Annotated in this window: 408 protein-coding genes, 27 tRNA genes, 1 other RNA gene, 8 pseudogenes, 1 riboswitch and 1 other annotated feature (2 of these 446 running past the window's edge); of the genes and pseudogenes, 186 read left to right on the top strand and 258 right to left on the bottom strand. The window is 44.5% G+C overall.

What is annotated here, in order from left to right:
• The 3 genes from AC3CIA_RS05800 to AC3CIA_RS05790 form a co-directional block, all read right to left on the bottom strand.
• Positions 1 to 196, bottom strand: partial view of a TIGR01621 family pseudouridine synthase gene (locus tag AC3CIA_RS05800; RefSeq protein ID WP_171307767.1) — the beginning only. 503 nt of this gene lie to the left of the window's left edge; 196 of the gene's 699 nt are visible here — the first part of the coding sequence; the start codon lies at positions 194 to 196; the stop codon falls past the left edge of the window.
• Positions 197 to 395: 199 nt separating this feature from the next.
• Entirely contained in the window at positions 396 to 2,012 is a 1,617-nt protein-coding gene (locus AC3CIA_RS05795) for a methyl-accepting chemotaxis protein (protein ID WP_054546635.1), read from the bottom strand.
• A gap of 212 nt (positions 2,013 to 2,224) precedes the next feature.
• Entirely contained in the window at positions 2,225 to 3,658 is a 1,434-nt protein-coding gene (locus AC3CIA_RS05790; protein WP_017093179.1) for a sodium-dependent transporter, read from the bottom strand.
• A gap of 367 nt (positions 3,659 to 4,025) precedes the next feature.
• On the opposite strand from AC3CIA_RS05790, the gene cls reads away from it, so the two are divergent.
• Positions 4,026 to 5,480: a cardiolipin synthase gene (gene cls, locus AC3CIA_RS05785; RefSeq protein ID WP_004734615.1), complete on the top strand. Its 1,455-nt coding sequence runs from the start codon at positions 4,026 to 4,028 to the stop codon at positions 5,478 to 5,480.
• Positions 5,481 to 5,663: 183 nt separating this feature from the next.
• Positions 5,664 to 6,848 (top strand): cystathionine beta-lyase, encoded by a 1,185-nt coding sequence (locus AC3CIA_RS05780; protein WP_017094405.1) that lies wholly within the window; start codon positions 5,664 to 5,666, stop codon positions 6,846 to 6,848.
• Positions 6,849 to 6,934: 86 nt separating this feature from the next.
• On the opposite strand, the gene AC3CIA_RS05775 is transcribed toward AC3CIA_RS05780, so the two are convergent.
• The 9 genes from AC3CIA_RS05775 to pspA all read right to left on the bottom strand — a co-directional run bounded on the left by AC3CIA_RS05775 (position 6,935) and on the right by pspA (position 15,823).
• Positions 6,935 to 7,405 (bottom strand): hypothetical protein, encoded by a 471-nt coding sequence (locus tag AC3CIA_RS05775; protein WP_054546637.1) that lies wholly within the window; start codon positions 7,403 to 7,405, stop codon positions 6,935 to 6,937.
• Complete coding sequence (locus tag AC3CIA_RS05770) at positions 7,396 to 8,388, bottom strand: winged helix-turn-helix domain-containing protein (protein WP_488518677.1); 993 nt, start codon at positions 8,386 to 8,388, stop codon at positions 7,396 to 7,398. The genes AC3CIA_RS05775 and AC3CIA_RS05770 overlap by 10 nt, the downstream gene beginning before the upstream one ends.
• A gap of 109 nt (positions 8,389 to 8,497) precedes the next feature.
• Complete coding sequence (locus AC3CIA_RS05765) at positions 8,498 to 9,064, bottom strand: DNA-3-methyladenine glycosylase I (protein ID WP_054546639.1); 567 nt, start codon at positions 9,062 to 9,064, stop codon at positions 8,498 to 8,500.
• Positions 9,065 to 9,142: 78 nt separating this feature from the next.
• On the bottom strand, positions 9,143 to 12,253 hold the full coding sequence (locus AC3CIA_RS05760; RefSeq protein ID WP_054546640.1) for an efflux RND transporter permease subunit: 3,111 nt from the start codon (positions 12,251 to 12,253) through the stop codon (positions 9,143 to 9,145).
• Positions 12,246 to 13,331: an efflux RND transporter periplasmic adaptor subunit gene (locus AC3CIA_RS05755; RefSeq protein ID WP_488518676.1), complete on the bottom strand. Its 1,086-nt coding sequence runs from the start codon at positions 13,329 to 13,331 to the stop codon at positions 12,246 to 12,248. The genes AC3CIA_RS05760 and AC3CIA_RS05755 overlap by 8 nt, the downstream gene beginning before the upstream one ends.
• A gap of 1 nt (position 13,332) precedes the next feature.
• On the bottom strand, positions 13,333 to 14,367 hold the full coding sequence (locus AC3CIA_RS05750; protein WP_017086192.1) for an efflux RND transporter periplasmic adaptor subunit: 1,035 nt from the start codon (positions 14,365 to 14,367) through the stop codon (positions 13,333 to 13,335).
• 157 nt (positions 14,368 to 14,524) lie between these two features.
• Positions 14,525 to 14,911, bottom strand: a complete 387-nt coding sequence (pspC, locus tag AC3CIA_RS05745; protein ID WP_029405178.1) for an envelope stress response membrane protein PspC — start codon at positions 14,909 to 14,911, stop codon at positions 14,525 to 14,527.
• Positions 14,904 to 15,137, bottom strand: coding sequence for an envelope stress response membrane protein PspB (gene pspB / locus AC3CIA_RS05740; RefSeq protein WP_004734605.1), 234 nt, complete (start codon positions 15,135 to 15,137; stop codon positions 14,904 to 14,906). Before pspB ends, pspC begins: the two co-directional genes overlap by 8 nt.
• A 14-nt stretch (positions 15,138 to 15,151) precedes the next feature.
• Positions 15,152 to 15,823, bottom strand: coding sequence for a phage shock protein PspA (gene pspA, locus AC3CIA_RS05735; RefSeq protein WP_076676587.1), 672 nt, complete (start codon positions 15,821 to 15,823; stop codon positions 15,152 to 15,154).
• A gap of 316 nt (positions 15,824 to 16,139) precedes the next feature.
• On the opposite strand from pspA, the gene pspF reads away from it, so the two are divergent.
• The 7 genes from pspF (at position 16,140) to AC3CIA_RS05700 (ending at position 23,319) form a co-directional block, all read left to right on the top strand.
• Positions 16,140 to 17,162 (top strand): phage shock protein operon transcriptional activator, encoded by a 1,023-nt coding sequence (gene pspF, locus AC3CIA_RS05730; RefSeq protein WP_488518675.1) that lies wholly within the window; start codon positions 16,140 to 16,142, stop codon positions 17,160 to 17,162.
• 102 nt (positions 17,163 to 17,264) lie between these two features.
• Positions 17,265 to 18,887 (top strand): ABC transporter substrate-binding protein SapA, encoded by a 1,623-nt coding sequence (sapA, locus tag AC3CIA_RS05725; RefSeq protein WP_054546643.1) that lies wholly within the window; start codon positions 17,265 to 17,267, stop codon positions 18,885 to 18,887.
• Positions 18,887 to 19,849, top strand: coding sequence for an ABC transporter permease (locus AC3CIA_RS05720; protein ID WP_171307773.1), 963 nt, complete (start codon positions 18,887 to 18,889; stop codon positions 19,847 to 19,849). The genes sapA and AC3CIA_RS05720 overlap by 1 nt, the downstream gene beginning before the upstream one ends.
• Positions 19,836 to 20,723, top strand: a complete 888-nt coding sequence (gene sapC, locus AC3CIA_RS05715; RefSeq protein ID WP_017078998.1) for a putrescine export ABC transporter permease SapC — start codon at positions 19,836 to 19,838, stop codon at positions 20,721 to 20,723. The genes AC3CIA_RS05720 and sapC overlap by 14 nt, the downstream gene beginning before the upstream one ends.
• On the top strand, positions 20,723 to 21,724 hold the full coding sequence (locus AC3CIA_RS05710) for a peptide ABC transporter ATP-binding protein (RefSeq protein ID WP_017078997.1): 1,002 nt from the start codon (positions 20,723 to 20,725) through the stop codon (positions 21,722 to 21,724). Before sapC ends, AC3CIA_RS05710 begins: the two co-directional genes overlap by 1 nt.
• Positions 21,721 to 22,503 carry a peptide ABC transporter ATP-binding protein gene (locus AC3CIA_RS05705; protein ID WP_004734598.1) on the top strand — a complete coding sequence of 261 codons (783 nt, stop codon included), beginning with the start codon at positions 21,721 to 21,723 and terminating at the stop codon, positions 22,501 to 22,503. The genes AC3CIA_RS05710 and AC3CIA_RS05705 overlap by 4 nt, the downstream gene beginning before the upstream one ends.
• A gap of 36 nt (positions 22,504 to 22,539) precedes the next feature.
• Complete coding sequence (locus AC3CIA_RS05700) at positions 22,540 to 23,319, top strand: DUF2927 domain-containing protein (RefSeq protein WP_488518674.1); 780 nt, start codon at positions 22,540 to 22,542, stop codon at positions 23,317 to 23,319.
• A 94-nt stretch (positions 23,320 to 23,413) separates the two neighbouring features.
• Here the strand turns inward: AC3CIA_RS05700 and AC3CIA_RS05695 are convergent, their stop codons facing one another.
• Together AC3CIA_RS05695 and AC3CIA_RS05690 are read right to left on the bottom strand one after the other, a co-directional pair.
• Complete coding sequence (locus AC3CIA_RS05695) at positions 23,414 to 23,803, bottom strand: DUF2750 domain-containing protein (protein WP_004734596.1); 390 nt, start codon at positions 23,801 to 23,803, stop codon at positions 23,414 to 23,416.
• 149 nt (positions 23,804 to 23,952) lie between these two features.
• Positions 23,953 to 24,858, bottom strand: coding sequence for a manganese-dependent inorganic pyrophosphatase (locus AC3CIA_RS05690; protein ID WP_114633238.1), 906 nt, complete (start codon positions 24,856 to 24,858; stop codon positions 23,953 to 23,955).
• 201 nt (positions 24,859 to 25,059) lie between these two features.
• Between AC3CIA_RS05690 and AC3CIA_RS05685 the strand changes: the two genes are divergently transcribed.
• Entirely contained in the window at positions 25,060 to 26,274 is a 1,215-nt protein-coding gene (locus tag AC3CIA_RS05685; RefSeq protein ID WP_114633237.1) for a putative manganese transporter, read from the top strand.
• A gap of 412 nt (positions 26,275 to 26,686) precedes the next feature.
• On the opposite strand, the gene torA is transcribed toward AC3CIA_RS05685, so the two are convergent.
• The 3 genes from torA to torE are packed head-to-tail and all read right to left on the bottom strand — an operon-like array spanning position 26,687 to position 30,590.
• Positions 26,687 to 29,149 (bottom strand): trimethylamine-N-oxide reductase TorA, encoded by a 2,463-nt coding sequence (torA, locus tag AC3CIA_RS05680; RefSeq protein WP_114633236.1) that lies wholly within the window; start codon positions 29,147 to 29,149, stop codon positions 26,687 to 26,689.
• A gap of 24 nt (positions 29,150 to 29,173) precedes the next feature.
• Positions 29,174 to 30,355: a pentaheme c-type cytochrome TorC gene (torC, locus tag AC3CIA_RS05675; protein WP_004734592.1), complete on the bottom strand. Its 1,182-nt coding sequence runs from the start codon at positions 30,353 to 30,355 to the stop codon at positions 29,174 to 29,176.
• Positions 30,356 to 30,407: 52 nt separating this feature from the next.
• Positions 30,408 to 30,590 (bottom strand): trimethylamine N-oxide reductase system protein TorE, encoded by a 183-nt coding sequence (gene torE / locus AC3CIA_RS05670; protein ID WP_004734591.1) that lies wholly within the window; start codon positions 30,588 to 30,590, stop codon positions 30,408 to 30,410.
• A gap of 437 nt (positions 30,591 to 31,027) precedes the next feature.
• Here torE and AC3CIA_RS05665 point away from each other — a divergent pair, with 437 nt between their 5' ends.
• Positions 31,028 to 31,822, top strand: coding sequence for an ABC transporter permease (locus tag AC3CIA_RS05665; RefSeq protein ID WP_488518673.1), 795 nt, complete (start codon positions 31,028 to 31,030; stop codon positions 31,820 to 31,822).
• Positions 31,823 to 32,174: 352 nt separating this feature from the next.
• Here the strand turns inward: AC3CIA_RS05665 and focA are convergent, their stop codons facing one another.
• Together focA and AC3CIA_RS05655 are read right to left on the bottom strand one after the other, a co-directional pair.
• The gene (gene focA / locus AC3CIA_RS05660) at positions 32,175 to 33,017 is read right to left on the bottom strand and encodes a formate transporter FocA (RefSeq protein ID WP_004734589.1); all 843 of its coding nucleotides are present in this window, start codon (positions 33,015 to 33,017) and stop codon (positions 32,175 to 32,177) included.
• A 363-nt stretch (positions 33,018 to 33,380) separates the two neighbouring features.
• Positions 33,381 to 34,688 (bottom strand): ATPase, encoded by a 1,308-nt coding sequence (locus AC3CIA_RS05655; protein ID WP_488518672.1) that lies wholly within the window; start codon positions 34,686 to 34,688, stop codon positions 33,381 to 33,383.
• Between the two features lie 257 nt (positions 34,689 to 34,945).
• Here AC3CIA_RS05655 and AC3CIA_RS05650 point away from each other — a divergent pair, with 257 nt between their 5' ends.
• The 3 genes from AC3CIA_RS05650 (at position 34,946) to AC3CIA_RS05640 (ending at position 36,830) form a co-directional block, all read left to right on the top strand.
• Positions 34,946 to 35,176: a TIGR02647 family protein gene (locus tag AC3CIA_RS05650; protein WP_004734587.1), complete on the top strand. Its 231-nt coding sequence runs from the start codon at positions 34,946 to 34,948 to the stop codon at positions 35,174 to 35,176.
• A 114-nt stretch (positions 35,177 to 35,290) separates the two neighbouring features.
• On the top strand, positions 35,291 to 36,145 hold the full coding sequence (locus AC3CIA_RS05645) for an NAD(P)H-binding protein (protein WP_114633232.1): 855 nt from the start codon (positions 35,291 to 35,293) through the stop codon (positions 36,143 to 36,145).
• Positions 36,138 to 36,830: a YdcF family protein gene (locus tag AC3CIA_RS05640; RefSeq protein WP_488518671.1), complete on the top strand. Its 693-nt coding sequence runs from the start codon at positions 36,138 to 36,140 to the stop codon at positions 36,828 to 36,830. Before AC3CIA_RS05645 ends, AC3CIA_RS05640 begins: the two co-directional genes overlap by 8 nt.
• Before the next feature lie 129 nt (positions 36,831 to 36,959).
• Here the strand turns inward: AC3CIA_RS05640 and AC3CIA_RS05635 are convergent, their stop codons facing one another.
• A complete protein-coding gene (locus AC3CIA_RS05635) occupies positions 36,960 to 37,538 on the bottom strand; it encodes a thymidine kinase (RefSeq protein WP_004734584.1) in 579 nt (192 codons plus the stop codon).
• Positions 37,539 to 37,635: 97 nt separating this feature from the next.
• Positions 37,636 to 39,021 carry a cysteine--tRNA ligase gene (cysS, locus tag AC3CIA_RS05630; protein ID WP_004734583.1) on the bottom strand — a complete coding sequence of 462 codons (1,386 nt, stop codon included), beginning with the start codon at positions 39,019 to 39,021 and terminating at the stop codon, positions 37,636 to 37,638.
• Positions 39,022 to 39,212: 191 nt separating this feature from the next.
• Here cysS and AC3CIA_RS05625 point away from each other — a divergent pair, with 191 nt between their 5' ends.
• The 4 genes from AC3CIA_RS05625 to AC3CIA_RS05610 all read left to right on the top strand — a co-directional run bounded on the left by AC3CIA_RS05625 (position 39,213) and on the right by AC3CIA_RS05610 (position 42,498).
• Complete coding sequence (locus AC3CIA_RS05625) at positions 39,213 to 39,707, top strand: peptidylprolyl isomerase (protein ID WP_004734582.1); 495 nt, start codon at positions 39,213 to 39,215, stop codon at positions 39,705 to 39,707.
• Positions 39,708 to 39,791: 84 nt separating this feature from the next.
• Complete coding sequence (gene lpxH / locus AC3CIA_RS05620; protein ID WP_146457307.1) at positions 39,792 to 40,526, top strand: UDP-2,3-diacylglucosamine diphosphatase; 735 nt, start codon at positions 39,792 to 39,794, stop codon at positions 40,524 to 40,526.
• A 123-nt stretch (positions 40,527 to 40,649) separates the two neighbouring features.
• Positions 40,650 to 41,867, top strand: coding sequence for an EAL and HDOD domain-containing protein (locus AC3CIA_RS05615; RefSeq protein WP_146457305.1), 1,218 nt, complete (start codon positions 40,650 to 40,652; stop codon positions 41,865 to 41,867).
• Between the two features lie 118 nt (positions 41,868 to 41,985).
• Positions 41,986 to 42,498 carry a YchJ family protein gene (locus tag AC3CIA_RS05610; protein WP_488518670.1) on the top strand — a complete coding sequence of 171 codons (513 nt, stop codon included), beginning with the start codon at positions 41,986 to 41,988 and terminating at the stop codon, positions 42,496 to 42,498.
• Between the two features lie 249 nt (positions 42,499 to 42,747).
• Here the strand turns inward: AC3CIA_RS05610 and hisIE are convergent, their stop codons facing one another.
• From hisIE to AC3CIA_RS05565, 9 genes are all read right to left on the bottom strand, one after another.
• Positions 42,748 to 43,398, bottom strand: coding sequence for a bifunctional phosphoribosyl-AMP cyclohydrolase/phosphoribosyl-ATP diphosphatase HisIE (hisIE, locus tag AC3CIA_RS05605; protein WP_488518669.1), 651 nt, complete (start codon positions 43,396 to 43,398; stop codon positions 42,748 to 42,750).
• A complete protein-coding gene (gene hisF / locus AC3CIA_RS05600) occupies positions 43,395 to 44,168 on the bottom strand; it encodes an imidazole glycerol phosphate synthase subunit HisF (protein WP_004734577.1) in 774 nt (257 codons plus the stop codon). Before hisF ends, hisIE begins: the two co-directional genes overlap by 4 nt.
• Positions 44,150 to 44,887, bottom strand: coding sequence for a 1-(5-phosphoribosyl)-5-[(5-phosphoribosylamino)methylideneamino]imidazole-4-carboxamide isomerase (gene hisA, locus AC3CIA_RS05595; RefSeq protein ID WP_488518668.1), 738 nt, complete (start codon positions 44,885 to 44,887; stop codon positions 44,150 to 44,152). The genes hisF and hisA overlap by 19 nt, the downstream gene beginning before the upstream one ends.
• Positions 44,888 to 44,930: 43 nt before the next feature.
• On the bottom strand, positions 44,931 to 45,545 hold the full coding sequence (gene hisH, locus AC3CIA_RS05590; RefSeq protein WP_004734575.1) for an imidazole glycerol phosphate synthase subunit HisH: 615 nt from the start codon (positions 45,543 to 45,545) through the stop codon (positions 44,931 to 44,933).
• A 24-nt stretch (positions 45,546 to 45,569) separates the two neighbouring features.
• A complete protein-coding gene (gene hisB, locus AC3CIA_RS05585) occupies positions 45,570 to 46,658 on the bottom strand; it encodes a bifunctional histidinol-phosphatase/imidazoleglycerol-phosphate dehydratase HisB (protein WP_004734574.1) in 1,089 nt (362 codons plus the stop codon).
• A gap of 131 nt (positions 46,659 to 46,789) precedes the next feature.
• Complete coding sequence (hisC, locus tag AC3CIA_RS05580) at positions 46,790 to 47,830, bottom strand: histidinol-phosphate transaminase (RefSeq protein ID WP_473577211.1); 1,041 nt, start codon at positions 47,828 to 47,830, stop codon at positions 46,790 to 46,792.
• Between the two features lie 9 nt (positions 47,831 to 47,839).
• A complete protein-coding gene (gene hisD / locus AC3CIA_RS05575) occupies positions 47,840 to 49,159 on the bottom strand; it encodes a histidinol dehydrogenase (protein WP_017094422.1) in 1,320 nt (439 codons plus the stop codon).
• Positions 49,159 to 50,055 (bottom strand): ATP phosphoribosyltransferase, encoded by an 897-nt coding sequence (gene hisG / locus AC3CIA_RS05570; RefSeq protein ID WP_029224816.1) that lies wholly within the window; start codon positions 50,053 to 50,055, stop codon positions 49,159 to 49,161. Before hisG ends, hisD begins: the two co-directional genes overlap by 1 nt.
• Positions 50,056 to 50,108: 53 nt before the next feature.
• Positions 50,109 to 50,244: a sequence feature (His leader region), on the bottom strand.
• A 189-nt stretch (positions 50,245 to 50,433) separates the two neighbouring features.
• Positions 50,434 to 52,026, bottom strand: a complete 1,593-nt coding sequence (locus AC3CIA_RS05565) for a Na+/H+ antiporter NhaC family protein (RefSeq protein WP_102557357.1) — start codon at positions 52,024 to 52,026, stop codon at positions 50,434 to 50,436.
• Positions 52,027 to 52,138: 112 nt separating this feature from the next.
• Positions 52,139 to 52,316, bottom strand: a riboswitch (Lysine riboswitch).
• 364 nt (positions 52,317 to 52,680) lie between these two features.
• On the opposite strand from AC3CIA_RS05565, the gene AC3CIA_RS05560 reads away from it, so the two are divergent.
• Positions 52,681 to 53,091 carry an H-NS family histone-like protein gene (locus tag AC3CIA_RS05560; RefSeq protein ID WP_004734569.1) on the top strand — a complete coding sequence of 137 codons (411 nt, stop codon included), beginning with the start codon at positions 52,681 to 52,683 and terminating at the stop codon, positions 53,089 to 53,091.
• Positions 53,092 to 53,263: 172 nt separating this feature from the next.
• On the opposite strand, the gene AC3CIA_RS05555 is transcribed toward AC3CIA_RS05560, so the two are convergent.
• Both AC3CIA_RS05555 and AC3CIA_RS05550 read right to left on the bottom strand, forming a co-directional pair.
• Positions 53,264 to 54,568, bottom strand: a complete 1,305-nt coding sequence (locus AC3CIA_RS05555) for an inosine/guanosine kinase (RefSeq protein ID WP_004734568.1) — start codon at positions 54,566 to 54,568, stop codon at positions 53,264 to 53,266.
• Between the two features lie 102 nt (positions 54,569 to 54,670).
• Complete coding sequence (locus AC3CIA_RS05550; RefSeq protein ID WP_488518667.1) at positions 54,671 to 54,940, bottom strand: hypothetical protein; 270 nt, start codon at positions 54,938 to 54,940, stop codon at positions 54,671 to 54,673.
• Between the two features lie 203 nt (positions 54,941 to 55,143).
• Here AC3CIA_RS05550 and mnmA point away from each other — a divergent pair, with 203 nt between their 5' ends.
• From mnmA to purB, 3 genes are all read left to right on the top strand, one after another.
• Complete coding sequence (gene mnmA / locus AC3CIA_RS05545; RefSeq protein ID WP_102517596.1) at positions 55,144 to 56,280, top strand: tRNA 2-thiouridine(34) synthase MnmA; 1,137 nt, start codon at positions 55,144 to 55,146, stop codon at positions 56,278 to 56,280.
• 48 nt (positions 56,281 to 56,328) lie between these two features.
• The gene (gene hflD, locus AC3CIA_RS05540) at positions 56,329 to 56,946 is read left to right on the top strand and encodes a high frequency lysogenization protein HflD (protein WP_004734565.1); all 618 of its coding nucleotides are present in this window, start codon (positions 56,329 to 56,331) and stop codon (positions 56,944 to 56,946) included.
• A gap of 143 nt (positions 56,947 to 57,089) precedes the next feature.
• Positions 57,090 to 58,460 carry an adenylosuccinate lyase gene (gene purB / locus AC3CIA_RS05535; protein WP_114633225.1) on the top strand — a complete coding sequence of 457 codons (1,371 nt, stop codon included), beginning with the start codon at positions 57,090 to 57,092 and terminating at the stop codon, positions 58,458 to 58,460.
• A 261-nt stretch (positions 58,461 to 58,721) separates the two neighbouring features.
• Here the strand turns inward: purB and htpX are convergent, their stop codons facing one another.
• Positions 58,722 to 59,585, bottom strand: a complete 864-nt coding sequence (htpX, locus tag AC3CIA_RS05530) for a protease HtpX (protein WP_010439977.1) — start codon at positions 59,583 to 59,585, stop codon at positions 58,722 to 58,724.
• 277 nt (positions 59,586 to 59,862) lie between these two features.
• Here htpX and AC3CIA_RS05525 point away from each other — a divergent pair, with 277 nt between their 5' ends.
• Positions 59,863 to 60,030 carry a hypothetical protein gene (locus AC3CIA_RS05525; protein ID WP_017078977.1) on the top strand — a complete coding sequence of 56 codons (168 nt, stop codon included), beginning with the start codon at positions 59,863 to 59,865 and terminating at the stop codon, positions 60,028 to 60,030.
• Positions 60,031 to 60,140: 110 nt separating this feature from the next.
• Here AC3CIA_RS05525 and bioD read toward each other — a convergent pair whose 3' ends face one another.
• The 4 genes from bioD to bioB are packed head-to-tail and all read right to left on the bottom strand — an operon-like array spanning position 60,141 to position 63,875.
• On the bottom strand, positions 60,141 to 60,824 hold the full coding sequence (gene bioD / locus AC3CIA_RS05520) for a dethiobiotin synthase (protein ID WP_029225749.1): 684 nt from the start codon (positions 60,822 to 60,824) through the stop codon (positions 60,141 to 60,143).
• Positions 60,821 to 61,624, bottom strand: coding sequence for a malonyl-ACP O-methyltransferase BioC (gene bioC, locus AC3CIA_RS05515; protein ID WP_237290699.1), 804 nt, complete (start codon positions 61,622 to 61,624; stop codon positions 60,821 to 60,823). The genes bioD and bioC overlap by 4 nt, the downstream gene beginning before the upstream one ends.
• Complete coding sequence (gene bioF / locus AC3CIA_RS05510; RefSeq protein WP_488518666.1) at positions 61,625 to 62,836, bottom strand: 8-amino-7-oxononanoate synthase; 1,212 nt, start codon at positions 62,834 to 62,836, stop codon at positions 61,625 to 61,627.
• A complete protein-coding gene (gene bioB / locus AC3CIA_RS05505) occupies positions 62,823 to 63,875 on the bottom strand; it encodes a biotin synthase BioB (RefSeq protein WP_488518665.1) in 1,053 nt (350 codons plus the stop codon). The genes bioF and bioB overlap by 14 nt, the downstream gene beginning before the upstream one ends.
• 159 nt (positions 63,876 to 64,034) lie before the next feature.
• Here bioB and bioA point away from each other — a divergent pair, with 159 nt between their 5' ends.
• Positions 64,035 to 65,312, top strand: a complete 1,278-nt coding sequence (gene bioA / locus AC3CIA_RS05500; protein ID WP_488518664.1) for an adenosylmethionine--8-amino-7-oxononanoate transaminase — start codon at positions 64,035 to 64,037, stop codon at positions 65,310 to 65,312.
• 104 nt (positions 65,313 to 65,416) lie between these two features.
• Here the strand turns inward: bioA and AC3CIA_RS05495 are convergent, their stop codons facing one another.
• From AC3CIA_RS05495 to lrp, 6 genes are all read right to left on the bottom strand, one after another.
• Positions 65,417 to 65,683, bottom strand: a complete 267-nt coding sequence (locus tag AC3CIA_RS05495; protein WP_004734553.1) for a DksA/TraR family C4-type zinc finger protein — start codon at positions 65,681 to 65,683, stop codon at positions 65,417 to 65,419.
• Positions 65,684 to 65,894: 211 nt separating this feature from the next.
• The gene (gene serS, locus AC3CIA_RS05490; RefSeq protein ID WP_004734554.1) at positions 65,895 to 67,202 is read right to left on the bottom strand and encodes a serine--tRNA ligase; all 1,308 of its coding nucleotides are present in this window, start codon (positions 67,200 to 67,202) and stop codon (positions 65,895 to 65,897) included.
• Positions 67,203 to 67,344: 142 nt separating this feature from the next.
• Positions 67,345 to 68,700: a replication-associated recombination protein A gene (locus AC3CIA_RS05485; protein WP_241907509.1), complete on the bottom strand. Its 1,356-nt coding sequence runs from the start codon at positions 68,698 to 68,700 to the stop codon at positions 67,345 to 67,347.
• Between the two features lie 64 nt (positions 68,701 to 68,764).
• Positions 68,765 to 69,361, bottom strand: coding sequence for an outer membrane lipoprotein periplasmic chaperone LolA (gene lolA, locus AC3CIA_RS05480; RefSeq protein WP_004734556.1), 597 nt, complete (start codon positions 69,359 to 69,361; stop codon positions 68,765 to 68,767).
• Positions 69,362 to 69,436: 75 nt separating this feature from the next.
• Positions 69,437 to 72,619 (bottom strand): DNA translocase FtsK 4TM domain-containing protein, encoded by a 3,183-nt coding sequence (locus AC3CIA_RS05475; protein ID WP_488518663.1) that lies wholly within the window; start codon positions 72,617 to 72,619, stop codon positions 69,437 to 69,439.
• Between the two features lie 162 nt (positions 72,620 to 72,781).
• Positions 72,782 to 73,276, bottom strand: a complete 495-nt coding sequence (gene lrp / locus AC3CIA_RS05470) for a leucine-responsive transcriptional regulator Lrp (RefSeq protein WP_004734558.1) — start codon at positions 73,274 to 73,276, stop codon at positions 72,782 to 72,784.
• A gap of 156 nt (positions 73,277 to 73,432) precedes the next feature.
• On the opposite strand from lrp, the gene ald reads away from it, so the two are divergent.
• Positions 73,433 to 74,557: an alanine dehydrogenase gene (ald, locus tag AC3CIA_RS05465; protein ID WP_017107652.1), complete on the top strand. Its 1,125-nt coding sequence runs from the start codon at positions 73,433 to 73,435 to the stop codon at positions 74,555 to 74,557.
• Positions 74,558 to 74,731: 174 nt separating this feature from the next.
• On the opposite strand, the gene AC3CIA_RS05460 is transcribed toward ald, so the two are convergent.
• The gene (locus tag AC3CIA_RS05460; RefSeq protein ID WP_488518662.1) at positions 74,732 to 75,940 is read right to left on the bottom strand and encodes a methyltransferase; all 1,209 of its coding nucleotides are present in this window, start codon (positions 75,938 to 75,940) and stop codon (positions 74,732 to 74,734) included.
• A gap of 342 nt (positions 75,941 to 76,282) precedes the next feature.
• Entirely contained in the window at positions 76,283 to 77,257 is a 975-nt protein-coding gene (gene cysB, locus AC3CIA_RS05455) for an HTH-type transcriptional regulator CysB (RefSeq protein WP_009848858.1), read from the bottom strand.
• Positions 77,258 to 77,579: 322 nt separating this feature from the next.
• Here cysB and AC3CIA_RS05450 point away from each other — a divergent pair, with 322 nt between their 5' ends.
• Entirely contained in the window at positions 77,580 to 78,344 is a 765-nt protein-coding gene (locus tag AC3CIA_RS05450) for a hypothetical protein (protein WP_004734562.1), read from the top strand.
• A gap of 102 nt (positions 78,345 to 78,446) precedes the next feature.
• Entirely contained in the window at positions 78,447 to 79,241 is a 795-nt protein-coding gene (miaE, locus tag AC3CIA_RS05445; RefSeq protein WP_017080436.1) for a tRNA isopentenyl-2-thiomethyl-A-37 hydroxylase MiaE, read from the top strand.
• A 126-nt stretch (positions 79,242 to 79,367) separates the two neighbouring features.
• Here the strand turns inward: miaE and pyrF are convergent, their stop codons facing one another.
• The 11 genes from pyrF to AC3CIA_RS05390 all read right to left on the bottom strand — a co-directional run bounded on the left by pyrF (position 79,368) and on the right by AC3CIA_RS05390 (position 90,967).
• Positions 79,368 to 80,063 (bottom strand): orotidine-5'-phosphate decarboxylase, encoded by a 696-nt coding sequence (pyrF, locus tag AC3CIA_RS05440; RefSeq protein WP_017078954.1) that lies wholly within the window; start codon positions 80,061 to 80,063, stop codon positions 79,368 to 79,370.
• A gap of 122 nt (positions 80,064 to 80,185) precedes the next feature.
• Positions 80,186 to 81,361: a lipopolysaccharide assembly protein LapB gene (gene lapB, locus AC3CIA_RS05435; RefSeq protein ID WP_114633217.1), complete on the bottom strand. Its 1,176-nt coding sequence runs from the start codon at positions 81,359 to 81,361 to the stop codon at positions 80,186 to 80,188.
• Positions 81,362 to 81,373: 12 nt separating this feature from the next.
• The gene (locus AC3CIA_RS05430; protein WP_488518661.1) at positions 81,374 to 81,646 is read right to left on the bottom strand and encodes a LapA family protein; all 273 of its coding nucleotides are present in this window, start codon (positions 81,644 to 81,646) and stop codon (positions 81,374 to 81,376) included.
• A 129-nt stretch (positions 81,647 to 81,775) separates the two neighbouring features.
• Positions 81,776 to 82,060, bottom strand: coding sequence for an integration host factor subunit beta (ihfB, locus tag AC3CIA_RS05425; protein WP_017073307.1), 285 nt, complete (start codon positions 82,058 to 82,060; stop codon positions 81,776 to 81,778).
• Positions 82,061 to 82,181: 121 nt separating this feature from the next.
• Positions 82,182 to 83,852, bottom strand: a complete 1,671-nt coding sequence (rpsA, locus tag AC3CIA_RS05420) for a 30S ribosomal protein S1 (RefSeq protein ID WP_017057038.1) — start codon at positions 83,850 to 83,852, stop codon at positions 82,182 to 82,184.
• 106 nt (positions 83,853 to 83,958) lie between these two features.
• Positions 83,959 to 84,639, bottom strand: a complete 681-nt coding sequence (gene cmk, locus AC3CIA_RS05415; RefSeq protein WP_017060237.1) for a (d)CMP kinase — start codon at positions 84,637 to 84,639, stop codon at positions 83,959 to 83,961.
• A gap of 292 nt (positions 84,640 to 84,931) precedes the next feature.
• Positions 84,932 to 85,678: a 3-deoxy-manno-octulosonate cytidylyltransferase gene (gene kdsB / locus AC3CIA_RS05410; protein WP_488518660.1), complete on the bottom strand. Its 747-nt coding sequence runs from the start codon at positions 85,676 to 85,678 to the stop codon at positions 84,932 to 84,934.
• Positions 85,678 to 85,857 carry a Trm112 family protein gene (locus AC3CIA_RS05405; protein ID WP_004736429.1) on the bottom strand — a complete coding sequence of 60 codons (180 nt, stop codon included), beginning with the start codon at positions 85,855 to 85,857 and terminating at the stop codon, positions 85,678 to 85,680. The genes kdsB and AC3CIA_RS05405 overlap by 1 nt, the downstream gene beginning before the upstream one ends.
• Positions 85,838 to 86,845 (bottom strand): tetraacyldisaccharide 4'-kinase, encoded by a 1,008-nt coding sequence (gene lpxK / locus AC3CIA_RS05400; protein WP_065205559.1) that lies wholly within the window; start codon positions 86,843 to 86,845, stop codon positions 85,838 to 85,840. The genes AC3CIA_RS05405 and lpxK overlap by 20 nt, the downstream gene beginning before the upstream one ends.
• 14 nt (positions 86,846 to 86,859) lie before the next feature.
• The gene (gene msbA / locus AC3CIA_RS05395) at positions 86,860 to 88,608 is read right to left on the bottom strand and encodes a lipid A ABC transporter ATP-binding protein/permease MsbA (RefSeq protein WP_488518659.1); all 1,749 of its coding nucleotides are present in this window, start codon (positions 88,606 to 88,608) and stop codon (positions 86,860 to 86,862) included.
• 31 nt (positions 88,609 to 88,639) lie between these two features.
• Positions 88,640 to 90,967, bottom strand: coding sequence for a DNA internalization-related competence protein ComEC/Rec2 (locus AC3CIA_RS05390; protein WP_488518658.1), 2,328 nt, complete (start codon positions 90,965 to 90,967; stop codon positions 88,640 to 88,642).
• Positions 90,968 to 90,984: 17 nt separating this feature from the next.
• On the opposite strand from AC3CIA_RS05390, the gene AC3CIA_RS05385 reads away from it, so the two are divergent.
• Positions 90,985 to 91,497 (top strand): DUF2062 domain-containing protein, encoded by a 513-nt coding sequence (locus AC3CIA_RS05385; RefSeq protein ID WP_017078948.1) that lies wholly within the window; start codon positions 90,985 to 90,987, stop codon positions 91,495 to 91,497.
• Between the two features lie 213 nt (positions 91,498 to 91,710).
• Here AC3CIA_RS05385 and lolE read toward each other — a convergent pair whose 3' ends face one another.
• The 3 genes from lolE to lolC are packed head-to-tail and all read right to left on the bottom strand — an operon-like array spanning position 91,711 to position 94,849.
• Complete coding sequence (gene lolE, locus AC3CIA_RS05380; protein ID WP_488518657.1) at positions 91,711 to 92,955, bottom strand: lipoprotein-releasing ABC transporter permease subunit LolE; 1,245 nt, start codon at positions 92,953 to 92,955, stop codon at positions 91,711 to 91,713.
• Positions 92,956 to 93,648 (bottom strand): lipoprotein-releasing ABC transporter ATP-binding protein LolD, encoded by a 693-nt coding sequence (gene lolD / locus AC3CIA_RS05375; protein WP_488518656.1) that lies wholly within the window; start codon positions 93,646 to 93,648, stop codon positions 92,956 to 92,958.
• Entirely contained in the window at positions 93,641 to 94,849 is a 1,209-nt protein-coding gene (gene lolC, locus AC3CIA_RS05370; RefSeq protein ID WP_474355668.1) for a lipoprotein-releasing ABC transporter permease subunit LolC, read from the bottom strand. The genes lolD and lolC overlap by 8 nt, the downstream gene beginning before the upstream one ends.
• Before the next feature lie 227 nt (positions 94,850 to 95,076).
• Between lolC and AC3CIA_RS05365 the strand changes: the two genes are divergently transcribed.
• The 4 genes from AC3CIA_RS05365 to AC3CIA_RS05350 all read left to right on the top strand — a co-directional run bounded on the left by AC3CIA_RS05365 (position 95,077) and on the right by AC3CIA_RS05350 (position 100,631).
• Entirely contained in the window at positions 95,077 to 95,646 is a 570-nt protein-coding gene (locus tag AC3CIA_RS05365) for a hypothetical protein (RefSeq protein ID WP_009847150.1), read from the top strand.
• 6 nt (positions 95,647 to 95,652) lie between these two features.
• Positions 95,653 to 99,114 carry a transcription-repair coupling factor gene (gene mfd, locus AC3CIA_RS05360; RefSeq protein WP_488518655.1) on the top strand — a complete coding sequence of 1,154 codons (3,462 nt, stop codon included), beginning with the start codon at positions 95,653 to 95,655 and terminating at the stop codon, positions 99,112 to 99,114.
• Positions 99,115 to 99,177: 63 nt separating this feature from the next.
• Positions 99,178 to 99,945 (top strand): peptidoglycan binding protein CsiV, encoded by a 768-nt coding sequence (locus tag AC3CIA_RS05355; RefSeq protein ID WP_017086100.1) that lies wholly within the window; start codon positions 99,178 to 99,180, stop codon positions 99,943 to 99,945.
• A 140-nt stretch (positions 99,946 to 100,085) separates the two neighbouring features.
• Positions 100,086 to 100,631, top strand: coding sequence for a GNAT family N-acetyltransferase (locus AC3CIA_RS05350; RefSeq protein WP_488518654.1), 546 nt, complete (start codon positions 100,086 to 100,088; stop codon positions 100,629 to 100,631).
• 110 nt (positions 100,632 to 100,741) lie between these two features.
• Here the strand turns inward: AC3CIA_RS05350 and AC3CIA_RS05345 are convergent, their stop codons facing one another.
• From AC3CIA_RS05345 to hinT, 7 genes are all read right to left on the bottom strand, one after another.
• Positions 100,742 to 102,031, bottom strand: coding sequence for an NAD(P)/FAD-dependent oxidoreductase (locus AC3CIA_RS05345; protein ID WP_004736261.1), 1,290 nt, complete (start codon positions 102,029 to 102,031; stop codon positions 100,742 to 100,744).
• Between the two features lie 510 nt (positions 102,032 to 102,541).
• Positions 102,542 to 103,081 carry an alpha/beta hydrolase YcfP gene (gene ycfP, locus AC3CIA_RS05340; RefSeq protein ID WP_065205567.1) on the bottom strand — a complete coding sequence of 180 codons (540 nt, stop codon included), beginning with the start codon at positions 103,079 to 103,081 and terminating at the stop codon, positions 102,542 to 102,544.
• 108 nt (positions 103,082 to 103,189) lie between these two features.
• Positions 103,190 to 104,044 carry a phosphotransferase gene (locus tag AC3CIA_RS05335; RefSeq protein ID WP_488518653.1) on the bottom strand — a complete coding sequence of 285 codons (855 nt, stop codon included), beginning with the start codon at positions 104,042 to 104,044 and terminating at the stop codon, positions 103,190 to 103,192.
• A 205-nt stretch (positions 104,045 to 104,249) separates the two neighbouring features.
• Positions 104,250 to 104,840: a penicillin-binding protein activator LpoB gene (gene lpoB, locus AC3CIA_RS05330; protein WP_256799357.1), complete on the bottom strand. Its 591-nt coding sequence runs from the start codon at positions 104,838 to 104,840 to the stop codon at positions 104,250 to 104,252.
• An 86-nt stretch (positions 104,841 to 104,926) separates the two neighbouring features.
• Positions 104,927 to 105,310 (bottom strand): YcfL family putative periplasmic lipoprotein, encoded by a 384-nt coding sequence (locus AC3CIA_RS05325; protein ID WP_017060222.1) that lies wholly within the window; start codon positions 105,308 to 105,310, stop codon positions 104,927 to 104,929.
• Complete coding sequence (locus tag AC3CIA_RS05320; RefSeq protein WP_054541057.1) at positions 105,310 to 106,701, bottom strand: COG3014 family protein; 1,392 nt, start codon at positions 106,699 to 106,701, stop codon at positions 105,310 to 105,312. The genes AC3CIA_RS05325 and AC3CIA_RS05320 overlap by 1 nt, the downstream gene beginning before the upstream one ends.
• A gap of 486 nt (positions 106,702 to 107,187) precedes the next feature.
• The gene (hinT, locus tag AC3CIA_RS05315) at positions 107,188 to 107,538 is read right to left on the bottom strand and encodes a purine nucleoside phosphoramidase (RefSeq protein WP_004736268.1); all 351 of its coding nucleotides are present in this window, start codon (positions 107,536 to 107,538) and stop codon (positions 107,188 to 107,190) included.
• A 277-nt stretch (positions 107,539 to 107,815) separates the two neighbouring features.
• Here hinT and AC3CIA_RS05310 point away from each other — a divergent pair, with 277 nt between their 5' ends.
• Both AC3CIA_RS05310 and AC3CIA_RS05305 read left to right on the top strand, forming a co-directional pair.
• On the top strand, positions 107,816 to 109,807 hold the full coding sequence (locus AC3CIA_RS05310) for a methyl-accepting chemotaxis protein (protein ID WP_488518652.1): 1,992 nt from the start codon (positions 107,816 to 107,818) through the stop codon (positions 109,805 to 109,807).
• Between the two features lie 197 nt (positions 109,808 to 110,004).
• Positions 110,005 to 111,171, top strand: coding sequence for a DUF1887 family protein (locus tag AC3CIA_RS05305; RefSeq protein ID WP_004736271.1), 1,167 nt, complete (start codon positions 110,005 to 110,007; stop codon positions 111,169 to 111,171).
• 241 nt (positions 111,172 to 111,412) lie between these two features.
• Here AC3CIA_RS05305 and udp read toward each other — a convergent pair whose 3' ends face one another.
• The 4 genes from udp to AC3CIA_RS05285 all read right to left on the bottom strand — a co-directional run bounded on the left by udp (position 111,413) and on the right by AC3CIA_RS05285 (position 117,046).
• Positions 111,413 to 112,171, bottom strand: a complete 759-nt coding sequence (udp, locus tag AC3CIA_RS05300; protein ID WP_004736272.1) for a uridine phosphorylase — start codon at positions 112,169 to 112,171, stop codon at positions 111,413 to 111,415.
• Between the two features lie 285 nt (positions 112,172 to 112,456).
• Positions 112,457 to 114,805 (bottom strand): zinc/cadmium/mercury/lead-transporting ATPase, encoded by a 2,349-nt coding sequence (locus tag AC3CIA_RS05295; protein WP_488518651.1) that lies wholly within the window; start codon positions 114,803 to 114,805, stop codon positions 112,457 to 112,459.
• A 174-nt stretch (positions 114,806 to 114,979) separates the two neighbouring features.
• Positions 114,980 to 116,443 (bottom strand): MATE family efflux transporter, encoded by a 1,464-nt coding sequence (locus AC3CIA_RS05290; RefSeq protein WP_017086104.1) that lies wholly within the window; start codon positions 116,441 to 116,443, stop codon positions 114,980 to 114,982.
• A 186-nt stretch (positions 116,444 to 116,629) separates the two neighbouring features.
• Positions 116,630 to 117,046 (bottom strand): CBS domain-containing protein, encoded by a 417-nt coding sequence (locus AC3CIA_RS05285; protein WP_054546682.1) that lies wholly within the window; start codon positions 117,044 to 117,046, stop codon positions 116,630 to 116,632.
• A gap of 283 nt (positions 117,047 to 117,329) precedes the next feature.
• Between AC3CIA_RS05285 and AC3CIA_RS05280 the strand changes: the two genes are divergently transcribed.
• The gene (locus AC3CIA_RS05280; RefSeq protein ID WP_004736278.1) at positions 117,330 to 117,563 is read left to right on the top strand and encodes a hypothetical protein; all 234 of its coding nucleotides are present in this window, start codon (positions 117,330 to 117,332) and stop codon (positions 117,561 to 117,563) included.
• A gap of 184 nt (positions 117,564 to 117,747) precedes the next feature.
• Positions 117,748 to 118,044 carry a hypothetical protein gene (locus AC3CIA_RS05275; protein WP_488518650.1) on the top strand — a complete coding sequence of 99 codons (297 nt, stop codon included), beginning with the start codon at positions 117,748 to 117,750 and terminating at the stop codon, positions 118,042 to 118,044.
• A 99-nt stretch (positions 118,045 to 118,143) separates the two neighbouring features.
• Here the strand turns inward: AC3CIA_RS05275 and AC3CIA_RS05270 are convergent, their stop codons facing one another.
• Complete coding sequence (locus AC3CIA_RS05270; protein ID WP_488518649.1) at positions 118,144 to 119,100, bottom strand: glycosyl transferase family protein; 957 nt, start codon at positions 119,098 to 119,100, stop codon at positions 118,144 to 118,146.
• A gap of 197 nt (positions 119,101 to 119,297) precedes the next feature.
• Between AC3CIA_RS05270 and AC3CIA_RS05265 the strand changes: the two genes are divergently transcribed.
• The 4 genes from AC3CIA_RS05265 (at position 119,298) to AC3CIA_RS05250 (ending at position 121,770) form a co-directional block, all read left to right on the top strand.
• On the top strand, positions 119,298 to 119,906 hold the full coding sequence (locus AC3CIA_RS05265; protein WP_237290714.1) for a TetR/AcrR family transcriptional regulator: 609 nt from the start codon (positions 119,298 to 119,300) through the stop codon (positions 119,904 to 119,906).
• Between the two features lie 102 nt (positions 119,907 to 120,008).
• On the top strand, positions 120,009 to 120,383 hold the full coding sequence (locus AC3CIA_RS05260) for a hypothetical protein (RefSeq protein ID WP_171307804.1): 375 nt from the start codon (positions 120,009 to 120,011) through the stop codon (positions 120,381 to 120,383).
• A gap of 89 nt (positions 120,384 to 120,472) precedes the next feature.
• Complete coding sequence (locus AC3CIA_RS05255; protein ID WP_488518648.1) at positions 120,473 to 121,072, top strand: thiol:disulfide interchange protein DsbA/DsbL; 600 nt, start codon at positions 120,473 to 120,475, stop codon at positions 121,070 to 121,072.
• A 203-nt stretch (positions 121,073 to 121,275) separates the two neighbouring features.
• A complete protein-coding gene (locus AC3CIA_RS05250; RefSeq protein WP_488518647.1) occupies positions 121,276 to 121,770 on the top strand; it encodes a peptidylprolyl isomerase in 495 nt (164 codons plus the stop codon).
• Between the two features lie 130 nt (positions 121,771 to 121,900).
• Here AC3CIA_RS05250 and AC3CIA_RS05245 read toward each other — a convergent pair whose 3' ends face one another.
• Entirely contained in the window at positions 121,901 to 122,338 is a 438-nt protein-coding gene (locus AC3CIA_RS05245; RefSeq protein WP_428785440.1) for a c-type cytochrome, read from the bottom strand.
• Positions 122,339 to 122,546: 208 nt separating this feature from the next.
• Between AC3CIA_RS05245 and AC3CIA_RS05240 the strand changes: the two genes are divergently transcribed.
• Together AC3CIA_RS05240 and AC3CIA_RS05235 are read left to right on the top strand one after the other, a co-directional pair.
• Positions 122,547 to 123,191, top strand: coding sequence for a cytochrome b/b6 domain-containing protein (locus AC3CIA_RS05240; protein ID WP_474355676.1), 645 nt, complete (start codon positions 122,547 to 122,549; stop codon positions 123,189 to 123,191).
• A gap of 16 nt (positions 123,192 to 123,207) precedes the next feature.
• Entirely contained in the window at positions 123,208 to 123,636 is a 429-nt protein-coding gene (locus AC3CIA_RS05235) for a MarR family winged helix-turn-helix transcriptional regulator (RefSeq protein WP_054546690.1), read from the top strand.
• A 90-nt stretch (positions 123,637 to 123,726) separates the two neighbouring features.
• Here the strand turns inward: AC3CIA_RS05235 and AC3CIA_RS05230 are convergent, their stop codons facing one another.
• From AC3CIA_RS05230 to AC3CIA_RS05215, 4 genes are all read right to left on the bottom strand, one after another.
• Positions 123,727 to 124,587, bottom strand: a complete 861-nt coding sequence (locus tag AC3CIA_RS05230; protein WP_171307809.1) for a DMT family transporter — start codon at positions 124,585 to 124,587, stop codon at positions 123,727 to 123,729.
• 110 nt (positions 124,588 to 124,697) lie between these two features.
• Positions 124,698 to 125,795, bottom strand: a complete 1,098-nt coding sequence (locus AC3CIA_RS05225; RefSeq protein WP_474355677.1) for an alkene reductase — start codon at positions 125,793 to 125,795, stop codon at positions 124,698 to 124,700.
• A gap of 14 nt (positions 125,796 to 125,809) precedes the next feature.
• Positions 125,810 to 126,187 (bottom strand): lactoylglutathione lyase, encoded by a 378-nt coding sequence (gene gloA / locus AC3CIA_RS05220; protein ID WP_054546693.1) that lies wholly within the window; start codon positions 126,185 to 126,187, stop codon positions 125,810 to 125,812.
• A 217-nt stretch (positions 126,188 to 126,404) separates the two neighbouring features.
• The gene (locus tag AC3CIA_RS05215) at positions 126,405 to 127,340 is read right to left on the bottom strand and encodes a LysR family transcriptional regulator (RefSeq protein ID WP_054546694.1); all 936 of its coding nucleotides are present in this window, start codon (positions 127,338 to 127,340) and stop codon (positions 126,405 to 126,407) included.
• Positions 127,341 to 128,255: 915 nt separating this feature from the next.
• Between AC3CIA_RS05215 and AC3CIA_RS05210 the strand changes: the two genes are divergently transcribed.
• The 4 genes from AC3CIA_RS05210 (at position 128,256) to AC3CIA_RS05195 (ending at position 132,779) form a co-directional block, all read left to right on the top strand.
• Positions 128,256 to 128,897, top strand: a complete 642-nt coding sequence (locus AC3CIA_RS05210) for a hypothetical protein (protein ID WP_054546695.1) — start codon at positions 128,256 to 128,258, stop codon at positions 128,895 to 128,897.
• Positions 128,897 to 129,886, top strand: coding sequence for an efflux RND transporter periplasmic adaptor subunit (locus AC3CIA_RS05205; RefSeq protein ID WP_171314722.1), 990 nt, complete (start codon positions 128,897 to 128,899; stop codon positions 129,884 to 129,886). The genes AC3CIA_RS05210 and AC3CIA_RS05205 overlap by 1 nt, the downstream gene beginning before the upstream one ends.
• Before the next feature lie 266 nt (positions 129,887 to 130,152).
• Positions 130,153 to 132,129: an alkyl sulfatase dimerization domain-containing protein gene (locus AC3CIA_RS05200; RefSeq protein ID WP_488518646.1), complete on the top strand. Its 1,977-nt coding sequence runs from the start codon at positions 130,153 to 130,155 to the stop codon at positions 132,127 to 132,129.
• A 161-nt stretch (positions 132,130 to 132,290) separates the two neighbouring features.
• Complete coding sequence (locus AC3CIA_RS05195; RefSeq protein ID WP_488518645.1) at positions 132,291 to 132,779, top strand: hypothetical protein; 489 nt, start codon at positions 132,291 to 132,293, stop codon at positions 132,777 to 132,779.
• A 77-nt stretch (positions 132,780 to 132,856) separates the two neighbouring features.
• On the opposite strand, the gene cyoE is transcribed toward AC3CIA_RS05195, so the two are convergent.
• From cyoE to AC3CIA_RS05160, 7 genes are all read right to left on the bottom strand, one after another.
• A complete protein-coding gene (gene cyoE / locus AC3CIA_RS05190) occupies positions 132,857 to 133,777 on the bottom strand; it encodes a heme o synthase (RefSeq protein ID WP_488518644.1) in 921 nt (306 codons plus the stop codon).
• Entirely contained in the window at positions 133,738 to 134,049 is a 312-nt protein-coding gene (cyoD, locus tag AC3CIA_RS05185; protein WP_010439794.1) for a cytochrome o ubiquinol oxidase subunit IV, read from the bottom strand. Before cyoD ends, cyoE begins: the two co-directional genes overlap by 40 nt.
• A complete protein-coding gene (gene cyoC / locus AC3CIA_RS05180; protein ID WP_010439790.1) occupies positions 134,049 to 134,666 on the bottom strand; it encodes a cytochrome o ubiquinol oxidase subunit III in 618 nt (205 codons plus the stop codon). The genes cyoD and cyoC overlap by 1 nt, the downstream gene beginning before the upstream one ends.
• Complete coding sequence (gene cyoB, locus AC3CIA_RS05175) at positions 134,656 to 136,743, bottom strand: cytochrome o ubiquinol oxidase subunit I (RefSeq protein ID WP_488518643.1); 2,088 nt, start codon at positions 136,741 to 136,743, stop codon at positions 134,656 to 134,658. Before cyoB ends, cyoC begins: the two co-directional genes overlap by 11 nt.
• Positions 136,744 to 136,748: 5 nt before the next feature.
• A complete protein-coding gene (cyoA, locus tag AC3CIA_RS05170; RefSeq protein WP_077680639.1) occupies positions 136,749 to 137,645 on the bottom strand; it encodes a ubiquinol oxidase subunit II in 897 nt (298 codons plus the stop codon).
• Between the two features lie 742 nt (positions 137,646 to 138,387).
• A complete protein-coding gene (locus tag AC3CIA_RS05165; protein ID WP_488518642.1) occupies positions 138,388 to 141,486 on the bottom strand; it encodes an efflux RND transporter permease subunit in 3,099 nt (1,032 codons plus the stop codon).
• An 8-nt stretch (positions 141,487 to 141,494) separates the two neighbouring features.
• Positions 141,495 to 142,610, bottom strand: a complete 1,116-nt coding sequence (locus AC3CIA_RS05160) for an efflux RND transporter periplasmic adaptor subunit (RefSeq protein ID WP_488518641.1) — start codon at positions 142,608 to 142,610, stop codon at positions 141,495 to 141,497.
• 236 nt (positions 142,611 to 142,846) lie between these two features.
• On the opposite strand from AC3CIA_RS05160, the gene AC3CIA_RS05155 reads away from it, so the two are divergent.
• Complete coding sequence (locus tag AC3CIA_RS05155) at positions 142,847 to 143,461, top strand: TetR/AcrR family transcriptional regulator (protein ID WP_016791089.1); 615 nt, start codon at positions 142,847 to 142,849, stop codon at positions 143,459 to 143,461.
• A gap of 28 nt (positions 143,462 to 143,489) precedes the next feature.
• Here the strand turns inward: AC3CIA_RS05155 and AC3CIA_RS05150 are convergent, their stop codons facing one another.
• A complete protein-coding gene (locus tag AC3CIA_RS05150; protein WP_371982988.1) occupies positions 143,490 to 144,401 on the bottom strand; it encodes a LysR substrate-binding domain-containing protein in 912 nt (303 codons plus the stop codon).
• Positions 144,402 to 144,557: 156 nt separating this feature from the next.
• On the opposite strand from AC3CIA_RS05150, the gene AC3CIA_RS05145 reads away from it, so the two are divergent.
• Both AC3CIA_RS05145 and AC3CIA_RS05140 read left to right on the top strand, forming a co-directional pair.
• Positions 144,558 to 144,863 (top strand): monooxygenase, encoded by a 306-nt coding sequence (locus tag AC3CIA_RS05145; RefSeq protein WP_060982885.1) that lies wholly within the window; start codon positions 144,558 to 144,560, stop codon positions 144,861 to 144,863.
• Positions 144,864 to 144,939: 76 nt separating this feature from the next.
• Complete coding sequence (locus tag AC3CIA_RS05140) at positions 144,940 to 145,314, top strand: hypothetical protein (protein WP_114633184.1); 375 nt, start codon at positions 144,940 to 144,942, stop codon at positions 145,312 to 145,314.
• A gap of 95 nt (positions 145,315 to 145,409) precedes the next feature.
• Here the strand turns inward: AC3CIA_RS05140 and AC3CIA_RS05135 are convergent, their stop codons facing one another.
• Together AC3CIA_RS05135 and AC3CIA_RS05130 are read right to left on the bottom strand one after the other, a co-directional pair.
• Entirely contained in the window at positions 145,410 to 145,928 is a 519-nt protein-coding gene (locus AC3CIA_RS05135) for a lipocalin family protein (RefSeq protein WP_017084640.1), read from the bottom strand.
• Positions 145,929 to 146,078: 150 nt separating this feature from the next.
• Positions 146,079 to 147,041, bottom strand: coding sequence for a helix-turn-helix transcriptional regulator (locus AC3CIA_RS05130; RefSeq protein ID WP_488518640.1), 963 nt, complete (start codon positions 147,039 to 147,041; stop codon positions 146,079 to 146,081).
• A 52-nt stretch (positions 147,042 to 147,093) separates the two neighbouring features.
• Here AC3CIA_RS05130 and AC3CIA_RS05125 point away from each other — a divergent pair, with 52 nt between their 5' ends.
• Both AC3CIA_RS05125 and AC3CIA_RS05120 read left to right on the top strand, forming a co-directional pair.
• A complete protein-coding gene (locus AC3CIA_RS05125; RefSeq protein WP_237299543.1) occupies positions 147,094 to 147,270 on the top strand; it encodes a hypothetical protein in 177 nt (58 codons plus the stop codon).
• 125 nt (positions 147,271 to 147,395) lie between these two features.
• Complete coding sequence (locus AC3CIA_RS05120; protein WP_488518639.1) at positions 147,396 to 149,090, top strand: amidohydrolase; 1,695 nt, start codon at positions 147,396 to 147,398, stop codon at positions 149,088 to 149,090.
• A gap of 99 nt (positions 149,091 to 149,189) precedes the next feature.
• Here AC3CIA_RS05120 and AC3CIA_RS05115 read toward each other — a convergent pair whose 3' ends face one another.
• Entirely contained in the window at positions 149,190 to 149,678 is a 489-nt protein-coding gene (locus AC3CIA_RS05115; protein WP_010439759.1) for a hypothetical protein, read from the bottom strand.
• A gap of 323 nt (positions 149,679 to 150,001) precedes the next feature.
• Positions 150,002 to 151,354: a CAP domain-containing protein gene (locus tag AC3CIA_RS05110; protein ID WP_488518638.1), complete on the bottom strand. Its 1,353-nt coding sequence runs from the start codon at positions 151,352 to 151,354 to the stop codon at positions 150,002 to 150,004.
• 405 nt (positions 151,355 to 151,759) lie between these two features.
• Between AC3CIA_RS05110 and AC3CIA_RS05105 the strand changes: the two genes are divergently transcribed.
• The 8 genes and pseudogenes from AC3CIA_RS05105 (at position 151,760) to AC3CIA_RS05070 (ending at position 159,271) form a co-directional block, all read left to right on the top strand.
• A complete protein-coding gene (locus tag AC3CIA_RS05105) occupies positions 151,760 to 153,022 on the top strand; it encodes a metal-dependent hydrolase family protein (RefSeq protein ID WP_372244280.1) in 1,263 nt (420 codons plus the stop codon).
• Positions 153,023 to 153,154: 132 nt separating this feature from the next.
• Positions 153,155 to 153,361: pseudogene (locus AC3CIA_RS05100) on the top strand (alpha/beta fold hydrolase); the annotation flags it as partial.
• 186 nt (positions 153,362 to 153,547) lie between these two features.
• Positions 153,548 to 155,119, top strand: a complete 1,572-nt coding sequence (locus tag AC3CIA_RS05095; RefSeq protein WP_054546717.1) for an amidase — start codon at positions 153,548 to 153,550, stop codon at positions 155,117 to 155,119.
• Positions 155,120 to 155,162: 43 nt separating this feature from the next.
• Entirely contained in the window at positions 155,163 to 156,161 is a 999-nt protein-coding gene (locus AC3CIA_RS05090; protein WP_065205603.1) for a DUF2860 family protein, read from the top strand.
• 104 nt (positions 156,162 to 156,265) lie between these two features.
• Positions 156,266 to 157,285, top strand: coding sequence for a helix-turn-helix domain-containing protein (locus AC3CIA_RS05085; RefSeq protein ID WP_474355696.1), 1,020 nt, complete (start codon positions 156,266 to 156,268; stop codon positions 157,283 to 157,285).
• Between the two features lie 294 nt (positions 157,286 to 157,579).
• On the top strand, positions 157,580 to 158,065 hold the full coding sequence (locus tag AC3CIA_RS05080; RefSeq protein ID WP_346730228.1) for a TetR family transcriptional regulator: 486 nt from the start codon (positions 157,580 to 157,582) through the stop codon (positions 158,063 to 158,065).
• 131 nt (positions 158,066 to 158,196) lie between these two features.
• Positions 158,197 to 158,328, top strand: a pseudogene (locus AC3CIA_RS05075) (GNAT family N-acetyltransferase); the annotation flags it as partial.
• 691 nt (positions 158,329 to 159,019) lie between these two features.
• Complete coding sequence (locus tag AC3CIA_RS05070; protein ID WP_488518637.1) at positions 159,020 to 159,271, top strand: hypothetical protein; 252 nt, start codon at positions 159,020 to 159,022, stop codon at positions 159,269 to 159,271.
• Between the two features lie 192 nt (positions 159,272 to 159,463).
• Here AC3CIA_RS05070 and AC3CIA_RS05065 read toward each other — a convergent pair.
• The 14 genes and pseudogenes from AC3CIA_RS05065 to AC3CIA_RS05000 all read right to left on the bottom strand — a co-directional run.
• Positions 159,464 to 159,613: pseudogene (locus tag AC3CIA_RS05065) on the bottom strand (regulator); the annotation flags it as partial.
• An 18-nt stretch (positions 159,614 to 159,631) separates the two neighbouring features.
• On the bottom strand, positions 159,632 to 160,180 hold the full coding sequence (locus AC3CIA_RS05060; RefSeq protein ID WP_488518636.1) for a 2OG-Fe(II) oxygenase: 549 nt from the start codon (positions 160,178 to 160,180) through the stop codon (positions 159,632 to 159,634).
• Complete coding sequence (locus AC3CIA_RS05055) at positions 160,177 to 160,905, bottom strand: hypothetical protein (RefSeq protein ID WP_488518635.1); 729 nt, start codon at positions 160,903 to 160,905, stop codon at positions 160,177 to 160,179. The genes AC3CIA_RS05060 and AC3CIA_RS05055 overlap by 4 nt, the downstream gene beginning before the upstream one ends.
• Complete coding sequence (locus tag AC3CIA_RS05050; protein WP_488518634.1) at positions 160,892 to 162,862, bottom strand: hypothetical protein; 1,971 nt, start codon at positions 162,860 to 162,862, stop codon at positions 160,892 to 160,894. The genes AC3CIA_RS05055 and AC3CIA_RS05050 overlap by 14 nt, the downstream gene beginning before the upstream one ends.
• The gene (locus tag AC3CIA_RS05045; RefSeq protein ID WP_488518633.1) at positions 162,862 to 163,770 is read right to left on the bottom strand and encodes a ThiF family adenylyltransferase; all 909 of its coding nucleotides are present in this window, start codon (positions 163,768 to 163,770) and stop codon (positions 162,862 to 162,864) included. The genes AC3CIA_RS05050 and AC3CIA_RS05045 overlap by 1 nt, the downstream gene beginning before the upstream one ends.
• A complete protein-coding gene (locus tag AC3CIA_RS05040) occupies positions 163,757 to 164,938 on the bottom strand; it encodes an MFS transporter (RefSeq protein WP_372221150.1) in 1,182 nt (393 codons plus the stop codon). Before AC3CIA_RS05040 ends, AC3CIA_RS05045 begins: the two co-directional genes overlap by 14 nt.
• A complete protein-coding gene (locus tag AC3CIA_RS05035; RefSeq protein WP_488518632.1) occupies positions 164,931 to 166,019 on the bottom strand; it encodes a hypothetical protein in 1,089 nt (362 codons plus the stop codon). Before AC3CIA_RS05035 ends, AC3CIA_RS05040 begins: the two co-directional genes overlap by 8 nt.
• 38 nt (positions 166,020 to 166,057) lie before the next feature.
• Entirely contained in the window at positions 166,058 to 166,243 is a 186-nt protein-coding gene (locus tag AC3CIA_RS05030; RefSeq protein WP_488518631.1) for a hypothetical protein, read from the bottom strand.
• Positions 166,244 to 166,670: 427 nt separating this feature from the next.
• Entirely contained in the window at positions 166,671 to 167,684 is a 1,014-nt protein-coding gene (locus tag AC3CIA_RS05025) for a manganese-dependent inorganic pyrophosphatase (protein ID WP_488518630.1), read from the bottom strand.
• Between the two features lie 204 nt (positions 167,685 to 167,888).
• On the bottom strand, positions 167,889 to 168,341 hold the full coding sequence (locus tag AC3CIA_RS05020) for a septal ring lytic transglycosylase RlpA family protein (RefSeq protein ID WP_171309382.1): 453 nt from the start codon (positions 168,339 to 168,341) through the stop codon (positions 167,889 to 167,891).
• A gap of 290 nt (positions 168,342 to 168,631) precedes the next feature.
• Positions 168,632 to 169,843, bottom strand: a complete 1,212-nt coding sequence (locus AC3CIA_RS05015) for a hypothetical protein (protein ID WP_488518629.1) — start codon at positions 169,841 to 169,843, stop codon at positions 168,632 to 168,634.
• 76 nt (positions 169,844 to 169,919) lie between these two features.
• The gene (locus AC3CIA_RS05010; RefSeq protein WP_372244273.1) at positions 169,920 to 170,672 is read right to left on the bottom strand and encodes a hypothetical protein; all 753 of its coding nucleotides are present in this window, start codon (positions 170,670 to 170,672) and stop codon (positions 169,920 to 169,922) included.
• Between the two features lie 348 nt (positions 170,673 to 171,020).
• Positions 171,021 to 172,397 (bottom strand): uracil-xanthine permease family protein, encoded by a 1,377-nt coding sequence (locus AC3CIA_RS05005; RefSeq protein ID WP_488518628.1) that lies wholly within the window; start codon positions 172,395 to 172,397, stop codon positions 171,021 to 171,023.
• 304 nt (positions 172,398 to 172,701) lie between these two features.
• Entirely contained in the window at positions 172,702 to 173,193 is a 492-nt protein-coding gene (locus tag AC3CIA_RS05000; RefSeq protein WP_054546732.1) for a VOC family protein, read from the bottom strand.
• 481 nt (positions 173,194 to 173,674) lie between these two features.
• Here AC3CIA_RS05000 and ahpC point away from each other — a divergent pair, with 481 nt between their 5' ends.
• Both ahpC and ahpF read left to right on the top strand, forming a co-directional pair.
• Positions 173,675 to 174,232 carry an alkyl hydroperoxide reductase subunit C gene (ahpC, locus tag AC3CIA_RS04995; RefSeq protein WP_017073520.1) on the top strand — a complete coding sequence of 186 codons (558 nt, stop codon included), beginning with the start codon at positions 173,675 to 173,677 and terminating at the stop codon, positions 174,230 to 174,232.
• A gap of 228 nt (positions 174,233 to 174,460) precedes the next feature.
• On the top strand, positions 174,461 to 176,053 hold the full coding sequence (gene ahpF, locus AC3CIA_RS04990; RefSeq protein ID WP_488518627.1) for an alkyl hydroperoxide reductase subunit F: 1,593 nt from the start codon (positions 174,461 to 174,463) through the stop codon (positions 176,051 to 176,053).
• A 152-nt stretch (positions 176,054 to 176,205) separates the two neighbouring features.
• Here the strand turns inward: ahpF and AC3CIA_RS04985 are convergent, their stop codons facing one another.
• The gene (locus AC3CIA_RS04985; protein ID WP_017056995.1) at positions 176,206 to 176,805 is read right to left on the bottom strand and encodes a LysE family translocator; all 600 of its coding nucleotides are present in this window, start codon (positions 176,803 to 176,805) and stop codon (positions 176,206 to 176,208) included.
• Between the two features lie 122 nt (positions 176,806 to 176,927).
• Here AC3CIA_RS04985 and AC3CIA_RS04980 point away from each other — a divergent pair, with 122 nt between their 5' ends.
• Positions 176,928 to 177,413 carry an Lrp/AsnC family transcriptional regulator gene (locus tag AC3CIA_RS04980; protein ID WP_017110015.1) on the top strand — a complete coding sequence of 162 codons (486 nt, stop codon included), beginning with the start codon at positions 176,928 to 176,930 and terminating at the stop codon, positions 177,411 to 177,413.
• 127 nt (positions 177,414 to 177,540) lie between these two features.
• On the opposite strand, the gene AC3CIA_RS04975 is transcribed toward AC3CIA_RS04980, so the two are convergent.
• Positions 177,541 to 178,911: an L-serine ammonia-lyase gene (locus tag AC3CIA_RS04975; protein ID WP_488518626.1), complete on the bottom strand. Its 1,371-nt coding sequence runs from the start codon at positions 178,909 to 178,911 to the stop codon at positions 177,541 to 177,543.
• A 43-nt stretch (positions 178,912 to 178,954) separates the two neighbouring features.
• A complete protein-coding gene (locus tag AC3CIA_RS04970) occupies positions 178,955 to 180,496 on the bottom strand; it encodes a sodium:solute symporter family transporter (RefSeq protein ID WP_488518625.1) in 1,542 nt (513 codons plus the stop codon).
• 348 nt (positions 180,497 to 180,844) lie between these two features.
• On the opposite strand from AC3CIA_RS04970, the gene AC3CIA_RS04965 reads away from it, so the two are divergent.
• The 4 genes from AC3CIA_RS04965 (at position 180,845) to AC3CIA_RS04950 (ending at position 185,934) form a co-directional block, all read left to right on the top strand.
• Complete coding sequence (locus AC3CIA_RS04965; RefSeq protein WP_017073526.1) at positions 180,845 to 182,140, top strand: MFS transporter; 1,296 nt, start codon at positions 180,845 to 180,847, stop codon at positions 182,138 to 182,140.
• Positions 182,141 to 182,285: 145 nt separating this feature from the next.
• A complete protein-coding gene (locus tag AC3CIA_RS04960) occupies positions 182,286 to 183,302 on the top strand; it encodes a nuclear transport factor 2 family protein (protein WP_004736372.1) in 1,017 nt (338 codons plus the stop codon).
• Between the two features lie 325 nt (positions 183,303 to 183,627).
• Complete coding sequence (locus tag AC3CIA_RS04955; RefSeq protein ID WP_488518624.1) at positions 183,628 to 184,704, top strand: porin; 1,077 nt, start codon at positions 183,628 to 183,630, stop codon at positions 184,702 to 184,704.
• Positions 184,705 to 184,902: 198 nt separating this feature from the next.
• On the top strand, positions 184,903 to 185,934 hold the full coding sequence (locus AC3CIA_RS04950; RefSeq protein ID WP_102553127.1) for a LacI family DNA-binding transcriptional regulator: 1,032 nt from the start codon (positions 184,903 to 184,905) through the stop codon (positions 185,932 to 185,934).
• Positions 185,935 to 186,070: 136 nt separating this feature from the next.
• Here AC3CIA_RS04950 and AC3CIA_RS04945 read toward each other — a convergent pair whose 3' ends face one another.
• Positions 186,071 to 187,573, bottom strand: coding sequence for an arylsulfatase (locus AC3CIA_RS04945; protein ID WP_016785700.1), 1,503 nt, complete (start codon positions 187,571 to 187,573; stop codon positions 186,071 to 186,073).
• A 9-nt stretch (positions 187,574 to 187,582) separates the two neighbouring features.
• Complete coding sequence (locus tag AC3CIA_RS04940; protein ID WP_488518623.1) at positions 187,583 to 187,972, bottom strand: DUF4345 domain-containing protein; 390 nt, start codon at positions 187,970 to 187,972, stop codon at positions 187,583 to 187,585.
• Positions 187,973 to 188,110: 138 nt separating this feature from the next.
• On the opposite strand from AC3CIA_RS04940, the gene AC3CIA_RS04935 reads away from it, so the two are divergent.
• Complete coding sequence (locus AC3CIA_RS04935) at positions 188,111 to 188,881, top strand: hypothetical protein (protein WP_488518622.1); 771 nt, start codon at positions 188,111 to 188,113, stop codon at positions 188,879 to 188,881.
• 366 nt (positions 188,882 to 189,247) lie between these two features.
• A complete protein-coding gene (locus AC3CIA_RS04930) occupies positions 189,248 to 189,829 on the top strand; it encodes a hypothetical protein (protein ID WP_488518621.1) in 582 nt (193 codons plus the stop codon).
• Between the two features lie 102 nt (positions 189,830 to 189,931).
• Here AC3CIA_RS04930 and AC3CIA_RS04925 read toward each other — a convergent pair whose 3' ends face one another.
• From AC3CIA_RS04925 to AC3CIA_RS04915, 3 genes are all read right to left on the bottom strand, one after another.
• Positions 189,932 to 190,336, bottom strand: coding sequence for a globin family protein (locus AC3CIA_RS04925; protein ID WP_010439685.1), 405 nt, complete (start codon positions 190,334 to 190,336; stop codon positions 189,932 to 189,934).
• Positions 190,337 to 190,490: 154 nt separating this feature from the next.
• Entirely contained in the window at positions 190,491 to 190,871 is a 381-nt protein-coding gene (locus AC3CIA_RS04920) for a VOC family protein (protein WP_016768512.1), read from the bottom strand.
• 78 nt (positions 190,872 to 190,949) lie between these two features.
• The gene (locus tag AC3CIA_RS04915) at positions 190,950 to 191,834 is read right to left on the bottom strand and encodes a LysR substrate-binding domain-containing protein (protein ID WP_065205619.1); all 885 of its coding nucleotides are present in this window, start codon (positions 191,832 to 191,834) and stop codon (positions 190,950 to 190,952) included.
• A gap of 102 nt (positions 191,835 to 191,936) precedes the next feature.
• Between AC3CIA_RS04915 and AC3CIA_RS04910 the strand changes: the two genes are divergently transcribed.
• On the top strand, positions 191,937 to 193,277 hold the full coding sequence (locus AC3CIA_RS04910) for a 6-phospho-beta-glucosidase (RefSeq protein WP_488518620.1): 1,341 nt from the start codon (positions 191,937 to 191,939) through the stop codon (positions 193,275 to 193,277).
• A gap of 76 nt (positions 193,278 to 193,353) precedes the next feature.
• The gene (locus AC3CIA_RS04905) at positions 193,354 to 194,118 is read left to right on the top strand and encodes a carbohydrate deacetylase (protein ID WP_488518619.1); all 765 of its coding nucleotides are present in this window, start codon (positions 193,354 to 193,356) and stop codon (positions 194,116 to 194,118) included.
• Between the two features lie 17 nt (positions 194,119 to 194,135).
• On the opposite strand, the gene soxR is transcribed toward AC3CIA_RS04905, so the two are convergent.
• The 4 genes from soxR to AC3CIA_RS04885 form a co-directional block, all read right to left on the bottom strand.
• Entirely contained in the window at positions 194,136 to 194,576 is a 441-nt protein-coding gene (gene soxR, locus AC3CIA_RS04900) for a redox-sensitive transcriptional activator SoxR (protein ID WP_004736387.1), read from the bottom strand.
• A gap of 164 nt (positions 194,577 to 194,740) precedes the next feature.
• Positions 194,741 to 195,262, bottom strand: a complete 522-nt coding sequence (locus AC3CIA_RS04895; protein WP_488518618.1) for an NADPH-dependent FMN reductase — start codon at positions 195,260 to 195,262, stop codon at positions 194,741 to 194,743.
• A 325-nt stretch (positions 195,263 to 195,587) separates the two neighbouring features.
• On the bottom strand, positions 195,588 to 197,150 hold the full coding sequence (locus AC3CIA_RS04890) for a glutamate synthase-related protein (protein ID WP_341634789.1): 1,563 nt from the start codon (positions 197,148 to 197,150) through the stop codon (positions 195,588 to 195,590).
• 226 nt (positions 197,151 to 197,376) lie between these two features.
• Positions 197,377 to 197,934, bottom strand: a complete 558-nt coding sequence (locus tag AC3CIA_RS04885) for a YceB family lipoprotein (RefSeq protein WP_029222249.1) — start codon at positions 197,932 to 197,934, stop codon at positions 197,377 to 197,379.
• Between the two features lie 288 nt (positions 197,935 to 198,222).
• On the opposite strand from AC3CIA_RS04885, the gene AC3CIA_RS04880 reads away from it, so the two are divergent.
• Positions 198,223 to 199,566, top strand: a complete 1,344-nt coding sequence (locus tag AC3CIA_RS04880) for a sigma-54 interaction domain-containing protein (protein ID WP_488518617.1) — start codon at positions 198,223 to 198,225, stop codon at positions 199,564 to 199,566.
• 126 nt (positions 199,567 to 199,692) lie between these two features.
• Here the strand turns inward: AC3CIA_RS04880 and AC3CIA_RS04875 are convergent, their stop codons facing one another.
• Positions 199,693 to 201,483, bottom strand: coding sequence for a hypothetical protein (locus AC3CIA_RS04875; protein ID WP_488518616.1), 1,791 nt, complete (start codon positions 201,481 to 201,483; stop codon positions 199,693 to 199,695).
• 401 nt (positions 201,484 to 201,884) lie between these two features.
• On the opposite strand from AC3CIA_RS04875, the gene AC3CIA_RS04870 reads away from it, so the two are divergent.
• From AC3CIA_RS04870 to AC3CIA_RS04855, 4 genes are all read left to right on the top strand, one after another.
• The gene (locus AC3CIA_RS04870; protein WP_428786238.1) at positions 201,885 to 202,271 is read left to right on the top strand and encodes a thiol-disulfide oxidoreductase DCC family protein; all 387 of its coding nucleotides are present in this window, start codon (positions 201,885 to 201,887) and stop codon (positions 202,269 to 202,271) included.
• 222 nt (positions 202,272 to 202,493) lie between these two features.
• Positions 202,494 to 203,816, top strand: a complete 1,323-nt coding sequence (locus AC3CIA_RS04865; protein ID WP_488518615.1) for an ABC1 kinase family protein — start codon at positions 202,494 to 202,496, stop codon at positions 203,814 to 203,816.
• A gap of 97 nt (positions 203,817 to 203,913) precedes the next feature.
• On the top strand, positions 203,914 to 204,459 hold the full coding sequence (locus tag AC3CIA_RS04860) for a glutathione peroxidase (protein WP_237290752.1): 546 nt from the start codon (positions 203,914 to 203,916) through the stop codon (positions 204,457 to 204,459).
• Positions 204,456 to 204,923, top strand: a complete 468-nt coding sequence (locus AC3CIA_RS04855) for a DUF3429 domain-containing protein (RefSeq protein ID WP_114633154.1) — start codon at positions 204,456 to 204,458, stop codon at positions 204,921 to 204,923. Before AC3CIA_RS04860 ends, AC3CIA_RS04855 begins: the two co-directional genes overlap by 4 nt.
• A gap of 56 nt (positions 204,924 to 204,979) precedes the next feature.
• On the opposite strand, the gene AC3CIA_RS04850 is transcribed toward AC3CIA_RS04855, so the two are convergent.
• The 6 genes from AC3CIA_RS04850 to AC3CIA_RS04825 form a co-directional block, all read right to left on the bottom strand.
• The gene (locus AC3CIA_RS04850; protein WP_488518614.1) at positions 204,980 to 205,414 is read right to left on the bottom strand and encodes a GNAT family N-acetyltransferase; all 435 of its coding nucleotides are present in this window, start codon (positions 205,412 to 205,414) and stop codon (positions 204,980 to 204,982) included.
• Positions 205,415 to 205,452: 38 nt separating this feature from the next.
• A complete protein-coding gene (locus tag AC3CIA_RS04845; RefSeq protein ID WP_488518613.1) occupies positions 205,453 to 206,229 on the bottom strand; it encodes a phosphotransferase in 777 nt (258 codons plus the stop codon).
• Positions 206,230 to 206,266: 37 nt separating this feature from the next.
• The gene (locus AC3CIA_RS04840; protein WP_488518612.1) at positions 206,267 to 206,881 is read right to left on the bottom strand and encodes a LysE family translocator; all 615 of its coding nucleotides are present in this window, start codon (positions 206,879 to 206,881) and stop codon (positions 206,267 to 206,269) included.
• Positions 206,882 to 207,012: 131 nt separating this feature from the next.
• Complete coding sequence (locus AC3CIA_RS04835; protein ID WP_171314677.1) at positions 207,013 to 207,330, bottom strand: hypothetical protein; 318 nt, start codon at positions 207,328 to 207,330, stop codon at positions 207,013 to 207,015.
• Between the two features lie 139 nt (positions 207,331 to 207,469).
• Entirely contained in the window at positions 207,470 to 208,906 is a 1,437-nt protein-coding gene (locus tag AC3CIA_RS04830; RefSeq protein ID WP_488518611.1) for a lipopolysaccharide biosynthesis protein, read from the bottom strand.
• Positions 208,907 to 208,922: 16 nt separating this feature from the next.
• Positions 208,923 to 209,849, bottom strand: coding sequence for a glycosyltransferase family 2 protein (locus tag AC3CIA_RS04825; RefSeq protein WP_372244256.1), 927 nt, complete (start codon positions 209,847 to 209,849; stop codon positions 208,923 to 208,925).
• A gap of 293 nt (positions 209,850 to 210,142) precedes the next feature.
• Between AC3CIA_RS04825 and AC3CIA_RS04820 the strand changes: the two genes are divergently transcribed.
• On the top strand, positions 210,143 to 211,288 hold the full coding sequence (locus AC3CIA_RS04820; protein WP_146457155.1) for a glycosyltransferase: 1,146 nt from the start codon (positions 210,143 to 210,145) through the stop codon (positions 211,286 to 211,288).
• Positions 211,289 to 211,468: 180 nt separating this feature from the next.
• Here AC3CIA_RS04820 and AC3CIA_RS04815 read toward each other — a convergent pair whose 3' ends face one another.
• From AC3CIA_RS04815 to AC3CIA_RS04795, 5 genes are all read right to left on the bottom strand, one after another.
• The gene (locus AC3CIA_RS04815; RefSeq protein ID WP_488518610.1) at positions 211,469 to 212,242 is read right to left on the bottom strand and encodes a ribonuclease H1 domain-containing protein; all 774 of its coding nucleotides are present in this window, start codon (positions 212,240 to 212,242) and stop codon (positions 211,469 to 211,471) included.
• 81 nt (positions 212,243 to 212,323) lie between these two features.
• Positions 212,324 to 212,629 carry an NIPSNAP family protein gene (locus tag AC3CIA_RS04810; protein ID WP_029189615.1) on the bottom strand — a complete coding sequence of 102 codons (306 nt, stop codon included), beginning with the start codon at positions 212,627 to 212,629 and terminating at the stop codon, positions 212,324 to 212,326.
• Positions 212,630 to 212,679: 50 nt separating this feature from the next.
• The gene (locus AC3CIA_RS04805) at positions 212,680 to 213,009 is read right to left on the bottom strand and encodes an AzlD domain-containing protein (RefSeq protein WP_016785726.1); all 330 of its coding nucleotides are present in this window, start codon (positions 213,007 to 213,009) and stop codon (positions 212,680 to 212,682) included.
• Positions 213,006 to 213,740, bottom strand: a complete 735-nt coding sequence (locus AC3CIA_RS04800; protein ID WP_488518609.1) for an AzlC family ABC transporter permease — start codon at positions 213,738 to 213,740, stop codon at positions 213,006 to 213,008. The genes AC3CIA_RS04805 and AC3CIA_RS04800 overlap by 4 nt, the downstream gene beginning before the upstream one ends.
• Positions 213,741 to 213,847: 107 nt before the next feature.
• Positions 213,848 to 214,681 (bottom strand): AraC family transcriptional regulator, encoded by an 834-nt coding sequence (locus AC3CIA_RS04795; RefSeq protein ID WP_010439648.1) that lies wholly within the window; start codon positions 214,679 to 214,681, stop codon positions 213,848 to 213,850.
• Between the two features lie 237 nt (positions 214,682 to 214,918).
• Between AC3CIA_RS04795 and AC3CIA_RS04790 the strand changes: the two genes are divergently transcribed.
• Positions 214,919 to 215,257 carry a hypothetical protein gene (locus tag AC3CIA_RS04790; protein ID WP_488518608.1) on the top strand — a complete coding sequence of 113 codons (339 nt, stop codon included), beginning with the start codon at positions 214,919 to 214,921 and terminating at the stop codon, positions 215,255 to 215,257.
• Positions 215,258 to 215,436: 179 nt separating this feature from the next.
• Positions 215,437 to 216,198, top strand: coding sequence for a transporter substrate-binding domain-containing protein (locus AC3CIA_RS04785; RefSeq protein WP_488518607.1), 762 nt, complete (start codon positions 215,437 to 215,439; stop codon positions 216,196 to 216,198).
• A 115-nt stretch (positions 216,199 to 216,313) separates the two neighbouring features.
• On the opposite strand, the gene AC3CIA_RS04780 is transcribed toward AC3CIA_RS04785, so the two are convergent.
• Positions 216,314 to 217,237, bottom strand: coding sequence for a DMT family transporter (locus AC3CIA_RS04780; protein WP_488518606.1), 924 nt, complete (start codon positions 217,235 to 217,237; stop codon positions 216,314 to 216,316).
• Positions 217,238 to 217,453: 216 nt separating this feature from the next.
• On the opposite strand from AC3CIA_RS04780, the gene AC3CIA_RS04775 reads away from it, so the two are divergent.
• A complete protein-coding gene (locus AC3CIA_RS04775; protein ID WP_488518605.1) occupies positions 217,454 to 218,518 on the top strand; it encodes a bifunctional transcriptional activator/DNA repair enzyme AdaA in 1,065 nt (354 codons plus the stop codon).
• Positions 218,519 to 218,626: 108 nt separating this feature from the next.
• Here the strand turns inward: AC3CIA_RS04775 and ffs are convergent.
• Together ffs and AC3CIA_RS04765 are read right to left on the bottom strand one after the other, a co-directional pair.
• An RNA gene (gene ffs, locus AC3CIA_RS04770) (signal recognition particle sRNA small type) lies at positions 218,627 to 218,723 on the bottom strand.
• Between the two features lie 197 nt (positions 218,724 to 218,920).
• Positions 218,921 to 219,664 carry a VP0952 family biofilm-associated protein gene (locus AC3CIA_RS04765; RefSeq protein WP_017073556.1) on the bottom strand — a complete coding sequence of 248 codons (744 nt, stop codon included), beginning with the start codon at positions 219,662 to 219,664 and terminating at the stop codon, positions 218,921 to 218,923.
• Between the two features lie 51 nt (positions 219,665 to 219,715).
• Between AC3CIA_RS04765 and AC3CIA_RS04760 the strand changes: the two genes are divergently transcribed.
• Positions 219,716 to 220,018: an MGMT family protein gene (locus AC3CIA_RS04760; RefSeq protein WP_102450202.1), complete on the top strand. Its 303-nt coding sequence runs from the start codon at positions 219,716 to 219,718 to the stop codon at positions 220,016 to 220,018.
• A gap of 84 nt (positions 220,019 to 220,102) precedes the next feature.
• On the opposite strand, the gene AC3CIA_RS04755 is transcribed toward AC3CIA_RS04760, so the two are convergent.
• Positions 220,103 to 220,543 (bottom strand): YbaY family lipoprotein, encoded by a 441-nt coding sequence (locus tag AC3CIA_RS04755; RefSeq protein ID WP_029224850.1) that lies wholly within the window; start codon positions 220,541 to 220,543, stop codon positions 220,103 to 220,105.
• Positions 220,544 to 220,711: 168 nt separating this feature from the next.
• Between AC3CIA_RS04755 and tesB the strand changes: the two genes are divergently transcribed.
• Complete coding sequence (tesB, locus tag AC3CIA_RS04750) at positions 220,712 to 221,572, top strand: acyl-CoA thioesterase II (protein WP_029224851.1); 861 nt, start codon at positions 220,712 to 220,714, stop codon at positions 221,570 to 221,572.
• A 157-nt stretch (positions 221,573 to 221,729) separates the two neighbouring features.
• On the opposite strand, the gene AC3CIA_RS04745 is transcribed toward tesB, so the two are convergent.
• Both AC3CIA_RS04745 and AC3CIA_RS04740 read right to left on the bottom strand, forming a co-directional pair.
• Positions 221,730 to 222,395, bottom strand: a complete 666-nt coding sequence (locus AC3CIA_RS04745; RefSeq protein ID WP_488518604.1) for a hypothetical protein — start codon at positions 222,393 to 222,395, stop codon at positions 221,730 to 221,732.
• Positions 222,396 to 222,468: 73 nt separating this feature from the next.
• The gene (locus AC3CIA_RS04740; protein ID WP_017073561.1) at positions 222,469 to 222,924 is read right to left on the bottom strand and encodes an Lrp/AsnC family transcriptional regulator; all 456 of its coding nucleotides are present in this window, start codon (positions 222,922 to 222,924) and stop codon (positions 222,469 to 222,471) included.
• A gap of 147 nt (positions 222,925 to 223,071) precedes the next feature.
• Between AC3CIA_RS04740 and AC3CIA_RS04735 the strand changes: the two genes are divergently transcribed.
• Entirely contained in the window at positions 223,072 to 224,139 is a 1,068-nt protein-coding gene (locus AC3CIA_RS04735) for a PLP-dependent cysteine synthase family protein (protein WP_017073562.1), read from the top strand.
• Between the two features lie 129 nt (positions 224,140 to 224,268).
• Here the strand turns inward: AC3CIA_RS04735 and AC3CIA_RS04730 are convergent, their stop codons facing one another.
• The 3 genes from AC3CIA_RS04730 to AC3CIA_RS04720 form a co-directional block, all read right to left on the bottom strand.
• A complete protein-coding gene (locus tag AC3CIA_RS04730; protein WP_010439576.1) occupies positions 224,269 to 224,589 on the bottom strand; it encodes a DUF1244 domain-containing protein in 321 nt (106 codons plus the stop codon).
• Between the two features lie 144 nt (positions 224,590 to 224,733).
• Positions 224,734 to 227,847, bottom strand: coding sequence for a vibriobactin export RND transporter permease subunit VexH (vexH, locus tag AC3CIA_RS04725; protein ID WP_488518603.1), 3,114 nt, complete (start codon positions 227,845 to 227,847; stop codon positions 224,734 to 224,736).
• Positions 227,847 to 228,923 (bottom strand): efflux RND transporter periplasmic adaptor subunit, encoded by a 1,077-nt coding sequence (locus AC3CIA_RS04720; RefSeq protein ID WP_488518602.1) that lies wholly within the window; start codon positions 228,921 to 228,923, stop codon positions 227,847 to 227,849. The genes vexH and AC3CIA_RS04720 overlap by 1 nt, the downstream gene beginning before the upstream one ends.
• A gap of 551 nt (positions 228,924 to 229,474) precedes the next feature.
• On the opposite strand from AC3CIA_RS04720, the gene AC3CIA_RS04715 reads away from it, so the two are divergent.
• From AC3CIA_RS04715 to AC3CIA_RS04680, 8 genes are all read left to right on the top strand, one after another.
• A tRNA-Tyr gene (locus AC3CIA_RS04715) sits at positions 229,475 to 229,559 on the top strand.
• A gap of 102 nt (positions 229,560 to 229,661) precedes the next feature.
• A tRNA-Tyr gene (locus AC3CIA_RS04710) sits at positions 229,662 to 229,746 on the top strand.
• Between the two features lie 102 nt (positions 229,747 to 229,848).
• Positions 229,849 to 229,933: transfer RNA gene (locus tag AC3CIA_RS04705), tRNA-Tyr, on the top strand.
• A gap of 102 nt (positions 229,934 to 230,035) precedes the next feature.
• Positions 230,036 to 230,120, top strand: a tRNA-Tyr gene (locus AC3CIA_RS04700).
• Positions 230,121 to 230,222: 102 nt separating this feature from the next.
• Positions 230,223 to 230,307, top strand: a tRNA-Tyr gene (locus tag AC3CIA_RS04695).
• Between the two features lie 103 nt (positions 230,308 to 230,410).
• Positions 230,411 to 230,495, top strand: a tRNA-Tyr gene (locus AC3CIA_RS04690).
• A 102-nt stretch (positions 230,496 to 230,597) separates the two neighbouring features.
• Positions 230,598 to 230,682: transfer RNA gene (locus tag AC3CIA_RS04685), tRNA-Tyr, on the top strand.
• Positions 230,683 to 230,845: 163 nt separating this feature from the next.
• Complete coding sequence (locus AC3CIA_RS04680; protein WP_146456818.1) at positions 230,846 to 231,520, top strand: Crp/Fnr family transcriptional regulator; 675 nt, start codon at positions 230,846 to 230,848, stop codon at positions 231,518 to 231,520.
• Positions 231,521 to 231,572: 52 nt separating this feature from the next.
• Here AC3CIA_RS04680 and tsgA read toward each other — a convergent pair whose 3' ends face one another.
• The 3 genes from tsgA to AC3CIA_RS04665 all read right to left on the bottom strand — a co-directional run bounded on the left by tsgA (position 231,573) and on the right by AC3CIA_RS04665 (position 234,702).
• Entirely contained in the window at positions 231,573 to 232,745 is a 1,173-nt protein-coding gene (gene tsgA / locus AC3CIA_RS04675; protein ID WP_488518601.1) for an MFS transporter TsgA, read from the bottom strand.
• 72 nt (positions 232,746 to 232,817) lie between these two features.
• On the bottom strand, positions 232,818 to 233,525 hold the full coding sequence (gene deoD / locus AC3CIA_RS04670) for a purine-nucleoside phosphorylase (RefSeq protein WP_114633140.1): 708 nt from the start codon (positions 233,523 to 233,525) through the stop codon (positions 232,818 to 232,820).
• 268 nt (positions 233,526 to 233,793) lie between these two features.
• A complete protein-coding gene (locus AC3CIA_RS04665) occupies positions 233,794 to 234,702 on the bottom strand; it encodes a Tim44 domain-containing protein (RefSeq protein WP_054548202.1) in 909 nt (302 codons plus the stop codon).
• Positions 234,703 to 234,898: 196 nt separating this feature from the next.
• Between AC3CIA_RS04665 and AC3CIA_RS04660 the strand changes: the two genes are divergently transcribed.
• From AC3CIA_RS04660 to AC3CIA_RS04650, 3 genes are all read left to right on the top strand, one after another.
• Positions 234,899 to 235,489 (top strand): TetR/AcrR family transcriptional regulator, encoded by a 591-nt coding sequence (locus tag AC3CIA_RS04660; RefSeq protein ID WP_004736110.1) that lies wholly within the window; start codon positions 234,899 to 234,901, stop codon positions 235,487 to 235,489.
• Between the two features lie 17 nt (positions 235,490 to 235,506).
• Positions 235,507 to 237,381 carry an MFS transporter gene (locus AC3CIA_RS04655; protein WP_054548201.1) on the top strand — a complete coding sequence of 625 codons (1,875 nt, stop codon included), beginning with the start codon at positions 235,507 to 235,509 and terminating at the stop codon, positions 237,379 to 237,381.
• A 146-nt stretch (positions 237,382 to 237,527) separates the two neighbouring features.
• Positions 237,528 to 238,448 (top strand): YeiH family protein, encoded by a 921-nt coding sequence (locus AC3CIA_RS04650; protein WP_004736106.1) that lies wholly within the window; start codon positions 237,528 to 237,530, stop codon positions 238,446 to 238,448.
• Between the two features lie 133 nt (positions 238,449 to 238,581).
• On the opposite strand, the gene AC3CIA_RS04645 is transcribed toward AC3CIA_RS04650, so the two are convergent.
• The 7 genes from AC3CIA_RS04645 to AC3CIA_RS04615 all read right to left on the bottom strand — a co-directional run bounded on the left by AC3CIA_RS04645 (position 238,582) and on the right by AC3CIA_RS04615 (position 246,321).
• Positions 238,582 to 238,749: a hypothetical protein gene (locus AC3CIA_RS04645; protein WP_004736103.1), complete on the bottom strand. Its 168-nt coding sequence runs from the start codon at positions 238,747 to 238,749 to the stop codon at positions 238,582 to 238,584.
• A gap of 197 nt (positions 238,750 to 238,946) precedes the next feature.
• On the bottom strand, positions 238,947 to 240,380 hold the full coding sequence (menE, locus tag AC3CIA_RS04640) for an o-succinylbenzoate--CoA ligase (RefSeq protein ID WP_488518600.1): 1,434 nt from the start codon (positions 240,378 to 240,380) through the stop codon (positions 238,947 to 238,949).
• 52 nt (positions 240,381 to 240,432) lie between these two features.
• Positions 240,433 to 241,440: an o-succinylbenzoate synthase gene (menC, locus tag AC3CIA_RS04635; RefSeq protein WP_488518599.1), complete on the bottom strand. Its 1,008-nt coding sequence runs from the start codon at positions 241,438 to 241,440 to the stop codon at positions 240,433 to 240,435.
• 73 nt (positions 241,441 to 241,513) lie between these two features.
• Entirely contained in the window at positions 241,514 to 242,380 is an 867-nt protein-coding gene (gene menB / locus AC3CIA_RS04630) for a 1,4-dihydroxy-2-naphthoyl-CoA synthase (protein ID WP_065206783.1), read from the bottom strand.
• 102 nt (positions 242,381 to 242,482) lie between these two features.
• Positions 242,483 to 243,283: a 2-succinyl-6-hydroxy-2,4-cyclohexadiene-1-carboxylate synthase gene (gene menH, locus AC3CIA_RS04625; protein WP_065206784.1), complete on the bottom strand. Its 801-nt coding sequence runs from the start codon at positions 243,281 to 243,283 to the stop codon at positions 242,483 to 242,485.
• 9 nt (positions 243,284 to 243,292) lie between these two features.
• A complete protein-coding gene (gene menD / locus AC3CIA_RS04620) occupies positions 243,293 to 245,017 on the bottom strand; it encodes a 2-succinyl-5-enolpyruvyl-6-hydroxy-3-cyclohexene-1-carboxylic-acid synthase (RefSeq protein WP_488518873.1) in 1,725 nt (574 codons plus the stop codon).
• Positions 245,014 to 246,321: an isochorismate synthase gene (locus AC3CIA_RS04615; protein WP_488518598.1), complete on the bottom strand. Its 1,308-nt coding sequence runs from the start codon at positions 246,319 to 246,321 to the stop codon at positions 245,014 to 245,016. The genes menD and AC3CIA_RS04615 overlap by 4 nt, the downstream gene beginning before the upstream one ends.
• Before the next feature lie 296 nt (positions 246,322 to 246,617).
• Here AC3CIA_RS04615 and AC3CIA_RS04610 point away from each other — a divergent pair, with 296 nt between their 5' ends.
• From AC3CIA_RS04610 to AC3CIA_RS04600, 3 genes are all read left to right on the top strand, one after another.
• A complete protein-coding gene (locus tag AC3CIA_RS04610; RefSeq protein WP_054548195.1) occupies positions 246,618 to 247,850 on the top strand; it encodes a pyridoxal phosphate-dependent aminotransferase in 1,233 nt (410 codons plus the stop codon).
• Positions 247,851 to 248,020: 170 nt separating this feature from the next.
• Positions 248,021 to 248,605: a 5'-deoxynucleotidase gene (gene yfbR / locus AC3CIA_RS04605; protein WP_065104861.1), complete on the top strand. Its 585-nt coding sequence runs from the start codon at positions 248,021 to 248,023 to the stop codon at positions 248,603 to 248,605.
• A gap of 54 nt (positions 248,606 to 248,659) precedes the next feature.
• Complete coding sequence (locus AC3CIA_RS04600; RefSeq protein ID WP_146456832.1) at positions 248,660 to 250,003, top strand: anti-phage deoxyguanosine triphosphatase; 1,344 nt, start codon at positions 248,660 to 248,662, stop codon at positions 250,001 to 250,003.
• A gap of 26 nt (positions 250,004 to 250,029) precedes the next feature.
• On the opposite strand, the gene AC3CIA_RS04595 is transcribed toward AC3CIA_RS04600, so the two are convergent.
• The gene (locus AC3CIA_RS04595) at positions 250,030 to 250,629 is read right to left on the bottom strand and encodes a tRNA-uridine aminocarboxypropyltransferase (RefSeq protein WP_488518597.1); all 600 of its coding nucleotides are present in this window, start codon (positions 250,627 to 250,629) and stop codon (positions 250,030 to 250,032) included.
• A 9-nt stretch (positions 250,630 to 250,638) separates the two neighbouring features.
• On the opposite strand from AC3CIA_RS04595, the gene rrtA reads away from it, so the two are divergent.
• Complete coding sequence (gene rrtA / locus AC3CIA_RS04590) at positions 250,639 to 251,187, top strand: rhombosortase (RefSeq protein WP_371725932.1); 549 nt, start codon at positions 250,639 to 250,641, stop codon at positions 251,185 to 251,187.
• Here the strand turns inward: rrtA and AC3CIA_RS04585 are convergent.
• From AC3CIA_RS04585 to AC3CIA_RS04550, 8 genes and pseudogenes are all read right to left on the bottom strand, one after another.
• Positions 251,178 to 251,477, bottom strand: a complete 300-nt coding sequence (locus tag AC3CIA_RS04585) for a ComEA family DNA-binding protein (protein ID WP_004736087.1) — start codon at positions 251,475 to 251,477, stop codon at positions 251,178 to 251,180. The genes rrtA and AC3CIA_RS04585 overlap by 10 nt on opposite strands.
• A gap of 261 nt (positions 251,478 to 251,738) precedes the next feature.
• The gene (gene ppiD / locus AC3CIA_RS04580) at positions 251,739 to 253,604 is read right to left on the bottom strand and encodes a peptidylprolyl isomerase (protein ID WP_488518596.1); all 1,866 of its coding nucleotides are present in this window, start codon (positions 253,602 to 253,604) and stop codon (positions 251,739 to 251,741) included.
• 220 nt (positions 253,605 to 253,824) lie between these two features.
• Positions 253,825 to 254,097 carry an HU family DNA-binding protein gene (locus AC3CIA_RS04575; protein ID WP_004736083.1) on the bottom strand — a complete coding sequence of 91 codons (273 nt, stop codon included), beginning with the start codon at positions 254,095 to 254,097 and terminating at the stop codon, positions 253,825 to 253,827.
• 191 nt (positions 254,098 to 254,288) lie between these two features.
• Positions 254,289 to 256,640 (bottom strand): endopeptidase La, encoded by a 2,352-nt coding sequence (gene lon, locus AC3CIA_RS04570; protein WP_488518595.1) that lies wholly within the window; start codon positions 256,638 to 256,640, stop codon positions 254,289 to 254,291.
• 132 nt (positions 256,641 to 256,772) lie between these two features.
• Positions 256,773 to 258,053: an ATP-dependent protease ATP-binding subunit ClpX gene (gene clpX / locus AC3CIA_RS04565; protein ID WP_004736081.1), complete on the bottom strand. Its 1,281-nt coding sequence runs from the start codon at positions 258,051 to 258,053 to the stop codon at positions 256,773 to 256,775.
• Positions 258,054 to 258,134: 81 nt separating this feature from the next.
• The gene (gene clpP / locus AC3CIA_RS04560) at positions 258,135 to 258,761 is read right to left on the bottom strand and encodes an ATP-dependent Clp endopeptidase proteolytic subunit ClpP (RefSeq protein WP_004736080.1); all 627 of its coding nucleotides are present in this window, start codon (positions 258,759 to 258,761) and stop codon (positions 258,135 to 258,137) included.
• 105 nt (positions 258,762 to 258,866) lie between these two features.
• Entirely contained in the window at positions 258,867 to 260,165 is a 1,299-nt protein-coding gene (gene tig, locus AC3CIA_RS04555; RefSeq protein ID WP_004736079.1) for a trigger factor, read from the bottom strand.
• Between the two features lie 356 nt (positions 260,166 to 260,521).
• Positions 260,522 to 260,704: pseudogene (locus tag AC3CIA_RS04550) on the bottom strand (hypothetical protein); the annotation flags it as partial.
• Positions 260,705 to 260,867: 163 nt separating this feature from the next.
• On the opposite strand from AC3CIA_RS04550, the gene AC3CIA_RS04545 reads away from it, so the two are divergent.
• The 3 genes from AC3CIA_RS04545 (at position 260,868) to AC3CIA_RS04535 (ending at position 264,417) form a co-directional block, all read left to right on the top strand.
• Entirely contained in the window at positions 260,868 to 262,718 is a 1,851-nt protein-coding gene (locus tag AC3CIA_RS04545) for a sensor histidine kinase (protein ID WP_488518594.1), read from the top strand.
• A gap of 97 nt (positions 262,719 to 262,815) precedes the next feature.
• Positions 262,816 to 264,165 (top strand): sigma-54-dependent transcriptional regulator, encoded by a 1,350-nt coding sequence (locus AC3CIA_RS04540; protein WP_237299624.1) that lies wholly within the window; start codon positions 262,816 to 262,818, stop codon positions 264,163 to 264,165.
• 78 nt (positions 264,166 to 264,243) lie between these two features.
• Positions 264,244 to 264,417 (top strand): hypothetical protein, encoded by a 174-nt coding sequence (locus tag AC3CIA_RS04535; RefSeq protein WP_162838728.1) that lies wholly within the window; start codon positions 264,244 to 264,246, stop codon positions 264,415 to 264,417.
• A 32-nt stretch (positions 264,418 to 264,449) separates the two neighbouring features.
• On the opposite strand, the gene AC3CIA_RS04530 is transcribed toward AC3CIA_RS04535, so the two are convergent.
• The 3 genes from AC3CIA_RS04530 to AC3CIA_RS04520 all read right to left on the bottom strand — a co-directional run bounded on the left by AC3CIA_RS04530 (position 264,450) and on the right by AC3CIA_RS04520 (position 267,630).
• Complete coding sequence (locus AC3CIA_RS04530; protein WP_004736074.1) at positions 264,450 to 265,811, bottom strand: TRAP transporter large permease; 1,362 nt, start codon at positions 265,809 to 265,811, stop codon at positions 264,450 to 264,452.
• A gap of 2 nt (positions 265,812 to 265,813) precedes the next feature.
• Positions 265,814 to 266,569 carry a TRAP transporter small permease gene (locus AC3CIA_RS04525; RefSeq protein WP_017076776.1) on the bottom strand — a complete coding sequence of 252 codons (756 nt, stop codon included), beginning with the start codon at positions 266,567 to 266,569 and terminating at the stop codon, positions 265,814 to 265,816.
• A gap of 65 nt (positions 266,570 to 266,634) precedes the next feature.
• Complete coding sequence (locus tag AC3CIA_RS04520; protein WP_004736072.1) at positions 266,635 to 267,630, bottom strand: TRAP transporter substrate-binding protein; 996 nt, start codon at positions 267,628 to 267,630, stop codon at positions 266,635 to 266,637.
• A 347-nt stretch (positions 267,631 to 267,977) separates the two neighbouring features.
• On the opposite strand from AC3CIA_RS04520, the gene AC3CIA_RS04515 reads away from it, so the two are divergent.
• Entirely contained in the window at positions 267,978 to 268,385 is a 408-nt protein-coding gene (locus tag AC3CIA_RS04515) for a hotdog domain-containing protein (RefSeq protein ID WP_488518593.1), read from the top strand.
• 20 nt (positions 268,386 to 268,405) lie between these two features.
• On the opposite strand, the gene AC3CIA_RS04510 is transcribed toward AC3CIA_RS04515, so the two are convergent.
• On the bottom strand, positions 268,406 to 269,239 hold the full coding sequence (locus tag AC3CIA_RS04510; protein ID WP_488518592.1) for a 4'-phosphopantetheinyl transferase family protein: 834 nt from the start codon (positions 269,237 to 269,239) through the stop codon (positions 268,406 to 268,408).
• A gap of 527 nt (positions 269,240 to 269,766) precedes the next feature.
• Here AC3CIA_RS04510 and AC3CIA_RS04505 point away from each other — a divergent pair.
• Genes AC3CIA_RS04505 through pfaD form a run of 5 tightly spaced genes read left to right on the top strand, consistent with a single transcriptional unit; the run spans position 269,767 to position 287,448 of the window.
• Positions 269,767 to 269,958, top strand: a complete 192-nt coding sequence (locus AC3CIA_RS04505; protein WP_017098773.1) for a hypothetical protein — start codon at positions 269,767 to 269,769, stop codon at positions 269,956 to 269,958.
• Positions 269,958 to 277,814: a phosphopantetheine-binding protein gene (locus AC3CIA_RS04500; protein WP_488518591.1), complete on the top strand. Its 7,857-nt coding sequence runs from the start codon at positions 269,958 to 269,960 to the stop codon at positions 277,812 to 277,814. Before AC3CIA_RS04505 ends, AC3CIA_RS04500 begins: the two co-directional genes overlap by 1 nt.
• On the top strand, positions 277,814 to 279,871 hold the full coding sequence (locus AC3CIA_RS04495) for a PfaB family protein (protein ID WP_488518590.1): 2,058 nt from the start codon (positions 277,814 to 277,816) through the stop codon (positions 279,869 to 279,871). Before AC3CIA_RS04500 ends, AC3CIA_RS04495 begins: the two co-directional genes overlap by 1 nt.
• A complete protein-coding gene (locus AC3CIA_RS04490) occupies positions 279,868 to 285,780 on the top strand; it encodes a hotdog fold thioesterase (RefSeq protein WP_488518589.1) in 5,913 nt (1,970 codons plus the stop codon). Before AC3CIA_RS04495 ends, AC3CIA_RS04490 begins: the two co-directional genes overlap by 4 nt.
• A gap of 30 nt (positions 285,781 to 285,810) precedes the next feature.
• A complete protein-coding gene (gene pfaD / locus AC3CIA_RS04485; protein ID WP_428783667.1) occupies positions 285,811 to 287,448 on the top strand; it encodes an eicosapentaenoate synthase subunit PfaD in 1,638 nt (545 codons plus the stop codon).
• A gap of 108 nt (positions 287,449 to 287,556) precedes the next feature.
• On the opposite strand, the gene hflX is transcribed toward pfaD, so the two are convergent.
• The 10 genes from hflX to prmB form a co-directional block, all read right to left on the bottom strand.
• Entirely contained in the window at positions 287,557 to 288,924 is a 1,368-nt protein-coding gene (gene hflX / locus AC3CIA_RS04480) for a GTPase HflX (RefSeq protein ID WP_017073597.1), read from the bottom strand.
• A 285-nt stretch (positions 288,925 to 289,209) separates the two neighbouring features.
• Complete coding sequence (locus tag AC3CIA_RS04475) at positions 289,210 to 290,322, bottom strand: ABC transporter ATP-binding protein (RefSeq protein WP_488518588.1); 1,113 nt, start codon at positions 290,320 to 290,322, stop codon at positions 289,210 to 289,212.
• Between the two features lie 6 nt (positions 290,323 to 290,328).
• A complete protein-coding gene (locus AC3CIA_RS04470; RefSeq protein WP_009848502.1) occupies positions 290,329 to 291,186 on the bottom strand; it encodes a carbohydrate ABC transporter permease in 858 nt (285 codons plus the stop codon).
• On the bottom strand, positions 291,183 to 292,121 hold the full coding sequence (locus tag AC3CIA_RS04465; protein WP_488518587.1) for a carbohydrate ABC transporter permease: 939 nt from the start codon (positions 292,119 to 292,121) through the stop codon (positions 291,183 to 291,185). The genes AC3CIA_RS04470 and AC3CIA_RS04465 overlap by 4 nt, the downstream gene beginning before the upstream one ends.
• A 181-nt stretch (positions 292,122 to 292,302) precedes the next feature.
• Positions 292,303 to 293,550, bottom strand: a complete 1,248-nt coding sequence (locus tag AC3CIA_RS04460; RefSeq protein ID WP_488518586.1) for an ABC transporter substrate-binding protein — start codon at positions 293,548 to 293,550, stop codon at positions 292,303 to 292,305.
• Between the two features lie 110 nt (positions 293,551 to 293,660).
• Positions 293,661 to 295,106, bottom strand: a complete 1,446-nt coding sequence (locus tag AC3CIA_RS04455) for an ATP-binding protein (RefSeq protein ID WP_488518585.1) — start codon at positions 295,104 to 295,106, stop codon at positions 293,661 to 293,663.
• 72 nt (positions 295,107 to 295,178) lie between these two features.
• Positions 295,179 to 295,907, bottom strand: a complete 729-nt coding sequence (locus tag AC3CIA_RS04450; RefSeq protein ID WP_017076788.1) for a response regulator — start codon at positions 295,905 to 295,907, stop codon at positions 295,179 to 295,181.
• Positions 295,908 to 296,064: 157 nt separating this feature from the next.
• Complete coding sequence (locus AC3CIA_RS04445; RefSeq protein WP_488518584.1) at positions 296,065 to 297,522, bottom strand: protein adenylyltransferase SelO; 1,458 nt, start codon at positions 297,520 to 297,522, stop codon at positions 296,065 to 296,067.
• 478 nt (positions 297,523 to 298,000) lie between these two features.
• On the bottom strand, positions 298,001 to 298,642 hold the full coding sequence (locus AC3CIA_RS04440) for a LysE family translocator (protein WP_488518583.1): 642 nt from the start codon (positions 298,640 to 298,642) through the stop codon (positions 298,001 to 298,003).
• 268 nt (positions 298,643 to 298,910) lie between these two features.
• Positions 298,911 to 299,843, bottom strand: coding sequence for a 50S ribosomal protein L3 N(5)-glutamine methyltransferase (gene prmB / locus AC3CIA_RS04435; RefSeq protein ID WP_054548177.1), 933 nt, complete (start codon positions 299,841 to 299,843; stop codon positions 298,911 to 298,913).
• Positions 299,844 to 299,905: 62 nt separating this feature from the next.
• Here prmB and smrB point away from each other — a divergent pair, with 62 nt between their 5' ends.
• Positions 299,906 to 300,436: an endonuclease SmrB gene (smrB, locus tag AC3CIA_RS04430; RefSeq protein WP_054548176.1), complete on the top strand. Its 531-nt coding sequence runs from the start codon at positions 299,906 to 299,908 to the stop codon at positions 300,434 to 300,436.
• Between the two features lie 171 nt (positions 300,437 to 300,607).
• Here smrB and sixA read toward each other — a convergent pair whose 3' ends face one another.
• Entirely contained in the window at positions 300,608 to 301,072 is a 465-nt protein-coding gene (gene sixA, locus AC3CIA_RS04425) for a phosphohistidine phosphatase SixA (protein WP_054548175.1), read from the bottom strand.
• A gap of 304 nt (positions 301,073 to 301,376) precedes the next feature.
• Here sixA and AC3CIA_RS04420 point away from each other — a divergent pair, with 304 nt between their 5' ends.
• The gene (locus AC3CIA_RS04420; RefSeq protein ID WP_488518582.1) at positions 301,377 to 304,154 is read left to right on the top strand and encodes an insulinase family protein; all 2,778 of its coding nucleotides are present in this window, start codon (positions 301,377 to 301,379) and stop codon (positions 304,152 to 304,154) included.
• Positions 304,155 to 304,557: 403 nt separating this feature from the next.
• Here AC3CIA_RS04420 and fadJ read toward each other — a convergent pair whose 3' ends face one another.
• Complete coding sequence (gene fadJ / locus AC3CIA_RS04415; protein WP_488518581.1) at positions 304,558 to 306,804, bottom strand: fatty acid oxidation complex subunit alpha FadJ; 2,247 nt, start codon at positions 306,802 to 306,804, stop codon at positions 304,558 to 304,560.
• Positions 306,804 to 308,111 (bottom strand): acetyl-CoA C-acyltransferase FadI, encoded by a 1,308-nt coding sequence (gene fadI, locus AC3CIA_RS04410; protein WP_488518580.1) that lies wholly within the window; start codon positions 308,109 to 308,111, stop codon positions 306,804 to 306,806. Before fadI ends, fadJ begins: the two co-directional genes overlap by 1 nt.
• Positions 308,112 to 308,673: 562 nt before the next feature.
• On the opposite strand from fadI, the gene AC3CIA_RS04405 reads away from it, so the two are divergent.
• From AC3CIA_RS04405 to AC3CIA_RS04390, 4 genes are all read left to right on the top strand, one after another.
• Positions 308,674 to 309,222, top strand: a complete 549-nt coding sequence (locus tag AC3CIA_RS04405; protein WP_065206809.1) for a sigma-70 family RNA polymerase sigma factor — start codon at positions 308,674 to 308,676, stop codon at positions 309,220 to 309,222.
• Positions 309,215 to 309,943, top strand: coding sequence for a DUF3379 domain-containing protein (locus AC3CIA_RS04400; protein ID WP_488518579.1), 729 nt, complete (start codon positions 309,215 to 309,217; stop codon positions 309,941 to 309,943). Before AC3CIA_RS04405 ends, AC3CIA_RS04400 begins: the two co-directional genes overlap by 8 nt.
• Positions 309,944 to 310,240: 297 nt before the next feature.
• Positions 310,241 to 311,503, top strand: coding sequence for an outer membrane protein transport protein (locus AC3CIA_RS04395; protein ID WP_050621067.1), 1,263 nt, complete (start codon positions 310,241 to 310,243; stop codon positions 311,501 to 311,503).
• A 296-nt stretch (positions 311,504 to 311,799) separates the two neighbouring features.
• On the top strand, positions 311,800 to 313,107 hold the full coding sequence (locus tag AC3CIA_RS04390; protein ID WP_488518578.1) for an outer membrane protein transport protein: 1,308 nt from the start codon (positions 311,800 to 311,802) through the stop codon (positions 313,105 to 313,107).
• Between the two features lie 95 nt (positions 313,108 to 313,202).
• On the opposite strand, the gene AC3CIA_RS04385 is transcribed toward AC3CIA_RS04390, so the two are convergent.
• The 61 genes and pseudogenes from AC3CIA_RS04385 to AC3CIA_RS04085 all read right to left on the bottom strand — a co-directional run bounded on the left by AC3CIA_RS04385 (position 313,203) and on the right by AC3CIA_RS04085 (position 374,359).
• Complete coding sequence (locus AC3CIA_RS04385; protein ID WP_017076800.1) at positions 313,203 to 313,988, bottom strand: MlaA family lipoprotein; 786 nt, start codon at positions 313,986 to 313,988, stop codon at positions 313,203 to 313,205.
• 125 nt (positions 313,989 to 314,113) lie between these two features.
• Positions 314,114 to 315,334 carry a c-type cytochrome biogenesis protein CcmI gene (ccmI, locus tag AC3CIA_RS04380; protein WP_488518577.1) on the bottom strand — a complete coding sequence of 407 codons (1,221 nt, stop codon included), beginning with the start codon at positions 315,332 to 315,334 and terminating at the stop codon, positions 314,114 to 314,116.
• Positions 315,334 to 315,822, bottom strand: coding sequence for a cytochrome c-type biogenesis protein (locus AC3CIA_RS04375; protein ID WP_488518576.1), 489 nt, complete (start codon positions 315,820 to 315,822; stop codon positions 315,334 to 315,336). Before AC3CIA_RS04375 ends, ccmI begins: the two co-directional genes overlap by 1 nt.
• Entirely contained in the window at positions 315,819 to 316,370 is a 552-nt protein-coding gene (locus AC3CIA_RS04370) for a DsbE family thiol:disulfide interchange protein (RefSeq protein ID WP_145565701.1), read from the bottom strand. Before AC3CIA_RS04370 ends, AC3CIA_RS04375 begins: the two co-directional genes overlap by 4 nt.
• Positions 316,371 to 316,375: 5 nt before the next feature.
• Positions 316,376 to 318,346 carry a heme lyase CcmF/NrfE family subunit gene (locus tag AC3CIA_RS04365; RefSeq protein ID WP_017073618.1) on the bottom strand — a complete coding sequence of 657 codons (1,971 nt, stop codon included), beginning with the start codon at positions 318,344 to 318,346 and terminating at the stop codon, positions 316,376 to 316,378.
• Positions 318,343 to 318,825: a cytochrome c maturation protein CcmE gene (gene ccmE / locus AC3CIA_RS04360; protein ID WP_017073619.1), complete on the bottom strand. Its 483-nt coding sequence runs from the start codon at positions 318,823 to 318,825 to the stop codon at positions 318,343 to 318,345. The genes AC3CIA_RS04365 and ccmE overlap by 4 nt, the downstream gene beginning before the upstream one ends.
• A complete protein-coding gene (gene ccmD / locus AC3CIA_RS04355; RefSeq protein WP_017073620.1) occupies positions 318,822 to 319,028 on the bottom strand; it encodes a heme exporter protein CcmD in 207 nt (68 codons plus the stop codon). The genes ccmE and ccmD overlap by 4 nt, the downstream gene beginning before the upstream one ends.
• A gap of 14 nt (positions 319,029 to 319,042) precedes the next feature.
• The gene (locus AC3CIA_RS04350) at positions 319,043 to 319,783 is read right to left on the bottom strand and encodes a heme ABC transporter permease (RefSeq protein ID WP_017073621.1); all 741 of its coding nucleotides are present in this window, start codon (positions 319,781 to 319,783) and stop codon (positions 319,043 to 319,045) included.
• A 148-nt stretch (positions 319,784 to 319,931) separates the two neighbouring features.
• A complete protein-coding gene (gene ccmB / locus AC3CIA_RS04345) occupies positions 319,932 to 320,600 on the bottom strand; it encodes a heme exporter protein CcmB (RefSeq protein ID WP_488518575.1) in 669 nt (222 codons plus the stop codon).
• A 1-nt stretch (position 320,601) separates the two neighbouring features.
• Positions 320,602 to 321,219 carry a cytochrome c biogenesis heme-transporting ATPase CcmA gene (gene ccmA, locus AC3CIA_RS04340; RefSeq protein WP_102553583.1) on the bottom strand — a complete coding sequence of 206 codons (618 nt, stop codon included), beginning with the start codon at positions 321,217 to 321,219 and terminating at the stop codon, positions 320,602 to 320,604.
• 280 nt (positions 321,220 to 321,499) lie between these two features.
• Positions 321,500 to 322,012, bottom strand: a complete 513-nt coding sequence (locus AC3CIA_RS04335; protein ID WP_017073623.1) for a DUF2802 domain-containing protein — start codon at positions 322,010 to 322,012, stop codon at positions 321,500 to 321,502.
• Entirely contained in the window at positions 322,012 to 322,506 is a 495-nt protein-coding gene (locus tag AC3CIA_RS04330; protein WP_017073624.1) for a chemotaxis protein CheW, read from the bottom strand. Before AC3CIA_RS04330 ends, AC3CIA_RS04335 begins: the two co-directional genes overlap by 1 nt.
• 54 nt (positions 322,507 to 322,560) lie before the next feature.
• Positions 322,561 to 323,727 carry a chemotaxis protein CheW gene (locus AC3CIA_RS04325; RefSeq protein WP_488518574.1) on the bottom strand — a complete coding sequence of 389 codons (1,167 nt, stop codon included), beginning with the start codon at positions 323,725 to 323,727 and terminating at the stop codon, positions 322,561 to 322,563.
• Positions 323,714 to 324,496 (bottom strand): ParA family protein, encoded by a 783-nt coding sequence (locus AC3CIA_RS04320; protein WP_017073186.1) that lies wholly within the window; start codon positions 324,494 to 324,496, stop codon positions 323,714 to 323,716. The genes AC3CIA_RS04325 and AC3CIA_RS04320 overlap by 14 nt, the downstream gene beginning before the upstream one ends.
• Positions 324,497 to 324,506: 10 nt before the next feature.
• Positions 324,507 to 325,631 carry a protein-glutamate methylesterase/protein-glutamine glutaminase gene (locus tag AC3CIA_RS04315; RefSeq protein ID WP_017073187.1) on the bottom strand — a complete coding sequence of 375 codons (1,125 nt, stop codon included), beginning with the start codon at positions 325,629 to 325,631 and terminating at the stop codon, positions 324,507 to 324,509.
• A gap of 13 nt (positions 325,632 to 325,644) precedes the next feature.
• Positions 325,645 to 327,831 carry a chemotaxis protein CheA gene (locus AC3CIA_RS04310; protein ID WP_488518573.1) on the bottom strand — a complete coding sequence of 729 codons (2,187 nt, stop codon included), beginning with the start codon at positions 327,829 to 327,831 and terminating at the stop codon, positions 325,645 to 325,647.
• A gap of 9 nt (positions 327,832 to 327,840) precedes the next feature.
• Positions 327,841 to 328,572: a protein phosphatase CheZ gene (locus AC3CIA_RS04305; RefSeq protein WP_488518572.1), complete on the bottom strand. Its 732-nt coding sequence runs from the start codon at positions 328,570 to 328,572 to the stop codon at positions 327,841 to 327,843.
• A 106-nt stretch (positions 328,573 to 328,678) separates the two neighbouring features.
• Complete coding sequence (gene cheY / locus AC3CIA_RS04300) at positions 328,679 to 329,047, bottom strand: chemotaxis response regulator CheY (protein ID WP_016767062.1); 369 nt, start codon at positions 329,045 to 329,047, stop codon at positions 328,679 to 328,681.
• Between the two features lie 42 nt (positions 329,048 to 329,089).
• Complete coding sequence (locus AC3CIA_RS04295) at positions 329,090 to 329,824, bottom strand: RNA polymerase sigma factor FliA (RefSeq protein WP_017076812.1); 735 nt, start codon at positions 329,822 to 329,824, stop codon at positions 329,090 to 329,092.
• The gene (locus AC3CIA_RS04290) at positions 329,817 to 330,704 is read right to left on the bottom strand and encodes a MinD/ParA family protein (protein ID WP_004736216.1); all 888 of its coding nucleotides are present in this window, start codon (positions 330,702 to 330,704) and stop codon (positions 329,817 to 329,819) included. Before AC3CIA_RS04290 ends, AC3CIA_RS04295 begins: the two co-directional genes overlap by 8 nt.
• 13 nt (positions 330,705 to 330,717) lie before the next feature.
• Positions 330,718 to 332,319: a flagellar biosynthesis GTPase FlhF gene (gene flhF / locus AC3CIA_RS04285; RefSeq protein WP_488518571.1), complete on the bottom strand. Its 1,602-nt coding sequence runs from the start codon at positions 332,317 to 332,319 to the stop codon at positions 330,718 to 330,720.
• A 27-nt stretch (positions 332,320 to 332,346) separates the two neighbouring features.
• On the bottom strand, positions 332,347 to 334,446 hold the full coding sequence (gene flhA, locus AC3CIA_RS04280; RefSeq protein ID WP_102540310.1) for a flagellar biosynthesis protein FlhA: 2,100 nt from the start codon (positions 334,444 to 334,446) through the stop codon (positions 332,347 to 332,349).
• Between the two features lie 212 nt (positions 334,447 to 334,658).
• Positions 334,659 to 335,789 carry a flagellar biosynthesis protein FlhB gene (flhB, locus tag AC3CIA_RS04275; protein WP_004736213.1) on the bottom strand — a complete coding sequence of 377 codons (1,131 nt, stop codon included), beginning with the start codon at positions 335,787 to 335,789 and terminating at the stop codon, positions 334,659 to 334,661.
• Between the two features lie 9 nt (positions 335,790 to 335,798).
• A complete protein-coding gene (fliR, locus tag AC3CIA_RS04270; protein WP_004736212.1) occupies positions 335,799 to 336,581 on the bottom strand; it encodes a flagellar biosynthetic protein FliR in 783 nt (260 codons plus the stop codon).
• Between the two features lie 6 nt (positions 336,582 to 336,587).
• The gene (gene fliQ / locus AC3CIA_RS04265) at positions 336,588 to 336,857 is read right to left on the bottom strand and encodes a flagellar biosynthesis protein FliQ (RefSeq protein ID WP_004736211.1); all 270 of its coding nucleotides are present in this window, start codon (positions 336,855 to 336,857) and stop codon (positions 336,588 to 336,590) included.
• A gap of 11 nt (positions 336,858 to 336,868) precedes the next feature.
• Positions 336,869 to 337,798: a flagellar type III secretion system pore protein FliP gene (fliP, locus tag AC3CIA_RS04260; protein ID WP_017084521.1), complete on the bottom strand. Its 930-nt coding sequence runs from the start codon at positions 337,796 to 337,798 to the stop codon at positions 336,869 to 336,871.
• Positions 337,785 to 338,264 carry a flagellar biosynthetic protein FliO gene (gene fliO, locus AC3CIA_RS04255; RefSeq protein ID WP_488518570.1) on the bottom strand — a complete coding sequence of 160 codons (480 nt, stop codon included), beginning with the start codon at positions 338,262 to 338,264 and terminating at the stop codon, positions 337,785 to 337,787. The genes fliP and fliO overlap by 14 nt, the downstream gene beginning before the upstream one ends.
• Entirely contained in the window at positions 338,264 to 338,674 is a 411-nt protein-coding gene (fliN, locus tag AC3CIA_RS04250; protein ID WP_004736208.1) for a flagellar motor switch protein FliN, read from the bottom strand. Before fliN ends, fliO begins: the two co-directional genes overlap by 1 nt.
• A 29-nt stretch (positions 338,675 to 338,703) precedes the next feature.
• Positions 338,704 to 339,747: a flagellar motor switch protein FliM gene (gene fliM, locus AC3CIA_RS04245; RefSeq protein WP_004736207.1), complete on the bottom strand. Its 1,044-nt coding sequence runs from the start codon at positions 339,745 to 339,747 to the stop codon at positions 338,704 to 338,706.
• Positions 339,748 to 339,754: 7 nt separating this feature from the next.
• Positions 339,755 to 340,243, bottom strand: a complete 489-nt coding sequence (fliL, locus tag AC3CIA_RS04240; protein WP_004736206.1) for a flagellar basal body-associated protein FliL — start codon at positions 340,241 to 340,243, stop codon at positions 339,755 to 339,757.
• Between the two features lie 73 nt (positions 340,244 to 340,316).
• A pseudogene (locus tag AC3CIA_RS04235) lies at positions 340,317 to 341,948 on the bottom strand (flagellar hook-length control protein FliK); the annotation flags it as partial.
• A 45-nt stretch (positions 341,949 to 341,993) separates the two neighbouring features.
• Positions 341,994 to 342,407: pseudogene (locus AC3CIA_RS04230) on the bottom strand (flagellar hook-length control protein FliK); the annotation flags it as partial.
• Between the two features lie 182 nt (positions 342,408 to 342,589).
• Positions 342,590 to 343,027: a flagellar export protein FliJ gene (gene fliJ, locus AC3CIA_RS04225; protein ID WP_017076818.1), complete on the bottom strand. Its 438-nt coding sequence runs from the start codon at positions 343,025 to 343,027 to the stop codon at positions 342,590 to 342,592.
• 19 nt (positions 343,028 to 343,046) lie between these two features.
• A complete protein-coding gene (gene fliI, locus AC3CIA_RS04220) occupies positions 343,047 to 344,366 on the bottom strand; it encodes a flagellar protein export ATPase FliI (protein WP_010439337.1) in 1,320 nt (439 codons plus the stop codon).
• Positions 344,366 to 345,166, bottom strand: a complete 801-nt coding sequence (fliH, locus tag AC3CIA_RS04215) for a flagellar assembly protein FliH (RefSeq protein ID WP_488518569.1) — start codon at positions 345,164 to 345,166, stop codon at positions 344,366 to 344,368. The genes fliI and fliH overlap by 1 nt, the downstream gene beginning before the upstream one ends.
• 124 nt (positions 345,167 to 345,290) lie before the next feature.
• Entirely contained in the window at positions 345,291 to 346,352 is a 1,062-nt protein-coding gene (gene fliG / locus AC3CIA_RS04210; protein WP_004736200.1) for a flagellar motor switch protein FliG, read from the bottom strand.
• Positions 346,345 to 348,087 carry a flagellar basal-body MS-ring/collar protein FliF gene (fliF, locus tag AC3CIA_RS04205; protein WP_237299662.1) on the bottom strand — a complete coding sequence of 581 codons (1,743 nt, stop codon included), beginning with the start codon at positions 348,085 to 348,087 and terminating at the stop codon, positions 346,345 to 346,347. The genes fliG and fliF overlap by 8 nt, the downstream gene beginning before the upstream one ends.
• A gap of 16 nt (positions 348,088 to 348,103) precedes the next feature.
• A complete protein-coding gene (fliE, locus tag AC3CIA_RS04200) occupies positions 348,104 to 348,415 on the bottom strand; it encodes a flagellar hook-basal body complex protein FliE (protein WP_004736198.1) in 312 nt (103 codons plus the stop codon).
• 132 nt (positions 348,416 to 348,547) lie between these two features.
• The gene (locus AC3CIA_RS04195) at positions 348,548 to 349,957 is read right to left on the bottom strand and encodes a sigma-54-dependent transcriptional regulator (RefSeq protein ID WP_488518568.1); all 1,410 of its coding nucleotides are present in this window, start codon (positions 349,955 to 349,957) and stop codon (positions 348,548 to 348,550) included.
• 33 nt (positions 349,958 to 349,990) lie between these two features.
• Complete coding sequence (locus AC3CIA_RS04190) at positions 349,991 to 351,031, bottom strand: sensor histidine kinase (protein ID WP_017076823.1); 1,041 nt, start codon at positions 351,029 to 351,031, stop codon at positions 349,991 to 349,993.
• A 185-nt stretch (positions 351,032 to 351,216) separates the two neighbouring features.
• Complete coding sequence (locus AC3CIA_RS04185) at positions 351,217 to 352,683, bottom strand: sigma-54 dependent transcriptional regulator (RefSeq protein ID WP_004736195.1); 1,467 nt, start codon at positions 352,681 to 352,683, stop codon at positions 351,217 to 351,219.
• A 228-nt stretch (positions 352,684 to 352,911) separates the two neighbouring features.
• A complete protein-coding gene (fliS, locus tag AC3CIA_RS04180; protein ID WP_004736194.1) occupies positions 352,912 to 353,322 on the bottom strand; it encodes a flagellar export chaperone FliS in 411 nt (136 codons plus the stop codon).
• Positions 353,323 to 353,334: 12 nt separating this feature from the next.
• Positions 353,335 to 353,640 carry a flagellar protein FliT gene (gene fliT, locus AC3CIA_RS04175; RefSeq protein ID WP_004736193.1) on the bottom strand — a complete coding sequence of 102 codons (306 nt, stop codon included), beginning with the start codon at positions 353,638 to 353,640 and terminating at the stop codon, positions 353,335 to 353,337.
• Between the two features lie 3 nt (positions 353,641 to 353,643).
• Positions 353,644 to 355,671 (bottom strand): flagellar filament capping protein FliD, encoded by a 2,028-nt coding sequence (gene fliD / locus AC3CIA_RS04170; RefSeq protein WP_237299666.1) that lies wholly within the window; start codon positions 355,669 to 355,671, stop codon positions 353,644 to 353,646.
• Between the two features lie 22 nt (positions 355,672 to 355,693).
• Positions 355,694 to 356,119, bottom strand: a complete 426-nt coding sequence (gene flaG / locus AC3CIA_RS04165; RefSeq protein WP_237299669.1) for a flagellar protein FlaG — start codon at positions 356,117 to 356,119, stop codon at positions 355,694 to 355,696.
• An 81-nt stretch (positions 356,120 to 356,200) separates the two neighbouring features.
• The gene (locus AC3CIA_RS04160) at positions 356,201 to 357,331 is read right to left on the bottom strand and encodes a flagellin (RefSeq protein WP_004736190.1); all 1,131 of its coding nucleotides are present in this window, start codon (positions 357,329 to 357,331) and stop codon (positions 356,201 to 356,203) included.
• 636 nt (positions 357,332 to 357,967) lie between these two features.
• Positions 357,968 to 359,101: a flagellin gene (locus AC3CIA_RS04155; protein WP_004736189.1), complete on the bottom strand. Its 1,134-nt coding sequence runs from the start codon at positions 359,099 to 359,101 to the stop codon at positions 357,968 to 357,970.
• Positions 359,102 to 359,770: 669 nt separating this feature from the next.
• Positions 359,771 to 360,907 carry a flagellin gene (locus tag AC3CIA_RS04150; RefSeq protein ID WP_004736187.1) on the bottom strand — a complete coding sequence of 379 codons (1,137 nt, stop codon included), beginning with the start codon at positions 360,905 to 360,907 and terminating at the stop codon, positions 359,771 to 359,773.
• Positions 360,908 to 361,330: 423 nt separating this feature from the next.
• On the bottom strand, positions 361,331 to 362,521 hold the full coding sequence (gene flgL / locus AC3CIA_RS04145; RefSeq protein WP_004736186.1) for a flagellar hook-associated protein FlgL: 1,191 nt from the start codon (positions 362,519 to 362,521) through the stop codon (positions 361,331 to 361,333).
• Between the two features lie 9 nt (positions 362,522 to 362,530).
• Positions 362,531 to 364,411, bottom strand: a complete 1,881-nt coding sequence (gene flgK / locus AC3CIA_RS04140) for a flagellar hook-associated protein FlgK (RefSeq protein ID WP_488518567.1) — start codon at positions 364,409 to 364,411, stop codon at positions 362,531 to 362,533.
• A 221-nt stretch (positions 364,412 to 364,632) separates the two neighbouring features.
• Entirely contained in the window at positions 364,633 to 365,550 is a 918-nt protein-coding gene (gene flgJ, locus AC3CIA_RS04135; RefSeq protein WP_265121784.1) for a flagellar assembly peptidoglycan hydrolase FlgJ, read from the bottom strand.
• A 10-nt stretch (positions 365,551 to 365,560) separates the two neighbouring features.
• Positions 365,561 to 366,652 carry a flagellar basal body P-ring protein FlgI gene (locus AC3CIA_RS04130; RefSeq protein ID WP_488518566.1) on the bottom strand — a complete coding sequence of 364 codons (1,092 nt, stop codon included), beginning with the start codon at positions 366,650 to 366,652 and terminating at the stop codon, positions 365,561 to 365,563.
• Between the two features lie 94 nt (positions 366,653 to 366,746).
• Complete coding sequence (gene flgH / locus AC3CIA_RS04125) at positions 366,747 to 367,523, bottom strand: flagellar basal body L-ring protein FlgH (RefSeq protein ID WP_065206830.1); 777 nt, start codon at positions 367,521 to 367,523, stop codon at positions 366,747 to 366,749.
• An 88-nt stretch (positions 367,524 to 367,611) separates the two neighbouring features.
• Positions 367,612 to 368,400, bottom strand: a complete 789-nt coding sequence (flgG, locus tag AC3CIA_RS04120; protein ID WP_004736180.1) for a flagellar basal-body rod protein FlgG — start codon at positions 368,398 to 368,400, stop codon at positions 367,612 to 367,614.
• 21 nt (positions 368,401 to 368,421) lie between these two features.
• Positions 368,422 to 369,171: a flagellar basal-body rod protein FlgF gene (gene flgF, locus AC3CIA_RS04115; protein ID WP_017095944.1), complete on the bottom strand. Its 750-nt coding sequence runs from the start codon at positions 369,169 to 369,171 to the stop codon at positions 368,422 to 368,424.
• A gap of 270 nt (positions 369,172 to 369,441) precedes the next feature.
• Positions 369,442 to 370,746 (bottom strand): flagellar hook protein FlgE, encoded by a 1,305-nt coding sequence (gene flgE, locus AC3CIA_RS04110; RefSeq protein WP_017076830.1) that lies wholly within the window; start codon positions 370,744 to 370,746, stop codon positions 369,442 to 369,444.
• A 50-nt stretch (positions 370,747 to 370,796) separates the two neighbouring features.
• Positions 370,797 to 371,507 (bottom strand): flagellar hook assembly protein FlgD, encoded by a 711-nt coding sequence (gene flgD / locus AC3CIA_RS04105; protein ID WP_488518565.1) that lies wholly within the window; start codon positions 371,505 to 371,507, stop codon positions 370,797 to 370,799.
• 17 nt (positions 371,508 to 371,524) lie between these two features.
• On the bottom strand, positions 371,525 to 371,938 hold the full coding sequence (gene flgC / locus AC3CIA_RS04100; RefSeq protein ID WP_114633099.1) for a flagellar basal body rod protein FlgC: 414 nt from the start codon (positions 371,936 to 371,938) through the stop codon (positions 371,525 to 371,527).
• 4 nt (positions 371,939 to 371,942) lie between these two features.
• Positions 371,943 to 372,338, bottom strand: coding sequence for a flagellar basal body rod protein FlgB (flgB, locus tag AC3CIA_RS04095; RefSeq protein WP_004736175.1), 396 nt, complete (start codon positions 372,336 to 372,338; stop codon positions 371,943 to 371,945).
• A 255-nt stretch (positions 372,339 to 372,593) separates the two neighbouring features.
• The gene (locus AC3CIA_RS04090; RefSeq protein ID WP_004736174.1) at positions 372,594 to 373,421 is read right to left on the bottom strand and encodes a protein-glutamate O-methyltransferase; all 828 of its coding nucleotides are present in this window, start codon (positions 373,419 to 373,421) and stop codon (positions 372,594 to 372,596) included.
• Between the two features lie 11 nt (positions 373,422 to 373,432).
• On the bottom strand, positions 373,433 to 374,359 hold the full coding sequence (locus tag AC3CIA_RS04085) for a chemotaxis protein CheV (RefSeq protein ID WP_004736173.1): 927 nt from the start codon (positions 374,357 to 374,359) through the stop codon (positions 373,433 to 373,435).
• A 77-nt stretch (positions 374,360 to 374,436) separates the two neighbouring features.
• Here AC3CIA_RS04085 and flgA point away from each other — a divergent pair, with 77 nt between their 5' ends.
• The 3 genes from flgA to AC3CIA_RS04070 all read left to right on the top strand — a co-directional run bounded on the left by flgA (position 374,437) and on the right by AC3CIA_RS04070 (position 376,172).
• Complete coding sequence (flgA, locus tag AC3CIA_RS04080; RefSeq protein ID WP_017076831.1) at positions 374,437 to 375,183, top strand: flagellar basal body P-ring formation chaperone FlgA; 747 nt, start codon at positions 374,437 to 374,439, stop codon at positions 375,181 to 375,183.
• A gap of 179 nt (positions 375,184 to 375,362) precedes the next feature.
• On the top strand, positions 375,363 to 375,680 hold the full coding sequence (gene flgM / locus AC3CIA_RS04075; protein ID WP_108093648.1) for a flagellar biosynthesis anti-sigma factor FlgM: 318 nt from the start codon (positions 375,363 to 375,365) through the stop codon (positions 375,678 to 375,680).
• Positions 375,681 to 375,746: 66 nt separating this feature from the next.
• On the top strand, positions 375,747 to 376,172 hold the full coding sequence (locus tag AC3CIA_RS04070; RefSeq protein WP_102457445.1) for a flagella synthesis protein FlgN: 426 nt from the start codon (positions 375,747 to 375,749) through the stop codon (positions 376,170 to 376,172).
• 257 nt (positions 376,173 to 376,429) lie between these two features.
• Here AC3CIA_RS04070 and flgP read toward each other — a convergent pair whose 3' ends face one another.
• Positions 376,430 to 376,861, bottom strand: a complete 432-nt coding sequence (gene flgP / locus AC3CIA_RS04065; protein WP_004736169.1) for a flagellar assembly lipoprotein FlgP — start codon at positions 376,859 to 376,861, stop codon at positions 376,430 to 376,432.
• Positions 376,862 to 376,870: 9 nt separating this feature from the next.
• On the bottom strand, positions 376,871 to 377,506 hold the full coding sequence (locus tag AC3CIA_RS04060; RefSeq protein WP_004736167.1) for a FlgO family outer membrane protein: 636 nt from the start codon (positions 377,504 to 377,506) through the stop codon (positions 376,871 to 376,873).
• A 192-nt stretch (positions 377,507 to 377,698) separates the two neighbouring features.
• Between AC3CIA_RS04060 and AC3CIA_RS04055 the strand changes: the two genes are divergently transcribed.
• Entirely contained in the window at positions 377,699 to 378,832 is a 1,134-nt protein-coding gene (locus AC3CIA_RS04055) for a flagellar assembly protein FlgT (RefSeq protein WP_017076832.1), read from the top strand.
• 139 nt (positions 378,833 to 378,971) lie between these two features.
• Positions 378,972 to 379,478, top strand: a complete 507-nt coding sequence (locus AC3CIA_RS04050; RefSeq protein ID WP_017084506.1) for a hypothetical protein — start codon at positions 378,972 to 378,974, stop codon at positions 379,476 to 379,478.
• A 141-nt stretch (positions 379,479 to 379,619) separates the two neighbouring features.
• On the opposite strand, the gene AC3CIA_RS04045 is transcribed toward AC3CIA_RS04050, so the two are convergent.
• The 3 genes from AC3CIA_RS04045 to AC3CIA_RS04035 are packed head-to-tail and all read right to left on the bottom strand — an operon-like array spanning position 379,620 to position 382,379.
• Entirely contained in the window at positions 379,620 to 380,861 is a 1,242-nt protein-coding gene (locus AC3CIA_RS04045; RefSeq protein ID WP_488518564.1) for an NAD(P)/FAD-dependent oxidoreductase, read from the bottom strand.
• Positions 380,862 to 380,889: 28 nt separating this feature from the next.
• Positions 380,890 to 381,960 carry a methyltransferase gene (locus AC3CIA_RS04040; RefSeq protein ID WP_488518563.1) on the bottom strand — a complete coding sequence of 357 codons (1,071 nt, stop codon included), beginning with the start codon at positions 381,958 to 381,960 and terminating at the stop codon, positions 380,890 to 380,892.
• A 29-nt stretch (positions 381,961 to 381,989) separates the two neighbouring features.
• Entirely contained in the window at positions 381,990 to 382,379 is a 390-nt protein-coding gene (locus AC3CIA_RS04035; protein WP_488518562.1) for a hypothetical protein, read from the bottom strand.
• 72 nt (positions 382,380 to 382,451) lie between these two features.
• Here AC3CIA_RS04035 and AC3CIA_RS04030 point away from each other — a divergent pair, with 72 nt between their 5' ends.
• From AC3CIA_RS04030 to AC3CIA_RS03945, 18 genes are all read left to right on the top strand, one after another.
• Positions 382,452 to 383,201, top strand: a complete 750-nt coding sequence (locus AC3CIA_RS04030) for a beta-ketoacyl synthase chain length factor (protein WP_198597110.1) — start codon at positions 382,452 to 382,454, stop codon at positions 383,199 to 383,201.
• Positions 383,198 to 383,968 (top strand): lysophospholipid acyltransferase family protein, encoded by a 771-nt coding sequence (locus tag AC3CIA_RS04025; RefSeq protein WP_488518561.1) that lies wholly within the window; start codon positions 383,198 to 383,200, stop codon positions 383,966 to 383,968. Before AC3CIA_RS04030 ends, AC3CIA_RS04025 begins: the two co-directional genes overlap by 4 nt.
• A 104-nt stretch (positions 383,969 to 384,072) precedes the next feature.
• Positions 384,073 to 384,333, top strand: a complete 261-nt coding sequence (locus AC3CIA_RS04020; protein ID WP_102445120.1) for a phosphopantetheine-binding protein — start codon at positions 384,073 to 384,075, stop codon at positions 384,331 to 384,333.
• A gap of 10 nt (positions 384,334 to 384,343) precedes the next feature.
• Positions 384,344 to 384,601: an acyl carrier protein gene (locus AC3CIA_RS04015; protein ID WP_004739745.1), complete on the top strand. Its 258-nt coding sequence runs from the start codon at positions 384,344 to 384,346 to the stop codon at positions 384,599 to 384,601.
• Positions 384,601 to 385,158 carry a COG4648 family protein gene (locus AC3CIA_RS04010; protein ID WP_488518560.1) on the top strand — a complete coding sequence of 186 codons (558 nt, stop codon included), beginning with the start codon at positions 384,601 to 384,603 and terminating at the stop codon, positions 385,156 to 385,158. The genes AC3CIA_RS04015 and AC3CIA_RS04010 overlap by 1 nt, the downstream gene beginning before the upstream one ends.
• A gap of 6 nt (positions 385,159 to 385,164) precedes the next feature.
• Positions 385,165 to 386,607, top strand: coding sequence for an AMP-binding protein (locus AC3CIA_RS04005; protein ID WP_488518559.1), 1,443 nt, complete (start codon positions 385,165 to 385,167; stop codon positions 386,605 to 386,607).
• Positions 386,608 to 386,696: 89 nt separating this feature from the next.
• Positions 386,697 to 387,059 (top strand): ApeI family dehydratase, encoded by a 363-nt coding sequence (locus tag AC3CIA_RS04000; protein ID WP_488518558.1) that lies wholly within the window; start codon positions 386,697 to 386,699, stop codon positions 387,057 to 387,059.
• Positions 387,052 to 388,851 carry a glycosyltransferase family 2 protein gene (locus tag AC3CIA_RS03995; protein ID WP_488518557.1) on the top strand — a complete coding sequence of 600 codons (1,800 nt, stop codon included), beginning with the start codon at positions 387,052 to 387,054 and terminating at the stop codon, positions 388,849 to 388,851. The genes AC3CIA_RS04000 and AC3CIA_RS03995 overlap by 8 nt, the downstream gene beginning before the upstream one ends.
• Positions 388,829 to 390,376 (top strand): HAL/PAL/TAL family ammonia-lyase, encoded by a 1,548-nt coding sequence (locus tag AC3CIA_RS03990; protein ID WP_488518556.1) that lies wholly within the window; start codon positions 388,829 to 388,831, stop codon positions 390,374 to 390,376. Before AC3CIA_RS03995 ends, AC3CIA_RS03990 begins: the two co-directional genes overlap by 23 nt.
• A gap of 39 nt (positions 390,377 to 390,415) precedes the next feature.
• Positions 390,416 to 390,946: an acyl-CoA thioesterase gene (locus tag AC3CIA_RS03985; protein WP_488518555.1), complete on the top strand. Its 531-nt coding sequence runs from the start codon at positions 390,416 to 390,418 to the stop codon at positions 390,944 to 390,946.
• A complete protein-coding gene (locus tag AC3CIA_RS03980; RefSeq protein WP_488518554.1) occupies positions 390,933 to 391,631 on the top strand; it encodes a LolA family protein in 699 nt (232 codons plus the stop codon). The genes AC3CIA_RS03985 and AC3CIA_RS03980 overlap by 14 nt, the downstream gene beginning before the upstream one ends.
• Positions 391,603 to 393,975, top strand: a complete 2,373-nt coding sequence (locus tag AC3CIA_RS03975; RefSeq protein ID WP_488518553.1) for an MMPL family transporter — start codon at positions 391,603 to 391,605, stop codon at positions 393,973 to 393,975. Before AC3CIA_RS03980 ends, AC3CIA_RS03975 begins: the two co-directional genes overlap by 29 nt.
• Positions 393,972 to 394,595: a DUF3261 domain-containing protein gene (locus tag AC3CIA_RS03970; RefSeq protein WP_488518552.1), complete on the top strand. Its 624-nt coding sequence runs from the start codon at positions 393,972 to 393,974 to the stop codon at positions 394,593 to 394,595. The genes AC3CIA_RS03975 and AC3CIA_RS03970 overlap by 4 nt, the downstream gene beginning before the upstream one ends.
• Positions 394,596 to 394,600: 5 nt before the next feature.
• A complete protein-coding gene (locus AC3CIA_RS03965; protein ID WP_171311900.1) occupies positions 394,601 to 395,800 on the top strand; it encodes a beta-ketoacyl-[acyl-carrier-protein] synthase family protein in 1,200 nt (399 codons plus the stop codon).
• Positions 395,793 to 396,257, top strand: a complete 465-nt coding sequence (locus AC3CIA_RS03960) for a hotdog family protein (RefSeq protein WP_488518551.1) — start codon at positions 395,793 to 395,795, stop codon at positions 396,255 to 396,257. The genes AC3CIA_RS03965 and AC3CIA_RS03960 overlap by 8 nt, the downstream gene beginning before the upstream one ends.
• Positions 396,254 to 396,979 carry a 3-ketoacyl-ACP reductase FabG2 gene (locus AC3CIA_RS03955; RefSeq protein ID WP_488518550.1) on the top strand — a complete coding sequence of 242 codons (726 nt, stop codon included), beginning with the start codon at positions 396,254 to 396,256 and terminating at the stop codon, positions 396,977 to 396,979. The genes AC3CIA_RS03960 and AC3CIA_RS03955 overlap by 4 nt, the downstream gene beginning before the upstream one ends.
• Positions 396,976 to 398,199, top strand: a complete 1,224-nt coding sequence (locus AC3CIA_RS03950) for a beta-ketoacyl-ACP synthase (protein ID WP_488518549.1) — start codon at positions 396,976 to 396,978, stop codon at positions 398,197 to 398,199. Before AC3CIA_RS03955 ends, AC3CIA_RS03950 begins: the two co-directional genes overlap by 4 nt.
• Positions 398,200 to 398,207: 8 nt before the next feature.
• Positions 398,208 to 398,672 (top strand): Sbal_3080 family lipoprotein, encoded by a 465-nt coding sequence (locus AC3CIA_RS03945; RefSeq protein WP_488518548.1) that lies wholly within the window; start codon positions 398,208 to 398,210, stop codon positions 398,670 to 398,672.
• Between the two features lie 124 nt (positions 398,673 to 398,796).
• Here AC3CIA_RS03945 and gltX read toward each other — a convergent pair whose 3' ends face one another.
• The gene (gltX, locus tag AC3CIA_RS03940; RefSeq protein WP_488518547.1) at positions 398,797 to 400,224 is read right to left on the bottom strand and encodes a glutamate--tRNA ligase; all 1,428 of its coding nucleotides are present in this window, start codon (positions 400,222 to 400,224) and stop codon (positions 398,797 to 398,799) included.
• A gap of 300 nt (positions 400,225 to 400,524) precedes the next feature.
• On the opposite strand from gltX, the gene AC3CIA_RS03935 reads away from it, so the two are divergent.
• Together AC3CIA_RS03935 and AC3CIA_RS03930 are read left to right on the top strand one after the other, a co-directional pair.
• Complete coding sequence (locus tag AC3CIA_RS03935) at positions 400,525 to 403,338, top strand: heavy metal translocating P-type ATPase (protein ID WP_488518546.1); 2,814 nt, start codon at positions 400,525 to 400,527, stop codon at positions 403,336 to 403,338.
• The gene (locus AC3CIA_RS03930) at positions 403,328 to 403,768 is read left to right on the top strand and encodes a DUF411 domain-containing protein (RefSeq protein WP_488518545.1); all 441 of its coding nucleotides are present in this window, start codon (positions 403,328 to 403,330) and stop codon (positions 403,766 to 403,768) included. The genes AC3CIA_RS03935 and AC3CIA_RS03930 overlap by 11 nt, the downstream gene beginning before the upstream one ends.
• A gap of 246 nt (positions 403,769 to 404,014) precedes the next feature.
• Here AC3CIA_RS03930 and AC3CIA_RS03925 read toward each other — a convergent pair whose 3' ends face one another.
• Positions 404,015 to 404,707 carry an oligogalacturonate-specific porin KdgM family protein gene (locus AC3CIA_RS03925; RefSeq protein WP_004736127.1) on the bottom strand — a complete coding sequence of 231 codons (693 nt, stop codon included), beginning with the start codon at positions 404,705 to 404,707 and terminating at the stop codon, positions 404,015 to 404,017.
• A 536-nt stretch (positions 404,708 to 405,243) separates the two neighbouring features.
• The gene (locus AC3CIA_RS03920; protein WP_488518544.1) at positions 405,244 to 407,895 is read right to left on the bottom strand and encodes a beta-N-acetylhexosaminidase; all 2,652 of its coding nucleotides are present in this window, start codon (positions 407,893 to 407,895) and stop codon (positions 405,244 to 405,246) included.
• Between the two features lie 405 nt (positions 407,896 to 408,300).
• Here AC3CIA_RS03920 and AC3CIA_RS03915 point away from each other — a divergent pair, with 405 nt between their 5' ends.
• Together AC3CIA_RS03915 and AC3CIA_RS03910 are read left to right on the top strand one after the other, a co-directional pair.
• Positions 408,301 to 409,188, top strand: coding sequence for a TraB/GumN family protein (locus AC3CIA_RS03915; protein WP_488518543.1), 888 nt, complete (start codon positions 408,301 to 408,303; stop codon positions 409,186 to 409,188).
• A 121-nt stretch (positions 409,189 to 409,309) separates the two neighbouring features.
• Complete coding sequence (locus AC3CIA_RS03910) at positions 409,310 to 409,732, top strand: hypothetical protein (protein WP_488518542.1); 423 nt, start codon at positions 409,310 to 409,312, stop codon at positions 409,730 to 409,732.
• Between the two features lie 226 nt (positions 409,733 to 409,958).
• Here the strand turns inward: AC3CIA_RS03910 and AC3CIA_RS03905 are convergent.
• Positions 409,959 to 410,035, bottom strand: a tRNA-Pro gene (locus AC3CIA_RS03905).
• Positions 410,036 to 410,290: 255 nt separating this feature from the next.
• Between AC3CIA_RS03905 and AC3CIA_RS03900 the strand changes: the two genes are divergently transcribed.
• From AC3CIA_RS03900 to rluF, 3 genes are all read left to right on the top strand, one after another.
• The gene (locus AC3CIA_RS03900; protein ID WP_004736246.1) at positions 410,291 to 410,431 is read left to right on the top strand and encodes a DUF3149 domain-containing protein; all 141 of its coding nucleotides are present in this window, start codon (positions 410,291 to 410,293) and stop codon (positions 410,429 to 410,431) included.
• Between the two features lie 167 nt (positions 410,432 to 410,598).
• Positions 410,599 to 411,180, top strand: coding sequence for a DNA endonuclease SmrA (gene smrA, locus AC3CIA_RS03895; RefSeq protein WP_017076135.1), 582 nt, complete (start codon positions 410,599 to 410,601; stop codon positions 411,178 to 411,180).
• A 176-nt stretch (positions 411,181 to 411,356) separates the two neighbouring features.
• Entirely contained in the window at positions 411,357 to 412,490 is a 1,134-nt protein-coding gene (gene rluF, locus AC3CIA_RS03890) for a 23S rRNA pseudouridine(2604) synthase RluF (RefSeq protein WP_488518541.1), read from the top strand.
• 106 nt (positions 412,491 to 412,596) lie between these two features.
• Here the strand turns inward: rluF and ybaK are convergent, their stop codons facing one another.
• The 8 genes from ybaK to hemA all read right to left on the bottom strand — a co-directional run bounded on the left by ybaK (position 412,597) and on the right by hemA (position 420,846).
• Positions 412,597 to 413,070: a Cys-tRNA(Pro) deacylase gene (gene ybaK, locus AC3CIA_RS03885; protein WP_065206855.1), complete on the bottom strand. Its 474-nt coding sequence runs from the start codon at positions 413,068 to 413,070 to the stop codon at positions 412,597 to 412,599.
• A 118-nt stretch (positions 413,071 to 413,188) separates the two neighbouring features.
• Complete coding sequence (ushA, locus tag AC3CIA_RS03880; RefSeq protein WP_004736242.1) at positions 413,189 to 414,850, bottom strand: bifunctional UDP-sugar hydrolase/5'-nucleotidase UshA; 1,662 nt, start codon at positions 414,848 to 414,850, stop codon at positions 413,189 to 413,191.
• Between the two features lie 455 nt (positions 414,851 to 415,305).
• Positions 415,306 to 416,160: a 3-deoxy-8-phosphooctulonate synthase gene (gene kdsA, locus AC3CIA_RS03875; protein WP_171309284.1), complete on the bottom strand. Its 855-nt coding sequence runs from the start codon at positions 416,158 to 416,160 to the stop codon at positions 415,306 to 415,308.
• Positions 416,161 to 416,182: 22 nt separating this feature from the next.
• A complete protein-coding gene (locus tag AC3CIA_RS03870; protein ID WP_488518540.1) occupies positions 416,183 to 416,992 on the bottom strand; it encodes a SirB1 family protein in 810 nt (269 codons plus the stop codon).
• Between the two features lie 27 nt (positions 416,993 to 417,019).
• Entirely contained in the window at positions 417,020 to 417,403 is a 384-nt protein-coding gene (locus AC3CIA_RS03865; RefSeq protein WP_004736238.1) for a SirB2 family protein, read from the bottom strand.
• Positions 417,404 to 417,594: 191 nt separating this feature from the next.
• Positions 417,595 to 418,464, bottom strand: a complete 870-nt coding sequence (gene prmC, locus AC3CIA_RS03860; RefSeq protein ID WP_474355779.1) for a peptide chain release factor N(5)-glutamine methyltransferase — start codon at positions 418,462 to 418,464, stop codon at positions 417,595 to 417,597.
• 5 nt (positions 418,465 to 418,469) lie between these two features.
• On the bottom strand, positions 418,470 to 419,558 hold the full coding sequence (gene prfA, locus AC3CIA_RS03855; protein ID WP_004736236.1) for a peptide chain release factor 1: 1,089 nt from the start codon (positions 419,556 to 419,558) through the stop codon (positions 418,470 to 418,472).
• Between the two features lie 28 nt (positions 419,559 to 419,586).
• Positions 419,587 to 420,846, bottom strand: a complete 1,260-nt coding sequence (hemA, locus tag AC3CIA_RS03850) for a glutamyl-tRNA reductase (protein ID WP_004736235.1) — start codon at positions 420,844 to 420,846, stop codon at positions 419,587 to 419,589.
• A 160-nt stretch (positions 420,847 to 421,006) separates the two neighbouring features.
• On the opposite strand from hemA, the gene lolB reads away from it, so the two are divergent.
• The 25 genes from lolB to AC3CIA_RS03725 all read left to right on the top strand — a co-directional run bounded on the left by lolB (position 421,007) and on the right by AC3CIA_RS03725 (position 429,456).
• Positions 421,007 to 421,654 (top strand): lipoprotein insertase outer membrane protein LolB, encoded by a 648-nt coding sequence (gene lolB, locus AC3CIA_RS03845; protein ID WP_488518539.1) that lies wholly within the window; start codon positions 421,007 to 421,009, stop codon positions 421,652 to 421,654.
• Positions 421,651 to 422,526: a 4-(cytidine 5'-diphospho)-2-C-methyl-D-erythritol kinase gene (gene ispE, locus AC3CIA_RS03840; protein ID WP_428783703.1), complete on the top strand. Its 876-nt coding sequence runs from the start codon at positions 421,651 to 421,653 to the stop codon at positions 422,524 to 422,526. The genes lolB and ispE overlap by 4 nt, the downstream gene beginning before the upstream one ends.
• 27 nt (positions 422,527 to 422,553) lie before the next feature.
• Positions 422,554 to 423,498 carry a ribose-phosphate pyrophosphokinase gene (locus AC3CIA_RS03835; protein ID WP_012603389.1) on the top strand — a complete coding sequence of 315 codons (945 nt, stop codon included), beginning with the start codon at positions 422,554 to 422,556 and terminating at the stop codon, positions 423,496 to 423,498.
• 208 nt (positions 423,499 to 423,706) lie between these two features.
• On the top strand, positions 423,707 to 424,297 hold the full coding sequence (gene pth, locus AC3CIA_RS03830; protein WP_010439162.1) for an aminoacyl-tRNA hydrolase: 591 nt from the start codon (positions 423,707 to 423,709) through the stop codon (positions 424,295 to 424,297).
• 10 nt (positions 424,298 to 424,307) lie between these two features.
• On the top strand, positions 424,308 to 425,399 hold the full coding sequence (gene ychF, locus AC3CIA_RS03825) for a redox-regulated ATPase YchF (protein ID WP_026012356.1): 1,092 nt from the start codon (positions 424,308 to 424,310) through the stop codon (positions 425,397 to 425,399).
• A gap of 280 nt (positions 425,400 to 425,679) precedes the next feature.
• A tRNA-Met gene (locus AC3CIA_RS03820) sits at positions 425,680 to 425,756 on the top strand.
• A gap of 68 nt (positions 425,757 to 425,824) precedes the next feature.
• Positions 425,825 to 425,909 (top strand) — tRNA-Leu (locus AC3CIA_RS03815).
• Positions 425,910 to 425,938: 29 nt separating this feature from the next.
• Positions 425,939 to 426,013 (top strand) — tRNA-Gln (locus tag AC3CIA_RS03810).
• Positions 426,014 to 426,090: 77 nt separating this feature from the next.
• Positions 426,091 to 426,167, top strand: a tRNA-Met gene (locus AC3CIA_RS03805).
• Between the two features lie 77 nt (positions 426,168 to 426,244).
• Positions 426,245 to 426,329: transfer RNA gene (locus tag AC3CIA_RS03800), tRNA-Leu, on the top strand.
• Positions 426,330 to 426,358: 29 nt separating this feature from the next.
• Positions 426,359 to 426,433: transfer RNA gene (locus tag AC3CIA_RS03795), tRNA-Gln, on the top strand.
• A gap of 68 nt (positions 426,434 to 426,501) precedes the next feature.
• Positions 426,502 to 426,586, top strand: a tRNA-Leu gene (locus tag AC3CIA_RS03790).
• 29 nt (positions 426,587 to 426,615) lie between these two features.
• A tRNA-Gln gene (locus AC3CIA_RS03785) sits at positions 426,616 to 426,690 on the top strand.
• 87 nt (positions 426,691 to 426,777) lie between these two features.
• Positions 426,778 to 426,862, top strand: a tRNA-Leu gene (locus tag AC3CIA_RS03780).
• 51 nt (positions 426,863 to 426,913) lie between these two features.
• Positions 426,914 to 426,990 (top strand) — tRNA-Met (locus tag AC3CIA_RS03775).
• Positions 426,991 to 427,067: 77 nt separating this feature from the next.
• Positions 427,068 to 427,152 (top strand) — tRNA-Leu (locus AC3CIA_RS03770).
• Positions 427,153 to 427,181: 29 nt separating this feature from the next.
• A tRNA-Gln gene (locus AC3CIA_RS03765) sits at positions 427,182 to 427,256 on the top strand.
• 68 nt (positions 427,257 to 427,324) lie between these two features.
• Positions 427,325 to 427,409, top strand: a tRNA-Leu gene (locus tag AC3CIA_RS03760).
• A 29-nt stretch (positions 427,410 to 427,438) separates the two neighbouring features.
• Positions 427,439 to 427,513: transfer RNA gene (locus AC3CIA_RS03755), tRNA-Gln, on the top strand.
• Between the two features lie 68 nt (positions 427,514 to 427,581).
• A tRNA-Leu gene (locus AC3CIA_RS03750) sits at positions 427,582 to 427,666 on the top strand.
• 51 nt (positions 427,667 to 427,717) lie between these two features.
• A tRNA-Met gene (locus AC3CIA_RS03745) sits at positions 427,718 to 427,794 on the top strand.
• Between the two features lie 77 nt (positions 427,795 to 427,871).
• Positions 427,872 to 427,956: transfer RNA gene (locus tag AC3CIA_RS03740), tRNA-Leu, on the top strand.
• A 29-nt stretch (positions 427,957 to 427,985) separates the two neighbouring features.
• Positions 427,986 to 428,060: transfer RNA gene (locus tag AC3CIA_RS03735), tRNA-Gln, on the top strand.
• Positions 428,061 to 428,167: 107 nt separating this feature from the next.
• A tRNA-Leu gene (locus AC3CIA_RS03730) sits at positions 428,168 to 428,252 on the top strand.
• Between the two features lie 157 nt (positions 428,253 to 428,409).
• Complete coding sequence (locus tag AC3CIA_RS03725) at positions 428,410 to 429,456, top strand: lactonase family protein (RefSeq protein ID WP_488518538.1); 1,047 nt, start codon at positions 428,410 to 428,412, stop codon at positions 429,454 to 429,456.
• 71 nt (positions 429,457 to 429,527) lie between these two features.
• On the opposite strand, the gene AC3CIA_RS03720 is transcribed toward AC3CIA_RS03725, so the two are convergent.
• Positions 429,528 to 430,703, bottom strand: coding sequence for a 2-octaprenyl-3-methyl-6-methoxy-1,4-benzoquinol hydroxylase (locus AC3CIA_RS03720; RefSeq protein ID WP_488518537.1), 1,176 nt, complete (start codon positions 430,701 to 430,703; stop codon positions 429,528 to 429,530).
• A gap of 308 nt (positions 430,704 to 431,011) precedes the next feature.
• On the opposite strand from AC3CIA_RS03720, the gene miaB reads away from it, so the two are divergent.
• The 5 genes from miaB to lnt all read left to right on the top strand — a co-directional run bounded on the left by miaB (position 431,012) and on the right by lnt (position 436,740).
• Positions 431,012 to 432,436 (top strand): tRNA (N6-isopentenyl adenosine(37)-C2)-methylthiotransferase MiaB, encoded by a 1,425-nt coding sequence (miaB, locus tag AC3CIA_RS03715; protein ID WP_004735256.1) that lies wholly within the window; start codon positions 431,012 to 431,014, stop codon positions 432,434 to 432,436.
• A gap of 162 nt (positions 432,437 to 432,598) precedes the next feature.
• Complete coding sequence (locus AC3CIA_RS03710; protein ID WP_488518536.1) at positions 432,599 to 433,720, top strand: PhoH family protein; 1,122 nt, start codon at positions 432,599 to 432,601, stop codon at positions 433,718 to 433,720.
• The gene (ybeY, locus tag AC3CIA_RS03705) at positions 433,721 to 434,182 is read left to right on the top strand and encodes an rRNA maturation RNase YbeY (RefSeq protein WP_488518535.1); all 462 of its coding nucleotides are present in this window, start codon (positions 433,721 to 433,723) and stop codon (positions 434,180 to 434,182) included.
• A gap of 120 nt (positions 434,183 to 434,302) precedes the next feature.
• Positions 434,303 to 435,193, top strand: a complete 891-nt coding sequence (gene corC / locus AC3CIA_RS03700; RefSeq protein WP_004735253.1) for a CNNM family magnesium/cobalt transport protein CorC — start codon at positions 434,303 to 434,305, stop codon at positions 435,191 to 435,193.
• Between the two features lie 32 nt (positions 435,194 to 435,225).
• The gene (gene lnt / locus AC3CIA_RS03695; protein WP_488518534.1) at positions 435,226 to 436,740 is read left to right on the top strand and encodes an apolipoprotein N-acyltransferase; all 1,515 of its coding nucleotides are present in this window, start codon (positions 435,226 to 435,228) and stop codon (positions 436,738 to 436,740) included.
• 95 nt (positions 436,741 to 436,835) lie between these two features.
• Here lnt and AC3CIA_RS03690 read toward each other — a convergent pair whose 3' ends face one another.
• Positions 436,836 to 437,306: a zinc ribbon-containing protein gene (locus AC3CIA_RS03690; RefSeq protein ID WP_099167163.1), complete on the bottom strand. Its 471-nt coding sequence runs from the start codon at positions 437,304 to 437,306 to the stop codon at positions 436,836 to 436,838.
• A 265-nt stretch (positions 437,307 to 437,571) separates the two neighbouring features.
• Here AC3CIA_RS03690 and leuS point away from each other — a divergent pair, with 265 nt between their 5' ends.
• The 12 genes from leuS (at position 437,572) to lipA (ending at position 450,378) form a co-directional block, all read left to right on the top strand.
• Positions 437,572 to 440,148, top strand: a complete 2,577-nt coding sequence (leuS, locus tag AC3CIA_RS03685; protein WP_488518533.1) for a leucine--tRNA ligase — start codon at positions 437,572 to 437,574, stop codon at positions 440,146 to 440,148.
• Between the two features lie 226 nt (positions 440,149 to 440,374).
• Positions 440,375 to 441,016, top strand: coding sequence for an LPS-assembly lipoprotein LptE (locus AC3CIA_RS03680; RefSeq protein ID WP_488518532.1), 642 nt, complete (start codon positions 440,375 to 440,377; stop codon positions 441,014 to 441,016).
• Between the two features lie 9 nt (positions 441,017 to 441,025).
• On the top strand, positions 441,026 to 442,051 hold the full coding sequence (gene holA / locus AC3CIA_RS03675; protein WP_488518531.1) for a DNA polymerase III subunit delta: 1,026 nt from the start codon (positions 441,026 to 441,028) through the stop codon (positions 442,049 to 442,051).
• A 64-nt stretch (positions 442,052 to 442,115) separates the two neighbouring features.
• On the top strand, positions 442,116 to 442,433 hold the full coding sequence (gene rsfS / locus AC3CIA_RS03670; RefSeq protein WP_004735247.1) for a ribosome silencing factor: 318 nt from the start codon (positions 442,116 to 442,118) through the stop codon (positions 442,431 to 442,433).
• A gap of 3 nt (positions 442,434 to 442,436) precedes the next feature.
• Entirely contained in the window at positions 442,437 to 442,907 is a 471-nt protein-coding gene (gene rlmH / locus AC3CIA_RS03665; protein ID WP_004735246.1) for a 23S rRNA (pseudouridine(1915)-N(3))-methyltransferase RlmH, read from the top strand.
• A 6-nt stretch (positions 442,908 to 442,913) separates the two neighbouring features.
• On the top strand, positions 442,914 to 444,806 hold the full coding sequence (gene mrdA / locus AC3CIA_RS03660; RefSeq protein WP_054548034.1) for a penicillin-binding protein 2: 1,893 nt from the start codon (positions 442,914 to 442,916) through the stop codon (positions 444,804 to 444,806).
• Positions 444,806 to 445,927 carry a rod shape-determining protein RodA gene (rodA, locus tag AC3CIA_RS03655; RefSeq protein ID WP_004735244.1) on the top strand — a complete coding sequence of 374 codons (1,122 nt, stop codon included), beginning with the start codon at positions 444,806 to 444,808 and terminating at the stop codon, positions 445,925 to 445,927. Before mrdA ends, rodA begins: the two co-directional genes overlap by 1 nt.
• 3 nt (positions 445,928 to 445,930) lie before the next feature.
• The gene (locus AC3CIA_RS03650; protein ID WP_488518530.1) at positions 445,931 to 446,767 is read left to right on the top strand and encodes a septal ring lytic transglycosylase RlpA family protein; all 837 of its coding nucleotides are present in this window, start codon (positions 445,931 to 445,933) and stop codon (positions 446,765 to 446,767) included.
• Positions 446,768 to 446,860: 93 nt separating this feature from the next.
• The gene (locus tag AC3CIA_RS03645) at positions 446,861 to 448,042 is read left to right on the top strand and encodes a serine hydrolase (RefSeq protein ID WP_017079939.1); all 1,182 of its coding nucleotides are present in this window, start codon (positions 446,861 to 446,863) and stop codon (positions 448,040 to 448,042) included.
• Between the two features lie 235 nt (positions 448,043 to 448,277).
• Positions 448,278 to 448,553, top strand: a complete 276-nt coding sequence (gene ybeD, locus AC3CIA_RS03640) for a DUF493 family protein YbeD (RefSeq protein WP_017079938.1) — start codon at positions 448,278 to 448,280, stop codon at positions 448,551 to 448,553.
• A 195-nt stretch (positions 448,554 to 448,748) separates the two neighbouring features.
• Complete coding sequence (lipB, locus tag AC3CIA_RS03635) at positions 448,749 to 449,408, top strand: lipoyl(octanoyl) transferase LipB (protein WP_017079937.1); 660 nt, start codon at positions 448,749 to 448,751, stop codon at positions 449,406 to 449,408.
• A gap of 4 nt (positions 449,409 to 449,412) precedes the next feature.
• Positions 449,413 to 450,378, top strand: coding sequence for a lipoyl synthase (lipA, locus tag AC3CIA_RS03630; RefSeq protein WP_004735240.1), 966 nt, complete (start codon positions 449,413 to 449,415; stop codon positions 450,376 to 450,378).
• A gap of 170 nt (positions 450,379 to 450,548) precedes the next feature.
• On the opposite strand, the gene AC3CIA_RS03625 is transcribed toward lipA, so the two are convergent.
• From AC3CIA_RS03625 to AC3CIA_RS03615, 3 genes are all read right to left on the bottom strand, one after another.
• Complete coding sequence (locus tag AC3CIA_RS03625; protein WP_474355790.1) at positions 450,549 to 451,910, bottom strand: sodium-dependent transporter; 1,362 nt, start codon at positions 451,908 to 451,910, stop codon at positions 450,549 to 450,551.
• A gap of 358 nt (positions 451,911 to 452,268) precedes the next feature.
• Positions 452,269 to 453,027 (bottom strand): YggN family protein, encoded by a 759-nt coding sequence (locus tag AC3CIA_RS03620; protein ID WP_488518529.1) that lies wholly within the window; start codon positions 453,025 to 453,027, stop codon positions 452,269 to 452,271.
• An 87-nt stretch (positions 453,028 to 453,114) separates the two neighbouring features.
• Positions 453,115 to 453,588 carry a GreA/GreB family elongation factor gene (locus tag AC3CIA_RS03615; RefSeq protein WP_054548038.1) on the bottom strand — a complete coding sequence of 158 codons (474 nt, stop codon included), beginning with the start codon at positions 453,586 to 453,588 and terminating at the stop codon, positions 453,115 to 453,117.
• Positions 453,589 to 453,733: 145 nt separating this feature from the next.
• Here AC3CIA_RS03615 and AC3CIA_RS03610 point away from each other — a divergent pair, with 145 nt between their 5' ends.
• A complete protein-coding gene (locus AC3CIA_RS03610) occupies positions 453,734 to 455,668 on the top strand; it encodes a RecQ family ATP-dependent DNA helicase (protein ID WP_488518528.1) in 1,935 nt (644 codons plus the stop codon).
• Positions 455,669 to 455,784: 116 nt separating this feature from the next.
• Here AC3CIA_RS03610 and dinB (AC3CIA_RS03605) read toward each other — a convergent pair.
• Both dinB (AC3CIA_RS03605) and dinB (AC3CIA_RS03600) read right to left on the bottom strand, forming a co-directional pair.
• Positions 455,785 to 456,804 (bottom strand): annotated as a pseudogene (gene dinB / locus AC3CIA_RS03605) (DNA polymerase IV); the annotation flags it as partial.
• A gap of 162 nt (positions 456,805 to 456,966) precedes the next feature.
• A complete protein-coding gene (gene dinB, locus AC3CIA_RS03600) occupies positions 456,967 to 458,028 on the bottom strand; it encodes a DNA polymerase IV (protein WP_372096714.1) in 1,062 nt (353 codons plus the stop codon).
• 468 nt (positions 458,029 to 458,496) lie between these two features.
• On the opposite strand from dinB (AC3CIA_RS03600), the pseudogene AC3CIA_RS03595 reads away from it, so the two are divergent.
• A pseudogene (locus AC3CIA_RS03595) lies at positions 458,497 to 459,080 on the top strand (tyrosine-type recombinase/integrase).
• A 408-nt stretch (positions 459,081 to 459,488) separates the two neighbouring features.
• Here AC3CIA_RS03595 and AC3CIA_RS03590 read toward each other — a convergent pair.
• Both AC3CIA_RS03590 and AC3CIA_RS03585 read right to left on the bottom strand, forming a co-directional pair.
• On the bottom strand, positions 459,489 to 460,715 hold the full coding sequence (locus AC3CIA_RS03590) for a dipeptidase (RefSeq protein ID WP_341634773.1): 1,227 nt from the start codon (positions 460,713 to 460,715) through the stop codon (positions 459,489 to 459,491).
• 96 nt (positions 460,716 to 460,811) lie between these two features.
• Positions 460,812 to 461,373: the 3' portion of a helix-turn-helix transcriptional regulator gene (locus AC3CIA_RS03585; RefSeq protein ID WP_341634774.1), read on the bottom strand. It continues 386 nt past the right edge of the window; 562 of the gene's 948 nt are visible here — the last part of the coding sequence; the start codon falls outside the window, past its right edge; it ends in the stop codon at positions 460,812 to 460,814.

Here is a 461,373-nt window from a genome sequence, read left to right as displayed (position 1 = left end):
CCGAAGCATTTTTTGCTAACAGCAGAATACCTGAGGTCATTTTATCGAGGCGGTGAACGAGATATAACTTCGGCTCGTTGATTGCCTTAGCAACTTCTTGCAACAACATGGTATCGCCATCGTCTTTATGGACGCTGACGCCAGGATGTTTGTTTATGAGTAAAAAATCAGAGTGGTTCAGAAGAATGTCGAACATTTAAAGGCTAGCTCCATTGTAGAACGTGGAGTATACCGTGTCTGAATCCAGATTCCAGCTACGAAAAAGCCCAACTCACTCAATAAATAAATAAATAAATAAATAAATATTGAATCATTGGGCTTCTTTTCAGCAAGTAGCGATCAGTGCTTGGTCTTTACTCGATTAGCATTCGGCAAATAGAACAAAGCCACACACACTAAGCAAGTTTGAACTTACCCACCAATGCTTCTAGCTCGGCAACCTTAGCGTTCAAGCCTGAAGTATTTTCAGAGCTGCGAGTCGCCAATTGCAAAGACTGCTCAGAAATATCACTGATCGCCGTAATATCCGCTGCAATTTCTTTGGTCACAGCTGTCTGTTCTTCTGCCGCAGTAGCGATAGAGTTGACCATGCTTTGTACATTGCCAGCACCACTTACAATCGCTTCTAGCGCCGAAACTGCGCCAGAGCTTTGCTCTACACCAATCTCAACTAAACGACAGTTATCTTGAGTGTAAGTCACCGCTTCTTGCGTACCAGATTGAATCGACTGAATGATACCAGACACTTCTTGAGTCGCTTTGGTCGTTCTCTCTGCCAGTGCTCGTACTTCATCTGCAACCACCGCAAAGCCACGTCCAAACTCACCAGCACGTGCCGCTTCAATCGCAGCATTCAGCGCCAGTAGGTTGGTTTGTCCAGCGATGTCTTCGATTACCTTAATAACACTGCCAATCTGTTCGCCATGTGAACCTAGCGTATTCATTTGTACCGACATGTCGCTCATTTGAGTCGACACTTGTTGGATACTTGCCACCATTTCAACAATCACGTTACGGCCATCTTCTGCTGACGTTTCTGAGCGACGCGCTTCTTCATAAGTAGAAGTACCTTGTTGCGCGACTTCAGAAATGGTCAAGCTTAGCTCTTCTGCGGCAGTCGCAATCAGGTTAGCTTTATCAGCTTGTGCAGAGGCACCAGAAACGATGTCTTGACTGATTGATGATAGCTCACCTGTCACCGATTGAACTTGGTTCGTCACAGAAGAAATTGAACCTAATAGGTTGACCAAAGATTTCTGCATCTGGTTAATCGACGTAGCAAGATCGGCCAGTTCATCGCCAGAATTATCAACAATATCTCCAGCGGTAAGGTCGCCATTTGCCACGCGTCGCGCAACTTGTTCAACACGAGTTAGACGGTTAGTAATAGAGCTAGACAATACATACGCAATCACACAACCAAACACAATCGCAATGGCAGACAACACCATGATGGTACGTTCGATGGTGGTAAACGAATCGGTTAATACAAGCAGCGATTGTTCTGTATCGGCACGCTCACTTGCAGACGCTTGGTCCAGTAAGTTTTCAACCGGGATTAGATTGCTCTCATATAAGGAGCGAAGCTGCTGGATATTCGATAACAGAGCAGACTCATCGTTGATCATAGGTACAAGCTTAGATTCAAACTCTTGAGTAAAGCGCCCCATCAGGTCTTCAATTCGCTCAATGCGGCGATGGTCTTCTGAACCTCGACTCTCTAAACGTTTTGCTTCTTTAATAGCCTGAGCAAATTCATTCTTGTTGGTTCGATAATCATTAAGCGCATTATCGGCCTGAGTTATCGCACCAAGTGCATCGCGATAAACATCCCCGGCTTCATCTATCAATACAAGGTAGGTCACCGTTCCCGGTACATCATCCATTCTAATTTCATCAGCGCTCTTGTGAGCTCCAATGACTTCTATCCATACAATACCGACTAACGTGACAAGCACCGCCAATATAGAGCCAAACCCAGCGTACAACTTCTTCCTAACTGACAATTTCACACAACACCTACTTAAATAAAATACAGCTCAATCAGCTATTACTTTTCATTATATCGGCTACCAGACCAATAACTTTAAGTATTTATTTTTCTTTGATAATTAAGTTAGTAGCATAAAAAACGGGAGCCAATGGCTCCCGTTTCTTAACTTACTTTAACTCGCGATTGTAGCTACTAAGAGCTATGGTTTCTAAGAGCTGTAGCTTCTTAGAACTATAACTTCTTAGAGATGACCGCAGAGCCAGCAATAATACCAATACCTAGTAGCATGATTGCACCTTTACCGCTATCGAAGCCAGAAGAGATACCCATGAACGCTACGATAGCGATAGCTACTGGGATGATGTACTTAACAAGTGTGTACCATAGGCCGAATAGTGGGAAAGATACTTCACCGTCGTTAGTGATTTCTTTCTCTAGGTCAGCACGGTTTAGTCTCCAACCAGCGAAGATACATACCAACATACCGCCAACTGCTAGGAAGATTTTATCCGTTAGTAAGTCGAAGATATCGAATGCACCAGTACCAAACAGTGTTGGACCGAAGCCGCCAAGTGATAAAGAAGCGAAGATACATAGAATCGCCATTACTACACTTGCAGACAGTACTGCAGTCACACGCTTCATGCCTTTCTCATCGATTAGGTAAGAAACCACAACTTCAAGTAGAGATACTGAAGAAGTCAGTGCCGCAACACTTAGACCAACGAAGAACATTAGAGCAAATAGCAGTCCAACTACGCCGCCCATTTCAGCGAATAGCTGAGGAACAACAACGAATACTAGACCAGGACCCGCGGCAGGCTCCATGCCGAATGCGAACATTGCAGGGAACATAGCTACACCAGCTAGGATAGCAACGCCTGTATCCATCGCCGTAACCATAGCTGTAGTTTGAACTAGGTTCTCTTTCTTCTTAAGGTAAGAACCGTAAGTCAACATACAACCCATACCAAGAGATAGTGAGAAGAATGCTTGACCTAGTGCAGCTAGAATTACACCGCTGTCTACTTTAGAGAAATCAGGGCTGAATAGGAATTCAAGACCAGCCATCGCGCCCGGAAGCATTAGGCCTTTGATTGATACCACGATAAGGATGATGAAAAGAAGTGGCATCAGAATCTTACCCGCTTTCTCAATACCACCAGAAATACCCTTCATAACGATGACGACGTTAAGTAGTAGGTATAGGCCCATCCACATAAGTGGTTGAACTGGGTTTGAGATAAAGCCACCGAAGCTGTCACCAATTGCTTCAGGTGCGTCTAGTAGACCACCAGCAATTTTACCGATGTATGCGATAGACCAGCCACCTACTACAGGGTAGAAACCCATGATAAGTAGGCCACTGACTACGCCGATAACACCAGCGAACGTCCAACGACGGTCAGTCGATTTAAATGCACCTACCGCTGATTTTTGCGTATGACGGCCAATCGCAAATTCAGTCAGCATGACACTGAAACCGATGAAAATTACAAAAAACAGGTAAATTGCAACGAATGCACCGCCGCCACTTTCGCCTGCTGTGTAAGGGAATTTCCAAATGTTACCTAGACCAACAGCAGAACCTGCTGCAGCCATTACGAATCCTAACTTCGAACCCCAGGTATCGCGGGGTGTTGTGGTTGTATTACTAGTAGCCACGTGTACTCCAAACTTTTGTGTTGTGTGATGTTGTGTTTTGCTTTGGGTGGCGTCTTTAAAAGATAAGGTGTATAAAAAAATTTACACACTTAAAAGATTTGATTGACGCTCGTTGTATGGCAAGTAAACCAGTTTAAGAATAAAATTGGAAGTCCGAACCGTACATATTTCGTTACCAATGTAAATTTTTATGGTTAAATGCCGTCTTTTTATACAAAACAATCGTTTTCGTCTTAAGTTAACCAAAACTTAACAACTATAACCTGTTTACAGCTTTTGCTCTATTTTGTAAATAGTTGATTCCTTAAATTCCCATATCCTCAAAATAGCATTACTATCTAAGTGTCTCTTTTTTCGAGTATTCAATGTGGAAAAGCTCTACCATTTTTTAACTTTAGCTTCCGTTGCTTTGTACTGGGTTCTCGTCGCCGGTGTGACCTTTCGTGTCGTACTAAAACGACGCTCTGTCAGCGTTTCTCTCGCGTGGTTGATGGTTATCTATATTATCCCGATTGTTGGCGTGGCCTGTTACTTCCTTTTCGGCGAGCTAAACCTAGGTAGAAAGCGGGCTGAGCGCGCACATCGCATGTTTACTCCGTTCGGTGATTGGTTCCGCCAATTAAATGATTGTCAGGTTCACCTTCCAGGTAAAGTTGGCTCCCCAATCCACAAGATTGATGAGCTTTGTAATAATCGAATGGGTATTCCTGCACTTAGTGGAAACACACTTTCACTGCAAGCTTCACCCAATGAGATCCTGCACGCAATTATCGAAGATATAGAAAACGCACAAACCAGTATCAAAATGGTTTTCTACATTTGGCATCCTGGTGGCCTAACCGACTCCGTAGCCTCAGCACTGATTCGAGCGGCCAAACGTGGCGTCGATGTTAAGGTTTTACTCGATTCAGCAGGTAGTCCACGCTTTTTCAAAAGCCATTGGCGTTCAATGATGAAAGACGCTGGTGTACAAGTTGTTCAAGCATTAGAAGTAAGCCCATGGCGTATTTTCTTACGTCGCCTAGATCTAAGACAACACCGTAAGATCATCGTGATTGATGAATCCATCGCCTATACCGGTTCAATGAACATGGTGGATCCGGCGCATTTCAAGCAGAGTTCAGGCGTTGGTCAATGGATCGACGTAATGGTTCGAGTCACTGGGCCAACCGTTAACGTGCTTTCGGCCATTCATGGTTGGGATTGGGAAGTAGAAACAGGCGAGCGCATTCTTCCTGATTTACCTGAATGCCCGATTGAAGAAATAATGACGCACCATCCGGTTCAGGTCGTTCCGTCTGGTCCTGGTATGCCGGAATATTTGATCCTACAAGTTCTGACTATTGCCATCAATCAAGCCAATCGTTCTGTGCGCATCACTACGCCTTATTTTGTACCGAGTGCCGACTTGTTAGAAACGCTGAAAATGACAGCGCAAAGGGGCGTAAACGTCGAACTGATCATTCCACACAACAACGATTCATTGATGGTTAAATGGGCTTCTCGCGCTTTCTATACAGAGTTACTTGAAGCTGGCGTTAAGATTTACGAGTTTTACGGTGGCCTTCTTCACACCAAATCGGTAGTGATTGATGAAGAGTTTTGCTTAATCGGAACGGTCAATATCGACATGCGTAGCCTTTGGCTAAACTTCGAAGTGACGCTAGCCGTTGATGACGTCCACTTCACCAAGCAACTGTTTGATTTGCAGCAATCCTATATTGAATCATCTCATCCAGTGGAATTGGAGCAATGGGAGCAGAGAAATTTACGTAACCGCTTCTTCGAACGATTGTTCTATTTGTTCAATCCACTGCTGTAATCCAATCAATGGACCCACTGCGACTCATATCTCTCTGCTTATCAGATTTTTGACCTTTCACGATAAACGACGTGAAAGGTTAAAAAGCGAAAGAAAAGCATAAAAACTCCCCCTCTGCTCTTGCTTTGAATGCTATTGGCATGTTTTAAATAGGACATAACCGATTGATAAGGAATTCACAGCATGTCCGAGAACAAAACCACTAAACTGATCACTGCAGGTCGTGATAAGAAGTGGACCAATGGTGTCGTTAACCCACCAGTACAGCGCGCTTCTACTGTCGTGTTCAACTCAGTAGAAGAAAAGCGTAAAGCTACGATTAATCGCGCTAATAAAACGCTTTTTTACGGACGCCGTGGAACCAACACTCACTTCGCTTTCCAAGATGCCATGGTTGAAGTCGAGGGCGGCGCAGGCTGTGCACTTTACCCTTGTGGTACTGCGGCCATTTCAAATGCCATTCTTTCTTTTGTAGAAACAGGCGATCATATTCTGATGGTCGACACCTGCTACGAACCGACGCGTGATTTCTGTGACACCATCATGAAGAAGATGGGTGTAGAGACGACCTACTACGAGCCAACGATCGGTGAAGGCATCCAAGACCTTATTAAGCCAAACACTAAGGTGCTGTTTACCGAATCTCCTGGGTCAGTCACCATGGAAGTGCAAGACATTCCAACGCTAGCGCGTATTGCTCATGAACACGACATCATCGTGATGCTCGATAACACATGGGCTGCTGGTGTGAACTTCTCACCGTTTGATTTTGGCGTTGATATCTCGATTCAAGCTGCGACCAAATACATTGTTGGTCACTCTGATGTGATGTTAGGTACGGCTGTTGCCAACGAGAAGTGTTGGGATCAACTAAGAGAACAGAGCTATTTGATGGGGCAATGTGTATCACCAGATGACGCTTACCTTGCCCTTCGTGGTATCCGTACTCTTGACGTTCGACTACGCCAACATGCAGAGAGCAGCTTGAAAGTCGCAAAATGGTTGGAGACTCGACCTGAGGTTGATCATGTTCGTCACCCTGCCCTTGAGTCTTGCCCAGGCCATGAATTCTTCAAACGAGATTTCACTGGTGGTAATGGCTTGTTCTCTTTCGTGCTGAAGAACTCGAATACAAAAGCAACCACAGCGCTGCTTGATGGTATGACGCACTTCAGTATGGGTTACTCATGGGGTGGCTTTGAAAGCTTAATTCTAGCGAACGAACCGAACAGCTTTGATAGCCTAAGAACAGTAGCGAACCCTAACTTCGCTGGAACCTTGGTACGTGTTCATATCGGCTTAGAAGACGTTGACGATCTGATTGCGGACCTAGAGGCAGGATTGGAGCGTTACAACGCGCTCGTTTAATTTAAAGCGTTAGCAGACTCAGACCAAAAAGGCAGGATATTCCTGCCTTTTTTAGGTTAGCGCATTAGACACATCGCTTTAAAAAGCTACTGAACGTCAAAGCACGCCCAATTGAAAATTTCAGAGCGGTGTTCATTGAACAAGTACAAAGACTGATCCTTAACTGCAATAGCGTAATCAATCGTCACCCCTTTATACTCACTATATTCATTGTTAATAATTGGATCATGGAAAGGGGTCGCCGTTCTCACATCTATAATGCTCATCGACAAATTATTCCCATCAAGCTCATAGTGCCCGAAATACAGATTTTCCATAGTACTCTCCTTACCGTCTTGCTCTGTAATCGTCACAAACTCTCTCATGCTAAAGGTATGGTCAGATTGAAAAGTAAGGCTTATACGCTCATAAAGCGATTGATATGGTTGGAATGCCTGAGATAAAAAATCAGTTTTAATCGTTTTACAATGCCATCGAGTGCCCGCTAATACGTTCTGTTCTGGCAAAAAACTTGCCGCAGCAATTACCATCAAAATGAGTAAACCAATTAGTCGCAAAAGTAACTCCTCTTCTTCATATACTGAGCAAAGGAATCAAAAGACGACTCTACATTGAAAACCGAAGCACTATAATTCAGAACCTCACCATCTTTCCTTTGAATCAACATGTATAACGCGTCATCTTCGGGTTGGTCGACTGATGGGTAAATGCGGACAAATACATCAACGTTACAGTGGCTCGGTATCACCGCTGTAAGCTTTTGAGTAACCGCAGGCAACGAATAGGAGTCATTATGAGCAATATGGAAGAAGTAGTGGTTGGTATTGTCGGTGTAACTGTCACGATATTCCGCTTTATCAATAAAATAAGGCAGAGGCGTATAGTAGGCTTGGAAAAGGTTAAATGCCGTTACTGCGACACAAACCAAAGCGAGCAAATAACCGGCGTTAGCTAGGTGTCTATTAGACACGACATTTGCCTGTTCTTGCTTAACTGCACTCTGGTCTAGATGTGAGTCATTAGGTAGCTCGGAAGAAACAACTTTCGCAGAATCTGCATCAATCAAGACTTCATTTATTGTTAACGGGTCTTGGGTTATTTCTTGGGACATTTCTTGGGACAAAGGTACGTTTTGCTTCAACGTAGAATCGGCAAGCGAGACACCGAGTTCGTAGACTTCTTTACTCGCTTGAGAAGGCACCTCTTCAGTTACTGTGGACCGGCTCAACTCGTCGATTTCAAGAGAATACCCCGTCTTACTAACGGTACGAATCGTCGCGCAACCACAAGTTACCCTAGACAGTGTTTTTCGAATCTTTGAGATAACGTTAGTCAGCGCTTGCTCTGAAACAATTACATTGCCCCAACACCTATCAAATATCAGACCTCGCTCGATGCACTCGCCAGCATTTTCAAGCAAGAATAGAAACACCTTACCTTCTAACGGCGCAATAGTTTCTACGTGGCCATCTTCACGCACAAACTGCCTAAGCAAGGGATCATAACTAGCATCACATATTTGGTAGATTTGTTGTTTCACTATCGTCTTCTAGGTTTGAATTCGGTCGCATATGATATTGAATAGTTTACAAATGACCAGTAAATTTTCCAATTCTCACGCAATTATTTCGCGACGAGAAATAACGCTTTTATTTGTGTGGACAACCTTCTAGATGATCATTAACCATACCTGTCGCTTGCATAAACGCGTAACAGATTGTTTCCCCTACAAACTTAAAGCCTCTCTTCTTCAAAAACTTACTCATAGCTTTAGATTGCTCGGTAGAAGCGGGAACTTGAGACATCTCAGTCCAGTTGTTCTCTATCACCTTGTTATCGACAAATTGCCATAAAGCATTTGATAAAGAGCCAAACTCTTTCTGGAGTTCAAGCGTTGCTCGAGCATTACCGTATACAGAGGCGATCTTGCCCTTATGCTTAACCACGTCGAAGGTTTCAATGATATGAGGCACGTTGTCTTCGTTCATCGCTGCAAGCTTGTTGAGATCATAGTTATCAAACGCAGCACGATAGCCTTCGCGCTTTTTAAGGATCGTAATCCAACTCAGACCCGCCTGAGCGCCTTCTAAAGTAATGAACTCAAACAGAACTTGGTCATCATAAACAGGCACGCCCCACTCTGCATCGTGGTACTCCCTTTCTAGCTCATGTTTAAGCGCCCATGCACACGTTCTATCTTCAGTGTTTTTTTCCATGTTATTACTACCTATTTTAAATCACTCAGAAATGATAATGCCCCTAAACAGGGGCATTAATTCAAAGACTCTCTCGTCTTACGAGACTTGAATTTTATGGAATAGACGATACAGCACTGGGACAACAATAAGAGTCAGTACCGTTGCAAAGCCTAAACCAAACATGATGGTTACCGCCATCGGCTTGAAGAAGATATCAGGCAGTAACGGGATCATACCTAGAATCGTTGTAATCGCTGCCATACATACTGGGCGAACACGACTCAATGCTGCATCAACTACCGCAACATAAGGGTCTTTACCTGATTTCATTTCAATCTCAATTTGATCAAGTAATACGATACCGTTCTTAAGTAGCATCCCGGATAAACTCAAGAAGCCTAGCAATGCCATAAAGCCAAATGGTGTATTCAAGGCTAACAAGCCTGTCGTTACCCCGATTAGCGCTAATGGAACCGTTAGCCAAACAATCAGCGGCTCTTTGACCGAGTTGAACAAGAACACGGTAATCAAGAACATGAACAGGTAACCCATCGGCATAGTGGTAAACAGTGACGCTTGTGCATCAGCAGATGACTCATATTCACCGCCCCACTCAAGTGAATAACCCGGTGGCATCTCAATCGCTTCTATTTGTGGCTGTAAGCGTTTCTGTAACGTCGAAGCCGTTTCTTCACCCAATAGGTCGTTGTCGGCCATTACCGTCAGCATGCGCTTACGGTTCTTACGGATGATAAGTGGATCTTCCCATTCCAATTCGTAGCCAAGCGTCACTTGCTGCAACGGAATGTATTCACTTAATGCCGGGCTCCAAATCTTCATACCTTCGATGTTGCGAATATCAATTCGCTCATCTTCAGGTAAACGAGCCACAATAGGCATCAGCGTAGTACCATCACGATACACACCAATCGACTTACCAGAGAAAGACATCGCTAGGAAATCATCAACGTCAGACTTGGTAATACCATAACGACGCGCTTGGCTTTCATTGAACTGAGGCTCTAAGACCTTAGTTCTTTCACGCCAATCATGACGAACGTTAAACGCTCCGTCATCGGCACGCATGATGTCCATAACTTGAGCTGCGATTGAACGTAGCACGGTTGGATCTGAACCGACGATTCGAGCCTCAATTTTCGCACCGCCACCAGGACCTAATTCAATTTGCTTAAGTTTGTAATCAATTTCTGGGAACTGACTGTCAACGTGTTCACGGAAGCGACGCATCAGCCCCTCAAGCACCTGATAATCTTTCACACGAACCGTGATTTCGCCATACGCGCTATAACTCTTCTCGGGTGAGTAGGTCAACATGAAACGCTGCAGACCTTTACCGGCCGTGGTCGTGATATGTTCAACTTCACTTTGTTCCGACAACCAACTCTCAAGCACTCTCAACTTGGTATTAGTTGCTCGAATATCCGTACCTTCCGGCATCCAAACATCCACTTGGAACATCGGAGTAGTTGAAGATGGGAAGAATGCTTGTTTCACAAAGCCAAAACCGTACACACTCGCACCTAAACCAATCACCAGAACGATCATGGTTAGCCACGCGCGTTTCATACAGAACTCAAGGAAGTTTTTATAGATAACAAAAACCATCCCGTTGTATGGGTCTTTACCTTCGTTATCGGGATCAACTTTCTGTCCTCTGAAGAAGATATCGGCAAAAAACGGCGTGATCGAGATGGCGGTAAACCAACTCAGCATCAGTGAAATCAATAGCACCGTAAACAAGGTGCCACAGTATTCGCCCGTTGAATCTTCAGACAAACCTATTGGAGCAAACGCGGTGACCGCAATCACCGTTGCGCCAAGCAGTGGCCATTTGGTTTGGGTCACGATATCAGTGGCGGCCTGCATCCGGGTTCGCCCCTTCTGCGTGCCGATCAATATCCCCTCCACCACCACAATGGCATTATCCACCAGCATCCCTAAGGCAATAACCAACGCGCCCAGTGAAATACGTTGAAGATCGATTTTGAAGTACTGCATGAAAATAAAGGTGCCGAATACGGTCAATAGCAGTATCAAACCAATCAACAGACCCGATCGTACTCCCATGAAGAACAGTAACACCACGATTACGATCGCAACCGCCTGTCCTAAACTCACTACAAATCCGCTTACCGACTTGTTCACCTCTTTAGGTTGGTTATAAACCTCGGAGATGTCGATACCGACGGGTTGTTGATATTTAAGCTCGGCGAGTCTTCGATCAAAGTCTTCACCCACTGCGACCACGTTCACGCCTTGCGCAAAAGAGACACCCAGGTTAAGCGCGAGTTCGCCGTTATAACCAATGATGTTACTCGGTACCTCAACGTAACCACGAGTTACATTCGCCACATCTTTTAGATAGATAAGCCCTTGAGCACCACCTTCCGTAAGAATCAAATCACCAAGCTGTTCAACGTTTTGGAACTCACCCGTTGGATGGATTCGAATATATTCATCACCAATCCTTACCGCTCCTGCACTGGATACAATATTTTGAGTCGATAAAAGGTTAAATACCGTGCTTGGAGACAGACCCAGAGAGCTTATCCGTTTCATCGATATCTCAATGAACACTTGCTCTTGTTGTTGGCCTGAAACGGAGACTTTACTGACCCCATCAACCAACTCTAGCTCTCGCCTTAGGTAATCAATGTAATCCAGCAACTCTTTGTAGCTATAGCCATCCCCCGTCACCGCTAGCAAAATACCGTAAACGTCACCGAAGTCATCGATGACTTGAGGATCATTGACGCCGGGTGGCAGTTCAACCTTGAGATCATTCACTTTTCGGCGAAGTTCATCCCATATTTGCGGAAGATCATCTGGGCCGTAGTTGTTCTTCATCGTCACCGTTACCTGTGATAGGCCGCGGCTAGAGATAGAGTTCACTTCGTCCACATAGGTAAGTTGCTGAATCGCTTTTTCTAGTGGGTAAGTAACTTCTTCTTCGACTTGTTGAGGTGTGGCCCCTGGGTAAGAGGTCACAACCATCGCATCTTTGATGGTAAAGGCAGGATCTTCTAAACGACCCAAGCCGAAAAAGGCAGAGACACCACCAATAAGAAAGATCAGAGATAGCATCCAGCTAATGACTTTGTTACGTATAAAGTAAGAAGCAACACCTGTGATCTGATCATCACCTTGTTGATCGTCATTTTGGGGCTTGTTATTTACTTCACTCATTGTTCGTCTCCTGAGACAATACTTCCACTGTCATCCCATCTCGCAATCGCGATATGCCTGCAACAACGACATGCTGCCCCATTTCCAATCCTTTCATGACCTGCAATGTTTTCTGATTTGCTTTTCCTAATACGACTTGCTGTTTCGAGACGGTACTGTTGTCATTAAGCACCCATACATAAGAGTTCTGACGCGTTAAATCATCGCCATCCGCATTAAACACAGCTTCGATTGGGATAAGTACCCCAGCTTTTAACTCCAAGCCGATATCTCGCCCATTTGACGTCACCTCAACGGCCATACCATCCAGAATCAAATCATCTTCCGGCATAGGTAGAGCAAGCGTAACCGTGAACGTGCCCGTGCTTGGGTCAGGTTCAGTGGTGAACTCCTTAATACCTGCAGAGTATTCATTACCACTTGGCACTCTAACCAGAGCCTCAACGTTCGATAACAGTTGTTCACTCGGTTGGTTGACGTAGATTTGGTCAGGCAGCTGAATAACAACCTCAACATCTTCGACACTGTGGATATTTACCACTTGTTGGCCTACCTGAATATTTTCATATTGATCGACACTGACACGAGAAATGATCCCATCAACAGGGGCACGAAGCTTAGTGAACGACAAGCGCAGTTTTGCGAGTTCCAGCTCGGCATAAGCGATCTGGCGTTGAGCAGCAATTTCATCAAACTGTGACTTCGCCAATAAACCTTTCTTCACTAGCGGACTTGAACGTCTGTATTGGCTGTTAATTACCGTGTAACGTGCCTGAGCATTGTCGACATCCAGTTGATAATCGGTCGGGTCAAGCTCTGCAATGATGTCTCCTTGTGAAACACGCTCACCTTCTTTCACATCAAGCTTATTGATTTCACCAGCGACTCGAAAGCTGAGATGAGCCTTCTCGGCAGCGTTTGCAACCGCAGGGAAATAGAGTTTGTCGCTAAAGTCGATGACTGAAATCTCGATAGCTTTAACCAAGGGTGTGTTATTCACTTCTACAACTTGTTTATCTTCACAAGCCGTAAGTAAAGCCAAACACGACAGTCCAGCGGCCACTTTAAGTATTTTCATGTTATAGCCCCCTTTCCTTGATCCACTCTCGAACTTTAACGCCCGGTTCAAGACCATTAACACCAGAAGTTACGATGCGATCACCATCGTTCAACCCTGAAACAATATGGCGTTTTTCATCGATGATGATTGCGACATTTTCAACAATACCGTCGCTATTCACGCGCCACACAGAGACATCATCCCCATCAGTCATCATTGCTGATGTGGGAATTTTTGTGGCGGCCGCTAACGCTGAAACTAAATGAACCGTGCCTGACATACCCGGCAAAATACCAACATCGGTTGGTCTCTCCATTACCATGGTGACTTTGTACGACCCGGTTTTGGGATCCGCTTCGGTATCCACTTCTTGGAATGCTAAAGCGTAGGAGCTACCCGGGAAAGCATCAAAAACCATGGTTGCATCCGTCTCAAACCCTGAAGAAAAGCGCGTGATAAGTTGGTCGGGTAATAAGAATACGACTTTGAGGATTTGATTAGTTTGAATATTCATCACGCCTTGTTTGGCAGCGATATATTCATGGTTTTCAGCAGGAATGATGGAGATAGTACCATCGTAAGGCGCAACCAAGGTGGTATAACGTAGGTTGGCTTTTGCTTGGTTAAGCACCGCTTTAGCAGAATTATGATTAGCTTTCGCTTGGTCGAAGTCTTGCTCAGATACGACGCGATCTTTGCGCAACTTAATTGAACGTTGGTATTGAACATCGGCAAGCTTAAAGTTGGCTCTCGCTTGCTTCTCTAACAACTGATATTCGTCAGGATTAAGCGTTGCAAGCCCATCACCTTTGGTAACCTGTTGACCAGATGTGACATCGATAGTCTGAAGTAGCCCTGGAACACGAAATGCCAGTACTGCTTTGTCACCCGCTTCTGTGGTGGCAGGAAAGCTACGTTCAAAGGCATTACTACCGACGGAGACAGTGAAGAGTTTGGCGGGTCTAGAATCAGGTTCAGGTACGGGAGGAAGCTCCTTACCACACCCAGACAACCCAGCTAAGGCTGTCAATAGGACAACGGAGGCTCTATACATTAGTGATCATCCATAACTATAAATATTTTTATAACATAGATTAATCACATGTAACTTACCAGTTATCGTAAGATTTATTGAGACAAAATTATTAAAAAAAATAACGGCTTGGAATAAATTTTCCTAAACCGTTATCTAATGTTTTTCAGGTTTACCACTACATGTTCTTAAATGCGCGATCGACTTTGAAAGTATCCGAAGTCACATAAGCTTCCATATTGCGGACACTGGTCTCTAATTTCTGGAAATCACCCTCTAAAGTGCCCAATAACGACTCTGCGGTTTGCCCCTTTTCCCAAGGTTTTTGCTTCAGCGTGTGCTCTTGTTTGGCTTTCATCTGATCGACATACTGAGGTGGTTGTTTTTCAAGCATAAATGTCAAAGCTAAATACGCTAATAACACCAAAAAGCTACCACCAAGCAGTGCCGCCGAGATAACCAAGATGCGAACCAACCACACTTCCAAGCCAAAATAGTTCGCTAACCCTGCGCAGACGCCAGACAGCTTACCGTTAATAGGATCGCGATACAGTTCTCTACTCATAGTTTCGTCTCCAGTTAGGTGACTCCGCATCCAGTATTTTTTCTAGCGTTTTCACTCGGTCTTGCATCGATTCAGCTTGAGCAGAAAGCTTGTGCAAACGCTGAAGATCCGTTTCTGAAAGACCATTACTGGATTTCTTCTTGCTGCGGTAATGTAAGAACAACCATAGCGGTGCCACGAAGATTAAAAAGACAATCAGTGGGCCTGCAATTAGAAATGTTGACATAGACAACTCCTAAATTATTTATCGCGGTTTTCAACTTGTTGCTTCAGTTTCGCCAGCTCTTTTTCAATTTCATCTTGAGCTTGTAACTCTGCAAACTCTTGGTCTAACGATTTTGCGTTACCTGTTTTCGCGTAAACGTCCGCTTCGGCTTCTAATTCATCCACTTTACGCGAGAATTGCTCAAACTTCGCCATTGCTTCGTTGGTTTTGCTTGAATGCAGATGTTTTTGAACATCACGACGATTGCTCGCAGCATTATTACGAATCATCAATGCTTGCTGCTTTGCGCGAGTTTCTACGATTTTGGTTTCGAGCTTACCAATCTCACTGGTCAGCTTTTCGATGGTTTCGTGAACCAAGGTTTGCTCTGTGTGAAGGCTTTTGATGATATCTTCAAGTTTTTGCTTTTCGATTAGAGCCGCTCTAGCTAAGTCTTCGCGTTGTTTAGTCAGTGCTAGTGTCGCTTTATTTTGCCAATCTAGAATCTGAGTTTCGATAGCTTCAACTTTACGTGCTAACTCTTTTTTATCTGCGATAGCTTTAGCGGAGTTAGTGCGAACCTCAACCAGCGTATCTTCCATTTCTTGGATAATCAGACGAATCATCTTTTCAGGATCTTCAGCCTTGTCTAAAAGTGCACTGATGTTCGAATTTACAATGTCTGCAAAGCGAGAAAAAATACCCATGAGGAACTCCTTAATTACAATGATGGCAAATGTGCTTTAAAGCGTTATTCGATTTATCAATCCACTTGCTCAAAAATTTACGTTTGTTGTTAAACCTACCATAAGTAATCCAAGTAACGTGCCAACTTTTAAGCCATTTATTATCAGGCACTTACAATAAAATGGTGATTAACCCGAACCATGCTATGATGAATTTGGCCAAGTATTGGTATTTTTCACCACTACGACTCTTATACTTAAGCTATTTACATGACGTGACTTAAATAAAGCCCTCTAAATCACATCCATCGGCGCTCAAATCGCACAAGGACCCGCTATGCAGCAGAACCTCATTGGTGAATCACCCAATTTTCTCTCCGTTTTAGATAAAGTATCTCAACTCGCACCAATCGAAAGACCGATCCTGATCATTGGAGAGCGTGGTACGGGTAAAGAGCTCATAGCTCAAAGGCTGCATTACCTTTCAAGGCGATGGGATCAGCCGTTGATCTCACTTAATTGCTCAACGCTCAGTGAAGGTTTGATTGATTCTGAGTTGTTTGGTCATGAGTCTGGTTCCTTTACTGGTTCAAAAGGTCGTCATCAGGGTCGATTTGAAAGAGCGGAAGGTGGAACACTGTTTCTTGATGAGCTCGCAACCACGCCCCTAGCCGTTCAAGAGAAGCTATTGCGCGTTATTGAATACGGGCAGTATGAACGTGTCGGCGGACAAAAAGCTTTAAGTGCCAACGTAAGACTGGTTTGCGCCACCAACTCTGACTTGCCAGACATGGCATTAAGGGGCGAATTCAGAGCTGACTTATTGGACAGGCTAGCGTTTGACGTGATTACTATTCCCCCTCTTCGAGAGCGAAAAGAAGACATCACGCTGCTGGCAGAATACTACGCCATTAAGATGTGCCGTGAATTAGAATTGGAGTTGTTTGTTGGCTTTGCTCCGTCTGCCGTTGAGGCGCTACTGGATTATTCATGGCCAGGGAATGTGCGAGAACTCAAGAACGTTATTGAGCGCGCAGTCTACCAGCACGGTAAAGACCCATATCCTATTGAATCTTTGGTGTTTAACCCATTCAAACCCGCATGGAAAATAGATCAAGATTCCACGCATGAAATTGGCAATGCGCCGTCCAACAGCCATACTTCATCAGAGAGCTCGTTTTCTTTGCCACTTGATTACAAAGCATGGCAAGAACAGCAAGACATCAAGCTGCTCAATCAAGCCCTAAAGCAAAGCAAGTACAACCAGAAACAAGCAGCACAATTACTTGGATTAACCTACAACCAATTACGTGGAATGGTGAGGAAGTACGCGATTGTCGGACAAGCTAACGATAAATAGCTGTCAGCACTTGATTATTATTTGGAGCCGAATAAATAAAATGTTAAATTGTCCGGATCTTGAGGCTCCTCTAACGCCTCGTTTCGAAAAGTATTTCTTTTTATGAAAGCACTAATAAGACTATCACTGAGCATCTGCACGCTGAGCTTTTTAGCTGGATGTGGTGAGAGTGTGAATCACGAGCAAATCCGTGAAAAAGGCTTCATTTATTGCGGCCAAGGTAATCCTAGTACTTTCAACCCACAACTGGTTGATAGTGGCATTACCTCAGAATCGCTGAGCCCTCAAATTTTCGATACACTGCTCACTCTTGATCCAATGACTTATCGACCAAAACAGAACTTGGCAACAAGCTGGTCTGTCGATGAATCAGGTACAGAGTACACTTTCAAACTGCGCCCTAATGTTGCGTTTCAAACCACAGACTGGTTTACCCCAACTCGCAGTATGAATGCACAAGATGTGGTCTTTAGTTTTGAGCGAATCATTGACAGTTCAAACCCATTTCATTATGTGGGCGGCGGCCTATACCCATGGTTTGCTGGTATCGACTTCCAAAACCTGATCGTCAATATCACTGCGGTTGATGACCTAACAGTGAAATTCCAATTAAGTCGCCCAGACAATTCATTCCTCAACAATATCGCGACCAGCTATGCGGTCATTCACTCTAAAGAATATGCCAATAAACTCATTGCTACGGATGAAAAGAATGAAATAGACTCCAAGCCAGTTGGCACAGGTCCTTTCTACTTGGATGAATACCAAATCAATGATCTAGTTCGCTTGAAAAAGAACAAGCACTATTGGAAGGGTGACGTAGAAATGGACCAAGTTGTGTTTGATACTTCACAACGTGGGACAGGGACTCTTGCCAAGCTACTTCGTAGTGAGTGTGATGTATTGAACTCACCGATTTCTAGTCAGATTCCTATTATTCAAGCTCATGAAGAGTTGAAGATTTCCGCCACGCCTGCGGTTAATGTCTCTTTCATCGCACTGAACACCGAGCACCCTGCACTGCGTGACTCACGAGTGCGCAAAGCGCTGAACTTGGCTATCAATCGTCAGAACATTCTTGATTCTGTTTATTACGGTACGGGCACGAAAGCCTACACTCTCTTGCCACCGACCTCTTGGGCTTACCAAAAAGACAGCGTTCAAGTTCGCTATGACCGCAACTACGCAGTTGCGCTTCTTAAAGAAGCCGGGGTAGAACCTGGGCTAGAGCTTTCAATGTGGGTTCCTTTAGAACCAAGAGCCTACAACCCAAGCCCAAGAAAAACAGCAGAATTAATCCAAGCAAATTTAGCTGATATTGGTATCGAACTTAAGCTCTATACCGACGACCGATTTGATCGTACGCAGCTGTCATCCATTTCCTCAACAGACTTGTTGCTCACAGGTTGGATCGGCAATACGGGCGACCCGGACAACTTCTTACGTCCGCTTCTTTCATGTAGCTCAGAACGAGCAGGATTAAACGTCTCTATGTGGTGTAATTCAGACTTTGATTTCCTTCTCGACTTAGCATTAGAGATCAATCAACAAAGGCACCGTGTGAACTTGTATCGACAAGCCCAAAACATTCTCAATGAAGAAGTTCCTGTGATTCCTCTCGCTCATGGCGTGCAATTCCGCGTGCACGATCGGTCGCTAAGTGGCTTTAAGCAGAGCCCGTTCAATGCTCAACCTTTTGATCAAGTCAGAAGAGAGGTGCAGTGATGTTTTGGTATACATTAAGACGTGTAAACTTATTCATTATTACACTGGGGATCCTGACGTTAGTGGGGTTCGCTCTGCTTCGACTAGACCAAACCTCACCTTGGGCGATTCAAGATTTTTGGCCCGGTTGGCTTAGCTATATCACAGAATTATCGACACTGAACTTTGGCTTGAGCAAGCACGGAGCGCCTATCATCGATGAGCTTGTCGTGGTATTCCCTGCAACGTTAGAACTGTGTTTCTTTGCTTTTGTGCTTGCGTTGTTTATCGGCATCCCTTTCGGCACGATTGCTGGCATGAGACAGGGCAAGTTTGTCGATACCACCATATCGTTTACTTCAATGGCTGGTTACTCTGCACCTATATTTTGGGTCGCACTACTGATGATCATGGTGTTCTCTTTACACTTTGAAATGTTTCCAGTGGGCGGCAGATACGATCTACTTTACGAAATTGAACACGTGACTGGTTTCGCCATCATTGATGCCTTTTTCGCTGAAGGTAAATACCGAGCACACGCACTGCAAAGTGTCATCGAGCATATGGCGTTGCCTTGTCTAGTTTTGGCACTGGCTCCAACGACTCAAGTTATCCGGTTGATGAGAGCATCCGTTGCTGAAGTGATGACGCAAAACTACATCCGCGCGGCGCGAATTAAAGGTCTATCTACCAGAGAGATCGTGATGCAACACGTGTTAAGAAATGCGATACCACCGATTATTCCTAAGGTCGGCGTTCAACTATCAAGTATGTTAACGCTCGCTATTATTACCGAGTCTATCTTTAACTGGCCGGGTATTGGCCGCTGGTTATTGGATGCTTTATCTAATCAAGATTACGTTTCAATTCAAGCTGGCGTAATAGTGGTAGCAACCTTGGTTTTGACCGCAAACATTCTGTCCGATCTATTAGGCGCGATGGTCAATCCACTGGTAAGGAAGGAATGGTATGCTAACAAATAACGTCTACCAAGAAGAGCAGATTCCAACCCAGTTCGAGCGTTTCTGGCGCAGCTTCCGTGGCAATAATCTCGCTATGTTTGGACTGTGGTGTTTGGCCTTGATCATTCTAATCACCGTCACTTCACCATGGCTAGCTCCGCATGATGCTCAAGAACAAACGGGACACCTGTTAACCCCACCCTCTTGGGATCCCTCAGGAACAGTTGAGTATTTCTTAGGTACCGATGACTTAGGCCGAGATATTCTTTCTCGTCTGATTATCGGCTCTCAGCTGACGTTTGGTGCCGCGGTTGTGATTACCTTTATCGCAGCAGTCATTGGTTGCCTGATTGGCGTACTTGCGGGGATGACTCGTGGATTACTATCAAGCACGCTAAACCACCTGCTTGATACCGTTATGTCGATTCCGTCTCTGTTACTGGCCATTATCTTCGTGGCGTTTCTTGGTTTTGGCGAGTTTAATATCTTGCTTGCCTTATGTTTAGCATTGATTCCACGCTTTATTCGTTCGGTATACATTGCCGTGCATGCTGAGGTAGAAAAAGACTATATTTTGGCTTCTCGCCTCGATGGTGCGAACGACTTCTACCTTTTATGGAATTCAATCCTTCCTAATATTCTTACCGTGGTGGCACTTGAAATTACGCTGGCATTGTCAGTCGCCATTCTTGATATCACGGCTTTGGGTTTCTTAGGGCTTGGCGCTCAAGCACCAAGTACCGAATGGGGCTCAATCTTGGGTGACTCTGTAGAGCTGATTTACCTCGCACCATGGACAGTAACCCTACCCGGTTTAGCCATTATGTTTACAGTGATCGTGATTAACCTCGTCGGTGAAGGTGTTCGCCAAGCGCTAAATGCAGGAATCGAATAATGCCTTTACTTGATATTCGACATCTAACCATCGAGATTGAGACCCCTCAAGGGATGGTTAAAGCCGTTGATAGAATGAGTCTTACCCTCAATGAAGGGGAAATTCGCGGCTTAGTAGGTGAATCAGGCTCAGGCAAGAGCTTGGTTGCAAAAGCGATCGTCGGAGTATGTAAAGAAAACTGGAAGGTTTCTGCAGACCGAATGCGCCTTGGCAATATCGACCTCCTGCAACTGACACCCAAAGAACGACGCCGAGTTATTGCTCGTGATATCGCGATGATCTTTCAAGAGCCATCCTCCTGTCTTGATCCATCTGAAAAAGTGGGCCATCAACTGATTGAAGCGATTCCTTCCTATTCGTTTGAAGGTCGGTGGTGGCAGAGATTCAAATGGCGTAAGAAACAGGCCATCGCTCTGCTGCACAAAGTCGGTATTAAAGATCACTCTCGTCTTATGGATAGTTACTCTTATGAGTTGACCGATGGTGAGTGTCAAAAAGTCATGATCGCCATGGCGATCGCAGCCAAACCAAAAGTCTTGATCGCTGATGAACCAACCAACGATCTAGATCCGATCACACAGTCTCAAATATTGCGTCTGTTGAGTCGTATGAATCAGATCAATAACACGACCATCGTGCTGATCGGCCATGACTTAACCACCATTACCCAATGGGCAACTCGCATTACCGTTATGTACTGTGGTCAGTCTGTGGAATCAGCGGATACGCAGAAGCTGTTAGATGCACCTAAACACCCATATACCGTCGCTCTACTGAAAGCGATGCCTGACTTTAACGACTGGATTCCTCATAAAGAGAAGCTACAGTCTTTGCCAGGTTCAATCCCTCCGTTGCAGCACCTTCCTATTGGTTGTCGACTAGGACCACGTTGCCCGTATGCGCAAAGGCAATGTGTTGAGATTCCTTATACCAAACGAATCAAAAACCATAAGTTCAATTGTCACTTCCCTCTTAATATGGAGAAGAAAAAGAAATCATGAGTGCATTATTAGAAGTCATTGATTTATCTAAAGACTTTACGACTCGCTCTGGTCTTTTCCGTAAAAAGATTCATCAGGCAGTGAAACCAGTCAGCTTTTCGCTTGAGGCGGGACAGACGATTGGTTTTATCGGTCAGAATGGTTCAGGAAAGTCGACATTAGCAAGAATGCTAGCGGGCATGGTAGAGCCAACTGCGGGCGAGATTCGTGTGAACGGTGAAAAGCTAGAGCACAAGGACTACTCGACTCGCTGTAAGCTGATTCGAATGATCTTCCAAGATCCGAACACCTCGCTTAACCCGCGCATTCAGATTGGTCGAATTCTTGAAGGTCCATTAAAGCGAAACACCAATATGCCACCAGAAGCCCGTATGCGTCGTGTGAAAGACACCCTATTACGTGTGGGTCTTCTACCGGAACATGCTTACTTCTACCCGCAGATGCTGGCTGCAGGTCAGAAACAAAGGGTTTGTTTGGCTCGTGCCTTGATTCTTCAGCCATCGATCATCGTTGCGGATGAGGCGTTGAATGGTTTAGACATGGCAATGCGCTCGCAAATCATCAACCTGTTCTTAGAGTTACAAGAAGAGATGGGCGTATCGTTCGTTTATGTATCTCAACACCTCGGTATTGTTAAGCACATTACAGACAAAATCATCGTCATGCACGAAGGTAATGTGGTTGAGAGTGGGGAAACGGATCAAGTGCTAACCAATCCAACTCACCAAATCACACAAAGATTAGTTGAGAGCCATTTCTCCAAAGCGCCGAACCACTAACCTCGAATCACGCTACGTTTAACAAAGGGGAAAGGTATGTTATTAAGAGCTTCAATGCTTCCCCTTTTGTTGGCGCTGTTTTCCTTTAACGCAGCAAGCACACCGCTCACTTGGTTAGATAGAAGCTTCGTCGAAACTGCCTTTTATAACGTCGCACTTCAACACGAATATTCCCAAGGCAACAAGCCACTCGCCAAATGGAAACAACCGATCAAGATTTGGATCGATCATCGAGTGGGTGATGAAGAACTGCATCAAGAGCTCACAGAGCTTCATATCCGACACTTATCCGAAGTCACTCAGCACCCGATAACAATCGTCAACAAAGAGTCTGAAGCGAACGTAAAATGGATATACACGCGGCAAAGTCAGTGGGTATCTGAGGCGAAATCGTTGCTCAAACTCAAATCAACTCAGCATCTAAACAACGCTATTTGCACGGCGGGTTATCGAACTAATTCTAAAGGTGAGATTGTTTACGCTGGGATTGTTATTCCCGTTGATCAAGCAAGATCTCGAGGTAAGCTCGTCGCCTGTATCGTGGAAGAAATCACACAGGTTCTAGGCCTGCCGAATGATTCAGATAAAGCCTACCCTTCTATTTTTAATGACCATACGCCAGAAGACTTGTTATCACCCTTAGATGTGGTGCTACTGCAACTACTGTATGAACCAGAATTGAAAGCTGGAATGACAAAATCTGAAGTAAAACCTGTCGTTCGAAAGATACTCAAGAGGTACAGTAAAACAGGTGTGCTTCAACAAGCTTCAAAAGCCGCACAGCAAGCGCCGTTGTATCAGTTGATTGGGTACTAACGAAAATGCGTTGTAAATAGCTTAGATGGGATAATTGAATGATAGCGCTGCCTAAAAAAGGCAACGCTGACTTAAGAACTGTATTGCGGCAGAATTAGCGCTTAGCAGCTTGCTTCTTTAATTCGAAATCGAACTCATCAGGGAACAAGATTACGCCTTCTTCTTGCTCGTTCGGGAACACAACCACTGCAAGCTCGTCGTCTTCTAGACCGTTAGTCCAACGGCTGTGCCATTTGTTCAACGAGATAGACTCAGCTTTACACTCAGACCAATCACCCGTAGCCCAAGATTCAGCAAACTCTTGATTTGGCCATACTGGAACACAGTCTTCATCTTCTGTGTTCAGCATTACACAACCGTGTTCATCGGTTAAGATCCATACTTCACGGTTCGCTACGATTTCTTTCACACAGTACTTTAGGCGTTGCTCACCCGTATACTTATTGATTTCAGCGATTTTTTTATCGTCTAGCTGTGTAGTCATCTTAATTTCCTACTTTAGTCAGTAACTTTGCTCTTAAAGCTATTTTATGCCGAGAGCTTTTAACTTCAAACATTTTCGATGAAGAAGAAAATCCACTTCAAAGAAAAACGCCTGCTAAATTAGCAGGCGTTTATAATTAAGCGACTTGATTAAACAAGCTCACCCTGTAACCAAGGCCAGCCTTGCTTCTTACGGCTTAATGTATTTTCCATCATTAATACGCCGTCTTTCTCGTGCTTAACCAGTTTATCAGCCCACTCGCCTTTGTATAGAAGGTGAGTTTGCGCAGTAGTGATGTCTGTTAGCATTACCGCAGCAAATGCTAGACCGTCTTTCTCACAACGTTCTTCAAGATCCGCTTCTAGCGCTTCAATCATGCCATCTACTTGCTCAAGAGTCGCAAGCTCAACTTGACCAACAACAACATCACGACCGTTGAATGGGTAGCCTTTAAGGTCTTTTTCTACTAGTTGTGCAGCAGATAGGCCTTCGATGTTTGTCTTAGCGATTAGAAGCGCTTTGATGAATGCATCAATGTCAGTCACGCCAGCGATTTCAGCAAGCTCAGCAACCGCGTCTTTGTCTTTTTGAGTACATGTTGGAGAAGCAAAACCAACCGTGTCTGAAAGAATTGCAGACATCATCAGTTTAGCGATTTGTTGAGAGATAGCGTGACCTTCAATCTTGAACATGTTGAAAAGTACAGTATTTGTACAACCAACAGGCCAGATCCAAGCTTCCATAGGGTTAACTGTCATCGCGTCACCTAAACGGTGGTGATCGACAATACCTACGATCTCAGCTTCAGCAACATCGTCCGGTGCTTGTGCTAGATCTGAGTAGTCTACTAGCCAGATTTTTTCACCAGCAACAGAAGTACGAAGTTCTGGTTTTTCAGCACCAGCGACTTCTAGAATGTGTTGAGTTTCGCGGTTGATCTCGCCTTGGCGAATTGGTGTCGCTTCCTCGCCACGAGCTTTAAGAAGCTCTGTTGCAACTAACGCACTACAAATACTGTCACTATCAGGGTTTTTGTGACCAACAACTAAAATCATGTTTCTTCCTATTACACTAACAATTATGACTCTACCTTTAGAGTCTCTCTTTATTAGCCATACTTTACCTCATTTTTTCAGGTTGGTCATGTTTCGTAGGTTTAGCCAATGGTAACAATAGATAAAAAAACAACAAATGCAATTGATAATTATTATCATTCGTATATATTTATCTTAAGCCACTAATTTTGAGTAACACCTATGGATCGACTAATCTCTTTTTTGCCAAGCAGTAGCGCTGCGAAAACAACTCAGTTTTCACTGTCATTTAAGCGCCTGCTTTTACCTATCTCACTTGCAGCTTTAGTTATGGCGCCTGCCACGCGAGAATTGACGGTCACTACCTTGTCAGACGCCTTTTGGGCCGTGTCTTGTTATGTTGCTTTGACCTTAGCGATTTACCACGGGTTAAGCCTGTATATCAACAAAGATAACGTCTTCAACAAGCTCGTCCATCAATCCCGTTCAAACCAAGTTGTATTCGCTGCACTTATGGGGGCGCTACCCGGCTGTGGCGGTGCGATCGTGGTGACCACACAATTTATCTCGGGCAAACTCGGATTTGGCGCAGTTGTTGCTGTGCTCGTCTCAACCATGGGTGATGCGGCCTTCCTGCTCATTGCAAGCGAACCCAAGACTGGTTTAGCCATGATGGCGATGGGCGTGATTGTCGGAACTGCGTCAGGTCGAATCATTAACTTGTTTCACGCAGATGACTTCTTGCGCCCAAAAAAAGCAGAGAAAAATGAAGCGGTGAGAAGCTGTGCTTCTCAATCTCAAGACAAAGAAGCAGTATCGAAAAAAGCGATCAACCTACAAGGTTATCTATGGTCTGTACTCATTATTCCAGGTGCTGCGGTTGCCCTACTTGGCTCTTTTCAAGTGGATGTGAATGAGTTGCTCGCTTTGCCCGAAATGTCGATGGAATGGGCAGGAACTATTTTGCTGATTAGCTCGATGTTTCTATGGGGTCTCACCCGTGAAATTGAAGATTACAAGTCAGCCGTCAGTGAAGACGAGAAATGTGTAGGCTCTCATCCACTACAAAAAACGGCTCAAGATACTAACTTCGTTACTGCATGGGTGGTGGTTGCTTTTCTTTTCTTCGAATTTGGCTCTGTGATAGCAAATGTCGATTTTGCGACGCTATTCTCAAGCTGGGGCATGATGCTCCCCCTGGCGGGAGTGTTGATGGGATTGCTACCGGGGTGTGGTCCGCAATTGCTGGTCACTAGCCTATACCTTTCTGGTGCACTGCCACTATCAGCTCAGGTAGGTAACGCAATTTCTAATGACGGTGATGCGCTATTCCCTGCGATTGCGATGGCACCGAAAGCCGCTCTTGTCGCGACCTTGTATTCCAGTGTTCCCGCTTTGATTTGTGCATACGGTTACTGGTTTATGTTCGAACTTTAGGCTTACGTTCGAAGCTTAGGTTTATAATTGGAGCTTAGGTTTACAATTTAAGCTTAAGTTTATATCCGAGGCTTAAGCTTTTATTCATGGCTTAAGCTTTTATTCAAGGTTTTAGCTTTACTCCATAGGTTTCTATTAGGTCGGTACTTTGTATCGGCCTTTTTGTTTCCATCTGCCTAAGCCCTTACAACAGGTTCTTTGTGCATTCCCTTCCGGCTTCATGCTAATGCTTTATGTTTCTACAGCCTACCTCAAACAGCACGTTACAGCTGGTCTCAAAAACGCCCCTCTGGCGCTGTTACAATGCTTAGTTAGAAATCCCAACACGTACACTAGAAAAACAAAAAGCCCCTGTAAGAGTACTTACAGGGGCTTTAATTCAAGCTTTAGTCTTGGTTCTTAAGTACAAGACTTAAGAAACTTCGATTGGACCACCGAATGAAGTTACTGGAGGCAGTTTGCCTTGGAACTTCTCGAAGTTAACCAAACATGTGTTTGCTGACGTTGCTTGAGCAAGTTCAGACGTACCGATGTCTTGAGTTAGTGTGTTTGGATCGCCGTATGTATCTAGCGCACCCACTTTCTCGTTGATCGGGCCGTACCAAGCACCTTCTTCGATACGAACAACACCAGGAGCGTAGCTATCCATTAGAACAGCACCTGCTAGTAGTTGACCACGGTCGTTGAACACACGTACTACATCGCCATCTTTGATGCCTTTCTTCTTAGCATCGACTGGGTTGATGTAGATAGGCTCACGGCCTTGTACCGCGTAAGTCGCACGCCACTCTTCAGATTCACACATCTGAGAGTGAAGACGCTTGTCTGGGTGACAAGATTGTAGCCAGTACGGGTGTTTGTCAGAGCCTGGACCACCATGTGAACGTTCAGATTTCTCGAACCACATTGGGTGTTCTTGACAGTGCTCGTAACCCATGTTGCCAACAGTACGGCTTGTGATTTCGATGAAACCAGAAGGAGTACCTAGTGCGTTGATCTCTGGATCTTCACGGAATGAAGCGTGACGAGTCCATGGCTTACCTTTACCGAAGTCTAGGAAACCTTTCTCCCAGAACTCAGCAAACTCAGGCATTTCGAAGCTGCCTTCGTTTGATGCACGACATTCGTCATACAGAGATTTAACCCACTGCATTTCGTCCATACCACGCGTGTAATCGTTATAACGACCCCAACGCTTAGTTAGGCTAGACATGATCTCGAAGTCCGTCTTAGACTGGAACAGAGGATCCACTAGCTTGTGCATTGCGATCAAACCACGGCCAGAGTACGCGCCATAGCCATCAATATCGTTACGTTCCCACTGAGTACATGCTGGAAGCACGATATCAGAGTGACGACAAGTTGCAGTCCAAGCGAAATCAACAGCCACTACAGTTTGTAGACTCTTGAATGCTTTACGCATCTTGTTGCGATCTTGGTGGTGGTGCCACGGGTTGTTACCACTGAATACCATCATCTTAATGTCTGGTAGCGTTACAGTAGAACCGTTCGCTTTGATCTTCTTACCTGGTTCAAGCAAGCTATCAACCCAACGAGCTACTGGAATTACGCGGCTATAACCGTTGTAATCTGTATTCGTGTGTTTAGGTGATTGACCTTGGTCGATGTTCAACGGGAAAGAACCCGGAGCAGCGAAGCCAGTTGAAGATACACCGATACCTGAGTAGTGGTGACCGTAAGAGATACCACCGCCCGGAAGACCAATTTGGCCAACCATTGCTGCGATAACTGCACACATCCAGTAAGGCTGCTCACCGTGCTCTTGACGTTGGATACTCCAACCAACAAGAATTTGCGTACGACCGTTAACCAGCATCTTAGCGAATTCACGGATAGAGTCCGCGCTTGCGCCACAGATAGCCGAAGCCCACTCTGGTGTCTTCTCAACTTTATCTTTCGTTTCACCTTGAACGTACTTGATGAAGTCTTCAAAACCTAGACAGTAAGTTTCGATGAACTTCTTGTCGTATAGGTCTTCGTTGTAAAGAACGTGAGCAACACCAAGCATGAACGCCACATCAGTTTGTGGGTTGATGTACATCTGCTCGTTTTCTAGGTAACGGCCTGTTTTGTTTTGAACAGGGTCAACAGAAACAACGTTGATCTCTTTCTTAGCAACTTTCTCTTTCAGTTGTTCTAGGTATGCGAACGACTCGTGAGTCTCACATGTCCAACCTACTTGAAGGTTTTTAACTGGATCGTTACCCCAAAGAACAATGTTGTCACTGTTTTCTAGGATAAGTTCCCAAGATGTACCTTGTGCGTAAACTTCAGTCGAACCTAGCACGTAAGGCATGATCGTTTGACCAGCACCTGTTGAGTAGTCACCGATTTTCTTCACAGAGTAACCGTGAAGTGCCATTGCACGTTGCATATGGTTAGTACAGCTGTGGAACTGACCCGTTTGTCTCCAACCAGTTTGACCGGTGTGAAGTGCCCATGGACCGTAATCTTTCTGTACGCGCTCTAGTTCGCGGTAAACAAGGTCTAGTGCCTCATCCCAAGTCACACGAATAAAGCGGTTGTTACCACGCGTGTCTGCGCTGTATTTATGCTTCTTCAACCAATCTAGGCGAACCATAGGGTAACGCACACGTGATGGACTGTAGATAATACCTTTAATACCTTTCAACATCTCAGTTGGGTGTTGATCGATTTCTAAAGGTTTAATTTCTTGCACTTTACCCGCGTAAACGCGAGCTCGGAATGCACCCCAGTGAGAACCAGAGACTTTCCACGCGCCGTCTGTTTCTGCAGCAGACGCTGATGCCGACGCCAATAAGCTTGGACCGATAACCGATGCCGCACTTGTAGTAGCGACACCTTTCAGAAAACTTCTTCTTGTAATTGCCATTGTGTTACTCCAATTGACGTCTTATTAGTGATGGCCTTCAGAAAAATCTGATGAGTGCTTCTGTAGATACTTAAGAACAAGTGCTTCTGTATCTGTATCGAAGTTAACGAACGCAATCATACCATCTAGCATGCCTACCCAACCGTTAGCGCTGAAGTGAGCTTCATCTGGCTGTGAGTGACACGTTGAACAGTTAGATTGGTACGCTTGACCCGCTGCGTTCCAGATTGGATCGAAGTTATCAACCATAGACTCTTTCTTCATCCAAAGTGCTAGGTTAACTTCTTCCCATGGAAGGCCAGTAAGCTCATCTTCTTTCTTCTCACCAACAGTGATAACGTCACTTTGAGATACTTCTTTCGTCAAGATTGCAGTCGAGATGTTCATACCGAAGTCTTCTTGGATTACACGTCCGAAGCCTTTCGCTTTACGCCAACCGTCGATTTGAATCTTGATCATGTCGCCTTTTTCGTCGATAACCGCAACTTTACTTGCAGGGCTTAGTAGACCCGCTTCAACTGTTGCTGTTTCATCTGTGTACATTGGTAGGTGACGAATAGAAATCACATCAGAACCATTTGCGTAAGATGTGCTGCTTGCTACATTTTCTAGCTCGCCAACAATGCCGCTCGCTGATGCCATATCTAATGGAAGGTTGTGAGCAATACCTTTGTGACAGTCAACACAGCTTTGATCACGCTCTGCCGCATTCTTCATCTGGATACGCGCTGTTGGGCGCATGTTTTCGAAATCCATTGAATCGTAGTTGTGGCAGTTTTTACACTCTAGAGATTTGTTCGAAGAGAAACGATCCCATTCGTGTTTAGCCAGCTCGATACGACGAGCTTCGAATTTTTCAGGCGTATCTAGGTCACCAAATACTTGAGCGAAGACTTCTTTAGATGCTTGCATCTTACGAGCAATTTTTGCTGTCCATTCATGTGGAACGTGACAGTCAGGACAAGTAGCACGCACACCAGAAGTGTTTTTCCAGTGAACCGTTTCTTGTAGTTCTACGTATACATTGTCACGCATGGTGTGACAGCTTACACAGAACTCTTCTGTGTTTGTATGTTCTAGCGCTGTATTAAAACCGCCCCAGAAAATAACACCGGCGATAAAGCCACCCATAGTTAGTACACCAAGACTGATGTGTACTGCTGGGCGAGTCATTGTGCGCCATAATTTAACTAAAAATGATTTCATGTTTAGCTCTCTTAAAAATTAGTTCTAATAAAAATGTGATAGCAAGAGGGCATTACATGCCGCCGTGTGCACCTGGAGGACCTAATACAAACACTTGCAGTGCCCAAACTAGAAAGCCGTAGCCTCCTACAAAAGCCACACTTAATATTGGAAAGAGAACCACTGCAATGAAGAGGAATGACTTCCACTCCAACGAGCGTTTTTCGCCAGTTTCAATTTTATTAACATCACTCATACATTTTGCCTATTTTGTATTTAGTAATTTCGAGTAGCTCATTCTAAGGAGCTAAAGTTCTTGAGTATCTAACAACAAATTTTAGACCATACACAAAGTAGGGTTCAATCAAATCTCCTGTTATATCCCTTGCTAATCAATACTTTTTTGAGGTCATCCAAACTTGTTTTTAGTTAAACAAAGTTATTAAAAAGTATTAACAAATGTGAAGAATTAAGTATATTTCACAAATGTTAAAAACCAACATTTGCGCAACCACATTGTAACCAATTTTAACGTTTTACCTACTAAGTAGTAGCCAAAAAACCCTCAAATAACCATTATTTTGTACTTTGAATGTTAAATGATTGATCGTTTTTAGAATCGATGACTTTGCAGTCGAAATGCATCATTTGGCACTTTCAGATATGATAGAAGCCTTATTAAAAGGAAGCATTATGCAAGACGTTATTGATATATCTTGGTGGCAATTATTGTTTTTCAGTTCACTTCTCTTGCTGCCAATTGTAATCAACCACAAGCTAAAACTTGGCGTTGGAAAAGAGGCTTCTATCAGCATCATTCGCATGACTGTTCAGCTATTTCTGGTTGGCCTCTACCTAGAGTACCTGTTCACTTTGAATAGCTTGTGGGTCAATTTACTGTGGTTATTTACGATGATTATCGTTGGGGCAAGCTCGATTGTTGAAAAGTCCAAGTTACCCCGAAACCTCTTGTTAGTCCCTGTCGCTGTGAGCCTAGCGGTAACCTGTGTACCCATTGTCTTGTTCATCTGCTTATTTATCATTAAACCAACACCGGTTTTTAACGCTCAGTACCTTATCCCGATCGCAGGGATGTTATTGGGTAATAGCTTAAGCAGTAATATAGTGGCATTGCAGAACCTGTTTGGTGCTTTTGAAACACAGAAATCAGAATATGAAGCAGCAATCGCGTTAGGCGCGTCTCCTTCCTATGCTGCAGCGCCTTTTGTGCGTAATGCTATACAGAAAGCGATGTCTCCTATTATGGCCTCAATGGCAACCACAGGCTTAGTAACGCTACCGGGGATGATGACAGGACAAATCTTAGGGGGAGCTTCACCAATGATCGCAATTAAGTATCAACTGATGATCATGTTGGCTATTTTCGTGATGATGAGCTGCTCCTTAGCGCTTGTACTTCATCTATCGTTAAAGACTTCCTTGACCAAAGAAGGGCGAGTTCTCGCTCAAATACAGCCTTCAAAATAACCTCCCGTCTCCTCTTAGATCTGGTTACTCACTGAATTTGATACAGGTTATCCACAGAAATTGTGGATAACCAAATCAATATAGATCCTTTTTTGTCCATTTCGGCTCGAGCAAAGATCATTACCATTGATCCTTGGGTGATTTCAAAGACATATACACACGCGCAGAACTGCGTTGTTAAACGTTCAGATGATAATTTAAGAAATCAACGAGTAAGTTTTCCACAAATAAAAAACGGCCTGCAATGCAGGCCGTCTTGTAAATGTCATAAGTCAGTTCAATGTTTTCACTGAGCTTTAACTAATCTTGTCACTGAGCTAGTCACACAAGCTTTGTAGATCCGCCATCTTTATTAATCGCGTAAATAAATCAACCAATACCACATGCCAACAAAGATCCCGCCGCCGATGATGTTACCGATAGTAACGGGCAGCAAGTTGTTCATCAGAAAGTCCATCATGTTTAGGTCAACATAGTCTGCTGGATTAGCCCCTGTCATTGTCCAGAATTCAGCTGGAGCAAATGTTTTGATACCGATAGCTAAAGGGACTTGGAACATATTCGCAATACAGTGCTCAAAACCCGATGATACAAACATCGCGACAGGTAAAATCAGTACTGCAATTTTGTCAGTCAGTGTTCGTCCACTAAATGTCATCCATACCGCGATACAAACCAATACGTTACACATGATGCCAAGCGCGATAGCTTGGATAAAACCATGGTGCATTTTGTGCTGAGAAATGGCCATCGCATTCAAACCCACTTGCCCATGGTCGAACATGTACTGTTTAGTCAGAAGCATGCATGCCACTAGCAATAAAGCACCAATAAGGTTACCGATATAAACGGTCGCCCAGTTCTTTACTAGGGTTCCCCAGCTAATCTTGCCACTTGCGCGAGCAACAAGAGTGAGCACCGAACTGGTAAACAGTTCGCCGCCAGTAACAACAACGAGGATTAAGCCCAAGCTAAATGCAAGGCCACCTAGGACGCGAGTAATACCCCAAGGTAAATCACCAGCGCCAGTGGTTACAATTGTGTAGAACACAAACGCAATACCGATATGTATGCCAGCTGAAATCGCTAGGAGAAAAGATTTGGTTGGATCTTTGGTTGCTTTACCTACGCCAATATCTGCAGCGCGCTCAGCCATTTGTGGCGGTAATAATGAGTCAAATTGGTTCAGATTCATGATGATTTACATTTTGAAACATGTTGTCGGGAGCGAGATAATCCTCTCTTTCATTTCTGAATTCAAGAGCTATTTGAGACTCAAAATACCTCCCACAACCTTGTGGAAAGGAAATAGCCCAAGTTATTCAAAATTCATACAACTTTAGTAGTAAAAAGAAAACTATGCTGAATGAAAGGTTATCAACTTAAAAAATGGCACACTTATAAATATCAATAAGTTACGAAAGAAAGCAAAGGAATAACGTACACTATAATGACTCACAGATCGCTGTTGCCTCTAGATTTTGATATAGATCAACAGAACGTAAAAAAGCGCCCTTAGGCGCTTTTAACTGAATCACAAATAAAGAAATTAGTGATGCTAAACCGAAGGTTCAATCACTTCTTCTGATGATTGTTCTAGAGCAGAGCCCTCTAGATTCGATCCAGTACTCAAAGGGATTACATCAGAATCACTTTCATTGGCAACTTTACCACCTAGATTTCTCAAACTGTCCACTAGCTCTTCTAAACTCTTAATATGCGCATCACTCTTGGTAATCTGCTCATCTAGAAGATTGCTATGCTTAGTCGCCTCAGACAATTGTTGCGCCTGCTTCTGATTATCACTCTCTAGCTTAGCGAGTTGTTCAGTCAAAGTTTCAATTTCTGACTTTAATGACGCTGTCATATCTAAGCTTTTTAACGCTTTCACACTCGATACAATTTTCTGAGATTGCTGACGCAACCCAACATCTCGGTAATCTTCATCATTAACTACTTGTGAAATGCTCAACAACTGATTCTCTGCATTCAAAACCGACTGTTCGAATTTGTCGCCTTTTACGCTCGCTAGCACTTTGACTTCATGAGCGACACTGCGCACGTGGTTCAACTCAAACTCCGCAGCGTGGACCGCATCTTCAATGATCGACTTTTCACGAGGACTGGTTTTGACTTGGCTTTCTGCCAAAGCAATTTGAGATGCTGCTTTAGCAAACGTCAGTGGAGCAACGTCATCAAAATCTTCATCTTCCAAGAACTCTAACTCGTCCTTCAATGGTTCGATGTATTTCTTATGTGCCACTTTAACTTCCAATAAGCGAGCATTATTAAGAAACTCCACCTGTGCTTCTTGAGCGTCTTCAAGCTCATCGACCAGCACATACTCAAACAACTCGCTGTATTCTGAATACAAGCGTTTGTAGCTCGAGGTAAACATGGTATCTGCGCCAAGGAACTTGAGGTAATCCATTTGCACAATCGAATCCGCTAGTACTCGGTCAGCCTTCTTCTTTAGCACTAATATCGAGTCATAGTTTGATTTGATCAACGCAATTTTTTCATCAAAAGCTTCAGCGTAAGTCAGGCTCGAAAAAATTGAATAACTCTTGGTGAGCCGAGTTTCGTCTTTCAGTAAATCCGCATAAATGCTTTCAGCGTCGTCCCAAGCGTCTAATAGTTCATTGTAATTCTCTGGAGCATAGAGAGACAACTGAGCGTGGTCTGCGAGCTTAGCCTCCCATTCGGAGTAAACGCTTTGGACAGACTGAAATGAACGGACCTCGATTGTAGATTGGTTATTGTTGTTTGTGGTTTGGTTCGCGTCTGTCTGCTCTGAAGGTGTACTCTGACACCCTGCGATAGCAAATAGCATACTGATCATTAATGCTACTTTGTTCGCTCTCACTTATGCATATCCTTTTTATACAATATTCGCTCAATGCAAATTATTTTTAGTCACAATATATTACAACCGCTTAGCAATAAACATCACTGATGATTTAAGTGGATGCAAATCACCCAATATAACCAAAATAAACTCATCACTCGATGATTAATCAATCAATTTGGTATCACTTATCAATTCTCTTTATTTGCTATTGCCTGAGCCGTGAATGCGCACTAAGGTGAAGGTAGAGAACGTTATGAATATATAGGTTAATTATGAAGTACAACGCTGAAAACATTGCTGATTTAAACCTCCTTCTTCAATTTGATGTAAGTAGTGCCGCTACTGGAATTAAAGTTCATCAAGAGGCAGCTCAAGAAACTCAAGACGCTGTTAAGCGCCTATTCGAAAAGAACCTTTGTACTCAGCCAGACGGCGGTTACCTAACAGATGAAGGTATACAGATGGCAGAGCGCGCAGACAAACTACTTCGCGTACTAAACTAAATCTCCATTGTTCCAGTAAAAACTCCACTCGCCTCGGCCGTGGAGTTTTTTCATTTTTGGGCAAAGGTTTGTTAGGCTTATTGTAAATTCGTCATTTGCAGTTGTGAGGAACACATGGCTTCTATATTTATTGTTGGTGCAGGATGGGTCGGTGCACCTTTATCTAAACATCTAGAAAAACATGGTAACCAAGTGGTGGTCACAAAAACGACCCGAGCGGGTGCAGACACCATTGGTAACAAACGTATCCCATGTGAAGTTTTCAGCTTTGACTCATCGGAGCCTGAGCATACTATCGGCCAACTCTATTCACTGTTACTCGAAAATAATGCAGAGATCGTCATTGGTAGCTTCCCTCCCGGCTTTAGAAAAGGTGCGGGACAAGAATATGCTGAATACTGGCAACAGCTAACCAATGCTTGTCAGAAAGCCAATGTCAAAAAGCTGATCATGGTTAGCTCGACTACGGTCTACCCGACCAAGCCAGGGATCTTATACGAGCAAGATGCCTCATTAGCGATTTCTACGTCGAGTGATGAACAAGCCAACTCATTTTCGGACAATGCACGCGTGATGCTACAAGCAGAACAGTACATCATTGATTCCGGTATCGACTACACCATCCTTCGCTTCAGTGGGTTAATCGGCCCTAGCCGCCACCCCTCTAGGTTTGCAAGTAAATTGAAACAGGTCAGCACTCAAGCTCCTGCCAACATGCTTCATCTTGACGACGCGATTGGCGCGGTCAACTTCGCTATCAACCAACTGCGCAACGAAGTGGTTAATGTTACGACCCCAAACACGGTGAGTAAGGCGGAGTTTTATGCCGCTGCACTGAAAAGCGCCAACAGCAGTGAGCCGCTGCCCCTCGTGGTCGATACACCAGACAAGCTGATCTCTTCGAAAAAGATTCTCGACTTAGGTTACTCGTTTAAATTCGATTCCACACTGGACGCTCTTTATGACTAATCAATCCATAGCTAACCAAGACATAGCTAAGCAATCTGTAACAAATAACTCAAGGATTAAGCTACATCGTTCGATCGACATCCTTTGGAACTTCATGTCTATGGGCCACAAGGTTACGCCTTCAGATTGCATCTTTGTGCTGTGCAGTAATGATACTCGTGTCGCTGAATACGCTGCAGAGTTATATCATCAAAAAATTGCTCCATACATCGTTTTTTCTGGTGGTGTGGGACGTTTTACAGAAGGAAGCTTTGAGCGTTCAGAAGCAGAAACTTTCGCTTCTATCGCACAAGATTGTGGTGTACCAGGTTCTGCAATTATCATAGAGAAACACGCAACCAATACTGGGGAAAATGTACGATTCACCCACGAGCTGCTGACTGAGCAAGGGTTGTCACCGAAAAAACTAACCTTAGTACAGAAGCCCTTTATGGAGAAACGCACCTACGCCACGTTTAGTAAACAATGGCCTGAAGAGAGTGTAGAAATTACCGTGACTTCGCAATGGCAAAATTGGGATGATTACTTTAATGAAGAGTTGCCGTTAGACATGGTTTTGGGCGCATTGATTGCTGATTATGAACGAATCAAATTCTACCCAGCCCAAGGCTTTCAAATTGAGATGCCAATCCCCGATGACGTTGATCATGCCTATCAAGCCTTGAAGCAGCTTGGCTTCGAATAAATCAAAAGCTCCACTTCGAATAAAGCAAAGGCGCGACTTGGAATAAAGCAAAAACACAGGCTCAATAAACAAAAACGGTGACACTTGGTCACCGTTTTTCGTTTTAGCAAGCTGAACTCTGAGATCGGCTTATTTACCTAACGCTTCTTTGTAGTGCAAACGGCAAGCTGAAACATACTGATCATTCCCGCCAATAGCCACTTGGTCACCTTCAGCAATCGCCACACCGTGCTCGTCGGTACGGATTACCATATTAGCTTTACGGCCACAGTGACAAATGGTTTTAAGCTCAACCAGTTTATCTGCCCAAGATAATAAGTAACGGCTACCTTCAAACAGTTCACCTAAAAAATCAGTACGTAAACCGTAGCAAAGTACAGGGATATGCAGTTTATCGACCACTTCTGTTAACTGGTACACCTGCTCTTTCGACAAGAACTGACACTCATCAATCAAAACACAATGACGCTTTTCTTCTTCATTGAGTTTTTGGATTGCGTCAAACATATTGGTGTCATTTTTAAAAAGTTGAGCTTCAGATTGCAAACCAATTCGAGAGCTAACTTTACCGATACCATAACGATCATCCAATGCTGCCGTAAAGATCACTGGCGTCATGCCACGCTCTTGGTAATTAAATGAAGACTGAAGAAGCGTTGTTGATTTACCCGCATTCATTGCCGAGTAATAAAAATACATCTGAGCCACAGAAATATTCCTGTTAATTAAAAGTTGAAGATAAAAAGGTGAAATTAAAGAATTTTTGCTAGAAAAAAGGGCTGAAAATCAGCCCTTTTTATAATATCTACTTACGACGCCAAGTCGTACCTTCTGGACCATCTTCCAGAACAATACCCAACTCGTTTAGCTTGTCACGTGCAAGGTCGGCATTCGCCCAATCTTTCGAAGCACGAGAGTCGTTACGTAGCTTAATCAACGCTTCGATTTCAGCCACTTCGTCATCGTTGCCTGCCGCATCACCTTGCAAGAAAGCCTCTGGATCTTGATGAAGAATACCGATGATGTCTGCTAGTTCACGCATCAATGCACCTAGTGCACTTGCTTTTTCGACACTTTCAGTTTTGATGCGGTTGATTTCACGAGCCATTTCAAACAGTACTGAATAAGCTTCTGGAGTGTTGAAATCATCGTTCATCGCTGTAGAGAAACGAGTCACGTACTCTTCACCACCAGCCGGAGCTGCTGTAACGTCTAGGCCACGAAGTGATGTGTAGAGACGCTCAAGTGATGCACGAGCTTGGTTTAGGTTATCTTCGCTGTAGTTCAGTTGGCTGCGGTAGTGACCAGACATTAGGAAGTAACGCACTGTTTCTGCATCGTAATGCTGAAGTACGTCACGGATAGTGAAGAAGTTACCCAGTGACTTAGACATTTTTTCTCTGTCTACCATCACCATGCCACTGTGCATCCAAGTATTCACATACTGTGTGCCGTGTGCGCAGCAAGATTGTGCGATTTCGTTCTCGTGATGCGGGAACTGTAGATCTGAACCGCCACCGTGGATATCGAAGTGATTGCCAAGAATAGAAGAGTTCATCGCTGAACACTCAATGTGCCAACCCGGACGACCTGGACCCCATGGTGATTCCCACGTAGGTTCACCTGGCTTAGACATCTTCCAAAGCACGAAATCTAACGGGCTACGTTTTGCAGAATCGACATCAACACGAGCACCCGCTTGAAGCTGATCAAGGTCTTGCTTTGAAAGCTTACCGTATTCGTCAAATTTCTTAACTTCGAACATCACGTCGCCGTTGCTTGCAACATAAGCAAAACCACGTTCAATTAACTTTTCAACAAGTTCAACGATTTCAGTGATGAATTCAGTCGCACGAGGCTCAACATCAGGGCGTTTCATGTTCAATGCATCGAAGTCCGCGTGCATTTCCCCGATCAGGCGCTCAGTCAGAGAATCACAAGACTCACCGTTTTCATTAGCGCGCTTGATGATTTTATCATCGATATCAGTGATGTTACGAACGAAGTTCAAATCGTAACCAAGGTAACGAAGGTAACGAGTTACTACATCGAAAGAAACAAACGTGCGGCCATGACCAATGTGACAGAGATCGTATATGGTTACCCCACAGACATACATGCCGACTTTGCCAGCTGTAATTGGTTTGAATTCCTCTTTCTGTCTTGTGAGTGTGTTATAAATTTTCAGCATGATCTCTATCTATATTTGTGTATTAATCAAAATAAGAGGTCAAGTATATCAATTCATGCGTTATTAGGTAATCCCCCAAAGCAGTAATTACCTCAAACAACCAAGTTAAGTTAATGATTTGGTGATTTGAAAGTCCGCCAACATGCGCTAGAATTCGAACTTCATATTAAAAAGACAGTAAGGTAACAATCATGATCATCCTTCACACAAATTTTGGTGACATCAAAGTTCAACTTAACGAAGAAAAAGCACCAGAAACAAGCGCAAACTTCCTACAGTATTGCCGTGACGGTTTTTACGACAACACGCTATTCCACCGTGTTATCGATGGTTTCATGGTTCAAGGCGGCGGCATGACTTCTGGCCTTAAAGAAAAAACAACTCGTGCAACTATCAAGAACGAAGCAAACAACGGCCTAGCGAACAAAGTTGGTACGCTAGCAATGGCTCGTACTATGGAACCGCATTCAGCGAGCTCTCAGTTCTTCATCAACGTTAACGACAACTCTTTCCTAAACTTCCGTAGCGAAAGCCTAGACGGTTGGGGCTACTGTGTATTCGCAGAAGTTGTTGAAGGCATGGACATCGTAAACAAGATCAAAGGTGTTAGCACTGGTTCTATGGGTATGCACCAAGATGTACCTCTAGAAGAAGTGATCATCACTGGTACTACAATCGAAGCTTAATTCATCGCTTTCGATTAGTATTAATAATTGATGAGCCGATAAAATCAGGATATAGGGAGCGAATCGCTCCCTTTTTTTAGACCTATGAAAACATATTTTATATCAGACCTGCACCTTACTCCGTCACGACAAGATATCACTGACTGCTTCTTAACCTTTATGAAGAAAGAAGCCGTAGAAGCTGATGCACTTTACGTGTTAGGCGACCTTTTCGAATTCTGGATTGGTGACGACGATAAGAGTGAGTTCGCGACTTCTATCCGCCAAGCGTTTATCGACTTAGTGAAAACGGGCGTACCTTGCTACTTCACACAAGGTAACCGCGACTTTTTAGTTGGCAAAAAATTTGCCAAGCAGACGGGCGTGCAACTTCTAGATGAAGTATCAACGATCGATATCTACGGACAAAAAGCGGTGGTGTTGCATGGTGATACCCTGTGTACCGAAGATGTAAAATATCTCGCCTTCCGTGAAAAAGTGCATCAACCATGGCTGCAATGGGTCTTCAACAGAATTCCATTTTTCATCAAGAAGAAAATTGTCTCGAAGGTTCAATCTGACATCAAAGATGACAAGCAGACCAAATCCCTCGACATCATGGATGTGACACAACAGGAAGTGGAAGATGTGATGGAACGAAACAGCGTCGATCTTATGATCCACGGCCATACTCATCGCCCTGACATTCACACCTTTAATGCTAGTAATTGCACTAAAACTCGTATCGTATTGGGTGATTGGTATACGCAAGGTTCAGTGCTGGTGTTCACTCCGCAAAGTTTTGAACTACAGAATCGAGAGTTTAGCAACCGCTTTTAACATCACTATTAAACTTTCACTTTGATTATTATTATCGGTCAGACTTTCATAGAAAGTGTATGGTAATTTCTACTGAATTAGCTATTATCTCTCTACCAGAAATAAACAGAACACAGTACCAAGTTGAAATATTCATACGTAGCGCGTCAACCAATACTCGATACAGACAAGAAAACCATAGGTTACGAGTTGCTATTCAGGGATGGTCCTAAGAACACTTTCCCTGAAGTAGAGCCGGAGCTCGCTACTAGCCGTTTGCTTTCCGATCACTTTTTATCAACTCACTATAATACGTTGGGTGATAAATTGGGGTTCGTGAACTTCCCTTATGCAAGCCTAATCAACTTAGTCCCGACTCTGTTCCCCAAAGAAAGCCTCGTTGTTGAGGTTCTTGAAGACTGCGAACCAACAGACGAACTACTTGAAGCAATAAAAACTATCTATGACGCGGGTTACACTATCGCGTTAGACGACTTTGTACCAAGCAAAGCATGGAAGCGCTTTTTACCGTACGTTTCAATTATCAAGTTTGATATCCGTTTGATCTCAATCGCGAAAGCTTCGATGTTCATGAACTCTCTCAAAGGGTTGGATATTAAGTTCCTCGCAGAAAAGGTCGAGACTTACGATGAATATCAAGAAGCAAATAGAGCAGGCTTCACCTACTTCCAAGGTTATTTTTTCAGCAAGCCGGAAATGATTCAAACTCGCGCTCTCAACCCTGCGTTCTTGACGATTGTTCAGCTGTTAAAAGAGATTGCGCACGACCCTATCGACTTTGGCGAAGTAGAACGCTTAATTACGTTAGATGTGACGCTTTCTTATAAAGTACTTGCGTATGTAAACTCCGCAGGTGGCTCAGCAACGACCATTCGTTCATTTCGCCAAGCGCTTATTTTCCTTGGCGAGCAAAAGCTGCGTAAGTTCGTTTCACTGGTAGCGATTGCCTCTGCGAAAGAAGATAAACCCGATTCACTCTATGGTTTAGCGGTACTGCGCGCTCGTCAGTGTGAACTCTTAGTAGAAAAGATGAATGTAAAGGTAGAACCCGGACAAGCCTTTTTAACCGGTATGTTCTCTCTACTTGATTCACTGTTTGACCAACCGTTACAGCAAGTCTTGGATTCAGTACCAATCGATGAAGAGATCAAGCAAGCTCTGATTCAACGAAAAGGTGTCTTAGGCGCCATTATGGCAATGGTCATTGCATATGAACAAGCTCGCTGGGACGAAGCAACGCGCATTCGTAAACTTCTCAAGCTAAGTGAAGCGGAACTTGGTCAAGCTTATGATGAAGCGACTACTTGGGCTCAAGAGCTGTTATCACCTTCGTTGAAATAGTTCACTTCACATTGCTGCTTCAATAGAAGCTAAGCTTTGGTGAGCGATCGTTTCTTGGTAAACTCCAACGCATTCATATATGGCCTCTTAATAGAGGCCATTTTTACAGGATCTGACTATGCCTTTATGCCCATGCGGTAGCAAAAATACTTACCAACAATGTTGCGAATCAGCACACCTTAACCACAGTGCAGTTGAAACACCCGAGCAATTAATGCGCTCACGTTATTCTGCACATGTACTTGGTTTAGTTGATTATGTGGTTGCTACTTACCACCCGACTTGTAATGCAGAAGCGCAGAGAGAAGGTATTGCTGAATCCATAGATAGTGATTGGGCGGGTTTAGAAGTCATCGATACTGCCGCAGGTTCACATGAGAACGAAGGCTTTGTTGAGTTTAAAGCATACTTCAACGACGAGGCTGAGCAGTTCTGTATGCAAGAACGTTCGCGCTTTGTTCGTGAAAACGGTCTTTGGTATTACATTGATGGTACCTTCCCTGAGCAAGAAGAACGATCAGCGCCAGAGATTGACCCGCGTCTAAACCAAACGGTTGAGAGTTTCAAAATCGGCCGCAATGACCCATGTATCTGTGGTAGCGGAAAGAAATATAAGAAGTGCTGCGGGTAAGTCAAATAATTAGAATGTTTGATTAAGTAAAGAGATTCCTGATGTCGCTTAGGCTCCTCGGAATGACGTAAAGTCAGAGTTTAGAAAAGTGACGCAGGGCTTAGAAATCTTGAAATCTTGAAATCTTGAAATCTTGAAATCTTGAAATCTTGAAAATTTAAAAGCTAAAAAGCTAAAAAGCCCCGTAAACATGGTTGTTTACGGGGCTTTTATCTATCTGTTACGTGGTTCGATTAATCTAAAGAGAGCTTACTTATGGCGCTCTTTTAATTTGTTCACCACATCGTTCATCGATAAGCCTTGGTCTTGTAAAAGAACCATCAAGTGATAAATCAAGTCTGCTGATTCACACACTAATTCCGCCTTATCGCCCGACGTCGCCGCAAGCGCGACTTCAACGCCTTCTTCGCCCACTTTTTGCGAAATACGCTTGGTGCCACGGGCATATAAACTGGCAGTATAAGAAGACTCAGGGTCTGCGTCCTTGCGGGCAGCCAGTAGCTGCTCAAGCTGATGAAGCCACACCATCTGTGTTTCTTCTTGCTTATCGCCATCCCAACACGTTGTTGTACCTGTGTGGCACGTTGGGCCAATGGGATTAACCTTAACCAGCAAGGTATCGCTGTCACAATCCAATGACATGTTTTGCAGTTGCAATACGTTACCCGACGTTTCACCTTTGGTCCAAAGGCGCTCTTTAGTGCGAGAGAAAAACGTCACTTGGCCAGTTTCACCTGTTTTCTCGAGCGCTGCTGGGTTCATGTACCCCATCATCAGCACTTGGCTCGATTGGTAATCTTGAACAATAGCCGGCACTAAGCCATCTACTTTTTCCCAATCAATACGCTCTGACAATGCGCCTACTTCTGTTTTTGATAAGCTTACGGGTTCAAAACTCATAGTCGCACCTCTACATCTTGTTGTTTCAAATACTGTTTAAGTTCACCAATATTGATGACTTGCTTGTGGAATACCGAAGCCGCAAGTGCTCCGTCCACGTTGGTTTTTTTATAGGCTTCAGCAAAGTGCTCCATCGCACCAGCGCCACCTGATGCAATCAGGGGTACATTACACACTGAACGTACCATGTTTAACTGGTCGATATCATAGCCGTTGCGAACGCCATCTTGGTTCATCATGTTTAACACAATCTCACCTGCACCACGTTTCTGTACTTCCTGCACCCAATCTTTGGTTTCCCACTTGGTTGCTTTGGTACGCGCTTCATCGCCTGTGAATTGGTAAACCTGATATTTACCCGTCTCTTTATCGAAGTATGAATCGATACCGACAACGATACACTGCACGCCGAACTTATCAGCTAGGTCAGTGATCAGCTGAGGGTTAGCCAATGCAGGCGAGTTGATGGATACTTTATCTGCACCAAACTCAAGAATGCGCGCTGCATCTTCTGCTGACTTAATACCACCAGCCACACAGAAAGGGATATCAATCACTTCTGCTACGCGTTTCACCCAGCTCTTATCGACCACACGGCCATCACTTGATGCGGTAATATCGTAAAATACTAATTCATCAGCGCCCTCTTCTGCGTAGCGTTGTGCTAGCGGAACGATGTCACCAATAATTTCGTGATTACGGAATTGAACGCCCTTAACCACTTGCCCATCACGGACATCCAAACAAGGGATTATTCGCTTTGCCAACATGCAAATGCCTCCTCTGCGGTGAACTTGCCATCAAGCAGTGCACGACCAACAATCACACCCGCAACGCCGCTGCCTTTCAGTGCTTCGATATCAGCTAGGCTGCCAATGCCACCCGATGATTGGAATTGCACTTGTGGGTACTGTTTACAGAGATCAACATAGAGCTCTACGTTTGACCCTTCTAGCGTGCCATCACGTGAAATATCTGTACACAGAACGTGTTTAAGGCCAACCGTGAGGTAATCTTCAATTAGCGCTTCAATGGTCACGCCTGAATCTTCTTGCCAACCTGAAATCGCCACTTTACGTGTGCCGCTTTCGTCAATGTTGATATCCAGAGCCAGCACGATTTTTTCCGCGCCGTACTTTTCCATCCAACCTTTAACCAACTCAGGTTGCTTAACTGCTGTAGAACCAACCACAACGCGCTGTGCGCCAGCTTCTAGTAGATCAACAACATCTTGTTCGTTACGCACGCCACCACCAATCTGGATGTTCGCAGGCGTTCTAGCCAGTAGCTTAGCAATTAAGTCTAACTGACGAGCAGTGGTATCTTTTGCGCCTGTTAAGTCAACAAGGTGCAGCCAACCAGCGCCAGCTTGGTGATACAGGTTAAACTGCTCTGCTGGATCGACTTTGTATTCTGTTACTTGCCCGTAGTCCCCTTGAAATAAGCGAACAACTTGGCCTTCAATTAAATCTAACGCGGGAATAATCATTTACATTCCTTATCTGGCAACGGTAGCCGCTACCTAATCCTTATTACAATTCCAAGAAGTTCTGAATCAGCTTAGAGCCAGCTTTCGAAGATCGCTCTGGGTGGAATTGAACACCATAATAATTGCCACTTTGCACTGCCGCTGTGAACGGATTTCCGTAATCACATTGTGCAATTGTGTAGTCACCCACTGGCATTGCGAAGCTGTGTACAAAGTAGAAGTACTCGCCCTCTTCAATGTCTTTGAATAAAGGGTGGTTAGGTGTCGCGGTAACTGTGTTCCAACCCATGTGTGGTAATGGCAAATCACCCGTTTCAAGTAAACGAACTTCACCATCACACAATCCTAAGCATTCAACTAACTCGTCAGCTTTTTGGCCTTTCTCTTGAGACAGTTTGCCTAACAGCTGCATACCTAAACAGATACCCAGCAGAGGCTTCTCTACTTGCTTCACAAGACTAACAAGGTCACGCTCTTGCAGGTTCTTCATTGCCTCACTTGCTGTACCTACACCGGGTAGGAACAGCTTGTCCGCAGCTAGAACAACTTTTGGTTCTTTCGAAATTTCAACTGCGTAGCCCAGACGTTCAATCGCAAACTTCACTGAGGAAACGTTGGCACAACCAGTATCAATAATAACAACTTTTTGATCTTTCATTGTTTTTCCTTGCTAACGTTAACCTTACAGAACGCCTTTGCTGCTTGGTAATTCATTACCTTCAACTTTGATTGCTTGGCGAAGAGTACGACCAAACGCTTTAAACAGGCTCTCAATAATGTGGTGATCATTATTACCAGCTGAAGAAAGGTGCAATGTACAAGCCAATGTATCGGTTAGAGAGCGGAAGAAGTGAACCACCATCTCCGTAGAAAGGTCACCCACTTGCTCGCGGCTAAACTTAGCATCAAATTTTAGGTACGGACGACCAGATAGGTCTAAAGCACACTGAGCTAAACACTCATCCATAGGCAAGCTGAAACCGAAACGGCCGATACCACGTTTGTCGCCTAATGCATCTTTAAGTGCTTGGCCTAAAGCAAGAGCGGTGTCTTCGATTGTGTGGTGATCATCAATGTGTAGGTCGCCCTTCACAGTCAGGTTCATCTGGAAACCGCCGTGTGTCGCGATTTGATCAAGCATGTGATCGAAGAAACCCATGCCAGTATCGATCTTGTTACCACCGGTTTCATCAAGGTTTACGGCTACCTTAATGTCAGTTTCTTTCGTTGTACGAACCACTTCAGCAACACGAGCATTAACCGTTAAATCTTTAACGATCTGTGGCCAGTTGAGTGTGCCTTCCGTTTCTGCATCCGGGCCGTATTGGATACCACGAATTGCCATGTTCTCAGCAAGTTGAAGATCCGTCATTCGATCGCCAATCACAACAGAGTGTTGGAAGTCGACTTTGCCGCCTTGTAGGTATTCTTTAACCATACCCAGTTTAGGCTTACGGCAAGAGCAGTTGTCTTCGTCAAAGTGAGGGCAAATAAGCACGTCGTCAAACTTAACGCCTTGAGACTCAAAGAACTCCATCATCATATTGTGCGGAGCATCGAACTCTTCTTGTGGGTAGCTATCTGTGCCTAGACCATCTTGGTTAGTCACCATCACTAAACGGTAACCCGCATCTTGCAATGCTAGTAGGCTAGGGATCACTAGCGGTTCGAATTTTAGTTTGTCTAAACGGTCTACTTGAAAGTCGACTGGTGGCTCAACAATTAAGGTGCCGTCACGGTCTATAAAAAGTATTTTCTGTTGTTTACTCACTTGAACTTCCTTTTAATTTTAAATCTGCTGGCCTAGCTAAAATCAAACGCTAACCCAAAATATTGGTTTCATTTGCCAGTCTGTTTTTAATCAACTCAAACTGACAAATGTTATTAATGGTAAGCCTTTCGTTACTGAAAAAAGTTACGAATGAATCCAAGTGTCTTTTCGCACTCTTCGCGGTTACCAATACTAATACGAACACAGTTCTCAATTGGCGAATTACGCAAGATGATGCCCGTGTCCCATGCCGCTTTAAACAACTCATCGCCGTTCGGGAATTTAACCAGCAGGTAGTTACCCCAACCATCAAATACCGTCACTTGAGGCATACCCAACAAACCAGCTTGCAAATACGCTCGGTTAGCACTTAAATCCAAAACTTGGAACTTCGCTCGCGCTAGTCCTTTCTCTGAGAGTGCTTGAACGGCAATGTCAGCAACAGGGATTGGCACAGGATAAGGAGCAATCACTTTCAACAGTACATCGATAAGCGCTTTGTTGGCTAGCGTAAAGCCACAACGTAAGCCCGCCAAAGCAAAGGCCTTCGACAAAGTGCGCAGAATCGCTAGGTTTGGATATTGCTCCAGTAAATCAACGGTTGATGCTTCTGGACAAAAATCGATATACGCTTCATCCATCACCACAATCGCTTTGTCTTGTGTCATTTCAAGCAACTTGATGATGTCTTTGCGATCAACCAAATTACCGGTTGGGTTATTTGGGCTACAAACAAACACCACTTTTACGTTGTCGAGTTGCGCTTCAATCGCGGGAAGATCCAATTGCCATTCAGACGTCAGAGGCACAACTTTACGCTCAACACCAATCGTCTCGGCACTGATAGCATACATACCGTAAGTCGGAGGGCAGTACAGAATCGAATCTTCGTTCGGCTCGCAGAAAGCTCGAATCAAAAGTTCGATACCTTCGTCAGCGCCACGAGTGGTCAGCGTTTGCTCTGATTTCACGCCTGCATATTGAGCGTAAGCATCGATCAGCTCTTTAGGCTGGCACTCGCTGTAGCGATTAAGACGAGACAAGTTTAGGTTGTACTCGTTATCAAACGGAGACTCGTTAGCGTTTAGCCACACATCTCCGCTGCCACCAATGCGTCTTGCAGACAAGTAAGGTGTTAGAGCCTGAACTTGTTTTCTTGCTAACTTTTCCATGCTCCGCCCCTACTTCGCTTTATTTAACTGTTCAAATCGATTTAATTTTTCAACTCGGATAGTCACAGCACGTTTGTGCGCATCCAAACCTTCGGCTTCCGCCATTGTGACTACCGTTGGCGCTAGGCCTTTCAAGCCATCAGCAGTTAACTCTTGTACCGTCATACGCTTAGAGAAATCAGCCAAACCTAGACTTGAATAGGTTTTGGTATAGCCGTAAGTAGGAAGAACGTGGTTTGTACCTGATGCGTAGTCACCTGCAGATTCAGGAGACCAGTCACCCAGGAAGATAGACCCCGCATTATCTAGCAATGGCAGTAATTCACGTGGGTTCTTGGTTTGAACAATCAAGTGCTCAGGGCCGTAGAAATTCGAAATAGCGATGGCTTGAGTGATCGATTCAGCAATGATAATCAAGCTAGATGCTAATGCTTGCTGAGCGATGTTCGCACGAGACAGTTCTTTCAGTTGCTTCTGAACCGCATCGGTTACTTGGTCGGCAATAACTGGCGATGGTGTTACCAATACAACCTGTGAATCTGGGCCGTGTTCAGCTTGGCTCAGTAAATCCGCAGCAATGAAGTCAGCATCCGCAGTTTCGTCTGCAATTACCATCACCTCCGATGGGCCTGCCGGCATATCAATCGCAGAACCACGGAAGTCGTTACTCACTTGGCGCTTAGCTTCCGTTACGTACGCATTACCAGGACCGAAAATTTTATCTACTTTAGAGACACTCTCCGTACCGTAAGCCATGGCAGCAACAGCTTGACCACCACCGACATTGTAAACCTCATCGATTTTACAAAGATTAGCGACATACAAGATTTCATCCGCGATTGGCGGAGGTGAACAAAGCACAACCTTGCGGCAACCCGCGATTTGAGCAGGTACACCTAACATAAGAACCGTTGACGGAAGTGGCGCGCTGCCACCCGGAATATAAAGGCCAACAGTATTAATAGCGCGTGTCACTTGCTCACACACAACGCCTGGTTGTGTTTCAACCTTAATTGGTTGCGGCTTCTGAGCTTCGTGAAACTTAGCAATATTGCTATAAGCTTGCTCTAACGCTTGCTTCATTTCTGGTGTTAAACGAGCACATGCCTCTTCAATCTCAGTCGAGCTGACTCGAATGGATTCTGGAGTCACACGATCGAACTTTTCAGTCAGCTCTTTAAGTGCGGCATCGCCTTCATTTCGTACTTTTGCAATAACATCAGAAACAGTCGCAGTGATGTTTGCACCTTCAGTAATAGCTGGACGCTCTAGTACCGAGTCTTGCTGTGATTCACTTAAAGATTGCCAAACAACGGTTCTCATCGTCACTACCCCATCATTTTTTCGATTGGTAATACTAGAATCGAGCTTGCACCCAACTCCTTCAGCTGTTCCATAGTTTCCCAGAACAAGTTCTCAGTACTTACTAGGTGAACGGCAACTTTGTCTTTGTCTGTAGATAGAGGAAGAACAGTAGGATCTTCAGCTCCAGGTAATAGCGCTTTGATTTGCTCTAGCTGAGACGTTGGCGCGTGAAGCATGATGTACTTAGACTCTTTCGCTTGTTGAACACCCTGCATACGAGTCAGTAGTTTTTCAATCAATGCTATTTTGTCTGCATCAAATTCGCCAGTGCGTTGAATCAGAGTTGCTTTAGATTGGAAGATAACTTCCGTTTCTTTCAGGCCGTTCGCTTCTAGCGTAGCGCCTGTAGAAACCAAATCTGCGATAGCGTCAGCTAGACCTGCACGAGGAGCAACTTCAACCGAACCTGTTAGCATACAAGTGCTGAATTCAACACCCTGCTCGTCCATGTAGGCTTTAAGTAGTTGTGGGTAGGTTGTCGCAATACGTTTACCCGCAAGATCTTGTGGGCCGTTGTATTCTTCATCTTTGTTGATAGCGATAGAAAGGCGGCAACCACCGAAATCTAAGCGGCGTAGAGTGCTGAATTGCGATGGCTCGTTTAGAGCGATACGGTCTAGGCGAACTTCTTCTAGTTCATTCTCGCCAATGAAACCTAGGTCAACTACACCGTCCATGATAAGACCTGGGATGTCATCATCACGAACCAGTAACAAGTCGATTGGCATATTTAGTGAATGAACAACTAACTGCTCACCCATGATGTTAAATTTAACACCACATTTTTTAAGTAGATCTTGGCACTCTTTACTTAAGCGACCTTTCTTTTGAATTGCGATTCTTAGGCGTTGTGTCTGCATTGCTGTATCCCTGTGCAAATATTTGAATTTATTGATTATTTAAAAGTGCTAAAACTAAAAAACCCTCGGAAGACTTTGTCGTCCCGAGGGTTTAAATCTAAATTCTTTGACTTAACCTCCGGGAGAATTCTTGCTCCCGGGTATACGTAAATCTCCCCGAAAGACTAGATAGGGTGATGATGGTGATGAATGTTCATTGCTAATTTACGCATACTTATCGGCTCTTAGGTTGTTTGCTGTCTTGTCTCCACACTAACTAAGCTGACACCCTTTTTCAACCATTTATTCGAACTTTTTTCACGAAATTTAAAATTAAATTAACGAGCACAAAAAAAGGGAGGCAAACGCCTCCCTTTTCATTATTCAATCAAGTGATGATTAGCTTTTGCACGTCGACATTTTACAACGTGAGAAATAAGCCAATGCAAAACATACTGCCACAAACGTTAGAGACGCTGCGCCGAACGCGATGCCAGTTGATGATGTCATACCTAGAGTGATGAAGCCGATACACGATACGAACGCCACAGACAGCGCATAAGGAAGCTGAGTCGATACGTGGTCAATGTGGTTACAACGAGCACCGGTAGAAGACAGAATCGTTGTGTCTGAGATTGGAGAACAGTGGTCACCAAATACAGAACCCGCAAGAACCGCACTTAACATAGGCAGAATTAGCGCGATGTCAGAGGCTGCAGCCATGTCACCCGCGATAGGTAGCATGATACCGAACGTACCCCATGATGTACCTGTCGAGAACGCCATTAGGCCAGCAAGAAGGAACAAAATAACGGGTAGCCAGTGGTAATCAATGTTGCCCGTTGCTAGAGATGATAGGTACGAACCTGTTTTCATGTCACCGATGACAGAACCGATAGTCCAAGCGAACACAAGAATCAGGATAGCGCCAAACATAGAGCTAGCACCGATCCACATTGTTCTTGCGATATCAGACATTGGTAGCTTTTGCTTAAACACTGTCGCTAGCGCAACAAGCAGACCTAAAACACCACCGTAAACAAGAGACTTGCCTACATCTGTATTTTCGAACGCACCAAGCAGGTTAAATGCTTGACCGTCAGCAGTCAGCGCTTGGCCGCCTGTGTAAAGCATGGCAGCAACTGTTGCTACGATTAGCGATACGATTGGCATAACAAGATCAGAGACAGAACCGTTTTCGCTCTCTTGAATGTCTAGCTCTTCGTTTAGATCGTGCGCTTGCTTTTGATCGTTGTCGCCTTCAAAGCCACGGCCTTGAGAGGCTTCAATCTCATGTTCACGCATCTTACCAACGTCTAGACCGAACCATGCAACGGCAAATACCATTAATAGTGCGAACACAGCGTAGAAGTTCATTGGGATAAGACGAACGTAAGCACCCAGTGCAGAATACTCAGTCACACCGTGTGTCACTAAGATGCCACCAATAATAGTGATGATGTAAGCACCCCAACTAGAAGCAGGCATAATCACACACATTGGAGCAGCGGTAGAATCTAGAATATAAGCTAGCTTAGCGCGAGATACGTAGAAGCGGTCTGTTACAGGACGAGAGATAGCACCTACCGCTAAGCTGTTGAAGTAATCATCGACAAAGATGAATACGCCTAAGAAGGCAGCAAGTAGTTTTGAACCACGTTTGCTCTTCACACGAGACTGTGCCCACTCAGCGAATGCGCGAGTACCACCAGATAGTGTGAGTAATGCAGTTGTCATTCCGAGAATAATTAGGAATGCGATGATGCTCATGTTCCAAGTGTTAATGCCACCATCTTCGATGAAAACACCAGATGCTTTAGTGAACACGTAACTAGCTGCGTTACCTACTGAGTAGTCAGCAAGTAGAATCGCACCCATAACGATACCAACACCCAAGGAAACCAATACACGGCGGGTAACAATAGCTAGAGTCAATGCAACCAAAGGAGGAAGCAGCGATAAAGGCGATGTTGCAAAATCTATTAAATTCATGATCTTCAAAAACCAGTTTTTTATTTGGCTAGAGATCTACTGCAGACAAACTTGATACGGTTTATCAAGCTCATGTTGAACTAAGCGAAAGGGAAGTGAACACTTCACCCAACCCTACAGTAGCGCTCCATAGTTTAAAATTAAGACTATGGCAGTGTTGTACCTATTGAGCACAACCCCAGCAAATTGTTTAGATATACAATTTACTTCGGCAATTACACCTTTCATTCCCGTTCATTGGCATCACCCCAACGAAAACTACTTTTTATAATTGCGCCTCTACGTGCGATAACATTATTAACTGTGCAAACCAGAGTTTAACAACAAATTAACCAAAGCATCGCATCAGGTAGCCGCAATTGTACCCATCAAGAGCAACAATGCAACATATCATTCCGACAAAAATGTCTTTTTGTTAATGAACTAATCAATAAAAAAATAGTCTACATATAGCAATTACTCCACCAGTCACATATCGATTTTTAAGATAATCTTAATAATTATTATAAATTCATCAAAAGTGAGTCGTTTCTTTTTCAACTATTCATCTCACTTTTATATTTAAATAACCAATACAAGAAATACTATTTGTTTTATTCCTAGGCACTGTTTATTATTAGGAGGATTATTTAGTTTACCTTGATGGGAAATATCATGTCTGAATTAACAAAAACACTATTAAATATCCGCAGCCTTCGTGCGTTCTCACGTGAATTAACTCTTGAGCAACTTGAAGAAGCGCTAGACAAGCTGACTATTGTTGTACAAGAGCGTCAAGAGTCTGAAGCTGAAGAACGCGCTGCTAAAGCAGAACAAGAAGCTAAGCTTTCTGCTATTGCTGAACAAATTGCAAAAGACGGAATTGATGTTGCAGATCTTATTGCTGCACTTTCTGGTGAAGCAAAATCTAAAACAACTAAAGCTAAACGTGCTCCTCGCCCAGCGAAATACAAATACGTAGACGCAAACGGCGACGAGAAAACTTGGACAGGTCAAGGCCGTACGCCTTCAGCTATCCAAGAACAACTAGATGCTGGTAAATCTCTAGAAGAGTTTGCTCTTTAAGGCATCCTGTTTGCTAAGTGAATAATCAATAAAACACTAAGCAATAGAATTAATATTAAGTCGACTAAAGTATTATTTACGGCTTCAATATATTCAGAAACAAAAAAGGCTCCTTTCGGAGCCTTTTTTATATTTCACTATTAGAAATATAAATGAAAAAGATAAAAATATCTTATCTTTCCCAGTATGCTTCTTCTAGACTGTCTTCTCTTTCAGGAAGGCCGCGAGACAAGCGAGGAGAGTGCTGAACCAACACTTCATAACTTGCACGGTTTGAATATTTACAAACTTGTGAGAAAGATGAATACGTTAAAAATGCATGTTGGTGCTTGCTAGAATTCGGTACATTTTCTTTATGATATTTATTTGCTGCCATATCATGTAATAAAGCCGACAGCGCCGCATCCCCTGCACCATTGGTATTCTTGATCTTTTCTGGACCACCCATGTAAGGCGCGATATGCGAATAGATTTTCGTTGGGTTGTCACATAACTCTTTATGTGCAGGACGGCTAAACTCATAGCGGTTAAATTCTGCAATCGAGCCTGGTAACAACGGCAATGAAGTTTCACGCTTCACCGCGTCTTCAGTATAACCCGCCATGAATAAGCCAACAGGGCCTGCTGTACACAGAACCAAGTCTACCCACTCTAATGCTTTGTCTGAAGCAGCAAGAGGATCGCTTTCACCTGTTAAGGCTTCTGCTTCGTCTTCATTCATTGCAACAACGGTTACGTGCTGTTCAAGGAAATCTTTCCAAAACTCTGGATCATCTTGAATAACGAATTTAGTACCAAGTGTTAAAACAACAGGCACATCGTATTTCTTCGCGTATTCGATCGCTTTCATTGTTGCTTCAGGCATAGGGTCACCTGGTTTACAACGAACTAAATACGCCGTTAATACTAAAGCAGAAGCACTTTTGAAAATTTTCTCAGGGATGCTTTCTGGTTTTAATTGGTTCATTTGTCCTTCGCTAATTGCGAAAGTACGTTCACCATCTTCTGTAATTAATGCAAAGCAGCGACCAATTGCGCCATCTACCCCTTGTAAATGGTTCAGATCCATTCTGCTTGATGTATTACATAAATAGCGGTAACCGTAACTACCAATTTTAATATCTTGGCTCATTACACCCAATAGCGTTGAACGGTCATCCGCAAGTACTGAATAGTTGTGCAATGTATTACCAATAGTGCCACCAGCGTATTCATTGGTGATCAGGCACTGTTCTTTTAATTCTTGATACAAGGATTCAGCAGCTTCATCACCAATAACCAGTGAGTGTCCCTTACTTAGCCCGTATTTTTCGATTAGCTCAGAACTCACTTTCGCTTCAATATCCACCAAAGTTTGGTCAATACCGATAATATGAGTACGTGACATTCTTTTGCTAGTTTGAGCTTGGCTTACTAAAGGATCACGAGCGTGAACCGGAAAATAGTGCTTTGATTTACGTTGTCCAGGGAATTTCATAAGGCTAGTCTAAGTCAAGGGGAAATAGGTGGCGGATTCTACCGCGCTATATTTAACGCGGCAATCTTTCAAACTATAGCAAACGTTTGCTAGGCTATTTTTTTATTCGCCTTCCATAAAGCTTAAGTCAGGTAGCATACCCAAATGCTCGGCGTAACGTTTTTGATTAAACTCAGCGCCGTTTTTCATTACATCAAATACTTCAATAGCCAGTGCACATGCCATAGCCGTAATCGCCTCTTCACGAGGAGTACCTGTCATCATTAAACGCATCAGCGTCTCTTTCACTTTTACAGGTTGGCCATCTTCAAGTTGGTTCTCGATAATCTCGATCAACTGTTCTTCTTGCATAAACTCATTTTGTTCAGACATTTTTTATCTCAGGTCTTGGATTTCGAGCGACTATGCCACATATAGATCTGACATCCTAGCGAGTCTCCTCGCGTTCATGCGATTCTCTAACGAAGTCAGCGCAATATTTGTGCAAATGAAACTGTGATTCCGGTCTCGGATCTGTCGCGGTGTTTCTCTTTCTGTTAGAATCTGCGACCAAGTAATAGTAACGGTGTTTAGACATGTCAGATATCAGCTCTGGAAACAGCGAAAAGAAAGTAATTGTCGGTATGTCCGGCGGTGTAGATTCGTCAGTATCGGCGTATCTTCTTCAGCAACAAGGCTATCAGGTAGAAGGCCTTTTCATGAAAAACTGGGAAGAAGATGATAACGAAGAATACTGCACGGCAGCTGAAGACCTTGCTGATGCTCAAGCGGTATGTGACAAATTAGGTATCCACCTTCACACTATCAACTTTGCCGCAGAGTACTGGGATAATGTATTCGAGTACTTTCTTGAAGAGTACAAAGCCGGTCGTACACCGAACCCAGATATCCTTTGTAATAAAGAAATCAAATTCAAAGCATTCTTAGAGTTTGCGGATGAAGTATTAGACGCAGACTACATTGCGATGGGTCATTACGTTCGTCGTACTTTCCCAACTCAAGAAGAGCTAGACGCTGGCGTGAAACCAGAAATGCTACGTGGCCTAGACGGCAATAAAGACCAAAGCTATTTCTTATACACGCTAAGTTCAGATCAAGTGGCACGCAGCCTATTCCCTGTGGGTGAATTAGAGAAGCCTGAAGTGCGCCGTATTGCTGAAGAGCAAGACTTGATCACTGCGAAGAAAAAAGACTCAACAGGTATCTGCTTTATTGGTGAGCGTAAGTTCACAGAGTTCCTTGGCAAATATCTACCGGCTCAACCAGGTAACATCGAGACACCTGAAGGCCAAGTTATTGGTCAGCACCAAGGCTTGATGTACCACACTTTGGGTCAACGTAAAGGTCTTCATATTGGCGGCACTAAAGGTGGCGGCGGTAACGAAGAACCATGGTTTGTTGGTGAAAAAGATCTTAAGCGTAATGTTCTGATCGCGGTTCAAGGTAAAGACCACCCGCTTCTTAAATCAGAAGGCTTGTTCGCATCTCAGCTTCATTGGGTTAATCGCACACCAATTACTGAAGTTATGACATGCACGGTAAAAACACGTTACCGTCAAACCGATATTCCTTGTACAATCATCCCAATTGACGATGATAACATTAAGGTTATCTTCGATGAGCCGCAAATCGCTGTAACGCCAGGCCAGTCGGCTGTGTTCTACCAAGATGAAGTCTGTCTTGGTGGTGGTATCATCGAAAAACGCATCTAATCTAATCGAACGAACAACAAACGATAGAAAACAACTAGGAGTTACTACGTGGCTAATACACTTTATGACCGTACTATTGCTTTCGCTGGAATTTGCCAAGCTGTGGCTTTGGTTCAACAAGTAGCGAAAGACGGCCGTTGTGATAAAGATGCCTTCGAAGCTTCACTCAATGCCATTTTAAATACTAACCCAGCGAACACTGTGGGTGTATTTGGCCGTGAGGCGAACCTAAAGCTAGGCCTTGAATGCTTAGTAAAAGGTATCGACAGTACTCCTGCTGGTAGCGACATTACTCGCTACATCATCAGCTTGATGGCGCTTGAACGTAAACTATCTGCTCGCAATGACTCTATGTCACAGCTTGGTGATCGTATTCAAACTGCAGAGCGTCAAACTGAGCACTTCGATCTGTTTGACGAGCAAATGATCAGCAACCTTGCGAGCATCTACTTAGATGTAGTGAGCCCTATTGGCCCTCGTATTCAGGTTTCTGGTACGCCAGCAGTACTTCAACAGACATCGAGCCAGCATAAGGTTCGTGCTCTGCTGCTATCAGGAATTCGAAGCGCTGTGTTATGGCGTCAGGTTGGCGGCAAACGTCGTCACCTTATCTTCGGTCGCAAAAAAATGATCGAGCAGGCTCAAATCCTGCTAGCTCGCATGTAATTTATTAGCTCGCGCCTCGTCGCGAGCTTGTTTTTTGTACCAATACAATTCTCGCGCAAACGATTGCGCAATATGCGTGACAATTGAGATTGTTACTGGTATAAACCTCTCAAAATTTAGAAAACTCAATTCAGGAGAACACCATGGAACTGTCAGCATTGACTGCTGTTTCACCAGTAGACGGCCGTTACGGAAGCAAGACTGTTGCATTACGCAGCATCTTTAGTGAGTTTGGCCTACTAAAGTACCGCTCTATCGTTGAAGTTCGTTGGTTACAAAAGCTTGCAGCTACAGATGCAATCAAAGAAGTACCAGCGTTCAGTGCAGAAGCTAACCAGTTTCTTGATGAACTAGCTGCTAACTTCAGTGAAGAAGATGCTCTACGTATCAAAGAGATCGAGCGCACGACTAACCACGACGTTAAAGCGGTTGAGTACTTCTTGAAAGAGAAAGTTGCTGGCGTTCCTGAACTTCACGCTGTAAACGAATTTATTCACTTTGCATGTACTTCTGAAGACATCAACAACACCTCTCACGCGCTTATGCTTAAAGAAGCTCGTGATACCGTGATTCTTCCAGAAATCCGTAACGTAATTGAAGCTATCAAAGCGCTTGCGAACGAGTACCGTGACATTCCATTACTGTCTCGTACACACGGTCAGCCTGCTTCTCCTTCTACTATGGGTAAAGAGATGGCTAACGTTGCGTACCGTATGGAACGTCAATACAAGCAAATCGAAAACGTTGAGATCCTAGCGAAAATCAACGGTGCTGTAGGTAACTACAACGCACACCTTTCTGCATACCCAGAAGTTGAATGGCACCAGTTCAGCGAAGAGTTCATCACTGAATCTCTTGGCGTAACTTGGAACCCGTACACAACTCAAATCGAACCTCACGATTACATCGCTGAGTTATTTGATGCTGTTGCTCGTTTCAATACTATCCTTCTTGACTTCGACCGTGACGTTTGGGGCTACATCGCTCTTGGTCACTTCAAGCAGAAGACTATTGCTGGCGAAATCGGTTCTTCTACAATGCCGCATAAAGTTAACCCAATTGACTTCGAAAACTCTGAAGGCAACCTTGGTCTAGCGAACGCAGTATTTAGCCACCTAGCACAAAAACTTCCAGTTTCTCGCTGGCAGCGTGACCTTACTGACTCTACAGTTCTTCGTAACTTAGGTGTGGGTGTTGGCTACGCAATCATTGCATACACTTCGACTCTGAAAGGTATTAGCAAGCTAGAAGTTAACCGTGCTGCGCTACTTGCTGAACTAGACAAAAACTGGGAAGTATTGGCTGAACCAGTACAAACAGTAATGCGTCGTTACGGCATCGAGAAGCCATACGAGAAGCTAAAAGAGCTAACTCGTGGTAAACGTGTAGATGGCGAAGGCATGCGTGCATTCATCGATGGTCTTGAAATCCCTGCAGACGAGAAAGTACGTCTAAAAGAGATGACGCCAGCGAACTACATCGGTCAAGCAATCGAGCTAACTGACAAGCTGTAAAATTCGAAGTTCGAATCACAGAATAGACTAAGGCTTCCCATGTGGAAGCCTTTTTGTTGCGTAGAACAAATGTCTCGAACAGTAGTCCCTAAGTAAACAACAGTCGTCAATCAAACCTGACTTGTCCTACTCACCTCCCCCATTCAAATACTGCAAGCCACATTAGACAAACATCCTTAAATGCCAAGATCAAAAAAGGCCTCCCGAAGGAAGCCTTTAGAATACATATTGCCACTTAACGACAGCAGCTTGTGTTAGAAATTACATGTTACGTAAAGACGCAATACGCTTATCTAGCGGTGGGTGGCTCATTAGAAGCTCTGTTAGAGACTTCTTACCATTGATACCAAATGCCATCATAGAACCTTCTAGTTGTGGCTCATGGCTCACCTTTAGACGCTCTAGCGCTGCAATCATCTTCTCTTTACCCACTAGGTTCGCTGCACCTGCATCGGCATGGAATTCACGATGACGGCTGTACCACATCGTAATGAAGCTTGCTAAGAAACCAAATACCAATTCCAACACCATAGACACACCGAAGTACACCATCATGTTGCTGCCGCCCTCTTCTTCGTTGTCATTCGACGCAACAATGTTGGCGATGAAACGAGATAGGAAGATAACGAACGTGTTCACTACACCTTGCATTAACGTCATGGTCACCATATCGCCGTTCGCGATGTGGCTCACTTCATGCGCTAATACTGCTTCAGCTTCATCACGCGTCATGTTGTGCAGCAGACCTGTTGATACTGCGACCAATGAATCGTCACGCTTAGCACCCGTCGCGAATGCGTTGATGTCTGGCGAGTCGTAGATCGCCACTGTTGGCATACCAATACCAACTTGTTGAGATTGACGGCTTACCGTCTCCATCAACCAATGTTCTGTTTCGTTACGTGGGCTTTCAATGACCATGCCGCCTACTGAGCGTAGCGCCATTTTCTTTGACATCATTAATGAGATGAATGAGCCGCCAAAACCAAACACCGCAGCCATTAACAACAAGCCTGAAAGGCTTCCTGGTTGCATACCTGTGACTGCATATACAATATTAAGAACAACACTTAGTACCAATACAACCGCAAGGTTGGTTGCAAGGAACAACATTACTCGCTTCATTACTTATCTCCGCATGAAAGCTGTTTTTATAAAACTTATTGTTATAGACAAGGCAGACAGCAATAGATTCCAACCTTGAAGACTTATACTTACTTATACATATAGTCTTAGATTAAGAAAACAAGGTTAAGCATTAAATTGCAACATTTGATTACGAGATTGTAGATGAGTTAATCACGGTCTATTAGACCTAAGTCGTATGGTGTCGATATAACAATCCGTTTACAGTGACCTCAGATGATTTATTGGCTAGTCCATGTACAAAAAGGGAAGAATCATGGTTGAAGGTACTAACACTCAAATGGCTATCGATTTACTGTGCTGTCACCTAGGGATTACTGAAGAAGAAGCAAAAAAGCAGATTGGGATCCTAACACCACAAACGGCACAGACAAAAATCACAGAAACGCAACAAGCATTAATGGGACTGACAAAAGAACATTAATCCCAAACTTGTTCAAAAGACCCGTTTTTACAAACGTATGGTCTAAAGGCTTAAAATAGCAAAAGGGCTGCAATCGCAGCCCTTTTCTTATTTAGTACACAAGGTGAGAATTAAAGCGCAAGCAAAGGCTGCACATCAATGTACTTACCAATGTTCTTAGACTTTGCTCTTGGTACGTAAGGGATTTCACCTAACTTCGGCGCACCTAGCTTGTCTTCAAGCATCGCAATAATATCAGCATAATGTTCAGTGCCTGGATTAATGCGGTTCGCTACCCAACCTACTAGGTTTAGACCATCTGCACGAATCGCTTCAGCAGTTAACAGAGCGTGGCTTAAACAACCCAGCTTAATACCAACAGTTAGGACAACTGGAAGCTGCTCTTTCTTTACCCAACTAGATAAGTATTCGTCATCTGAAACGGGTACACGCCAACCACCAGCACCTTCAACTAAAACGATGTCAGAGTTTTGCTTATGCTGTTCTAGCTTCGCTGATAATACCGCTTCATCAACCACGACACCGTCATGCTTTGCCGCGATGTGAGGCGATGATGGTAGCAACAATGCATACGGGTTAACGTCTTCGTAAGCAACATCTTGCGTCGCAGCTTCTTGAAGGTGCAATGCATCACTGTTACGTAACCCTTCTGGGTATTGTTCACACCCTGCAGCAACTGGTTTATAACCAATTGTTGATAAATCCTGTGCGGCCAAAGCTTGAAGAATCGCTTTTGAAACCACAGTTTTTCCCACTTCGGTATCCGTACCTGCAATGAATAATGCATCAATCATAATTGAATAACCCCTAAACAAACTTGATATGTTGCTGGTAAGAAACCTTGATGGTTTTTAAACTCTCGATATTCCCGTTCAACAAGCTGCAACATGCGGCGACTTGTTAAACCTTGTGAGCGACCACTTACGTGATTAGCGCCGATACCTTTAAGGTCGCGCATCAGTTCAAACGCAGTGTCGTACCAAACGGTGATGGTGGGCAAGTCTAGTTGATGAGCAGTACAGCTAGATTGCGCTAACGCAATTTTTACCTGATTGATTGTAATAAAATGGTTAACGTGTTGATGTGCGTCAATTTTGGACCATGATTTTTCCAGTTCAAACAGTGACCCATCAAGCAAAGTTGAGAAAATCACACGTCCGCCAACCGCTACAACGCGCTTCATCTCTTTTAAAGGTGAGGATAAATCATCGCACCATTGCAACGCTAAGCTTGAAAAAACGATGTCAAAACACCCATCTTCAAACGGCAATTGTTCAGCATCGGCTTGTTGATATAAAGAAACCGATGCACCACAGCGCTGCTCTGCCCTTTCTAACATTCCAACAGAAAGATCAGCACACACCACTTCAGCACCACGCTTTACCATCTGCTCAGAGAAGTAACCAGTACCACAACCTAAATCGAGCACCTTTAAGCCAGAGAGGTCTCTCGGTAGCTCGTCTAGGAGTCGGTGGCCGACATCGCGCTGAAATTCAGCGTGTTTGTCATACGTTGTCGCTGCTTTACCGAAGGCTTCGGCAATCGCACTCTTATCGTGGCCTACGTAATTATGCACTACTGCTTCTTGTGACATTTACTGAGCCTCTTTCTTTAATTCAAAGCTTGGTTCTATGCTTGGTTGGCTTCCAGAGTCGTTGCTTCGCTCTATTGCTTGAAGCAACGAATCAGTTAACTGAAGAATCTGTTCCTGACTGTGATTGGCCGTTAACGTAATTCGTAAACGAGCAGTCCCTGTCGGAACGGTTGGTGGCCTTATCGCCGTGACCCAAACTTGGTTACGCTTCAATTCTTCCGCTATAGATAATGCAGCTTGAGCATCGCCAATCACAAACGGCTTAATCGGAGTCTGAGTATCAATGAAACCTGTTACACCACTCATCTGCTCTTTATAGAGAGCTCCTAACTCAGTTAACTTCTCTCGACGCCACTCTTGCGTCTGAATCATCTGACACGCATGAGACAAAGCCACCGCTTGTGAAGGTGGCATCGCCGTCGAATACACATGATGACGAGCAAACTGAGTTAAGTAATCACCCACTTCTGACGAACAAAGAATCGCAGCACCTGAAAGACCAAATGCTTTACCAAAGGTCACCACCAAAATATCGGGTGAGATTTGTGCCGCACTGCAGCTCCCTGCCCCTTTATCACCTAACACGCCGATACCGTGAGCATCATCAACCGCCAACCAACTGTCGTATTGATTTGTCAGGGTAGATATCTGGCTGAGAGGCGCTTGGTCACCATCCATGCTGAACACACCTTCAGTCACGACTAACGATTGTGGAGAGCGGCTTAGTAAAGACTCTAAATGCTGCGTGTCGTTGTGCTTAAAGCGTTTCATAGTTGCAGGTGAGAGCATCCCCGCTTCCATCAAGGAGGCGTGGTTAAGTTTGTCTTGCAACAGAGAGTCGTCTTTTTCGAGCAGAGAAAACAACAAGGCTTGGTTAGCACTGAAACCAGAACTAAATAGAATGGCACGTTCAAAGCCAAGCCATTCGCACAGCTGAGCCTCTAAATTTTTATGAGCAGGACTAAAACCCGTGACCAATGGCGATGCAGCACTGCCGGCACCATATTGGGAAAGTCCGGTTTGCCATGCATCAACCAGTTCAGGATCGTTTGCCAACCCTAGGTAATCATTACTCGAAAAGTTAATAAAGCGAGAACCTTCACTATTAAGCAAAGAGCTATTGCTGTTTTCGAGTACCTTAAGTTGACGAGTTAACCCTTGCTCACGGCGATGAGCAAGGGCTCTTTTGATGCGAGATTTAAACAGTGGCATCGTAGAACATGTCATCTTTCGTTGGACGAGCAGCAACGCGCTCCACCACTTGATCTAACAGTTCATTTTCTTGAATTTCGTCAGGTTTTTGAGCGACCTGTTGGCTGTTGATACCCAGCTTCTTAAACAGCTGCATATCCGTGTCTTCGTCTGGGTTTGGCGTAGTCAGTAGCTTACAACCGTAGAAGATAGAATTCGCGCCCGCCATGAAACACATCGCTTGCATCTGTTCATTCATGTTCTCACGGCCCGCTGATAGACGAACCGCAGACATTGGCATCATGATACGAGCAATGGCAATCAGTTTGATAAAATCGAAAGACTCAACATCATCAACGTTTTCCATCGGTGTGCCTTTCACTTTTACGAGCATGTTGATTGGCACACTTTCAGGGTGTACAGGAAGGTTAGCTAGTTCTACAAGTAGACCTGCACGGTCATTGGTGCTTTCACCCATACCAATAATGCCACCAGAACAAATCTTCATACCCGCATCACGTACATGAGATAAAGTATCTAAACGATCTTGGTAAGTACGAGTAGTAATGATGCTGCCGTAGAACTCAGGAGACGTATCAAGGTTATGGTTGTAGTAATCTAAACCCGCACCCGCTAGTTCACCCGCTTGATCGGGCGTTAACATGCCCAGTGTCATACAGGTTTCCAAGCCCATGCCTTTCACACCTTTGATCATGTCGGTAAGGTGAGGCATATCGCGCTCTTTCGGGTTTTTCCATGCAGCGCCCATACAAAAGCGAGTTGAGCCCGCATTCTTGGCTTTTAGCGCAGCATCCAAAACACGCTCGACTTCCATTAAGCGTTCTTTGTCGACATCCGTTCGGTAGTGAGCACTTTGAGGACAGTACTTACAATCTTCAGGACAAGCACCCGTCTTTATCGATAAAAGCGTACTCACTTGCACGTGGTTTTGCTCTTGGTACCGTCTATGAACGACTTGAGCTTCAAACATTAAATCCATAAACGGTTTTTCAAGCAGTGCTGTTACTTCAGCAACTGTCCAGTCATGACGAACTTCCACGTGTCGATCCTTTTTTATTATTTGATGTTGCATCTCTATTAATAGAGATTGCATTTATGCTTGGCTAGTCTACCGACAAGCTTTAGACTGTCAACACATTGATAATATCAAAAGTTTACATCTGGTTATTTTTTAATCACATCAAAAATGGAAGTTACTATGGATCTCGCCTTTGATCGCCAGCATATCTGGCATCCTTACACATCAACGTTAACACCTCTGACCTGCTACCCAGTCACCAACGCAGACGGTGTTTACCTAGAATTAGAAGGCGGAAAGCGAATTATTGATGGTATGTCATCTTGGTGGTCAACCATCCACGGCTACAATCATCCAGAGCTCAATGCTGCAGCTCACAGCCAAATCGATAAGGTTTCACACGTTATGTTTGGTGGTATCACCCACCAGCCAGCTATCGATTTGTGTAAAAAGTTGTTGAATCTAGCGCCAAGTAATCTAGAACACGTATTCTTGGCTGATTCAGGTTCAGTGGCCGTAGAAGTTAGCCTTAAGATGGCACTGCAATACTGGCATGCTAAAGGGCAACCTCGTTCAAAGTTCCTAACGCTAAGAGATGGTTACCACGGTGATACCTTCGCGGCGATGTCAGTGACCGATCCGGATAACTCGATGCATAGCCTTTACAAAGGCTTTTTGCCTGAGCATATTTTCGCTGATTCGCCAAAAACTGGCTTTTGGGATGAGTGGAATTCAAGTGACATCAATAGCTTTCGAGAGAAACTCACAACCCATCATGAAGAGGTTGCAGCCGTGATCTTAGAGCCAATAGTTCAAGGTGCTGGCGGCATGCGCATATACCACCCTGAGTTCTTAAAACAGGTTCGCTTACTGTGTGATGAATTCAACGTATTACTTATCTTGGATGAGATTGCGACCGGGTTTGGCCGCACTGGGAAACTGTTTGCCTGTGAGCATGCCGGTGTTCAACCGGACATTCTATGCGTAGGTAAAGCGCTAACTGGTGGCTATATGACGCTGTCAGCGACGCTTGCGAGCAAAGAAGTCGCAGACACCGTATGTAGCGGTGAAGCAGGTTGCTTTATGCATGGGCCAACCTTTATGGGCAACCCATTGGCTTGCGCAGTCGGTGCGGCAAGTTTATCCATCATCGAGCAAGGCCATTGGAAAATTCAGACTCAACAGATTGAACAACTCTTTTCTGAGTTGCTACCACCGTTGCGAGAGCATGAACTGGTTAAAGACGTGCGTTGGTTAGGGGCTATTGGCGTTGTTGAGACTCACACGCCTGTGGATATGGAAACCATCCAAGCTCACTTTGTAGAGCAAGGCGTTTGGATACGCCCGTTTGGCAAATTGATTTATATGATGCCTCCCTTCATTAGCAAGCCTGAGCACATCGAGAAACTTGTTTCCGCTATTAATTGCGCATTAAAAGATCGCCACTGCTTTAAATAGAAGACAAAGCTATTACCTCTCCTTACTGGTTCATTTGCTATCTGCAATATTGAAGTTAAGGAGAGGTCGGTTCATTATTATCGACAATAGAGAGCGACTGCCTTCTAACGAAGTTGGCTGTCTTTACTTGCTCTGCGATTGAACAATGAGTGACGATGCGCAACGTGTTCAAACATGGACTGGCATCCAATACAGAAACGCACGCCTTTAATCGCTAGCCGTCTCTTTTCTGATATCTCATCACCGCACTCGTCACAATAATGCAAGCTTTCCCCACTTTGAATGTTCCCTCTTACACGAGAGATCTCATCATCAATGGTATTTTGAATTTGCTGACTGACGCTATCGTCACCTGCCCATCCTACGGCCATAAGTCCTCCTCTGTAATTGCATGAGAAAATTTGTACCTACCGCGGTAAGAACGCATTATAACCATTTTTTAGTGATGTAATAATAACCAAAATTAGAGAAACACTATTACAAATGAGTAATGAAATTGGTCCTCGACTCGCTACTTTCCGGTGTAACAGATAATAAAAAACCCAGCCGATTGACTGGGTTTTCGTATAACAGTTTAACTGATTAACCGATGTGCGTTACGCCGCCCATGTATGGTTGAAGTACTGTTGGGATAGCAATACGGCCGTCAGCTTCTTGGTTGTTCTCAAGGATAGCAACCATAGTACGACCAACAGCAAGACCAGAACCGTTTAGTGTGTGTACAAGTTCAGGTTTCTTCTCGCCTTTACGACGGAAACGAGCTTGCATACGACGCGCTTGGAAATCCCACATGTTTGAACAAGAAGAAATTTCACGGTAAGTCTCTTGTGCTGGAACCCATACTTCTAAGTCGTAAGTTTTCGCAGAACCGAAGCCCATGTCACCAGTACATAGAATCACTTTACGGTAAGGAAGCTCTAGAAGTTGAAGTACTTTCTCAGCGTGACCTGTTAGCTCTTCAAGCGCTGCCATTGAGTCTTCTGGCTTAGTAATTTGTACTAATTCAACTTTGTCGAATTGGTGCATACGGATAAGACCACGAGTGTCACGACCGTAAGAACCCGCTTCAGAACGGAAACATGGAGTGTGAGCTGTCATCTTAAGTGGCAGTTCAGCTTCATCAGTAATCGTGTCACGAACCATGTTCGTTACCGGTACTTCTGCAGTAGGGATAAGCGATAGCGTCTTAAGAGGTACATCACTTACTTGCTCAGTTAGCGGGCTTGTGTGGAACAAGTCTTCGCCGAACTTAGGAAGTTGACCAGTACCGTATAGGCTATCGTGGTTCACTAGGTACGGTACGTACATTTCTGTGTAGCCGTGTTCATCAGTGTGAAGGTCCAGCATGAACTGAGCAATAGCACGGTGTAGACGTGCGAATTTGCCTTTCATCACGATGAAACGAGAACCAGAAATTTTAACTGCGCTAGCAAAATCAAGACCGCCAGACATTTCGCCTAGATCCACGTGATCTTTCACTTCGAAGTCGTAAGTCTTAGGTTGACCCCAACGAGAAACTTCTACGTTGTCGTCTTCATCTTTACCGTCTGGCACTTCTGCGTCAGGTAGGTTAGGAATCGACATTGTGATCGTTTCTAGCTCAGATTGAAGCTCAGCCAATGTTACTTTAGCTTGGTCTAGTTCTGCGCCTAAGTTGCCTACTTCAGCAAGGATACGCTCAGCTTCTTCATGGTCGCCTTTTGCTTTCGCTTGACCAATGGACTTCGATCGAGAGTTACGTAACGCTTGCAGCTCTTCAGTTTTCATCTGAAGGGACTTACGTTTTTCTTCAAGTTCACGAATTGTCTCTACATCAAGGGTGAAGCCTCGACGTGCTAATTTTGCCGCTGTTTCATCCAGCTCAGCTCGAAGTAATTTAGAATCCAGCATTGCTAATCCTATGCTTTAGTTATTTGAATATTCAGTAGATTGCTACTGAATCACTGCTAAACCCCTAAAATTGGTGCTATTTCGACCAATTTCAAACGATTTAATTGAATTTTTATGACTAGGTAACGATATCCAAAAAAGACTACTTTTCATAGCGTTTTTGTGGGCTTTTTGCGTCCAAATCCGCCAGATAATCTAGCTTCTCGCCAATTTTAGTCTCTAAGCCTCGTTTTGTTGGGAAATAGTATTGCTTCTCTCCCATTTCAGGGGGCAAATACTTTTCGCCAGCTGCGTAGGCACCAGGTTCGTCATGAGCATAACGGTATTCTTGCCCGTAGCCCATGTCCTTCATCAAAGTTGTGGGTGCATTTCGTAAGTGATGAGGAACTTCATACTCAGGCAGATTGTGTGCATCCGTTAACGCTTGCTTCCAAGCGGTGTAAACGGCGTTACTCTTTGGTGCACACGCGAGATAAACAACCGCCTGTGCAATAGCACGCTCCCCTTCGGCAGGACCAATTCGAGTGAAGCAGTCCCAAGCGGACATTGCGACCTGCATTGCTCTTGGGTCAGCGTTGCCAATATCTTCAGAAGCAATCGCCAGCAAACGTCTTACGATATACAAAGGATCACAACCCGCAGCAATCATTCTTGCTGACCAATACAACGCTGCATCAGGGTTTGAACCGCGAATCGATTTGTGAACAGCGGAGATCAAGTCGTACCAAATATCGCCCTTATTATCAAAGCGAGCGACTTTCTCCCCTGCTACCTCAGCCAGCAACTGTAACGTTATCGCTTTCTCGCCTTTGTCGTTGTCTTCTGCCATGTCATACAGCAGCTCAAGATAGTTGAGCGACATACGTGCGTCACCGTTGACCAGTTCAGCGAGGCGATCTAAGACGTTATCAGCAAAATCAGCCGTCACATCACCCAGACCGCGCTGTTTATCTTCAATAGCCTGGCGAATAACGAGAGAAATATCATCGGTATTAAGCGAAGTCAGCTTGTAAACACGCGCACGTGACAACAAAGCGTTGTTCAATTCAAAGGATGGATTTTCTGTGGTCGCGCCGATAAACGTAACCGTGCCATCTTCGATATGAGGTAAGAACGCATCTTGCTGACTTTTGTTAAAGCGATGGACTTCGTCCACAAATAGAATCGTTCTACGCCCTGCTTGTTTGTTTTCACGCGCTTTTTCAATCGCGATACGAATGTCTTTTACGCCCGAAGTTACCGCCGATACGCGCTCAACTTCAGCATTGGCATAGTTTGCTGCTACTTCGGCTAACGTGGTTTTACCGGTGCCCGGAGGCCCCCATAAAATCATCGAGTGAATATGGCCCGCTTCCAACGCTCTACGAAGTGGTTTACCTGGGCCTAATATATGCTGCTGACCGATGTACTGTTCGACAGTTTCAGGTCTCATACGAGCAGCAAGGGGACGAAAATCTTCGTCCCCCGCAAAATCTAAGCTGTAATTACTCAATTGCAATCTCTTGATTCGTTGATGGCATCTGTGCCTATCGACGTACTACCAAATGATCTGCTTCATTAGATCAGTTTCTTTGGTCGTCGACCTCGACACCTTCCGGTGCCACAAAAGTAAAGCGGTCTGCTGCAGGTTTACCTAAGTCAACATTGCTAAAGGTAAACTCACCTTTCTGACCGTCTTGTTCAATCACGTTAAAGCCCTGAACAATGCCCTTTTCAGTGATCTTAATCTGGAAATCGCCCTGATTAGAATCCACAGCTGTTGGCGTTAGCGTAAATTGGTTACCCGTTTGTGCGACATTGTAGTTGTCCCAATCGCTTTCTTGGTTACGAGTCAGCAAGACAAAAGGTGTTTGTGATGTTGCTTGCTCTTGCCAGTAAATACTAACCTGCTCAATGAACGGGCTGTAGTACCACAAGCTTTGACCATCAGATACCAACACGTTTTCATCAGGGAAAGTCGTTTCCCAACGGAATAAGCTTGGGCGTGCAATCTCAACCGTGCCCTCGCCTTCCATAACAACATCACCATCAGGGCTAGTCACGACTTGTTTAAAGTCGGCGCTAAAACCTGCATTCAATGACAAGCGGCTACTCAGTTCTTCTTTCGGAGAAGCCAATACTGAAAAGCTCATAAATAAAAGTGCGAATACTTTTTTCATCAATAATCCTGTTAGAACATAAGTCGGTCATATTTTCGATTTGACCGACTTAATAGTTATGAGTTCCGAATGGAACTAATCTTTTGGTGGCGCTGGCGCTAAGACTTCACGGTTACCGTTATGGCCCGGAGTACTCACAATGCCTTGAGCTTCAAGCTGCTCAACAATTCGTGCCGCGCGGTTGTAGCCAATCTTGAATCGACGTTGCACGCCAGAAACTGAACCACGACGTGAATGGACAACGTGTTCTACCACTTGATCAAACAGTGGATCGACTTCTTCATCGCCTTCCATCTTCTCACCCGGTAACAGTGTTTCCGGGGTTTGGTCGCCGTTCGTAATCTCTTCAATATAGTTTGGCTTACCGCGTGCTTTCCAGTTGTTCACTACCGCGTGTACATCATCATCAGATGCAAACGCACCGTGTACACGAGTTGTGTGGCTTGAACCCGGTGGTAAGTACAACATATCACCCATACCCAATAATGATTCTGCACCACCTTGGTCAAGAATAGTTCTTGAATCTGTTTTGGTTGATACCGTAAAGGCAACACGTGTTGGGATGTTTGCTTTAATAAGACCAGTAATAACATCCACCGAAGGACGTTGAGTGGCTAAGATCAAGTGAACACCAGCCGCACGCGCTTTCTGCGCCAAACGTGCAATCAGTTCTTCCACTTTCTTACCGACTACCATAATTAAATCAGCGAATTCATCGACGACAACCACAATATAAGGCAGTTTTTCCAACAATGGTGCTTCAGGGTCCATGCTGTCGCCCGGCTTCCATAGTGGGTCATGGATTGGGTGACCCGCTTCCGCGGCCATCTTCAACTTGTCGTTGTAGCCTTTGATGTTACGAACACCTAGAGCCGACATCAGTTTGTAACGACGTTCCATTTCACCTACACACCAACGAAGGGCGTTAGATGCATCTTTCATGTCAGTCACAACTTCAGACAACAGATGTGGAATACCTTCATAGATAGATAATTCCAACATTTTCGGGTCGATCATGATGAAGCGAACATCTTCTGGTGATGCCTTGTAAAGCATACTCAATATCATCACGTTTACACCGACAGACTTACCAGAACCGGTTGTACCTGCAACCAGAACATGTGGCATCTTCGATAGGTCAGCAATAACCGCTTCACCAGCAATATCTTGCCCTAGAACAACGGTCGTTGGTGACTTCGCTTCTTGGAACTGAGGGCTGCCCACCACATCGGAGAAGAATACGGTTTGACGGCTCATGTTCGGCAATTCTAAACCAACATAAGGTTTACCCGGTATTACCTCGACGACACGTACTGCCAATGCAGAAAGCGAACGAGCTAAGTCCATAGAAAGGCCAGAAATACGGCTTACTTTGACGCCCGGAGCCAGATCGAGTTCAAATCGAGTGATGACAGGACCTGGGAAAATATCAACCACATCAGCTTTGATCTTGTAGTCCGCTAGCTTCGATTCAACAAGACGAGCGATCGCCTCTAGTGCATCGCGGTCAATAAAGGTTTCGCGTTTTTCAGGGTGGAACAACAACTCAAGCGTTGGCAATGGTTCGGCCGGTTTCGGTAAGTTAACATCTTGCTGTACCAGGAACGGGTTTTGTGTCGCCGCCATGTTCGCTTGTGCCTCAGAGACAAGGCTTTGGAAGGCTGCAACATCTTGATCTTGGTGAAGAGGCTCTTCTTCTGTTACCTGTTCCCAAGGAAGATCAACCGTTGGCTCTTGAGTTTGTTCGTTTGATTGCTCAAATTCTGAATTATTCTGTTGGTTAATTAAAGACTCAGGTTGCTCTGCATTATCTTCTTCAGTCGATACAGACTCGAATTCTGAAGGCTGCTCATAACTTTGTTCTTCAGCCACATCAAACGGTGATGCTTGTACTGAGAAATCGTGTTCGCTTGGTTCTTCTGGTTCGCCCATTGGCGAAGCGTATAACGATTCAGGTTGAACATCTTCCGTATCGAATTCGCTCTCAACTTCTGGAGTGCGATCAACTTCTAAAGTGCTATCGACTGCTGACTCAGCACTTTCAAGGCCAATATCAGTAGGGACAACTTCTGGTTGGTCGTTCTGCATGTATTGTTGGTACGCAGCCTGAGATTCGTGAGCATCAGTCTGATCTTGCTCAGCAAGATCATCTTCATACATAGCGGCATTTTCTAGCTGCTCTATCGTCGCATTCAACTGCTTCGAGCGCTCAATACCTTCTTCTAAAGGTTCTTCTGGCGCGTGGTAAACAGGAGCGACAGAGATAGGTTGCTCTGGTTGAATTTCAGGTTGAACTTGCGGTGCTTCATAAGTAGAAACCTCTGGCTTAGCTGGAGCCTCTACTGGCATATGGATATTGTAATGACGCTTCGACGTTGCACTGTTGTCCAACGCATTGACGCTAGTGTCTGAAGAGTCGTTGGTCGCAGAGAAGCTCATCGCTGGGTCGATCTGATCTTGTTCTGCTTCTTTATACCCTTCTATAGCCTTACCTTCGATAAGATTGTCTTCTAACGCAGGGACATCACGGAAAGTCGGATTTTGATGACGTTCTGTTAGAGAATCTCTGTCTGTCGATTCTTTCAATTCAGGCTCAAGTAGCTCTTGATCTTGGCCACGAGCCTTATTAACAGCAGATGTAAAAAATTTAATGGCACATTCGCCTAGCCATTCCACAATACTTAACCAAGAAATTCCGGTTAATAGCGTCAAGCCAGCTCCCCATAAGAAAAGAAGAACCAGCGTACTACCGAGAACATTTAACGTGGGAAGCGCAAGGCTTGTTAGTACATCCCCCACGACGCCACCTGACGAAAAGTACCAAATGTCGTCAAAGTTGATATCGGCTAGACCGCAACTAGTAAGAATAAGGACAGTAAGGCCAAGTAAGCGAGTGCCCCACAGCATGAAATCGATCTGCTCGTCTTCATTACGTTTACGGAATAATACCCACGCAGCAACCGTTACCAAGATAGGTAAAGGGTAAGCCAAAGAACCAAACACAAAGAAAAGCGTATCCGCCAACCATGCACCTAGGTAGCCACCCGCATTTTGAATGTCACCACCCCACGCCGTTTGCGACCATGATGGGTCTGCAGGACTAAAAGTTAATAACGCAACGGCAAGTAGAATAGAGAAGAGAACACCCATAATCAGGCTGCACTCTTTTAGACGTTGAGAACCATTCAAACGAGGAGACTGAGGCTCTTCACTCGTTTTAATGATTGTTTCTACTTTATTACTGCTCTGCTTGAACATAAACCAACTTAATAATTAAACGGAATAAAACATCTCGAGCGACCAAAGCCGCCCGTTTCAATGAAACTACTGTTGATTTAACCATATCAAACAGAAAAACCCAATTCCAGAAAGCAAGAAAGCGGAACAAATGTCCGCTTTCTTTCATTTCACCAATTGTGACTAACGAGTTTTAATCACAAGTTGATTGGTTTGTTTCACTTCTTCCATTACAACGTAAGTTCGAGTGTCGTTTACGCCCGGTAGACGAAGTAACGTATCACCCAGTAGCTTACGGTAAGCACCCATATCCGATACACGTGTTTTTAGAAGATAGTCAAAATCACCCGACACTAAATGACACTCTTGGATGTCATCCAGTTTCTGCACAGCGGTGTTGAATTGTTCGAACACATCTGGAGCACCACGGTTCAACGTAATTTCAACAAACACTAAAAGTGAAGCATCAAGATACTGTGGGTTCAGCAACGCTGTGTACCCAGTAATGTAACCTTGACGTTCTAAACGACGAACACGCTCAAGACATGGAGTGGGAGAAAGTCCTACTCGTTTTGAGAGTTCAACGTTTGAGATACGACCGTCTTTTTGCAACTCATTAAGAATGTTGCGGTCAATACGATCTAGTTCCTTGGACGGCTTCTTATAATTGTCTGCCATTTTTTATTCCACCTTATTACTTCCTTGCAAAAAAATATACTACAACTTTTTAATATTCGGTATCAAATTCTATCTGAACCTATCTATACTAGATATTAATTCGACAGAATTACCCTACACATAGATAAAACAACCATAATATAATGAGGAGTCAGGATGATCATTGGCGTACCGAAGGAAATCAAGAACCACGAATACCGCGTTGGTATGACCCCAGCTAGCGTGAGAGAACTAATCTCACATAGCCACCAAGTTTTTGTTGAAACCAATGCCGGTACTGGTATCGGTTTTTCAGACGATGATTACATCGCTGTAGGCGCATCCATTCTTCCTACTGCTGCTGACGTTTTCGCGAAAGCAGAGATGATTGTAAAGGTTAAAGAACCTCAAGCTGTCGAGCGAGCTATGCTTCGTGAAGGGCAAATATTATTTACCTATTTACACCTTGCACCAGATTTTCCACAAACGGAAGAGCTAATCAAGAGCAAAGCTGTCTGCGTAGCCTATGAGACTGTAACAGATAATATGGGTCGCTTGCCACTATTAGCACCAATGTCTGAAGTCGCTGGTCGCATGTCTATTCAAGCAGGTGCACAAACACTAGAAAAATCTAACGGTGGTTGTGGCCTTCTTCTTGGCGGCGTTCCTGGTGTTGAACCAGCGAAAGTTGTTGTTGTTGGCGGCGGTGTTGTGGGTGCTAACGCAGCACGTATGGCTGTTGGCCTTCGCGCAGACGTAACCATTCTTGATCGCAACGTAGATACGCTTCGTCGTCTTGATGAAGAATTCCAAGGTCGCGCAAAAGTGGTTTATTCTACTGAAGACGCTATCGAGAAGCATGTTCTAGAAGCAGACCTAGTGATTGGTGCAGTACTGATCCCAGGTGCAGCAGCGCCTAAATTGGTTACAAAAGATCACATCGCTAAGATGAAGCCAGGTTCAGCTGTTGTTGACGTTGCAATCGACCAAGGTGGTTGTTTCGAAACTTCACACGCAACCACTCACGCAGATCCAACTTACATTGTTGATGACGTAGTTCACTACTGTGTTGCTAACATGCCAGGTGCCGTTGCTCGTACTTCAACTTACGCACTAAACAATGCAACACTTCCTTACATTGTTAAGCTAGCGAACAAAGGCTACCGCGAAGCACTTCTATCTGATGAAGGCTTCCTAGAAGGTCTTAACGTTATTCACGGTAAAGTAACTTGTAAAGAAGTTGCTGAAAGCTTTGACCTAGAATACGTAGCGCCTGCAGAAGCAATCGCAATGTTTAACTAATGCTGCAATAGCTAACTGAACGCAATAATCTTCTCGTTGAAGCGTTCAGTTAACTTATACACATTAAACAAAAAGCCAGTACGACATTATGTCGCGCTGGCTTTTTTACATTTATGACTTTGCTTTGCGTTTATGAGTTTATGAGTTTAGATCGTAAAACACGCACAGTTCTGTTTACTGATAACGCTCGACTTTAACCCCATGAATCAATAGGTTTCTTGGCGTAATACTGCGTTCACAGAACTCTTCAATCGAAGCTTCATAGCCTTGTTCTTGCAGATAGATGACACGATCTAAGGCCAACCATATCTCCAATGGGCGTCTAAAGACTTGTTGTACTAAGCTCAACTTCTCCATTTCCCAGAAAAGCGCCTCGCCTTGGGCTAAGTAGAAATCAAAATCGACGTCTGAGCCCAGCGATACTTTTTTAACTTCAGATGCCCAGCGGCAGAATGATTCAAAACCCTTAGATAGCTCTGATTTTTTTATGCTTGGCACCGGAATGTATTCGTCGATATGACGTTCAGCTTTGAGCAGTTTGCTGAAGCCCAAACGATAACTCATCTCTAGTTGGCGATGTCTCTTTACTCTTTCACCACCAGTGACGGTTTCTTGAAGCGGGATTCTTAAATCACTTTTACTTAGGGCTAATGCAGAGCTTTTCGCAACGGAAGACATGGCTTGGTAGTTTTCACCACGAATAAGATGGTAGCAGCAAGGAGAAATGGTCACTGCAGGAAGCCCATGTGAAACAGATTTCTTCACTAGTTCAACATGAAGGTCGCCACAAGCATGAAGAGCAACAGCATGTTGATTTGAGTTAAACACCCGATCTGCATCTTTTGAAAACGCGTCACCTTGAACAAAGCTCATATCTAGATGTTGAGCATCTGCAATCTTTTGCCCGCTTTCACACAGTGACTGTTGCCACTCAAAGCTAGTGACCTTTTGATCTGACTGCTGAGATAAGATTCGACCGAGAAAGCCTTTGCCAGAGCACCATTCAAGCCACTCTTTACCGTGATGGTGTTCAAGTGCAGCCTCTCCCATCGCCACGATTTGTTGCAGCTTTCTGCCGGGAATACCACCAGCAGCACCACGAGGGAGGTCTAATCCAACCAAAGCCGTATTATCAAACTGGATATTTTGGTTAGCAGCATCTAATCGAGGGAGGAAGCGAGTCAGTTCCTCGACCAAAAGCTGAGGCTGCTCTTTTAACGTTTGAATGCGCTCAATACTCAAACTTTCTAACCAATCGACAAGTGGGCGATTCACATCTTTCCATGGTTGATGGTGAGTTTGGCATAGATGAAAAGGCTCCGAACGCCAATAGACTTGGTGCTCTAACAAGAATGAGTCGAGTATTGTAAATCGTGAATGCATGCTTCCCCCTATGGTGCGAGGATTGTAGGGGTAAGAGGCCGAAATGGAAAGGAAGGATACAAATCGAGGCTATAGGGACAGGCTTTCAGTAAGTAATACCAATCACGGAAAGTCAGTGAACAGAAGTAGCGCAGGTAAAGGCTTGAGAACAAGGCAGCTCTGTTCGGCAAGTCGTTTCGATAAGTACTTATTCTGCAATCAAAAGTTCTAACAACGTTATCGAGCGTTTTAACAAGTTAGGGTGACCAGTTATTTACTACGATTGGTATAAACCAAAACCGAGTTCAAATGAAAACGGCCTGTAAACAGGCCGAATAGGAATCGAATTAAAGACTGTGCCCCTTAGCGAACAGGCAGGTCGATGTCTTTAAACATCTCTTCGATTTCTTCATTCGATTTCAAAGAAATAGCTTGTTCAACCACAGGACGAGTTAAGTGCGGAGCAAAACGCTCCATAAAATCAAACATGTAAGAACGCAGGAAAGTACCTTTTCTAAAGCCAATGCTTGTGGTGCTAGCACCAAATAGGTGACTCGCATCAATAGCAACCAAATCTGTATCCTGCTCGTGGTCAATCGCCATACTTGCGATTACACCAACTCCGATCCCCATACGAACATAAGTTTTGATTACGTCTGCATCCGTTGCGGTAAATACAACTCGAGGTGTTAATCCTACTTTGTTGAATGCAGTATCAAGCTCGGAACGGCCAGTAAAACCAAATACATAAGTCACGAGGGAATAAGCAGCAAGATCTTCAATCGAGATATTTCGTTTCTGTGCAAGAGGGTGATCTTTCGTTACCACTATCGAACGGTTCCAATGATAACAAGGCAGCATAATTGCATCTTGATATAGGTGCAGCGCTTCCGTTGCAATCGCAAAGTTCGCAGTCCCTTTAGCGACCGCTTCTGACATCTGGCTTGGTGTACCTTGGTGCATGTGAAGCGACACTTTTGGATAACGTGCCGTGAAACCTTTAATCACATCAGGGAGCGCATAACGAGCTTGAGTATGAGTGGTTGAAATATTCAATGTGCCCATCTCAGGATGAGTGTGCTCACCCGCTACTGCTTTAATACTCTCTACACGTGCCAAAATCTCTTGAGAGATACGAATAATATCCTCACCGGCTTGTGTAACCTGAGTTAAATGCTTACCGCTACGTTCAAAAATCTGAATGCCTAGCTCGTCTTCAAGTAACCTAACTTGCTTACTAATGCCGGGCTGAGATGTATACAAACTCTCTGCTGTCGCTGAAACATTTAGGTTATGGTTTAGAACCTCAACAATGTACTTCAGTTGCTGTAACTTCATATCTAACCTCGTAATCCTTTACTCATTTCTGCGCTAACTTATTTGCAAATAGAGCTTTATAATCTCGTGTAATATAATTAATAGTTATAACGCTTCGAGAACCAAAATGACAGAAATAATGAGTTTTTCTAGCTTAACAAACAAAAACATCACTAACGCTTTGCAACCCACACCTCATTCTCATACATTAGTTGGTAAGTTTTGATTGCCGATTGTGCTCAACAAGAGATAATCAAAAATTGCAATTTACGAGTGCCGATACACAATGGAATCGTGTATCCTCTCAAGTTAGCTATAGAAAACAACAAGCAGACACAAATATATGAATATTGGTTTAATAATCGCCTTAGTCGCCGTTCTTTTGGTGTTGGTTTTAGGCTACAACATCATGCTTCAATACAAAGTTAAGGTAGAAACAGCGAAGAAACAGGAAGCTTCTCGTTATCTAACCATTATTGACGGAACAGAAGAGTTGATTGGTAATGCTCATCACATGCCGTTTAGCCAAGATCTTCTTATATGCTTAAACAATCGAATTCTTGATGCGTTAGAAAACATGTATCAGCTCGATCCCAAAAACAAGCAGCTTGCCCAACGCATTGAAAGCGTAAAACAACAAATCACTCAGCTTAAAGAGAACTACCAAGGTGGTGAAAGTACTACCTTCCGCGTTCCAAGCAGTGACAAACAAGCGATCATGATGCTGAAGCTAGTTAAGCGCCTACGTGATACGGTCCGTAACGAGCACAATAAAGGCCGCTTCGAGACTCAAGCTTATGTGGTTGAAAACGCTCGTTTAGAGACGATTCAAATTCGTATCAACATCGAAAATGTTATCAAGCGTGCAAACGACTCGATTTCTCGAGGACAACCAGGCACAGCAATTCAGTTACTGCGTAAAGGTATCGACGCATTAGCAACTAAGAACGATTCATACTCTACTCAAGCGAAAGAAAAGCTTCAGCAGATGCTTAACGATCTTGATCAGAAGCGCCAAGATAAAAACGCGCAAGATTTACAACAGATCGAATCTAAAGAGCGTGACGAAGACATGGACGCCCTCTTCGGTCAGAAGAAGAAATGGTAACTGTCTAACGCAATACTTAAAGGCCGCTTATTTACATTAAATTAGCGGCCTTTTTTGTAGCTGTTGAATTTCCTTTCTCTGTATAGGGAGATCTCTTGAGCTGTGATAAAATCTCGCATTATCAACAAACTTGCCCTGACCATGTATCAAGAATTATTAGCTCCAATCCACTCTTTTCTTAAAGCTGAAACGCCAGATTCATGGATCGATGAAGCCAAAAAGCCTGAAAACCTTCACATCATTCTACGCGATCACATGCTTTGTGAGCTTAAGGCGGCACAGAGTGCTTTGTTCCTTATCCGCAAGTACGCAGTTGATAAAGAAAGCGCAAAGCAACTGAATGAATGGATTTTGCCCTACGAGCAATTTGCTTACCGTCGTATCGGAGACTTAGAGTCTCTGCGTGGTAAAAGCAACGTATCAAAGCAAATTACAGCGAAAGAAGGCTGTAATTACGGCGCTGACCTGATCGATAAAATGGTATTGCTGATCAAAGAAGAGCTGCATCATTTCTACCAAGTCATGGAATTGATGGTTAAGAAAGGCGTCACTTACCAACCGATTGAAGCGGGTCGCTACGCTAAGGGTTTAATCAAGCAAGTCAAAACTTACGAACCCGATGCTCTAGTTGATAAGCTCATCATCGGTGCGTTTATCGAAGCTCGCTCTTGTGAGCGTTTCGCTAAATTAGCTCCATTCTTGGAAGAAGATATGGAGAAGTTTTACGTGTCTCTGCTTCGCTCAGAGGCTCGTCATTACCAAGATTACCTTGAGTTAGCAGAGCAGATCGCAGGGAAAGATATCTCAGAGCGTATTGCTCATTTCGCGCAAGTAGAAGCTGATCTTATCACTTCAGAAGACAGCGACTTTAAGTTCCATAGCGGCGCTCCGGTTTAGACTAGGCAAGATAACTCAAGTCCAGACCAATTCAATGCCTCATACACAAATGAAAAGGCCTCGAACACAAATAAGAAGGCCAGCAATTTGCTGGCCTTCTTATTTGAATAGCTTTCTGATGCAAACCTAAGCTAGCGTACCGTTGATCTCTGCAAGTACAGCGGCAGGGTCTATCGCTTGAGTGATAGGGCGACCGATAACAAGGTAGTCAGAACCTGACTCAATCGCTTTAGAAGGCGTCATGATTCTCTTCTGGTCACCAACATCAGCACCTACAGGACGAATACCAGGAGTTACTAGCTTGAACTCTTGGCCAAGTGCACCTTTCAGTAAAGAAGCCTCTTGTGCCGAACATACAACGCCGTCTAAGCCTGAGTTTTTAGTCAGAGATGCCAAGCGCATCACCTGCTGCTGTGGCTCAAGATCCAAACCAATACCCGCCAAGTCAGATTGCTCCATACTGGTCAGTACTGTCACGCCAATTAGTAACGGACGATCTTTACCATACGGTTCCAAAATTTCGCGAGACGCCGTCATCATGCGCTCACCACCACTTGCATGTACGTTCACCATCCAAACGCCTAGTTCCGCGGCAGCTCGCACAGCTTTTGAACATGTGTTCGGGATGTCGTGGAATTTAAGATCCAAAAATACTGAGAAACCACGTTTATGCAATTCACGAACAAATTCAGGACCAAACAAGGTAAACATCTCTTTGCCCACTTTTAGACGGCAGGATGCAGGGTCAATACGATCAACAAAGGCTAACGCATCCGCTTGGTTATCATAATCCAATGCTACAATGATTTTTTGGTCGTTCATTTCATCTCCTAACGCAGTTAACTTTCTACAAAATATTTATACCAATCAGGCCATAAATAACAGTCATAAAAATGCAGCCCGAAAGCTGCAATTAATAATTTGGTCTTAAAATGACCACAAATCTATTCACCATCAAGCCCACGAATAGGCTTGATCGTTCCCCACCCCTTACATGAAGGGCAGTGCCAATACATTGAGTGTGTTGAGAAACCACACTGACGACAACGATAATGAGGCTTAACCTTAAGTTGTTCACCAACCATAGATTGAAGTGTGGTTAAGCTGTCTTTCGCACGACCTTCTTCTGCTTCCGCTAGGTGATAATCGATTAATCGATAAAAACCCTTCATGGTTGGATTTTTGACTAGCTGCTTTGTTAGTAGCTCTTGAGCAGAACCAACATCTTCATGGTGAGCAACCAATTGAGCGAGCATCAGTTCAGCGGATACACCAGCTTTATTCTGAATACAAGCTTTAAGGAACTCGACCAATTGAGCCTCTTGCCCAAGCTTGTGGTAACACTCAGCAAGGGTTGGCAACACCTCACTAATAAAGTCGATATCTTGCTCGAGTACCGACTCCAAACAATCGATTGTCTTTTGGTAGTCTTCGTTCGCTAAGTGGAACTTGCCTAGAGCAATGCTAGCACGAACACATTTAGGGTCTTCAGAAAGTGCCTTTTTGAAATTCTGAAGCGCTTTAGAGCGATTACCATCGGCTTGCTCTTGCATCGCAAGTTCACACCAGAAATGTGCAACGGTCGCGCGCATCTTCATTTTCTTCTTACCGAGCTTAACTAGGATATTTCCGTAATGAATAGCCTTGTTCCACTCTCGAGTTTGCTGATAAATAGCAACCAACTGCTGTAGAGCACCCTCTTTGTGATCGGGTTCTTCTACAAGCTGTTCAAAGATTTTTTCGGCGCGATCAAGAAAGCCAGAGACCATATAATCTTTAGCTAATTGTTGTAGTGCGAGGTTTTTCTGATCGAGAGTAAGCCCCGAACGGGAGATAAGGTTTTGGTGGATACGAATAGCACGGTCGACTTCACCTCTAGAGCGGAACAAGTTGCCCAAAGCTAAGTGAGTATCGATGGTTTCATTGTCGACTTGAAGGAGTTCAATGAAGTGATCAACCGCTTTGTCAGACTGATCTGACAGTAATAGGTTCAAACCCGTCACGTATTGACGGGAAATCTGGTGTGATTGTTTCTGTTTTTCTTGCTGAGCATTACGATTACCCATATACCAACCGTAAGCGGCGGCAATAGGTAAGAGCAAGAACAGTAACTCTAACATCAAATAAGACCTTTAAGCTTTGGTATCAGCAGCTACCTGCTTTGATTGCTTATTGAGTTGTTTCTTCAAACGATGAATTCGCAGTTGAGATCGCATGTGGATATTGCCGAAGACTAACCAAGCAAGACCAAAACCTGAAACAAAGACAACACCTAACAAGCTTGATAGGTGAAAATCATCTTGCGCTAGCAGATAGTTGAAATTCACACTTGTTTGGTTTTGAGAGCCTAAAGCCAGTGCAATTAGGAAAAGTGCGATAACGGCGACTATTTTTATAATTTTCATAGTTCATCACTCATTGGTTAGTTAGCTGTACGATTATGCAGGAAAATTACTAATCAGACCACCATATTATGGTCATAAAAAAGCGGCATACATTATAGTATGCCGCTTTTCTTAATTCCGATAAGTAGTCTACAGTCCTGAGTTTACTCGTTCGCGTAGCTCTTTACCTGGTTTAAAGTGAGGAACGTATTTGCCTTCCAACTCAACCTTGTCACCAGTTTTAGGATTACGTCCAACACGAGGTTCACGGAAATGCAGAGAAAAACTGCCAAAACCGCGAATTTCGATTCGATCACCACTTTCTAGTGTTGAAGCCATGTGCTCTAAAATGTCTTTTACAGCGTCTTCAATTTCTTTTGCAGAAAGGTGCGTTTGCTCAGCGCACAGTCTTTCAATCAATTCAGACTTAGTCATAGTTACCCTCGTTGGTTTTCTTTTTAGAAATTATAGACCTATCGGAAAAATAAGCAAAAAAAAAGGAGCCTTGCGGCTCCTTTCTTGGCTATATAGCTATAATTCTCTTAATGAGAAGCTATTATTCGCCTTTAGCAGCTTTGAATGCGTCTGCCATTGCGTTACCGAACGCGCCTTCATCAGACTTGTTCAGTGAAGCCATTGCTTCTTGCTCATCAGCTTCATCTTTAGCTTTGATAGATAGGTTGATTACGCGGTTCTTACGGTCTACACCAGTGAACTTCGCTTCAACGCTGTCGCCAACGCTTAGGATTAGAGATGCATCTTCGATACGGTCACGAGAAACTTCAGAAGCGCGTAGGTAACCCTCAACGCCTTCGATTAGCTCGATAGTAGCGCCTTTCGCGTCAACTGCAGTTACAGTACCGTTTACAAGAACACCTTTCTTGTTGTCAGCAACGTATGCGTTGAACGGGTCGTTTTCCATTTGCTTAACGCCAAGAGAAATACGCTCACGCTCTGCATCTACTGCTAGAACAACAGCAGAGATTTCGTCGCCTTTCTTGTATTCACGTACAGCTTCTTCGCCGGCAGCGTTCCAAGAAATGTCAGATAGGTGTACAAGACCGTCGATACCGCCTTCTAGACCGATGAAGATACCAAAGTCAGTGATAGACTTGATCTTACCAGTAACTTTGTCGCCCTTAGCTTGCATTTCTGCAAATGACTGCCATGGGTTAGCTTTACACTGTTTCAGACCTAGAGAGATACGACGACGTTCTTCGTCGATATCAAGAACCATAACCTCAACTTCGTCGCCAACATTAACAACTTTAGAAGGGTGGATGTTCTTGTTAGTCCAATCCATTTCAGAAACGTGTACTAGACCTTCAACGCCTTCTTCGATTTCAACGAAGCAGCCGTAGTCAGTTAGGTTCGTAACACGACCAGAAAGTTTGTGACCTTCTGGGTAACGCTTAGCGATTGCTACCCATGGATCTTCGCCAAGTTGCTTAAGACCTAGTGAAACACGAGTGCGCTCACGATCGAACTTAAGAACTTTAACTAGGATTTCGTCACCAACGTTAACGATCTCTGATGGGTGCTTAACACGCTTCCAAGCCATATCTGTGATATGTAGAAGACCGTCAACACCGCCAAGATCAACGAATGCACCGTAGTCAGTAAGGTTCTTAACGATACCTTTAACTTCAGTACCTTCTTGTAGAGTTTCAAGAAGTTCGTCACGCTCAACACTGTTTTCAGATTCGATAACAGCACGACGAGAAACAACAACGTTGTTACGCTTCTGGTCTAGCTTGATTACTTTGAACTCTAGCTCTTTGTTTTCTAGGTGAGCAGTGTCACGGATAGGACGTACGTCTACTAGAGAACCAGGAAGGAAAGCACGGATACCGTTAAGTTCAACAGTGAAACCGCCTTTAACTTTACCGTTGATGATACCAACAACAGTTTCAGCTTCTTCACAAGCTTTCTCAAGTACGATCCAAGCTTCATGACGCTTAGCTTTCTCACGAGAAAGTTGAGTCTCACCGAAACCATCTTCAACAGCGTCTAGAGCTACGTCTACTTCAGCACCAACTTCAACTTCAAGTTCGCCAGCAGCGTTCTTGAATTGTTCAGCAGGGATAGCAGATTCAGACTTAAGACCAGCATCTACAAGAACGAAACCGTTCTCGATAGCTACTACAGTACCTTTAACGATGCTGCCTTGTTGGAATTCAGTTTCAGATAGAAACTCTTCAAAGAGTTGAGCAAAAGATTCAGTCATTATTTAATCTTCAATAATTAAACGTCCATGGGTATCCTACCGCATGGGGTTGATAAATTCGCCGGTCATCATCCTTGCGACCAACGTTCGTACTAGCTCGGCGAAATTACCCAGCCAGTTTCGATTCAATATAGTGTAGTGCTTTTTCTACTACCTGCTCAATATTCATTGAGGTGGAATCAAGCACTAGAGCATCCTCTGCAGGGCGAAGTGGCGCCACTGGGCGATTACGATCTCGGTCGTCTCGCTCTTGGATCTCGCTCAAAAGGTCGTCAAATTTAACATCTAACCCCTTCTGTTGCAACTGTTTAAGGCGGCGACTCGCACGCTCTTCAGCACTTGCATCTAAAAATATTTTCGCTTCAGCTTCAGGAAACACAACCGTTCCCATGTCACGGCCATCAGCAACCAAACCAGGTGCCGCGCTGAATGCGCGTTGACGACGAAGCAGTGCTTCACGAACGCGAGGTAAAGCTGCTACTTTTGAAGCTGCCATGCCAGTTTCTTCTTTGCGAAGTTCACCAGACACATCTTCACCTTCTAGGATAACCTTAACTAAGTCGCCTTCAGCAATAAACTGCACGTCTAAGTGTGTCGCAAGCGGTACTAAAGCATCTTCTGATTCAGTATCCACACCATGGTGAATTGCCGCTAAAGCCAATACGCGATAGATCGCGCCTGAGTCTAGAAGATGAAAGCCTAGCTTATCTGCTAGCAACATACACAGGGTACCTTTACCTGCACCACTTGGTCCATCAACCGTAATCACTGGGCTTTGAGAAGGCATCTTTTACTCCACGTTTTGTCGTAAGTTTTATTCTGTACTAGCGATTCGCCACTACTTTATAGGCGGCATATTATAGAGAAGAATTGGAAGTCGAGCGAGGTAAATCTCAGATAATTCCGAGTTGATGATGCATAAACCAATGCAACCAGCCCAATATCCGTTTGCTTAGGTCAATAAGACACGCACGCGCTTTTCGATAGCGCACTTTTCGATAGATAGAAAAAAGCCTTGCAACTAGCAAGGCTCATGAATTTGCATTTTGTAGAGCAAAGAAGAAGTAGCTCCAAGAAGCTTAGCCAATAATAGCTCGAACCGCTTCTAGGTCTTCAGGCGTATCAACACCAGCAGCAGGCGCCTCTTCTGCAACTGCCACATGGATTTTTTCACCATACCAAAGTACACGTAACTGCTCTAGGCACTCAATACGCTCAAGTGTACTTGGTTCCCAATTGATGTAGGTATTGATAAAACCCGCACGGTAAGCGTAGATGCCAATGTGACGAAGCAGTGGAGATTCCGCTGCTGTACCGTTGTTCGCGTAAGCATCGCGATCCCAAGGAATAGTAGCTCGGCTAAAGTACAGGGCATACCCATCTTTGTCCATCACAACTTTTACAGCGTTAGGATTAAACACTTCATCAGCATGAGTTATTTCCACACCGAGTGTTGCCATCGGAGCTGTACTGTTCGCAAGATTGTTAGCAACCTGATTAATGATCGCAGGTGGAATAAGTGGCTCATCACCTTGAACATTCACGATAATATGATCATCAGGAATCTTCATAACTTCAATCACTTCAGCTAGGCGTTCAGTACCTGATTCATGATTCGGTGATGTCATACAAACGGTCGCGCCAAATGCTTTAGCCGCTTTTTCAACTCGAGCGTCATCGGTAGCGATAATAACGTTATCGGCACCCGCTTTCATTGACTGTTCGTATACCCATTGAATCATCGGCTTTCCACCAATGTCAGCAAGCGGCTTCCCAGGTAAACGGCTCGATTGGTATCTCGCAGGTATAACAACCGTATAAGACATTACTTACCCTCATCCATTGAAACGGTGCGAGCTTCAGGTTCTAAAAGAACAGGAATACCCTCTTTAATTGGGTAAGCAAGGCGATCAATTTTACAAACAAGCTCTTGCTTATCCTTGTCAAAAGTTAGTTTACCTTTACATACAGGGCAAGCAACGATCTCAAGCAGACGGTGATCCATAGTATTCCATAACCTCTTTTATTCTTTTTAAAATTTGCTGTTGCGAATCTTCATCGAACTGCGCAGATACCGGAAGATACCACCAGTTGTCTTGAGCATATTCTTCGCATTTTACAGCGTCTTTTTCTGTCATAATCATATTCATACCTTTCTTTGCTAAGGCATAAAGTTCATCTTTATCGAAATCTTGATGGTCGGCGAAGCCCTGTGTGAAAACCACATCACCATCAAGATCTTCCAATGTTTTAAAAAAGCGTGGCGGATGACCAATACCAGCAAAAGCGACCAACTTCTGTAGTTCTGCTACCGATATTTTCTGACCAGTCTTTAGGTTAACGGCTTGGCTTGGTCGCAAAGACATAGAGAATTCCCGCCCCTGCACTTCACCGCCATTGTTAACCAAAAAGTCTACGTCATCTAAACGAGATACAGGCTCTCTTAATGGACCCAAAGGAATGAGGCATTCACTACCAAAGCGTCTCGCACCATCGATAACCGCAAACTCAATATCGCGTTCAAGTGCATAATGCTGAAGGCCGTCATCAGTGATAATGACATTAACACCTTCGTTCAATAAAGCTTTCACCGCGTTTGCACGCACAGGATCGACTGCGACAGGCGCACCCGTTCGCTTTCTGATTAAACGAGGTTCATCGCCAGAGTGTTCAGCAGGCGTGTTTTCATCCAATACTAACGGGTAGCTTGGCGCTTTTGCCCCATAACCTCGAGAAACCACTCCAGGTTTAAAGCCGTTAGCTTGAAGCACCTCAACTAACCAAATCACAACCGGTGTTTTACCATTGCCACCAGCGGTAATATTACCAACAACAATTACTGGTAAGGGCGGACGGTAGGTCTCTTTTTTACCGGATAGATAGGCGTCACGTCGTTGACCGCTGATCATTTTGAAAAGCAGACTCAATGGCCACAGTAGCGGCCAAAGAAGGTATTTTAACGGATGATTGTTAAACCAAATCTTTTCGATCACAACAAGACCTAATCTTATCCGCTGAACTGAATTCGGTGTAGTTGCGCATAAGCGCCATCATGCGCAATTAGCTCCGCGTGTGCACCTCTTTCTACAATATGACCATCATCAACCACTAAGATCTCATCGGCTTGTTCAATAGTAGAGAGTCGGTGTGCGATAACCAATACTGTCTTGTCCTTTTGCAACTCTTCTAACGCAGATTGGATCGCTCTCTCTGATTCAGTATCCAAAGCCGATGTAGCTTCATCAAGAATCAATACTGGAGCCTCTCTTAACAACGCTCTTGCAATAGCGATACGTTGTCTTTGGCCGCCAGATAGGCTTGCCCCATTCTCACCAACAATCGTATCAATGCCGTTTTCCATGCCTTCGATAAATTCAGTAGCATGAGCAAGCTTAGCCGCGTGTTCGATCTGTTCGCGAGAATATTTAGCTTCTGCTGCGTAAGCAATGTTGTTGGCTACCGTATCGTTAAACAGGTGTACATTTTGAGAAACAAGCGCAAAGTGCTCACGTAGGTTCTTCAATTCGTAATCACGAATGTCGTGGCCATCAAGTTCGATAGAGCCTGAGTCTACATCATAAAAACGAGTAAACAGGTTCGCAATAGTACTCTTGCCCGAACCTGATCGGCCGACAAGTGCAACGGTCTTGCCTTTCGGTATATTAAAGCTGACCTTATCAAGCGCTGGTTTCTCAGCACCTTGGTAAGTAAATGTCACATCTTTTACTTCGACTTCACCCGCTACGGTTTCAGGCTTCAACGTACCTTTATTTTGTTCCGTATCTAGATCCATCAAACCAAATAGGGTCGTACTCGCTGCCATACCGCGTTGGAATTCAGACGTTACATTGGTTAAGGCTTTCAGGGGGCGTAGTAAGCCAAACATCGCGGAGAACACAACGGTAAACGTACCTGCTGTTAGCTCAGCTTTAATTGAATCAACACTCGCGAGATAAAGAACAACAACAATCGCGATAGAGGCAATCATCTGAATAATCGGGTTTGCAGCCGCTTGAGCCGTCACCAGCTTCATACTTTGTTGGCGCATCTGGTTGCTAACCGTATCAAAACGGCCTCTTTCTAGCTCTTGACCACCGTAAGTTAGAACCACTTTATGACCTTTCAGCATTTGTTCTGCTGAAGAAGCAACATGTCCCATGCTGGTTTGCATGTTCTTAGAAATTTTTCTGAATCGCTTTGATACAATACTAATTGCCCAAGCAACAAAAGGAGCGACAGCAAATAGAACTAAAGATAACTGCCAGCTATTCCAGAACATCAGCGTCAGCAAACCAATGATGCTGGCGCCTTCACGCACGATACTCACCAAAGCTTTACTGGTCGCAGCAGATACTTGTTCTGAATCGTAAGTAATTCGAGATAGCAGTGCGCCCGTCTGCTCTTTATCAAAGAAAGAAACTGGCATGTGCATAAAGTGACTGAATATTTTACGACGAATCTCCATCACCACATTGCCAGAGACCCAGCTTAAGCAATAGGTTGAAACGAAGCCACTCACACCACGAATGAACATCATGGCAAAGATAATAATAGGGAGCGTGCGTAAGAAGTCTGATTCAGCGTTACCAAAGCCTTCATCAAGTAGAGGCTTCAGTAAAGAAATCATATAGGTATCAGAGACGGCATTTATAATAAGCGCAATAACCGCAACACCAAGGCCGGCCTTATACAGTCGAATATAAGTCCAAAGTCTTTTAAATGTGACCCAGGTAGTTTCATCTGTTTGTGTTGACATAGAATCGCTTAATTTTCTCACAATAATCTATCTATTCTACTCCCTTACGAAGCATCTGCCTATACCACTGCCTGCCTTGTTGTTCTCTAATCGTATGATATTTCCAACCTTCCTTGCTGATAGTGATGGTTATTTGTCCGCTTTCTCCGGTATCAAGCCAAGCACTACCCGTTTCATGATAACGTTCAATCACAGATTTGCTTGGCATTCCCCACTGATTACCTTTGGCCAAAGAAGCAATTGCTAGCTGAGGTGAAACTGCCTCAATAAACGGCTTAATCGACGACGAATTACTACCATGATGCGGGACAAGCATCACGTCGCTCTTGAGCCGCTGACCTTCACGAGCAAGTAGCCACTCACTTACCCGTTCAATATCACCAGTTAGCAACATCGAGAACTCAGAATTGGGCTCAAAAATCCTGACCACACACGAATGTGGGTTGTACGCCCTCTTTACTCTTTGAGGTGGCCATAAAATCTCAAACTCTAGATCCTGCCAGTTCCACGCCTCTCCAAAAGTACATGTTTGGATATTCGACTGAACTTGAACAGTAGATTTTGTTTGTTGATTGATGTTCTGACTGGCTCTTATCCACTTAGGATTGTAGTTTTCAAGTAACGCCGGATAGCCACCAGCATGGTCAGAATCGAAATGACTCACTATCACACCTTCCACCTCATGAACTCCTCTCTGATTCAAGGAGGGAATCAGCAAGGATTCAACAATCGAACCTCCCTGCCACGCGTTGCCGAGATCGTAAACAACGACCTGATTGTTCTTTTCCAAAACTAAAGACAACCCATGCCCTACATCCAAGATATCGATTGTTAATTTGTTTTGCTGCTTACCGAACTCCCACCACAATACAAACACTGCAATGACCAATATTGATAGTGTTCGTTTGAGATATCGACTGACGAACCCGAAAAATAAGATGAGGAATACAGACAACACCATACTGTGATTATCAACTTGAATCCAAAATCGTTCAGAGAAAGGAAGGCTAAATACGAGAGGATCAAGCGACAAGTCGACCAACATCCATAGCTGTTCAGAAAAACCATTACTTAACGCTGTTAAACTAATCACCTCCGGCACTGACTCCAATATTAAGCTAAGTAACATCGCAAGAAACAGTAGCGGGATCGTCACCATTGATACCCAAGGCAAAAGGAGTAAGTTGTAGAGAACAGAGACTAGACTCACCCCTTTGAAAAACAGTATCGAAAAGGGAGCAATAAGAAATGTCAGCATCAGCTGAATCTTGATGAGCTGCAGCCCTCGATCGATAAAAGTGGCATTTGAAGATGATGACCGACTATTCAAGGCGATATAAATAACGGCACCCAACGCACCAAAGGATAGCCAAAAGCTACTCGACAATGCTGAAAACGGCCAAATCAGCAGAACCACGCACAGGCTTAAGACGACATACCGAAGCACACTGATATTTTGCCCACGCCACAAGAAATAGCTCGCGATAATACACATCACTAAAGCTCTCAAGGTTGGCAGCGTGAATCCAGCAAACCAACTATAGAAATAGGCTAAGCCAAGCCCGAATATTGTGGGAAACCAAAGAAATGAAGCTGAGAGTAACCTGAATATCTTTCCTGCCTGATAGCCAATACCAAAGGCAATCCCAATATGTAGCCCCGAGATAGCCATCAAATGAATCAAACCACTACTTTTAAGCAAATCCCAACGCTGAGGATGGATAAGGTCTCGATAACCAAAACTCAAAGCCATAATGAGGTCTTGATTTGCTAACTCACTTAACCTTTCAAGACGGTTTTCAAACCAATGAGACCGCATGTTGGTATTGGTGTGAATTCGATATTTGGTATCGGCCCTGTAAGTTGCATTGGCAACCACACCGGTGCTAAACAAATACTTTTCTAGATCAAAGCCTGCTTCATTAAGTTTACCCCACACTGGTTTTATTGAGACAGATAAATAGACATCATCCCCGAGCGTCAACTTAAAAGGAGTAAACAAACGCAATTTTATCAATTGGGGAAAGATTAATTTTTCGCCGCCAATTGATCTGGCTACTATTACGCTTTCAAAACCGTGGCTATTTTCACTAAAAAGGCTAACAACCGAAGCATTTATGGTAGTATTCTGCCCTGATTGGAATAAGCGACTCGTTTGTATTTCAATCGCATTCCCTAGGCAGATAACTAGTATCAATGCTGTTGCTAGACCTCTTGCACTCCGGAAAACGCTATACTTTGTTGATGCTAGCAGTAACAACAGCATCAATGGTGCCCAAACCCAATGTGGCATCACAGGCCAGAAGCTGGCAGACACAACTGTCGCAGCAAATGAAATCAAGAACCAAGTGTTAAACAAGAGAGTAGCTTCCTCCTATGCCAAGAAAGTTTATCAAACGATTTATGCCTGACCATGAGCTAATCAAGCGTCAGAAAGCATTGAAAGTTTTTGGCAATGTTTTGTACAACCCCAACTTATGGTGCCTTAATCGTCGCTCTGCGGCTGGTGCGTTCGCTGTTGGGTTATTCATGGCGTTTGTCCCTTTACCAAGTCAAATGATTATGTCTGCAGGCCTTGCGGTCGCATGTGGTGTTAACCTACCACTGTCTGTCGCATTGGTTTGGATCAGTAATCCTGTGACTATGCCAGTGCTGTTCTACTTTGCTTATAAAGTAGGCGCGTTTGTGATGCATGTGCCGCCTCAAGCCTTTCATTTCGAACTGTCTTGGGATTTCATCTTGGCGCAAATGAGCACCATAGGACCTCCGTTCTTGCTGGGTTGTCTGATTTGTGGTGTGGTATCTGCAATGGTTGGCTACTTTGGTATTCGCGGGTTATGGCGTTACTCAGTAGTAAGAAGCTGGAAGAAGCGACAAGCAAGGTACTGAACGACCGTTCCTTGTTATTCAATCTATCCTTGTATGCGCTTCTCTTAAAATGCACATAAGTTAAAGTCAGATGAACCACTGAACTCTGCAAGATTGACATGTAACGAAAGTCGTAAATAACACGAATTGAATTCAATAAAAAAGGATCCCATCAGGGATCCTTTTTTGTTTATGCCGTTAGTCTATCGCGCAACGTGACGTTTACTTAGCGTATTACTTCGAGCTAAGCACCGAGGCTGGGTTTAGCTTAGCCGCTCGTGAGGCTGGATACCATGTAGCCAGTAAGCTCAACACAATCGCGGTACCGGAAACCACAACAACATCCGTCATATCAAGTTGTGATGGCAAGAAGTCGACAAAGTAGATATCACCGGACAAAAACTGGTGATCGACCAACTTTTCGAGCCCTTTGATAAGCGTAGTGAGATTAAGCGCCACCAAGACACCTATCGCACTCCCGACTAAGCTGCCTAACACACCCGAGAATACGCCCTGCCAAACAAAGATGCGTTTAACAAGGCCGTCTGATGCGCCCATGGTTCTTAAGATCGCGATCTCCGATGCTCTGTCTTTTACTGCCATCATTAAGGTCGAGACAATATTGAAACAAGCAACACCAATAACCAGTACCATCACCAGATACATAATGGTGCGAACCAACTGAATATCTCGGTACAAGAAGCCAAACTTCTGTTGCCAGCTTCGTAGATACACATACACATCAAGCTGGTTACCCACTTCACGCACAATAGAGTTCGCGTTCAGCACATCGGTCACTTTTAAAGAAACTCCAGTTACTGCCTCGCCTAGGTTTGCATAAGCTTGAGCATCGCCAATCGGGATTAGCGCCAAGCTGTGGTCTATCTGGCCATTAAGCGTCAACAAACCGACCACTTTAACGCGTACACGCTTCGGTGCTTGCACCTTCACTGAACCATTAACAGTGGGAATCATCAAAGTCAGATAGTCACCGACTTTCGCGCCAAGCACATTCGCCACACCAGAACCCAAAATGATCTGTTGTTGCCCTGCTTTAAACTCACTCCAAGCTTGTTTATCGATAAATTTCGATAGGCTTGATACCTGTTGTTCAAGTTGTGGATCAACACCGCGAACTTCAATTGCTTTGAGTTCTTTGCCCTTTTCAGCAAGCGCGGTAATTTTTACATAGGGTGCTGCAGCTACAACTTTATCATTTTTCACCGACTGCTCAATCACGTGCTCCCAGCGAGCCACTGGTTCATTTACACCCTCGAATTCACCATGTGGAATAACGGAAAGTACACGCGACTCAAGCTCTCGCTCAAAGCCATTCATTGCAGACAAACCGATAATGATCACGGCCACACCAACGGCAATACCGATCGTCGAAGACAAAGAGATGAACGACACCATTTTGTCTCGTTGTTTCGCTCGGCTAAATCGGCCACCTATCAATAGAGATAAAGAAGAAAACACTTAGCTCTCCTCTTTTTCTACGTTGACCAATAACCCATCTTGCATGTGAAGTTGGCGATCCATCTTACCTGCAAGTTCACCATCATGAGTTACTACCAAAAAGGCCGTGTCGTACTCGCGGTTTAGTTCACGCATTAAGTCGTAAATAGAAAGTGCTGTGTTGTGATCAAGGTTGCCGGTAGGCTCATCCGCCAACACCAAAGCAGGTTTATTCACTAAAGCTCGAGCAATCGCCACACGTTGCCTCTCACCACCAGAAAGCTCTGAGGGTCGGTGGTCAACACGATGACTCAATCCAACTTTATCCAACAGACGTTGCGCCTCTTCTTTTGCTTTAGCTGGCTTTTCACCACCAATCAGCAGCGGCATTGACACGTTTTCTAACGCTGAAAAGTCCGAAAGAAGATGATGGAATTGATAAACAAAGCCAAGATGCTGGTTGCGAAGCTTCGCCTGCTTATTTGAGCTCAAAGATGCTAAGTCTTGTCCGAGAAAGCTCACGCTGCCGTCAGACGCATCATCCAATGCCCCTAAAATATGCAATAACGTACTCTTACCGGAACCAGAGGTACCAATGATAGCGACTAGCTCACCCTTTTCGATTTCAAAGCTGACTCCCTTGAGAACCTCAGTATCTAACGAGCCTTCACGGTACGTTTTACGGATATCATTACATTGAAGAAAATTACTCATAACGAAGGGCCTCAGCAGGTTTCACAGACGATGCACGATAAGATGGGAATACAGTGGCAATCAAGCTAAGTGCAATAGCCAGAACCACAACAACGGCGATTTGAATTGGGTTAATTAAAATTGGCAACTGTCCACCAAATGAAAACAGAGCAACACCCATAGCCTCTAAAATAGTATTGAGGTTCATCGCTAGAGCAACGCCTAACACGCCACCTGATAGGGCACCAATCACGCCGCTACTTGCGCCTTGAACCATGAATATCCCCATAACTTGACCATCGGTCATGCCTTGGGTTTTAAGAATAGCCACTTCAGACTGCTTCTCCATCACCACCATGATAAGTGCCGAAATAATATTGAAAGCTGCAACACCGATGATCAGCCCAAGCATTAAGCCCATCATGTTTTTTTCCATTCGAACGGCCTGGAATAGTTCACCACGTTGGTCTCGCCAATCACTCCACAACCAACCTTCAGGTAACGGTTGATTAGACAGTTTCGCCACTTCAAACGGGTCTTCAAAGAACAAGCGCCAGCCTGAAATGGTATCTGATTTATAGCGCATCAAACGCCCAGCATCTTTAATGTCTGTCACCATCAGTTGAGCATCAATATCAGAACCTGTATTGAAGATGCCGGCTACAGTGAAATTTCGTTGGCTAGGAATACGTCCGAGCGGTGTGTATTGGCTGGCACTGGTGACCATCAGGCGAACTTTGTCACCCATAGATACCTTCAAATTTCTTGCCAAGGTATGGCCAAGAAATAGCTGATACTGACCCGCTTTAAGTGAAGACAATCTACCCGCAATCAAGTGGTTCTGAAGAGGGTCATCTGAATTAGGTTCAATGCCGATCAACAGACCTGCAGATAACTGAGCAGGACTTTGAATTACCGCTTCGCTGCGAACAATAGGTTCAACGTGACCATTGAGCGACATTTGCTCTGCAAAATTAGGCGCTTGAGCAGAAAGAGAGGTGATACCGCCTTGCTCATAAACCACCGCTTGAGGAAGGACACCGAGAATCCGGTCTTTTAACTGCGCTTCGAATCCATTCATTACCGATAAAACAGTAACCAAAGACAGCACACCAATGGTGATACCTGCCGTCGACATATAAGAAACAAAACGGCTAAAGCGATCACCTGAACGACCTTTCAAATAACGTAGGCCAACAAACAATGAAATAGGATGAAACATACTTTGAACCATCTAAAGGAGATGCGGGTTAATGTAACGGGTATTGCCGTTACTGTGTAGGGGTTAATTGAAAATATAGAGTGAATTAACTCAATTAGTTAGGCTTGAAAAACAGAACCTTGTCAAATAGCCAACTTTCAAACAACTATTTGAGACTTTCAATTAACTGACCTTGATTACTGCGGCCACATAGCGATAATCAATAGATCACTTCAAGGAACTAACGCATGACAGAACAAGAGTTTTTCACCGTTCACCACAGCCTTACCGCTAATATTGAGCCAATGGACAGTAACTTCGCTTTACCTTCTCAGATTCAATTCGAATCGGAGATCCCTGCCCCTTTTGTTGTGGCAAGTGAGTTTAGCCAATTGGACCTATTAGCCGACAGTGCTCGCAACGAACTGAAAAACAGCGACTTGAAGAATGTCATCAGTTTATTGGATGCACAGAACTCTAAATTAAACCTCTTGTTGAGCTTTATGTTATCGCAACAAGATGATGAACAATTTCGTACCCACACGTATTCATTTGGCGCGAGTCAGTTCTCTTGTTTTTCCAAAACAGATATCGAAGCGGGTCGCTTAGTTAAAGCTAAGCTCTTTATCGAGCACCCAGCCGCCGCTATTTATTGCTACGCAGAAGTCTTCGCTAGCGAACCAAAAGATTCAGGCTTCGAAATCAAATTCAAATACGCTCATCTTCGTGATACTGACCAAGACTTGCTGATCAAGGCTGCACTTCATCAACAACAAAAACTCTTACGTCAACGCTCTCTAGAACGAGATAACAAGTAAATAGACATGACAAAACAATCCATTTTTACACTACCTAAGCTCAAAGGTGCCGGTGATAAAAAACACATCGGTAACCTAGTTGGTTCATCTCTCGCGCTTGCTATCGCTAGACTTGCGGAGCAGCATAACAGCCATACTTTACTTGCAGTGCCCGATCCTCAAATCGCACTCAAGCTTCAATCAGAAATTGAACAGTTTACGTCACATGAAGTGGCACTATTCCCTGATTGGGAGACTCTGCCATACGACAGCTTCTCACCGCACCAAGAGATCATTTCTGACCGTATCGCTCGCCTTTATGCATTGCCAACGTTAAAAGATGGCATCACGATCGTTCCGATAAGCACGCTACTACAACGTCAGTCGCCACGTGACTTCTTGTTGCAGCACACCTTAATGGTGAAAACGGGTGATCTGTACTCGCTTGAGAAGCTGCGTCTTCAACTTGAAAAGTCTGGCTATCGTTACGTAGACCAAGTGTTTGGCCCGGGTGAGTATGCGAGCCGAGGTTCAATTCTCGATTTATTCCCAATGGGCAGCAAAGACCCGTATCGTATCGACTTCTTCGATGACGAGATCGACACCATTCGTACTTTCGATCCTGAAAATCAGCGCTCTATCGAAGACATCTCTGAGATCCGTTTGCTGCCAGCTCATGAGTTTCCAACCTCAGAAAGCGCAATCGAAGATTTCCGTATTCGCTGGCGTCAGCAATTCGATGCGCGCCGTGAACCAGAATCGGTTTATATGCAGGTTTCAAAAGGCACTTGGCCCGCAGGTATTGAATACTGGCAGCCGCTGTTCTTCGACCATACTGAAACCTTGTTTGATTATGTTGCCGATGAAGCGCAAATCCTCGTTCTAGGTGATGTCGAGACTGCGGTAGATTCATTCCTAACGGACGTTGCTCATCGATACGAACAACGCGGTGTTGACCCGTTACGACCACTGCTGAAACCTGAACAACTTTGGCTACAAAAAGACGAACTGTTCGCACATTTCAAACAAAAGCCACAGGTCAATCTGAGCTTAGATTCAATTGAAGAAAAAGCTGGCCGTATCAACCTTCCGGTTGTGTCTCTGCCGGATCTCAGCGTTCAACATCAGAATAAAGAACCTTTGTCTAACCTAAGAAAGTTCACTGAAGCCTTCGACGGCAAAGTGGTCTTTTCGGTTGAATCTGAAGGCCGCCGTGAAGCATTGAGTGAATTGCTTCGAGGCATCAAAGTTCGTCCAAGCGAAGTTGAAAACCTCGACGCGGCGATTAAAGGTAAAGATAAATTCAGCCTGATCCTAGGTTCGGCTGAGCATGGTTTTATCCACGAAGAGCAAAACATCGCCCTTGTCTGTGAAAGCGACCTGTTAGGTGATCGCGTTGTACAACGTCGTAAGAAAGACAAGAAAAGCGTTAACAGCGACACTGTCATTCGTCACTTAGCCGAACTTAAACCGGGTCAACCTGTTGTTCACATAGACCACGGTATTGGTCGCTACATCGGCCTGCAAACTCTAGAAGCCGGTGGCATGAAAACCGAATACGTAACGCTTGAGTATCAAAATGATGCCAAGCTCTACGTGCCCGTTGCATCTCTGAACTTAATCGGCCGTTACTCTGGTGGCGCTGAAGATTCCGCACCGCTACACAAACTTGGCGGTGAAGCATGGCAGAAAGCTCGTAAGCGCGCCGCAGAGAAAGTCCGTGACGTTGCAGCCGAACTGCTTGATGTTTACGCTAAGCGTGAACTAAAACCGGGCTACAAGTTTGTACTCGATCGTGGCCAATACGCGACCTTCAAGTCTGGCTTCCCGTTTGAAGAAACGGATGACCAAGCAATGGCCATCAATGCTGTTATGTCGGATATGTGCCAAGCAAAAGCCATGGATCGCTTAGTGTGTGGTGACGTTGGTTTTGGTAAAACCGAAGTCGCGATGCGCGCGGCATTCGTATGTACCGACAACAGCAAACAAGTGGCTGTGTTAGTACCAACGACGCTACTTGCTCAGCAACACTTTGAAAACTTCCGAGACCGTTTCGCGAACCAACCGATACGTGTCGAAGTTCTGTCGCGATTTAAATCAGCTAAAGAACAGAAATTGATCATGCAAGATGTTGCCGACGGTAAGGTCGATATCTTAGTGGGTACTCACAAGCTGCTTTCCAGTGACCTTAAGTTTAAAGACCTTGGCTTGTTAGTCGTCGATGAAGAACACCGCTTCGGTGTGCGCCAAAAAGAGAAAGTGAAGGCGATGCGCGCGGATGTCGATATCCTCACGCTAACCGCGACACCGATTCCGAGAACGTTGAATATGGCAATGAGCGGTATGCGAGATCTTTCCATCATCGCCACACCACCCGCACGACGCTTAGCAATAAAGACTTTTGTTCGCGAGAGTGATGACGCAATAGTCAGAGAAGCGGTACTGCGTGAAATCATGCGTGGTGGTCAAGTTTACTTCCTGCACAACCAAGTCGACACGATTGAAAAGACGGCTGAGTCACTGCAAAAACTGATTCCAGAAGCGCGTGTAACCGTTGCCCATGGTCAGATGCGAGAGCGAGAGCTAGAACGCATCATGAATGACTTCTATCACCAGCGTTTTAACTTGCTAGTGTGTACCACCATCATCGAAACGGGTATCGACGTACCAACAGCAAATACCATATTAATGGACAGAGCCGATAACCTTGGTTTAGCGCAACTGCACCAATTGCGTGGGCGTGTGGGTCGATCTCACCACCAAGCTTATGCCTACTTGCTAACACCTCCCCCGAAAGCAATGACCAAAGATGCCGTCAAGCGATTAGACGCCATTGCTTCCCTTGAAGACTTAGGTGCAGGCTTTACGCTAGCAACCCATGACTTAGAGATTCGTGGTGCAGGTGAACTACTCGGTGATGAACAGAGTGGTCAAATCCAATCGGTAGGCTTTACGCTTTACATGGAGATGCTTGAGCAGGCTGTTGAAGCATTGAAAGAAGGTCGAGAACCTTCGCTTGATGACCTACTGCGTGAACAAACTGAAATTGAGATGCGCCTGCCGGCACTGTTGCCTGAAGACTACATCCCAGACATCAATACACGTTTGTCTACCTATAAACGTATTGCGAGTGTGAGTGACACCGACGAATTGGCCGAGTTGAAAGTCGAGCTGATTGATCGCTTCGGCCTTCTACCTGATGCGACCAAGAACTTGTTGTCAGTTTCTGAGCTAAAATTAGCCGCGGCGTCAATCAAAGCGAAGAAAATTGAAGCTCACGATAAAGGTGGATTCTTAGAATTCTACCCAGATGCTGACATAAACCCGGCCTACCTTGTTAAACTGTTGCAATCTCAACCGCAAAAGTTTTCAATGGAAGGACCAACAAAGTTCAAGTTTACGATACCATTGGTCGACAGACGGAAACGAATTCAATTTGTTAGTGATTTATTGGGCGAATTCAGACAGAACTTGCTGCCTTCAGCATAAGAGCCAATCCACTTGCACATATAAATTATCCAGCCGATAGATCGGCTGGAAGACGGAGTAAAAATGAAAAGACTGATCCCACTGCTACTATTGTTCGTCTCACTGCCAAGTTTGGCGCAGAGACAATTTGATATAGAAGTGATCATTTTTAAGCGTGCTGTTGATGCAGAAAAAGTGAATGAATCTTGGCCTAACACTCAGCCTAAGATTTCACTTGAGCGCGTTGGTTCATTTCAAGATACCCAATACCGAGCAAAGAAAGGCGTTCAAATGCTGCCTTACTCGGAATACAAGTTAACGCCTCAGAAAGACAAGCTACGTAAACACGCTGGTTTTGAAGTGCTAATGCATACCGCTTGGCGTCAGGGCGACCAAGGTAAGAGCTCGGCACCTGTATTCCACATTCAAGCAGGTAAAGATTTCTCTAAAGACTTCAACGCTGACGGTTCAGAGAAAGGTGCAGTAACTGCAGCAAATACTGATGGCTTCAAAGAAGAGACCATTGATAAGCCACTATACGAATTAGACGGCAAGCTACAAATCTACGTTCAGCATTACCTCTACGCTGAAACAACATTGGATTTAAAAGCGCCGAGCGTTCGTGAAGTGACTCTTCAAGAGCAACAAATCGAGCTAGATTCACCAGTAAGTGGCGCCGAAAGCAATGTTCAAGTGGGCAACCTCACTGAAATCTCTCCGACGGTTGAAGTGGAAGAGTTCCTTAAGAGCTACCGCATGGACCAAAAACGTCGTATGCGCAGTACTGAGACTCACTACCTTGATCACCCGCTTCTTGGTATGGTGATTCAAGTTCGACGTGTGGCGCAATAATTAGCCTAATAACAATAGCTCAGTAACTCAGCTATTCTTATATAGAACCGAACTTGATGCATTCAATACGCCCTCCATTGTGAGGGCGTTTTATTACGCGGTACTTACTATCCTTATCTACACGTTACTTGGTACGTCCTATGAGCCCTGACTTTCAGATCAATACACAAAATCTCAGCCTCAAAATTATTGAAGCCTCAGACGCTCAAGAATTTTCGCAGCTGGTTAAGTCCTCCCCGAGTTTATTGCCATGGCTCGACTGGTGTCATAGCGAGTTTTCTATCATCGAGGCCGAGAAATTCATTCTGGCGACTCGCTTAAACTGGGTTAAAGCCGAAGCGTTTGGCTTTGGTATCTTCGAGCGAAAAAGCGATAAGTTAGTCGGTATGGTGGCCATTAATGAGCTTTACCACACCTTTAACATGGCAAGTTTAGGTTATTGGGTAGGTGATGAATTTCAAAGAAAAGGGATAGCCAAGGAAGCGATGATTGCCTTATTTGAATTTTGCTTCGCACTGCTCAAATTAACGCGTTTGGAGGTTGTATGCGATACAGAGAACCTACCCAGCCAAAAGCTGATCGAGAAATGTGGCGCTGAACGTGAAACCATTGCTAAGAGTCGCTTTATCTTTAACGGTAAGCCGAAAGATGGCGTGGTTTATTCCGTGCTACCTCCAACCTCTTAACAGCTTAATAAAGTAACAATCCGTCACAACACGCAGTCGACACGATCAAAAAAGAGCTCCGAAGAGCTCTTTTTTATTATCAGCGTAATGACCTTAGAAGGCTTACCTGATTAGTGAAGCTTTAGGTTTGGACGAAGTACACGGTTAATACGACCAACTAACATCATCAGCGATGTTTTAATTAGTCCGTGAAGCGCCATCTGATGCATACGGTACAAAGAGATGTAAACGATACGAGCAATACGACCCTCAACCATCATCGAACCTTTAGTTAGGTTACCCATCAAGCTACCTACCGTAGAAAATCGGCTTAGCGAAACAAGTGAGCCTTTATCTTTGTAGATGTAATCTTTCAGGTCGCGGCCGTTTAACTTAGCAATGATATTGCTAAACGCACAACTTGCCATCTGGTGAGCCGCTTGTGCACGTGGTGGAACGAATGAACCATCTGCTTGCGTACATTGCGCTAAGTCACCAATAGCAAAGATGTTGTCATCAAGCGTAGTTTGTAGCGTATTTTTCACAACCAACTGGTTGATACGGTTCGTCTCAAGACCACCGATATCTTTCATGAAATCTGGCGCTTTAATGCCTGCAGCCCAAACCATGATTTGTGCTGGGATCTTCTCACCATCTTTAGTCGTTAGGCCGTCAGCATCAGCTTGTGTAACCATTGTAGTCGTACGCACAGTTACACCAAGCTTCGTAAGCTCAGAGTGCGCTGCGCTCGAAATACGAGGAGGTAGGGCAGGAAGAATACGCTCACCCGCTTCAACAAGGTTAACGTTCAGCTTGCTTGAATCTAGATCGCCAAAGCCATAAGTACGAAGCTCTTTAACCGCGTTGTGCAGTTCTGCAGAAAGCTCAACGCCTGTCGCGCCAGCACCAACAATAGCAATATCCACTGTGCCTTGGCCGTTCTTAGCGTGAAGCTTTAAGAACTGGTTGTTCATTTCTGTACGAAAACGGTGCGCTTGCTCTGGACTATCAAGGAAAATACAGTTGTCGCGAACGCCTGGTGTGTTGAAGTCATTTGACGTTGAACCTAGCGCCATCACAAGAATATCGTATTCAAGTTCACGGCTTGGCATAAGCAGTTCACCGTGATCATCTTTCAGTTCGCTCAGAGCGATCACTTTACGTTCACGATCGATGTCGTTCAGGCTGCCCATTTGGAAATCGAAGTAATGGTTTTTTGCGTGTGCGCGGTAGCTTAACGCATCAACACCCTCGTCCAATGAACCCGTTGCTACTTCATGAAGTAATGGTTTCCATAGGTGGCTTGCTTTACGGTCTACCAGAGTAATCTGGGCACGCTTTTTACGACCTAAAGTGCGGCCTAGCTTAGTTGCTAGTTCTAAACCACCAGCACCACCGCCTACTACGATAATTTTTGTCACAATGACAATCCTCTACAAAATGAATAAATGGGGTTCGGCTCGATTACTCCAACCGATAAATTCTATGTATCTACTCGGCCTTGAATGCGAAGGCTATACAAATTGGATTACCGCGAAAAAGAATAACGACAGCTCACCGAGTAGTTAGAGGGGTTACAAGCAACAAACATTGGCTTGCCGCTTTGCTCACTTGGATAAAAAAGGTGGCTACCTGAGAGGTAGAGCACAAATAATGGGCAAGTTTCATCACTCGCTCTCAATTTTTCTTGATATTTATCAAAATATTTTGCTTGAGAACATTATATATAGCAAAAAGATGACCGCAACAAAAATCCTTGCCCACAATGAGGATTCGCGGCGAATTAGTTAACGTTTGCGCAAACTTATCTATAAATGCTCAAACTCTTCGAAAAAATAGCTACAACCATTTGATTAATGTTCGGCTCTTGAGTTCAGATGTAAAAAAGCAGCACTCAATTGAGTGCTGCTTTTATAAAATAACTGGAATAATTAAGCGTTTTTAAACGCTTTCATTGTCTGCAAGTGCTGAGAGATTTTTTTGAACTTATGACTCTCTTTTTCGTCCCAGATGACATCATAATAATCTTCTAACGCGTCAGCTGTTTTGGTATTGTCGTGAATCTCATCTTCACGAGAAAGCACCACTAAGCAGCGACCTTTGTTCTTCATACGATATTGAGCAACACACTTAGTCGCGATGTCTTCGTACTCTTCTGGACGGTCAATTCGACCTACCATGTTGTTCTCAGGGTGCAGATTCGGGTTGAACACCACCTGCTTAATACCACATAAGAAACCAATACGCTCAGACCAAAAACCACCTAAGCCTACACCACAAATGATCGGATGCGGGTCATCGGATTGCTCTATCACTTTATGCACTTCTTTTAGCAAATGTTGCATATCGTGTTTTGGATGCAAAGTACTGTAGTTGATGAAACGAACGTCATCATCAATGAATTGCAACTGCAGTATTTTTTCGTGATTGCCCGGGCTAGTTGAGTCGAAGCCATGTAGATAAATAATCATTAGTACCTCCTTGTTGAATATTGGTACGTTTTAATTAATCTAACATGAAAAATAAGGTTTTAAAGGGAACACGAACGAAATTATATTTTTCACTTCCTAAACGTGATCCTAGCTACATAAAGTGTGACTCAGCGCCTCTGCTTCACGCAGATAACTTTCATCTCCCCAGAGCTGATGAGCAAGTAAATACCACAGCATCGCCATCATTTGGCTTCTTGGTAACCATGCTTCTACCCCATCAAGCCAAGGTTGGACATCATGGATGCCTCGCAGCTGACAGTACTTGTTTACGGCTTCAGCAACTGGTAATCCTGCAACAGCAATGGTCAGCGTAAGATCAAGTCTAGGGTCTGCTAATGCTGCATATTCCCAATCAATAATCTTAATCCCATCGCTATTTCTCACTAAGTTATAACCACCTAAATCAAAATGGCACAAAGACAGGTCAACATTTGTAACACTCGGTGCTACTCGCCACTCTTGGTAAATTTTAGTGCAGGCTTCCGTCTTATGAACAGCATCAAGCTGCAGCCAGTAATGATCGACTCGCGCTGTGAAACTGAACGGTTGAAGCGGCAATCGCGCGGTATTAACCAAATGCACCGAGATCAGAGTCTTCAACAAATCATCAAGCTCTAAGCCTTCGTAAAGCGTCTCACCCGCAATCCATTCAACCAATAAGCCTTGCTCATTGACCACTATTGGACTTGGTCCAATACCTAGACGCTCAATTGCGGAAAGCACTTGATACTCCTCATGACGAGAGGTGAAGAAGGCTTTGGTGATGGAAGTGATGGGCCGCCAAACATACGCAGTACCATCAGCATCAACCAACTTCCAACATCGATTGGTCAAACCGCCGGTCAGCGTTTGCGCTCTAACAGGTGGCTCAGAAAAGTATCCATCAAGCGAATTCAAACTGGTATCAAGAAGCTTGGCTTCAGACCAAGAAAAAATTGCCATATTTACTCCCTATAAACGTCTTAACTGTCCTATAAACGTCTTCATTTCCCTACAAAAAAGACACTGACCAAAAGCCAGTGTCTCTTCATAAGCAGCACATCATGCACTGCATTGGCGTATAACCAAGCTATGTGTGGCCAAGCTATGCACTGCCAAGACTAAACGCTGTCAAAACTGGCTGCGTTTAGTTGGCAAGTAAGCGAAATTAAAGGCCCAATAGGCTCTTAGATTGTTGCTTACGGATTTCAGTCTCGTCAGCCCATTCAATCAAGCCAGACTCAAGATCCATTAGACGCATCGTCATTTTGTAGTAAACGTCTTCGTCGCTACCGTCTTTCTTAACGATGCTTGATAGGTTGCCGTACAACATGTATTGAGCACCGACCATTTTACCGAATTGAATTGCTGAGCTTTGGTTTACAAGCTCATCATTGTTTTGGAAGTTCAATTGGTCACGAACAGACTCTACACGGTCCATATCAACGAAACGGAACTTACCAGAGTTCAGCATCTTAGTACTGATAGTGTCAGTGATTGACTCAGTATCGATGTGCTCACTTGTTTTGTTCTTGATTCGCTCTACAAACACGATTGGACGCTGTTCACGAGTAATGTAAGACACAGAACCAGACGCCATCATGCTATCGACCATTTCACCCGCAATCGTTTGAAGGTCAGTTGAACCGAAATCGATTGTCGTGGTTTCTACTGCTTGTGCATCTCCGTAGCTTACCTTGTTTGAACAACCGCCTAAAATAACCGCTAAACTTAGTAGCGCAACGACACTCTTTTTCATTTTGTTTCCTCAACTTATCACTGAGTGGGTTTACCCTCACTCTTAAATTCTTGTATTGGCGAATCATTAGATCCGTTTTATCTAACTTACTGCTCTCGGAACTGAACTCTGAACTGAGTCGCTTTCGGGTTTACCGACACTTCCGACAACGAAATACTTTCAAAACCACGAACGATCGCTTGCTTCCAAGGGCCTTGCTTTAGGTTAACCTCAAGCCCGGCATCGTCGTACCAGTAAAAACGATAAAGAATATGTTGATCGCCTTTATAGTTACTGTTTAAACGAACGATTCCGCGCGTATGACCGTCGACCAGATCGGTACGGATATCTTCAACCTGTAAACGGCTGCCCAATACCTTGTCACCAAAGAAAACGTTCTGAGTCAGACTATCGACCCTTACGCCAGCTGTATTATCAGCACAACCAGCCAGAGCCATAACCGCTGCTAAACTCACTAACCACTTTTTCATTACAGCCTCCCTAGCTGTTTATGCCACATTGTTGCATTGTTACCTTGTCGAGAAATCCACACCAAAGTGGTCTGCCCTTCTCGGATATCAAAGTCGTACGTTTTAGCGCCCGCTTCTAGCGTATATTGACCGCTGTTTGCTACGAACGTGCTGCTCTTAATCTCAGCCGGTAGAGATTGCCAACTGCGAGTGTCTGGTTGTTCGGTGAATGTATTCCACACATTGAACAAGATATTACCGACATCGTTGCCTTTGGTCGCTTCTTTACGGATACGGTCTTTAGCTACCACACGTAAAGCCTGACGGATAACAATGCTCGTCATACGTTCAGATAAATCGTTCTGCGCCATCGCGTTTACGTCAGTGATCAAATGTTCTTGTAGCGGTTGCCCGCTGATTCGCAAGGCAGAAAAACGCTCCACGTTTTGGCTCGGATAATAGGGCAGTGCCAGAGAGTATATTGCGCCCTGATCGCGACTGTCATAAACAGGTAAATCTAATCGCCAACTGTCCATTGCTTGTACAGCGCTTTGTTCTTGAAGAACAATCACTCGCCCTTCACCTGCGCCAAGCTTAGATGATTGCTTGTAACGCTTTTCCAATGTCGCTAAATCTTGTCGCATCCCTAAACGCGCGGCAGTTGCCATCGTTCTGTCGATAATTTCTTGGTTGTCTGGCATAACAGCCAAAGCACGACGATAGTCAACGTATGCGCTGTTTAAATCATTCGAAGCTTCATAAAGCAGCCCAGACAAGAACATCAAATACGCATTCTGTACCGACTGCAGCTTTTTACCCGCATCAGGATAGTTTGCAAGGATGCTCCCCACATTGGCAGACAACCCCTGCTTCTTCGCATCGCTGGCTGCACGGTCTAACTCAGCTTCACGTTGCTTCTTTGCTTGTTCTTGAACTTGGTTGGCGCGACGCATTTCGATCACCGCACCTTCTAAATCGTTTTTCTTGAGATAATTTAAACCGAGATACAGATGAAGAAACCCCAGCTCATAATCGGCTGGCACATACTCGGTAATATTATCATTCACCGCCAACGCACCCACGCTGGTTGCACTGTCTGAAATCGAGATCACGGCTTTTCTTTGCTGCTCAGTTACCGCCTGATCCGCCACTTCAAACGAAGACTTACTCTCTGGGTATTGCTGATCCAGAAGGTTAATTCTGCCTCTTTCAAAGTTATCAAGGATGTCACCCGCAGCGTAATCTGGTAGCTCTTGTTGAGCCTCTGAATAATCTCCAGATTTAACGGCTTGGTAGATCTCTTTGTTTTGCGCGCTGTAATGACTGAACAGGTTTCCTGCAGACATACTTGCACAGCCCACAGTCAACGCCGATAACAGGGCAATGGAAGCGAATCTAAACTGTTGCTTCACTTATCGTCTCCGTGCATGTTTAAAATGCCAACTTTGTTAGGGTCTGCTGACCTTTCGTGGTTAAATTTTGTTCGAGATAGAATCATTTTAGGCGCGGCAAGGAGTATGTAGCCTAGTCATTCTAAGTTAATACTTCTTAACAAAGCATAAAACGATTCTAGCCGAACTCTTCGGGCAGTCTTTGTGGTTCATTTCTACTGCGTTATCAGCTTCTCATGTAGGCTAGCTACACTTCAAAGCCTCTGCCTTGTAGAAATCTCCCACAAAGTGCTGCAAAAATCAGCTCGAAAGATCAACAGACCCTAGTCTCATTATCAAAACGAAACGTGTTGTAAAAAGGATCTCAAGCCAGTTGAAACCCTACTGATTTAGCTTCCGCCTAGGCGATGCCGACATTCAGACAACAGATAGAACTTAAAGTTGGCATACAAACTACAAATTTTCCAACTAACTACTTGGATTAAGCCACTAATGAGTTCGTTTAAACTAGCTCATTAATAGCGGACCAAGTGGACGGCCACCAACCAAATGCATGTGAATATGGTAAACCTCTTGGCCGCCATGAGAATTGCAGTTCACAATAAGACGGTAGCCATCTTCTGCGATGCCTTCTTCTTTTGCTAACTTGCGAGCCACGGTAAACATGCGTCCCATCATGGCTTCATCTTCTACTTCAACATCATTCGTTGTTGGAATCAGCTTGTTTGGGATGATTAAGATATGGCTTGGCGCGCGAGGGTTAATATCGCGAAATGCCGTTACTAAATCGTCTTGGTATAGTAGATCTGCTGGGATTTCTTTATTGATGATCTTACTAAAAATGGTTTCTTCAGCCATGTTTCTCTCCGATAAAACATTTATTTTTTAATGCTTTGAGTATGCGCTATGCCGCATCAAACCACAATAAATCTGCTTTAAAGCATAATAAAAAACACCGTTCAAATCAAAGAAAACGAGCCTTAGATCTCAAGAATGGCATGTTGGTTATAACTGAGGGCTATTTTTGACGTGTGCGTCATAAAATGCGTAAACGGAGCTCAATAGAATGCTGATAATTTTGTTAGTTTTACTTTGACCTGACATTAGGTCTGCATTTTTATTTAGGGAGAAAGCCATGAAGGGATCTGTGATCAAGCGTATGTACGCTGGTTTCGCACTGATCATCATCATGTTCGCAGTCACGATAACCATCATGATGAACAGCATGAATCAGATACACAGCAATTTTGAGAGTGTCTCAGAAACCTCACTACCACTTGTCGCGCTTTCAAATCAAACAAGTGTTCAATTGCTTTCTGCTGATAAATCATTCAAAGATTACTTAACCACACAAAACGCTGAACGCATGTCTGCAATGCGTACTGAGTTTGCTGCGTCAGAAAACTCGTTTTCAGAAGTTCTCGGAAGTTTAGAAGCGGCAAGCCAAAACAATGTTTCGCTCACTGAACGCATTGCACAATTAAGAGCAATGGAAGAACGCTACTTCGCTGAAGCTGACGAAGCGATGAACAACTACGTCGCGATGTTTGAAGCTCAAGAGCAAGTACAGAAAGCATCTCGCGATTTCCAACGCTTACATTCAGAGTTAGCTGTTGGCATGAAAGAGTACGTTGCCGACCAAAAAAGCATCTCTGTAAAAGTGATGGCAAAAAGCTACTTCATTAAACTTCAAGATGCTGAAGTGATTACCTCTGATGCGCTGGCTAGTTCTGATGTTGCCTTCGTTCAAAAAGCCGTTAATCAAAACAAAAAGGCCGTTACTCACCTTAACTATGCTTATCGCGGCCTATCCACACAACTGCCAGCACTTAAAAATGTCTTTGATGAATCGGTTCAGAAATTCACCAAAGACGTTGGTCAAAAAGGCGGTGTGTTGGACAAGCACAACAACTACTTGAAAGCGAAACAAGCTCTGTACATCAACATTGCTAACTTAGCCGTAGAAATAGACAAAGCCATGGCTGTTTTAGACTCATTCAACGTGACTGCGGAAGAGCAACTGAACGCTTCACTTGAAGACGCAAGCAGCATCTACGACAAAGGCCTGTTCAATGCGATTGCAATTGGTATTGTTGTCACCGTATTCGCTGCAGCAATTGGTTACCATATTGCACATAGCGTAAGAGAGCCATTAACTCGCATTCTAGGTACATTAGAAGGCCTAACTGAAGGCGATATGACTCAGCGAATCGATATTCGTTATGACAACGAATTCAGCCGAGTGAGTCGTCACATCAACACCTTAGCCGACAACCTACGCAATATTCTGGTGAAACTGAATGACGCTTCAGATGACTTAACTAAGACCGCAAGCGTAAACCAGAAAACCTCTACAGAGACGCAAGCTCAACTGAACAGCCAACGTGAGCAAACGGCAACTGTCGCGACCGCAATGACAGAAATGTCTCATTCTGTACAAGAAGTGGCGAACAGCGCGCAAAGCTCACTTACCATGGTTCAACAAGTAGAATCGGCTTCTGAGTCTGGTCGTCAGATAATGAACACCAACATCAGTACCATTAACCAGCTTGAGGTTCGTCTTACTGAATCTGTTGGTGCTGTAGGTGAGTTGCAGCAGATGAGTAGCCAGATTGGCTCAATCCTCGACGTGATCCGTGGTATTGCAGAACAAACCAACCTACTTGCACTCAACGCGGCAATCGAAGCGGCGCGTGCCGGTGAGCAAGGTCGTGGTTTTGCAGTGGTTGCCGATGAAGTACGCGTGCTAGCACAGAAGACCACTCAATCAACGTCTGAAATCGAGACCATGATCAGCAACCTGCAATCAAGCTCGAAAACAGCAAGCAACGTAATTGAAAGTTGTATGAGCGATATGGACATGTCGGTTCAACAAGCCTCAAGTGCCAACAGTGCGATGGAAGAGATCCAAGCCTTGATTCTAGAGATCAGCCACATGAGCACACACATCTCTCAAGCAGCCGCTGAGCAGAGTGAAACTTCTGGTGATATTGCGCGGAATATAGAAGACATCAACCATATCGCCGATAAGAGTTACCAAGCGATGTCTTCAATTGCTGAAGCAAGCCAAAACCTAACAATTCTCGCAAACCAGCAAGGTGATTTGGTTCATCAGTTCAAGCTATAGATAGCTGAAAAATTGATAGATATTTAGTGAGAATATTGGGACTTCTTACCCAATAGTGATAACTATTTGAACAAGGGCAACTTTTATCAAGGGTTGCCCTTGTTTTTTATGATCTTTGTCATTATATGATTATTAAGGCTTGCTGCTTCCCGTTTTTTCTTTCACCTTTATGAGCGAGCCGCTATTAAGGAATTTATATGGCTGTTCATGTTGGCATTATCGATCAAGATCCCATTCGCTTGATCACCCCACTACTCGATAACCGAACGATCAGCACTCACATCGTGTTCATCGGTGACAAGAATCAAGTCAGTATTTACCAACGCTTAGACAGCGTTTTGCAAAAACGCGACATTACGAGTGAATTTTTCGAGATCCCAACCCTCGTAAATACGTCCGCGATTAAAGAGTCTATCCAAAACCTTGCCGAAGACCTCAAAGCTCGTGGAGAAGAAGTGAAACTCAACGCAAGTTGTGGCCTTCGTCACCGCCTACTTTCTGTCTACGAAGTATTTCGTACTTACCACTGGCCAATCTTTGTTGTTGAACCAAACAGTGACAAGCTGTGCTGGCTTTACCCGAATGGTAAAGAAGATGCACAAGTTCAAGACCGCATCACTATCGACGACTACCTGACTGTGTTTGGCGCTCGCGGTGAATTCAGCGATGTACAATTGTCTCCGCAACTTGATCAGAAGCTTTATGAACTGGGTGAACGCTGGGCAAGTAATGCACTAGAACTCGGCCCAGGCCTTGCTACATTGAACTACCTTGCAACGACCTGCCGTAAAGAACAGAGGCTTGATGTAGGGTTGTCTGAGAAACAACAAGGCTATCGCGAGCTAAACATGCTGTTGAGCGATTTGGTTGAAGCTAAGATCGCCACTTATGACAATGGTATTTTGACGTTTGCCAATGAAGACGCACGACGCTTCTCAAACGGCGAATGGCTTGAAACATTGGTTCATAGCACAGTTAAGCAGATCCAAGATGATATGCCGACCATTCAAGATCGCTCTTTGAATGTTCAAGTTTATCGTCAACTCGGCGAGCGCGAGGTACGTAACGAGCTTGATGTTGCTTCTGTAGTGAACAATAAGCTGCACATCATCGAGTGTAAGACCAAAGGTATGCGTGATGATGGCGATGATACCTTGTACAAACTGGAATCGCTTAGAGACCTTCTGGGTGGCCTACAAGCACGTGCAATGTTAGTGAGCTTCCGCCCTCTTCGTCATAACGACATCACACGAGCAGAAGATCTTGGCCTTGCATTGATTGGCCCTGACGAATTAAAAGATCTTAAAACACACCTAGCGGCATGGTTTACCGCCGCCGGTGGTGATGAAGATTTAGAGTGCTAAAAGCCAATAGACTCTTGAGAGCTCAACGCGCTTAAGTAAATCTAAAAAGGCGAATGACGATTAGGTCACTCGCCTTTTTTGTTCTCCAGCCATTTATCTGTTCCGCTCTATTTCCATCTTTCAACTCTCTATATCTTTAATTTATTTGCCCCATAAAAAATGGCCGCATCATTCGATGCGGCCATTTTTAAATCTTGGAAACAGACTTAAAGCACTTTAAGACTAAAAGTATTTTTACAACTTAAAGCATTTTACGAGCAGCTTCTACAACCACTTTGATTGAACGAGCTTCTGTTACTTTTAGTGTTTCGTGATCAGGCGTCTCTTTTTGAGTACGGTTGATGATTACACCAGCAACACAACCCGCTTTAAGACCAGAACTTGCACACATAGTTAGAAGCGTTGCAGATTCCATTTCGAAGTTTAGAACGCCCATATCTTGCCATTCTTGCATAGAGCCTTGGAAACGCTTAACAACGCGACCAGAGAACGTGTCGTAACGCTCTTGACCTGGGTAGAACGTATCACTTGAAGCCGTTACGCCCATGTGAACTGTTGCACCTGATTCATCAACTGCCGCTTTCATTGCTGTTGCAACTTCGAAGTCAGCCACTGCTGGGAACTCCATTGGAGCAAAATGCAGGCTAGCGCCGTCTAGACGAACAGAACCTGTAGAAACAATCATGTCACCCACGTTTACGTGTGGTTGGATAGCACCAGTAGTACCAACACGAAGGAAAGTGCGAACACCAAGTTGAGCAAGCTCTTCAACTGCGATAGAAGTAGATGGACCACCGATACCTGTTGAACATACAACAACTGGCTTGCCGTCTAGCTCTGCGCGGTAAAGCGTGTATTCACGGTGACTAGCAAGAAATACAGGATTCTCCATCTCTTCGGCAATTTTTTGCACACGAGCAGGATCACCAGGAATGATCGCAAGAGTAGCACCGTTAAGATCTGCTTCAGTAACACCTAAATGGAAAACAGCTTGAGACATAGTTCGCTCCTTTTGGCTTATTGGGCTTTGTTAACCCTTATTTAAGCTCATAGTAAATTCGTGGGGTACGAACACACTCTAACCAAGCTCATTACAAAATGAAGTGACGAGCGTCACACCAATGATCGCAACAAGATTTCAAGTTTCACGAAAAACCGATTGGCATCACAAAAATAAGCAATCCATACGCCTACGTTGCATACTAATGAGACAAAAAACGCCTTTAGCTTATTAAGACTAAAGGCGTTTATTTGCATCAAAATAGTGAATATTAGCGAGAAGTGCTTAATCCGCTTTTGATTTGAATCGAAGCAAACGCAGAGCGTTGAGTGTCACCAAAGCTGTTGCGCCACTATCCGCTAAGACTGCCACCCATAAACCGGTAATACCCAGTAAGCTTGTCACCAAGAACACGCCTTTCAAACCGAGTGCAAGTGCGACGTTTTGACGGATGTTATTCATGGTCGCTTGCGACAGTTCAATCATCGCAGGGAGTTCTGTTAAGCGATTATGAGTCAGAGCTGAGTCAGCCGTTTCCAACGCCACATCTGTGCCACCGCCCATTGCTATACCCACATTAGCGGTTTTCATAGCCGGCGCATCGTTGATGCCATCGCCCACCATGGCGACGTGTGACTGCTGAGATAACTGTTCAACGTAAGACACCTTATCGCTTGGCAATAGGCTTGCTTTATACTGCATACCAATCTTGCTGCTGATCGCTGCCGCGCTTCGCGGGTTATCCCCAGTCAGCATGATAGATTGAATTCCCAAGTCATTGAGTCGTTCAATCGCAAGCTTAGCGTCACTACGTAACGTGTCTTGCCAAGCAATCAGACCAATCACCGTCGCAGCTTGCTCGGTTGATTCTTCTTGATCTTTAAGCTCAAGAGCAACCACAACCGTCTTGCCCTCGCCTTCTAATGCCTCAACCTGAGAAACAACATCGGCACCAAGATCGAACGTCACCTTAGAAGGCGATAGAACCTGATACTTAATTCCGTCGACATCGCCTTCAACACCACTACCGATCAGCGCGGTCTTGTTGTGTGATTCAGGAATCTCAATATTCAGTTCTTTCACTTTAGCAACTAGCGACTGCGCCAATGGGTGAGTAGAACCCACTTCAATTGCTCCAACCACACGAAGCATCGCATCTTGTTGCCAACCCGATAGAGGCTGAATGTCCGTAACCTGAGGCTTACCTTCAGTCAGTGTGCCCGTCTTATCGAAGGCAATAGTTTGAATTTTACCAAGCTGCTCCAGTGCTGCGCCGCCTTTAATTAGCGCACCACGTTTCGCTGCTGCTGCCAAACCAGACGTAATCGCGGCTGGAGTCGAGATAACCAACGCACACGGACAAGCAATCAACAATAGCGCTAAACCACGATAGACCCACGTTTCCCACGGCTGGGCGAACAGCAATGGTGGTGTGATGATGACTAAAAGAGCAACCAACATCATTAACGGTGTATACCAGCGACTGAACTTATCGAGGAATCGCTCGAGTGGCGCTTTGCGAGATTCTGCTTCTTCAATCAGGTGAAGAATACGGTCGATCGCGTTCTCACCCTGTTTTGAAGTGATGGTAATACGCACCACTTTATCGACCACCACAGCGCCAGCCATGATGCTATTGCCTTCGATATGTTCAACAGGAACAGATTCACCGGTTAACGCACTTTCATCAAAGCTTGCTGCGTCGGTAATCAGTTTGCCATCAGCAGGTAAACGAGAGCCCGCCGCCACTTCAATCACATCACCGGGAACCAGTTCACTGACTGCAACTTCGACACGCTCGCCGTTGATAATCTTAGTCGCGTTTTCTGGTACCAATGCCATTAGCGCTTGAACGCCACTTCTTGCTCTTGATGAAGCAAACGCTTCTAAGCGCTCACCAATCAAAAACAACAGTAAAACCATCGCCGCTTCCGCGGTTTCGCCCAGATACAAGGCACCCAGCGCGGCAACACTCATTAGAGTTTCTATTGCGAAAGGTGTACCTGAACGTGCCAACTGAACCGCTTTCTTAGCAACCGGATATAATCCGAGTAGACAGGTTGCGGTGAATAAGCCTTCACTTAATTCAGGATATGTACTTTTCAGAAGCGCAGCGAACAGCATTGCCGCTGCAATCGCGATAATCTGAAAATTAGGTTGGATGTACGCTTGCCAAAAAGTCTCAGGTTGTTGTTTTTCTTTCTTAGAACCGACTTCCGAAAGAGGGAAACCCGTTTTGATAGAGACCTGTTCAATGGTGTCGGCAAGACTTTCATTATCGAATTTAACAACCAGTTTTTCGGTAGCAAAAAGAACCTTCGCTTGAATAACACCGTCAATATTACTGATCGCGTTTTCTATTTTTCTTGCACAAGCTGGGCAGTCCATTCCGGCAACCAGCCAACTTTTGGAAAATTGGGCGTTGAGAGACTCAGTTAAGGGCAGCCGGTCTTCTTCTCCACTGTCTGAACCACAACAATCATCTGCTGATGCAGAAGCCGTCGTAGAACTACAGCATGATGAAGTACCCGCTGCCGTGATGCTGGAAATTTTAGGGCTGGAACAGCTTGCTCCTGCCGCTTGAGGTTGAACGTCCACTTTTGTTGAGCGGCACGCTGCATGTTTTGCGCACATAATGTATCTCCTTAATACTCAAAAGCCTTGAGGTTGTTGCCGGCTAGTCACAGCAACCAAACCTTAAGTTCATCAAAAGTATAAACCTTGGAGGTAACTCCAAGGTCAAGAAGAAATTGTCCAAGGCCAAGAAGAAATTTGCAAACCGACCAACCTCATATTGGAATGCCGGTGTTATTGCGACTTGAACTCTTTACACTCTTCTCTGTTCGCAGATACATCATCAATAAGAACCGCATCGTGTGAACAAAACGGCTGTGTATTCAAGCTCACTATCGACACATCGTCTTCTACAGGGTCAACTTGGGAACCTTGCATAAGCTCGGCAATATGATAGCGAAGCACCAAGGTACCAAGTATTCCGAACAAAACATTACCCAAGGCTTGCCCATACAACACACCCAATGCGCCATACCATTGCGAGCCTAAGTAGACGAACGGCAATGTACCGAGAGTGGCTTTACCCAGATTCAGTGCTGTCGAGTAAAGCGGTTTACCCAGGTTATTGAAAGAAGTATTCGCAACAAACAGCGCGCCATTAAAAGTAAAAGTTAAGGCGACATAAGTACAAAATGCCGCAACAATAATTGCTGCATCACCTTGCAGGCTAAAGCCTTGGATCACATAATCTTGAACAAAGTACAACAGGATACAGACGGCGATGGTGTATGCCGTAGTAACCAACAATGAGTTGTTGAGTGTTTCTTTTACTCTGTCCATTCGTTCTGCACCAAAGTTTTGCCCAATGATTGGGCCTACAGCGCCGGACAAGGCAAAAATAACCGCAAAGCAAACCGGCGTTAGACGACCAATCACGGCAAAGCCCGCGACAAAATCCTCGCCGTATTGTGCGATACCCGTTGTCACAATCGCATTACCGATAGGTGTTGCGGTGTTAGTGATAATGGCGGGAAGCGCAATGGCCAATATAGGGCGAATATTAATGCGCCACTGCACCAGTGAAGGAGGTGCAACCAAGTGATGACTACGAATCAGAGGATACAGCGAGAAGAGAAGCACCGAAAAACGGGCAAAAACAGAAGCAATAGCCGCCCCTTCTATATTCCAGCCAAAGCCAAAAATAAACAGGGGGTCCAAAATCGCATTAACGATACCGCCTGACAAGGTCGCCCACATCGAACGTTTGGCATCACCTGCCGCTCTTAAGCCCGCACCCGCTGCCATCGCCAACGCCAAAAAGGGACCACTTGGTAGCAAAATCTGTAGGTAAGCTTGAGCACGCTCTGCGGCAACCCCTTTTGCCCCTATAGCGGCTAACAGTTCTGGGATATAAGCAAACATCACCGCGGTAATCGTCAAACTGATGACAAAAGCGGTCAGCATAATACTGGTGGCGAGGTTTCGAGCGTGTTCCTGATTCTTTGAACCGATCGCTTTGGAAACTAACGCGCCCATAGCAATGGAAGTACCGATCGAAACGGAGGTAGAGAAAAAAGTCAGCGTGCCTGCAAAACCCACCGCAGCGGCCAATTCGACTTGTCCCAACATACTGATGAACAACATATCGAGTAAATCGACCACGAATAACGCCATCAAACCGACTGAGCCAGCCCCCGACATCACCAATATGTGGCGCATCGTTGAACCTTCTACAAACTTTGCCGTTTGATTTGACATGAAACCTCCAAAAGCTGGGACACCCACAAGCAAGCTCTCTAAACTAGTGACCCAAAACTAGCGTTCCACAAGCTAGGGAGCCACAAAGAAAGGATCTACCAAGAAAAGCTCTATACAGAAAAAAGGCGCTAGTGCGCCTTTTTTCAATTGAAGGTATTGAGAAAAATAATCGTTCTTAACACGCTACTATACCTGATGTTTGAAGCATTCTTCCAAGTTCTTGCCAATTGCTCTCAAAACATCGGTTCTGGTGATCATACCCACTAGCTTTTTGTTATCGAGCACTGGATAAGCTTTGGGTTTACCCACTTGCATCATATCTGCCAATTCAATGATGGATAAGTCTGGTGATACCGACAGCACCTCTTGGTACATGCAATCACCCACAATGTGTGTGTCTTGGCAGAAATAGCTCACCTTCACCAATTTTTCTAATAAATCTTGCTCAGAAAGGAAACCAATAACTTGCTCATTATCATCAATTACTGGACCGCCCATGTGATGGCTGCTCATTACTCTATCTAACGCGAGACTTAACGGCATGTCAGGAGTGAATGTCACAACCTGCGGCGTCATGTAATCTTTCACTTTTATTGAATGCATTTCGTTCTCCCTAAATACTTTTCGTCATGTCTTTTTCTATCTTGTTAACCTAATTGTTGTCTAAAATCTTGATTTTACTAAATGGATTTCAACAATTTTATTGATAGGTAAAACCTACCAAGGCGAGAAAACAAGGTCACAAAAGGCTTGTGAGCATTTTTACGCGAGCAAAAAAATAAAAAATAGAGTCCTTACAAAGCCTTACTTTATGACACTGGCTTGAATGAATAAACCTTGTACTCTTCACACCATAAATAATTATATCGTGACAATTAGGCCGTTTATGCAACACAACAACAGTATGTACGCGTACATTTATTCCGGTGTCGATGGTACAGAAAATACCCTCATCGCCACTGTCGATAACCAAGAAAAGCCGCTTATCTCTAGCTGCGTCGATGAGATAAAACACATGTCTAGCTTAGCGATTGATCTGGCGGCAAAACACAATTTGAAAGTAAAGCTGGTCAAATACCAAAGAGAGCAAGAAATCGACTTCGGCTTGTTCGTTAAATAGCAGACTCATCGCACATGTCTTGACTGACAAGCTCAACAAGCATTGTCAACGACACATGAATACCGTATTTTGTGGCAAGTTCTTGAGTAGGTAATCACATTGACGATGATTACCTGCTTTAACCGATAAGCGCTCGAATTGGAAACATCCGTCGCACCGCTTTTCATTGTCCAAACGGTTCACTATGACTTCGCTTCGTTCCCCTCACACTGTTCTATCTCACTTTATACCTAAGCTAAAAAACTACTTTAGCGAATTGTTAGATTTCCAATCGCGCATTTGGGTGGTTCATATCTTTGAAGACTCCATCACCGATCAGTCCTTTGTGATAAATGAAGATGGCTTTAAAGAACCGTTAGAGTGGATGAAGAAACGAGCCTATCAAACAGCAATGCTTGAACGAGTAGAGAAGATGAAAATCTCACAAGTCATTGAGATTCAATTTGAAGACACGATGCATCGATTGATGCGAGTAAAGTAACTCTTATTGTTTGATCATTCACGAAAGCCCTTTGCTAGAAATCAAGCACAAAAAAGGCCAGCACTCGCTGACCTTCTCTCATTGATTAAAAACCATCATCTAACGCGCACAATACTCATGCCACAGACGCACCGCTTTCTGGTATGCCTCAGTTTTATCGTGCGTTTCTGCGAATAAAATCGCAGTCATACTGTCCACAACACTGTTCGCCATCAACTCCATCTCATCTTCCGGTGTACCCAGCACACATTCAGAAGGCAGAGGCAGTTCAACATTCATCGTGCCTTCCCAGTAGAAAGATTCCACCTTCTCAGGAGAACTCATCCACACAGTTTGACTCACTTTAGGGTTGTATTCTGATTCGCCATTCATGCCTTTAAATGAAATCACCGAGTGGGATTTATTACCAATGACATGCTCAACTTCAGCGTGTAACTGAGGAAAGCCCGGGTGAAAACTTCCACGTAAACCCAAACGGCCACCACCTGGGTTCAATGCTCGAACTACCGTGTTGATCGGTGTTCTCAGTCCGTAGCGGTGTTTCCAACCGATCATAGTTTGAGCTTCAGGAGCGAAGTTCGCTAAAGGTAAGTAAGCAATGCCATCCGCTTCTAGGATCTGCTTTGCGTCTTGTGGGTCGGCAGCACTGCGAACACCAACAAGATGCAAGTGAGTCTCGACGTGTGTGCGACCACTTGGCTTATCCATATAGCCATGCATTAAGACTTTATAGCCATTATCAGCTAAGATTTTTGCCGCCAGCAAGTTCCAAGGCTTACCACTGGCAGTATCGTTACGCTTACCTGCGTAGCACGGCCAGTCAATATCAGCGCCTAAGTCTGGTACTCGAGATTGAAAGGCTTTTACAAAGCCTGCGATCTCTTCATTGGTTTCATTCTGCACACGAATCAACATCAGTAGCATAGCCATTTGGTCGTCACCGACCTCTCCGCTTAAATACTCATCCATGATGCGGTAGGCTTGTTCGAACGATAAAGGCTTACGCCCTCTTTCTCCTCGTCCAACTGTACGAATACACTCTAAAATACTACTCATTGATTGTTTATTCTCTTCCGTTGATATCAATAAAATTCGAATACGCTTTCGATTCTATGATACCCACAGTGCATTGCAAAGCGATTCAGTTGCTATCGACCTAATTACCAATACGTGGATTGGTGTTCTAAAAGTAAACTTACTGGTGTAAAATTATCGTATGCAATGCTAACTGCGACCTATTGAGTAACATCCAAATGACTGTAAAAAAAACGCTGAGCCAAAGAAAACGTGAATCGATCGTTGCTGCTGCTATCGCAGAGTTTACTGAGCACGGCTACAAGGCCACCAGCATGGATAAAATATCGAGCCGCGCGGAAGTATCAAAGCGCACTGTATACAACCACTTTGCCAGCAAAGAACTGCTTTTAGATGAGATTCTAGACAGTATTTGGAGCAAGACTCTCGCCGCGACGCATTTCCCTTATCAAGCAGAACTGCCTCTTAATGATCAGCTCGCTTCGATTGCTAATCAAGAACTAGAGCTTTTAGAATCAGAAGGCTTTATCGATTTATCTCGCGTGCTGTTCTCAGAGTATTTCCATAACGCCGAACTGGCGCATCAAGCTATGGAGAAATATTCCCAAGCAGAAAGTGGACTCACAACCTGGATTAAAGCAGCACAGGCAGATGACCGCTTAATTGAACTAGACCCTCTATTTGCATCTACCCAATTTATTGCACTGTTAAAGTCTTTTGCATTTTGGCCACAAATCATTGGTCATGCGCCGTCACCGGATGCGGAACACAAACAGGTGATCATCCAATCCAGTGTCGAGATGTTCCTGAAACAGTATCAAGCGTAATAAAAGTTGAGCTCGGCTAAGTTTTATTGGTTTTGATTAGAGATGCACAAACGAGTGAGGTATGATTCGCCCGCTTCACTCGTTTACCAAGACTAAGAATTCATGCCAAAGTTGATTAACAAAATTTGGGTACACGCTTTCATGCTCTTCGCTATGCTAATGGCCACCATTAGTGTGGACAGCATCGCGAGCAGCAATGCTCTGCAAGCCCCCCAAGCTCAATCAACTTCTGCCAATAGCTTCTCTTTCTCTGCTTCTAACATCAGTTCTGTAGAGAGCACCCCAACACCTTTTTCCAGCGTACAACCCAACGTTGAGCACCACTGCTGTGGATCGGTCTGTCTACTGAAAATGCCACCACTTATCGTTTCTGAATCTTTCGAACCGCAGATTGAATCACTGGCACTGATAGAAAAAGAGCCTTCGCACAAAGCGATTGTTTCACCACAGGCGCCATACCGCCCCCCTATTTCCTAATCGTTTGTCCCTGTTTGGCAATATCTGCCACCAACTTATAACAGCATTTTTGCTGTATCAAATGACATCCGAATTTAGGAAATGAACACATGAAAAAACTATTTAGCCTCTTTGCCGCTCTACTCTTGAGCGCTTCAGTAAACGCCGCACAATTTGAAGAAGGCACGCACTACAAAATCCTTGATGTAGCAAAGGCCGACAAGCCTGTCGTTACCGAATTTTTCTCTTTCTACTGCCCGCATTGTTACAAGTTTGAAGGGGTCATTAAGTACCTAAAAGCAGACTTGCCAAAGTCAGCAAGCTTCGAAAAAGTGCACGTCGCTTTTATGGGTAACAACATGGCAGTACCAATGGCGAAGGCTTACGCGACCATGATTGCTCTAGACGCTGAAGAAAGCATGGTTCCTGCCATGTTTGCTCAGATCCATGAGAAGCAACAAACACCAAAAAATGAAGCAGAACTGCGTGAAGTTTTCATTGATAACGGTATCGATGCGAAGAAGTTTGATGCGGCATACAACGGCTTTGCAGTGAACTCGATGCAAAAACGTTTCGATAAAGAGTTTGATCAAAGCACACTAACAGGTGTTCCTGGAGTTCTGGTTAACAACAAATACATCGTGAAACCGGATCAAATCAAGAGCTACGAAGAGTACAACCAACTAGTGAATTACCTGCTAACGCTCTAAGTCCGTTTTTCATCTCAAAGCCAGTGATTTCATCGCTGGCTTTCTTATATATGAAGTCTCCCTAGTCACTCACCATTCCCGTAAATCTGCTTGGGAAGTATTGTTAACTGGCATCCTCCAGATTTTTTCATATACTGCACTCAATTAAGCTATCCACTGTGCTGTAGCATTCAAAATATTAGCACTCAAATATTGGGACCTTTATGATCATTCTGACCACAAACTTTGGCGACATTGAAATTGAACTGAACCTTGAAAAAGCGCCGGTAACGTCGAAAAACTTCCTTAAATACTGCCAAGATGGCTTCTACGAAGGCACAACATTTCACCGTGTTATTGAAGGTTTCATGATTCAAGGTGGTGGACACACTATCGACATGACAGAAAAGCCAACTCGTGCACCTATTGTGAATGAAGCTAACCGCGGCTTAAAGAACGTGATTGGATCTCTCGCAATGGCTCGCACTGACGCACCCCATTCAGCAACGGCGCAGTTCTTTATCAACCTTAACGACAATGATTTCCTTGATCATACAGCAACCAGCAACTCAGGTTGGGGCTACGCTGTGTTTGGTAAGGTATCAGCAGGCATGGATGTGGTAAACAAGATTGCGCTTGCACCAACCACCACTCGCTGGGGACATGAAGATGTGCCGTGTGAAGACATCGTGATTACTAAAGTCACTGTTCGCGACTAATTCACTCACGCGCTTTCCTGCCCCTAGTGCATTCGAATTAATTGCACAAAGAAAAGAAGGCAGCGCGATAGAGCTATGGTGGTAAGGGTTCGACTTTACCACCTGTATTCAAAGCTCGTTGTTAGAACCGTTACCAACGAGAGCGGTAAGTACGGTGACATCCTTTACAAGTATTGTTCACAGAATCTAACCCTTGTTCTGCGCTCGACAAATCTTGCTCAACACTCGCTTGATAAAGCTCTGAAAAGCCTTGGTTCATCTGCAACATCAGTTGGTTAAATTTCTCAGGCTTGCTCCAAATCTCCTTTTTTGCCTTACCTCCAGTATCACCTTCAGCAAAACTCACATTCAATACGGTTCCATGTTCCACCAACATTTCACTTAGCTCACCCACTTTCAGCCAATCCACATCACTGTTATTCAATTCTGAATCAACTTGTTTAGTAACCTCTTCAATAGAACTGAAAGCTTGCTGACGATTATTTACAGCATCCGCTGCGGCGATAGAGATCATAGGTAGAGCAATCGTAGGCAGTGCGATGATTAGAGCGATAGTGAATTTTTTCATAATGTCATTCCTAGTGATTAATTGATTGAGTGGTTAATTGACTGAATGATTTCGTCGTTAATTACTGATTGGTTTCTTAGTAAATTACGGCTTGATAGTTCAACCGTAATCGAAGATATGCATTCAATTTACACAACAACAGTTGCATGAACAACTATTGTTGTGTAAATTATTCCCACCAAGCAAATTCGCAAACAGGAAAAGCATTATGAAAATCTGGGATCTACCAACTCGACTTTATCACTGGCTTCAAGCCGCACTCTTTATTGGACTTGCTGCGTCAGGGTTTAACGGACAAGGCCCTCATGTTTACTTAGGCCTCGCACTGTTCAGTCTGATTTTATGGCGCTTGGTTTGGGGAGTCGTCGGCAGCGATACCAGTCGCTTTTCTCAATTTATTAGCTCTCCAAAATCGGCTTGGATTTACTTACGGGGAAAAGCACGACCAAAACCGGGCCATAATCCGTTAGGTGCGTGGATGGTGATAGGAATGATCACGACTCTGTTTGTCCAATGTATGACAGGGCTTGTTATTGCTGGTTTCTTTGATGCGATTCCAGGTTCGGAACTCGTAATTACTGATGCAGTATTCGATGTGTTATGTACGGTGCATGGCATTGCAGCACGTATGTTAGTGGTATTTGTCATACTGCACTTGGTGGCCATTATCATCTACAAACTGCGTTCAAAGCCGCTAGTCCTTGCCATGATTACAGGTAAACAAAACCATTCAGCGTCAACGGATTATTTCATAAATAGCAGTCAATTAGCTTTTTCATCAAATAGGAAAGCGTTGTTGGTGCTAATTGCATCGGTATTAGTTACGATGACAATAGTTGTAATATCACAGTAAAATTAGGTAGCGAAAGATGCCAGAAGAGTTTGATAGACAAAAAAGCTTTGGTTGGATGATCAATGTGATCGCCAATAAAGCGACCAAAGATTTTGACACGGAATTGAAGGAACATGGCTTAACCATTGCTCTATGGCCAACCATGATGTGCCTTTGGGAAGAAGAAGGACTTACACAGCGTGATATTGCTGCGAAGTCCAAAGTCGAGAATTCGACAACAACACGAACATTAGACAAGCTAGAAAAGCTTGAGTTGGTTGAACGCAGAGCCGATCCAAACAGTCGTCGTTCTTTCAGAATCTACTTAACGGAAAAAGGGAAAGCACTCGAAGAACAACTCGTTCCAATCCCTATTCGTTTAAACAAAGAATTAATGAATGAGTTGGACGCTGAAGAACAACAGCAGATGATCAAGCTACTTCAAAAGATGGTCGCAGCGATCTGATCTTACTGTGACCGGATCTTATTGCTAGTGCATGCTTAATGAGTTCTAAACATACACTAACAAAGAATACTCGGCCTTGCGCCGAGTGTTTTATTTTCGTCTCGACCATTTGATATAACAAAATAGCGAACCAATAATCACCGCTCCGCCTAGCAACTTTTGCATCTCAACCGTTTCACCCAACACGCTGACACTCAATAACAATGTCCACACGGGCTCAAGAATCATGATCAATGCCGCCACTTCCATGTTCACGGAATGCTGACCAACGGTTTGTAATAAGTAACGGATAGACGTCGCGATCACCGCAGACACGATAAACCAGAAGACTAAAGTTTTGGTGATTTCGAACTCCGGCTGAGTCGTCATGGAAGCAAAGGCTAAACCACTTACACCCACCACAAACAGTTGCACACAGATTGATGCGATAGGTTTAATATTGGTAATAACACGTTTGTTCATCACAAAATGAACAGACAACAACATCGATGCTAACAAGAAGTAAATCTGACTCTGCTCTACATTCCAACCATTGCCCAAAGTCAGCAGTAGCATGCCGATAATCGCGATCGGGAAAGACATCCAAAACGCACGATTAGGTTTAACTCGAAACAAAATCCAAGACACAAAGGGGGCAATGATCATAGCTAAGCTCATGATGAATGCCCCTTCCGACAAGCTTTCTGTCACCGATACTGCAAACACCCATACCTGCAATGAGGCAGACAGCAGCAAACCAACGCCGCAAAGAGAAAGAACCTGCTTAAGCGAAAGCTTGCGAATATGATGAATACAAAATGGCAAAAGAATCAAACTCGCGACGAGGAATCGCACACCAATGAACACTGGCCCCGGCATTTCTAATACCACCAGCTTAGATGCAATCCATCCAATCCCAGCTAACAGGGTAGCAAATAGGAGGTAAAGCTCTCCGCGCATCGCTTTCATCATTTTACTTGGTCCAATAACAAAAAAAGCAACCCGACTCTGCAAGGTTGCTTTTTATAAACATTCAACAGGATCAAGATACTATCTCAATACTCTGTTTCAGGCAGCTGTTTTTAGCCTGCGTATTCTGGGTAATCCGTTAAACCTTTTTCAGCACCACCGAACAATGTGTTTGGATCGTGGGCTGCAAGTGGGTAACCATTTTGAATACGAGCAGGTAAATCTGGATTAGCAACAAATGGACGACCAAAACCAACCATGTCAGTTACGCCTTCAGCAACGGCTTTTTCGCCACGCTCGCTATCATATTTACCCGCATAAATTAGGACACCATCGTAAGCTTCACGAACTGCCGCTTTAAATGCTTTTGGCGTTTCAGGTGCATCGTCCCAATCGACTTCTGCAATGTGCAGGTAAACAATTTTGTATAGGTTAAGTAGTGCTGCCGCTGCTGTGTAAGTCTCTACTGGCGTAGCGTCAACCGTACCATTCAACGATGTGAACGGAGCAAGACGCACACCAACACGGTCAGCACCAATCGCTTCAACCATAGCTTCAACCACTTCACCAAGGAAACGTAAACGGTTTTCAATTGAACCACCGTATTCGTCGGTGCGGTTGTTTGCTTCAGAATCGATAAATTGATTGATCAAGTAACCATTCGCTGCGTGAAGTTCGATACCATCAAAGCCCGCTTCAATCGCGTTCAAAGCCGCTTGGCGATACTGTTCAACCACTGCTTTGATGTCTTGTTTCGTCATCTCACGAGGTTCAACCACATCCACAAAACCCGGCTCATCAGTGCCGTTATCGATGAATACTTTTACGTTTTCTGCTTTAAGTGCAGAAGACGAGATTGGCTGTTCACCGCCGATGTTATCTGGGTGTGTTACACGGCCTACATGCCAAAGTTGAGCGAAGATAACACCCTCTTTGTCATGTACTGCATCGGTGACTTTTTTCCAACCGGCGATCTGCTCATCAGAATAGATACCCGGAGTCCAAGCATAGCCTTGGCCCATAGGTGAAATTTGTGTGCCTTCAGCGATAATCAAACCTGCAGAAGCGCGTTGAGCGTAGTAAGCCGCCATCATGTCGTTTGCTGAATTACCAGGTTGCGTTGCGCGAGAACGCGTCATCGGTGGCATAACAATACGGTTTTTAAGCTCGATATTACCAAGTTGAATTGGTTGAAATAATGCATTTGTCATTGTTATATCCTCGATTAACCTAGTTGAATCAGTTCGATTTGGTAGCCGTCTGGGTCAGTAATAAAAGCGATATGAGTTGAACCACCTTTCACTGGACCCGCTTCGCGAGTGACGTTACCACCTAGCGATTTGATCTTATCGCATGCTGCGTAAATATCGTCTACACCCAATGCCAGATGACCAAACGCGCTGCCCATCTCGTACTCATTCGTATCCCAATTGTACGTTAGCTCGATCGTCGTACCACCTTGCTCGTAGCCAACAAAAACCAATGTGTAGCGGTAGTCTTTGTTTTCATGGCGTTCAAGTTCCGTCATTCCCAATACCTTGGTGTAGAACTCGATAGACTTGTCTAAATCAGTAACTCGGATCATTGTGTGTAGGAATTTCATATTTCGCCCTTATTAGCACCACAAGCATGGCGCCGTTATTATTTTGAGTGGAGGTTATCCACTAATCTCTGAGTGAAATAATACGATTTAGCGAGGAATTAAGGAAATTATCAAAAATTCTCAATGTGATAATTTTTTGTTATGCATTTTATGGCTAGATCGAACTCAATGACACAAAAAAGGGAAGCCAATGCTTCCCTTCGAGTTAGACTCTTAACTAAAACCGTAAACGCCTATCTTTAAGAGTTTTCGACATTGCATCAGACGTATTAATCACTTGTTCTCTGAACCATTTATGAGCAGGGTCGCTATTCTGCTTCTTCAACCAAATCAGGTAGTGAGACATTTGCTCATAATCAAAAGGAGGCTTAAAGAGTTGTAAGCCGAGCCTCTCTTGGAACTGCAGAGCCATAGAGAGTGGGACTACCGTGATATAATCCGACTGACTACACAGCAAAATATTGCTAAACAGCGACCGTCCGTGAAATGCGATTTTGCGTTTGGTTAAATCCAAAGAAGTATAATGACTCAAGCTGCGAACTTTACGTCGCGTTCTGTCTAATACGGCATGCTTTTCACTCATGAACTGCGCTTCGCTGATCTCACCTTGAATGCGAGGGTGCCCCGAACGGCACACGATGGCAAAGTCTCCCTGATACAGGGTTTCACTCGCAATACTTGGGTGTTCAGGAACCACTATCTCAATCATGGCATCGAACTCTTGCGTCAAAAGATCTTCATAGATGCGATCATCACTGTCTGGTTGATCAAAGACTTCTAGCGACAAATTTTGATTGGGAAGCGCCGCAAAGCTGTCGAGCAGTACCCACTGAAGATGTTCGGGACAAGAAATAACAAACTTACGTTCAGAGACTTGCTCATCAAAGCTAGCCATCGATTGAAACACGCCATTCAATTCATTGATCGGCGCTTTGATCTGTTCATACAAACTTTGGGCATAGGATGTGGGCACAACACCACGTCCTTTTCGAACAAAAAGCTCTTGGCCAATCTCTTTTTTTAGGCGTGCTAATGCGGTACTGATGGTCGATTGGTTGGTACTGAGTTGATCCGCAGCCTTACTTAAACTGCCCTGCTCCATCACCGCAGAAAACACGGCAAGTAGGTTGAAGTTGGGGATGTCGTTGCTCATATATCATTACTCATTAGGCGACCATAAGTACTATGCTATCGTAAAAACGATAGAACATACAATTGTCTCGCTTTTCATGACACTTTGTTCAACGCATTGGGATATACATTTGACCAATAATAGCTACAATATTTTTAATTCAACATTCAACAAAGACTTCTTTTCTAACAACTATACTCATACATTTGGCATATCATTAATATAGCTTGCAAATACTCAGTGAATAACTCCCTTTACGGACCAAACTTATTATCAGTCATATATATTTCATCATTCATATCCATCACTCTTTCTAGTGTGAAAAATGTGTAAAAATATCAATTTCAATAAATTACTTACTGATGATTTTATTAATCATTTCCTTGATCCAAACCAAGTTAATGAACAATGTTTTCTATGTCTATATGAGCCTTTTCAAATAAATCGACCTACCGATTTAGAGTTATAACTACTAATCGTAATTACGATATTATCAAATCGTAATTCTGGGTAGATACTGGTCAAAACTCTTCCTATTATCCTGCTAACAAATCAATTATCAGCCCAAACAGAAAACTGACAAATGTTTTACTTTGGTATGTCAATTGTCATGGAAGAGCCCCTCGATTTCCGAGGTAATACACGTAATAAAGACAGTCGCTGAAAAGCCGCACGAATATTAATTCGAACGCCTCATAGCCATCTAATTTACGTCTGCTGACAAATAATAGAGATTGATTTGTAGAGGAGCATATTCGCTTCTTGATACCGAGAATCGGTTGTCTGGACTGAGCAATATCACTTTAAATGTCATCTATTACTTTTGTTTATTATGAGCACCAATCTACCCACATAATAAACATCTACTTTTTAAGATGTCATTAAAGGTGACTTCTAGGCTGCAAATTCTCTCTTCTTATTGATGTAGGTTGAGATATGAACTTTATAAAAATCGTTTTCCAGAAGATCTGGGCCGTTGCTATGGTCTTGATTAAATTCTGCCTGTTTATGGCGGTGATGTTTGCTGGTGCATGGGCTCTTGCACCGCTAGGCACTATCCATTCTAAAGACATCGACATGTCTCAATTCAACAACCATCCCAATGAAATGATGATGAACTTCTTCCAGATGGAGTACTTCTCTGGTTACTTGTTCTCAGTGACAATTGCTGTGGTATTAGCCGGTGTTTACGGCATGTGGCAGTTGCATGAACTGGGTGTACATAAAGCAAAAGAGCACAAAAGTGCTCACGTACAGATCGTGTTTGCACTGTCACTTTGCGGACTCTTCATCAGCAAAACATTCTGGGTTATCGCCTTGGTTATCGCGTTGGCGAATTGGAAACATATTGGCCAATCATTGAGTGATGTTATTCGCCGTGGTGTACAACCTAAACAAGACGCGGCCAATACAGAGACAGCTGCAGTCCACGTATCACCTGAACAATCGGTAACAGAGCCGTCTCAAACGAATCAGTCTCAAACACAACAGTCTCCAGTAGAGCAATCTTCAAAAGAACAGTCTTCAGAAGAAAAGGCTCCAACAAAACCATCCCCTACAGAAAAAGAGGTCGCATAATGAAAGAGATGATGATTCCATACATCCTAATTGTATGGTCACTGTTTGCGACAGGCGCACTTAAGAAGAACTTCAAAAACTACACGTGGGCTGCCATTGGCGGTGTAACGATTCTTGCGATATTAGCGGTTATCTCTCGCTTGTGGGCACCCGTTGATTTAACGAACTCAACCACAGTGAAAGCACCACACGCGGTGATGTCACCTATCTTTGGCCAGCAGATCGACCAAGTGCTTGTTGAGCACAACCAAATGGTTAAAGAAGGCGACGTAATTTACACACTCGTCGACATTGACTCTGCCGCCGACAAAGCAAAGATCGAATCTTCAATTATTCAGAAAGAAGAAGAGATCAAGCAAATGAATCGCGACTTAGAGCGTGCTGAAACGTCACCTGAAATCTTCAATATGCGTGACGTAGAAAAGTACGACTCCGATCTTCGAGTGTTGCACGCTGAACTTGTGTCGTTAAAAGCCGACCTACAAAAAGTAAATTGGGCGCAAGAGAAGAAAACCATTAGGGCTGAATTTGATGGTCAGGTTTCGATAGTGAATATTGCTGAAGGTTCTGTAATGGGTAACATGCACCTCTACAACACCAGCAAAAAGTTCCTTGAGATGCGTATTTCAGACCAAACTTATGGCTATGTTCAAGTAGGAGACTTCGCTGAATTCTTCGTTGATGCCTACCCAGGGCATGTATTCCGAGCAAAAGTACACAGCTTTAATGCAGGTACCGGTGAGTCGAGTATTTCTCCGCTTCAGGGACCACAAAGCGTCGGTCAACACGTGGTAAGAAACGGTAATGGTTTAGGTCGTACTATCGTACTTGAGATCATCGAACCTGAAGGTTACAACATCCCTATAGGTTCAACTGGCGCGGCTTGGATCTCGGCTGAGAAACCACATCCGTTCTGGGGCTTCATTGATGTAATCGGCGCAGCAACGGTTCGCCTACAATCTTACAAGTCATACTTAGGTGCTTGGTAAGTACTGAGGTTCTCGGTAAACACTTATATAACAGCCATTAGTTCCAAATTAAATGCCCTGAATTTCAGGGCATTTTTGTATCTGTCACAAGCCCCAGTTACTAATTGATTTAGATCAATATAAATCGTTAATACAACCATTAGATAAATAAATCATCGAAAAAACGATATATCGATATCCTATTAGCGCGTAGATAGCGACCTTTCCCACCTCTATCATTTGGCTCAAGAAATCCAATTCCTGTATCCAAACATAAGGTCACGACCATGACTAATACATTCAAAAAAATGGCGCTTCCTGTTGCTATCGCGAGCGCTCTATTTGCTTCTGGTTTTGCATCTGCAACTCCAACTGTAGAAGCGACATCGAAAGTAGGTCAAGAGCTTCAAACTGCAAATGCTGCGCAATACCAAAACATTGACCTTGATGCTCGCTACAAGAGTGAGGTTCTATTCGAACACAAGTCAAACCTATTCTGGGGCAAAGGCGAGCGCATCCAAGTTGTATCGAAAACGGGCGACTCTCTGGCTTACACAGAAGAATCTGATCACGTTCATCCAATTCTAACCAAGCACGGTCGTAAAATGGACCAAGCAATCATCAAAGTGGATGACAATATTTATCTTGGTTACGGCTTCGGTCTAGACACTCCTGTCATGATCGAAGGTACGGACGGCATCATCATTGTTGATCCAGGCGAGTCGGTAGAAATGGCTCAATCGGTTAAAGAGCAATTCCGTCAAATCACCGACAAGCCAGTTAAAGCTATCATCTATTCTCATAACCACATCGACCACATTTCTGGTGTGCGAGCATGGGTAACAGACGAAGAAGTCGCATCAGGTGAAGTAAAAATCATCGCTGAAGAAGGCCTAACCGCTGCAGTGGCTAACTGGTCTTCAAACCTAGGTACTCTATTTGGTCATCGTACTTCTTACACAGGTGCTAAGCACGTAGAAGAAGGTGAGCACGGCACAGTAAACGACGGCCTTGGTCCACGTTTCATGCAAGGTGCAATCTCGTTCATTGAACCAAACCTGCTGGTACCAAGCCAAAGCCACATCGAAATTGAAATTGCTGGCGTTAAGATGCACATCGAGAACGTGCCATCTGAAACCAAAGATGAGCTAGTGATTTACTTCCCAGAGCAAAAAATCCTGCACGCGGCTGAAGTACTTCAAGGCGAAAACTTCCCTAACCTTCACACCATCCGTGGTACTAAATTCCGTGACCCATCAATGTGGTTCAAGGGCATCGACGTAATGCGTAAGTTCGACACTGAGATCATGATTAACTCTCACGGTCGTCCTGTTGAAGGTAAAGAAGCGGTATCTGACGTATTAACGGCCTACCGTGATGCGATTCAATACACGCATGACCAAACTATCCGTTACATGAACAAAGGTATGACGCCAGACGAGCTAGTTGAAGTGGTTAGACTTCCTAAGCACCTTGCAGAGCACCCTTGGTTAGGTGAGCACTACGGCACTGTGGCACATGCCGTGCGTCAGATTTACGTAGGTTACAACGGTTTCTTCGAAGCGGATCCATGGCAGCTAGAGCCAATGGCTTACGAGCAACGCGCTAAAGCATTCGTAGAGATCATGGGCGGTCGTGACAACATCCTTACTACTGCACAAGCCGCAATTAAGGCTGAGAACTACACCTTTGCAGCAGAGATTCTTTCTTACCCAATCACGGTAAACAAAGATGACATGGAAGCACGCTTACTGAAAGCACAAGCTTACAAAGCATGGTCTGCAGATCAAGTGAACATCAACTGGCGCAACTGGGCATTGAATGCTGCAGCTGAACTAGAAGGTACTCGTGATTTCTCTAACATGATCAGCTTCGCTTCTGTTGACGTTCTCACTGCGCTACCAAGCAAGCAGATCTTCGACATGATGACTTCAACACTTATCGCTGAGAACTCGTTAGACGTGAACATGATGCTGACGTACAACTTCTCGGATACGAACGAAGCATTCACTATCGAAATCCGTAACGGCATTGCTCAGTTACATGAAGAAGCGGTTCAAGAGGCAGACGTTCAAATCGACACCACTCGTGCCGTACTGAACCAAATCTTGATTGCGGGTCCAAACGCTCAACAAGTGATAGGTACCAACCTACAGTCTGGTGCATTCAAGTTCTCGAATGGCGACATCAAAGGCTTCGGTCTCTTCATGAGCTACTTCGATAAATCAATGTCTCCTGAAGAGATCATGCTTATCGTTCGTTAACTGACGCACGTTAGTTAAAGGCTCGCTAGGATAGCAAGCGGATAAATATAGGGACCCTCGTGGTCCCTTTTGTTTATTGTGTGTTTTTTGATCTCATCCGTTCACATCAACTTTAATGATGACGTGATGGGAAATTTACTCGTTCAATTTAAGGTTTCTTGATGCTAAAACGTTTCGTTCTGCTACTTTCACTCAGTTCATCTCTGGTTTTTGCCTGCGGCCTACATCAGGATACTGGACTTAGCTTGATCACTGAACCGGGCTCTCTCGAAGTATTTGGCAACATCATTAATGCTCGACAAGATGACGAGTTCGGAAACCTAGATAAACCGGATCATTTCAAACTGTTTGCGATAAAGTCAGCACTCGCAAAGCCGCATCCGAGTAAGATTGAATTCAACTTATTTGAAGCGATTAAAGGTCATTACAGCCAAGTGAAGTTTGAGAAGGGTGTCGATGTGTCAGGCAGAGATACTTTGCCTACCGAGGAAGATCTATTACTGATTACGGAACTCGATGTGTTCGATGCGCTAGCAACTGGCACCATATCTTGGGATCACGCGACACTAAACGACTTAGTGATCATCAATGGCCCACAAGATAAACGAGAGCAGCTTGAAGATTGGCTTAGTGATATTTTTGAAGGGTAATAGCTTAAAGCGGGACAGATAAAAAGTCGTCAAACCCTCGGACTTCAGAACATTGAGGGTTCAACGACAAACTTAAATCAAAAAAACGTAGGCAACGGAATCAACTCCAGTCCCAGCACACCACTGATGCTCATCACCACCAGCAGAGAAACCTTGAAGACGGTCTTTGACCACTGGATGTAGTTGAGGCAATCGACTTTGCGAAATGTCACTTTGGTCCACATAAAGCAAACCGCCGCCGACACCGCGAGGTATTCATAACCTGCTTCCCCGAGTAGGAACAACGCCAATGATACTGCACCAAACGCTACCACATAGGCTTTCATGTGTTGATGCGCTTTGTCGACGCCCTCTTTCACCGGTAACACGGGAATGCCTGCATCTCGATAATCTTGAAGGCGGAACATCGCAATCGCGTACGAGTGTGGCATTTGCCATAAACAGAACATCGCGAACAACAAAACCGCTTCAAGGCTGATGTAATTCGTCACCGCCAAGTAACCTACCAATGGCGGAACTGCGCCAGAGATACTGCCGACTAAAGTGCCGTAAACCGATGTACGCTTGTACCACATGGTGTAGAAAAAGACGTAAAACACATAGCCAAGCAACACCATGACCGCAGAGATCGGATTAGCGAACTGAAACAGCAGCGCTGTGCCTGCTAGCAGTAAAACCAAGGCATAGACGAACGCGACGTCTGTATTGATGTTGCCCTGAACCAATTCTCGATTTTGTGTGCGCTTCATCTTCTGGTCGATGTCTCGATCAAAGATGTTGTTCACAACACAACCTGATGCAATCACAAGCCCTACACCCGCTAATGTCGTCAGTAACAACATCGCGCTGGCTGGTTCTGTTTTTGCAGCGAGGAAGAACCCCGCCGCAACAGAAATCAGGTTGCCGAAAATGATGCCCGGTTTGGTTATAGACAAATATTTTTTCAGCATACCTTGGCCTACAACTTCATATTGACGTTCATGTTGTAGATGATCCATACCGAGCCAGCGATAAGAATCAATACAACAATCGCAGTAAACATCAGTGACACCAAGTTCCAACGCCCATCGGAAGATTTCGCTTCCATATGTAAGAAGTACTTAAAGTGCACAAAGATTTGCACCAGCGCACAACCGAACAAGATCACGTAAGTTTCCGTGCTTGGTAGCGCATGTGACCACACAATGTAGAACGGAATAATGGTCAGAATTAGTGACGCAATAAAGCCTTTCACATAGTCCGTTGCACCGCTGTCTAGATGCTGTTCCATTACATCACCCCCATTAAGTACACGATGGTAAATACACAAATCCAAACGATATCAAGGAAGTGCCAAAACAAGCTCAAGCACTGGAAGCGCATCGACATATTGTCGTTCAAACCTTTGGTTGAAAGCTGGTGATACGCCACCGCCATCCAAATCAGACCGAACGTTACGTGCAAACCGTGTGTGCCAACCAAGGTAAAGAATGCTGAAAGGAACGCACTCTCTTGAGGACCATAGCCTTCTGCAATCAAGTGATGAAATTCATACACTTCCATACAGATAAAGGCTAAACCCAATACAAAAGTGACTTTTATCCATCGCTTCAATCCGGTCACATCTTTGCGCTTCATCGCAATCATGCCAAAACCGAAGGTGATACTACTGAACAGCAGCATCATGGTTTCGACAAACACGAACGGCAGTTCAAAGATGTCTTTGCCTGTCGGCCCTGCGATAGATCCACTCTCAAGCACGGCATAAGTCGCGAAAAGCGTGGCAAACAGGACACAGTCACTCATCAAGTAAACCCAGAAGCCAAACAACTTGTTGCCCGCCGCTTCATGGTGATGATCATGCGAGTGTGCAAGATCATAAGTGTGTGACGGAGTATTAGCTTGCATACGTCGTCTCCAAATCATCTTTCTTTTCGTTGTTATCAGTGTCAGTATCACTGTCAGCGCTGTTACCGCGACCAGAATTGTCGCCTTTCACTGACTGTTTCTTAGCTTCTTCAAGCTGTGCACGTCGAGCCGCTTCAATCGCTTTGATCTCTTCAACTTCCACGTAGTAGTCCACATCGTCGTTGTAGCTGTGTTGAATACACGTCACCACGATGCCCACTAAGCTTGCTGCTGCTAACCACCAGATGTACCAGATCATCGCGAAGCCAAATGCCAACGCCCATGCAGAAACATAGATACCTGTCGGTGTGTTCTTCGGCATGTGAATACGTTCGTATTCTTCTTCCTGAGTTGGGTCAAACTCACCACTTTGCTTTTGATACCAGAACGAATCGATCTCATCGCCCTTAGGCAACTTTGCAAAGTTGTAGAACGGCGGTGGTGAAGACGTTGCCCATTCGAATGTACGTCCACCCCATGGGTCACCGGTTAGATCTCGGTTTTGGTCGCGGTCACGAACACTCACGTAAATCTGAACGAACTGACACACCACACCCATCGCAATTACGCCGGTACCTGCAGCCGCAACCGCCAGTAGAGGGAAGAACTCAGGGTTGATGTCTTGGCTCAAACGACGCGTCATGCCCATAAAGCCCAGAGCGTAAAGCGGCAAGAACGCCATCAAGAAACCGATGATCCAGCAGTAGAATGCGCGTTTGCCCCAAAGCTCGTTCAGAGTGAAACCGGTCGCTTTCGGGAACCAGTAACCAATCGCAGCAAAACAACCGAAGACAACACCACCGATGATTACGTTGTGGAAGTGAGCAATCAGGAATACTGAGTTATGCAGAATGAAATCTGCGCCCGGTACTGCCATCAATACGCCCGTCATACCACCAACGGTAAAGGTGATTAGGAAGCCCACTGTCCACATCATTGGCGTGGTAAAACGGATGCGTCCTTTGTACATGGTGAACAGCCAGTTGAAGATCTTAACCCCGGTTGGGATAGAGATAATCATGGTCGCGATGCCGAAGAAGGCATTCACGTTAGCGCCAGAACCCATGGTGAAGAAGTGATGCAACCAAACCACAAACGCTAAAATAGTGATCGCCACCGTTGCCCATACCAGTGAGGTATAACCAAACAGTTTTTTGCGTGAGAAGGTTGCTGTAACTTCAGAGAACACACCGAAGATAGGCAAGATTAGGATGTACACCTCAGGGTGCCCCCATGCCCAAATCAGGTTCACATACATCATCACGTTGCCACCAAGGTCATTGGTGAAGAAGTGCGTGCCGATGTATCTATCCAAAGTCAGTAACGCGATGGTGACCGTTAGGATTGGGAAAGAGATGATGATCAGGATGTTGGCACACAGAGATGCCCACGTGAATACTGGCATCTTCATCATTGGCATAGACGGAGTACGCATGCGCAAAATAGTCGCGAAGAAGTTCACACCCGTTAACGTGGTACCCACACCGGATATTTGCAGCGCCCATATCCAATAATCGACCCCGACTCCCGGACTTGCCTCAATGCCAGACAACGGCGGATACGCCAACCAACCCGTACGGCCAAATTCACCTAAGCCTAGTGACATGTTGGTTAGGATGATACCCACTGCAAACAGCCAGAAGCTCAGGTTATTGAGGTAAGGAAACGCAACATCACGAGCACCAATTTGCAGCGGCACGATGATGTTCATCAAACCGATAACCAAAGGCATCGCAACGAAGAAAATCATGATCACGCCGTGAGCCGTGAAGATCTGGTCATAGTGATGTGGCGGTAAATAGCCTGTCTCACCCGCTGCAGAAAGCAATTGCTGACTACGCATCATGACGGCATCGGCAAAGCCACGAACTAACATCACCATCGCGACCGCAATGTACATGAAGCCCAATTTTTTGTGGTCTACAGAAGTAAACCATTCATTCCAAAGGTATTGCCACTTACCGGCTTTTGTTACCGCATACACCACTAAACCACCCACTAAAGCGATCATGGTTAACGTGAACAAAATAATGGGTTCGTGGTAGGGAATTGAGTCTAGAGTTAATCTTCCAAACATGACGATTATCCTTGGGTTTCCGGCAAACAGTTCATTGAACCAGGGTGCTGGGTCACGACATCAGTGAATAAAAATGGTGGGATACTGGAGAACAGAGTCACAGGTTCAGCCACACTCGGCGCAGCCAAAGAACGGAATTGCTCCCAGTCTTCAATGCGGTCGGGGCTTGCTTTCACTTTTTCCACCCAGTTTAGAAACGCCACTTGATCAGGCATGGCTGATGCGGTGAATTTCATTTGAGAGAACCCTTTACCACTGTAGTTCGATGCAAAACCTTTGAAGTCACCTTCGTGGTTCGCGATCAAATTCAGCTTGGTCACCATTCCCGGCATCGCGTAGATCTGCGAACCAAGACGCGGGATAAAGAACGCGTTCATGATGTTGTCTGAAGTTAGCTTAAACGTCACCGGTACATCTTTCGGGAACGCAACATAGTTAACCGTCGCAATGTTTTGCTCCGGATAGATGAACAGCCACTTCCAGTCCAGAGAGACCACTTCGATCACCATAGGCTTAACGTCACTCTCCAGAGGCTTGGAAGGCTCTAGTTCGTGTGTTGTTCGCCAAGTGATGGTGGCCAGAATCGCAATAATGATGATTGGAATCGTCCATACCACTATTTCAATCTTGGTTGAGTGCGCCCAGTCAGGTGCATACTCTTCTGTGGTGTTGCTTTCACGGTATCTATAAGCAAAGTAGATGGTCATCAGGATCACGGGGATGACGACAATCAGCATCAGCAACAGAGCAGTAATAATCAGCTCCTTTTCCTGAACGCCAACGCTACCTTTTGGGTCGAGCAATGCGGAGTTACATCCTTCGAGCATCAGGACGGTCCCCACCAAACCAATCCTCGACAGATTTGCTCTCGATAAAATGCGTTTATATCTTGAAGCTTCCATTAACTTTCTCGATGGTTATCCAGCCTCAGAACGAACGCCCGAGTACTGGTTGTCATGGTCATTAGAATATTTATGTGTTGAGCATGTGAAACGACGCATCTCAAAGCGAAACGGAATTAGCCACTATCTTGAACAGTCGACCGTTGAACAGTTGAACTGCCAAGTTAAAACGACAGTGCTGCGTAGCCGAAACATTGCCGCACGGTTAAAACCACACAAAAAATATGACTTAATTGTTACACTTTGAAATACATTGTTACATTTGGCGCATTATGAGGAGTTGAAATTGAAAGCTCACCAAACAAACTTGGAAACTAACCTTCCAGTTATGAAAGTGAGATGTGGGAAATTGATGTAATTCAGACGCACGATATAGGCGTGCCACACGAGTCGAGCCATGTGCAGAAAAGGATTAAAGCGAAACGAAAGAAAGAAAAGTAAACACGCAGTAGAAACAATAATGATTGATTACATTAGAAAGAGCGAATTAAGCAAAGTGTGATGATCGTCAAATTTATGAATTCACATACGATTTCAAAGGTATTTACAAAAGATATCACTCTAGACAGCGACCCATCAGCCACTCGAATGACACGTTGATTTTTATGATAATCATGTCAATTATACGCAGTAGAAAACGGGCAAAGATGAAGATAAAAAGCCGATTTTTGGGTATTAAGAGATGTTTTAAGCGGGTATTACTCCCCTCAAGGGAGGGGAGTAATAGTCATCAAGAGAGAGATTATGCTGTTGGTTCGACGACGGTTTTGCGCTGATTTTTAGTCATCAAATGATAAACCACAGGCACAAAGTAGAACGAGATAAGCGTGGTTAATACGGTCCCCCCCACAATCGCGACTGCAAACGGAGGCCAGAAACCGCCACCAGCGATGATCAATGGCATAAAGCCCCCCACCGTCGTAATCGTGGTTGAACTGATATGTCGAGTACACGACATAACGGCATCAACGACTGCATCAACATTCCCAGAGGAAGCCTCCTTGTCTAGCTTCAATTCGGTCAGAATGACAATAGCCGCGTTGATAGCCAAACCTGCAATGCCGAGCATGGCGATGATCACCGTAAAACCAAATGGGTAACCGAAAATCCACACCGACAACAACCCTAACCCACCCGCCAATCCTGCTACCATGAAGATGATGCTACTCATTCGGAACGAGTTGAACGACATCACCACCACCAACACCATCAATACCACCACAACGGCGACATTCGATATCAGGCTATTGACTGAATTGTCTCGTTCAGCGGATTCGCCACCAAAACCAATGGTGTAACCCGATGGCATCTCATAGTCTGCAAGGCGTTTTTGGAATTCATTAAGCACGGTTTGAGGTAAAACACCCGCTTCAATGTAACCCTCGATGGTATTCACACGCTGCCCGTTACGACGAGTAATCGCACCACGACTAGTCGTCAGTTCAAGCTCAGCCAGAGTCGACACATTGATGCCAGTTGAGTACACCTCAGAGCTTATCGGCAAGCGAATATTACTCAGATGTGCTAAGTTTTCACGCGCGTCATCCGCAACTCGAACACGGATTGGCACCGATTCACTGCCCTCAATCACAGAGCCACTTTCACGACCTGTCAGCGTGGTTTGCAACATGCCTGCGAACTGGTTCAATGAAATACCGTTGAGTTTCGCGGTGTCTTCATCGACCTTCAACCACACCTTCGGCGTACCCGGTTGCAGTGTTTCCCTTGTGTGAGTCACATGAGGAACACCTGCCAGAATCAAGCGCACATCCTCACCAATCACTTTTAAGGTATCGAGGTTTTCACCATACACACGCAGTTCTACTGGCGCGGTAAATGGAGGCCCTTGATTAAGCTTTCGTACCAAGATCTGCGCCTGTGGTACTTCTTTATCTAGCACCTTTTGAAGTTCAGGAATTAGCGCATTTGCTTGATCAAAGTTTTCTGTTTTCACCATCGCTTGTGAGAAGTACGGCGCGTTGTTTTGTCTAGCTTGTAGGTTGTAATAGAACGATGGGAAATTTGCGCCCACGAGCCAATCGATACGCTCCACTTCAGGGTAACGATGAATGATATCGTCAATTTTCTCAGAGGTATTCTTCGTCGCATAAATGCTTGCTTGCGGCGGCATGTACACCTGAATCTCAAACATATCTCGGTCTGATGGCGGGAAGAATTGCTCAGTCAGCTGAGACATACTCCAGTAACCGGTAAACGGTACCAATAACACCAAAGCAATCGTGATGATTGGATGCGTCACACCAAAACGGACAGAAGACGAGAACCAACGCGTCAAAGCCGGGATTCTCAAACCCGTCATGTACCAATGGTGCTGCCCTTTCTTATCGACATCACTGAGTTGTTTCGGCAATAGCTTGGTCGCTAAGCCTGCGATTAAGGTGTGCGAGATGATGTAAGAGCCGATCAATGAGAAAGAAACGGTAATCGCAATACCACCGACAAATTCACCCGATGCACCCGGCATCAAGATAATCGGAGCAAACGCCAACACGGTAGTTAAGGTTGAGCCTAATAACGGCACCCATAAATGCTTCAATGCATTCATGGTCGCTTCAGCGCGCTGTTGTCCTTTCAAGCGATAAGCTTGAATGGTATCGACCATCACCACCGCGTTATCCACCATGATCCCGAGCGCCACAATTAGGCCTGTCACCGACATTTGGTTAATCGGCACGCCGGTCATTTTCATGATCGACAGGGTCAATAATGAGGTTAACGGCAGAGAAATTGCCACTAAGATCGCGGCGCGAACGCCCAAGGTCACGAATAGCACAATTAAGATCAAGCCGAAACCGATCATCAAGCTTTTGCCTAAATCGTCTAAGCGAGTTTCGGTATAACCTTGCTGATTAAAGAGCACCGTCACCTTAACGTTACTTGGTAACTCTTGCTCAAATTTACCAATCAGAGCATTAGCTCGCGACGTCCAGTTGTCGACTCGCAGATCAGGATGCATTCTTGCCGCGACAATCACACCCGGCTCACCATCAATAAGAGCAATCTGGTCTTGTGGGGTTTTCTCACCACGTTTCACAGAAGCAATGTCTTCCATACGGATGATGTGACCATTGCTATCAGTGGCTATTGGCACTTGCTTAATGCGTTCAATAGAATCGAGTTCAGATTTAATTTCTAAGCCAAAGCGAGAATAAGCACTCACTAACTCACCGGCGGAGTTCTTGGCGTCTGCCCCTTCTAGCGACTCAGCAATATTGGCACTTGAGCGCCCTAACGCCGCTGCATCGGCAGTACGCAAGCTGATTTGAATCTCTTCTTGTGGCATCCCGTATTCATCAACGAATTCAGTGCCCGATAAAGTTCGTAATCGCTTAGCGAGTTCTTTGGCATAACGACCCAGCGTTAATCGGTCAGGCTCGCCTGAACCAGACCAAGTTAGAGATGCGATGGTCGTGAAAGCATAGGTGTGGTCACTGTCGAGATCGGGGGAATGAGAGCCCGCAGGCAAAATGGATTCGATGTCAGATAGCTTATCGCGAGCTTGAGACCAAACCGGCTCAGGCTCGGTGATGGTGTCATTCAATTCTAAGGTGACAATAGACACGCCCGGCCTTGAGGTTGAGCTCACGAGTTTAACTTCACTCAGCTCACGCAGCTTGTTCTCGATAACTTCTGTTACCAAGGTTTCAACACGCTCGGCACTGGCGCCGGGGAAACTGGTAGTAATGTTCGCGTAACGGTTGATGATCACCGGATCTTCTGCACGTGGCAACGTCATGAACGCAGAAATACCACTCACCATCAGCAGTGCGGTCATTAAGATAAGCAGCCGAGTGTTGGAAATAGTCTCTATGATTTTCATGCTATTCCCTATTCAGCAGTAACGCTTGCTGGCTTCACGGTTTGTCCGGGAACTAAACGATGTAAACCACTGGCAATCACTTGTTCACCGTCTTCAATCGCCCCACTTACGTACGCTTGTTGATTGTTAGCAAACAACACCTGAACACTTCTACGCTCAACCTTGTTGTCTTCACCAATCACAAAGATGTTCCACACCCCGCGTAATCCATCAATCAAACCAGTTATTGGCACCCAGTAACCTTGGTCATCAATCTGTTCATCAAATTTAAGGTAGGCAAGTTGCCCTTCTAATACCGACGATTGTTCAGGGAACAGATAACGTAAGCCGACACTTTGAGAGCGAGTGTCGACCATCGCACCAGGGTTCAGCAGAGTCACAGAGAAATCATCTCGCCCGACACGAATACTTGGTGCGGAAAGTGAAGTAACCTTTTTCATTTGATGGGCAGGAATACCGATGAAGGCTTCTTTCCCTTCAGAGGCAAGCAAAGTCAGAGTTGGGTTACCCACATTCACTACATCTCCCAAAGAGACAAAACGCGTTGCAATAGTGCCCGAATAAGGCGCAAGAATTGTCGATTTCACTAGCTTCAATTGATTGCCTTTTACGGAGGCACCAATACGCAGCAAGTTAGCCTGCAATACGCGTTGCTCACTAGTCAGCGAGTCAATTTCCGCCTCAGCACTGAAGCCTTTAGCTTTCAATGAACGCTGACGTTTAAGGTTCGCTGCAACAAGGCTCAACTGAGCTTTGACTTCTTCAGCTTGAGCTTTCAACTGACTAGATTCAGTTTCCAAAAGTTGGGTATCCAATCGAATCAACGACTGACCCGTTGTGACTGTGTCACCGACATCCACCAGAATCTCGTTTACTTTGCCCGCCAGTTCGAAACCTAAATTGGCCTGCTGACCCGCCTTAACCACACCGACATATTCACGCTGAACTGCATAAGAGGAAGAGAGCGCCAAGGCCATCGTTTCCACGGTTAAAATGGTTTGGACGTTCGATGCCGTTTCAGCGGTTGAATCAACCGACTCTTGGGCTTGTTCCTTTTCGCCACATCCAACAAGAAAAGCCGACAACGCCACTGCCACTGCGCTTCCCTTCATCAATTTATACATACGTACTGTTCCTATGCGGTACTCAATTATGTTCTTTTTTTAGACTAACCAAATCAAACTAGACTGTCTAGTTTGATTATGTTAAAAATAAGTTTCATCGTTAATGATTGATAAAACCATCACAAAAAGCATAATGCTTAGTGTAAAACGAGACACATAGAACTGAGCACCAACAGGCACCAAGCAACGAGACAAACTAGGTAACGAGACAACACTAAGTAACGAGAAGCAAGCACGTGACTAAAATCATCAAGAGTGAACAGAAGAGATCGCAGATCTTAACCGCAGCAAGCCAACTTTTCTCTGAACATGGCTTCAAGATCAATATGGATCAGATAGCCAAAGCAGCGAACGTTTCCAAGCAAACGGTCTACTCTCACTTTAAAAACAAAGACGAACTTTTCGAAACCTGCATGCAAACCAAGTGTGCGGAGCGAGAACTCAGTCCTGCTGCCTTTGATATGGATGCAGCGGTGGGTGATGAGTTGGTGAAATTTGGTGTGAAATTTCAGGATTTGTTACTTGATGAGCAATCTAGACAAACCTTCCAAAATGCCATTAGCCAAGCGAATACGCATCCAGAGATCGCCTCAATCTATTTAGAAACTGGGCCTCAGAAAACCACAAAATTACTCGCCGATTACCTACAGTCGAAAATAGAATCTGGTGATCTCACACTGTCGACATCAAGCTCGCCAGTCATTGCTGCACGCCAACTGTTGCTGATGTTTCACGGCAAATCGGCGTATTGGGGATTCTTCGGACACGATAGCGGTGAGTCACAAGATGAAAGACTTCACTACACGCGTGAATGTGTCGCACTATTCTTAAACGGCAACCAACCTCGTTAATAGCCCATAGCTAAGTTTCTCATAGCACCTAGTCCGCATTCTGGGCTGATTCAAGAAGCAGTTCATAGAAACGATTAGCAGCAGGGCCTGTCTTGGCTCCTTTTGGCAAAGTCAGGTGCAGCGGAACGTGATACCCACTGCCATTTTCCACGTTCAACACAGTGAGCTTGTCACTTCCTCGACTTTCAACAATGTGCTTAGGCAATCGGCAATAGCCCACACCCTGCCCTACCGCGCCAAACGCATGGTCGAAATTATCCACCGTAATACGCTGACTCGACTTCAACCACCCTACATCCTTTTTCTCACCTTGTTTTTTACTGCCTTGACTAGCTTGAGCACCTAAATCTCTCACCACAATTTGTGGAAGAGACGACAGCTGATTAAGCGATATGGATGACATGCTAGCTAACGGGTGCGAGCAAGCAACGACAGGTTCCATCATCGTAAAACCAAAGGCTTCGGCTGAGTAATTAGTAATAGGCAAGTTGATGATAGCCACATCGGCCAGTTCTTGAGTCACCATTTCCGTTGTTTTAGACAATGAAGTTTCAATCACTTGTATTGATGTGGTGTTGTTCTCTGCCATAAACGCAGCCATAGGTTTATAAAGGCGCTCAAGGCAGCACAAGTGATCAACAGCAACCACAATTTCAGACTCAACACCTTTCGCTAGCTGTTCACTAATCAACTCTAGCTCGCGAGCTTGTTCCAACATGCTACTCGCTCGGCGCAGCAGCGACTTTCCGTCTTCCGACAGTACCGCCCGACGACCTTCAACCTGAACCAAAGACACGCCCAGTTGATCCTCCAATTTTCTCAGCGCATAAATCAGCGTGGTGTGGCTCTTATTCAATTGCAGTGCCGCCGCCTGAATGCTGCCAGCCCGGTCTATCTCATAGAGTGTTTGCCATTGGTCGAGGGTGGTCTTTAATCTCATTGGTCTAAAATCCTGACAGTTATTAACTATATTATGAACTTTTCTGTCTGTTTTTTACAGGTAATATCTATTTCAACAGGCAATCAAGCCTCCTATGTTTTGCGAAATGACCATGAGTCTCAGCGCAATACCAAGTAACTGTTTGGAGAAATAACCATGAAATTATTACAAGTCGATTTTGAATTTAGCGGCCCATTTGGTGAAGAGATGTCGAACGCACTCGTTGACCTAGCAAAGTCTATTAACAACGAACCGGGTATGATCTGGAAAATCTGGACAGAAAATGAAGCTGAAAAACTGGGCGGTGGTGTCTATCTTTTTGAAGACCAACTCAGTGCAGAGACGTACCTAGCGATGCATAGCGCTCGCCTTAAACAGATGGGCGTCGACGAAGTACGTGGTGTGATTTTTGACGTTAATCAGCCTTTAACTACCATTAACAAAGGCCCAATCAACGACTAGTTAATTCGCTGAATGAAAACAAAGCGATTGAAATGAAAATAGAAACAGCGAAAGGCACGAGATAGAGAGATAACAAATGAACAATAAAACGTTTTTAGGCCTACACGGCATCATTTACGCAGGGTTTGCCTTCGCGTTGTTTTTCCTACCAACGGTCATGTGGCCTATGTACGGCGTGGAAATTAATGATAGGTACGCTTATTTTCTCTCTCAACACACCAGTATCTTCCTTGGTGGTATCGCCGCGATAAGCTGGTTATTGCGAGATATTGAGCCCGGAGTCAGTGCCAAAAAGCTCATCCAAGGTTTGGTTGTGGCCAACATGCTGGGTGCCATCATCACCCTGTATGCCGCGTTTACAGGCATTTTTGTTGGCTTCGGCTGGAGTGATCCTGCGTTCTTCCTTTCACTATCGGTGCTCAGCGTGTTGCAGGTTCGTCGACAAGGCTAGTTCATACAAAACACGAAACCAATAAAAAGGGAACAGGTGCACTCTTCATCTGTTCCTTTTTCTCAATCAACTGTCGTTAACTTCGCGCGCTCAGCTTATTTGCTGTGCTCAACGTAAATCAATTCATCAGTATTGAAGCCACGCTCTTTAGACATCGCTTTGAACTTCTCCATCACTTCTGGCGCAACCTCTGGTGTTCTTGAAAGTAACCACAAGTAGTCAGTATCTGGGCCCGAAACAAACGCGTATTGGTAGTTCTCTTTATCCAACTCAAACACCACATAAGCGCCATAGAATGGACCAAAGAACGACACCTTCAGATAGCCTTGTTCGCTGCCTTCGACAAAATACGCTTTGCCTTCCGCCTCGTTCCATTCGCCATCTTCAGCCGAATAGCCGCGGTTAATCACCTTAACGCCACCATCATCACGCAGACTGTATTCGGCACTGATGTTGTCTAAGCCACGCTCAAACGAATGGTCTAAACGAGCCACTTCGTACCATTTCCCTAGGTATCGATCCAACTCGAACTGTTGAACGGGCTTAACCGTTTCAGGCATGCCAACGCAACCACCCAATAGAATCACACTAAGCAGCAATAATATTTTTTTCATCCTAACCTCGGCTTTTTTTTATTAGTAATGAGAGTAAGCCTTGTGAAAACATAAACTTACATCCTTGGTAATACGTTAAATCCATTTTTAAAGTTCACCTAACTGTAATTTATTCAGAATCTTATGTGAATGATTTAGTCTGTGAATGAATCAATGGTGTTTCATTGCTATTCGATATTGAGTCGGAGTCACCTGCTTATACGATTTAAACTGGCGATTAAAGTTGGCTTGGTTGTCGTATCCCACTTTCTCCAAAATCAGATTCACTGGCAGTGAAGTATTAATCAATAAATCACACGCCACATTGAGCCTAATTTTCTTTAGCCTTTGACTAAAACTCTCGTTGTAGTGTTTTTGAAATAAGCGCCTAACGCTACTCTCACTAATGTAGAGATGCTTGGCTAAGTCATTAACCGAGATGTCGTGATTAAAATTGTTCACCAAGAAAGCTTCAACCTTGTCCAACTTATCGCTGACTTCATCTTCATCATCCGAGTTGAAGACAGGGTTAATCAACTGCACTACCTCTTGATCCTCAAGCAAAAGTGCAAACAAAGAGAACAAGGTAAGCAGTTGTTGATGTGGCGACTGGTTCATCACCTTATTCAACAATTCCGTCGCTTTCTCTGCAGTCGCGGGTGAAAACTGAAGCCCTTTCTTTGATTCTTCTAGCAATACACGTAGCGGTTCGAGCTCTCGACAGCACGCTATCAATTGCTCTATCCAATCTTTGCGAAACCAAACTACGTGCGTTTCACATATTCGCGAATCATCAGCGCTCTCGTCCGAATAGATAGCATGAGGTAAATCTGGCCCAACCAAGATCATGTGGTTGTGAAACACATCGCTTTGGTGATGCCCAATAAAGCTATGGCCAGTAAAGTGACGATGAATCGCGATCTCGTACTCTTCATGTCGGTGCCAACCATAGCTTTTACCGTTCTCGACGATTTTCTTATAGCGCCATGATGTGCCAATTCGTTGTGGCACTTTTTCCAAGTAACCTTTCATTGTGATGCTCACTGACGTTTTAATATTGAAAGTATACGCATCAAACCATTCAGATGAGCACATTGACTGAAAAGTATTGAACATTGCGCTAACGATACTCATCCGGTTGTCACCGCTAAATATACTTCAGGTGAACTTAATCAGGAGAGCAACTATGGACACTTTATTATTAAAAATTCGCGATATGATTCTTGCCACACGTCAGCAGTGGATAGGCGAGATCACCTACAACCACAACATTAAGGGTGATCACACTTGGAAACTCTATGGCTATAACTCTTATGACGAATACAGAAAAGATCTGCGTGAAAGCCTAAGAAAAGAGTCGTGATTGAAGATTTGTTCAAGCCACAATTTATTGATTAGTCGCGGCTTTTATCTGTCATTCATGTAGAGTTTCACACTGGCCACTCGCTTTCTATACTTATTAAACAGTGGAACATGGAATAAATAATAATGAACAATAAGCTCACTTTGCCACGCACTGCATGGATTGCATTATTCGCTAGCCTAGTCACTGTGCCATCGGCTTTTTCTCAAAGCCTAACCGCAGACCAGATCTTTACCAATGCCGACATATATGGGCATCGCGAGTCAGACTCGATCGTTACCCATAAAGGCAAGATCATCTTCATCGGTGACAACTCGCAAGCGAAAGCTTTTCAAGGCCAGAATACCGATGTCATCGACTTGGAGAATGCCTTTGTTTTGCCGGGGTTCATTGATAATCATAACCATGTGTTTGAAGCCGCCTCAGAGCTGGGTGGCAATTGCGAACTGGATTCTGAAGCCACATTAGAAGAGCAAATCCCTTACTTAGAAGCGTGTAAAATCAATGCCGAGACCAATGGCAGAGGTTGGCTAATGGGTTATGGCTTTTCTCTTGAGTCAACACTCGACAGCGATTCTGAATACACACCACTTGAGATCATCGACAGCATCTTCCCTGATCGCCCCGTGGTGCTTATGGAGCAAACCTCTCACTCGATGTGGGTCAACTCTAAAGCACTGAAAATTGCACGAATCAGCCAACAATCGCCAGACCCACAAGGCGGCGCCTATTTAAAAGATCCTGATAGCGGAAAGCTTAACGGCATCTTGTTGGATAACGCTGGTGACCAAATCATGGAGATGGCATGGAACAGCCAAAGCGAGCTCTTTGAACAAAGCTACCAAGGGTTAATGTTCGGTCTTGAAGAAGCCGCTGCACACGGCATTACCACCATTGGTGACGGCCGGATGTATTGGAAACGAGGTTGGTACGACGTTTGGCTAGAAGCGGAGCAAAACCAAGATTTGACGGCTCGCGTGTCATTACGCCCTTGGGTTTACCCATCAATGGCTATGCTTTCTCAATTAGAAGTCTTCGAGAAGATGTATTCCGATGATAAAAGCCGTCTGCTACTGGTCGATCAGGTAAAAATGTACAGCGATGGCATCTTTATTAATGGCACAGCAAAAACACTCGCGCCCTATTTAGATACCTATCTGCCACAGTCTCCCAATGGCCTAAACTACATTCCACCAGCACAGATGAAAGAGTGGCTAACCGCGCTCGATAAAATCGGTTTTAGCGCTCACATTCATGCGATTGGTGATGGTGCCGTTCGTGAATCCCTTGATGCAATCGAAAGTATCCGAAAACAAGGTTCGCAAAAACCCTACACCCTAACCCATGTTGAATTAATCAATAATGAAGACGTTCCCCGCTTCAAACAGCTCAATGTCTCGGCGGATTTCCAAGTTGGATCTGATTACGTAGCCAAGCATCAACACCAATGGGCCGAAGCTTTTCTTGGTGCTCGCCTTGCTAAAGCCATGATGAACCTAGACGCAATACTCAAAACCGACGCCAATATCACCTTAAGCAGTGACTGGAACGTACACGACATCAATCCCTTAGTTGGCATCGCAAATAGCTTAATCATGGGCAAAACAGGCCTAACTGATATCTACACAGCTATCGACGCTTACACGCTCAATGCAGCCAAAAGTCTTGGAATAGAAGACGTCACGGGTTCTATTGAGGTTGGGAAATCAGCGGACTTCGCGATTCTCGATAAAGACATCACCACAGTATCGGCAAGACAAATAGCTAAGACTCAGGTGTTGATGACAGTGTTAAGAGGGGATGTGGTTTACGGAAAATAAAGCCAATAAACGGAGCGAATTGGTTATCGCCACACAAACGAAAACGAGCCAGCTTATTCAGCTGGCTCGTCTGTTATTCACATATGTATTTTAGTTCTGTTACGCGTTGGGCTCTTTTAGTGCTTTCTCATTTGATTCTTGCTTTTCATCCAGAGCAAAGTAGATTTTTGATACAATCACTTCAGCAACCAGAATCGTAAATACCACAGCGAAGAACGCAACTACACCGCCCCAAGGGCCTGTGAAGCTCACCTTGTCACCGAACATAAGGTTTATCGCTTCTAGCATGACGAATTTTGAGCCAACAAGAATAATGTATGTCGACAGCGCTCGATACACCTTAGGTGCCGTTCCAGATTTCTGTTTGAAGTAATCCGCTACCTTGTGTTCTAAGCCAATAGAGAGCTTCAACAATAACTGCAGTAACAACGCCGCTATCAAAGAAATAGTGAAAGATTCAATGTTGACGAAGTCCCAGTACTCATCGAAAAAGTTAAGCACGACTAAGTCCACCAGCACGGCTAACGTGTAACCTACAAATAGGCGTTGTGGTGTGTTGAACCCGTAAACTTTGTCTGATTTAGTCATTCTGTCTCTCTCTAATTTGATAAGTAGCCTTGATTTGAAATACATCTTAGCGTTCGAATAGAGGCAAAACTTACCATTTCATGACACCACTCAAAATCATTCACAACACAAATGAATCGTCATAATGTCTTCGCACCTCCACCTTCAATAATCCTGATCGACCACGTATCACTGTAAAGTAAAATGGCACTATCGAGCAAAGTGCCACTCTCGAGTAATTTGCTACTCCCAAGTAACCTTCCACTACCGAGTAACCTGCCACTACCAACTAAAGAAAGAATAGAGACGCTAAATGGATGACCCATATTTAAGCAATGAGTGTGTTAGTTGAAATCTTGCGTCCAATAAGACATCTTCGATGTATCTGACTTACTGACTTTGTATCCAATCCCCATCTTTGTGTGTCGGCTATTCATCACGTTTTGGCAGTGACCTTCGTGACCAGCCCAACTATTAAGACCGGCTTTGTTAACTTGCCCATCACTTCGCGGACTGGTGTAACCAAAAATAGGAATCACAACCGAATTGGATGAGAGGACAAACGCATTCTGACCAGAACTGTTCACAACAAAGTGACCTTGAGCATCTCTTCGGTACTGCTCATCAGAGTTCAATTGGGCATTACTCGCCGTGTTACTATCCCAAGCGATAGGAGCTGCTGGTGGGTAGTTACCACTCGAAAACGATGAACCAAAGGCATCACAATAACGTTGTGCCGACCTCGCACAATTTGTCGAGATAACAGATTGGTACTTGATACTGTTCTGGCTTAAATCTTCCGGAATGTTCACAATTCGGCACCATTTTTCATCGGCAACGCCTTGACCGGGCATCCCCCAAATCGCACCATTCAATAATTGATTTGTATCTAGTGAAGCGAAATCGATAAGAGTGTCGCTATTAAGCTGACCTAGATCCAAATCGATCTTTCCAGATGAAGTGTTCAACTCAAAGATCGAGGTCCCAACCTCCTTAGCTGCTGCATTAATTTTATCGCGCTGTAATAATTCCCAAGAATCACCAAACCGCTCTTTTGACTGCTCTCCATAAGCTTGAGCGATAAAATCGTAAGTGGGTAGATTAGACTCCACTCCGTTCTCATCTTTGGAAACTACGCTGCCAACGGTTTTAAATTCCAACGAACTGTCGAACACCGCATCGTTAAACACATACGATCCCAAGAGCTCACTAGAACAAGCGTTGCTTTGCATATCGTATCGATATTCAGAAATTGTACCGTCCACAAGTAACTGATGACTTTTCCTTTGCGCGCTTAACCCTGCGGTTTCATAACAGTGCCAATCGTTAACAAAGTTACTGCCATTATCGATAACGATCGTTGGTACCGCGATATCCACATCAACCTTCTGAGTATCCCCACCTTTGAATGCAGGCAGTTCATTTTTAACGGTTATAGAAGAATAATTTCTGATCGGAGCCGTTGTATCGACAAAGCCTTCGATAGCAAAAATCATATTGTTGCTAAGAGCTTTAATGTCAGGCTGCTGAGAGGTAGATGATGAGTCGGGATTACTTGGATTACTTGGATTACTTGGATTACTTGGAGCATTAGCGTTGTTAGAAGTTGTACTGTCACCTCCTGACGAACTTTCTCCGCCACAACCTGTAATAATCAGTGCTAAAAGGGCGACTGCCGAGATATTTTGTTTTTTCATGAGTTAATCCTTAACCATATATTTTTCTTGATGTAAGGATGTTGCCTCATAGAACGAACTTAAATTTCAGACCAATGTCAGAGCCCCCAAATACTGACACCGATTTAACATTTTATAAGATATTGTCAATTTAACGTTCGCCCTTTAAGTCTATGAACTAATTCAGCATTTCCTTTAAGCCTTCCGTTTTAGAGCCAGTTACAGTTCGGTAAATTGATTCTCAACACAAGGTGACTACGATTTGAAATACACCTGAACGTTCGAATAGGAAAAACTTAGAAATATAGAAAAGCACCAAAAGATAAGTCTCGTTATTGCTTGTCACCAAATGGCCATTCTTCAAATGCTGCGCCCCATATGATGACTCCATCAGCGACACACACTCATTTCCAAAAGGTGCAGAATATGAAAAAGCTAATCACTAACGCGAACGTATTTAACGGTGTTGATAACAACTTAATCGAGAACGTATCAATCCTCATCGAAGATAACTTGATCACTCAGATTGGCGAGATTGATTCAACGTTAGCCGATGAAATTATTGATGCTCAAGGCGGCACGGTCATGCCAGGCCTGATTGATGCGCACGTTCATATCACGCTCTCTGCCTCTTTTAATGTCATTGATACAATGACCCGTGAAGAAGTGGCGATTCGCTCAGCAAAGATTTCAGAAGAGATGTTGATGCGCGGTTTTACGACTATTCGTGATGTGGCGGGTAACACGCTTGGCCTAAAGAAAAGTATCGATAACGGTTACGCAACTGGCCCACGAATTCTTCCTTCAATGGCCGCTATATCTCAAACCTGTGGTCACTCCGATTACCGCCAGAACCAAGCACAAGAACGTTTGGCAAACGGTCACGAAGATTCACCAATGATGAAGCTAGGTGCCATGAAAATTGCTGATGGTCGTTCAGAAGTATTAAAAGCCGTGCGTGAACAGCTGTTTATGGGCGCTTCTCAAATCAAGATCATGGCTGGCGGTGGTGCATCTTCAACATTCGACCCACTAGACACGTTGCAATTCACATCAGAAGAAATGAAAGCCGCGGTTGATGCCGCTTCTGATTATGGCACTTATGTTGCCGCGCACATCCACACCTCTGATGCGATGCGCCGAGCAGCCGAAGCGGGCGTGATGTCTTTCGAACACGCGACAATTATGGATGACGACATTGCCGAGATCATCAAAGAGAAAGGCATTTGGGTGATTCCGTCTTACTTTACCTCTTCATTGATTGCAGAACGCAAGATCCCACTGCCGAACGAAGAGACATACCGCAAGACAGAACGCGTAGGTAAAGCCATGTTCAAATCGGCGGAACTGATTAAGAAATACGATATTCAGAACATTGCTTTTGGCACTGACTGCGTGGGTGAAACCAACGTTCATGCAACACAATTGAATGAACTTGGTGCGATTGAGAAAACATTCGACACCATCACAGCACTTCGCATGGCGACATCAAACTGTGGACGCTTGTTCGAGATGTCGACTTACCAACACCCATACCAAGAAGGCAAGTTAGGTCAGATCGTTGAAGGCGCGTATGCCGATCTATTGATTATCGATGGCAACCCACTGGAAGGCGTTGAGTGTGTAATGAATGATGATGCTAAGAAAGTCATCATGAAAGACGGTAAGGTGTACAAAAACACGCTTTAGCGTTCAAGAGTTACTCTCTGAGTAACTAAAACTCAAAGGCAGGCAAGCGAACTTTTTAGTCGCTTGCTTGCCTTTTTATTAAGCGTTGTTTTATTGCTACTATTAAACTCATGCTGTTTGTTTATGTATACCCACTTTTTGGCCTTTGGTTATAACTAGGGCGATCTATTTAATACAAACAGTAACGATGGCGTCATCAATTTATCAAGCCAGTTGTCGCGCCCCGCTCAATTGAATGCCGACCAAATTCGCGGTTACAACGAAAACCATCTCAGTATTTTAGACAATGACGCTCTGTTTGAAGACTTGTCCAGCTTTTGGTTAACAGCTGAGCGATAACCTCTCCCTATACATAACCCGACAAACCAGTTGGCGTGAATGGTATGAACATTGGCGGTATTTGCACTGCAAGCCAACACGCTAATCTTTATTCTAATCCCATAAATAAGCACACGGAGTGACGCTAAGCCTAGCGAGCTAGGTTTCGAAACAAGGATAGTGACTTTCTAACTGGGGATAGAAACGATGACTATCAATGAATTAAAACGCAGAGATTTTTTCAAAGTTATGGGGAAAGGTGCTGTTTCTGCTGCGGCTCTCTCTCTGCCGACCTTAGCGAATGCAACGCCAACTTCACCAACAAATTTGCCTTCAAATCACCAAACCGTTGACTCGCCACTGGACGCGACTGAGATGGCAAATCTGATAAGAGACAAAAAAGCCTCGCCAAAAGAATTCGTACAAGAAGCCATCTATAAAATTCGCCAGACAAACGATCAAGTTAATGCGGTTGTTTCTGAGTGCTTTGACTTAGCGCTAGAGCGTGCCAACTCATTTAACCCGAACTCCCCTTTTGCAGGCGTGCCTTTCTTAGCGAAAGACTGCGTTGATGTTGTCGGGCTTGAATGCACGATGGGATCGAAGTTAAACCAAGGTAGAAAGCCCAACGCTACCTCTTGGTTTATTCGTGCAACACAGAATGCAGGGCTCAACACCATTGGTATGACGAATATCCCCGAGATGATGGCACTAGGCTGCACGCAGAATCCCCTTTATGGCGCGACGCGTAACCCATGGGATCTAAGCCGAGGTGTTCACTCATCGACTGGTGGTGGCGCAGCGGCGATTGCTGCTGGCTATGTACCATTAGTGCATTCCACTGATGGTGGCGGCTCTTCGCGCATGCCCGCTTCAGCGACAGGTATTTTTGGCTTTAAGCCAAGTCGAGAGTCTTTGATTTCAGGGCTAACTGACGGCTCAACAAACGAAGATTTTACTCATCAATCGTTTATGTCGAGAACCGTTCGTGATGCAGCTTTGGCTGTATCAGTCACAGAGCATCATACAAAAAATGACTTTGAGACGCCTTTTCCTCGAACCCCTATAGGAATGGTTAATGCTTCTCTTAACCGTCAGGTAAAAATTGGCGTCACCCTCAAAGATATCCACGGCAGGCTTCCCGATGAAGATACGCTCGCAGCTATTCGTTCGACGGTCTCTTTGCTCGAGCGACTTGGACATATCGTTATCGAAGTTGAGCAACCGATCCAAGATGGCGATGTATTCATGCACAACTACATGGGCGTATTTGGCAACAAGATGGCAAGCTTTGCTGAGCAGTTCGACCGCCTAGGCATGCCGCTAGAATCGATGCCCGACAAAGTAAGCGATAACATCGTCTATTTAGCTCGTACGATGCAAGCACGCTTGAAAGCCGCTCCTAACATGTATATCGACTCTCAAGCGCAATGCCAAAGTTTCGCGCTCACTCACAACCGAGAGTTCTTTAAAAGCATCGATATTTGGCTAACTCCTTGTGCAAACCACGTGCCTTTGGAGATCGAATATTTCGACCAGCAAGCGCACTCAGGGAAAGAGATATGGACACGTTCAGAAAAGTTAATGTCCTACACGCCTATCGAAAACGTGGCAGGTAATCCCGCCATGTCGGTTCCCTTGTATTGGAACAAGCAGAACCTTCCCGTCGGTAGCCATTTTTCTGCAGCAAGGGGCAACGACCGCCTGTTATTTGAATTGGCCTATCAACTAGAAAACGCCAAACCTTGGGCAAACAGAAAGGCCCCGATTGCGCTTTAACAAGCAATTCAATTTAGAAAATCATTCAAGTACGAGTCTATTGATGAAACATATTATTTTCCTATTTTTGGCGAGCCTGACGCTTGCACCTTACTCATACGCAGCTCTAGCACCAAGCGAAGGCTTCAGTGGCAACATGACCTTCTTAACAGGCTTCACCGCAAACTCAAGCAACCTAGATGTTGGGCAAAGCAATCATCAATCTCAAGCCGATTTAATGTCGTCGGGTAATACCGAAGCAGAGGGAATGGTCGCTGTTTTGGGTTCAATGCAATACACCTTTGGCGCTTTGAATCACAAACAGTTTTTCTTAGGTACCTCAAGAGACGACATCATCACAGGTACGTTGGCATTTGAAATTGGATATAGGCAGCAAGTCGAGAACGGTATGGTGGTTGAATTTTCTATCTTACCAACTCTGATATCAGGTGAAGTATGGGATGACCCTTATGCCGTTGACTCAAATAGAAAAGAAACCGACCTCACCGGTAATGTCGTTCGAATGCAGCTTTCAAGAATAATGGGCTCGAACTTTAATCTCGATGTCGCCTCTGGTGAGTCCGACGTTAAAAAAGAAAACACCGGCCTAAAGGGCCTTGGTTTAACTGAAGAAGAACGCGCACTAATGATTCGAGAACGAAAATATTTTTATCTCAAGTCTGGTTACCAGTATTTCTTGAAAGATGGCTCTGGCATTCTCACACCTTCAATGAATGTTTTCTCATCAGACTCTGAGGGTGATGCACTATCGTTCTTGAGCCTTGGCGCGGAAATCAACCTAGCGAAAAGATTTGGAAATCATGGCCTTGCTTTTACACTCAATGCAGCAAAACGCAGCTATGATAAAGAGAATCCAATCTTTAATGAGACTCGTGAAGACAAAGACTTTGGAGCCTTCGTTGCTTATGAATACACCAATATCTTTGGTACAAAAAACTGGTCTTTGGTATCACTACTTGGCGCCAAGACAACAAATTCGAATATTGAGTATTACCAATCATCGCAATACGTGATTTCAGTAGGTGTTGATTACAAATTCTAAAGTTGAACTGAGAGTTTCATTGCTTGTAACCCGTAAACAAATCCTTTAATTTGGGCATATTAACGAGAAGAACACTCTTCAATCACCAGTAATAACAGGGAGTTATGGTGGAAAGTTTCAGTACTCAATTGCCCATATTCTGGTTTAAAACTTTAGATTCTGCTATTCAGGCTAGAATTGGAGACAGCAGCGACATCTGGTCGGGAGCAGAGGCCTATAAACAACTTTGCTCCGCCGAATCGATCTCGGCTTATCAGCTTCAAACCGCCATCAACAATATCTACCAACATTTTGATCATGAGCTGATCGACTTATTTGATGAATCGGCTCGCTACTTCGATGAGCTTGAAATGGGCGCGCCGGTAATGGCCATGCTCACCGCGCCAGATCTCGCCAGCTTTTGCCAACTGCTGAGTCGCTACTCCATTCATATACATCCGCTACTGAAAATATTCAGTCGTGAAACAGAGAGTGGCGAAATTGAGCTTTGGGGCGTCACACCCGAGTACATTGACGAAACCACACTGATGACACACATCAGCTTGGGGCTCTATTTCAGTATTATGATCAAGCTCGTTCGCAGATACCTTAATGCGCCGAATCAACAGCTCGCCATTCACATCCACAAGAACACCATCGGTGATGAGTTCTTGAGCATCTATGAGCGTGTCTTTAATGTTGAAATGAAGGAAGGCTTCCCCGCCCGCTATCTCCTTTTTCCTAACGATCTTGTCCAGGCGAAACCTCGCCAATTCCAAGCTGACTTTCATGCAGAGTTAGTACGAATCGCCGATCAACAGATGGAAAAAACATTAAAAACTAACCTGATCTACAAAGTGAATGAAACGTTCAAAGTGCTCGCGGTGAAAGACACCAACCTAGATAGCGTGGCGAACAATCTTCACATCAGCCCTCGAACCCTGAATCGTAAGCTTAAACAACAAGGTGTGAGCTTTCGTCGTTTGTTCGATAAATACCGACTTGAACTGAGCATGACGTTACTGAATCAGAACGACGGCAATATTACCTATGTAGCTCACGAACTTGGCTTTTCAGACTCGAGCGCATTCAGTCGAGCATTCAAAAATTGGACTGGGCACTCTCCTACCGGACTAAAGTCGTAGGCTTACAGTGCTGATGATGCCAATATCACTGATGGGTACGCTGAACACCTAGGCTCTAGATAATTGCCTATCTTGAGCCGACTACTCCCAAACCTATACCTACTCAAATTCAACGATCTTTAAAGATCTTGTGATCCTCATTTATGTTGTATATTATCCGCACTACAAATTACAGACCGGATAGTCGGTCTGTAAAATAATTGAGTGATTCCCATGGACAAGAAGCAGCAAGCAATCCAAGCCGCGATTGAATTATTCGCGACACAAGGCTTTGAAAAAACGTCTATCGCACAGGTGTGTGAAACGGCAAAAGTATCGAAGGGTTTAGTTTTTCATCATTTCAAAAATAAAGATGACCTACTAAGACAGGTGTTTGTTCGCATGGCAGAGATCATTAATGAAGTCGGCGAAAGTGTTGACTTGTCTAGTGAGGGAATGTCGGTAAAAGAGAGGTTTATTAACCTTATTGAGCACATCTTCTTGTCGATGGCCGACCCACAACAAAAACTGTTTTATCAACTTGATTACCAAGTGAAATGTCAGCCGTCGTTAAGGCTGATATTAAAAGACCTGTTGGACGAACGCTACCAACTGATGATGGATTCTTTTGAAGTTATTCTATGTGACATCCCAAATGCCAACAGCATTGTCGACGACCACATGTTAATAGCCGATATCGATGGTATCGCACTCAATTACTTGTTCTCGGATGGTGATTACCCGTTAGAACAAATTAAAGAACGCTTCATAGCTAAGTACTTACTGCTGCTGGATTTATAAGTACCTCGCTTAAAGCTCAATAGAACGTTGTTGGCTATCTAAAGTAACTCTCTATCTAAAGATATCTATCAGAGAACGCTAGCAACAAATAATTTAAGTTAAGAATTTTTTAAATGAAACCCCCTTATGATGCACCACTTGAGTGCTGGTTCGCTAAAGCACTGACCCCTAGCGCACTAGACGGCGTAGGTGAATCTACCTCAAGCGTCACAGGCCCTTACGCAAGCGAGCTAATGTGGGGACACCCAATCGAGCAGGTTTAAGGTAAATCAGATAGGAAAAATGGAACGCTCAGGCGTTCCATTTTTGTTTGGGTGAAGCGTAGTGCTTTTCTGAATTGAGAGCGTTGATATCGCGTTCGGTCTGATTTCGAACACCCTCCCCCTCTAACTCCCCCTCTAATTAAGTTCATCCACCCCTTTTGATCTGCGACCGAGGGGGAGAACCTTCTTTAGCGCTGAACGTACAGCTTCACATATCACGATCGGTATTCTGTTCCTCCCCTTTTCCAGAACCACAATGGATCGAAGATGCTAGTTAAGGAGAGGCTAGGAGGGGATTCAATTATGAGCTAACACGGATTTGCCCCTTTTCGTGTTAGATTAAATGCTCTACACCCTTTAGGGGCGTACATTTTCCCTATCAAACCTAATTCAATGAAAAAGGGTCAGGCCGAGCTTATTTTGGGTATATGGGTTGGAAATCGTATTGCTCCGAAGCCGCGGGAGTTATACGGCATCTTTCGGCCATTTCTGAAGTTCACATCCAGGACGCTAGGCAATACGGGCCTGAGATTGAGCGTGAGTATAATTAGCGTTATGATTGGTAACATATAGTTACAGCAAAAAACCGTCCATGAAGAGTTATGTGATCGTAGTATTGTAGTATTGTAGGTTTAACTTCTGTTTCTGGATTGAAGTTTGCAAACTCGTACAGCATAGATTGGAAATAGGGATGAATAGTTTACTGGAAGCATTGATTCAACAAGGCTACAAGGCAAAAATTGAAAGAGAACGGATAAGCATTCGCTTTTCTAACGGCAAACAGTTTTGTCTTGGTGCTATTAAACAAGCTCTCAGTACTCATTCCAAGCAATTTAGTGTTTCTCATTTGGCTTTACTTGGTTGCTTTCTTTTTCTTACTTTGGCAACTCGTCGTGGTTACTTTCTGTGGCCTTTATTACTTAGCCGAAAGATTACATGTTGAATAAAAAAGCCAAACCCTCTCGATAAAGGTTCGGCTTCTTTCCTTCTTGATATGACCCAAAAGAAGGACTGACTACTTAAACAAGGAATTTCAATGTTCCAGTCGCAGTTACTCTACAAATAAAAATCACATCGCGTTAATTATGCTCACTCAACTCAGAACTCGCTCAAGAAAAACTATACTTTTCTGACCCTATTTCTTGATATTTGCTATCGCCCTAGCAAGGCCAAGTAAGTGTGTTGAGGTCTTAATCTCTAACTCAGATTGAATTCCTAATAGTGCGATTCCTGCCAAAATCTGTAGTGGCCTTACGATTTGACCCGTAGGCAGCTCCATCCGGTCAATGTGACGGTCTTTACACTATCGCTTAATTTTAAACTTAAGTGCAACCGTGTATCGGCTTTGGGAGCAGATGCGTGTTGGTAGTGTTCCCATGTGTTCGAGTTCACCGCTGAAGATCACGAATCTCCCTGGTTTGGGGGAAATGGCATATTTCGACTCACCATCTTCATAGAATATCGTTTCCCCTCCCCATTCTTTAGTCCATGATGTCATGGGATAGTATAGCGCGGTTACTGCTTTCTCTCCTAACTCACAGTCTCTATGTGGATACTCCATATCACCATAGTGACATAGGTTCACGTAGGCCCTTTGAAGGTACAAGTTCTCATGAAAATAAGAGTGCACTAACTCAGTAGCTATAATGCCAACTTTATCGGAGGAACTAAATTCTTCTGGTTCGAAATCAAAACTAAATATCGGGTATTCATCTTGGTCAGAGTCTCGTTCTTGTCGAAAGAAGCCCTGTTTGGATATAGCAGTATAAAAGTCATCTATGGACATCTCATCCATTAATCCATCAACCACAAATACTGTGGAGTCTTCAACAAATAGTTCCCTTACTTTCATGCAAATACCTTTGGTTCTCGTTCTTCAATTAATGAGGAAGTAAGCTCATCAAAGTTTGCTTTGATGAACTTACCGAAGCTAGACAGATTCTCCGGCCTAATGAAGTTTTGTGTAATACTTATGGAAGCCTCAAGGTTTTCGACACTGTGCCACCAGTTCGCTGGTGTGTATATGAGATCGCAAGGATTTTGTATACACGTAATTGGAGTATCTTTATCTGATAGAGGGTTAAATTCCGGGCTATAGAAGTCCCATGATTTTCTTCCAGAAAGAGAGACATTCCATGCGCATGTTTCTGCCACATCTTGGTGAAGTGTTGTGTGACTCCCTTTCAGTCCTATAAATGCCCAGCTTAGTAGCAATGAGCCTTCCAACGCGATGTGTTCATTGAGAGAAAATTCATCGAGAAAGCACCTAAATTGTTCAGGTACAGCAAATGTGTCAGCGAGTTCAGGTAAATCGAGTAGGAACTGCCAGTTCTGTATGTACGTATTACTACCGGATCTATTTCGTTCAAAAAACTCTCTGATAGTGGCCGAGAAAACGGTTTTATCTACCATATCAGTTTGAGGCACGACCACATTTTTAAACGCGCTTTCAAGGCTTTCGAAGGTAAGAATTTCTCTTATTAACCAATCTGCCCCATAAGACCTGACAATAAAGGGGCTGTTCAAATCAACGTTGGCAGGATCAAAATCTGATACATTATACTCAATCATGTTCATCTAGCGCCTTTAACAATTCAGCTTTGACTTCTGCGTAAATACTCACGAGCTCCTCTTCCGTGATTCTTTTAAGCTCTTCATGTACGCTTGATTCCGTGATACCGCTTATTTCTAATAGCGCACTCCTAAAGCCTCTACCAAAGTTCAAGTAGTAGTGGTCGAAATGATTTATAGCGGATGTACAGTAATCACTAAGTTTAAATCTTAAGGGACAGAACTCTTGCGTTCTGACGTAGCTCAAAAAAATATCCAAACCCTGAGATTGAATAACTATTCGATCTGTAAAAAAATCATACCATGCATCAAAGTTATAACCCTTCCCGCTTAACCGGATATCATGCTGATGATTAAGAGCTAGAATTCGCAATAATAAGTTCAACTTGTATTTGTCAAACTCTTCGCACAATGCGCCATAATTAGCCCCGGTTTCGTCGTTTACTATAGGATAACCGTCAATGTCAGGCGTGCGCCGAATACGCATATCGCCTAAAGCCAGATGGTGCGTGTTAACAAGGTCAATTACGTTTACTGTACGCTCCACATCAGATGTATTGGGGCTCTTTAATCCCAAGAACAAATTTGTGTTTTGGCATAGAAGTACAACCCCACCACACCAAAAATTAGGTTCGTAAACATAATTCATTAACTCTCTTACATCTTCTTGAACTTTGAGGTGCACGTTGAAAGCTAATTCATTAGAAATCACTCCGGCTTGATCGAACCTAGAAGGCATCCACAGAGTTGTCTCTTTATGCGCGGATAGCTTTGGTAACGATGTAGACACTGTAGATATTGATTCATCGCAATCAAGATTCTCGATGTTTTCAAACAGTGCTTCAGCGATATCGCTGTGAGTTAGACCTGGTTTAAAAGTGTGGGAACATCCCGTGTACCCTATTTGATAAGAATCTAGAAAACTACTGATATGCTCCCATACTGTGTACTTAGGTGATGAAGAAAGCTTCCTCAGCGTGTCGATCTGGAAATAAGAACCAGAGCAACTAACTGTTTTTTGTAACATGTACTCTAGATCAGACATTTGAAGAAAGTGCATTCGCATTGACATCAAGTGTCTTTCAATTTTGGTCACCAAGGTTTGTACCAGTCTATAGGTATCGTTCTCGAAATAACTGTTAACTATCAAAGTTAGTTTTCCTGCGGTTTCACTAACAACTTCAAACTCGTAATTGGGGACTGCGTCAAGTAGTGCGTTCATTACCACACCTTCTAAAATCACAGATGTAATTTCATCAAGGGGCTGGTACACGATGTTATAAGCGCAAAAGTGAAGTGCTTTTTCACCAGTCCACGATTTCAGATGTGCTGCAGCGTAATACTTGGAATAATCGAAATCCATCGCCTTTGGTCTAACTTTTTGAGGCTCAAAGTCCTCAATCGAGAAATTTCCAAAAGTTAGGAATCTATGTGGAGAACTACCAAATGCCGATTCAAAACTGCGCCCGATGTCAGAGATTGACGTTCTTGCTAATGCTACCAAGTCCCCACTTGGCTCGGTTATGTGTCCATTAAACAACTTATCTATAAAGATACTTCTAGGTCTTTGCTTGGGATTTGAAAGAGTATCAGCAAGTTCGTTGAATATTACTCCGTGCACGTCCAAGTTTTGACCTAGCCCCATGACTTCGGCATGAATAAACTCTTGATCGATCCTTATAGTTTCAGTGTTTTCTAACAAGTTTCGGTATGCATTCTCCGCACTTTCAATGCTGTCAGAAGCAAAGCTGAATGAAGTGCACTTAGGGCCAGTTATTGCGTTAAAATATGTACATTTGTTTTCTTTCGGCACATCAAGGTACGTCCTTGAACTTTTGGTTTTAGAATGTCCCAAAAATAGATGCTCATGAATGTGCGGTAATCCACTTAACCCAACAGCATTTCGGTATTCAAAAATGAATCCATGACTCCTACCGTCATTTTCTAGATGAAACTTTTCCATCAGAATTGAATTCTTCTTAAAGCTTGGTCTTCATTAATCTCACCAGCTAGGAACTGGATAATCAAGTCAGATATATAGCCTGAGGTAATAGAGTTCGAAGGACCATAAGATGCTGAAAATACGCTACCTATTTCGCCTAAGGTATCTAACAATTGTTGCGTGTCTGCTAGTTGTTCCAATTTGCTGTCTTCTGAGATTAGTAGTGGACCACAGTTACCGTGATTTAGCCCGACACCTCCAAAGACAATAGGAGTATCACTGTGTAAGCTTTCCGTTAACAGATATCGGGCGATAGCGAGTGGCGGAGAATCAGCAGCACAAACGATTAGGTCAACTTCTGGCACATCACATTCATTCTCAAACGGAAAGTCAGATTCGATCTGCATAGTTTTCTGAGAGATAGTTGTCGATGGGTTGAAATCCTTCAACTGAAGAGCGAGTTGTTGAACTTTAGGCTGACCAACCATATGCTCTCGATATAGGTATTGTCTGTTTAGGTTATGTAGAGCTACAGTGTCGAAGTCAACCAAAACTAACTCACCCACACCCGCTGCAGCGAGATGAAGCGACACTTCTGCACCGACTCCACCACAGCCCACTAGGAGAATTTTTGCTTTCTGAATGTTATCGAAAGCATCATCATTGAACTTCGAGTCTATATAGTCACTCAGTTTTTGATACCTTGTTTGCTCAAATCGAGCAGCTTTATGTGGGACCAGAAAGTTTAGCTCGCATAACTCTATCGCTTGCTCTTGAGATATTATATTGCTACTCACGGGTTGCCTTGTACCAACAAGGTTCAGCAACTCTCGACGTGCATCGTCAAAAGAAACTGTTACGTCATCCAAAGTGATTGATGTTACCCCATCAGAATGTGAATAGAGCGATCCTAGATTAAACATGAGCATAAGCGGCTGACTTCCTCTCGATGTAAATAACTGCAAGTACAAATAGTATGGCGATCAACAGGTATGCGAAGGCTGTATACAATGTGGTATCGACTGAATACATGGTGAACATCCAACCAAAAACCAGATAGTTACAGGTAGTGATCAGGCTTGTGAGCATGGACTTAGAGGATAGTAATGTTGCCCTTTTTTCTTCAGGCAGGAATGTCTGAAAATAGTCCTCTAAAGGAAGGCAAATGATTTCAGGAACCATTATGAGCATTAAAAAGAGAGAGACCGAAAGGAGCCCCGCGCTTTCAATAAAACAAACATAGATAATGCTGGTTAGCAGTAAGCTACTAATTACGACTGGACGGAATCCAAATCTATTAGTCAGGAAGTTACTTGATAGATAAACACCCGCGGTTAGGAATTGTAGAATAGAATATGTAAGCGCAATATACTCCGTAGATATTCCCTTGGTTGGAAGAACAAACTGACCATACATAAAGATCATTGTCATCGATGCTTCTACTGTGACGAGTCCTATCATCAGCAGCAATATGTTTAGCGTTAACCCTCCATTTGAAAAGACCTTAAGAATGGAAGGTGTTTCTTGTTGCTCACTTTCTTCAGTGGTACCACCCGATTCATAGTTGAATGCCGCAATAGAAATAAAGGAGGCTGAAACGCAGATAATTGTAGCAATGTAGACCCATTCGAAATTTATTTTTTGAAGCCATCCACCAAGTCCGATAGCTACACCCAAAACCATTGATGATATTGCAGAAATTCTACTACGATGCTTTAAATATTTATCTTCCTGACCATTTGCTTTCAAAAAACTAAACAGCAGCGCTTCTCCAGCACCAGAGTTAAATGATAGCGCTAGTGCTTCCAAGATGAACACTAGGGCGAAGAAGTAGAATTGGTTAGAGAAAAGCATTCCCACCGCTGATAAAACCAGTAATATGGAAGACACCATTAGAGACTTTTTCCGCCCATATCGGTCAGCAAAATATCCAGATGGAACCTCAACTACCACCATAGTCCAAAACAAAAGTGATTGTAAAATTCCAACTTGCGTCATGTCTAAGCCATTATCTAATAGATAGATAATGAATATACCCCTATAAAATAGCGCGCTTGACAACGCGTTATAGATATATATTAAAGGGAGTTTAATCATATTTGAGGCCTCTTAAATCAAATGCTCTTAATTCTGTAAATAAGCTCGTCACAGCCGTCTTCAACGACTTCCTGTATAACACTTTTGCTGTTAACCACTCTCCCTGTACTAGGGATTCATATACCGTTCTATCTAGCTCACTATCAGTCCACTCAAAGGTTTCCAGTTGGTCACTCAGATAACTCAGATAAGAGTCCCACATGATTTCTCGGGTACCTTCGTCAAAGTAAGTAATGTATTCAAACTCAAATGGCACCCCTTGTACTACAGGTGACGGATAGACAAATGCGCCACAGACTTGATCTCTGGAAGCCATATACTCAATTTGCTTTAACTTTGCCCTAGACCCAAATACTTCACATACAGATTTCGCAAACAAATGATTTGGATAGTATGGATTGTATGAAACAACGCATTCTCCAGAATAGCTAGCGGTGCTTGTTCGTGCTGACAAGTTCAGTGCTTGAATAACGGAGCGCTTTGAGTGAGGAATTCCAAAGGTATGAGCAGCCATTCGAAGGGGAGTCTGTACTGTTAGACTGTTACCAGAGCGAGTATCAAGGTCAAACTGATAAGGACATGTGAGGTCTATTTCACCATTTTTGAACATAGCTAGAGCTCTATCTGCACTTGGTTCGATTACCAGTTTTATAGTAAATGGCTCAATCGAAGACCAACAAATGTGACTTAGGTTTGGCACCAGAACCATACCGGAGATGTTAAATGGGCCAAGCCCTTTAGCGTAGATTGCAAACTTAGCGGAGCTTAATAGATTAGAAAATGGAACCATTTCAACAGGAATAAACATGCTGATGCTGTCAGATTTTGGTTTCTCAAATTCGATGAAAAACGTGTCCAATACAGCTCTATTTAGCTCTAGAATCTGATAGACATCTTCAATGGTAAGGATCGGTTTAACTGACTCTTTAATGGAGAGTTCATGTTTGGATTCTGATGATTTCAAATCAACTACTGAGTAGAGACTAGTACCTGCAAGCTTGATCACCTCAAGCGTGAATTTGTCTTGTCTATTTCTAAGGGTTGGATCGAAATAGTCTGTTTGAAGGTTGATATTTTTCATAAGTAATAGTGAGGGATGTTCCCTCACTACCTGCTTCATTAAGTACGGTTTGTTAACGCAGTACGGTTTGTTAACGCAGTACGGTTTGTTAATGCAGTACGGTTTGTTAACGCAGTGCGGTTTGTTAAAGCAGGCTGACCAGAAGATTGTTCAGGAGACTCTTTTTTCTTCTCGGCAAGGCGAGCTTCTATTTTTTTCAACACTTCATTTTTCTTATCAATCATGAGAAATTCCTTTTATTTAATTAAAGTTTGAATTTTGCCAATAAGACGCATTCCCATTCAGAATATCAATTGTTTTTCTTGAATATATGGATTATTGTTAACTTTCTGATTTGGCTAACAAATTTAATAAAAAATTAACAGATATGCACACAATTGTATATTTTTTCACTCAAGACTGATATGGTCGCTTGCCGTTAATTCTAAATTGTTGAAAATACGATAAAATATTTTTTTTTGGGGGGGGGGAAAGATAGAGGCTGCTCTTCAGTTATCGGAAAAAATTAAGAGCTGACTGATAATAATTAATGATAGTAGGCACATGGATTAGAGCATTTACTCTGTCACGTTTATGTCCAAATCCAATTCAGTCCCAAAACAAAAAAGGGATTGGTATCTCTACCAATCCCTTCCAAAATTCTCTTTCTACTTACAAGCTCTCAATTGCCTTCTGCACCGCAGGGCCAATCTGGCGCTTGCGAGAAGTGACGCCTTCCAGAGTTAACATATCGCCTGTTGGTTCAGCGTTGAAAGCCGACTTGATGACTTGATAATCGCTTTCGTCCACCCACAGTAAATTAGCTTCTTTGTTCTTAGTGTCTGTGATTGAGAAGAACAGATGATCTAAGCCGTTCTCTTCTTTATAAGACTTCATCGCTGCCAAAAGCTCATCTTTACGGTCAATCAGTTGTTGAGCGGTTAGTGTTTCAGCAACGCCGATGCCCACTTGTTTGCCACCGTACTTAAAGTTCTTGTAGTCCAGTGTCAGGATGGTTTCAGATGAAAGGTGGCTAAGGTCTGATTTAGCAATCAACATCTGTTGACCGAAGTCTTCGATGTCTGAAATGCCTGCAACCTTTGCCAGTTTCTCTGCGTATTCACGATCGTGTTCAGTGGTGGTTGATGATTGGAACACCACGGTATCAGAAAGAATCGCGCCTAAGCCGACACAAGCAAGGTGCTTAGGTAAAGTCACATCAAGCTTTTCAGCGTTGTCAGCCAGAATAGTTGCAGCCGATCCCCAGCCTCGAATATCCATCTCAACAATTTGTGGCGTATTAATCGGTGAGCCACCAATCGCATGGTGATCGACCACAGCAACAATAGATGCTTGGTCGATGGTTGGCGCTAGTTGAGTCACTTGGTTGAAGTCCACCAGCCCTACTCTATATGGAGAGTAATCTGTCTCTACTCGTGGCGATTCTGCATTACAGTAGTTCAAGATAAACGTCGATTCAGGGTTGATAGGCTCAGGCACTGTCGCCGTACCACCATAAATATGAGCCGCGAGCATCGCAGAAATTACCGTGTCGCTGTCTGGGCTAAGGTGCCCCGTCCATACGAGATCTTCACTGTTTTCATTGGCAGATTGCTGCAAGCTGAAAGCAAAACTTGCTGAACTGAAAGACATAATTACGGCAGCAACGACAGGTGTTAGCTTCACGGGTATTTCCTTTTCTGGATTCGTTTTAGAACCCAATAAGCTAGCTATTAAAAATTTCAAAACCATGTCAGCGATGTTTCAGATTTACTTCAGTAAGTAACGAAATGTAATTTGGATCTCGTTAGGTTTGCCCAAAAAACAAAAAAGGATCGGTATCTCTACCAATCCTTTGAGTTTCACAAACCAGTACAGGTTTAGAGACAATTAGTGTTTGTACCTAAAGGTATTGCTGTCATCAATAATCTCGATTTTGACAGGCACGGTTCCTTGCTTAACATTGCCGATTCTTGCAAACGCCTTGTGCGAAAGATCGATAACGCGGCCTTTTACATAAGGGCCTCGATCGTTAATTTTCACATCGACAGACTTATTATTGTTTGTATTGGTCACTCTCACGATAGTGCCGAATGGCAAGGTTTTATGAGCCGCAGTATTCGCATTCATATTATACGTCTCACCACTTGCTGTGAGCCTTCCATGGAATTTATCGCCATACCAAGAAGCTTTACCAGCAAGAGCATGTGACTTGGCATATTCCTTTGTTTTAGAACTGCCGACAGCCGACGTTGAGGTACATCCGGCTAGTATCATAAGAATAAGAGCGGTAAAGATAATATGTGATTTTTTCATGTGATTTGGGTGAGCTAATCTCTGCATGTTTCTCTGTTTTCGTTGTTGTTGGGTCAGCCGTATGTTTCTGAGTATAGTCGCTACTCAGTCAAGGCTGCCATTCGGTATGATTTACCAATGTTTTCATGAACGATGATTTCTTCCGTCATATTCCTGAAAGGTTTTATCTTCAAAACGTCAACTTTAACATGCCTTAAATCTGTATCTTTCTTAATCACTTCATATGGATAAGTCACTCAGCCAAGTATCCAAATACAAAAAAGGATTGGTATCTCTACCAATCCTTTTTCATTTGAATAATTAGAATGGCGCTCAGTTTAGTCGGAGTCAAAATTGTCATCAAATACCATACGCTTAAGAAGAGGCCTCAATTCATCAATCAAAATATTGAGTTGAGTCTGATAATATTCATGAGCTTCTTTCCAATTACCACGGTCTTTTAAGTTGATCTTCATCTTGGGTAAGACGATTTTTCGCTCTGCATCTATCCAAACCGCCTCTCCCATTAATGACTCTTGAAAAAAACTCTTGGCTAATTGTATATCTTGATAAAGCTTCTCTCCTTGAGGGCTTTTAGCGAAACGGACAAATACACCAACCTCTCGATTATCAAACTTATATACTGTAATCCAACTAACTGAAGTCGAAGGCGGTAACTGAAAGTAGAGATGGCTTTGGGTTGACGTAGTAGGAAGAGGTTGAGTCTTATCATTTAGTTTGATGTTATCGAGAAATACACGCCAGAATGTTGCATTAAGTTCAGAACGATCTTTGGCTTTCTGCATTGATGGAGAGTCTTGAGCAGGGGCATCCTCGATAAGTTCTACTACATGGTCACTTGAGTGATTTTCTATGGAGATAACATGCCTTTGAATTATATTCGTTTTATGTAAAACCTCCGGTTGCACAAGAAAATGCTTGTCATTCATATGAAATACACGCATTTCAACCATCGCAAATACAAATTCCATTGATGCGTTTTGGTTTAAAAATTTCTTGATATCAAATGCTTCTTCTCGGATTCCATCACCGACAATTAGTAAAAGAAAACGCCCTCGTTTTAAATTACGTTGTACAGCATCAACGAAATTGGCTTCGGATATCTGAGAGTCGATTTCACAAGCGAAATCATAGAGGGAACGGCCGTTTGTGCTTTTTTTAATACTCTCATCGAGCATCATATAATCCATAGACACAAGATCTTTCGCATAATCCAGAATCTGCCCCATAACTTCTCGCCTTGATTCTGGATTCCGATATAACTTTACTTCAGTTATAACTAATCGTCCGGTACTAGTAACATGTAGACAGTCAATCCTGCCGGAACGTGTAGGTAACTCCATGCATACTGGGAAAGCACCTATGTAATCAGGTTCAACCTCATAAAGAGGTAGTAATCGCTCATTATTGAATATCAATTCTTGGAGCCACCTTTCATTGTAATAGCTATTATCCAGGATATTGACTCGCTGGAGAACAGAGGTGCTATTATCAGGAGCAACAACAATCGGGGAGTAGCCAGTATTCATATCCTTCCCTCAAGTTTGATACCTAAACTAAGCTAAGTCGAATATATGAAAATGTCTTAAATATTTAAATGGAGCCCTATTTATAATCATTTAGTACAAGTTGCATTTCATATTGTTTTAAAGCGACCCTATTACTCATTTTACAAGCAAAAGCTAATGACTCATCGACTTGACCACAGACAATCACTCCTTTACAGATCCGGTCAGGAAATCTTTCTTCTAGTAACCCTAGATACATCGCGACTTGACCAAACACTTTAAAATCAGCTATTCCTGCTTTTAATTCTAGAGCTAAAAATGTCTTGTCTAATTGATGCTCTAAAAGAATATCTATTCTTTTTCCATTAATGGCAAACTCCACACCTTCTAAAGTATCACCACCATATATTTGATATTCTGGGAAAAGAGAATCGATTTGAAGAACCATTGATGATTGTAAATCACGCTCATAAGATAAATTGAAATACTTATCGTCCGAAGTATCGCTATTCTCACAATCAGATGATGTCGAGTTATCCTCTTCCTCAATATCTTTAGGTAAAGATGAGTTTACTGCCCGCTCCATTCTATATCTGTAATAAGTGGCCACAGCATTTCTAATCGTCCCATTTCCTTTCCCACCGAACTCGCTAAACTTCCCGTGCATGGAATAATCTTCTTTAATGTTCCATAAAAGCTCAGTATCTAGAATTCTATATAAATCAATATTCTGCTGAGTATGTGTCGAATAATGATTTGATACTTTCTCGATAGCCTGAGCATATTGGTAAGAAGTATTTGGCTTTTTACGCTCTTGTTTGACCATCCACCGCTCAAATTCTCTTCTCATTAGACACTCCCCCCTTAACCCAATGACGTTAAGGAAGTTTAGTTCGATATTGATATTTTGGTTAGTTGCCATTGCTCTTCTACTTTCTAAGCCATTTCCTTAATCTAGAAACAAAAACTCTTAACCAGTTGAAAGTGTCAAAAATAACTTCCCAGCCATACAATACAAAAGCAACCATTTGAACGAACCCTGCCCTCAAAATGCTTCTCCCTAATATTAACCAAACACAAAAAAGAATTGGTATCTCTACCAATCCTCATTTAGGGATGTTTCGTTTTTCTGCCTATGGTAGATAGATAACGCTATTACTCATAATCAGTCACGTACGCTTCTTCGCAGCTGTATAAGTTACGCTTTACTGGTTTGTACCGAACTTGCCACAGGCTTGGTTTTGTTTTCTGGAACCAGAGACATCAACCCAGTAATCACCAGAGCAGCAACACCCGACATCGTTACTGGTGAGCCAAATATGCTTTGTACTAGCTTAGGTGCTTCTTTCAATAAATCCGGTACCAGCATGACCCCAGGCCCTAAACCTAGTGAGATAGCAATCGTCATGATTCTGCGGCGATCCAGCTTCTCACTAGCGATAATCTTGATGCCCGCTGCGGCAACCGTACCGAACATCACCAATGTCGCCCCGCCTAATACTGGCTTTGGAATCGTCATTAATACCGCGCCTAAGATAGGAAATAGCCCTAATAGAAAAAGAATTGCCGCGATGAAGTAGCCAATGTAGCGGCTCGCGATTCCGGTAAAATGAATCACACCATTGTTCTGGCTGAAAGTCGTATTCGGAAAAGTGTTGAATACCGCGGCGATAAGCGAGTTCACACCGTCACCTAGCACGCCCGCCTTGAGTCGATTGATGTATTTTGGCCCCTTAACTGGTTGGCCTGAAAACATGCTGTTAGCGGTAAGGTCACCGGTTGTTTCGATAACGGTAATCAAGTAGATAAACGCAATAGGTAGGAAGGCTTGCCAATCAAAAGCGAAACCATATTTAAACGGAACAGGAATACTCAATAGCGGTTGAGAGGCAAAAGAAACCATTGGCGCTTTGCCCATCAGAATAGCAACGCCCCACCCGACAACCAGACCGACCAAAATCGACGACAGCCTTACCATGGTGTTGTTGCTTAGGTTAAGTGCCACTATGGTTCCGAGAACAATCGCACCCAGCATCAGGTTACTTCCAGAGCCAAAATCTTCTGCGCCAACACCACCAGCGATATCAGTGACGCCAACTTTAATCAAAGAAACACCAATCGTCGTGATAACGATGCCGGTAACAACAGGTGTGATAACGACTTTGAGTTTTTCGATAAAGCGCGATAGGACGATTTCAACAAATGCACCGAAGAAACAGACACCGAAAATCGTGGCGAGCATTTCATCCGGCCCGCCTCCATTCGCTTTCACAAGAAAACCCGCGCCTAGTACGGAACCTAAGAACGCAAAGCTGGTTCCTTGGACACAGATCATCCCTGCACCAACTGGCCCTATTTTTCTAGCTTGGATGAAGGTACCAACCCCAGACACCATCAGTGCCATGCTGATCAAATAAGGGATGTGTTCACCCAATCCTAAGACACCGCCAATAATGAGCGTGGGTGTGATAATGCCGACAAAGCTGGCTAATACATGCTGCAGCGCCGCGTAACTGGCTGCTTTGACTGATGGTCGATCGTCTAATCCGTAGATCAATTCACTGTTCTGTTCCATGTGACTTCCTTTATGTATTTTTTATTGTATACAATTTACATAAAGGCAATAGAGCAACATATATGCCAATGGTTTAACATTATACTTATCAATCAGTTAAGCTTTCGCTCAAGCCAATGCTGCACTATAGAGCAACACTGTCGGTTTGTTTTAGTGCAACCGAGAACATACAAAGCACTCACTTGCTCTGGCTTATCTGTAACTTCTAACCCTATACCGCAGACACAAAAAAAGGATTGGTATCTCTACCAATCCTCTTTAGGGGGTGTTTCAATTTTTCTACCTATAGAAGGCAGTAACGCTATTACTCGTAATCAGTCGCGTACGTATCTTCGTATGTGTGCGAGTAAAATTCGAATAGGTTGCCAAACGGGTCTTCTAGGTAAACCATTTGTGCTTGTTTTAGTTCATCTTCTGGGTGGTAACGCATGATGTCCATACGAACCTTTCCGCCATACTCTTCAACGCGCTTAATAGCTGAATGAAACTGCTCTTTTGGAAGCTGTAGACAGAAGTGGAAGATGCCTAAGCGAGAGAAATCAACTTCGTGACGCTCTTGGCGATCTTTCATTTCGAACAGCTCAACACCAATACCATCAGACGTTACTAGGTGAGCAATGTTGAAGCCTTTGAAGCCTTCACCAAATACCGCGATACACATGCGGCCGATTGCTGATTCGCGCTCTTCCATCACTTTGGTGTTGTTCATTACGATTCTTAGACCTAAAGCTTTCGTGTAAAACTCAACTGCTTTGTCCATATCGCCAACCATTAGGCCTACGTGGTTCATTTTCATAACTTGCTCCAAATTCGTTTTTAATTCTGTGCGTTTCGAAGACTGGCTTCGATGTTTCGTTTCGATGAAGAGAGTATAGGGAGAGACCGTGATTAACTGAAATTATCATAAATTATATTAATGATAATATTTCGTTATTTACCAATTAGCATGAAACCTCCTCTCACTTAAAGAAGCCATGCCTACATAGATATTTACGTGAATAGATGTTTGCGCGAATAGAGATAAGCCTAAATAGATAACAACCTAAAGAGCATAGCTACCCAAATAGAGCCCTGCCCACTTTGATAGTTTTTGTTGATAAGTTCTGTTGATAATTCTTGTTGATAGCTTTTATCGATAGCCTTGTTCTTTCAAAGATAGGATTTGCCTATTGAATCTATAGAAATGTCCGATTTCACTAATTTCCGGTGCGAATGCAATATATCTCCATCGACGCGGGATAGCGTTAAACACTACAAATTAGAAAGAGAGTCGAATCATGATCAACACAGAAATCAAACCATTCAACGCAACAGCATTCAAAAGCGGCGAGTTCGTAGAAATCACTGAGCAAGACGTTAAAGGCAAGTGGGCTGTATTCTTCTTCTACCCAGCAGACTTCACGTTTGTATGTCCAACTGAGCTGGTTGACCTACAAGACAAATACGCAGAGCTTCAATCTCGCGGCGTAGAAGTTTTCTCAGTATCAACTGACACGCACTTCTCTCACAAAGCATGGCACGATACTTCTGACAAAATCGGCACTATCGAATACTTCATGGTAGGCGACCAAACAGGCAACATCACAAACAACTTCAACGTTATGCGTGAAGGTCAAGGCCTTGCAGACCGTGCAACTTTCCTAATCGACCCAGAAGGCGTTATCCAAGCAATGGAAATCACGGCTGAAGGTATTGGCCGTGACGCTGAAGACCTACTACGCAAGGTTAAAGCAGCACAATACGTAGCCGCTCACCCAGGTGAAGTTTGCCCAGCTAAATGGAAAGAAGGCGAAGAGACTCTAGCGCCATCTCTAGACCTAGTAGGCAAGATTTAATCAAAGCCTAGTTCAAACAAGAACTGCTAAGAAAGAACAAGTAAAACAGAACAGTTAAACGGTTCTACAGGCGCGCTTCGGCCTCCCTCCTAAAGGGCAGTTGCGCGCCACCCTTTCAAGCCATCAACACCACAATATTTGCCGACTTGCGCCCCCTTTTTATTTTCCTTTTTCAGCAAGAAGGTATTGGTCAATACCAAGACACCGAATTTAAGAGCAGGCACGATTATGTTAGATCAAGCAATGAAGCAGCAGCTAAAAGCATACCTAGAAAACCTAAAAACCAATGTTCAGTTAGTGCTGAGCCTTGATAGCAGTGATACCGCGAACAAACTTCAAGATCTGGCGAATGATATCGCCTCTCTCACCGATAAAATTGAAGTAATTCGTGATGATAGCGCAAGCACTCGCCGCCCTATCATGCAGGTCGTTAACCAAGAAAAAGGCACTGCGATCGGTTTCGCAGGTTTACCAATGGGTCACGAGTTCACGTCACTGGTACTCGCACTGCTTCATAGCGGTGGTCACCCTATCAAGCTTGAAGCTGACGTAATCGAGCAAATTAAAGAACTCGATCAAGAACTTAATGTTGAGATTTTCATTTCGCTATCGTGCCAAAACTGTCCAGAAGTGGTTCAAGCATTCAACATGATGTCGGCGATTAACCCGCTTATTAAGACAACCATGATTGATGGCGCAGCGTTCCAAGAAGAAGTGAAGTCTCGCGATATCATGGCGGTACCAAGCGTATTCATTAACGGTGAGCTATTTGGTCAAGGCCGCATGTCACTGGCTGAAATCCTCAACAAAGTCGATTCAGGCGCAGCAGAAAAGAAAGCAGCCAACCTAAACGAACAAGCACCGTTTGATGTATTGATTGTAGGCGGCGGCCCTGCGGGTTCTTCGGCGGCAATTTATGCGGCACGTAAAGGCATTCGCACAGGTGTGGTTGCTGATCGATTCGGTGGTCAAGTGATGGATACCATGGCGATTGAGAACTTTATCTCAGTGAAAGAGACGACCGGTCCTAAGCTAGTAGCTAGCCTTGAAGAGCACGTAAAAGAGTACGGTGTTGAGATAATGACTGAGCAGCGCGCTGCGAACATCATTGCGGCCGAAGACACAGAAGACGGCTACATCCACGTTGAGCTAGAGAGCGGTGCAACATTACGATCTCGCACAGTCATCACCAGTACGGGTGCTCGCTGGCGTGAAATGAACGTTCCGGGTGAGCAAGATTACCGTAATAAAGGCGTCGCTTACTGCCCACACTGTGACGGTCCTTTATTCAAAGGCAAGAAAACAGCAGTTATTGGTGGCGGTAACTCAGGTATCGAAGCGGCGATCGATTTAGCGGGTATCGTTGAACACGTAACCGTACTTGAATTTGCAGACACACTGCGTGCCGACCAAGTGCTTATCGACAAAGCGAACGCAACACCAAACATCGAAATCATCAAGATGGCTCAAACCACACAAGTGATTGGTGATGGCAACCGTGTTACCGGTCTGGAATACAAAGACCGCAACACCGATGAACTTAAACAGATCGAACTAGCGGGTATCTTTGTTCAAATAGGCCTGATGCCAAACAGCGAATGGTTGAAGGGTTCAAAAGTTGAGCTGTCACCACGCGGTGAAATTGAAATTAACGCTCATGGCGCTACATCAATGAAAGGTGTGTTTGCGGCGGGTGATGTAACGACCGTACCTTACAAACAGATCATCATTGCGATGGGTGAAGGTGCGAAAGCAAGCTTAGGTGCATTTGACCACCTAATCCGTAACTCAGCTCCAGTTAAAGAGGCTGAAACCGCTTAATCTTAAAACTTAAAACTTAAAAGCTTCTAGGCATAAAAGCTTTTAACTCAAGTTCCTTAAATATTTGTTAACTTAATTCTTTACTGTTAACGACTTAGTCGACATTTAGACACCACTCCTATGGATTTAGGAGTGGTTTTTTTCTTTCTGATCTATGCCGGTTGATAAAGCATGAAAGCAACAACAAGCGCAAGACTTCCACCCAAGCAACGGTTCACAAACATCATCTGTTTTGGTGATTGAAGTAATTTTTTAAGCATCGTTCCACAGTACGCCCACACCAACATGCACGGTACACCGGTAATAACCATACCCGCGATAATGGTCACCACTTGAATCAAGTAATCGGCATTCGGGGTGATGAACTGTGAAAACACAGTTAATGAAGCAATCCAACCTTTAGGGTTCAACACCTGCACCAACACGCCTGACATAAAGCCCGAGCGATTGTCGGTGGTGCTTTCTTCGATTTGCATGTTAGCAATCGACCACGCCATGAACAGCAAATAAGCTGCGCCCGCGTATTTCAAAATGTTGTACAGCTCTGGGTAAAGGGTAAATAAGCTCACCAAACCGACACTGGAACCCGCCAGTACGATGATGATGCCAACAGCGTTTCCAGAGATAAAAGGTAAAGTCGCAGCAAACCCATAACGACTTGAAATCCCAAGTAATGCGATATTGCCTGCCCCAGGGGTAATTGCAATTGATGTTGAAAATAGCAAGAACGCCAGCATTAATTGAGAGCTCATTTCCTCTCACTCCTAATAAGTAAAGTATATATAGGGAGAGAGTTTACAGATTCGACTAGGAATTAAATTGCTATATAGGCTAATATTAATCCAAATTTGAGCAAGACTTTTCTAAAATAGCCATGAAACAGAAAGAATCCACCAAAGAAGTGTTAGATGACACAGATATCGCCATCTTAGAACATATCCAACAAGACGGACGCATGAGCAACAGTAAGCTCGCAGAGAAAGTGAACCTCAGCGAAACCCCATGTTGGCGCCGTTGGAAACGCATGGAAGAGACGGGTTACATCGATGGTTACGCAGCGAAGCTAAACCGCAAAAAGCTTGGTTTTCATGTAGCTGGCTTTACTCTTGTGACCTTAGGTAACCATGAAGTAGAAAACACAGAACCGTTTGAAGAGTTTGTCGAAGTAACCGATTGGATTCCTATGTGTCACTGCATTGCAGGCGGCGCCGACTATATGATTCAAGTGCTAGCGAAAGATTTGGAAGAGTACTTTGAGCGTATTAGCTCGATCAGGCGAGTAAAAGGCGTGAGTGCGATTCAGTCCAATATCTCGGTTAAAGAGTTGAAAAACAGCTATAAGCTCCCTCTTGGAGAATAATCTTGCTCCCAGTTGATAAGCAGTCGTCTTGCAACAAAAAATGATACTTAAAAGCCCAGCCACCTTAGAGTCTTAAAATCTAACGATGCTGGGCTTTGATATTGAGCCTAATTAATCTGTTTGATGGCTATTCACATGGCGCTGCAAGGTAAATTAGGGCAAGGCCACCGAGTGAGGTTTCGCGATATTTCTTGTTCATGTCCTTACCCGTTTGATACATAGTCGCGATCACTTTATCTAATGAAATCAGACTTTTGCTATTACGTTTAAGAGCCATTCGTGAAGCATTAATCGCTTTCATCGAACCCATCGCATTTCGTTCAATACATGGTACTTGTACTAAGCCACCAATTGGGTCGCATGTCATACCCAATGAATGTTCCATCGCAATTTCGGCCGCAATGCAGATCTGCTCATTGCTGCCACCACGTAACGCTGTTAAACCCGCTGCCGCCATAGAAGACGACACGCCCACTTCACCTTGGCACCCTACTTCCGCACCAGAAATAGAAGCATTGGTTTTGTATAAAATACCAATCGCACCCGATACTGCCAAAAAGTCTTTCAGTTGCTTAGTGTCGAGTTCTTTAATGAAGCGATGGTAATACATCAACACCGCAGGGATAACGCCCGCTGCACCATTAGTGGGTGATGTCACCACTTGACCGCCGGCTGCATTTTCTTCACTCACCGCAAAAGCAAACAAGTTAATCCAGTCCATGATTTCCATTGGGTCGTTTTCAACGGCCGCATTTGCTTCAAGCTTCTTCAACAAGTTTGGCGCACGACGTGTCACGTTCAAACCGCCATCAAGAATGCCTTCCGTTTCAAAGCCGCGTTCCATACAACGAGTCATCACTCGCCAGATTTGATCGGCCTTTTCTGAAATAACATCAGCGCCTTGGAAAGCCGCTTCATTTTTCAGAATCATGCCACCCAAGCTCATACCGCTGTCTTCTGCTTTTCTCAGCATTTCATCGGCATTCTTAAAAGGATAAGTGACTTCAACCGATTGGGTTTTAGCGCCATTTTTTAGTTCATCAGCGGTCGCAATAAAACCACCACCTATGGAGTAATAGGTTTCATCAACAATCACATTTCCACTTTGGTCGAACGCGGTAATCATCATGCCATTTTCATGTAAAGGCAGATTATCTTCGTGAAATAGCATGTCTGTTTGGTAATTAAAGCCAATGGTGTGATGGCCACTCAGCTGCATTTCACCACTGTCGATAGCAAGGCGCATCGCTTCATTCGCGCTAGTGATTTTAATCGTATCAGGCTTATTGCCAAGCAAACCCAAGATGGTTGCTCTGTCGGTATGGTGCCCTATTCCGGTTAACGATAACGAACCATAAAGATCGACCTGAACACGAACCACTTCCGTGATTTTATCCGCGACTAATTGAGTGAAATGGAAACCCGCAATCATTGGGCCGTTAGTGTGTGAGCTTGATGGCCCAACACCAATTTTATAGATATCAAAAATGGACAGCATACATTTACCTGTTAAAAATTAGCCAGTTGAGAAGATTTACTCATTAAGAAAGAGCGGCATAAAGCCAATCAGGAATAACAGTACAAGCCGCAATCGTGACGACAGCGAACACTAGCAAGCCGTAATGACTCGCCGTAGGTTTTGCAAACAAGTGTTTTTGCTTGGCGATAAATTCGTTTTGTTGTTCAGTTACTTGCCCATAGAAATGGCTAACGACAACACCTAGCACTAAGAAAACCACAGTGCCGATTAAGGCGAACCAAGGCCAAGATATGCCATAGTATTTTGCAATGAACACCACAACCACACTGCCAATACTGCCCGCAATTACGCCGCTCTCGTTAGCTCGTTTAAAGAACAAACCCAAGATGAAAGAGCCAAGACGAATACCGACAAAAATGGAAGTCAGGCTAGCGATAGTCTTGAGCACTGATTCATTTGAAACGGCCAATAAAGCGGGCACAACAACCGAAGCCGCCGCGACAAGGCTCATTTTTCTTGCCACCGATTCATAGTGTGCATCAGAGGCTTTTTTACGGAAAAATCGCTTGTAGAAATCGAACGTTGCGACCGTTGCCATTGAGTTATAGGTTGAATCCAAGGTCGACATTGCCGCTGCCGACAGAGCTGAAATCACCAGTCCAACAATGATTGGGTTGGTATGATTGAATACAAAATCGAGAATCACTTCATTGCTGTTTTCAAAGCTTTGGTCTTGATAAAAGACACTCAGAAGAACGCCCATTACAGAGAAAAACAGGTAGATAAAGAAGGCGCCGTAACCACATAGCAGCATCGATTTCTGTGCCGTCTCAACGTTTTTTGTTGCCAATGTTCTTTGAATAATCAATTGGTTAGTGCCATACACACTCAGATGCAAAAAACTCACGGCAACCACACCCGCCCACAATGTAGTATCAACTCCCAAGTCGAAATCGAGGTTGATGATATTCAGATGTTCAGGAGACAACACCTCGCCCGCATCAATCTTCAACAGCAATAGGGCAAAGATCGCAATGCTGCCAATGATCAGCACCGCCGACTGCAGCATGTCTGTCCATATGACGGTCGAAATACCGCCCGCATAAGTATACAAAGCCGTAAATAAGCTGATGTAGATGATCGCCTCGGAGATACTCACCGGCAGCACTTGCACCAAGATCAGTGCAACTGCATACAAAATTACCCCAGCCGAAATACACTGAACCACAATAAACACGATTGAGTTGATCGTGCGAGCAACAACGCCAAAGCGGTGCTCTAGGTATTCATAAATCGAAGTCAGGCCGAGTTTGTAAAACACCGGGACAAAGAAAACCACAGCGAAAAAGATCACTATTGGGTAATTCAAATGGACGCTCATTGCTTCCATGCCTGAGCTATAAACCCAGCCCGGCATGCCCACGAACGTCATCGCACTGATGTAGGTTGCAAGAATCGACACACCTGCCGTAAACCAACCAAATTGTTTTCCGCCCGTTGAGAAATCGCCACCAACGCTATAACGCTTGTTCACTAAGTAACTGATAAATAATGTAGTTAGCACATATAAAGCAATAACCACAAAACTTGAGTACGTAACCATTTTTAGATTCCGTTTATTATATTTCGCAATTCATTCGCCGCCAATAGTACTCAAAAATCGATATTTTCCCTCAAAAACCCACAGTAAGTGTGAGTATTGTCACTAAGATAGATGATTAAACACTCTAAATGCTCAAAAAGTCCCAAAACAACGATCTAATGAGATCAAGATCACTAAAATGCACAAAATGGGTGCGCACTCATTTTAAAGTTGACTTTGATCACGGATCTAATAACCACAAAAATCCTATTATCTCTCCCGAAATGAAGATGGTGTGGTGATATTCAATAACCGCCACACAATAATCGAAACTAAAAACACCCTATAAAAAATAAAGGTTTATCGGTCATGACTACTAAAAAACACATGAGCGAAGTTCCTATGATTCAAAGGGTAGCTGCTTATCTTGCAATTCTAGTTGGCTACTTTTTCTATTGTTATAACTTTGTAATTATTGACTACGTACGCCCATACATCGTTGATGCGTATGATGGTATTAACTTAGCGGATACCGCTCAGTTCTATACATGGCAGTCGGTTGGCGCACTTATTGGTGCCTTAAGCTGTGCATGGGTGGCATCAAACTTTGGTAAGAAATCGACTCTTATTGTCATCACTGCACTGAACGGTGGCGCAACCATCATCAATATGATGTTTACTGACTACGCGATGTGGGCAGCAATGCGTTTCATCATCGGTATTTCTTTAGGTGGTTACTTCACAGTAGCTGTGAGCTTGATGATCGGCCTATTCACGCCATCAGTTCGCGGTAAGTTGACGGCATTCGCCTCTTCTATGTTCTCTGTGGCTCTAATGGCAATGGGCGCGTATGCAGCATTCATCTCTAGTGTTGATGCGCCTTGGCAGAGCCTAATGTGGGTAGGTGGTATTCCTCCTCTCGTTGCTGCTGCATTAATGATCTTCATCCTACCTAGCGACAAGAAAGTGATCGCCTACGGTGAAGAAGAGCAAGCCGCTGCTGAAGCATCGAATAAACCAGCGAAGAAAGGCTCTTGGGGTGAAATGCTAAGCGCACCATACCGCAAGCTAACGATTACTTGTCTATTGCTGGCTGGTCTTAATTTCTACGGTTACCAATTCTTCTCTGGTTTTGTGACAACGTACCTAAAAGACGTGCGTCAATTCGACGGTGCGACTATCGGTATCATCTTCTCTATCTCTGCATTCGGTTCGCTATTCGGTGCTTGGGTATGGGGTGCAATCGCTGACAAATACGGTCGTAAAGTGAACGCGTTTGGTTTCATCCTTGCGGGTGTAATGGCTTCAGTATTCTTCGTGGCACCAAGCGACGTGATGATCGGCAGCCTAAACATGCTGGCTATCCTAGGCCTTATCTACAACTTCGGTTTGTCTGCTTCTGCGGTATGGGGTGGTTACTTCTCTGAATTGTTCCCAGCTCACTTACGTAGCTTCGGTGCAGCGCTGTTCCACGGTGGTCGTATCATCGGCATGTGGGCTCCAATGGTGTTGGTATTCATCCAAGAGCGTTCAGACCTAGCAACAGCAATGTGGGGTTCACCAATCGTATGGATTCTGGCTGGTCTACTGTGGCTATCTCTACCAGAAACATTGAAAGGCGGCATTTTCGACAAGAGCAAAAAAGCGGAAACAGCAAAAGCTTAATCCCCTTTAGTTGAAAACCTTTAAAAGTTGAAAACCTCTAAAGACACGAAATAAACATCAATCCGGCTGAGAAATCAGCCGGTAACAAAATCCAAATCGAGTCCTGTTCCGAATGTTGGCTCGACAACAAAAAAGAGAATTTACTATGTCTAAATATCAAGAAGCTAAACGCATTGTTCGCGATTACTTTGACGCTATCGAAAACGCTACTCACGAGAACGTGGCTGAAGTTTTAAAAGCACACACTTCTGAAGATTACTTGTGGCGTGGTGTTTACCCATTCCGTGAGCAAGAAGGCGCACAAGCAGCGGCTGACGTATTCTGGGCACCAATGATGAAATCAATGACACGCATGCAGCGTCGTCAAGATATCTTCATCGGCGGTAACAACGAAGTTAACCCAGATGAAATTTGGGTAATGAGCATGGGTCACTTCATGGGTCTATTCGACGCTGAATACCTAGGCATGCGCCCTACTGGCAAGATCATGAACGTTCGCTATGCAGAATTTAACTGTGTTGTTGACGGCAAAATCACAAAAACTGGCCTGTTCCTAGATCTACTAGGCATGATGGACCAAGCGGGCTGCTACCCACTTCCACCATCAACAGGTAAGCACTTCGTTTACCCTGGCCCACGTAACCACGACGGTCTGTTGTTTGAAGATGCGGCTCCAGAAGAAGGCGTTGCGACACTAGCTCTAGTGAACAAGATGGTAGATGACCTTTCTGCACTTAACGACAGTGGCGCAATGGGTTGCCCACCAGAAGTGCTAGCGAAGAGCTGGTCAAAAGACATGATTTGGTACGGCCCTTGTGGTATCGGCGCGTCTTACACGATTCCTCGTTACCAACAACAGCACCAACTTCCTTTCCGTAACAACCTGAAAGACAAGAAATTCAACGGTCATGTTTGTCGTTTCGCTGAAGGTAACTTCTCTTGTTTCTTCGGTTGGCCAAACCTATCAAACACCCCTACAGGTGGCTTCCTAGGTATGACTGGCGGCGAAGTACGCGCAAACATGCAAGTGGTTGACGTTTACTACCGTGACGGTGACAAGCTGTCTGAGAACTGGGTTCTTATTGACCTTCCTTACTGGCTACAGCAGCAAGGTCTAGACGTGTTCGAACGCACTTCATCTATCATGAACCCAACGCTGTAATCCCAATGCTTTAATACAGGTGCTTTAATAGAAACGCCTTAATCCTAGCGATAAAAGCCAAAAGATAGAAACCAAACAATAGCAACCCAAGCCGACATCTAATTTGGGTTGCTATGACTTGCTAGGCGTTCCTTCTCGCGCCTAGTAAGTGCTCCACCAACTAATCAATGTTCAATCAATTAATTGCTTCATCAATCAATAATTGCTCCACCAATAATTGATCCAATTAGTGCCTCATGGATGGGGTACACCCTGCCAAACCATTACTAATATAACGAGCTTGAAAGCACGGCGGCTTTCTACGGCTCGAATAAAGAGAATAACAATGAAAAAGTCGATTCTTTCAGCAGTGATCCTGACAGCGCTTACGTCGGGTTCTGCTTTTGCTGCACATACTTTTACCAATGACGCAGGCGATAGCCTCACTCTAGATGGCCGTTTTGACGTTCGTTACCAAGATAAAGGTGGCGATCATAATGGCGAATGGAACAGCGGTAGTTCTCGTTTCGGCCTTAAAGGTCAAATGGGGTTAGACAACGATTGGACTGGCTTTGGCCATGCCGAATGGGGTTACAACTCTGGTGCTAACGGCGACAATATTTACGACCGACTTCTATACGCAGGTATAGAGCACGACAAATACGGCAAGATCGCTGCGGGTACTAAGCAGTGGTCTACCTTCTACGATGTAGCTTGGTTTACCGATATGGGTCGTGTGTTTGGTTCACGTGGTTCTGGTTACTACAACCTTTCTGACTGGGGTATTGCTTCTGGTACAGGCCGCGCGGAAAACTCGATTACTTACCGCAACAACATCAGCGATAACTGGAAATACGGCTTCACTTATCAGACAACTCGTGAAGATGTTGGCCTTGCAGATGGTTTAACCGCAACACTGAAAAATGGTATGGGCGCATCAACCCTATACACGGTTATGGACGGCCTAACGATTGGTTTGGCTTACCATCAGAATGAATTCGATGATGTCGATGCTGTCGTTAAAAACATCAAAGATGGCGATACACAACGTATTGGTTTATTGGGTGTCAACTACACCAATAATGGCCTATTCGTTGGTTTCACCTACAGCCAAGGTTCAAATTGGGAAACCACCAGCAAAGCCGAATTTTACGACCACCGTGGTGCTGAATTCTTCACTTACTACCACTTTGAAAATGGTCTGCGTCCAACCTTTAACGTTAACTACTTAACGGACACAGACGACAACGCTAATGGCTACGATCGTCAGTTGATTATCCCTGGTCTTGAATACCACTTTAAGAAGAACAAGTTCTTAGTATGGACTGAGTACCAATTCGATAATGGTAACGACAAGTCCGTAGGTAACCATTACGAAAACAGCGATGACCAATTCGCTGCGGGTATTCGTTACTACTTCTAACGCCCAGTTAATCGAGTCACAAATTCGCTAAACAAAGCTCTGCTCTTAATGCAGAGCTTTTTTGGGTTATACCCAGAATAATATCCAACATTCTCTATTAACCCTTATTTTTCATCCCATCATGGCATATTGTATTTTTGAATACGTACCTAATTATGGTACTCTGTGCACTGTCAATTTAGTTCAAAAGTATCTTCTATGAGCTCTCCAAAACACTCCACGGCGTCAAAACCAACCGTTACTTCAAAAGATGTCGCTAAGCTGGCTGGCGTTTCTCAATCTACCGTTTCTCGTGTATTTGTTCCGGGCAGTTCGGTATCTGAAAAGACCAAACAGAAAGTATTCGAAGCCGCAAAAGCACTCAACTATCGCCCGAATGCCTTTGCTCGTAGCCTAACGACAAATGAATCTAAGTTGATTGGTTTGGTCTTCCCTGATGCTGATTACCCAATTCACATGAAAACCCTGCAACTCATCTCTACTGAGCTACAAAAACAGGGCTATTCTGCTGTGCTTATCCCTTGGCAAGTCGACGGTAACGACATCCACTCGATTCCGAATATTTTCCAATATCGTGTTGATGGTGTGATTGCTGCTTCTGCGACATTCAATAAGTCACTTTATGAAGAGTGTGAAGAGTTTGACATCCCTATCGTTCAGTTCGCGCGTGTTGTTGAAGGGACGAAGAGTAGCCATGTTGTGAGTGATAACTACGCGGCAGGGCAATTTGCAGCGCAACACTTTCATAAACTTGGTATCAAGACTGCGACTTATGTGACGGGTAATGTGCCAACGTTTACTAATGGCGAGCGCCAAGTCGGTTTCTGCACAGAATTTGAAGACTTAACAGGCAAACAGGCTCGAGTTATTGAAGCTGATTACGACTACCTTGATTCGTTAGAGATCATCCGCGACATGTTCAACGAAACAACGCATCCGCAAGCGGTGTTTTGTGCGACAGATAACCTTGCGATGGCGGTAATGGATGTAGCTCGTTTAGAGTTTGGGCTTCGTATCCCAGAAGACCTGCAAGTGATTGGTTTTGATGATATCCCGCAGACTCAATGGCTCAACTACCAACTGACCACCTTCAAGCAGGATTTTAGACGCCTTGCGCGTGAATCAGTGAAAATTGTGGTTAACCAAATTCAAGAACAAGACACCAGCTTAGTAAAATTAATGGTTCCTGTTCAATTTATAGAGCGCAATACCACGCTGAAGATTAAGTAAACTCGTTCAAAGTAGAAACAAAATAGTAGCGTGAGTACGGAAAAGAAAAATCCCGTTGGCGACGATTAGAGTCTCCAACGGGATTTTGTATTTCTACTCAGCCTATACTGTCCCAACTACTTGAGACAAGTGCGTATTAGTTACCCACACCACCTGTTTTCTCAGCTGGTAAATCTGGTGTCACTGGGGGCCACTCTTGGAAAGTTGCTAGATGTTGTTGAACAGCAGCTTGTGCAGGACCAAATGCCCACATTTTCTGCCCCATCCACTTCAAGTACATGCCCGACTCTTCTGCCGCTCGCTCATATGGGTCACGACGTAAGTTAAAGAGTAACGGTGCGTTAAGCTCTTCTTTCGGACCACTCCAACCGTGATTTTGAACCACAAAGTGCGCCTTCCAATCACCAATACGAACCGCTTGCAGCTTGTCTCGTTCGTAGTAGTAGATCTCTTTACGATTTGACTCGCCTTTCTCTGTCAGCATATCAACTTGGTTGTAACCATCAAGGTGCGCTTTAAAACCATCGTGACCTTTCAGCATTTTCTCTTTTAGATCCGTTGGACCACCAGCCGCAGCAACCAGAGTTGGTAACCAGTCCATACCATCAAAGATGCCATTGCCTACGCTACCTGCGGGGATTTTACCCGGCCAGCTAACCAGTGCAGGCGCTCTTACGCCACCTTCCCAAGTCGTACCTTTTTCACCATGGAAAGGCGTCATGCCGCCATCAGGCCAAGTCATGATCTCAGGGCCGTTGTCTGCAGTGAAAATAATAATGGTGTTATCGGCAATGCCTAACTCTTCCATTTTCGCCATCATTTCCCCGACGTGGTCATCAAGATCTTTCATCACCACTTCTTGCAGCCCCCAACCGTTTTGGCCAAGCATCGCTTCATATTCAGGAGAAAGGTGCGTCCATACATGGCCACGAGATGGGCAGTACCAAGTAAAGAATGGTTTATCCGCTTCTACGGCTCGTTCAATGAAGTTGATAGCATGCTTATTTACTTCATCGTCGAGTGTACGCATACGCTCAATCGACAATGCACCATCGTCTTCGATCGTTTGACCACCTTTGCCATCTGATTTGGCGTAAATAACATTACGAGGTGCAAAGGCATCCAAAGATCCATCTTTTGGCCAATCTGGATCTTCGGTATATTCCATCGCATTCAAGTGATACAACCAACCCCAATACTCATCAAAACCGTGCATTGTCGGTAAGAATTCATCTCTATCACCAAGGTGGTTTTTACCAAATTGCCCAGTCACATACCCCATCGTTTTGAGCATCTCTGGAAGCGTTGGCGTATCCGCACTTAAACCAACGGGACCGCCAGGTAACCCAACAGAGTGCATTCCGGTTCTAACTGGTAATTGCCCGGTTAAGAAAGCAGAACGACCAGCGGTACAAGATGGCTGCGCATAGTAGTCTGTCAGAAGCATTCCCTTCTCAGCAATACTATCGATGTTTGGTGTTTCGCTACTCATCACGCCATTGTGATAAGCGCTCAGGTTTGAGATGCCAATATCATCGGTGAAAATGACGAAGATATTAGGTTGTTCTTGTGCCGACCATGCCGATAGCGAAAAGCTACTCAACACGCTCAAGGTAAGAAGGTGAAAAATCCCTTTCATATAATGTCCTTATATTGTTTCAGATTGTTCTTTGTGAATCATTTTTATTCCGACCAAACCAAAGCCAAGCTCCAAGATTAGATAGACAAAAAGCAGCCAGTGCGGCATTCCATCTAATACTAAACTGATGACTCGGCCTGCAGCCAAACCCAACATAAAAACCACCAAACTATAAAGCGCTGGCAGTCGATACTTTTTTATCAATGCGCCACTAACCCAAAACAGAGCCAGTGCCAAATACAGCCACATCACGGCTCGAAAAATATGAGTCACGTTGATAGAACTAGCATCAATTCCGAAAAGATAATCCATAGAAATAACGGGGGCGTAGCCGTAAGACAACGCAATAGGCGTTAAGCCTAAAACCGCTACCAACAAGAAAACACTTTGTAGCTTCATATTCCCACTCTTTAAATTTGGCTCTTTTTAAAAAAACGTAGTCTACAATCAGCAATATACAAGTTGCATATATAGAAAATGGCTAATTAATACATACATTTATAGTGTGCACTCTTCAAACCAGATAAGGATATCAATATGGCTAAATGGCATTATCTAATCGCATCAGTGTTGGCTGCGAGTTCAACCGTAAATGCACAAGAAGCAAGTTCACAATCGGACACGAAAAAGTGGCAACACAGCATAGAAATTTATGCGCTCGCACTCAACATCCGCGGAGACAGCACCATTGGTGATTTGTCTGCAGATGTCGATGTTGATCCTGCATTCATCATGGATCACCTTGATATGACCGCAATGGTGCGTTTAGAGGGTATCTATGACAATCAGTGGGGCTATTACATTGACTATAGCTTCATGAAGCTAAGCGGAAAAACAAACTCAGTGTTAGGTAGCAACCTAGAGGTATTGAGGGGCAACCTTGATATCCGACAAGGTGTTTTAGATGTGAAGGGTTTTAAGCGCTACCAGTACGATTTTGGCACGATTGATTATCTGTTTGGGCTTCGTTGGTGGGATAACGACATTGATGCCAAGCTTTACGGTTCAGGTGGTAATCTAAGTGCAGACCGATCACTCGATGAAGATTGGGTTGACTACCAAATAGGTGTGAGATGGATAACGCAGATCAATAAGGATTGGAAGTTTCACGCAACTATTGATGCAGGGCTTGGCAGTGACACCGACTTTACCTCATCTCTATTAACTGGCGTGCGATACCAGATAAACAATTGGTCTGACTTAAATGTCGCCTACAAATCGACCTGGGTTGATTACGAAAACAAAGGTACCTTTGAATACGATACCGCTTCACAAGGCTTCCTGGTTGGCTGGGCTGCTCACTTTTAAGCCACTGGTTACTTTACCCTTACGCACAAGCGGAAAGACTAGTCATCCCTAGTATTTAATCTCTATTAAATTGCTCTCTAATTCAATCTAAATGAAGCTCTAGCGAAGATTCACCGCTAGGGCTTTTTCATTGAGGTACAAATAATCCGAAAGCCAATAAAAATGCTAAAAATCAATAATTAAATTGAGGTTCAACACTCCCTATCATACCTAAAAAAATATAATCCGAGCCTTCAAACCTACCCTCCTCATTATTGATATATTTAATCTTTATTTAATCGTCTCTCCACTCATTCGAACCGTGTTTTTTATTTTGAAAATATCGCTAGAATCCTCTCCCGAAATTTACGAACCTTAGAGAATAAAATGAAAAAATTAGTCTTAGCGGCGCTTGCCATTGCATCAGTTACGGGCTCTTCAGCATTCGCAGCAAATGAAATGTATGCTTTAGGTGGTGTTGGTATGGATAGTGATGATGTCGGTGGCCAGTTCACACTGGGTAGCCAGATCGCACAAAGCAACTGGTATGTAGAATCAACATTGTTTATTACCAGCGTCGATGACAAAGACAGTTACGTTGATTACAGCAACAACGAGACAGTACAACGAAAGGAAGAGTTCGACACCTTAATGCTCTCGTTGACGCCTGTGTACAAACACAGTTTCAGTGAAAATTTTTCTATTTTGGGCAAGTTTGGTGCTTTCTATTCACACTCAGATACAAAGTTGGTGTATAGCTCTAGCAAAGGAAATGAAGTTCATAAAGGTTCTCATGGTAATTTTGGCTTAACTTACGGTATCGGCGCAGAGTACAAGTCATCAAAACCATTGTTTGGCAACTCCAAGCTGTTGACTCGTGTAGGGTTTGATTGGTATGAGCTCGGAGGTTCAAATGATTGGTATACCAAGGAAACAACTTTAGGTATTCAAACTGGCTTTACCTTTTAAGCCAACATATTCATTACCCTGAATAAAAACCATTTAGGGCAATGAATTAAAAGCCATAATTTAAAAATAAGATAAACCTCGTGTTGTTATGCGAAGCTTATCTTATTTTTCAACACACTCTTTTTTCATGATCGTTAGACCAGCATCCAGCGTTTCTGCCCAAGCTCGTTCTACGTTCTCATCATAATGAGGATCGTACTTTTTAACCGTATTGAGCAGCGAATTAAACCATTCGTTTAATTCAATTTCTGAAATGTCCAACCCCAAATCTTTGTGCCTTTTACCCAGTTTCTTGACCGAGTTCCGCACACTTGGCAGACCAGAGGAATTATAAATAAGAATGATCGAGGCCTTAAGCATCTTAGTTTGCTGCTCTAACCCTATCTTTTCAAAACGTTCTGAAAACCTTGGGTTATGCTCGCAGAAGTCTGCCAGAAAGCTTTCCAAGAATTCTTGATCAATCCGGCAACGCTCGAAGCTTTCATAAAACAGTTCATTCGGTTTCATCTAGCAAGTCCTTTGCAATAGTCAGCCAGTCTTTAAAATAACGGGTTAGTTCAGAGCATCATAAACTAACCCTGAACAATCAATATGACTTAATTATACGCCACCGTGGCATAAAGTTAACTATGATATAAGGTGAACTGTGGCATAACGTAAACTATGGCATAAAGTGAGTTGCACAAATCTTGTTTCCATCAGGGTCTCGCAAGTAAGCCATGTACAAGCGACGCTCGTCAGAACCTCTCGCTCCGGGGCCACCTTCAATGCTAGTACCACCATTTTCGACGCCGATGCGATGCCATTCATCCACCATTTCTGGTGAACTCGCCAAGAATCCTACCGTCATACCATTGCCATAAGTCGCTGGCTGACCATCAATCGGTTTGGTTAAACCTAGTACACCCGTTTTGCTCACGTAAACACAACGCCCTTTAGGATCGATTGAGCCTTCGTTGTAACCAAGCATCTTCATAATTGGATCATAGAACGACTTCGCACGTTCAATATCTTCGGTTCCGAGAAAAACATGGCTGAACATAACTCACCTCTTTTTATTGAAAGAAAGAACCACCCAAACTAGACCTTAAATTCGCTTTTGTCTAGGCATGCTATTCTGTCATAACTGCTGCTTAACCCATTGAGTAAACACTTGAAACTTAGTCCGTTGCTCCATCCCTTTCGGACATACAAGATCGTAACCTTTACCCGACTCAATACTCATAAAAGGAGCAACCAACCCACCCTGTTCAATTTGAGTTGTCGCAAACTCGAGTCTTCCTAGTGCTACACCCATCGATAACCTTGCCGCGTCCATCGCTATACGGTTGTCACTGTAGTAATCACACTTTAGAGTACAATCAACCTCACTTTGAGCCGCTTCCAACCAACGCTGCCAAGCCGTCACGTCTCCACTATGAATAAACTGCACACTATCCAATTGTTGCAAGCCCTTCTCAAGATTGAACCTCTTCGCGTATTCAGGACTGCATACAGGCGTTCTAATTCCTGAAAATAGTCGCTCACTATAATGATTCGGATAGTGACCCTCGCTGTAGAAAATTGCCACGTCATAAGGTTCAAACTGAAAGTCAGATTGGTTCTGTTTGGTTTGTAATTTAATACTTAAATTCGGGTATAACTGTCTAAACTCTGGTAGGCGCGGCATTAACCAAGACGACGCAAAATAAGGAGAAGTTGCTATGTACAATTCACCACTTAGCTCTCCAGTTTGAATGTCCATCAGTTCAGAGAAAATAGATTCGAATGAGACACTCAGCATCGAGAGAACGCGTTGTCCTTCTGGGGTCAATTCTAGCTTTCTTGTTTTACGCACAAACAGATTAAATTTAAGCTGCTGCTCAAGTTTCTTGATGCGATGACTGACTCCACCTTGAGTCAGAAACAGTTCATCGGCGGCAAGGGTGAAGCTTAAATGTTTAGCCGCTACACTGAAGGTGTGCAGCAACGACAATGTTTGTTGGCGATTTTCAAACAGCCCCATAGATTAACCTCACTAATTCATAAATCATCGATACTGGTTTGTAGACGTACTGACTCATCATATAGATTAAACCATGTAATCTACATAATAATGGTGAGTCAAATGAAGCAAGCACAAAAACTCAAAGTTGCGGTCATTGGTGGTGGATCAAGTTACACCCCTGAGCTGATCGAAGGCTTACTAAAACGCTATCACGAATTACCTATTTCTGATCTTTGGCTTGTCGATATCGAAGAAGGTATGGAAAAAGCCCAAGTGATTGCAGATTTGACGCAGCGAATGATTAGAAAAGCGAACTGTGACATCACAGTGCACCTCACGACAGACCGAAAAACAGCGCTTGTGGACGCGAACTTTGTCTGTTCTCAGTTTAGGGCAGGTCGATTAGAAGCAAGGCTACGTGATGAAAGAATTGCTTTAAAGTATCGCATGATAGGGCAAGAAACTAACGGATTGGGTGGTTTCTCTAATGCTTGTCGAACCATACCAATTGCATTAAAGATCGCCAAAGAGATGGAAACACTTTGCCCCAATGCATGGCTGCTCAACTTTACCAATCCATCAGGTATGGTGACCGAGGCCTTGATTAAGCACTCAACCATCAAGACGGTCGGCTTGTGCAATATCCCCGTGAACATGGAGCGCGGAGCAGCAAAAATGCTTGGCGCTGAACGCGAAGACATCACCATGCAAATCGCAGGTTTGAATCACCTAGTGTGGGCCCGAAAAGTACTTCATAACGGCGAAGACAAGCTCCAAGAAGTGATAGACCAACTCCTAGGAGGCAATGACCAAATGATGCCGAAAAACATCCCACCCTTTGAATGGGATGCCGAGTTGATTCGCTCATTGAACCTGGTGCCGTGCGCTTACCTACGTTACTACTACCAGTCACGAGATATTCTAGACAAAGAATTTTCTGCGTCTGAAAAGAGCGAAAATCGCGCCGACTTGGTTTCAAAAGTTGAACAACAATTGCTCGCAATCTACAGAGACCCGATGCTGGATACCAAGCCGAAATTATTAGAAGAACGAGGTGGTGCCCATTATTCTGAAGCAGCTTGTGAACTAATGAGCAGTATTCACAACAACAAGCGTTCTATCATGCACGTTAACACTCGCAATAATGGGGCGATTCAAGGGCTTCCTGATGACTGCGCGGTAGAAGTCAGCTCAGTTATTACTAACAGCGCGATCCTTCCATTGAATGTCGAACCTTTTGATAGCGATACGTTACGCCTAATCCAACAAATGAAAGAGTTTGAAACCTTAACAGTGAAGGCCGCGATGACGGGGGATATTGCATTAGCTAAACGCGCTTTGATCCTTAATCCTATTGTTGATAGCGGCTCACACATTGATGAGGCGTTATTAGAAACGATTCGAGAGAACTTAGACTTCATGCCTGCATTTGCTCATCGATTAACACAAAATGAGCAATAACCTTATGTACATTAACTCAGTCGAAATTAGGTTAATTCAAGTTGTTCACAATCCATTTTAGTCACCAGAGGTCACGATGAAACTAATACTGAACGCCGATGATTTCGGCCTCACTGAAACGGTAAATCATGGCATTGTTGAGTGCTTCAAAGCAGGCGTAGTAAAGTCAACCACCATCATGATGAACCAACCTGGAACCCAACACGCCATTGAGCTTTATCACCAAGGTTTGGTTCCGGAAGTAGGCTTGCACTTTACGGTTACTGCGGGAAAACCTCTTAGCGCACCTGAATTAGTACCAAGTTTGGTTGATGATCAAGGTAATTTCTTAGACAAAGTGGCCTTGTTCAACAAAGTCGATGTGGTTGAAGGCGAAGTTGTGCTTGAACTTAACGCGCAATACCAAGCGGCTATCAATGCAGATTTAAAGATCAACCATATCGATAGCCATCATTTTGGGGGCGTATTTAAACCTCTCAAAGCGGCGTTTACTCGATCAGCTAATACGATTGGCCTGCCTGTAAGACGCATCGACAACATTGTGAACGGGCAAGATTCTCTCTTAGTACCGACACCTAATGCTTTTGACATGCGCTTTTTTGATGACGGGGTCTCTCTTAGCAACTTGCAAGATATTCTGTTGAGCTACCAAACTGCCATGCCTAACGGTACTGTCGAGTTGATGTGTCATCCATCACTTAGTGTTGATGAAGAGCTAAAATCACTATCAGGCTACAGTGATAAACGCGTCGAAGAGCATCAGCTTCTCACTAGCCCAGAGCTAAAACAGTGGCTAGCTGACCATCAGATTGAGTGCATTGGATTCGACGATCTCAAATAGGGAACCTTAAGTCAGGGCTACTCAACGATCCGTTGTGCGCCCTGCCCTTGATCATGCAAAATATCTTCAGGGTTCAACAAGTGGCATTTCTGCATACTCAAACATCCGCAACCGATACAGCCGGTTAGGTTTTCTTGTAGCGATTTAATCTGCGCCATTTTGCTGTCGAGCTGCCCCTGCCACTTCTTCGCAACTCGCTCCCAATCTCGCTTAGTCGCGGTATGGTTCATCGGCAGTGTCGATAACTCTTCGGTAATCTCTTCCAACGTGAAACCTATCGACTGCGCCACTTGTATCAACGCTATTCGTCTCAACATCGCCGACTGATAACGGCGTTGATTTCCGTTAGTACGAATCGAAGCAATCAACCCTTTAGTTTCATAAAAACGTAAGGCAGAAGGAGCCACGCCACTGCGCTCTGCCAACTGGCCTATGGTGAGGTATACAATGTTTCTCATTGTTACACTATCCTTGAGATCATAAATATTTAAAGCTTACTTTAACTTTAGAATAGCGGCCTATTCCAGCCCTCACCAATGATTAACCTTAAACTTTGACAGAGAGCTCAACGAAAATCAGCCACGATCATAACTGCTTTGTTGAATCAGATGTCATTCGATTTCTAAATCTGACTCATGATAGATTTCAGGCTCTCTGCTATTTCGGCATTGATGATTTCTCCCGTTTCTACATTAAAGTTATCGTAGAAACTCGGCACCGACATCGAACCCTTCACATCTGCGTCAAAGTAAGGTGCCGAATTTACCGCAGACGACAACACAGAGCTTGCGCCGCCTGGGCCTGGTGATGTGGAGAGCATAACAACAGGCTTGCCTTGGTACACTTTCATGTCGATTCGTGATGTCCAGTCAAACACATTCTTAAAGGCTGCAGTGTATGAACCGTTGTATTCTGCAAAAGAGATGACCACAGCATCTGCTTCGCCAATCTTGCTAAAAAAACGCTGCGCGTGTTGATGAACGCCGGACTCTTTTTCTCTGTCTTCACTGTAAATAGGCATCTCGAAATCATTAAGATCGAGCACCTCTACTTGCGCGCCCTCGACTAAACTTGCGGTGTACGCTGCTAATTGTTGGTTAATCGATGCTTTACTGTTGGTCGCGCCAATCGCTAATACTCTCATTGTTGATCCTTGTTCATTTTGCTCACCTTTATGCATTCATGATTTCAATTACGGAGCTCAAAGTTCATAACTGAAGATTCGTAACTTCTGTTTGATAACATCAAAACCTGTACTAGGCGACAAGGTGATAGATTGTGTTTTTAGATTGAGGAGGATGATAAAACCTCAAGCTAACTTGAGGTAAAGAGGTATTTTCAAAAAATAGAAAGTGATTTAAAAACACTCATAAAACAGGTGATTACGAAAGGTTAAATATAGATTTTCATTACACAGACAAAAATGAGCACACCCAAAATGCAAAGGGTGTGCTTTATTGAGGTGTTATCTACTTAGATTGATTCAATGGACTGACACCCGAATAGGCAACACCCGATAGCTCCGCCATTTCACGATTCCACGTTGCCAGATCGTGAGGGTTAAACTGATTCAAATGATCATGGCCGCACGCTCTCGACATCACTTGCATCAACTCAGTCGAGGCTTCGAAGAAGTTTTTCAATTGGTTCGATGCCTTTTCGACATTTAACCGTTGGCGTAAATCGGCTTTTTGAGTCGCGATACCCGCCGGGCAATTGTTGGTGTTACACATTCGGGCAGCAACACACCCTATCGACTGCATGGCACTGTTTGAGATGGCGACACCATCTGCGCCAAGCGCCATCGCTTTTACAAAGTCCATCGGAACACGAAGTCCACCGGTAATGATTAAGGTGACTCTGTCACTTGCACCTTGCTTGTCTAAATAAGCTCTGGCACGAGCAAGTGCTGGAATGGTGGGCACACTAATATGGTCACGGAACATTTCTGGCGCCGCGCCTGTACCGCCGCCTCGACCGTCTAAAATGATGTAATCAGCACTGGCATCAAGTGCGAACTGAATATCCTCTTCAATATGATTGGCACTCAGCTTGAAGCCAATTGGGATCCCGCCCGTCACTTCTCGAACTCGGTCGGCGAACTTTTTGAAATCCTCGACGGTTTTTAGATCAACAAAGGTGGGTGGAGAAATCGCGGCTGTACCTGCTTCAATACCACGCACCTCAGCTATCTTGCCAATGTTCTTCGCCCCCGGTAGGTGACCGCCAGTTCCGGTTTTAGCACCCTGCCCGCCTTTAAAATGGAAGGCTTGAACGTTTTTGAGCTTAGATTCGTCGTAACCAAATTGTGCGCTAGCTAATTCATAAAAGTAGCGAGAATTCGCAGCTTGCTCTTCGGGCAACATGCCGCCCTCTCCAGAGCAGATCCCCGTTCCCGCAAGCTCCGCGCCCGTCGCCAAGGACACTTTCGCCTCTTCAGACAAAGAACCAAAACTCATGTCAGATACAAACAAGGAGATGTTCAATTTAAGCGGCTTTTTCGCTTTTGGCCCAATAATAAGCTCAGTACCGACTGGCACATTCTCCAACAAAGGCTTGGTCGCCATTTGTGCAACCATCACTTGAATATCATCCCAGTGAGGTAACAAGTACCTAGGCACGCCCATTGAGGTCATTGGACCGTGATGCCCGACCTTAGATAAGCCATCGCGCGCCAGTTGATGAATGAACTCGACCGTGGGTTCTTCTTTGGTTGCAGTTGCGGCTGGCGAGCTTTCGGGAGCCGCAGATTGGACATGAACATCAGGGCCTTCTTGACCCACTTGCTCAGCCGTAAACTGTTTATGGGTACCGTCACAAAATGGGAGGTTGTTTGAATATTTACAGCGGCACAGGTAAGCATCGCCGTTTTCCTCGGCCACGAAACTCTTCGGTTTGAAGCCGGTTCCTGCATGAGAGCCGTCGCAATAAGGTTGGTTTTTCGATTTACCACAGGTACAGAAGTAATACTCCTCCCCTTCGGTTAGCTCCACTTTGACTGGCTTGGTATCCGCTATCACTGGATTCTTCATAGTTCGCTCACCTTTTCTTTCTTATGATTTGATGACTGAAGCGATGACTTGCTCACAAGAATAAAGTAAAGGTTAGATACGCAGCGAATTCAATAAATGGGCCTGAGAAAACAAGCTGAATAGACAGCCCAAAAACAGAAGCATTACTTGTTCAACGCAAACAAAAATGGCCACCAAATCGGCAGCCATTGTGTTTTAAATCTAAGCCTCAGCTAAATGCGAATGGTTAATCGAATAACTCGATGACCAGCTTGTTGTCTTTAATCACTAGATTAGGTTCCGATGACTTGATCAATGACTCTTGAACCTTATTGCTGTCCAGTTTGTAAACCGGTGACTGGGACAAAGCAAAGCCAATCATAGAAACGGCAGGCTTAAGTAGTTTGGCGACCTCAGGCGACAGTTGTTTATCTTTTTCTTCAAAGCGCTCTAAACGCAGTGATTTCAAATAAATCTCGCCACTCTCTTTGTCATATTCAGGAATCGCACTGAACTCGATATCAAGATCCAACCTCATATTCGGCACGTTAAACACCTGAACTTGTGCATTGGTATTCGCCAGAACAGACACGCGCTCGGCATCAGCTCGGCCAATTTGCACCGCTAAGTCATCGACAGCGACTTGCGCATACATAACGTTTTGTACACCCACTTCTTGCTCTAACATCACCGAATCTTGAAGGTAGTTCGTCATTTCTTGCTCGGTCACGCTGTAGCTCACACAACCGCCTAGCATCAGTGCAGACGCTGCCAAAATGAACTTTTTTGCTACGTTAATTATCATCAATATCAGCTCTTTATCGTTAGTGATTAGCGCGGAGTTTACTGTGTGAGCATCAATAAACAAAACAGAAAAAACACGATATTCGTGACTACCTTTAATTAATAAGCATAAATATCAGTAAGTAAAGCACCAGATTGGCTTTCCCGCTTAAAATACTGCCACTTGCTTGCTCAACGTTCTTAGGTTTATGTACTCGAATTATTCGAATTTTGCTCCTAAGCTTATGGAATATTTAGGGGGCTTACTGAAGGTTTCATCATGGATATCGAAACATGAAGAGTGAGCACAATGCCATCAAAAAGAGTATCACCTGAGCCAATAACTCGTTCTGTGATTTTGTTATGCAACACCGCATGCCTGCACCATAGTCAGTGGGTTGGAGAACTGCGTCTCCATAACTGGGAAGCTCAAGTTGCAGAAACAACCGAACAGGCCATTCACTTACTCGATACACGCAGCGAAAGCTACGCACCAATTGTGGTTTCTTGTCTAACATCATCCTCAATCGACAAACAATGTGAGCAAATATCAATGCTGAAGGCTCGCTTTCCAAGTTTAAAAGCAATTGCTATCTGCAGCCAACCACCAAGCCGTAACTTATCACTCATTAAGCAAACCTTTTGGGATTATTACCACCTCCCTATTGATACAGAATGGCTTTGTCGAAATTTAGGGCATGCGTATGGCATGGTAGACACCAAGCAAACTAAACCTAAGCCTGTCTCGTGCAATGAATGTCAATTGGTGGGGCAATCCAGAACCATCCAGCAACTTAAAAAGAAGATAGCCAAGATCGCTAACAACGATTTCCCAGTGCTGATTCAAGGGGAAACCGGTACAGGAAAAAGCCTATGCGCACGTTTGATACATGAAGCCTCTGCCCGCAGTCAGAAACCTTTCATCGCTGTAAATTGTGGCGCAATTCCACAATCCTTGATTCACTCAGAGTTATTTGGCTTTGAAAAAGGCTCGTTCACGGGAGCAAACAAACGCTACGTCGGACACGTGGAAAGAGCGAATGGTGGCACGCTATTTTTGGATGAGATCGGCGACCTTGAACTGTCGCTGCAAACCTACTTACTCCACTTTCTAGAAAATAACTTGATAGAGCGATTAGGCAGTAACAACCAATTACCCATAGATTGCCGTGTGATTTTCGCCACCAACGTCAATATCGAACAAGCCGTTGCTGCAGGTAAATTTCGAAAGGATCTCTTTCATCGGATCAATGTACTTCCATTGGACCTAGTGCCACTCAATGATCACAAAGAAGACATTGAAGATTTGGTTCGATTTGAGCTGAAGCACAATTACGCATCCAAAACCAAACTGCCTAGTGACACCCTTGAGCAAATGAAACAGTACCATTGGCCGGGCAATGTTAGAGAGTTATTCAACTGCATAAAAAGGGCGATCGTTCTTTCTAATTCAAGCGCCCTCTCTACTCGTCATATGGGAATTCAATTGAAAGACGCGTCGCCCGACGTAGAAAATGATACTCGACTTTCTTCAAAAAATGTTCGTCGAGTGATTCAGCAGCACCACTACAATATTTCCCAATCTGCCAAAGCGTTGTCTATTTCTCGGACGACCTTATATAAGCTGATAAAAAAACATCAGATAGTAATTTAAGTCGCCTAACTAACCAACTAACCAACTAACTAATAAACTAATAAACTAATAAACTAATAAACTAATAAAGCAGCCTAACGAACTAGGCTGCTTTGGAGTTTAGTTGTACTCAATTAATGAAAGTACTTAAGGCTCAGGTACAGTAAATGGACAAACATCACAGGTTGCAATGTTCGATGTTTCCATAAATGCATCTTGCAAGAACAACGAGTCAAACGTTGCTGTCACTTGATTAGATAGCATTCCTGCGGTTCCGGTTGGTAACACATTTGGCGCATAAGTTTTGCTTACTTGTGTACACACTTGACCGATCGCATCACCAAAGTTCGGTATCCACTCTCCTTCACCCGTTTTACAAGCAAACAGCTCAGGGTCGGCACTTAATGCACTACACATATTGCCAGCACCACATGTGGTCACATCCTCAAGATCATCACAAGGTAAAGCAAAGTCGAGGTAATAACTGCTGTTGACTACTTCAGTAGGTAAATCAGAACGGCTCAAAGAGTCATCCTTAGAATCCACCAGCGATTCAATAGCCAATGGGATATCACCGGTATTACATATTTCAACATCATAGGTTTTCTTAAGCACAACTTGGCCGCCATCAACCTCTAAGAAGCTATTACACACCTTAGAAATCTCAACCATCGGGCTCAAGTCTATTGGTGGACAATTGTAAGCCACTGGCGCTTGAGCATTCACGATAAGCCCATCAAGATCCACCGCACCATCTATCACGCCGACGGCTCCGTTATTTACAGACAGATAATTCCCCATGAATGAGAATGACTCGCCGACACTCCACACTTCATCACCGTTACCCACGACAGGAAGCGCACCTAAGATTGGTGACTCAGATAAAAAGGCCACTTCGTAATCACCATTGGTGCCTAACGAACCAGGGCCGGTATTGGTTACCGTCACGGTGTAATCGATGTTGAACATGCCATCAACCGTAAAGCTGGTTGTGTTACAAGTCGCCGCTATATTGATGCTACATAAACTGAATGAACCGACAACGAAGTCAGCCAAAGATGCATCAATCGAACGAGAAGCTCGAGACTCCACTAAGAAACTACTGAAACAAGGAATATCCTCAATACCGAACTCATCATTCAACAGAGCTGACAAGTTTAATCGACCTTCCACAAAGCTCTCGGTTGGAATAGAGGTTGTTTCACCCGTTTTAGCTAGATAGTCCCAACCTTGTACATTGGGTAGAGCAATTGCACCGATAGAATCATCATTTGAAATCGCACAGATCTTCTCGACGCCGACTGCGCCACTGCCACATCTTGCCCCCACAAAATCATTCGATTTAGGGTCACCGTCAGTTTGGAAAATTCTCGTCATGTTGTCGGTGACATCACCATTATTCAAATCCCACTGCAACACTTCTATGTACGGATTACCGCCACTTGCTTGTGGGAATGAAATCAGCACAAGGATGTCTCCATTGACATGTTGCCCAACAAAGTCGCCTTTAGTTTTCCCATCCGGCAATCCAACCTGGTCTTGTAAGAACCAGAAGCCAATGTACATATCACCATTGTTCGCATATCGGTCTGCACCAAAGTAAATCAGCAAGTCACCTTCGCTTTCAAAGGCAGCGGCATACGCATTGGTAAAGTCATCTTTCGGTTGTGGCGACGCACTTCGAAATGCCCAATCCGTAATGTCGGAATCATCTTTTGATCCACCCTTCCAAAAGATTTGATCCACACCGTTACGGTCTTTTTGGAAAAACTCCGCAATCCCGACCATGCTGTTGGGGTTATTTACATCGTCCCAATCAATACCACTATTATCGCTGGTCGCGTTACCATCGAGTTCCATAACATCAACCGTAGCCCATGCCAACTGGGGGCTACTAAACAACAAAAGCACACTAAGTAAATAATTTATAACCTTCATGTTCTCTCTCCATTTATCCATACTTATGCTTTTAGGGTTTTCTGCCATGCCCAAATTAGAGAAAATCCTTTAGCAATTCGTAGGTTCGATAGAGCATATTCCAAGCCAATTTCAACTTATTGAATTGATTGATGTTTATATATTGAAGGCACACCTTTATTGGACGCTTTGTTATCATTTGTCCATAAACCCGAGATTTGACCAAACAATCAAGGACTTGAAAGGATGAACAAAGTGTCTACGTCAGACATTCTTAGAGCTTTGGATACAAGGTAAGTGATCTTTAAAAGGTGCAATAACGTAGCCATTGCTAGATTATTGAATAACAAGCGATTGAATTGACGGGTGCCGACTTAACGGGAAACTGAAGGTTCACTCGTGAAATGATAGGCGAACAGACGATGACACAACTTACGATATTTTACGATGGGACATGCCCGTTGTGCGCAAAGGAGATGGCGGCACTTGCAAAGCATGATGCCGAGAATAAGATTCAAACCATCGATATCTACAGTGAAGCCTTTTCAGACTACCCTCAGATTGATGCCGACGCAGCCAACACCATTTTGCATGCACTGGATGAGAATGGAAAACTGCTGCTGGGCTTAGACGTGACCTACCAAGCGTGGCGCTTAGTAGGAAAAGGTTGGCTATACGCCCCTTTACGTTGGGCGATATTCAAGCCAGTGGCCGACTGGTGTTATCTTCGGTTTGCCAAGAACCGATACAAAGTCTCTTTCTGGCTAACTGGAAAGTCACGCTGCGATGGTAACAGCTGCACAAAATAGTACTTGGTTAAGACATACCACTTGCGACTTTGTAATACACCACACCAAACAGCGCAGCAAAAACTAAAACGGTAACCGCGACTTTTAACCAAATAAACTTCATGTTTTGTCCTTTAAATTCTGTTTACTGTTTCGCGAGACAAGTTACCACAACAAAACATTCGGTTGGGTAATGATTGATAGAACTTTGTAGTGAGTCTTGATAACTAAGTGAGAACCTTTATGTCGGCAAAAGAGAGAAACCTTCCTACACATCGAATTTCTAGATTCAGCAAGTTTGCCTCGCTGGCAACAAGGGTCGCGGGCAACGTGATAACGGAAGGCACCAAGCAGATTGCACAAGGCAACAGGCCCAAAGCAAAAGACTTATTACTCACCCCGCAGAACATTGCACGCCTGACTGATCAACTCGCCCACCTGCGCGGTGCTGCCATGAAGCTTGGGCAGATGTTATCAATGGACGCGGGCGATGTCCTCGAACCGGAACTCGCCGACATTCTTTCTCGCCTTCGCTCAGACGCCGACCCACTGCCAACAAAGCAGCTCAACCAAGTGTTAGAAAGCTCACTCGGCATCAACTGGAAAGCCGAATTCCTTTCCTTCAACTTTAAACCTATCGCCAGTGCGTCCATCGGACAAGTTCACCAAGCCTACAGTGATGCGGGAGACAAACTTGCCATCAAAGTCCAATATCCCGGTATTCGAAAAAGCATCGACAGTGATGTGGACAACGTAGGTACATTGCTTAACATCGTCGGTTTGATACCCAAGTCTGTCGATTACAAAAGCTTATTAGAAGAAGCAAAGAAACAGCTCCATGATGAAGCAGATTATGCTCGCGAGGCTGACTACGCGACTCGTTACTATCATGCACTGAAAGAACACGCTCACTTCGTTGTACCTAAGATTCACCCTCAAATGTCTTCAGAATCAGTGCTCGCGATGGACTTCATTGAAGGCGTCTCGATAGAGAAAATAGAAGGTTACGATCAAAGTACTCGTGATTTTGTCATGCGCAGCTTGCTCGAACTCATGTTCAGGGAGTTGTTCGACTTGCAGATGGTGCAGACCGACCCTAATTTTGCCAACTACCTTTACGTTGAAAACACGCGCCAGATTGGGCTGTTAGATTTTGGAGCAACCCGTGAATACAGCGACCGCTTCAGTGATGGCTATCGTTTGGCCTTTACCTCTGTGATTAATCACGATGAACAAGGCCTCAACAAGGCGCTAGAGCAGATTGGGTTCTTTAGCGAGACGATTCTCCCCGATCAGCGCCAAGCCATTCTCAACTTAGTGACAATGGCGTGTGAGCCCATGTTGGTTGACGAAGAGTACGATTTTAAAGCCAGTGGACTCGCTCAAAAGCTACGCGAAGCCGGAACTATACTCAGCATGGAACAAGAGTATTGGCACACACCACCAGCAGACGCCCTGTTCCTACACCGTAAAATCGGAGGCATGTATCTGTTAGCCGCTCGCCTTGGCGCAAGGGTGAACATAAGTCGTTTGGTCGATCCGTATCTCATCAGCGATGACACTTGATTAGTTCATAAATAGTGACGGTTAATGACCAGAAAAGTGATCATTTCGCGCTGCGCAAGAGTAGTAATAGTTATGCCAACTAAAATGAGCCAAACCCATGAAACCTTCACTGCTTTGCTCCACAGCCCTGATTGCAAGCCTAACGAGCTCTATCGCTTTTGCATCAAGCTGCCCTGAGATACTCAACGGCAAACAACGGTTGCTAAATTCGAACGAAGAGATAGAGCTGTGTGAAGAGTTTCAAGGCAAAACTCTTTTGGTTGTAAACACAGCCAGCCAATGTGGTTTCACTCCTCAATTCGAACAACTCGAGCAATTGCATCAAACCTATAAAGACCAAGGCTTCACGGTTGTCGGCTTTCCAAGTAATGATTTTCGCCAAGATAGAGGAAGTGAAGAGAAGTCCGCTAAAATCTGTTACCTCGACTACGGAGTTACCTTTCCTATGATGGCGAGAGCCACATTATCTGGCAGTAACGCCAATCCTGTGTTTGCAGAAATACAACAGCAAGCAGGTGTCACACCCAAGTGGAACTTCTACAAATTCTTGATCAATAAAGAAGGTAAAGTGGTAGCAACCTTCCCTAGCTCTACATCGCCAACCAGTAGTACCCTCAAAAATGCTATCGAACAGCATTTATGAGGTCAGATTTTATGGAGACAACTCAAACACGCAACACCATGGCCAAGCTCGGTTATATGGGTTTAATCCCCTTTTTGTTCGGTCTACTGTTATCACTCACCGACAGCCAGTTCATTAGCTTGAGTGGCGAAACACTCTTCATCACCTACAGCGTGGTTATCTTGAGCTTTTTGTCGGGTATCTTGTGGGGCAATGGGATAGAGAACTTCGAAAGCCAATCGAGCAACAAGGCGCTGATTCTAAGCAACGTGATTGTGCTAGCCGCGTGGGTAGCTGTGCTACTTGGGGAACAAAAAGAGTTCCTCACTACTCTGATTCTTATCATTGGCTACATTGCGGTTTGGCGAGCGGAAAGGTCAATGAGAGAAGAGAACCAAAGCGAAGGCCCCGACGGCTATTTTGATATGAGAACCCGATTAACCTCTAGCGTGGTGTTGATGCACGGTATCGTGATGTTGACCTAGGTCTGTGAACCTTTAATTAAGGTGTGCGCCTTTGAATAAACAACGTTAGCAAGAAACTAGACGATGAGCTGCATCACCAACCTTGGCTCATCATCGCCAAAATAGTTCGACTCTTCTTTGATAGTGACAAAACCCATAGACACATAAAGCGCCCAAGCCGACGCATTATTTGGATCAACGGTAAGCAACACCTTGGATTCTTTAGGCAGCGTCGTGATCGCCTGTTCCATCAACGAACGTCCCACTCCCATACCTCGAAATTGACCATCAACGGCCAGTGACAAAATCCAATATTCTTGTGGCTTGTCTGTTGGTGTCATCAACACATAACCCGCAACTTGCGAATCCTGTTTCGCCACCAGCAAGCCCTTCCCCCAGCAATCAAAGGCCTGACGAAAGAAAAACTGCGGATAGGCGTGGTCGCCAAACAAAGCATGTTCAAGCTGGTAGATATCAGCCAATTCTTGTTTTTCCGCACAAACAACATTCATACATCGACCTTAAAAAGATTAACTACACCGCCCTTCAGCTACAATCTGCCTTCAACTGAAGCCAGCCAAGTTGGCAATTGCTCTCTAAACCAATTGATGTATTTCGAAGCTTCAGGGTTGTTACGCGTGACTAATATATTCATGACTTCGACTACAATCCAGCTTTTAGCCATGATCAATTGCTTTATTAAATCTTCACGCGGAATCAAGGTGTTATGGCAAAGGTACTGATCAACAATGCGCTCATAATCAGACAAGGAACCCATTCGCGAAACGAGTGGTGCTAAATCTATCGCGGGGCTACCAAAACCAAAACGCTCCCAATCAAATAACACGAGCTGATCGTTATCTCTTCTTCCCCAATTTCCTTCATTGGAGTCACCCGAAATTAACGTGTCATGGTTAAAAATCGCATCACTCTGCGATTGAATATACTTAAGACTGTCTTGCGTAACTTGAGGCAATTGTAGGGAAGATAAAGCCGCCGTGGTGTCATCTAAACTCCATTGATGGCGCTTAACTTCAAATGTTGGTCGATATTGAGAACAGTGAATACTAGCGAGCTGCTGAAACACATCACTTGTCGTTTGTAGCTCGGCAAGACAAACCGAATGAGGAATGTATTCGAGATAAAGATCACAACCATCGACCGCAAGAAGTTGAGGCGTATTCACTCCATCAAGATGCTGCGCTGCATGTTGGTAAAAAGCGACTTCAACCTCGCCAGTCCCTTGTTTATGTATACAAGGAAAGCCATTATGCTCAGTTAAAGAAACCTGCGCAGCGCCCATTTGTGAGAGGTCTTGATTACTCATCGCATTCCTTCTATCCGTGTAAACAGCAGAACGAACCCTACTGACGGCTCACTAACAAATTCGCACCAGATAGAGCAAGAAACACCGAGCAGGCTTTATTGAAGCGCTTAGCCATTTTAGGCTGTGAGAACCAATTTCGTAGATATAAACCAAAAGCAGCATAGATAGAAATAGCGAGTATTTCTAACATAAGGAATGTGCTTCCGAGGATGAAGAATTGCGTGTTTACATTAGCGGTGACATCGACAAATTGAGGAAGGAATGCGGTGAAGATAAGAATGGCTTTAGGGTTGCCAGCTGCGAGTGTAAACTCTTGTTTGACTAGGCCGAACCAATTTTTGTTACGATCAATTCCAACAATAGGGCTGGCTTGTGAGCGCCATAAGTTAAACGCAATCCACAATAAATACATGGCGCCAAACAGCTTGATGAGAAAGAACAAGGTTTCAGAAGTATAAAGCACAACGGCTAAGCCCGATGCAGCTAACGCGATCATGCCAGAAAAGGCAGCAATTCTTCCTAACCCAGCAACTAAAGCAGCTTGAAATCCATAACAGCGAGCGTTGTTCATTGATAACAAATTGTTTGGGCCCGGCGTCATGTTGAGCGCAAAACAAGCAGGGATAAACAGCAGCAACTTCCATATTTCCATTGGGACTTCCTAGTTACAATATGCCAAGGTTATTGAATCGTTTAACCGCAATATTACCTTTTATAACAGCATTTGAAATCTTTTATAGTACCACTTGAAAGCTGTGCCAATACTCTGCCACACCCCTTGAATTAGTTTTCGAAGAATTGCTCGTATTCTGGAGTCGACAGGTTTTCCGCAACCCCAATCTCACCGACGATATAAATCGCACTCGCGAGAGTTTCTAACGTTTGATTCGGCTCGCGTTCAGGTACGTCGCCAACAACCGGAACAGATTTAGGTTCAGAGACAGAATTACAAACAACACTTTCACATACGATGTTTTGTCGTTCCAACGAGATGGCTTCTGGTACATCAAAGCCTCCCGCTGATAAATCAGAGTTAGAAAGGTCTAAAGCACCGTAAGAGAAGGTCGAAAACAGAGCTGAAAGTACAATCCACTTATTCATAATTCTTTCCATAGTTAATATTCATCAAACTTATAAATACTATCTAATCATAAACATTATGAACAGTGTTTTATTTAAAATTTCTAAGACTTTTGATTCACTGACTTAGAAACATTCGAGTTCTGAATAGGAGGTAATATCAACTTACCTGTGAATGTTTGTTTGACGTGAACCTATCAAGTACCGCCTGAGGGATCATGATGACCGAGTATTTAATAAAGGCCACAAGCGTCATCACTGCCACAAAGCTTCCTAAAATAAAGTCATGAACATCAACGAGCACCAATCCGAGCAATCGATCACAAGTGACCGCAACTACCGCAATACTGAGCGCTACAATCCACTTACTGTGCTGATAGGGTAACGGCTCCATTGTTTGACTAACGAAATATAAAAGTAGTAATCGCAATATGTAAGTGCCACAGAGAACAACAATAACACCCCACACGCCATAAATGGGCGTCACGGTGACATAACCAATAGCGGCCAAGATCGCGCATCCGCCTTGAATCCACATTTGTGATTGACTTGAGTTTCCACTGAAACAGCCAAGATTCAAATAGTCACCTGCGTTCTTGATAACACTAATGGCAAGCAATGCGACAACAATCGTACCCGCATATTGATAGCTACTTGGCAAAATTAAAGCGATAAAACCTGGAACAGTTAGAATCATCAAAGCACCCAATACGATGGCAAAATTAACGCCGACTAAGGCTTTATCAGCACAATGTTTACTGCCGCCTGTTTGTTGAAGAATGGCGACACGGTTTGGGAACCACCAAAGTGCATAGGGTTGTAATAACAATCCGAGAATCAAAGCAAATTTACCACTGACTGCATAAATCGCCAGCTCTTCGACTCCAACGAAACTTGCCATGACCCAACGATCTAAACCCGTAATCATGTACATCGATGCCCCCCCGACCAAAGCGGGTAACCCAAACTTCAAGATCTTAGTGGAGTATTTAAAGCAACCAAATGTTCCCATCTCTTGCCATTGATAGCGCACTAAACAGATCATTAGCAGCACACTAGAGACTGCAGCCGAAATCAACACACCATCAATACCATATCCGGCCTCAAGCAACGCAAAAGTCATGAAGGCTTGAACACCCGCTTTCAATACATTAAGCAGGCAGAATCGCTTCGCCATCGCGTTCATTCGCATTAGGGTAAGAGGAATAGAGATTGCCCCATCAAGCATCGTAGGAATAAGCAGTAGTAAAATTTGGTAGGGTTGAAATTCGACGGGCAACATTAAGAGTAACAACGGCATACTGAGCACAATTAATAGCCCTCCTAGTACACACACCAAAACACTTAACGTAAAACAGTTCGAGATGAGTTCCCGTTTTTCATCGCCATCAGCCACGCCCACATAACGGTACATTGCCTCAACGATACCAAAACTAAACAATATCGTTCCAATATCGGCTAACAAAACAATCGCTTCTAAAGAACCGTATTCTGCTAGCGTCATTTTGTGAGTAATGTATGGAATCATCACTAGTGATATTCCTTTCATCATCACAATACCAATGGCGTAATAGGCTGACTGTTTTAAAGACCCCATAGCAATCACCTGTTCCTTACCATGCGGGTGTTAGGAAACTCTTACAGTCTCCAAGAAGATGTCGTAACGTTCGTTTTTGCGGAGCCAAAACTAACGAGCGGATACTGTATGAGATGGCCAATCGGTTTTGTTGCAAGCCTCGATAATAGTCAGCGTAACCTTCCAATATTCTCGCCTTTGCGATTTTAAAGCTAGAAGAAGGCAGGTTCCAACGTTCACTGCCATTTTGGTAACGCTGAAGAATAGTCTCTATAGACTGCAAATTCCTCAATTTGAAGCTTTCAGTTTGAGTGACAGAACTCGACCTCATTAAATAACCAACCTGCACTGAATTCAGCACACCAATCTGATGATTCTCACTTAGTCGAAGCCACAACTCCCAATCTTCTCCATACTTAATGTCAGCATTAAAACTGTCTGTTTGAGAGAGCACATCAGCTCTAACCATCACTGTCGATGTACCAATCACGTTGTTTTCAATAATGAACTCCAGTGGCTTTTCAATATTGAAGAACAACTCATCTTTCTCTTGGAACTGTGACCAATAGCTAAAGCAGTCAATAATCACTTGGTAGTCTTCAGTGAGATGTTCGTAATTGGTAAAACTCATCGCCAACTCAGGGTTTCGTTGATGGAACTCGATCTGTCGCTCGATTTTCTCTGGATACCAAAAATCGTCGGCATCTAAAAAAGCGATGAATTCACCGGTCGCCTTTTCAATCCCTAGGTTTCTGGCTTGAGGTGCACCTACACCCAGAGTCGCTATTTTAACTATACGTTCGTCGTGTATGGATGCGAGATAAGTTGACGTTCCATCATTGCTGTTATCATCAATAATGATTAATTCGATATCTTGATGAGTCTGTTTGAGTACGCTGCCGATTGCCTTCGGAAGATAGTCCAAACAATTATAAGTAGGAATAACAATACTAACTTTAGCCATAGTGACGATCTCAAATTTATACGTTGTACAGCTACTTCTGCATATCCTGTGCCGAGCATTCCTCACTATTAAACTGGCTTTATATCAGCAGCCTACGTGCTTGTTCGCAAAATGACGACCAAGCGCTGTCTGCAGAAACACTCAAATCTCCAATTTGAATGCCATTTTGAGAAAACCAGTAGCAACCTAACGATAACCACAAAAAAACCATTAAGAAGCGCCGAAAAAATACTCTTTCATCTTGGTTCGTATCTTGCTTAATCCATTTTAGTGGCCAGTAAAAGGAGCAAAAAATGAAAAAAGTAGCATTTATAGCGCCGACCTACCCTGTACTGAGCGAGACATTCATTCAGACAGAAGTCGACTCCGTGAAAGCGTGTGGGCATCAGGTATGCGTAATGGCATTCGAAGTAGAAGAAAGTGAAAAAGCTTTCGACTATGACATCGTGAAAATTGGCAAGGATGTTCGGGCGGGCAAGATAACTAGCATCAACTGGGTGGGTTTTGTCAAAGCGCTTTCGTTTGTATCTAAGCAGACTAGCATGCCGAAGAAGTCACTTTTCGCTTATGGATTTAAGTTGGCGTTACAACTCGCAGAAAAAGACGTTAACCATGTCCATGCTCACTTCTGCCAACACACCACTGCCCACGCTATTGTCGCCGCTAAGCTTCTCAACATCACTTGCTCGTTTGTCGCCCATGGCCATGATGTTTACGAATTCGCTTACGATATTGAACATAAGATTACATCGAGCGATTTTGTGGTCGCGGTCTGTAAAGACATGCTCACCGACTTTAATCACATGGCAAAAGGTAATATTAAGCTCCTGCATTGCGGTGTAAATACCAAGCAATTTCAACTACACCCAAAGACCGAAACCAAGCAGCTTCGCTTTGTTTTCCTTGGAAGATTAGTTGAACAAAAAGGTATCCACTTTCTCATTGATGCCTTAGCACCCATAGCCGAGCCTCTGGACATTCATCTCGATATCGTCGGTACTGGAGATCTAGAGTCCCAGTTAAAAGCGCAAGTCGAACAACAAGGGCTAACTCGAAATGTCAGCTTTCTTGGTTCAAAGCCTCATGGGTGGGTAAAAGAGCACTTACCGAGCTACGATTGTTTAGTCGCTCCTTTTTGCTTTTCAGAAACAGGTTGTGTCGATACTGGACCGTTAGTACTAAAAGAGGCCATGGCAGTCGGAACACCCGTGATTACAACCAACATTATGGGCTGTAAGGAAATTGTCACACCTGATACCGGATTTTTAGTGAATGAAAAAAACGTCGAAGAGTTAAGAGAAAGCATTGAGCGTTTTGCGCAATTAAGTAGCGAGGACAAAACAGAAATGGGGATGATGGCAAGAACCAGAGTAGAGAAGCGATTTAACTCTCTTAAACAAGCTCAACAGCTGTCTCATTGGATAGAAAACCCAGTTTAAGACTATCAAAAAACACGCAAATAGATGTGAAATGAATTAGAGACTAGAAGAGAAAGACACAAACCATAGCGTTACATTGATGCAAACTGTAACGCTTAATATGATATTAGTTTGGATAAAACTAGCCCTACGCTGGGCTAGACTTGCTTCCGTGATTAAAAAACAGCTCGCCGAGCTTTCTTAACCCGCTCGCAAAGCTAATATCTCAGTAAGATCGTCTGTCTCTGTATATCGATTCAGATCTTGTTCTTTAGAAGCAATCGCAACGATAGACATTCGGTCTGCAAGTTCATTACCTTCAATACCAACATGACCGTTAACATGGTGGATAGTGATTTGAGAAGCGAGCTCTTGGTACATCGCATAAGCTGGCTTGATGATATCGAGGTTTTTGATTTCACCACCCGACTTCGTCCAACCTTTTTTCTCCCAGCCCGTTGCCCACTTAGTAATACAGTCAATCGAGTATTTTGAGTCACTATAAATTGCAACAGACAAGCCGGCTTGCAGTTTCTCTTTTGCAATTATAAATGCTTGCTTCAAACCTTGTAGCTCTGCGGTATTGTTAGTACCCATTGGTTGGTAAAGACCATACCACAACTCAGTTAAATCGTTGTTCAGGTACACCGCTAAGCCTGTACCGGCTTCACCTGGGTTTGGCTCACAACCGCCATCAGTAAAGATCTTGATATCAAAAGGCATATCAGTGATTTGTTGTTGAGAGAGAGGCGGAACCTTCGCTTTAGTCGCCTTACCCGCAGAGCTTGGCTTTGTAGCCGAAAAACCTGACGCAGACGACGTTTTACCACCGAAAGCAGATTCAGCCTCGCCTAATGTAGGAAACGATTTGTATCTCGCACCAGCAAAGCCATCAACTTGCGATTTACACTCATTCCAAGTGGTAAAAATACCCGGTGTACGACCTTTCCAAACCACATAATATTTCTTAGCCAAACTAACTCCTTACCAGAACCTTAAAACACAAACAGTGAATCGGTACATTAGATGCCACCATGTCATACGTTGCAAGGTCAATCAGTCAAAAACAGGTCTAAAAAAGCTTCGCTCATAACTCACGATGCAATCAACTTCATCTGCAAATTCAAACGCTTTAATACACTCAGCATCGCTCAGCGATTTAATCCGATACTCTTCATAGGCAGCCAAGCTTTCAAAGGTAAACAGCGCCAAAGCAATATTGCTCGCCCCTTCCGACGGCAAGAAATAACCATTGTGTTGGCCACCAAATTTAGCGACCAAAGGAATCCACATTTTAGCGTAGGTTTCGAACTCCTTTGTTTTCTTAGGATCAATCACATATCGAACATAACAAGTAATCATATCTATATAGCCCTTAAATCATGGGAGAAACATAAAACCTAAGTCGAAGCTCAAGAGAAAAGGTAATCAACCGCGACTAAGTTATAGAACAAAAACACGGCCATACTGACTCCAATCGTTAACAGCACATTGCCTGTTTTCCATATCAACAACCCAGTCACAAGAGCACCGATCAAATATGGATTCTCGAGGCTTGGCCAGAATGATTGCTCAGGAGCGAATACAATCGGTCCCCAAATAGCCGTTAATACCGCAGGGCTTGAATAACGTAGTAGACGCCTTGCTGTACTATTTAGTCGAAGAGGAATTGTAGGTTCTAGAAACACATATCGACTGAAAAAAACAATCGCTGTCATGAGTACGATCGATAACCAAATCATGCAGACTCTCCTTCATTGGCTTGTTTCTGACCATTGTTACGTTCAACAAATGATTCACTAATGAAGCCCGCCAACATACCTGAAATCGCAGCAATCATCAGCCCTCCTTCAACCTGATTGACCGCCATTGCCACAGAGATCACCAATGACACCACAACACACACCACCGTTGGCAGTGTTCGAATCAAAGGAAAAACCAAAGCAATGAAAGTCGCGGCGACCGCAAAATCGAGGCCAATCTCGTTAAGTGATGGAATTTGACTACCTGCGACAATGCCGACAAAGCTCGCAATATTCCAAACGAGGTAAAATCCGCCGCCCACGCCTGCGGCATACCAACGATTAAACTCTTGTTGGGATTGCCCACTGCAAATCGCGAACAGCTCATCAGTGAGCCAAAAACCAAGCAATAAACGCCAACGAGCTGGCAGATGACTAATTTTGTCACGCATAGAGACACTATAAAGAAAGTGTCTTGACGTAATAAACAGCGTGGTTAACAACATAGTCCCTAAACCAATGCCCGCTTTAAACATACCCGCAGCCACCAGCTGAGCTGAACCCGCAAATAAAATGGCAGACATAGCCTGAGCTTGAAGCTGATTCAGTCCAGCATCTATCGCATACGAGCCCGCTAATATGCCCCACGGTATGACGGCAATACTTAACGGCATCGCTGCCATAACGCCTTTCCATAACTGCGTACGTTTATCCATTGTGTTGTTATCCATATTTTTCTAGTTCTCGTTACATTGGTTTTCCACTGTAAAAGAGCACTCACTTATTCGATTGTACAAATTTGCTTTATCGCCAAAGCACAAAGTTAAAAGCGATCAGATCAACGCATCTTAATATACTGACCTGGGGTGTAACCGTTGGCTTTCTTAAAATGTCGATGAAAATGGCTTTGATCGTGAAAGCCACACTCTTGAGCAGTGTCCGAGATCGAATGCCCTTGCTTTAGCAACTTACGCGAAAGCCTGAGTCGAGATTGAATTTGATATGCATGTGGCGGAAGACCAAATTCTTTTTGAAAGGAGCGCACCAAGTGAAATGGGCTTAAAGCCGCAAGCTTCGACAATTCTTCCAATGACACATCCGCTTGTGGAAAATCGTCTAAAAACTCTTTCACTAGAACAAGTTGGCGTTGAGTTTTTCCATCTAACAGAGGCTTAAGGCTCGACTTCCCATGTCGGCTAATCAGTTTAACCAACATCCCGTACATCAAGGTTTCTCTTAGCAGGCGATTATCTGATTCATCAATCGTGTTGAAAACTAATCTGAGTTGATTGGCGAGTTCAGGATCTTCAACAACTGCTCTAGGGAAGTAAGGAGCCCCGTAATTCGGCAGATTGAGTTCCTGTGTGATTTTGGCAAGTTGTTCTGGCAGTGGATACATTGCACGATACGCCCAACCACCTTCGGTAGCAGAATGACCGCTATGAACTTCATCAGCGTTAACCAGAATGATGGCATCTTGAGGCGCGACATGATGCCCTCCCGTTCGATAGAAGCGCTGAGCACCCTGCTCAATCACACCGAGAGTGTAACCTTCATGGCTGTGACGTGAGAAGTTCTGCTTTTCATATTCTGCATTGAGGATTTCAAGGCCACCGAGTTCTTCTGTGATCTTGTATTCGGCTTTCTCTTTAGATCGCTTTTTGTTATCCATAACCATCCCCAAGCCTTTTAATTATCGAGCGACTTATCAGTCTACTCTATAGGCTCTCACAACTTTTGTACAAAATTGCGCATTTGATCGTTAATACCGTTTTTATCGCTGGCTTAATAACGCTTTCTAACTGGGAGGAAAGTCTTGGTCTATAACTAGTTGGCGAGGAATTGACAAATTAGTGTAGCAATCATGGCAATACTCTCTTCAAATCATCGGCAACAGACCTGATACACCATGAAAAATACGCTAATCTTTTTCTTTTTCCTGAGCCTAACTGGCTGCACACACAATCAATCCAAAGCTTTAAGTATGAACTCCTCGTCAGTCAATACGTATCCTCAATCGATGTCGAACCTGCAACTGTGCGACACCTTGTATTACGGGCGCTCAAGCAACCAAACACTCGCAGCGATTGGCAGTGAGTTTAATCGCCGAGGGCTGTCAAAAAGTTGGTGTGATATAGAAACCAACAAGCTCTACTTAACAAAGACAATTGATTGGGTTGCTGACCAAGTAGAAGACAAAGAAGATTCAGACGAAGAAGCGTCTGCTGTTGTGTTGCCTGCGAATTGAGAGGTTAGGTAATTTAAACTCAACTTAATACACAAACAACACTTGGAAGAAAGCTAGAACAAACAGGTTGTTATGCATGCCTTTGCTCACATCAATATGTATTCGCTATGTATTCATATTGAAAAATGTTAACAAGTAGTTAATTATCAGTATCCATTATTACTATAAGGAAATAACAAATGAAATGGATACTTGTTGCATTCGTCAGTGTTTTCTCTGTGTTCACGTACGCTAAAGATTGGAAACAAATTCGCTTTACTGTTGAAGGGGCTTACCCACCATTCAGCTGGACAACGCAGGACGGTGAATTAGAGGGATTTGAAGTCGATTTAGCCAACGCGCTTTGTATCGAATTAGGGGTAAAGTGCATCATCTCCAAAACAGATTGGGACGGTATTATCCCTTCGCTCTTGAGTCGTAAGAACGATGCGATAATTGCAGCTATGACGATTACCGAAGAGCGTGAAAAGAAAGTTAACTTCACCATCCCATACGCCAAAGTCCCTACTCGTTTCGTGATGAAGAAAGATCGAGAGATCAATATGAATGACGACAGCTTGAATGACCTAACTATCGGGGTTCAACGTGCAACAATCGGTGATAAGTACCTTTCTGAGATCTACCCTGATGTAGACATTAAACGTTACGGTTCATTCGATGAAGCCTTTACTGATTTACTCAACGGCCGTCTTGATTCTGTATTTGGTGGTTCAATGGGTCTCAATGCAGGCTTTCTCGAAACAGAACAAGGTAAGGACCATCACTTTACGGGCCCTAAATTTACAGAAGAGAAGTGGTTTGGTCGTGGGATTGGTGTGGCGGTACGAAAACAAGACAATGAACTGAAAGATCTTATTGATGACGGTATCCAACGCTTGATCGACAATGGTCAGCATCAAAAGATAGCGAGTAAGTATTTTTCATACAGTATTTACGACTAACACAATGCCTTTCAAATATTGCTGACTGCGATTGTTTGTCTTTTGATTCTAAACACAGCAATGTTTTTTAACTAATGATGGCAAGGTCAACCGTGCCTTGCCCATTAAACTAAACTCAAGTCTTCGCCAGTTTAATACGGCGCCACAATCTTCCATCGATGGCCGACAAGCCAATAGCGATCAACAACATGCCAACAAAATGAATAACTTCTAACGACTCATTGAGGAACAGAGAACCAAGCAAGATGGCGGAAACAGGCACTAACAAGGTAACGAGTAAAACATTGGTCGCCCCTGCCAGTTCTAGAATTTTAAAGTACAGAACATAAGCGACCGCTGTCGATAAAACTGCAAGCCCAGCGATAGCCGCCCATGTATCTCCACTCATTGCTACAACATCAAGTGGGCCATCCACCATTAACGCAACAGGGGTTAAAACAATCGTTGATGCTGTTACTTGCCCTGCCGCTGTGATAATCGGATTGATCTCCATAGCTTTGAATCGACGACCGTACACTCCTGCAAAAGCGTATGACAAAGCAGCCGCGATGATTGCCAACTGAGCAATAAAACTGCCACCTCCGCTCAGAGCAGGCAACCCTATCATCACAACCACACCAACAAAACCAATGCCGACACCCACGAGTTTTAGCGGTGTTACACGCTCATCAGGTAATAGTATTCCTGCCACCACAACCGCGAAGATCGGTGTCGCTGCGTTTAGGATCGACGCTAGCCCAGACGCGATTTGAGTTTGCCCCCATACGATAAGCGCGAACGGGACGACATTATTAAGTAAACCCATTCCTAAAAAGGCCCCCCAAACACGCAACTCTTTAGGCGGGCGAAGCCCTATCATCAAAGCAATAATCCACAAAGTGATGGCAGCAATTCCCACTCTAAGCGCGACTATGGTTAACGGAGGAAGATCAGTAACCACAACACCAACGAAGAAGAACGATCCTCCCCATAGCATGGAAAGAACAATCAGCATTGCCCACACACGGGCATTCATTGAGATATTAATAGTCGATGTCATGGTTCAGTTCACTCTTGAATAATTGGTATATGATCAATCTTAGCGACCCACAGAAATACAAAACATCCGATTTTTGCGTTATATCTATATTGTTCAATCCAAGAGCGATTGAACCTCAAGTGCTTATAATAAAATTAGTTAGCAAGAAACGGATGGAACCATCACCGAACATGCGGTTAGATAATGATAGACCAGTAATTAAGTAGAGATTAAGCCATGCCAATGCCACCAGAACTCGAAATGAGAAAAGCGATAGCCGTCAGAGACAAGTCTTTCGACGGGCAATTTTTCTATGGTGTTATCACTACGGGTGTTTATTGCTTGCCATCGTGTTCTGCGAGGCCTGCAAAACCTGAGAACTTGAGGTTCTTTGAAAGCATTGAAATGGCGATGTTGGCAGGCTTCAGGCCATGCAAACGCTGCCACCCTTTTCCGGGAAACTCTCGAGTGGCAAAATTGGTAGAAGTTGCACGCCACATTGAAGCGCACGCTGATGAGAAACTCACACTTTCTAGCTTAGGTGAAATTGCGGAATTATCTCCCTCACGATTACAAAGGCTGTTCAAGGAAGCATTCGGAGTGTCACCTAAAGCGTATCAAGATGCCGTTCGAATGCGTCACTTTAAGAGCTCTCTAAAACAAGGAGACGGCGTAACCGATGCCATCTACGCCTCTGGTTTTGGCTCAATCAGTCGTGTCTATGGAGAAGCAACTCGCAACATAGGTATGGCACCAAAGGCCTATCGAGCAGGAGGCGCTGGCGAAACGATCAATTATGCATGCCGCCAAACCTCACTCGGTTTCATGATGATGGCCGCGACCGATAAAGGCGTCTGTTTCGTGCAATTTGGTGACAATGAACAAGCACTATTAGAGCAATTGAGTAGCGAGTTCCCAAAAGCCGAACTGACAATTTCTGCGTCACTAGATACGCCCGAGTTGGATTTCTGGATAGAAGCACTCGATCAGCACATCAGTCAAGGCGCCCCAAGACCTGATTTGCCACTGGATATTCGAGGAACTGCATTTCAGATTAAGGTATGGCAGTTTTTATTGAGCATCAAAGAAGGCGATATTGTTAGCTACAGTGAAGTAGCTTGTGAGATCGACAAACCAAAAGCCGTTCGAGCGGTAGCATCAGCTTGTGGTAAAAACCGAATTGGCGTGCTGATACCTTGCCATCGCGTTCTGAGAAGTAATGGGGAGCTAGGTGGATACCGTTGGGGATTGGAACGTAAACGCGCGTTATTAGATAAAGAGCGATTAGTACAAGACAAGTAAGCGCTAGAGTAGCTAATCAATAGACTTAAAGACGTTATTTAAAACTACAATTAAAAAGCTTCAGATAGCAAAAAGCCGCTCATTAAGAGCGGCTTTTTATATGGGTGGAAGCCCCAGCCACATCCCGGCACACACGTCGCCTGCTGCGGCTGCTCCCTTCCAGGCCTGACCGAGTTCACAAGTTAGTGTTGCGGGAGGACCAGAGCCTCCATAGATTCTTTTTCTAAGAGGCTTGCCTCAAAGAGTGATTGGATTATTAAGCATCGCAGCAACCATTGCAAGCTCTTCGACCCTATTTTTGAACAATTGCTGTCTAAGTGCTTATCCTTTATTCAAACCACTAGAAAATCGCAGGTAAATTCACCATTTACCTGCGTTCTAACGGCTTGAGTTTCTGTGGTGCTAGATATCTATATCTTCGTTATCTTCGGTGCGAAGGATGTAATCTGTCATCCATGCCGTGCCTAACAGGCACAACCAAACCACAAATACCGGACTTGGAACCTCAATGCTTGGAGTAATCACCAGAGCAGCAAAACCGACCGTTGGTAATGTCCAACACAATAGCTTATTCCATCGGAAGGTTTTCAAACGCGTCAGTGTTTCCATCGATGCCATAATGCCTGTAACACACAAGGCAACCAAAGCTGCATAAGGTAAGTCGGCTATCCACAATGGAAGAATCAAACCTAATGACCACCAGCTGTGTCGGCTGGCTGGTTTAAGGTGATTCGCTGCCCACCAAATCACAATGATCGACAAAGTCTGTAGTGTGGTAATCCAGGGAGCGCCATCAAGCTTACCTGCTGACTGCGTGACCATAATCCCGACTTGCAAAGTTGCTACAATCAAGCCAGAAATAATCACGACGGATAAACTACTGCGTTTTGAAAAGACCACCATAAGCAGTGGGAATAATACCCACGCACTGACAGACAGCGTGATGGGTTGTAAAGGCAGGGTTAAACCATAGGCAGTCATGGATGCGAGCAAAGCTAACCCTGCGATGCCTCCCTGCGGTAAGATCCATAAAGCAGGAATAACCATTGCAAGTACTGGGATGTCTCCCTCACTTAAACTGATTGCTCTCGCGCAAACAACCGCTAATAATGTGGTTATCAAGAACTGAAACGTTGAAAATACCATAGCCCTCTCCTTCTACCGATCCGTGGTATTAATGAACTAGGAACTTTTAGTATGGACCAATTTTTGCTCCAAATCTTTGCTGTGATTCACCAAATTCCATATGGGAAAGTAACAACTTATGGAGACATAGCACGTTTTTCAGGTTTTCCGGGCTATGCACGACATGTAGGTAGAGCATTAGGCAACTTGCCTGAAGGAAGTAAACTACCTTGGTATAGGGTGATTAACAGCAAAGGTGAGATCTCTTTGAAGGGTGATTCGTTTGATCGCCAAAAGAAGCATCTGGTCGAAGAAGGGGTTGAAGTGAGTGACGCAGGAAAGGTAAAACTCAGAATATACAAATGGCAGCCCTAGAGCTGCCATCAATTACATAACTAGTTAATCAGCTAATCAGCTAATCAGCTAATCAAGATGCCTTGATATGGCATCCATTCCTAGTTAACGAACACCAACCAAGCGCAAGTCTGCTTGTTGCGTGTTTTCTACATCAGTAATTACAGACTTAATTGTGTCTGTTGTGAAACGTAACTTACCGTCGACATGAATCGTTGCGCGCATGTTGTAACGGTGGTTAGCTTGAATTTTGTTGTTGTCGTAGCTCAATTCGAATGCGAAAGGTACTTGCTTACCATCAGCTGTGAATTCTTGAGTCGCAATCACCGTTGATGGTGCGTCAGCAAGTGAAATATCTTCTAGCGTTACGGTAATAACTGCATTCTCTGGCAATGCAATTCGTTCACGATAGCTTACTGTACCTGAAATCACTTGGGTATTCTCTGCAACGGCTTCTTGAGAAGCATTCGTTTCTGATGTTGCTTGGCAACCAACCAATAGGCCAAACGATAATAAAGACGTAATAAAAATTAGAGCCTTTTTCATATTCAATTTCTCTCAACATGTTTGTCGGAATCGACAAATCTACGGCCTAATTATAAGAGAGCTTTCATATTCTGTCTCGAAACCCTATGATTTATTGACAGATATTTGACTAAGCTAAATGATTAGCACACTAATCTGACACCCATTTTACGAAGAGGAATGCTGGTGATGAGTCAACCTTTACAAGAATTACTCAGTTTACTTCAGCTAGAAAAGCTGGAAGAAGGTTTATTCCGAGGGCAAAGTGAGAACCTAGGTCTTCCCCAGGTTTATGGCGGTCAGGTATTGGGACAAGCGCTTTCTGCGGCTCGCTATACCGTTCAAGACGACCGCAGTGTTCACTCGTTCCATAGTTACTTTCTGTACCCTGGTGATCCTGAAAAGCCAATTATTTACGATGTTGAAAACCTAAGAGATGGACGCAGCTTTAGCACACGTCGTGTTAAAGCAATTCAAAATGGCCGCCCTATTTTCTATCTCACAGCTTCTTATCATGGCGATGCTCCAGGCTTTGAACACCAAATTGCAATGCCTGATATTCCAGGGCCAGAGAACTTTGCATCAGAAACCGAGTTAGCGAGCCATATCGCTGAATTCTTACCAGAGAAGCTACGCAAAACCTTTTGTGGAGAAAAACCGATTGAGATGCGCCCTGTTACGGTCGTTAATCCACTAAACCCTAAAAAAGCCGAAGCGAAACAATACCTGTGGGTAAGAGCAAATGGTGCGTTGCCAGACAACCAGCTTATTCACCAATATTTGTTGGCATACGCGTCTGATTGGGGTTTCTTGGTGACAGCGCTTCACCCTCATGAAGTATCGATCATGACGCCAAACTTCCAAGTTGCGACGATTGACCACTCTATTTGGTTCCACCGTCCATTCAAAATGGATGAATGGCTGCTATATGCGATTGAAAGCCCGACCGCGGCCAACACTCGCGGCTTAGTGCGTGGTGAGATTTACAACCAAAAAGGTGAGCTAGTCGCGACAGCCGTTCAAGAAGGTGTGATGCGCTTTACCAAGTAACGAGCAAACACTTTTTATAACTGTGAGCATTTTTAAAAGCGACGTACATTTTTAGAAACGGCGAACAAGCACGTTCAAACCCAAAAGGGGCTAGGTATCATACCTAGCCCCTTTTTAGTAACGCTGACGAAAGAACGTCACACAAAAACAGTAAAGTCTATTCAACCTCTAACGTCGGCTCGAATTCACTTTGTACTCGCATTTTAATGCCATCTCCAGCGTCTCGCAGTAGATTAAATGGTGATAGCACCACCCCTTTCACCGCACCTTCTGCCGCTCCCTGAGCTAACTCTCTACTCTTATCGGCTAGCAAATTAGCTTGTACCAAAATATCAGGCACTTCAGCTCTAAGCATTTCGGATTCAGTGACAATCACTGGAATGGTTTGCTCTCGATAAGATTTACTTTCAGCGAGCATTGGCGGCATTACATCGACACGGTATCGTTTTAATTCCGTCAGTGTTGGGGGAATAACATCGGCTCTTACTTGCTCTACTTCGGTTCGAACACTCTTAACTTCATCTAAGATAGCGGGGATTTTGCTATCGACCGATGAAACAGTTTGATTAACTTCATCGATGGTTTTACGGACATCTTCTACAGTATCCAAAACCTGAGGAGCCAGTTCATTAACATGCTCAGCAAACGCTAATAGCTCTTCCACTTTTAGTCCCTTGGTAAGACCCGATAAGTCTTCAATAACTTGCGGATAAGTATCGACGATCTCCCCGACTTTATTGGTAAATGAATAGATGGTGTAGCCCAAGAAAAAAATGGCGACCGCTAATACCAACTGGATTGCGGTAGATACTTTTGCAAACATGAATAATCCTTTTCTTATATCGCAAAGGCGATGTCTAAACTGAAACGAGAGGTAGCATAAGATTAGGTTGAGCTTAAAGCGGCAACGCTGTCGTGTACTTCAGTGGTTCCATCGCAAAAGTCGACGTCACATTAGATATACCATCAATGCTATTCACTAAGCGTTTGTAAAAGTCGTCAAAACACTTCATGTCTTTCACCTGAACCTTCATCATATAATCATACTCGCCCGCCATACGATAGAACTCCATCACTTCTGGAAATTCAGACACAGTATTAACAAAACGACCATACCACTCATGAGAATGATCACTGGTTTTAATCAATACGAACGCGGTAAAGGAAAGATCGAGCTTTTCAGGGTTCAACAACGCGACTCTTTTCTCAATAACTCCGTTCTCTTCAAGCCGCTTAAGTCTTTTCCAACAAGGCGTGGTCGTCAGGTTGACCGCTTCAGATATGTCATTCAACGACAGCGTGCTGTCTTCTTGTAACAACCTTAATATCTTTTTATCTACGGCATCTATCACACTTTCACCAAATCAGTTTTAAAGAGAATAATTTTCTACAATTTAAGCAAAACAAAGGAAATATGGCAAAGTTTTTCTCCTTGGATATCGCTAAATTATAACCATACCAATTACAAAGAATTCCTACTTAGTCTCAGGAGAACGCCTATGTGTACTGACCATCAATGGATTAACAACGCGATTCGTAAAATTGAAGCCGATTACCAACGCTCAGCGGATACGCACCTGATCAAGCTCGATCTACCTAGCGTAGAAGGCATTGATATTTATCTTAAAGATGAAAGTACACACCCAACAGGCTCTTTGAAGCATCGTTTAGCGCGTTCCCTTTTCCTCTATGCGATTTGTAATGGTTGGGTTGGCCCAGAAACCACGATCATTGAATCTTCATCAGGCAGTACAGCGGTGTCTGAAGCGTACTTTGCTCGCCTGCTTGGCCTTCCGTTTATTGCGGTAATGCCAAAATGCACAGCGAAAAAGAAAATTGAACAGATTGAATTCTACGGCGGTCAAGCGCACCTTGTTGAGCGCTCTGACGAAATCTACGCAGAGTCTCGTCGTTTAGCTGAAGAGTTGAATGGGCATTACATGGATCAATTTACTTACGCTGAGCGTGCAACCGACTGGCGTGGTAACAACAACATTGCCAACTCAATTTTCAATCAAATGCAGATGGAAGATCACCCAGTTCCAGCGTGGGTGGTAATGAGCCCAGGCACTGGTGGTACATCAGCAACCATTGGTCGTTTCATTCGCTACCAACAACATGAAACTAAACTTTGTGTTGTCGACCCTGAGAATTCTGTATTCCATGAATTTTTCAAGACAGGCAACGCGGATGTCAAAGGCAACACATTCAGCAAAATTGAAGGTATCGGGCGCCCACGTGCAGAGCCTAGCTTTATCTCGGGTGTGATTGATGAGATGCGTACAATTCCAGACGCAGCAAGTATCGCTACTACGCATTGGCTGTCTGATATTCTTGGCCGAAAAGTTGGTGCATCAACCGGTACCAATATGTACGGTGTGCTTCAACTAGCCAGTGAAATGAAAGCACGTGGAGAGAAAGGTTCTATCGTGACTTTGCTATGTGACAGTGGTGAGCGTTACCTAGACACTTACTTCAATGACGAGTGGGTAAATCTGAATATCGGTGACCTACAACCTTATGCAGCGAAGCTAGAAGCTTTCTCGCAAACAGGTGAGTTAGCTTAAGCTCGACACTAGCATTCAAAGCTAAGATTAGCGTACAAAATTAAAAAGAGCCCTGATGGGCTCTTTTGCTATATGCGGTTTGTTCTAAGTGCTGCTTGATCTATAAATCGTTGCTGCTAAATCGACAAATTATTCTGGCTTCTGCTTCGCTTCAAACGCCGCTAGTTGCTCAGGTGTCGCTTTTGGTTGATGGTTTTGTTTCCACTCATCGTAAGTCATGCCGTATACGCGCTCACGAGCGTCATCGATATCCAAGTCTAGGCCTTGTTGCTCAGCTTCAGCTTTGTACCACTTGCTGAAACAGTTGCGGCAGAAGCCCGCCAAGATCATCAGGTCGATATTTTGCACATCTTTGTTGCTATCTAAATGTGCTAACAGGCGACGAAAGGTTGCTGCGTCTAGTTTATCTTGTTCTTCTTGAGAAAGATCTTTGTATTTAAATTCAGCCACTTTACTTTCCTTTTATATTTATTTTCTTGTATTCATTCGTTGAGCTGTATTCGTTATACAAAAAAAGCCTGCAATTCGCTAGGAGCAAACGCAGGCTTTTCAATATTGTTACACTATTCCATGTTCATTAACCGTGCGTATTCATTAACCGTGAGAGCTTCTACCCACGTTGTCATGGCTCAGCTCTTTATTTAGAACCGCTTCCACATGGCCAGGTGAACGCGTCGTACCCGAAACCAGTCGATACATCGCAGGGATGACGAACAGAGTAACCAAAGTTGCAAAGCCCATACCAAAGAAGATAACCGTACCCACAGCCACTCGGCTTTCGTAACCCGCGCCCGTTGAAGTAATCAATGGGATTGCACCGGCTAGTGTGGTGAACGCCGTCATCAAGATTGGACGTAAACGTCGAGCCGAAGCATCAATAATCGCCTTTTCAAACTCAATGCCACGGTCACGAAGTTGGTTAGCAAACTCTACGATCAAGATACCGTTCTTGGTTACCATACCGATCAACATGATCATACCAATCTGGCTATAGACGTTAAGCCCTTGATTCATCAACACCAAACCTAAGAAGCCACCAAAGATACCCATAGGTACGGTGAACATCACCACCAGCGGGTTAATGAAGCTTTCAAACTGCGCGGCCAGTACCAAGTACGCGACCAGCATCGCTAGCGCAAATACCACTAAGATACTTGATTGGTTCTCTTTAAAGTCTTTTGACTCGCCAGAATAGCTAACTGAGATATCGCCTGGTAACTGCTCAATCGCTTGTTCATCAAGGAAATCCAGAGCATCACCCAGCGTGTAACCTTCCATTAGGTTTGCTTTAATGGTCACCGATTTCTGCTTGTTGTAGTGCGATAAACGAATCGAGGATGCCACTTCTTCAATGTGCGTCAGCGTGTCGAGCGTAACTAGCTCGCCAGACTGAGTTCGCATGTAGATTTGGCTTAAGTCATTAGCGTTGTTAAAGCTGTTTTCATCACCACGCAGGTATACGTCGTACTCTTCACCACGGTCAACGAAGGTGGTTTCACTGCGTCCGCCAAGCATGATTTCTAACGTATCTGAAATATCTGAAACGCTAACACCTAACTCTGCTGCACGCTGCTTATCTACGGTTACCAATAGCTCTGGTGTTTTCTCAGAGTAATCGATGTCCGCGCCTTCCATCATTGGAGACTCTTCAGCGGCTTGCTTTAATAGCTCGGCCCATTTTTGAAGTTCAGTGTAATCAGAACCGCCAAGTACAAATTGAACTGGCTCACTTGACCCCCCTTTGAAGCCAGGCATGAATGGGAATACACGTACATCAGGAATGCCATTCAAAGATTTACGAACTTCATTCAACGCTTCTTGTGCTGTAACGTCACGCTCATCCCAATCTTCTAGGATCATGATAACGAAGCCCGTTTGGTCGCCCGCATTACCACCAAACGCTGGTGATTGAATACTGAATGACTTCAAGAAGCCTTGACCAAGCAATGGCATTAAGCGCTCTTCAACGATGTCCATGTTGGCAGACATACGGTTGTAACTGGTTGCATCGGCACCACGAACAAACGCAAAGATAACACCACGGTCTTCTTGTGGAGTCAGTTGCGACGGCACTTGTTGCATCAAGCCATAACTACCGCCCATACACGCGATAATGATGATTGGAGCTGCCCAACGCCAGTTTAGAGCACGACGCAAGACCGAGCGATATCCAGACTCAAGCTTGCCAAATACGCGCTCGACAAACAGATTGAAACGGTTCGGTTTAACGTTCGCTTTTAGGATTTTACTGCCTAACACTGGCGTTAACGTTAATGCGACTAGCGACGAGAAAATCACCGACATCGCCAACAATACCGAGAACTCAGTAAACAGAAGACCTACCATGCCATCCATGAACGAGATTGGTAAAAATACCATCACCAATACAAGCGTTGTTGCGATTACCGCGAAGCCTACCTCTCGTGTTCCTTTATAGGCTGCAAGCAGTGGTGACTCACCACGTTCAATATGGTGGAAAATGTTTTCTACTACCACAATCGCGTCATCGACCACCAAACCAATCGACAGGATAAGTGCCATCAAGGTAATCAGGTTGATAGAAAAACCGAAGTAGTACGCCGCAATAAACGAAGAGATCAAAGAGACGGGTACGGTTACCGCTGGAATAAGTGTTGCACGTGCTTGACCAATAAAGATGTAAAGCACAAGGATAACTAAGCCACCCGTAATAAAGAGTGTGCTGTAAACCTCTGAGATCGAACGATCGATAAAGACCGTTGAGTCATAGTCGACCGCCAGACGAGTCCCATCAGGTAGGAACTTTTGAATTGCTTCGACTTCTTTGTGTACTAAGTCAGCAACCTCAAGTGGGTTTGCATCTGACTGAGGCACAATACCCATACTTACGTTAACAACGCCATCACTCTTAAAGGTCGAGTTCTCGTTTTCTGCACCAATGTATACATCCGCTACGTCTTTCAGGTAGATAGGCGTGTTATCAGAGGCACGTTTTACCACTAGGTATTCGAAATCTTCCGCTTCAGTGTAAGAACGAGCTGTACGCACCGACATCACAATCGCGTCATTACGTACTTCACCACCCGGGCTTTCAATATTCTCATTGTTCAATGCAGAAGTGATGTCCGAGGTAGTAACACCACGACCCGCCATCTGAGCAGGTTTCAGCTTGACGTACATTACTTTGTACAAGCCACCTGAGATATCCACCGAGCTCACACCTGAGATCAAACTAAAGCGGTCAATCAACACTCGTTCGGTGTAGTCGGTTAACTGCGTTCGGTCCATCTCAGTCGAGCTTAAGTTAATGTAGACCGAGGCTTCGCCACTACCATTGTTCTTATAAACAATGGGGTCGTCGGCTTCATCAGGCAATGATCGCTGAGCACGAGCGACCGCATCACGCACATCACTCACACCCGTATTGAGGTCGTAACCAAGCTCAAAGGTAATAGTGATACGCGACATGCCGTTACGCGTTGTGGATTCGATCTCATCGATACCACTGATACCGGATAATTGGTCTTCAAGATTGGAGGTTATTTGACTTTCAATGATGGTGGCAGACGCACCCTCATAACGAGTACTGATCGATACCACCGGGCTTTCAATATCAGGCATCTCACGAACCGCGAGCTTATTGAAAGAGACGATACCAAACACAACCAAAAGCAGGCTCAATACGACAGCCGCTACTGGTCTCTTTACAGAAACATCAGATAACAACATTAGTTAGCGCCCTCTTGTGCTTTTTTATCACTTGCTGCATCAGTTGGGCGATTAACGGCAAGCTCTTGAACCAAGACTCCGTCACGCATGTTCACGATACCTTGCACCACGATCTTCTGACCAATTTCGATGCCTTTATCAATCACGACTTCGTTATCGATACGCGCACCCAAGAACACTTCTGTTCGAGTTGCCTTGTTATCCTCGCCAATCACATAAACAAAACGTTTAGTGCCCGAGTACTCCAAGGCTTGGACTGGAATAATTGGTGCTTCTACTGGTGGGAAGTCCATATCAGCCGCGACTAGCATACCCGGTTTTAGGTAATCATTGTTGTTATCGAAATGAATTCGAACTCGCAGGTTCAAAGTTTCAGCGTTAATACGGGAATCGATACCAACTACTGTGCCAGTGAACTGAGTATCGCCCCAGGCACTGGTGTGAGCCGTTACTTTCATACCTTTAGAAAGTTTAGAAAGGTAGCGCTCAGGAATTTGAAGATCTAACTGCATCACAGACAAGTCATCTAAGGTCACGAGTTCAGTGCCTGCTGTCACCATTTTACCGCGGCTAAAGTCGATAAAACCGACAGTGCCAGAGAAAGGTGCGCTGATGTGTAGATCTTTAAGGTTAGCGTTTGCGGCAGCTAAGCGAGCGTTGGCGATCTCTACGTTTGTTTTCTGAGCATCAATTTCAGTTTGCGTGATCGCGTTACGTTTCACTAGGCGTTGAAATTCCGCTAGCTTACGTTGCTCGTCTTTTAAATAAGCTTGAGCCTCTGCAACCGCGGCTTTCGCTTTGTCATCATCGAGTTGAACCAACATCTGCCCTTTAGTGACATCTTGATTGGCTTTAATGTTGATAGAATCGACTCTGCCAGCTACTTCAGAAGTGATCATGACCGATTGCTCGGCTTCTAACTTACCGACCAACGAAAGAGATTGGCTAACTTGGTGAATATCAACCTGCTCAGTCACAACAGTGACAGTGCTAGGGCCCATACGCTTAGCAAGTACGGCTGGAGACGCCATAAGAATCGACAAGCTAAGCAGGGTTAAAACAGATTTATGCTTCATAATAATGGTCTGCAAGTAAGGTTTATACCAATCACAGTAGGTAAGTGGTCAGAAATAGCGTAGGGAAAAAGCTTGAGAACAAGGCAGCATTTTCGATAAGTAGTTATTCTACAATCAAAAATTCTAACGCCGTTATCGAGCATTTTAACAAGCTAGAATGACAAGTTACTTACTACGATTGGTATTATTATCTATAAATGAAATTAACCGTATTCTATCAACTGATGAATGCTGTAACGTCAAGAAGTGTAAATCTAGGTTAAATTCCATTTACGTTTCTTCGCCAATAACACAAACCAAACACAATACAGAAAGTCAGTTACCTCAAGGTGTTACCTGTCACTACGTAAACCTGAGCGTAGGTGTTCACTTCACGAGCAATATGCATACTTTTCGCCACCTTTGCCCAAAAAGGCAGCATTTAACACAAAACCATAAGAAAAACTCTTTACAGGTTTAACGTGTTTGCTATGATGCGCTCCGCACTTGAGAGATGCGTTGGGAAAAACATCTCTTTAGCCTATCCATTATGAGATAGGAAAAAACACCCTGGAGGGGTTCCCGAGTGGCCAAAGGGAGCAGACTGTAAATCTGCCGGCTCCGCCTTCGATGGTTCGAATCCGTCTCCCTCCACCATATTCTTCTTACCTCTTTTAAGAGTTAAGAGAACAACCTGATTGATGGGCTTATGGGAAAACATCAATTTAGGCTTACTTTGTGAAAAGTAAGACACACCCTGGAGGGGTTCCCGAGTGGCCAAAGGGAGCAGACTGTAAATCTGCCGGCACTGCCTTCGATGGTTCGAATCCGTCTCCCTCCACCATATTCTTCTTACCTCTTTTAAGAGTTAAGAGAGCAACCTGATTGATGGGCTTATGGGAAAACATCAATTTAGGCTTACTTTGTGAAAAGTAAGACACACCCTGGAGGGGTTCCCGAGTGGCCAAAGGGAGCAGACTGTAAATCTGCCGGCACTGCCTTCGATGGTTCGAATCCGTCTCCCTCCACCATATTCTTCTTACCTCTTTTAAGAGTTAAGAGAACAACCTGATTGATGGGCTTATGGGAAAACATCAATTTAGGCTTACTTTGTGAAAAGTAAGACACACCCTGGAGGGGTTCCCGAGTGGCCAAAGGGAGCAGACTGTAAATCTGCCGGCACTGCCTTCGATGGTTCGAATCCGTCTCCCTCCACCATATTCTTCTTACCTCTTTTAAGAGTTAAGAGAACAACCTGATTGATGGGCTTATGGGAAAACATCAATTTAGGCTTACTTTGTGAAGAGTAAGACACACCCTGGAGGGGTTCCCGAGTGGCCAAAGGGAGCAGACTGTAAATCTGCCGGCACTGCCTTCGATGGTTCGAATCCGTCTCCCTCCACCATATTCTTCTTACCTCTTTATAAGAGTTAAGAGAACAACCTGATTGATGGGCTTATGGGAAAACATCAATTTAGGCTTACTTTGTGAAGAGTAAGACACACCCTGGAGGGGTTCCCGAGTGGCCAAAGGGAGCAGACTGTAAATCTGCCGGCACTGCCTTCGATGGTTCGAATCCGTCTCCCTCCACCATATTCTTCTTACCTCTTTTAAGAGTTAAGAGAACAACCTGATTGATGGGCTTATGGGAAAACATCAATTTAGGCTTACTTTGTGAAGAGTAAGACACACCCTGGAGGGGTTCCCGAGTGGCCAAAGGGAGCAGACTGTAAATCTGCCGGCACTGCCTTCGATGGTTCGAATCCGTCTCCCTCCACCATATTCTCCTTAATTGGAAAATCGAAAAGCCAACTCATTGAGTTGGCTTTTTTCGTTTCTGTGTATAATATTTCCCTGTACCCGTTACCTTTCTCGTTCAACGATCTTGATAACCTATCATCCAAGTTGAGAAACATCTCTCAACAACTGAATAAAAGTCAAATATGCAGCTACAAACTCTAGGAAAAGGACGCTTCGAAACTGAGTGGACTGAAGACAAGCAACTAATCGAACAAACCATTCGTGATTGTATTTGTACGAGCAGAATATTTGAGGAAAATGAGAAGCTATTAACTCAAGGAGAGCATGTAGATAACCTTTACCTTGTTGATTCCGGTAGAGTTTCTATGGGAATGACAGCTCGAAACGGTAGAACATTTTTGTTAGGTACTCTTGAGTGTGAGCAACAAGTCTTCGGAGAAATGGAATTCTTTACAGGATACCGATGCCAAATGGATATTATGCCAATCGAGCCCGTCAACGTATCTATCATTGATGCTCAAAAGCTAAAGAAGTACTTGTTAGAACAACCTAGGCTTTCTCTCTATTTCGCTAGCGCTATCGCTATTGACTATCAAGACACGGTCGAGATCCTAACAAGGCGTCTTCTATACCCGATTACTTATAATGTTGCCTACGATATTTATCATCAATATTTGAATGACTTACCCGTCGATGGCTTTCAAAAGAACTATCTTGAAGCGGAACGCTTCGCTACTACTGATAGAGTCTACCGCCGTGCAGTGAAAGAACTTGAACACAAAGGCTTTATTGCAAAAGAAAAGAAAGGCTTAAGGATTCTTGATCTAGAAGGGCTTAGAAAGTTTACGGAGCAGTAAAGGCCTGCATAAATGCAGACCTTTTCCGGGTCGGCTTAAAACCGATGACGATTTACGCTATTTGAGTTTGATCTGATTGGTTTGCTTTGTACTTTATAGATGCCATAAGCATCACTAACACAACTGCATAGATAACAGGGATAGCGTACATAACCGTTTGGAGACCAACAATACTTTCCATCATAGAGCTAATCGCTGGGCTAAACATTGCACCAGCACTACCGCTGACCAATATATAAGAAACATTCTTACTTGATGCATTGCGAACAAATGAGACACCATAAGCAATGAAAGCATTGTAAAGTGCGGCACATACAAACCCGTAGCCGTAAGTCAGGTAAGAGAGCCATTCTAGTTGATTTGTAGTAACGATGACGCTCGTTATCACCATAGCAAGCGTAATAATCGTCAATAAGAAATATTGAATCTTCATACGCGATACAATCACAGTCGAAACCAAGGCACCAACCAACGCAGCTGACCAATACTGAGTAATAATATTACCCGCTTGTTCAAATGGAATATCGAATTTCTCTTTCACAAACATTGGTGCCCAAGTTAAGAAAGTATAAAGCGCAAGCATTCCTAAGAACAATCCGATACCACCGCTGATAATACCAAAGTTCCACTCAGACTTTGATTCAGTTTGTGTTTCGCTTTCATCACCACATTGATTGAAGTTAGTCAGCAAGGCGATAAACATTGTGGCCAACGCAACCACGCCAACACTCAAGTAACTAATGCTCCAACTCATAGCATTAGTAAGTGCGTAAGTAGTGATCATAGGGAACACAACACCAGCAATGTTAAACGTCGCGTCTTGTACCACTAACATTGTGCTCTGAATTTTGTCTTTCCATAGTGAAACGACAATAGTACCAGCGATACACAGACCGACACCGCCACAAAAGCCAATGATAGTCATACATAACATCACGATCGATAACGAAGGTGAGATATAAAGGCCTAATGAAGACAGTGCGATAATGCCGTAGCACAGCACCGTCATGCGCTTAATCCCGACTTTTTCAATTAGGAAAAAAGCAGCAATAGTTCCGGCGAGTGCTCCACCATTTAATAAAGAAAATATTGATGCGACTTCATTTACATTCGCGTTAAATGTATTGGCTATTGGTTCGACCAACATACCAAATTGTGTCGCAAAACCCGCCATAACGAAGTTGGCGAGGAAACTGATAGCAGTGAGTGTCATTTTATTTTTCATTGTTCACTCCAAGGGCTCGTAGGTTAGATGTTCTAGTTTTGGAGAGCTTAGCTTTCAGCTCTCCACATAGGCTTAAGCTTTTATTGCCGTTTCTAAAGCAATTTCAATCATGTTATTGAATGAAAGCTGACGCTCTTCTGCAGTCGTCTCTTCGCCCGTAATGCAATGATCAGATACCGTTAGAATAGCTAATGACTCAATACCGAATTGTTGCGCTAGTCCGTATAAACCAGCAACTTCCATATCGATACCTAGCACACCAAAACGCTCCAGCGCAGGAATGAGGTCTTCATCAGGATCGTAATAAAGGTCACCAGTGAAGACGTTGCCAACTTTTACATCTATATTTTTTTCTTTCGCTGAGACATAAGCATTGTGCAATAATTCAAACGTTGCCGAGGTCGCCATGTGGTAACCATTGCTGCGCTTAGCATTCGTTGGAGAGTCTGTCCCAGCTGCTTGCGCCAGAATCACATCACGCATCATCACATCTTTCTGTGTTGCACCAACACTACCAATACGAATAATTCGCTTCACACCGAAATCATTAATCAGTTCGTGACCATAGAGAACCATTGAAGGAACACCCATGCCATGACCCATTACTGAGATACGTTGCCCTTTGTAATAGCCTGTATATCCAAGCATGTTACGAATATCGGTCACGAGCTTTGAGTCTTCTAAATAGGTTTCAGCAATGTATTTCGCTCGTAGTGGATCTCCCGGCATAATTACCGTAGATGCGAAATCCTCAGCAGTACCAGCAATATGTGCAGTCATAATGTTTCCTTATTTGTTTTGTTGACGCAATCATAAGGAGCAATGGCACAAAGCATTGAGGACAAATGTCCGCTTTCAAAGTACTGCCTCTCAAATTTGAATCTCTCTATCAAAACAGAGAAAATAGCCGTTATAAGAACCTAAGTATGACTGGCTTACTATCCTTAGCACACAAAAAAGCCCCTGCTGATTTCTCAGCAGGGGCTTTCAATTATTTGGTGTCATTCCGAATAACTACATCATATTGATGTTGAGTTAAATCTTGGAATTAGCCTTGAATACCAACAATTAACCAAGGTGCATTGTCAGTTGTTAGGTCACGCTCTAGGTGCCAGATATCTGTGATATCTTCTTCAACGCCATCCGCAGTGTCACGGTAACGACCACTAAACTGAAGGCTTAGCTGTGCTTTGCTACCATCGTGGTCTGCACGAACGATTTCAGCATCAACGTACATTACGTCTGTGTGCTGATCACCGTCTAGCTTATTACGCTCAGCTTTTAGGTCTTCAAATAGGCTTGGAGATACGTATTCTTCAATCGTGTTTAGCTCGTTGTGGTTCCATGCACCTTGCAGTGTACGGTAGTGCTCACGAGAACCATTGATGAATGCCGCTTGATCAAAGCCCGGCGGGTAGTTATGTGGAACATCGCTTTGTGCACCAAAACCGAAGCCACCAGCAGTGCCTTGTGATTGAGGTTGTGCTTGCTCGAAGTTATGAACATTTGGTTGTTGCTTAGGTTGTTCAAACTTGTTCTGACCCATGCCGCCGAATGCTGGCTGTTGGCCACGTGCATTCTGCTGATTCATTGAGCCCTGCTTCGCACCCAACATTCCGCGTAGGAATTTAAACGCTAGGAAAGCAATCAGACCCATAATCAGAATATCCATGAACTGGATACCTTCAAATGCGCCACCAAAGAATGCAGCTAAAAGACCACCAGCAAGTAAACCACCTAGCAGACCGCCCATAAGGCCTTTCTTGCTAGAGTTAGCTGCTGTGTTCTTACCTGTTTGATCTTGACGGATCGAATTCGTGTTTTGTTGTTTTGGTGCTGGAGCCGTTTTAAAGCTTTTGCCAAATGACTTACCACCACCAAACTTTTTCGCTTCCGCGATTGGCGTCACCGCGACTGTTACCAACAGGATCGCGACTAGTGAGAAAAATCGTTTCATTATTATCCTTTATAGGTTTTTTATCTTTCGACACCTTAATCATACTCGTTAACAAAGAACAATGAAATATTCACGACGTTTACACATGTATCATAATATTGCGGCTATTAATTGATTACTAAACTAGCGAAGGGATTGACGGCACTCTGGGGCAGCATTAAAATATTGAACGATGTTCATTTAATAGAAAGTACCCATGGCAAGACGAAACGATCACACTCGCGAACAATTAGTGCAATTAACCTTAAAAACGGTGACCGACTTCTTAGAAGAGCACTCTTATCACGAGTTAAGTCTACGCAAAATCGCCAATATGATTGGTTATGTTCCAAGTACCTTGGTGAATGTATTCGGCAACTACAACCTATTGCTATTGCATGTTGTTGCTCAAACATTAGATGAACTGGCGTCAGAATCTGCTGTAGCAGTTGAACAATCGAGCAATCCTCAGCAAGCTCTATTCAACCTAGCCTACTGCTACCACGATTTTGCACAAAAACACCCTCACCGTTGGCAGCTTATCTTTGAGCACAACATGAACGGTGAAAACCTTCCTGAATGGCAATCGAACCGTATCGATAGAATGACAGGTATGCTAGAGCAACTATTAATCGCGATTGCTCCTGAACATACTGAAAGCGAAGTCGTTAAAGCCAGCCGTGTATTATGGTCTGGAGTACATGGAATTACTCTACTTAGCGTTGATGATAAATTTTTCGCCTCTGAGCCTATCGATGGTAAAGAGTTGATCAATAACCTAGTCTCAAACTACTTAACCAACTGGTAATCATCCAAGGAAAGACAATGAACAACAGCAGCCAATCTTCGCTGTTAACGCAAAAAAGGTTCCTACCCTACTTTATTACCCAATTTCTGGGAGCCTTTAATGACAACATATTCAAAAATGTTCTGTTACTGTTTGTTGCTTTCGCAAGCGTAGACACGCTACCTATTTCCAGCAATTTATTCATTAATTTGGCCGCTGGCCTTTTTATTCTGCCCTTCTTCCTATTTTCTGCTTTGGCTGGTGTGCTGGCAGACAAATATGAAAAATCGTGGTTTATCCGTAAAGTTAAGCTTCTTGAAGTGGTGATAATGTCACTGGGTGCGGTCGGATTTATCTACGAAAGCTACGAAATATTACTGCTACTTCTGTTTTTGATGGGGACACAAAGTGCCTTCTTTGGCCCCGTTAAGTACGCCCTACTTCCGCAACAGTTAGAAACCAAAGAGCTTGTGTCCGGAAATGCTCTGGTTGAAACAGGCACATTCTTAGCCATCCTAATCGGTACTCTAGGTGCTGGTATTATTGCGTCAGAAGAAAGCGCAAAACTCATTGCTGCTGTGTGTATTGTTTCTTTCGCCGTACTCGGGTATGTATCAAGTTACTTTATCCCAGAAGCGCCAAGTAATGCACCAGATCTGAAAGTAAAGTGGCAGCCAGTAAAGCTAACCCGCGCAACACTCGCTATTGCCAAAAAAGACCGCCCAACCTTTCAAGCACTGATGTCGATCAGCTGGTTCTGGTTCCTCGGTGCAGCTTACCTCACTCAGTTTCCCAACTTCACCAAGGTTTACCTAAACGGTACTGAAAGCGCTGTCGCGTTTTTATTGGCACTGTTCTCGGTAGGCATTGCGATTGGCTCTTTGGCTTGCGATAAACTATCTAATCACCGTATTGAAATCGGCATCGTGCCAATGGGTAGCCTAGGTATTTCGATCTTCGGCCTGTTGATGGCAACATCAATTCCGGAGTCTTTGCCTGACTTTAACTCTTTCCATCAGTTTGTGACGTATTCCGAACTTTGGCCGCTGTTTGCTTATCTTCTATTACTGGGGATCTCTGGCGGTATCTTTATTGTTCCGCTTTACTCTCTAATGCAGCTACGGGCAAAGCCAAATGAGCGAGCTCAAGTAATCGCTGGGCTCAATATCTACAACTCGCTATTCATGGTCGGGAGCGCTGTGTTAGGTATTGTTTGCCTTAGTATTTTGGAGTTTTCAATTCCACAACTGTTTGTACTGCTCGCGATAGGAAACACTTTGGTTATGTTGTATCTGTTTTATCAGGTGCCTATTTACGCTTTCCGTTTCTTTACGTGGGTGGTCACTCACACCATGTACCGAGTTAAACATAAAAATTTACATCACCTGCCAGAAAAAGGCGGCGCATTGATTATCTGCAACCATGTGAGTTATATGGATGCATTATTGCTGAGCGCCGTTTGCCCTCGCTTGATCCGCTTTGTGATGGAAGAAGATTACACCAAGTTGCCGCCTATTCGACGTTTCTTGAAAAGAGCTGGGGTTATTCCAATCTCCGCAACCAACCGTAGCTCTATTCGAAATGCTTTTAAAGAAGTAGAACGCGCCCTGCATGAAGGCCACATCGTGTGTATTTTTCCAGAAGGAAAGCTAACCTCTGATGGTGAAGTCGCAGAGTTCATGCGTGGAATGGAGCTGATTATCAAACGATCTCCGGTGTCAGTCATTCCAATGGCTCTCAAAGGGCTATGGGGCAGCTACTTCAGTCGTTACAAAGGCAGTGCCTGCAAAGGACTACCAACCCGCTTCTGGACCAAGTTAGAGATAGAAGCTGGCAAGCCAATTCTCGCTAAAGATGCCTCATGCAAAACTCTTCGGCAGTCAGTCTCAGACCTTCGCGGAACACTACGCTAGCTAACCAGCCCTTTATTCATATCAGCTGAACAAGCGTTAAGTTTTCCTTAACGTTTGTTCAATTCATTTAGACTTACTTATCATTTTATTGAACGTATAGTGGTCTCATTACAATAACGTGACAACACAACAAGACTCTAAATACAATGAACCTAAAAAAGTCTGCTCCATTTTATCTTGCTGCACTGTTTTGCTTAACACCTTGGGTAAGCTCACCGACGGCCCTCGTTATTGGCTTCCTGCTTGCTAGTTTAGGTTTAGTCCCTGAGCATCTAGAAGTAGGCAAACTCACAAAGAAGTTACTGGCCTACTCGATTGTCGGCTTAGGCTTTGGCATTCAGTTTGAAAAAGCATTGGCGGTAACAGGCGACGGTATTGGTTTAATTGTCACGACCATCATTGGTACGTTAGTCATTGGTTGGTTCTTAGCCAAACGAATGGGATTGGATCGCACCACGGGCTACCTTATCTCTTCAGGTACCGCTATTTGTGGTGGTAGCGCGATAGCAGCTGTGGCACCTGCAATTAAAGCGGACGATGAACAGATTGGCTTGGCGTTAGCTACGGTATTTGTGTTGAACTCTGTAGCCCTATTCTTATTCCCGATGATTGGCCACGCGCTTGAGTTAAGCCAACAAACATTTGGGACTTGGGCCGCCATTGCGATTCACGATACATCTTCTGTGGTAGGTGCAGCTTCGGCTTACGGTGAAGAAGCACTGACGACAGCGACAACATTGAAGCTCGCTCGTGCACTTTGGATCATCCCAATCGCTTTAGTCAGCGCGATGATCTTCAAGAACGATCAAAAGAAGATTACGATTCCTTACTTCATTTTCTTCTACTGCGCCGCCATTGCTATCAGTGACTTGCTGCCACAATTTGAGATGGTCTACCAAGGGATCTTTGATGTGTCCAAACGCGCGTTGGTTGTGTGTCTGTTCTTAATTGGCTGTGGTATTTCTGTAGAGAAGTTAAAAGCAGCAGGGCCGAAGCCATTGATGTTTGGTATTACGATGTGGACGATGATTTCGACAGGTTCTTTGGCGTGGTTAACTCTTGCTTAGTTCGCAAAGAAACGCTTTAACTGGTTGTTCGGTTACCTAGACACTCAGATTAGCGAGCAACAAAACAAAAAGGCAAAGCTCAAATGGGCTTTGCCTTTATCGTTTGTGGTAAAGATATTCTTTGTTGCAACAATCACAAATCAAACAGGGGCTTATCACTCTTCTTGCTCTCTCTTTTCATTAAAACAAGTACCACAACCAACACAAATGCGGTGAGTTCAGCCAACGAGCGAGTCAACCCTGACGAAGTGACCGCTTGGCCTATCTGCAGTAAAACCGCAATGATGAGGGCAATTTTCATAATAAGACCTTATTCTATAATCCGTTATTTATAGGACTTATTATGATGGATGGTTATAAAGATAATAAATTCTGTTTTGAACTATCTAATTGCTAAATTAACTAACCGTCTGCCAACTTAATCACCTAACAACTTAGTCACCTAACAACTGAATCACCTAACAGCTTCGCAAATAACGTCGAGGTAAGCGCTTACCTTTAACTCCTATGCTGAGACAACCACTGTGCCAACCCAGAGCGTGAGACTTTAATACCCTGTTGTTCTTGCTTAGGCATTCGATAATACTCAACAGGAAATTTGAACCGTTCAAGACGACCCGTCAATTGCTCGATAAACCATTCTTTAGTTGGTAAATCAGTACAATCTACAATAGCGACAGGTCGGAATCCGAACTCATCATCTTTAATAGGAACAATAAAAGACTGATTAACCTCAGACAATTGGTTGAGTGCTCGCTCAATCTCCTCGCAATGAATGTTCTCACCACCAGAAATAAACTGATTGTCGGCGCGACCAATAATCGACACTTGTTCGCCTATCCACTCACCAAGATCTTTGCTATCGAACCAGCCATTCTCATCAACTAAGGACGTTAATTTACCTTGGTGGTAATAACCGGAAGCGAGCGTCTCGCCGCCAATAAAGATACGTTGTTCTTCAATTTTTAGTTGGCGATGGTTAAGGACAAATCCGGCCGTGCTACTGGCATCAACGGGCTTCGCAGTCACTGTTGAAGCCGCTTCTGTCATGCCGTAGCCAAGCCATGTTTCGATACCCATGTGTTGAGCTTCAAGCCCAAGAGCTTCTGGAATATGGCTACCACCCAAAAGTACATGAGTTAAAGTAAGTGCTTGCTTACTCTTTAGTAATCGATGTAGCTGCGTAGCCACTAATGAGGCATGGCTGCAACCTTCGATGTCGGTTTCAAGCTGACCTGTGCCTATTTTGATGCAACCACCTGCCGACAACCAACGATGAACTATCGCTAATCCTGACACATGGTACATAGGTAAACTCAGTAACCAAGTGTCACCTTGTTCAAAGTTGAAAACATCTAGTAACCCCTGAGCTGAACATAAGTGTTGCTGCAACGTGTGAGCCACCGCTTTCGGGTTTCCGGTAGAGCCAGAAGTGAATACGATGCTCGCTAGATTTTGCGGATTGAAGTTGGAGTCTTGAGATGTCGTTATCCGATTATCATCACCATCGACCTTCACTTCATTTAAGCAAGACAAGGTCACCAACTGAGTATTCAAATCGACAGTCTCTGATTGCTCTATCCCGCTACTGTCCAAAAGCCAAAGGTAGCTTTGTTGACCTACTTGATTTAAGGAATCGAGCTTTTTCTTCAGGCGTAAGCGAGGTTGAGGCATGGTGAAAGCGCAAATAACACCCAAATTGAGTGCGGCAAAATAAGCAGGAATCACTTCAGCTTGATTCTTACCAACAATCGTCAGGACGTCACCTTCAGATAGGCCTTGATGAGATAGCTGTTGTTGGTACTCACTCACGAGCACAGACACTTGCTGCCAAGTATAAGTGTGGTGAGTAGTCACTAACGCTGTTTGATGTGGGTTTTGCTGCGCCCACTGTACCCAAAGCGGGTGATGATTAGATTGTGGGCGCATCATAAGATAACCAAGTTATAGATTGAAAACGGTCTAAGCCAATCGAACGATCAGCTTAAGAAGACCAAATCAACTGTTGCTGTTCAAGAGTAGAAACCGGAAGCTGACAACCTGGCCAGGAGACTTCGAGTTGTTGTTGATACAAACCAATAGTATCAAGCCCCGGCACTTCATTTGGTAAGTATTGTTGCGCTAATCGTGCAATCTGAGTTAAGCCAAGGCTAGACTCTATGCTTGAGCTTAGTACTGGTTTGATACCGAGTTGCTGTGCACGCTCAATGATTGTCACACAACGCTCTACAGAACCAATAAGAGTTGGCTTGATCACGACAGCTTTAACACCAGTAAGGTCGCTAAGATCAAATTCTGGGCTTCGCACCGCTTCTTGCAATGTTTCGTCCCACGCAATCGCTACGCCATGGTCAATGGCAAATGCCAAGCTGTCTTCTGGTTTTTGGCAAGGCTCTTCAATAAAGCTAATACGTTGACGCAGTGAAGGCGCAATGTACTTGATGAACTGCTTGGCTTTTTCCGGCTTCCATGCACGGTTAGCATCAAGTCTTAAAGTTAAATCAGGAATCGATTCAAGGAATAAGCTCACCAGCATGCCATCACGGATCGCTTCATAAAGGCCAACTTTTACCTTAGCAACCTTCTCGCCTTTCATCTCATTGAGCACAGGGATCAACTCATCGGGATCGCCTGTACACAAAGGCGCAGCTTGGTAGTTACCTTCTGCGTTAAGATCGCCGCATAGTTCCATCATCGCCATCGAAAAGCCAAACGCGACAGAAGGATATAACTCATCAAAAGGCGTTTGAGGGTTATTGTGGCTCCAAAGCTCTAATTCGTGTTGAAGCTGAATACCAGCTTGATCGGCATCTTCTAGGCTAAAACCAGGTAGAGGTGCAACTTCACCAAAACCAGTTTTACCATCACACTCAAGTTGGATAATGTAACCAATTCGTTCGCTCAACTTATTATCACGAAGTACTACACCACTATCCATAGGCAATTGATAACGGTAGAGTTTCGCGTGACGCTGAGAATTCACAGAGTTCATAAGGTGTCCTAAAAATGGGAACATCAAAACAAAACGAGCCGCTATTTAGCGACTCATTCTGGAGAGGAAAAGGCTATGGGTTACGCGGGAACTTGTCGAAATCAGGTCGACGCTTCTCGTTAAATGCGTTTCGGCCTTCTTGGCCTTCTTCTGTCATGTAGAACATCATGGTTGCGTTACCCGCCAACTCTTGTAGACCGGCTTGACCGTCACAGTCTGCGTTTAGTGCGGCTTTCAAGCAACGCAGCGCCATTGGGCTGTGTTGAAGAACTTCACGACACCAACGAACGGCTTCTTTTTCTAGATCAGCAACAGGTACCACTGTGTTTACTAGGCCCATGTCCAATGCTTCTTGAGCATCGTAGAAACGACATAAGAACCAGATTTCACGCGCTTTCTTTTGGCCAACGATACGAGCCATGTAAGAAGCACCCCAACCGCCATCGAATGAACCGACTTTAGGACCTGTCTGACCGAACTGAGCGTTTTCAGCTGCGATGGTAAGGTCTGCCATCATGTGAAGAACATGACCACCACCGACCGCCCAACCCGATACCGCTGCGATTACTGGTTTTGGACAAGTACGAATTTGACGTTGGAAATCAAGTACGTTCAGGTGATGTGTACCTGAATCATCTTGATAGCCGCCGTAGTCACCACGAATACTTTGGTCACCACCAGAACAGAACGCCTTCTCACCAAGACCCGTCAAAATGATTACGCCAACCTTCTCGTCATAACGAGCATCAGCCAGCGCATTGATCATCTCTTTTACGGTTTGTGGACGGAACGCATTGTGGACTTGAGGACGCGCAATCGTGATTTTCGCAATACCGTCGTCAGACTTGTGGTACTGAATATCTTCGAATTGACTGCTTTCATCGCTCCAGTTAACTGCCGCGTAAAGTTCTTCTTCTGTGATGCCTACTGTTTTAGCCATGGTGATTCCCATTGTTCTATTAGAGACCACGACTAACAAGTAGTCGTGACGGTGTTGCTCTGCTTTTGATAGTGCTTGAGACTAGAGATCCGCTCAGTCAGATTAGCGACGACTGGCGATACATTGGATTATCAAGTTTGAAAACAACTCTGGTTGCTCAAAATGAACATTATGACCCGCGTAATCAACCTGACTATATTCAAAGCCACTATTCTCAGCTAGCTCCATGAATTTACGATCTTTTTCTCCACACACATAATGCAATAAATGCTCATGAGATTTCAATGTGGCACGTAAATCCGGTTGCTTAGCTAACGAAGTAGATAACAACATATTTGCTACGGATACTCCAAGGTTACCACTACGCTTTATGACCAAAGTTTGTCTTTGCTCATGATTTAGTGAAGAAAAGACGCTTTGTTGATACCAATCGTCTAAAACATCTTCAATCGACTGCTGCGCAAAGCGGACAGCCCACTGCGTATCATGTACTAACCTTTGTGCTCGTTCTTCATCACGCTCCAGACCAAAGTTGCCACCTTCAATAATGACTTTCTCTAGATTGAGTGTTTCGAAGCAAGGGCTTGTCACCCCATACATGGCGAGCCTTCCTCCCATAGAGTAGCCAATTACCACGATAGGGTAATCCGCAGGAAGATCGTTGAGGGCAAGTTGAGAAGTAATGCACTGAACGATTTTCTTGCAGCAATGATCAAAGCCTACCGGATCGATAAAGCGGCTTTGTCCGTGCCCAGGCAAATCTATGCAAAGACGAGGAAAATCCTCTAGATATGGATGACATGCACTCCAATCATCCCCGCTTCCGAGTAAACCATGTAAAAAAACAAGCAAAGGTTTGTCGGAAGGTTCTTGTACAGCTGGGTAATAATTGGAGTAAAGCATGTAAAGTCCTTAGGCTAATGCCTCGGTGAGCATTGAACTGAATTGTTTCAGCAAAGTAGACGCTTGTTCGGGAGGCGTCTTAACTTCAACGAGCAAGGTACCCTGACCCTGTTCGAAATGTTGTTCGATAATGTTTTGATAGCAATTCAAGGTTTCTGGTGCAGCGTAACCAAGTTGGAACTGCGCAGCAGCGTGTTCAAAACTGAAACCATGAGGCATTTGATAAAGTGACTGTTTTTGCTGCTCTGGTACCGGCAACAAGTCAAAGATTGCACCACCGTCATTGTTGGTCACAACAATAACCATCGGCGTTAAATTATGAGTCAGCAGAGCCAGTGAATTGAGGTCGTACAACAAAGAGGTATCACCAATCAACATCAACAAAGGATTCTGGTTGGCTTTCACCACGCCCGCAGCCGTCGCCACCAAGCCATCAATGCCCGATGCACCACGGTTACTGTAAACTTGATTCGCAGATATTGATGACAGCATATCCACCAGCCTTACCATCAAGCTATTTCCCACAAATAGCTCTCTGCCTTTAAGTCTAGACGACAAGTCAACGGCAACACTGAGTTCCGTCAATTGGTCATTGTTGGATATTTGCGCGAGGGCGAGTTGCTGAACAGTATTTGCGACCTCGATTAAAGGAGCCGCCCAACCTGCATGCTGGCCTAGCAAGGTGGGTAAATGCTGCTCTGACACCCATGACTCGATAGCAGCAACGATATGAGTTTGAGGCAGATGATCTTGGTTGATTCGATGCGTATCTGGTGACACAACAATATATTGTGATGAGCAGAATGATGATGCTTGCGACTTTATCCAATGATTAAGGCGCTTAGAAACAATGCGCTCACCGAACTGAAGGATGAAATCACATTGGTTAAGTTGCTCTTTGGCTTTATCACTCTGCATCCACAGATCATAATGTTTCCAATCGCTGCTTACGCCCGATTGAGGATCGCAGAAAATTGGCCAACCTAAAGCTGATGCAAACTGTTTTGCTTTTCTCGCTGATTTATTATCGATAGAGCCAATAATCACCGCACCTTTACGGGCAACGTAATCGCCCGGCGCGACTGGCTGTTCATTCAAATGGTTAGGCAAGTAGGTATTGGTATACGGGCTTGTCGAAGCTTTCCACCCAGCGACACTGGATGTGTATTCCGCATACATTTCCGCGCTATTCGCAGAATATAGAGGTTCTGGGAACGGACAGTTGATATGAATCGCACCACCAACATTGCGTTGTTTCACCAGCGCGTGATCAACCGATGTCAGCAACCAATTCAGAGAAACTTGTGTACTAGGGCTTGGTAAGTTTAAAGCACTTTCAACATGGGAAGAAAAGATACCCTGTTGCTGAATCGCTTGATTGGCACCACAGTCGACCAAGTCGATGGGTCTATCAGAGGTCAGCAAAATCAGCTTCTCTCGTGTCAGCCCAGATTCAGCCGTCGCAGGAAGAAGGTTAGCGACAGCAGTACCAGAGGTAACAATCACGGCAACTGGCTTATCACTGGCTTTAGCTAAACCTAAAGCTAAGAATCCAAGACCACGCTCATCAAAGTGCGTGTGTAAGGTTAACTTGGGGTTGGCTTCAGCTTCGAGAGTTAACGGCGTTGAGCGAGAGCCCGGTGCAACACAAACATGTTCAACACCGTTGCGTGCTAGCTCTTCAAGTAATGTGTGACTCCAAACTCTATTTAATACGGCTTGGTCGTGATTCATGACGCCACACCCAACGGCGGGTGATCCGAAATCAAGCTGAGTAAGGTTGACATCTTCTTGTTCAATTCCTGCCATTCATACTCGGCAACCGATCCCGGCACGATCCCTGCGCCAGCAAACAGCTGTACTTGATCGTTTACAACTAACGCGCTTCGAATCGCGACACAAAACTCCGCTCTCTGATGACTAATATAGCCAACAGAACCTGCATACCAGCCTCGCGCAAACGGTTCGTGTTCAAGAATGAAGTCCATCGCCTCTTTACGCGGTAAACCCGCCACCGCAGCAGTCGGCTGTAATGCAGCAAGCAACTGCACACCGTTAACGCCATTATTAAGCTGAGCGTGGATATTACGCTTAAGATGCTGCACCTTACGCAAGCGCACAAGACGCGTATCCTTTTCAACATCGACCGTTTGAGAATGAGGAGTGAGGCGCTCAATGATGTCGTCAACCACATACTGGTTCTCATTGAGGTTTTTACTGTCTTGAGAAAGCCAGTTCGCTAACTCCATATCTTCTGTCGCGTTTTCTCCGCGACCAATGGTTCCCGCTAGAGCTTCAGTATCCAGCTCTGTCCCATACCGGCTATACAAACGCTCTGGCGTTGAGCCAATAAAGCTGTGTTTAGAATCCAATACCAACATAAAGTGAAAGCTGTGATGGTTTTGCAGGTAGCTGGCCTTGAGTAATTGAGCCGCGCAGATTGGCGCATCGAGCTGCAGTGTGGTTTTACGCGCTAAAACAACTTTCTTGTACTCTTCGTCGCTAATGCCCTGAAGCACTTTATCGACCAAATTACCCCACTGTTCTCGTTCTGGAACGTGGTTAATCTGTTCAATGTGAGCCGACAAAGGTGCCAATATCGCCGCTTCTACAGAAAGCTTATTCAAAGCATTAATGGAGGCAACGCGATCAGGAGACAAGTTAACCGCTAGCGACCAAGTGTCGTCAAAGCGGATTAATTCAACCTGAGGAAGGAAGAAAAACGATTCCATGCAACGACGGTTCTTTGCGGTATGTCCATCAAATGAACGTCCACCCCAGATTCGTTGATCTTCACCAAGAATTGCGTACGCGGGAGCAGGATCAGAAAAAGTGTGCAGTTGACCGAGCGCGACGACCTCTTCACGAGTGTCACGTGACTGCCAGTAGAACTTTGGAAAGAGCGGTTGAGCATGAAGCCATTCTATAAATGCAAACGATGGTTTTTGCGTTAGAACTTCAACACAACGAACTTCACTTGCTTGGGCATTTTGTACTCGCTCAATCAAAGCGGAGATAGTTTGCTGGAAATGTGACAAATCGACCTCGTTCACATCTAAATTATTATTATATTAGTTTGATACTTTATGGGCAGCACCCACTTAGATCAAGAATCTACTATATCTTTTGAACATTCCTGTGATTTTAAGCGATCCAGCCTCTTTATTCATCTTAGACAACAACAAAGAAAGCGATTAATTAAAATTTAGAAAAGAGTGACAACAAAAAGACCAAACGTGACACTGAAATGCGACATTCATCAGATTTTTATTCTATCAAACCCCATTTTGCGGTACTTTAATAAAGTATTTAAATTAATTTCAGGAAATCGGCAATGCAAAATATCGGGATGTCGTCAAAACTCAACAGCGTATGCTACGAAATCAGGGGGCCTGTACTCAAACATGCTAAGCGCATGGAAGAAGAAGGGCATAAAATACTAAAGCTTAATATTGGTAACCCCGCCCCATTTGGTTTTGACGCCCCTGATGAAATCCTTGTTGATGTAATCCGTAACCTACCGACATCTCAAGGTTACTGTGACTCAAAAGGCATCTATTCAGCCCGCAAAGCGGTTGTTCAGCACTACCAGAAAAAAGGCCTACGTAACCTTGATGTAGAAGACGTTTACATTGGTAATGGCGCATCAGAGCTTATCGTTATGTCTATGCAGGCGCTACTGGATAATGGTGATGAAATCTTAGTTCCCGCTCCGGACTACCCACTATGGACAGCGTCTGTTGCGCTTTCTGGTGGTACACCGGTTCACTACCTGTGTGATGAAGATGCTGATTGGTATCCAGATCTAGACGACATGCGTGCGAAGATCTCACCAAAGACTCGCGGCATCGTTCTTATCAACCCGAACAACCCAACGGGCGCGGTATACAGCCGTGATTTCCTACTGCAAGTTGTCGAAATCGCACGTGAGCACGGCCTAATCATCTTCGCTGATGAGATCTACGACAAAGTGCTTTACGACGGTGCCGTACATACTTCAGTCGCAACGCTTGCTGAAGACGTACTAATGGTCACATTCAATGGTCTATCTAAGGCTTACCGCGTGTGTGGTTTCCGTGGTGGCTGGATGTTCTTAACGGGTCCGAAGCACATAGCGAAAGGCTACGTTGAAGGGCTAGAAATGCTGGCCTCGATGCGTTTGTGTGCCAACGTACCAATGCAGCACGCCATCCAAACAGCACTCGGTGGTTATCAGAGTATCAACGAACTGATTCTTCCTGGTGGTCGACTGCTTGAGCAACGTGACCGTGCATGGGAACTGATCAACAAGATCCCTGGCGTTTCTTGTGTGAAACCAAAAGGCGCGATGTACCTGTTCCCTAAGATCGACACCAACATGTACAACATCAAAGACGATCAGAAATTCGTGCTCGATTTCCTTAAGCAAGAGAAGGTGCTATTGGTTCAAGGTACTGGCTTCAACTGGCCAAAACCGGATCACTTCCGCATCGTGACTCTGCCACATATCGAAGACCTAGAAATCGCGATTGGTCGTCTAGAGCGCTTCTTACAGACCTACAACCAAGACGACCTCATCGAAGGTTAATTAACACAAAGAAAGATGACTACAATTTGCTGTTTTAAAAGACTTTAACTTGTAATCAATCACTTCTATGCTTAAAGGGCTCCTGTTTGGGAGCCTTTTTTGTATCCGCTGTCTCGTATTACTATGTTGAACACATGATACGAGTGGAGCACAGTTTAGAAAGGACTCTTATGAAACAAAGCCATTTCTTTGCCCATCTTGCCCGTATGAAGCTGATTCAACGCTGGCCCCTCATGCGTTCAATCTCAAGCGAGAATATTTCAGAACATAGCCTGCAGGTGGCTTTCGTCGCACATGCCTTGGCATTAATTAAAAATAAGAAGTTTGATGGTCAGCTCAACCCCGAGCACATTGCTCTGCTTGGCATGTACCACGATACCAGCGAGGTACTGACGGGCGATTTACCAACTCCGGTTAAATACTACAACCCAGACATCGCCCAAGAGTACAAGAAGATAGAAGCCGCAGCAGAACAAAGACTGCTTTCAATGCTACCGGAAGAATTCCAAGACGATTTCGCGCCCTTCTTAATATCCGGAACAGCAAACAAAGAAGAACAAAGCATCGTCAAGCAAGCCGACACTATCTGTGCTTACCTCAAATGCTTGGAAGAACTCAGCGCGGGAAACCACGAATACGAACAGGCCAAACGCAGGCTTGAAGAGACGCTATCACAACGCAAAAGCCCGGAGATGGACTACTTTCTCACCACATTTGCGCCAAGCTTTGAATTATCACTAGACGAGATAAGCTAGCTGGGTATAACTTGAGTGTAATTAGCTAAATAAATCAGATTGATAGGTGCTATTTTGACTTCTCCACTCGAACCACCATTTGAACTCGAACAAGAATGGCAACATCGAAATGACGATGAACATAAAATAAGGCGTGATGACCATCGTAGCCCGTATCAACGCGATCGTGCGCGTGTGCTTCACTCTGCGGCTTTTCGTCGCCTCCAAGCAAAAACTCAAGTTCATGGCACCACGGTAAACGATTTCCACCGAACTCGCCTTACCCATTCGCTAGAAGCCGCACAACTTGGTACTGGCATTGTCGCTCAACTCAAGAAAAAGCAGCCCGAGTTTCGAGATCTTCTCCCCTCAGATAGCTTGATTGATTCACTGTGTTTAGCTCACGACATTGGCCACCCGCCTTATGGGCATGGTGGTGAAGTCGCACTCAACTACATGATGCGCGACCACGGTGGCTTTGAAGGCAACGCCCAAACGTTTCGCATTGTCACTCAGCTAGAACCTTACACCGAACATCACGGGATGAATCTATCTCGACGCACTCTGTTGGGGCTGATTAAATACCCTTCACTTCTTAGCGAAGTTCAAGCTAAATTACAGTCTGAGCCTGTTAAGCACCAACGACAACTCCGAGCCAAAGACTGGATGCCTGCAAAAGGCATCTACGATCATGATGAAGAACTTTTTAACTGGGTACTGGAGCCGCTTTCAAGTAGCGACCAACAGCTTCTAAAACAGAAAAGAAAAACGCATACCGAGCCACTTGAGCACAATAAGACCAAATATAAGTCACTTGATTGTTCAATCATGGAGTTGGCTGATGACATCGCGTATGGCGTGCATGATTTAGAAGATGCGATTGTGCTTGGCTCTGTGACCAAAGCTCAATGGGTAGATTCAGCTTACCCTCAACTTGAAGAGATGGCCGATCCTTGGATTTGTGAACACCTAGATTCAATTACAGAGATGCTTTTCTCTGGTGAGCAGTATCGTCGAAAAGATGCGATTGGTGGGATAGTTAACGCTCTGTTGACCAGTATTTCGATTGAACGAGTGAATGCTAGCTTTGAGAATGTGCTGTTGGCTTACAATGCCGTGCTTGAACCGAGCATGGATGGCACACTCGATAAACTGAAACACTTTGTCAGCGAGTTCGTGATTCAAGTGCCCCAAGTTCAAGTCATCGAATACAAAGGCCAACAGATCATCATGGATATGTTTGAAGCATTCAGCGCAGATCCTGAACGCTTGCTGCCACTGCCTATCAAGAAGCAATGGCTACAACATCAAGATGAATCAAGAAAGATGCGCGTGATTGCGGATTACATCTCATCAATGACTGATGACCTTGCGCAGAAAATGCATCAGCAATTGTTCTCAGCTCATACGGAATTTTAACGGCGTACTCGCTTCAATGTGACGGCTTAATCTAAATAATTTTTCTCGAATACACCTGGCGGCATTTGATTGATTTGAAACTGAATCATTTGGTCAAATGCCGTTAGTAACGGGGTAAAGTCGCCATCACTCTCTAGCAAGCTAAGCAAATGATAGCCAGCTTCGACGGTAGAAAGGCTGTTTTCACTTGGGGCTTTACGAATTCGATAATTACCCTTGAGGTCTTTCGGTAAGTGAACTGTGCTCAGAGCATGCAAGTTACTCGACACCTGCCACATCTTGAACGCCTTCTTCCACGTCCCATCCAATAAAATCACACGCAGCTTCTTATTAGGAGATGTTGCCGACTCAACTAAAACAGAGTTTTCGCTTGGGTATAAAATTACATGTTGGTACTGTTCATCGGCCAGCAATGCGTTCAATTGTTCGTTGTCTGAAAAATCTTCACCGACAAGCGTCACGCTGTTATTTAGAGATAACGAGAGGATACGCGCAGTTCCCATCGGGCGATGCTCTTCTGATGGATGCTGAAGAATGATAAGCTCAACATTCGATTCGAGTGGTGTAACCCACTGACAAATACAAGCTTTCAAAGCCTTGCTGCATTGGGGGCAATAACGAGACATGGATTTAATGTGTACCCTGTTTTAATTTTCACTTCACTTTTATGCGTCTTATTCCAATTTGAGCCAATACAAGCTTGGGTCGTTTGGGATAGCAATGCGATTGCCGAGGGGCAATGGTGGCGAATCCTAACAGGAAACTTTTCACATACCAACTACTCGCACCTTCTGATGAATCTAGCAGGCTTATGGATCATCAGCTATCTGTTTCAACCGAGTAAAAAACAGCTTGTTCTTGCTCTGCTTGTGATTAGTTTAGTGACAGGGATCGCTCTGCTGTTTTCGAGTATTCAGATCTATGTTGGCCTATCTGGCACTTTGCATGGGTTGTTTGGCTTATTCGCGCTCAGTGAGGCTTTAAACGGTAGGAGATCAAGTTGGCTGTTAGTGTTGGGATTAATCGCTAAAATCGCTTGGGAGCAGCTTGTTGGCCCTTCTAGCACCACTGGCGAACTGATTAATGCTCGTGTCGCGATTGAAGCCCACCTAGCAGGTGCACTGGCCGGAGGCTTCATATCTATCGCTTCATTTCTAACAAGTAGAAAAACGGATCAAAGTTGAATTCTTTCGCGGTTCTTTTCAACCGTGGCTTCACCTATCCCTTTCACACTCACCAAATCATCAGCAGTCGTAAACGCACCGTTTTGATCTCTGTAATCGACGATCTCTTGGGCTTTCTTGTCCCCAACACCAACTAATAGCGCTGAGAGTTCTTCTGCCGTCGCAGTATTGATGTTTACCGTAATCTCGATGCCATCGTAAAGCTCAGCTTTAGTTGGACTATCAGAAAACGCTGGGGAGCTAAGGGCCATCAGAAATGAAAGAAGTAGTGTTGAATATATCGTGCGCATAAACCGTTCCTTTGAACAAAAAACGTAACTTATGCATTTACCGCACTAGATAACACAATCACCAGACAAAAATAAAGCGGGTCACCTAAGTGACCCGCTTCGTTATACATCTTGTTTTCATCAGCTTGTTTGTTGGCTCGCAATTCTTATTTATCGAATAAACCTAATTTGCAAAACAACAACCATCGCATGTTGATTCTCGGTAGTCAGCCACCAAACAGGCCTAACTACCGAGCTAAGCTAACTCAAACTAACCTGAGCTTACTGACCCTGACCCACTACGTAGTATTCAACGTCTGCATTTTTACGCAGTACGTTTAGTACATTAGTAAGGTCTTGCTGATTACCAACTCGTTCCAACTGTGCACCAATTTGAGTGCTGTAAGCTGGGTTGATTTCAGCCGTTACTTTAGAAAGCTCAACAACAACGATGTTACCGTCTTGGTCTTTAGATTGACCGAACACAGCTTGACCTGCTTCTGGTTTCGCTAGAGCGAATACAGACGCCGCTAGTGGCGAGTTACGGTCAATCGTTTCAAGTTCAGTGAACACAAGGTTGTTATCTGCAAGTACTGCTTCGTTACCTTGCTTAAGCTCGTTCACTAGAGAAACACCTAGCTCAACTGCTTGTTGCTCAGCTTGTACAGCAGACAATGCAGCGACAACTTGATCTTTCACTTCAGCTAGAGGAAGAACTGTCTCATCGCGAGTCTCTTCTACACGAACAACAATCACGTGCTCAGGTGCAACTTCGATAACTTCAGAGTTCAGACCGTCTTCTTTCACTTCAGGGCTCAGGATAGCTTGCATAACTGCAGGCGTCATCAGAACTTCTGGAGCGTCAACTTGAGAGATGAAATCAGTTGTCGTGATCTTCGCATTGATAGCTTCAGCAGAATCATCCAAAGAATCTGGGAATTCAAACGCTACTTTTTCTAGCTCAGTTTGCTGTTCGTAGAACTGGTCTACAGCATGCTGATCTAGTAGTTCTTGCTTAATCTCAGCCGCTACTTCTGTATAAGGCTGAGCTTGAGACGCTTTTACTTCGTCTAGCTTGATGATGTGGTAGCCAAAATCAGATTTAACTAGTCCAGTAGTATCACCAATATTCTCAAGAGCGAAAGCCGCGTCTTCGAATGCAGGGTCCATAACATCGCGTTCAATCCAACCTAAGTCACCGCCAACATCTGCACTGCCGAAGTCGTCAGATTTCTCTTCCGCTAGCGTAGCAAAATCAGCGCCTGCATTTAGCTCGTCTAGGATAGACTGAGCTTTCGCTTCGTCATCGCCTTGAACTAAGATGTGACTAACTTTACGTTGCTCTTCAGTTGAGTACTTGTCTAGGTGCTCTTGATAGTATTTCAGTGCTTCTTCATCGCTTACTTCAAGCTGAGACTTAAGTGCTTCAGCTGAAAGCTCGATGTAAGACACCTTAGCTTGCTCTGGACGAGTGTAAGCTTGAGGGTTCTCAGAATAGTACTGTTCGATTTGCTCGTCAGTTAGCTCGATGTCTTTCGCTAGATCAGCAACAGACAAGGTCACTGTACGAATGTCACGAGTTTGAGCAATAAGTTTGCTTTGCGTATCGATTTCGCCTTGAAGAACAAATTCACTGCCTTGAAGCGCAGTCACAAGCTGGTTACGCATTAGGTCACGACGCATGTATTCAGCGAAGCTTTCTGCGCTGAAACCTGCACGGCGCAGTGCTGATTGATAAACTTCTTGATCAAATTGACCAGCAGTTTGGAACTGAGGCATTTCTAGAATCATTGTACGGATTTGAGAATCACTGATTCGTAGGCCTAGTGACTCAGCTTGCTGCTCAAGTAGAACATCGTTGATCATGCGATCAAGTACTGATTTACGGAAAGACTCTACGTATGCAGGGTCTGCAAGCATTTGAGCGAAGTAATCGCCAAGTTGAGACTGCATACGATTACGTTCGTTTTGGTAAGCTTGTTCGAACTCACCACGAGCAATTTCTGTGTTGCCAACTTTAGCTGCTGCGTTGTTACCGCCACCGGTGATGTAGCTGCCTACACCTGCGAATACGAATGACAGGATAATCAACCCAAGGATAATTTTTACCGCGATGCTATTCACGCCTTCGCGTAATCGATCCATCATAATTTAAGTGCTCTCCGGATATGAAGCATTGGCTTCAAAATAAAAATCTATTCACGCGATATTATCAGAAAAAGAAATGCGCATCAGTAGGATGCGCATAATTTAAATAAGTTCAATGTGCTTTGCACACATACTGTCTAAGAATGAAACATCATTTTTCAAACAGTAAACGCATTTTACTGCCTTCCCCTCTCTAAAATTGAGGTTTCAGCAGTGAAAATTAGTTACATGCGTCTTTAAGTGCTTTACCTGCTTTGAAGCCAGGTACTTTAGCTTCTGCGATTTGGATCTCTTCACCAGTTTTTGGGTTACGACCTGTACGAGCAGCACGAGTACGAACACTGAAAGTACCAAAGCCAACAAGTGCAACTTGGTCACCTGATTGTAGCGTTGTGCCAACTGCTTCGATGAAAGCGTCTAGAGCGCGACCAGCTGAAGCTTTAGAGATGTCTGCGTTTTCTGCGATTGATTCTACTAGTTGTGTTTTATTCACTGTTTTTCCCCTATGTGTCATCTGTGACTACTTCTCGATGACTGTACGTTCCATTTTGGTTTTAATTTAGCCGCAAGCCTTATTGCAAAAGGGCTGCAGCTTTAGTCAAATAACTTAGCGTCCAAAAAAAACGCTGACAAGCCTTTTCGGGTCTATCAGCGTAATTCTTTACTTATTTTTGCTATGCATCACTATTTTTTCACGTCAAACTCGACCCCTGACGGATCTCGTTCTAGCGCGACTTTAAGTACTTCATCAATCCATTGGACCGGAATCACCTTTAAGTCAGCGATTACATTGTCTGGAATCTCTTCCAAATCACGCTCATTGTCTTTAGGAATCAAGACAGTTTTGATGCCGCCACGGTGTGCTGCAAGCAGTTTTTCTTTCAAACCACCGATAGGTAAAACTTCACCACGAAGGGTAATTTCACCTGTCATACCGACCTCAGCTTTCACAGGATTACCCGTTAGACTGGATACCAATGCAGTACACATTGCGATACCCGCACTTGGGCCATCTTTTGGTGTTGCACCTTCCGGTACGTGAACGTGAATATCACGTTTCTCGTAGAAATCTGTGTTAATACCCAGATTTTCCGCACGAGAACGAACCACAGTCATGGCTGCTTGAATCGACTCTTTCATCACATCGCCAAGAGAACCGGTTTGCGTTAACTTACCTTTACCTGGCATTGATTCAGTTTCGATAGTCAGTAGGTCACCACCCACTTGAGTCCACGCTAAACCTGTCACTTGACCAATACGGTTACTCTCATCCGCTTTACCAAAGTCATGACGTTGAACGCCTAAGTACTCTTTCAGGTTATCAATGTTAACCGTTACAGACTTAAGGCTGCTGTCTAGCAAGATATTCTTAACTGCTTTACGACAAATCTTCGAGATTTCACGCTCTAGATTACGCACGCCCGCTTCACGCGTGTAATAACGAATAATGCCAACGATAGCTGAATCTTCGATATTAATCTCGTGAGGCTTAAGGCCGTTACGTTGGACTTGTTTGTCCAGTAAGTGACTTTTAGCGATGTTCAGCTTTTCATCTTCTGTGTAACCCGACAGACGAATCACTTCCATACGGTCCAGTAACGGGCCAGGAATGTCCATTGAGTTAGACGTTGCAACAAACATGACGTCTGACAGATCGTAATCTACTTCTAGGTAGTGATCGTTGAATGCAACGTTTTGCTCTGGATCTAACACTTCTAGAAGCGCTGAAGATGGGTCGCCACGCATATCAGAAGACATCTTATCGATTTCATCTAATAGGAACAGTGGGTTCTTAACACCAACTTTAGACATCTTCTGGATCAGTTTACCCGGAAGTGAACCGATGTAAGTACGACGGTGACCGCGGATTTCCGCTTCGTCACGTACGCCACCAAGAGCCATACGAGTGTACTTACGGCCCGTTGCCGCTGCAATCGAACGGCCTAGCGAGGTTTTACCGACACCAGGAGGACCAACAAGACAAAGGATTGGACCTTTTAGCTTGTTAATTCGATTTTGTACTGCCAAGTATTCAAGGATACGTTCTTTAACACGCTCTAAGCCGTAGTGGTCTTCATTCAAGACCTCTTCCGCTTTCGCTAAATTCTTTTTAACTTTTGAACGCTTAGCCCAAGGAACACCAACCATCCAATCAATGTAGCTACGTACTACTGTTGCTTCAGCAGACATTGGCGACATCATTTTCAGTTTTTGCAGTTCTTGCTCGGTTTTTTCACGAGCTTCTTGAGGCATTTTAGAATCTTCGATCTTCTTCTTCAGAGTCTCGAATTCATCAGGTGCGTCATCCATCTCGCCCAGTTCTTTCTGAATCGCTTTCATTTGCTCATTCAGGTAGTACTCGCGCTGAGATTTCTCCATCTGCTTCTTAACGCGGCCACGAATGCGTTTTTCAACTTGCAGGATGTCAATTTCTGACTCCATTTGGCCCATTAAGAATTCCAAACGTTCAGTCACATCTGCAATTTCTAGAACGTGCTGCTTATCAACCAATTTAAGTGGCATGTGCGCTGCAATCGTATCGGCTAGGCGTGCAGCCTCATCAATACCGTTCAGAGACGTTAGAACTTCTGGTGGGATTTTTTTGTTTAGCTTAATAAAGCCTTCGAATTGATTGATCGCGCTGCGAACAACCACTTCTTGTTCTTTTTCGTCAAGTTCTGAGGTTACAACGTATTCGGCATCCGCTAAGAAAAACTCATTCTCTTTGAACTGGTGAATTTTTGCACGCTGCTGACCTTCGACAAGTACTTTCACAGTACCATCAGGCAGCTTTAGCAACTGAAGAATAGTAGCGACTGTACCTACGTTAAATAGGTCGTCGATTGAAGGCTCATCAGTGTCCGCTTCTTTCTGCGCTACAAGTAGTACTTGTTTGTTAGCTTCCATTGCCGATTCAAGGCAAGTAATCGATTTTTCACGACCGACAAACAATGGAATAACCATGTGTGGGTAAACCACTACATCACGTAGAGGTAGCACGGGGATTTCGATACGCTCGGAACGTTCCAAGTTCATATATTTCTCTCTTCCGCTTTAACTTATAAAGCAGTATATGGGGCTTAAACGACTGGATTCAATGGAAGAATAAAAAAAAGGAGGTAATTGCTTACCTCCTTTTTCAATTTGAGTGACTTGTCTAAAAAAGACCTACTCTGCAACCGCTGCTTGGTTATCTGAGTTGCTGTAAATCAACAGTGGTTCTGACTCACCATTAATTACCGACTCATCAATCACAACCTTGCTTACATCTGTCGAAGATGGCAGTTCGTACATAGTTTCTAGTAGAACACCCTCCAAGATAGAACGCAGACCACGAGCACCCGTTTTACGTTCCATTGCTTTCTTCGCAATTGCACGTAGAGCATCGTCGCGGAATTCTAATTCAGTCTCTTCGATTTCAAATAATGCTGCGTACTGCTTAGTAAGCGCATTCTTCGGTTCACAAAGAATTTGAACTAGAGCTTCTTCGTCAAGTTCTGTCAATGTCGTTGTCACGGGTAGACGACCAATGAATTCCGGAATTAGACCGTACTTCACGAGATCTTCAGGTTCAACTTGAGTGAACAGTTCACCCACAGTTTTTGCTTCATCTTTTGAACGCACTTCTGCGCCAAAACCGATGCTCGAACCTTTTTCTACACGTTGCTCAATCACTTTATCTAGGCCAGAGAACGCTCCGCCACAAATAAATAGGATCTTAGACGTGTCCACTTGCAAGAACTCTTGCTGTGGATGCTTACGACCACCTTGAGGTGGAACTGAAGCAACTGTACCTTCAACAAGTTTAAGTAGAGCTTGCTGTACACCTTCACCAGACACGTCACGCGTGATTGATGGGTTTTCAGCTTTACGAGAAATCTTGTCGATTTCATCGATGTAAACAATGCCGCGTTCTGCTTTTGCTACGTCATAATCACACTTCTGAAGCAACTTCTGGATGATGTTTTCAACATCTTCGCCCACATAACCAGCTTCGGTTAGTGTTGTTGCATCTGCCATTGTGAAAGGAACGTCCAGGAAACGAGCCAGTGTTTCAGCCAGTAGTGTTTTACCACTACCAGTAGGACCGATAAGAAGAATGTTACTCTTACCTAGCTCTACGCCTTCAGCTGTCGTGTCACCATTACGCAAACGCTTGTAGTGGTTGTATACCGCAACTGCTAGCACTTTCTTCGCGTATTCTTGACCGATTACATAGTCGTCAAGATGCTCACGAATCTCACGCGGCGTTGGCAGCGATTCCGATTCTTTCTTAGGAAGAACATCTTTAATTTCTTCACGAATAATGTCGTTACAAAGATCGACACATTCATCACAAATGTAAACAGAAGGACCTGCGATTAACTTGCGAACTTCGTGTTGGCTTTTGCCACAGAAAGAGCAGTAAAGCAGTTTACCGCTACCACCCTCTTTGCTTTTATCTGTCATTCGCTAACCTCTTAGCCTTTACTCTCTATGCTTGAGTGTATATCAATTTGAATCACTTTGCGTTAAACAATTGCCGTGCAATTATTGACCGCGGTGATTAAGAACTGAATCTACCAAGCCGTATTCTACTGCTTGATCAGCAGACATAAAATTATCACGATCTGTATCACGCTCAACAACTTCTAAAGGCTGACCAGTGTGCTCTGCCAATAGTTTGTTTAGCTTTTGTTTGATCGTTAGGATCTCTTGCGCGTGAATTTGAATATCAGACGCTTGGCCTTGGAAGCCGCCAAGTGGCTGGTGAATCATTACACGTGAGTTTGGAAGCACGTGACGCTTACCAGGAGTACCACCCGCTAGTAAGAATGCACCCATAGAGCAAGCTTGACCCATACATACTGTGCTCACGTTTGGCTTGATGAACTGCATTGTGTCATAGATAGACATGCCCGCTGTTACGCTACCGCCAGGTGAGTTGATGTAAAGATAGATATCTTTGTCTGGGTTTTCTGATTCCAAGAAAAGCAGTTGAGCCACGACAAGATTTGCCATGTGGTCTTCCACTTGACCTGTTAAGAAAATGATACGTTCTTTTAATAGACGAGAATAAATATCGTAAGAACGTTCACCACGGGAAGTCTGTTCAACCACCATAGGAACTAGTGCGTCCATAATCGATGGCATTGTATTTTTTTCTTGGTAGCTCATATTCTTATGTCCCTAAAATAAATGGCCCGAATGATTAAATCATACGGACCATTGTTAGCAGAATTGTTGACCGTACGTCAACCTTCTACGTCAGATATTACTATATTAAGCAGGTTGCTGATTCATTAGCTCGTTGAAGCTAACTTCTTTATCAGAAACTTGAGCTTTAGCGATGATTGCATCAATAGCTTGCTCTTCTAGAGCAACATTGCGCATGTTGTTCATCATTTGCTCGTTTTGCTCGTAGTAAGCAATAACTTCAGTTGGATCTTCGTATGCTGTAGCCATCTCTTCGATGATAGCTTTAACTTTCTCGTCGTCAGCTTTTAGCTCTTCAGTCTTGATTACTTCACCAAGAAGAAGCCCTACAACTACGCGACGTTTAGCTTGCTCTTCGAACAGCTCACGTGGAAGTTGGTCAGCAGCTTCAGTGTTGCCACCGAAACGTTGAGCAGCTTGTTGACGTAGAACACCGATCTCTTGATCGATTAGAGCTGAAGGTACGTCGATGTTGTTTTCATTAACTAGACCGTCGATTGCTTGCTCTTTGATGCGGTTCTTAACAGCTTGCTTAAGCTCACGCTCCATGTTCTTACGAACTTCAGCTTTAAGGCCTTCAACGCCTTCAGCCGCGCCGAACTTAGAAACGAATTCTTCGTTTAGTTCTGGAAGCTCACGAGCTTCAACTTTGTTCAGCTTGATAGAGAACTTAGCAGCTTTACCTTTTAGGTTTTCAGCGTGGTAATCTTCTGGGAAGTTTACTTCGATTTCGAATTCCATACCTGCTGTTTTACCAACGATACCGTCTTCAAAACCAGGGATCATGCGACCAGCACCCATCTCTAGTGGGAAGTTCTCAGCTTTACCGCCTTCGAACTCTTCACCGTCGATAGAACCAACGAAGTCGATAGTTGCACGAGAACCAGCGTCAGCAGCAGCTTCAACTTCAGTCCAAGTTGCTTGTTGCTTACGTAGAGTTTCGATCATCTCTTCAACGTCAGCTTCTTTAACTTCTACTGCTGGTTTCTCAACAGTGATGTTTTCTAGACCTTTCAGCTCAACTTCTGGGTAAACTTCAAAAGTTGCGTTGAATACTAGGTCAGCGCCTTCGTTGTTTTCAACTGGTGCGAAAGTAGGTGCGCCAGCTGGGTTGATTTTCTCTTTAACGATCGCTTCGATGAAGTGACGTTGCATTACTTCGCCCATCACGTCTTGACGTACTGCTTTGCCGTACATTTTAGCAACCATCTTCATAGGCACTTTGCCTTTACGGAAACCATCGAAACGACGGTTTTTCGCGATGTTGCGTAGTTCAGCTGTAACTGCATCTTCGATGTTAGCAGCAGGAACAGTAATATTAAGACGGCGCTCTAGGCCTTCTAGCGTTTCAACAGTAACTTGCATTATATAAACCTCAAAACTGGCTCAGTAATCTGAGCATATGAGCCGTAACTTAGCTTTAATTCAAAAGCCGACGTTGTTGGCTGCATTCTTGTGTAGTGCTCTATCCGAACACCTAATTTAAAATCGAGCATTGATGTCTGAATTGATCATTCAACCAAACACCAGACTAATCAGCGATATCTTCGTTCTTCACATGCTTATTGAACGTTCTCACGCAGTTATAAAACGTTTTCACGTACTTATAAAACGTTCTCACGTACTTACAAAAAGCAGTGAAGCTTGTTTTCGGAAACAAGAAAGGTATCTCCGATTAGCCTCAGGACAGAAATTTTAGATGCGACATTCTAGCGATCTGTTTAATCTCTGTCGAGCCGTTCACCTCTGCATGATGATGAATGCTCTAAATTCGTCCAACTAAATGATACAAAAACGATCAAATCATCACTTAGCACAACAGAAATGGGGACAATAGCGACTTTTTCAAGGGAATCGAGGGCTTTTTTTGCTAAAAACCTTAAAAAGAGATCTTGCTCTTGTTTTACCCCTCAGAGTCGATAACTTTTTCAACAATCCCCGTTACAAACCCTTAACCTACCCCCACCTGTCGACTTTCTCCTTTCAGCAAAAACTACCGCTATTTGCTACCATAAATGAGAGAAAACAGGCTTGATTGATTACCAAAGAAATTAGCGGAGAGCCTTCATGTTTCAAGCTTTTAGAATCCCAATACTATTAATGGCCATATACAGTCTACTGATGGTCTTTGGCGGTCATTGGGTATGGAGTACTAGTCATGAAAGTTTGTTAAATGATCATCAATCTAAGCTAAACCGCTTTTCGGTTCATATTTCAAGCCAATTGGATAAGTTCGCGCACATTCCCGAGCTGCTTTCAAAAGACAAAGAACTGGTCGATGCCCTTCACTCTCCAAGTAACTCTGCGCAAATCGAGCTCACCAATCGCTATCTAGAGCACGTAAATTCGGTGATTCAAGCGTCCGACACTTATCTATTAGACAGCATTGGCACCACTATCGCAGCCAGTAACTGGAATCAACCGCGTTCTTTTATTCGTCGAAACTTTGCTTTCCGTCCCTATTATCAACAAGCCATTCAGGGCAATGAGAATCAATATTTTGCGCTAGGTTCAACGTCTGGGAAGCGAGGCTATTATTATTCTTACCCCGTCTCCTATGCCGCTGAGATTATTGGCGTCATTGTCGTAAAGATGGATTTATCGCTGATTGAAGCAAGTTGGAAAGGCAAACAGAGTTTTTTTGTTGCTGACGATAAAGACCAAATCGTATTCATGTCGAGTAATCCTGAATGGCTGTTCAAAAGCCTTCAGCCGCTGAGCCAAGCACAGCAAGCTCGAATTCAAGAAAGCAGACAATATCTCGATACCAAAATAGAAAGCCTTCACTTCTCTGGTGATTTCGAGAGTGCGACTAGCAATATTGAGTCTCCGCACAAGCTCGTCCAAGAGCAATTCTTTAGCTCTTCACGCTTCTTAGCCGAACCGAAACTCACTATACGAGTATTTTCTCCGACCCACTTAGTTTGGTGGGACCTGGTGGCTTACCTAGTGGTTTTGAGCCTTATCTTTGCGATTATTTATCTAACGATGCAGCTCAATCACCATCGACAACAAAGGCGTGCCCAAATTGATAGACTGCAATCTGAAGCCAAGCAAAAGCTAGAATTTCAAGTGCTTGAGCGCACATCAGAGCTGCATGTCGAGATTAAACATCGTACCGAAACCGAACATGTACTGAGGCAGACACAAGACGAACTCATCCAAGCTGCCAAACTGGCGGTGCTAGGGCAAATGTCGGCAAGCATAAGCCATGAGTTGAATAATCCTCTCGCTGCGATTCGCAGTTATGCTGACAACGGCCGACTGTTTCTTGCCAAAGAAAAGATCGATCGTGTCGATGACAACCTCTCGCGAATCTCGGCGCTCACTGATCGCATGGCGAAAATCAGCCACCAGCTTCGCTCCTTCGCCAAGAAATCCACCGCGGAAGAGCTACACACGTTGCAGATACTTCCCGTATTACACTCGTCAAGAGAGCTGATGAAACCACAACTCAAGAGTGAACGAGTTAAGGTTAACGAACTCCCTGAAACCTTTGATGCTTGCGTGCTCGCCAACGCCATTCAATTGGAACAAGTGATCATTAATTTGCTGACCAACGCGATTCAGGCGATGGAACAACAAGACGACAAGCAATTAGCTATTCTGTTAGAAATTAGGGAATCCGACCATCAACAAGCCAGCACCTTGCTGATTCATGTCGATGATAATGGCCCCGGCTTCATTTCCTCTTCGAGTGGCGATTTTTTTGAACCTTTCCATACCACCAAGAAAAACGGACTTGGACTTGGGTTATCGATTTCTCAACAAATAATCAGCGGAATCAATGGCAAGCTCGTTACCGGTCACAGCCCTCAAGGTGGTGCTCGATTCAGCATAGAGTTGCCCCTTGTTGAACACCAGCAGCAACAAAAACAGCAAGAAGAACCATTACGTAAAGCAAAAACAACAGACTGAGATTAAACCGTTAACAAGCTAGCTATTTAACAAGCGAGCCAACCAACAAGCAAAAAACTCAGCGATAATCAGAATACAAAGAAGTAAAGGAATCACTATGTGTCACGTCTATTTCATTGATGATGAATCCGATCTAAGAATGGCGATTGAACAGAGCTTTGAGCTCGCCGATATTGAAGCGGAGTTCTTTCCCGATGCCGAATCTGCTCTGCTCGCAATTCAAGAGAACGGCTTACCCCACGTAATCATCACTGATATCTGTTTACCGGGTATTTCCGGGCATGACTTGCTCAACACCGTAATGCACAAAGACAAAGAAGTCCCCGTAATCATGATCACTGGCCACGGCGATATCTCCATGGCCGTACAAGCAATCCAAGACGGCGCCTATGACTTCATTGAAAAACCGTTCGCCAATGAACGCCTAATCGAAACTACTAAGCGAGCGATAGAAAAACGCCAACTTACCCTTGAGAATATTGAATTGAAGCGCTCTCTCAAGGCCAGTAAAGCGCTTGGACCAAGAATCATTGGTGACACGCAATCAATGACCGAGCTGCGTTCTATCATCACCCACGTTGCCGACACTAACGCCGATATTTTGTTGTTTGGTGAGACAGGCACGGGCAAAGAATTAGTCGCACGATCCCTACACGAGCAAAGCAGTCGACGAGAACAAAACTTTGTTGCCGTCAATTGCGGGGCGGTTCCAGAAAATCTGATTGAAAGTGAGTTGTATGGCCATGAAAAAGGCGCATTCACAGGTGCTGAGAGTAAACGCATTGGCAAGTTCGAGTTTGCTCAAGGCGGAACCCTATTCTTAGATGAGATCGAATCCATGCCGATGCAGGCACAAATTCGCCTGTTACGTGTCTTACAAGAACGCGTCATCGAAAGAGTGGGCTCAAACGGATTGGTCCCACTTGATATTCGAGTAATCGCCGCAACCAAAGTTGACTTGAAAAAGGCAGCTGAAGAAGGAACTTTCAGACAAGACCTTTACTACCGGTTGAATGTTGTCACCCTAGATTTACCGCCGTTGAGAAGCCGCCAAGAGGATATCCCAGCACTCTTCCACCACTTCTTACTGGTCGCTGCGGCACGTTATGGTAAAACAGCCCCGGCAATTCCACAGAAAGAACTGCACGAGCTTTTAGCTCACGATTGGCCGGGAAATGTACGAGAATTGCGTAACACTGCGGAGCGTTTCGTACTTTTAGGCAAGCTATCTCACTTATCAGACAGCACTTCGGAGTCGACCCAACATTTGTCGTTAGCAGAACTGGTTTGTGATTTTGAGAAAAACACGTTAAAGCAAGCGCTTATTGAATGTAATGGCAGCATAAAAGAGACGATGGATAGGCTGCAACTTCCCCGAAAAACACTCTACGATAAGATGCAAAAACACCAGCTAGTGAAAGAGTCATACAGACAAAACGAAAACTAAATTAGATTTGGGAGCAAGATCACCTATACTTATTTTGATAACAGGATGTTATGCAATCAAAGTAATAAGGAAATAACTATGGGTGAGAAAACAAGAGTTCCCTCGATCACCGATACTTTCGAGATAGATGGTGTTTTTTATACTGACAATCATGTCGATCTATACACGCCAGAATTAGAGGCAAAAAGAGCGCTGTATGAGCAGATTGATTCAGGTTCTAGATATGGCAAGATTATCGATGAGGAGGTTTAACCCTCCTCATCACTTCGTTGTTACTTCACTATCTACTTAGTGATGATCTCTGGCCCCATCAACGTGGTCGGTAACCATGTTGATACCCAAGGTACGTAAGTTACGATAATCAAGAACAAGAACATCACGCCAACCCACGGCAGTGCTGCTTTTACCACGTTCATCATCGACATCTTCGCGACCCCCGCGGTCACAAACAAATTGAGCCCAACAGGCGGCGTTATCATCCCTATCTCCATGTTCACAACCATCATGATACCTAGGTGAATTGGGTCGATACCCAGTGCAATTGCAATTGGGAATACCAATGGCGCAACGATGATCAGCAAGCCTGATGGCTCCATGAACTGCCCACCAATCAAGAGTAGAACGTTTACCACAATTAAGAAGGTGATCGGACCTAAGCCCGCAGAAAGCATAGACTCAGTGATCATCTGAGGAATGCGTTCCTCTGTCAGTACATGCTTAAGAATCAGAGCATTGGCAATGATAAACAGCAACATGATCGTCAGCTTACCTGCATCATAGAGCGTGTCTTTGGTATCTTTATGGAAGAAGGTTTGGAACACTTTAACCAAAGCAGGCTTTGTATTCTTCTTGTCCGCAAACGGCCCCATATCTTTGTAGATAAAGTTGGCAATAAAGAACGCGTATACCGCTGCAACAGCCGCCGCTTCCGTCGGTGTAAAGATACCGCCGTAGATACCACCCAAAATGATGACAATCAGTAGCAGACCCCAACTTGCGTCTTTTGCTGCTGCGAACATCTCGCCCCAGCCCACAAACGGCTGTGCAGGAATCTTCTTAATACGTGCTGCAATGTAGATAGCAATCATCAACATCACACCGGCCAACAGACCAGGAATAACGCCACCGAGGAACATACGACCTACAGATACATCCGTCGCCGCAGCGTAAACAACCATAACAATTGACGGTGGAATCAAGATACCTAAAGTACCCGCATTACAGATAACCCCTGCCGCGAACTCTTTTGTGTAGCCGTTTTTGATCATACCAGCGATAACAATACTACCGATTGCCACTACCGTTGCTGGAGACGATCCAGATAACGCTGCGAACATCATACATGCCACAACCGACGCCATCGCTAAACCGCCGCGGAACCAGCCGACCATTGCGATAGCAAAACGGATAATACGTTTCGCCACACCACCTGTAGACATGAAACTAGAGGCCAAGATAAAGAAAGGGATCGCTAAGAGTGTGTAGTGGCCTGCAAATGCATTAAACAGCGTTTGTGCAACCGAAGCTAGTGACGCATCAGAGTGCATCAACAAGAATATGACGCTCGATAAACCAAGGGAAATCGCAATTGGCACACCGACCAACATGAAAGCAATTACCATTAAAAATAGAAATAACATTGCCATGATTAGTCTTCCTTACCGTTAGATTTTGTACCCGACTCGTTCGCCTTGTTTTGCTTAGTCGAATCCAATACCGCTGTCGCGTCTTCATCAGAACCCGCTAACACATCAGCTTTCAATGCATCCAGCTCTTCTTCGGCTTCATGGCCTGCAATCATGCGATCAAGCTTGCCCGTCGCCACTTGATAAGCGATTTGGATGAATCGGAACGTCAGCATTGCCATACCAATCGGTAGTGCCATGTAAGGAATAAAACGTGGCAGTTTCTCGTATCGCTCGCCTTCATTCAGCCAGTCGGCAAGAAACTGAAGCATCTCTGGCATTGGAATATCATCGGTTTCATACCAAGCTCGCTCGGTCGCGAACGGGTACCAGTAATTCCAAGAACCGATAAGAAGTAGGATTGAAAAGGCTAGGCAGCTTGTAACGGCGATTAACGCATACACTTTACGTAGCTTTTCTGGGGCAAGGTTAATAATGACATCAACGCCAATGTGAAAGTGTTTTTTAACGCCATAAGATGCGCCTACTAACACCATCCAAGCGAACATGAACACAGTCAGTTCTAGTGCCCACAATATATTGCCATTGAATGCGTATCTGAATACCACATTGGCAAAAGTAAGTAGCGTCATTGCGCCAAGGAAAAATGCGATTAATGACTCTTCAATCACATCTGTAACTCTTCCGACTTTGGAAAAAAAAGAGGTTTCCAGTGCTGATTCGCTAGAATTTGGTTGTTCCATTTGAGGATTATCCATAATTGACTCCGCTTATAGTTATTTTAATAAGGAGTGGCGAAATGCACGCCACTCCCTTAGCGGTGTTATTGGTTTGAAGCTAACGCTGCATCGATAAGGTCTGAACCGATGTCTTTTTCAAACTTCTTCCATACTGGTTGAAGTGCAGCTACCCATGCTTCACGCTGTTCAGGCGTAAGTGTACGAACCTCACCACCGGCTTCGATGATGTTATTTTTGTTCGCTAGGTTAACTTTTGAAGATTCTGCATTACGTGTTTCAGAGACTTCTTGAACGATAGTACCAAGCTGTGTACGTACATCTTCAGGTAGGTCTTTCCAGAAGTCGTTTGACGTTACCACTAGGTAATCCAAGATACCGTGATTGGTTTCAGTTACGCCGTCTTGTACTTCAAAGAACTTCTTACCGTAGATGTTTGACCACGTGTTCTCTTGACCATCGATAACCTTAGTTTGCAGGCCACCATAAACTTCTTTGAAAGACATCTTCTGTGGGTTAGCGCCTAGTTGTTCAAACTGAGCCACCAATACGTCTGATGCTTGAACACGGAATTTCAAACCTTCCGCGTCTTCAGGGTTGATAAGAGGCTTATTCGCCGACATCTGTTTCATACCATTGTGCCAAAACGCTAGACCTTGAAGGCCACGACGCTTCATCGCATTCTTCAGTTTTTCGCCAGATTCTGAGTTTTGGAAACGGTCAACGGCTTCTACGTCTTCAAATAGGAAAGGAAGGTCAAAAATGCGGTATTTCTTAGTGAACTTCTCAAATTTAGACAGCGATGGTGCTGCCATTTGAACATCACCATTTAACAGGGCTTCCAGTACCTTATTATCATCGTAAAGTGTTGAGTTAGGGAAAACTTGCATACAAGCTTTGCCGTTCATTTCCGTGTTTACTCGCTCTTCCAGTAAAGAAGCGGCAATGCCTTTCGGGTGCTTATCGGTATTGGTTACATGACTGAATTTAATCACGATTTCACCTGGATCACAGTTTGCAGCAGCATTAAAACTTGTGAGCGCCAGAGCAGAGACAGACAGCAGGGTAAGAGGCTTAAACATTATTATTCTCCTTATTAAACAAAACAGCCCTTCAATGGGAACTGCGTGCTTTCACTAAGGCAATTAGCGCGCCACATTGACACAAATCATTAACAACCCTTTAACCATAAGGCTTCATGAGATCTGCCTGTAGTAGTCGCCAACTCGCTGCAAAAATTAATGGGTGGGAAGTGACACATAGAATATTTGTAAATGGGTGGAAGCTGACCAACGTATTAGTAATGAATGAGGCCAAATGAGGTCTGACCAAAAGCGAGTTTGGCTATGATGCCTTGAAGTAATTTCAACCTATCCTGTAAAGTGCTGCACAACTTAGCCAGATTTACACTTAATAAGAGTTGATACCAATGAGTCAGATCTACCATCACCCAGTACAAATTTACTATGAAGATACCGATCACTCAGGTGTGGTTTTTCACCCTAACTTTCTAAAGTACTTTGAGCGTGCACGCGAGCATGTATTGGGCAGCGATAAACTGGCAACCTTGTGGAACGAGCATGGACTGGGGTTTGCGGTGTATAAAGCCAACATGACTTTTCAAGATGGAGTTGAGTTCGCTGAGATCTGCGACATCCGAACCTCTTTCGAACTTGATGGAAAATACAAAACGCTATGGCGACAAGAAGTGTGGCGCAAAGATGCAACTAAGCCTGCGGTGATTGGTGATATCGAAATGGTTTGCCTAGATAAAGACAAGCAACTGCAGCCAGTGCCTGCCGAAGTATTAAAAGCGATGCTTGGCGAAACGAGCTAACTTCACCTCACCAAACTCGCTTAAAAGAGATGAGACAACGAAAAGGTTCTCATCTCTATCTGCATGGGTAGCAAATTTCCACCAAGAGTCACGGCAAAACGGTACTGGTCATCTAATCGACCCAAGCAACATTGCCAATCTGTAGAAATATCGTCTTCTTGAGCAGAATCCAAATCCAACCCAATCCCGCTATATAGCCTGATTTCGCTATACAATCTAATTTCATCCTGCAAGTTTGGTTGAAAATCCGAAGAGTGAATTGGCAATGTTTGCTCCGTCAAATTAGAGAAATCAAACGAAAAGCTTCGCAACGATGTCGCTAGCCCCTTGCCCGTCGCTTTGATGTACGACTCTTTCAATGCCCACAGATCGAAAAAACGCTCTCTCTGTTCTTCTTTGTTGAGTTCAAGTAAATCCGTAAGTTCTGCATCTGAAAAATAGTGCTTCATGATCGAATCGATATTGGTCGAGCTTCTTGCATGTTCGATATCTACACCTAGTTGAAGTGGTTGTCCTTGGAATTGGCAAACTACGATCAACAAATGCTCTTGGCTATGGCTTATATTGAAATTCAATCCCGTTTTAATTTGTTGTTCTGTAATTAGGCTTGGCTTACCTTTCTCGCCATATTCAAACCGCCACTCTTCTGGCCTCAAATCAGAATAGCGAGACAGCACCTTTCTTAGGTAGTTTCGAACATACAAAGCTTGAGTCTGAGATGAGGGCATTCGATAGCGCTCAACTTTGGCTATCTCGTCGATTGTCAGCCTCTTTTTGAGCTGAGATACATTGTTTGGCTGGTCATTTAAGTTACTCAGAGAACATAGCCACAAATCAACAACTGGAGTTTTCATTTAGCTCGCACTCACTTCTATAAATCACTCTTCACAACACGATTGGAACAACCCAATCGAACAAATTTAACTCACCTATGAATTAAGCAGAACCTAGAGAATACGGGAGGGGAAACCCCTTCATATGAGGACTTAAAACTGATTTTTCAAATAATAACAAATTAAAACACAGATCACACTTAGCCTTACACAAGAGGCATCCATTAAATGTTACTTACAAAAATATGACATAGATCTCACCAAGTCAAAATATAGAGTAAAAACACTAAAAAACAACCCATACCCATTAATTATCAATAAGTTAATTAAATTAAAAATACAAAAATCAAAACCATGCCAAATTCATCTGGTCTGAACAGATCATAGTGGCCTCTGGGAGCATTGTATCGACCACTCACCTCGGGTAGCCTGCTCAACCATTAAACAAATTCACACGTTTTCTTTGCGGATACCGACTTGTCGTTTAGTCAGACTTTGAACAGGATTTTAATGGACATCGCCTCAACATTTGAATGCCACCGTCGCGCATGAAACACCTCCCCTACTCTCGTAAGTCAACGCACTTCGAAAAACTAATTTCTATCTGGTTGCCGCCACTCAGCAACCTGAATTTTCAGCTGCGCTTCCCTAAGTCTGTTTCAGATTTTCTTTCTATAGCTTTAAAAGCGCAGCCTCAAAACACGACATCACTTTCTGTGATTTCTAGTGGAGACTCATAATGAGCCAACCCGAGACAAATACACCGGAATCAGTCGACGATTCTCGACTGAATAAACGCCTTAAAGATATGCCTGTCGCTATCGTTGGTATGGCGAGCATGTTTGCAAACTCTCGCTACCTGAATAAATTTTGGGATCTTATCAGCGAAAAGATCGATGCGATTACTGAAGTACCAGATACGCACTGGCGTCCAGAAGATTACTACGATTCAGATCGTACTACGCCAGACAAGTCTTACTGTAAGCGCGGTGGTTTCATCCCAGAAGTAGACTTCAACCCAATGGAGTTCGGCCTTCCGCCAAATATCCTAGAACTGACAGACACTTCACAGCTGCTTTCTCTGATCGTTGCTAAAGAAGTACTTGAAGATGCCAAGCTGCCTGAAGGCTACGATCGCGATAAGATCGGTATCACGCTCGGTGTTGGTGGTGGTCAAAAGATCGCTCAAAGCCTAAATGCACGTCTTCAATACCCTGTTTTAAAAAAAGTCTTCAAGAGCAGTGGTATCAGCGACGACGACAGCGAAATGCTGATCAAAAAATTCCAAGACCAATACATCCACTGGGAAGAAAACTCATTCCCTGGTTCATTGGGTAACGTAATTTCAGGTCGTATTGCTAACCGCTTTGACCTTGGTGGCATCAACTGTGTAGTAGATGCTGCGTGTGCGGGCTCTCTAGCCGCAATGCGTATGGCTCTAAGTGAGCTGGTTGAAGGTCGCAGTGAAATGATGATCACAGGTGGTGTGTGTACTGATAACTCGCCAACCATGTACATGAGTTTCTCTAAAACACCTGCATTTACCACCAATGAAACCATTCAACCTTTCGACATCGACTCAAAAGGCATGATGATTGGTGAAGGCATCGGCATGGTTGCTCTTAAGCGCCTTGAAGATGCAGAGCGCGATGGCGACAGAATCTACTCAGTAATCAAAGGTGTCGGTTCTTCTTCAGACGGCAAGTTCAAAAGTATTTACGCGCCTCGCCCTGAAGGACAAGCAAAGGCACTAAAGCGTGCTTACGATGATGCAGGTTTCGCACCGCACACGCTTGGTCTTTTAGAAGCGCACGGCACAGGTACAGCTGCCGGTGATGTAGCTGAATTTGGTGGCCTAAACTCAGTATTCAGTGAGAACAATGAAGAGAAGCAACACATTGCGTTAGGCTCTGTGAAATCTCAAATTGGTCACACTAAATCAACCGCGGGTACTGCAGGTTTAATCAAAGCGGCACTGGCACTGCACCACAAGGTACTGCCGCCAACGATTAACGTATCAGCTCCGAATCCTAAGTTGGATATCGAGAACTCACCGTTTTACCTAAACACACAAACGCGCCCTTGGATGAAACGTGTCGACGGTACACCGCGCCGCGCAGGTATCAGCTCATTTGGTTTTGGTGGCACTAACTTCCACGTTGTATTGGAAGAGTACACGCCTGAACACGCTCGCGGTGACAAGTACCGTCAGCGCCAAGTTCCGCAAACGCTGTTATTCAGCGCAGAATCTCGTCAAGCACTGTTCAATGAGCTCAAGCAGGTTTCAACTCAAGCTGCAGACGCTGCGTTCAAACTGGAAGCGCTTGCTGAGCAGCACGCTCTACGTGAAGTTGACGCTAAGCATGCTCGTATTGGTTTAGTCGTGACTGACCAAGCAGATCTTCAAGCGCAACTGACTCAAGCGGTTTCAATGCTTGAGAGCCAAACAAAAACACATTGGCAGATGCCAAACGGTACTAGCTACCGTGAGTCAGCACTGATTGCTGAAAACGGTGCAGTTAAAGTGGCAGCGCTATTTTCAGGTCAAGGTTCGCAATACCTAAACATGGGTCGCGAGCTTGCTTGTCATTATCCTGAAATGCGCCAACAGCTTGCTCAAGCGGATCAAGTATTTGGTCAGCACAAGAAGACGGCTCTGTCGCAAATTCTGTTCCCAATTCCAACCTTCACACCAGAAGCAACCAAGGCTCAAGAAGCTGTGCTAACCAACACGGCCAACGCGCAAAGTGCGATTGGTACTGTGTCTATGGGTCAGTTCGACATCATGACTCAAGCAGGCTTCAAAGCAGACATGGTCGCAGGCCACAGCTTTGGTGAGCTAAGCGCACTATGTGCATCGGGTGTTATCTCGCAAGACGATTACTACCAGTTAGCTTTCGCTCGTGGCGATGCGATGGCAGCGACACCTGAACAAGGTGACAGCGGTACTATGTTTGCGGTCATCTTAGACGCAGACAAACTTCCAGCCGTTGAAAGCTGCATCAGCCAATTCGAAGGCGTGAGCATTGCCAATTACAACGCTCCGACTCAACTGGTTATTGCAGGTCCAACTGCGACGGTTCAACAAGCAGCACAAGCGTTAACAGAACAAGGCTTCAAAGCGATTGCTCTGCCTGTTTCTGGCGCGTTCCACACACCGCTTGTTGCTCACGCTCAAAAACCATTTGCTGCTGCAATTGATAAAGCTTCATTCAGCGCTCCAACGCTGCCGCTTTACTCAAACGCAACGGGCAAACTGCACAGCAAAGACGCGAAAGCAATCAAGAAAGCATTCAAGCAACACATGCTGCAATCGGTTCGTTTCAGCGAGCAAATTGAAGCGATGTATGAAGCAGGCGCGCGTGTATTCGTTGAGTTCGGTCCGAAGAACATTCTTCAAAAGCTGGTTGAGAAAACATTGGCTGATAAGAACGAAGAGCTTTACGCAATCAGCATCAACCCAAGCCCTAAAGGCGACAGTGACCAACAGCTTCGTTTAGCTGCGGTTCAACTGTGCGTGGCAGGTGTTTCATTAGACAACATTGACCCTTACCAAGCTGACATTGCTGAACCTGCAAAGGCATCACCAATGAACATCAAGCTGAATGCAACCAACTACATCAGCCCTGCAACTCGTAAGAAAATGGATCAATCACTGGCTTCGGGCAACGTCACCGAAAAAACTGAGATTGTTGAAGTGAAAGTTGAAGTCGAGAAAATCGTGGAAAAAGAAGTGATCAAAACAGAAATCGTTGAAGTACATGTGCCTGCTCCTCAAGCTTCAAATGTACAACAGTCAGCAGCTCCAGCACCAAGTGCACAAGTAGTAACAACAGCTCAGCAGCCACAAGTGGCGCAACCTGCACCAGCGACTATTCAACCAACAGCTTCAGTAACGGTTGATGAGTCTTCACTGCAATCATTCTTCAATGCTCAACAACAAGCAGCAGAAGTACATCAGCAGTTCCTTGCGATTCCTCAGCAATACGGTGACACGTTCAACACCCTAATGTCTGAGCAAGCGAAAATGGCAACAGCAGGCGTAACAATTCCTGAGAACCTACAGCGTTCTATGGAGATGTTCCACCAGCACCAAGCTGAAACGCTAAAAGCTCACGCTCATTACCTAGAAATGCAAGCGCACAGCAACAACTCAGCACTCAATATGCTGACGCAAGGTTCAGTACTAACGGCACAACCAACCTTCGTTGCGTCTGTAAATGCTCAGCCAGCGATTCAAGCTCCAGCTACTCCAGCAGCTATCGTTCAACAGCCTGTAGCTCAAGTACAGTCTGCTCCTGTACAAGCTCAGTCTGTTCAAGCAGCACCGGTTCAAAATACAACAGCTCAGAAAGCTCCAGTACATAAAGCAGCTCCTGCACCGCAAGTAGCGGCTCAAGCGGCAGCGCCTGTTGCAGCCCAACCTTTACCAGTTAAAGCACAACCAGCTCCTGTAGCTGCACCAGTAGCAGTACAATCAGCAGATGCTGAAAAAGTGATGCTAGAAGTGGTCGCTGAGAAAACGGGTTACCCAACGGAAATGCTTGATCTAGAAATGGACATGGAAGCAGACCTTGGTATCGACTCAATCAAACGCGTAGAGATCCTTGGTACCGTTCAAGACGAAATGCCGAACCTACCTGAGCTGAACCCTGAAGATTTAGCTGAGTGTCGTACTCTTGGTGAAATCGTTACCTACATGAACAGCAAGATGCCTTCTGGAGTTTCAATTAATGAAGCTGCACCAGTTCAAGCAGCTGCTGTAGCTAATGGCCTTGATGCAAAAGTCGTTCAACAAACCATGCTAGAAGTGGTTGCTGAGAAGACAGGTTACCCAACGGAAATGCTTGATCTAGAAATGGATATGGAAGCAGACCTTGGTATCGATTCAATCAAGCGTGTTGAGATCCTTGGTACGGTTCAAGATGAACTGCCTACTCTTCCAGAGCTAAACCCTGAAGATTTAGCTGAGTGTCGTACTCTTGGCGAAATCGTTGCTTACATGAACAGCAAGCTTCCGGCTTCTGCTCCCGTGTCTTCACAAGCACCAGTAGTTGCTCCGGCAACAGCTAGCAATGGTCTAGATGCGGCTGTCGTTCAAAAAACCATGTTAGAAGTAGTCGCAGAAAAGACGGGCTACCCGACTGAAATGCTAGACCTAGCAATGGACATGGAAGCTGACCTTGGTATCGACTCAATCAAGCGTGTTGAAATTCTAGGAACTGTTCAAGACGAGCTACCGTCTCTTCCAGAACTGAACCCTGAAGATCTCGCTGAGTGTCGCACTCTAGGCGAAATCGTAGCCTACATGAACAGTAAGCTTCCAGCTTCTGCTCCAGTAGCAGCTCAAGCATCTGCACCAGCGCAAGCAGTATCAAACGGTTTAAACGCAGAACAAGTTCAAAGCACAATGCTGAGCGTAGTGGCTGATAAAACAGGCTACCCAACAGAAATGCTCGACCTAGCAATGGACATGGAAGCAGACCTTGGCATCGACTCAATCAAACGTGTTGAGATCCTTGGAACAGTTCAAGACCAGCTACCAACATTGCCAGAGCTGAACCCTGAAGATTTGGCTGAGTGTCGTACTCTGGGTGAAATCGTTGCTTACATGAATACTAAAGGCATGAACAGCAAGCTAGGCGCTAATGAGGCTCCTAACGCAGCACCTGTTTCAGATGCAGCTGTAGAAAGCACGAGCAACGACCTAAACCCTGCTCACGTTCAATCCACAATGATGGAAGTGGTTGCCGACAAAACTGGCTACCCAGCAGAAATGCTCGACCTAGCGATGGACATGGAAGCAGACCTTGGTATCGACTCAATCAAACGCGTTGAGATCTTGGGTACAGTTCAAGATCAGCTACCAACGCTGCCAGAACTAAACCCTGAAGACTTAGCTGAGTGTCGTACGCTTGGTGAAATCGTTACTTACATGCAAAGCAAGCTATCAGCAGCTGCACCCGTAGCGACTCCAAAAGCTGAGTCAGTAACGCCTATCGCAGAAACAGCGACAGCGGAACTTCCTCCACACAATGAGGTAGCGCTAAAAAAGCTACCAGCGGCAGATAAACTCGTCGATTGTTTCTCAAAAGACGCTTGTGTCGTGATCACAGATGATGGTCACAACGCTGGTGTTCTAGCAGAAAAGTTGACCGCTAACGGCATTCAAGTTGCCGTAGTGCGTAGTGCCCTTTCTGCCGCGTCACCTTTAAACAGTGAAATCGCAAGCTACACACTCAACAGCGTCGATGATGCTGGTGTGACTGCAGTTATTAACGACATCGAAGCAGACCTTAAAACGTCGAACAAAGTGATTGCTGGCTTCATTCATTTACAAGCTATCGTTGATGCGAAACAAAGCAACGAGCAAGCGGTTAACTTGAATGCAGACTCAAGAGCTTCACTAACCACAGCGTTCTTATTCGCGAAGCACCTAAATGGTCAGCTGAATACCGTTTCTGGTCGCAGCGTGTTTTTCACACTAAGCCGTATCGATGGTGGCTTTGGTTACCTAGATACTAAGCAATTAGCGAACGCAGAACTTAACCAAGCGGCGCTGTCTGGTCTAACTAAGACACTGAGCCATGAATGGTCAAACGTGTTCTGCCGTGCATTGGATGCTGACGCTTCTATTGATGCTCGTCACCTAGCTGAAGCTATCACAGGCGAACTGTTCGATATCGATACCAACACGGTTGAAATCGGCCTTAGCCATGCGGAAAACGGTGAATCTGGTCGTGCAACATTGATTGCGGCAACACCAGGAGCTGCACAAACGAAGAACACAGGCGCTCAACTCACCAAGAGCGACAAAGTTCTCGTAACTGGTGGCGCTAAAGGCGTGACGTTTGAATGTGCACTGACGCTTGCTAAGCAATGTAAGTCTCATTTCATTCTTGCAGGTCGTAGTAAGCATATTACTTCAGCTGAGCTACCTCAGTGGGCACAGGGCAAGCAAGAGAAAGAGCTAAAACCAGCGGCTATTGCTCACCTACAAGCAACAGGTGACAAACCAACGCCGAAAAAAGTTGATGCCTTGCTAAAACCGGTATTGAGCAGCCTTGAAATCAACGCAGCACTTGCCGCTTTCAACGAGATTGGCGCGAGCGCTGAATACCTAAGCCTAGATGTATCGAACCATGAGTCAGTAGCAAAAACGTTGGCAAATTTCGAAGGCATCACAGGCCTTATCCACGGTGCAGGTGTACTGGCTGACAAACACATTCAAGACAAAACGCTTGATGAACTGAACATGGTTTACGGCACGAAAGTGGGCGGACTAGAAGCGGTTCTTGGCGGTCTTGAAAGCAGCAAACTAAAACTGATTGCGATGTTCTCTTCGGCAGCGGGTTTCTACGGAAACACAGGCCAAAGTGACTACTCGATGTCTAACGAGATCCTAAACAAAGCGGCTTTACAATTGTCTGCGCGCAACCCTCAAGCAAAAGTGATGAGCTTCAACTGGGGACCGTGGGACGGTGGCATGGTAAACGCAGCACTGAAACGTATGTTTACAGAGCGCGGTGTGTACGTGATTCCTCTTCAGGCGGGTGCAGAGCTGTTTAGCTCTCAACTACTGAACGAAACTGGTATTCAACTGTTGGTTGGTACGAGCATGCAAGGTTCTGACAACAAGGAAGCTGCTGTAAAAAAGCTTAATGCGGAGTCTGTGCATCTTGCAAAGAGTCCGCTGAATACAAGCATCACTGTGACACGTCATCTTGACCCGAAGGCATTGCCTTTCATTCAAGATCACTGCATTGCCGGTAACCCAGTGTTACCGACAGTGTGTGCCATCCAATGGATGCGTGAAATCGCAGAGCAACTGTTAGGTGTGAACGTTAGCGTTCACAACTACAAACTGCTTAAGGGTGTAATTTTTGATACTGATGAAGTGCAAGAGCTGAAACTGGTTCTTTCTTCTGATGCTAAATCAAAAGATCAGCTAAAAGCGGTGATCAGTTGCCAAGGGCGACCACAGTATCAAGCTCAATTGCAAGTTGCCTCTGTGCAAGTGTCTGAAGATGTTCAACAAGCGTCAGAAAAGCGTTTTGAAGCCAGCACTTCAGCACCTGTGACAACGGCACAAGCTATATACAGTGACGGCACTCTGTTTCATGGACCAAGATTGCAAGGTATTACCTCAGTCGAACACTTTGACGACTTAGGTTTATTGGCTCAATGCCAGTTGCCCCAGATTGAAAACAGCGACTGCGGAGCATTTATTCCTAAGCAAGGCTTTGGCGATAGCCAGCCATTTGCTGAAGATTATCTGTTGCAAGCAATGCTGGTATGGGCTCGATTGAAATACGGCGCGGCAAGCCTACCGTCTGCAATCGGTGAGTTTATTTGTTACGCACCGATGCACAATGGTGACCAAGGTTGGCTAGAGCTGAGCGTGATAAAAAGCACGGCTCGTTCGCTGCAAGCTGATATCTCGCTTTACCACCAAGATGGTCGTTTAAGCGCAGTAATGAAAGGTGCAAAAGTCACCATCAGCAAGAGCTTAAACGACGCATTTTTGCCGAAGTCTAGCTCAGCAGTATCGAAGAAAGAGGCGACTAAGAACCCAGAAAAGGAGCAATTATCATAGTGACTGTTCCTTCTAATAAAGCGATGCCATTGCGCATCGCTCTTTTAGCTCAGCCAGCAAACGCGGCTGAGCTTTCTGCCGACTTATTCCCCTCGTTCCCAGACATGATAACTGTTGTGGTTGATGGCGATTTTAATCAAGCACTTAGCCGTGCGATTGAGACTGTAAATCAAGGCACTGCTGTTAAACTCTGTTTGGATTCTCACTCACCATCATTGTTGATGTTAAGTGCGCTGAATGCTGCTCAGAATAAGATTCACCCACACGCAAATTTAGCGGGTTTTGTCGAAGCTCTCGATCTAGATAATGGAGATAGCGTTCAGCTTGCTCTGGATATGTCACGCCGTCCCATTTCAGACTTAAATCATCAACAGCAATACTCAGCCCTATCTGCTTCGCAGCAGTTTGATGAATTGTTGAATATGGTTAATGCGATATCGAGCCGTTCATTGCCGAGCCATTCATTACCGAGCTCTTATTGGTTCACTGAGCCGAACAAAGCACGTGTTACTGCGTTAACTTTCAATGACGATAGCCAACAATCCACCAGCCTGATATTGACTCAAGCGACCGGTTTGCAAGAACCAAAACCATTGCTATCCAGCGAGCGTTTGATGTTTGTGGTTTCAGGCAACAAACAAGCCGAATTGGTTTCTCAATTAACCTCGTTAATAGAAGATCTTAAATGCGTTAACGAATCGGCAGACCGTGAACTTGCTATCGCTACCTTAATGCATTCAAACCTAAGTCACTTCCAAAGCGTTCAGCACAATGCTGGCCGTGGTGCGAACATCGTGATTCAAGCCGCTTCAATTGAGGCTGCAATACAAGAGAGCACTGCGCTAGAAAATGCGTTGCCAAAAGTAATGGCGGACAATAGCCAATACAAAACCCCAGCGGGCAGTTGTTTCTCGCCGATGCCTCAAAGCAAAGGTGGCGTTGCATTTGTTTACCCTGGTGTTGGCACAGTTTATCCCGGCATGTTGCGCGAATTTCACCACCATTTCCCACAGTTATTTGCTCGTTTAGAACGTGAAGGTAACTTGAAAGAGATGCTGCAGGCTGACAAAACCTACGCCGAAGACTCGCAAGAAATGTCGCTCAGTGAGCTGGCAATTGCTGGTGTGGGCAGCAGTTATCTGTTAACACAACTGCTATGTGATGAATTCAAAGTGCAGCCAGATTTCGCTTTGGGTTACTCCAAGGGCGAGGCATCCATGTGGGCCAGCTTAAATGTTTGGAAAAACCCACATGCGCTGATTGAGATGACTCAAACTAGCCCTATTTTCACCACGGCTATTTCTGGCGAACTCACCGCAGTACGTCAAGATTGGCAGCTAAACAGCGACGAAAGCATCCAATGGAATAGCTTTGTAGTTCGCAGTGATGCGCAAGCGATTGAGGCTCTGTTGCCAGAGTTTCCACGTGCTTATCTCGCTATCATCCAAGGTGACACTTGCGTGCTAGCCGGTTGTGAAAGCACATGTCGTGCACTACTCAAGAAACTGGGTAAACGTGGCATTGCCGCGAATCGTGTTACCGCAATGCACACCACACCAGCGTTGAGCCAACATAGCCAAGTGCGTGAGTTTTACACGCAACCACTGTTCGACGAATTGCCAAAGCATATCCGCTTTATCAGCGCAGCAGGTCTACCGACTGGCGCACCAATCAATATCGACAGCGACAGCATCGCCCTTTCGATTGCCGACACTTTCTGTTCGACGTTAGATTTCACCGCGTTGATCCAGAGTGCGCGTCAACAAGGTGCTCGTCTGTTTGTTGAAGTGGGTGCCGATCGTCAAACCAGCACATTGATCGACAAGATCAATCGTAGCGACGACGTAGCCGACCAGTACTGCACAATCGCTTCCAATGCCAAAGGCGGTGACGATGTTGTCACGCTCATCAAGTGCATTGGTCAGCTCATTACTCATCAAATTCCACTGTCTGTCGAGCCTCTTATCCAAGGGCTAGAACAACAGATCACCGCAGCTAAGCAATTAAGCGGTTTATCTCAAGGCAGCGCAGTGAATTATCAAGGAGAGCTAGTATGAGTTCTCAATCGAAGCCATCTCAATATCAAGCTCAAGCTAAGAATAAGCAGCAAGTGAAGTGCAATAAGATCGCGATTGTCGGTATTGCTAACCAATACCCAGAAGCTGATACGCCAAAAGACTTTTGGCAAAACTTGCTGGATAAAAAAGATTCTCGGACCACATTAAGCGCTGAAAAGTTAGGTGCTAAACCTGAAAGCTATCAGGGCGTGCAAGGTGAGTCAGACCGCTTTTACTGTGACAAAGGCGGCTACATCGAAAACTTCAATTTCGATAGCAATGGCTACCGCTTAACAGCAGAATCATTTAACGGCGTAGATCAAAGCTTCCTATGGGCTTTGGACACAAGTCGTAAGGCGTTAGTCGACGCAGGCATTAATTTAAATGCCGATGTTTTAGAGCGCACAGGCGTGATCATGGGTGCCCTTTCGTTCCCAACCACACGTTCAAACGACCTGTTTCTGCCGATGTATCACTCGGTGGTCGAGAAAGCACTTAAAGATAAATTGGTTAATGACCAGTTTTCACTGCTACCAACCAATGAAACCGCGCAAGACCTCAACCCTATCAATGGTGCTGCAGCACATAATGCCTCTAAGTTAGTGGCTGATGCATTGGGTCTAGGCAACGTGCAACTTAGCCTAGATGCAGCATGTGCAAGTTCAGTGTATTCATTGAAGTTAGCGTGTGATTACTTGAACACGGGCAAAGCCGACATGATGTTGGCAGGCGCGGTATCAGGTGCTGACCCATTCTTTATCAACATGGGTTTTTCCATTTTCCACGCTTACCCTGACCACGGTGTGTCGGTTCCGTTTGATAGCAACAGTAAAGGTTTGTTTGCTGGCGAAGGTGCCGGTGTTTTAGTCCTAAAACGCTTAGCTGATGCAGAGCGTGATGGCGACAACATTTACGCAGTCGTCAGCGGTATTGGCTTGTCGAACGATGGCCGTGGCCAGTTCGTATTAAGCCCAAATAGCAAAGGACAAGTACAAGCCTTTGAACGCGCTTACGAGGCTTCGAACTTATCACCAGATAGCATTGAAGTGATTGAATGTCACGCAACCGGCACACCATTAGGTGACAAGGTTGAGTTAACCTCAATGGAGCGTTTCTTTGCTGACAAATTGAATGGTTCTAACCCGCCATTGATTGGCTCTGCGAAGTCAAACCTCGGTCACTTACTGACTGCGGCAGGCATGCCGGGGATCATGAAGATGATCTTTGCGATGAAAGAAGGTGTGCTTCCGCCAAGTATTAACTTGGACAAGCCGCTATCTTCACCAGAAGGTTTATTTGGCTCACAGACTCTGCCAACACAGGTTCAACCTTGGCCAAGCAAAGCGGGCAACCCAGAGCGCTGTGCGGGTGTTTCTGTATTTGGTTTCGGTGGTTGTAACGCTCACTTACTGCTTGAAGCGTATTCAGACACGAGTCATGTAAACCAGACTCTAGAGTCAGCGTCTCCAAGCCTACAGCCGTCTAATTTAAGCATTACTGGCCTCGCGTCTCACTTCGGTTCTCTGCAAAGCATCAATGCGCTAAGCACTGCGATTGAGACCAACAACGATGCTTTCATTGCTTTGCCTAAGAAACGCTGGAAAGGCTTAGACCAACATCCAGAACTACTGAATCAGTTTGGTTTACACGGTATTCCAAACGGAGCGTATATCGATCAATTCGGTCTCGATTTCCTACGCTTCAAAGTACCGCCTAATGAAGATGACCGTTTGATCTCTCAGCAGTTGCTACTGATGAAAGTTGCAGACGAAGCCATTAAAGATGCCAAGCTTGTGGCGGGCCAAAAGGTTGCGGTTTTAGTTGCGATGGAAACAGAGCTTGAGATGCACCAATTCCGTGGACGCGTAAACCTGCATAGCCAACTGGCTGACAGCTTTGCCAACATGGGTATTGAGCTAACACAAGACGAATACCAATCGCTAGAAACCATCGCGATGGACAGTGTGATGGACGCAGCCAAGCTGAACCAATACACCAGTTTCATCGGCAATATCATGGCTTCGCGTATCTCTTCATTGTGGAACTTTAACGGCCCTGCGTTTACGATTTCAGCCGCTGAACAGTCGGTTGCTCGTTGTATCGATGTCGCGCAAAACCTAATGTCGCAAGAATCAATGGACGCAGTCGTGATTGCAGCCGTTGACCTAAGCGGCAGTGCAGAACATGTGATTCTGAAGAACAGCGTCAGCCCAGTGTCACTTGCTCCAAAATTCGGACAACCGCAAGACGGCAGTTGGAATGTCGGTGAAGGCGCAGGTGCGATTGTTCTTGTTGAAGAAAACCGAGTAGCGCACAACCAAGACACGGCTTACGGCAGCATCAACGCATTGGCCTTTGGTTCAAGCGAGTATAGCAACGCCGTTTCTGATGAGTTACTGACTCAAGTTGGTATGAGCTCGAATGATATTTCTCTGCTTGAGCTTAACCATGCATCAGAGTCTTTGTCACAAGAGCAAACACCTATCAATCTAGGAAGCAGCGCTAAGACAACTCAAGCGAGTCAACGTGTTGGGCACTGCTCTGCAGCTTCTGGCATGGCCAGTCTACTACACGGTCTGCTCAACCTGAACCTTGAGTCTCTGAATCCAAATGTCAGCTCTAAGAGCGCGATTGTTGCCAACATCAGCGAAGGACAATGCTCACAGCTGCTACTAAGCCAATCGAGTGTTGAATCTCAATCACTATCGGTTCGTTTAAGCAGTGAACTGGCGAGTGATGCTAAACGTCAATTGGTTAAGCAAGTGACTCTTGGTGGCCGCGATATTTATCAACATATTGCCCAAACCCCAGTGACCAACTTGGCAACAATTCAACAGAAAGCTTCTGGTAAACAAGCAGCAAGAGTGGCGTCGGTTCCAACGACCGCAAGCATTCAAGCAGCCCTTGCGCAAAAAGAGTCAGAGAAGAAAGCACTAGCGCAGAACGCGGTAGAGCCAATAATCGAAACTCCTACATCAGTATCCCCTACTCTGGCGCCAACTCGCCACAGTCAGCTAACAGGTAACCACAGCAATATGACTCATGTCTTATCCGCTAAAAATGGCGTATCGAATATCGACGCTAATACGGACGCAGCAGCGCAGCAAGTACACAAAGCATTCCTGCACACTCGCGCCCAAGGCATGCAAATGGCTGATGCGCTATTGAAAGCGCAGCTAAACGCAGTTACGTCTGGTTTAGATAGCAATGCCCTGATTCAACAAACGACTAGCCAACAAACAAATAGTCAACAAACGACTGGCCAACAAACGCCAGCTCAGCCTGTTCAAGCTCAACTAGCTCAGGTTCAGTCAACGCCAGTAAACGTAATTGCGACGCCAGCACCAGTAAAACCTATCCGTAAGCCATGTATCTGGGATTATGATGATCTGGTTGAATACGCTGAAGGCAACATCGCCAACGTATTTGGCCCTGATTACGCGATCATCGATAGCTACTCGCGCCGCGTTCGCTTGCCAACCACCGACTACCTATTGGTATCTCGTGTGACTAAGCTCAACGCGACCGTTAACGAGTACAAGCCAAGCACCATGACCACCGAATACGACATCCCAGTTGATGCGCCGTATCTTGTTGATGGTCAGATCCCTTGGGCAGTGGCGGTTGAATCTGGTCAGTGTGACCTAATGCTGATCAGCTACCTAGGCATTGATTTTGAAAACAAAGGCGAACGTGTTTATCGCCTACTTGATTGCACACTGACCTTCCTTGGCGACTTGCCTCGTGGTGGCGATACGCTGCGTTACGATATCTCAATCAATAACTTTGCTCGCAATGGCGACACGCTGCTGTTCTTCTTCTCGTACGAGTGTTTCGTTGGCGACAAGATGATCCTGAAAATGGATAACGGTTGCGCAGGCTTCTTCACTGACGAAGAGCTAGCAGACGGCAAAGGTGTGATTCACACTGAAGATGAAATCAAGGCTCGTAAACTGGCAACTAAGCAACGCTTCGACCCTATGTTGCACTGCCCTAAAACTCAGTTTAACCACCAAGAACTGCGCCACCTGCTGACTGCAAACATCGCAGAGTGTTTTGGCTCGACTCACCAATCTGATCGCCACCAGCCTTCTCTATGCTTTAGCTCAGAGAAGTTCATGATGATCGAAAAAGTAAGCCGTGTTGAACCGCAAGGCGGCACATGGGGGCTTGGCTTAATTGAAGGTCACAAGCAGCTAGAGCCTGAGCATTGGTACTTCCCTTGTCACTTCAAAGATGACTCAGTAATGGCTGGATCTTTGATGGCAGAAGGTTGTGGTCAACTACTGCAATTCTTCATGATGCACCTTGGCATGCACACGCTTGTTCAAAATGGTCGTTTCCAACCGCTTGAAAATGCCCCTCAACAAGTACGTTGTCGTGGACAAGTGCTACCACAATCGGCAGAGCTGACTTACCGCATGGAAGTGACTGAGATTGGTCTAAGCCCTCGCCCATACGCGAAAGCTAACATCGATATTTTACTGAACGGCAAAGTGATTGTTGATTTCCAAAACTTGGGTGTGATGATCAAAGAAGACGACGAATGTACTCGTTACCTACCTTCTTTAGAAACATCTGTCGCGACCCCTGTTATCGAAAACTTGGGCCATACACCAGCAATGAATCAACAGGCTTCAGCGAATGCACCACTCATGGCGCAAATTGAAGACCTAGCAACAGCGCCAAATAAAGGTGTGGTTCCTCTTCAACACGTTGAAGCTCCGGTAACGCCTGATTACCCGAACCGCACACCCGATACGGTTCCATTCACGCCTTACCACATGTTCGAATTCGCAACGGGTGATATCGAGAAATGTTTCGGTCCTGATTTCTCTATCTACCGTGGCATGATTCCACCACGTACTCCGTGTGGCGACTTGCAGCTAACCACTCGTGTGGTTGAGATCGACGGTAAGCGTGGCGACTTCAAGAAGCCTTCATCGTGTATCGCAGAGTACGAAGTGCCAGAAAATGCATGGTACTTTGATGAAAACAGCCACCAGACCCTAATGCCTTACTCGGTATTGATGGAGATTTCACTGCAGCCAAACGGCTTCATCTCTGGCTACATGGGCACAACTCTGGGCTTCCCAGGTGAAGAACTGTTTTTCCGCAACCTAGATGGTAGCGGCAAAATGCTGCGTAACGTCGACTTGCGTGGCAAAACGATCACCAACGATTCTCGTCTGCTTTCAACAGTAATGATGGGCACCAACATCGTACAGAGCTTCAGCTTCGAACTGAGTACTGACGGCGTGCCTTTCTACCAAGGTACAGCGGTATTTGGTTACTTCAAAGGCGCAGCACTGAAAGACCAACTTGGTTTGGACAACGGTAAAGTGACTCACCCTTGGCACGTTGATAACAACCGCACACCGGATGTAAACATCAACCTGCTAGACAAAACAACGCGTTACTTCAATGCACCTATTTCTGCTGCTGGTGAAGTGCAAGAGCACTACCAACTGGCAGGCGGTCGTTTGAACTTTATCGATACTGTGCAGATCACCAGCGATGGTGGTAAAGATGGCCTAGGTTACCTATACGCAGAGCGTACGATTGACCCGAGCGATTGGTTCTTCCAGTTCCACTTCCATCAAGATCCGGTAATGCCAGGCTCTCTAGGTGTCGAAGCGATCATCGAACTGATGCAAACCTATGCGCTAAACAAAGACCTTGGCGCTGGCTTCCGCAATCCGAAGTTTGGTCAAATCCAATCTGAAGTGAAATGGAAATACCGTGGTCAGATTAACCCTCTGAACAAACAGATGTCACTGGATGTACACATCACTGCAATCAAAGACGAAGACGGCAAACGCATCATCGTTGGCGACGCAAACCTGAGCAAAGATGGCCTGCGTATTTACGAAGTGAAAGACATCGCAATTTGTATCGAAGAAGCATAAGCCTGACACGGATCTAGGAAAGAAATAATTATGACAACTCAAACCACTATCAATAACGAAAAGCTATCTCCGTGGCCTTGGCAGATCGAAGAGAGCACAACTCGCTTTGATAACGCGGCAATGTCGACAATATTAAAAGACTTAAGCCTTGCTTGTTACGTCGTGAACCACCCAGAAAAAGGGTTAGGTGTTAGCCAACAAGCGGAAATTACATCGGGCGATTCAGCAAGTTCAGCGAACAACCAACCTGTTAGCGCATTTGCTCCAGCTCTTGGTACACAAAGCCTAGGCGACGAAGATTTTCGCCGCTGCCACGGTGTGAAATACGCGTACTACGCAGGCGCAATGGCAAACGGCATTTCATCTGAAGAGTTGGTGATTGCGCTTGGCCAAGCTGGCATTCTTTGTTCATTTGGCGCGGCGGGCTTAATCCCATCTCGCGTTGAGCAAGCGATCAACCGTATTCAAGCAGCACTGCCAAACGGCCCTTACGCGTTTAACCTGATTCACAGCCCAAGCGAACCCGCTCTAGAGCGCGGCAGTGTTGAACTATTTTTGAAGCACAAAGTGAAAACCGTTGAGGCTTCAGCCTTCTTAGGTTTAACACCGCAGATCGTTCACTACCGTGCCGCGGGCCTTAGCCGCGATGCACAAGGTGAGATTCAGATTGGCAACAAAGTTATTGCTAAGGTAAGCCGTACTGAAGTTGCAAGTAAGTTCATGCAACCAGCTCCAGTTAAAATGCTGCAAGCTTTGGTTGATGAAGGCCGAATCACAGCAGAACAGATGGAACTGGCACAGCTGGTTCCTATGGCTGATGACATTACTGCAGAAGCCGATTCTGGTGGTCACACCGATAACCGTCCACTGGTTACCCTACTGCCAACGATTCTTGCCCTGAAAGAGCAAATCCAAGCACAGTACCAATTCAAAACTCCACTACGTGTCGGTTGTGGTGGTGGCGTAGGTACGCCTGACGCTGCTCTAGCGACGTTTAACATGGGTGCTGCTTACATTGTTACTGGTTCAATCAACCAAGCGTGTGTTGAGGCTGGCGCGAGCGAACACACACGTAAGCTGCTTTCGACAACTGAAATGGCTGACGTGACTATGGCCCCGGCGGCAGACATGTTCGAAATGGGTGTGAAACTGCAAGTGGTTAAACGCGGCACCTTGTTCCCAATGCGTGCAAACAAGCTATACGAGCTATACACGCGTTACGATTCAATTGAAGCGATTCCAGCAGAAGAACGCCTGAAGTTAGAGAAGCAAGTATTCCGTTCAACACTGGATGACATTTGGGCGGGAACTGTGGCTCACTTTAACGAGCGAGACCCTAAACAAATCGAACGAGCTGAAGGCAACCCGAAGCGTAAAATGGCGTTGATCTTCCGTTGGTACTTAGGGCTTTCTAGCCGTTGGTCAAATACAGGTGAACAAGGTCGTGAGATGGATTACCAAGTATGGGCAGGCCCTGCACTTGGCGCATTCAACGCATGGGCAAAAGACAGCTATCTAGACGATTACCAACAGCGTAATGCCGTTGATCTAGCAAAACACCTAATGCATGGCGCAGCCTACTTGGCTCGCGTTAACTTGCTGACCTCACAGGGCATTAAGCTTGATCCTGAACTCGCACGCTGGAAGCCAACTCAAAGAATGGCTTAAGTGACTCATGACTTAGCTAAACTTAAATTAGCTAGGCTCAACGAATAAAAAAAGCGACCACTTAGGTCGCTTTTTCTTTAGGTGTTCTTATCTAAATTTGATAGACGATTAAGAGTTTTGCATACGCTTTTTCAGTCGCGCTAAATCAATAGCGCTTGAACGAACCGTTAATTTGATGTGTTCGTAATCGTACTCTTCTTTAACCACACTCATGTTTGAGCGAATCTCACCGATGATGCCTTGTCCAGAATAAGGGATAGTGATCTCTTCTTCGATCATGCCTTCTTCAGCAACACCAACGATGTACTTGTGCAGTTTCGTGATATCTAACGGATCACGAGTCGACGTTAGCATTGCATCTGGGAATTCTTCGATCAGCTCTAATTGCTGTTCTTCAGTCAATCTATCGCACTTATTCAGCACTAATAGTTTTTCGCTACCTTCAACGCCCACTTGTGCTAATACGTCGTGTACGACATCAAGCTGAGCTCGGAACGAAACGTCAGAAGCATCAACGACATACAAAAGCAGTGAAGCATCATGCGCTTCTGCTAGCGTTGAGTGGAATGAAGCAACCAGATCGTGTGGCAGTTTCTTGATGAAACCAACCGTGTCTGAAACCAAGATACGTGGCTGAGTAATCGGCTGAAGTGCACGAACCGTAGTATCTAGCGTTGCGAACAGTTTATCTTCACCCACCACTTCGGTTGCGGTCATTGCACGCATCATCGAAGACTTACCGGCATTGGTGTAGCCAACTAAAGCAACAGTGAAAAGCTCCGCGCGCCTTGTGCGTCTGGTCTTCATTTCATCTTGTACGCTTACTAGCTCACGCTTAAGCGCAGCAATTTGGTCACGTACGTTACGACGGTCTAGCTCTAGTGAAGTTTCACCTGCGCCCTGACCCATTTGACGCTCTTTATCACCCTCAGCCGTTTCACGCAGTCGTGGAACTAAATAGTTTAGACGAGCGATATCAACTTGCAGACGAGCAGTACGAGTACGAGCGTGACGGCTGAAGATTTCGATGATGATGCCAGTACGGTCAAATACTTCCACACCCAAACTCGCCTCAACAGTACGCATTTGAGATGGACTTAAATCACAGTCAAATACCACAACATCAGCGGCACCGTATTGGAAGTTGCCCGTTGGAAGATCATCAAAATCTAGCTCATCGATTTCAGAACTAAAATCAAACGACTCATCAATAAAATCTTCATCTTCAGCTTCTTCAATAGAGCCTTGGTAACCAGTTAGATGTGCAATTTCGGCAAGCTTACCTGCACCCAACACATTCTGTCTTTGAGATGAGTTATGGTGCTGCGATTGCGTACCGACGACTTTAAACCCTAGGGTTGACACTAAGCGAGCAAGTTCGGCAAGAGACTCTTTTGCTTCGTCACCTTTAAAATCCGGTGTCGTAATAGAAATAAGTAAAGCGTTATTCGCCGCTGGTTTTGCTGTTAGTTTCATGTATTCTTCTGTTTATGCACCAAGGTGCAACCTAGTTTTTGGTCTAAAGTAGTGTGATCCTACGCGTTTCTACGTCAGCTTTATAGAGCTAAGGGATACTAAATCAAGATATTATTGCAGTAGAAGCATATATATCGTTTATCCCTCTGTTTTTATAAGGGATAAAAAGCAAGTATAGACAACGAAAAGGCAGCATCACATTACTTATTACTAGTTGGTGATACTGCCTTTGATTTAGACATGAACTTTGATTGTTAAACTAACTCAGCAACTAGACGTTAGAAGTTAGAATTCGATTCTCGCTTCGGTTTGAGCATCGAAGAATACAGCCTTTGATAAGTCAAAATGAAGCGGTGCCATTTGCCCAACCGACACTTCAAACTCTGGCGACAAACGACACGCCACTTCTTGGTCGTTAACTTTGACCATCGCGATAGTATCTGGCCCTGTCGGTTCCAATACCTCTAGCTGTAAGTCTAGTTTTGTTGAAGCAGAAACATCATCACTTGGCTGCTCAGTAATATGCTCAGGACGTAGCCCTATCACCAACTCTTTGCCATCTTGGTCACGCATACTCTGTGGCAATCGGATGTGATGTTCTTGTTCGGCAGTACCCACCACTTTGATGATCGGGTTGTGCTCATCATCCAAGTCCACCATGGTTTTAATGAAGTTCATTGATGGTGAGCCCATAAAGCCCGCTACGAACATGTTGTTTGGCTTGGTGTAGATCTCTTGTGGTGTGCCTAACTGCTGCAGTTCACCGTCTTTCATTACTGCGATGCGATCCGCCAGAGTCATAGCCTCGATCTGATCATGGGTTACATAAACGATCGTGGTGTTGAGCTTCTGATGCAGACGTTTAATCTGGTGACGCATTTCAACACGCAGCTTGGCATCCAAGTTAGAAAGCGGCTCATCAAACAGATACAGCTTAGGACGACGAGCCAAGGCGCGCCCCATCGCGACACGTTGACGCTGACCACCAGAAAGTTGCGACGGTTTACGATCCAGCAACTGTTCGATTTGCAGCATTTCCGCTACTCGGTTTACCTCTGCATCAATCTCTTGCTGTGGCATCTTACGGATCTTCAAACCGAAAGCGATATTGCCGCGTACCGTCATGTTTGGGTAAAGCGCGTACGACTGGAATACCATCGCAATATCGCGATCTTTAGGTTCTACCTGCGCCACGTCTACACCATCAATTACAATCTCACCCGAGCTAATATTCTCGAGCCCAGCGATGGTGTTCATTAGGGTGGATTTCCCACACCCCGAAGGGCCGACAAGTATCAAAAATTCCCCCGAATCGATACTGATGTCGATGCCCTTTAACGTTTCGTTGTCCGCGTTGCGATAGGTTTTACGGATCTGTTTTAAATCTAATGTTGCCATGGGTAATTATCCTTTTACTGATCCTGCCGTTAGGCCACGAACAAAATATTTTCCTGCGAAGACATACACCAACAGCGTTGGCAGCGCGGCGATGATCGCGGCAGCCATGTCGACGTTATATTCTTTAACGCCAGTACTGGTGTTGACTAGGTTGTTTAATGCCACGGTGATCGGCTGAGTTTCTGAACCGGAATAGACTACTCCGAACAAGAAATCATTCCAGATTGCGGTGAACTGCCAGATCACTGTCACCATGATGATAGGTGTCGAGATCGGTAATAAGATCTTGAAGAAAATGGTAAAGAAGCCAGCACCATCAAGCTTTGCCGCTTTGATCAATTCATCAGGAATCGAGATGTAGAAGTTACGGAAAAACAGCGTCGTAAACGCCATGCCATAGATAACGTGCACAATCACCAAGCCGATGGTTGTGTTCGCTAAGCCCATCTTGCCAAGCATGGTTGCCATTGGTAAAAGCACCACTTGGAATGGGATGAAGCAACCAAACAACAACAAGCTAAAGAACAGGTTCGATCCTCGGAACTGCCATTTCGTCACGACATAGCCATTGAATGCACCCAACAATGTTGAAATCGCAACCGCAGGAATCACCATTTGGAACGAGTTCCAGAAGTAGCCTTTGATGCCTTCACATTTCACGCCCGTACAGGCGGTATCCCACGCTTTATACCAAGCATCGAACACCCACTCTTTCGGCAAGCTCATTAAGTTACCCGCCTTGATGTCAGGCAGAGTTTTGAATGACGTCAGCGCCATTACGAACAGTGGCATTAAATACACCAAGCAGAAGAAAAGCAGTGCTGAATAAATAAAGATTCGAGCAAAGTTGATGTTATTCATCATGACTTTTTCTCCCTAAGTTCAGAGTAAAGGTAAGGCACGAGAATCGCTAAGATACCGGCAAGCATCATCATGGCACTGGCAGCACCAAGGCCGATTTGACCACGAGTAAAGGAGTGTGCGTACATAAATAGCGCAGGAAGATCCGATGAATAACCGGGACCACCTGCCGTCATTGCGGTCACAAGGTCGAAGCTCTTAATCGCAATGTGTGACGTAATGATCACCGCACTGAAAACCACAGGGCGCAAGCAAGGTAAAATAATTTTGAGATAGATAGTGGGTAAGCTTGCCCCATCAATTTGTGCCGCTTTGATGATTGAAGAATCGATACCGCGAAGACCCGCTAAGAACATCGCCATCACGAACCCTGAAGACTGCCAAAGTGCCGCGATAACCAAGGTATAGACCGACATTTCAGAGTCGACTAGCCAATCAAATTTGAAGTCAGTAAATCCCCAGTCTTGCATCAGCTTTTCAATGCCAAGACCTGGATTAAGAATCCATTTCCAAGCGGTACCCGTCACGATGAATGACAGCGCCATTGGGTAAAGATAGATAGTTCGAATCGCCCCTTCTTGGCGGATATTCTGGTCAAGCAATACGGCCAAACCAACACCTAACAAGATAGCAATCGCCATGAATAGAAAACCAAACAAACCGAGGTTGGTGATTGAGGTGATCCAGCGATCGTTATCCATCAGCTTTTCATATTGGGTTAAACCAACGAAGTTAAAGCTCGGCAGAAATCGAGAGTTGGTGAACGACAGCGCTGCCGTCCAAAATATATAGCCGTAGATACACACCACGGTCACTAACGCGGTCGGCGCCAGTACTATTTTAGGTAACCAATGTTGCAACCTGTCAGCAAAACTTGGTTTTGGCGCAGGCTGGCTCCTTGTGGATTTTGGAGTCGACTCAGTCAAAACATGCTCCATAACTTATCCTTGTTGCACAATCGAGCCAATGGCTTACCTTTCGGCACCACATCAGCATCACGCATATCAGAATTAGAAGTGAAGAGCAGATAGACTCCCTACGAGCCTACCCACCCTGGGGGTTCGATAAAGCAACACATCCCGTCACTCACGTGCGTTGTGCGTTGCTTATCAAGTTAGATTAGATAGCGGCTTTCACTGCTTTAGCTAACTTAGCTGCCGCTTGTTTAGGATCGGCATCTTTATCATTGAAGAAGTTGGTCACTACGTCATAGATAGCGCCTTGAGCGTAGCTTGTTGTCGCTAGGCCGTGAGCCATACTCGGAACAAGATCGCCAGATTCAGCACTCGCTTTGAAGGTTGCCATTGAATCCAACGCACATTGGTCGAATTTAGACATGTCCATATCGAGACGTACAGGGATTGAACCTTTGTTAAGGTTGAAGACTTCTTGGAAATCTTTGGTAAGAATGGTTTTCGCTAGGTCTTGTTGCGCTTTTTGGTTCTCTTCGTCGCTTAACTCAAAAAACGCAAAGCTATCGATATTGAAGGTAAATTGGCCGTCAGTACCTGGAGCTGGTGCACAGATGTAGTCTTTACCCGGTACTTTGCCTGCCGCAGTAAATTCACCTTTAGCCCAGTCACCCATGATTTGCATCGCGGCTTCGCCATTGATAACCATTGAAGTTGCTACGTTCCAATCACGACCTGGAGAGTTGCTGTCGATGTAGTCACGCATCTTTTTGAACTTGGTGAACACTTCCACCATTTTGTCGCCAGATAACACGTCCATATCAAGCTCAACGAACGCTTTGTTGTAATCTTCACTGCCTAGTACATCAAGTGCCACGGCTTCGAATACCGTCGCGTCTTGCCAAGGTTGACCACCATGAGCCAGTGGAATGAAGCCAGCCGCTTTAATCTTGTCTGCAGCAACAAAGAACTCATCTAACGTAGTTGGAACCGTAACGCCTGACTTTTCTAAAACAACAGGGTTAGCCCAAAGCCAGTTAACACGGTGAACGTTGACAGGAACTGCGACATATTCGCCATCCCACTTCATCACTTTAGTCACTACTTCTGGTAGTAGTTCATCCCACTGTTCTTGTTTCGCTGTTGCATCGAGAGACGTTAGAAAACCTAAACCACCCCACTCCTGAATATCATGACCTTTGATCTGCGCTGCAGATGGTGGGTTGCCTGATACTGCTCGCGTTTTTAAAACGGTCATCGCACTTTCACCGCCGCCACCAGCCACTGCAAAGTCTTTCCACGTATGGCCTTGTTCTTCAATCATCTCTTTCAGTACCGCAGCGGATTTCGCTTCGCCACCGGCAGTCCACCAGTGAAGCACTTCCACTTCACCAGCTTGAGAAAATGTTGAGGCAGCAAGAAGAGATAGAGTAAGTAGGGTTTTATTGATTTTCATTATAATCTTCCATGTTTAGCGGACTCGACGTCCGGTTCAATAAAGAGTCTACTTATTTTGATTTTTAGGATTGAAACAAAAGGTAAGACTTATGTAACACAATTGTTACATTATACTTCTAAGCCTCTTGGTATATAGACTTTGGCTTCTAGGCCACCATGAGAGGAGTTGCGAACAATGAGATCTCCGCCGTGTCCATGCAGAATGTTTCGACAGATCCCGAGCCCTAAACCGTGCCCTTGGTCGTCGGTTGCAAGCCTAAAGTAGGGTTCAAAAACCAACTCTAACTTGTCTTCAGGAATGCCATTACCACGGTCTTGAATAGTCACGACCACCCAAAGCTCATCACCACTAACTTCCACTACGGCAGATGAACCATACTTAACTGCGTTGTCGATTAAGTTGGTCAGTACACGCTTAATCGCCAGTGGTTTCGCGACCAATGGCTCAATGACGACCGGCTCGAACTCTACCTTTGTTTGGTACTGGTTATGAGATTCAATCACAGAGAGCACCATTTCATTGAGGTCAATAATGGCATTATTCTCGTGTAGATCGGTGTCTCTTACCGCTTGCAAAGCACCTTTGACCATCATCTCGAGCTCATCGAGATCTTTATTGAATTTGTCTTTCTTTACTTCACTCTCCAACAACTCTGCACGCAATCTTAGACGTGTTATTGGTGTCTTTAAGTCATGGGAGATCGCAGAAAAAAGGTGCTCTCGGTCGGCAACATAGCGACGAATCCGTTGCTGCATGCGATTAAAGGCTCGGGTTGCAGTGACCAGTTCAGTCGCCCCTTCTTCTTTCAGTTGGGGTTGCTGAATGTCCATACTCATCTCATTAGCTGCTCTTGCTAACTTTTTCAGAGGACGCACTTGGCGACGAATCATCAAGTAAGTTAGAACCAGCAGAATAAGCGTTGAAGAAACTAAGAAGATCACCTGCTCTCTGCCAAGAATCGTATCGTCGAGTTTCACATATGGAGCAGGCAACAATGCCGCAATGTATACCCATTCGTGACTGGTCAATTCGATTTGTACAACCAGAATGGGTGGATTCAGCGGCTCTAACGTTAAAGTATGATGTGCCCAAGATCGCGGGAGATCGCTTAAATATATGTCATTTTTGAGCAAGCGAAGGTGTTCAGGACGAGAAAAATCAACCCGCACTGACGCCACTTTATTGAGTTTGCTACTCAAAACACTTTCTATCGCTTCAATCGAGGCGGTTTTTAAACGGGTATCAGGGATCGGTTCGACAATCAAAGCCTCTTTATTGAAAGAAACGAAGAAACGCGTTCCCCCCATATTGCGGATTTGATCCAGCACGATATGACGATATTTGACGGGTAGAGATTGGAAAAAAGTCACCGTTGAAGCAAACATGTTCGCCATGCTCGACGAAGCAGAACGAATCCCTTCCAGCTCTTTGTGTTTTGATTCGCTATACCATATAGACGTTGCGATACCTTGAGCTATCACCACGGCTAACAGCGTCAACAATAAGGTTCTTGCGACTAACGAATTTGGTTTCAACCAACTCATCCAGTTCATACGAGATATTTCATCCGGAATACTTCATTGGAAATACTTTATTAGCATTACTTCATTAACAGTAGGTCATGCTTAGTGTTCATACTGAACCGGCACAGCAAGAATGTAGCCATTACCGCGCATAGTTTTGATGTAGTGAGGGTATTTACCACTGTCGCCCAACCGACTTCTCAGGCGACTAAGCTGCACATCAATACCACGTTCAAAAGGCAGCGCTTCGCGGCCTCTGGTGGCGAAAGAGATGGTGTCACGGTCGAGAACTTCATTAGGACGAGTCAAGAACAGCATTAACAAAGAAAAGTCACTGCCCGACAAATCCATTTCCTCTGAATTTTCATTGTGGGAGATTCGATGCGCTAGTGTATCGAGCGTCCAATCACCAAAAATAATCTGCTTTGGCAGTGCATCACTTGGCTTGTCATCCACCACTTGAACACGGCGTAGTAGTGCTTTGATACGAGCCATTAATTGGCGCGGACTAAATGGCTTCGCAATGTAATCATCGGCACCAATTTCTAAACCAATAATTTGATCGGTTTCATCCGATACCGCTGTCAGCATGATGATTGGCACATTAGATTGCTTTCGAACTCGCTGACACAAGGTAAAACCATCGTCACCGGGGAGCATAACATCGAGCAGAATCAGGTCTGGATAACCTTGGCTTTGCAGGTGGGTTTCTAATTCAACACCGTCTCCAACAGAAGAGACATCGAAACCCGATTTTGTGAGGTACTCTTCCAGCAGCTCGCGGATTTCTTGATCATCATCCACCACGAGAATTCGAGTATTTGTTGGCATCGCCCAAACCTATTAAATTTACAACTTATTCACATAGTGTATAGGCTGGCCGATTATTTGATTATTGACATGTTTGTAAAGTTAGACGAACAAACAGATAAAGATCACATCTTAGTGACCTCTACCTGTACTTAGCGATTCAAAGAATCATCGAAGGTTAAGAGGAACAGCTGATTTCCATGGCTTTGCCCCACTCAGGAGGCAGAGCTGCAAGGTGTTCATAGTCTGGGTGTTCTGCATAAGGGTCAGCCAGAACCACCATTAGTGCTTCAATATCGCTGCTATCACCGCGTTCCGCTTTATCTATGGCGAGTTGAGCAAGGTAATTTCTGAGGATGTATTTCGGGTTCACCTGTCTCATCTTTTCACAGCGCTCTGCCACTGAACTGTCTTCCAATTCGCAGCGCTGTAAATAGTTATCCATCCATAGCTTTGCTGCCTCGCGGTCGATAATCAAATCAATCACTTCCTGTGGCGGCAAGGTATCCAAGTTCGACAGCGTTCTAAAGAACCTTGGGTAATCGACTTTGTTTTGCGACATCAGCTCGAACATAGATTCAAACAAGCGAGTATCACCTTCTTGTTTGGAAAGTAGCCCCAATTTACGACGCATCAGTTGACTGAAATAACCGTTCATTTGTGGCTCGTATTGTTCGAGTGCAGCCTCAAGTTCGGCTTTATCCACCAGCGGCGAAAGTGAGTGCGCCAGTGCCGACAGATTCCAAAGCCCTATTCTTGGTTGCTGATTAAAGGCATAACGACCTTGGTAATCCGAGTGATTACAGATCAATCTTGGGTCGTATTCATCAAGGAACGCGAATGGGCCATAATCGAAGGTTTGCCCGATAATCGACATGTTATCTGTGTTCATCACCCCGTGAGCAAACCCATTGGCTTGCCACAATGCGACCATTTCAGCAGTACGATCAACAATCTCATTAAACATGGCAGCGTAGGGTTTCTCTTCATCGAGGCATTCTGGGAAGTGCCATTCGATGACTTTGTCGGCCAATAATTTATGTTCTGCCAACTGATTGGTATAAAACAGGTGTTCAAAGTGACCGAAACGAATATGCGATTCAGCAGCGCGCACCAATAATGCACCCCACTCTTGCTTCTCACGGTAAACCGGCGTGTCACTGGTCATCATAGCCAGCGCACGTGTGGTGGGGATATTAAGCCCCGCCATTGCTTCGCTACATAGATACTCACGAACCGTCGAGCGAATAACTGCGCGGCCATCGCCCATACGTGAATATGGCGTTTTACCCGCACCTTTCAGGTGTAAATCGAACGTTTCGCCATTTTTAGCGACAATTTGCGCTAATAACAGCCCTCTTCCATCACCTAAATCAGGGTTATAAGAGCCAAACTGATGGCCTGCGTATTTCATTGCTACCGGTGAGAATGGCTCAGGTTCAACATTGCCAGATAACGTCTCAAGCAATTCCTCAGAAGCATCTTCAAATGACGGAAAGTCGAGCTCACTCGCAAGATTATGGTTCCATGCGAGCCATTGGACATTGCTGAGCGGTGTAGGTTGAATTGGGGTATAGAACAGTCGAGGTAATGCGATAAATCGATTGTTAAATGAAATAGAATCCCAGACAGACATGAGAGGCACACTGTAGATAAAAGATGATTTAAGATTATCACAGTTTGATAACAACTTCAGATGAGGTTACGCGATGAGCTTATGAGAGAAGATTGATTAGCTGTTTTGCGAAGAGGAAAAGCTAAGTGGCTAGACTGATGAGAAGAGCCACATTTACGAGAATAAGAGTTCTGACTTTGAAGACTTTTTAACAAGTGTATTCATAATAAAAACTGAAAATATTGAGCCATAAAACTGACTACATTAGAGCAAGAATACCCACTAGAGAAAGGGTAGAGAAAATCCAAGTGCGACTGATAACGCCAAAATTACTGTGTTGAATCATTTCTTGATGCTGCATATGTCTCTCCTCGAGAACGTGATGGTGTAACACCAATATATCGACTTTATACCGATATCAGCAAGCACATTAATATTAACCTTTTATTACAACACCAAGAAACTTCTGTAACTATTCAACTATTTGATAAATCAAAAGCTATGCTCGACTGGTCGTCGAAAGCAGTGCGCCAGCCCCAATAAAGACACCTCCAGTGACACGATTGAATACCTTGGCTCGGCCTTTAGCAAACAACCAATTTGACGACTTCGCGCCTAAATAGGCGTAAACCAATAACCAAGACAATTCCATTACAATAAAGGTCAAAGCAAACACGGTGAACTGTGGAACCAGAGCGATCGATGGGTCAATAAATTGCGGAAAAAGTGCGGAAAAAAATAGGATAGCTTTGGGATTGCTCGCGCCAACAATAAAGCCACTGAGGTAATGCTGCGCAGCACTTTCTTTAACAGATTTAGAATCGGCTTGTTGATTTGATAACTTGTCATAATCTTGCTGGTTAGATCGCAATGATTTCCAACCGAGGTAGATAAGATAGGCTGCACCGGTCCATTTAATGACGTTAAAGACCACTTCCGACGAAGCGATAATCACACCCAGCCCAGTAAACGATAACGTTAGAATTCCAGTAATCGCAGTTAAGCTACCCAGCGCGGTAAATATCGATAATTTAAAGCCAGATTGCACACCTTTGGTCATGCATAATAAAGAGCTTGGCCCGGGCGAAGCTGTCAAAACCAGCACCGCTAATAAATAATAAATCCATGTATCAAAGCTCATCGCGAATTCTCCTTAACTCACTAAAACGAGTAAACATTGATCATCAATATGTGATAGTTATTCACATTAAGCAACTAAATAATATGAAACGAATCCTCAACGCTAAGTACGATATCCAAAATTTAGGCAATAAAAAACGCCATGCAATGCTGCATGGCGTTTAAATTAATACAGATAGGGTTTCTTTAATAACGAAGGTAACCCGAATCTAATCAAAGAAGCTTTTTCGATACAAAGTTTAGTCTGTACAAACTTAGTCTATAAAAACTTAGTCTTTGTAGATAGAGAACTCATCTGCGCAAGCCACTAACTGCTCGCGAGTGATCATGAATACGCCATGACCGCCATTCGAGAACTCAATCCAAGTAAATGGAATTTCTGGATATTGGTCCATCATGTGAACCATTGAGTTACCCACTTCACAGATCAAGATACCATCATCAGTTAGGTAATCTGGTGCGTTAGAAAGAATACGGCGAACCAGTTTAAGGCCATCAGTACCCGCTGCTAGGCCAAGTTCCGGCTCATGAGTAAACTCTTCCGGTAGGCTGTTCATATCTTCTTCGTCCACGTAAGGTGGGTTCGATACGATCAGGTTGTATTTCTCTTTTGGTAAATCACGGAAAAGATCTGAACGGATTGGGAACACTTGCTGCTCCATTCCGTGATCTTGAACGTTCTGCTCAGCAACTTGCAATGCGTCAGTAGAGATATCAATCGCGTCTACTTCAGCATCAGGGAATGCATGAGCACAAGCAATAGCAATACAGCCACTACCCGTACAAAGGTCCATGATGCGCGTTGGCTCTTCAGTTAACCAAGGTTGGAATTGAGCTTCGATCAGCTCACCAATTGGCGAACGAGGCACAAGAACACGTTCATCAACGAAGAACTCTAGACCACAGAACCAAGCTTTGTTGGTTAGGTAAGCCGTTGGTGTACGATCATTGATACGCTTGATTACGCGCTCAACAATACGCAGACGTTCGCTGCTCGTTAGACGAGAGTTCATCACATGCGAAGGAACATCAATCGGCAGATAAAGAGTAGGTAAAATAAGTTGTACCGCCTCATCCCACGCGTTATCAGTGCCGTGACCATAAAAAAGGCCCGCTGCGTTAAAGCGACTAACAGTCCAACGAATCACATCTTGAAGCGTGTGTAGTTCTGATACCGCTTCTTCTACAAAAATCTTATCCAAAATTGTCTCCGAAAAGCGCTACAATACTGCTAATTACGTTTCTAATTAGAATTCATAACCTGATGAGCAAAAAAGACACCGACTTCGATGACGATTTCGCCCTATTCAACGATGCAGTAAAGGGCGTTAAAAAGTTGCAACAGGATACCATAGTCCAGCAGCCAAAAAGAAATGCCAAGCAAAAAGAAATTACTCGCACGGCAAGACAAGCCAGTGATAGCGAGTTTTATTTCTCGGATGAGTTCATTCCGCATCTTAGCGAAGAAGGTCCAACACGTTATGCGCGTGATGATGTCTCTAAGTATGAGGTGAAGCGCTTACGTCGTGGTGTCTACGTACCTGATGTGTATCTTGACATGCACGGTATGACTCAACAAGAAGCGAAACGCGAGTTAGGTGCCATGATTGCGCACTGCGTGAAAGAGAGCGTGGCGTGTGCCTGTGTTCAGCACGGTATCGGTAAACACATCCTTAAACAGAAGGTGCCTTTGTGGTTAGCGCAGCACCCAGATGTAATGGCTTTTCACCAAGCACCATTAGAGTTTGGCGGCAACGGCGCGCTGCTGGTTTTACTTTCCATTCCCGATAAATAACCTCTAGTTTGCTGTTTATTCAACAAAAGTTAACTAGCCAGTTATTGATTCGTACAAACAGCGTTTCAGAAATGACAAAGGGCATCTCAATTGCATTGAGGTGCCCTTTTTATTTGTCTTCAACTTTGTCTTTTTTTTTGTAAAAAAAGAGCCCAACGAGCTTTGTCTAGTCTATGGATTAATATTCCAAAGTAACTCGCCCTTTTGTGTCTCAAGGTCGAATTCGATACAAGCTAATCCAGAAGTCGGAAACATTGGTGGTGCCATGCCTGTCGCGAACTCAGCGGTTAAGTAGCCAACTAGAGGTAAATGAGAAACAAACAAAATGGTCTCTAGTTTTTCTACTTCAGCCATCGCTAAAGTCAAATCAAACACGTCGTCAGACATTCCATAAGGCGTAATATCATCACAGGTTTCTACTTTCTTTCCGGAAAACGCCTGAGATATTTCTAACCACGTTTCTTGTGCCCTTAAATATGGGCTCACAAGCACTTTATCGAATTGACTAATCCCCTGCTCATTTGCAGCTTGAGCCACTGCAAGAGATGCCATTTTCCCGCGCTTGGTTAACGCTCGTTCTGCATCCGAGTCCGCAAAATGTTCTGCTTCACCGTGGCGCATTATGAATATTTTCATGTTCAGTCCTGTCTACGTAACATTTCGAAAGTCGATATATCCCATATCAGCGATACGCTACTTAGCGTTTGGCTCTCAAACTAGAGAAGCCGCAGTCTATATAAATAATTATATCAAGTCACTTGCTAAAGAGTTCGACTTTCTTAACAATCTTATTAAAAGAAAATAAATCACTGATAAAAATCGATAAAAATGATTTAGAAGTCGCCAAAAAGCTCTTCATATCCCAAAATGTGATCGCAAGGTTTGCACCTCAAATCATCGCGTACATAATTTAAAAACCACCTTCTCTGGAGATGCTTCTGTGCATTTAAGCCCTAATGATGAACATCAATACCGTTACGTAACCTTGGATAACGGATTGCGAGTACTGTTAGTTCACGATCAGAACGCTCAAAAAGCTGCAGCCGCACTCGCCGTTAATGTCGGGCATTTTGATGACCCTACCGACCGAGAGGGTTTAGCGCACTACTTAGAGCATATGCTATTTTTAGGAACTGAAAAGTATCCAAAGGTCGGAGAGTTCCAAAGTTTTATCAGCCAACATGGCGGTAGCAACAATGCTTGGACCGGAACCGAACACACCTGCTTCTTTTTTGACGTTGAATTGAATGCCTTTGAAACCGCACTCGATCGCTTCAGCCAATTTTTCACAGCACCACTTTTTAACGAAGAAGCACTAGACAAAGAACGCCAAGCCGTTGATTCAGAATACAAAATGAAACTCAACGACGACTCGCGACGCTTATACCAAGTTACCAAAGAACTGGTTAATAACAATCATCCATTCTCGAAGTTTTCTGTCGGTAATATCGAGACGTTGGGTGACAGAAACGGTGAAACGATTCGACAAGAGATCTTGGCTTTCCACCAGCAACAATATTCAGCCGATCTAATGACGCTGACACTGTCTGGCAATCAATCATTAGATGAGATGCAAAGTTGGGTTGAGGAGCGTTTTAGCTCGATTACCAATCACAAACTACAAGGCAAAAAGGTTGAAGTACCGATTATTGGCGAGTTAAGCACTGGCGTACAGGTACACGTAGAGCCGATAAAAGAAGTACGAAAGCTAATTTTAACCTTCCCTATGCCAAGCATGGACGAGCACTATGGGATTAAGCCATTATCATTCTTTGCACACCTTATCGGTTACGAAGGCGAAGGCAGTTTGATGATGCAGCTGAAAGAGAAAGGTTGGATTACTTCCCTCTCGGCAGGTGGCGGCGCAAGTGGCAGTAACTATCGTGATTTCACGATCAGTTGTTCAATGACCATCGAAGGCTTAACCAAAACCGATAACGTCGTTCAAGCAATATTTCAGTACATCAAACTCATTGAACAACAAGGCATCGAAGAGTGGCGTTATCTTGAAAAGCGCGCCGTTTTAGAGTCCGCTTTCCGCTTTCAAGAGCCCTCCAGACCGCTCGATGTCGTCAGTCATCTTGTTATTAACATGCAGCACTATCAAGAGCAAGACGTAGTGTATGGCGATTATAAGATGTCGCACTTTGACGAAGAATTACAACGATCTTTGCTTCCCTACTTATCTGTCGACAACATGCGGGTCACCATCGTAGCTCAAGGCTTCGAGTATGATAGAGAAGCGAAGTGGTACTTTACGCCCTACTCCGTCACACCTTTTAGCCCAGAGCAGACCCAGTGCTTTACGTGCATCAACCCCGGCTGGATGTTTGAGCTGCCAAGTAAAAACCCATTTATTTGCTACGACTTAGACCCTGCTGAACTCGAAGGTGATGCTAAGCACCCACAACTGTTAGAAGAACTGGATGGCTTTAAGTTGTGGCACCTCCAAGACCATCAATTTCGAGTACCTAAAGGTGTGGTGTATATCGCTATCGACAGCCCACACTCAGTCGCCACCCCGAGAAACATCGTTAAAACACGCTTGTGTGTAGAGATGTTCTTGGACTCGCTTGAAAAAGATACGTATCAGGCTGAGATTGCGGGTATGGGCTACAACATGTATACCCATCAGGGCGGTGTAACACTCACGCTTTCGGGATTCAGCGAAAAGCAACCACAGCTGCTCAATATGATCCTTGAGCGCTTCCAAGCACGCGACTTTAGTCCAACACGCTTTGAAACTATTAAGCACCAATTGCTCAGAAACTGGAATAATGCGTCGCAAGATCGTCCTATTTCGCAACTGTTTAATGCGATGACCGGAATACTTCAGCCAAATAACCCGCCTTATTCCGTTTTAATTGAAGCATTGGAAACGATTGAGGTCGATGAACTCTCTTCTTTTGTTCAAGCGATTTTGGCAGAACTGCATGTCGAAATGTTTGTGTATGGTGATTGGAAAAAAGCCGATGCACACAAGATGGCTGAAACGCTAAAAGATGCATTACGTGTTCAAGACCAAGCTTACGAAGAGTCACTACGCCCGTTAATCATGTTGGGTGAAAACGGCAGCTTCCAACGCGAAGTCGTATGTAATCAAGATGATTCAGCCATCGTGGTTTACTACCAGTGTGCTGATATTTCACCTAAAAATATTGCGCTGTATTCATTGGCCAACCATTTGATGTCAGCCACCTTCTTCCATGAGATTCGTACCAAGCAGCAGCTAGGCTATATGGTCGGCACTGGCAATATGCCGTTGAACCGACACCCAGGCATTGTGTTGTATGTGCAATCACCGAATGCTGCCCCGGCAGACTTATTAGCCTCTATAGATGAGTTCCTCAATGCCTTTTACATGGTGCTGCTGGAGCTTAACGACTATCAATGGCATAGCAGTAAACGCGGCCTCTGGAATCAGATTTCAACGCCAGATACCACCTTGCGCGGTCGCGCTCAACGTTTATGGGTTGCGATAGGCAATAAGGACTTGGAATTCAATCAGAGAGAACGAGTCTTGGAAGACCTCAAAGGTCTAACACGCTCAGACATGATGCGTTTTGTGGTCAGCCAACTTAAACCTCGCACGGCTAATCGTCTGATTATGCATGCACACGGTAATGCTCATAATGAGGAAGAGAAGTTGTCAGCAGGTGTGGAGATTGGCTCAATTGATGAATTTCAGTTACGCCCTAAAGACTGTGAGCTTGGCTGATAAAGCTGGAATGAAAATCAGTAAGGTTGATGTGAAAGCATCAACCTTTTTTCTTGGATGAAGCACAAAATCAGATCTCCGATTACGCTCCTTCGTCGCTTTAGGAGATGACGGTAGTTTCGATTGCAATGCATTAGCCACAATCCCACTATTAACACTAATAGCTTACTTTCAACCTCTCTTTCATCATTCCCAAGAGGGAGGAACGACCGAGTTGGGAATCTCCCGACACACCGATAATATCTGGCAGAACACATCCCTCTCCTCGTCATTCCCGAGAAGGAGGAACGACTGAGTCGGGAATCTCCTTCCTTTCGCACACTCAAAAAAATAAAAAAAACCGCATCAATTGCTTGATACGGGCTTGATAATCAATGTGCTAGAACGTTACTTGTAGAGAGAGTTACCTATAAAAAGACTCATCCAAACCAGCACGTGTCAGTAGGCCATCGCATGGCGCAAAACGATCACCGTACTTCTTAGCGAAGTCGTTCATCATTTCGACCAATGACTTAATACCAATTTGATCCATGTATCGGAACGGACCTCCTAAGAATGGAGGGAAACCGATACCGAAAATAGCACCAATATCGCCATCACGTGGGCTGCGGATAATACCGTCATCCAAACAACGAACCGCTTCGTTTAGCATAGGTAACACACAGCGCATCGCGATATCGTTATCGCTCAACTTAGGATCTGGTTGCAGCTTAAGCAGCTTGTAAACTGACTTATCGACTTCTTTCTTCTTACCTTTGTAAGTGTAGAAACCTTTGCCACTCTTACGGCCTTTGCGGTTGTCATTCAAAAGAATATCGAACACATCAGGGCCTTGGAAACGATCGCCAAGCTCATTCACTAAAATTGGAATAATCTTCGCGCCGATATCAACACCCACCTCATCTAATAAGGTGATAGGGCCAACCGGGAAGCCGAAGTCCAATAACGTGCTATCGAGCTTTTCAATCGGCTCATTTGCCAATAATAAGTGCGCGGCTTCATTCATGTACGGAGCAAGAATACGGTTCACGTAGAAACCCGCCGTGTCTTTAACAACAATTGGCGTTTTGCCTTGCTTCTTCGCTAATGCAACAACTGTCGAAATCGTCTCTTCTGACGTTGTTTCATGAGGAATAACTTCAACCAATGGCATTTTATCTGCAGGGCTGAAGTAGTGAAGACCGACAACGTTTTCTGGTCGCTGTGCCTTCTCTGCAATCTTGTGGATTGGCAATGAAGAAGTGTTGGTCGCAAAAATAGTCTCAGGTTTCGCATTCGCCTCAATGTCGGCAATCATCGATTGCTTAAGATCGAGGTCTTCAAATACCGCTTCAATCACCACATCGGTGTGATTGAAGCTCGTAAAGTCGATACCACCAGAAAGCTGAAGCATTTTGCTTTCAAGTTCAGCTTTACTCAAAATGCGACGTTTACGCTGCTTATCGAACAACTTAAAGTTGTAGTTCAGCGCGTTCAGCACGCCTTCATTGGATACGTCTTTAATGCGAACAGGAACTTTCGCTTTGGCAACGCTGACATGACTGATACCAGCACCCATAAGGCCGCCACCCAGCACACCAACACGCTTAACCGCTTTGGGTTCTGCGTCTGCACCGTGTTCTTTTTTCATTTCAGTGGTTGCGAAGAAAATAGAGCGGAGAGCTTTAGATTCTGCGGTCATCACCAATTCAGAGAAGCGCTTCGCTTCATGCTGAAGGCCTTTATCAAAACCATTCTCTAGGCCATAGCGAATTACATCTAGAATCGCATCTGCTGCTGGGTAATTGCCGCGTGTTTTCTGATTAGTTTTCTTAGAAGCTTGTTCGAAAATTACTTTACGACCAAGGCCATTACGTGAAATCAGCTTTTCTTTAGTTGAAGCCTGATTTTGAGACGCTAGACGTTTGCCTTTTTTGCTACCAGCATTCTTTTCAACAAAGCTTTTAGCCACTTCGAGCAAGATAGTTTCTGGCACACAAGCATCGACTACACCTAAAGATTTCGCTTTCTTAGCGCGCAGTTGCTTACCCGTAAGAATAAGGTCAAGAGAAGGCAGCAAACCGATAAGACGAGGAAGACGTTGTGTCCCGCCCGATCCGGGCAACAAACCTAGTTGGACTTCTGGTAAACCAAGGCGAGTCTTGTCTGAATCGGTGCATACGCGATAATCACAGGCAAGAGCTAGCTCTAAGCCGCCACCTAAACATGGACCGTGAATCGCTGCGACTACTGGGTACGGAAGATCTGAGAGTGTTTGGAACATCTCCTGTCCTTGACGAGCGAGAGACTGCGCTTCATCAGCCGTCTTACAAGCATCCAGCATTCGAACATCAGCACCAGCAATGAAGTTATCTGGCTTTAGTGAATGAACGATCAAGCCCTTAACTCGGCTTTGCTTTTCCTTCAACTGCTCGAAGATGGCTTTCATTTCTTCGGCAAACGCCGCTTGTAGCGTGTTCATTTTTTCGTTTGGCACATCGATCGCTAGCCATGCAATATCTTGGTCATCGATAGTTAAAGAAAATGCGGTCGCCTGTTTTACGGCTTCATCGTTTGTAACTGTCTTGTCACTTTTGGATGCAGCCACTGGAGTTGAATCCGTTTTTTTGACTGCTTTCTTTTCTTTTTTCACATCAAGAGTCGTAGACATTATTCCACCTCCAAGATCATTGCTGCACCTAAGCCACCAGCCGCACAAGCTGTATTCAGTGCTAAGCCGCCGCCGCGACGTTTCAGTTCACGTAGTGTTTGGGTCATCATGCGTGCACCAGTCGCTGCAAACGGGTGTCCGTAAGCAATTGAGCTACCCAGAACGTTGAACCTCTCCATATCAATCTCGCCAAGCGCTTTTTCACGGCCAAGGTTTTTCTGAGCAAATTCGTCACTTGCAAACATTTTAACGTTAGCCAGAACTTGGGCTGCAAATGCTTCGTGCATCTCGATAAGCGTTAGATCTGATAATTCTAGACCGGTATTCTTCAATACTTGAGAGGTCGCGTAAGTTGGCCCCATCAACATATCCGTTTCAACACCAATCGCTGAGAATGCATAGCCACGAATATAGCCAAGCACTTCTAAGCCTAGCTCTTTAGCTTTACCTTCGCGCATCAACATCACCGCAGCGCCGCCATCGGTAAGAGGCGTGGCATTGGCTGCCGTTACACTGCCGTATTTTCTATCAAATGCTGGACGTAATTTAGCGTAGCCTTCAACCGTTGAGTCGTGGCGAATATTGTTGTCTTCCGCTAGATACTTTTTATAAGGTGCCGGGAATGCCGTCATAACTTCATCTTTAATCTTGCCTTCTTTCCATGCTTGAGAAGCCAGAGAGTGAGATCGATGAGCGAGCGCATCTTGTTCCAGACGAGTGATACCATGAGTTTTTGCCATCTGCTCTGCGGTTTGTCCCATGGATAAACCTGTCGAGTATTCTGCGACTGCCGGTGGTACTGGCATAAGATCTTTAACGGAAAGCGTTTTAAGAATCTTAAGCTTTTGACCCATTGTTTTGGTTTTGCTGAGCGCTAATAAGTTTGCCGCTAACTTTTTCGAAACACCGATTGGCAATACAGAAGAAGAATCCGCACCGCCTGCAATACCGACATCAATCGTGCCAGCCATAATGCTCTCGGTCACGTTAACTGCCGCTTGGAAGCTGGTCGCACATGCTCGTGTGACACTGTAGGCATCGGTATTGATGTCCATGCCTGTACCCAACACGATTTCACGTGCAATGTTCGGTGCTTCTGGCATTTGCACTACTTGGCCGAACACCACTTGTTCAATAAGCGCAGGATCGACATCTGTTCTTGCAAGCATTTCGCTCACAACCATTTTGCCTAGGTCGACTGCAGGCACCTGACTAAATTCTGTGCTCTGACGAGCGAATGGGGTTCGTAATCCAGCGACAACGGCAACACGTTCTCCAGAACGGGTTTTGACTTCCTGTTTGCCCATGGTTTCTCCTTAATGTTAAGAGGTCTGACCTGAAGCATTGTAAAGAAGTTGTTAATTAAATCAAACGAGCGTTTAAATAAACGTGATACGAGTATCTCACTGTTTGAAAATATAACTGCGCATTCAGGCGAACCTTTTGGGGGGAAAGGTTGTCGTAAGAGACTAAACTATTGTAAGCAAAGACTGTTATCGCTGTGTAGGGAATGGTTTTCTTGAGGCAAAAAAAAACCACACAAAACTGTGTGGTCGGAATGTATATAAAGCAATTAACTTAACGCCAATTGAAATAATCAGTTTCCTGATTAGGAGAAAGTAAAGTCAGCCTTCAAAAGGAAGTGTCGTCTTGCTCAACATGCTAGCCACGAATGACTAACTAGACGACAAGGTGTACTATAGCTTGTTCGAGGCCTTAGATTTTGAAGTAGATCAATTTTAATGTGATTTTACGGTTTCCTGCCGATCGTTAGCCCTAAAAACGAAACAGAATATAAAAACGAAGCACAACGTATAGAGGACAGCTATACGCAGAGCAATTATGGAGGCTCGTGTGTCAATAATAAAAATGTTTGGAAAGAAAACAGCCAAGCGTCCGGTCAACTCTGATATGGACAAACAAAGAAAATATGAAGCACTCGTGCGTGCCTATCATCGTGACCTCTTTCGCTACGCCTATTGGCTATGTAAAGACAAGAGCATTGCCGAAGATTTAGTACAAGAGACTTGCCTTCGTGCATGGAAGTCACTCGATAGCCTTCAAGATGAAAAAGCCGCTAAATCTTGGCTGATTACCATCTTGCGACGCGAGAATGCTCGACGTTTTGAACGCAAACAGTTTGATCTGGTTGATATCGACGATCATGGTAATGATGCTAGTGTCAGCGATGACCCGCACCATCAACATTTGTGGTTGCAAGCTCAGATCATGAAACTTGAAGTCGATTACCGTGAACCGCTCTTCCTACAAGTGATTGGTGGATTTAGTGGTGAAGAGATTGCCGATATTCTCAATCTCAACAAAAACACAGTAATGACACGTTTATTCAGAGCTCGAAATCAGTTGAAAGAGATGCTGGATACAGAAGAGGCAGAGAGGGGGCAACATAATGGATGATTTGGAATTTCGTCGTAGTGTATTGTCGGAACCTAAGCAACGTACACAAGATATTATTGATGCAGCAGCAAATAGCGAAACCAATAGTAACTTTTTAGACGATGTACTATCGCTTGATAAGCAGATCCATTCAGCGATGAATGTCGATGTGCCAGACGATCTTGCTGATCGTATTCTGTTCAATCAGACCTCAAGTGAAGAAAGTAAAGTAGTAAGACCTACGTTTGCTAGACGGGCAATGGCGATGGCCGCTTCAGTGGCATTCATTGCTGGCTTACTTGTAGGACAGGTTAATTGGGGAAATGCACTGGTTGCTCCTGCTCAAGCAAGTTTAGTCGATACTGCAATGAAACATGTTGTTGATGAAAAAAGCTTTGTGAGTTCAATCGACGAACAAGTTACATCACAACAGATCAACGCAAAAATGAATCCATTCGCTTATCAATTTGATGAAGCCTTCCCTTACCACGTCTATTACCTGAACCATTGTGGCTTTGGCAAGTCCAACGCAATGCACATGGTTTTTCAAGGCGAAAAAGGCAAGGTAACTCTGTTTTTAACTGGAATTCCGACTGACAAGTCTATCGACTTTGATGAAAAAGGCATGTCAGGCTCAGTAACACCAATCGATAACAGCAGCCTGATCCTTGTAGGTGAAGATGGCGAGGACGTTTCTAAGATCGCCGAAAAGCTAACCAAAATGATCAAACCGATGAGCTAACAAGCCTCTAAAGCCCCGTAATTAAAGGCCCAGCAATTATACTCTTGATATTGCTGGGCTTTACTTATCAATTTTCCATAAAATCATTCACCACACCAATACCTCTAGAGTTAAAACTCTAAAAAACAGCATTTCACACCATTTTCGTGCCAGATAGGCGTCATTTCCATAATTTTACCCTCAAAATTTCCAATGGTCGGATTTGTATATCGTATACTTGCGAATAGGATCAGCCACCATTGAGCAATTGCTCAAATTAATCGCCCTGTAGAGGCGGATATATAAAGGAATAAATGAATGACTACCAACAACACGCGTCTGTTTAAAAAGTCTCTTTTAGCAGTAACAATTACACTGGCGTCTTCGCAAGCGATGGCAGCAGGTTTCCAACTTAACGCACAATCAGCAACCGGCATCGGCCGTGCTTTCGCTGGTGATGCAGTAATCGCAGATAACGCGTCAGTAATGGCACGTAACCCTGCAGCAATGGCACTATTTGACAAAACTGAGCTATCTCTTGGTTTTGAAACAATCACTTCAATGATTGAAGTGAAAGATACTAGCTACAATACGCTTGGCGGCGCAATGCCAGTCGATAGCGTTGATGATGTTGGTGATACTTCTGTAGCTCCAAACATTCACCTCATTGTTCCTGTTAATGAAAAGTTTGCTTGGGGTGTGAACGCTTACTCTAACTTCGGTACTAAAACTGAGTTTTCAGATGATTACCTAGCTAGTGAATATGGCGGTTTAACAGATGTAATGAGCATCAACTTCGGTCTAGCGGGTTCATACCGTCTAAACGATCAATGGAGCTTTGGTGCCGGTCTAGACCTAATCTATGGTGAAGGTACAATGAAACGTACTGCTGGTATCGGTTTTGGCCAAGCAGCAGGTACAAGCCTACTTGACGTGGATGGTGCAACTGGTTGGGCTGTGGGCTTCAATGTAGGTACAGTCTACGAGTTAGATGAAAACAACCGCTTTGGTTTCTCATACCGCTACAGCCCAGAGTTCACAGCTGAAGACGATAACGGTCAGGAAATCACTCTTCCTCTACCAGATATGGCTGAGTTCTCTGGCTTCCATAAAATCGAAGACACTAAGTTTGCAGTTCACTACTCTGTACAGTGGATTGGTTGGAGTGCATTTGACTCAATTGATTTTGAGAACCTAGACCCTACACAATCAACACTAGCTTACGCATTAAGTGGTGGTACTGGCGCATACCAAAAAGACTACAAGTGGCAAGATGGTTGGCACTACGCTATTGGTGGTACTTACTACCTAAACACTGATTGGACACTACGTGCTGGTTACATGTATGACACAAGTGCGCAAGACTCACTAACTTCTATCTCAGTTCCTGACTCAGATCGTCAGTGGTTCTCTGCTGGTTTTACGTACCACATTAATACAGACTCTAACGTAGACTTTGGTTTCACTTACCTACTAGGTGATGACACTAAAGTTGAAGAAAGCTTAGGTGCGACATCTGTTAGCGCAACTACACATGCTGATGCAATCCTACTAGGCTTGCAGTACAGCCGTAGCTTCTAATATAAGCTAATAAGTACCCCCCAAAGGGTCGCATTACGCGACCCTTTTTTATTGCATAACCCACTGACCAACATCAATTTAAGCTTACAGCTGTAGCCTGCAGAGGCAAAATATGCCTACAAGTGTACGCTCAAACTTCGCAACACAGCCGAAACATTTAGATTATTTCTCTAATAATTAAACACATTTACTCATTTAATCCCTAAAACACTGTTTTATTCGAATTTCATTTTTAAAGTAATAACTCTAAACGTAGAATCACGACACTAAATACTTATGATTCAGCGAACATAATAATGAAAATGAATAAGACTCTTCTATCTGCTGCAGTGGCAGTTGGACTACTTTCGACTTCTACCGTCACTAAAGCGGCTGGTTTTCAACTAGCAGAATACTCAGCAACAGGCCTCGGCCGTGCGTATGCTGGTGAAGCAGCAATCGCAGACAACGCAGGTTCACAATGGCGTAACCCTGCCCTTCTTACTTACCTAGAAGGCACACAGGTTTCTGTTGGTGCTATCTATGTTGACCCGAACATTGATATCGATGGTACTTCTACATCTGCTTTTACTGGCGCTAAGTCCTCATCTAACTCTAGCGATTTTGCACACAGTGCCGTGATCCCAAACTTTTATGTTTCTCATAAGTACAACGACAAGTTTGCATTAGGTTTTGCTGCTGGTACTAACTACGGCATGGAAACAGATCTAGGTAAAGATTTTGGTGGCGCAAACCACGGTAACGAAGCAAGCGTTACCACAATGGAGCTAAACTTAAACGCGGCATACCAAGTACTTGAAAGCGTTTCTATTGGTGGTGGTATTCGTTACATCATGGCTGAAGGCAGCTTTGGTGCGGTATCAGCAACAACAATCCCAACGATGGTAAACCAAGGTGATGCACTTAAATACATGGAAGGTGATGATACAGCATGGGGTTGGCAAGTCGGTACAGCTTGGCAGATCAATGAAAGCAACCGCTTAGGCTTCACCTACAAGTCTGAGGTAGATCTAACATTGGAAGGTCACGCAAAAGGTCTTGCTTTTGATTCCGTAGCAAACGCAATTGGTGGACCAGTTAAATCTAAGTACAACGGTTCTATGGCGTTAGCTCTTCCTGCTACAGCAGAATTAGCTAGTTTTCATCAGCTAACAGACAAAGTAGCGGTGCATGCGAGCGTAAACTGGACAAATTGGAGCAGCTTTAAAGAGCTTGTTGCCGACATCCCTGAATTCGGTCCAGCTCGAACTCAAGAGATCAAGCAAGAGAACTGGGAAGACAACTACCGCTTTGCAGTTGGTACGACTTACCAAATGACGCCTAAGTTAGCTTTACGTTCTGGTATTGCATACGATACTTCAGCTGTAAGTGAAGAGCACCGTACTGCGACGATCCCAGAAACGGACCGCACTTGGTTAAGTATTGGTGCTGGCTACCAATGGTCTGAGCAATTAACTCTAGATGCAGGCTTCACTTACATTTTAGCGAAAGATGCGAAAATGCTAGAAGATGACGCAGCATCAGCACCGTTTGGCGGCACTTTTGAAGGTGAAGTAACGGGTAGCATTTGGCTAGTAGGTATCCAAGCTAACTACCGTTTCTAATCTGGTTACTTAATCTAAAGTAGCAAATATAAAAAAGGCTCGATGTTATTTTCAACATCAAGCCTTTCTTTTATCAGTTATTCAAAATCTTATATCTAGTAATCTTCTAGGTATCCGTCAATGAAATCTTCTTCTTCAAGATCGACTTCTTCCGGTTCGATTTCGGCTTTAAAGTCACGACGCTGAATGTAAACTTCACGAGTCAGAGCATATGGATCTGGCGAGTCATCCAACAGAGCTTCTTGAGAAACTAACTGAGCTCGAGTTTCCATACCTTCAAATGCCCACTTTCCGAGGCTCGCCCAGAAGTTCAACAGAGCTAAAGGCACATATAAACTATCCACTTGCTCCGTCACTTCACGAGTCGTAATAGGACCATAACCCGGCACCATAAAGTACGGCCCATTCCCTACCCCATAATGACCAATCGCATCAGAAAACGACTTGTCGTCATATTTGGTGATACCCGCTTCACTGGCAATATCGATTAGGCCCAACAGACCAAAAGTTGAGTTAATCCAAAAACGGTTGAAATGGTCGAGTGCTTTCTCGCCATTACCCATGAATATGTTGTTCACCATGCTCGCAGGTTCGTCTAAGTTGGCTAAAAAATTTGAGATACCAGAGCGAACTGGAACAGGGGTATAGCCAACATAAGCGAGTGAAACAGGACGAACTAAATATGGATCAAGATATTCGTAGTTGATATCCCACATAGCTCGGTTGAACCCTTCGAAAGGGTCATTCGGGTGGGACTCTTCGACGTATTCAGAGGTTTCGAGGTTATTATCGTTCGTGCTTTCATCTGGCGCGCTAGAACAGCCCACCGTTAAGCTTGCGATAAAAAGTAAACTCGAGAGTCTTAAAACACTGACAGACATATCACCTTTTCCATAAGGAATTCATATAATAAAAAAAGGCCAGCAATCGCTGGCCTCAATTGGTTGCGTAAGTCTATACCGTTTGTTGAAAAATCGGAATAGCTAACACCTATGCAAAATGATGATTAATATTGCTTATTGATATTAATGGTCACTGGAGCGCCCAGTTCAACCACTTCACTTTCACCGTACCAATCACCATCGCGAGTTGAAACGTTACCATCTGTATCAAGCCTAGCTCTAACCATCAGAGTTTCAAGGCTAGACAACTTCGAGCCTTCCATCATGCTGTTACCATCATCGAGAACAACAGTGCGAGGGAAAGAACCCAATGGGTAACGGGCTGCAGCGACCGGCATTGGCGAACCATCAGCTCTGTGTACTGAAACAACCAACACAGACTTAGGATCAGCTTTCACATCAGCGGCCAATTCAAGCGTTACTGCAACACTCTTGCCTTGGTCAACACCCATGGTGTCGCCCATTTTCTTCTGAGCACTTTCAATACTGCGTGACAACATTTCGTAACGACTGTCTTGTGGACCAATCATTTGTTGCATGATGCTCCAGTACTTAACAGCACCAGGGTAATCTTGACGCTCAAACGAATCGAACGCTAGCAGCGAGAATACTCGAAGGTCTACATAGTCATTTTGAATCAAGCGGCTCAAAATCAAACGCGCTTGGTTTTGGTCTGCTTCATCAGGTGAAAGCATTAATGCTTGAGCAAAGCCTAGCTGAACATCTTCATTCTTGGGCTCAAGCTTGTAAGCTCTTTCCATAGAATCTTTCGCTGTTTCAGCATCACGGTTTGCTAACGCAATACGACCAAGTAACAACCAACCAGTTGAATCTTTTGGCTGATAATGAAGGCGAGTACGAAGCGCCAGAGTCAAATCTTCAAGTTCATCATCCGTTAACGCACCGCCTTCTGATGACATTAACTTTTTAGACAACTCAGGAAGGTTCGAACTCACTTCTTGCCAATGTTGAACCTTATCTAATGCACCGAATTGAAAGTACATACCATAAGTCACAACAAGAACCAGAATCACAGAAGGAACGACAACACCCAGCGTAGAGATTTGTGTCTTCTTGATTTTTTCTTGTGTTGGAACATCATCAAGTAGCGACTGTTTTAGGTCAGCGATCAGTTCTTGCTGGTTATCAACAAGGCCTTCTTCCGCTTCTACTTCTAATTCAACTAAGCGATCTTTATAGAAGGCTTTATTCAACTCATCGCGAAGCACGTCATCGTTGTTTTCCTTCTTGTTCAAAAAAGGCAGAACAATCAATAAAACTGCGGCTAGCGAAAGGACAATTGTAGAAATCCAAAATAGAGTCATTACTGTTTATCTCCGTCATTCTCTTCGTCGAGTAACGCTTTTAAACGTGCTTCTTTGTCTGCATCCCAGTCTTTATTGGACTCTACTGCTTTTGATTTTGACTTTCTGCTTCGTAAAACAATCAAACCAAAACCTAATACAACAACCGCAAACGGGCCAACCCAAAGAATCGATGTCGCTAAGGTCAGTGGCGGGTTGTACGTTACAAAGTTACCGTAACGAGCAATCATGTAATCAATAATTTCTTGCTCAGACTTGCCATCTTTTGTCATCTCATACACTTTTTGACGCAAGTCGACCGCAAGTTCCGCGTTCGAATCACCAATCGTGTTGTTCTGACATTTTGGGCAACGAAGCGTGTTACTCAATTCTTTAAACTGTTGCTCTTGATCAACCGTATCAAATTCATGAAATTCGATAGGAGCTGCCGAAACAGTCGCAGAGATAGCGAACGTGGCGAACAATGCTACAAGTGTTTGTTTAATCATTTCGCCTCCTCCAATAACTCTTGGTACATCGGTTGAAGAGTCGATGCCCAGTTTGTTGGGTTCACATCTCCAACGTGGCGGTAACGAACAACACCATTAGCGTCAATTAGGAACGTCTCTGGTGCGCCATACACACCAAGGTCGAGACCTAACATGCCATTGCCGTCGAATAAACTGATCAGGTAAGGATTACCTAACTCGTTCAACCAACCTACCGCTTTGTTGCGGTCATCTTTGTAGTTAAGACCAATAATCTTAACGCCTTGATCAGCAAGCTTATTCAAGTAAGAGTGCTCTGCATAACAAGTAGGACACCAAGTAGCCCACACGTTAAGGAGCAATGGCTCACCTTTGAAAATCGCTTGATCATGAAACTTACCGGGTTGCTCTAAGTCTTCTAAACCAAACTCAGGAACCTGTTTACCGATCAATACTGATTCAAGCTTAGTCGGGTCATCACCCGACTGATTGCGCATCAACTGAGTTGCAAAGATTCCAGCAAGAACCAAGAACGCGATCAATGGAATGAATAAAATCTTTTTGTTCATTCGAGTTAAGCCTCCTGCTCTTGAGCCGATTTTTTCGTTGGCTTACGGAAACGGTAACGACGGTCACTGATTGCAATTACACCACCAATCGACATGATCAAAGAACCCGCCCAGATCCAACGTACAAATGGTTTGTAGTAAATACGTACAGCCCAAGATTTGTTGTCGTCTAAACGCTCACCCATTGCGATATAAAGGTCGCGTGTTACGCCGCGGTCAATCGCAGCTTCAGTCATCATAGACTTAGCTGTGGTGTAGAAACGTTTTTCAGCGTGAAGCGTGTTGATGTATTTGCCTTCTTTGGTAATTTCAAAGTCAGCAATGTAACCATCGTAGTTAGGGCCATCTTTGTCACGAACCCCTGTAAACAGGAAGCTGTATTCTTCAAGTTGGTAGCTTTCGCCTGGCGCTAAACGCACATCACGTTCGATGCTGTAGTTTTGCACCATCGCGATACCGATCACTGTTACGGCTAAACCCATGTGACCACAGATCATAGCCCAATGGCTACGAGGCAGCTTAGTTAGGCCTTTCATGAAAGTATGACGATGTGTTGCACGCTCATGCAGCTCAAAGCCGTGCATGAAGAAGATCCAGAACGCCATCACCCAACCAGCAAAAGCAGTACCACTAAAGCGATCAGCTAGCATGGTCACCATTAGCGCACTTAAACCTAACGAGAAAATACCCGAAACCAACATTGGTTTAATAAGTTTAGACAGGTTGTCACGCTTCCAACGGATAAGTGGACCGATACCCAATAGGAAAGAGAACGGGATCATTAACCAGAAGAACAACATGTCAAAGAATGGTGCACCGATTGAAACCGAGCCCAGACCTAACTGCTTATGAACGAGTGGCAGCAATGTACCCACTAACACAACGACTAACGCCGCAATCAATAAGATGTTGTTGCCGAGTAGCGCATTTTCACGAGACACTAAATCAAAATTACCGCGGACACGAACCGATGCGCCTTTAACAGCGAACAACAGCAGTGAACCACCGATAACAAATACTAGGAAGCCTAGAATAAACATACCACGAGCAGGATCCGACGCGAACGCGTGAACCGAAACCAAGATGCCCGAACGAACTAGGAACGTACCTAGTAAGCTTAATGAGAACGCAGAAATCGCAAGTAAAACGGTCCAAGCTTTAAACGTGCCGCGCTTTTCTGTTACCGCAAGCGAGTGCATTAACGCAGTACCAGCCAACCAAGGCATGAATGAAGCGTTTTCTACTGGATCCCAGAACCACCAGCCACCCCAGCCAAGTTCGTAGTAAGCCCACCATGAACCTAGTGCGATACCTACTGTTAGGAATAACCAAGCCGCGATTGTCCAAGGACGAGACCAACGAGCCCATGCCGTATCTAAACGACCACTCATTAGAGAAGCAATAGCAAAAGAGAACGCTACCGAGAAACCTACATAACCCATGTAAAGCATTGGCGGGTGAATAATCAAACCCGGATCTTGCAATAGTGGGTTCAAGTCACGGCCATCGACAGGGAAGAAAGGCAGTGTACGTAAGAACGGGTTAGACGTTACGATAATGAACAGCAAGAAGCCGACAGTAATCAAACCCATAATCGCAAGTACGCGAGCAACCGACTCTTGAGGCATACCACGGCTAAACGTCGCAACAGCAACCGTCCAACCCGCTTGGATTAGAACCCAAAGTAGTAAAGAGCCTTCGTGTGCACCCCAAACCGCTGTTATACGGTAGTACCAAGGAAGTTGGCTGTTTGAGTTACTTGCAACGTATTGAATCGTAAAATCATTGGTGTAGAACGCGTAACACAAGATGAAAAACGAAATCGCTAGGAATCCGAACATACCCCATGACAACGGTCGAGCACTGTTCATCAATAATGTGTTATTTCGAGCGGCCCCATACAGTGGGAGCACACTCAATAGCAATCCCAGCCCTAAGGACAGGATCATGGCAAAGTGGCCGATCTCGGCTATCATTGAGCACTTCCTTCTTTTTGTTCTGTCGAGTACTGCATTGGCTCATGGGTCTTCTTCATTGCTTCAGCAACTTCAGAAGGCATGTACTCTTCATCGTGTTTCGCTAATACTTCGAACGCTTCAATTGTTGTCGCATCTTTTAGAACGCCTTGAGCAACAATACCTTGTCCTTCACGGAAAAGATCAGGAAGAATACCATCGTATAAAATCGTTACTTTAGGACCAACATCTTTCAAATCAAAGCTTACACGTAGTGATTCGTTGTCACGGCTTACAGAACCGACTACAACCATGCCACCAATACGCAAGCGCTGGCCAACTTCAGGTTTTTTACCGTCTTTACCATTAACAAGCTCAGTTGGTGTGTAGAACAGATCCATGTTCTGGTTAAGTGCGTAAACCATCAATCCAACAGTTGCACTGATACCAAAAAAGATCGCTAAGATAATACCTAGCCTCTTTTTACGTCTTGGGTTCATAGAGTGTTCTCCATATTTTTTGCTGCATCGATACGAGCTTGACGATCAATCTTAGCTTGTACTTCACTGAGTAATTGCTTACCACGACGAACGCTTACGACTAGTAAGACGATCATCGCGAAGAATGTGATTCCAAATGCACTCCATACATATGAGGCGTAGCCCCCCATAGCAAAGAAATCACTTAAAGATTCAAAATACATAATTACCTACCCTACTACGCTTTTTCGGCCGCAAGCTTGCGAACCCATGGACGGTGACTTTCTTTACTGATGATTTCATTTCTAAAACGAACCATAGTCACAGCACCAAAGAAAAAGGCGAAGCCGAAAATGTTGAGAAGAAGCGGCCATAGCATGTCACTAGATATAGAAGGCTGATCGAACTTAGTGATCGTCGCGCCTTGGTGAAGTGTGTTCCACCACTCTACTGAAAAGTGAATAATAGGTAGGTTGATTACGCCCACGATAGCCAGAATTCCAGCCGCTTTTGCTGCTGTTTTTTGGTCATCAAACGCGTGGTGTAAGGCAATCACACCCAAGTATAGGAATAGAAGAATAAGCTCTGAGGTCAATCGTGCATCCCAAACCCACCAAGCACCCCACATTGGCTTCCCCCAAACAGCACCCGTTAACAGTGCGATGAAGGTAAATACAGCACCGATCGGCGCCATAGCCAATGCCGCCATGTCAGATAGCCTTACCTGCCATACTAAGCCGATAAAGGCCGCAATCGCCATAGACATGTACACGCCCATAGACCAAATTGCAGAAGGAACATGGATGTAGATGATTCGAAAGCTATCACCTTGTTGGTAATCTGAAGGCGCAAATGCTAACCCCCAAACCGTACCGGCGGATAAACACAATAGCGCTAGGATCGAGAACCATGGCAGAAATTTACCAGCAAGCTGATAGGATGTTTCTGCTTTGGCATAGGGATGGAGCCATTTCCACATGTTGTAATCTCACTCTTACTTCATATTGCTTACAGCTATTAAAGCTATAATTATAATAATTTATTTTGTCTTGCTTTCAGTTTTGCTGACTCTATGAGTCCGGTCGAGGCTTTTGGTTCACATTAGCTATACGATAACCGCATCGTTATCAGTTCACACTAACTCTAAGTGCGGCACTGATCGCAAAAGGCGTTAGAGTCATCGCACCCATCAACATCGCGCCAAGCACCGCTAATTGACCGTTATACGCAACACCTAGTGCTGCCGCATCAATCGCTGATGTAGCAAAAATAAGAATTGGGATATACAACGGCAAAATAAGTAGGCTTAAAAGCACACCGCCTTTCTGAAGCCCTACCGTTAGAGCAACACCAATCGCACCGATAAAGCTCAATGCTGGCGTACCAATCAATAACGTTAAGACAACCGATAACCAAGTATCGAAATCCAAAGAAAGCAGCACAGCCAATAACGGACTGATCAAAATTAATGGTAACCCGGTCAATAACCAGTGTGCTATGACCTTGGACAAGACTACCAACTGCAACGGGATGGGCATCAGCATCATCTGCTCGAGAGCTCCGTCTTGAAAATCATCTCGGAAAAGGCGCTCTAGAGAGAGCAACGCAGAAAGTAAAGCGGCCACCCAAACAATACCCGCGGCAATGCGTGCAAGTAGATTTGGCTCAGGGCCAATACTTAAAGGAAAAAGGGTAATTACAATGATAAAAAACCACAAAGGGTTAAAAATATCCGCTTGGCGTCTAAACGCAATCAGCAGTTCACGTCGAATGATCGTGGTCATTGAAGAGATCATATTAATCACCCAACTTAATTTTTCTTAGTTTAGGGCTATCAGCAAACATGTCTTGGTGTGTGGTTAGCAACACAATACCGCCGTTATCTGCATGCTGAGAAAAAAGAGATTCCAAAACTTTGACACCCTGCTTATCTATAGCTGTTAGCGGCTCGTCTAAAATCCACAACATTTGCTTACTCAACCACAGTCGTGCTAATGCCACTCGGCGCTGTTGACCCGCTGAAAGTTGACCGGCGGGCACATCTTCTCTTCCAGCAAGACCTACTTGAGCCAAAGCTTGATAAAGCTCTTCTTTAGTTGTGCCGTCACTATGAATCGACTGGTAAAAACTCAGATTCTCATAAGCACTGAGCTCGCGTTTAACGCCAGTTTGATGCCCAAGAAAAAGGAGATTTTGATGATAAACATCTCGACTCGATTCAATAGAATCGCCATCCCAAGAAATAGTGCCTTCATCACGGTCGCCTAACCCTGTAATAATCCTAAGGAGTGTCGTTTTCCCGGTACCGTTTCGACCTTCAACTTGAACCAATTCACCCGGTTTCAATTGAAAAGACAACGATTCAAACAGAACCCTGTCGTCACGAATAGCAGTTAAATTTGAGACTTCTAGCATAGGTAAATTTAGTCGAGTAATGAAAGGGCTATAGTAGCACACCAATATGGTGACAAAACAGGACTAGGCGTTTTCGATAGAACAAACTCCGTAAGAAACTGTTACCACCGCATCACAATTTACACATTTTTATCCCAATAGAAGATATCCTCATAGATACAGTCACTTATAAACATCGTTCTATAAATAAAATGACAGGTATAAAAAAAGAAGCCGAGGCTTCTTTTTAAGAGTTGTGCACAATAAACATAAAGTGCCTAATACGCTTTCAGCGCTCAATTTAACGACGTCGAGGAGGGTCTCTGCGATCACGAGAGGCTGTTGGCTGTTCATCAAACGATGAAGGATTACTTGTTAGCGAAGGAATTTTTTCCTTACCAGCAAGCTTATTCTGCAAAGACATCATTAGCTCGGCTTCAGCTTTAGGCAATTCACATTCTTCGATCAATTCGTTAATCCCAGCGCCAAGTTGAACCATTTTCGTTGCTCGTGTGTACAAGCGTCCGTCGGTATCAACATGCTCTAGCTCAACAATACGTTCATTCAAGTGTTTTATCAGATCTTGCTGTTCAGTCACTTTTTGGCCAAGGCCAATTACTACAGAGCGAACCTCAAGTAATTGCTTACTCGATTTTTGAAGCTCTTTGTCCAAATTTCGAACTTGCAGGCGTGACTGATCGAGCTGCTTTTGAATCGCACTTTTTACTTTGCTAATCAAAACAACAATGAATAACGTAAAAACCCCGACTCCAACGATTAGAGCAACAGGGCTTATAGGGAGCGCTTCAAACATTACAGATGAGCCATCTCATCCCATTCGTCTTCGCTTAGTAGTTTGTTTAAATCTACTAAGATAAGCAGCTTGCCTTCACGGTTGCTTACACCTTGGATGAACTTAGCACTTTCATCAGTACCCACACTTGGAGTTGTGTCGATCTCAGAAGAACGTAGGTAAACCACCTCAGCAACGCTATCCACTAGAATACCGATAACTTGACGCTCAGATTCAATAACGATGATACGAGTGTTATCCGTGATTTCACCTTGCATCAAACCAAAGCGAGAACGAGTGTCGATAACGGTAACAACGTTACCACGTAGGTTGATAATACCTAGAACGTAGTCTGGAGCACCCGGTACTGGAGCAATCTCGCTATAACGCAGAACTTCACGAACCTGCATTACGTTAATGCCGTAAGTTTCTTCTTCCAGTTGGAATGTCACCCATTGAAGTACTTCATCATTCGTTTGATCTTTTCTTACTTCAATTTCACTCATATGAGACATAGATAATCCTCTTGCCGTCGTTACCGACCACTATTATTAACTTGATGCTTATTACTAGCTTAATGCTTTTACATCTAGCCCTGCATTTAGCATGGCGATTAATGCTTCAACATGGATCAAAGCACACATTTTTTCTTTTACCATACCGGCGAGCCATGGGCGTTTCCCTGCCATTTCTCGCCAACGTACTTTATCTGTATTAAGTAACTCGGTGCCTTTTAACTCGGTGCCCGCAAGGCCCCACAAGCTTTCTCCAAGCATGACTATATATTGATAGTTTTCTTTGTATTCGTCACCCGATAGTTTCTCAGACATCACCCACTTTGCGGTATCGACCACATCTAATTGGCTATCACGGTTGGTTTGCAAACCCAAATACCAAGCAGGTTTACCAATAATGTGACTTAACTCTTCAAGCCGATGGATACCACCTAGCTCATCAAGTGGCACCGCAAAAGTCACACCGTTCACATCAAAATACAAGACTTGAAAATCTTCTGTTCGAGCCGTATTTTCCCACGAGGTGAACTGGTCAGTGCCTCCGGCTTGAGTTTCCGGAACGATAGCACTCTCGATGTCAGGATCTTGAGCGTCCATTTCAGGAGCTTCAACCTCTGTATCAGGATGTTCGGCTTTCGCTTCTATTTGTTCAGTTTCTACCAATTCATCCTGAGCTTGCGGCAATTCTACTTGAGGCTTTGCAGTAATGGATAAATCCGGTTCTGGAAGATTCCAATCTTGAATTTCAGGTTCCGCAGATACTTGAACTGATTCGACAGCGGCATCGAACATTTGCATGTCTGCTTGCTGCGCAATTTTCTGCGTATTTTGATCCATCAATTCATCGAGGTTCAGATCATCAACAACATTAGTCGCCTCTAAACGGCTCAGTAGTTTCTGAACATCCTCAAGGTTTGGAACCTCAAACTCAGCCGCACGTATTTCTGCGTAGCTTGAGTAATTTGTAGTAATTTGTGGCTCTGGCTCTGGCTCTGGCTCTGGCTCTGGCTCTGGCTCTGGCTCTGGCTCTGGCTCTGGCTCTGGCTCTGGCTCTGGCTCTGGCTCTGGCTCTTCAGATTGTGGTTCGTCGCTAGGCTCGTCAACAAAAAACTCATCAGATTCAAAGTTTTCATCGCCTAATAGCGCAGTAAAGTAGTCATCCAGTGCTTGTTCACTTGATAGACTTGGTCGCTCCACTGTTAATTCTTTATTCGCGCTCATTTATCGCCAACCTCTCGAGATAAATAAGCAGCTGTTTATAAGCAAATACACCACGGCTACCCGATGCAAAATGAGATGCTGGTAAGCGTTTTAAGCTCGCATCTCTAAATTTGGTATCAATAGGAACAGCAGATGTCCAAACTTGGTTCGGATAGTCATCTTTAAGCTGAGTTAATGTTTGCAGCGATGCTTTGGTTCGCTTGTCGTACATCGTAGGGACAATCGTCACTTTAAACGGTGTTTTGCGTGACTTTTGCATGATAGCCAAAGTGCGGATCATGCGCTCTAAGCCTTTCATAGCCAAGAACTCAGTCTGCACTGGAATCAAAATACGATCGCTGCCAGCCAATGCGTTGACCATCATCACACCAAGAATTGGAGGACAATCGATAAGCACATAATCGTAGTCATTTTTTAAAGCAGCCAAAGCTCGCTTTAAGATCAAACCCATGCCGCTGCGATTACCCATGACACGGTCTAATGTCGCCAATGACATGTGTGCAGGAATAATATCGATACCTTCGACTTCCGTTTGCAAAATCAAAGGTCTTACCGTCTGAGCAGTAAACTCTCGCAGTTGAAAAAGATCAAACAGACTTGACTCCACGTTATCTGAGTCGTAACCCAGATACGTGGTTAGTGATGCATGTGGGTCAGTATCAACCAACAACACTCGGTGCCCTTTCAAAGCAAGTAGCCCTGCCAAGGTCACAGTCGTGGTTGTTTTACCAACACCACCTTTTTGGTTTGCAACACTCCAAACAATCATTTCGATTTACCTAAGCTAACCCAACTTCAACCAAAATTCTTTCCGCAATGCGGTCTAGAGGTAGGTCTTCAGTAGAAATGCCAGCTTTTGCTACAGCTTGAGGCATACCATATACAACACAGCTATCTTCGTCTTGTGCCCAGATCGTCGAGCCCGCGGTCTTCAACATACGCGAACCTTCTCGACCATCAGCACCCATTCCGGTCAGAATCATAGACAAGACTTTGTCACCGTAGATTTTCGCAGCAGAACCGAAGGTTACATCCACACAAGGCTTGTAATTCATTCGATCGCCGCCATCAATAATTCTTAGGCGTGCGGACCCTGCGCGGCCATCAATCATCATCTGCTTACCGCCTGGTGCAAGATAAGCCACTCCAGGTTTCAACACATCTCCGTCTTGAGCTTCACGAACTTCAATCTTACACAATGTATTCAATCGGCTAGCAAAAGCGGCGGTAAACGTAGCTGGCATATGCTGAACTAACACAATTGGATGCGGGTAGTGTGCAGGAATGCGTGTCAAAATTTTCTGTAGTGCAACTGGGCCGCCTGTAGACGTACCAATTGCTGTCAACTGATATTTTTTACCCGACGCTCTGAACTTCGCAGTTGAAGCCACAGCTGGCTTCACAGCCGAAGCTGCCGCTGAAATCGGTTGACGTAATGGCGTTGATGTCGACGTAGAAGTTGTTGCCGTAGCTCGTGGGGCAACCGGTGTACGGCGCATAAACGCACGCTTTGCGGCAATCTGAATCACACGCTGTTGAAGCAATGCGACTGCATCATCTCGGTTACGCGCAATGTCTTCAAACTTCTTAGGTAGGAAGTCTAGAGCACCAGCGTCTAACGCATCTAATGTTGCTCTCGCACCATCATGCGTTAGCGATGAAAACATTAAAATAGGCGTTGGCGACGCAGCCATGATTTCACGAACGGCGGTGATGCCGTCCATGACAGGCATTTCGATGTCCATCGTGATTACGTCAGGTCTCAGCTGTTTCGCTTTCTCAACCGCTTCTTTACCGTTTACTGCTACATCAATGACTTCTAGGCGAGCCTCTGAGTTGATGATCTCGCTAACGCGACGACGAAAAAAACTCGAATCATCAACGACTAATACTTTAATCGCCATATTTATCCTTAAATTAAATTCTTGACGCAGCTGCGTACTGCTTCAACAAGTCCGGCACATCTAGAATCAATGCAATGTGTCCATCACTTGTAATTGTCGCGCCTGCCATTCCTGGCGTGCCCTGTAGTAGTTTATCAAGTGGCTTGATGACTACTTCTTCTTGACCAATAAGCGTATCGACAACGAAACCAACACGTTGACTACCAAGCTGTACGATAACAACATGTCCGTGCCCTTTGCGCAATTCCACAATACCCGCTTTGGGTGCTAGCCAGTTTTGCAAGTAGAACAACGGAATAGACTTATCGCGAACGATGATGGTCAGCTGGCCATCAACCACGTTAGTGCGGCTGAGATCTAAGTGGAAAATCTCGTTTACAGAAGCCAATGGCAATGCAAATGGATGACCAGCAACACCGACCATCAAGGTTGGCAGAATCGCCAGCGTCAATGGAACCTTGATCGTGATCTTGGTGCCTTGTCCCATCTCTGAATCAATATCAATCGAGCCATTCAGTGTGTTGATCGCTGTTTTCACAACGTCCATGCCTACACCACGACCTGAGATATCCGAGATTTTTTCTTTACTTGAGAAGCCAGGAGCAAAGATAAGATTGAAACATTCTTTGTTTGATAAACGAGATGCGGCATCTTCGTCCATCAGACCACGTTTAACCGCAATAGCACGCAACGTATCAGGGTCCATGCCGCCGCCATCATCAACGATAGCCAGTTCAATGTGGTCACCTTCTTGCGAGGCGGAAAGAATCACTTTACCCGTTTGTGATTTGCCAGCCGCAATACGGGCTTCAGGCATTTCAATACCGTGATCCACAGAGTTTCTCACTAAGTGAATCAGAGGATCGGCAAGTGCTTCAACTAAATTCTTATCAAGATCCGTTTCTTCCCCGCGCATTTCAAGAACAATGTCTTTCTTCAAACTACGAGCAAGGTCGCGGACAACTCGTGGGAAACGACCAAAAACTTTCTTGATCGGCTGCATACGAGTCTTCATTACCGCACCTTGGAGGTCTGCGGTAACAACATCTAAATTCGAGACAGCTTTTGCCATCTCTTCATCGTTACTGTTTAAGCCAAGGCTTACAAGTCGATTACGAACCAACACCAGCTCACCCACCATATTCATGATGGTATCCAGTGTTGACGTGTCGACACGAACTGTAGCGTCGGCTTGTTGTTTCTTCGCTGGTACTTTAACTTCAGCTTTCGCTGGTGCTTCTTTAACAGCGACCGGTGCAGATGGCTTAGGCTTAGGAGCTACTTGTGGAGCAGGCACTGGTGCAATAGGCTTCGCTGCAGCAGGTTTAGTTGCTGCATCTAGCTCTTCAATAGTTGGTCCATTACCTGAACCATGTAACTGGTCTAGTAGCTTCTCAAACTCTTCGTCGCTCATCAGGTCATCACCTTCAGACATCGCCGAAACGGGTGCGGAAGAAGGTGCTGGCGGAGGAGGAGGCGCTGAACCTACTGCCGTCGGGCTCTTGCCCGCGCCATGCAGTTCATCTAATAACTTTTCGAATTCGTCATCCGTAATATCACCGCTCTCAGAAACCGGCTGAGGAGCAACAGGAGCTGGCGGCGGTGTTGGTACAGAAGATGCTGTTGGTGAACCACCTTTACCATGAAGCTCATCAAGCAGACGCTCAAACTCATCTTCAGAGATATCATCCACTGAAGATGCACTAATGCTTGCGCTTTCGACGATCGGTTCAGCAGGCGCTTCAAAAGCGGGTTCAGCGATTACTGGTGCTGGGGCTTCTACTGGAACTGGAGCAGCTTCATCGGTCGACTGTGGTTTACAGAGGCGGTGAAGTTCATCCAATAAAGCTTGATCAGCTGGCACTAAAGGTTCCTGATCTTGCACGGCTTGAAACTGTACATTAACTGTATCTAGAGCCTGCAGCATGGTATCCATCAAACCTGATGTTACGCTGCGCTGGCCGTTTCGTAGAATGTCGAACACATTCTCAGCACCATGACAAGTATCCACCAGCTCAGTCAATGCTAGGAAACCAGCACCACCTTTTACTGTATGGAAACCACGGAAAATAGCATTTAATAGGTCTTTGTCGTCAGGGTTATTCTCAAGCTCTACCAGTTGTTCTGATAGGAGTTCAAGGATCTCTCCTGCTTCGACTAAAAAGTCCTGAAGAATATCTTCGTCTAAATCGTAGCTCATACGTTACCTTTAAAATCCAAGACTGGATAACAAATCGTCGACTTCATCTTGAGATGCAACAGCATCTTCACGCTCTTCTGGGTTCAGAATTGGACCTTCAGGCGCGATAGATGCTTCCTTCTCTGACTCTGGAGTTGGCTCTGTTTTATTCGCACCGAATACGGTGAGAATCTCGACCAAACGTCCTTCAACCTCATTCACCAAGGTAATAACTTTGCTAATTATCTGCCCAGTTAAATCTTGGAAATCCTGAGCCATCAAGATTTCAGTCAATTGTCCACGTAGTTCAGTACTATCGCCTTCTACTTGGACAAGCAATCCATCAATGCGGTGACATAAAGCTTTAAATTGTGCCAGCTCAATGCGGCCATGCATCAGTTCATTCCATTGAGGCCTTACTTGAAGTAAACACTCGTGTAGGTTGTCTGCAATTGGCATACAACGATCGACAGCGTCCATCGTCTTATTTGCCGCAACTTCCGTTTTATCAATGACATACTGAAGGCGATCCCTTGCATCAGGGATTTCATCATTTGCGATAACGCTGATGCGCTCATCGAAATTGAATTGAGTCAAAGAGTCATGGAGGTCGCGAGTCAAACTTCCTATTTCTTGAAGCATTGGATTGTCTTGAAGACTAAAATTGTCTTCATAAATGCTTCTAACAAGAGAATCAGCATCTTGCTGCTCATCGTTCTCAAGCAGCTCTACTAATTTTTTTGCTTGTTCTAATGAAATCATCCTGAGTTCGGCCTTACTCCGCATACTTTGTGCGCTTAGGCTATCGAGATAAACAGAGATCTTATCGGTCAGTGTTTGCCTAGAAGTGCCTAAAACTTATTGATGCTTATAAGCGATCAAAAATCTTATCAAGTTTCTCTTTCAGCGTTGCAGCAGTGAAAGGCTTCACAATGTAACCATTAACACCCGCTTGCGCTGCTTCGATGATCTGCTCACGCTTCGCTTCCGCAGTGATCATAAGCACTGGAAGGTGCTTAAGTTCTGCATCTGCGCGAATGTGTTTAAGCAGGTCAATACCTTGCATGCCTGGCATGTTCCAGTCAGTTACCACGAAATCAAATTCGCCTTTTTTCAGCATAGGTAACGCGGTTAAGCCATCGTCTGCTTCTTGAGTGTTGTTGAAACCTAAATCGCGAAGTAGGTTTTTAACAATTCGGCGCATCGTTGAAAAATCATCAACAATGAGAATTTTCATGTTTTTGTTCAAATTAGCCTCCACTGAATAGAATCAGTGTTGTTAGTCGTTCTGTGTCCAAGCACTTAACTTAGTGCGTAAACGCTGCATAGATTGGCTCAGTATTTGGCTGACACGAGATTCGCTGACACCTAGTACTTCCCCAATCTCTTTTAAATTGAGTTCTTCGTCGTAATAAAGCGAAAGCACAAGGCCTTCCCTTTCCGGAAGTTGTTTTATCGAATCGATCAAAGCTTGACGGAATGACTCATCAGCAACCCCTTGAAAGGGCGTATTATCTTGAGAGTCTTCATTCGGAGATATTACATCATCTGAGACGCCTAAATCTTCGATCCCGACAAGTCTTGAGCAATTAATATCAGTTAAAGCGTTGTGGTACTGGTCTAAACTCAGCCCCATGTGCTTTGCCACTTCGGCATCACTTGGGTCGCGGTTGAGGGTACCCTCTAATTCCGCGATTGCACTGCTGATTTCTCGATTGTTTTTATGAACCGATCTCGGCACCCAGTCACCACGGCGAATGTCATCCAACATAGCTCCGCGAATCCGAATACCTGCATACGTCTCAAAGCTTGCGCCTTTGGTACCATCATAGTTTTGTTGCGCTTCAATCAAGCCAATCATGCCAGCTTGAATTAAGTCATCAACCAAGACATTAGGCGGTAATCGCCCCAACAAGTGATGAGCGATACGTTTAACCAACACAGAATACTTCTCAAAAAAAGCCTGTTGGCTATTGTGATTAGCATGTTGATCGTAAGTAAGCGCTTTATTCACCAAATGGTTCCTCTATAAATTCAGTACGATTCAGCAGCCTTTCAACAAAGAACTCCAAGTGTCCACTTGGCGTTTTTGGTATTGGCCAGGTCAATGCTTTATTAGCCAAAGAGCTGATTGCCAATGCAGCTGGAGAGCGAGGGTACGCATCTACTACGATTTTCTGTCTCTTGACTGATTGACGTACTTTATCATCTAAAGGAATACATGCTACGAGTTCGAGGCTCACATTCAAGAAGCGCTCTGTGACCAAAGTCAACTTTGCAAATAATTCTCGGCCTTCGCGGTAGCTTCTGACCATATTTGCAACAATTTTGAATCGCTGAACTTGGTGCTCTCGGCTCAAAAGCTTGATCAGTGCATATGCATCTGTGATTGAGGTAGGCTCATCACAAACCACAACAACCACGTCTTGCGCCGCTCTTGAGAAGCTAATTACCATGTCTGAAATACCCGCAGCGGTATCAACCAACAAGATATCCATCTCATCTTCAAGCGAACCAAATGCACGAATCAACCCAGCGTGTTGAGCGTGTGAAAGTTCAGTCATGCTTTGTGTGCCAGATGTCGCTGGAATAATTCTAATTCCGTGCGGCCCTTCGACAATCGCATCCTTAAGTTCACATTCGCCAGCCAACACATGACCCAGGTTTCGTTTAGAACGAATGCCCAGCATGATGTCTACGTTAGCCAGCCCTAAGTCGGCATCCAGTACCATGACTTTCTTGCCTTGGCGAGCCATACAAATAGCCATACCTAACGTCACATTCGATTTACCGACGCCTCCCTTACCACCGGTTACAGCGATAACTTTTGTGAGTGAAGGCTTGGTTAAGCGACGGAGGCCGCTAGCTTGATCGTGTATCATATTCTCATTCATATTTATCCGCCGCCTAGAGCCCTTCAGAATCGCTATTCCAGTAATGAGGTTCATTCTCTGTAGATTTTTCTAATAACTCATTGGCCTTAGCAATCATATACTTTGGCTGAGCTATGACGATATCTTCAGGAACTCGTTGACCATTTGCTATGTAAGCAACTGGTAATGCATTTTGTATTACCACACTGATGAACTCACCCAAGCTAAGGGATTCATCCAGCTTAGTCAGGATACATCCCGACAACGGGATTCTTCTAAAGTGTTCAATGGTTTCTTGTAGTACTTTGCGCTGTGCGGTTGCAGGCAACACAAGGTAACTATTGATAACGGAACCACTCTCTTGCATCAATGTGTCTAACTGCTCAGATAGGCGAACATCTCGTTGTCCCATGCCTGCAGTATCGACCAGAATCAGGCGACGATTACGTAACTGATATATTACATCGGCCAATTCACTAGAATCTTTAGCAACTCTTACAGGACAACCCATAATTCGACCATAAATCGATAACTGCTCATGTGCACCTATACGATATGTATCCGTTGTCACTAGTGCGACGTTGTCGGCGCCATATTCCATGGCTGCGCGTGCAGCTAGCTTAGCAACCGTCGTTGTTTTACCTACGCCAGTCGGGCCCAATAAGGCCACAATACCACCGCGTTTTAAAATATCTTTTTGCGTTACCGAGATCTGGTCAGCAACCAGTGCTAACAAGGCCTTCCATGCACGTGCAGGCTTGGTATCTTCAGGAATGTAACAGGCCATTTGATCGGCAAGCTCGGCAGATACACCCATACGCTCGAGGCGTTTGATAAGCATGGCTCTGAGCGGTTCACGACGCTCAACTTCTTGCCACATTAGCCCTGATACTTGATGCTCTAATAGACGACGAATTGAGGTCATCTCTTCACGCATCGTCTCCATTTCTGCATCTGAACCTTTCGACTGAGGGTTCTCACGACCACGATCATAACGGGTAGGATCCAAACGAGGTGCTGGACGCTCTACTCTGCGGTCTTCGGCAATCAATTTAGATAAGCCTGTTTCACGAGCAAATGCTGAATCGAGGCTCCCGTGAGATTGCTGGTTACCAGAAGACTGTTGATTGCCAAGAGACTGTTGATTGCCAAGAGACGACTGGTTGCCGAGAGACTGACGATTACTATGTGGCTGATGATTGCTATGCGGCTTATGACCCGTGCTGGATTGGCGATTTAGCAATGCTGACAACGAGTCTTCGTTTTCAGCGCGGTGCTGTGGCTCATCATCAGCGCCATGACTGTATTGCTTTAGCATATTCGCAAAGCGTTTAGTCATTGAGCGTCCACCTTCAGCACTTGTCTGTAGGCTAACCTTGTCATCGTCTAATTGACGACGCCCTGCCGGTGCTGCGGGTGCGGCCATTTGCGTATATTGGCTTTGCGCAGGCTGCTGAGGTTTATTTAATCTCTGGCTCGCTGTCGACGGGCTAGATTCGCCATCAATAGCGGCAACAATTTCCACGCCACCTGCGACCTTTTTGTTAGACATGATCACCGCTTCTGAGCCAAGTTCTTCTTTAACTTGGAGCAGTGCGGTTCGCATATCTTTTGCAAAAAATCGTTTAATTTTCAATTCGATCGTCCGTTCTAATTAGGCGGCTTAATTACCAACAGCTTGTACTATACGTATCTGCTTTTCGTCCGGTATCTCTTGGTAAGATAACACTCTCAAGCTTGGGATCGTGTTCTTCACGAACTTAGCCAGAGTTGAACGCAATACACCAGAGGTCAGTAGCACTGCTGGCTCACCTTTCAGCTCTTGCTCTTGTGTGGCATGGCTGAGTGAGGTCTGTAAACGTTCGGCTAAACCAGGTTCAATACCAGCAGATTCTCCGCCGGATGCCTGCATGGTTTGATGCAAGATTTGTTCCAGCTCTGGAATCAAGGTTATTACGGGCAACTCTGGCTCTATACCATTGATTTCTTGAACAATTAGTCGTTTCAAAGAGATACGAACAGCCGCCGTAAGTATGTCAGGTTCTTGACTCTTACTTGAGTACTCCGACAAAGTTTGGACTATTGTTCGAATATCACGAATTGGAATGGCTTCATTCAATAGGTTCTGTAGCACTTTCACAACGACGCCAAGCTGTAATTGGTCCGGTACAAAGCCTTCCACCAGCTTAGGCGTTGAGCGGCTAAGCATCTCAAGTAAGTTCTGAACTTCTTCGTGACCAATCAGTTGTGATGCGTTATTCGTTAGCTGTTGACTGAGGTGAGTGGCCAACACGGTTGATGAATCAACAACCGTGTAACCTAAGGCTTGCGCATGTTCACGCTGCTCTTCACGAATCCACACCGCTTCTAGACCAAAGGCAGGGTCAATCGTCGGCTCACCATCGATCATTCCATACACTTGGCCTGGGTTAATGGCTAATTCCATATCCGGCTTAATCTCAGCCTCACCAACCGCAACCCCCATTAAGGTGAGTCGGTAACTGTTTGGCGTCAATTCTAGGTTATCGCGGATGTGTACTGCTGGGATCAAGAAACCAAAATCTTGAGACAGCTTCTTACGCACCCCTTTAACGCGTTCAAGCAGTTCGCCACCTTGGTCTCTGTCAACTAGAGGAATCAAGCGGTAGCCAACTTCTAAGCCAATAATATCAACAGGCTGAACATCATCCCACGAAAGTTCTTTCTGAGAACCCGTCTCCCCACTCGCTTCAACCGTAGCTGGAAGGTTGGGTTGTTCGGCTTTTTTCTTGTTCTTTTTATCAATGTAATAGGCACCTGCACCTGCAACGACAGCAAGGCTCAAGAACGAGAAATGCGGCATACCCGGCACAATACCCATGATGCCAAGGATTGCAGCAGTGATCATAAGGGCTTTAGGATTATCGAACATTTGGAAGACAAGCTGCTCGCCCATGTCTTCATCGGTGTTTTGACGCGTAACCATCATCGCTGCAGCAATAGAAAGTAATAGCGATGGAATTTGAGCAACCAGACCATCACCGATAGTCAGTAGTGTATAGATTTCGATTGCTTCACCAAAACCAAGGTCAAACTGAACCATACCAATACTCAAGCCACCAATAATGTTGATGAACAAGATCAAGATACCAGCGATCGCATCACCTTTAACAAACTTAGATGCACCGTCCATTGAACCGTAGAAATCGGCTTCTTTGGTCACTTCAAAACGTCGAGTACGAGCCTGATCTTGGTCGATCAAACCTGCATTTAAGTCGGCATCGATTGCCATCTGCTTACCCGGTAAAGCATCAAGGGTAAAACGTGCACTTACTTCCGAGATACGACCCGCACCTTTGGTGACAACCATGAAGTTGATGATCATCAGGATCAAGAACACCACCAAACCAACCGCATAGTTACCACCGATAACCACGTTACCAAAGGCTTCGATAACGTTACCGGCAGCGTCACCACCCTCATGGCCATGGAGCAATACCACACGTGTCGAAGCAACGTTCAAGGCCAAGCGGAGCAGAGTCGCAATCAGGAGTACGGTCGGGAATGCAGCGAAGTCTAAAGGCCGACGGGTATAAACCGAAACCAATAGCACAACCATAGACAGTGCAATGTTGAAGGTGAAGAACATATCCAACAAGAAAGCTGGAATGGGCAACACCACCATAGCTAGCGTTGCAAGCACCATAACAGGCGCGCCAATCGCAGGCATGGCACGGTTAGGAATTTTAGGTAGCTTGTCCGCAAAAGGCAGGGTGAATTTCATAAATCTAGGCAGTTTCGCTATGTTGTAGCTATCTCACTAAGCAGATTGAGGCCTAGGTCTAAGCTATGTTGCTATGGGCTAATATGTTCGGAATTGATATAGCAAACACTGTACCAACATCTCACGTCAAATTATCGCCATCACCTCGGAAACAAGAGGGGTAGCTAAGTTGCTATTATCAGGGTTCATCAAGCTGAGCTCAAGCAATTGATCTAATGTCGTAAATCAGGTGGGATCGGCATATTAGAATCTTGCAGTTTTGGCCTCTCTCCACCTTTTTTTCGGTATTGCTTAAGCTGGAAAACATATGCAAGTACTTGTGCAACTGCCGCAAACAGACCGTCAGGAATTTGTTGTTCTAGCTCTGTGGTGTGATAAAGCGCCCTGGCCAATGGCGGTGCTGGAATAATATAGATGTCATTTTCTCGTGCGATTTCACGGATCTTCATCGCCATGTGATCGACACCTTTAGCAACCACAATTGGTGCCTTATCTTGATTCTGCTTATAGCGCAGCGCCACTGAAAAGTGTTCCGGGTTGGTCACAATCACATCCGCTTGAGGAACGTCAGCCATCATTCGTCGTTGAGCGGCTTCTCGTTGCAGCATACGAATACGACCTTTCACTTCGGGTTTACCCTCAGTGTCTTTAAATTCATCTTTGACTTCTTGCTTGGTCATCTTCAGCTGATCGGCGTGTTGCCAAATCTGGAATGGGATATCAATGGCGACCACGATGAGTAGAGAACAACTGATCAACAAGATGAAGTTAAGCAAAATATCTAAGGCATGGAATATATTCTGTGGGTACACATCCATACTCAACTGCATCAAGTCATGTTGAGAAGCTTGAATCAGGTAAATGGCCATGCCCGATACCAAAGCCACTTTCAAGATAGATTTCAGCAGTTCAACCCAGCTTTGTAAGCCAAACATACGCTTGATACCACTCAAAGGATTGAGCTTAGATGCCTTTGGCATAGCGGCTTGCATTGAGAAATTGACCCCACCAACACCCGCAGCGCCAATCACAGCAGCAACGAACAAAGTGATTAGAATCAAGAACAGTGGAAACAACAAGTTTACTAATGCGCCACCCGCTATTTCCAGTAGCTTATTAGTATCAAAAATCTCGTCACGACTGAGTGAAAACAGGCGTTGCATGGCCTCGAACAAAGCCTTCGCCATCGATTCGCCAAACCACATTAAAGAAATCGCACCGACTATCAATACCGATGCTGACGCCAGCTCTTTTGACCTTGCAACCTGCCCTTTCTCTTTGGCCTGTTGCAAGCGTTTGGGCGTGGCGTCTTCTGTGCGTTCTTGACCGTCTGACTCTGCCATTTCAGTCTCCTAGCAATCTAACCGGATTAGACGACATATCTGTTGCTCGCCTTGTATCCAAAATAGCTCATAATGGCTAAACAATCCGCCAAGGATGTACCAACAAAGTAACAGACCCACGAGTAGCGCAAATGCAAAACCCAAAGAAAATATGTTTAGCTGAGGTGCCGCACGTGTCATTACACCAAATGAAAGGTTAATCGTCAGCAGCGCAATAATACCCGATAACGACATCGCTAATGCTGTTTTGAACATGATTCCAAGCCACAATGCCAGCTCTCTGAAATCGACGGCGGTTAAAGAGCCACTGCCAATCGGCAAGGTTTTAAAACTGAACACCACCAATTGCAGCATTTTCAAGTGGCCATCGGTCGCCAAGAAAAACATGGTCGCCAACAGCATGAACAGTTGGCCAAGTACTGGCGTATTTTGACCGTTAGCAGGATCGACCATAGAGGCAAAACCCAAACTCGATTGCATACCTAAAATCTGACCGAGCATAACAAAAGTTTGAATCAAAAACTGAGTAACAAACCCCATGGCGACACCAATCACGATTTGTTCAAATACCGTCAAGAATCCTTGGAAGGACAGCAGCTCAATCTCTTTAGGAACTGCTGGGATTGCGGGCATCACAGCAAAGGTGATCGCCAAACCTAAATACAGACGGATACGCGGCGACACAAAGCGTGCCCCTGTTACCGTCATCACCATCAGCATGGCTGAGATGCGAGTGTATGGCCAAAAATAATTGGCTAACCACTCTAATACAAGGCTCGTTGGGTATTCCATATTGGTTTAATACAGAACTTGCGGCAAGCGTTCGATGAGTTCGAAAAAAAACTCCATCATCATCTGAGTCATCCAGTGAGCAAACATCATCAACGCCAATAACGTCACGATCAAACGTGGTAGGAAACTCAATGTTTGTTCATTGATAGACGTCGCAGCTTGGAAAACCGCTACGACTAAACCAATCAATAGGCTAGGAATAATAATGGCACATACCATTATCAGTACCATCCAAAGTGCATCTCGGAACAACTCTACGAATATTTCAGGATTCATTATTCCCCCAGCTACAAGGCAAAACTGCCGGCGAGAGTGGAGAGTATCAAGTTCCAACCATCAACAAGAACGAACAACATCAACTTAAATGGTAACGATACAATCATCGGTGACAACATCATCATACCCATAGCCATCAATACCGAGGCGACCACCAAGTCGATGATTAAGAAAGGTAAGAACAGCATGAAGCCAATTTGGAAAGCCGTTTTCAGCTCCGATGTGATAAACGCTGGAATCAGAACCGCCATGGAAACATCTTCAGGGTTAGTCACTTCCGCACCCGAGATCTCAACAAAGGTTTCTAGATCTTTGATTCGGGTTTGTTTGAGCATGAAAGACTTGATCGGGCCTTGGGCAACGTCGAACGCCTGTCGTGCCGATATTTGTTCATTGAGATAAGGCTGAACCGCTTGCTCATTAACTTGATTGATCACTGGTGACATGATGAAAAAGGTCAAAAATATCGCGATACCAATAATCACTTGGTTTGAAGGCGTTTGTTGGAGACCCATAGCCTGACGCAAAATAGACATCACCACCACAATACGGGTGAACGACGTCATCAAAATTACCATTGCCGGCAAGAAGCCAAGCATGGTCATTAGGGCCAATATCTGTAAATTGATCGAGTAGTCTTCACCGCCATTGGCGTTGGTGGTCATGGTAAAGGCAGGGATGCCACCACCATTACCCGTTAAACTACCAGTGGTCATGGTTTGCGATTTAGCTTGGTCTTGTTCCATCGTGCTGATGGTAACCGACTCTGAGCCTGCTGTATTCGCTGGAATGACGGTGCCATCTTCAGCCTGTGCAAATACCGACACACTGAACACTAAAGAACAGAGGAGAATGAGCTGAACCAACAACGCTTTTACCACTCGAAAAGATCCGATTTGGCAAAAGTAAGATGAGGTAAAAAGTCCGTTACTTGTTTGCATCTTTTTTAATTAGCTGGGAAAGCTGACTTGAAAACGTACTTTTTTCCAGCATCTCCTGAGTAAGAGGTTTATCGAGCTTAGAGATCAGCTGAATGGATTGCGTGGTAATACCTACTAAGAACTGTTCATCACCTGCTTGCACAATCGCAATGCGTTCCTTAGTTCCAACAGGAATCTGCCTAACAATAGCCAAACCTTGTTGATTCGACATTGCAGGCACTTGCATTCGCTTGAGTAACCAAGCAATAAATAAGATGAATGCGATAACGAAAATTAGCGACCCAAAAGTGGTCGCTAAATCAAGAGAAGGAGGCGCGGCAAAGGCAATAGAAGGCGTAGACAACAGCCCTATTCCCAATATTCCACGGGACAAGCGTGTGATTTCACGAAACAAGCCGGTCACTCCGCTAAACAAACCAGCTATCCCGTGAGACGAGCCCACCAATCTTTTTGGCGAAAAGCGCATTAACGTAGCTTCTTAATTCGTTCTGTTTGGCTAATTACGTCAGTCAGACGAATACCAAATTTGTCGTTCACCACAACCACTTCCCCGTGCGCAATCAGGGTACCGTTAACCATCACGTCTAGTGACTCACCAGCAATTCTATCGAGCTCTACAACCGAACCTTGGTTCAATTGAAGTAAGTTACGGATACTGATCTGAGAACGGCCAACTTCCATCGAGATAGTCACTGGGATATCCATGATGGTATCCAGTTTACGACGCTCATCTTCAGAAATCGGAGACGATGAATCAGTTAGCTCATCAAGTGGTGCCGCAAGCACATCATCAACATCAATTGACGGTGCTAAAGGGTCTTCACCAAGTGCTGCAGCCCATTCGTCTGCTAACTTTTGATCTTCACTAGGTTCCATTACCAATTCCTATACTTTTATCTATGCTGCTATTCGTCATCATCGCTATTTTCGAGCTCAGACATTAAGTCTTTGCCTAGAAAAGCGAGATCAGTTTTGACCACATGCGGTCTTTGAATTTTTTCCGAAATCTGTACCGCGAGCTTCTCACCAGAACGCCCCATTTTCACACGATAAGTCGGCAGTTCTTCGACAAACATCGTCGCGTGTTCAGGCATGTTCATAGGAATGACATCCCCTGGGCGCAATTCCATCAAATCACGCAGGGAAATATCTTGCTCTAACAAGTTCACGCGAAAATTGACTGGCACATCCATGATTTCATCACGCAGCGCGGTGCTCCAACGAACGTCGGTTTCCATTTTGTCTGATTGAACACCGGCATCAAGCAATTCACGAATCGGCTCAACCATGGAATAAGGCATCACGACGTGGAAATCACCACCACCGCCATCCACTTCAATGTGGAATGAACTCACAACAATCACTTCGGTTGGGCTCACAATGTTCGCCATGCTTGGGTTCACTTCAGAATCCAAGTATTCAAACTCAACCCCCATCACTGGAGACCAAGCTTCTTTGTAATCTTCAAAAACAATTTTCAGCAGTAACTGAATAATTCGTCTTTCTGTTGGCGTGAATTCACGGCCTTCAATCTTGGCGTGAAATCGTCCATCGCCACCAAAAAAGTTTTCTACAAGAATAAATACAAGGCGCGCTTCCATAGTGATCAGCGCTGTGCCTTTTAATGGACGGAAGCGAACCATGTTTAAACTGGTGGGTACATACAATGTGTTTTGGTACTCACCAAACTTCATCATTTGGACACCATTGATCGACACTTCAGCCGTTTTACGCAACATGTTAAACAAACTGATCCGCATATGACGTGCGAAGCGCTCGTTAATAAGTTCAAGGGTCGGCATTCGACCACGGACGATTCGATCTTGAGATGAGAAGTCGAAATTGACCGCACTGTCATTCTCGGTTTCTAAGACATCTTCAACTTCTTCAACATCATCAACGCCATGTAATAGCGCATCAATTTCGTCTTGGCTTAATAAATCGGTCACAAATTACCTATTGAATTACGAAGTCAGTGAATAACACTTTTTCAATCACAGGCTGGCCAACAGCTTGAGCCAGACTTGCTTTAATATCTTCCGTTGCCTTGTCACGCAGTTCAATTCGCCCAGTGGGTGAGCGTAATTGATCAACCGTTGCCGAAGCGAACGTGGCCAGTAGCGTACTTTCTACGAGTGGAGAGTGGTAACGTGCGAGGTCTTCATTCTTACTGCCACGTACCATCAGCTGTGCTTTTATCTGAACTAGGCGATCTTTTTTATCCCCCGTCACATTAAACAAGAAAGGCTGAGGAATATTAACATACATGACAGGCTCTGCTGCGACCACTGCGGTGGCTGGCTGAGACTGAGATTCAGAGGCACTATCATCGGAGCCTAAGAAAAAGAACAGCGCACCACCTATGCCAAGCAGCAAAACGACTACCGCTATAATGATGATAAGGAGCTTGCTCTTCCCTTTAGGTGCATCTTGTTCTTCTGCCATACTTTACTCTAACTTCCTGTTCTTTCGATTAACTGATGGTTCTTTCTATCAACCAAGCGTTCTTAGCCTGATATTAGGCATAATAACTAATTCCATCACGCTTTGATGCGACATTCAATTCAAGATTGCTGCCACTATCAAGGTTTTCATCACCTTGGCCATCATTTGTGCGGTTAGTGCCGGATTGTTGCTCACCATTGTTGTATCTATCCTGCCCCTGACTAGAGCTCTGTTGCTGAACTGACGAATCGGCTAGTTGTAGACCTTGTTGAGCAAGCATCTCCCTCAAGCGAGGTAAGGTTTGTTCAATCACATCTCTTGCCTGTTGATTGCTAACCGTAAAGTGCACGTTCGCCACATCATTATTCATGGTCATTCGGATTTTCATCTGACCCAATTCTGGTGGGTCGAGACGAATGTCTAAGTTCTTGAGGTTCTTAGACATCATCATTTGGACTTTTTCCGCGACCTGCTCATTGGCTAGCTCTTTGGTGAGCTGTAAAGGCGCTTGTTGAGCAGCTTGAATTTCAGCTCGCGTAGGTGCTGAACCAACCGTTGCTGTACCCTGTGCGCCAGCCGCAGAAGCGATCTGCTGGGCCAAGGTCGAATCTTTAGAATCTTCTTTAGCACCCGCTTTACCCAAACCAGACAATGCAGCGGCACCAGCGCCCGCTTTAAGAAGCGCGTCAGTCGAGCTTGCTTTTGTGGCTGCTGGCGTTGCATTCATCGCTAGGCTTTGTGCCGTTAAGCTAGGATCTAAGGCCGCTTGCTGCTGCATTGGAGCGGCATTACCTTGTTGAGAAGCCAATTGTTGAGCCGCATGCGCATTATTGGCGTGCAGCATTGCCGCCTTATCCGTAAGAGCATTATTTGCTGATTGAGAAGCGGCCTGCGCTGATACTTGTTGTGCAGCCGTCGCTACTGCCGTTGTTGATGCCACCGCGGCTAAGGCTTTGGCTTCATTTGAATCAGTGTTGTCCCAATCAATAGCGGCGGGTTCACCGGATGTGCTGTTCACGTTCGGAGCTTGGTTTAGTAAAGCCGTTGCTTGCTGTTGAACATTGGTTAGTTGTTGATTCAATACTTCTAAGTTAGAGGTTGCTTGAGCCAGCGCAGCTTGCTCATCGACCGTCAACTTAGCGCCACTTTGTTGCTTTTGAACCAGACCATCGACAACAGACTGTTCTGATTCGATTTGACCATTCAATTGGTTTAACGCTTTGGTATGGGCATCAACCTGTTTTGCGAGTTCCATATCTGCTGCTGAGAGTGCTTGACTCTGATCGGCAGCAACCGCACTGGCCGCGTTCTTTTGGCGCAACTCTCGGCTCATACTCGCTTCAATTTGTTCTGGGGTGACGCCTTTATCCATCAACTGTCGAATTTCATCATCAGTCAACTGTGAAACACCCTTACCTCCGGTAAGCACGGCAATTTCAGAATCGACCTCAAGACCGTTTTCTTGATTTGTTGCATTGGTTTGTTGTGCCGGTTTACCCACGGTGTCGGTCGCAAGAACGCCCACAGCAGTGGCACCTACAATCTTGCCTTGAGCTTCATCAGCCTTCACTTGCTGAGGCAAGCCTTTGCCGTTGTCAGGTTGATTCAGTGTTTTGTTTGCCTCGTCCAACTGACCAAGCAATTTATTGCCTTCACTCATCGCAGCACTAGCTTGAGATGCCCCCTGAGCATTCAGCTCTGCGGATTGTGTATCAGAATCACCTTTGGGCTGAGCCGCAGCCAAGGTATCGTCATCAGACGGTTTCGACGAGGCTTTATCGCTCGACTGTGAATTTAGTTCAGACGTCTGTTCAGTAGCTGCGTTGCTAGTAGCCGTATTTTCAGCATCCGTCGCTGCTTTAGCCTGCTTGGTTTGAGCTTCGCTAGCCTCATCAGCGATCTTAGACTCAGTTGAATCACCTTTAGTCTTTTCAGCCGATACTTCTTCTTCCGCAGAGGTCTGTTTTTCGTCTGATTTTGGGGCGCCATCAGTGTCTTTTACTGCCACTTTGCTGTCACTTTCTTCAAAGCCTAGCGCTTCTTTAAAAGACTCTAAGAAACCTTTAGAGTCGCCGGTCTCTTCTACCTTTGAAGAGGCAGAACCGGTGTCCAACAACGATGACGTTTTGTTGGTCGCTGAATTTGAGGAAAGGCTAACATTCATATATACAAGCTCTATCTACTAGCTTTGCTGCCATAAATCGGACAACAAAAAGAAAGTCGGGTGCTTTTCATGCCTTTGCTGGGCATAACGCGCAATTTTATATAAAACGGAGCAAGAAACATGCCTATTAGTTCTGTTCTCACAATCTGAACGGCAACACCAGCGTCATTCAGGGCTTAGGATCACATCTTCTTTCGGCCATACATCAGCGTCGAGAACTCATCCATTTGCTTTTGTTCTCTTTGATCTTGCAGCTTTGCCTTCTCTTTCTGTTTTTTCTCCATCAACCACTCGTAGGATTTACGCTTTTTACGTAGCTCCATCCAGTAGTTTTGGCAGTTGTCGACTTGGTTTTTAAAATGGTGCTCCGCTTCTCTCTGTTTAGATAATGTTTCATCTAGTTGAGTTAAGAAACGGTTCAAGTGACCGTACTGACTCGCTGTGAGTCCTGCTTTTCCGCGGTCAATAAGTTGCTGACAGTAATCAAGTCGGTACTTTTCAATCTGAGCGACCTGCTCATAGTAACCTTGAAGCTCTGAATTCGCTTTGTTGAGCGCGAGTACGGCTTGGTTCTCTTGATCCTTGGCTTGGTCGAGCAAAAATTCTAATGCGTTATCCATGACTAACCTTATTCACTCGTTAGCCACCCAATACATGTTTCAACATGTTGACACACATGTCATAGGGAACCGTTTCTTTCATTTTTTGCTGTAAGTACTCGTCCAACCTCGGTTTCAAGGTGAAGGCACTATCAATGGCAGGATCAGTCCCCGGTTTGTAAGCACCAATCGATACCAAATCTTGGTTTTTACGACAGATAGAGAGTACTTGGCGCACCGCTTTCGACATCAATACATGTTCTTCGGTGGTGATTTGCGGCATAACACGACTGACGGATTTCTCGACATCAATCGCAGGATAATGTCCGGCATCGGCCATCTCACGCGATAAAACAATGTGACCATCAAGAATCGCTCGTGACGCATCGGCAATGGGGTCTTGTAAGTCATCACCTTCAGTTAAAACGGTAAAGAAAGCCGTGATAGAACCTTGTTCATCGTTGCCGTTACCCGCACGTTCCACCAGCGCAGGAAGCTTGGCGAATACTGATGGCGGATAACCTTTGGTTGCTGGCGGCTCACCCACAGACAGAGCAATTTCACGCTGAGCCTGAGCAAAACGGGTCAATGAATCCATTAATAAAAGAACATCTAAACCTTGGTCGCGGAAGTACTCAGCTACAGCCAGTGCAGTTTGGCAACCTTTCAATCGCATCAGCGGCGATGAATCCGCAGGAGCAGCGACCACCACAGATCGTTTGCGTCCATCTTCGCCAAGAATCTCTTCAATAAATTCTTTAACTTCTCGTCCACGCTCACCGATTAGACCCACCACCACCACTTGCGCGGTTGTGCCTCGAGTCATCATCCCGAGCGTGACCGACTTACCGACACCGGAACCAGCAAACAGACCAATACGCTGACCTTTACCTACCGTCAGCAAGCCGTTTATGGCCTTCAAGCCGACATCGAGCGGTTCAGAAATCGGTTTTCGAGCTAAAGGGTTGATTGGCTCAGCATTAAATGAAGCGCGTTGTTCGGTATAGATGGGACCTAGCCCATCAAGTGGATTACCCACACCGTCGATCACTCGGCCAAGCAATTCCATTCCAACAGGGATACCGCTTTCAGTGGTCACGGGGGTCACACGAGCGCCAGGTAATATCCCAGTGATTTGTTCACTCGGCATCAAAAATAAGTTATCGCCAGAGAAGCCGACGACTTCGGCTTCCATCTGACCAGACATGGTTTCTACTAAACACAGGCTGCCGATGGGTGCTTTACAGCCGGTCGCTTCAAGCGTTAAGCCAACAACGCGTACTAACTTACCAGAGGCAATTGGTCGCGATTTTAGCCCTTCGACTTTGTATTGGCTAAGACGATTTGCTAATTCAAGCATTACTCATGACCCTGATGACGGTTTGCGCCACAGAAGTTTTGAATGACGTTTTTCACACGGTCTTCCATGCGGTAGTTAACGCTCGACTCACCCGCTTCGATTTGTACGTCACCACGGTTGAGTGCAGGCTCTGCAACTAACGTCCAATTGCGGCAATCCAATTCAGTTTCGCCATACGCAGAACGAATAATCGCGACGTCTTCGGGATTAAGCTTCAATGTGATCGCATGACCTGAGATCGGCAACGACTCGACCGACTCTTTGACGGTATCTAATATGATTTGTGGGTTGGTTTGCACTTCAACATGAACCACTTCTTTGACCATGGTCAGTACCATGTCCACCAATTGCTTCTCTACCTGAGAGTTCATCAGCTCTAACGGTTGAGCAAACTGGTTGGCTAGCCCCATAAAGATGGCAACTTGCTGCTGAATGTACTCTTGACCAGCAGTCACGCCTTCAAGCTTGCCGGCTTGGTTGCCTTCTTCGTGGCCTGCAACAAACCCTTCTTCTTTACCTTTATCGTAACCCTGTTTAAAGCCAGCTTCTTGCCCTTGATGAAGCCCTTCTTGATAAGCACCTTGCTTAATCAGTTCGATTTGCTCTTCAGTCAGAACAAGCTCTTCGTCTTCAATGGCTTCTTCAACCGTCGGCATCCAACTAGGATCGTAATTAAAGGCCGTTTCTTTGGCTTGTTTATTCACATCAGAGGTGTAGTCAGGCAACCCCCATTTTTGAGGTTGGGCAACCGTATTATCTTCTTCAGGGCGAAGGAAGCCGCGTTTTCTATCACCTGACATATCAGTACCTATCTATGAATGCGTCCAGCTGCATGTAAATTCAAGCCGTTGAACGGAGTTAATCTTGGGTTCGAGATTGGATAAAGAAAAGCCCCAACAGTGTGGGGCTCTTGAGGTTTCTGTATTAAAGGAACTCGTCGGCGCCACCAGACAGCATAATCTCGCCACTGTCTGCCATCTTCCTCGCAATACCCAATATCTCTTTTTGAGCCGCTTCCACGTCAGAGACTTTTACTGGCGGCATCGCCTCAATGTCGTCTCTCATCATATCGGCAGCACGTTTAGACATGTTCTTGAAGATCTTCTCACGTAGACCGTCATCAGCACCTTTAAGCGCTTTTTGTAGAACGTCTTGTGGAACATCACGCAGCAGTCGTTGAACACCTTGGTCATCAACTTCAATAAGGTTTTCAAAGACAAACATAAGATCTTGAATCTGCGTTGCCATATCTTCGTCTTGATCTCGGATTTGATCCATCAAGACGCCTTCCACATTATTGTCCATGTAGTTCATGATCTCAGCCGCGGCTTTCAGGCCACCAATTTTGGCAGCTTGAGCACCCGCTTGACCCGCAAACTGTTTCTCCATGATTTCATTCAATTCAGCAAGAGCCGAAGGTTGAACTTCTTCAAGGTTAGCGATACGCATCATCAGATCCAGACGAACTCTTTCTGGGAATTGAGACAGAATCTCAGCCGACTGATCAGAATCGAGGTACGACAATACAATGGTTTGAATCTGAGGGTGCTCGTTGATGATGATACTCGCCACCTGACGAGGATCCATCCACTTAAGTGAGTCCAAACCTTTCGAGCCAGTACCAAGAAGGATTTGGTCAACAAGGTTATTCGCCTTGTCTTCACCCAAGGCAGCGACCAGCGCATTACGCATGAAGTCTTCACTGCCCATACCAATGTTGGTGTACTTCTGAATATCATCTAAGAAAGCACGGTGAACCGCTCCCACTTTTTCTTGGGATAGATCAGTAGCTCGCGCCATTGCACTACCCACACGCTGAACCTGCTTTGGCTCTAGGTGACGAATAATACCAGCAGCATCTTCTTCATTTAAACTTAGTAACAAGATCGCAGCACGTTCGTCGCCTGAGATAGAATCGATATCCACGCTAGAGACATCAAGCACTTCACCGCCTTCCGTTTGTTGTGGAACTATTTCGTTAGCCATCTACCATCCAATTCTTAACTACTTGAGCTGCTAGCTCTGGTTCATTCGCTACAAGTGCACGTACTGCTTTCAGCACGTCTTCGTCTTTATGAAGGTTTGGTAAGTCGATGCTTGAACCAAATTCAAACAACTCGCCACCTTCAATATCACCACCAATTAAGCTGGTTTCGCCGTCGGCACCAATTGGCATACCATCAGGGCCGTACATTTGGTCGTCGTCGTCAGCTGCTGGGTTAAGCAGTTTCTTCATTGCAGGGCGAACAAGTACCAATACCACGACAATAATAACCAACGCGCTCGCAAACCAGCGTACCCAATCATTGAAGTTTGGATGCTCCCAAATTGGCACATCAGCGACAACATCCGTCACTTGTGGTGCGAACTGCATGCTTAACACATTGAGTAAATCGCCACGATTTTCATCAAAACCGACAGTACCAATCAGTACCTGACGAATCGCATTAATTTCGCTGGCAGGGATTGGCGTATGAACCACTTCGCCCGTATCAGGGTTCAGTGATTGACGGTCTTTGATCGCTACCGATACCGTCTGACGGTTAACCGTGCCGCTCTGTTTACGTTCATGGCTGATGGTTGTGTCTAGCTCAAAGTTTCGGGTCGCTTCTTTGTGAATCGAGCCTTGCCCCGTCATCGCACCGTCTTTCATCTGAGCAACATCTTGGGGAATTGAAGCATCTGCAGGAGGCTGGTTACTCAAAGCACCAGGAATACCAGCCACAGTGTTGCCGTTGTTGTAATCTTCTAACGTGTATTCACTTCGAGTCGCTGGCGTATTCGGATCAAAACGTTTTCTCGTTTGTTCCACTGCACTAAAATCAAGCTGAATATCAACCTGAGCGGTATAGTTACCAAACCCAAGAATAGGAATTAGGATAGAGTCAATTTTTTCACGCAGCGCTTGCTCTTGATTGCGCTCTAGCTCATGTTCTTTACGACGCGCAGCTGACATCGGGTCTTGAGAACCTGAGTTCAACAGTCGGCCATGCTGATCGGTCACCGTGATACGTGAGGTTTTCATTCCCGGAACGGCACTTGCCACCATGTCGACAACAGAATCAACTTCTTGCTGCTTGAGGTTACTGCCCGTTTTCAGAGTCAGAAATACGGAAGCTGAGGCTTCTTGATTGTGACGAACAAAGACACTCTGCTTTGGCAAGGCTAATAAAACCTGAGCTTTACGTACCTGTTTCATCTGCTCAATGGCTTTCGCAAGCTGTCTTTCACGACTTAACTTAAGGCGCTCTTGCTCTAAACGTTGTGATACACCAAAACCCATGTCTTGCATGAGGATGTCATCACCGGCGTTTCGCTCTTGATTCAAACCCGCTCGTACCATATTAAGCTTTAATGAGTTGTACTCACTAGCCGGTACCGAGATAGTGTTACCTTCAAGAGTGTATTCGATCTTTTGTAGATCCAAGTAATCAAGAACGGGAATCAACTCTTCTGTTTCATAAGCCCCTAATGGACGCATTTCTGGCTCTTTCACCCAGAAAAACAGCATCACAATCAGCGCTACACAGATAGAAATAGATAGGACTAAGACGACCTGACGAAGTAAATCGAGATCACCGACGGCCATATCGAACTTAGAGGAACTGCGTTCACCTAGATCGGGATTTTGCCCTTCCCCATCAAGCTCCGAACCTGCAATGAGTGCATGGTCATTGCTATCGCTTACGGTTAAATCTGTTGTTTGACTATTATCTGCCACTATTTAATTACCCAACTTATACCGGCATATTCATCAGCTCTTTGTACGATTCGACCAATCTATTTCTAATTTGGATCGTCGCCTCAAAAGCCACACTAGATTTATTACGAGCAATCATCACGTCCGATAGAGACACGCTTTGGTCGCCACTATCAAAACGAGCTTGAAGATCACCTGAGGTTTTTTGTAATGAGTTCACGTTATTAATGGCCTGCGTCAGCATGTTGCCAAAATCTGCACCGACCGCTTGCCCCGTTGCAGCAGGACGCGCGCTAGCAGCTTCAACCATCATTGCCTGCATTTCGCCTTGTAAACCATCTATTCTCATCTACTACCTCAGGAGTCAAAATTATGACTATCTATTTAGCTGTATTATTGACAGAGCAATTAGCGTGCCACACATTAAATTGACTAGATATCGTAATACACTAGTCAGAAAGCTGACACTACTAACCTATCCTCAGTTTGGGATATCTATCCCAGCATCGCGCATCTTTGCCAACTTATAACGCAATGTACGAGGACTAATGCCCAACTTTTCTGCCATTTCTTTGCGTCGGCCATTACAAGCGATCAGCGTCTCAAGAATAATCGCATACTCTTGATCTCTAAGCTCATTACCTAACCCTTCGCTGCTGGCAGCCAGTTTATTGATTGGACTCGCTTCAGCTATCGGCTTAATTTCTGGCGCTGCAACACTGTTGCCTTCAACAATTTGCTGTAGGCCACTTGCGTCTTGCCAATCGACACCTTCAAGTAAGATGTGCTCACCTGAAATATTTTCTTGCTCACTCAGAATTAGAGCGCGCTGCACGACATTATCCAGTTCACGCACATTACCCGGCCACGGATAATTGACGAGCTTATTGATGGCTTGCTCGGACAGAACAGGAACGGGCATACCAAGTTTGGTGCAATGGCGCTCAACCAAGTGCTTCGCAAGCGGCTCAATATCGCCTTTACGTTCACACAGTGCTGGCCAAGTAATTGGAAATACATTCAGGCGGTAGTATAAATCCTCACGGAAATTCCCTTCAGAAACATACTGCTTTAGGTCGCGGTTACTGGTTGCCAGAACACGAACATCCAGTTTGATACTCTTGCGGCTACCAAGACGTTCAACTTCGCGCTCTTGCAACACGCGCAGTAGTTTCGCTTGTAGGCTAAGATCCATTTCACTGATCTCATCCAACAAAATAGTACCGCCTTGAGCTTGCTCAAATTTACCAGGACAAGCTTGAATAGCACCAGTAAATGCGCCTTTATCGTAGCCAAACAGTGTTGCTTCCAACATATTATCTGGAATCGCGGCACAGTTAATCGCAACAAACGGACCGTCTTTACGGCTCGAAGCGTTGTGAATATAGCGAGACATCACCTCTTTACCAGAACCACTTGGCCCCAACACCATGACGTTAGCATCGGTTTTAGCCACCTTGTCAGCCAACATCATTAACTTGATGCTTTTCTCATCGGCAACGATGGCATCGCCATTATCATCCGATTTTACCGGAGCATAACGGCTCACCATATTGAGCAGTACTTCAGGCGCAAATGGCTTTGCCATATAGTCTATAGCGCCCTCTTTCATTGCGGCAACGGCGTCTTCAATGTTGGCATACGCTGTCATCAACAATACTGGTAGATTTGGCCAATGCTGCTTGATATTTCTTAGCAGTGCTAAGCCGCCCATACCTGCCATCTGCACATCAGAGACAACAATATCAACGGAGTTCGATTTCAATTTTACCAGAGCATCTTCCGCACAATCCGCTTCCAGCCATTCATAGCCAGCAAGCGCGAGAGTGTCGACAAGGGCTTCGCGTAGACCTTCATCATCTTCGACGATTAACACTTTGCTTTGAGCCATAGGATTCTCCAGTGTAAATTCAGTTAAAACTTATTAGTCTTCAGAAGAAGCGCTTCTTTCCAGCGGTAGACACATAGTAAAGCATGCGCCATCCCCTTCTTCTGATATCAATTCCAGTCGGCCTTCATGTGCTCGACAGACCATTTGTACAACGGCTAAACCTAGACCTGTACCTTGCGAACGAGTGGTAAAGAAGGGTTCCATAATTTTACCTTGAAGCTCTTTCGGTACGCCGGGGCCACTGTCTTGCACTGATATCTTAAGCTCGCCGTTTACGGGCCTAAAAAAAACATCAATCTGCGATTCTTTACCCGCAATTTGCACTGCGTTCAAAACTAGGTTGCTCAGAGCAGAAGCTATAGCATTAGCATTGCCAAACATCTGAGTCTCTTCGCCTTCCACTTCTTGGCAATAATCAATCTGGTTCGATTTTAATGCCGCTTCCACCATTGGGTGAAATTCAGTGATCAGTTCAGCAACGGTAAATGGCTTCACAACCTTGTTGTCGCCACCTTTGGCAAACAACAGCATGTCGTTCACTTGCTTCTCTAAGTCATGCAATCTATCCATAAGCTTAGATTGAAAACGTGTCTTTGTTGCCGGCGGTAAGTTTGGCGCGGCAAGGTTTGATGCATAAAGCATGGCGCTAGAAAGTGGCGTACGAACCTGGTGTGCCAACGAGGCTACCATTCTGCCTAACGACGACAAGCGCTGAAGATCACTCACGCGAGACTGTAGAAGACGAGTTTCTGTCAGGTCGGTAATCAAGATAAGTTGACCCGTGGTAGAAGCTGAAATAGCCAAACGAACCTTACGCCCATTCTTCAGTGAGATCTCATGTCCATCATCGTCTTTTGGATCAAAGGCACTTTGAATAACCGAAAACCACTTCTCGCCCACCAGTTCCACACCTAAAATTCGGTGCGCTTCTGGGTTCGCTTCCCTTACTTCACCATGAGTATCTAACAAGATGACACCTGCTGGCATCACATCAAGCACTTGCTTATAGCGCTCAACCTGCTGTTCAACTGAATCTAGGTGTGACTGATTTTCTGATTCGTTAGATCCGTGCATGTCAAAAATTTGCCTCAAATACTAAAACAGCCTGACACGTAAAACACGCGTCAGGCTATTTGCTATATTTATCACATAGTTAAGCAAGCAACAACTCGACTATGCCCTCTCTATTCTCTCAACCAAAACGATGCTTTAACTCAACACCCGTCTTAATTTGATATCGCTGAACACGAATCTGAGCTCTATCGCTGTAGATTATACTTACGCATTTTTTCAACCAGAGTGGTTCTGCGCATTCCAAGCATGTCTGCAGCACGGGCAACAATGCCACCCTGCGCTTCCAAGGCTTGGTTAATCATGTTCACTTCCATATCCGCCAACAGCTCTTTCAAATTAACACCTTCTGGTGGTAACTCTTGAGGCGCATTCGCGTTATCGGCAAGATCATCTTGCTGGTCAAAGCTAAAATCTTCTGAGAACAAATCAGAAAGTGCATCACGTTCTTGCTCTTCTTCCGACACAAAGCGATTAAATTCAGGCTGGAACTCAGGGATATCACTGTATCTATATTTAGTGGGTAGATGATTCACATCAACCAAGCTATTCGGATACAGGATAACCATTCGCTCAACGAGGTTCGCTAGCTCACGAACGTTACCTGGCCAGTAGTGCTCCATCAAAGAATTGATAGCACGAGCCGTGAAGCAGATAGGCATACTGCCTTCCGCTTCCATTCGAGTCATTAGTTCTTGAAGCAACAGTGGAATATCTTCTTTACGATCTTGAAGCGCCGGCATTTCAATCGGGAATACATTCAAGCGGTAATAAAGGTCTTCACGGAACGAGTCATCGTCGATCATGTCTTCAAGATTGCGGTGTGTTGCTGCAATCACACGAACGTCAGCTTTAATGGTGCTGTTACCACCTACGCGTTCGAAACAGCGCTCTTGCAGTACACGCAACAACTTAACTTGCATTGCCATTGGCATATCGCCAATTTCATCAAGAAACAGTGTGCCACCTTCAGCCAATTCAAAGCGACCTTTTCGTGCGGTAATCGCACCAGTAAATGCGCCCTTCTCATGACCAAACAACTCACTTTCGAGTAAGTCTGGTGGAATAGCACCACAATTCACAGGCACGAAAGGCCCAGAACGGCGCTTAGAGTGATAGTGAATATTACGCGCTACGACTTCTTTGCCGGTACCAGATTCACCAAGAATCAGCACGTTCGCTTCCGTAGAAGAGACTTGTTCAATTAAGTGACGTACTTCTTGAATGCCAGCACTTTGCCCTACTAAGCTGCGAAACAGTGTGTTCTTGCGTGCCGAAGACACCACTTGAACACCCTTGCGGCCTAAGAAATCTTTACAGTGCCTTAATGCATCACTTAATTGCGGGTAGTTAAGAGGAAGTTCAAGCTCGCCAACATAGTTAGTTAGCTCGTCAACCGGGTGATTGTTTTTACCAATCACCAGTAAAGGGATGTGATTGGCGTGAACAAGCTTTTCGTTCAGTAATGCGTTGAAGCCTTTACCTTTAATGGTACCAATAATGCAGCCGGCCCACTGTAGTGACCAATCAACTTTACGTGCTTGTTCAGAGCTGATTACTTCGCAGCTCTCTCCTACAAACTCTAATATTGTGCTTAAATTGTGACGATCTTGAGCGCTATCGTCGACGACAAGCAGTTTTGCCAAACCTTGCATAAGTAGGAATTATTGCCTTTATTTTGGTGCGATGCAGAAAAACGGTGAGCGACGTAATCGATAAAACAGAGAAAAGTATCAATGATTATGGTCTACGTGGACAAATTTAGGAAATCAGCAACGAAAAAAGCCATTAGGCTATCTAATGGCTTCTATTTTATTTGATTAAAAAAATAAGGCAACCAACCAATTAAGGGATATGAGATTGGTTAAAACTGCAGTTTTTCTTTAAATACCTACGTCAGCAGACGTCAAGTTGTGATATTCGTTCGGAATTTGGTCCCAAGCGCTCTTAATTTCGCGGATAATATCGATAACATCATCAATAGGCTGTGGGTCATTTTTGTGATTTGCCGCAGAAATTTGCGTGATCATGAACTCATAAAGTTGATCTAGGTTTTTCGCAATATCGCCACCATCGTCCATAGACAGGCAACTACGTAGGCTAATAATGATATCCAGAGCCTTACCAAGTCGCTCGCCTTTCACTGGGATGTTGCCCGCTTGCATTGCCGCTTTACCTTGAATCAAGCGCTCGATAGCACCTGCCATTAGCATTTGTACAATCTTATGCGGTGAGGCAGCTGTTAGCTGACTATCCACTGATACCTTTTTATATGCCTGTAAAGAACCGCGCATAGTAAACCTCTTTTATAAAAACTTTTTGTATTGTTGAACTGATTTAGCGCCGTGACGATATTTGTGTAGGGTCTTACCGACTCGACTCGTCTCAGACTGCATCAATTCGACTAATTTTCTGGTTCTGGTAATGGCTTCAAACCACTCAGAACTTTGCTTAACGTCGGGGTGTGAGTCGATTATTTGAAGCACGTTTTGCAATAACTGTTCTCTGTTATCGACAAGCCGCGTTATTTCTTCAGCATTAATTTCACTAAATTCAAGCTTAGAGATAATTAATTGATCGAGTTCACAAAGCTCTTGCAGCTGACTGTTCATCTATTAGCCCAACGCATTCATCATACTGCCCAGCTGGGATTGCATCTTGCTAGTCGCATCTTGCATGGCAGTAAACTTAGAATGTGTGCGGTTTTCTAGGCTGTCCATGCGGCGATCGAGTGCGCTTTGATCATCAACCAAGCGGTAGTTTTGCTCGACTAAGCTCTTTTCTCTAGTACGAATCGAACCGGTGATACCTGTGATACCTTGAATCGCATCTTCCACTTTTTTGGCGAAACCATTGTTGCCGCCAAAGAACTCACCCAACTTATCGAAGTTATTATTAAGTTGACGATCAAGCATGTCGTAGTTAATTTCTAGCGAGCCTTGCCTTGTGGTCGTGATACCAAATTCAGTCAATGACTTGAGATTATCAGGCGCGCCTTCAATACTTGATGAGAACACCCCTTTCAATCGCGAGTCGGCATTACGTACAGTACTGTCGCCAGAAAGCGGCCCTTTTTGGCCAGTCGTTGGATCAACGCCCGCCAAGTTCTTAGACACTTGATAAAACTGATTGTAAGAGTTAACGAAAGATTCAATGTCTTGGCGCACACTATTACGGTCGTACTCAACACCGATTTCGGCCGGTGGCTTATCTTTGGGCGTTTTTCCTTTCACCGTAATATCGATACCTTCTACGGCATCTTCAATCACATTGTTATTACTAGAAAGCTGTGCAACGCCGTCTAGAACGACCATTGAATCTTGCCCCGCCTGAACTTCAGCCATACCGCTATAGGTATCAAAAGACTGTTGTGCCTGTTCGAGGTCAGCTTGCACTTTATCGACTTTCTCTAAAAGCTCACGCTCTTCGGGTTCTAATTTCGCACGCTCAATTTTTTTGGCTTGTTCCGCGGTCAATTCGCCTTTTTGAACTTTCTCAGCCAAATCGGCTTTTTCTTGTGAAATTTTATCTTCGATTCGCGCTTGTTCAGCTTCAAGCTTTTGCTGAGCTTCTTTCGGCGTCACATAAGAATCGGTCAGAGTACCCGAGGCAGCATTTGACCACCCCGGCACGTCAGGCGCCTTCTCTATCGCTTTTTCATCAAGCTCAAGTTCTGGTGTGTAGTAAGAATCTAAAAGAGTTCCTGAGGCTGTCTCAGTCCAACCTGGGATATTGTCTTCGGGCATCACAGACTTTGACGCCTGAGCTGCGTCTAGGGCAGCTTGACCATCGGCTGCAGCTTGCTCGCCGTAGCTAAGACTTTGAGAGTCTCCGTCAACATCTGAGGCAGAATCGGTTTGGGTTGCTGGGATAACATTTCCGTCTTCATCGAGTTTTTCACTCGCATTTGGTTCATCGTTAGCGATCGCTTCATCGATGAGTTCAACGGCTTTTCCTGCAGGGGTTAGAGCAAGAACATCTTGTGCAGCAAGGCGCGCTTTCTCAAGCGCCTTCACACGCTCTTCTAGAGTTTTGTATTCGAGTTTTTTTAGAGGATTAGCAGCATCAGACTCTACATTAATGCTGATCTGCTGATCTGAACCAGACTGGTTCGAGGCGACAATAAGTCGTGGGCCTTCGACATCATTGATAATAGATGCACGAACGCCTGGATTGCTATCTGCGCCGTTTATACTGCGAACGACATCGATAAGTTTCGATCTGTCGCCAACTTGCACATCAAAGCTGTCATCACCAAGCGAAACCTGCAGCTTACCTGGGCCAAATTTCATGTCCTCTGACAGTACATCAGAAGCCACTTTATGACTCTGGGCAAGCTGCAACACATCGATGGCATATTTGCCAGCGATCGCTTCGGTAGTCGCGGTTGCAGAAACCAGACCTTCATCGGTACTTTCAACTGTTCGCACAGCAAAAGCTTTTTCCTGACGAAAGTTTGTCATCAGGTTTTTCATCGAATCAAGGGATTCTCTGAGTCTTCCATAGGCACTAATGCTGGTATCGATTCGCGTTCGTTCATTATCAATTCGTTGCTGTTTAGGTACACGCTCCGAATCAACAATTTTGCTGACCATGGAATTGATATCCATGCCAGACGAAATCCCCATTGGGCCAAAACTCATTAAACCACCTCAATAATACGACTTAAACCTTCACCTCAAATATTCTACTATTTGAATTTTGGGCTGCTAGGCGTCTTAGAATTTCAAGCATTTCTTCGTCAGGGATCTGGCGAATAATATCACCGGTAGTGGTCTCATAAATGGTAACCACATCTCTCCCCGACTCTTCATCGACTTTAAAGGCAACACCCTTGTTGAGAGAGGAGATAAACTCGTTTACCTTCTCTACCATCTTGACTCGCTCTTCATCGTTTAACTCTTGTCGATGTTGAGCTAATTGAATCGCCGCTTCGGTAGCTTGCTCTTTCGATTTTTCTACCTTGCCATAAGATGTTGCTTCTTTCAGTCGTGAAGTGCTCAACGCACTACTACCTTCATCGCTTGCAAATTTAATGCCATTAGGTGAGCCATAAGGCTGGATGTTCGATGCGTTGGATGGTATTTCCATAACAGTCTCCCTCCCTCCTTTGTGAGCCATACAGTAAAACTCTACCCAGAGTAGAGTTTACCGCCACTTACCGAGGTAAGTTTAGCCCAATAAGCTTAGAGCTGCTGATGGTGATTGTTTTGCTTGAGCTAGGATAGAAGTACTCGCCTGTTGTAGGATTTGAGACTTCGTCATCGCTGTCGTTTCTTTCGCGTAATCAGTATCTTTGATACGGCTCTTAGATGCATTAACGTTTTCGTTGATGTTATCTAAGTTGCTGATTGCGTGGTCAAAACGGTTTTGGAAAGCACCAAGAGAAGCACGGTTACTATCAACAGATTTTAGTGCGCCATCAATGATAGATACCGCTTCGTTCGCGCCAGCAACCGATGTTACGTCAATGTCGTTAACAGTAACGTCTTTAGCTGCACCAATACCAAGTTCACCAGCAAGGCTGCCGCCGAACTCAACATCACCTTCAACTTTTTGGCTTGAAGCGAAAAGTTGCAGTTTGCCGCCTTCACCAACTGACGCTTTAACGTCTTGGCTCTGACCGTTGATGTAAGTTGCTAGCTCTTCCATATCGTTGCCTTCCTTCGCAGAAATAGACAACTCTTGTGCTTCACCAAACTTATCGTTGTATTTGATAGTCAGATCAGAACCTGCAGCTACACGCCAAGAAGCATCTTTGCCTTCTGTAACGCCGTAGCTCTTGCCACCCATGTCTTGAGTGTCAGTACGCATGTTATTCATAGTCAGCATTACTGCTTCACCAGAATCAGCACCGATTTGGAAAGATTGGCTGCCGTAAGTACCGTTAAGAAGCTTGTTACCACCAAAAGAGGTCGTTTCAGCAATACGGTTAAGTTCAGTGTTTAGAGCAGAGACTTCTTCTTGGATCGCAACACGTTCAGATTTGCTGTTTGAACCATTTGAAGATTGAAGAGAAAGGTCACGCATACGTTGCAGAATGTTGGTTGACTCATTCATTGCACCTTCAGCTGTCTGTGCAATAGAGATACCATCATTCGCGTTTTTCACAGCCATATCTAGGCCACGGCTTTGCGACGTTAAGCGGTTAGAGATTTGTAGGCCTGCAGCATCATCTTTTGCGCTATTGATTTTATAGCCAGAAGACAAACGCTCCATTGATTTTTGAGTACCTTCAGCCGCGCTATTTAGGTAGCGCTGAGCCGTCATTGCAGACACATTAGTGCTTACATTAATCGCCATAGTTGATCTCCTTTAGGCATTTTTTAATGTACTTATGTGACTCTCACCTCACACAAATACATGTCAATTTTGTTTATGCACCAGTGTCTCTCTCACCTTACATTGGTACATATCATTTCTCTCAATCCCTTTAACGGCCCCTTAATTAGAAGCTTTAATAAAAATTGCGAGTTTTTTCGTATTATTTTCAACAACAAGGAAAAGTGTGATCGGGCTTCAATTAATAGGGCGACATTCGCTAAAGTTTCGTATCTTCGCTCATTTATAAGTGTCGCCTTGCGCATAAAAACCAAAGCAGATCCCTGATATCTCGTTCTACTCGATTCTGGGATAACGAAAGACTGCTTCGATGTAGTAAGCGAGGAAATCATCATTTCCCAATTCCCGTCATTCCCTACAGTGAGGAACGAACGTGATAGGGAATCTCGCTTTTGCTCCTGCTTACCAACATTGCACTTTCCAAATACACCTTCGCCAAATTGCAGGCAATAAAAAACCCAGCCGAAGCTGGGTCTGTTTAGCGCTCATCTCTCACCACGAGCTAATTTGTGGAGGCCTAACGTTAACGCTTATGATCAACAACGCTTATAGTCAACAGCGCTTATAACCAACGTGGCAACGTGGCTTTTTAATCGATTAACCTAGTAGGCTAAGTGCCGAGTTCGGAGCTTGCTTCGCTTGAGCAAGGATCGAGCTTGAAGCTTGAGAAAGGATCTGAGACTTAGTCATCTGAGTCGTTTCTTTCGCGAAGTCGGTATCTTTAATACGGCTCTTAGATGCGTTAACGTTCTCGTTAATGTTGTCTAAATTGCTGATAGCGTGGTCGAAACGGTTTTGGAAAGCACCCAGTTCAGCACGGTGGCTATCTACATACTTAAGTGCCGCATCGATAACTGCAACAGATTCTTGTGCGCCGCCAACTGATGTTACGTCGATAGTATCAACCGTTACATCTTTACCAGGTTGCATGCCTAGTTCACCAGCAAGGCTGCCAGAGAATGCCACTTCGCCTTCAACTTTATTGTTGCCAGTAAACATTTGCAGCTTACCGTCTTCAGTTACAGACGCTTTAACAGAATCTTGTTGACCGTTGATGTACGTTGCTAGCTCTTCGATGTCGTCGCCCGCTTTCGCAGACACATCGATTTCTTGTGCTTGGCCGAAGTTATCAGTGAACGACATTTTTAGGTCGTTTGCCCCAGCTTGAACGTTCCAGTCTTTGTCTTTCGCGTTCTCAGTTTGGTAGCTTTTACCACCCATCTGAGCGTTATCAGAGCGCATGTCTTTCAGTTGAAGCATTACCGCTTCACCGTTATCCGCACCGATTTGGAATGATTTAGTACCGTGAGTACCGTTAAGCAGCTTATTGCCACCGAAAGACGTTGTTTCCGCGATACGGTTTAATTCGTCATTCAGTGCTGTTACTTCTTCTTGAATCGCTACACGCTCAGATTTTGAGTTTGAGCCGTTTGAAGATTGTAGAGACAAATCACGCATACGTTGCAGGATGTTCGTTGTCTCGTTCATTGCACCTTCAGCAGTTTGTGCAATTGAGATACCGTCATTCGCGTTACGAACAGCAACATCAAGGCCGCGGCTCTGAACGTTCAAACGGTTCGAGATTTGTAGGCCCGCAGCGTCATCTTTTGCGCTGTTGATTTTAGAGCCTGAAGCTAGACGCTCCATTGATGTTTGTTGTGCGCTGTTTGCGTTGTTTAGGTAACGTTGCGCTGTCATCGCTGAAACGTTTGTATTTACATTCACTGCCATGGTGATTTCTCCAATTGATTTTCCGGTATAGCGGTTTCCGACGTCTCGGAAAACCAAGTAGTTCTCTCAAAGTTACATTTAATAACGGCTCAAAATCCCGAAGCTTTAGAAAAACTTTAAAAAAACCACAAATAAAATAATAAATCATTATTTATCAGTAGTTTAAATTTCACGCTTTTCTAAAAAGGCGATAGAGCTTAATCGGGTACAAACCTTAATTTGTTCAAAAAATACGCTAATCGCCGTTCAAGTTGCTCAACGCTCAGAAATGATCAATCACCAAAGATCATTGATGGGCATAAAAATTGTGCAATTCATCTAGCTAAGCAGAGCATTTGTAACGAAGAAAATGGGTTGAATTCAAACTTAAGGATCAGAAATCTAAAGTTAGAAACCAGTGGGAAACGCAAAAGACAGGAAACAGAGAAATAAATAACAGAAAGGAAAAAGCCCCTTTTCCTTTGAGAGAACCGGGGCTAGTTGGCAGGTCAGAGCCTGTGTGGAGATCATCGAGAAATGAACACATTTCTGACGCGCCGTTGCATTCTTACCGTAAAAATGAATAGCAGGTGAGAGATGAGAGAGCTAAACACTCATAGTAAGTATGCTTGCCAGTTTCCCTTGCTGCATGGCTCACGTCTGAACACGAGCAGCAAGTTCAACCAATAACTATTGCAATAGTGTCATTGCAGAGTTAGGCAACTGTTTTGCTTGAGCAAGTATCGAAGTACCTGCTTGTTGCAGAATTTGTGATTTGGTCATTTGCGTCGTCTCTTTCGCAAAGTCCGTATCTTTGATTCGGCTGTTAGAAGCGTCGACGTTCTCTTGAACGTTTGCCAAGTTATTAATACTGTGGCTTAGACGGTTCTGTTTAGCACCCAAATCAGCACGCTGTGAATCTACGTACTTCATTGCAGAATCAATTACGCTGATTGCGTTTTGTGAACCTGCAACGCTAGTCAGGCTGATATCTTGAACCGATGTTGCACGGCCTTCACTCTTAATACCTAGCTCAGATGCTAGGCCACCAGAAATCGACATGGCACCGTCAAGGTCAGGTTCAGCAACAAATAGTTGAATGCGACCATCATCGGTAACCGATGCGTTAACAAGATCAGATTGACCATTAATGTAAGTAGCAAGCTCTTCGATATCATCACCCGCTTTGGTATTGATATCTAAAACGATGTCTTCACCTGCTTTGGTTCTGAATTCAAACTTAAGGTCGCTCGCCGTTGGCGGCACTTCCCAGCTTTTATCTTTACCATTTTCAGAATCAAACGTAGTACCGCCCATACGGAAATCATCAGCACGAACACTAGTGAGTCCCATAATCATTGCTTCACCAGAGCTAGAACCAATCTGGAAAGATGCTTCACCAAATGAACCATTCAACAGACGACGGCCACCAAACGAGGTCGTTTCCGCGATACGGTTTAGCTCATCTTGAAGTGCCGAAGACTCTTCATTAAGCGCTGTACGTTCCGCTGCCGAGTTCGTACCGTTTGATGATTGAATCGCCAGATCACGCATACGTTGTAGTACGTTAGTTGATTCATTCATCGCGCCTTCAGCGGTTTGTGCAATTGAAATACCATCATTGGCATTACGCATTGCCACGTCTAAACCACGTGATTGCGCCGTTAAACGGTTAGAGATTTGCAGACCGGCTGCATCATCTTTCGCGCTGTTGATTTTATGCCCTGATGACAAACGCTCCATAGAAGTCGCTAAATCATTAGACGCTTTATTCAGGTAACGCTGTGCTGTCATAGCAGAAACGTTAGTGCTTACATTAATAGCCATTTTGCTCTCCTTATGAGTTCGCAAACTTTCTGCGAAGCGGCCAGCTTTACTCTCATATGGATAAGCACTGACCGTGTATTACTCGCTAAACCCTATGCAGGGTTTAAGATCTGTATAAATCATTTTATGACCAACACAGATACAAGTTATATGCCAAGTTTAATACTGATTTGATTAATTTTTAATATACATAAAATCAATCACTTAAATTAAAACTTAACTCGATTTGGTTTAACTGGCTTGGGGAACAAAAAGTACCTTCATTGACCCATTGCCGCTTTTTGCCGCTATTTTCAAACAGATGATGTCCTGTATAAAAAACCGGCAAAGGTTGAAGTGATTCGCTCATACGGCATAGCACATACGGCAAAGAATCTAACTTCAATGGTGAGGGTTAATTCACCACTAAATACCGATCAATTATTAAATATAATTGAACAAGGTCAGGTCTTTGGTTTTACCAAACGCTTGTTGCGAAGCTTGTAATGCTCGAGAGTTTTCATTGAACTCAATGATGGCTTTCGAGTAATCCAAGTCTTCAAAGTTGCTTTTTGCTTTGGCTAAAGACAACTTAAAATCTTCATGCTGTTGCTCTTGAATATCCAGCGTACTTAAACGCGCACCAACATCGGTTCTCGCCTTGGTCAAATGGATAAACGCAGCGTGGAACTCTTCGGTTACTTGGTGCAGTTTCGCTGTTGCTGATGCATCCGATACCGGGTTTTCAGCCTGCTCAGCCGCCTCTTTGAACGTATCAAAGATAGAGAAAGTCTCTCGTGGTTCTAAGGTGATCGAATCACCTTTAGTGATTTGGCCTTTGATTTGGATATTCAGACCTTCATAGACAATGCCAGTCGAAGGATCAAAGTCTTCCGCGGCCACCACTGCGCCATCTTTTTCAAGTTGATAAGCATAATTTCCTGTCTGCATATCAACGAACGTCACTTTATACGTTGACCCATCTTCAGCTGAGTTCGTCGCACGTTCCAAAAGTAATTCAGAAGCAGGTTCAAGCTCGTATTGAGGTTCGTAATCACCAAACGGGTTATCTATTTCCATAAATAACTTGCTGCCCGGATCATTCATCGCCATCTCGAAGCTACTCGCTACACGCATCTTTCGCTGATAGTCATCGCCCTGATAGCTGACATTACCTTGGTTATCTCTAAAGAAGGGTTGATTCTTCGGCTTAGTACCCGCAAACGTGTAATTGCCCGACTCATCTTGAGAGTTAGCTAGATGCAGAAAGTTATTCGATAGCTCTTGGATCTCGCGTTTCTTCGCTAAGCGGTCCTCTGGAGAAAGCGCACCGTTAATCATTTCCATCACGGTTCGTTTTGCTTCATCAGCAAAACCCTCGGTGTTGGAGACCAATACCTCATGATGCTCCAATCGATTACGAACCAAGACGATTGCGTCACTATATTGCTTTAGCTGCTCTGATTGCTGACCAATATTCTGTAAATAATGGGTCGCAAGAGGATCATCACTCGGCGACTGCAACTTCTTACCTGAAGCAAGTTGTGCTTGGTTGTGATGTATCTTGTTCTCTTGACGGCGCAAGTCGTTCTGAACAGATTGGTAATTGTGGAAGCTAGAAATACGATTCAACATTTATACTTCCTACCTCAGAGCCAAAATAGTATTGAACGTATCATTAGCTGCTTGCATGATGCGTGAAGAAGCCATATACGCTTGCTGAAATTTCATCATATTTGCCGCTTCTTCATCGAGGTTAACCCCCGACACTGAAGCAATACGTTCCTGAGCGGATTCCTTTTCTAAGGTGGCAATGTCGCTTAACCGATTTGCCGTCGACGCTTTCAGGCCCGTGTTGGTATTCAAGTTGTGGTAAAGGTCTAAAATCGTAGACTCACCATCATTCAAGATCTTACCGGTTTGGAGATCTTGCAGCTTACGCAAGTTACCGTTGTCACCCTCTGATGGGACAAGGTTTGCCGTAAATTTATCGTTTGCCACAGCGCCAGCGGTCAACTCGAAAGTCGTGCCATTAATCGTAACCGGACCTTCAGGTGGGTACGGCTGCGGCTGCATTAAAATATTGCCTTTCGGATCAGTCACGGCAAACTGCTCACCTTTTGGTGAAACAATCACTTCAAACTCACGTAATTGACCGGCCGCTAGGATCTTGAACCCCGCCGAGCCTTTCGCGAACGTAGTCGATGCCTCATAACTTTGTGCGGCAATATCTCTAGGGTCTTTGGTTTCCATCTGAATCTGAGCAGCAAAGTTACGCGTTGGACGCAGTAACAACTTTTCACCCAATGCAGGCGGGTTTCGAACTTCGACTCGCATACCATCTAGGTAAAAAGCATTGCCTGCTGCATTCGTGCTGACTTTTACCGTTTCACCGTCAGGCTTGGTCACGACATAGTCACTGCCGTCATATTTAAGACCGTACTCACCGCCTTTTAAGGCAGAGGTGTCATCAATATAAACGGCAACATCAGCCTTTGATTGGCTGCCAGCCGTCACGCGTGATTTCGCCACCCGCTCAGAGTTCACATCGGTGAAAATATCTTGGCCAACGTTGCCATTGAGATCTAAACCTTGTGATTGAAGTGAGTTTACTTTCTCCGAGAAAGCCGTCGCCAAACGCCCAAGCTCATCCATGATGTCAGGAATGTGTTCGTCTCGCATATCAAGCATGGCACCGATTTTCCCATCGATATCATTACTGGTAATCGGCTTCAGAGACTTACCTTCAACAATCGCCAGTCGACGCTGATGCGTATCAGGTAAACCGTCAACTAGCTTCAGTTGACTTGCTTCGCTACCAGAAACCAAGGTATGACCATTACCAATATGGACGTTAAATCCTTCCGCATTAGATCGCGGCGTTACCGTCACTTTGGTGTAGCCAGATAGCTCATTGATCAGCTTTTCGTGCTGATCTCGTAAATCATTGTGAGGTCCAGGTGTTCGCATCATCAGACGCTGAACGTCACGAATCTCAACCGCAATTTGGTTTACTCGCTCAATGCCGACTTCTAATTTTTTGTTGGTAGAATCAGACTGTTGACGTACCGTTTCATGAAATTCATTCAAGGTTTTAGTTACAAGCCCTGCTTTCTCTAACACGACCTTACGCGCACCCACATCATTTGGGGTATCGGCGAGAGTCTTAACGGAATCAAACCATTCGTTGAGGTTTTCTGGAATCTTCTTTGAAGCGACCGACGACAACATGCTCGACAGCATATCGAGATTGGCTTCGGTATCGCCTTTGTTGGCGGCATTAGTTGTCGATAAGTTAAGTTCTTTGACGGCAAACTGATCCCAAGAGCGGCGAACATTTTCCACATGCACACCCATACCGTAGGATTGCCCACCGTACTGGCGCGGGTCATTCACACCTTGAATCACAGACTGGCGGCTATAGCCCTCTGTGTTGGCGTTAGAAATGTTATGACCTGTGGTGTTGAGCTGTCTCTGAGCCGTAAGAACACTTTGTGCCCCTACATTCAGAAGATCCGACGCCATAATGCCCCCAAAAAACTTAACAAAACCAGAATGAACTGATTAACTACAACCGCATATTACTAAGATAAATAGCAATATATGTGCCAATACAAATAGTGAAGAGTTAAAATACAATAATTTATTGAAGTGTAAGGAGATAACTATGGATGACGCGCAAGAACTGAAGGGGCAGAGAAGAAAAGAGCCTGCCAGGAGCAAGCTCTCTATGTTGATTTATGACGCTAGTTCATCTCATCAATCTTGGCTTTAACTCGTAAAACCTTGTCTGCATAGTTAGGGTCAGTTGCGTAACCAGCTTGATGAATACCTTTGATGAAATTCTCTGAATTGCCTTGATGCTGTAGTGCCGTTTCGTATCTTGGATTTTCATTCAAGAACTTCACGTAATCATTAAAGCTATCTTCGAAATTAGAGTAAGAACGGAAAGAAGCTGACTCTTTAACGGCTGTTTTGCCATGGAACTCAAGAGTTTGGGTTGCGACCTTATCGCCCTTCCAACTTCTATCTGCTTTGATGTTAAATAGGTTATTGCTGTTACCCAAAGAGTTCTTAATCATCTTAGAGCCCCAACCTGTTTCAAGTGCCGCTTGTGCTAATAGCAGTGACGAATCAACACCGAGTGCGCTCGCCGCTTTTTCAGCGTAAGGCTTCATCGACGTAACAAACGATTCCGGCGAATCAAATGAAGCGGGTTGTTTTGCAGCGGAAGCAGACTGAACTTGAGATACTTTATTTTCTGAACGACCTGAATATTGAGGTCTTTCCAGCGAGGTATCAAAACCTTCACTGCGAACCTTATCTTCTGTCGCGTCGCTTGCTTGACCTGCGCTTAACTGAGCTACAATCATGTCCGCAAGACCGAGCGAACCTGATGCACTCAACTCACTCGCCATTTGGTCATCTTGCATCTGACGATAAAACTGTTCGTTCTGGCTGTTCAGCATATCTGATTTAAAGCTAGAGTTCGCATCACGCATCGACTTAAACAACATCGACGTAAAAATGGATTCAAACTGTTTTGCCGCAGCGGTTAATGCTTCTTTCTCGCTGCCTTCTTCACCGTTTACTGCTTGTTGACGAAGACGATCTAGGCTGCCGATGTCGTGAATAAAGCCGATGTCATTGTTATTTTTAATCATGCTTTACTCCTTAGATAATGATCAACTGGCCTTCAATAGCACCCGCTTGTTTCAGTGCTTGAAGGATTGCCATTAAATCAGAAGGCGCTGCGCCCACTTCGTTGACTGCACGAACCAAATCATCCAGCGTTAGACCCGGTTCAAACTTGAACATCTTGCCATCGGCTTCGGTGACTTCGATATCAGAATCAGGAACCACTACGGTTTGACCACCAGAAAATGCATTCGGTTGGCTCACGTTGAGGTTTTCTTTGATTGCGACCGTCATACCACCGTGCGTTACCGCTGCCGCTTTTAAGCGAACATGTTTACCAACCACAATCGTACCAGTACGAGAGTTAACAATGATTTTTGCAGAACCCTCTGCAGGGTCGAATTCGATATTTTCGATGGCAGATAAGAAAGCTACACGTTGGCTGATTTCACGTGGCGCACGAACTTTTACTGACGTCGCGTCGACCGCTGAAGCCATTTGTGGGCCTAGGAAATTATTAACCGCGTCAGCCAAGCGCTGAGCCGTTGTAAAATCGGATTGGATTAGGTTGAAAGCAATGTAGTCACCACGGCCAAATGGAGTTGGGATTTCTTGCTCAACCGTCGCACCGCTAGATATGATGCCGACATTAGGGTTGTTACCGACGATTTTAGAGCCATCGTTACCTTGTGCACTAAAACCACTCACCACCAAGTTACCTTGAGCCACAGCATACACTTGACCGTCTAGACCTTTCAGGAAAGTCTGCAGTAAGGTACCACCACGAAGGCTTTTTGCTGATCCGATAGAAGAAACGGTTACGTCAACTTCCTGGCCCTGCTTAGAGAATGCCGGGAGTTCAGCGGTAACAATTACCGCGGCGACGTTTTTAGTTTTTGGCTTGGTGCCGGGCGGCAATTGGATGCCAAAGTTTTGCAGCATTGCGTTAAACGTTTGATCGGTAAAGGGAGTTGTCTCACCTGTCCCCGGCAAACCCGTAACCAAACCATAACCGACAAGTTGGTTACTACGAACACCCGCCACTTTTGCCACGTCTTTAATACGCGCAGCATGGGCACTGGTGGCAAGAAATAGCATGCCGAATAGTACGAGTGTGAGTTTTTTCATTGAGTAACCTGTCTGTATTGCTTTAGTTTATAATAACTTAGCGAAATATTTGTGATTGATGAGGGCTGTCAGTATCCCGACGCCCTATCAAGCTCTACAGAGATACATTAAAGAATCGTGCCAAGAATCCAGGCTCTTGCATATCTTTCTGCACGCCCGTACCTGAATACTGAATTCGTGCGTTAGAAACACGGTTTGAAGCGATGGTATTTTCGAAGTCTATATCATCAGGACGGATGGTGCCGCTTAGGCGGATGTACTCATCGCCCGTATTCAGTGTCATCCACTTTTCGCCACGGACCACTAGATTACCATTGGCTAATACTTCGATAACTTCAACGGTAATGTAGCCGCTGATACTGTTACTTTGGTTGGCTGACGCGTCACCCGCAAAGGTGTTGGTGTTGCTCAGATCATAAGAGAAGTTGTACTTGTCGATAGTCAGCTCTTGACCACCGACTGCCAGCGGCTCCATCGTTGCATCGTTCGACTTAGACATGTCTGCGTTGGCTTTCTTGGTCGCTCGAGTATTCTCGTCTAACGCCACGGTAATGATGTCACCAATACCACGAGGTTTTGAGTCGTCATACATGCTGCCAATGTGATTAACATTGAACAATGAGCCCGTTGCTGCTGCGTAGTGTTCTGGTTTTTCTTTTGGATTGATTGGCGCCCATGCTGGGTCACCAGCAACTGGATCGGTTCGACCACGAAGTGTATCAATAATGCCTGAGCTCTCTTGAGCCGACTTATCACCTTCCACTGCATCAACTACTGTGGTTGCGTTTTCTTCTGCTGGAGTCTCGATCGGATCCAGTACAGCACAACCCGTCATAGACATAAACAGAGCTAAACAAAAAATACGTTTCATGGCGATATACTCTCAGCAGGCAGTGGTAAATGGATCAATTAGCAAAAACAGATCTATTAATTAAAAAAGTAAACGGCAAATAAACCAATTACAGCTGTTGGTTAACAAAGCTCATCATCTTGTCTACCGACGAGATAACTTTCGAGTTCATTTCATAAACACGTTGAGCTTCAATCATATTAACCAGCTCTTCGGTTACGTTGACGTTCGATGTTTCTAGCATCGACTGACGAATATTACCTAAGCCATCAAAGCCAGGAACACCCTCTTGCGGGTCGCCACTAGCACCTGTTGGTAAGTAAAGGTTTTGACCTACAGGCTCTAAACCACCTGGGTTTACGAAGTCAGTGATGGTAATTTGGCCAACCACGACGTTGTTTTGCTCACCACGTAGGCGTACTGATACTTCACCGTCGTTACCAACAGTTACCGAAATCGCATCTTCAGGAATCACGATTTCTGGTTGCAGAGCATAACCTTGACCTGATGTAACGATCGCGCCGTCACCGTTCAGAGTGAACTGACCATTTCGGCTGTAACCTGTTTCACCGTCTGGCATTTCAACTTGGAAGAAGCCGTCGCCTTCAATCATCATATCTAAGCTGTTCGACGTCGTTTGCGCGTTACCGTGAGTGTGCACTTTTTGAGTTGCGACTACTTTTGAACCTGCACCTAACATCAAGCCACTTGGCAGCTCAGTATTTTGAGACGATTGGCCACCTGGCTGGTTGATATTCTGATAGAACAGATCTTCAAATACCGCACGGCTCTTTTTAAAACCAATGGTCGAGGCGTTGGCAAGGTTGTTCGAAATCGTTGAGATATTGGTTTGTTGTGCGTCTAAACCTGTTTTACTTACCCATAATGCTGGATGCATAGCAAATTCCTTTAAATTCTATTAGCTCATACGAAGCAGCGAATCAGACGATTTGTCCATTTCCTCTGCCGTGCTCATCATCTTGACCTGCATTTCAAACTGACGTTGTAAGTCAATTAGGCTGGTCATTTCACCTACAGCATTTACGTTACTGCCTTCGATAGCACCTTTAAGCAACGTTACCGCTGCATCTGCTTCGTATGCCTGATCTGGGTTTTTCGAACGGAATAGACCATTCGTATCTTTAAACAAACTTTGGTTGTCTGGGCGTACAAGTTTAATACGGTCAACAATCGCTAATTCTTCAGCTGGAGCGCCTTGAGGAATCACCGAAATCGTACCATCTGTACCAATTTCTACTTTGCTGACCGGGATTGGGAGCGTGATTGGCGCGTCATTCTCACCTAACACCAAGTGACCGCTTGCGTTGGTTAACAAACCGTTTTGGTCAACCTTTAGATTACCATTACGCGTTAAACCTTCACGGCCTGTGTTATCCATCACTGAAATCCAACCATCACCTTGAATAGTGACATCAAGATCTCGGCCAGTGGTGACCACACTACCTTGTGCGAAATTATGACCCGGACGTTCTGTCATGCTGAAAACACGAGTAGGCATGCCTTCACCGTACGCTTGCATTGAACGTGCTTGTGCTAAATCAGCACGGAAACCCGTTGTACTTACGTTGGCAAGGTTGTTAGCACGTAGCTGCAAAGCTTGCATATTTTGCTTAGCGCCACTCATGGCAAGAAACAGTGCGCGATCCATAATTTTGCTCCAAAAAATCATCTTCTGGGGCTAACAAAGCAAACACTGTGCCAGTATTTTTAACTGTTATTTATCAATAATTTAAATAGAAAACAACGAAGAAGAGGGATCACAAAAGGATCATTGAGGAAGAATTGTTGCCAGTGGCATTACCGGGCGGCAATAGGGGCGGCAAATAGAAAAGTAAACAGCCATATCAAATTCAGCAACAATACCCAATTCAATAACATTGAATTGGGTATTCGCAGATGATTCAAACGCTCGAAACGATTAACGAATCTGAAGAATATTCTGTTGCAGTTGGTTGTGTACTTCTAGAGAACGAGAGTTCGCTTGGAAGTTACGTTGAGCAGAAATCAAATCAACCAGTTCTTGAGTCATATCGATGTTCGACTGCTCTAGCGAGCCGTTGTTGATGCTACCAAATGAACCTTTGTTCGATTCACCCCAGATTTTAGAACCTGAGTCATTAGTAGAATCCCACTGAGTGCCGCCTTTCTTATCTAGGCCTTGCTCATTGGGTACACGAACCAAGCCTACACGGCCAAGCATCACGTTTTCACCATTTGAGTAAGTACCTAAAACACTACCGTACTCATCGAAATCGATTTTAGTTAAGAAACCTGTTGTCGCGCCATCTTCATCGAACTTAGTCAGTTCAAATGGAGCGGCAAACTGAGTTGATGAATCTAGACCAAACTTAAGCACCTGCGTTGGATCTGCACCGTTCAAATCAATTGGGTTCGCTCCAGCACCTAGTGCCTCAGAGTTAATTGGCTGGCCATTGTTAAGGCTCGCCAACGTACCGTCATTATTGAACTTCATTGTGTGACCAACATGACCTTGTGCATTGGTCGCATCACCACCAGTAATGTTGACCGGCTTTTCACCGTTCTCATCTGACATGGTGTAGTACGTCTGCCAAGTGTTTGGTTGAGTCTGATCTTTGAGGTAGTAAGTCGTTAACTTGTAAGACTGACCCATAGAATCGTATACCGTCGAAGACGTTGCACGGTTATAAGTATCAGCATCTTTGAAGTTAAATGCAGCCGGGTCTTTAAGATCACCGTTTGCAGGAAGGTTAACTCCTACTTCAATGTTTTCTGTCTGTTTTGGCTTACCAAACTCAGCAGGAATGTCGAGAGGCTTTGGCGCGTAAGAAAGAACTTCACCCGAGTTTGGATCAACATCGTAACCTAAAAGAAACTCATCGTTAGCGGTAACCATGTAGTTGTCTTTGTTTAGGTGAAATGCACCATTACGCGTTAGTTCATTGATCTCCGGTACCATACGGTCTTTCGATACTGCAAAGAAACCTGTACCACTTACACGTAAGTCCATTGGGTTGTTCGTATAAATACTTGAACCTTCATGGAACTGTTGCGCCACTTGGCTAGCTTGCGCACCGCCACCTGCCGTCGTTTTTGCGTTAGTGAATAACGAACTTGAGTAAACATCGCCAAACTCCGCACGTGACTCTTTAAAGCCGAATGTGTTTGCGTTTGCAATGTTGTTACTGGTTGTATTCAGGTCTAGTTGTGCAGCGGATAGACCGCTTAAAGCTACATATGACATTCCAATATTCTCCTAATCTCTCTAGCTAGCATAATCACTCTTTTAAAGCGTTACGCTTTACCAACTTCTAGTACTTCAGCAAGTCGTACTGGCGATGTGAAACCAGCCAGATTGAGTAGTACGTTGCCATCGCCCTTACCAAGAAGCACACTGTTCACGTTCGCATAACTGGAAACTTGGAACTCTGTGTTCTCGCCATCCAGTAAACCCGACGCTTTCACGTTGTATTTACCGGCCGGCAATGGGTTACCGTCTTCGTCTTTTCCGTCCCATTCAACACGTGTGTCGCCTGATGGTTTAGAGCCGATATCAAAAGTGCGAACCAATTGTCCAACTTCGTTCTCAACACGGACGATTACATTGTCCATTGCCTGAGGAAGCTTAACCATGGACGCCATACCGCCATCACCAGGTTTCACACCTGCCGCACCAGGAACCAATACATCGCGGCCAACCAAAGAGGATGCCTGTAATGCTTGGTTAGAAGTCATTGATGAATTCAAGCTTTCAAACTGTGTATTCATTTTGCCAATGCCATCTACGGTCGCAAATGAAGCCATTTGCGCAATCATCTGGTCATTGCTAACCGGCTTAAAAGGGTCTTGTTGGGCTAATTGCTTAGTCAACAAAGATAAGAAGTCTTCTTGTTTAAGATCCTGCTTACCTGTTGTTTCGTCGGGCTTCTTAGTACCATCTTGAAGACTCTTCAGCTGGTCAACATAGGACAAGCCGCTTTGACCAACATTGTTGATTCCAGCCATTTGCTACCTCCTTATCCTTATTGACCCATCTGCAGCGTACGCAGCAGCATTTGTTTACTCGAGTCAGCAACCTGCACGTTTGTTTGGTACGCGCGTGATGCCGAAATCATGTTGGCCATTTCTTCCATAACGTTCACGTTAGGCTTGTAGATATAGCCTTCGTCATTCGCTAATGGGTGATCTGGGTTGTACTCCGCGCTCAGCGGCTTATCGCTTTCCACAATACCTAATACTTTCACAGGCACAGTGTGACCACTGTTACGTGCTTTATTTAACTCAGCGCCGAACACTGCGTGGCGAGCCTTGTAAGTTTCTTCAGCAGAACTACTTACACTGTCCGCGTTTGCAAGGTTGCTCGAGGTCGTATTTAGACGAACAGATTCAGCACTCATCGCAGAACCAGTCACATTGAATACATTGAATAAACTCATCTAATTATTCCCCTTTAATCGCTTTAGTTAAATTCTTGAACTTACTTCCTAGGAAGTCGAGAGAGGCTTGATGCCTAATTTGGTTTTGCATGAAAAGGTTTCTTTCCAAATCCAAATCAACCGTGTTGCCATCTCCTGTATCAGGTTGGGTAGGAATTCGATACTTCGTTTCCCCGTTCACCGTTGTTGAGGCAGAAATGTGCCGACCATCTGTACGGCTAAGACCAATGCTTGCCCCAGAACTTGCCGCTTGCAGCGATTTCTTAAAGTCTAATCCTTTTGCTTTATACCCAGGCGTGTTTGCTTGCGCGATATTGGTGGAAAGCACCTCAGCGTTACGCTCACGTACACCAACTGTGTGCTGGTGAATGCCTAAAGCATTGTCAAAAGAAATAGCCATGTAAACCTCAACTCAAGAACTGACTGTTATGAGATAACCAAAGCAATATATATACCAACTTTTCAAACAAAGCGGGCTATCAATACTTTTACAGGTTACTCGTGGGTAAACTTGCAATATACAAGCCAAAAAATAGAGTAAATTGGAATGTCACTCTGACTTAAAGATATAGGTTAAGCCGGAAAAAGAAAACCCAGCACTTGGCTGGGTTTTGAAATTAGGCAGTAACGTTGCACCTAGTACTGGTGCCACTCATTACTTTAATTTGTAGATGATGCCTGGATTACAGCGAACCATTTCAAAACGATCCGTTAAGCCTGTTAACGATTCAGACGCACCCAATAATAGGTAACCACCAGGATTCAGGCTGTTTGCCATCTGGTTAAGTACCTTTGATTTCATATCAGGCGAGAAGTAAATCAGCACGTTACGACAAAAGATGATGTCGAACTTACCTAACAATGCATAGCTGTCCATCAGGTTCTGAGGGCGGAAGTTCACCATGCGCTTAACGTTATCTTTCACTTTCATACGGCCATCGCCCGCATCTTCAAAGAAAGTACGACGACGCTCAGGAGAAAGTCCACGTCCCAATGCAAGGTTGTCGTACGCGCCAGTGCGGCACATATCCAACATACTTGCTGAGATGTCAGTTGCGGTAATCGATACATTTGGCAACATACCTGGCTTACGAGCTTGAGTTTCAAGAATCGTCATTGCCATTGAGTATGCTTCTTGGCCTGAAGAGCTTGCCGCAGACCAAATCTTAATAGGACGTTTATTTGCCGCTATTTCCGGTAGAAGTTTATCCGCAAGCACAGCAAACGGGTAAGTATCACGGAACCAAAGTGTCTCGTTCGTCGTCATGGCATCGACTGCAGCCACACGCAGCTCACGGTTTCGACCTGTTACTACATCTCTCAACAAATCAGACAACGAAGCTAACTTAAACTTCGTTACTAATGGGCTTAGACGGCTGCGCACTAAGTACTGTTTGCTGTCACCTAATACAATGCCACATTGAGATTCTAAGAAACGGCTGAAATCGCGATACTCTTGATCACTTATTGTTATAGCAGTCATTAATGTCTCTTTTAGTTAGTTAACGCAGCTTTTACCGCTGCACCAAGCTCATCGGGGTTGAACTTCGCGATAAAGGAGTTAGCTCCTACACGCTCAACCATGGCTTGGTTAAATACACCACTCAATGATGAGTGTAAAATTACGTATAGATCTTTAAGTTCGGCGTGACGACGAATCTCAGCAGTCAGCGTATAGCCATCCATTTCTGGCATTTCGATATCTGAAATCACCAATGAAATCTGATCGTAAATACTGCCTTCTGATGACATCTCCACCAGCTTCTCATAGGCTTCTTTACCATCTTTCACCGAAATAACTTCAAAACCAATCGACTCAATCGCACGCTGAACCTGCTTACGAGCAACGGTTGAATCATCAGCAATCAAGATACGACGAACCAATTCTTTACCTTGTTCTACTTCTGCGATTTCTTCAGCAATTTTGCTGTCCATTGTTTCATCAACAGGTGAAATCTCCGCTAGAATTTTTTCTACATCAAGAATTTCTACCAGCTCATTATCAATGTTGGTGACTGCAGTCAGGTAGTGGGCTTTGCCTGCACCATCTGGCGGCGGAAGAATCGACTCCCAGTGCATGTTAATAATGCGTTCTACTGAACTGACCAAGAAACCTTGAATGGTTCGGTTAAACTCAGAAATAACCACAAAACACTTTTCAACATCCGTTGTAGGACGGCCACCAATCGCTAAGCTCAAATCGATTACAGAGATCGTTTGGCCACGAATGTGTGCTACACCTTTAACCAGTGGGTTCAAGTTTGGCATTTTTGTCAGTTTAGGGCACTGAAGTACTTCTTTTACTTTAAAAACATTAATGCCGTAACGCTGACGCCCCATTAGGCGAAAGGTTAGTAATTCTAATCGGTTTTGACCGACGAGTTGCGTACGCTGATTCACCGAATCAAGAATACCCGTCATGAGCTCATCTCCATATCAAACTTTTTTGTATAAAAAGTGTTAGTCTACTGCAGGCTACGAACCACTAGAGAAACGGAATGATATATCATAAAACAAATCTGCCGCTTTTTTCCATAGCAATGTGTAGAGCTACTTTTAAAACTGTCGCTAAGTTTATCGGCATTTTATCAATATTGTTTAGTTTTTTTGTACAAGCTGCGACTCCAGAGCAAATTGAAATGATTCAGTCTGCGGCGGAACAACACATCCTAGAGACAGTTGAGCAGCCACAAGGCGGCGAACTCTTTGTTAACTCAGCAAATGTGGACTCTAGAATCAAAGCAACAGATTGCCCTATTCCTCTAGATACCAGCGCCTCAACCACCAGCAATACCCGTAGTAGCATTACGGTTTTAGTGCAATGTGTTCCTGATGAATGGCGAGTTTACGTGCCGGTACGCCTTTCAATGTCAGTACCACTAGTCACAACAACACGCTCACTAGCAAGAGGCGAAATCGTAGGTCAATACGATGTCACCACCGCTATGATTTCGCTTAACAAGTTTCGTCGCCAAGGTTTCACCGCTCCCCAACAAGTGATCGGCGCTAAGGTAAAAAAGAATCTGAGGCCAGGTGATGTTGTCGAAAGAGGCGATATCTGTGTCGTATGCCGAAACGAGAAGGTTATCATACAGGCAATAAAAGGTGGCATGACCATTACCACCAAAGGGACTGCGCTTACGGATGGCTCAATGGGTGATCAAGTAAGAGTGAAAAATGATAAATCACAGCGTATAATTGAAGGTATTGTTACCAGCATGTCTGAAGTCACGGTTTACTTTTAACTCTTTACTTCTAAATTGACGGTATCGTTAGTTATTTTGCTCTCAACTTTAACGCCAAAATATAGCGGCTGCGGTGTTTTGTCCCTTTTCGACTATTGAGCTAAAAATTGCTAAAGTATTCGAACCCTTGGTCGATATTGACTGTACAGGTTCCCATTTTTGAAGAAAAAGGCTTAACTATGGCAGGCATTGATAATATTCGTTCAGGGCAAACCCTAACGACCACTAACCGACCAGCAGTACGCTCTGATTCTAGCTCTGAGGCATCACGTTCTGATGCGTCAACTAAATCACCAGCAAGCAAAGACGCGGTTTCACTAAGCCAACAAGGCAAAGCGATTGGCCAGCTCCATCAAGACATGGCAGCACAACCAAGCTTTGACTCTGTAAAAGTTGCGGCGATCAAAGAAGCGATTGCGAATGGTTCATACACTGTCGATCCAGAGAAACTGGCTGACAACATGATCAAGTTCGAAGATGAATTAAAAGGCCTTTAAGAAAACACTAACTTTTCATTGAAGTTATTGTCTTAAAGTACACGAGGTTATGAATAGGTTTACGTTATGGCGGCACTAGCAGATTTAGTTAATTTTCAACTTCAAAATGCCAAAGCCTTATCTGAATTACTAAGTTCAGAGAAAACCGCTATTACGAGCCGACAATCAAACGATATTGAGCGAATCGCCAAAGAAAAAGTGGTCCTTGTTGAACAGCTAAGATCAACCGATCAACGAATTGCTACCCATACCAATATCTCAGAATTGACCGAGAACCCTGAACTTGCTCAGTTAGTCGAGACCATCAAGTCCATAGTGCACGACTGCCACCAAGCGAACCTAGTCAATGGCGAAGCCTTGAATCGAGCACACCTCAGTTTCAAAAAACTCAGCAATATGATGCAGCAAAGCCATGGTAAAATTGGTATGACTTACAATGCCGGTGGCCAAACGCATACGATTTCTACGCTGGGAACCAATGTAAAAGCCTAATTGGGCTAATCTTCTTCGCACAACACCCTTCTTGCTTGTATCTGTATCTGTATCTCAGCCTACCCTTCTCACTACACCGTCAAAGTCTCTCTAAACCTGTAAATACCCCTAATAAACGATAAACACAAAAAAAGCGGCAAGTATTTTCATACTTGCCGCTTTTTTAGTCATAACCGTTATTTGTTGCCGACACGCCATCTGGAAAGCGAGTGGCAGCCAATATAATTAGGTAAGCCTATAACTGGATGCTCCTAAAACTAGAACAACGTTTGTTGTCTCTTCTCAGGCACTGCCTGAACTTCACCGTAATTACGTAGCTGTTCCATCTTACGGATATCTAATTGGAGCTCTGTTACATAGCTATCACCCACTGGGTAGCTGCGCACTACTTCTGCGCCACGGATTACACCATCAACTGCACCAGAAGTACGTTCAGTGCCAAGGCGTTGATCTTCAAGCTCTGCTCGGCCGCTTACTCGCATACCATACACTTGTTCAGCAAGTTCACGATAAGCATCGATCTTGGAAGCTCTCATCGCACGAATGCGCCTTTCCTCATCGTTACGTCCCTTTTGCTCACTGATACTCGCGTAACCAACGGCAACTAAGTAATCGTCTGGCCTCATGTTTTGCAGAGGCTGACAGCCAACAAGCAGCAAAGCGGCAACAACAAATATTAACTTCTTCATCTCGAACTCCTAGGGGCGAAGAATAACGGTGTAAGGCTGAGTCATCGTTGGATCAGAACGAATAATGACACCATCTTGAGTTCGAATGCTGTTCAGAGTATCTAGATCTCGACCAATACGATCCGCTGGCAAAAAGCCTTGCGCGGAAGCAACCACAATACGAGTTTGCATGCCTACCACACGAGCATTAACTAGAACACCGCCCTCTTGACGAAGCATAGTGCCTGTCAGCACGTACTGGACATCTTGCTCTTGAGCTAAGTCTTTCCAATCACGGCTTAATGCAAAATCACCTTGGTGAGTGACTTGGATCGAACCGGTTGTTTTAAAATCAACCACCTTGAAGCCACGACGCTGAAACTGATGAATGAAGCCTTCTGATACCGAGTTACCTAGCCAGTTTGTTGTGTCCATGTGCTGCAGGTCAACAAACGAAGTAATCGCAATTGGGGTTCTTGCTGAAATACTCGTATTCGAAATGATCAAATCTTCAGTCATACTTTCCACGAAAAAGTCCATGGTATGACGAGGGCTGTCCATCAACATAAACTGACTGCCTGAATATTCAGACTTGCCGTTATAGATCGGCGAATAAGCGCATGATGTCAGTAACATGACACTCATTACTACGAGCCATTTTTTCATTCTCTAATCTCCAGATATGTTTAGTGCTACCTATTCCAATATGTTCTCACCATTATTCTTTTCAATGGATTACAATGTTGGAACAGTCTTTGCTTTTCATTAATGGTTCAGATTAAGAAAAACGCACTTAAGTCAGCTTCAAGCTTATAGTTATTTGTTAAGCAATATTTATACCCAACTGGTAACGAATAGATGAAAAAAATAATTTCTTACTTATTTTCAATAAGTTCACTGATAACCATAAGCTTCAGTGCTCATGCCTCTTGGTATGAAGTTACCGGTACAGCAACCATCGTATCGTCAGAGGAAGCCGCAAGAGTCCATGCGCTGGAAGACGCGGTATATAAAGCGATCCAGTTCTCTGGTGCTGACATTGGTAGCATTGCTAACCTCACGCCCTACCTCGACGCGAAGAAGAAAGAGTTTCAATTTACCAATCATGAAGTGCGCTACATCTTGGTAGAAAAAGAGAAGAAACGCAGTGGCAATATAATGATCACTGCAAGGATCGACATCTACCCTTCGGCAAATGCTTGCCATGAGAGCCAATATAAGAAAACATTTTTGGTCGGCAACATTGATGTGACTTCCCCACAACAAGCTGTAATGGGCAGAATCTATAATATTGGTGATGATTTTAGCCATGTCGTTGACCGACAACTGGCGCAAGAATCTCGTAGCTTTGTTTCTGTTGGCACAACCAATTACGATATCGACAAGCGTCGACCGGAAGTGATCAAAATGATCGCACAAGACACGGGAGCACAGTACATTATCGGCGGTGATATCACCGATTTAACTGCGACCATTGAATCCAAGCTTCTAAAAGACGACATTATAAACCGCCAGTTTGCCTTAGAGATGCAAGTCTTTGACGGTAAGACAGGTCATCAGGTTTATAACCGTAGCTACCGTGAAGTGGCAAAATGGCCTTTTGCTAAGACCAGTGAGGTTGATACGCGCAGTGCTCGTTTCTGGGCATCAACCTACGGCAGTATGATGCTTCGCGTCAGCCGCAATATTATGTTGGACTTAGAATCAGAAGTATCATGTAAAATCACGCTTCCAGAGGTGGCTGCAGTATTTGGTAACACTGTGACCATTGATTTAGGTCGAATGCATGGCGTGCAACAAGGTGACAAACTGCAACTGTGGCACACTGGTTCGTTTATCGACCAACGAGGCTTGCCACGTAATAAGGTCTCTCAAAGCGATATCACGCTGACCGTTTCTCGCGTTTATGAGAACGAAGCTGAACTCACGATTGATCAACCTAGCCTAGCTGGAAGCATTCAAATTGGTGATGTAATGCAGAAAATCATGTAGTTAGCGACAAGCTCACTTCATAGTTTCTAATATAGCCTTAGCACTTTTGTTAAGGCTCTATTTTTTTCATGATGATTAGTTTCGGTTTTAACGTATTTGTCGTAACCTTATTAATAACATAATCATCATTTAGCAAACTATGAGCCAGAATAATCTAATTGGTGCGACCGGTTATCGATTTATATCGAAAGGCCAAACCGCTTTTAAAATCCACATCCATACTCCCGAAGATACGGTGTTACATCGTTCTGTCGGTTTTGTTCGTATGGGTGAAGACAAAGCACTAAAGAAAACCATCAAGTTAAGAGATGAGCTTGGCAGAAAGCTCTGGGGAAAGTTTTGGCCAAAAGTCCTTAGAGAGCCCTATCTGATGACGCGTTTACCGCACAGTTTAGAACCTAAAATAGTATTCAAACCAAACCCGACTCAGACAGATCCCGAACATCGAGATGAATGCTACATCGCTAAGTGGCGCGTATTCTCTGAAAGTGGTGAATACAAATACAGAACCAAAGTATGCTCTATAAGGAAGCACGGGCGACTCGCCGCCTACAGCCAAACCAAACGAGCGCTGCTTGAAGCCCACAAAGATGTGATTGAGTTACTTATCTTTATGGGACGATTGAACAGCATCGACCTGAAGTAGTATCAACTTCAGTAAAGCGAGTAAGCTAAGAATCAGCTTCCCATATTTAGCAGATACAGAAACAGCCGCATTGCGGCTGTTTTGATTTATAGGCTTTATCATTATGGTGCTTTAGTAGATTGCTACACCTTAATCGACCACCTAGCTTCGGCATATCTCCGACAGTGTCGTCAGTCGGCGTTTTGATTCTTTCACATAGGGGTTACTTTGATCCCATGCGTAACCAGCCAAAATAGAACACACCATTTGCTTAATCTTCGGGTTGGGATCTTGATAGAAAATCACATCCTGCAAAGTACCTGAGTACCATCCCTCAACATAAGTTCTAAAGGTGTTTACGCCAACCATCAATGGATCTGCATAATCACGTTCCCAATCAACCTTCTCACCATTGAGCTGCTTTTCCACGCACTCAACCGCAAACTGAGCCGACTTCATCGCAATCGTCACACCTGATGAAAATACAGGATCAAGGAACTCACCAGCATTACCTAATAGTGCGTATTTGTCTGTTGCAAGGTGCTTTACGTTGGCAGAATAGCCACCGATTTCACCCGCAGGGTTCGGATACTCTGCATTTGCCAAAATCTCAGCCAAACCCGGCTCTTCCATTGCCAGTTGCTTAAGAGCCGTAATCTTATCTTGTGGGTATGATTCAAAGAACTTAGGCTCACCGACGACACCAAACGAAGACACTCCGTTACTAAACGGGATCAACCAATACCAAACGTCAGGGTTGGTCGGGTGCACCGAGATCAGAATTTTGTTTCGATCATATTCAAGGTCGGTATCAACCTCTGAAATATGATCGTTAACATGCGTGAAAATAGCTTTACGTGGAGGAAGCGATGATGGCTCCTCTAAATCAAGCATCTTAGGTAGCACGCGACCAAATCCACTGCCATCCAGCACGTATTGAGCTTCTAGCTGATAGTGTTCTCCATCAAGCACTTGTACGTCTAAAATGGTGCTGTCTTCAGTGAAGTTAATACCCATCAACTCATGTTGATAATCAATAGTAACGCCTTGTGCTTCGGCTGTGTCTGCTAACACCTTATCAAAGGCCCCTCGCTGAACCTGAAACGTGGTTCCCGGCCCAGCAGAGAACTTATCTTCAAAATTGAACGCGGTGTACACGCCATTTTTACGAAAAGCGGCACCATCTTTAAATTGAAAGTTAGCGTCAGCCACCGCTTCGCTCATGCCAGCTTGTTCAATCACTTCCATGCAAGCCGGTAACAAACTTTCACCAATAGAAAAGCGCGGGAAAAGGCTCTTTTCAATCACTCGTACATCGATGCCTTTTTTGTGAAGCAAAGACGCGGCAATAGACCCTGATGGCCCAGCTCCGATGATCACTACTTGAGTTGACAGTTTTTTCATTAATTTAAGCCATGTTTATTATTTTTTATTACGCGCCAGCTTTCAATTCAAGAAGCGTATGACCAAGGCCGATATCGTCGGTACGGGTCACCACTTCAAAGCCAGCTTCTTCAACGATCTCTAGGAAATCTTCACTGCGGTAAAAACGGCTGTTGCCATTGGCCAAGCAAGTGAAGTAAAGAGAGGTCGCGTTTAAGCTATAAGAAGCCGCATCGTATTTCTGTGCATCCCAAAACAGTTCAAGGATATAGACCGTCGCCTCTTCTGACATATGAGAGCGAACACGCTTTAATATGCTCAGAATCTCCATTGGCGAGAAGCAATCAAGGAACTGGCTCATCCACCACACATCGGCGCCCGTTGGCAGGGCTTGCTGTTTGTCGAGCATGTTGGCAGGGAATGGAGTCACTCGGTCTCGATGGCCATGTTGTGTCGCGTTTGCCATTGCCATTTCTAGTTGCTGTGGCAAATCAACAATCGTCACCTCAACGTCAGCATCATGGTTGCAGCACTGCATCGCCCACTTACCGGTGTTACCGCCAATATCCACCAGCGATTTAGGTTTCTTACTGAAGACTTTCTCAAGCAAAATAGGGAAAGAACGGTCTGAATAGAAGTGATCAAACTTGAACCAGCTCTCTTTTGCTTTTTCTGGCAATTGAGACAAGCCTTGGTAAATAGTTTCCCAGTCACCCAGCTCTTTCAAACCCGCAGGTGTACCTTCTTCAATTGCTTCAGTTAGATGCATCATCGCGGCGTAACAAACATCGGCTGTGAAATCCATGTTTGCGTTGGTCATACCATCGTGCAGAAGGTAAAAACCAAGGTTGGCCATTTTATAGTTAGGTTTGTCCCAAGTAACAATATGAGCACTTAACGCCATATCAAGCAGAACTTTTACGCCGTACTCAGATACGCCCGTTATTTCCGAAAGAGTCTCTGCAGGTAAACCATCATTACCCGCGTCATCTAACGCTTTCAAGATACCTAAATCACGAAGTGTACGAGCAGTGTGAAAAACAATTGGAGCGAAAGACAACTTTTGCGCTTCTGTTTTTGCTTCTAATGCATTGAATGGATCTAATTTATATTCCGACACGAAAAACCTAACTTTAAAATAATAGAGGGTTACTCAGCAGCCATTTGTGCAAGCTTACGTTTAATATCAACGTTTAAGTTATTAACCCAACGGTTGTAATTACGGTGTATTTCACCATCGTCATACTTCAAATTCTCTGATTCAACGTAAAGAATAGAGTAAAACTTGTCACTATAAGGAATTTCAACCACCGCATGGTGTGAACGAACATACAGTTCAGCACGAATCAAGCCAGGCTTTATTTCTGAAACCAACCAGCCTCGGTTTTTAGCAGACTCATAAATAGCTGATTTCACCTGTTTACTTTGAAGATTAAGTGCAACTGGAGTATCCTCAACATTCATTACAGGTTGGACACGTCCACACCCTGCAAGAACGAATATGAATAACATTGAAACGGCTATTTTTAGTAATTTCATTTAAATTCCTTACCTGTGTTTATTTATAAGCACGCATAGTATTTAGTTAGACCCAAAGCAAATCAATACTCTATGTCAAATCAATCCCAATTAATGTCGTTTAATATTGAGAAATGGTCTGCAAATTCTGCGGGGCTCAATTCCGTTGCCGAATGGCAAACATGGAGCACAAATTTAGATTGGCCACAAGATGGCTCAACTGAATTTAAAGCCATCCCGCCGATGATGCGTCGCCGAATGAGCCTGCAAAGTAAGCTTGCCGTCCAAACCGCATTGACTCTATTAAAAGACACCTCGGTTGATTTTCTGGTTTTTGCCAGCCGACATGGTGAGCTGCACCGAACTGCCACATTGATTCAATCAATCTTAGAAGGTGATGACGCCTCACCAATGGCGTTCTCGCAGTCGGTGCACAATACCGCTGCTGGCCTCACAACGATTGCCGCAAAAGCGCCGATTCCACTGACCTCTATCGCTGCTGGGCAAGATACCTTTCATAACGCCCTGATTGAAGCTTACCTTTATCTTCATCAATACCCATCGCATCGTGTCTTAGTCATCGACTTTGACCAACCGCTGCCTGAGCTTTATCAAGAATACGAAACTCAGCACTATGCCGATTATGCTCTGGGCTTAGTGCTCACGACTGGCAGTGAATACTCTATTACTAGAACAGTAGAAGCCAACCAAGTATCTTCCGGGTTACCACAAGGGCTACAAACGCTCCAACATATCTTATTGGGTACAAATAAGTGGACTGTTGCTGGTAAACACCAAACTTGGTCGTGGATAAATAACGCCAAGACAGGTACACAGCAATGAGCAAGTTAGACCAATATTGGCGAGTGTTTGCGACAGGATTCTGCTTTACCACCTTTGGGCTGGGAGGCTTAGTATTAAGCTTCTTAATCTTACCTTCTATTGCAATAACGACACCCAATACCATTCAAAGAGAGCTTAAGGCTCAACGACTGATTCGCTTCTCATTCAATGCGTTCTGCCAGATCATGAAATTCACTGGCGCGATTGATTATCGAATTGATGGTGCTGAACTGCTGCGCGAAGATCGCAACTGCATCATCGTTGCCAACCATCCGAGCTTAATCGACTATGTGCTGATCGCCTCTCAACTTCCTCAATGTGATTGCCTCGTTAAAGCAGCGATATGGGAAAACCCATTTATGAAGAGGATCGTGAAAGCGGCAGGTTATATACCCAATCAAGCACCTGACGATCTTTTAGAACGTTGTGAAGAACGTTTTTCACGTGGCAACGTACTGCTGGTTTTTCCCGAAGGAACTCGCACAACGCCGGGAATTGAACCATCCTTACAACGTGGTGCGGCGCAAATTGCTACTCGAACACAAACCGATTTACGCGTGATTCATATTACGGTTTCTCCGACATTCTTAACGAAAGAGAAAAAATGGTATCAAGTTCCTGCTACGAAACCCTTTTTTCATATTGCGGTGAAAGGTAAAATAGAAGTCGCACCATTTATTGAGAATTCGAACAACTTAACTTCGGCAGCAAGACGCCTTAATCATCATCTTGCATATACTATTTTCCCTTCCGAAGAAAACATTTAGATAATCAATAAACAGCAGGCGATATCGGCATTTCGAAAATACATCGCATAATGTAGAATCGCCCCATTGAAGCAGCATTTAGATAAAGCATTAAGTAGGCCAAAGTGGAAACATTACACAACGAACTGAAACAACTAATCATCGACGCGTTAAACCTTGAAGATATGAGCATTGATGAAATTGAAACAGAAGCTCCACTATTTGGTGATGGACTGGGACTAGATTCTATCGATGCACTTGAGCTTGGTCTTGCTATCAAGAAAAAGTACAACATTATCATCGATGCCGACGATTCAAACACTCGCCAGCACTTTGCCTCGGTTGAAAACCTAGCGAATTACATCTCATCTCAAACGAACAACTAGACAGATCTTTATGACACAAGCTAACCAACAAGAAGTATACAACCAGGTTAAAGATGCGCTGATTGAGCTGTTTGAGCTTGATGCTGAAGATATCACTCCTGAAGCACACCTTTATCTCGATCTAGACCTAGACAGCATTGATGCTGTCGATTTGGTCGTTCATCTACAGAACGTAACAGGTAAGAAGATCAAACCTGAAGAGTTCAAAGCAGTACGCACCGTTAATGACGTTGTAGAGTCTGTGGTTGAACTTTTGAAGGACGCATAATGCGTCCTCTGCTGACTTTACTGTCGGCAATCATACTGTTCACTTATCCAATAGCGGTTTACTTTGGACTCAACAAGTTTGGTCTACAAACCGTTGGTATCGTCTTGGCCGTTATCTTTGCTGTTCGTATTTTCTCTGGCGGGCAGGCTAAAATAAAAGAGCTAAAACACTTAGCTTGGATCAGCGGAAGTGCCGGAATTGTTCTGCTAGCACTAGGATTAACCTTCAAGCAGCATGGTTGGTTAACCTATTATCCCGTCATCGTTAATGTTTGTATGTTGGCTGTATTTGCTTCAAGCCTATGGCAACCTCAAACGATTATCGAGCGCCTTGCTCGTCTCCAAGAGCCTGAACTTCCGCAAAGTGGCGTTGATTACACGCGAAAGGTCACCAAGGTTTGGTGCCTGTTCTTCGTTATCAATGGCTCAATCGCGCTTTACACTTGCTTCCTACCGCTTGAAATCTGGACCTTATACAATGGCCTACTCAGCTATTTTTTTGCCGGGTTACTCTTTGCGGGGGAGTGGGTAATTAGACAGCGCATTCGTCAGAGTTAAATTGTTATGACCCAAACCGTCTCTTACACTTCCTTGTCTGCGCTTCTCAGCCAGAACAGATCGCCAGATTCTATTGTCTGCTTTGACGACAATAGCGAGATTACGTGGCAAACATTTAACGACGACTTATCTCGACTCGTACACCTTTTATCTTCACTCTCTTTTCAACGAGTCGCGATTTGTACCCAAGACAGCTACCTATTTTCGGTGGCCTTTTTGGCATGTGCTGTCAGCAAAAAACACATCATCTTACCGGGTAACTATCAACCTTGTGCACTTGCCGAGCTAAGTGAGCATTTTGATTGCCTACTGGTCGATGATTCGATTGGAACCGTTGAGGTTAGTGAAGTTTGCAACATTCAAACGATCTTGAATTCCAAACACTCAAACACCGAAACATCAACGCTTTTAGTGAATGACCTAGCCGCGATTGAACTAGCTGTTATTGACCCTGTATCTATTGATTTAGCTTCTATCGACTTAGCTGCTATCCACTTGACCCTGTTTACTTCAGGTTCAAGTGGTACGCCCAAAGCTATAGACAAAACCTTAGAGCACCTAGATATTGAAATCGCTCAGCTAGATAAAAACTGGGGCGATTTACTTAAGGGCAACAGAGTCCACAGTACGGTCTCACACCAACATATCTATGGTCTGTTGTTCCGAATTTTATGGCCACTTTGTTCTGGTGTTCCATTTGCTCGACACAATCTTGAGTACCCTGAACAAATCCTATCTCACGCTAATAAACAGAGCGTGCTGATCAGCAGCCCTGCGCTACTCAAACGATTAAAACACGAGACAAAGTCTGCACAGCTAGCTGGTATGTTCTCTTCTGGTGGCCCTTTACCCACCGAATCGGCTCACCAGTCACGAAACCTGCTTGGTCATCTACCTATCGAGGTATTTGGCAGCACAGAAACCGGTGGCATCGCATTTCGTCAGCAAAAGAGCGCTCAAACGCCTTGGCAACTTTTTGACTGTATTGAGGCAAGTCTCAACAGTGAGAATTGCATTAAGTTATTGTCGCCCTACATCGATAACAATAACTGGTATCAAACCGCAGACGAGTGCGAAATGGTCTCGGAGAATCAGTTTATATTGAAAGGCCGAACCGACCGAGTGATCAAGATAGAAGAAAAACGAGTATCACTGGTTGAAGTCGAAAAGCGACTTGAGCAACTGCCTTGGATAAGCGAATGTGTCGTCATTCCATTTGAAGAACCGGAGCGCTTAATCTTGGCGTCGGTTTTGGTATTATCAGAGGATGGCCAAGCGAATCTCACCACCATGAGTAAAGGTAAGTTCTGGTTGATACTGCGTTCAGAACTTAGAAAATGGTTAGAACCGATCGCTATCCCAAGAAAATATCGCATTGTTGATGAGATTCCACTCAACAGCCAAGGTAAGCGACTAACCTCTCATATCGAACAGCTAATAAAATCATAGAAACCGCTGATCGTATTTTACACTGAGGTTATCTTTTTATATTTTTGTCACAACACCCATTTTCAGCCCAAGGATTCTAAGCACACGCTATGGATAAGAGAAAACCAAACGTCATTGTTGTTGACACTGCAGAGAAAGAATCGACCCTGACACTCCATATTACTGGAGACATCACCGATTTTAAGGGGCACTTCAAGAGCTTTCCTATTCTTCCTGGTGTTACACAGATTGATTGGGCACTTCACTACGCAGTCCAAGAACTGAGTGTCCCTGGTTTTTTTAAAGGCATGGAAGTCATCAAATTCCAAGAACCGATCCTGCCAGACTCGACCATACAGTTGTCACTCAAGTGGGACGCTGACAAAGACAAACTTAGCTTTAGTTACACCTCAAACAACGGCGAACAGATTCACTCTTCAGGCAAAATGAAGCTGGGAGAGAAAAGTGAATAGCGCTGAGGCTGCTTCTCAACACGCACTTGAAGAAAGCAACTACAAGGCTTGCTTCCTAATTCCGTGCTTTAACCACGGTGCAACCATGCCCTCGGTGGTCTCATCACTTCTTAATTTCAAACTTCCGATCATTATTGTTGATGATGGCAGTGAACTCGCGACCAAACAGTTTCTGACTCCACTTGCCGATAGCCCAAGCGTGACTTTGGTAACACTTGATCACAACCAAGGCAAAGGCGGCGCGGTAAAAGCGGGAATTAAGCGAGCGCAAGAGCTCGGCTTTAGTCATGCCATTCAGATTGATGCTGATGGGCAACATGACCTAGACGCCCTACCCGCATTAATCCAAGCTTCACAAACTAAGCCCCAGCACCTTATCTCTGGTCAGCCTGTCTATGACGAGAGCGTGCCTAAGGCAAGGCTCTACGGACGCTACGCGACACACATTTGGGTATGGATAGAAACCCTCTCTCTATCGATTAAAGACAGCATGTGTGGCTTTAGAGCGTATCCGATCAACCAAACTCAAACGGTGTTGGATAAGTACGATGTTGGGTCTCGAATGGACTTCGATATCGAGATTCTGGTTCGCTTATATTGGGAAGGCTGTGACATCGACTTCGTTGAAACGCGAGTCATCTATCCTGAAAACGGCATATCTCATTTCGATGCGCTGTGGGATAACGTGAAAATCAGCTGGATGCACACGAGACTGTTTTTCGGCATGCTGCCGAGAGCACCAAAATTGATTGCTCGCCATTTCAAGATAGATTCAGTTAAAAGTGGGCAAAACCAATATTCCTTGGCTGAATCAAACAAGAACGAGTCAGAACAACCCCATTGGTCTCGCACTCAAGAGCGCGGCACAGTATTAGGCATCAAACTGTTATTGGCTGTTTATACCTTGTTAGGCCGAGGCGTATTTAATCTGATTTTACGCGGCGTGATGCGTTACTACCACCTAACGGGCAAACGTGCACGAAACGCCTCAGAACAGTATCTATTTCAACTGAAAACCTACGCTGAACAACAGAATATTGAGTTACCCACTGAATTAACCAGCTATAACCATCTGCTTTCTTTTGGTCATACGATGCTAGACAAGTTGGCTGCATGGAAAGGGGATTTTTCGGTCGATAACCTAAGCATTCATGGTCAAGAACAATTTGAGAGCATGGTGTCAAATAAGCAAGGTGTGCTAATCCTAGGTTCTCATCTTGGCAACATCGAACTGTGTCGAGCTTTGGGTCGCAGACACTCGAACATCAAAATCAATGCATTGGTTTTTACCGAGCACGCTGAGCGTTTTAATTCGGTGATGAAAGCGGTCAACCCGCAGTCTGATTTAAACCTGATTCAGGTAACTTCAATGGGGCCTGATACTGCTATCTTGTTGCAACAGAAACTGGAACAAGGTGAGTGGATTGTGATTGTTGGCGATAGAACCTCCACCAGCAAAGAGAGCCGTTCAGTATGGGCTGAGTTTTTGGGTAAGGAAGCGCCCTTCCCTCAAGGGCCATTTATGTTAGCCTCTGTTCTCAAAGCGCCAGTATTTCTATTATTTGGGCTACGTGATGACTCACAATCTAAGCCGCATTTTAATGTCTATTTCGAGCATTTTAGCGACAAAATAGAACTACCCAGAAAGACTCGCGAACAATCTTTACAGCAAGTCGTGCAAAAATACGCAAATCGACTTGAGCACTACACACTGAAAGCACCGCTTCAGTGGTACAACTTTTTTAATTTTTGGACATTGAGCAAGCACCATGACGAAAAAGAATCCAAATAGCATCACCTTTGGTGCCGAACGCCTCACGATTGAGGATGTTGTCGCTATCTCACAAGGCGCAAAAGCTTCGATGAACTCAAGTGAAGCCTTCACATCTAAGATCGACCGTGGTGTCGCTTTCTTAGAACGTCTGTTGAAAGAAGAAGGCGTGATCTATGGTGTGACAACCGGTTACGGTGACTCATGTACCGTTGCAATTCCGCCAAACCTAGTTGACGAGCTACCACTGCATTTAACACGTTTTCACGGCTGTGGTTTAGGCGAAATACTGTCTCACGAACAATCTCGTGCAGTATTAGCAACTCGCCTGTGTTCTCTGTCACAAGGTGTCTCTGGTGTGACTCATGATTTGCTCAACCAGATCGTTACTTTGATTAACCAAGACATCTCACCGCGTATTCCTCAAGAAGGATCGGTGGGTGCCAGTGGTGATTTAACGCCGCTGTCTTACTTAGCGGCCGCACTGATTGGTGAGCGCGATGTTATCTACAAAGGCGAAGTTCACCCTACTAGTGACGTCTACAAAGAGCTAGGAATTAGCCCTATCAAGCTTAAGCCAAAAGAAGGCTTAGCATTAATGAATGGCACGTCAGTAATGACGGCTTTAGCTTGTATCGCCTACAAACGTGCAGAATACCTAGCTCAGCTGTCGACTAAGATCACCGCAATGGTGTCTGTCGGTATGCAAGGCAACGATTTCCATTTCGATGAAGCACTGTTTGCAGTGAAGCCTCATCCGGGTCAACAGCAAGTTGCTGCATGGCTACGTGATGACTTACAAGCAGATCGCCCGCCACGTAACAGTGACCGTCTGCAAGATCGTTACTCATTGCGTTGTGCTCCACACGTTATCGGTGTCGTTCAAGACTCTCTGCCTTGGCTTCGCCAAATGATTGAGAACGAGCTCAACAGCGCTAACGATAACCCAATTATCGATGGCGACAACGAGCGCGTACTGCACGGTGGACACTTCTACGGCGGCCATATTGCCATGGCGATGGATACGTTAAAAACAGCAGTAGCCAACCTTGCGGATCTGCTTGATCGCCAAATGGCACAGTTGATGGATTACAAGTTCAACAACGGACTGCCATTTAACCTAACAGGCGCAGAAGGCGAACGTAAGCCAATCAACCACGGCTTCAAGGCAGTACAGATCGGTGTTTCAGCTTGGACAGCAGAAGCATTGAAACACACCATGCCGGCAAGCGTGTTCTCTCGTTCAACCGAGTGCCACAACCAAGACAAAGTCAGTATGGGCACCATCGCAGCTCGTGATTGTTTACGTGTTCTGGAGCTAACAGAGCAAGTAGCAGCGGCATCACTTCTGGCGGGTACACAAGCACTCGAGCTTCGTAAACGTCACAATGAGCTTGATGAGCACCACATGAGTGAAAACCTAAAGTACATTCGCGACGAAGTGCTTAAAGAGTTTGAATTTATCGTTGAAGACCGACCACTTGAAGGCGATCTACGCCACTTCATTGCTCGTATTCAAAGTCAGCACTGGTCACTTTACTCATAGAGTAGCTAACCCTTTACGCAATATTGTTGAGAGCGATTTATGTCTGAAATCCTTCATCCATTACAATCTGAGGTGACTCTGATTACCTCATTCCAAGATGCCGACCCGATGGGCGTGATCTATCACGGTAATTACTTCCGATTTTTTGAAGAAGTAAGGTGCATCATGATGGATAAGATTGAGTACAACTACCATGAGATGAAGGACTCAGGCTACATGTGGCCGATCATCGACACGCGTGTAAAGTACATTAAGGCGATACCGTTCAATCATCAGATCAAGGTATCGGCTAAGTTGACTGAATGGGAAAACCGCCTGCGTGTTGACTACGAAATTCACGATGCCAACACAGGTGCTCGCATGACACGCGCCCACACAATGCAGGTTGCGGTGACCATTGAAGAACAAGAAATGTGTTTTGCTTCGCCGAAAATATTTACCGATAAAATCGATCATTGGCACCAATTTGGCTGTTTGCCACAATCAAACACCACTCAGCCAAATAATCCACTATCCGATCAATCTCAAGCAACTAACACACAGCAGCAGGTGAAACATGAGTCTGTTTAAACACGGACGTAAGCAAATCAGCATCGCACTACTAGGGCTTGCCTCTGTGATGGCGAGTGGCTTTGTTATTGCTAATGAAAGTACAGCTGCGGTTGGCTCTATTTCAGATCTGCAAACAGTATTAAGTGCAAACAACATCGTGCGTGGAGAGTTTACTCAAACACGCAATATGGAAATGTTCGCTCAACCTTTAACATCACAAGGTGCTTTCTTGTTAGACAAATCGAATGGTTTGCTTTGGACACAAGCGACACCCTTCCCTGTGAGCTTGGTGTTAACCGACAACAAACTGAGCCAAAGGTTTGCTGATCAACCAGCTAAGATCATCACCGACCAAGAAAACCCAATGGCGTTTTATTTCAGCCATATATTCCTAGCGGTGTTCCACGGTGATACTCAAAAACTCCAAGAGCAGTTCTCACTGTCATTTGAACCCGCGACTGAGCAAAGCTCAGATGAAAGTGCAAATGAAAGCACAGAGGGTACCTCATGGACGCTCACTCTAAAGCCCAAAAGTGCGCCAATGAATGCGGTATTTGAAGCCATCACACTACAAGGTAACAACGATATTGAACGCATTGAGCTGAAAGAGATTCGTGGAGACAGCACAGTGATCGAATTTAGCCAGCTAAGCCATCAACCGGAAGTATTATCAGATGCTGAAGCGCAACAATTCCAACTCTAGCCTTGCCCTTATTTGGCTTGTTGTCGTGGTGCTATTTAGCGGACTGTTAATCAAACAGTTCGCTTTTTCTTCTTCAGTACCGATTGAAAGCAACATTATGAAATTGCTGCCAGAAAACCAGCAAGATCCTATGGTAGAACAAGCCTTTCAACAGATTTCCAACTCGATGAGTGAGCAAGTCGTCTTCATAATAAGTGGCTCTGATATCGAACATGCCACCGCTGCCACTAATGCTTTTGAAAAAGCCCTCAACCAAAGAGCGTTCTCCAGTCAGCCAACTCTTTTTAAGCACGTGCAAGGCAAAATCAACGCCAGCACTCAAAGCCAATGGAGCGATTTCTATTTTCGTCATCGGGCTCAACTGTTGACCGTTCAACAAAAAGAAACACTGGTACACTCGCCCGAATCTCGCGCTCAACATGTAATTCAGTCGTTATACAATCCATTTTCAGGCGTCACTGCAGCCGAACTGACACTCGATCCTTTTTTGTTATTTCGAGACTACATTAGCGAAGTTGGTACTCGTTCGAGTAACTTTAGCCTTAAAGAGGGCTACCTAACGGCGCAATCGCAAGATCATTCACACATTTTGGTTACCGCAACCTTGGCTGGCTCTCCCTATAGCTTGGCTATTCAAGAGCAACTTCCGGCACTTGACGCTTTAGAGCGAGACATAGAGAAGCAATTTGACGTCAAAGTTCAGCACACTGGCGTGGTTTTCTACGCTAATTATGGCACTCAAAGTGCAAAATCAGAGATCAGCACCATTGGTTTAGGATCGTTAGCTGGCGTTATTTTGTTGGTGTGGCTGACATTTCGTAGCGCCCTACCACTTGTCTTGTCTCTACTTTCGATAAGTACTGGATTACTGGTTGCACTCGCGAGCACCGTCGCTATCTTCGGCAAAATTCACTTGTTCAGCTTAGTGTTCGGTGCCAGTTTGATCGGCGTATCAATCGATTACTCTTTTCACTTCCTTACCGATCGCTTAGCGGCAGGAAGTAAATGGCAAAGTAAAAAAGGGTTGCAACATATCCTTATTGCGATCAGCTTGGGGCTTATTACTAGCTTGATTGGCTACCTAGGCTTGCTTGTTGCACCTTTCCCAGGCTTACAACAGCTTGCTTTGTTCTCGTCAATTGGACTCATTGCAGCTTACGCCAGTGTAGTGTGTTGGTACCCCGTTTTAGCGGCGAAACCAAGTCAGGAACGTCCACTCCCCCTAGCGAAGCTTTGGCATAGTTGGTTGAGTGTATGGAGCAAGCCAAAATTCAGAATAGGCTTACCGTTAACGGTGACTGTCGTTAGCATAATGTCACTCAGTCAAATTCGTTACGACGACGATATACGCCAACTTCAGGCAATGCCAGAGCAGCTCAAACAGCAAGAGCAAGCCATCACTGAGATTTCAGGATTAGGCAGTGGTCAAAATATGCTGTTGGTGACTGCGAAAAGTAATCAAGCATTACTGAAAAAATTGGCATTGATCACCTCTGAATTAGATTCATTGATCGAGAAGCGAGGCATCTCAGGATATCGCAGCGTCAATCAACACCTGCCAAGTGAGTACGAGCAAAATGAAAACTATCGACTGGTGAAACAGCTCTACGCTAATCAGAGCTCAACATTACAAACCACATTAGGTTGGTCGAGTTTCCCTGATCTTCCTAACTATGAACCAATAACAGTTGATGAGTTTTTAGCATCACCAGTATCAGAACCCATTCGTCCTCTTTGGTTGAGGCCGATAGATGGACAAGCTGCGTCTGTTATTTTAATCAAAGATCTCACTGACTCAGAGCTGTTCTCTCAATGGCTTTGTTCAGATTTTACTCAGCAACAAGATGTTAAGTTCCTCAATAAGGCCGATGAAATATCGTCGCTTTTTGCTGAATACAGAGTCAAGATCACCGAACTATTATTAATAGCATTGGCAGCCATTGGAATGGTTTTAGGTTGGCGCTATGGCGTAAAACAGAGCCTGTTGATGCTGTTGCCGTCTTTGATTGCGGGAATCGCAGGGCTAGCGATCACCGGCGTTTTAGGTTCGACCTTAAACCTATTTAACTTATTGGGTCTGATTCTGATTCTAGGGATTGGCATCGACTACACCCTTTTCTTTGCTGAGCAGAAGAAATCACTGAGCACCTTGTTAGCCATTACCTTGTCTGGTCTCACGACGCTGCTTTCATTTGGTTTACTGTCACTAAGTCAGACTCATGCCATTCATAGCTTCGGTGTTACCGTCTTAACGGGTATTTTTGTGGCGTGGTTGCTTTCTCCACTCGCGATTAACAACGAACAAGCCGCGGAAAAATCAAACTCTCGAGAGGCTTTTAGATGAACAAAACAATCAAGATAGCGCTCGCCGTAGTATTTGGCTTATTACTCAGTGCTTGTTCGATGGTGTCTCAACAGCCAACAGGCGCAAGTGTCTCAATCGACAAAGACACAGAGCTAGCCTTGCCGCAGCCTGCGGAGCTGGGATACTCATTTACGGCGAGCCAACTGATCAGCGCAACATGGCAAGACGATACGCAGCAACTTCCTGTTCAAGTCGAAGTGACAGCGGATAAAGTGGTTTTGGCGGGGTTTTCTTCTTGGGGTACTCGCATCCTATCGCTGCAATATCAAAATCAAGTGATTGATACGCAGGTTTTGTCTGGGCTTGGCGCGACCCTGCCGCAACCCGAACAGGTGCTATTTAATTTAATGCTGACCCTATGGCCAGTTGAAGCGTGGACTCAACCTTTAGAAAGTATCGGCTGGCACTTGGTCGACACAAAAAACAGCCGCACAGTGTTTGACGATAACCAACAGGCAATCATTCGAATTGATTACCAAGCGGATTCCGGAGCTGACAAAACTCGCGGCGATATTGTTTTCACGCATTTGACCCAAGGCTATACCATCACTATACAAACGTTGAACTCAACGATTGTCGACAACCCAAGTAAGAGCTGAACACTATGCCTATTTACATCCAAGACTGTGGTTTCCACTCGGCGCTAGGCTCAAGCGTTGCTGAAATTCACGACTGCCTTACAAATGAGCACCGCTCGAACATGGTTGAAGTGGACGATATGCTGAATGACGGCAAGTCGACTGTCGTTGGTAAGGTAGCGGGCGATCTGCCAGAGGTTCCATCCAATCTCGCACAATACGCCACTCGTAACAATCAACTGGCGTTATCAGCTCTAAATCAAATCCAAGACTCTATCGAGCAAGCAAAATCACAATTTGGCGCAGATAGAATTGCTGTTGTTATCGGCACAAGCACCTCGGGGATTTCTGATGGTGAAGCCGCTTTCAAACATAAATTGGCAAACGGTGAGTTTCCTGAGCATTATCACTACTCCAAACAGGAGCTAGGGAATCCCTCTGAGTTTGTTAGTCAATATTGCTCATTAACAGGGCCAAACTACGCAATCTCGACCGCCTGCTCATCAAGCGGCCGTGTTTTTCTTACCGCTCAACGCTTGTTAGATTCTGGAATGGCTGATGCTGTGTTGGTTGGAGGTGTCGACACCTTATGTAAGCTGACGCTCAATGGTTTTCATGGTCTTGAAGCACTTTCAAGCACACATTGTCAGCCGTTTAGCGCCTCTCGAGATGGCATCAACATCGGAGAAGCGGCAGCATTTATGTTGCTCAGCAAAACAAAACTGAATGTTGCTAATACAAACCAGAATATACCTAGCATTGCCTTGTTAGGCTGTGGCGATAGCTCTGACGCACATCATATTTCAGCGCCCCATCCTGAAGGGAACGGCGCAGAACAAGCGATGAGAAAGGCGTTAAAATCTGCACAGTTACAAGCAGAAGATATCGGTTATATCAATGCTCATGGCACCGCAACTCCACTCAATGATTCAATGGAAAGCAAAGCCATTCATCGTATTTTTGCAAACAAGGTTCCCGTCAGTTCCACCAAGCCTCTCACCGGGCATACTCTTGGAGCCGCAAGTGCGATAGAGGCTGCAATAGCATGGCATATTTTAAAATATGACTTACCGCTTCCCTTACAAAAATGTCAGGATAAAGCTGAAGATATTGAGATTGATTTGGTAAACTGTTCCCAGAAACTTAAAGTAAAGAACATCTTAAGCAACTCGTTCGCTTTTGGTGGCAACAACATTAGCCTGATCTTTGGTGTAGTAAATGACTGATATCCCTTCTGTAGACCAACTTCTTCCACACGATGATCCGATGATATTAATCGATCGTGCTATCAATGTAGAGGCGTTGTCGATTCACTGTCAGGTCGATATTGGTGCGCATAACCTGTTCTTTAATGCCGAATCTCAAACCGTACCGGCTTATGTCGGTATCGAATTTATGGCGCAATCTGTGGCTGCATGGTCTGGATACCATGCGCTGAAAAACGACACGACTCCTCCAATCGGCTTCTTACTTGGTTCTCGTCGCTACAAGTCACTATGTGATGAGTTCACTCAAGGTCAGACCCTTGATATCTACGCCGAGCAACTGATGGAAGACAGTGGCATGGCCGTGTTTACCGCCCGAGTCGAAGACCAAGGTGAGTTAGTGGCTCAATGTCAACTCAACGTCTACGTGCCGACCGAACAAAAATTACAAGAAATGAAAACTAGGAGCCCATCATGAGCCGTCAGGTTTTAGTCACAGGTGCCAGCAAAGGCATTGGTAAAGCGATCGCTATTCAACTCGCGAAAGACGGTTTTGAAATCGCCGTTCACTACATGGGTGACAAGCAAGGTGCTGAAGACACATTAAAGTCGATCACCGAGCTCGGTGGCGCAGGACGTCTGATCCGATTTGATATCAGCAATCGCAGCGAATGTCGCGAAAAGCTTGAGTCAGATATTGCCGAACAAGGCGCTTATTATGGTGTTGTAAATAATGCCGGTATTACTCGTGACACAGCATTCCCAGCCATGACTGAAGAAGAGTGGGATGGTGTTATCCATACCAACCTCGACAGCTTCTACAACGTACTTCACCCGTGCGTGATGCCAATGGTTCAAAAACGCAAAGGCGGTCGAATCGTTACTCTGGCGTCGGTATCTGGCATCATGGGCAACCGCGGTCAAACCAACTATGCTGCAGCAAAAGCCGGCGTGATTGGCGCGACTAAGTCTCTAGCTTTAGAGCTAGCGAAACGCAAGATCACGGTAAACTGTGTCGCTCCAGGTTTAATTGATACCGGTATGGTTGATGAGCACGTGAAAGAGCACGCTCTACCTCAAGTTCCACTGCGCCGCATGGGCGAGCCAGAAGAAGTGGCTGGCCTAGTCAGCTACCTAATGTCTGATATTGCAGGCTACGTCACTCGCCAAGTAATTTCAGTCAATGGAGGCTTAGTATGACCCACCGCGTTGTTGTAACTGGCATGTCTGGTGTTACTGCCTTTGGTAATGATTGGCAGCACATCGAGCCAAAACTGAAAGCGTGTGAAAATGCCACTCAATATATGCCAAGTTTTGAGCAATACGATGGCCTCAACACTAAGCTAGCTGCGCCTATTGATGACTTCCAGTTACCAAAACACTACAAACGTAAACAGGTTCGAGGCATGGGTCGGGTTTCTCGCTTAGCCACTGTCGCGACTGAAGATGCTTTAACACAAGCTGGGTTGATTGGACATGATGTTCTAACTAACGGAGAAACGGGCATTGCCTACGGGTCTTCAACCGGCAGTACTGATGCCGTAGGTGCGTTTGGTGTGATGCTTAACGAGAAATCGACACGAGCAATCACAGCAACCACCTATGTTCAAATGATGCCACACACCGCTGCGGTCAACGTTGGACTGTTCTTTGGCTTGCGCGGACGCGTGATTCCCACCAGCAGTGCCTGCACTTCAGGAAGCCAAGCGATTGGTTACGCCTATGAAGCGATCAAACACGGCTACCAAACCGTGATGGTTGCTGGTGGTGGTGAAGAACTATGCCCAACTGAGTCTGCCGTTTTCGATACCCTTTTTGCTACCAGTTTAAAAAACAACACACCAGAAAAATCCCCTAGCCCTTACGACAATGAGCGCGATGGTCTAGTCATCGGTGAAGGCGCTGGTACGCTTGTGCTCGAAGAGTATGAACATGCCGTCGCTCGCGGCGCAAAGATCTACGCTGAGATTGTCGGCTTTGCCAGCAACTGCGATGCAGCTCATGTGACCCAACCTCAAATGGAAACCATGCAAGTTTGTATGGAGAAAGCACTCAAAGACGCGCAGCTTCCGGCTGAAAAGATCGGTTATGTCTCTGCTCACGGTACTGCAACCGAAAAAGGCGATATTGCAGAAAGTAATGCTACAGCGAACATTTTCGGTGAAGTGCCAATCAGTTCATTGAAAAGCTACTTTGGTCATACGCTTGGTGCGTGTGGTGCAATTGAAGCTTGGTTAAGCCTAGAGATGATGCATTCAGGCTGGTTCAGTCCAACATTGAACCTTGAAAACATTGACGAACGCTGCGGTAAACTTGATTACATAACGGGCTCAGGCCGCGAACTGGATGTTGAATACCTAATGAGCAACAACTTTGCCTTTGGCGGGATCAACACTTCCATCATCTTCAAAAAAATCTAGGATAGATAATGAAAAACTGGCTAGCTCTTGTTGTTGTCTTTTTACTCGCAGGTTGCAGTGCTCCGAAGTATTCGGGCAATGCACTTCCTGAAGCAAACAACATCGAAAATATCACGATCGTGGAAGATGTAAAAACGCGCAGCATTTTCCTCGATTCCATGCTTGATTGGTGTCTGAATAATCAGGTTAAATGTAAAGTAGTTGCCGACGGTTCAGAACATAATCCAGAGGACATTACGCTTGATTATGTCTCTCGCTGGAGCTGGGATTTCAGAACTTTTGTGGCGGATGCTAAGATCTCAGCTTATCAAGATCAACAACGCATAGGCAACGTTGAGTTTAAAGCACCGAATAGCGGAAATTTATCAAAGTTTGGCGACGATATGGAACGCATCAAAGCGATGATGGATATCTTGTTCGATAAGAAAACAGCGGCTCAAGCGACCCAAATGATTGCTGACGACAAGCTATAACGCGAAGCCAAATTCGAATCGACATAGCTTTAATAGAACAAGCTTTAATCAACCAAGCTCAAAACAAATAAAAAGGGTCAGTAACCAAGTTACTGACCCTTTTTTGAATCTAGCAATCGCTCTATTAAGCGTTAGCTTCACGCTCTGCGATGAACTCAAGAGCCATCTTGATGCGAGCGATTACGCGCTCTTTACCAACAAGCTCCATCACTGCATCAACAGAAGGAGACTGACCGCCGCCTGTTACTGCTACGCGAAGTGGCATACCGATTTTACCCATGCCGATCTCTAGCTCTTCACATACTGCTGCAATCACACCGTCTTTGATGTTTGCTGTTGTGAATTCTTCAAGCGCTTCAACCTTAGCAAGAGCAAGTTCTAGTGGGCCTTTAGCAACACCACGTAGGTGCTTCTTCGCTGCGCCAGCTTCAAACTCAGAGAAATCTTCGTAGAAGTAACGAGACTGCTCAGCAAGTTCGATAAGCGTGTTACAACGCTCGCCAACTAGCTTGATCACTTCAGTGATCGCTGGGCCGTTTGTTGTATCGATCTTCTGTACGTCTAAGTGCCATTGTAGGTATTTTGCAACGTACTCAGGCTCAGAAGTCTTGATGTAGTGGTTGTTCAACCAAAGTAGTTTTTCAGTGTTGAATGCAGATGCAGACTTGCTGATTGCGTTTAGGCTGAAGAATTCAATCATCTCTTCTTGAGAGAAGATCTCTTGGTCACCGTGAGACCAGCCTAAACGAACTAGGTAGTTGTTCAGTGCATTTGGTAGGTAACCTTCGTCGCGGTATTGCATTACAGAAACAGCACCGTGACGCTTAGAAAGTTTCGCACCGTCATCACCAAGAATCATGGCACAGTGAGCGAAAGTTGGAACTGGCGCGCCTAGTGCTTCATAGATGTTGATTTGACGAGGTGTGTTGTTGATATGGTCTTCACCACGAACAACGTGTGTAATACCCATATCCCAGTCATCCACTACAACTACGAAGTTGTAAGTTGGAGCACCGTCTGTACGACGAATGATTAGGTCATCAAGTTGGCTGTTTGCGATTTCAATGCGACCACGAATTTGGTCATCAAATACTACGCTGCCTTCTTTAGGGTTACGGAAACGGATAACGCATGCATCACCTTCTTTTGCTGCTTCGTTTGCTGCAACAATTTTAGGGTGGTTCGCGTCGTAACGAGCCATTTCTTTGTTTTCTTCTTGTACTGCACGAATCTCATCAAGCAGTTCTTTAGACGCGTAGCATTTGAATGCTTTGTCTTCAGCAAGTAGCTTATCAACCATTTCGTTGTAACGGTCAAAACGCTTAGATTGGTAGTAAGGACCTTCATCCCATTCCATACCCATCCATTGCATGCCTTCTAGAATTGCATCAACCGCTTCTTGAGAGTTACGCTCAAGGTCCGTGTCTTCGATACGCAGAACGAATTCACCACCTTGATTCTTAGCGAATAGCCAAGAGTAAAGTGCAGTACGTGCACCACCAACGTGAAGATAGCCAGTTGGGCTAGGAGCAAAACGAGTTTTAACCGTCATTTAAATACCTTGATTATGTAGGTGATTCTTTTAGTGATTGCCATTACAAAGCCTGCAACAGAAAAATATCACTAAATTTTGGGCGCTATTTTATCACCACCGCTTAAATCTACAATCAGTAGTGAATGATTAATGTGCTGATCTTGTACGAAAGCTATTGTGGAAAGGCTAAATCCAGCTTCGATGTAGCAAATCTATAGCCTGAGCCAGTAAATTATAGCCATGCTTTTCTTCAACGCTCGCCTATCCCACAAACTTAACCCACCATTCATATGCTACTAAGATCAAATTCTTGAATTTATGTTTGACCTTACCCTTACGGTAAGGTTTATGTTGGGTGTAGATGAGAATTGGAGTATCGATATGAAGCATTACACTACCGCACTCAACGGCCTAAATTGCATGGGTTGCGCGAAGAAAGTCCGCACCCTGCTTGGTGATTTCGATAACACGACGATCAACGACATATCGCCGACGTACATCGACATTTCGACTCCTTTTAGCTACGTTGAACTCAACGAACAGTTAGCGACCCTTAGTTATTCCATGGGTAATTCGCTGCATCTATCATTATCGGGCCTCAGCTGTGGCAAGTGCGTGAGCAAACTGACTCAAGCACTTGAACAGACTGAGCAAATCTCAGACCTAGAAGTCAGCAAACATGAATTGTCCTTGGTTACTTTACTTGCAGAATCAGAGGTTATTGAGCTAGTCGAAAGCGTGGGTTATCACGCGACTCCCTACTCTGAAGCTAATGACCTTTTATCGAGTTCAGATTCAAAAGAAGATAAAAAACCAGCGCCCGTAGAACCGACACAAGCTAAATCTGCAGCTAGCCAATATACCTATCACCTTGTTCTTGAAGGAATGACATGTGCGAGTTGCGTTTCTTCGGTAGAGAAAGCGTTGAAAAAGAATGAGTTCGTCGACCAAGCTCAGATCAACCTCGCTGAACAGACAGCCTTGGTCTTCACGTCTAAAACACGGGACGTCATCGAGAACGCTCTCATAGAATCGGTAAAAACCGCAGGTTATGGTGCGGAGTTCGTTGATGACGCGGCGACTCAACAACAAAAACAGCAAGAACAACAACTTCGTACCCAAAAAGTTTTCCTAAAGAATTCAGTAAGCGCGCTGGTTATCGGAGCTCCGCTGATGGCGTGGGGTCTGTTCGGTGGCAGCATGACCATTGTTACATTTAACGACCAATTGGCTTGGGGATTGGTTGGTGTGGTCTGTTTGATACTGCTTGCGACTTCAGGACGCAGCTTCTTCACTAACGCTTGGCAGTCTCTCATGCATAAGCGTGCAACCATGGATACGTTAGTTGCTTTAGGTACGGGCGCTGCATGGTTCTATTCAATGCTGGTTGTACTGATTCCATCATGGTTCCCAGAACCATCGCGTCATGTCTATTTTGAAGCAAGTACAATGATTGTCGGCCTTATCTCTTTAGGGCACTACATTGAAGCCAAAGCCAAAGCACGCACCACCAAATCTTTACAGGCACTGATTAACTTACAGCCTCAAAAAGCGGTAGTTATCGTCGATGGTAAAGAACAGACCATCGCCGTCGAAGCCATTCAAGTCGGTATGCAAGTGCGTGTAAAACCGGGAGAAAAAGTCCCTGTCGATGGCGTCGTGGTAGCGGGTGAATCTTATATCGATGAATCAATGTTGACTGGTGAACCGCTTCCCAACGTCAAATCGCTCGATGATGGGGTTTCAGCAGGAACTATTAATGGTGATGGCAGCTTAGTTATTGAAGCGACCGGGATTGGCTCAAGCACCATGTTGGCTCGAATCATTCAGATGGTTCGCCAAGCACAAAGCAGCAAGCCTGCGATTGCTAAACTCGCTGATTCGATCTCTGCCGTTTTCGTCCCTGTTGTGGTTGCGATCGCAGCCATTGCCGCCCTAGTTTGGTTTTTTGTTGGACCACAACCTAGTGCAAGTTACATGCTAGTAGTATCAACCACAGTACTGATTATCGCCTGTCCATGTGCGTTAGGCCTAGCAACGCCACTGTCGATTACTGTTGGCGTGGGTAAAGCCGCTGAGTTTGGCGTTCTTATTAAAGATGCGGATGTATTGCAGTCTGCCAGCAAGATCGATGCTGTTGTGTTTGATAAAACAGGTACGTTGACCCAAGGCAAACCAACCGTTCAACAGGCCTTTTACTCTAATCTAACGGAGCAAGAGTTACTGGCTTATGCTTATTCAGTAGAAGTGGGATCTGAGCACCCACTCGCCAAAGCCGTTTGCCAATATGCAGAGAGCCTACAAGTTTCAGCACTACCTCATAGCGAGTTCGAAAACCAACGAGGGCTTGGCGTACAGGCAACAATTAACGGCAAGAACGTGCAAGTTGGCTCGCTTAAATACCTAACCCAGTTAGGCATCAATACTGAGATTGGCGCGGATTTTATCGAACTTTGCCGCTCGCAAGCGTGGACGCCTATTTTCATTGTGATTGACCAAAAACTGGAAGGCATATTGGGCATTTCAGACGCGTTAAAAATAGATAGCAAACAGGCGATAGCTCAACTAAAATCCGCCGGAATTCACACTGTGCTATTAACGGGTGACAATGACTCTGTGGCTCAAGCAATAGGTAAAGACGTCGGTATCGACGAGGTTATCTCGGAAGTGCTTCCAGAGCAGAAAGCTCAACATATTGTTCAGCTGCAACAGCAATATAAGAGTGTTGCTATGGTCGGAGACGGTATTAACGATGCACCAGCTCTTGCTCAAGCAGATATAGGAATCGCAATGGGCAGTGGCAGTGATGTCGCGATTGAAAGTGCGCAAATGACGCTACTCAACTCATCGCCATTATCAGTAAGCAACGCGATCGAGCTATCTCAAGCGACCGTGAGAAACATGAAGCAAAACCTGTTTGGTGCCTTCATCTATAACTCACTTGGTATTCCTATCGCAGCCGGTGTGCTCTACCCATTTTTCGGATTTCTGCTTAGCCCTGTCGTTGCAGGCGCTGCGATGGCGATGTCGTCAATCACGGTAGTAAGCAATGCCAACAGATTAAGACTTTTCAAACCCACACATTCTAATATCAACAAAAACCATATTCATGAGGTTAACCATGATTCGTAAAATTATGACTCTTACAGCACTCGCTGCAATTTCAGGACAAGCTCTCGCGACTGATGTTCTAAACCATAAGTCTCCATACTGTGGCTGCTGCACAGAATGGACAGAACATATGCGAGATGCTGGGTTCGATGTTACAGAGAAGCTCCACGATGATATGAATCCAATAAAGCAGAAGTTAGGGGTAACGCAAAAACTAGCCTCTTGCCACACTGCAGAGATCGACGGTTACGTATTTGAAGGGCACATTCCAGCAGAGGACGTGAAAGCCTTTTTAGAAAATCCACCACGTAATGCGATTGGCTTAGCGGTTCCAGGCATGCCAATGGGCTCTCCGGGCATGGAATATGGCGATAAGAAAGACGAGTATTCTGTGTATGCGTTTAATGAAGAAGGTCAGGTGTTTGAGTTCCGTCATTACAACGGAAAATAAAGCTTAACTAGACCAACGCCAAGCAATTAAAAGAAGTCATAAAAATAGAGCCTAGCATGAGTAAACCCAAGACTGTAGTTTACTTGCTAGGCTCTTTGCTTTTGGACAGTAAAGCAAATCTTGTCGCGGTACCAACCGGGCTGTTAGTGCCGCTATATTTCTCCTCGCTAATTGGCTAAGAAGCTATTTAGCGAAGAAGCTCACTCGGCTAATAATCTAATCGACTAAGCAGCCAAGTGAATCGGCTTAGAAGCCGTAAGAAGCACCGAATACGAATGCGTTGTTCTGCTTAGAATCGCCGTTTGCGAAATCTACGCCGTTAGCTTGGCTACGGAACTCAAAGTAAGGTTGAACACCTTGACGAGTCCATGTAGCACGTAACTCATGGTCCATCGCTTCAGCATCAATCATGTATACGTTGTTGTAGCTAAGTGCTAGGTCAGCATTCACTGTGTAACCAATGCGGTTATCCATGCGGTAGTCTGTGTCAGCATTAGCCGAAGTATCATCGATGTGTGCACGAGTACGGTTGCTAATAGAGATACCGTTATCGAAGTTGTAACCGATCTTAACTAATGGACGGAACTGAATGCTCTCACCTGCAGAGAATAGGTGTTGGTAACCAGCAGCAACCCATAATTTGTCAGTAATGTTGAAAGATTGCTCACCACCGACAGTGATGCCTGGAGTAGTATTACCTGCACCGCCATTTTCAGATTCAAGTTTGCCAAGTTGGATGCCATCAAACTCAGAATAAACCGTGAAGCCGCCTAGAGAGTTGTCAAACGTGTGACCAGCTTCTAGCGTAGAAGTCATATCAGAACCGTGGATACGGCCATCGTCATGAATTTGGATGTTACCTGTAACGTAAGAAGAACCAGCAAAAGCACTAGAAGCAAAAGCAAGAGAAAGTGCACTTAGAGCGATAATTTTTTTCATAGTAAACTGCCTTAGTTTGATTTTTTCAGCGGCACATCTTCGGTACATCATTCACCTTCACCGCTTGAGTAGTTAGTTGCCTCCCTGGCATGAAATCTATGTTGCTCGAATTAATTTGCGTTTCAAAATAAAAGAGTAAGCAGAGTGATCTCTCTCACTATCAAAAAAGAACAAGTTATTTAATGCATTTAAATCAATCACTTAAAAATATAAAATTTAATAAAAAAGTTAAGACTTAAAAATACACAGATCGAGATCACGTTATTTCACGTCACAAAATTAGATTAAGTTAGTTCAATCACACCTGATTTAGAGTTTTTGATGAGAGACTTATTTTTTGAAGAGAATAATGAGAAGCGCGTCACTTTTGCGATGGAACTCACCTTATGTACATTGTTGACGATATACATAAAGGCTATTTCTATATGTTTCAGTTTAAGAGAAGTGGCTAACTTGATTTGGACGAAAAAAAAGCTCCCACTCTTATCTGAATCAGATAAAAGCTAGGGAGCTCTTCTATTAATGTTGCTTGTCGATTATTTTACCGAAGTTACTCGACTTACTTTCTCGCCACTTTCAGAGATAGAGCGGATGTAAGTTTCGCCTGAAACCGAAGGACGTTGTTGCTCATCGTACGTTAACCAGTTTTCGCCATCAGCAGAGTATTGCAGCTCTACGCCTGGGAATTGTACGTTCATCGCTAGCTTGCCATCAACAACCTGAGCGCCCGGTACTGGCAGTCGGTAATCAATGCCAGCTTTCTCAAGCTTAGCCAATTCACGTTGCCCTACAATATTCGCGAAGCGATTAAAGTCACTGTTTAAAGACTGCTTATTCACTAAGTCAGTATCTTGAGAGTATTCAACGCCCACTTTGTAGTCGTTTTCCCAATCAGCTCTGTGCCATGCGCGCTCTGCTGCTGCAAGTACGCGAGGGAACACCATGTATTCATACTGCTCGTCGGTACGTACTGTTTCAGACCAAAGTTGTGCAGACAAACCGTAGAAAGGTTTCGCTTCAATCTCGCCTTTACCAGAGAAACCATTGCCGTCACGGTCTAATGATGTTTCTGCGTTTTGTGGCATGTTTTCTGGTGCGAAGCCAAACATCTTACGAGTATCGGTTGCACGTGTTGCCCAGTAGTAACCACGCTCTGCAGCATCAACTTCGTATGGCATATCCATGTATACGTAGTCTGGGTTAGAGACGATTACGTCATACCCTTTTGCTGACCAGTCGTATACTGATGAAGTACCGCCCCAGTAAAGAACGTCCCAGAAGTTCACGCGAGTGCTTTCTGTTGCAAATGCTTTTTCGCCTTCACTGTATTTCAGGCCATCTTGCCATGCTTGGAAGTGAGGGATGCCTTTGTCAGCAACAATCTTAGATACCTGCTCTGCAAAGTGACTTGGCAGGTGACCGAAATCGCTCACAGTACCATCAGCGATCAAAGACTGACACTGTGGAGATTGTTGGAATGGCTTATCTTGCTTAGCCAAGTCAATATTACCTTTCCATGCCACTTTATCTTCTGCATTAATATCTTGTAGGCCCGCGCCTAACTTGATGTTTTTCGCTTCATCGCCGCCAAAGTGCCAAGTCGTTAATGGAACGCCCGCTTCTTGGTGCATTGCCGCCACTTCAGAGATAACTTTATCGACAAAGTGAGTAGAAGATTCCATACATGGATTAATGAAGCTTTGCTTATCGTAGAACTGAACCGTGGTTACGTTCGATGTATCTTGTGGATCCATCAAGCGGTATTCGTTCGCTTCCGCTTCTTTACCTTCCGCCATTAGGCGAGTGTAACGCGCTTCCATCGATACCACAGCAGAACGAGCGTGTGCTGGCATATCAATTTCTGGAATTACTTCGATGCTGCGCGCTTTTGCGTAGCTTAAAATCTCGACGTAATCCGCTTTACTAAAGAAACCAGAGCCAAAGTTGTCTGTTGTTGGACCTGAACCTAGCTGAGGCAGTAAACAGCTTTGCTCTTCCAAATCAAAACAACGATTAGACCCTACATCCGTTAGCTCTGGTAAACCTGGGATTTCTAAACGCCAACCTTCATCATCTGTTAAGTGAAGGTGCAGTTTATTCATCTTGTATGCCGCCATTTGATCTAGCGTTGCTAGGATGGCATCTTTTGAGTGGAAGTTTCGAGCAACATCAACCATCACACCACGGTAATCGAAACGTGGCGCATCTTTGATCGACAGTTGTGGTAATGATTCAGCGTTCTGACTGTCTATTAGGCCAAAAATAGACTGAACTGCGTAGAAAGCACCTGTTTTATCAAACGCTTTAATCGTAATCCCCTCTTCCGAGATGCTTAGTTCATAAGCGCCAGATTTCGCCAAATCACCCGTAAACTGAGTAGGAACAACAGCAACACTAACAGGTAGGTCGCCACTCACATCTACGTTTACCACATCTGCACGTTCTTCAATTGCAGCGAACTGCTCAGCATCGAATGCGTCTTTAGGTAGGGCAATACCACCAGCAATGCTCACTGAACCTTCGCCCACTTCTACCGACATTGGCGTTGGTAGTAAAGTGGTTGATACATCTTGCGTTACCAGATCAGCATTCTTTTCAAAGCGAGTAACCGCTGTTGCCATGACATTGTTGTCATCAGGTGTACGCTTAAGGTTGTTTCCTTCCAAACCGGTTACGAACGACGCGACATCTTCCGTATTCAATGAAGCAATCATCTTAGGTTCAGCGTTTGGCGCCGTTACGAATGCACCCGGCATAAAGTCGGTTTCAAACAGTTGCCAGTATTCACTTGTTAGTGGAAGAATCACTTCTTCACCAGCGGCAAAACCATCGAACTTATCTGTAGGTTCTAGTTTGTGTAGGTCGCCCGTTACACGAGTGATTTTAAACTGCTCATTATCAACATCTAAGATAAGGCGAATACTGTGGAAATAGATAGTCCAATCTTTCGAATCGATCGCTTCACCGTCATTGGTCAGAGTCATGTTCACTTTGTTACATGATGCCCACTCTGCGCCTAAATCCTGACAAGCCATGCCTTCGTTTGCGCCGTGGTTCGTCAAAATTTCGTATTGCACATCAAGGTTATCAGCCAGTGCATTAACAACCTGTTGCTCAGGTGCTTGCGTTACGGCACAACCCGATAAACCAGCTAATACCGCGACAGATAGTAAGTTTCTTTTCAACATCGTATTCACCCATAAATTAAAAAATTGAGTCAGAAGCAAAGTGGAGCGCTTCGAAAGTTAGATAAACTATATGGGCTTATTTTTTACCGTGAATTAAATCAAGTTAATAAAGTGATCAGCTTCAAATCTCAAAATTTGCGATAAAATTAATTACATAAAAATCATTAAGTTAGAATCGACGGCACTTCCGTCAGTTTTATTTTGACGTAAAAATTGAGAAATGAATCACAATCTTTTTAACGGATTTCATAAAATCGTGTCGTTGTTACTGAGAAAGGTTTAAGAGTTTGTTGGTGTTGTTATACTTTTCGTACAAACAACGTGACATCGTTCTCAAAAAAAACCGTTAAAAAACACCGTCAAAATCGATTTTAACGAGTTTAAGACTTCCTAAAGGAGCTCCCTTTGCGCCCATTCTTCTACATGACTTTATTCGTTCTCGCTTTTTCAGCTAGGCAAGCGGTCGCCGAGCCCCTTTATTGGCAAGCAAAAAAGGATGAACTGACACTCACTATCTTAGGTTCTGTGCACGTTGGGGACGAGAGTATGTACCCACTTCCTTCAGCGATCACCGATGCGCTAAAAAACAGTGATGGGTTAGTTATCGAAACGGATATCAGAAAGTCTGATGGCGTTGTATATCCTCACAGCAAACTCACCACAGCCGATGTGCTCAATGAAGAACAACTGCAATTATTAACCGACATATCAAAATCGTTGGAGATGCCGACGCAACAACTGCTTAGTTCACCGCCTTGGGCTACTTCTCTCTCCATACAGATGCAGCAGTTAAAAAACCTGGGTTATGGCTCCGCCAGCGGCGTTGATGCGACACTAGCTCACAAAGCAACTATCCAAGATGTTCAGGTGATCAGTTTAGAGCCTCTGCAGTTTCAAATAGACCTGATGACAAAACAAAAGGACGACGGTAAGGAGTGGTTAGTCAGTAGCCTTGAAGAATTTGACCAAACTGATCGTGTAGTTCATTGCCTAATTGAAAGCTGGAAAGCGGGTGATTTAGCAAAACTGGAAGCCTTTTCAGAGCTACCAGAGATGTCGCCTGAACTTGAGAAAGCATTCTTAACCGATCGCAATATCGACTGGGCAAACAAACTATCCACCACCGATTGGAAGCTTAAGTCAAAAGGGAACTACTTGATCGTGGTTGGCACCTTGCACCTAGTTGGCGAAGGTAACCTTTTACAGTTGTTAAAAGAAAAAGGTTTTAATGTCACTCAACAATCACAAAGCCAACAGGCTAAGTGTCAATTTGAGGTTAGTGACGACAACTAACTAAATTCGATACTATGACCTTCTCATAATATAACCATTACCTAATAACAGAATCATTACATTTAATAGCACCATAACGGTGCTATTATCTTTCGCTCTTTTTATACACGGTGTTGTTCTCATGAAACCAGTTCTCTTCGCTTTACCTTTAGCCCTCGCAATCTTGATGCCCACGGCAGCGTCTGCCAAAGAAACTTGTACCATCGAACAATTCCAACCAATAGACATTCAGCCTGATACAAAAGGCGGCGTGCTAGATAAAGAAAGCGGACAGTTTTTGATTACTGAAAAGCCACCAATGCGCTGCGCCAATATTACGTTCACAACCTCTACAACACGAAACCGTATCGCAAGCCAAATGAACAACAATTTTGAAGCGAACTTTTACGACAACCAAACGGGAAAATCTCACTCGGTGGCGTTTGATGAAGATGAAGTAAAGGCAGGTTACATTCGAATAGGCCCGAATAAGCAAGCGGAAGCGTATGTTTGTTTTGTTACCTCGGAAACACCAATCAAGAACATCACGTGTGATGTTAAGTAAGTAGTTTGGGGACTGACATCCCAGCCCCATCCTCATGGCCTAAACCATATAAATACGTTAACTATTTCGAAATGCAAAAAAGCCGTAACATTTCTGTTACGGCTTTTATTAATGTAGTCGGTGAAGAGCTTATTTTGAACATCAGGCGAACCCCACCTAGGTTCTAATCCCATTTCTCATGTCCTGAAACGACGAAAGCCTGCTCATTGAGCAGGCTTTCTAAATGTGGTCGGTGAAGAGGGATTCGAACCCCCGACCCTCTGGTCCCAAACCAGATGCGCTACCAAGCTGCGCTATTCACCGAGATATCTAACTGGCTGATTGCCTGTCGATGAATCGTATAATACGGATTCTGAATTTATGCGCAAGAGCTTTTTTCACTCTTTTTTACAATATCGAATCGTTCGAACAAAAGACGTACAACCCAACGGCTAATGTGACGAAAAACACACACTCACCAACAAGTATTTAACTTATGAAACAGGATTGATCCAGATCAGTGAATTGATAACGCGACTTAATACACTGAGCCATGTCATATAACTTTGAGGTATACACATGGACTTTTGGCTAGAACTCCTATTTGGTAATGCAGTGGGGCTATCTTCAATGATAGTAATATTCGGGGCTCTGGGTCTCATGATGTTCTATGGAGGCTTCTTCATCTACAAAGTTATGACTGAAAAATCTCCTCACTAGAATCGCTCAGCCTAAGTCATCTACTTTTAAGTATCATTTTCTTTGGGTGGATGTAAAAACGCTTTGCACCGGAGCAGACTTATTGTCTTCTCCGGTTTTTTCATTTTTAAACCCGGCCTCAACTTAGGTATACTCACCCTATCCTTCTCCAACTTGAGATACACACTATGTCTCATGATGACGACTTAGATCTATTCCAAGAAATGATGGGCGATGTTAAACGTATCGACCATGACACCGCCGAACACCAGAAAGTACACCGAGTCACAGAATCTCACCTTGCTAAGCGTGAAGCCGCTATGTGGCTGTCTGACGACGAGAAAGACTACTTATCATTAGACTACTCACCAATGATCAAGCCAGACGACGTCATTGCTTACAAGAAAGATGGTGTACAAGAAGGCGTATACAAAAAGCTGCGCTTAGGCAAATACCCTATTCAGGCCAAACTCGACCTTCATAGGAAAACACTGAAAGATGCTCGTAACGAAGTACTCTCATTTTTACGTCAGTGTTTAAGAATGGATGTTCGCACCGTTATCATTGTTCACGGTAAAGGTGAGCGCTCGAACCCACCAGCAATGATGAAAAGCTACGTGGCGAATTGGCTCACGCAAATTAACGACGTTCAATGTGTTCACTCTGCTCAGCAATTTCATGGTGGTACTGGCGCAGTCTACGTTATGCTCAGAAAGAGTAACGAGAAAAAGCTAGAGAACAGAGAGCGCCATCAAAAACGCACCAGTTAACTGGTTGAAACAGATAAGTACACTGATAGCGAATTGCATCAAGATCGATATTTCGTGCCTAGACTCACACCAAGTGCTAAAATTGTCCTCAGTTAACGAATCCCAACTCAAAGCAACTATCCAAAGGTTGCTTTTTGTTTATCTATATTTCCGTTGTGAAACGCTAAGAGAATATCATGTCACAAGAATCCCAAGCTAAACGCCTTAATAAATACATCAGTGAAACTGGTTTTTGCTCACGCCGCGAAGCCGACAAACTCATTGATGCAGGCCGAGTTACTATTAACGGTAAGATCCCTGAAATGGGTACTAAAGTCTTGCCCGGTGATGATGTTGAGATCGACAATAAACCTGTTCGCTCAAAAGAGAAGCCGATCTACATTGCTCTTAATAAACCAACAGGCATCACCTGTACTACTGAACGTGATATTCCTGGCAACATCGTCGACTTTATCGGCCACCACAAACGTATTTTCCCTATTGGTCGTCTAGATAAGCCTTCTGATGGTCTTATCTTCTTGACCAACGATGGCGACATCGTAAACAAAATCCTACGTGCAGGTAACAACCACGAGAAAGAATACGTGGTTCGTGTAGATAAACCAATTACGACGGAATTCTTGAAGCAAATGGGCGCTGGCGTTCATATTCTCGATACTGTTACCTTGCCATGTAAGGTCGAGAAAGAAACCAAGTTTTCGTTCCGAATCACACTAACGCAAGGCCTTAACCGCCAAATTCGCCGTATGTGTGAAGCATTGGGTTACGAGGTATTTAAGCTGCGCCGTGTTCGTATTATGAACATCTCACTAGACGGTATTCCTAACGGAAAATGGCGCTACCTGAGCGACGAAGAGATCACTGAAATTTTAGCGATGTGTGAAGGCTCTGTAAGTACTGAAGATGCATCAAAAATGAACGCGAAAGGTCAACGCATTCGCAAAGCGACAGACGCAAAACTTTTTGATAGCCGTGAAGAAAACCAAACTTCCACAGCGCGCCGTAATCAAAACGAGAACCGTACTCGCACCTATCGCGGTAATAATGCGGATGAATTCCGTCATGCGCCTAACTCGAAACGTGGCCGTAACTCATCGAATGGTGAAAGCGGTGGCAATACCGAGAACTGGAAATCGAACTCTCGTTCAGAGCGTTCTAATTCAGATAGAAACAGTTCGGATCGCACCCGCACAGATCGCAACAATGACGATCGTCGAAGCGGTAAGCCAGCAAACCGTAGTCAAGATTCAAACAGACCAAATAAACCAGCAGCAAAACGCGTTGGTGGTACATTAGGCCTGAAGAAGTAGTCAGAATCAGTAAGATGAGACACTCAATATAAAAGCGCCCGCTAGGTTAATCTAACGGGCGTTTTTGTTTGTCATTCGGTAGTTGTATCATCATGACGACGACAATCTATAAACATAGATCAGCAAACTCACCGCGAGTCAGTAGCGCTAAGTCTTTCGGGTCGAGTTCAATTTCTAGCCCGCGCTTCCCTGCACTCACGCATATCGTTTCAAAATCTGTCGCGCTGGAATGAACAAAGGTAGGCAAGGCTTTTTTCTGACCAAGAGGACTGATCCCACCCACCACATAACCCGTGGTTTTCTGAGCAATATCAGGGTTCGCCATCTCTGCTTTTTTGCCTTTTGCCGCTTTTGCCGCAAGCTTCAAGTTTAGCTTCTGATCAACGGGAATAACGGCAACAGCTAAATCTTTAGCGACGCCATTCAAACAGAACAAAAGCGTTTTAAATACACGTTTGGGATCTTGACCAAGCGCTTCGACAGCCTCTAATCCATAATTCGTGTTATTCGCATCGTGGTGATATTGATGCACGCTATGAGCGATTTTCTTTTTCTTGGCGAGATTGATTGCAGGGGTCATAACAAATCCAAACGATAGATAAACAAAAAGCGACGCCGAGGCGTCGCTTTAGTTAAATTTATCATGGTGCTAGAGTCAATCTAATTTAGCACCTATTGACTCTATCAACTGGGTTTAATTACTTGTAAACCATTTGACCAGAAGGTGCGTACTTGTTCACGTCAACTGGGCTATTCGCTTCTAGGTACTCTTTCAGTACTTCAGCATCAACAAAACCTGTGTTCACGTAACCAGGGTGATCTGACAGTTTAGGGTAACCGTCGCCACCAGCCGCGTTGAAGCTTGGCACTGTGAAACGGTATGTTTCGTCTAAACGAAGCTGTTTGCCACCGATGAAGACATTCGATACTTCACCGTTTGCTACTGTCATTGAAATGCCAGCGAACTGCGCGTAAGCACCAGAATCGATTGGTTTCGTCGCCACAACGTTTAGGTAATCTAGAACTTCTTTACCTGTCATGTCTGTATAAGTCAGGATGTTTGCAAAAGGTTGTACCTTCAATACATCTTTGTAAGTGACATTGCCCGCTTCAATTGAGTCACGAACGCCACCAGAGTTCATCACAGCGAAGTCTGCTTGTGCACGCTCCATGTGAGAAGTCGCAATCAAACGACCTAGGTTAGTTTGTTGGAAACGCACCACGTTACGATCGCCTTCAAGCTTGCCATTTGTCTCAGCAATTTGAACTTCTAGCTGTGCTTGACCTTGCTCTTGGAAAGGACGTAGGAATTCAAGTAGCTCTGGGTCTTGTGCGATTTCATCTTGAATAAGAACACGTTGTTTCTTACCGTCAATCTTAACTTTCTTCTTAAGGTTAACTGGAACCAGATCGTAGCTCACCATCTCTAGTTCGCCGTTACGGAATTCGTAATCAGCACGACCTACGTACTTGCCCCACTCGTGAGCTTGAACGATGTAAGTACCGTTCTGTACGTCTGGTTTACACTCATCACCCGGCTTGAAGTTTTTCTTCGCAACGTTAGGGCCTTCCATACATACAGGCTCTTGAGAGTGACCACCAACGATCATGTCTAGGTCGCCTTCGTTTAGGTAACGAGCAAGTGCTACATCACCCGGAGCGTTAACACCACGCTGGCCATTTTCGTAGTGACCCATGTGAGTCACAGCGAAGATTAAGTCTGGCTTCTCTGTTTCTTTAAGTTCAGCGATCAGCTTCTTCGCTTCTTCTTTAGGGTCACGGAAGTCAATGCTCGCGATGAACTCAGGGTTACCGATTTTTGCCGTATCTTCAGTTGTTAGACCGATAACCGCAATCTTGATACCTTGCTTTTCAAACATCTCGTAAGCTTGGAACTTGCGCTCGCCTGTTGCTTTGTCGTAGATGTTTGCAGATAGCATTGGGAAGTTAGCCCAGTCGATCTGCTTTTGTAGTACGTCTAATGAGTTATCAAACTCGTGGTTACCCAATGCCATTGCATCGTAACCAATTTTATTCATACCTTTGAAATCAGGTTCTGCATCTTGAAGATCTGACTCTGGCACACCAGTGTTGATGTCACCACCAGATAGAAGCAACACGCTACCGCCTTCTGCTTCAACTTCAGCACGAAGTTGATCAACAAGCGTTTTACGCGCAGACATGCCGTATTCACCGTATTTGTTCTGCCAAAAACGACCATGGTTGTCGTTAGTGTGTAGAACCGTTAGCTTGTAAGTTTCGTCTTGGTTCCAATCTTGAGTTGATTGAGACGCACACCCAGCTAGAGTAGCTAGGATTGCAGCACTTAGTGCTGTCTTTAGAATAAGGCGTTGCTTCATTGTCATACCTTTGAACTTTTTAGGGGAATCCACTGCTTTTTATGATCTATTGCGACCCCTTATTTGGAGTTCGAACAATAAGACTTCACATCACTTATCTTAAATTAACATTTCAGATGTAACATGATGATTTCATATTTATGTCGAATTGGTCACGCATAGTTCAGCAGTTAAGTGTAACAAAATTATGAGATTACACTCAAACTTCCCCTGCATCACAAGCAATCGTTTACTTACAAAGTGTGATGAACATCAGTAATTTACTGCAAACAGGACTGATCTCACACTCATATACGAGTTTCTTAGGTAACAACCCGCCTCGTTAACAACTCTTTAAATGAACGGTTTATGTTTGGCTGCTTTTACGAGATAAAAAAAAGCCCAATTCAAAGAACTGGGCTTTCTTAAATCAACTTTTGTTAAATAACGTTTCCGTTACTTCACATCCATCTCAATTATTTAATATCAATATGCTCAAAGCCTTTGATAAGGTCATCAAGTGCCTTCATCTGCTTCAAGAACGGCTCTAGCTTATCTAGTGGTAGAGCTGATGGGCCATCACAACGCGCTTGATCTGGGTTCGGGTGTGCCTCAAGGAACAGACCAGCAATGCCAGTAGCAATACCCGCTTTAGCAAGCTCAACAGTTTGCTCACGACGACCGCCAGATGCTGCGCCTGAAGGGTCACGCATTTGAAGCGCGTGAGTCACATCAAAGATGATTGGGCTGCCGTTTGATGATTTTTTCATTACACCAAAACCAAGCATATCAACTACTAGGTTGTCATAACCCATGCAAGAACCACGTTCACAAAGAATGATGTTCTCGTTGCCGCACTCAGCGAACTTATCAACGATGTTACCTACTTGATCCGGGCTCATGAACTGAGGCTTCTTCACATTGATAACCGCGCCAGTCTTAGCCATTGCTTCAACAAGGTCAGTTTGACGAGCAAGGAACGCTGGAAGCTGGATTACATCAACCACATCTGCAACAGGCTGAGCTTGTGCTTCAGTGTGAATATCAGTGATGATCTTCACGCCAAAGGTATCTTTCAGCTCTTGGAAGATTTTAAGACCTTCTTCCATACCAGGACCACGGTATGAATGAACAGAGCTGCGGTTCGCTTTATCAAAAGACGCCTTAAATACATAAGGGATGCCCAGCTTCTCTGTTACTTTCACGTAGTGCTCACAGATCTGCATCGCTAGATCGCGAGATTCAAGAACGTTCATGCCCGCAAATAGCGTAAATGGCTTATCGTTAGCAATTGGCATGTCGCCAATATGAACTATTTTCTGTTCCATCATATTCTCTCTAAATAATAATTAACTAGTGAACGACGACGGTTTTTTCCGTCATGACATTCACTTGAGATTTAAGTAACTCAGATGCAGGGTCATCTGGGCATTGATCAATAAAGTACTGATAATCGGTGGCGGCAATCTGGTGACAATCCAGTTGCTGATAGATGAAACCACGGTCACGGATTTCATACGGATCATCCGGGACGAATGTTAACGCCAAATCGGTACACTTTAACGCCAATGTGTAACGCTCTTCTCTCAGCAGTGCACTTTTCAATAAAGCTAACCACTTACCAATAATGGTTGGGTGGTCTGCGACTTTCAAATGCTCACTTTTCAGCTTAGCCAATGGGCCATCATGGCCAATTAACCATGCTCGCAACGTTTGCTGACCAACATACTCGCCATTGTAAGGATTAATATAGACCGGAGTTTGGCCATACCAACTGACTTTAAGCAGAAACTGAGTCGGAAAAGAGACACCCTCTACAGGAAAGCCTAGTTTGCGTCCTAGAAAAAGGAAGATTGCCCCAAGACTGACTGGGATCCCTTTCTTTCTCTCAAGTACTTTGTCGATAAACGCGTTTTCCGATGAGAAGTACGCATCTTTATCGCCAGCAAAGCCCCACTCGTAAAAGAATAGTCGAATAAAAGATTCAAACTTCTGCTGCTCATCGGTTTCATTAACCAAAGCAAACTCAGCGTCTTTTAACAATCTCACCAGTTCTTGCTCAGCCCAGCTGTCTTGAGTTTCTGGGTTAATCGCTTTATTTAAGATCAATGCACCTTCAGCTAACTCTAGCTGGTCAAAGTCTTCATCAAAAAATTCGTACATACGTAACTAACCGAAATAAGGAGATAATTAACCGAAAAATGTTGGTGTCTTCGTCATTGCAATTTTGCCTGCCATCGCTAACCAGCCAAGCGCACCAAAGAAAGAGAAAACTCTCAATAGCTTGTTTTTACCCAACTTAAGTGCAAAGAAACCCAGTGCGATGTAAGCCATAACACAAGTTAGTTTTTCTGTTAACCATGGCGCTGCTGGTGTAAATGGAATAAAACCAGTGATAAAAATCAAACCAATACCCGATAGCAGCAGCAACGAGTCATTGATATGAGGGAAACGCTGCAAGAAAGGATGCTTAAGCTTTGGTGAGTTAACCATCATCAGAGCGAAACGAATCGAAAGAAGTAGCGCGCTTATAGCAATCGTTAGTAGGTGAAAATGTTTTAAACCTTCGTACATGGTATTCCTTTATATTTTTATATGTGCTTTCGTTAACACGAGCCACACAATACCCGTTAATGGCCTGTAGTTCTGCGTTAATTCTCTGTATTTCCGCGTTAAGTGTATTGTCGAGTTAAAGGTATCAATTTAGCAAGTTAATCACCTATTGCTCACAAGATGATTAACAGCAGCCTATGAGCAACCACTATCTATGAACAGTAACGACCCAATGTCACTCGGTCATTACCACCGTAATCTTTTTCTGTAACCACATCCAAGTAGCCCAGTTGTTGCATTATCTCACGTACCGCCAAGCCTTGGTCATAGCCGTGTTCAAATGCTAGCCAGCCTTCGTTTTCTAAAAAACCGCGTGCGTTTTCAGAGATGTATCGAATATCAGCTAAACCTTTCTCTTCAGCAACTAACGCTGTGATCGGTTCAAAACGCACATCACCTTGAGATAAATGAGGGTCATTCTTCTCAATGTAAGGTGGGTTCGAGACAATCAACGAGAACTTCACAGCTTCTTCAGAATTCACCGAGTTCAAAGGCTCAAACCAACTGCCATGTAAAAAAGTGGCGTTAGTGATATTTAATCGCTGAGCGTTTTCTGTAGCAAGTTGCTGCGCTTCAGGGCGAAGATCAATGCCCGTAACTGGTCGATTCGGCATTTCAGACGCCAATGCTAACGCGATAGCACCTGTGCCCGTGCCTAAATCTAGAATCGCACCTTGTTTGCCATACGTTTTGTCTAACGCCACTTCAACCAAACGCTCGGTATCCGGGCGCGGGATTAAAGTAGAAGGAGAAACTTTTAACGGCAGCGACCAAAACTCACGTTCACCAACAATATAAGCCACAGGCTCACCGGTTAAGCGACGTTTTAGAAGGGTATGGAATTCGGATTCTTGTTCTGAAGTGAGGTGCTTCTCAGGCCAAGTCAGTAGGTAAGATCTAGGTTTATCTAAAGCGTGACAAAGCAGTACCGCAGCATCAATCGAGGGCGATGTGTTATCGCCCTCTTGAAGCTGTACGATTGCTGACTTTAAAGCACTTTCAACCGTATATGCTGACTGCATAGTAATTAGTTGTGCTCAGCAAGTGCTGCTAGTTGATCGGCTTGGTGCTCTTGTAGAACAGGATCAAGCAGGCTTTGCATATCACCTTCCAGAACTTCGTTCAGGCGGTAGATAGTTAAGTTGATACGGTGATCAGAAACACGGCCTTGTGGGTAGTTGTACGTACGAATACGGTCACTACGGTCACCAGAGCCTAATAGGTTACGACGTGTATCTGAAATAGCAGCAGCACGACGCTCTTCTTCAGCTTGAACGATACGAGCCGCAAGAACAGCCATCGCTTTCGCTTTGTTTTTATGCTGAGAACGCTCGTCTTGACACTCTACTACGGTACCTGTTGGCAAGTGAGTAATACGGATTGCTGAATCCGTGGTGTTAACGTGCTGACCACCCGCGCCAGATGCACGGAAAGTATCAATTTTAAGATCGCCCGCTTTGATCTCTGGAAGATCTGCTTCTGGGATCTCAGGCATAACCGCAACGGTACAAGCTGATGTATGAACACGACCTTGAGATTCAGTCTCAGGTACACGTTGTACACGGTGACCGCCAGACTCGAACTTCATTGTGCCGTAAACAGCGTCGCCACTGATTTTAGCGATCATCTCTTTAAAGCCGCCCTGCTCTGAAACATTGCTGCTCATCACCTCAACGCGCCAACCTTTTTTCTCGGCAAATCTAGAGTACATGCGGAAAAGGTTACCCGCAAAAATACCCGCTTCATCACCACCAGCACCGGCACGAATCTCTAAGAAACAGTTACGTTCATCGTTTGGATCTTTTGGAATCAGAAGAATTTGCAGCTCATCAGTCAGACGTTCAATATTCGCTTTCGCATCTTTGATCTCTTCTTGAGCCATTTCGCGCATTTCTGCGTCGTCTTCATTTGCCATCTCTTCAGCAGCTTCTAAATCTTCTTGAGCTTGCTGGTATGATTTGAAGCACCCCGTCACCTCTTCTAATTGAGAATACTCTTTTGACAAGGCACGGAATTTGTCTTGATTCCCAAGTACACCGGGATCACCAAGTAGATGTTGAACTTCTTCATAGCGTTCAACAAGTGTTTCAAGCTTTATTAGAATCGAGGCTTTCATAATGTCTTATTCTGTTGGAGGTCGAATATTATTGAGGGTTTTCTAAGCCCAAACTCTGTCTAATGACCATTAATTTTGCAGGTTCTCCTTGCTCAGCTGCACTTTGAAGTGCACGCGTTGGAGCATGGATCAATTTGTTTGTGAGCTTATTACTCAGCTCAAGTAAGACTTTCTCAGGGTCACCGCCAGCGGCAAGTGATTGTAAACTCTTACTTAATAAATCTTCTCGGATTTCATTGGCCGATTTACGGTAATCACGAATACTGTCTACCGCTTGCAGTGAACGCATCCAACTCATAAACGCGGCGCTTTCTTCACTAACTATTGCTTCAGCTTGAATCGCTTCTACTTTTCGTTGTTCAATATTGCCATCAACGATCGACTGCAAATCGTCAACGGAATATAGGTAAGCATCATTCAGATCGCCGACCTGAGATTCCACATCACGAGGAACCGCAATATCAACCAACAACATAGGTTGATGTTTTCTTGTCTTCAGTGCGGTTTCAACCATGCCCTTACCGATGATAGGTAACGGACTCGCAGTTGAGCTGATCACGATATCCGCTCTATGCAAATGGTCAGGAATCTCATTCAGACTGATCACTTCAGCACCAAACTCTTCAGCTAGCCCTAAAGCACGCTCACGAGTTCGGTTAGCCACTATCATCTTGGTGCAGCCATTCGCAGAAAGGTGTTTAGCCACCAATTCAATCGTCTCACCCGCACCAACCAATAACACTGTTGAATCGGCAATCGACTCAAAGATGTGTTTAGCTAACGTACAGGCTGCGTAAGCAACGGACACCGCGCTTCCGCCTATTTCAGTTTCGGTTCGAACACGCTTGGCGACAGAAAATGATTTCTGGAACAGTTTTTCCATTGAAGCATCAACAGATTTGTTCTCTCGCGAATCGGTGTAAGCCTGTTTTACCTGACCAAGAATTTGCGGCTCGCCCAAAACCAGAGAGTCCAAACCACAAGCAACGCGCATTAAGTGCTTAATCGCGGCTTGCTCTTCATGGATGTAGATGCTCGGTTTTAATTCTTCAGGGCTAACTTGATGAAATACAGACAGCCAATCGATCAACTTGTTTTTTGCCACGCCTTTGACGTCACAATACACTTCAGTTCGATTACAGGTAGAAAGTATGACACTTCCATTTACGTGTGCATTTGCGTTAAGTTGCTTGAGTGCCTCAGATAATTTATCTGGACCAAAAGCGACTTTTTCTCGCAATTCAACCGACGCTGTATTGTGATTGATACCTACGGCAAGCAAAGACATGTATCAGAAGTTCTCGATCAGGGAATGGAAACAAGGGGCGAATTTTACTTGATGCATGGCTCTATTTAAAGAGCAAGCGGGATTTGTTTTCCTGACTTCGTGAATTCAATGCTATAGTTGAGACGTTTTTTAGATAAATTTGAACAAGTTGTGAGCAAGTATGAGCAAGCTTCGTAAAATCACGTCTCTTATTTTTATAACCATAATTATGGTGGGTTGCTCGTCTATCCCAGAACAACCGACCAGCGTCGAGTGGCAAAGTCACCAAGATCGGCTTTTACAGATAGAAAACTATCAAGCCTCAGGCAAGCTCGCTTACATTTCTCCAGAGCAACGCCAAAGCCTAAACTTCATTTGGAAGCATTCACCAAATCAGAGTCAATTGAGGCTCACTACTTTCCTTGGTCAAACCGCCTTGAACCTCACAATTGACAGTTCGGGTGCCAAGGTAGTCACTTATGATGACCAAGTTTTTACTCATGCAAGTGCTTCCGTTCTTGTGGAACAACTTACTGGATTGCAGATTCCCATTGACCATCTACCGCAATGGTTCCTTGGCATTCCAGATCAAGCCGATAGCTACCAATTGAACACCACCAACACGCTTGAATCTCTCACCAAACAAGTTAGCAACCAACTATGGACACTGAATTTTGATAACTATCGAAATACAGAGATGCCGAGTAAGCAACTATCGGATGAAGACAACACTAAGGTAGAGACAATCCCACTCCCTACTCGATTGTCATTCAAGCAAGACGAGAACAAAATCAACATTGTAGTTTCGAAGTGGACACTGAAAAAATGATAACAACGCCAACCCACTGGCCTTCTCCGGCTAAACTGAATTTATTTCTTTATATCACAGGTCGACGTGACAATGGTTATCACGAACTTCAGACCTTATTTCAGTTTGTCGAGTTTGGCGATGAACTGACGGTTAGTTCAAATCAAGAAACCAGTGCGATCACAATAACCCCTGAAATCCCAGGTGTTGCACTGGAAGATAATCTGATTTGGAAAGCCGCCACTGCTCTTCAACAATATACATCGACCTCTTTCGGTGCGGATATTGAACTCAAGAAAGTGCTACCAATGGGAGGTGGCATTGGCGGAGGCTCTTCAAATGCAGCCACCGTGTTGGTCGCGCTTAATTATTTATGGCAACTCAACCTCTCGGATGATCAACTTGCCGAAATCGGTTTGCAGCTTGGTGCAGACGTTCCGGTCTTCGTTCGAGGCCACGCCGCCTTTGCCGAAGGGGTTGGAGAACAGCTACAGCCCGCTAATCCGGATGAAAAATGGTATCTCGTTGTTAAGCCTCAAGTGAGCATAGCAACTGTCGACATATTCACACATTCAGAATTAACTCGAAATACGCCAAAGCGAGCACTAGCAACGCTTCTAGAGCAAGAATACGTAAACGATTGCGAAAAAATTGTGCGAATGCTGTACCCAGAGGTTGATAAGCAACTTTCATGGCTGCTACAATACGCGCCGTCGAGATTGACTGGTACTGGTTCGTGCGTTTTTGCTGAATTTAGCAGCAAAAAAGAAGCTGAATTGGTTCTAGAACAACTGCCTGACACTGTTTCTGCATTTATTGCTAAAGGACGAAACATTTCGCCTTTGAAAGAAACTTTGGCTGAATACCAATCAGCCCACCCACAATCTATTTAAAACTGGACGCAACCCGAGGTTTCCACCGTGCCTGATATGAAGCTATTTGCTGGTAACGCAACACCTGAACTAGCCCAACGTATTGCTGATCGTCTATACATCTCTCTTGGCGATGCTACTGTAGACCGTTTTTCTGATGGCGAAGTCGCTGTTCAAATCAATGAAAACGTTCGTGGTAGCGATGTATTCCTGATTCAATCAACTTGTGCACCAACCAATGACAACCTCATGGAATTGGTGGTAATGATTGACGCAATGCGCCGTGCTTCTGCTGGCCGTATTACTGCTGTAATCCCTTACTTCGGTTATGCCCGTCAAGATCGTCGTGTACGTTCTGCTCGTGTGCCTATTACTGCAAAAGTTGTTGCAGATTTCCTTTCTAACGTTGGTGTTGACCGCGTTTTGACTATCGACCTACACGCAGAGCAAATCCAAGGCTTCTTCGATGTACCTGTTGATAACATCTTCGGCACTCCAGTTCTTCTAGAAGACATGGCTAACCGTGGCCTAGAAAACCCAGTCGTGGTTTCTCCAGACCTTGGTGGTGTTGTACGTGCTCGTGCAACCGCTAAAGCGCTAGGTGATGTAGACATCGCTATCGTTGATAAGCGTCGTCCACGTGCTAACGTTTCTGAAGTAATGAACCTGATCGGTGATGTTGAAGGCCGTGACTGTGTTATCGTTGATGACATGATCGATACTGGTGGCACACTGTGTAAAGCAGCTGAAGCACTTAAAGAGCGCGGTGCTAAGCGTGTATTCGCTTACGCTACTCACGCTGTATTCTCTGGTACTGCTGCAGAAAACATCCGTAACTCAGTTCTAGACCAAGTTATTGTTACAGATTCAATCAAGCTTTCTCCAGAGATGGCTGCGACAGGCAAAGTGACTGAGCTAAGCCTTTCTCGCATGCTTGCTGAAGCAATTCGCCGCATCAGCAACGAAGAATCAATCTCAGCGATGTTTAACTAATCAAAGCTCTATAGCTTTGTTTTAGGAACTCGTGAGAGAGACATATTAAGCACTTCATTGAATGAAGTGCTTTTTTTATGTCTAACCAATATTAAGCCGCAATTCACCACAGTCAGGAATCATCGTGTTGCTATCAGCTAGCTCGCACCTTTTTCATAAACTGTGATATCATACGGCGCTTTTTGAAATCCCAAGAGAGATCCATACCTTGAGCCAACAAATAAAACTTCTCGTTGGACTGGCTAATCCAGGTCCAGAATACGCCAAAACTCGCCACAATGCGGGTGCTTGGGTAGTTGAAGAATTAGCGCGTGTACATAACGTGACACTAAAGAACGAACCAAAGTTCTTTGGCCTAACGGGTCGTATCATGGTTCATGGTGAAGATCTTCGCTTGCTGATCCCAACGACTTTTATGAACTTGTCAGGCAAAGCTGTTGCTGCCTTAGCAAAGTTCTACCAAATTAAACCAGAAGAGATCATGGTGGCTCACGATGAGTTAGATCTTCCTCCAGGTATTGGAAAGTTTAAAAAAGGTGGTGGTCATGGTGGACATAATGGTCTTAAAGACATCATCAGCAAGCAGGGTAACAATAAAGAATTCTATCGTCTTAGATTGGGCATTGGCCATCCAGGACACAAAGATAAAGTTGCAGGTTATGTATTAGGCAAAGCTCCTGCGAAAGAGCAAGAGTGTATCGAGGCTGTCGTTGACGAATCGGTTCGTAGCCTAGACATCTTATTAAAAGATGGCCTACCAAAAGCACAAAATCGCTTACATACGTTCAAAGCAGAATAAGGTTTATATCATGGGTTTTAAATGTGGCATCGTTGGTCTACCAAACGTTGGTAAGTCAACTCTGTTTAACGCACTGACTAAAGCAGGCATCGAAGCAGCAAACTTTCCATTTTGTACAATCGAACCAAACACAGGTATCGTTCCGGTTCCAGATCTACGCTTAGATGCATTAGCAAAAATTGTTAATCCACAGAAGATCCTTCCAACGACAATGGAATTCGTAGATATCGCAGGCCTAGTTGCTGGCGCATCTAAAGGTGAAGGTCTAGGTAACAAATTCCTAGCTAACATCCGCGAAACTGATGCTATCGGTCACGTTGTACGCTGCTTTGAAAACGAAAACATCGTTCACGTTTCTGGCAAGGTCTCTCCAATCGAAGATATCGAAGTGATCAACCTTGAGCTTGCTCTTGCCGATCTAGATAGCTGTGAACGTGCAATCTTCCGTAATGCTAAAAAAGCAAAAGGCGGAGATAAAGACGCTAAATTTGAAACTACAGTTCTTGAAAAGCTTCTACCTATCCTGACTGAAGGTGGTATGGCTCGTACTGTTGAACTTGGCAAAGAAGAAGTAGCAGCAATCGACTACCTTAACTTCCTAACGCTTAAGCCAACAATGTACATTGCAAACGTTGCTGAAGATGGTTTTGAAAACAACCCTTACCTAGACGCCGTTCGCGAATATGCAGAAAAAGAGAACAACGTTGTTGTTGCTGTGTGTGCTGCAATCGAATCTGAACTTTCTGAGCTTGACGATGAAGACCGTGAAGAGTTTCTAGCTGACATGGGCATCGAAGAACCAGGCCTTAACCGAGTGATCCGCTCTGGTTACGAGCTACTGACTCTTCAAACTTACTTTACTGCCGGTGTTAAAGAAGTTCGTGCTTGGACTATTCCTATCGGTGCAACAGCACCGCAAGCAGCTGGTAAGATCCACACCGACTTCGAGAAAGGTTTCATCCGTGCAGAAGTAGTTGGCTACGAACATTTCATCGAATTTGGCGGTGAAAGCGGAGCAAAAGATGCAGGTAAATGGCGTCTTGAAGGCAAAGAATACATCGTTAAAGATGGTGACGTAGTTCACTTCCGCTTCAACGTATAATTCTGATTAAACATCTAGAAAAAAGGCCAGTGAATTCACTGGCCTTTTTGTTTTCCCCCTTTAGAAATAGCCCCACATCCAAAACTTAACTTCCTATATATATCGCCTTTTAGACCTGTTTTTTGTCGACAAATACACCTCTTTGCCTAAAAAGAAACCGAACAGATGTTTATTCGCGATTTATTCAAAAAAAAAGTTGACGGGTTTCGCTCAACTCCGCATAATGCGCCCCGTTCACAACGAAGCGGCAACGTCTCGAAATGAGCAACAATTTGGAAATGGCTACTTAGCTCAGTTGGTTAGAGCACATCACTCATAATGATGGGGTCGCAGGTTCGAATCCCGCAGTAGCCACCATTTCCTAAGCACTCTGTTTGTTATTAAACATCTGTCTCTTAACAACAAAGAGTTTTTAGGAAAGTAAAGCGGTCGTGGCGGAATTGGTAGACGCACCAGATTTAGGTTCTGGCGCCGAGAGGTGTGAGAGTTCAAGTCTCTCCGACCGCACCATATTGAGATATCTTAATTGATATCATTGTTGGGCTATCGCCAAGCGGTAAGGCACTGGCTTTTGATGCCAGCATTCCCTGGTTCGAATCCAGGTAGCCCAGCCACAATTTAAAGTGTAATTATCTTTAAAAAGATAATGGCATTGGAAGCGAGATTATATTATATTACTTCGCTCTCAGATGGCTACTTAGCTCAGTTGGTTAGAGCACATCACTCATAATGATGGGGTCGCAGGTTCGAATCCCGCAGTAGCCACCATTCTTTCTTTATGAAAGAAAAAGTACAAACAACGTTATATTGAATTACCAATGTCGATATAACTATAAAGATTTGCTGCGGTCGTGGCGGAATTGGTAGACGCACCAGATTTAGGTTCTGGCGCCGAGAGGTGTGAGAGTTCAAGTCTCTCCGACCGCACCATTATTTAGATATCTTAATTGATATCCTGTTGGGCTATCGCCAAGCGGTAAGGCACTGGCTTTTGATGCCAGCATTCCCTGGTTCGAATCCAGGTAGCCCAGCCATTACAACGTTACTTAGACAAACCATAAGTCTTCTTAACTATACTCTTTGCTAGAGTAAAAGCTTTGCTGCGGTCGTGGCGGAATTGGTAGACGCACCAGATTTAGGTTCTGGCGCCGAAAGGTGTGAGAGTTCAAGTCTCTCCGACCGCACCATTATTTAGATATCTTAATTGATATCCTGTTGGGCTATCGCCAAGCGGTAAGGCACTGGCTTTTGATGCCAGCATTCCCTGGTTCGAATCCAGGTAGCCCAGCCACTACAACGTTACTTAGACAAACCATAAGTCTTCTTAACTATATACTCTTCGCTAAGCTCTTTGCTTAGTTGAGAGGAAAGCTTTGCTGCGGTCGTGGCGGAATTGGTAGACGCACCAGATTTAGGTTCTGGCGCCGAGAGGTGTGAGAGTTCAAGTCTCTCCGACCGCACCATTATTTCTCTTTTATTAGAGATAAAATAGTGAATACATAAAATTCATTATTGGCTACTTAGCTCAGTTGGTTAGAGCACATCACTCATAATGATGGGGTCGCAGGTTCGAATCCCGCAGTAGCCACCATTCTTTCTTTATGAAAGAAAAAGTACAAACAACGTTATATTGAATTACCAATGTCGATATAACTATAAAGATTTGCTGCGGTCGTGGCGGAATTGGTAGACGCACCAGATTTAGGTTCTGGCGCCGAGAGGTGTGAGAGTTCAAGTCTCTCCGACCGCACCATTATTTAGATATCTTAATTGATATCCTGTTGGGCTATCGCCAAGCGGTAAGGCACTGGCTTTTGATGCCAGCATTCCCTGGTTCGAATCCAGGTAGCCCAGCCATTACAACGTTACTTAGACAAACCATAAGTCTTCTTAACTATACTCTTTGCTAGAGTAAAAGCTTTGCTGCGGTCGTGGCGGAATTGGTAGACGCACCAGATTTAGGTTCTGGCGCCGAGAGGTGTGAGAGTTCAAGTCTCTCCGACCGCACCATTATTTAGATATCTTAATTGATATCCTGTTGGGCTATCGCCAAGCGGTAAGGCACTGGCTTTTGATGCCAGCATTCCCTGGTTCGAATCCAGGTAGCCCAGCCATTACAACGTTACTTAGACAAACCATAAGTCTTCTTAACTATACTCTTTGCTAGAGTAAAAGCTTTGCTGCGGTCGTGGCGGAATTGGTAGACGCACCAGATTTAGGTTCTGGCGCCGAGAGGTGTGAGAGTTCAAGTCTCTCCGACCGCACCATTATTTCTCTTTTATTAGAGATAAAATAGTGAATACATAAAATTCATTATTGGCTACTTAGCTCAGTTGGTTAGAGCACATCACTCATAATGATGGGGTCGCAGGTTCGAATCCCGCAGTAGCCACCATTCTTTCTTTATGAAAGAAAAAGTACAAACAACGTTATATTGAATTACCAATGTCGATATAACTATAAAGATTTGCTGCGGTCGTGGCGGAATTGGTAGACGCACCAGATTTAGGTTCTGGCGCCGAGAGGTGTGAGAGTTCAAGTCTCTCCGACCGCACCATTATTTAGATATCTTAATTGATATCCTGTTGGGCTATCGCCAAGCGGTAAGGCACTGGCTTTTGATGCCAGCATTCCCTGGTTCGAATCCAGGTAGCCCAGCCACTATTAAACTCTTTGTTTTTACTTAGCTTGTTTTTAAGCTAAATAGCAAACCAAGAGCATAACGTTACATCGAATCACCAATGTCGATATAACTATAAAGATTTGCTGCGGTCGTGGCGGAATTGGTAGACGCACCAGATTTAGGTTCTGGCGCCGAGAGGTGTGAGAGTTCAAGTCTCTCCGACCGCACCATCATTGAATAGAACCCAGCTTTTTAGCTGGGTTTTGTTTTATCTGGAATATGCAATTCTGCTAGCCAAGTCACCAAGTATTCTCTTCTATAACCTCACTTTTAATACGATTTTATAAGACAATGTCTGCTCCACTTTCTAATTGAGTATGACTACCTATGAAAACCCTCCCATTAACGATCGGTTGCTACACGGATACGCCAAGTAAAAGCCAAGGTGTCTATCAAACTCAGTTAGATCTAGAAACAGGAAAACTATTACCTCTAGAGCTTATTGCCGAATGTCATAACCCCTCTTTTATCACCGCGACAAAGTCTGGAATCTATACAGCAGCTGAGGTTGAGCAAAAGAAACAACCGAAGCTCATTCATATACCTAATGTTGACTCACAAATCACGTCCAATACAGGCCTCATCTCGGGGGATCACCCCTGCCACGTTGCGATAGATCCCCACAATAAGTTTGCTATTACATCGCAATACTCGTCAGGGACATTCGATATCTTTAGTTTAAGTATCAATGGTAATATCGATAAACGACTCAAAACACTCAAAATGGTTGGCTCAGGGCCGAACAAAGAAAGACAAACTGGCCCACATGCTCATCAAAGCCTTTTCCTGAATAACTCTCCGCAGTTTGTTACCGTCGATCTCGGAGCCGATCGAATCAACTTCTATTGCTTCGACGAAGAACAAGAAGAATTCCTTGATGAGCCAATGCAGTCTATTAAAGTGCCAGCAGGGAATGGACCTCGTCACCTAGTCTTTAACCAAGCTGAAGATAAAGCCTATGTGGTGTGTGAGCTCTCGGAAACGATATTGATTTTGGAGAAGTCTTTAGGGCTGTGGAATATTGTGGAAGAGGTTGACGCACTTCCTAATACGGAGAAAGGAGAAGCCGCGGCTGCAATTAAGCTATCGCCAGATGAGCAATTCCTTTACGTATCTTGCCGACATCAATCAAGAATCAGTTGTTTTCGAATAGATTCAACTACTCAAAAGCTCATATTTATGGACAGTTACGATATTGAAGGCAAGTTCCCTCGCGACTTTCATATCACTAATGACGGACAATGGCTTATCTCCGCAAACCAGCACTCCAACAACCTCACGTCATTCAAACGAAATGTTGAAGATGGCTCTCTGACCTATACCGGTTACTCGTTAGACCTTGATGCACCAGTTTGTGTCACTCAGCAACAATAAGCATTACAACAAAAACAAAAAAGGAGAGCATCGGCTCTCCTTCTCTATATAAATAACCTGATCTAGCCGTTTTAAAGGCCCAAGGCGTATTTCAATACTTGAGCTTTAATCGGCCCTGAGCTTTCTGCTAACTTTAGTGCAGCATTGCGGACAAACTTTAACGGGCCAATGTCATTACTGAACGTTTTATAGAAGAAGTCCATGCCACTTTGCATCATTAGATTGTCACCTCTTCTGATCACTTCATAGCGTCTCGCCACAGATTGATTCAATTCACCTTTCTCTTTGGTGATATCCAATAGTACTGAAACATCTTTAAAGCCCAAGTTGACGCCCTGCCCTGCTAAAGGGTTAATCGTATGCGCTGAATCACCGACTAAAATACAATTATTCTTCGAGTATGATTGAGCATGACGTCGTGTCAGAGGAAAAGATCCAGAATTCAATACCTTGATATCACCTAGCTCTTTAGGAAAGTTAGCGAGTACTTCATTACGCAGCTTTTCAGGGCTCATCGATGATAATTGTTTTATACGAGATGGGGAGTCATACCAAACCAACGATCCCTGCCCGACTTCTTGACCGTCAGAGGTTAGAGAACACAATGGCAAAAATGAACGAGGACCACTTGGTAGGAATTGCTGCCAAGTAATATCTTGTTGAGGCTGCTCGGTTTCGACATTGATAAGCATGCAGTGTTGTCGGTAATCCCACGCTGTAATACCAATTCCAGCTTGCTGACGAACGGCTGAGTTCGCGCCATCAGCCCCAACCACCCACTTCGCTGATAACTCAGCTCCTGATTGAAGCTTAACGATATTGGTTTCACCAAACTCAATCTCATCCAGCTTTTCTGGGCATAACAGTTCGAGATTGTCGTAGGCATCAAATTGAGACCATAATCCTAGTTGAATGAGCCTATTCTCAACAATATAGCCTAGACGAGGCAGATCCAGTGATGCAGCATCAAATCGAGTACGACACTCTGGATGCTCCCACGTTTCTAAACGCTTGTAAGAACACACGCGCATCGCTGCGATACTTTGCCACGCACCAAGACCTTCAAGTAAATCGACCGATGCTTGAGAAATCGCAGACACACGAGTATCCATCGCTTGTGACTCACCAAAAGCTTGTGGGGCAAAACCTTCGATCACCGCAACACTCAGCCCTTGCTTCGCAAAGCCGACCGCTGTTGCTGCGCCAACCATGCCGCCACCGACTACCACAATATCGTAACTGTTCATATTTTGTACTTATCAGTTTGATTCTTTGACTGTTTTTGATTGTACTTTTTCATAACTAACTTGTAACCAAAAACCTTATTCGAAAAAAGGGTTATCCCTTATGGTATATGGCGTTAACAATAATAAAAACCACTGCATAAGAGATTTGTTCAGACTACTAGTCAGTCGGTTTTGAAACCAGTACAATACGCCGCTTGCCGCTAGAGCCAGTCATAAAATTGAATACCGAATTATGACAAACACTACTGGCGGATGAATAATGGGCGATTTGCTCCCTTAAATTAAACTAACGATCGAGCGAACATATAATGAGTAAGAAACTGCTAATTAAAACTTGGGGCTGTCAGATGAATGAATACGATTCATCAAAAATGGCCGACCTGCTTAACGCTGCAAATGGCTATGAGCTAACTGAAGTACCTGAGGAAGCAGACGTACTACTATTGAATACTTGTTCTATCCGCGAAAAAGCGCAAGAAAAAGTATTCCACCAGCTTGGTCGTTGGAAAACGCTTAAAGATAAAAAAGAAGGTGTAGTGATCGGTGTGGGTGGCTGTGTAGCAACTCAAGAAGGTGATCACATTCGTCAACGAGCACCGTACGTAGACGTTATCTTTGGCCCACAAACATTACACCGTCTGCCAGAGATGATTAAGTCATCACTGTCTAACGAAAAGCCAGTAATGGATATCTCATTCCCTGAGATCGAAAAGTTCGATAACTTGCCGGAACCTAAAGCAGACGGTGCAACAGCCTACGTTTCTATCATGGAAGGCTGCTCTAAGTACTGTACTTACTGTGTTGTGCCATATACTCGTGGTGAAGAAGTTAGCCGTCCAATGGATGATGTGCTCTACGAAGTTGCACAACTGGCAGAGCAAGGCGTACGTGAAGTAAACCTACTAGGCCAAAACGTAAACGCATTCCGTGGCCCTACTTACGAAGGCGACATCTGCACATTTGCAGAACTACTTCGCCTAGTTGCGTCTATCGATGGTATCGACCGTATTCGTTTCACTACAAGCCACCCGCTTGAATTTGGTGATGACATCATTGAAGTTTACAAAGATACGCCAGAGCTAGTGAGCTTCTTACACTTGCCTGTACAAAGTGGTAGTGACCGTATTCTTACGATGATGAAACGCCCGCATACGGCAATCGAGTACAAGTCTATTATCCGCAAACTGCGTAAAGCTCGTCCTGATATTCAAATCAGCTCTGACTTTATTGTTGGTTTCCCTGGTGAATCTAAGCAAGACTTCCAAGATACAATGAAGCTAATTAAAGAAGTTGATTTCGATATGAGCTTCAGCTTTGTTTTCTCTCCTCGTCCAGGTACACCTGCCGCAGATTACCCATGTGATGTACCAGCACAAGAGAAGAAAGATCGCCTGTGGGAGCTGCAACAGACAGTCAACACACAAGCTATGCGTTTCTCTCGCCTAATGCTAGGCACAGAGCAGCGTATCCTTGTTGAAGGTCCATCAAGAAAGAATCTAATGGAACTGCGTGGCCGTACTGAAAACAGCCGTGTTGTGAACTTCGAAGGTTCTGCAGACCTAATCGGCCAGTTCGTAGACGTGAAGATCACAGAGGTGTACACCAACTCACTACGTGGTGAGCTAGTTCGCACAGAAAAAGACATGGGTCTACGCGTGGTAATGACTCCAGCAGAAATGATGGAAAAAACAAAACGTGAAGACGAGCTAGGTGTAGCCACGTTTACGCCATAGGTAATACAACTGTTTGAGCACAAAGCTCAAACACAAAGCTTGAAATTACCTAACTAAGTGACCATCTTAGAAATAGGGAATCACCATCAGAAGCCCGGTATCAATCGGGCTTCTTGCTCTTTTTTTTATTTAAGAGTGAGTGGCACAAAATGAGAGGCTAATTTGAGCAATAAAATCGTTACCTTAGAGATAAATCTAGAGCCAGCAGACAACAAGCGCTTGGCAAGTTTATGCGGACCATTTGACGACAACATCAAGCACCTTGAGCGTCGTCTGGGTGTTGAGATTAATTACCGTAGCAACTTTTTCACCATTGTCGGTAAGCCTCACACAACTGCCGCAGCTTTAGACATCATCAAACACCTCTATGTTGAAACGGCTCCAGTTAAAGGCAACATAATCGATATCGAACCAGAGCAAGTACATCTGGCGGTCACTGAGTCTGGCATTTTGGAGCAACACGTCGAGTCTGAAATCGACTACGGCAAAGAAGTGACCATTAAGACTAAAAAAGGCGTCATCAAACCACGCACACCAAATCAAGCTCAATACCTAATGAACATGGTGACTCATGACATCACCTTTGGTATTGGACCTGCTGGTACTGGTAAAACATACTTAGCTGTTGCGGCTGCGGTTGATGCACTTGAACGCCAAGAGGTTCGCCGAATTCTGCTGACTCGCCCTGCTGTTGAAGCCGGTGAGAAGCTTGGTTTCCTACCGGGTGATTTAAGCCAAAAAGTAGACCCATATTTGCGTCCACTTTACGATGCACTGTTTGAGATGCTTGGCTTCGAGCGTGTTGAGAAACTGATTGAGCGCAACGTGATTGAAGTTGCGCCACTGGCTTACATGCGTGGTCGTACATTAAATGATGCGTTTATCATTCTTGATGAGAGCCAAAACACCACGGTAGAACAGATGAAGATGTTCTTAACCCGTATCGGTTTTAACTCACGCGCTGTGATCACAGGTGATATTACGCAAATCGATTTACCTCGTGGAGCTAAGTCAGGTCTACGTCATGCAACTGAAGTACTCAACGAAGTGGATGACATTAGCTTTAACTTCTTCATGTCTGAAGACGTCGTTCGCCACCCTGTCGTTGCTCGTATCGTCAATGCGTACGAGAAGTGGGAAGCAAAAGACCAGAAAGAGCGCAAAGAGTTTGAAAAGCGCAAACGTGAAGAGCGTGAAGCCAAACTTCTTGAAGCTCAGCAAGCCGTTACGACACAATTAGCAACACAAAATAACTCTGTAATTGCAGAACAAGGTGATAAATAGATGTCTATTGAACTAGACCTGCAAATAGCGGTCGAAAATGAGCAAGGACTTCCAACCGAGCAAGATATTCAGCTTTGGTTAGATAAGACAATTCCTCAGTTTCAAGAGAATGCCGAGCTCACCGTTCGTGTTGTTGATACAGAAGAGAGCCACCAGCTCAATCATGACTATCGTGGAAAAGATAAGCCAACTAACGTGCTGTCTTTCCCATTTGAAGCACCACCAGGAATGGAATTAGATCTACTGGGTGACCTCATTATTTGCCGCCAAGTTGTCGAAAAAGAAGCAGAAGAGCAAAATAAGCCTCTGCTAGCACACTGGGCTCATATGGTTGTACATGGCAGTCTGCATCTGCTAGGTTATGATCATATCGAAGATGATGAAGCTGAAGAGATGGAGTCACTCGAGACAGAAATCATGCAAACTATGGGGTTTGAAGACCCGTATATTCTAGAAAAGTAAATTGATTCTAGTAAAGTAGGTTGCAGAGAAACAATAACTCATCGAACCTGTGATTTTCGCAGGAATCTGAGTTGTAACGTGTGCTATCACACTTCTGATAGCGTTATTTTTTGAGAAATCATGAACGAAGGTAACCCCCCCACTTCTGAGGGAAGTAAAAAATCTGAAGGTCCGAGTAGAAAGTCCTTCTTTGAACGCCTAGGCCAACTATTTCAAGGTGAAGTAAAAGATCGCCAAGAGCTCGTAGATGTAATCCGCGATTCAGAAATTAATGACCTAATTGACCACGACACACGCGACATGCTCGAGGGTGTTATGGAAATTTCAGAGATGCGAGTACGCGATATCATGCTGCCTCGCTCTCAAATGGTTACAGTTGAACGCACCGATGATTTAGATACATTGATTGCGCTTATTACTGATGCTCAACACTCTCGCTACCCAGTGATCAGTGAAGATAAAGACCATGTTGAAGGCATTCTATTAGCGAAGGACCTACTTAAGTATTTGGGTTCAGAAAGTGCCCCATTTGATATCGAACAAGTAATTCGCCCTGTCGTGGTTGTTCCTGAAAGTAAGCGAGTTGATCGCCTGCTCAAGGAGTTCCAAGAAGAGCGTTACCACATGTCTATCGTTGTCGATGAGTTTGGCGGTGTTTCTGGCCTGGTAACCATTGAAGATATCCTCGAAGAAATCGTTGGTGAAATTGAAGACGAGTTCGACGATGAAGAAGAGCTAGATATTCGTAAGCTGAGTAAGCATACCTATTCGGTTAAAGCTTTAACCACCATTGAAGAGTTCAACGATACATTTAACACTTCCTTCAGTGATGATGAAGTCGATACTGTGGGTGGTATGGTAATGACAGCACTCGGTCATCTGCCTGTTCGTGGCGAAATTGTAGAAATCGGAAACTACCATTTCAAAATAACATCAGCAGATAACCGTCGTGTGATTCAGCTACAGGTAACCATCCCTGACGAGCAGCCTCTTCCGACTATCGAAGAATAACAACTTCTCTCTAAAGAGATGACAGAAATTAGATGACTAAGACCTTTATTCATCGCCTATTACGGCCGCTTGCGGCCGTTTTTGTTGGCGCTATAACAACCCTTTCATTCGCTCCATATTCAATATGGCCTCTTGCTATTCTCAGCCCAGCTTTGTTGCTGTTACTGATCCACAACCGTTCTCCTAAAAGTGCGCTTTGGATTGGTTACGCATGGGGCTTAGGCCAATTCACGACTGGTATTAGTTGGGTATACGTCAGTATTGATGGCTTTGGCGGAATGCCTCTGGCTGCCAATTTATTCTTAATGGCATTGCTTGTCGGTTATCTTGCGGTCTACTCCGGCCTATTTACTTGGAGTTTAAACAAGTACTTCCCTGCTAATAACCTAAGCCGCTTTTTCCTCGCGGCTCCTGCATTGTGGTTAATCAGTGATTGGCTGCGTGGATGGGTAATGACTGGCTTCCCGTGGTTATGGCTAGGTTACAGCCAAATCGACTCTCCACTAGGCTCATTCGCACCGATTGGTGGTGTCGAACTAGTGACGTTTGCGATTATTGTGTCAGCCTCTGCACTCGCTTATACAGTCATAAATAAGGCGTGGAGTGTCGGCATTATTCCTGCGATTGTCTTTAGTGCGGGTTTCGGTATTCGAAACATCGATTGGGTGACACCGAACCCTGAGAAAACAACCTCAGTAGTATTGATTCAAGGCAACGTCGATCAAGACAGCAAATGGCTGCCGAGTCATCGCTGGCCAACCATGATGAAGTACACCGACCTAAGCAGAGAAAATTGGGGAGCGGATATCATCATCTGGCCTGAGGCTGCTATTCCAGCATTCGAAGTTGAGATTCCATCTTTCTTACGTAACTTAGATAGCGCAGCAAAGATGAACAACAGCTCAATCATCACTGGCGTACTCAATCAGTCTGAAGATAAGAAGTACTACAACAGCGTTCTTTCTCTAGGTGTCAATCCATACGGTGAATACAGCTACGATCCAGACGAACGCTACCATAAACATCATCTTCTACCATTTGGTGAATTTGTTCCGTTTGAAGATATCCTGCGCCCATTAGCACCTTTCTTTAATTTGCCAATGTCATCATTTAGCCGTGGCGACTTTGTTCAACCAAACATCGTGGCAAATGGACGTCATCTAGCACCGGCGCTTTGTTATGAGATCATCTTTAATGACCAAGTTAGGCAGAACGTAACAGATGAAACTGACTTTATCTTAACACTCTCTAACGATGCGTGGTTTGGTCGCTCTATTGGCCCGTTGCAACATATGGAAATCGCACAGATGCGTGCTCTGGAGCTGGGTAAGCCGCTGATTCGCTCAACCAACAATGGTGTAACAGCAGTAACGGATCACAAAGGCAGGATCATCAAGCAAATACCGCAGTTTGAAACCGCAGTGTTGAAAGCTGAACTCATTTCAACGGATGGTCAAACCCCTTATCACGTGGTCGGTACTTGGCCACTGTATATCTGGGCGTTGCTTAGTTTGGTAGCTGGCTGGTTTATGAGAAGAAAAGACTAGATTCGAGATTCGACGGAAAGTTGTTGAGGGTTGGCTGATTCAGTCAACCCTTTTATTACTACGGTGTAAAGTTGAAGATGCTATGCCGCCAGTATTTACGGCTTAAGCGCTTTGCGGCTAAACCCTGTCGAGCCACATTTAATACACGGAATAATCGTCGTTGGATGGTTATATTCAGTTTGATGTCCGCACTCATCACAGACAAGCGTCCCGAGTCCGATAACCTCTTCCGCTTGATACAACCCTTGATGTTCTAAGTCTTGGAACAGTTCAACCCATTCCACCTTAGTGCGATCAGTGATATCCAGCAATCCTTGCCAAATAGAGTCTGTGATCATCAAATAAAATGGACCACCTTTACTCTCTTCATAACTTTCGGAAAACTCTTTTAAGTCCGACTTCACATAGGCAGAGATCAATGAGAGCTCATCTTTGGTCATATCATTGGCTGCTTTCGCATACTTACCTGACGTTTCGATTTTGTTGTTAAGCTCTTCAGGACTATGCTTCAGCGTTTCTATCACCTCTTCGACGACTTCTTCATAGAGTGCTTTTTTCTTCGGCATAACGACCTCCTTAAGATGACCAAGCTTTATCTTAGTAAATGGGTCCGTAGTTAAGCGACCAGTTCCTAACAAACAAATGCAATTCATACCCTTAAGTATAGCTGTCCTAAGTAATTTGGTTGAATTTACGCAATCAACCGTGCTGCAACTGCAAGTATGAAGGGTATAACTATTGTTGTACTAAGCTCCTTTAGGTATTCTATGACGATCTGTAAGATTCTGTTCTAACCGAACTCACAAATTCCAAGATAACCGGATACCATCGATGCAAGAACAATATAACCCGCAAGAGATTGAACAAAAGGTTCAACAACACTGGGATGACAGCGAGACTTTCGTTGTAAGTGAAGACCCAAATAAAGAAAAATTCTACTGTCTTTCTATGTTCCCGTACCCAAGTGGCCGACTGCATATGGGTCACGTGCGTAACTACACCATCGGTGATGTGGTATCTCGTTTCCAACGTCTACAAGGCAAAAACGTAATGCAACCAATCGGTTGGGATGCATTCGGCCTACCTGCAGAAAACGCAGCTGTAAAAAACAACACAGCGCCTGCTCCGTGGACCTACGAAAACATCGAATACATGAAAAACCAGCTTAAACTTTTAGGCTTTGGTTACGACTGGAAACGTGAATTCGCAACGTGTACGCCTGAGTACTACCGTTGGGAACAAGAGTTCTTCACTAAACTTTACGAACAAGGCCTAGTTTACAAGAAGACATCTTCTGTTAACTGGTGTCCAAACGACCAAACTGTACTAGCGAACGAGCAAGTAGAAGACGGTTGCTGCTGGCGTTGTGATACTCCAGTAGAACAAAAGAAGATTCCACAGTGGTTCATTAAGATCACTGAGTACGCTCAAGAGCTGCTAGACGATCTAGACAACCTTGAAGGTTGGCCTGAAATGGTTAAGACCATGCAGCGCAACTGGATCGGTCGCTCTGAAGGTGTTGAACTATCTTTCGCTGTTAACTGTGAAGAAGCGCCGCTAGAAGTGTACACAACACGTCCAGACACACTAATGGGTGTTTCTTACGTAGGTATCGCAGCAGGTCACCCTCTTGCGGAGAAAGCATCTAAGAACAACCCTGAGCTTGCTGCATTCGTTGAAGAGTGTCGTAACACTAAAGTGGCTGAAGCTGAACTTGCAACGATGGAAAAGAAAGGCATGGATACTGGCCTAACGGCTATCCACCCTCTTAACGGTCGTGTTGTTCCTGTTTACGTAGCGAACTTCGTTCTTATGGATTACGGCACAGGTGCGGTAATGGCAGTTCCCGCTCACGATCAACGTGACTACGAATTCGCAACTAAGTACGGCATCGATATCATCCCAGTAATCAAACCTGAAGACGGTTCTGAGCTAGATGTGTCTGAAGCGGCTTACACTGAGAAAGGTGTACTGTTCGATTCTGGCGAATTCGATGGTCTTGCGTTCCAAGAAGCATTCGATGCAATTGCTGCGAAGCTTGAAGCAGAAGGCAAAGGTAAGAAGACTGTAAACTTCCGTCTGCGTGACTGGGGTGTATCTCGTCAGCGTTACTGGGGTGCTCCAATCCCAATGGTAACCACTGAAGACGGTGAAGTTCACCCAGTACCAGCAGACCAACTGCCAGTCATTCTTCCAGAAGACGTGGTAATGGATGGCGTTACTAGCCCAATCAAGGCGGATAAGTCTTGGGCTGAAACCACATTCAATGGCGAACCAGCGCTACGTGAAACTGATACGTTCGATACGTTCATGGAATCTTCATGGTACTACGCACGTTACTGTTCACCACAAGCTGACGACATTCTAGATCCAGAGAAAGCAAACTACTGGTTGCCAGTTGACCAATACGTTGGTGGTATCGAGCACGCATGTATGCACCTGCTTTACTCTCGTTTCTTCCACAAGCTTCTTCGTGATGCGGGTTACGTGACATCTGATGAACCGTTCAAGCAGCTTCTATGTCAAGGCATGGTTCTGGCTGATGCGTTCTACCACACGAACGAGAAAGGCACGAAAGAGTGGATTGCTCCAACTGACGTGACTATTGACCGCGACGCAAAAGGTCGCATTGAAAAAGCAGTCGACAACCAAGGCCGCGACGTTGAACACTCAGGCATGATCAAAATGTCTAAGTCTAAAAACAACGGTATCGACCCGCAAGAGATGGTAGACAAGTACGGTGCTGATACAGTACGTCTATTCATGATGTTTGCATCGCCTGCAGACATGACGCTTGAGTGGCAAGAGTCTGGCGTTGAAGGCGCAAACCGCTTCCTTAAACGTGTTTGGAAATTGGTTCACGCTCATTCTGCTAAAGGTGCAGCTGAATCTGTTGACGCTTCTGCGCTATCTGGTGATCAGAAAGCACTTCGTCGTGATATCCACAAGACTATCGCGAAAGTAACGGACGATATCGGCCGTCGCCAAACATTCAACACTGCCATTGCTGCGATCATGGAACTGATGAACAAGCTAGCGAAAGCACCTCAAGAGTCTGTACAAGATCGTGCAATCCTTGATGAAGCGCTAAAAGCTGTCGTTCGCATGCTTTACCCAATGACTCCACACATCTCTTACGAAATGTGGATTGCACTGGGTGAATCAAACGTAGACTCAGCAACATGGCCAACTTTCGATGAGAAAGCGCTAGTTGAAGACGAGAAGACTATCGTTGTCATGATCAACGGTAAGCTACGTGCGAAACTGACTGTTGCTGCTGATGCGACCGAAGAGCAAGTTCGTGAACTTGGTCTAAACGATGAGAACGCTAAGAAGTTCCTAGATGGCCTAACGATCCGTAAGGTTATCTTCGTACCTGGTAAGCTTCTAAACATCGTAGCTAACTAATATTTGCTAGCTAACATTGGCAAACTTACAGTTGCAGATTAAAGCGAACCAGCTTTAGTCTGCACATATAACTGCTGAAGCGAACTTATTTTGTTTTCAGCAGTCTTTAGACAGGGTGCGACATCGCCCTGTCTACTTATTTAAGCGCTTTAGATTCATAGCTCAACAGTTCTAACGAATTAAAGCCTTTAAATAAGTATTCTACCTTCATGAGAGCCATCAAATAATGCGCCTGATTTCACTATCTTCATTGAAAGTTACTGTTGTTGTTTTAACCGTTAGCCTACTGAGTGCCTGTGGTTTCCACCTGCGTGGTGACTATTCTGTACCAGAAGAACTCAACAAGATCTCTGTGACCAGTTACGACCAATACAGTACGTTTACACGTATGATGAAAGGTCAGCTACGTATGAATGATGTAGAAATCGTACCGCCCGCAGAAAACACACCTAACTTGCACATTATTGGTGAAAGCGTTGGTGAGCGAACATTATCCCTATACCAAAACACTCGTGCGGCAGAAATAGAACTAACCTTCAATGCATCTTATCGTGTAACGATACCAGAGCTTGGAGACAAAACATTCTCAACGAGCGTAACCCGTAGTTACCTAGACAACCCGTTAACTGCACTCGCGAAATCGGTTGAGCGCGACATGATTGAAGATGAAATGCGTAAGCTTGCAACAAGCCAAATTCTTCGTCAGATGGCTCGACTAAAAGCGAACATCGCAGCTGATAGTATGAACCTAGACCAACTTGAACACGTTCAAGTGAAAGAGCTTGAGAAACAATACAACATCAAGAACGTCGAAATAGATCCAAGTTCTACGGAAACGACAGAGCCCGTCGAATCAGCTGAACAATAGGTTTATTTGATGCGTATTTTTGCTGACCGCTTATCAGAGCAACTTGTTAAACAGTTAAGTAATGTTTACCTCATTTTCGGTAACGAGCCTTTGTTGTTACAAGAGAGTCGAGAAGCGATTCAAAAGGTTGCAAAACAGCAAGGCTTTGATGAACGTCACCGCTTTGCTATTGATAACAGTCTGGACTGGAATCAAGTCTATGACTGTACTCAAGCATTAAGCCTGTTCTCTAGCCGCCAAATCATCGAGCTTGAACTGCCAGAGTCCGGGGTCAATGCGGCGATAGCCAAAGAGTTACTGGCAATCTCAGAGCATATCCACAGCGATATTCTGTTGGTCTTGATTGGTACGAAGTTAACCAAGGCTCAAGAAAGTGCTAAATGGTTTAAAGCACTGTCTAATCAGGGTCACTGGATCAGTTGCCTAACGCCAGATGTCAGCCGCTTACCTCAGTTTGTCCAAGCGCGCTGCCGTCAAATAGGCTTATCTCCAGACCCTGAAGCGATTCAAATGCTGGCACAATGGCACGAGGGTAACCTATTTGCTCTCACTCAAAGCCTAGAAAAGCTAGCGCTCCAATACCCTGACGGAAAACTTACCCTAGTACGCTTAGAAGAATCACTGAGCCGCCACAACCACTTTACTCCATTCCATTGGAGTGACGCGTTACTGGCTGGAAAAGGTAATCGTGCACAACGAATTCTAAGACAACTGGAAGCTGAAGGTGTAGAACCAGTCATTTTACTGCGTAGCATACAACGTGAACTTGCCTTGCTATTACAAATGCAGCAACAAATGAAACAGATGCCGATCGGCCAAGTATTCGAAAAACACCGTATCTGGCAATCTAAAAAGCCTCTTTATAACGCTGCGCTAACAAGAGTTTCGATTTCTCAATTACATTCGTTGTTTGCGTTGCTGACTCAAGCCGAATTGATGACAAAAACTCAATATGAACAGTCGCCTTGGCCACTAATTCATCAGTTAAGCGTAGAGTTTTGTATCCCTTCAGCTTCAATCCCATTTCACGTATAAAAGCGTGGTATATTCTAGGGTCAACAGATCCTAAAAAGCTAAATTCAGATTAAAGGAACACCCCGTGTTACGTGAAGAACTAAAAGATTTTCTTGCAGACAAAGCCGACGACATGAAAGCAGAATCGATTGTGACTATCGATGTAGAAGGCAAATCAAGTGTTACTGATTACATGATTGTTTGTACTGGCACCTCTAAGCGCCATGTTGCCTCTATCGCACAACACGTTGCCGATGAAGTGCGTAAAGCTGGTATGCAACCACTAGGCATGGACGGGCAGCAAGAAGGTGAATGGGTTGTTCTAGATATGGGAACAAGCATGCTTCATGTTATGCAAGAAGAACATCGAGAGCTGTACCAACTAGAAAAACTTTGGGGCTAAGCGTTGAAGATCCAGTTAATCGCAGTTGGTACAAAAATGCCAAAGTGGGTCGAAGAAGGCTTTAAAGAATATAAACGCCGCTTCCCTCATGATATGCCATTAGAACTCATTGAGATCACTGCGGGAAAACGTGGTAAAAATGCTGATATTGCACGTATTCTTCAAAAAGAAGGCGAAGCAATGTTGGCAGCAGTGCCAAAAGGCAACCGCATTGTCACGCTTGATATCCCAGGTAAAAAGTGGGATACCCCACAACTGGCAGAACAATTGGAAAGTTGGAAGTTGGATGGACGCGACGTTTCTATCCTTATTGGCGGGCCTGAAGGATTAGCGCCTGCGTGTAAAGCGGCTGCAGACCAAAGCTGGTCTCTATCGGCGCTTACTCTCCCTCACCCATTAGTACGCGTTATCATGGCGGAAAGCTTGTATAGAGCTTGGAGCATCACTGCTAACCACCCTTATCATCGAGAATAAGCGTTAATGTTACGTAAACGTAGCCAAATCCGTGATTACAAAGCAGAAGCACGACTATTTACTAGTCGTGCTTTTGTTGCGTTTGCGGGGATCATAGTCATGATGTCGATGTTGGTTGTTAACCTGTACAACATTCAGGTCAACCAATATCAAGACTATAAAACCCGTTCTAACGACAACCGTATCAAGGTCGTTCCAATCGCACCTAACCGTGGTTTGATTTACGATCGCAACGGTGTACTTCTTGCCGAAAACCGCCCCGTTTTCAACCTAGAAATTACGCCCGAAAAAATCAAAGATATGGATGACACGCTCGTCCGTCTACAAACGTTAATCGAGATTCCACCTGAACGTATCGAGCGTTTTAATCGCGACCGCCGCAATTCACGACGCTTCAAGTCAGTGCCTATTCTAAATCAGCTCACCGAAGAGCAAGTTGCGGTCTTCTCTGTAAACCAGCATAAATTTCCGGGTGTTGAGGTAACAGGCACATTAAAACGTTTTTATCCGTATGGTGATGTACTGACTCACGTTATTGGCTATGTATCGCGCATCAATGATCGCGATATACAACGCTTAGTACGAGAAGAAAAAGACGCCAATTACAAAGCAACACGTGACATCGGTAAACTTGGTATTGAGCGCTACTACGAAGACATGCTGCACGGCACCGCGGGTTATCAAGAAGTTGAAGTAAACAGCCGTGGACGAGTCATTCGCACACTAAAATTTGTCCCTTCGGTTCCGGGTAAAGATATTGTACTTAACTTAGACATCAATCTTCAGTTATACGTGCACAAACTGCTCGATGGACGCCGTGGCTCTGCCATCGTTCTTGACCCGAAAGACAATGGCGTGTTAGCAATGGTGTCTAGCCCAAGCTACGACCCAAATGCCTTTGTACATGGTATCTCCTCTAAAGGTTATAACGCTCTACTACAGAACAAAGATCGACCTTTGGTTAACCGTGCCACATTGGGTATTTATCCACCAGCTTCTACGATCAAACCGTTTATTGCCGTTGCTGCTCTACAAGAAGGTGTGATTACACCGAATACAACGCGTAATGATCCAGGCTATTGGAAAATACCTAACTCCAAAACCAAGCCGTTTCGCGACTGGTTACGTTGGGGACACGGTGTTGTTGATATAGAGAAAGCGATTGAAGAATCAGTTGATACCTTCTTCTACCAAATCTCCTTTGATCTAGGTATCGACCGTTTATCTCAATGGATGATGTTATTCGGCTTTGGTGACTACACAGGCATTGATATTTACGAAGAAAGTAAAGCCAACATGCCAACTCGTGAATGGAAAATGGCAAGACACCGTGTGCCTTGGTATCAAGGTGACACCATCCCTGTTGGTATCGGACAAGGCTATTGGACGGCAACACCGATGCAAATCGCTAAAGCCACGTCCGTATTGGTCAACGAAGGTGAAGTAACAGCGCCTCACCTATTACGTGCGACGATCGATAATGGTCAGCCATTCGATGACCAAACAGTATCAGAGATCGAAACTTATCCTCCAATCACTGGTGTTAAGCAGAAATACTGGGATATCGCGCAAGAAGGCATGAGACTGGTAAACCACGGTAAGAAAGGTACTGCAAGACGTTCATTCCAAAAGATGTCTTACCAAACCGCTGGTAAATCAGGAACTGCGCAAGTATTCGGTCTCAAAGAAGACGAAGAATACAACGCGGACGAAATCGCAGAGCATTTACGCGATCATGCACTCTTTACGGGTTATGCTCCTTTTGAAGATCCAGAAGCGGTTGTGACTATCGTATTAGAAAACGCAGGTGGTGGCTCATCAAATGGCGGCCCTGTCGTTAGAAAAATATTAGACCATATTATTCTCGCTGAAGAAGATGAAAGTAAGGCAACAAAATAATGAAACTTGATCCTTCTACTGGACGAAATAGAGCCTTGTTTGAAAGGCTCCATATCGATCTACCATTACTGCTCGGTATTCTGGTGTTGATGGGCTTTGCCTTATTGATCATGTACAGCGCCAGCGGACAAAGTCTTGCGATGATGGATCGCCAAGCAATGCGTATGGTGCTGTCTTTAGGTGTCATGATCTTCCTAGCGCAACTTTCGCCTCGTACCTATGAAACCTTGGCCCCGCTGTTATTTGCAGGTGGTGTCATCTTACTCTTGGGCGTGTTGTTCTTTGGTGAAGCATCTAAGGGTGCCCAACGTTGGTTAAATTTCGGTTTTGTTCGATTCCAACCCTCTGAACTATTAAAGCTTGCGGTACCTTTGATGCTGGCTCGATTTATCGGTAAACGATCACTGCCGCCAACCTTTCAAACATTAGCGATCTCGCTAGTGATGGTGTTTGTACCTACCATTTTAATCGCTAAGCAACCCGACTTGGGTACATCCATCCTTATCGCCGCATCCGGTATCTTCGTAATATTCTTGGCTGGTATAAGTTGGAAAATCATTGCCAGTGCCGCCATAGCGTTAGGGGCATTTATCCCAATATTATGGTTCTTCTTGATGCGTGAATATCAAAAAGTACGAGTAAGAACCCTTTTTGATCCTGAATCAGATCCATTAGGTGCGGGCTACCACATCATCCAAAGTAAGATTGCGATAGGTTCTGGTGGTGTATCAGGAAAAGGTTGGCTACAAGGTACTCAATCTCAATTGGAATTCATTCCAGAGCGCCACACTGACTTCATTTTTGCGGTAATTGCCGAAGAATGGGGCATGATTGGTATTTTGTTCTTGCTTGCTATCTACCTATTCATTATTGGACGGGGTTTAGTGCTCGCGAGCCAAGCTCAAACGGCATTTGGTCGAATGATGGGCGGCAGTATTGTACTGAGCTTCTTCGTTTATATCTTTGTAAACATTGGCATGGTAAGCGGTATTCTACCCGTGGTTGGTGTTCCTCTACCTCTCGTTAGCTATGGCGGTACTTCAATGGTTACCCTTATGGCTGGTTTTGGTATTTTAATGTCGATCCATACACACAGAAAAGCATTCTCAAAGGCGACCTAATCGATGTCTATTACAACGTTTCCAAAAAAAGCATCTTTTGATAAGCTGCCAATCAAAAAAATAGCCTCTATCCTAGGCTTAGCGATTTTAATCAACGGCTGTTCTTCACAAAAGCCAACCGGTCGCTACGATATTGATTCAGATATTGCACCGGATGCACCTATATCGGTGGAGCACTTAGAAGACGCTCACCCTCAATATGAACCTTATAGTTTGGGCGGAAACACTAATTACACTCTGCGTGGTGAAGACTACAAGATCGTAAAAAAAACCGAAGGGTTTACCGAGAAAGGAAAAGCATCTTGGTACGGTAAGAAATTTCATGGCCATTTAACCTCAAATGGCGAGATCTACGACATGTATTCCATGTCGGCAGCGCACAAAACATTGCCGATTCCGAGCTATGTAAAAGTGACGAATACCGATAACAATAAAGCGACGATTGTTCGTATCAATGACCGAGGCCCATTCCACGAAGGCCGAATCATTGACCTTAGTTATGCGGCAGCTTACAAGCTCGATGTCTTGAGAACCGGCACCGCAAATGTTGAGATAGAAGTCATCACAGTGGCGATGCCAACCGACGCGAATAAAAAGGCCGCTTTGCCTCAATTTATTATTCAGGTCGCCACCTCTCCACATGAAGATAGGACCGAGAAGTTAGCTAAAGATCTAGGCGAAAAGCTAGCTGTAGCAACGTTCTTGCAGCCAAATGACGATAACTACCGTCTGATGCTTGGGCCATTTCATGACTATGCTCTGACTCAAGAGAAATTAGAACAAGTTAAGCTAATGGGTTACCCGTCAGCTTATATAAAAAAACACACACTAACCCGCTAATTAATCTAACAGTTACTTCTGGTAATCAGCGCTCTGGTGTGACAGAGTGATTCTGTTAATATATGAATAGTTCACCAAATAATTGCATTCAAAATGATTAAATCTAATAAACTTGTTAAATCGATTTTTGCTACTTCTGTTGCTCTTTCTGCAACGATAGCTACATCGTCATTCGCCGCTCCAATTGTAGTCCCTGATGCACCGCAAATCGCCGCTAAAGGTTTTGTTCTGATGGATTACCATTCAGGCAAAGTACTAGCAGAGAAAGAGATGAACACTCAACTTTCTCCAGCAAGTTTAACCAAGATGATGACGAGCTACGTGATCGGCCAAGAGCTAGAACGTGGCAACATCAATCTAAACGACGATGTTGTAATCAGTGAAAATGCTTGGGCTAAAAACTTCCCAGATTCATCGAAAATGTTCATTGAAGTGGGCACAACGGTTAAAGTGGAAGAACTGAACCGTGGCATCATCATTCAATCAGGCAACGATGCTACTGTTGCAATGGCTGAACATATTGCTGGTTCTGAAGATGCATTCGTTGACCTAATGAACGCATGGGCAAGCTCTATCGGCATGAAAGACACGCACTTTGCTAACGTGCACGGTCTAGACAACCCGAATCTATACTCAACACCTTATGATATGGCGCTACTTGGTCAGGCGCTGATTCGCGATGTTCCTGATGAGTACCGTATCTACTCAGAGAAAAAATTTACTTACAACGGCATCACCCAGTACAACCGTAACGGTCTGTTATGGGATAAGAGCATGAACGTTGATGGCATCAAAACGGGCCATACAAGCAAGGCAGGTTATAGCCTAGTAAGCTCAGCAACCGAGGGCAAAATGCGCCTAGTTGCTGTTGTGATGGGAACTAAAAATGCTAACGCTCGTAAAACAGAAAGCAAAAAGCTGCTTAGCTACGGCTTCCGTTTCTTCGAAACAGTGGCGCCACACACAGCCGGTGAAACCTTCGTAGAAGAGAAGATCTGGATGGGTAGCAAGGATACAGTTGCACTAGGTGTCGACGAAGATACTTTCGTTACCCTACCTCGTGGTCAAGCTAAGAACCTAAAAGCAAGCTTCGTTCTTGAAAAGGAACTAGAAGCACCAATCAGCAAAGGCGATGTTGTCGGTAAACTATTCTACCAAGTTGATGGTGAAGACGTTGCTGAATACCCACTACTTGCACTTGAAGATGTAGACCAAGGCAGCTTATTTAGTCGTCTATGGGACTACCTAGTATTGCTGTTTAAGGGTTTATTCTAAACCAGTCAAAGCTTTGCTCTAAGCAATACACAAGCTCAGTGCAAAGCTAACTCAATGAGTAAGTTCATTATTTACTCATTGACGAACTAAAAGCCGCCATGTGCGGCTTTTGTTGATCTTGAGTTCAGAGATATTTACACGTAATATTCCGCCCTATTACTCGTGTCTGTTGACCGAACACGCTTTTTATCGACATTTCGCCAATTTGCGAGAGTCTAGCCTTTTGGAGCTATTCATGAACATCAATTCTGATGCAAAACTAAAAGATCTCTTAGAGTTCCCTTGTTCATTCACTTACAAAGTAATGGGCTATGCAAAGCCAGAACTTACTGAGCTAGTGCTAGAAGTGATCCAGCGTCACGCTCCTGGTGACTACAGCCCAACGCTAAAACCGAGTGCGAAAGGTAACTACCACTCTGTTTCTATAAATATTACGGCGACTTCAATTGAGCAAGTAGAAACGCTTTATAAAGAACTGGGCGAGATAGAAATCGTTCGTATGGTTCTGTAATCTCCGATTACACATGAAAAACAGCGGCTTATTGCCGCTGTTTTTGTTTGAAGCACCCTATCTAGGTCAAATTCATTCAACTTAATTTTCAATAAATACAAAGAAAGTTGAAAAACCTTGCAGTCCGTCTGTAGTTAGAATCATGTTTCGCGTTTATAATGCGTTCACTTTATTAATCCTTGGGGGAGTGCTACTTTGCAAAATAAGCTAATCGTAAAAAAATTAGGCCGTCAGGATTACGAACCTGTATGGAAAGCCATGCATAAGTTCACAGACGAACGCACAGAAGAAGACGTAGACCAAGTTTGGTTGGTTGAACATAACCCTGTCTTCACTCAAGGACAAGCAGGCAAAGCCGAGCATGTACTAAATGCTGGTGATATCCCTGTCATTCAAAGCGATCGCGGTGGCCAAGTGACTTATCACGGCCCAGGTCAGTTAGTCGCTTACTTTTTGATTAACATCCGCCGCAAAAAATTCGGAGTACGTGATTTGGTGACTCATATTGAGAACCTCGTAATCAACACTCTGAAAGCTTACAATATAAATTCAACTGCCCGACCTGACGCTCCTGGTGTCTATGTCGATGGCAAGAAAATCTGTTCACTCGGATTACGTATTCGACGTGGCTGCTCGTTCCACGGGTTAGCACTCAACGTCGATATGGACCTGTCTCCATTCCTACGCATTAACCCATGCGGTTACCAAGGCATGGAAATGGCGCAGGTAAGCCAACTCGGCGGACCAAGTGAACTAGAAAACGTTGAGCAACAGTTAATACAAGAGCTAGTAGAACTACTCGGCTATGACCAAGTAGACATTCAAGCCACCAGTAACATTACAGCAGAAGCATAAAATCATGAGCAAACCAATCCAAATGGAAAAAGGCGTTAAATATCGTGACGCTGACAAAATGGCATTAATTCCCGTAAAGAATATGCCTGCTGAACAGAAAGAAGTTCTACGTAAGCCTGCATGGATGAAGATTAAACTTCCTTCAGACAGCCATCGTATTCAAGAAATCAAATCAGCAATGCGTAAAAACAACCTGCACTCAGTTTGTGAAGAAGCGTCTTGCCCTAACCTAGCCGAGTGTTTTAACCACGGCACGGCAACGTTTATGATTCTTGGCGCTATCTGTACTCGTCGCTGCCCGTTCTGTGATGTTGCCCATGGTCGCCCTGTTGCTCCTGAAGCAGAAGAGCCGAAGAAACTGGCTAAGACGATTAAAGACATGAAACTGAAGTACGTAGTAATCACTTCAGTTGACCGTGATGACTTGCGTGATGGCGGTGCTCAACACTTTGCTGACTGTAACCGTGAAATTCGCGAACAAAACCCAAATATTCGTATCGAAACGCTGGTACCAGACTTCCGTGGTCGTATGGACGTTGCGCTTGATCTAATGAAAGACAACCCGCCAGATGTTTTCAACCACAACCTAGAGACAGCGCCGCGTCTATACCGCAAAGCGCGTCCAGGTGCGAACTACAAATGGTCTCTTGATCTATTGAAGAAATTCAAAGAACAGCACCCAACTATCCCAACAAAATCAGGGGTGATGATGGGCCTTGGTGAGACGAAAGAAGAGATCGTTCAAGTACTGAAAGATCTTCGCGAACATGGCGTAACGATGCTGACACTAGGCCAATACCTAGCACCAAGCCGTCACCACTTACCAGTAGAACGCTACGTGCCGCCTTCTGAGTTCGATGAGCTGAAAGAAATTGCTCTAGAGCTAGGCTTCACTCACGCCGCTTGTGGTCCGTTTGTACGTTCTTCTTACCATGCAGACTTACAGGCTCAAGGTATGGAAATTAAGTAATCACGATTGCTTAACTAGAAATACGAAGGCGCTGACTATTATGTTCAGCGCCTTTTTTCTATCTTGTTCGTGCCACTTAAAAACAACAAAGCCACTCTTCATGAGTGGCTCTGTGCTTAACGTTTCAAGTTCTTATGAGGGTTTACAGAGAGTCCAGATAGGGATCAGCGTTAGCCGAAAGATGCCCAGATAACCGTTGCGACTAGGATTGGGCACACAAACTTCACATACATTGGCCAAACCTTACCAAACCGACCCAATTGGAAATCAGGGCAACCTTGCTCAAGCTCTTTCACCTTAGAAGCTCGACTCCATACCCAACCACCAAACACACAGAACATCAGTGCTGCGACCGGTTGAAGGTACTGAGTCGCTATCATCGCAACCATGCCAAACATCGCGGCAAAGTTATAAACAATCACCACACTAAACAACGCGATAACACCACCAATTACCCAGCTAGTAGGCGTTCGTCTGGTATTGAAACGCTCGCTCACTAGTGCTACGGGACCTTCAAGCATCGAAATCGATGAAGTCAGTGCTGCAATCGTTAGCAATAAGAAGAAAACAATCGCGAAGATCTGACCAAGTACGCCTAAGCTATCAAACATCAACGGCAGAACCGTAAATACTAGCGTGTCAGAGCTTAATAATGAGCCATCTTCAGCGTAGATTTGTACCCCTTTCTGCATCGCTACAAACATTGCAGGCATGACGACTAAACCCGCAATAAACGCAACAGCGGTATCGACTAAGGTAACGTTCATTGCCATTTTTGGCAGGTTCTCTTTCTTACTTAAGTAAGAGCCATAAACCAACATCGAGCAACCGCCAATAGTCAGCGAGAAGAAACCTTGCCCCATTGCCGCTAGAATCAGTTTTCTGTCCCAAACTTTCTCAAAGTCTGGAACTAGGTAATGTTTCAGGCCTTCCAGCGCGCCAGCTTGCGTCATGATGTAAACAAACAGTAAGCCAAACAAAACAAATAGCGCAGGCATCAAACGAGTCGACCATTTCTCGATGCCTTGCTTAACACCGCCCTGAACAATCAAGATAGTCAGCACATAGAATGCGACAGTGCCAAATACGTTTCGCTCAACACTGAAGCCTTTAAACCAATCAGCAGCAGCCTCTAAACCCATCAGATCAGCGACTGCACCAATTAGGAAGCAAATCAACCAACCGCCGACAATACTATAAAAGGCTAACACGGCACTTGGGACACTTAGGCCAATCCAACCGACAAATTCACCGACTTTCTTACCTAACGGATTTGTCGTCAACGAGCGCATACTATCGACAGGGTTCGCTTGACCATGGCGGCCAATCGCCATCTCAACCACCAGCATCGGGAAAGCAACCACGAAAATCATGATTAGGTAAACAAGCAGAAAAGCGCCACCACCGTTACTGGCAACTTGAGTTGGGAAACCCCAAATATTACCTAAGCCAACAGCTGCACCCGCCGCTGCTAAAATAAAACCCAAACGAGAGCTAAAATGCTCTCTTGAAGAGGAAGATTGTTGGTCCATATTGCCCGCATCAAAAATCAGTGAACTAGTTTAGAAGTACAGTAATCAAAAGCAATGATAGGTACAACCAATAAATGAACAATTCTCTAATTTTTACAATCAATGCGCTATTTACAACCGCAAAGTTAACAATCTACCGGTGTTATCGTTCGCCAAATAACGATCAGTCAAGATGTAGACCTAGGAAAACGAAGAAACGAAGAAACGAAGAAACGAAGAAACGAAGAAACGAAGAAAATATATCGGGTTAAATGCTCGTGCGGCTGAATTCATAGATCCATAAACACCTACATCCATAAGCACATACATACAAAAAGAGCACCAAACGGTGCTCTTGTTATTCATCAGTCAATTCAGATTAGATCGTGAATACTTGATAGTCTTTTAGGTTCGGAATGATTTCATGCAGCTCTTGCTCTTGTTCTGCCATCTCATCAAGTGAATCACAGAACTCATTCGCTTCCTCTTGCACTTGTTGAGAGTGTTCTTTCATTCGCTCTTCAACTTTAAGCTTTAATTCAGCCATGCTATCAGCCATTTCGGTCAGATTTAGTCCGCCGTCTTGCTTCATTTTTTCTGACATCGCATTAAAAGCGCTGGAGATAAACTCTTGGTTAAAGATCTCCTTAGCCTTTTCGAAATCTTCAGACCAACCATTGGCCATCGAATCGAAACTATTAGCCGGTAGGACTAACTCGCCATCTTTATAATAACGAGCCTCTAATTCAGCAAAGTACGTTTTCATTGATTCTTTTACATTATCAAACGACTCTGGAGAATCTAGGCTGGCAGCGATGTCATCAATAACATCATTCGCCAAGGCTAAGCTGTCATTCGCCATTTGTTTTGCGCGTGGTAAATACTCATTCATGCTGTCGCGGTATTTTTCAATTGCCGCTTGTTGGTCGGCATCAAGTGCGACCTTTTCACCATGAATATAAAGATCGTTATTGCCATCCAGAATAGCTGTATCACCATTTACTTGATGGATTTCGACTTTCTGCTCGTCAATTCGTAGTTCATTTTTCAAATCAACTCGACACTGAGCTGCAAAAGTTGGCAGGCTCACAACAGTGGTAGCCACTGTTAATGATGCAATTAATACGCTTTTTTTCATAACACCCTCTCATCAATCTGCCCAACGACTATACCGCTAGTTTATGCTTCTTTGTCAGAAAAACGTTTATATTTATAAGCCTGTCATTCAGTCAATCGATACTACTTCATAGCAAAACTGTTTATCAGCGACCCTAAACTCAATTTCATCACCGACTTCTTTGCCCATTAGAGCCTGACCAAATGGTGCATTCGACGTCACGATGGCAATCTCATTTTCGTTCCATGTAACAGAAAGCCCACCGACTCTTGGCCCTAGGAAAAAGTGCTTATGTTCATCATGTTCGTCAATGACCACAACATAGCTGCTGACGGTAATTCTTTCACTATCTCGTAATACGAGGTTTCGGTAACACTGGATGTCATCTTCACACTCTTGAACCCGCATCGCTTGTCCATGGGCAAGGTACGAGGCTTCTAACGCTAAGGTATCGTACTTGTGCTCTGGCACGGTCTCTTCATCGGTGGCAGCATCAATAGCTCGCTGAGTCGCAGATTGTGCGATGCTTAACCGGGATTCGAGTTGCTCTAAGATTATTTGGCGAAGCTCAGACTTATTCATACTATTGGGGTGCTTTTCTATAGGAGCTACAGAATAGAATTAGGTACAATCAGGTGCAAGACATTTGATTCATCAAGCGACGCTATCATGAATGGACGCTCGCTTTATCATCAATACGACACTTAATAATTCAGGTAGAACATAAATGATTGAGCAGAAGTTAAAACAAGTATTCGGATTCGACTCACTGCGTAATGGGCAAAAGCAAGTCATTGATAATGTTCTATCTGGTCATTCGACGGCGGCCATATTCCCAACCGGATCAGGTAAGTCGCTTTGCTATCAATTGCCAGCGCTAGCATTGCCACATTTAACCTTAGTGATATCGCCACTGTTAGCTTTAATGAAAGACCAGCTCAGCTTCTTGCACAGCAAAGGCATTAGCGCAGCTGCAATCGAATCAAGCCAAGACAGACAAACCACCCAACAAGTGATGCAGTCGGTACGTAACGGAGACACCAAGATCCTCATGATCTCCGTTGAACGCTTGAAGAACGAACGCTTTCGCCAGTTTATCTCCCAAGTGCCGATCTCGTTACTGGTGGTCGATGAAGCGCACTGTATTTCAGAATGGGGACATAACTTTAGACCAGACTACCTAAAGCTTCCCCAGTACCAAAAACAACTCAATATTCCTCAGGTACTGCTGCTGACAGCAACCGCGACCACATCAGTTATCCAAGATATGAAGTCTAAGTTTGATATCGATGAAGATCGAGTTGTCGTTACCGGTTTCTATCGTGAAAACCTTGACCTCTCAATTCAACCTTGCGAGCAAACCAGCAAACTAGAAACCTTGTGCAACGTCGTTAATCAAGCTTCTCTTGCTCCGACTATTGTTTATGTCACCCTTCAACAAACAGCAGAGATGGTGGCTCAGCAACTTCGTAACGCTGGCGTAAATGCTGTTGCTTATCATGCAGGTCTTAAGCCTGAAAACCGAGATGTAATTCAACATCAATTCATGAATGATGACGTGAACTGTATCGTGGCCACCATTGCGTTTGGTATGGGCGTCGATAAATCCAACATTCGCCGAGTCATCCACTTTGATTTACCTAAATCGATAGAGAACTACTCGCAAGAGATCGGTCGAGCAGGCCGAGATGGCCAGCCTTCAGAATGTATTCTTCTCGCCAACAAGTACGGCCTCAGTACACTAGAGAACTTCGTATTTGGCGATACGCCAGACAACATATCGACCCAAGCAGTATTGAAAGAAATCTACGAAAATCAAAACATTGGCGTTTCTGGCTCAAACCAATGGGAGATTATGCTTAACCAGCTATCACGTGAATCCAACGTTCGTCAGTTACCGCTAAAAACGCTACTGGTGTATCTTGAAATTGAAGGTGTAATTGAGCCGAAGTACAGCTACTTTGCTGACTACAAATTTAAGTTCGTTCGCCCGAAACAGCAGATCACCGAACAGTTCCAAGGCGAACGTCGTCATTTTGTCGAAGCGATTTTCCAGTGCTCGCCTCAAGCCAGAGTCTGGTGCCAAGTCGACTTCGATGCGCTGTGGACACATTTCCAGACAGATCGTCAACGTGTGATTGCGGCAATCGATTATTTCAATGAACAAGGTTGGATTGAGTTGGAAAGTAAGCAGATCACAGATGTATATGCGATCCACAACACCTCTGAAGACATGATGCAGTTATCGGAACGTCTAACTGAATTGTTTAAAGAAAAAGAGAACAGTGAAATAAACCGTCTTAACCAAATGCTGAGCTTCTTTGAGGCAGACACTTGTCTAAGCTCACGCCTAGCGAGCTACTTTGCCGATGATAAGGCACCAAAAAAATGTGGTCATTGCTCGGTATGCCGTGGTGAGGTGGCAATATTACCAACCGTCGATGTTGAACCCGTTGACGACGAAACCGTAATGACATGGATTCATGAATTTGTATCTAAGAGCCAACAATTGATCACCGACGAAGCCATTACGCGTTTTCTATGCGGAATAGCAACCCCGCTTTCAACCAAGCTTAAAGCCAGCAAAATGGTCGGTTATGGTAAGCTAGAACAGCAACCATTCAGTGATACCTTAGCGCGAGTTAAGCAACTTCCTAGGTAAGGCATCTCACGTATTGATATAGAAACTGGCTAGGCTATGAAGTCTAGTCAGTGCACATCTCATTACTCTCTATTCTCACTTACCCTCTATTCTTATTGCTCTCTAAACAAGACAGCCTAAAAGAAACTCAACTGACGCATCTGGTCTTTGGGTTGTAGCATCACGCTCAAACCAAGCAGGCGTATTTCTCGCCCTTGTTGTCTTTTCAGTATTTCACTTAACAGTTCTTTGAAGTGTTCGCGATCAAGAGAGGCGTGTATGTGTTCAATTGTGGTTTGCTGGAAATCGGCGAACTTGAGCTTAATACCCTGCTTGATGATCGCTTTACTTGGGCTGGCTTTTTCGAGACGAGTTTCAAGCTCAGGAAACAGCTTATCTTCGATCACCTGCCAACATTCCTCGTAGGTAGAAATGTTTTGAGTAAAGGTGCGCTCCACACCTACCGATTTTCGTTCACGTTCGATGATAACTTCTCGGTCATCAACTCCATGACTGCGCTTCCATAGTGATGCACCTTGACGGCCAAACCTGAGCAATAGATCGCGATAATCAGACTCCTTAATATCCTTACAAGTAAAGAAGCCTGCTTGATGCAGTTTTTCGATACTGACCTTGCCAACACCGGGAATCTTTTCGAGTGGGAGCTCATCAATCACGGCTTGTACGTCTTGTGGAGGAATCACAAACTGTCCGTTAGGTTTGTTCATATCTGACGCTACTTTCGCTAGAAACTTTATTGGAGCGATGCCAGCCGAAGCGGTCAAGTTGAGTTCATTCCAGATATCGTGACGAATCGCCTCTGCAATCAGTGTGGCCGAACCATGACATTGCTTGGAATCGGTGACATCAAGGAAAGCTTCATCCAAAGAAAGAGGTTCGATGATGGATGTGTATCGAGAAAAAATTTCGCGGATCTTTTTCGATATATCGACGTAGACCGACATTCTCCCAGGGACAACCAACAGGTTGGGGCAAAGCTGCAGCGCTTTTCCTGTTGGCATTGCAGAACGAATACCAAACTTGCGAGCTTCGTAATTACATGTACTCAAAACCCCGCGCTGTTTTTCATGTCCCCCGACGGCGAGCGGGCGATTTCTATAAGATGGGTTATCTCGCATTTCTACAGCTGCGTGGTAAGACTATCGGGTAAAAAATGTAAATTTTAGTGAGATAATGAGCAAATAATTTTTAAAAATATATAGTTAAACTAAAAAATATACTTACATAATCCACTTACAGAAAATTCACGAGATTCGTAAGATAAATGCCTCGCAAACGCTTCATTTACACTTACATTTTCACCACTTGAGGGTCATCTGGGTGTTGGACTGACCTTCCTGAGGTTCTAACCCTACACTTAATCCAATAAGACGAATTCCTCGGCCATTAGCTCGCGCCCAAGCTTTTTTTAATAAAGCAGAGAAAAAAGCTTTATCAAGACTGATTTGTTTATGTTCAACCGTTGTTTGCTGGAAGTCATCGAATTTAAGTTTAAGACCCTGACGGATTATTCTTTTATCATGAGAAACCTTACTGAATCGTCTCACTAGTTCATCATATAGTGATTCAATAACTTCTAGGCATTCTGATTCAGTCAGAATATCTTGAGCAAATGTCCGTTCAACACCAAGGGATTTTCTAATTCTTGTTGGTGTTACCTCTCGACGATCAATTCCATGGCAGCGCTCCCATAGGGAACTGCCAAACTTACCAAAATGTTTGAGTAACATGTGTTGGTCGTAATTTTTAACATCAATACCTTGGTACAAACCAAGGTTATGCAGCTTCTCCAGTGTTACCTTACCAACACCGGGAATTAAGCCTAATTCTAGATCGTCAACAAATCTGTCTATTTCATCTGGAGTTACGACACAAATTCCGTTTGGTTTATTAATATCGGAAGCGACCTTTGCAACAAATTTGATAGGGGCTATTCCGGCACTGGCCGTAAGGTTTAATTCTGATTCAATGGCCTTTCGAATATCCTCTGCGATTAATGTTGCCGACCCCCTAAATAGTTGAGAATCTGTCACATCAAGGTAAGCCTCATCAAGCGATATAGGCTCAATAAGGTCGGTATAACGAGCAAAGATTGCATGGATCTGCTTGGATACAGCCTTATACTTTTCCATATCTCCACCTATAACCATTAGATTTGGGCATAGTTTCAGAGCATGAGCGGTCGCCATTGCAGAGCGAACACCATATTTTCGCGCAATATAGTTACATGTTGAGATCACACCACGCTGATTCTGGGAGCCACCAATCGCCAATGGTATATCCCTTAACTCAGGATAATCTCTCATTTCAACTGCGGCATAGTAACAGTCAAGGTCTATGTGTATGATTTTTTTCAGCATTTTCATTACACCCAAAACACAGGCAACCAAGTACTTAAAGTCACCATTAGCTTTATGTTACCCAAAAGCTCATTACAAACAAACTGAGCTCCACAAATATCCTCATTATTATACTGTATATCCAACCAGCTATCGAGAAGTATATCTACAAAGAAAATTTGCCAGTGGGAGTAAGGATGCTTACCATCACAGAATTTTCGGCTAAGTCACTAATTTTACGACCAATAGTAAAAACCTCGCTAAGAGCCAAGACTTTACCCTACGTCTTTCTGGGTCATAGATACTGTAAAGATGTGAGTCACTTTTGCCCCAAGATGAGTTTCAAATGGATTTGTAAATACCTATTTCAATTCGTCTTCCATTAGTTTAATTAATGATTATTCCCTTCGGATTAATCAGTGCATGAAGCAAGGATACAATAGTTCACTTGCTATGGTTTAAATTCCTAAACCATGCAAGGATCTCATCATGCAAGTACTTAACAAAAATCGTTTAACTGGAGTCAAAAAGCCATTCAGGTTAGAGGAAATTTGGCGTATACGAACAAGGTTAGAAATTGAGGGAAACCTCATGCAATTGGCACTTCTAAATCTGGCTATTGATAGTAAGCTAAGAGCAAGTGATTTATTAAACCTTCATGTCTATGACGTATCATCTCAAGGTTCTATTTTTGAACGGGTCCATTGCGTACAGCAGAAAACTAAAACAAGTGTTCACCACGAACTCAACAAAGCCTTAGCCACTGGCTTATCACAAGTAATCTTGAACCTGAAAGTTTTTTATTTCCTAGTTGTAGGCACAAGAACCAACCCATTAGCTATTCGTATTATCGAGCTATAATTCGTCAATGGGCAAAAAAACTTGGTTTAAATGCTGATAGTTACGGAACTCACTCGATGAGACGAACCAAAGCTACATTAGTCTATGCAAAAACAAAAAATATCCGTGCGGTTCAACTTTTACTTGGACATGCAAAGGTAGATAACACGATCCGCTACCTTGGTGTGGAATTAGAAGACGCACTGTTACTTTCAGAAGGCACTGATTGTTAGTCGAAACGAACCCTATTTCGTAGGGTTCACCTTCCTCCAATTGAATACTAAATTTTTTGCCAATGTTTAACTCTCCGCTTAATGGTTTGACAGGAGTAAGCTCAATGAGTCTCTGTAAAGGTGGTTCGTGATGACTATCGGACAGAGCCTTTTGAAGCAGCTTTGTAAAGGCAGAAAATGACGTAAATTACGCTGAGTTCGTCTCACGTAGATAGGAACAGGGACATCACACTTCAGTAATAAAGCATCTTTCACTCCATAGTTAAACTGCTCAACAAAGGTAATAGCCGCATACTGTAGACTGGATTGATCAATCCAAGTTCTCCTATTTATTATGATTGAATAATAAAAACGCTCACATCATTTTAGCTGTGAGCATTACTTTTATAGTCTGGAATTAGGCCCGTTTTATTTCCATGTTTGCCCATAAACTCGCATTAGGTTGCCGCCGAATAGCTTGGCTAAATCATCATTCGAATAACCCATTGCCCATAAGCTATCGACGACACCTGCGATGTGTTTTGACAGTTCAGCACAGCCTGTAGAACCTTTGTTAAAGGCATTAACCATGTAGCCGTTATCCGCGTACTTATCTGGGTTAGCGATGGTGAAAGGAACGACTTTCGCTGTGGTCATCATATCATCGGTTGCGATGCCCACATGTTCAATCCCTGCTACTTGCACTGCGCCATCAATCATCTCTGCAAATTGCTTAGGCGTAATATCTTCAGGCCACACACCATCCATCATCCACTCGGTTGCGGTCACAGCGATAACACCGCCCATGTTAGCAACAGTTTTCGCTTGTTCGTCAGAAATAAGGCGGTAACAAGCGGCTAGGCGAAAGTCTGGATCACCTTTTTTCAGGTTCTTCTGCGCCATACGCTTTTCTGTTTCCGTCAGTGTTTCATGTGGTTCACAACCATAAGTAGAGGCGATTGGTGAGTGTGAGTAGATGACAGGCACACCTTTATGGTGTTTCTGCATGTAGTCAGTAATGCCTTGCGTTGTGTAATGAGAAGTATGAGAAAGGTCGACGGTAATGCCATGCTCAACCATCTCATCAAGTACTTCTTTACCAAACTCAGTCAAACCACTGGTATCACCGTTGATCATTGAAATCACACCAGAACCCGTCAGTTCGGTTTCGTTGTAGGTAAGCTGCATGGTTTTGACGCCATACTCCGCCATGACTGCCACGTTTGCTGCGTCGCCCTCTAACGGCATGGTGGTTTGGCTTGCCCACATAATCGCGTATTCACCGTTGTCGTGCGCTTTTTGAAAGTCATCGACACTCTTAACGTAACGAATCGGTGTTTTTGCCGCAGAAGAGGCTTTGGTCCATTTTCCATGCTCTGATTTAAACGCAAGCAGGTTCGGTGTATGTGGTGCACCAAGGGTAACAGAAGCGCCGGTGATGCCACGCTCATGAGCTAAATCAATGTAGTTCGCTACTTCAGAATCTTTGCTAAACCCTGTACCGCTTGGCGAGGCATAGAAGTCGAGCACAATATTGTCAGCAACGTACTGCTTGGCTTCTTTAGATGCAAATTGGTGCCAATCTTTGGTCTCAATTGATGCGTGTGCATTAAAGGTTGCTGCGGAGATTAACGTTGCGATAAGTAGCTTTTTCATCTGTTTGCCCTCGAATTAGTTTACGAGTGCAAATATATCGATTTGAAATGGCCAAAATGTGCAATTTACGACAATGTATGACAGCGCAGTGAATTGTTAAGGTTGTCGAGTCTGTTTAAGCCATTGCAGTGGCGTTGTGTTCTCAGATTTTCTAAAGGCTCGGATAAATTGAGAGGTGTCAGCATAGCCAAGATGTTCTGCCACATCAGAAATCGAGGCATTGCGCTCAACTAAGACTCGTTTTGCAAAAGTGATGTTTAGTGACTCTTTGATTCTTCTGAACGTATAACCCTCGCTCTTTAAATATCGCTGAACAGTGCGCTCATTGACCTCAATGATTTGGCTCAGTTGTTCAATAGAGAGGTTCTCTCGCCCAATATAGCCTTCAAGCACAGCGGAGATCTGGTCTGCATAATTGCGCGGTTCACTATGAAACACTGCGGGATAAGTGACATTGAGGTTTGATTCAAGCTTAACGGTCTGCTCGTAGAAAAGAGCGGTGGACTGCTGGCCTAAGAACTGGGGCGTGCGACTGTCGATGTTGAGCTGCTCAAGGTCAGAGGCATGAGTGTGCTTCAAGTGATATTTAATCGGTGCGCCTATATGGGCATCTATCCTTTTACAGCAACAGTGCACGGTGACTAACAAGTAGAGCTCA

The organism is Vibrio sp. QJM3NY_27, from assembly GCF_057785955.1.
Note: the sequence above shows the minus strand (reverse complement) of the source record. Positions and strands in the feature narration are given on the sequence as shown.

Bases quoted from the DNA above. Each gene is read 5' to 3' on its own strand.
- AC3CIA_RS05135 (WP_017084640.1), bottom strand. From the start codon at position 145,928: ATGAAAAAAATATTATTGCTGCTTAGTGTGATTCTATTGGGTGGTTGC.
- AC3CIA_RS05690 (WP_114633238.1), bottom strand. From the start codon at position 24,858: ATGATTTTAGTTGTTGGTCACAAAAACCCTGATAGTGACAGTATTTGT.
- AC3CIA_RS04855 (WP_114633154.1), top strand. From the start codon at position 204,456: ATGAGGTCAGATTTTATGGAGACAACTCAAACACGCAACACCATGGCC.
- AC3CIA_RS03955 (WP_488518550.1), top strand. From the start codon at position 396,254: ATGAGCCGTCAGGTTTTAGTCACAGGTGCCAGCAAAGGCATTGGTAAA.
- AC3CIA_RS03965 (WP_171311900.1), top strand. From the start codon at position 394,601: ATGCCTATTTACATCCAAGACTGTGGTTTCCACTCGGCGCTAGGCTCA.
- AC3CIA_RS03620 (WP_488518529.1), bottom strand. From the start codon at position 453,027: ATGAAAAAAAGCGTATTAATTGCATCATTAACAGTGGCTACCACTGTT.
- dinB (WP_372096714.1), bottom strand. From the start codon at position 458,028: ATGCTGAAAAAAATCATACACATAGACCTTGACTGTTACTATGCCGCA.
- AC3CIA_RS04655 (WP_054548201.1), top strand. From the start codon at position 235,507: ATGAACAACAGCAGCCAATCTTCGCTGTTAACGCAAAAAAGGTTCCTA.
- htpX (WP_010439977.1), bottom strand. From the start codon at position 59,585: ATGAAGCGAGTAATGTTGTTCCTTGCAACCAACCTTGCGGTTGTATTG.
- tesB (WP_029224851.1), top strand. From the start codon at position 220,712: ATGAGTCAACCTTTACAAGAATTACTCAGTTTACTTCAGCTAGAAAAG.
- AC3CIA_RS04500 (WP_488518591.1), top strand. From the start codon at position 269,958: ATGAGCCAACCCGAGACAAATACACCGGAATCAGTCGACGATTCTCGA.
- AC3CIA_RS04975 (WP_488518626.1), bottom strand. From the start codon at position 178,911: ATGCTGTCCATTTTTGATATCTATAAAATTGGTGTTGGGCCATCAAGC.
- flgK (WP_488518567.1), bottom strand. From the start codon at position 364,411: ATGGCGTCGGATCTTCTGAATGTAGGGGCACAAAGTGTTCTTACGGCT.
- AC3CIA_RS04015 (WP_004739745.1), top strand. From the start codon at position 384,344: ATGACACAAGCTAACCAACAAGAAGTATACAACCAGGTTAAAGATGCG.
- ychF (WP_026012356.1), top strand. From the start codon at position 424,308: ATGGGTTTTAAATGTGGCATCGTTGGTCTACCAAACGTTGGTAAGTCA.
- flgH (WP_065206830.1), bottom strand. From the start codon at position 367,523: ATGAAACGTATTTTTTGTTTAGCTCTGTTTATGTCTATGACGGGTTGT.
- AC3CIA_RS04965 (WP_017073526.1), top strand. From the start codon at position 180,845: ATGACTACTAAAAAACACATGAGCGAAGTTCCTATGATTCAAAGGGTA.
- AC3CIA_RS03960 (WP_488518551.1), top strand. From the start codon at position 395,793: ATGACTGATATCCCTTCTGTAGACCAACTTCTTCCACACGATGATCCG.
- AC3CIA_RS05305 (WP_004736271.1), top strand. From the start codon at position 110,005: ATGGCTGTTCATGTTGGCATTATCGATCAAGATCCCATTCGCTTGATC.
- AC3CIA_RS05020 (WP_171309382.1), bottom strand. From the start codon at position 168,341: ATGCAGAGATTAGCTCACCCAAATCACATGAAAAAATCACATATTATC.
- cyoC (WP_010439790.1), bottom strand. From the start codon at position 134,666: ATGCAAGCTAATACTCCGTCACACACTTATGATCTTGCACACTCGCAT.
- AC3CIA_RS04845 (WP_488518613.1), bottom strand. From the start codon at position 206,229: ATGAGTAATCAAGACCTCTCACAAATGGGCGCTGCGCAGGTTTCTTTA.
- ahpC (WP_017073520.1), top strand. From the start codon at position 173,675: ATGATCAACACAGAAATCAAACCATTCAACGCAACAGCATTCAAAAGC.
- AC3CIA_RS04810 (WP_029189615.1), bottom strand. From the start codon at position 212,629: ATGATTACTTGTTATGTTCGATATGTGATTGATCCTAAGAAAACAAAG.
- AC3CIA_RS04985 (WP_017056995.1), bottom strand. From the start codon at position 176,805: ATGAGCTCTCAATTAATGCTGGCGTTCTTGCTATTTTCAACATCAATT.
- AC3CIA_RS05665 (WP_488518673.1), top strand. From the start codon at position 31,028: ATGCAAGACGTTATTGATATATCTTGGTGGCAATTATTGTTTTTCAGT.
- cmk (WP_017060237.1), bottom strand. From the start codon at position 84,639: ATGCCTTCTCAAAGCCCAGTGATTACGGTTGATGGACCAAGTGGTGCA.
- AC3CIA_RS05145 (WP_060982885.1), top strand. From the start codon at position 144,558: ATGAAATTATTACAAGTCGATTTTGAATTTAGCGGCCCATTTGGTGAA.
- AC3CIA_RS04935 (WP_488518622.1), top strand. From the start codon at position 188,111: ATGGCTAAATGGCATTATCTAATCGCATCAGTGTTGGCTGCGAGTTCA.
- bioD (WP_029225749.1), bottom strand. From the start codon at position 60,824: ATGATTGATGCATTATTCATTGCAGGTACGGATACCGAAGTGGGAAAA.
- gltX (WP_488518547.1), bottom strand. From the start codon at position 400,224: ATGACGGTTAAAACTCGTTTTGCTCCTAGCCCAACTGGCTATCTTCAC.
- flgL (WP_004736186.1), bottom strand. From the start codon at position 362,521: ATGTTGAATCGTATTTCTAGCTTCCACAATTACCAATCTGTTCAGAAC.
- AC3CIA_RS05110 (WP_488518638.1), bottom strand. From the start codon at position 151,354: ATGAAAAAACAAAATATCTCGGCAGTCGCCCTTTTAGCACTGATTATT.
- mrdA (WP_054548034.1), top strand. From the start codon at position 442,914: ATGTTACGTAAACGTAGCCAAATCCGTGATTACAAAGCAGAAGCACGA.
- torC (WP_004734592.1), bottom strand. From the start codon at position 30,355: ATGAAATCATTTTTAGTTAAATTATGGCGCACAATGACTCGCCCAGCA.
- flgP (WP_004736169.1), bottom strand. From the start codon at position 376,861: ATGAAGAAGTTAATATTTGTTGTTGCCGCTTTGCTGCTTGTTGGCTGT.
- AC3CIA_RS03930 (WP_488518545.1), top strand. From the start codon at position 403,328: ATGATTCGTAAAATTATGACTCTTACAGCACTCGCTGCAATTTCAGGA.
- AC3CIA_RS05215 (WP_054546694.1), bottom strand. From the start codon at position 127,340: ATGAGCAACGACATCCCCAACTTCAACCTACTTGCCGTGTTTTCTGCG.
- hisA (WP_488518668.1), bottom strand. From the start codon at position 44,887: ATGATTATTCCCGCGTTAGATTTAATTGAAGGCCAAGTTGTTCGCTTA.
- AC3CIA_RS05365 (WP_009847150.1), top strand. From the start codon at position 95,077: ATGACAGAACAAGAGTTTTTCACCGTTCACCACAGCCTTACCGCTAAT.
- AC3CIA_RS04290 (WP_004736216.1), bottom strand. From the start codon at position 330,704: ATGAATGAGAATATGATACACGATCAAGCTAGCGGCCTCCGTCGCTTA.
- AC3CIA_RS04790 (WP_488518608.1), top strand. From the start codon at position 214,919: ATGAAAAATACGCTAATCTTTTTCTTTTTCCTGAGCCTAACTGGCTGC.
- AC3CIA_RS03945 (WP_488518548.1), top strand. From the start codon at position 398,208: ATGAAAAACTGGCTAGCTCTTGTTGTTGTCTTTTTACTCGCAGGTTGC.
- ccmA (WP_102553583.1), bottom strand. From the start codon at position 321,219: ATGCTAGAAGTCTCAAATTTAACTGCTATTCGTGACGACAGGGTTCTG.
- AC3CIA_RS05525 (WP_017078977.1), top strand. From the start codon at position 59,863: ATGGTTGAAGGTACTAACACTCAAATGGCTATCGATTTACTGTGCTGT.
- AC3CIA_RS03975 (WP_488518553.1), top strand. From the start codon at position 391,603: ATGCTGAAGCGCAACAATTCCAACTCTAGCCTTGCCCTTATTTGGCTT.
- AC3CIA_RS05710 (WP_017078997.1), top strand. From the start codon at position 20,723: ATGCCTTTACTTGATATTCGACATCTAACCATCGAGATTGAGACCCCT.
- AC3CIA_RS04525 (WP_017076776.1), bottom strand. From the start codon at position 266,569: ATGGATAATCCTCAAATGGAACAACCAAATTCTAGCGAATCAGCACTG.
- AC3CIA_RS04350 (WP_017073621.1), bottom strand. From the start codon at position 319,783: ATGTGGAAATGGCTCCATCCCTATGCCAAAGCAGAAACATCCTATCAG.
- AC3CIA_RS03650 (WP_488518530.1), top strand. From the start codon at position 445,931: ATGTCTATTACAACGTTTCCAAAAAAAGCATCTTTTGATAAGCTGCCA.
- AC3CIA_RS04090 (WP_004736174.1), bottom strand. From the start codon at position 373,421: ATGACTGCTATAACAATAAGTGATCAAGAGTATCGCGATTTCAGCCGT.
- cheY (WP_016767062.1), bottom strand. From the start codon at position 329,047: ATGAAAATTCTCATTGTTGATGATTTTTCAACGATGCGCCGAATTGTT.
- fliG (WP_004736200.1), bottom strand. From the start codon at position 346,352: ATGGCTAACGAAATAGTTCCACAACAAACGGAAGGCGGTGAAGTGCTT.
- fliL (WP_004736206.1), bottom strand. From the start codon at position 340,243: ATGGCAGAAGAACAAGATGCACCTAAAGGGAAGAGCAAGCTCCTTATC.
- AC3CIA_RS04840 (WP_488518612.1), bottom strand. From the start codon at position 206,881: ATGGAAATATGGAAGTTGCTGCTGTTTATCCCTGCTTGTTTTGCGCTC.
- AC3CIA_RS04060 (WP_004736167.1), bottom strand. From the start codon at position 377,506: ATGAAAAAATGGCTCGTAGTAATGAGTGTCATGTTACTGACATCATGC.
- AC3CIA_RS04455 (WP_488518585.1), bottom strand. From the start codon at position 295,106: ATGAACTGGATGAGTTGGTTGAAACCAAATTCGTTAGTCGCAAGAACC.
- AC3CIA_RS04980 (WP_017110015.1), top strand. From the start codon at position 176,928: ATGAAACAGAAAGAATCCACCAAAGAAGTGTTAGATGACACAGATATC.
- AC3CIA_RS04385 (WP_017076800.1), bottom strand. From the start codon at position 313,988: ATGTCTGTCAGTGTTTTAAGACTCTCGAGTTTACTTTTTATCGCAAGC.
- hflX (WP_017073597.1), bottom strand. From the start codon at position 288,924: ATGAAACTAACAGCAAAACCAGCGGCGAATAACGCTTTACTTATTTCT.
- AC3CIA_RS03615 (WP_054548038.1), bottom strand. From the start codon at position 453,588: ATGAATAAGTCTGAGCTTCGCCAAATAATCTTAGAGCAACTCGAATCC.
- AC3CIA_RS05265 (WP_237290714.1), top strand. From the start codon at position 119,298: ATGACTGTAAAAAAAACGCTGAGCCAAAGAAAACGTGAATCGATCGTT.
- AC3CIA_RS05765 (WP_054546639.1), bottom strand. From the start codon at position 9,064: ATGGAAAAAAACACTGAAGATAGAACGTGTGCATGGGCGCTTAAACAT.
- AC3CIA_RS05755 (WP_488518676.1), bottom strand. From the start codon at position 13,331: ATGAAAATACTTAAAGTGGCCGCTGGACTGTCGTGTTTGGCTTTACTT.
- focA (WP_004734589.1), bottom strand. From the start codon at position 33,017: ATGAATCTGAACCAATTTGACTCATTATTACCGCCACAAATGGCTGAG.
- AC3CIA_RS05160 (WP_488518641.1), bottom strand. From the start codon at position 142,610: ATGTATAAATTGATGAAGGGAAGCGCAGTGGCAGTGGCGTTGTCGGCT.
- AC3CIA_RS04375 (WP_488518576.1), bottom strand. From the start codon at position 315,822: ATGATTAAACAAACACTTGTAGCATTGTTCGCCACGTTCGCTATCTCT.
- AC3CIA_RS05070 (WP_488518637.1), top strand. From the start codon at position 159,020: ATGAATAGTTTACTGGAAGCATTGATTCAACAAGGCTACAAGGCAAAA.
- hinT (WP_004736268.1), bottom strand. From the start codon at position 107,538: ATGGCTGAAGAAACCATTTTTAGTAAGATCATCAATAAAGAAATCCCA.
- AC3CIA_RS04045 (WP_488518564.1), bottom strand. From the start codon at position 380,861: ATGAAAAAACTGTCAACTCAAGTAGTGATCATCGGAGCTGGGCCATCA.
- AC3CIA_RS03990 (WP_488518556.1), top strand. From the start codon at position 388,829: ATGACGAAAAAGAATCCAAATAGCATCACCTTTGGTGCCGAACGCCTC.
- AC3CIA_RS04070 (WP_102457445.1), top strand. From the start codon at position 375,747: ATGGCGGCACTAGCAGATTTAGTTAATTTTCAACTTCAAAATGCCAAA.
- AC3CIA_RS05060 (WP_488518636.1), bottom strand. From the start codon at position 160,180: ATGAAAGTAAGGGAACTATTTGTTGAAGACTCCACAGTATTTGTGGTT.
- AC3CIA_RS04875 (WP_488518616.1), bottom strand. From the start codon at position 201,483: ATGAAGGTTATAAATTATTTACTTAGTGTGCTTTTGTTGTTTAGTAGC.
- AC3CIA_RS04465 (WP_488518587.1), bottom strand. From the start codon at position 292,121: ATGGAGCATGTTTTGACTGAGTCGACTCCAAAATCCACAAGGAGCCAG.
- lolD (WP_488518656.1), bottom strand. From the start codon at position 93,648: ATGAGTAATTTTCTTCAATGTAATGATATCCGTAAAACGTACCGTGAA.
- AC3CIA_RS05045 (WP_488518633.1), bottom strand. From the start codon at position 163,770: ATGCTCATGTTTAATCTAGGATCGCTCTATTCACATTCTGATGGGGTA.
- hisIE (WP_488518669.1), bottom strand. From the start codon at position 43,398: ATGAGTTTTGAACCCGTAAGCTTATCAAAAACAGAAGTAGGCGCATTG.
- AC3CIA_RS04665 (WP_054548202.1), bottom strand. From the start codon at position 234,702: ATGAAACGATTTTTCTCACTAGTCGCGATCCTGTTGGTAACAGTCGCG.
- soxR (WP_004736387.1), bottom strand. From the start codon at position 194,576: ATGAGAAACATTGTATACCTCACCATAGGCCAGTTGGCAGAGCGCAGT.
- AC3CIA_RS05250 (WP_488518647.1), top strand. From the start codon at position 121,276: ATGATCATTCTGACCACAAACTTTGGCGACATTGAAATTGAACTGAAC.
- AC3CIA_RS04195 (WP_488518568.1), bottom strand. From the start codon at position 349,957: ATGGCTCAAAGCAAAGTGTTAATCGTCGAAGATGATGAAGGTCTACGC.
- AC3CIA_RS05230 (WP_171307809.1), bottom strand. From the start codon at position 124,587: ATGATGAAAGCGATGCGCGGAGAGCTTTACCTCCTATTTGCTACCCTG.
- AC3CIA_RS05150 (WP_371982988.1), bottom strand. From the start codon at position 144,401: ATGAGATTAAAGACCACCCTCGACCAATGGCAAACACTCTATGAGATA.
- AC3CIA_RS05005 (WP_488518628.1), bottom strand. From the start codon at position 172,397: ATGGAACAGAACAGTGAATTGATCTACGGATTAGACGATCGACCATCA.
- AC3CIA_RS04645 (WP_004736103.1), bottom strand. From the start codon at position 238,749: ATGAAAATTGCCCTCATCATTGCGGTTTTACTGCAGATAGGCCAAGCG.
- AC3CIA_RS05000 (WP_054546732.1), bottom strand. From the start codon at position 173,193: ATGAAAATGAACCACGTAGGCCTAATGGTTGGCGATATGGACAAAGCA.
- sapA (WP_054546643.1), top strand. From the start codon at position 17,265: ATGAAAGCACTAATAAGACTATCACTGAGCATCTGCACGCTGAGCTTT.
- prmC (WP_474355779.1), bottom strand. From the start codon at position 418,464: ATGCAGTCAGCATATACGGTTGAAAGTGCTTTAAAGTCAGCAATCGTA.
- lrp (WP_004734558.1), bottom strand. From the start codon at position 73,276: ATGGCAGACAATTATAAGAAGCCGTCCAAGGAACTAGATCGTATTGAC.
- fliQ (WP_004736211.1), bottom strand. From the start codon at position 336,857: ATGAATCCTGAAATATTCGTAGAGTTGTTCCGAGATGCACTTTGGATG.
- AC3CIA_RS03980 (WP_488518554.1), top strand. From the start codon at position 390,933: ATGAGTCTGTTTAAACACGGACGTAAGCAAATCAGCATCGCACTACTA.
- AC3CIA_RS04540 (WP_237299624.1), top strand. From the start codon at position 262,816: ATGTGTCACGTCTATTTCATTGATGATGAATCCGATCTAAGAATGGCG.
- AC3CIA_RS05165 (WP_488518642.1), bottom strand. From the start codon at position 141,486: ATGAAAATCATAGAGACTATTTCCAACACTCGGCTGCTTATCTTAATG.
- flgJ (WP_265121784.1), bottom strand. From the start codon at position 365,550: ATGATTAAAAATAACAATGACATCGGCTTTATTCACGACATCGGCAGC.
- AC3CIA_RS04930 (WP_488518621.1), top strand. From the start codon at position 189,248: ATGAAAAAATTAGTCTTAGCGGCGCTTGCCATTGCATCAGTTACGGGC.
- sixA (WP_054548175.1), bottom strand. From the start codon at position 301,072: ATGAAAATATTCATAATGCGCCACGGTGAAGCAGAACATTTTGCGGAC.
- AC3CIA_RS04395 (WP_050621067.1), top strand. From the start codon at position 310,241: ATGACTACCAACAACACGCGTCTGTTTAAAAAGTCTCTTTTAGCAGTA.
- ybeD (WP_017079938.1), top strand. From the start codon at position 448,278: ATGAACATCAATTCTGATGCAAAACTAAAAGATCTCTTAGAGTTCCCT.
- AC3CIA_RS04370 (WP_145565701.1), bottom strand. From the start codon at position 316,370: ATGAACAAAAAGATTTTATTCATTCCATTGATCGCGTTCTTGGTTCTT.
- cyoA (WP_077680639.1), bottom strand. From the start codon at position 137,645: ATGGAAGCTTCAAGATATAAACGCATTTTATCGAGAGCAAATCTGTCG.
- AC3CIA_RS04880 (WP_488518617.1), top strand. From the start codon at position 198,223: ATGCCATCAAAAAGAGTATCACCTGAGCCAATAACTCGTTCTGTGATT.
- AC3CIA_RS04720 (WP_488518602.1), bottom strand. From the start codon at position 228,923: ATGAAGCATAAATCTGTTTTAACCCTGCTTAGCTTGTCGATTCTTATG.
- AC3CIA_RS05255 (WP_488518648.1), top strand. From the start codon at position 120,473: ATGAAAAAACTATTTAGCCTCTTTGCCGCTCTACTCTTGAGCGCTTCA.
- fadI (WP_488518580.1), bottom strand. From the start codon at position 308,111: ATGGGCAAACAGGAAGTCAAAACCCGTTCTGGAGAACGTGTTGCCGTT.
- AC3CIA_RS04050 (WP_017084506.1), top strand. From the start codon at position 378,972: ATGAGCCAGAATAATCTAATTGGTGCGACCGGTTATCGATTTATATCG.
- ahpF (WP_488518627.1), top strand. From the start codon at position 174,461: ATGTTAGATCAAGCAATGAAGCAGCAGCTAAAAGCATACCTAGAAAAC.
- AC3CIA_RS04850 (WP_488518614.1), bottom strand. From the start codon at position 205,414: ATGAATGTTGTTTGTGCGGAAAAACAAGAATTGGCTGATATCTACCAG.
- fliJ (WP_017076818.1), bottom strand. From the start codon at position 343,027: ATGGATAACGCATTAGAATTTTTGCTCGACCAAGCCAAGGATCAAGAG.
- AC3CIA_RS04885 (WP_029222249.1), bottom strand. From the start codon at position 197,934: ATGATAATTAACGTAGCAAAAAAGTTCATTTTGGCAGCGTCTGCACTG.
- AC3CIA_RS04915 (WP_065205619.1), bottom strand. From the start codon at position 191,834: ATGGGGCTGTTTGAAAATCGCCAACAAACATTGTCGTTGCTGCACACC.
- torA (WP_114633236.1), bottom strand. From the start codon at position 29,149: ATGGCAATTACAAGAAGAAGTTTTCTGAAAGGTGTCGCTACTACAAGT.
- AC3CIA_RS05225 (WP_474355677.1), bottom strand. From the start codon at position 125,795: ATGACAAATGCATTATTTCAACCAATTCAACTTGGTAATATCGAGCTT.
- AC3CIA_RS04545 (WP_488518594.1), top strand. From the start codon at position 260,868: ATGTTTCAAGCTTTTAGAATCCCAATACTATTAATGGCCATATACAGT.
- lon (WP_488518595.1), bottom strand. From the start codon at position 256,640: ATGAACTTGGAACGTTCCGAGCGTATCGAAATCCCCGTGCTACCTCTA.
- AC3CIA_RS05030 (WP_488518631.1), bottom strand. From the start codon at position 166,243: ATGATTGATAAGAAAAATGAAGTGTTGAAAAAAATAGAAGCTCGCCTT.
- tig (WP_004736079.1), bottom strand. From the start codon at position 260,165: ATGCAAGTTACTGTTGAAACGCTAGAAGGCCTAGAGCGCCGTCTTAAT.
- AC3CIA_RS05275 (WP_488518650.1), top strand. From the start codon at position 117,748: ATGACTTCGCTTCGTTCCCCTCACACTGTTCTATCTCACTTTATACCT.
- hisF (WP_004734577.1), bottom strand. From the start codon at position 44,168: ATGTTGGCAAAGCGAATAATCCCTTGTTTGGATGTCCGTGATGGGCAA.
- hemA (WP_004736235.1), bottom strand. From the start codon at position 420,846: ATGTCTTTGCTTGCCGTAGGTATCAATCACAATACAGCGTCGGTTGAA.
- lolA (WP_004734556.1), bottom strand. From the start codon at position 69,361: ATGAAAAAAGTATTCGCACTTTTATTTATGAGCTTTTCAGTATTGGCT.
- AC3CIA_RS05035 (WP_488518632.1), bottom strand. From the start codon at position 166,019: ATGAAAAATATCAACCTTCAAACAGACTATTTCGATCCAACCCTTAGA.
- AC3CIA_RS03590 (WP_341634773.1), bottom strand. From the start codon at position 460,715: ATGAAAAAGCTACTTATCGCAACGTTAATCTCCGCAGCAACCTTTAAT.
- AC3CIA_RS05450 (WP_004734562.1), top strand. From the start codon at position 77,580: ATGAATATTGGTTTAATAATCGCCTTAGTCGCCGTTCTTTTGGTGTTG.
- AC3CIA_RS04825 (WP_372244256.1), bottom strand. From the start codon at position 209,849: ATGGCTAAAGTTAGTATTGTTATTCCTACTTATAATTGTTTGGACTAT.
- hisH (WP_004734575.1), bottom strand. From the start codon at position 45,545: ATGAAAGATCAAAAAGTTGTTATTATTGATACTGGTTGTGCCAACGTT.
- kdsB (WP_488518660.1), bottom strand. From the start codon at position 85,678: ATGTCTTATACGGTTGTTATACCTGCGAGATACCAATCGAGCCGTTTA.
- AC3CIA_RS03690 (WP_099167163.1), bottom strand. From the start codon at position 437,306: ATGCCGAAGAAAAAAGCACTCTATGAAGAAGTCGTCGAAGAGGTGATA.
- AC3CIA_RS05550 (WP_488518667.1), bottom strand. From the start codon at position 54,940: ATGTCTGAACAAAATGAGTTTATGCAAGAAGAACAGTTGATCGAGATT.
- AC3CIA_RS03720 (WP_488518537.1), bottom strand. From the start codon at position 430,703: ATGAACAGTTACGATATTGTGGTAGTCGGTGGCGGCATGGTTGGCGCA.
- flgE (WP_017076830.1), bottom strand. From the start codon at position 370,746: ATGTCATATGTAGCTTTAAGCGGTCTATCCGCTGCACAACTAGACCTG.
- AC3CIA_RS03625 (WP_474355790.1), bottom strand. From the start codon at position 451,910: ATGGACCAACAATCTTCCTCTTCAAGAGAGCATTTTAGCTCTCGTTTG.
- AC3CIA_RS04035 (WP_488518562.1), bottom strand. From the start codon at position 382,379: ATGAAATTACTAAAAATAGCCGTTTCAATGTTATTCATATTCGTTCTT.
- flgD (WP_488518565.1), bottom strand. From the start codon at position 371,507: ATGGCTGGAATCAACAATGTTGGTCAAAGCGGCTTGTCCTATGTTGAC.
- AC3CIA_RS04785 (WP_488518607.1), top strand. From the start codon at position 215,437: ATGAAATGGATACTTGTTGCATTCGTCAGTGTTTTCTCTGTGTTCACG.
- flhB (WP_004736213.1), bottom strand. From the start codon at position 335,789: ATGGCAGAGTCAGACGGTCAAGAACGCACAGAAGACGCCACGCCCAAA.
- gloA (WP_054546693.1), bottom strand. From the start codon at position 126,187: ATGAAATTCCTACACACAATGATCCGAGTTACTGATTTAGACAAGTCT.
- AC3CIA_RS05565 (WP_102557357.1), bottom strand. From the start codon at position 52,026: ATGAATTTAATAGATTTTGCAACATCGCCTTTATCGCTGCTTCCTCCT.
- purB (WP_114633225.1), top strand. From the start codon at position 57,090: ATGGAACTGTCAGCATTGACTGCTGTTTCACCAGTAGACGGCCGTTAC.
- ppiD (WP_488518596.1), bottom strand. From the start codon at position 253,604: ATGATGGATCGATTACGCGAAGGCGTGAATAGCATCGCGGTAAAAATT.
- AC3CIA_RS05555 (WP_004734568.1), bottom strand. From the start codon at position 54,568: ATGAAATTCCCTGGACAACGTAAATCAAAGCACTATTTTCCGGTTCAC.
- AC3CIA_RS04085 (WP_004736173.1), bottom strand. From the start codon at position 374,359: ATGACGGGTATTCTTGATTCGGTGAATCAGCGTACGCAACTCGTCGGT.
- cyoB (WP_488518643.1), bottom strand. From the start codon at position 136,743: ATGTTTGGAAGATTAACTCTAGACTCAATTCCCTACCACGAACCCATT.
- vexH (WP_488518603.1), bottom strand. From the start codon at position 227,847: ATGTTGTTATCTGATGTTTCTGTAAAGAGACCAGTAGCGGCTGTCGTA.
- AC3CIA_RS04890 (WP_341634789.1), bottom strand. From the start codon at position 197,150: ATGAAGAATCCAGTGATAGCGGATACCAAGCCAGTCAAAGTGGAGCTA.
- AC3CIA_RS04895 (WP_488518618.1), bottom strand. From the start codon at position 195,262: ATGAGAGTATTAGCGATTGGCGCGACCAACAGTAAAGCATCGATTAAC.
- AC3CIA_RS05290 (WP_017086104.1), bottom strand. From the start codon at position 116,443: ATGTCAAATCAAACGGCAAAGTTTGTAGAAGGTTCAACGATGCGCCAC.
- AC3CIA_RS04475 (WP_488518588.1), bottom strand. From the start codon at position 290,322: ATGGCAACATTAGATTTAAAACAGATCCGTAAAACCTATCGCAACGCG.
- AC3CIA_RS04510 (WP_488518592.1), bottom strand. From the start codon at position 269,239: ATGAAAACTCCAGTTGTTGATTTGTGGCTATGTTCTCTGAGTAACTTA.
- rpsA (WP_017057038.1), bottom strand. From the start codon at position 83,852: ATGACTGAATCTTTTGCTCAACTCTTTGAAGAGTTTCTATCTGAAACT.
- prfA (WP_004736236.1), bottom strand. From the start codon at position 419,558: ATGAAAGCCTCGATTCTAATAAAGCTTGAAACACTTGTTGAACGCTAT.
- AC3CIA_RS04970 (WP_488518625.1), bottom strand. From the start codon at position 180,496: ATGGTTACGTACTCAAGTTTTGTGGTTATTGCTTTATATGTGCTAACT.
- menD (WP_488518873.1), bottom strand. From the start codon at position 245,017: ATGAATCACGACCAAGCCGTATTAAATAGAGTTTGGAGTCACACATTA.
- ushA (WP_004736242.1), bottom strand. From the start codon at position 414,850: ATGAAGCAACGCCTTATTCTAAAGACAGCACTAAGTGCTGCAATCCTA.
- AC3CIA_RS05640 (WP_488518671.1), top strand. From the start codon at position 36,138: ATGACTAATCAATCCATAGCTAACCAAGACATAGCTAAGCAATCTGTA.
- AC3CIA_RS04310 (WP_488518573.1), bottom strand. From the start codon at position 327,831: ATGAGCTACGATTTAGACGAAGATATTCTTCAGGACTTTTTAGTCGAA.
- lolC (WP_474355668.1), bottom strand. From the start codon at position 94,849: ATGTTTCATCCTATTTCATTGTTTGTTGGCCTACGTTATTTGAAAGGT.
- fliO (WP_488518570.1), bottom strand. From the start codon at position 338,264: ATGCGCTTTTCGCCAAAAAGATTGGTGGGCTCGTCTCACGGGATAGCT.
- fadJ (WP_488518581.1), bottom strand. From the start codon at position 306,804: ATGTCTACGACTCTTGATGTGAAAAAAGAAAAGAAAGCAGTCAAAAAA.
- AC3CIA_RS04800 (WP_488518609.1), bottom strand. From the start codon at position 213,740: ATGGATAACAACACAATGGATAAACGTACGCAGTTATGGAAAGGCGTT.
- AC3CIA_RS05705 (WP_004734598.1), top strand. From the start codon at position 21,721: ATGAGTGCATTATTAGAAGTCATTGATTTATCTAAAGACTTTACGACT.
- lipA (WP_004735240.1), top strand. From the start codon at position 449,413: ATGAGCAAACCAATCCAAATGGAAAAAGGCGTTAAATATCGTGACGCT.
- AC3CIA_RS03900 (WP_004736246.1), top strand. From the start codon at position 410,291: ATGGACTTTTGGCTAGAACTCCTATTTGGTAATGCAGTGGGGCTATCT.
- AC3CIA_RS05780 (WP_017094405.1), top strand. From the start codon at position 5,664: ATGTCCGAGAACAAAACCACTAAACTGATCACTGCAGGTCGTGATAAG.
- AC3CIA_RS05105 (WP_372244280.1), top strand. From the start codon at position 151,760: ATGAAAAAGCTAATCACTAACGCGAACGTATTTAACGGTGTTGATAAC.
- AC3CIA_RS04160 (WP_004736190.1), bottom strand. From the start codon at position 357,331: ATGGCGATTAATGTAAGCACTAATGTGTCTGCAATGACGGCTCAGCGC.
- AC3CIA_RS05720 (WP_171307773.1), top strand. From the start codon at position 18,887: ATGTTTTGGTATACATTAAGACGTGTAAACTTATTCATTATTACACTG.
- deoD (WP_114633140.1), bottom strand. From the start codon at position 233,525: ATGACTGCACATATTGCTGGTACTGCTGAGGATTTCGCATCTACGGTA.
- AC3CIA_RS04335 (WP_017073623.1), bottom strand. From the start codon at position 322,012: ATGTTTGAAGCGCTCCCTATAAGCCCTGTTGCTCTAATCGTTGGAGTC.
- smrB (WP_054548176.1), top strand. From the start codon at position 299,906: ATGAGCAAAAAAGACACCGACTTCGATGACGATTTCGCCCTATTCAAC.
- AC3CIA_RS04445 (WP_488518584.1), bottom strand. From the start codon at position 297,522: ATGTCTGTCTGGGATTCTATTTCATTTAACAATCGATTTATCGCATTA.
- AC3CIA_RS05625 (WP_004734582.1), top strand. From the start codon at position 39,213: ATGATCATCCTTCACACAAATTTTGGTGACATCAAAGTTCAACTTAAC.
- AC3CIA_RS04865 (WP_488518615.1), top strand. From the start codon at position 202,494: ATGTCGGCAAAAGAGAGAAACCTTCCTACACATCGAATTTCTAGATTC.
- AC3CIA_RS05610 (WP_488518670.1), top strand. From the start codon at position 41,986: ATGCCTTTATGCCCATGCGGTAGCAAAAATACTTACCAACAATGTTGC.
- AC3CIA_RS05310 (WP_488518652.1), top strand. From the start codon at position 107,816: ATGAAGGGATCTGTGATCAAGCGTATGTACGCTGGTTTCGCACTGATC.
- AC3CIA_RS05040 (WP_372221150.1), bottom strand. From the start codon at position 164,938: ATGATTAAACTCCCTTTAATATATATCTATAACGCGTTGTCAAGCGCG.
- ccmI (WP_488518577.1), bottom strand. From the start codon at position 315,334: ATGACTCTATTTTGGATTTCTACAATTGTCCTTTCGCTAGCCGCAGTT.
- AC3CIA_RS05645 (WP_114633232.1), top strand. From the start codon at position 35,291: ATGGCTTCTATATTTATTGTTGGTGCAGGATGGGTCGGTGCACCTTTA.
- menC (WP_488518599.1), bottom strand. From the start codon at position 241,440: ATGAACTCTGTGAATTCTCAGCGTCACGCGAAACTCTACCGTTATCAA.
- leuS (WP_488518533.1), top strand. From the start codon at position 437,572: ATGCAAGAACAATATAACCCGCAAGAGATTGAACAAAAGGTTCAACAA.
- clpP (WP_004736080.1), bottom strand. From the start codon at position 258,761: ATGAGCTACCAAGAAAAAAATACAATGCCATCGATTATGGACGCACTA.
- AC3CIA_RS04150 (WP_004736187.1), bottom strand. From the start codon at position 360,907: ATGGCTATTAATGTAAGCACTAACGTTTCTGCTATGACAGCACAGCGT.
- AC3CIA_RS03970 (WP_488518552.1), top strand. From the start codon at position 393,972: ATGAACAAAACAATCAAGATAGCGCTCGCCGTAGTATTTGGCTTATTA.
- AC3CIA_RS04960 (WP_004736372.1), top strand. From the start codon at position 182,286: ATGTCTAAATATCAAGAAGCTAAACGCATTGTTCGCGATTACTTTGAC.
- clpX (WP_004736081.1), bottom strand. From the start codon at position 258,053: ATGACAGATAAAAGCAAAGAGGGTGGTAGCGGTAAACTGCTTTACTGC.
- AC3CIA_RS05405 (WP_004736429.1), bottom strand. From the start codon at position 85,857: ATGGATCACCGTCTGCTTGAGATCGTTGCTTGCCCTGTATGTAAAGGT.
- AC3CIA_RS04330 (WP_017073624.1), bottom strand. From the start codon at position 322,506: ATGTCTCATATGAGTGAAATTGAAGTAAGAAAAGATCAAACGAATGAT.
- yfbR (WP_065104861.1), top strand. From the start codon at position 248,021: ATGAAACAAAGCCATTTCTTTGCCCATCTTGCCCGTATGAAGCTGATT.
- lnt (WP_488518534.1), top strand. From the start codon at position 435,226: ATGACTAAGACCTTTATTCATCGCCTATTACGGCCGCTTGCGGCCGTT.
- AC3CIA_RS04365 (WP_017073618.1), bottom strand. From the start codon at position 318,346: ATGATAGCCGAGATCGGCCACTTTGCCATGATCCTGTCCTTAGGGCTG.
- AC3CIA_RS05050 (WP_488518634.1), bottom strand. From the start codon at position 162,862: ATGGAAAAGTTTCATCTAGAAAATGACGGTAGGAGTCATGGATTCATT.
- lolB (WP_488518539.1), top strand. From the start codon at position 421,007: ATGAGCAAGCTTCGTAAAATCACGTCTCTTATTTTTATAACCATAATT.
- AC3CIA_RS04950 (WP_102553127.1), top strand. From the start codon at position 184,903: ATGAGCTCTCCAAAACACTCCACGGCGTCAAAACCAACCGTTACTTCA.
- AC3CIA_RS05295 (WP_488518651.1), bottom strand. From the start codon at position 114,805: ATGTGCGCAAAACATGCAGCGTGCCGCTCAACAAAAGTGGACGTTCAA.
- AC3CIA_RS04460 (WP_488518586.1), bottom strand. From the start codon at position 293,550: ATGAAAATCAATAAAACCCTACTTACTCTATCTCTTCTTGCTGCCTCA.
- AC3CIA_RS03950 (WP_488518549.1), top strand. From the start codon at position 396,976: ATGACCCACCGCGTTGTTGTAACTGGCATGTCTGGTGTTACTGCCTTT.
- AC3CIA_RS04470 (WP_009848502.1), bottom strand. From the start codon at position 291,186: ATGATGAATAACATCAACTTTGCTCGAATCTTTATTTATTCAGCACTG.
- AC3CIA_RS05355 (WP_017086100.1), top strand. From the start codon at position 99,178: ATGAAAAGACTGATCCCACTGCTACTATTGTTCGTCTCACTGCCAAGT.
- AC3CIA_RS05260 (WP_171307804.1), top strand. From the start codon at position 120,009: ATGCCAAAGTTGATTAACAAAATTTGGGTACACGCTTTCATGCTCTTC.
- AC3CIA_RS04945 (WP_016785700.1), bottom strand. From the start codon at position 187,573: ATGAAAGGGATTTTTCACCTTCTTACCTTGAGCGTGTTGAGTAGCTTT.
- ispE (WP_428783703.1), top strand. From the start codon at position 421,651: ATGATAACAACGCCAACCCACTGGCCTTCTCCGGCTAAACTGAATTTA.
- AC3CIA_RS04775 (WP_488518605.1), top strand. From the start codon at position 217,454: ATGCCAATGCCACCAGAACTCGAAATGAGAAAAGCGATAGCCGTCAGA.
- smrA (WP_017076135.1), top strand. From the start codon at position 410,599: ATGTCTCATGATGACGACTTAGATCTATTCCAAGAAATGATGGGCGAT.
- AC3CIA_RS05130 (WP_488518640.1), bottom strand. From the start codon at position 147,041: ATGAGTATCGTTAGCGCAATGTTCAATACTTTTCAGTCAATGTGCTCA.
- rluF (WP_488518541.1), top strand. From the start codon at position 411,357: ATGTCACAAGAATCCCAAGCTAAACGCCTTAATAAATACATCAGTGAA.
- ccmD (WP_017073620.1), bottom strand. From the start codon at position 319,028: ATGTATTTTGAATCTTTAAGTGATTTCTTTGCTATGGGGGGCTACGCC.
- AC3CIA_RS05095 (WP_054546717.1), top strand. From the start codon at position 153,548: ATGACTATCAATGAATTAAAACGCAGAGATTTTTTCAAAGTTATGGGG.
- fliT (WP_004736193.1), bottom strand. From the start codon at position 353,640: ATGAACAGTCAGCTGCAAGAGCTTTGTGAACTCGATCAATTAATTATC.
- AC3CIA_RS04830 (WP_488518611.1), bottom strand. From the start codon at position 208,906: ATGGGGTCTTTAAAACAGTCAGCCTATTACGCCATTGGTATTGTGATG.
- AC3CIA_RS04530 (WP_004736074.1), bottom strand. From the start codon at position 265,811: ATGGCAATGTTATTTCTATTTTTAATGGTAATTGCTTTCATGTTGGTC.
- corC (WP_004735253.1), top strand. From the start codon at position 434,303: ATGAACGAAGGTAACCCCCCCACTTCTGAGGGAAGTAAAAAATCTGAA.
- AC3CIA_RS05475 (WP_488518663.1), bottom strand. From the start codon at position 72,619: ATGTTCAAGCAGAGCAGTAATAAAGTAGAAACAATCATTAAAACGAGT.
- AC3CIA_RS05695 (WP_004734596.1), bottom strand. From the start codon at position 23,803: ATGACTACACAGCTAGACGATAAAAAAATCGCTGAAATCAATAAGTAT.
- AC3CIA_RS05085 (WP_474355696.1), top strand. From the start codon at position 156,266: ATGGTGGAAAGTTTCAGTACTCAATTGCCCATATTCTGGTTTAAAACT.
- AC3CIA_RS04780 (WP_488518606.1), bottom strand. From the start codon at position 217,237: ATGACATCGACTATTAATATCTCAATGAATGCCCGTGTGTGGGCAATG.
- AC3CIA_RS05270 (WP_488518649.1), bottom strand. From the start codon at position 119,100: ATGAGTAGTATTTTAGAGTGTATTCGTACAGTTGGACGAGGAGAAAGA.
- AC3CIA_RS04405 (WP_065206809.1), top strand. From the start codon at position 308,674: ATGTTTGGAAAGAAAACAGCCAAGCGTCCGGTCAACTCTGATATGGAC.
- AC3CIA_RS04585 (WP_004736087.1), bottom strand. From the start codon at position 251,477: ATGCGCACGATATATTCAACACTACTTCTTTCATTTCTGATGGCCCTT.
- AC3CIA_RS05460 (WP_488518662.1), bottom strand. From the start codon at position 75,940: ATGCATTCACGATTTACAATACTCGACTCATTCTTGTTAGAGCACCAA.
- pfaD (WP_428783667.1), top strand. From the start codon at position 285,811: ATGACAACTCAAACCACTATCAATAACGAAAAGCTATCTCCGTGGCCT.
- pspB (WP_004734605.1), bottom strand. From the start codon at position 15,137: ATGTCAACATTTCTAATTGCAGGCCCACTGATTGTCTTTTTAATCTTC.
- AC3CIA_RS04925 (WP_010439685.1), bottom strand. From the start codon at position 190,336: ATGAAACCGAATGAACTGTTTTATGAAAGCTTCGAGCGTTGCCGGATT.
- AC3CIA_RS05055 (WP_488518635.1), bottom strand. From the start codon at position 160,905: ATGAACATGATTGAGTATAATGTATCAGATTTTGATCCTGCCAACGTT.
- flgA (WP_017076831.1), top strand. From the start codon at position 374,437: ATGATATATCATAAAACAAATCTGCCGCTTTTTTCCATAGCAATGTGT.
- AC3CIA_RS04505 (WP_017098773.1), top strand. From the start codon at position 269,767: ATGAAACACCTCCCCTACTCTCGTAAGTCAACGCACTTCGAAAAACTA.
- AC3CIA_RS05210 (WP_054546695.1), top strand. From the start codon at position 128,256: ATGAACTTTATAAAAATCGTTTTCCAGAAGATCTGGGCCGTTGCTATG.
- AC3CIA_RS04390 (WP_488518578.1), top strand. From the start codon at position 311,800: ATGAAAATGAATAAGACTCTTCTATCTGCTGCAGTGGCAGTTGGACTA.
- AC3CIA_RS05350 (WP_488518654.1), top strand. From the start codon at position 100,086: ATGAGCCCTGACTTTCAGATCAATACACAAAATCTCAGCCTCAAAATT.
- flhA (WP_102540310.1), bottom strand. From the start codon at position 334,446: ATGAAATTCACCCTGCCTTTTGCGGACAAGCTACCTAAAATTCCTAAC.
- AC3CIA_RS05235 (WP_054546690.1), top strand. From the start codon at position 123,208: ATGCCAGAAGAGTTTGATAGACAAAAAAGCTTTGGTTGGATGATCAAT.
- ihfB (WP_017073307.1), bottom strand. From the start codon at position 82,060: ATGACTAAGTCTGAATTGATTGAAAGACTGTGCGCTGAGCAAACGCAC.
- AC3CIA_RS03865 (WP_004736238.1), bottom strand. From the start codon at position 417,403: ATGTACGAAGGTTTAAAACATTTTCACCTACTAACGATTGCTATAAGC.
- AC3CIA_RS05205 (WP_171314722.1), top strand. From the start codon at position 128,897: ATGAAAGAGATGATGATTCCATACATCCTAATTGTATGGTCACTGTTT.
- AC3CIA_RS05195 (WP_488518645.1), top strand. From the start codon at position 132,291: ATGCTAAAACGTTTCGTTCTGCTACTTTCACTCAGTTCATCTCTGGTT.
- AC3CIA_RS04520 (WP_004736072.1), bottom strand. From the start codon at position 267,630: ATGTTTAAGCCTCTTACCCTGCTGTCTGTCTCTGCTCTGGCGCTCACA.
- menE (WP_488518600.1), bottom strand. From the start codon at position 240,380: ATGATGCGCCCACAATCTAATCATCACCCGCTTTGGGTACAGTGGGCG.
- AC3CIA_RS04910 (WP_488518620.1), top strand. From the start codon at position 191,937: ATGAAGCAAGCACAAAAACTCAAAGTTGCGGTCATTGGTGGTGGATCA.
- AC3CIA_RS04515 (WP_488518593.1), top strand. From the start codon at position 267,978: ATGAGTCAGATCTACCATCACCCAGTACAAATTTACTATGAAGATACC.
- AC3CIA_RS04315 (WP_017073187.1), bottom strand. From the start codon at position 325,631: ATGGCGATTAAAGTATTAGTCGTTGATGATTCGAGTTTTTTTCGTCGT.
- lpoB (WP_256799357.1), bottom strand. From the start codon at position 104,840: ATGAAAAAGAGTGTCGTTGCGCTACTAAGTTTAGCGGTTATTTTAGGC.
- AC3CIA_RS03680 (WP_488518532.1), top strand. From the start codon at position 440,375: ATGCGCCTGATTTCACTATCTTCATTGAAAGTTACTGTTGTTGTTTTA.
- torE (WP_004734591.1), bottom strand. From the start codon at position 30,590: ATGAGTGATGTTAATAAAATTGAAACTGGCGAAAAACGCTCGTTGGAG.
- AC3CIA_RS05495 (WP_004734553.1), bottom strand. From the start codon at position 65,683: ATGGCCGTAGGATGGGCAGGTGACGATAGCGTCAGTCAGCAAATTCAA.
- AC3CIA_RS05125 (WP_237299543.1), top strand. From the start codon at position 147,094: ATGGACACTTTATTATTAAAAATTCGCGATATGATTCTTGCCACACGT.
- AC3CIA_RS04490 (WP_488518589.1), top strand. From the start codon at position 279,868: ATGAGTTCTCAATCGAAGCCATCTCAATATCAAGCTCAAGCTAAGAAT.
- AC3CIA_RS05285 (WP_054546682.1), bottom strand. From the start codon at position 117,046: ATGCATTCAATAAAAGTGAAAGATTACATGACGCCGCAGGTTGTGACA.
- AC3CIA_RS05700 (WP_488518674.1), top strand. From the start codon at position 22,540: ATGTTATTAAGAGCTTCAATGCTTCCCCTTTTGTTGGCGCTGTTTTCC.
- AC3CIA_RS05115 (WP_010439759.1), bottom strand. From the start codon at position 149,678: ATGACTAAATCAGACAAAGTTTACGGGTTCAACACACCACAACGCCTA.
- AC3CIA_RS04905 (WP_488518619.1), top strand. From the start codon at position 193,354: ATGAAACTAATACTGAACGCCGATGATTTCGGCCTCACTGAAACGGTA.
- AC3CIA_RS05240 (WP_474355676.1), top strand. From the start codon at position 122,547: ATGAAAATCTGGGATCTACCAACTCGACTTTATCACTGGCTTCAAGCC.
- AC3CIA_RS05010 (WP_372244273.1), bottom strand. From the start codon at position 170,672: ATGAGAAGAGAATTTGAGCGGTGGATGGTCAAACAAGAGCGTAAAAAG.
- AC3CIA_RS05015 (WP_488518629.1), bottom strand. From the start codon at position 169,843: ATGAATACTGGCTACTCCCCGATTGTTGTTGCTCCTGATAATAGCACC.
- AC3CIA_RS04595 (WP_488518597.1), bottom strand. From the start codon at position 250,629: ATGTCTCGTTATTGCCCCCAATGCAGCAAGGCTTTGAAAGCTTGTATT.
- AC3CIA_RS04755 (WP_029224850.1), bottom strand. From the start codon at position 220,543: ATGAAAAAGGCTCTAATTTTTATTACGTCTTTATTATCGTTTGGCCTA.
- udp (WP_004736272.1), bottom strand. From the start codon at position 112,171: ATGTCTCAAGCTGTTTTCCATTTAGGTGTTACTGAAGCAGATCTTAAC.
- AC3CIA_RS04765 (WP_017073556.1), bottom strand. From the start codon at position 219,664: ATGGTATTTTCAACGTTTCAGTTCTTGATAACCACATTATTAGCGGTT.
- AC3CIA_RS04000 (WP_488518558.1), top strand. From the start codon at position 386,697: ATGGATAAGAGAAAACCAAACGTCATTGTTGTTGACACTGCAGAGAAA.
- sapC (WP_017078998.1), top strand. From the start codon at position 19,836: ATGCTAACAAATAACGTCTACCAAGAAGAGCAGATTCCAACCCAGTTC.
- AC3CIA_RS05280 (WP_004736278.1), top strand. From the start codon at position 117,330: ATGCAACACAACAACAGTATGTACGCGTACATTTATTCCGGTGTCGAT.
- AC3CIA_RS05430 (WP_488518661.1), bottom strand. From the start codon at position 81,646: ATGAAAATTATAAAAATAGTCGCCGTTATCGCACTTTTCCTAATTGCA.
- ccmB (WP_488518575.1), bottom strand. From the start codon at position 320,600: ATGATCTCTTCAATGACCACGATCATTCGACGTGAACTGCTGATTGCG.
- AC3CIA_RS05650 (WP_004734587.1), top strand. From the start codon at position 34,946: ATGAAGTACAACGCTGAAAACATTGCTGATTTAAACCTCCTTCTTCAA.
- AC3CIA_RS04735 (WP_017073562.1), top strand. From the start codon at position 223,072: ATGTGTACTGACCATCAATGGATTAACAACGCGATTCGTAAAATTGAA.
- menB (WP_065206783.1), bottom strand. From the start codon at position 242,380: ATGGCTAAAACAGTAGGCATCACAGAAGAAGAACTTTACGCGGCAGTT.
- AC3CIA_RS04450 (WP_017076788.1), bottom strand. From the start codon at position 295,907: ATGCCAACAAATACTCGAATTCTCGTGGTGGATGATGATCAAGAAATC.
- bioA (WP_488518664.1), top strand. From the start codon at position 64,035: ATGGATCTCGCCTTTGATCGCCAGCATATCTGGCATCCTTACACATCA.
- AC3CIA_RS04835 (WP_171314677.1), bottom strand. From the start codon at position 207,330: ATGAATAAGTGGATTGTACTTTCAGCTCTGTTTTCGACCTTCTCTTAC.
- AC3CIA_RS04795 (WP_010439648.1), bottom strand. From the start codon at position 214,681: ATGGATAACAAAAAGCGATCTAAAGAGAAAGCCGAATACAAGATCACA.
- pspC (WP_029405178.1), bottom strand. From the start codon at position 14,911: ATGAGTAGAGAACTGTATCGCGATCCTATTAACGGTAAGCTGTCTGGC.
- AC3CIA_RS03935 (WP_488518546.1), top strand. From the start codon at position 400,525: ATGTTTGACCTTACCCTTACGGTAAGGTTTATGTTGGGTGTAGATGAG.
- AC3CIA_RS03645 (WP_017079939.1), top strand. From the start codon at position 446,861: ATGATTAAATCTAATAAACTTGTTAAATCGATTTTTGCTACTTCTGTT.
- ccmE (WP_017073619.1), bottom strand. From the start codon at position 318,825: ATGAACCCAAGACGTAAAAAGAGGCTAGGTATTATCTTAGCGATCTTT.
- msbA (WP_488518659.1), bottom strand. From the start codon at position 88,608: ATGTCAACACAAACAGATGAAACTACCTGGGTCACATTTAAAAGACTT.
- AC3CIA_RS04400 (WP_488518579.1), top strand. From the start codon at position 309,215: ATGGATGATTTGGAATTTCGTCGTAGTGTATTGTCGGAACCTAAGCAA.
- mfd (WP_488518655.1), top strand. From the start codon at position 95,653: ATGACAAAACAATCCATTTTTACACTACCTAAGCTCAAAGGTGCCGGT.
- AC3CIA_RS03870 (WP_488518540.1), bottom strand. From the start codon at position 416,992: ATGTACGAATTTTTTGATGAAGACTTTGACCAGCTAGAGTTAGCTGAA.
- AC3CIA_RS04440 (WP_488518583.1), bottom strand. From the start codon at position 298,642: ATGAGCTTTGATACATGGATTTATTATTTATTAGCGGTGCTGGTTTTG.
- AC3CIA_RS05200 (WP_488518646.1), top strand. From the start codon at position 130,153: ATGACTAATACATTCAAAAAAATGGCGCTTCCTGTTGCTATCGCGAGC.
- AC3CIA_RS03925 (WP_004736127.1), bottom strand. From the start codon at position 404,707: ATGAAAAAAATTATCGCTCTAAGTGCACTTTCTCTTGCTTTTGCTTCT.
- bioF (WP_488518666.1), bottom strand. From the start codon at position 62,836: ATGCCACTGTTTAAATCTCGCATCAAAAGAGCCCTTGCTCATCGCCGT.
- pspF (WP_488518675.1), top strand. From the start codon at position 16,140: ATGCAGCAGAACCTCATTGGTGAATCACCCAATTTTCTCTCCGTTTTA.
- ycfP (WP_065205567.1), bottom strand. From the start codon at position 103,081: ATGATTATTTATCTACATGGCTTCGACTCAACTAGCCCGGGCAATCAC.
- lpxH (WP_146457307.1), top strand. From the start codon at position 39,792: ATGAAAACATATTTTATATCAGACCTGCACCTTACTCCGTCACGACAA.
- AC3CIA_RS04745 (WP_488518604.1), bottom strand. From the start codon at position 222,395: ATGTTTGCAAAAGTATCTACCGCAATCCAGTTGGTATTAGCGGTCGCC.
- AC3CIA_RS04190 (WP_017076823.1), bottom strand. From the start codon at position 351,031: ATGCACGGATCTAACGAATCAGAAAATCAGTCACACCTAGATTCAGTT.
- AC3CIA_RS04320 (WP_017073186.1), bottom strand. From the start codon at position 324,496: ATGATTGTTTGGAGTGTTGCAAACCAAAAAGGTGGTGTTGGTAAAACA.
- AC3CIA_RS04660 (WP_004736110.1), top strand. From the start codon at position 234,899: ATGGCAAGACGAAACGATCACACTCGCGAACAATTAGTGCAATTAACC.
- fliP (WP_017084521.1), bottom strand. From the start codon at position 337,798: ATGCAAACAAGTAACGGACTTTTTACCTCATCTTACTTTTGCCAAATC.
- AC3CIA_RS04955 (WP_488518624.1), top strand. From the start codon at position 183,628: ATGAAAAAGTCGATTCTTTCAGCAGTGATCCTGACAGCGCTTACGTCG.
- AC3CIA_RS05325 (WP_017060222.1), bottom strand. From the start codon at position 105,310: ATGAAAAAGTGGTTAGTGAGTTTAGCAGCGGTTATGGCTCTGGCTGGT.
- tsgA (WP_488518601.1), bottom strand. From the start codon at position 232,745: ATGAAAAATAAAATGACACTCACTGCTATCAGTTTCCTCGCCAACTTC.
- AC3CIA_RS05685 (WP_114633237.1), top strand. From the start codon at position 25,060: ATGGATCGACTAATCTCTTTTTTGCCAAGCAGTAGCGCTGCGAAAACA.
- AC3CIA_RS04005 (WP_488518559.1), top strand. From the start codon at position 385,165: ATGACCCAAACCGTCTCTTACACTTCCTTGTCTGCGCTTCTCAGCCAG.
- flgG (WP_004736180.1), bottom strand. From the start codon at position 368,400: ATGCATCCAGCATTATGGGTAAGTAAAACAGGTTTAGACGCACAACAA.
- AC3CIA_RS04325 (WP_488518574.1), bottom strand. From the start codon at position 323,727: ATGAGCGCGAATAAAGAATTAACAGTGGAGCGACCAAGTCTATCAAGT.
- AC3CIA_RS04805 (WP_016785726.1), bottom strand. From the start codon at position 213,009: ATGATTTGGTTATCGATCGTACTCATGACAGCGATTGTTTTTTTCAGT.
- AC3CIA_RS05245 (WP_428785440.1), bottom strand. From the start codon at position 122,338: ATGAAAAAATTCACTATCGCTCTAATCATCGCACTGCCTACGATTGCT.
- cyoD (WP_010439794.1), bottom strand. From the start codon at position 134,049: ATGGAACAGCATCTAGACAGCGGTGCAACGGACTATGTGAAAGGCTTT.
- AC3CIA_RS04760 (WP_102450202.1), top strand. From the start codon at position 219,716: ATGGACCAATTTTTGCTCCAAATCTTTGCTGTGATTCACCAAATTCCA.
- AC3CIA_RS05760 (WP_054546640.1), bottom strand. From the start codon at position 12,253: ATGAGTGAAGTAAATAACAAGCCCCAAAATGACGATCAACAAGGTGAT.
- serS (WP_004734554.1), bottom strand. From the start codon at position 67,202: ATGCTGGATTCTAAATTACTTCGAGCTGAGCTGGATGAAACAGCGGCA.
- AC3CIA_RS04305 (WP_488518572.1), bottom strand. From the start codon at position 328,572: ATGATTTCATTAGAACAAGCAAAAAAATTAGTAGAGCTGCTTGAGAAC.
- flgF (WP_017095944.1), bottom strand. From the start codon at position 369,171: ATGGATCGCGCACTGTTTCTTGCCATGAGTGGCGCTAAGCAAAATATG.
- ybeY (WP_488518535.1), top strand. From the start codon at position 433,721: ATGTCTATTGAACTAGACCTGCAAATAGCGGTCGAAAATGAGCAAGGA.
- flgB (WP_004736175.1), bottom strand. From the start codon at position 372,338: ATGGCTATTTCTTTTGACAATGCTTTAGGCATTCACCAGCACACAGTT.
- flaG (WP_237299669.1), bottom strand. From the start codon at position 356,119: ATGGAAATACCATCCAACGCATCGAACATCCAGCCTTATGGCTCACCT.
- fliR (WP_004736212.1), bottom strand. From the start codon at position 336,581: ATGGAATACCCAACGAGCCTTGTATTAGAGTGGTTAGCCAATTATTTT.
- AC3CIA_RS03610 (WP_488518528.1), top strand. From the start codon at position 453,734: ATGATTGAGCAGAAGTTAAAACAAGTATTCGGATTCGACTCACTGCGT.
- fliI (WP_010439337.1), bottom strand. From the start codon at position 344,366: ATGCTTGAATTAGCAAATCGTCTTAGCCAATACAAAGTCGAAGGGCTA.
- menH (WP_065206784.1), bottom strand. From the start codon at position 243,283: ATGCTTTACTCCAATTATTACCCAGCTGTACAAGAACCTTCCGACAAA.
- pspA (WP_076676587.1), bottom strand. From the start codon at position 15,823: ATGGGTATTTTTTCTCGCTTTGCAGACATTGTAAATTCGAACATCAGT.
- cyoE (WP_488518644.1), bottom strand. From the start codon at position 133,777: ATGGATCATCTACAACATGAACGTCAATATGAAGTTGTAGGCCAAGGT.
- lapB (WP_114633217.1), bottom strand. From the start codon at position 81,361: ATGTTAGAGTTACTGTTCTTGCTCTTACCTATTGCCGCCGCTTACGGT.
- AC3CIA_RS03910 (WP_488518542.1), top strand. From the start codon at position 409,310: ATGAAACCAGTTCTCTTCGCTTTACCTTTAGCCCTCGCAATCTTGATG.
- AC3CIA_RS05140 (WP_114633184.1), top strand. From the start codon at position 144,940: ATGAACAATAAAACGTTTTTAGGCCTACACGGCATCATTTACGCAGGG.
- AC3CIA_RS04030 (WP_198597110.1), top strand. From the start codon at position 382,452: ATGTCAAATCAATCCCAATTAATGTCGTTTAATATTGAGAAATGGTCT.
- AC3CIA_RS04535 (WP_162838728.1), top strand. From the start codon at position 264,244: ATGGGTGAGAAAACAAGAGTTCCCTCGATCACCGATACTTTCGAGATA.
- pyrF (WP_017078954.1), bottom strand. From the start codon at position 80,063: ATGAACGACCAAAAAATCATTGTAGCATTGGATTATGATAACCAAGCG.
- kdsA (WP_171309284.1), bottom strand. From the start codon at position 416,160: ATGATGGAACAGAAAATAGTTCATATTGGCGACATGCCAATTGCTAAC.
- AC3CIA_RS05385 (WP_017078948.1), top strand. From the start codon at position 90,985: ATGCCAAGAAAGTTTATCAAACGATTTATGCCTGACCATGAGCTAATC.
- AC3CIA_RS04055 (WP_017076832.1), top strand. From the start codon at position 377,699: ATGAAAAAAATAATTTCTTACTTATTTTCAATAAGTTCACTGATAACC.
- ybaK (WP_065206855.1), bottom strand. From the start codon at position 413,070: ATGACCCCTGCAATCAATCTCGCCAAGAAAAAGAAAATCGCTCATAGC.
- AC3CIA_RS04860 (WP_237290752.1), top strand. From the start codon at position 203,914: ATGAAACCTTCACTGCTTTGCTCCACAGCCCTGATTGCAAGCCTAACG.
- bioC (WP_237290699.1), bottom strand. From the start codon at position 61,624: ATGTCACAAGAAGCAGTAGTGCATAATTACGTAGGCCACGATAAGAGT.
- cysS (WP_004734583.1), bottom strand. From the start codon at position 39,021: ATGCTGAAAATTTATAACACACTCACAAGACAGAAAGAGGAATTCAAA.
- ald (WP_017107652.1), top strand. From the start codon at position 73,433: ATGATCATTGGCGTACCGAAGGAAATCAAGAACCACGAATACCGCGTT.
- flgC (WP_114633099.1), bottom strand. From the start codon at position 371,938: ATGAGTTTATTCAATGTATTCAATGTGACTGGTTCTGCGATGAGTGCT.
- rodA (WP_004735244.1), top strand. From the start codon at position 444,806: ATGAAACTTGATCCTTCTACTGGACGAAATAGAGCCTTGTTTGAAAGG.
- AC3CIA_RS04870 (WP_428786238.1), top strand. From the start codon at position 201,885: ATGACACAACTTACGATATTTTACGATGGGACATGCCCGTTGTGCGCA.
- fliH (WP_488518569.1), bottom strand. From the start codon at position 345,166: ATGTCAGGTGATAGAAAACGCGGCTTCCTTCGCCCTGAAGAAGATAAT.
- AC3CIA_RS04680 (WP_146456818.1), top strand. From the start codon at position 230,846: ATGCAGCTACAAACTCTAGGAAAAGGACGCTTCGAAACTGAGTGGACT.
- AC3CIA_RS05090 (WP_065205603.1), top strand. From the start codon at position 155,163: ATGAAACATATTATTTTCCTATTTTTGGCGAGCCTGACGCTTGCACCT.
- AC3CIA_RS05120 (WP_488518639.1), top strand. From the start codon at position 147,396: ATGAACAATAAGCTCACTTTGCCACGCACTGCATGGATTGCATTATTC.
- hisC (WP_473577211.1), bottom strand. From the start codon at position 47,830: ATGGAAAAGTTAGCAAGAAAACAAGTTCAGGCTCTAACACCTTACTTG.
- AC3CIA_RS04155 (WP_004736189.1), bottom strand. From the start codon at position 359,101: ATGGCAGTGAATGTAAATACAAACGTTTCAGCGATGACAGCGCAACGT.
- fliE (WP_004736198.1), bottom strand. From the start codon at position 348,415: ATGAGAATAGATGGTTTACAAGGCGAAATGCAGGCAATGATGGTTGAA.
- cysB (WP_009848858.1), bottom strand. From the start codon at position 77,257: ATGAAGTTACAGCAACTGAAGTACATTGTTGAGGTTCTAAACCATAAC.
- AC3CIA_RS04650 (WP_004736106.1), top strand. From the start codon at position 237,528: ATGAACCTAAAAAAGTCTGCTCCATTTTATCTTGCTGCACTGTTTTGC.
- mnmA (WP_102517596.1), top strand. From the start codon at position 55,144: ATGTCAGATATCAGCTCTGGAAACAGCGAAAAGAAAGTAATTGTCGGT.
- AC3CIA_RS05750 (WP_017086192.1), bottom strand. From the start codon at position 14,367: ATGTATAGAGCCTCCGTTGTCCTATTGACAGCCTTAGCTGGGTTGTCT.
- fliD (WP_237299666.1), bottom strand. From the start codon at position 355,671: ATGAGTTTTGGCCCAATGGGGATTTCGTCTGGCATGGATATCAATTCC.
- fliN (WP_004736208.1), bottom strand. From the start codon at position 338,674: ATGGAACCTAGTGAAGATCAAAAGTTAGCAGACGAATGGGCTGCAGCA.
- AC3CIA_RS05335 (WP_488518653.1), bottom strand. From the start codon at position 104,044: ATGGCAATTTTTTCTTGGTCTGAAGCCAAGCTTCTTGATACCAGTTTG.
- AC3CIA_RS04185 (WP_004736195.1), bottom strand. From the start codon at position 352,683: ATGCAAGGTTTGGCAAAACTGCTTGTCGTCGACGATAGCGCTCAAGAT.
- AC3CIA_RS04025 (WP_488518561.1), top strand. From the start codon at position 383,198: ATGAGCAAGTTAGACCAATATTGGCGAGTGTTTGCGACAGGATTCTGC.
- AC3CIA_RS04920 (WP_016768512.1), bottom strand. From the start codon at position 190,871: ATGTTCAGCCATGTTTTTCTCGGAACCGAAGATATTGAACGTGCGAAG.
- hisG (WP_029224816.1), bottom strand. From the start codon at position 50,055: ATGCAGACACAACGCCTAAGAATCGCAATTCAAAAGAAAGGTCGCTTA.
- flgM (WP_108093648.1), top strand. From the start codon at position 375,363: ATGGCAGGCATTGATAATATTCGTTCAGGGCAAACCCTAACGACCACT.
- AC3CIA_RS03985 (WP_488518555.1), top strand. From the start codon at position 390,416: ATGTCTGAAATCCTTCATCCATTACAATCTGAGGTGACTCTGATTACC.
- holA (WP_488518531.1), top strand. From the start codon at position 441,026: ATGCGTATTTTTGCTGACCGCTTATCAGAGCAACTTGTTAAACAGTTA.
- AC3CIA_RS03920 (WP_488518544.1), bottom strand. From the start codon at position 407,895: ATGTTGAAAAGAAACTTACTATCTGTCGCGGTATTAGCTGGTTTATCG.
- AC3CIA_RS04610 (WP_054548195.1), top strand. From the start codon at position 246,618: ATGCAAAATATCGGGATGTCGTCAAAACTCAACAGCGTATGCTACGAA.
- AC3CIA_RS04130 (WP_488518566.1), bottom strand. From the start codon at position 366,652: ATGAAAAAACTCACACTCGTACTATTCGGCATGCTATTTCTTGCCACC.
- AC3CIA_RS03725 (WP_488518538.1), top strand. From the start codon at position 428,410: ATGAAAACCCTCCCATTAACGATCGGTTGCTACACGGATACGCCAAGT.
- fliS (WP_004736194.1), bottom strand. From the start codon at position 353,322: ATGCGCGGTTCTTTACAGGCATATAAAAAGGTATCAGTGGATAGTCAG.
- AC3CIA_RS04940 (WP_488518623.1), bottom strand. From the start codon at position 187,972: ATGAAGCTACAAAGTGTTTTCTTGTTGGTAGCGGTTTTAGGCTTAACG.
- AC3CIA_RS04820 (WP_146457155.1), top strand. From the start codon at position 210,143: ATGAAAAAAGTAGCATTTATAGCGCCGACCTACCCTGTACTGAGCGAG.
- AC3CIA_RS05560 (WP_004734569.1), top strand. From the start codon at position 52,681: ATGTCTGAATTAACAAAAACACTATTAAATATCCGCAGCCTTCGTGCG.
- miaB (WP_004735256.1), top strand. From the start codon at position 431,012: ATGAGTAAGAAACTGCTAATTAAAACTTGGGGCTGTCAGATGAATGAA.
- AC3CIA_RS04010 (WP_488518560.1), top strand. From the start codon at position 384,601: ATGCGTCCTCTGCTGACTTTACTGTCGGCAATCATACTGTTCACTTAT.